Source organism: Streptosporangium sp. CA-135522, assembly GCF_050949235.1.
Taxonomy (GTDB): domain Bacteria; phylum Actinomycetota; class Actinomycetes; order Streptosporangiales; family Streptosporangiaceae; genus Streptosporangium.
In genome coordinates this window covers 8675830-9137202 of the sequence record NZ_CP192026.1, presented here as the reverse complement: position 1 = coordinate 9137202, position 461373 = coordinate 8675830, and the positions used below count along the sequence as shown (strand labels likewise).

Annotated in this window: 402 protein-coding genes, 5 tRNA genes, 3 rRNA genes, 1 pseudogene and 1 riboswitch (2 of these 412 cut by a window edge); of the genes and pseudogenes, 214 read left to right on the top strand and 197 right to left on the bottom strand. The window is 69.9% G+C overall.

Features of this window, described 5'->3' with window-relative positions; all coding sequences use genetic code 11:
- The 3 genes from ACQPYK_RS42930 to ACQPYK_RS42920 form a co-directional block, all read left to right on the top strand.
- Positions 1-155 carry the final stretch of a hypothetical protein gene (locus ACQPYK_RS42930; protein ID WP_433245159.1) on the top strand. The gene continues 592 nt to the left of window position 1, outside the view, so only the last 155 of its 747 coding nucleotides appear in the window; its start codon lies beyond the left edge, outside the window; the stop codon is at positions 153-155.
- Positions 156-561: 406 nt separating this feature from the next.
- Positions 562-1584 (top strand): ArsR family transcriptional regulator, encoded by a 1023-nt coding sequence (locus tag ACQPYK_RS42925; protein ID WP_433245156.1) that lies wholly within the window; start codon positions 562-564, stop codon positions 1582-1584.
- A 59-nt stretch (positions 1585-1643) separates the two neighbouring features.
- A complete protein-coding gene (locus tag ACQPYK_RS42920) occupies positions 1644-2318 on the top strand; it encodes an ATP-binding cassette domain-containing protein (RefSeq protein ID WP_433245153.1) in 675 nt (224 codons plus the stop codon).
- A 96-nt stretch (positions 2319-2414) separates the two neighbouring features.
- Here the strand turns inward: ACQPYK_RS42920 and ACQPYK_RS42915 are convergent, their stop codons facing one another.
- Both ACQPYK_RS42915 and ACQPYK_RS42910 read right to left on the bottom strand, forming a co-directional pair.
- Positions 2415-3005 carry a Clp protease N-terminal domain-containing protein gene (locus ACQPYK_RS42915; RefSeq protein ID WP_433245150.1) on the bottom strand — a complete coding sequence of 197 codons (591 nt, stop codon included), beginning with the start codon at positions 3003-3005 and terminating at the stop codon, positions 2415-2417.
- Between the two features lie 2 nt (positions 3006-3007).
- Complete coding sequence (locus tag ACQPYK_RS42910) at positions 3008-3241, bottom strand: RNA polymerase subunit sigma-70 (RefSeq protein WP_433245147.1); 234 nt, start codon at positions 3239-3241, stop codon at positions 3008-3010.
- A 107-nt stretch (positions 3242-3348) separates the two neighbouring features.
- On the opposite strand from ACQPYK_RS42910, the gene ACQPYK_RS42905 reads away from it, so the two are divergent.
- Complete coding sequence (locus ACQPYK_RS42905) at positions 3349-5040, top strand: ABC transporter ATP-binding protein (RefSeq protein ID WP_433245144.1); 1692 nt, start codon at positions 3349-3351, stop codon at positions 5038-5040.
- Positions 5037-6782 (top strand): ABC transporter ATP-binding protein, encoded by a 1746-nt coding sequence (locus tag ACQPYK_RS42900; protein ID WP_433245141.1) that lies wholly within the window; start codon positions 5037-5039, stop codon positions 6780-6782. The genes ACQPYK_RS42905 and ACQPYK_RS42900 overlap by 4 nt, the downstream gene beginning before the upstream one ends.
- A gap of 69 nt (positions 6783-6851) precedes the next feature.
- Here the strand turns inward: ACQPYK_RS42900 and ACQPYK_RS42895 are convergent, their stop codons facing one another.
- Positions 6852-8912 carry a prolyl oligopeptidase family serine peptidase gene (locus tag ACQPYK_RS42895; RefSeq protein ID WP_433245138.1) on the bottom strand — a complete coding sequence of 687 codons (2061 nt, stop codon included), beginning with the start codon at positions 8910-8912 and terminating at the stop codon, positions 6852-6854.
- Positions 8913-9041: 129 nt separating this feature from the next.
- On the opposite strand from ACQPYK_RS42895, the gene ACQPYK_RS42890 reads away from it, so the two are divergent.
- From ACQPYK_RS42890 to ACQPYK_RS42870, 5 genes are read left to right on the top strand one after another with little or no spacing between them, the layout of a single operon-like run.
- A complete protein-coding gene (locus tag ACQPYK_RS42890; RefSeq protein ID WP_433245135.1) occupies positions 9042-10400 on the top strand; it encodes a glycosyltransferase family 39 protein in 1359 nt (452 codons plus the stop codon).
- Positions 10397-11305, top strand: a complete 909-nt coding sequence (mshB, locus tag ACQPYK_RS42885; protein ID WP_433245132.1) for an N-acetyl-1-D-myo-inositol-2-amino-2-deoxy-alpha-D-glucopyranoside deacetylase — start codon at positions 10397-10399, stop codon at positions 11303-11305. Before ACQPYK_RS42890 ends, mshB begins: the two co-directional genes overlap by 4 nt.
- 5 nt (positions 11306-11310) lie before the next feature.
- Positions 11311-11799 carry a DUF6113 family protein gene (locus tag ACQPYK_RS42880; protein WP_433245129.1) on the top strand — a complete coding sequence of 163 codons (489 nt, stop codon included), beginning with the start codon at positions 11311-11313 and terminating at the stop codon, positions 11797-11799.
- 14 nt (positions 11800-11813) lie between these two features.
- Positions 11814-12278 (top strand): hypothetical protein, encoded by a 465-nt coding sequence (locus ACQPYK_RS42875; protein WP_433245126.1) that lies wholly within the window; start codon positions 11814-11816, stop codon positions 12276-12278.
- A 35-nt stretch (positions 12279-12313) separates the two neighbouring features.
- Positions 12314-13285, top strand: a complete 972-nt coding sequence (locus tag ACQPYK_RS42870) for an MBL fold metallo-hydrolase (protein ID WP_433245123.1) — start codon at positions 12314-12316, stop codon at positions 13283-13285.
- A 24-nt stretch (positions 13286-13309) separates the two neighbouring features.
- Here the strand turns inward: ACQPYK_RS42870 and ACQPYK_RS42865 are convergent, their stop codons facing one another.
- A complete protein-coding gene (locus ACQPYK_RS42865) occupies positions 13310-15856 on the bottom strand; it encodes a penicillin acylase family protein (protein ID WP_433259085.1) in 2547 nt (848 codons plus the stop codon).
- A 110-nt stretch (positions 15857-15966) separates the two neighbouring features.
- Between ACQPYK_RS42865 and rraA the strand changes: the two genes are divergently transcribed.
- Complete coding sequence (gene rraA / locus ACQPYK_RS42860) at positions 15967-16446, top strand: ribonuclease E activity regulator RraA (protein ID WP_433245120.1); 480 nt, start codon at positions 15967-15969, stop codon at positions 16444-16446.
- A gap of 62 nt (positions 16447-16508) precedes the next feature.
- On the opposite strand, the gene ACQPYK_RS42855 is transcribed toward rraA, so the two are convergent.
- From ACQPYK_RS42855 to ACQPYK_RS42805, 11 genes are all read right to left on the bottom strand, one after another.
- Positions 16509-16985 carry an N-acetyltransferase family protein gene (locus ACQPYK_RS42855; protein WP_433245117.1) on the bottom strand — a complete coding sequence of 159 codons (477 nt, stop codon included), beginning with the start codon at positions 16983-16985 and terminating at the stop codon, positions 16509-16511.
- A gap of 186 nt (positions 16986-17171) precedes the next feature.
- On the bottom strand, positions 17172-18932 hold the full coding sequence (locus ACQPYK_RS42850) for an HEXXH motif domain-containing protein (RefSeq protein ID WP_433245114.1): 1761 nt from the start codon (positions 18930-18932) through the stop codon (positions 17172-17174).
- Positions 18929-20092, bottom strand: coding sequence for an FxsB family cyclophane-forming radical SAM/SPASM peptide maturase (locus tag ACQPYK_RS42845; protein WP_433245111.1), 1164 nt, complete (start codon positions 20090-20092; stop codon positions 18929-18931). The genes ACQPYK_RS42850 and ACQPYK_RS42845 overlap by 4 nt, the downstream gene beginning before the upstream one ends.
- A gap of 101 nt (positions 20093-20193) precedes the next feature.
- Complete coding sequence (locus ACQPYK_RS42840; RefSeq protein ID WP_433245108.1) at positions 20194-20442, bottom strand: hypothetical protein; 249 nt, start codon at positions 20440-20442, stop codon at positions 20194-20196.
- Positions 20443-20738: 296 nt separating this feature from the next.
- Entirely contained in the window at positions 20739-22118 is a 1380-nt protein-coding gene (cysS, locus tag ACQPYK_RS42835) for a cysteine--tRNA ligase (RefSeq protein WP_433245105.1), read from the bottom strand.
- An 18-nt stretch (positions 22119-22136) separates the two neighbouring features.
- A complete protein-coding gene (locus ACQPYK_RS42830; protein WP_433245102.1) occupies positions 22137-23984 on the bottom strand; it encodes a sigma factor-like helix-turn-helix DNA-binding protein in 1848 nt (615 codons plus the stop codon).
- Between the two features lie 49 nt (positions 23985-24033).
- Complete coding sequence (locus ACQPYK_RS42825; RefSeq protein WP_433245099.1) at positions 24034-26091, bottom strand: UvrD-helicase domain-containing protein; 2058 nt, start codon at positions 26089-26091, stop codon at positions 24034-24036.
- Between the two features lie 3 nt (positions 26092-26094).
- Positions 26095-28365, bottom strand: coding sequence for a hypothetical protein (locus tag ACQPYK_RS42820; RefSeq protein WP_433245096.1), 2271 nt, complete (start codon positions 28363-28365; stop codon positions 26095-26097).
- 111 nt (positions 28366-28476) lie between these two features.
- Positions 28477-29253, bottom strand: coding sequence for a class I SAM-dependent methyltransferase (locus ACQPYK_RS42815; protein ID WP_433245094.1), 777 nt, complete (start codon positions 29251-29253; stop codon positions 28477-28479).
- 105 nt (positions 29254-29358) lie between these two features.
- Positions 29359-30429: an ABC transporter substrate-binding protein gene (locus ACQPYK_RS42810; protein WP_433245091.1), complete on the bottom strand. Its 1071-nt coding sequence runs from the start codon at positions 30427-30429 to the stop codon at positions 29359-29361.
- A 95-nt stretch (positions 30430-30524) separates the two neighbouring features.
- Complete coding sequence (locus ACQPYK_RS42805) at positions 30525-30692, bottom strand: hypothetical protein (RefSeq protein ID WP_433245088.1); 168 nt, start codon at positions 30690-30692, stop codon at positions 30525-30527.
- Between the two features lie 160 nt (positions 30693-30852).
- Between ACQPYK_RS42805 and fdxA the strand changes: the two genes are divergently transcribed.
- From fdxA to ACQPYK_RS42790, 3 genes are all read left to right on the top strand, one after another.
- Positions 30853-31179 carry a ferredoxin gene (gene fdxA, locus ACQPYK_RS42800; protein ID WP_433245085.1) on the top strand — a complete coding sequence of 109 codons (327 nt, stop codon included), beginning with the start codon at positions 30853-30855 and terminating at the stop codon, positions 31177-31179.
- A 112-nt stretch (positions 31180-31291) separates the two neighbouring features.
- Positions 31292-32371, top strand: coding sequence for a succinyldiaminopimelate transaminase (gene dapC / locus ACQPYK_RS42795; RefSeq protein WP_433245082.1), 1080 nt, complete (start codon positions 31292-31294; stop codon positions 32369-32371).
- Between the two features lie 11 nt (positions 32372-32382).
- On the top strand, positions 32383-33054 hold the full coding sequence (locus ACQPYK_RS42790; RefSeq protein ID WP_433245079.1) for a DUF4178 domain-containing protein: 672 nt from the start codon (positions 32383-32385) through the stop codon (positions 33052-33054).
- Here the strand turns inward: ACQPYK_RS42790 and ACQPYK_RS42785 are convergent.
- Together ACQPYK_RS42785 and ACQPYK_RS42780 are read right to left on the bottom strand one after the other, a co-directional pair.
- On the bottom strand, positions 33051-34241 hold the full coding sequence (locus ACQPYK_RS42785; protein ID WP_433245076.1) for an MFS transporter: 1191 nt from the start codon (positions 34239-34241) through the stop codon (positions 33051-33053). The two genes, ACQPYK_RS42790 and ACQPYK_RS42785, sit on opposite strands and share 4 nt — an antisense overlap.
- Before the next feature lie 59 nt (positions 34242-34300).
- Entirely contained in the window at positions 34301-35302 is a 1002-nt protein-coding gene (locus tag ACQPYK_RS42780; RefSeq protein ID WP_433245073.1) for an NAD(P)/FAD-dependent oxidoreductase, read from the bottom strand.
- A gap of 91 nt (positions 35303-35393) precedes the next feature.
- On the opposite strand from ACQPYK_RS42780, the gene ACQPYK_RS42775 reads away from it, so the two are divergent.
- Positions 35394-35972, top strand: coding sequence for a helix-turn-helix domain-containing protein (locus ACQPYK_RS42775; RefSeq protein ID WP_433245070.1), 579 nt, complete (start codon positions 35394-35396; stop codon positions 35970-35972).
- 122 nt (positions 35973-36094) lie between these two features.
- Here the strand turns inward: ACQPYK_RS42775 and ACQPYK_RS42770 are convergent, their stop codons facing one another.
- Positions 36095-36919, bottom strand: coding sequence for a hypothetical protein (locus ACQPYK_RS42770; RefSeq protein ID WP_433245067.1), 825 nt, complete (start codon positions 36917-36919; stop codon positions 36095-36097).
- A gap of 203 nt (positions 36920-37122) precedes the next feature.
- On the opposite strand from ACQPYK_RS42770, the gene ACQPYK_RS42765 reads away from it, so the two are divergent.
- The 4 genes from ACQPYK_RS42765 (at position 37123) to ACQPYK_RS42750 (ending at position 40707) form a co-directional block, all read left to right on the top strand.
- A complete protein-coding gene (locus ACQPYK_RS42765; protein ID WP_433259083.1) occupies positions 37123-37953 on the top strand; it encodes a 2,3,4,5-tetrahydropyridine-2,6-dicarboxylate N-succinyltransferase in 831 nt (276 codons plus the stop codon).
- A 110-nt stretch (positions 37954-38063) separates the two neighbouring features.
- Entirely contained in the window at positions 38064-39125 is a 1062-nt protein-coding gene (dapE, locus tag ACQPYK_RS42760) for a succinyl-diaminopimelate desuccinylase (protein ID WP_433245064.1), read from the top strand.
- A gap of 190 nt (positions 39126-39315) precedes the next feature.
- Complete coding sequence (locus ACQPYK_RS42755) at positions 39316-40110, top strand: TIGR00730 family Rossman fold protein (protein ID WP_433245061.1); 795 nt, start codon at positions 39316-39318, stop codon at positions 40108-40110.
- A 9-nt stretch (positions 40111-40119) separates the two neighbouring features.
- The gene (locus ACQPYK_RS42750) at positions 40120-40707 is read left to right on the top strand and encodes a TIGR00730 family Rossman fold protein (protein ID WP_433245059.1); all 588 of its coding nucleotides are present in this window, start codon (positions 40120-40122) and stop codon (positions 40705-40707) included.
- Here ACQPYK_RS42750 and ACQPYK_RS42745 read toward each other — a convergent pair.
- Positions 40684-40983: a hypothetical protein gene (locus ACQPYK_RS42745; protein ID WP_433245056.1), complete on the bottom strand. Its 300-nt coding sequence runs from the start codon at positions 40981-40983 to the stop codon at positions 40684-40686. The two genes, ACQPYK_RS42750 and ACQPYK_RS42745, sit on opposite strands and share 24 nt — an antisense overlap.
- Positions 40984-41024: 41 nt before the next feature.
- Here ACQPYK_RS42745 and ACQPYK_RS42740 point away from each other — a divergent pair, with 41 nt between their 5' ends.
- The 3 genes from ACQPYK_RS42740 to ACQPYK_RS42730 all read left to right on the top strand — a co-directional run bounded on the left by ACQPYK_RS42740 (position 41025) and on the right by ACQPYK_RS42730 (position 43194).
- Positions 41025-41519, top strand: a complete 495-nt coding sequence (locus ACQPYK_RS42740; protein ID WP_433245054.1) for a hypothetical protein — start codon at positions 41025-41027, stop codon at positions 41517-41519.
- Positions 41516-42154, top strand: a complete 639-nt coding sequence (locus ACQPYK_RS42735) for a DNA-3-methyladenine glycosylase I (protein ID WP_433245051.1) — start codon at positions 41516-41518, stop codon at positions 42152-42154. Before ACQPYK_RS42740 ends, ACQPYK_RS42735 begins: the two co-directional genes overlap by 4 nt.
- Before the next feature lie 107 nt (positions 42155-42261).
- A complete protein-coding gene (locus tag ACQPYK_RS42730) occupies positions 42262-43194 on the top strand; it encodes a serine/threonine-protein kinase (RefSeq protein ID WP_433245048.1) in 933 nt (310 codons plus the stop codon).
- 114 nt (positions 43195-43308) lie between these two features.
- Here the strand turns inward: ACQPYK_RS42730 and ACQPYK_RS42725 are convergent, their stop codons facing one another.
- Both ACQPYK_RS42725 and ACQPYK_RS42720 read right to left on the bottom strand, forming a co-directional pair.
- On the bottom strand, positions 43309-44094 hold the full coding sequence (locus ACQPYK_RS42725) for an enoyl-CoA hydratase-related protein (protein WP_433245045.1): 786 nt from the start codon (positions 44092-44094) through the stop codon (positions 43309-43311).
- A gap of 124 nt (positions 44095-44218) precedes the next feature.
- Entirely contained in the window at positions 44219-45001 is a 783-nt protein-coding gene (locus tag ACQPYK_RS42720) for a PaaX family transcriptional regulator (RefSeq protein WP_433245043.1), read from the bottom strand.
- A 189-nt stretch (positions 45002-45190) separates the two neighbouring features.
- Here ACQPYK_RS42720 and ACQPYK_RS42715 point away from each other — a divergent pair, with 189 nt between their 5' ends.
- Together ACQPYK_RS42715 and ACQPYK_RS42710 are read left to right on the top strand one after the other, a co-directional pair.
- Positions 45191-45358, top strand: a complete 168-nt coding sequence (locus ACQPYK_RS42715) for a DUF3117 domain-containing protein (RefSeq protein WP_189792122.1) — start codon at positions 45191-45193, stop codon at positions 45356-45358.
- Positions 45359-45532: 174 nt separating this feature from the next.
- Positions 45533-47026: a leucyl aminopeptidase gene (locus ACQPYK_RS42710; RefSeq protein ID WP_433245040.1), complete on the top strand. Its 1494-nt coding sequence runs from the start codon at positions 45533-45535 to the stop codon at positions 47024-47026.
- Here the strand turns inward: ACQPYK_RS42710 and ACQPYK_RS42705 are convergent.
- On the bottom strand, positions 47016-47666 hold the full coding sequence (locus ACQPYK_RS42705) for an O-methyltransferase (RefSeq protein WP_433245037.1): 651 nt from the start codon (positions 47664-47666) through the stop codon (positions 47016-47018). The two genes, ACQPYK_RS42710 and ACQPYK_RS42705, sit on opposite strands and share 11 nt — an antisense overlap.
- Positions 47667-47837: 171 nt before the next feature.
- Here ACQPYK_RS42705 and sigE point away from each other — a divergent pair, with 171 nt between their 5' ends.
- From sigE to ACQPYK_RS42680, 5 genes are all read left to right on the top strand, one after another.
- Positions 47838-48470, top strand: coding sequence for an RNA polymerase sigma factor SigE (gene sigE / locus ACQPYK_RS42700; protein ID WP_433245034.1), 633 nt, complete (start codon positions 47838-47840; stop codon positions 48468-48470).
- Positions 48471-48522: 52 nt separating this feature from the next.
- Positions 48523-49050, top strand: a complete 528-nt coding sequence (locus tag ACQPYK_RS42695) for an anti-sigma factor family protein (RefSeq protein WP_433245031.1) — start codon at positions 48523-48525, stop codon at positions 49048-49050.
- Positions 49047-50069, top strand: coding sequence for a sigma-E factor regulatory protein RseB domain-containing protein (locus ACQPYK_RS42690; protein ID WP_433245028.1), 1023 nt, complete (start codon positions 49047-49049; stop codon positions 50067-50069). Before ACQPYK_RS42695 ends, ACQPYK_RS42690 begins: the two co-directional genes overlap by 4 nt.
- Before the next feature lie 95 nt (positions 50070-50164).
- Positions 50165-51685, top strand: coding sequence for a S1C family serine protease (locus ACQPYK_RS42685; protein ID WP_433245025.1), 1521 nt, complete (start codon positions 50165-50167; stop codon positions 51683-51685).
- A 105-nt stretch (positions 51686-51790) separates the two neighbouring features.
- Positions 51791-52162 (top strand): sec-independent translocase, encoded by a 372-nt coding sequence (locus tag ACQPYK_RS42680; RefSeq protein WP_433245022.1) that lies wholly within the window; start codon positions 51791-51793, stop codon positions 52160-52162.
- Positions 52163-52253: 91 nt separating this feature from the next.
- On the opposite strand, the gene ACQPYK_RS42675 is transcribed toward ACQPYK_RS42680, so the two are convergent.
- Positions 52254-53396, bottom strand: a complete 1143-nt coding sequence (locus ACQPYK_RS42675) for an Mrp/NBP35 family ATP-binding protein (protein WP_433245019.1) — start codon at positions 53394-53396, stop codon at positions 52254-52256.
- Between the two features lie 266 nt (positions 53397-53662).
- Here ACQPYK_RS42675 and ACQPYK_RS42670 point away from each other — a divergent pair, with 266 nt between their 5' ends.
- Positions 53663-54124, top strand: a complete 462-nt coding sequence (locus tag ACQPYK_RS42670; RefSeq protein WP_433245016.1) for a MarR family winged helix-turn-helix transcriptional regulator — start codon at positions 53663-53665, stop codon at positions 54122-54124.
- Here the strand turns inward: ACQPYK_RS42670 and ACQPYK_RS42665 are convergent.
- Positions 54121-54621, bottom strand: a complete 501-nt coding sequence (locus ACQPYK_RS42665; RefSeq protein ID WP_433245013.1) for a DUF1003 domain-containing protein — start codon at positions 54619-54621, stop codon at positions 54121-54123. The genes ACQPYK_RS42670 and ACQPYK_RS42665 overlap by 4 nt on opposite strands.
- Positions 54618-55856 carry a magnesium transporter MgtE N-terminal domain-containing protein gene (locus ACQPYK_RS42660; RefSeq protein WP_433245010.1) on the bottom strand — a complete coding sequence of 413 codons (1239 nt, stop codon included), beginning with the start codon at positions 55854-55856 and terminating at the stop codon, positions 54618-54620. The genes ACQPYK_RS42665 and ACQPYK_RS42660 overlap by 4 nt, the downstream gene beginning before the upstream one ends.
- A 130-nt stretch (positions 55857-55986) precedes the next feature.
- Between ACQPYK_RS42660 and ACQPYK_RS42655 the strand changes: the two genes are divergently transcribed.
- Positions 55987-56931: an EamA family transporter gene (locus tag ACQPYK_RS42655; RefSeq protein WP_433245007.1), complete on the top strand. Its 945-nt coding sequence runs from the start codon at positions 55987-55989 to the stop codon at positions 56929-56931.
- Here ACQPYK_RS42655 and ACQPYK_RS42650 read toward each other — a convergent pair.
- Both ACQPYK_RS42650 and ACQPYK_RS42645 read right to left on the bottom strand, forming a co-directional pair.
- The gene (locus tag ACQPYK_RS42650; RefSeq protein ID WP_433245004.1) at positions 56906-57271 is read right to left on the bottom strand and encodes a hypothetical protein; all 366 of its coding nucleotides are present in this window, start codon (positions 57269-57271) and stop codon (positions 56906-56908) included. The genes ACQPYK_RS42655 and ACQPYK_RS42650 overlap by 26 nt on opposite strands.
- A gap of 63 nt (positions 57272-57334) precedes the next feature.
- Positions 57335-57910, bottom strand: a complete 576-nt coding sequence (locus tag ACQPYK_RS42645; protein ID WP_433245001.1) for a biotin transporter BioY — start codon at positions 57908-57910, stop codon at positions 57335-57337.
- 160 nt (positions 57911-58070) lie between these two features.
- Between ACQPYK_RS42645 and ACQPYK_RS42640 the strand changes: the two genes are divergently transcribed.
- Complete coding sequence (locus tag ACQPYK_RS42640) at positions 58071-59012, top strand: HpcH/HpaI aldolase/citrate lyase family protein (RefSeq protein WP_433244998.1); 942 nt, start codon at positions 58071-58073, stop codon at positions 59010-59012.
- A gap of 94 nt (positions 59013-59106) precedes the next feature.
- Here ACQPYK_RS42640 and ACQPYK_RS42635 read toward each other — a convergent pair whose 3' ends face one another.
- Both ACQPYK_RS42635 and ACQPYK_RS42630 read right to left on the bottom strand, forming a co-directional pair.
- A complete protein-coding gene (locus ACQPYK_RS42635; protein WP_433244995.1) occupies positions 59107-59667 on the bottom strand; it encodes a DUF6529 family protein in 561 nt (186 codons plus the stop codon).
- Positions 59667-60338 (bottom strand): hypothetical protein, encoded by a 672-nt coding sequence (locus tag ACQPYK_RS42630; protein WP_433244992.1) that lies wholly within the window; start codon positions 60336-60338, stop codon positions 59667-59669. Before ACQPYK_RS42630 ends, ACQPYK_RS42635 begins: the two co-directional genes overlap by 1 nt.
- A gap of 412 nt (positions 60339-60750) precedes the next feature.
- Between ACQPYK_RS42630 and ACQPYK_RS42625 the strand changes: the two genes are divergently transcribed.
- Positions 60751-63972 carry a hypothetical protein gene (locus ACQPYK_RS42625; protein WP_433244989.1) on the top strand — a complete coding sequence of 1074 codons (3222 nt, stop codon included), beginning with the start codon at positions 60751-60753 and terminating at the stop codon, positions 63970-63972.
- Here ACQPYK_RS42625 and ACQPYK_RS42620 read toward each other — a convergent pair.
- Positions 63935-64339 (bottom strand): NUDIX hydrolase, encoded by a 405-nt coding sequence (locus ACQPYK_RS42620; RefSeq protein WP_433244986.1) that lies wholly within the window; start codon positions 64337-64339, stop codon positions 63935-63937. The two genes, ACQPYK_RS42625 and ACQPYK_RS42620, sit on opposite strands and share 38 nt — an antisense overlap.
- A gap of 89 nt (positions 64340-64428) precedes the next feature.
- Between ACQPYK_RS42620 and ACQPYK_RS42615 the strand changes: the two genes are divergently transcribed.
- The 4 genes from ACQPYK_RS42615 (at position 64429) to ACQPYK_RS42600 (ending at position 67495) form a co-directional block, all read left to right on the top strand.
- Positions 64429-65073, top strand: coding sequence for a DUF6758 family protein (locus ACQPYK_RS42615; RefSeq protein ID WP_433244983.1), 645 nt, complete (start codon positions 64429-64431; stop codon positions 65071-65073).
- Positions 65074-65118: 45 nt separating this feature from the next.
- A complete protein-coding gene (locus ACQPYK_RS42610; protein ID WP_433244981.1) occupies positions 65119-65730 on the top strand; it encodes a MarC family protein in 612 nt (203 codons plus the stop codon).
- A gap of 130 nt (positions 65731-65860) precedes the next feature.
- On the top strand, positions 65861-66577 hold the full coding sequence (locus ACQPYK_RS42605; protein WP_433244978.1) for an MBL fold metallo-hydrolase: 717 nt from the start codon (positions 65861-65863) through the stop codon (positions 66575-66577).
- A 6-nt stretch (positions 66578-66583) separates the two neighbouring features.
- Complete coding sequence (locus ACQPYK_RS42600) at positions 66584-67495, top strand: RecB family exonuclease (RefSeq protein WP_433244975.1); 912 nt, start codon at positions 66584-66586, stop codon at positions 67493-67495.
- A 211-nt stretch (positions 67496-67706) separates the two neighbouring features.
- Here ACQPYK_RS42600 and ACQPYK_RS42595 read toward each other — a convergent pair whose 3' ends face one another.
- The 4 genes from ACQPYK_RS42595 to ACQPYK_RS42580 form a co-directional block, all read right to left on the bottom strand.
- Positions 67707-68624, bottom strand: coding sequence for an oxygenase MpaB family protein (locus tag ACQPYK_RS42595; protein ID WP_433244972.1), 918 nt, complete (start codon positions 68622-68624; stop codon positions 67707-67709).
- A 274-nt stretch (positions 68625-68898) separates the two neighbouring features.
- Entirely contained in the window at positions 68899-69657 is a 759-nt protein-coding gene (locus ACQPYK_RS42590; RefSeq protein ID WP_433244969.1) for a hypothetical protein, read from the bottom strand.
- A 126-nt stretch (positions 69658-69783) separates the two neighbouring features.
- Complete coding sequence (locus ACQPYK_RS42585; protein ID WP_433244967.1) at positions 69784-70068, bottom strand: hypothetical protein; 285 nt, start codon at positions 70066-70068, stop codon at positions 69784-69786.
- Between the two features lie 339 nt (positions 70069-70407).
- Entirely contained in the window at positions 70408-71253 is an 846-nt protein-coding gene (locus ACQPYK_RS42580) for an MBL fold metallo-hydrolase (protein WP_433244964.1), read from the bottom strand.
- Between the two features lie 86 nt (positions 71254-71339).
- Between ACQPYK_RS42580 and ACQPYK_RS42575 the strand changes: the two genes are divergently transcribed.
- Entirely contained in the window at positions 71340-71948 is a 609-nt protein-coding gene (locus ACQPYK_RS42575; RefSeq protein ID WP_433244961.1) for a helix-turn-helix domain-containing protein, read from the top strand.
- A gap of 124 nt (positions 71949-72072) precedes the next feature.
- Here the strand turns inward: ACQPYK_RS42575 and ACQPYK_RS42570 are convergent, their stop codons facing one another.
- A complete protein-coding gene (locus ACQPYK_RS42570; RefSeq protein ID WP_433244958.1) occupies positions 72073-72678 on the bottom strand; it encodes a TetR/AcrR family transcriptional regulator in 606 nt (201 codons plus the stop codon).
- A gap of 70 nt (positions 72679-72748) precedes the next feature.
- On the opposite strand from ACQPYK_RS42570, the gene ACQPYK_RS42565 reads away from it, so the two are divergent.
- Positions 72749-73642 (top strand): NADP-dependent oxidoreductase, encoded by an 894-nt coding sequence (locus ACQPYK_RS42565; protein WP_433244955.1) that lies wholly within the window; start codon positions 72749-72751, stop codon positions 73640-73642.
- Positions 73643-73649: 7 nt separating this feature from the next.
- On the opposite strand, the gene ACQPYK_RS42560 is transcribed toward ACQPYK_RS42565, so the two are convergent.
- A complete protein-coding gene (locus ACQPYK_RS42560) occupies positions 73650-73988 on the bottom strand; it encodes a hypothetical protein (RefSeq protein ID WP_433244952.1) in 339 nt (112 codons plus the stop codon).
- 448 nt (positions 73989-74436) lie between these two features.
- On the opposite strand from ACQPYK_RS42560, the gene ACQPYK_RS42555 reads away from it, so the two are divergent.
- Complete coding sequence (locus tag ACQPYK_RS42555; RefSeq protein ID WP_433244949.1) at positions 74437-75411, top strand: NUDIX domain-containing protein; 975 nt, start codon at positions 74437-74439, stop codon at positions 75409-75411.
- Between the two features lie 68 nt (positions 75412-75479).
- Here the strand turns inward: ACQPYK_RS42555 and ACQPYK_RS42550 are convergent, their stop codons facing one another.
- On the bottom strand, positions 75480-76352 hold the full coding sequence (locus ACQPYK_RS42550; RefSeq protein WP_433244946.1) for an alpha/beta fold hydrolase: 873 nt from the start codon (positions 76350-76352) through the stop codon (positions 75480-75482).
- 99 nt (positions 76353-76451) lie between these two features.
- A complete protein-coding gene (locus tag ACQPYK_RS42545) occupies positions 76452-78377 on the bottom strand; it encodes a DEAD/DEAH box helicase (RefSeq protein WP_433244943.1) in 1926 nt (641 codons plus the stop codon).
- 363 nt (positions 78378-78740) lie between these two features.
- Between ACQPYK_RS42545 and ACQPYK_RS42540 the strand changes: the two genes are divergently transcribed.
- On the top strand, positions 78741-79391 hold the full coding sequence (locus ACQPYK_RS42540; RefSeq protein WP_433244940.1) for a ferritin-like fold-containing protein: 651 nt from the start codon (positions 78741-78743) through the stop codon (positions 79389-79391).
- A gap of 531 nt (positions 79392-79922) precedes the next feature.
- Here the strand turns inward: ACQPYK_RS42540 and ACQPYK_RS42535 are convergent.
- From ACQPYK_RS42535 to ACQPYK_RS42525, 3 genes are all read right to left on the bottom strand, one after another.
- Positions 79923-80153: a DUF3107 domain-containing protein gene (locus tag ACQPYK_RS42535; RefSeq protein WP_433244937.1), complete on the bottom strand. Its 231-nt coding sequence runs from the start codon at positions 80151-80153 to the stop codon at positions 79923-79925.
- Between the two features lie 112 nt (positions 80154-80265).
- Positions 80266-80895 carry a TetR/AcrR family transcriptional regulator gene (locus ACQPYK_RS42530; protein WP_433244934.1) on the bottom strand — a complete coding sequence of 210 codons (630 nt, stop codon included), beginning with the start codon at positions 80893-80895 and terminating at the stop codon, positions 80266-80268.
- A gap of 83 nt (positions 80896-80978) precedes the next feature.
- Positions 80979-81287 (bottom strand): hypothetical protein, encoded by a 309-nt coding sequence (locus ACQPYK_RS42525; protein WP_433244932.1) that lies wholly within the window; start codon positions 81285-81287, stop codon positions 80979-80981.
- Between the two features lie 202 nt (positions 81288-81489).
- Here ACQPYK_RS42525 and ACQPYK_RS42520 point away from each other — a divergent pair, with 202 nt between their 5' ends.
- Entirely contained in the window at positions 81490-82467 is a 978-nt protein-coding gene (locus ACQPYK_RS42520) for a Ku protein (RefSeq protein WP_433244929.1), read from the top strand.
- 360 nt (positions 82468-82827) lie between these two features.
- On the opposite strand, the gene ACQPYK_RS42515 is transcribed toward ACQPYK_RS42520, so the two are convergent.
- Complete coding sequence (locus ACQPYK_RS42515) at positions 82828-83166, bottom strand: hypothetical protein (RefSeq protein WP_433244926.1); 339 nt, start codon at positions 83164-83166, stop codon at positions 82828-82830.
- 288 nt (positions 83167-83454) lie between these two features.
- Here ACQPYK_RS42515 and ACQPYK_RS42510 point away from each other — a divergent pair, with 288 nt between their 5' ends.
- The 12 genes from ACQPYK_RS42510 (at position 83455) to qcrB (ending at position 102808) form a co-directional block, all read left to right on the top strand.
- Positions 83455-84369: an alpha/beta fold hydrolase gene (locus ACQPYK_RS42510; RefSeq protein ID WP_433244923.1), complete on the top strand. Its 915-nt coding sequence runs from the start codon at positions 83455-83457 to the stop codon at positions 84367-84369.
- Positions 84370-84446: 77 nt separating this feature from the next.
- Entirely contained in the window at positions 84447-85628 is a 1182-nt protein-coding gene (moeZ, locus tag ACQPYK_RS42505) for an adenylyltransferase/sulfurtransferase MoeZ (protein ID WP_433244920.1), read from the top strand.
- A 192-nt stretch (positions 85629-85820) separates the two neighbouring features.
- Positions 85821-86555 (top strand): hypothetical protein, encoded by a 735-nt coding sequence (locus tag ACQPYK_RS42500; protein WP_433244917.1) that lies wholly within the window; start codon positions 85821-85823, stop codon positions 86553-86555.
- Complete coding sequence (locus tag ACQPYK_RS42495; RefSeq protein WP_433244914.1) at positions 86549-87784, top strand: S8 family serine peptidase; 1236 nt, start codon at positions 86549-86551, stop codon at positions 87782-87784. The genes ACQPYK_RS42500 and ACQPYK_RS42495 overlap by 7 nt, the downstream gene beginning before the upstream one ends.
- 32 nt (positions 87785-87816) lie before the next feature.
- Positions 87817-88770 (top strand): hypothetical protein, encoded by a 954-nt coding sequence (locus ACQPYK_RS42490; protein ID WP_433244912.1) that lies wholly within the window; start codon positions 87817-87819, stop codon positions 88768-88770.
- On the top strand, positions 88764-89996 hold the full coding sequence (locus ACQPYK_RS42485; RefSeq protein WP_433244909.1) for a S8 family peptidase: 1233 nt from the start codon (positions 88764-88766) through the stop codon (positions 89994-89996). The genes ACQPYK_RS42490 and ACQPYK_RS42485 overlap by 7 nt, the downstream gene beginning before the upstream one ends.
- A gap of 101 nt (positions 89997-90097) precedes the next feature.
- Entirely contained in the window at positions 90098-90466 is a 369-nt protein-coding gene (locus ACQPYK_RS42480) for a hypothetical protein (RefSeq protein WP_433244906.1), read from the top strand.
- Positions 90454-90774 (top strand): MGMT family protein, encoded by a 321-nt coding sequence (locus ACQPYK_RS42475; RefSeq protein ID WP_433244903.1) that lies wholly within the window; start codon positions 90454-90456, stop codon positions 90772-90774. The genes ACQPYK_RS42480 and ACQPYK_RS42475 overlap by 13 nt, the downstream gene beginning before the upstream one ends.
- A 67-nt stretch (positions 90775-90841) precedes the next feature.
- Positions 90842-93742: a CDP-glycerol glycerophosphotransferase family protein gene (locus ACQPYK_RS42470; RefSeq protein ID WP_433244900.1), complete on the top strand. Its 2901-nt coding sequence runs from the start codon at positions 90842-90844 to the stop codon at positions 93740-93742.
- Positions 93743-94128: 386 nt separating this feature from the next.
- Entirely contained in the window at positions 94129-97284 is a 3156-nt protein-coding gene (locus ACQPYK_RS42465) for an ATP-dependent helicase (protein ID WP_433244897.1), read from the top strand.
- A 28-nt stretch (positions 97285-97312) separates the two neighbouring features.
- Complete coding sequence (locus ACQPYK_RS42460) at positions 97313-100939, top strand: UvrD-helicase domain-containing protein (protein ID WP_433244894.1); 3627 nt, start codon at positions 97313-97315, stop codon at positions 100937-100939.
- Positions 100940-101170: 231 nt separating this feature from the next.
- Positions 101171-102808, top strand: coding sequence for a cytochrome bc1 complex cytochrome b subunit (gene qcrB / locus ACQPYK_RS42455; protein WP_433244891.1), 1638 nt, complete (start codon positions 101171-101173; stop codon positions 102806-102808).
- 246 nt (positions 102809-103054) lie between these two features.
- Here the strand turns inward: qcrB and ACQPYK_RS42450 are convergent, their stop codons facing one another.
- The 4 genes from ACQPYK_RS42450 to ACQPYK_RS42435 all read right to left on the bottom strand — a co-directional run bounded on the left by ACQPYK_RS42450 (position 103055) and on the right by ACQPYK_RS42435 (position 105381).
- Complete coding sequence (locus ACQPYK_RS42450; protein WP_433244888.1) at positions 103055-103885, bottom strand: alpha/beta fold hydrolase; 831 nt, start codon at positions 103883-103885, stop codon at positions 103055-103057.
- A 225-nt stretch (positions 103886-104110) separates the two neighbouring features.
- Complete coding sequence (locus ACQPYK_RS42445) at positions 104111-104371, bottom strand: hypothetical protein (protein WP_433244885.1); 261 nt, start codon at positions 104369-104371, stop codon at positions 104111-104113.
- Positions 104371-104694, bottom strand: coding sequence for a DUF6247 family protein (locus tag ACQPYK_RS42440; RefSeq protein WP_433244882.1), 324 nt, complete (start codon positions 104692-104694; stop codon positions 104371-104373). The genes ACQPYK_RS42445 and ACQPYK_RS42440 overlap by 1 nt, the downstream gene beginning before the upstream one ends.
- A 204-nt stretch (positions 104695-104898) precedes the next feature.
- The gene (locus ACQPYK_RS42435) at positions 104899-105381 is read right to left on the bottom strand and encodes an Lrp/AsnC family transcriptional regulator (protein WP_433244879.1); all 483 of its coding nucleotides are present in this window, start codon (positions 105379-105381) and stop codon (positions 104899-104901) included.
- A gap of 238 nt (positions 105382-105619) precedes the next feature.
- Here ACQPYK_RS42435 and ACQPYK_RS42430 point away from each other — a divergent pair, with 238 nt between their 5' ends.
- Positions 105620-106600, top strand: coding sequence for an aldo/keto reductase (locus ACQPYK_RS42430; protein ID WP_433244876.1), 981 nt, complete (start codon positions 105620-105622; stop codon positions 106598-106600).
- Here the strand turns inward: ACQPYK_RS42430 and ACQPYK_RS42425 are convergent.
- Genes ACQPYK_RS42425 through ACQPYK_RS42410 form a run of 4 tightly spaced genes read right to left on the bottom strand, consistent with a single transcriptional unit; the run spans position 106579 to position 112326 of the window.
- Entirely contained in the window at positions 106579-107661 is a 1083-nt protein-coding gene (locus ACQPYK_RS42425; RefSeq protein ID WP_433244873.1) for an alanine racemase, read from the bottom strand. The genes ACQPYK_RS42430 and ACQPYK_RS42425 overlap by 22 nt on opposite strands.
- Positions 107658-109226: an IucA/IucC family protein gene (locus ACQPYK_RS42420; protein ID WP_433244870.1), complete on the bottom strand. Its 1569-nt coding sequence runs from the start codon at positions 109224-109226 to the stop codon at positions 107658-107660. Before ACQPYK_RS42420 ends, ACQPYK_RS42425 begins: the two co-directional genes overlap by 4 nt.
- Entirely contained in the window at positions 109223-111064 is a 1842-nt protein-coding gene (locus ACQPYK_RS42415; protein WP_433244866.1) for an IucA/IucC family protein, read from the bottom strand. The genes ACQPYK_RS42420 and ACQPYK_RS42415 overlap by 4 nt, the downstream gene beginning before the upstream one ends.
- On the bottom strand, positions 111061-112326 hold the full coding sequence (locus tag ACQPYK_RS42410) for a siderophore biosynthesis protein (protein WP_433244863.1): 1266 nt from the start codon (positions 112324-112326) through the stop codon (positions 111061-111063). Before ACQPYK_RS42410 ends, ACQPYK_RS42415 begins: the two co-directional genes overlap by 4 nt.
- Before the next feature lie 284 nt (positions 112327-112610).
- Between ACQPYK_RS42410 and nudC the strand changes: the two genes are divergently transcribed.
- A complete protein-coding gene (gene nudC / locus ACQPYK_RS42405) occupies positions 112611-113588 on the top strand; it encodes an NAD(+) diphosphatase (RefSeq protein ID WP_433244860.1) in 978 nt (325 codons plus the stop codon).
- Here the strand turns inward: nudC and ACQPYK_RS42400 are convergent, their stop codons facing one another.
- Together ACQPYK_RS42400 and ACQPYK_RS42395 are read right to left on the bottom strand one after the other, a co-directional pair.
- Positions 113589-113825, bottom strand: coding sequence for a mycoredoxin (locus ACQPYK_RS42400; protein ID WP_433244857.1), 237 nt, complete (start codon positions 113823-113825; stop codon positions 113589-113591). It lies immediately after the preceding gene.
- A 96-nt stretch (positions 113826-113921) separates the two neighbouring features.
- Positions 113922-115046: an alpha/beta hydrolase gene (locus ACQPYK_RS42395; RefSeq protein WP_433244854.1), complete on the bottom strand. Its 1125-nt coding sequence runs from the start codon at positions 115044-115046 to the stop codon at positions 113922-113924.
- A 177-nt stretch (positions 115047-115223) separates the two neighbouring features.
- Here ACQPYK_RS42395 and ACQPYK_RS42390 point away from each other — a divergent pair, with 177 nt between their 5' ends.
- The 5 genes from ACQPYK_RS42390 (at position 115224) to ACQPYK_RS42370 (ending at position 119197) form a co-directional block, all read left to right on the top strand.
- Positions 115224-117293, top strand: coding sequence for an ATP-dependent DNA helicase UvrD2 (locus ACQPYK_RS42390; RefSeq protein ID WP_433244851.1), 2070 nt, complete (start codon positions 115224-115226; stop codon positions 117291-117293).
- A complete protein-coding gene (tesB, locus tag ACQPYK_RS42385) occupies positions 117290-118156 on the top strand; it encodes an acyl-CoA thioesterase II (protein WP_433244848.1) in 867 nt (288 codons plus the stop codon). The genes ACQPYK_RS42390 and tesB overlap by 4 nt, the downstream gene beginning before the upstream one ends.
- Positions 118157-118271: 115 nt before the next feature.
- Positions 118272-118568, top strand: a complete 297-nt coding sequence (locus tag ACQPYK_RS42380; protein WP_433244845.1) for a hypothetical protein — start codon at positions 118272-118274, stop codon at positions 118566-118568.
- A 125-nt stretch (positions 118569-118693) separates the two neighbouring features.
- The gene (locus tag ACQPYK_RS42375) at positions 118694-118963 is read left to right on the top strand and encodes a WhiB family transcriptional regulator (RefSeq protein WP_433244842.1); all 270 of its coding nucleotides are present in this window, start codon (positions 118694-118696) and stop codon (positions 118961-118963) included.
- A 39-nt stretch (positions 118964-119002) separates the two neighbouring features.
- Positions 119003-119197, top strand: coding sequence for a hypothetical protein (locus tag ACQPYK_RS42370; protein ID WP_433244839.1), 195 nt, complete (start codon positions 119003-119005; stop codon positions 119195-119197).
- Between the two features lie 231 nt (positions 119198-119428).
- Here ACQPYK_RS42370 and ACQPYK_RS42365 read toward each other — a convergent pair whose 3' ends face one another.
- Positions 119429-120766, bottom strand: a complete 1338-nt coding sequence (locus tag ACQPYK_RS42365) for an ABC1 kinase family protein (RefSeq protein ID WP_433244836.1) — start codon at positions 120764-120766, stop codon at positions 119429-119431.
- A 64-nt stretch (positions 120767-120830) separates the two neighbouring features.
- A complete protein-coding gene (locus tag ACQPYK_RS42360; protein WP_433244833.1) occupies positions 120831-121931 on the bottom strand; it encodes a ThiF family adenylyltransferase in 1101 nt (366 codons plus the stop codon).
- 233 nt (positions 121932-122164) lie between these two features.
- On the opposite strand from ACQPYK_RS42360, the gene ACQPYK_RS42355 reads away from it, so the two are divergent.
- The 3 genes from ACQPYK_RS42355 (at position 122165) to ACQPYK_RS42345 (ending at position 124131) form a co-directional block, all read left to right on the top strand.
- Complete coding sequence (locus ACQPYK_RS42355; protein WP_433244830.1) at positions 122165-122872, top strand: enoyl-CoA hydratase/isomerase family protein; 708 nt, start codon at positions 122165-122167, stop codon at positions 122870-122872.
- A gap of 225 nt (positions 122873-123097) precedes the next feature.
- Complete coding sequence (locus ACQPYK_RS42350) at positions 123098-123529, top strand: M48 metallopeptidase family protein (RefSeq protein ID WP_433244827.1); 432 nt, start codon at positions 123098-123100, stop codon at positions 123527-123529.
- Positions 123523-124131 carry a DUF2064 domain-containing protein gene (locus ACQPYK_RS42345; RefSeq protein WP_433244824.1) on the top strand — a complete coding sequence of 203 codons (609 nt, stop codon included), beginning with the start codon at positions 123523-123525 and terminating at the stop codon, positions 124129-124131. The genes ACQPYK_RS42350 and ACQPYK_RS42345 overlap by 7 nt, the downstream gene beginning before the upstream one ends.
- 57 nt (positions 124132-124188) lie before the next feature.
- Here ACQPYK_RS42345 and ACQPYK_RS42340 read toward each other — a convergent pair whose 3' ends face one another.
- The 3 genes from ACQPYK_RS42340 to ACQPYK_RS42330 form a co-directional block, all read right to left on the bottom strand.
- On the bottom strand, positions 124189-125193 hold the full coding sequence (locus tag ACQPYK_RS42340) for an endonuclease/exonuclease/phosphatase family protein (RefSeq protein WP_433244821.1): 1005 nt from the start codon (positions 125191-125193) through the stop codon (positions 124189-124191).
- A gap of 78 nt (positions 125194-125271) precedes the next feature.
- Complete coding sequence (locus ACQPYK_RS42335) at positions 125272-125817, bottom strand: NUDIX hydrolase (protein ID WP_433244818.1); 546 nt, start codon at positions 125815-125817, stop codon at positions 125272-125274.
- Positions 125814-127079: a zinc-dependent metalloprotease gene (locus ACQPYK_RS42330; protein ID WP_433259081.1), complete on the bottom strand. Its 1266-nt coding sequence runs from the start codon at positions 127077-127079 to the stop codon at positions 125814-125816. Before ACQPYK_RS42330 ends, ACQPYK_RS42335 begins: the two co-directional genes overlap by 4 nt.
- Before the next feature lie 130 nt (positions 127080-127209).
- Between ACQPYK_RS42330 and ACQPYK_RS42325 the strand changes: the two genes are divergently transcribed.
- The 8 genes from ACQPYK_RS42325 to ACQPYK_RS42290 all read left to right on the top strand — a co-directional run bounded on the left by ACQPYK_RS42325 (position 127210) and on the right by ACQPYK_RS42290 (position 134982).
- Complete coding sequence (locus ACQPYK_RS42325) at positions 127210-128283, top strand: NAD-dependent epimerase/dehydratase family protein (RefSeq protein WP_433259080.1); 1074 nt, start codon at positions 127210-127212, stop codon at positions 128281-128283.
- 251 nt (positions 128284-128534) lie between these two features.
- Positions 128535-128960: a molybdenum cofactor biosynthesis protein MoaE gene (locus ACQPYK_RS42320; protein WP_433244815.1), complete on the top strand. Its 426-nt coding sequence runs from the start codon at positions 128535-128537 to the stop codon at positions 128958-128960.
- Between the two features lie 84 nt (positions 128961-129044).
- On the top strand, positions 129045-130091 hold the full coding sequence (locus ACQPYK_RS42315; protein WP_433244812.1) for a YlbL family protein: 1047 nt from the start codon (positions 129045-129047) through the stop codon (positions 130089-130091).
- 271 nt (positions 130092-130362) lie between these two features.
- Positions 130363-133284, top strand: a complete 2922-nt coding sequence (locus ACQPYK_RS42310) for a UPF0182 family membrane protein (RefSeq protein WP_433244809.1) — start codon at positions 130363-130365, stop codon at positions 133282-133284.
- A 72-nt stretch (positions 133285-133356) separates the two neighbouring features.
- A tRNA-Met gene (locus tag ACQPYK_RS42305) sits at positions 133357-133430 on the top strand.
- Positions 133431-133549: 119 nt separating this feature from the next.
- Positions 133550-133626: transfer RNA gene (locus ACQPYK_RS42300), tRNA-Met, on the top strand.
- Between the two features lie 145 nt (positions 133627-133771).
- The gene (locus tag ACQPYK_RS42295) at positions 133772-134536 is read left to right on the top strand and encodes a group II truncated hemoglobin (protein WP_433244806.1); all 765 of its coding nucleotides are present in this window, start codon (positions 133772-133774) and stop codon (positions 134534-134536) included.
- Between the two features lie 26 nt (positions 134537-134562).
- Positions 134563-134982, top strand: coding sequence for a PH domain-containing protein (locus ACQPYK_RS42290; protein WP_433244803.1), 420 nt, complete (start codon positions 134563-134565; stop codon positions 134980-134982).
- Between the two features lie 13 nt (positions 134983-134995).
- On the opposite strand, the gene ACQPYK_RS42285 is transcribed toward ACQPYK_RS42290, so the two are convergent.
- Positions 134996-135184: a hypothetical protein gene (locus tag ACQPYK_RS42285; protein ID WP_433244800.1), complete on the bottom strand. Its 189-nt coding sequence runs from the start codon at positions 135182-135184 to the stop codon at positions 134996-134998.
- Between the two features lie 92 nt (positions 135185-135276).
- Positions 135277-135678: a hypothetical protein gene (locus tag ACQPYK_RS42280; protein WP_433259078.1), complete on the bottom strand. Its 402-nt coding sequence runs from the start codon at positions 135676-135678 to the stop codon at positions 135277-135279.
- A 634-nt stretch (positions 135679-136312) separates the two neighbouring features.
- Here ACQPYK_RS42280 and ACQPYK_RS42275 point away from each other — a divergent pair.
- From ACQPYK_RS42275 to rrf, 3 genes are all read left to right on the top strand, one after another.
- Positions 136313-137834: ribosomal RNA gene (locus ACQPYK_RS42275) — 16S ribosomal RNA — on the top strand.
- A 422-nt stretch (positions 137835-138256) separates the two neighbouring features.
- A 23S ribosomal RNA gene (locus ACQPYK_RS42270) occupies positions 138257-141385 on the top strand.
- 78 nt (positions 141386-141463) lie between these two features.
- A 5S ribosomal RNA gene (gene rrf / locus ACQPYK_RS42265) occupies positions 141464-141580 on the top strand.
- The 16S, 23S and 5S rRNA genes sit together here, the layout of an rRNA operon.
- A 195-nt stretch (positions 141581-141775) precedes the next feature.
- On the opposite strand, the gene ACQPYK_RS42260 is transcribed toward rrf, so the two are convergent.
- On the bottom strand, positions 141776-142243 hold the full coding sequence (locus tag ACQPYK_RS42260; protein ID WP_433244797.1) for an Lrp/AsnC family transcriptional regulator: 468 nt from the start codon (positions 142241-142243) through the stop codon (positions 141776-141778).
- A 120-nt stretch (positions 142244-142363) separates the two neighbouring features.
- On the opposite strand from ACQPYK_RS42260, the gene ACQPYK_RS42255 reads away from it, so the two are divergent.
- The gene (locus tag ACQPYK_RS42255; RefSeq protein WP_433244795.1) at positions 142364-143251 is read left to right on the top strand and encodes a phenylalanine 4-monooxygenase; all 888 of its coding nucleotides are present in this window, start codon (positions 142364-142366) and stop codon (positions 143249-143251) included.
- 79 nt (positions 143252-143330) lie between these two features.
- Here ACQPYK_RS42255 and ACQPYK_RS42250 read toward each other — a convergent pair whose 3' ends face one another.
- The 6 genes from ACQPYK_RS42250 to hisN form a co-directional block, all read right to left on the bottom strand.
- The gene (locus tag ACQPYK_RS42250) at positions 143331-144050 is read right to left on the bottom strand and encodes a response regulator transcription factor (protein ID WP_433244792.1); all 720 of its coding nucleotides are present in this window, start codon (positions 144048-144050) and stop codon (positions 143331-143333) included.
- Between the two features lie 23 nt (positions 144051-144073).
- Positions 144074-144850 carry a phosphate ABC transporter ATP-binding protein PstB gene (pstB, locus tag ACQPYK_RS42245; RefSeq protein WP_433244789.1) on the bottom strand — a complete coding sequence of 259 codons (777 nt, stop codon included), beginning with the start codon at positions 144848-144850 and terminating at the stop codon, positions 144074-144076.
- A gap of 12 nt (positions 144851-144862) precedes the next feature.
- Positions 144863-145738: a phosphate ABC transporter permease PstA gene (pstA, locus tag ACQPYK_RS42240; RefSeq protein ID WP_433244786.1), complete on the bottom strand. Its 876-nt coding sequence runs from the start codon at positions 145736-145738 to the stop codon at positions 144863-144865.
- Positions 145735-146712, bottom strand: coding sequence for a phosphate ABC transporter permease subunit PstC (gene pstC / locus ACQPYK_RS42235; RefSeq protein WP_433244783.1), 978 nt, complete (start codon positions 146710-146712; stop codon positions 145735-145737). The genes pstA and pstC overlap by 4 nt, the downstream gene beginning before the upstream one ends.
- Positions 146713-146716: 4 nt before the next feature.
- Positions 146717-147832 (bottom strand): phosphate ABC transporter substrate-binding protein PstS, encoded by a 1116-nt coding sequence (gene pstS / locus ACQPYK_RS42230; protein WP_433244780.1) that lies wholly within the window; start codon positions 147830-147832, stop codon positions 146717-146719.
- A 648-nt stretch (positions 147833-148480) separates the two neighbouring features.
- Complete coding sequence (gene hisN, locus ACQPYK_RS42225; RefSeq protein ID WP_433244777.1) at positions 148481-149284, bottom strand: histidinol-phosphatase; 804 nt, start codon at positions 149282-149284, stop codon at positions 148481-148483.
- Positions 149285-149426: 142 nt separating this feature from the next.
- Between hisN and ACQPYK_RS42220 the strand changes: the two genes are divergently transcribed.
- Positions 149427-149870, top strand: a complete 444-nt coding sequence (locus ACQPYK_RS42220; protein WP_433244774.1) for a DUF4442 domain-containing protein — start codon at positions 149427-149429, stop codon at positions 149868-149870.
- 191 nt (positions 149871-150061) lie between these two features.
- Here the strand turns inward: ACQPYK_RS42220 and rsgA are convergent, their stop codons facing one another.
- Positions 150062-151138, bottom strand: coding sequence for a ribosome small subunit-dependent GTPase A (gene rsgA / locus ACQPYK_RS42215; RefSeq protein ID WP_433259076.1), 1077 nt, complete (start codon positions 151136-151138; stop codon positions 150062-150064).
- Positions 151139-151219: 81 nt separating this feature from the next.
- Positions 151220-152497 carry a 3-phosphoshikimate 1-carboxyvinyltransferase gene (aroA, locus tag ACQPYK_RS42210; RefSeq protein WP_433244771.1) on the bottom strand — a complete coding sequence of 426 codons (1278 nt, stop codon included), beginning with the start codon at positions 152495-152497 and terminating at the stop codon, positions 151220-151222.
- 59 nt (positions 152498-152556) lie between these two features.
- Between aroA and ACQPYK_RS42205 the strand changes: the two genes are divergently transcribed.
- Positions 152557-153321: an SOS response-associated peptidase gene (locus ACQPYK_RS42205; RefSeq protein WP_433244767.1), complete on the top strand. Its 765-nt coding sequence runs from the start codon at positions 152557-152559 to the stop codon at positions 153319-153321.
- Positions 153322-153501: 180 nt separating this feature from the next.
- Complete coding sequence (locus ACQPYK_RS42200; RefSeq protein WP_433244764.1) at positions 153502-153834, top strand: TraR/DksA family transcriptional regulator; 333 nt, start codon at positions 153502-153504, stop codon at positions 153832-153834.
- A 120-nt stretch (positions 153835-153954) separates the two neighbouring features.
- Here the strand turns inward: ACQPYK_RS42200 and ACQPYK_RS42195 are convergent, their stop codons facing one another.
- Entirely contained in the window at positions 153955-154692 is a 738-nt protein-coding gene (locus ACQPYK_RS42195; protein WP_433244761.1) for a class I SAM-dependent methyltransferase, read from the bottom strand.
- A gap of 352 nt (positions 154693-155044) precedes the next feature.
- Between ACQPYK_RS42195 and ACQPYK_RS42190 the strand changes: the two genes are divergently transcribed.
- From ACQPYK_RS42190 to ACQPYK_RS42160, 7 genes are all read left to right on the top strand, one after another.
- Positions 155045-155581: a sigma-70 family RNA polymerase sigma factor gene (locus ACQPYK_RS42190; protein ID WP_231509598.1), complete on the top strand. Its 537-nt coding sequence runs from the start codon at positions 155045-155047 to the stop codon at positions 155579-155581.
- A gap of 67 nt (positions 155582-155648) precedes the next feature.
- The gene (gene rsrA / locus ACQPYK_RS42185; RefSeq protein ID WP_433244758.1) at positions 155649-155915 is read left to right on the top strand and encodes a mycothiol system anti-sigma-R factor; all 267 of its coding nucleotides are present in this window, start codon (positions 155649-155651) and stop codon (positions 155913-155915) included.
- A 23-nt stretch (positions 155916-155938) separates the two neighbouring features.
- Positions 155939-156907, top strand: coding sequence for an NAD-dependent epimerase/dehydratase family protein (locus ACQPYK_RS42180; protein ID WP_433244755.1), 969 nt, complete (start codon positions 155939-155941; stop codon positions 156905-156907).
- Positions 156908-157106: 199 nt separating this feature from the next.
- On the top strand, positions 157107-158462 hold the full coding sequence (locus tag ACQPYK_RS42175; RefSeq protein WP_433244752.1) for an HD-GYP domain-containing protein: 1356 nt from the start codon (positions 157107-157109) through the stop codon (positions 158460-158462).
- A gap of 114 nt (positions 158463-158576) precedes the next feature.
- A complete protein-coding gene (locus ACQPYK_RS42170) occupies positions 158577-159860 on the top strand; it encodes an HD-GYP domain-containing protein (RefSeq protein WP_433244749.1) in 1284 nt (427 codons plus the stop codon).
- Positions 159861-160032: 172 nt separating this feature from the next.
- The gene (locus tag ACQPYK_RS42165) at positions 160033-161364 is read left to right on the top strand and encodes an acetyl-CoA carboxylase biotin carboxylase subunit (RefSeq protein ID WP_433244746.1); all 1332 of its coding nucleotides are present in this window, start codon (positions 160033-160035) and stop codon (positions 161362-161364) included.
- A gap of 49 nt (positions 161365-161413) precedes the next feature.
- Positions 161414-161626, top strand: a complete 213-nt coding sequence (locus tag ACQPYK_RS42160) for a biotin/lipoyl-binding carrier protein (RefSeq protein WP_433244743.1) — start codon at positions 161414-161416, stop codon at positions 161624-161626.
- A gap of 182 nt (positions 161627-161808) precedes the next feature.
- On the opposite strand, the gene ACQPYK_RS42155 is transcribed toward ACQPYK_RS42160, so the two are convergent.
- Positions 161809-162189: a thioesterase family protein gene (locus tag ACQPYK_RS42155; protein ID WP_433244741.1), complete on the bottom strand. Its 381-nt coding sequence runs from the start codon at positions 162187-162189 to the stop codon at positions 161809-161811.
- A 23-nt stretch (positions 162190-162212) separates the two neighbouring features.
- Here ACQPYK_RS42155 and ACQPYK_RS42150 point away from each other — a divergent pair, with 23 nt between their 5' ends.
- Positions 162213-162395 (top strand): hypothetical protein, encoded by a 183-nt coding sequence (locus ACQPYK_RS42150; protein ID WP_433244738.1) that lies wholly within the window; start codon positions 162213-162215, stop codon positions 162393-162395.
- Between the two features lie 423 nt (positions 162396-162818).
- Entirely contained in the window at positions 162819-164441 is a 1623-nt protein-coding gene (locus ACQPYK_RS42145; RefSeq protein WP_433244735.1) for a protein kinase domain-containing protein, read from the top strand.
- Between the two features lie 118 nt (positions 164442-164559).
- On the opposite strand, the gene ACQPYK_RS42140 is transcribed toward ACQPYK_RS42145, so the two are convergent.
- On the bottom strand, positions 164560-165216 hold the full coding sequence (locus tag ACQPYK_RS42140; RefSeq protein WP_433244732.1) for a response regulator: 657 nt from the start codon (positions 165214-165216) through the stop codon (positions 164560-164562).
- On the bottom strand, positions 165213-165503 hold the full coding sequence (locus ACQPYK_RS42135; protein WP_433244729.1) for a hypothetical protein: 291 nt from the start codon (positions 165501-165503) through the stop codon (positions 165213-165215). Before ACQPYK_RS42135 ends, ACQPYK_RS42140 begins: the two co-directional genes overlap by 4 nt.
- Positions 165504-165507: 4 nt before the next feature.
- Here ACQPYK_RS42135 and ACQPYK_RS42130 point away from each other — a divergent pair, with 4 nt between their 5' ends.
- From ACQPYK_RS42130 to ACQPYK_RS42120, 3 genes are all read left to right on the top strand, one after another.
- A complete protein-coding gene (locus ACQPYK_RS42130; protein ID WP_433244726.1) occupies positions 165508-165918 on the top strand; it encodes a hypothetical protein in 411 nt (136 codons plus the stop codon).
- Positions 165919-166141: 223 nt separating this feature from the next.
- The gene (locus tag ACQPYK_RS42125) at positions 166142-166549 is read left to right on the top strand and encodes a hypothetical protein (protein ID WP_433244723.1); all 408 of its coding nucleotides are present in this window, start codon (positions 166142-166144) and stop codon (positions 166547-166549) included.
- The gene (locus ACQPYK_RS42120) at positions 166546-167427 is read left to right on the top strand and encodes an alpha/beta hydrolase family protein (RefSeq protein WP_433244720.1); all 882 of its coding nucleotides are present in this window, start codon (positions 166546-166548) and stop codon (positions 167425-167427) included. Before ACQPYK_RS42125 ends, ACQPYK_RS42120 begins: the two co-directional genes overlap by 4 nt.
- A gap of 168 nt (positions 167428-167595) precedes the next feature.
- Here the strand turns inward: ACQPYK_RS42120 and ACQPYK_RS42115 are convergent, their stop codons facing one another.
- From ACQPYK_RS42115 to ACQPYK_RS42090, 6 genes are all read right to left on the bottom strand, one after another.
- Positions 167596-169248: an acetolactate synthase gene (locus ACQPYK_RS42115; protein ID WP_433244717.1), complete on the bottom strand. Its 1653-nt coding sequence runs from the start codon at positions 169246-169248 to the stop codon at positions 167596-167598.
- 369 nt (positions 169249-169617) lie between these two features.
- Positions 169618-170586, bottom strand: a complete 969-nt coding sequence (locus tag ACQPYK_RS42110; RefSeq protein ID WP_433244714.1) for a thermonuclease family protein — start codon at positions 170584-170586, stop codon at positions 169618-169620.
- A gap of 50 nt (positions 170587-170636) precedes the next feature.
- Complete coding sequence (gene bioB, locus ACQPYK_RS42105; RefSeq protein WP_433244711.1) at positions 170637-171632, bottom strand: biotin synthase BioB; 996 nt, start codon at positions 171630-171632, stop codon at positions 170637-170639.
- A 35-nt stretch (positions 171633-171667) separates the two neighbouring features.
- Positions 171668-172390 carry a dethiobiotin synthase gene (bioD, locus tag ACQPYK_RS42100; RefSeq protein ID WP_433244708.1) on the bottom strand — a complete coding sequence of 241 codons (723 nt, stop codon included), beginning with the start codon at positions 172388-172390 and terminating at the stop codon, positions 171668-171670.
- A 63-nt stretch (positions 172391-172453) separates the two neighbouring features.
- A complete protein-coding gene (locus ACQPYK_RS42095) occupies positions 172454-173173 on the bottom strand; it encodes a GntR family transcriptional regulator (RefSeq protein WP_433244705.1) in 720 nt (239 codons plus the stop codon).
- Between the two features lie 91 nt (positions 173174-173264).
- A complete protein-coding gene (locus tag ACQPYK_RS42090) occupies positions 173265-174434 on the bottom strand; it encodes an 8-amino-7-oxononanoate synthase (protein WP_433244702.1) in 1170 nt (389 codons plus the stop codon).
- A gap of 59 nt (positions 174435-174493) precedes the next feature.
- Here ACQPYK_RS42090 and ACQPYK_RS42085 point away from each other — a divergent pair, with 59 nt between their 5' ends.
- Entirely contained in the window at positions 174494-175957 is a 1464-nt protein-coding gene (locus ACQPYK_RS42085; protein WP_433244699.1) for a sensor histidine kinase, read from the top strand.
- 126 nt (positions 175958-176083) lie between these two features.
- On the opposite strand, the gene ACQPYK_RS42080 is transcribed toward ACQPYK_RS42085, so the two are convergent.
- Together ACQPYK_RS42080 and ACQPYK_RS42075 are read right to left on the bottom strand one after the other, a co-directional pair.
- Positions 176084-176338 carry a WhiB family transcriptional regulator gene (locus ACQPYK_RS42080; protein ID WP_433244696.1) on the bottom strand — a complete coding sequence of 85 codons (255 nt, stop codon included), beginning with the start codon at positions 176336-176338 and terminating at the stop codon, positions 176084-176086.
- Positions 176339-176618: 280 nt separating this feature from the next.
- Positions 176619-177578, bottom strand: a complete 960-nt coding sequence (locus tag ACQPYK_RS42075; RefSeq protein ID WP_433244693.1) for a diacylglycerol/lipid kinase family protein — start codon at positions 177576-177578, stop codon at positions 176619-176621.
- Between the two features lie 92 nt (positions 177579-177670).
- Between ACQPYK_RS42075 and ACQPYK_RS42070 the strand changes: the two genes are divergently transcribed.
- On the top strand, positions 177671-178054 hold the full coding sequence (locus ACQPYK_RS42070; protein WP_433244691.1) for a hypothetical protein: 384 nt from the start codon (positions 177671-177673) through the stop codon (positions 178052-178054).
- Here the strand turns inward: ACQPYK_RS42070 and ACQPYK_RS42065 are convergent.
- From ACQPYK_RS42065 to sodN, 3 genes are all read right to left on the bottom strand, one after another.
- Positions 178051-178830 (bottom strand): RNA polymerase sigma factor SigF, encoded by a 780-nt coding sequence (locus ACQPYK_RS42065; protein ID WP_197048491.1) that lies wholly within the window; start codon positions 178828-178830, stop codon positions 178051-178053. The genes ACQPYK_RS42070 and ACQPYK_RS42065 overlap by 4 nt on opposite strands.
- A gap of 17 nt (positions 178831-178847) precedes the next feature.
- Complete coding sequence (locus tag ACQPYK_RS42060) at positions 178848-179273, bottom strand: anti-sigma factor (protein ID WP_433244688.1); 426 nt, start codon at positions 179271-179273, stop codon at positions 178848-178850.
- Positions 179274-179578: 305 nt separating this feature from the next.
- Positions 179579-179980: a superoxide dismutase, Ni gene (gene sodN, locus ACQPYK_RS42055; RefSeq protein ID WP_433244685.1), complete on the bottom strand. Its 402-nt coding sequence runs from the start codon at positions 179978-179980 to the stop codon at positions 179579-179581.
- Positions 179981-180070: 90 nt separating this feature from the next.
- Here sodN and ACQPYK_RS42050 point away from each other — a divergent pair, with 90 nt between their 5' ends.
- Positions 180071-180376: a S24 family peptidase gene (locus ACQPYK_RS42050; protein WP_433244682.1), complete on the top strand. Its 306-nt coding sequence runs from the start codon at positions 180071-180073 to the stop codon at positions 180374-180376.
- Here ACQPYK_RS42050 and ACQPYK_RS42045 read toward each other — a convergent pair.
- Entirely contained in the window at positions 180343-180876 is a 534-nt protein-coding gene (locus ACQPYK_RS42045; protein ID WP_433244679.1) for a CGNR zinc finger domain-containing protein, read from the bottom strand. The two genes, ACQPYK_RS42050 and ACQPYK_RS42045, sit on opposite strands and share 34 nt — an antisense overlap.
- Before the next feature lie 270 nt (positions 180877-181146).
- Here ACQPYK_RS42045 and ACQPYK_RS42040 point away from each other — a divergent pair, with 270 nt between their 5' ends.
- Both ACQPYK_RS42040 and ACQPYK_RS42035 read left to right on the top strand, forming a co-directional pair.
- Entirely contained in the window at positions 181147-182349 is a 1203-nt protein-coding gene (locus ACQPYK_RS42040) for an NAD(P)-dependent malic enzyme (protein ID WP_433244676.1), read from the top strand.
- Between the two features lie 294 nt (positions 182350-182643).
- Positions 182644-184002 carry a hypothetical protein gene (locus tag ACQPYK_RS42035; RefSeq protein ID WP_433244673.1) on the top strand — a complete coding sequence of 453 codons (1359 nt, stop codon included), beginning with the start codon at positions 182644-182646 and terminating at the stop codon, positions 184000-184002.
- A gap of 143 nt (positions 184003-184145) precedes the next feature.
- Here ACQPYK_RS42035 and ACQPYK_RS42030 read toward each other — a convergent pair whose 3' ends face one another.
- From ACQPYK_RS42030 to ACQPYK_RS42015, 4 genes are all read right to left on the bottom strand, one after another.
- On the bottom strand, positions 184146-185660 hold the full coding sequence (locus ACQPYK_RS42030; RefSeq protein ID WP_433244670.1) for a hypothetical protein: 1515 nt from the start codon (positions 185658-185660) through the stop codon (positions 184146-184148).
- Between the two features lie 569 nt (positions 185661-186229).
- Positions 186230-187390 (bottom strand): trypsin-like serine peptidase, encoded by a 1161-nt coding sequence (locus tag ACQPYK_RS42025; protein ID WP_433244667.1) that lies wholly within the window; start codon positions 187388-187390, stop codon positions 186230-186232.
- Between the two features lie 136 nt (positions 187391-187526).
- The gene (locus tag ACQPYK_RS42020) at positions 187527-188717 is read right to left on the bottom strand and encodes a trypsin-like serine peptidase (protein WP_433244664.1); all 1191 of its coding nucleotides are present in this window, start codon (positions 188715-188717) and stop codon (positions 187527-187529) included.
- A 226-nt stretch (positions 188718-188943) separates the two neighbouring features.
- Complete coding sequence (locus ACQPYK_RS42015; protein ID WP_433244661.1) at positions 188944-190500, bottom strand: hypothetical protein; 1557 nt, start codon at positions 190498-190500, stop codon at positions 188944-188946.
- Between the two features lie 316 nt (positions 190501-190816).
- Between ACQPYK_RS42015 and ACQPYK_RS42010 the strand changes: the two genes are divergently transcribed.
- Positions 190817-191350, top strand: coding sequence for a subtilase-type protease inhibitor (locus ACQPYK_RS42010; protein ID WP_433244658.1), 534 nt, complete (start codon positions 190817-190819; stop codon positions 191348-191350).
- Positions 191351-191500: 150 nt separating this feature from the next.
- Here the strand turns inward: ACQPYK_RS42010 and ACQPYK_RS42005 are convergent, their stop codons facing one another.
- The gene (locus tag ACQPYK_RS42005) at positions 191501-192616 is read right to left on the bottom strand and encodes a trypsin-like serine peptidase (RefSeq protein WP_433244655.1); all 1116 of its coding nucleotides are present in this window, start codon (positions 192614-192616) and stop codon (positions 191501-191503) included.
- A 315-nt stretch (positions 192617-192931) separates the two neighbouring features.
- Between ACQPYK_RS42005 and ACQPYK_RS42000 the strand changes: the two genes are divergently transcribed.
- The 3 genes from ACQPYK_RS42000 (at position 192932) to ACQPYK_RS41990 (ending at position 196587) form a co-directional block, all read left to right on the top strand.
- On the top strand, positions 192932-194392 hold the full coding sequence (locus tag ACQPYK_RS42000) for an acetyl-CoA acetyltransferase (protein ID WP_433244652.1): 1461 nt from the start codon (positions 192932-192934) through the stop codon (positions 194390-194392).
- A 231-nt stretch (positions 194393-194623) separates the two neighbouring features.
- Positions 194624-195586, top strand: a complete 963-nt coding sequence (locus tag ACQPYK_RS41995; protein ID WP_433244649.1) for a zinc-binding dehydrogenase — start codon at positions 194624-194626, stop codon at positions 195584-195586.
- Between the two features lie 122 nt (positions 195587-195708).
- Positions 195709-196587: an oxygenase MpaB family protein gene (locus ACQPYK_RS41990; RefSeq protein WP_433244646.1), complete on the top strand. Its 879-nt coding sequence runs from the start codon at positions 195709-195711 to the stop codon at positions 196585-196587.
- Positions 196588-196667: 80 nt separating this feature from the next.
- Here ACQPYK_RS41990 and ACQPYK_RS41985 read toward each other — a convergent pair whose 3' ends face one another.
- The 8 genes from ACQPYK_RS41985 to ACQPYK_RS41950 all read right to left on the bottom strand — a co-directional run bounded on the left by ACQPYK_RS41985 (position 196668) and on the right by ACQPYK_RS41950 (position 205038).
- Positions 196668-197399: a helix-turn-helix transcriptional regulator gene (locus ACQPYK_RS41985; RefSeq protein ID WP_433244643.1), complete on the bottom strand. Its 732-nt coding sequence runs from the start codon at positions 197397-197399 to the stop codon at positions 196668-196670.
- Positions 197396-198193: a DUF4097 family beta strand repeat-containing protein gene (locus ACQPYK_RS41980; protein ID WP_433244639.1), complete on the bottom strand. Its 798-nt coding sequence runs from the start codon at positions 198191-198193 to the stop codon at positions 197396-197398. Before ACQPYK_RS41980 ends, ACQPYK_RS41985 begins: the two co-directional genes overlap by 4 nt.
- A gap of 70 nt (positions 198194-198263) precedes the next feature.
- Positions 198264-198440, bottom strand: a complete 177-nt coding sequence (locus ACQPYK_RS41975; protein WP_306864470.1) for a DUF6104 family protein — start codon at positions 198438-198440, stop codon at positions 198264-198266.
- A 74-nt stretch (positions 198441-198514) separates the two neighbouring features.
- Positions 198515-202183 (bottom strand): multifunctional oxoglutarate decarboxylase/oxoglutarate dehydrogenase thiamine pyrophosphate-binding subunit/dihydrolipoyllysine-residue succinyltransferase subunit, encoded by a 3669-nt coding sequence (locus ACQPYK_RS41970; protein ID WP_433244635.1) that lies wholly within the window; start codon positions 202181-202183, stop codon positions 198515-198517.
- A gap of 327 nt (positions 202184-202510) precedes the next feature.
- On the bottom strand, positions 202511-203176 hold the full coding sequence (locus ACQPYK_RS41965; protein ID WP_433244632.1) for a B3/B4 domain-containing protein: 666 nt from the start codon (positions 203174-203176) through the stop codon (positions 202511-202513).
- 123 nt (positions 203177-203299) lie between these two features.
- Positions 203300-203578 carry a helix-turn-helix domain-containing protein gene (locus ACQPYK_RS41960; protein ID WP_433244629.1) on the bottom strand — a complete coding sequence of 93 codons (279 nt, stop codon included), beginning with the start codon at positions 203576-203578 and terminating at the stop codon, positions 203300-203302.
- Between the two features lie 5 nt (positions 203579-203583).
- Positions 203584-203949, bottom strand: coding sequence for a type II toxin-antitoxin system RelE/ParE family toxin (locus ACQPYK_RS41955; protein WP_433244626.1), 366 nt, complete (start codon positions 203947-203949; stop codon positions 203584-203586).
- Between the two features lie 174 nt (positions 203950-204123).
- Complete coding sequence (locus ACQPYK_RS41950; protein WP_433244623.1) at positions 204124-205038, bottom strand: glutathione S-transferase family protein; 915 nt, start codon at positions 205036-205038, stop codon at positions 204124-204126.
- Between the two features lie 82 nt (positions 205039-205120).
- Between ACQPYK_RS41950 and ACQPYK_RS41945 the strand changes: the two genes are divergently transcribed.
- From ACQPYK_RS41945 to ACQPYK_RS41915, 7 genes are all read left to right on the top strand, one after another.
- On the top strand, positions 205121-206275 hold the full coding sequence (locus tag ACQPYK_RS41945) for an MBL fold metallo-hydrolase (RefSeq protein WP_433244620.1): 1155 nt from the start codon (positions 205121-205123) through the stop codon (positions 206273-206275).
- Between the two features lie 219 nt (positions 206276-206494).
- Entirely contained in the window at positions 206495-207505 is a 1011-nt protein-coding gene (locus ACQPYK_RS41940; RefSeq protein ID WP_433244617.1) for an ABC transporter substrate-binding protein, read from the top strand.
- The gene (locus ACQPYK_RS41935; protein ID WP_433244614.1) at positions 207502-208296 is read left to right on the top strand and encodes an ABC transporter ATP-binding protein; all 795 of its coding nucleotides are present in this window, start codon (positions 207502-207504) and stop codon (positions 208294-208296) included. The genes ACQPYK_RS41940 and ACQPYK_RS41935 overlap by 4 nt, the downstream gene beginning before the upstream one ends.
- A complete protein-coding gene (locus tag ACQPYK_RS41930) occupies positions 208289-209269 on the top strand; it encodes an ABC transporter permease (RefSeq protein WP_433244611.1) in 981 nt (326 codons plus the stop codon). The genes ACQPYK_RS41935 and ACQPYK_RS41930 overlap by 8 nt, the downstream gene beginning before the upstream one ends.
- On the top strand, positions 209269-210597 hold the full coding sequence (locus ACQPYK_RS41925; protein ID WP_433244608.1) for an LLM class flavin-dependent oxidoreductase: 1329 nt from the start codon (positions 209269-209271) through the stop codon (positions 210595-210597). The genes ACQPYK_RS41930 and ACQPYK_RS41925 overlap by 1 nt, the downstream gene beginning before the upstream one ends.
- Positions 210594-211124, top strand: coding sequence for an NADPH-dependent FMN reductase (locus ACQPYK_RS41920; protein WP_433244605.1), 531 nt, complete (start codon positions 210594-210596; stop codon positions 211122-211124). The genes ACQPYK_RS41925 and ACQPYK_RS41920 overlap by 4 nt, the downstream gene beginning before the upstream one ends.
- A 234-nt stretch (positions 211125-211358) precedes the next feature.
- Positions 211359-211865, top strand: coding sequence for a flavin reductase family protein (locus ACQPYK_RS41915; RefSeq protein ID WP_433244602.1), 507 nt, complete (start codon positions 211359-211361; stop codon positions 211863-211865).
- Positions 211866-212131: 266 nt separating this feature from the next.
- Here the strand turns inward: ACQPYK_RS41915 and ACQPYK_RS41910 are convergent, their stop codons facing one another.
- The gene (locus ACQPYK_RS41910; RefSeq protein WP_433244599.1) at positions 212132-213190 is read right to left on the bottom strand and encodes an NAD(P)H-dependent amine dehydrogenase family protein; all 1059 of its coding nucleotides are present in this window, start codon (positions 213188-213190) and stop codon (positions 212132-212134) included.
- Positions 213191-213406: 216 nt separating this feature from the next.
- Between ACQPYK_RS41910 and ACQPYK_RS41905 the strand changes: the two genes are divergently transcribed.
- The 3 genes from ACQPYK_RS41905 (at position 213407) to ACQPYK_RS41895 (ending at position 219391) form a co-directional block, all read left to right on the top strand.
- Positions 213407-214303, top strand: coding sequence for an SDR family oxidoreductase (locus ACQPYK_RS41905; RefSeq protein ID WP_433244596.1), 897 nt, complete (start codon positions 213407-213409; stop codon positions 214301-214303).
- 345 nt (positions 214304-214648) lie between these two features.
- Positions 214649-218152: a ThuA domain-containing protein gene (locus tag ACQPYK_RS41900; RefSeq protein WP_433244593.1), complete on the top strand. Its 3504-nt coding sequence runs from the start codon at positions 214649-214651 to the stop codon at positions 218150-218152.
- A gap of 231 nt (positions 218153-218383) precedes the next feature.
- Positions 218384-219391 carry a sugar phosphate isomerase/epimerase family protein gene (locus ACQPYK_RS41895; protein WP_433244590.1) on the top strand — a complete coding sequence of 336 codons (1008 nt, stop codon included), beginning with the start codon at positions 218384-218386 and terminating at the stop codon, positions 219389-219391.
- 32 nt (positions 219392-219423) lie between these two features.
- Here the strand turns inward: ACQPYK_RS41895 and ACQPYK_RS41890 are convergent, their stop codons facing one another.
- Positions 219424-220818: a PLP-dependent aminotransferase family protein gene (locus ACQPYK_RS41890; RefSeq protein ID WP_433244587.1), complete on the bottom strand. Its 1395-nt coding sequence runs from the start codon at positions 220816-220818 to the stop codon at positions 219424-219426.
- Here ACQPYK_RS41890 and ACQPYK_RS41885 point away from each other — a divergent pair.
- Positions 220817-222082 carry an aminotransferase class V-fold PLP-dependent enzyme gene (locus ACQPYK_RS41885; RefSeq protein ID WP_433244584.1) on the top strand — a complete coding sequence of 422 codons (1266 nt, stop codon included), beginning with the start codon at positions 220817-220819 and terminating at the stop codon, positions 222080-222082. The two genes, ACQPYK_RS41890 and ACQPYK_RS41885, sit on opposite strands and share 2 nt — an antisense overlap.
- Before the next feature lie 2 nt (positions 222083-222084).
- Entirely contained in the window at positions 222085-223404 is a 1320-nt protein-coding gene (locus ACQPYK_RS41880; RefSeq protein WP_433244581.1) for an MFS transporter, read from the top strand.
- An 89-nt stretch (positions 223405-223493) separates the two neighbouring features.
- Here the strand turns inward: ACQPYK_RS41880 and ACQPYK_RS41875 are convergent, their stop codons facing one another.
- The 3 genes from ACQPYK_RS41875 to ACQPYK_RS41865 are packed head-to-tail and all read right to left on the bottom strand — an operon-like array spanning position 223494 to position 225259.
- Positions 223494-224579 (bottom strand): Zn-dependent alcohol dehydrogenase, encoded by a 1086-nt coding sequence (locus tag ACQPYK_RS41875; RefSeq protein ID WP_433244578.1) that lies wholly within the window; start codon positions 224577-224579, stop codon positions 223494-223496.
- An 11-nt stretch (positions 224580-224590) separates the two neighbouring features.
- Positions 224591-224785 carry a ferredoxin gene (locus ACQPYK_RS41870; protein WP_433244575.1) on the bottom strand — a complete coding sequence of 65 codons (195 nt, stop codon included), beginning with the start codon at positions 224783-224785 and terminating at the stop codon, positions 224591-224593.
- 9 nt (positions 224786-224794) lie between these two features.
- Complete coding sequence (locus tag ACQPYK_RS41865; protein WP_433244572.1) at positions 224795-225259, bottom strand: pyridoxamine 5'-phosphate oxidase family protein; 465 nt, start codon at positions 225257-225259, stop codon at positions 224795-224797.
- Between the two features lie 77 nt (positions 225260-225336).
- On the opposite strand from ACQPYK_RS41865, the gene ACQPYK_RS41860 reads away from it, so the two are divergent.
- Positions 225337-225984 (top strand): class I SAM-dependent methyltransferase, encoded by a 648-nt coding sequence (locus ACQPYK_RS41860; protein ID WP_433244569.1) that lies wholly within the window; start codon positions 225337-225339, stop codon positions 225982-225984.
- Positions 225985-226137: 153 nt separating this feature from the next.
- Here ACQPYK_RS41860 and ACQPYK_RS41855 read toward each other — a convergent pair whose 3' ends face one another.
- The 7 genes from ACQPYK_RS41855 to ACQPYK_RS41825 form a co-directional block, all read right to left on the bottom strand.
- Entirely contained in the window at positions 226138-230706 is a 4569-nt protein-coding gene (locus tag ACQPYK_RS41855; protein ID WP_433244566.1) for an SDR family NAD(P)-dependent oxidoreductase, read from the bottom strand.
- A 29-nt stretch (positions 230707-230735) separates the two neighbouring features.
- Entirely contained in the window at positions 230736-231689 is a 954-nt protein-coding gene (locus ACQPYK_RS41850; RefSeq protein ID WP_433244563.1) for an enediyne biosynthesis protein UnbU, read from the bottom strand.
- Positions 231686-233824 carry an FG-GAP-like repeat-containing protein gene (locus ACQPYK_RS41845; protein WP_433244560.1) on the bottom strand — a complete coding sequence of 713 codons (2139 nt, stop codon included), beginning with the start codon at positions 233822-233824 and terminating at the stop codon, positions 231686-231688. The genes ACQPYK_RS41850 and ACQPYK_RS41845 overlap by 4 nt, the downstream gene beginning before the upstream one ends.
- 20 nt (positions 233825-233844) lie before the next feature.
- Positions 233845-234804, bottom strand: a complete 960-nt coding sequence (locus tag ACQPYK_RS41840; protein WP_433244557.1) for a DUF1702 family protein — start codon at positions 234802-234804, stop codon at positions 233845-233847.
- 845 nt (positions 234805-235649) lie between these two features.
- Positions 235650-236702 (bottom strand): prenyltransferase, encoded by a 1053-nt coding sequence (locus ACQPYK_RS41835; RefSeq protein ID WP_433244554.1) that lies wholly within the window; start codon positions 236700-236702, stop codon positions 235650-235652.
- A gap of 88 nt (positions 236703-236790) precedes the next feature.
- Positions 236791-237504: a class I SAM-dependent methyltransferase gene (locus ACQPYK_RS41830; RefSeq protein ID WP_433244551.1), complete on the bottom strand. Its 714-nt coding sequence runs from the start codon at positions 237502-237504 to the stop codon at positions 236791-236793.
- Between the two features lie 36 nt (positions 237505-237540).
- Entirely contained in the window at positions 237541-238785 is a 1245-nt protein-coding gene (locus ACQPYK_RS41825; protein WP_433244548.1) for a glycosyltransferase family 4 protein, read from the bottom strand.
- A 277-nt stretch (positions 238786-239062) separates the two neighbouring features.
- On the opposite strand from ACQPYK_RS41825, the gene ACQPYK_RS41820 reads away from it, so the two are divergent.
- A complete protein-coding gene (locus tag ACQPYK_RS41820) occupies positions 239063-240091 on the top strand; it encodes a GDP-mannose 4,6-dehydratase (protein ID WP_433259075.1) in 1029 nt (342 codons plus the stop codon).
- Positions 240092-240100: 9 nt separating this feature from the next.
- Here ACQPYK_RS41820 and ACQPYK_RS41815 read toward each other — a convergent pair whose 3' ends face one another.
- From ACQPYK_RS41815 to ACQPYK_RS41785, 7 genes and pseudogenes are all read right to left on the bottom strand, one after another.
- Entirely contained in the window at positions 240101-240712 is a 612-nt protein-coding gene (locus tag ACQPYK_RS41815) for a L,D-transpeptidase (RefSeq protein WP_433244545.1), read from the bottom strand.
- Positions 240713-240977: 265 nt separating this feature from the next.
- Positions 240978-241187 carry a hypothetical protein gene (locus ACQPYK_RS41810; protein ID WP_433244542.1) on the bottom strand — a complete coding sequence of 70 codons (210 nt, stop codon included), beginning with the start codon at positions 241185-241187 and terminating at the stop codon, positions 240978-240980.
- A 327-nt stretch (positions 241188-241514) separates the two neighbouring features.
- Positions 241515-242276: a DUF1838 family protein gene (locus ACQPYK_RS41805; RefSeq protein WP_433244539.1), complete on the bottom strand. Its 762-nt coding sequence runs from the start codon at positions 242274-242276 to the stop codon at positions 241515-241517.
- A gap of 259 nt (positions 242277-242535) precedes the next feature.
- Complete coding sequence (locus ACQPYK_RS41800) at positions 242536-242820, bottom strand: Scr1 family TA system antitoxin-like transcriptional regulator (protein WP_433244536.1); 285 nt, start codon at positions 242818-242820, stop codon at positions 242536-242538.
- Between the two features lie 26 nt (positions 242821-242846).
- A complete protein-coding gene (locus ACQPYK_RS41795) occupies positions 242847-243065 on the bottom strand; it encodes a hypothetical protein (protein WP_433259149.1) in 219 nt (72 codons plus the stop codon).
- 92 nt (positions 243066-243157) lie between these two features.
- Positions 243158-243478 (bottom strand): annotated as a pseudogene (locus ACQPYK_RS41790) (tyrosine-protein phosphatase); the annotation flags it as partial.
- A 138-nt stretch (positions 243479-243616) separates the two neighbouring features.
- Positions 243617-244531: a hypothetical protein gene (locus tag ACQPYK_RS41785; protein WP_433244533.1), complete on the bottom strand. Its 915-nt coding sequence runs from the start codon at positions 244529-244531 to the stop codon at positions 243617-243619.
- A 392-nt stretch (positions 244532-244923) separates the two neighbouring features.
- On the opposite strand from ACQPYK_RS41785, the gene ACQPYK_RS41780 reads away from it, so the two are divergent.
- Positions 244924-245814 carry a polyprenyl synthetase family protein gene (locus tag ACQPYK_RS41780; RefSeq protein WP_433244530.1) on the top strand — a complete coding sequence of 297 codons (891 nt, stop codon included), beginning with the start codon at positions 244924-244926 and terminating at the stop codon, positions 245812-245814.
- A 317-nt stretch (positions 245815-246131) separates the two neighbouring features.
- Here ACQPYK_RS41780 and ACQPYK_RS41775 read toward each other — a convergent pair whose 3' ends face one another.
- The 4 genes from ACQPYK_RS41775 to ACQPYK_RS41760 form a co-directional block, all read right to left on the bottom strand.
- Positions 246132-246773: a class I SAM-dependent methyltransferase gene (locus ACQPYK_RS41775; protein WP_433244527.1), complete on the bottom strand. Its 642-nt coding sequence runs from the start codon at positions 246771-246773 to the stop codon at positions 246132-246134.
- Positions 246774-246877: 104 nt separating this feature from the next.
- Complete coding sequence (locus ACQPYK_RS41770; protein ID WP_433244524.1) at positions 246878-248083, bottom strand: cytochrome P450; 1206 nt, start codon at positions 248081-248083, stop codon at positions 246878-246880.
- 640 nt (positions 248084-248723) lie between these two features.
- Complete coding sequence (locus tag ACQPYK_RS41765; RefSeq protein WP_433244521.1) at positions 248724-251780, bottom strand: glycoside hydrolase family 95 protein; 3057 nt, start codon at positions 251778-251780, stop codon at positions 248724-248726.
- Between the two features lie 31 nt (positions 251781-251811).
- Positions 251812-252072 (bottom strand): hypothetical protein, encoded by a 261-nt coding sequence (locus ACQPYK_RS41760; RefSeq protein WP_433244518.1) that lies wholly within the window; start codon positions 252070-252072, stop codon positions 251812-251814.
- A 40-nt stretch (positions 252073-252112) separates the two neighbouring features.
- On the opposite strand from ACQPYK_RS41760, the gene ACQPYK_RS41755 reads away from it, so the two are divergent.
- The 7 genes from ACQPYK_RS41755 (at position 252113) to ACQPYK_RS41725 (ending at position 259678) form a co-directional block, all read left to right on the top strand.
- On the top strand, positions 252113-252958 hold the full coding sequence (locus ACQPYK_RS41755) for a fumarylacetoacetate hydrolase family protein (RefSeq protein ID WP_433244515.1): 846 nt from the start codon (positions 252113-252115) through the stop codon (positions 252956-252958).
- Positions 252955-254250, top strand: a complete 1296-nt coding sequence (locus ACQPYK_RS41750; RefSeq protein ID WP_433244512.1) for an L-fuconate dehydratase — start codon at positions 252955-252957, stop codon at positions 254248-254250. Before ACQPYK_RS41755 ends, ACQPYK_RS41750 begins: the two co-directional genes overlap by 4 nt.
- The gene (locus tag ACQPYK_RS41745; protein ID WP_433244509.1) at positions 254243-254989 is read left to right on the top strand and encodes an SDR family NAD(P)-dependent oxidoreductase; all 747 of its coding nucleotides are present in this window, start codon (positions 254243-254245) and stop codon (positions 254987-254989) included. The genes ACQPYK_RS41750 and ACQPYK_RS41745 overlap by 8 nt, the downstream gene beginning before the upstream one ends.
- A gap of 65 nt (positions 254990-255054) precedes the next feature.
- On the top strand, positions 255055-256110 hold the full coding sequence (locus ACQPYK_RS41740; protein WP_433244506.1) for a sugar ABC transporter substrate-binding protein: 1056 nt from the start codon (positions 255055-255057) through the stop codon (positions 256108-256110).
- The gene (locus ACQPYK_RS41735; RefSeq protein ID WP_433244503.1) at positions 256110-257603 is read left to right on the top strand and encodes a sugar ABC transporter ATP-binding protein; all 1494 of its coding nucleotides are present in this window, start codon (positions 256110-256112) and stop codon (positions 257601-257603) included. Before ACQPYK_RS41740 ends, ACQPYK_RS41735 begins: the two co-directional genes overlap by 1 nt.
- Positions 257603-258613, top strand: a complete 1011-nt coding sequence (locus tag ACQPYK_RS41730; RefSeq protein WP_433244500.1) for an ABC transporter permease — start codon at positions 257603-257605, stop codon at positions 258611-258613. Before ACQPYK_RS41735 ends, ACQPYK_RS41730 begins: the two co-directional genes overlap by 1 nt.
- A gap of 99 nt (positions 258614-258712) precedes the next feature.
- Entirely contained in the window at positions 258713-259678 is a 966-nt protein-coding gene (locus ACQPYK_RS41725; protein WP_433244497.1) for an aldo/keto reductase, read from the top strand.
- Between the two features lie 211 nt (positions 259679-259889).
- On the opposite strand, the gene ACQPYK_RS41720 is transcribed toward ACQPYK_RS41725, so the two are convergent.
- Together ACQPYK_RS41720 and ACQPYK_RS41715 are read right to left on the bottom strand one after the other, a co-directional pair.
- Complete coding sequence (locus ACQPYK_RS41720; RefSeq protein WP_433244494.1) at positions 259890-260360, bottom strand: MarR family winged helix-turn-helix transcriptional regulator; 471 nt, start codon at positions 260358-260360, stop codon at positions 259890-259892.
- Between the two features lie 66 nt (positions 260361-260426).
- Positions 260427-261062 (bottom strand): TetR/AcrR family transcriptional regulator C-terminal domain-containing protein, encoded by a 636-nt coding sequence (locus ACQPYK_RS41715; RefSeq protein ID WP_433244491.1) that lies wholly within the window; start codon positions 261060-261062, stop codon positions 260427-260429.
- Positions 261063-261139: 77 nt separating this feature from the next.
- Here ACQPYK_RS41715 and ACQPYK_RS41710 point away from each other — a divergent pair, with 77 nt between their 5' ends.
- Positions 261140-261562, top strand: a complete 423-nt coding sequence (locus ACQPYK_RS41710; protein ID WP_433244488.1) for an ester cyclase — start codon at positions 261140-261142, stop codon at positions 261560-261562.
- Positions 261563-261662: 100 nt separating this feature from the next.
- Here ACQPYK_RS41710 and ACQPYK_RS41705 read toward each other — a convergent pair whose 3' ends face one another.
- The 5 genes from ACQPYK_RS41705 to ACQPYK_RS41685 all read right to left on the bottom strand — a co-directional run bounded on the left by ACQPYK_RS41705 (position 261663) and on the right by ACQPYK_RS41685 (position 266492).
- Entirely contained in the window at positions 261663-262682 is a 1020-nt protein-coding gene (locus ACQPYK_RS41705; protein WP_433244485.1) for an Lrp/AsnC family transcriptional regulator, read from the bottom strand.
- Between the two features lie 75 nt (positions 262683-262757).
- The gene (locus ACQPYK_RS41700; RefSeq protein ID WP_433244482.1) at positions 262758-263432 is read right to left on the bottom strand and encodes a FadR/GntR family transcriptional regulator; all 675 of its coding nucleotides are present in this window, start codon (positions 263430-263432) and stop codon (positions 262758-262760) included.
- A gap of 37 nt (positions 263433-263469) precedes the next feature.
- Positions 263470-264489, bottom strand: a complete 1020-nt coding sequence (locus ACQPYK_RS41695; protein ID WP_433244479.1) for an MBL fold metallo-hydrolase — start codon at positions 264487-264489, stop codon at positions 263470-263472.
- 18 nt (positions 264490-264507) lie between these two features.
- Entirely contained in the window at positions 264508-265665 is a 1158-nt protein-coding gene (locus ACQPYK_RS41690) for a steroid 3-ketoacyl-CoA thiolase (protein ID WP_433244476.1), read from the bottom strand.
- A 107-nt stretch (positions 265666-265772) separates the two neighbouring features.
- Positions 265773-266492, bottom strand: coding sequence for a TetR family transcriptional regulator (locus tag ACQPYK_RS41685; protein WP_433244473.1), 720 nt, complete (start codon positions 266490-266492; stop codon positions 265773-265775).
- A gap of 191 nt (positions 266493-266683) precedes the next feature.
- On the opposite strand from ACQPYK_RS41685, the gene ACQPYK_RS41680 reads away from it, so the two are divergent.
- The 7 genes from ACQPYK_RS41680 to ACQPYK_RS41650 are packed head-to-tail and all read left to right on the top strand — an operon-like array spanning position 266684 to position 274235.
- Positions 266684-268378, top strand: coding sequence for an AMP-binding protein (locus tag ACQPYK_RS41680; protein ID WP_433244470.1), 1695 nt, complete (start codon positions 266684-266686; stop codon positions 268376-268378).
- A complete protein-coding gene (locus tag ACQPYK_RS41675) occupies positions 268378-269463 on the top strand; it encodes an acyl-CoA dehydrogenase family protein (RefSeq protein WP_433244467.1) in 1086 nt (361 codons plus the stop codon). The genes ACQPYK_RS41680 and ACQPYK_RS41675 overlap by 1 nt, the downstream gene beginning before the upstream one ends.
- Positions 269463-270617, top strand: coding sequence for an acyl-CoA dehydrogenase family protein (locus ACQPYK_RS41670; protein ID WP_433244464.1), 1155 nt, complete (start codon positions 269463-269465; stop codon positions 270615-270617). The genes ACQPYK_RS41675 and ACQPYK_RS41670 overlap by 1 nt, the downstream gene beginning before the upstream one ends.
- Positions 270614-271573 (top strand): bifunctional MaoC family dehydratase N-terminal/OB-fold nucleic acid binding domain-containing protein, encoded by a 960-nt coding sequence (locus ACQPYK_RS41665; RefSeq protein WP_433244461.1) that lies wholly within the window; start codon positions 270614-270616, stop codon positions 271571-271573. The genes ACQPYK_RS41670 and ACQPYK_RS41665 overlap by 4 nt, the downstream gene beginning before the upstream one ends.
- Positions 271573-271983 (top strand): MaoC/PaaZ C-terminal domain-containing protein, encoded by a 411-nt coding sequence (locus ACQPYK_RS41660; protein WP_433244458.1) that lies wholly within the window; start codon positions 271573-271575, stop codon positions 271981-271983. Before ACQPYK_RS41665 ends, ACQPYK_RS41660 begins: the two co-directional genes overlap by 1 nt.
- A gap of 53 nt (positions 271984-272036) precedes the next feature.
- Positions 272037-273209 carry a lipid-transfer protein gene (locus ACQPYK_RS41655; RefSeq protein ID WP_433244455.1) on the top strand — a complete coding sequence of 391 codons (1173 nt, stop codon included), beginning with the start codon at positions 272037-272039 and terminating at the stop codon, positions 273207-273209.
- 27 nt (positions 273210-273236) lie between these two features.
- Positions 273237-274235 (top strand): helix-turn-helix domain-containing protein, encoded by a 999-nt coding sequence (locus ACQPYK_RS41650; RefSeq protein WP_433244452.1) that lies wholly within the window; start codon positions 273237-273239, stop codon positions 274233-274235.
- Positions 274236-274283: 48 nt separating this feature from the next.
- Here ACQPYK_RS41650 and ACQPYK_RS41645 read toward each other — a convergent pair whose 3' ends face one another.
- The 3 genes from ACQPYK_RS41645 to ACQPYK_RS41635 all read right to left on the bottom strand — a co-directional run bounded on the left by ACQPYK_RS41645 (position 274284) and on the right by ACQPYK_RS41635 (position 280455).
- Positions 274284-274613, bottom strand: a complete 330-nt coding sequence (locus tag ACQPYK_RS41645; protein ID WP_433244449.1) for a cupin domain-containing protein — start codon at positions 274611-274613, stop codon at positions 274284-274286.
- Between the two features lie 128 nt (positions 274614-274741).
- Positions 274742-278467 (bottom strand): S8 family peptidase, encoded by a 3726-nt coding sequence (locus tag ACQPYK_RS41640; RefSeq protein WP_433244446.1) that lies wholly within the window; start codon positions 278465-278467, stop codon positions 274742-274744.
- A 170-nt stretch (positions 278468-278637) separates the two neighbouring features.
- Positions 278638-280455 (bottom strand): hypothetical protein, encoded by a 1818-nt coding sequence (locus tag ACQPYK_RS41635; RefSeq protein ID WP_433244443.1) that lies wholly within the window; start codon positions 280453-280455, stop codon positions 278638-278640.
- A 296-nt stretch (positions 280456-280751) separates the two neighbouring features.
- On the opposite strand from ACQPYK_RS41635, the gene ACQPYK_RS41630 reads away from it, so the two are divergent.
- The 5 genes from ACQPYK_RS41630 (at position 280752) to ACQPYK_RS41610 (ending at position 284912) form a co-directional block, all read left to right on the top strand.
- Complete coding sequence (locus ACQPYK_RS41630; protein WP_433244440.1) at positions 280752-281855, top strand: ABC transporter ATP-binding protein; 1104 nt, start codon at positions 280752-280754, stop codon at positions 281853-281855.
- Positions 281848-282510, top strand: a complete 663-nt coding sequence (locus ACQPYK_RS41625; protein ID WP_433244437.1) for an ABC transporter permease — start codon at positions 281848-281850, stop codon at positions 282508-282510. Before ACQPYK_RS41630 ends, ACQPYK_RS41625 begins: the two co-directional genes overlap by 8 nt.
- Positions 282507-283178, top strand: a complete 672-nt coding sequence (locus ACQPYK_RS41620) for an ABC transporter permease (RefSeq protein ID WP_433244434.1) — start codon at positions 282507-282509, stop codon at positions 283176-283178. The genes ACQPYK_RS41625 and ACQPYK_RS41620 overlap by 4 nt, the downstream gene beginning before the upstream one ends.
- Before the next feature lie 37 nt (positions 283179-283215).
- Positions 283216-284136 (top strand): ABC transporter substrate-binding protein, encoded by a 921-nt coding sequence (locus ACQPYK_RS41615; RefSeq protein ID WP_433244431.1) that lies wholly within the window; start codon positions 283216-283218, stop codon positions 284134-284136.
- Positions 284137-284432: 296 nt separating this feature from the next.
- Positions 284433-284912, top strand: coding sequence for a flavin reductase family protein (locus ACQPYK_RS41610; protein WP_433244428.1), 480 nt, complete (start codon positions 284433-284435; stop codon positions 284910-284912).
- Between the two features lie 30 nt (positions 284913-284942).
- Here ACQPYK_RS41610 and sppA read toward each other — a convergent pair whose 3' ends face one another.
- The 5 genes from sppA to ACQPYK_RS41585 form a co-directional block, all read right to left on the bottom strand.
- Complete coding sequence (gene sppA, locus ACQPYK_RS41605) at positions 284943-286643, bottom strand: signal peptide peptidase SppA (protein WP_433244425.1); 1701 nt, start codon at positions 286641-286643, stop codon at positions 284943-284945.
- A 30-nt stretch (positions 286644-286673) separates the two neighbouring features.
- Positions 286674-288740 (bottom strand): S8 family serine peptidase, encoded by a 2067-nt coding sequence (locus tag ACQPYK_RS41600; protein WP_433244422.1) that lies wholly within the window; start codon positions 288738-288740, stop codon positions 286674-286676.
- 148 nt (positions 288741-288888) lie between these two features.
- Positions 288889-290508, bottom strand: coding sequence for a glycosyl hydrolase family 18 protein (locus tag ACQPYK_RS41595; RefSeq protein WP_433244419.1), 1620 nt, complete (start codon positions 290506-290508; stop codon positions 288889-288891).
- 455 nt (positions 290509-290963) lie between these two features.
- Positions 290964-293315, bottom strand: a complete 2352-nt coding sequence (glgB, locus tag ACQPYK_RS41590) for a 1,4-alpha-glucan branching protein GlgB (protein WP_433244416.1) — start codon at positions 293313-293315, stop codon at positions 290964-290966.
- 237 nt (positions 293316-293552) lie between these two features.
- Positions 293553-294026 (bottom strand): MarR family winged helix-turn-helix transcriptional regulator, encoded by a 474-nt coding sequence (locus ACQPYK_RS41585; protein WP_433244413.1) that lies wholly within the window; start codon positions 294024-294026, stop codon positions 293553-293555.
- Between the two features lie 127 nt (positions 294027-294153).
- Here ACQPYK_RS41585 and ACQPYK_RS41580 point away from each other — a divergent pair, with 127 nt between their 5' ends.
- Together ACQPYK_RS41580 and ACQPYK_RS41575 are read left to right on the top strand one after the other, a co-directional pair.
- Positions 294154-294717, top strand: coding sequence for a YceI family protein (locus tag ACQPYK_RS41580; protein WP_433244410.1), 564 nt, complete (start codon positions 294154-294156; stop codon positions 294715-294717).
- 80 nt (positions 294718-294797) lie between these two features.
- Positions 294798-295568 (top strand): pirin family protein, encoded by a 771-nt coding sequence (locus tag ACQPYK_RS41575; protein ID WP_433244407.1) that lies wholly within the window; start codon positions 294798-294800, stop codon positions 295566-295568.
- A gap of 183 nt (positions 295569-295751) precedes the next feature.
- Here ACQPYK_RS41575 and ACQPYK_RS41570 read toward each other — a convergent pair whose 3' ends face one another.
- The 4 genes from ACQPYK_RS41570 to ACQPYK_RS41555 all read right to left on the bottom strand — a co-directional run bounded on the left by ACQPYK_RS41570 (position 295752) and on the right by ACQPYK_RS41555 (position 300434).
- On the bottom strand, positions 295752-297077 hold the full coding sequence (locus tag ACQPYK_RS41570) for a copper amine oxidase (protein WP_433244404.1): 1326 nt from the start codon (positions 297075-297077) through the stop codon (positions 295752-295754).
- Complete coding sequence (locus ACQPYK_RS41565) at positions 297071-297742, bottom strand: hypothetical protein (protein ID WP_433244401.1); 672 nt, start codon at positions 297740-297742, stop codon at positions 297071-297073. The genes ACQPYK_RS41570 and ACQPYK_RS41565 overlap by 7 nt, the downstream gene beginning before the upstream one ends.
- Positions 297743-298318: 576 nt before the next feature.
- Positions 298319-299590, bottom strand: a complete 1272-nt coding sequence (locus ACQPYK_RS41560; RefSeq protein WP_433244398.1) for a hypothetical protein — start codon at positions 299588-299590, stop codon at positions 298319-298321.
- 343 nt (positions 299591-299933) lie between these two features.
- Positions 299934-300434: an ATP-binding protein gene (locus tag ACQPYK_RS41555; RefSeq protein ID WP_433244395.1), complete on the bottom strand. Its 501-nt coding sequence runs from the start codon at positions 300432-300434 to the stop codon at positions 299934-299936.
- 1034 nt (positions 300435-301468) lie between these two features.
- On the opposite strand from ACQPYK_RS41555, the gene ACQPYK_RS41550 reads away from it, so the two are divergent.
- The 3 genes from ACQPYK_RS41550 (at position 301469) to ACQPYK_RS41540 (ending at position 303377) form a co-directional block, all read left to right on the top strand.
- On the top strand, positions 301469-302290 hold the full coding sequence (locus ACQPYK_RS41550; RefSeq protein ID WP_433244392.1) for a helix-turn-helix domain-containing protein: 822 nt from the start codon (positions 301469-301471) through the stop codon (positions 302288-302290).
- Positions 302281-302493: a DUF397 domain-containing protein gene (locus ACQPYK_RS41545; protein WP_433244389.1), complete on the top strand. Its 213-nt coding sequence runs from the start codon at positions 302281-302283 to the stop codon at positions 302491-302493. The genes ACQPYK_RS41550 and ACQPYK_RS41545 overlap by 10 nt, the downstream gene beginning before the upstream one ends.
- Before the next feature lie 281 nt (positions 302494-302774).
- The gene (locus ACQPYK_RS41540) at positions 302775-303377 is read left to right on the top strand and encodes a hypothetical protein (protein WP_433244386.1); all 603 of its coding nucleotides are present in this window, start codon (positions 302775-302777) and stop codon (positions 303375-303377) included.
- A 314-nt stretch (positions 303378-303691) separates the two neighbouring features.
- Here ACQPYK_RS41540 and ACQPYK_RS41535 read toward each other — a convergent pair whose 3' ends face one another.
- Positions 303692-304342: a formylglycine-generating enzyme family protein gene (locus ACQPYK_RS41535; RefSeq protein ID WP_433259073.1), complete on the bottom strand. Its 651-nt coding sequence runs from the start codon at positions 304340-304342 to the stop codon at positions 303692-303694.
- 102 nt (positions 304343-304444) lie between these two features.
- Entirely contained in the window at positions 304445-304906 is a 462-nt protein-coding gene (locus tag ACQPYK_RS41530; protein WP_433244383.1) for a helix-turn-helix domain-containing protein, read from the bottom strand.
- A 210-nt stretch (positions 304907-305116) separates the two neighbouring features.
- On the opposite strand from ACQPYK_RS41530, the gene ACQPYK_RS41525 reads away from it, so the two are divergent.
- Both ACQPYK_RS41525 and ACQPYK_RS41520 read left to right on the top strand, forming a co-directional pair.
- Positions 305117-305473, top strand: coding sequence for an aldo/keto reductase (locus ACQPYK_RS41525; RefSeq protein ID WP_433244380.1), 357 nt, complete (start codon positions 305117-305119; stop codon positions 305471-305473).
- Between the two features lie 218 nt (positions 305474-305691).
- Complete coding sequence (locus tag ACQPYK_RS41520) at positions 305692-306489, top strand: class I SAM-dependent methyltransferase (RefSeq protein ID WP_433244377.1); 798 nt, start codon at positions 305692-305694, stop codon at positions 306487-306489.
- 263 nt (positions 306490-306752) lie between these two features.
- Here ACQPYK_RS41520 and ACQPYK_RS41515 read toward each other — a convergent pair whose 3' ends face one another.
- Positions 306753-308030, bottom strand: coding sequence for an FAD-dependent monooxygenase (locus tag ACQPYK_RS41515; RefSeq protein ID WP_433244374.1), 1278 nt, complete (start codon positions 308028-308030; stop codon positions 306753-306755).
- Between the two features lie 113 nt (positions 308031-308143).
- Here ACQPYK_RS41515 and ACQPYK_RS41510 point away from each other — a divergent pair, with 113 nt between their 5' ends.
- The gene (locus ACQPYK_RS41510; protein WP_433244371.1) at positions 308144-308677 is read left to right on the top strand and encodes a TetR/AcrR family transcriptional regulator; all 534 of its coding nucleotides are present in this window, start codon (positions 308144-308146) and stop codon (positions 308675-308677) included.
- Between the two features lie 103 nt (positions 308678-308780).
- On the opposite strand, the gene ACQPYK_RS41505 is transcribed toward ACQPYK_RS41510, so the two are convergent.
- Positions 308781-310520, bottom strand: coding sequence for a chondroitinase-B domain-containing protein (locus ACQPYK_RS41505; RefSeq protein ID WP_433244368.1), 1740 nt, complete (start codon positions 310518-310520; stop codon positions 308781-308783).
- A 353-nt stretch (positions 310521-310873) separates the two neighbouring features.
- Here ACQPYK_RS41505 and ACQPYK_RS41500 point away from each other — a divergent pair, with 353 nt between their 5' ends.
- Positions 310874-311812 (top strand): hypothetical protein, encoded by a 939-nt coding sequence (locus tag ACQPYK_RS41500; RefSeq protein ID WP_433244365.1) that lies wholly within the window; start codon positions 310874-310876, stop codon positions 311810-311812.
- A gap of 527 nt (positions 311813-312339) precedes the next feature.
- Here the strand turns inward: ACQPYK_RS41500 and ACQPYK_RS41495 are convergent.
- Entirely contained in the window at positions 312340-313584 is a 1245-nt protein-coding gene (locus ACQPYK_RS41495) for an esterase-like activity of phytase family protein (RefSeq protein ID WP_433244362.1), read from the bottom strand.
- Positions 313585-313880: 296 nt separating this feature from the next.
- Between ACQPYK_RS41495 and ACQPYK_RS41490 the strand changes: the two genes are divergently transcribed.
- Positions 313881-315452 (top strand): alkaline phosphatase PhoX, encoded by a 1572-nt coding sequence (locus ACQPYK_RS41490; RefSeq protein WP_433244359.1) that lies wholly within the window; start codon positions 313881-313883, stop codon positions 315450-315452.
- Positions 315453-315582: 130 nt separating this feature from the next.
- On the opposite strand, the gene ACQPYK_RS41485 is transcribed toward ACQPYK_RS41490, so the two are convergent.
- Positions 315583-317133: a hypothetical protein gene (locus ACQPYK_RS41485; RefSeq protein WP_433244356.1), complete on the bottom strand. Its 1551-nt coding sequence runs from the start codon at positions 317131-317133 to the stop codon at positions 315583-315585.
- A gap of 179 nt (positions 317134-317312) precedes the next feature.
- Entirely contained in the window at positions 317313-318479 is a 1167-nt protein-coding gene (locus tag ACQPYK_RS41480) for a serine hydrolase domain-containing protein (RefSeq protein ID WP_433244353.1), read from the bottom strand.
- A 108-nt stretch (positions 318480-318587) separates the two neighbouring features.
- Here ACQPYK_RS41480 and ACQPYK_RS41475 point away from each other — a divergent pair, with 108 nt between their 5' ends.
- A complete protein-coding gene (locus tag ACQPYK_RS41475) occupies positions 318588-318788 on the top strand; it encodes a hypothetical protein (RefSeq protein WP_433244350.1) in 201 nt (66 codons plus the stop codon).
- A gap of 215 nt (positions 318789-319003) precedes the next feature.
- On the opposite strand, the gene ACQPYK_RS41470 is transcribed toward ACQPYK_RS41475, so the two are convergent.
- From ACQPYK_RS41470 to ACQPYK_RS41450, 5 genes are all read right to left on the bottom strand, one after another.
- Positions 319004-319342 carry an XRE family transcriptional regulator gene (locus ACQPYK_RS41470; RefSeq protein WP_433244347.1) on the bottom strand — a complete coding sequence of 113 codons (339 nt, stop codon included), beginning with the start codon at positions 319340-319342 and terminating at the stop codon, positions 319004-319006.
- The gene (locus tag ACQPYK_RS41465; RefSeq protein ID WP_433244344.1) at positions 319339-319722 is read right to left on the bottom strand and encodes a type II toxin-antitoxin system RelE/ParE family toxin; all 384 of its coding nucleotides are present in this window, start codon (positions 319720-319722) and stop codon (positions 319339-319341) included. Before ACQPYK_RS41465 ends, ACQPYK_RS41470 begins: the two co-directional genes overlap by 4 nt.
- A 291-nt stretch (positions 319723-320013) precedes the next feature.
- Positions 320014-321327: a maltokinase N-terminal cap-like domain-containing protein gene (locus ACQPYK_RS41460; RefSeq protein WP_433244341.1), complete on the bottom strand. Its 1314-nt coding sequence runs from the start codon at positions 321325-321327 to the stop codon at positions 320014-320016.
- Between the two features lie 4 nt (positions 321328-321331).
- Complete coding sequence (gene treS / locus ACQPYK_RS41455) at positions 321332-323035, bottom strand: maltose alpha-D-glucosyltransferase (protein ID WP_433244338.1); 1704 nt, start codon at positions 323033-323035, stop codon at positions 321332-321334.
- A gap of 45 nt (positions 323036-323080) precedes the next feature.
- Positions 323081-325234, bottom strand: coding sequence for an alpha-1,4-glucan--maltose-1-phosphate maltosyltransferase (locus ACQPYK_RS41450; protein WP_433244335.1), 2154 nt, complete (start codon positions 325232-325234; stop codon positions 323081-323083).
- A 393-nt stretch (positions 325235-325627) separates the two neighbouring features.
- Between ACQPYK_RS41450 and glgP the strand changes: the two genes are divergently transcribed.
- Positions 325628-328210 carry an alpha-glucan family phosphorylase gene (gene glgP, locus ACQPYK_RS41445; protein WP_433244332.1) on the top strand — a complete coding sequence of 861 codons (2583 nt, stop codon included), beginning with the start codon at positions 325628-325630 and terminating at the stop codon, positions 328208-328210.
- Between the two features lie 84 nt (positions 328211-328294).
- Here the strand turns inward: glgP and ACQPYK_RS41440 are convergent, their stop codons facing one another.
- Entirely contained in the window at positions 328295-330232 is a 1938-nt protein-coding gene (locus tag ACQPYK_RS41440) for an N-acetylmuramoyl-L-alanine amidase (protein ID WP_433244329.1), read from the bottom strand.
- A gap of 344 nt (positions 330233-330576) precedes the next feature.
- On the opposite strand from ACQPYK_RS41440, the gene ACQPYK_RS41435 reads away from it, so the two are divergent.
- The 13 genes from ACQPYK_RS41435 (at position 330577) to ACQPYK_RS41375 (ending at position 347377) form a co-directional block, all read left to right on the top strand.
- Positions 330577-332697, top strand: coding sequence for an amylo-alpha-1,6-glucosidase (locus ACQPYK_RS41435; RefSeq protein WP_433244326.1), 2121 nt, complete (start codon positions 330577-330579; stop codon positions 332695-332697).
- Positions 332698-332820: 123 nt separating this feature from the next.
- Positions 332821-333927 (top strand): glycosyltransferase family 4 protein, encoded by a 1107-nt coding sequence (locus ACQPYK_RS41430; protein ID WP_433244323.1) that lies wholly within the window; start codon positions 332821-332823, stop codon positions 333925-333927.
- 58 nt (positions 333928-333985) lie between these two features.
- On the top strand, positions 333986-334759 hold the full coding sequence (locus ACQPYK_RS41425; protein ID WP_433244320.1) for an enoyl-CoA hydratase/isomerase family protein: 774 nt from the start codon (positions 333986-333988) through the stop codon (positions 334757-334759).
- Between the two features lie 105 nt (positions 334760-334864).
- Positions 334865-335230, top strand: coding sequence for a hypothetical protein (locus ACQPYK_RS41420; protein WP_433244317.1), 366 nt, complete (start codon positions 334865-334867; stop codon positions 335228-335230).
- Positions 335227-336450 carry a DUF6395 domain-containing protein gene (locus ACQPYK_RS41415; RefSeq protein WP_433244314.1) on the top strand — a complete coding sequence of 408 codons (1224 nt, stop codon included), beginning with the start codon at positions 335227-335229 and terminating at the stop codon, positions 336448-336450. Before ACQPYK_RS41420 ends, ACQPYK_RS41415 begins: the two co-directional genes overlap by 4 nt.
- Complete coding sequence (locus tag ACQPYK_RS41410; RefSeq protein WP_433244311.1) at positions 336447-337289, top strand: M55 family metallopeptidase; 843 nt, start codon at positions 336447-336449, stop codon at positions 337287-337289. Before ACQPYK_RS41415 ends, ACQPYK_RS41410 begins: the two co-directional genes overlap by 4 nt.
- Positions 337290-337295: 6 nt before the next feature.
- On the top strand, positions 337296-338858 hold the full coding sequence (locus tag ACQPYK_RS41405; RefSeq protein ID WP_433244308.1) for a flavin monoamine oxidase family protein: 1563 nt from the start codon (positions 337296-337298) through the stop codon (positions 338856-338858).
- 53 nt (positions 338859-338911) lie between these two features.
- A complete protein-coding gene (locus ACQPYK_RS41400) occupies positions 338912-339433 on the top strand; it encodes a YbaK/EbsC family protein (protein ID WP_433244305.1) in 522 nt (173 codons plus the stop codon).
- A 131-nt stretch (positions 339434-339564) separates the two neighbouring features.
- Positions 339565-341781, top strand: a complete 2217-nt coding sequence (locus ACQPYK_RS41395; RefSeq protein ID WP_433244302.1) for a protein kinase domain-containing protein — start codon at positions 339565-339567, stop codon at positions 341779-341781.
- Positions 341778-343826 (top strand): protein kinase domain-containing protein, encoded by a 2049-nt coding sequence (locus ACQPYK_RS41390; protein WP_433244299.1) that lies wholly within the window; start codon positions 341778-341780, stop codon positions 343824-343826. The genes ACQPYK_RS41395 and ACQPYK_RS41390 overlap by 4 nt, the downstream gene beginning before the upstream one ends.
- Before the next feature lie 59 nt (positions 343827-343885).
- Positions 343886-345298, top strand: a complete 1413-nt coding sequence (locus ACQPYK_RS41385) for a serine/threonine-protein kinase (protein WP_433244296.1) — start codon at positions 343886-343888, stop codon at positions 345296-345298.
- Between the two features lie 326 nt (positions 345299-345624).
- Positions 345625-346404 (top strand): electron transfer flavoprotein subunit beta/FixA family protein, encoded by a 780-nt coding sequence (locus ACQPYK_RS41380; protein WP_433244293.1) that lies wholly within the window; start codon positions 345625-345627, stop codon positions 346402-346404.
- Between the two features lie 19 nt (positions 346405-346423).
- Positions 346424-347377, top strand: a complete 954-nt coding sequence (locus ACQPYK_RS41375; protein WP_433244290.1) for an electron transfer flavoprotein subunit alpha/FixB family protein — start codon at positions 346424-346426, stop codon at positions 347375-347377.
- Between the two features lie 299 nt (positions 347378-347676).
- Here ACQPYK_RS41375 and ACQPYK_RS41370 read toward each other — a convergent pair whose 3' ends face one another.
- Both ACQPYK_RS41370 and ACQPYK_RS41365 read right to left on the bottom strand, forming a co-directional pair.
- Positions 347677-348822: an MFS transporter gene (locus ACQPYK_RS41370; protein ID WP_433244287.1), complete on the bottom strand. Its 1146-nt coding sequence runs from the start codon at positions 348820-348822 to the stop codon at positions 347677-347679.
- Between the two features lie 187 nt (positions 348823-349009).
- On the bottom strand, positions 349010-349516 hold the full coding sequence (locus ACQPYK_RS41365; protein ID WP_433244284.1) for a TetR/AcrR family transcriptional regulator: 507 nt from the start codon (positions 349514-349516) through the stop codon (positions 349010-349012).
- Positions 349517-349625: 109 nt separating this feature from the next.
- On the opposite strand from ACQPYK_RS41365, the gene ACQPYK_RS41360 reads away from it, so the two are divergent.
- Complete coding sequence (locus ACQPYK_RS41360; RefSeq protein WP_433244281.1) at positions 349626-350789, top strand: cysteine desulfurase family protein; 1164 nt, start codon at positions 349626-349628, stop codon at positions 350787-350789.
- 58 nt (positions 350790-350847) lie between these two features.
- On the opposite strand, the gene ACQPYK_RS41355 is transcribed toward ACQPYK_RS41360, so the two are convergent.
- Positions 350848-351762 carry an aldo/keto reductase gene (locus ACQPYK_RS41355; RefSeq protein ID WP_433244278.1) on the bottom strand — a complete coding sequence of 305 codons (915 nt, stop codon included), beginning with the start codon at positions 351760-351762 and terminating at the stop codon, positions 350848-350850.
- Between the two features lie 58 nt (positions 351763-351820).
- On the opposite strand from ACQPYK_RS41355, the gene ACQPYK_RS41350 reads away from it, so the two are divergent.
- On the top strand, positions 351821-352180 hold the full coding sequence (locus tag ACQPYK_RS41350) for a MerR family transcriptional regulator (protein ID WP_433244275.1): 360 nt from the start codon (positions 351821-351823) through the stop codon (positions 352178-352180).
- A gap of 84 nt (positions 352181-352264) precedes the next feature.
- Here the strand turns inward: ACQPYK_RS41350 and ACQPYK_RS41345 are convergent, their stop codons facing one another.
- Positions 352265-353311, bottom strand: coding sequence for a DUF695 domain-containing protein (locus ACQPYK_RS41345; RefSeq protein ID WP_433244272.1), 1047 nt, complete (start codon positions 353309-353311; stop codon positions 352265-352267).
- Between the two features lie 59 nt (positions 353312-353370).
- Between ACQPYK_RS41345 and mnmA the strand changes: the two genes are divergently transcribed.
- Positions 353371-354441: a tRNA 2-thiouridine(34) synthase MnmA gene (gene mnmA, locus ACQPYK_RS41340; protein WP_433244269.1), complete on the top strand. Its 1071-nt coding sequence runs from the start codon at positions 353371-353373 to the stop codon at positions 354439-354441.
- 10 nt (positions 354442-354451) lie between these two features.
- Here mnmA and ACQPYK_RS41335 read toward each other — a convergent pair whose 3' ends face one another.
- Genes ACQPYK_RS41335 through ACQPYK_RS41325 form a run of 3 tightly spaced genes read right to left on the bottom strand, consistent with a single transcriptional unit; the run spans position 354452 to position 356686 of the window.
- Positions 354452-355093 carry an MBL fold metallo-hydrolase gene (locus ACQPYK_RS41335; protein WP_433244266.1) on the bottom strand — a complete coding sequence of 214 codons (642 nt, stop codon included), beginning with the start codon at positions 355091-355093 and terminating at the stop codon, positions 354452-354454.
- Between the two features lie 43 nt (positions 355094-355136).
- Complete coding sequence (locus ACQPYK_RS41330; protein WP_433244263.1) at positions 355137-356393, bottom strand: WXG100 family type VII secretion target; 1257 nt, start codon at positions 356391-356393, stop codon at positions 355137-355139.
- Complete coding sequence (locus ACQPYK_RS41325; RefSeq protein WP_433244260.1) at positions 356390-356686, bottom strand: hypothetical protein; 297 nt, start codon at positions 356684-356686, stop codon at positions 356390-356392. The genes ACQPYK_RS41330 and ACQPYK_RS41325 overlap by 4 nt, the downstream gene beginning before the upstream one ends.
- A 184-nt stretch (positions 356687-356870) precedes the next feature.
- Here ACQPYK_RS41325 and ACQPYK_RS41320 point away from each other — a divergent pair, with 184 nt between their 5' ends.
- Positions 356871-357275, top strand: a complete 405-nt coding sequence (locus tag ACQPYK_RS41320; protein WP_433244257.1) for a YbaB/EbfC family nucleoid-associated protein — start codon at positions 356871-356873, stop codon at positions 357273-357275.
- Complete coding sequence (locus ACQPYK_RS41315) at positions 357272-357694, top strand: hypothetical protein (protein ID WP_433244254.1); 423 nt, start codon at positions 357272-357274, stop codon at positions 357692-357694. Before ACQPYK_RS41320 ends, ACQPYK_RS41315 begins: the two co-directional genes overlap by 4 nt.
- Positions 357695-357898: 204 nt before the next feature.
- On the opposite strand, the gene eccCa is transcribed toward ACQPYK_RS41315, so the two are convergent.
- Positions 357899-361897 carry a type VII secretion protein EccCa gene (eccCa, locus tag ACQPYK_RS41310; RefSeq protein ID WP_433244251.1) on the bottom strand — a complete coding sequence of 1333 codons (3999 nt, stop codon included), beginning with the start codon at positions 361895-361897 and terminating at the stop codon, positions 357899-357901.
- Positions 361898-362043: 146 nt separating this feature from the next.
- Here eccCa and eccD point away from each other — a divergent pair, with 146 nt between their 5' ends.
- The 3 genes from eccD to ACQPYK_RS41295 all read left to right on the top strand — a co-directional run bounded on the left by eccD (position 362044) and on the right by ACQPYK_RS41295 (position 364836).
- Positions 362044-363489 carry a type VII secretion integral membrane protein EccD gene (gene eccD, locus ACQPYK_RS41305; protein WP_433244248.1) on the top strand — a complete coding sequence of 482 codons (1446 nt, stop codon included), beginning with the start codon at positions 362044-362046 and terminating at the stop codon, positions 363487-363489.
- Between the two features lie 145 nt (positions 363490-363634).
- Positions 363635-364078, top strand: coding sequence for a YbaB/EbfC family nucleoid-associated protein (locus tag ACQPYK_RS41300; protein ID WP_433244245.1), 444 nt, complete (start codon positions 363635-363637; stop codon positions 364076-364078).
- A gap of 98 nt (positions 364079-364176) precedes the next feature.
- Complete coding sequence (locus tag ACQPYK_RS41295; RefSeq protein ID WP_433244242.1) at positions 364177-364836, top strand: hypothetical protein; 660 nt, start codon at positions 364177-364179, stop codon at positions 364834-364836.
- 352 nt (positions 364837-365188) lie between these two features.
- On the opposite strand, the gene ACQPYK_RS41290 is transcribed toward ACQPYK_RS41295, so the two are convergent.
- Positions 365189-366844: a hypothetical protein gene (locus ACQPYK_RS41290; RefSeq protein WP_433244239.1), complete on the bottom strand. Its 1656-nt coding sequence runs from the start codon at positions 366842-366844 to the stop codon at positions 365189-365191.
- A 337-nt stretch (positions 366845-367181) separates the two neighbouring features.
- Between ACQPYK_RS41290 and ACQPYK_RS41285 the strand changes: the two genes are divergently transcribed.
- The 8 genes from ACQPYK_RS41285 (at position 367182) to ACQPYK_RS41250 (ending at position 373995) form a co-directional block, all read left to right on the top strand.
- On the top strand, positions 367182-367532 hold the full coding sequence (locus tag ACQPYK_RS41285; protein WP_433244236.1) for a WXG100 family type VII secretion target: 351 nt from the start codon (positions 367182-367184) through the stop codon (positions 367530-367532).
- 31 nt (positions 367533-367563) lie between these two features.
- Positions 367564-367935, top strand: a complete 372-nt coding sequence (locus ACQPYK_RS41280; RefSeq protein ID WP_433244233.1) for a WXG100 family type VII secretion target — start codon at positions 367564-367566, stop codon at positions 367933-367935.
- A 115-nt stretch (positions 367936-368050) separates the two neighbouring features.
- Entirely contained in the window at positions 368051-368488 is a 438-nt protein-coding gene (locus tag ACQPYK_RS41275; RefSeq protein ID WP_433244230.1) for a hypothetical protein, read from the top strand.
- Positions 368489-368499: 11 nt separating this feature from the next.
- A complete protein-coding gene (locus tag ACQPYK_RS41270; RefSeq protein ID WP_433244227.1) occupies positions 368500-370020 on the top strand; it encodes a WXG100 family type VII secretion target in 1521 nt (506 codons plus the stop codon).
- A 25-nt stretch (positions 370021-370045) separates the two neighbouring features.
- Entirely contained in the window at positions 370046-370486 is a 441-nt protein-coding gene (locus ACQPYK_RS41265; protein WP_433244224.1) for a hypothetical protein, read from the top strand.
- Between the two features lie 36 nt (positions 370487-370522).
- Positions 370523-371905, top strand: a complete 1383-nt coding sequence (locus ACQPYK_RS41260; protein ID WP_433244221.1) for a hypothetical protein — start codon at positions 370523-370525, stop codon at positions 371903-371905.
- Positions 371906-372073: 168 nt separating this feature from the next.
- Positions 372074-373234, top strand: coding sequence for a hypothetical protein (locus ACQPYK_RS41255; protein ID WP_433244218.1), 1161 nt, complete (start codon positions 372074-372076; stop codon positions 373232-373234).
- A gap of 50 nt (positions 373235-373284) precedes the next feature.
- Entirely contained in the window at positions 373285-373995 is a 711-nt protein-coding gene (locus ACQPYK_RS41250; protein ID WP_433244215.1) for a WXG100 family type VII secretion target, read from the top strand.
- A gap of 123 nt (positions 373996-374118) precedes the next feature.
- Here ACQPYK_RS41250 and eccB read toward each other — a convergent pair whose 3' ends face one another.
- The 3 genes from eccB to ACQPYK_RS41235 all read right to left on the bottom strand — a co-directional run bounded on the left by eccB (position 374119) and on the right by ACQPYK_RS41235 (position 379228).
- Complete coding sequence (gene eccB, locus ACQPYK_RS41245; protein WP_433244212.1) at positions 374119-375570, bottom strand: type VII secretion protein EccB; 1452 nt, start codon at positions 375568-375570, stop codon at positions 374119-374121.
- 188 nt (positions 375571-375758) lie between these two features.
- Positions 375759-377966 (bottom strand): protein kinase domain-containing protein, encoded by a 2208-nt coding sequence (locus ACQPYK_RS41240; RefSeq protein WP_433244209.1) that lies wholly within the window; start codon positions 377964-377966, stop codon positions 375759-375761.
- A 101-nt stretch (positions 377967-378067) separates the two neighbouring features.
- Positions 378068-379228, bottom strand: coding sequence for a S8 family serine peptidase (locus tag ACQPYK_RS41235; protein ID WP_433244206.1), 1161 nt, complete (start codon positions 379226-379228; stop codon positions 378068-378070).
- Between the two features lie 207 nt (positions 379229-379435).
- Between ACQPYK_RS41235 and ACQPYK_RS41230 the strand changes: the two genes are divergently transcribed.
- The 9 genes from ACQPYK_RS41230 (at position 379436) to ACQPYK_RS41190 (ending at position 390715) form a co-directional block, all read left to right on the top strand.
- Positions 379436-380440 carry a methionine synthase gene (locus ACQPYK_RS41230; RefSeq protein WP_433244203.1) on the top strand — a complete coding sequence of 335 codons (1005 nt, stop codon included), beginning with the start codon at positions 379436-379438 and terminating at the stop codon, positions 380438-380440.
- Between the two features lie 160 nt (positions 380441-380600).
- Positions 380601-382781: an NAD-dependent DNA ligase LigA gene (gene ligA / locus ACQPYK_RS41225; RefSeq protein WP_433244200.1), complete on the top strand. Its 2181-nt coding sequence runs from the start codon at positions 380601-380603 to the stop codon at positions 382779-382781.
- A 150-nt stretch (positions 382782-382931) separates the two neighbouring features.
- On the top strand, positions 382932-385010 hold the full coding sequence (locus ACQPYK_RS41220; RefSeq protein ID WP_433259071.1) for a putative bifunctional diguanylate cyclase/phosphodiesterase: 2079 nt from the start codon (positions 382932-382934) through the stop codon (positions 385008-385010).
- A gap of 150 nt (positions 385011-385160) precedes the next feature.
- The gene (gene gatC, locus ACQPYK_RS41215) at positions 385161-385460 is read left to right on the top strand and encodes an Asp-tRNA(Asn)/Glu-tRNA(Gln) amidotransferase subunit GatC (RefSeq protein ID WP_433244197.1); all 300 of its coding nucleotides are present in this window, start codon (positions 385161-385163) and stop codon (positions 385458-385460) included.
- Positions 385457-386947 carry an Asp-tRNA(Asn)/Glu-tRNA(Gln) amidotransferase subunit GatA gene (gene gatA, locus ACQPYK_RS41210; RefSeq protein WP_433244194.1) on the top strand — a complete coding sequence of 497 codons (1491 nt, stop codon included), beginning with the start codon at positions 385457-385459 and terminating at the stop codon, positions 386945-386947. Before gatC ends, gatA begins: the two co-directional genes overlap by 4 nt.
- Positions 386948-386986: 39 nt before the next feature.
- The gene (locus tag ACQPYK_RS41205) at positions 386987-388075 is read left to right on the top strand and encodes an AAA family ATPase (protein ID WP_433244191.1); all 1089 of its coding nucleotides are present in this window, start codon (positions 386987-386989) and stop codon (positions 388073-388075) included.
- Positions 388072-388650 carry a hypothetical protein gene (locus ACQPYK_RS41200; RefSeq protein ID WP_433244188.1) on the top strand — a complete coding sequence of 193 codons (579 nt, stop codon included), beginning with the start codon at positions 388072-388074 and terminating at the stop codon, positions 388648-388650. Before ACQPYK_RS41205 ends, ACQPYK_RS41200 begins: the two co-directional genes overlap by 4 nt.
- Positions 388651-388809: 159 nt before the next feature.
- The gene (gene gatB, locus ACQPYK_RS41195) at positions 388810-390315 is read left to right on the top strand and encodes an Asp-tRNA(Asn)/Glu-tRNA(Gln) amidotransferase subunit GatB (protein WP_433244185.1); all 1506 of its coding nucleotides are present in this window, start codon (positions 388810-388812) and stop codon (positions 390313-390315) included.
- 49 nt (positions 390316-390364) lie between these two features.
- Positions 390365-390715, top strand: coding sequence for a hypothetical protein (locus tag ACQPYK_RS41190; protein ID WP_433244182.1), 351 nt, complete (start codon positions 390365-390367; stop codon positions 390713-390715).
- 267 nt (positions 390716-390982) lie between these two features.
- Here ACQPYK_RS41190 and ACQPYK_RS41185 read toward each other — a convergent pair whose 3' ends face one another.
- The 3 genes from ACQPYK_RS41185 to ACQPYK_RS41175 are packed head-to-tail and all read right to left on the bottom strand — an operon-like array spanning position 390983 to position 393990.
- A complete protein-coding gene (locus tag ACQPYK_RS41185) occupies positions 390983-392482 on the bottom strand; it encodes a tripartite tricarboxylate transporter permease (protein ID WP_433244180.1) in 1500 nt (499 codons plus the stop codon).
- Positions 392483-393019 carry a tripartite tricarboxylate transporter TctB family protein gene (locus ACQPYK_RS41180; protein ID WP_433244177.1) on the bottom strand — a complete coding sequence of 179 codons (537 nt, stop codon included), beginning with the start codon at positions 393017-393019 and terminating at the stop codon, positions 392483-392485. It abuts the gene before it with no gap.
- The gene (locus ACQPYK_RS41175; protein WP_433244174.1) at positions 393019-393990 is read right to left on the bottom strand and encodes a Bug family tripartite tricarboxylate transporter substrate binding protein; all 972 of its coding nucleotides are present in this window, start codon (positions 393988-393990) and stop codon (positions 393019-393021) included. The genes ACQPYK_RS41180 and ACQPYK_RS41175 overlap by 1 nt, the downstream gene beginning before the upstream one ends.
- A gap of 180 nt (positions 393991-394170) precedes the next feature.
- Here ACQPYK_RS41175 and ACQPYK_RS41170 point away from each other — a divergent pair, with 180 nt between their 5' ends.
- From ACQPYK_RS41170 to ACQPYK_RS41160, 3 genes are all read left to right on the top strand, one after another.
- Positions 394171-395940 carry an ATP-binding protein gene (locus tag ACQPYK_RS41170; protein ID WP_433244171.1) on the top strand — a complete coding sequence of 590 codons (1770 nt, stop codon included), beginning with the start codon at positions 394171-394173 and terminating at the stop codon, positions 395938-395940.
- Positions 395937-396608, top strand: coding sequence for a response regulator (locus ACQPYK_RS41165; protein ID WP_433244168.1), 672 nt, complete (start codon positions 395937-395939; stop codon positions 396606-396608). Before ACQPYK_RS41170 ends, ACQPYK_RS41165 begins: the two co-directional genes overlap by 4 nt.
- An 87-nt stretch (positions 396609-396695) precedes the next feature.
- On the top strand, positions 396696-398771 hold the full coding sequence (locus ACQPYK_RS41160; protein WP_433244165.1) for a VanW family protein: 2076 nt from the start codon (positions 396696-396698) through the stop codon (positions 398769-398771).
- A gap of 123 nt (positions 398772-398894) precedes the next feature.
- Here ACQPYK_RS41160 and ACQPYK_RS41155 read toward each other — a convergent pair whose 3' ends face one another.
- Entirely contained in the window at positions 398895-400031 is a 1137-nt protein-coding gene (locus tag ACQPYK_RS41155) for a PQQ-dependent sugar dehydrogenase (protein WP_433244162.1), read from the bottom strand.
- Positions 400032-400103: 72 nt separating this feature from the next.
- Here ACQPYK_RS41155 and ACQPYK_RS41150 point away from each other — a divergent pair, with 72 nt between their 5' ends.
- From ACQPYK_RS41150 to ilvC, 5 genes are all read left to right on the top strand, one after another.
- A complete protein-coding gene (locus ACQPYK_RS41150; protein ID WP_433244159.1) occupies positions 400104-401012 on the top strand; it encodes a 2-hydroxyacid dehydrogenase in 909 nt (302 codons plus the stop codon).
- Positions 401013-401273: 261 nt separating this feature from the next.
- Entirely contained in the window at positions 401274-403937 is a 2664-nt protein-coding gene (locus ACQPYK_RS41145) for a putative bifunctional diguanylate cyclase/phosphodiesterase (protein ID WP_433259070.1), read from the top strand.
- 297 nt (positions 403938-404234) lie between these two features.
- Positions 404235-405998 (top strand): acetolactate synthase large subunit, encoded by a 1764-nt coding sequence (locus tag ACQPYK_RS41140; protein ID WP_433244156.1) that lies wholly within the window; start codon positions 404235-404237, stop codon positions 405996-405998.
- Positions 405999-406080: 82 nt separating this feature from the next.
- On the top strand, positions 406081-406605 hold the full coding sequence (gene ilvN / locus ACQPYK_RS41135) for an acetolactate synthase small subunit (protein ID WP_433244153.1): 525 nt from the start codon (positions 406081-406083) through the stop codon (positions 406603-406605).
- A 39-nt stretch (positions 406606-406644) separates the two neighbouring features.
- Positions 406645-407625 carry a ketol-acid reductoisomerase gene (gene ilvC / locus ACQPYK_RS41130; RefSeq protein ID WP_433259068.1) on the top strand — a complete coding sequence of 327 codons (981 nt, stop codon included), beginning with the start codon at positions 406645-406647 and terminating at the stop codon, positions 407623-407625.
- 232 nt (positions 407626-407857) lie between these two features.
- Here ilvC and ACQPYK_RS41125 read toward each other — a convergent pair whose 3' ends face one another.
- Positions 407858-408808: a CAP domain-containing protein gene (locus tag ACQPYK_RS41125; protein WP_433244149.1), complete on the bottom strand. Its 951-nt coding sequence runs from the start codon at positions 408806-408808 to the stop codon at positions 407858-407860.
- Between the two features lie 405 nt (positions 408809-409213).
- Positions 409214-410764: a D-alanyl-D-alanine carboxypeptidase/D-alanyl-D-alanine endopeptidase gene (gene dacB, locus ACQPYK_RS41120; protein WP_433244146.1), complete on the bottom strand. Its 1551-nt coding sequence runs from the start codon at positions 410762-410764 to the stop codon at positions 409214-409216.
- Between the two features lie 142 nt (positions 410765-410906).
- On the opposite strand from dacB, the gene ACQPYK_RS41115 reads away from it, so the two are divergent.
- Positions 410907-412268 (top strand): MFS transporter, encoded by a 1362-nt coding sequence (locus ACQPYK_RS41115; protein WP_433244143.1) that lies wholly within the window; start codon positions 410907-410909, stop codon positions 412266-412268.
- Here ACQPYK_RS41115 and ACQPYK_RS41110 read toward each other — a convergent pair.
- On the bottom strand, positions 412249-412794 hold the full coding sequence (locus tag ACQPYK_RS41110; RefSeq protein WP_433244140.1) for an FHA domain-containing protein: 546 nt from the start codon (positions 412792-412794) through the stop codon (positions 412249-412251). The genes ACQPYK_RS41115 and ACQPYK_RS41110 overlap by 20 nt on opposite strands.
- Before the next feature lie 89 nt (positions 412795-412883).
- Between ACQPYK_RS41110 and ACQPYK_RS41105 the strand changes: the two genes are divergently transcribed.
- The 3 genes from ACQPYK_RS41105 to ACQPYK_RS41095 all read left to right on the top strand — a co-directional run bounded on the left by ACQPYK_RS41105 (position 412884) and on the right by ACQPYK_RS41095 (position 416765).
- Positions 412884-413411, top strand: coding sequence for a PadR family transcriptional regulator (locus tag ACQPYK_RS41105; protein WP_433244137.1), 528 nt, complete (start codon positions 412884-412886; stop codon positions 413409-413411).
- Positions 413408-414112, top strand: a complete 705-nt coding sequence (locus ACQPYK_RS41100) for an ABC transporter ATP-binding protein (protein WP_433244134.1) — start codon at positions 413408-413410, stop codon at positions 414110-414112. Before ACQPYK_RS41105 ends, ACQPYK_RS41100 begins: the two co-directional genes overlap by 4 nt.
- A 100-nt stretch (positions 414113-414212) precedes the next feature.
- Complete coding sequence (locus ACQPYK_RS41095) at positions 414213-416765, top strand: ABC transporter permease (protein WP_433244131.1); 2553 nt, start codon at positions 414213-414215, stop codon at positions 416763-416765.
- 167 nt (positions 416766-416932) lie between these two features.
- On the opposite strand, the gene ACQPYK_RS41090 is transcribed toward ACQPYK_RS41095, so the two are convergent.
- Positions 416933-417853 carry a hypothetical protein gene (locus tag ACQPYK_RS41090; protein WP_433244128.1) on the bottom strand — a complete coding sequence of 307 codons (921 nt, stop codon included), beginning with the start codon at positions 417851-417853 and terminating at the stop codon, positions 416933-416935.
- 209 nt (positions 417854-418062) lie between these two features.
- On the opposite strand from ACQPYK_RS41090, the gene serA reads away from it, so the two are divergent.
- The gene (gene serA / locus ACQPYK_RS41085; protein WP_433244125.1) at positions 418063-419652 is read left to right on the top strand and encodes a phosphoglycerate dehydrogenase; all 1590 of its coding nucleotides are present in this window, start codon (positions 418063-418065) and stop codon (positions 419650-419652) included.
- A 280-nt stretch (positions 419653-419932) separates the two neighbouring features.
- On the top strand, positions 419933-420103 hold the full coding sequence (locus tag ACQPYK_RS41080) for a hypothetical protein (RefSeq protein WP_433244122.1): 171 nt from the start codon (positions 419933-419935) through the stop codon (positions 420101-420103).
- Positions 420104-420124: 21 nt separating this feature from the next.
- On the opposite strand, the gene ACQPYK_RS41075 is transcribed toward ACQPYK_RS41080, so the two are convergent.
- Genes ACQPYK_RS41075 through ACQPYK_RS41065 form a run of 3 tightly spaced genes read right to left on the bottom strand, consistent with a single transcriptional unit; the run spans position 420125 to position 424706 of the window.
- Complete coding sequence (locus ACQPYK_RS41075; protein WP_433244119.1) at positions 420125-421501, bottom strand: ATP-grasp domain-containing protein; 1377 nt, start codon at positions 421499-421501, stop codon at positions 420125-420127.
- On the bottom strand, positions 421498-422754 hold the full coding sequence (locus ACQPYK_RS41070; RefSeq protein WP_433244116.1) for an MFS transporter: 1257 nt from the start codon (positions 422752-422754) through the stop codon (positions 421498-421500). The genes ACQPYK_RS41075 and ACQPYK_RS41070 overlap by 4 nt, the downstream gene beginning before the upstream one ends.
- Entirely contained in the window at positions 422751-424706 is a 1956-nt protein-coding gene (locus tag ACQPYK_RS41065) for a PEP/pyruvate-binding domain-containing protein (protein ID WP_433244113.1), read from the bottom strand. Before ACQPYK_RS41065 ends, ACQPYK_RS41070 begins: the two co-directional genes overlap by 4 nt.
- On the opposite strand from ACQPYK_RS41065, the gene ACQPYK_RS41060 reads away from it, so the two are divergent.
- Positions 424687-424935, top strand: coding sequence for a hypothetical protein (locus ACQPYK_RS41060; RefSeq protein WP_433244110.1), 249 nt, complete (start codon positions 424687-424689; stop codon positions 424933-424935). The genes ACQPYK_RS41065 and ACQPYK_RS41060 overlap by 20 nt on opposite strands.
- A gap of 1790 nt (positions 424936-426725) precedes the next feature.
- On the top strand, positions 426726-430184 hold the full coding sequence (locus ACQPYK_RS41055) for a discoidin domain-containing protein (protein ID WP_433244107.1): 3459 nt from the start codon (positions 426726-426728) through the stop codon (positions 430182-430184).
- A 182-nt stretch (positions 430185-430366) separates the two neighbouring features.
- Here the strand turns inward: ACQPYK_RS41055 and ACQPYK_RS41050 are convergent, their stop codons facing one another.
- From ACQPYK_RS41050 to ACQPYK_RS41035, 4 genes are read right to left on the bottom strand one after another with little or no spacing between them, the layout of a single operon-like run.
- Positions 430367-431299: a superoxide dismutase gene (locus ACQPYK_RS41050; protein ID WP_433244104.1), complete on the bottom strand. Its 933-nt coding sequence runs from the start codon at positions 431297-431299 to the stop codon at positions 430367-430369.
- A 49-nt stretch (positions 431300-431348) separates the two neighbouring features.
- Complete coding sequence (locus ACQPYK_RS41045) at positions 431349-432233, bottom strand: SDR family oxidoreductase (RefSeq protein WP_433244101.1); 885 nt, start codon at positions 432231-432233, stop codon at positions 431349-431351.
- Positions 432215-432370, bottom strand: coding sequence for a hypothetical protein (locus ACQPYK_RS41040; RefSeq protein WP_433244098.1), 156 nt, complete (start codon positions 432368-432370; stop codon positions 432215-432217). The genes ACQPYK_RS41045 and ACQPYK_RS41040 overlap by 19 nt, the downstream gene beginning before the upstream one ends.
- Before the next feature lie 17 nt (positions 432371-432387).
- Complete coding sequence (locus ACQPYK_RS41035; protein ID WP_433244095.1) at positions 432388-433650, bottom strand: MFS transporter; 1263 nt, start codon at positions 433648-433650, stop codon at positions 432388-432390.
- A 79-nt stretch (positions 433651-433729) separates the two neighbouring features.
- Here ACQPYK_RS41035 and ACQPYK_RS41030 point away from each other — a divergent pair, with 79 nt between their 5' ends.
- Entirely contained in the window at positions 433730-434629 is a 900-nt protein-coding gene (locus tag ACQPYK_RS41030; RefSeq protein ID WP_433244092.1) for a LysR family transcriptional regulator, read from the top strand.
- A 274-nt stretch (positions 434630-434903) separates the two neighbouring features.
- Here ACQPYK_RS41030 and ACQPYK_RS41025 read toward each other — a convergent pair whose 3' ends face one another.
- The 4 genes from ACQPYK_RS41025 to ACQPYK_RS41010 all read right to left on the bottom strand — a co-directional run bounded on the left by ACQPYK_RS41025 (position 434904) and on the right by ACQPYK_RS41010 (position 438815).
- The gene (locus tag ACQPYK_RS41025; RefSeq protein ID WP_433244089.1) at positions 434904-435767 is read right to left on the bottom strand and encodes an ROK family protein; all 864 of its coding nucleotides are present in this window, start codon (positions 435765-435767) and stop codon (positions 434904-434906) included.
- The gene (locus tag ACQPYK_RS41020; RefSeq protein ID WP_433244086.1) at positions 435764-436930 is read right to left on the bottom strand and encodes a sugar ABC transporter permease; all 1167 of its coding nucleotides are present in this window, start codon (positions 436928-436930) and stop codon (positions 435764-435766) included. The genes ACQPYK_RS41025 and ACQPYK_RS41020 overlap by 4 nt, the downstream gene beginning before the upstream one ends.
- 73 nt (positions 436931-437003) lie before the next feature.
- Positions 437004-437723: an ATP-binding cassette domain-containing protein gene (locus ACQPYK_RS41015; protein ID WP_433244083.1), complete on the bottom strand. Its 720-nt coding sequence runs from the start codon at positions 437721-437723 to the stop codon at positions 437004-437006.
- Positions 437724-438815 (bottom strand): sugar ABC transporter substrate-binding protein, encoded by a 1092-nt coding sequence (locus ACQPYK_RS41010; RefSeq protein ID WP_433244080.1) that lies wholly within the window; start codon positions 438813-438815, stop codon positions 437724-437726.
- A gap of 117 nt (positions 438816-438932) precedes the next feature.
- Between ACQPYK_RS41010 and ACQPYK_RS41005 the strand changes: the two genes are divergently transcribed.
- Positions 438933-440105, top strand: coding sequence for an ROK family protein (locus tag ACQPYK_RS41005; RefSeq protein ID WP_433244077.1), 1173 nt, complete (start codon positions 438933-438935; stop codon positions 440103-440105).
- A 129-nt stretch (positions 440106-440234) separates the two neighbouring features.
- On the opposite strand, the gene ACQPYK_RS41000 is transcribed toward ACQPYK_RS41005, so the two are convergent.
- Positions 440235-440963: a C40 family peptidase gene (locus ACQPYK_RS41000; protein WP_433244066.1), complete on the bottom strand. Its 729-nt coding sequence runs from the start codon at positions 440961-440963 to the stop codon at positions 440235-440237.
- Positions 440951-441181: riboswitch (cyclic di-AMP (ydaO/yuaA leader) on the bottom strand. Its footprint overlaps the gene before it by 13 nt.
- Before the next feature lie 143 nt (positions 441182-441324).
- On the opposite strand from ACQPYK_RS41000, the gene ACQPYK_RS40995 reads away from it, so the two are divergent.
- Entirely contained in the window at positions 441325-442371 is a 1047-nt protein-coding gene (locus tag ACQPYK_RS40995) for a 3-isopropylmalate dehydrogenase (protein WP_433244063.1), read from the top strand.
- A 174-nt stretch (positions 442372-442545) separates the two neighbouring features.
- Positions 442546-443640, top strand: coding sequence for a branched-chain amino acid aminotransferase (locus ACQPYK_RS40990; RefSeq protein ID WP_433244060.1), 1095 nt, complete (start codon positions 442546-442548; stop codon positions 443638-443640).
- 242 nt (positions 443641-443882) lie between these two features.
- On the opposite strand, the gene ACQPYK_RS40985 is transcribed toward ACQPYK_RS40990, so the two are convergent.
- Entirely contained in the window at positions 443883-444536 is a 654-nt protein-coding gene (locus tag ACQPYK_RS40985) for an O-methyltransferase (protein WP_433244057.1), read from the bottom strand.
- Positions 444537-444814: 278 nt separating this feature from the next.
- On the opposite strand from ACQPYK_RS40985, the gene cimA reads away from it, so the two are divergent.
- On the top strand, positions 444815-446392 hold the full coding sequence (gene cimA / locus ACQPYK_RS40980; RefSeq protein ID WP_433244054.1) for a citramalate synthase: 1578 nt from the start codon (positions 444815-444817) through the stop codon (positions 446390-446392).
- A gap of 138 nt (positions 446393-446530) precedes the next feature.
- Here cimA and ACQPYK_RS40975 read toward each other — a convergent pair whose 3' ends face one another.
- From ACQPYK_RS40975 to ACQPYK_RS40965, 3 genes are all read right to left on the bottom strand, one after another.
- On the bottom strand, positions 446531-448216 hold the full coding sequence (locus ACQPYK_RS40975; RefSeq protein WP_433244051.1) for a heparinase II/III domain-containing protein: 1686 nt from the start codon (positions 448214-448216) through the stop codon (positions 446531-446533).
- A gap of 119 nt (positions 448217-448335) precedes the next feature.
- Positions 448336-448953: a cysteine hydrolase family protein gene (locus ACQPYK_RS40970; RefSeq protein ID WP_433244048.1), complete on the bottom strand. Its 618-nt coding sequence runs from the start codon at positions 448951-448953 to the stop codon at positions 448336-448338.
- A gap of 96 nt (positions 448954-449049) precedes the next feature.
- Positions 449050-450036 (bottom strand): GlxA family transcriptional regulator, encoded by a 987-nt coding sequence (locus tag ACQPYK_RS40965; protein WP_433244045.1) that lies wholly within the window; start codon positions 450034-450036, stop codon positions 449050-449052.
- 71 nt (positions 450037-450107) lie between these two features.
- Between ACQPYK_RS40965 and ACQPYK_RS40960 the strand changes: the two genes are divergently transcribed.
- Positions 450108-450704 (top strand): cyanamide hydratase, encoded by a 597-nt coding sequence (locus tag ACQPYK_RS40960; protein ID WP_433244042.1) that lies wholly within the window; start codon positions 450108-450110, stop codon positions 450702-450704.
- Positions 450705-450767: 63 nt separating this feature from the next.
- On the opposite strand, the gene ACQPYK_RS40955 is transcribed toward ACQPYK_RS40960, so the two are convergent.
- From ACQPYK_RS40955 to ACQPYK_RS40925, 7 genes are all read right to left on the bottom strand, one after another.
- Entirely contained in the window at positions 450768-451202 is a 435-nt protein-coding gene (locus tag ACQPYK_RS40955; RefSeq protein ID WP_433244039.1) for an antibiotic biosynthesis monooxygenase family protein, read from the bottom strand.
- Between the two features lie 107 nt (positions 451203-451309).
- Positions 451310-451897 (bottom strand): alkaline shock response membrane anchor protein AmaP, encoded by a 588-nt coding sequence (locus ACQPYK_RS40950; protein WP_433244036.1) that lies wholly within the window; start codon positions 451895-451897, stop codon positions 451310-451312.
- A 5-nt stretch (positions 451898-451902) separates the two neighbouring features.
- A complete protein-coding gene (locus tag ACQPYK_RS40945; RefSeq protein WP_433244033.1) occupies positions 451903-452586 on the bottom strand; it encodes a DUF6286 domain-containing protein in 684 nt (227 codons plus the stop codon).
- Entirely contained in the window at positions 452583-453056 is a 474-nt protein-coding gene (locus ACQPYK_RS40940) for an Asp23/Gls24 family envelope stress response protein (protein WP_433244030.1), read from the bottom strand. The genes ACQPYK_RS40945 and ACQPYK_RS40940 overlap by 4 nt, the downstream gene beginning before the upstream one ends.
- Positions 453053-453241: a hypothetical protein gene (locus tag ACQPYK_RS40935; protein WP_433244027.1), complete on the bottom strand. Its 189-nt coding sequence runs from the start codon at positions 453239-453241 to the stop codon at positions 453053-453055. The genes ACQPYK_RS40940 and ACQPYK_RS40935 overlap by 4 nt, the downstream gene beginning before the upstream one ends.
- Positions 453238-453504: a hypothetical protein gene (locus tag ACQPYK_RS40930; RefSeq protein WP_433244024.1), complete on the bottom strand. Its 267-nt coding sequence runs from the start codon at positions 453502-453504 to the stop codon at positions 453238-453240. Before ACQPYK_RS40930 ends, ACQPYK_RS40935 begins: the two co-directional genes overlap by 4 nt.
- Positions 453501-454007 carry an Asp23/Gls24 family envelope stress response protein gene (locus ACQPYK_RS40925; RefSeq protein ID WP_433244021.1) on the bottom strand — a complete coding sequence of 169 codons (507 nt, stop codon included), beginning with the start codon at positions 454005-454007 and terminating at the stop codon, positions 453501-453503. The genes ACQPYK_RS40930 and ACQPYK_RS40925 overlap by 4 nt, the downstream gene beginning before the upstream one ends.
- A gap of 331 nt (positions 454008-454338) precedes the next feature.
- On the opposite strand from ACQPYK_RS40925, the gene ACQPYK_RS40920 reads away from it, so the two are divergent.
- Positions 454339-455115: a fumarylacetoacetate hydrolase family protein gene (locus tag ACQPYK_RS40920; RefSeq protein WP_433244018.1), complete on the top strand. Its 777-nt coding sequence runs from the start codon at positions 454339-454341 to the stop codon at positions 455113-455115.
- Positions 455116-455143: 28 nt separating this feature from the next.
- Entirely contained in the window at positions 455144-456475 is a 1332-nt protein-coding gene (gltX, locus tag ACQPYK_RS40915) for a glutamate--tRNA ligase (RefSeq protein ID WP_433259066.1), read from the top strand.
- Between the two features lie 40 nt (positions 456476-456515).
- Here gltX and ACQPYK_RS40910 read toward each other — a convergent pair whose 3' ends face one another.
- Entirely contained in the window at positions 456516-457778 is a 1263-nt protein-coding gene (locus tag ACQPYK_RS40910; RefSeq protein ID WP_433244015.1) for an MATE family efflux transporter, read from the bottom strand.
- A 54-nt stretch (positions 457779-457832) separates the two neighbouring features.
- Here ACQPYK_RS40910 and ACQPYK_RS40905 point away from each other — a divergent pair, with 54 nt between their 5' ends.
- On the top strand, positions 457833-458375 hold the full coding sequence (locus tag ACQPYK_RS40905) for a PadR family transcriptional regulator (protein ID WP_433244012.1): 543 nt from the start codon (positions 457833-457835) through the stop codon (positions 458373-458375).
- Positions 458376-458493: 118 nt separating this feature from the next.
- Here the strand turns inward: ACQPYK_RS40905 and ACQPYK_RS40900 are convergent, their stop codons facing one another.
- Positions 458494-460473 (bottom strand): M3 family metallopeptidase, encoded by a 1980-nt coding sequence (locus tag ACQPYK_RS40900; RefSeq protein WP_433244009.1) that lies wholly within the window; start codon positions 460471-460473, stop codon positions 458494-458496.
- A gap of 174 nt (positions 460474-460647) precedes the next feature.
- Here ACQPYK_RS40900 and ACQPYK_RS40895 point away from each other — a divergent pair.
- The 4 genes from ACQPYK_RS40895 to ACQPYK_RS40880 all read left to right on the top strand — a co-directional run.
- Positions 460648-460719: transfer RNA gene (locus tag ACQPYK_RS40895), tRNA-Gln, on the top strand.
- Between the two features lie 61 nt (positions 460720-460780).
- Positions 460781-460856, top strand: a tRNA-Glu gene (locus ACQPYK_RS40890).
- A 15-nt stretch (positions 460857-460871) separates the two neighbouring features.
- A tRNA-Glu gene (locus ACQPYK_RS40885) sits at positions 460872-460944 on the top strand.
- 147 nt (positions 460945-461091) lie between these two features.
- On the top strand, positions 461092-461373 hold the beginning of the coding sequence (locus tag ACQPYK_RS40880) for an SGNH/GDSL hydrolase family protein (RefSeq protein ID WP_433244006.1). 588 nt of this gene lie beyond the right edge of the window; the window shows 282 of its 870 coding nt (coding positions 1-282); the start codon lies at positions 461092-461094; its stop codon lies off the right edge, out of view.

Genomic DNA, 461373 nt, shown 5'->3' with positions numbered 1-461373 from the left:
ACGCGATCAACGCACGGCTCATGACCGACGTCCACGGCAAGAACCTGTACTTCCACGCCGAGACGTGGAACTGGGACAAGAAGGTGTGGCAGCCCCGCAAGGCCTGCGGCAACTGCGACAGCTGGATGAAGGTCATCGGAGCGCGCCGCATCTGACCGGGCCGGGCGGGTCCTCGCCATGGGGCGGCGTGGACCCCTCGTGGACGGGGCGGCGGGTCGCGGCGAGCACCGGAGGGGCGGCGGATACGCCGAGCGGGTCGCGGTGCCGGCCGGGGAACTGATTCCGCTGCCGGACGGGCTTGGCTGTCACGCCCGAGCCGGCCGAGGACGGACTGCAGACGCTCATGCGGGATCGTTCCTCTCCGTCCGGGTGGCCGTCGAGCTCGTGGTCCGGTTAAGGGGCATACGGCCGGGTGGGCCTCGGCCGCGTCACCGAAGCACCTGCCTCACGGGTGGGCTGGAAGTGGCCCACCCGGCGCGGCCCATGGCCCCACCCGGTGCGGCGTGTAGTCCGTGGTGGGGGCGAGATCGGTGTGAGGTGTCGTATGGGTAGATTCGGGGCGTGATCCGGATCGAGCTGGATGAGCCCACGCTGGCCAGGACGAGAATCGCGACGAGCCCGCTCTGGGAGACGCTGTGCAGCCTCTTCCTGCTCCGCCGGGCGCAGGTGCCCTGGCCGTACGACAGGTGGGCGGCGCGTGCCAGGTCGGTGCTGGCCACGGTGCCGGAGACCGCGCCGGTCGATCTCGTCTTCCGGCTCGGCTGGCGCTTCCCCGACTTCCTCTCACCGATTCCCCGATCGGCGTCTCCGACGATCGAGGAGGAGCTCGACCGCCTGCGTGCCACCGACCCCGACGTCATGGCCGCCGAGATAAACCTCCAGACGAGCACGCCTGATCTGGATCGGTTCCTCAAGAACCCGGTCCGGGCGCTCGGCGAGCTGGCGGACGGCCTCCAGGCGTACTGGGACGCGGCGCTGGCGCCGTACTGGCCGGCCATGCGTGGCGCGCTGGACGAGGAGATGCTCTTCCGGGCGCGGCTGCTGGCCGCCGACGGCCCCGACGCGCTCCTCGGGGCCCTGCACGATCGCGTCAGGTGGGAGTACCCCGTGCTCACATTGGTCAAGCCGCCCGAGGCGGACAGATCACACGAGCGCGAGTTCGCCTTCGACGACCAGCGGCTGCTGCTGATCCCGTTGATCTTCTCTCGTGGTGCCCTGATGTGCACCACGAGAGAGGGGGACGTGGTGGCCGTCTCCTACCAGGCTCGCGGCTCGGTGGTGCTCGCCGACAGAAGACGGGAACGTCCCGGGGAGGCGGAGCAGGACAGGCTCGCGGTGCTCCTCGGCAACGGCCGGGCCGCCGTGCTGTGTGCGCTGTACCCCCGGCCCTCGACGACGGCCGGGCTCGCGGCGACGCTCGGACTCGCGCCCAGCACCGTGTCCGAGCATCTGTCCATCCTGGTGGCCGCCGGTGTCGCGCATCGCCACAGGGCGGGCCGCCGGGTGCTGTACGGCCTGGAGCCCGCCGGGCTCGCCCTGGTCGACCTGCTGGGCCCGCCGGAGGCCGTGGGCGCGCTCGGCTGAGCATTCGGCGGCCACCGAATCCATCGCCGTCCGGCGGGCGGACGCGTACCGTCCGTTCCATGACGGACCATGTGATCGTGGCTCGTGACCTGCGCCGTTCCGAGGTCCGGGGAGTGAGCTTCGCCGTACGGCGGGGCGAGGTTTTCGGCCTGGTCGGCGCGGGAGCGGCCACCACCATCAAGATGCTCGCCACGCGGCTCGCCCCGGCCGGCGGCACCGCCAGGGTGTGCGGCTACGACGTGGTCGAGCAGCGTCGGCAGGTGCGCCGCTACATCGGCTCGGTGTTCGGTGGCGGCCACCTGTGGACCGCGCTCTCCGCCGCCGACAACCTGCGCTTCTTCGCCGAGCTGCACGGCGTGCCGTCCCGGGGCCGGCACGACCGGATCGAGGAGGTGCTCGGCCTCGTCGGCCTCTCGGGACGTGAACGGGCCGGTGCCTGCTCCCCGCAGGCGCGCGCTCGCCTGCGGGTCGCGAGCAGTCTGCTGCGCTCGCCCGAGGTGCTTTTCGTCGACGAGCCGGCGATCGAGATCGGCTCCGCCGTCTCCGCCGTCGTGGCGCGCGGCACGACCGTGGTGCTGACCACCCGGGACGTCGCGCGGTGCGATCGGGTCGCGGTGTTCGCCGATGGAGGGCTCGCCGAGCTGGGCGCGCCCGCCGAGCTCGATCGGCCGGCCGCGTCTCAGAGGGCGTTCCAGACGACCGGTGGGCATGCCCCTGGGGCGGTGGCCGCGTGAGCGCGAGGCCGATTCCCTACCGGGGTGCGCCGCTGAAGCGGGACCATGGTCGCCGGCGGGTGCTGCGCGCGCTGGCGGTCGGCGCGCTCCTGCACCTCAAGTGGTTGGCCGGCGGCCGTCGGGGTGGTCGGTGAGCTGCCCGGCGACCTCGTGGCGGAGGGCGGCGAAGTCGATGCCGGCGTCGGCGATGACCCTGGCGCCCAGGCCTTCACCTTCGCGGAGGATGCCGAGCAGAATGTGGCCGTCGCCGATGGAGCGGTGCTTGAGGCGGAGGGCCTCGCGCAGTGACAGCTCCAGGGTCTTCTTCGCCCGCGAGGTGAAGGGGATGTGACGACCGCTGAGCAGGCCGCCCCGCCGGTTCGTCGTGGGCTTGCGGTCCAGCGCGCCGGGGCCGAAGGCGGCCTCGACCTTCTCCCGGATGGCCGACAGGTCGATGCCGATCGACTCCAGGGCTTCGGCGTCGAGGGTTTCCCCGGGCTTCGGCGGGACCATCCGGATGACGGTCCGGCGGGCTCGATCGTGGTCGAGGCCGTGCCGGCCCAGCACGAGGGCCGAGAGGGTCTCCGGCTGGTCGAGCAGGCCCAGCAGGATGTGCTCGGTGCCGACGAAGTGGTGGTTCAGCCGCCTGGCGTTCTCCTGGGCGAGGGTGACCGCTTGGCGGGCGCCGTCCTGGAACCGTTCGAACATGGCTATTTCTCCCGTCTCAACAGGCCACGACCTCCTGCGTACTTCTTGTGCACCGCCTGCTTGGTGACCTCCAAGCAGTAGGCGATCTCCTGCCAGGACCAGCCCTGATCTCTGGCGTTCTCCACCTGTAGCGCCTCCAGCCGATCGACCAGCATCCGCAGCGCCCGCACGGCCCGTAGGCCTACGGCCGGATCGCGGCTGCCGGCGTCGGAGGCCAGCTGTGCCGTATCGCTCATGGTGTCAATTTAGGTTGACGCCGCCCTGCTGTCAACCTTGATTGACGCCCTGGGGGTCGGAAAATGGTTTGCCGGGTGAGGCGCGCGTTTGTCAGCCTGAAGGGGCTATGCGCTCCCTACCTGCCGCCGATCCCGGCATCCCTGACGCCCGCAGTCCCTTCCGATACCTGTGCTGGATCGCCCGCAAGCAGGCGGGCCCGCTGCTCCTCGGCATCGGCTACGCCGTCCTGTGGTGGCTGGCGATGGCGTTCGTGCCGGCCGCGATGGGCAAGGGCATCGACGCCATCACGGCCAAGAACACCTCGGCTCTCATCGGCTGGGGCGCGGTGCTGTTCGGCCTGGGAATCGTGCAGGCCGCCGCCGGCATCCTCCGGCACCGGATGGCCGTCTACAACTGGCTGAGCGCCGCCTACCGGACCGTCCAGGTCACCGTCAGGCAGGCGACCCGGCTGGGAGCGACCCTGCCCAAGCGCATGTCCACCGGCGAGGTGGTCAGCGTCGGCAACTCCGACATCGCCCACATCGGCAACGCGATGGACATCCTGCTGCGGGGCACCGGCTCGATCGTCGCCATCGTCACGGTGACCGTCATCCTGATCCGGACCTCGTTGCCGCTCGGTCTGATGGTGCTCGTCGGCGTGCCGGTCATGGCCCTCGCGGTCGCCCCCCTGCTCAGGCCGCTGCACCGGCGCCAGCACCTCCACCGCGACCTCCAGGGCGACCTGTCCACCCGGGCCGCCGACATCGTCGCCGGCCTGCGGGTGCTGCGCGGCATCGGCGGAGAGCAGGTCTTCGCCGACCGCTACGCCGAGGAGTCCCAGAAGGTGCGGCACGCGGGCGTGCGCGTGGCCGCGGTCGAGTCGACGCTGGAGGGCGCGCAGATCCTGCTGCCCGGCCTGCTGGTCGCCGGGGTGACCTGGCTGGGCGCGACCTTCGCCACCCGGGGTGAGATCACCGCCGGTCAGCTCGTCGCCTTCTACGGCTACGCGGTCTTCCTGATCGCCCCCATGCGGGCGCTCACCGAGGCCGCCGACAAGCTGACCAAGGGGCACGTCGCCGCCCGCCGGGTGGTGCGGATCCTCACTTTGGAGCCGGAGGTGCAGGGCGGCACCGGCGGCTCCGCCGGGGGCCTGCTGCGCGACGTGGCCTCCGGGGTCGCGATCCGCCCGGGTGTGTTCACCGCCGTCGCGGCGGCCGTGCCCGAGGAGGCCATCGCGATCGCCGACCGTCTCGGCCGCTACAGCGACGGCGACGTGGACTTCGGCGACGTGTCGCTGGACACCCTGCCGATCGCCGAGGTCCGGCGCCGGATCCTGGTCGCCGACAACGGCGCGAAGCTGTTCGCCGGCGTGCTCAGGGACGAACTGGACGTCTCGGAAGAGGCCTCCGCCGGAGACGTCGCCGACGCGCTGCACACCGCGTGCGCCGAGGACATCGTCCAGGCGCTGCCCAAGGGGCTCGACGGATACGTCGCCGAGTCGGGCCGGGAGTTCTCCGGGGGCCAGCAGCAGAGACTGCGGCTGGCCAGGGCGCTGATCGCCGACCCGGAGGTGCTCGTCCTCATCGAGCCCACCAGCGCGGTGGACGCCCACAGCGAGGCCCGCATCGCCGACCGGCTGGCCAAGGCCCGGGCGGGCAGGACCACGCTGGTCTGCACGACCAGCCCGCTGGTGCTCGACCGCACCGACCACGTGTTCTACGTCGAGGAGGGCGTCGTGCGCGCCCAGGGAACGCACCGGGAGCTGCTGGCCACCGTGCCGGCCTACACAGCGACGGTCACCAGAGGAGAAGACGCATGAGCAGGCAGATCCTGCCGGTCGCCGACCAGGCGCAGGTCCGGGCGTACGCCCGCAGGCTCACGCTGAAATATCCCCGGGACCTGACCGTGGCGCTCGGCCTGCACGGCCTGGCCGCCGTCGCGGGGCTGGCGGTGCCGTGGCTGCTGGGCCAGCTGGTCCAGGGCGTCCAGGACGGCACCGGCGTCGATGTCACGCCGGTGGCGCTGGCCATCGGCGGATTCCTGGTCGCCCAGGCGGTGCTGGTCAGGTCGGCCGTCTACGCCTCCTCCAGGCTCGGCGAGAAGGTCCTCGCCGAGCTGCGGGAGGAGTTCGTCGGCAGGGTGCTCGGCCTGCCGCTGTCCACGGTCGAGCGCGCCGGTTCGGGCGACCTGATCACCCGGACTTCGCGGGACGTCGACTCGCTGTCGCGCACGGTACGGCACGCCGTCCCAGAGACGCTGATCGCGCTGGTCACCTGCGTGATCAGCGTCGGCGCGCTGCTGCTGGTGGGGCCGCTGCTCGTGCTGCCCTCCCTGCTGGCCGTACCGATCCTGTGGGTCTCCACCCGGTGGTACCTCAAGCGGGCCCGCGACGGCTACCTGCGCGAGAGCGCCGCCTACGCGGACATGACCGACGGGCTGGCCGAGACGGTCGGCGGCGCCCGCGCGGTGGAGGCGCTGGGCCTGCAGGCGCGGCGGCACCGCCGTACCGACACCGACATCTCCCGGTCGTGGGCGGCCGAGCGCTACACCCTCGGGCTGCGCACGGTCTGGTTCCCGGCGGTCGAGCTCGGCTACGTGATCCCGATCGTGGCCACGTTGATCGTCGGTGGCGTGTTCTACATCCGGGGCTGGGTCTCGCTGGCTCAGGTCACCGCGGCGACGCTGTACGTGCAGCAGCTCATCGACCCGCTCGACCGGCTGCTGATGTGGATCGACGAGCTCCAGGTCGGCGGGGCCTCCATGGCCCGCCTGCTGGGGGTCGCCGAGGTGCCCGACGACCGCGAGACCGGTTCGGGCGTCCCCGACGGGGAGGAGCTGCGGGCCGACGGCGTCCGCTACGCCTACCGTGAGGGCCACGACGTGCTGCACGGCATCGACCTGGTGGTCGAGCCGGGGGAGCGGCTGGCGATGGTCGGCCCGTCCGGCGCGGGCAAGTCCACGCTGGGCCGCCTGCTCGCGGGCATCCACGGCCCGCGCGCCGGCGCGGTCACGGTCGGCGGCACCCCGCTGGTCGAGCTCCCGCTCGACGACCTGCGCGGCCACGTCGCCCTGGTGACCCAGGAACACCACGTGTTCCGCGGCACCGTGCGCGACAACGTGCTGATCGCCCGCCCGGAGGCGGACGACTCGCGTGTCCGCGCGGCGCTGGAGGCCGTGGACGCCTGGGAATGGGTCGCCGCCCTGCCCGACGGCCTCGACACGGCCGTCGGCTCGGGCGGTGAGCCGGTCTCGGCGGCCCAGGCGCAGCAGCTCGCCCTGGCCCGGCTGGTCCTGGCCGACCCGCACACCCTGGTCCTGGACGAGGCCACCTCGCTCATCGATCCCAGGGCCGCGCGCAACCTGGAGCGGTCGCTGGCGGCCGTCCTCGACGGTCGCACCGTGATCGCCATCGCCCACCGCCTCTACACGGCGCACGACGCTGACCGGGTCGCGGTGGTCGAGGACGGCCGGATCAGCGAGCTCGGCTCCCACGACGAGCTCGTCGCGGCCGAGGGCTCCTACGCTGCGCTGTGGAGCACCTGGCACGGTACCTCCAGGTAGCCCTCCCGGGACGGGATCGAGGGTGGCCCGGTCCCGTCCCGGTGGGCCCACCGGGACGGGACCTCCTTCTCAGGCCAGGGCCTTGTTGAGGAAGTCGACCTGGAACAGCAGCAGGTTCTCGGCCACGACCTCCTGGGGGGTCATGTGGGTGACGCCGGACAGCGGCAGGACGCTGTGCGGGCGGCCCGCCGCCAGGAGCGCGGAGGACAGGCGGAGGGTGTGGGCGGCGACCACGTTGTCGTCGGCCAGGCCGTGGATCAGCAGCAGAGGGCGCTCCAGCTTCTCGGCGTCGGCGAACAGCGACGAGGACTCGTAGTGGCCCTCGCCCGGCCGGCCGAGGTAGCGCTCGGTGTAGCAGGTGTCGTAGAGACGCCAGTCGGTCACCGGGGCCCCGGCGATGGCCGCGTGGAAGACGTCCGGACGGCGGAGCACGGCCAGGGCGGCCAGGAAGCCGCCGTAGGACCATCCGCGGATGCCGACCCGGGACAGGTCCAGGTCGTCGGGGAACTTGGCGGCGGCGCCGTGGAGGGCGTCCACCTGGTCCTCCAGGGCGGGGGTGGCCAGGTCGTGCAGGACGGCCCGCTCGAACTCGGGGCCACGGCCCGGGGTGCCGCGGCCGTCGGCCACGACCACCGCGAAACCCTGGTCGGCGAACCACTGGCTGGACAGGTAGGCGCCGGAGGCGGCCAGGACCCGCTGGGCGTGCGGCCCGCCGTAGGGGTCCATGAGGACCGGCAGCCTCGCCGAGCCGGGCACGTGCCCCGACGGGAAGAGGACGGCGGTGGACAGGTCGCGCTCGCCCGCGCGGATCAGGGAGACCCGTAGGTCCAGGCCGTGCCGCTCGGCGTGGGAGGCGATGTGGCCGCGAGGCTTGCCGTGGTGGAGGACGCGCGTCACCGGGCCCTCGCTGTCGAGGCTCTGGCCGATGACCACCAGCGTGCCGCCGGCCGTGTGGCCGTTGTAGACGCCGCTCTCGGCCGGGCTGACCAGCGTGATCCGGCCGTCCTTGTAGGCCCACAGGGCGATCTCGGTGGGCTCCCCGCTGGCCCGGAAGAGCACGGCGTCGCCGTCGATGTCGAGGATCTCGCGCACCTGGAGTGTGGCCGGGGTGACGGGCTCGTCGCCGATGATCAGGCGGTGGCCGCCGTCGACGTTCGCGGCCCAGACCAGGGTGCCGTCGGAAAGGTGGCCGGGCACGCCGGTGACGATGTCCACCCAGGCGGGGTCGGTGTCCTCACGGACGACCGTGGACTTTCCGGTGGCCGGGTCGATCTTGAGCAGGCGCATGGTCCGCTGGTCGCGCGACAGGGTGACGATCGCCAGGCCGTGAGCGTCCCAGGCGGCGGTGACCAGGTATTCCTCCTGGAAGGGGACCGGGACGCGGGAGCCGTCCAGGGACAGCACGAACAGCTCTACCTTGGCGTTCGCCGTGCCGGCGGCGGGGTAGCGCTGCTCGGCGGCGGGGCGGGAGGGGTGGGACGGGTCGGCGATGTGCCACCTCTCGACCGGTGACTCGTCGGCCCGCTCGGCCAGCAGCGCGTCACCGGCGGGAGACCACCAGTAACCCCGCATCCGATCCATCTCCTCGGCGGCGATGAACTCGGCCAGGCCGTACGTCACCTCGGGGGACTCGGGGCGGGCCAGCACGTGGTCGACCTCGTCCTCCAGGTCCTGGACGTGGAGCGCGCCACCGGTGACGTAGGCGACGTGCTCGCCGGTCGGGGAGACCCGCGGGTCGACGACCGGGCCCGGCGTCTTCAACCGCCACACGTGCTTGGTCTTGAGGTCGGCGACGTAGAGGCCGCCGGAGAGCGCGAAGGCCGCCTTGGTCACCGCCTTGTCGGTGCTGTAGCCGACGATGCCGCCCGCCTGCTCGCGGCTGCGCTCGCGGCGCGCCCGCTCCTCGGGCGGCAGGTCCTCCTCGTCGACGGCCAGCACGCGCGGATCGGCGATCAGCCGCTCCCTGCCGCTGGCGACGTCGAACTCCCACAGGCAGGTGACCGGGTCCGAACCGCCCTTCGTCCGGAGGAAGACGATGCGATCGCCGCCCGGAGCGATGGTGAAACCGCGCGGCACCCCGAGGGTGAATCGACGGGTCCTGGCGTGCAGACGAGGAAAACTCTCACTCATACAGTCATCTTGCCAGCTCCACCTCTCGCCCCGGGGACCTGGCGACGGCTTGAGCGACAGGCGTTTTACGAGAAACTTGGGCAGGTGATGCTTATCCCCCGAATTGCCCGCTCTTCTGGAACGCCCGCCGTGCTGGCGTTCGTGTTCGTGCTCTGGGGGATCGGCACCCCGTCGTTCTGGCGGGACGAGTCGGTGAGCGTGATGGCCGCGACCATGTCGCTGGACGAGCTGTGGCGGCTGTTGCACGACATCGACGCCGTGCACGCGCTCTACTACCTCTTGCTCCGGCCGTTCGCCGCGTTCGGCGGAGAGGTCGCCGTCCGGCTGCCCTCGGCGCTCGCGGTCGCCGGGACGACGTTCGGGATCGCGGCCATCGGGCGGAAGCTGGCAGCGCCGCAGGCGGGGCCGCTGGTGGGGCTGCTGGCCGGGCTCGTCTACGCGCTGCTGCCCATGGTCAGCCGCTACGGCCAGGAGGCGCGGAGCTACGCCCTGGTCAGCGCGGTGGCGGTCGCCGCCACCTGGGTCCTGCTCGGTGAGCGCCGGTCCCGCTACGCCGGCTACGGCCTGCTGGTCGCGCTGCTCGGCTGGTTCCACCTCTACGCGCTGCTCCTGCTGCCCGCCCACGCCTTCGTCGTCGCCCGCAGGCGAGAGGAGATCCTTCCGTGGCTGGCGTCCCTGGCCGGGGCCGGCGTGCTGCTCGCGCCGCTCGCGCTGATCGCCTCCGGGCAGCGTGACGAGCAGCTGTTCTGGCTGAAGGTGCCCGGCCTCGCCGAACTGGGGCAGTTCGGGGTGGAGCTGTCGGGAGGCCCGGTGGCGTGGCTGTCCCCGCTCCTGCCGGCGCTGTTCCTCGCCCTCCTCACCGTCCTGGCCCTGCTCGGCGCCTGGTACGGCGCGCGGTCCGGTACGGCGGAAGCGCGGTCCGGTACGGCGGGAGCGCCGTCCCTGACGGCGGTGGCGGTGCCCTGGGCGCTCCTGCCGGTGGCGCTGTCCTTCCTGATCTCCCAGGTGTATCCCGTCTACAGCCCGCGCTATGTCCTGTTCGTGCTCCCGGCCGTCGCCCTCCTGGCCGGATCGGGCCTGGCCGCGCTGCGCCGTACCCCGGCGAGCTGGGCGGTCCTGGCGGTCCTGGCGGCGCTGTCGGTGAGCGCCCACCTCACCGTCCGCGGGCCCGCCAACCGCCCCGACGACCTGCGCACCCTCGCGGCCGAGCTGGGCGCGCAGGAGCGGCCCGGCGACGCCGTCCTGTACATGCCCGAGCGTTTCCGGCTGTTCGTCGTCGTGTACGGCGAGCCGTACCGCAGGCTGAGCGCCCTGGGGCCGGGGTCCGACCGGGTGTGGCTGGTCTCGCGGCGCCTCCGCGGCGCCGAGTGGCAGCAGGACCCCCGGCTGAGGGAGCTCAAGCGGGACTTCCGCAAGGCCGGGCCGACCCGGATATCCGGGGCGGTCCGCATCACCCTCTACACCAGGCGGATACCCTCTGATGCATGAATGACCGGCGCCTGCTGCTCGTGCACGCCCACCCCGACGACGAGACGATCGGCAGCGGGGCGACGATGGCCAGATACGCCGCCGAGGGAGCTCACGTCACACTGGTGACCTGCACGCTCGGCGAGGAGGGCGAGGTCATCCCGCCGGAACTGGCCCATCTGGCCGCCGACCGGGACGACACCCTGGGCGAGCACCGCATCGGTGAGCTCGCCGCGGCCTGCAAGGCCCTGGGCGTCACCGACCACCGCTTCCTGGGCGGTCCGGGCCGCTGGCGCGACTCCGGCATGATGGGCGTCGCTTCCAACCACCGTGACAACGCCTTCTGGCAGGCCGACCTGGACGAGGCCGCCGGGGAGCTGGTCAAGGTCATCCGCGAGGTGCGGCCCCAGGTCCTCGTCACCTACGACGAGAACGGCTTCTACGGCCATCCCGACCACATCCAGGCCCACCGCGTCTCCTGGCGCGCCTTCCGGCTCGCCGCCGATCCGGCGTTCGGGGAGGGGGAGCCGTGGCGGATCGCCAAGTTCTACTTCACCGCGACGGCCAAGTCCACGATGCGCCGGGCGGCCGAGGCGATCCGCGATTCCGGCGTGCGGTTCCTCACCGAGGACACCGTCGATGACCTATCGTTCGGCTGCGCCGACGAGGACATCACCACCGAGATCGACGGCCGTGCCCACGTCGGCCGGAAGCTCGACGCGATGCGGGCGCACGCCACCCAGATCAGCGTGGAGGCGCCCTGGTTCGCCCTGTCCAACAACATCGGCCAGGAGGCGCTCGCGGTGGAACACTTCATTCTGCGCGCCGGGGTGCCCGGGCCCGCGGGGCCGGGCGCGCCGCTGGAAGTCGGGGGGCTCGGCGAGCCGTACGACCGCGAAGCCGACCTCTTCGCCGGGATCCACTAACCTCGATGGTTGTGATGGAGCAGGTCCAAGCGGCAGGACAGCCTTCGGAGGCGACGGTCACCGGGGCGGCGTACGCCATGCTGATTCTGCTCGGCCTCATGACGGGGGTCGTCGGGGGGCTCCAGCACTCGTGGACTTTCGGCTCCGTCCCCGTCGCGGCCATCGGCTGGGTCGTCCTGCTGTTCGCGGCCGGTTACGGGGCCGGGCGGGCGATGAGGGGCAAGCTGGCCGCCCTGGCGCCCGGAGCGGGCTGGACGGCCGTCACGCTGATCTGGCTGGGCGGCCGCCCGGAAGGCGATGTGATCATCGCCAACGACCTGTCCGGTTACGTCTACCTCTACGGCGGCCTGATCGCCATTCTGGCGGCCGTCCTGCTCGCGCCCTCGGGCGATGGGGCGTGGCTGCTGGCCCAGCGTTCGTACGGCTCCCGCCCGATTCAGCCGGACCTGTCCCGGTCGATGGAAGAGGACCGCTACCGCGGATCGGCGGGATAGCGCACAATCCCGGTATGCGGCGCTTTCATCGGGTACGGCGGACGCTCAACTACGCGAACCTCTCCACGCCGCTGGGGCTGCTGGTGGCGCGCCTCGGCCGGGCCCGGGTGACGCCGGGGCCCGATGGGCTCCTCCTCGCCCACGGCTACCGCATCCCCTTCCCGGTCGCGGGCGCCTTCACCCTCGGCAACGTGGTGCTGACCCGGCACGAGGAGGGCTACCTGGCCGGTGACCTGCTCAGGCACGAGGACCGGCACGCCTCCCAGTACATGGCCTGCGTCGGGCTGCCGATGCTCCCGCTGTACGTCGTCGCGGTGGTCGTCTCCATGCTGATCTGCGGGCATCAGGCCTCATGGAACGTCTTCGAGAGACTGGCGAACCTCGAAGACGGGAACTATCCCCGTAGGGCGCCGTGGTGGACCGGGAAGCCATGGTGGACCGGGAAGAAGGAAGCGGGGGGACGCGCAAGTCGAATGTGAGTCGTCGGGAGTGGATGGTTGCCGAGGGGGCGTTCATGTCGCAGACGATCCGGCCGGAGACATCGCCACGCTCGCCCGATCGGTCGTGGCCACGCAATTTCAGGGATCGGCTCACCGCCCCGCTCCCGGCGTTCCGGGAGCTGACGACGGCGGCCTGGCACGGCGGTTTCCGGCCCGACGTCGGGGACGCCGACCTGATCCCGGTCCACCGGGACGGGCTGCCGCGGGCGATCGGGACCGGGACGGTCGTCACCTGGGTGGGCCACGCCACCTACGTCCTGCAGATCGGCGGGCTGACGATCCTCACCGACCCGGTCTGGTCGAGAAAGATCCCGGGGGTCCGGCAGCGGCTCACCCCGCCCGGCGTCGCCTGGACGGACCTGCCCCGGGTGGACGCCGTGGTGATCAGCCACAACCACTACGACCACCTGGACGCGCCGACCGTGAGGCGACTGCCCAGGACGACCCCGATCTTCGTCCCGGCCGGATTGAAGTCCTGGTTCACCCGGCGGCGCTTTCGTGACGTCACCGAGCTCGACTGGTGGGAGAGCGCCGGGATCGGCGAGGTCGGCTTCGACTTCGTGCCCGCTCACCACTGGAGCCGCCGATCGGTCTGGGACACCTGCAAGACCCTGTGGGGCGGCTGGGTGATCAGATGCGCCGAGCAGGTGATCTACTTCGCCGGGGACACCGCCTACGGCGAGCGCTTCGGCCAGATCGGGGCGCGTTACCCGGGCGGCGTCGACCTGGCCCTGATGCCGGTGGGGGCGTTCGAGCCCCGCTGGTTCATGAAGACCTCGCACGTCGATCCGGTGGAGGCGGTGCGGGCGTGCGACGAGGTCGGGGCGCGGCGGATGGCGACCATGCACTGGGGCACGTTCGTGCTGTCGGGCGAGCCTCTGCTCGCGCCGCTGGAAGGGGCCCGCGCGGCCTGGGCCGGGACCGGCCGGGACCGCGCGGACCTGTGGGACCTCGCCGTCGGCGAGTCCCGCGTCCTCACGGCCTGACGCTCCCCGGCCGGCCCGGAAGTCTCAGGGTCCGAGGATCAGGGTGTGCGTGGCCGCCTTCTTGATCGACTCTTCCCTGGCGAGCATGGGGACGGTCCTCCCGTTGGCCCACAGCGGAGCCTGGTCCCAGTAGTTGTCGTGGAAGGCGTGGCCCGACGCGCCGGTCAGGTTGATCCACTGGGAGCCGTCCAGGTTCGACATGTCGACGACCATCCGCATGGAGGGCAGCCAGCTCACCGCGTAGTCCTGTTGGACGTCCCAGCCGGCGGCGTTGACCGCGTCGTCGCTGCCGCCCACCGGCAACGGGCCCCGGTTGAACAGCCACTCGATCGGGGCGATCCCGGAGGTGCCGAAGGTCTGGTTGGTGAGCGTCAGCGCGTGCAGGTCGCCCCAGTGCCAGGACCGGGGGTCCGGGCCGAGACGGGCGCTCAGCTCGTCGTAGGCCCCGGCCATGGCCCGCCTCAGCATGTCGTCGCGGGTCTCCTTCGCCGGGGTCCGGATGTCGTCCCAGAACGGGTCGTCGGGGTTGTCGAGCAGGACGCGGACCACCTCGAACCAGCGGTCACCGCCGGTCGGCCAGGCGTCCTGCGGCAGGTCGTCGTTGAAGGTCTCGATGAGCAGGTGCCGCCAGACGGCGTTGAAGTACATCGCCGGGCTCGACCCCGCGCCCTGGGAGTAGTCCCAGTCGTCCAGCAGCTCACGGGCGTCTCCCGAGGCTCCGGCCACCTTCAACGTCATCAGCTTGGGCACCAGGAACTGGGCGAAGCCGTTGTGGGTGTCCTCCTGGATCTTGCTCATCGTCGCCGCGTCCACCTTGCCGTCCTTCAACTCGCCACGGAGGCGGTCCAGGATGCGCTGGGAGCGGTAGCCGTACGCCCAGTCCTTGGTGAGCACGGACGGGTAGCGCTCGGGGTCGATGACCGCGTTGTTGGCGGTCACGATGTAGCCCTCGGGCGGGTTGTAGACGCTGGGCAGATCGTCGAAGGGGATGACGGACTGCCAGGAGTACTCGCCGGTCCAGCCCGGCACCGGCCACGTGCCGTCCCCCCGGGTCCGCACCGGGATCCGGCCCGGGGCCTGGTAGCCGATGTTGCCCCGGGTGTCGGCGTAGATCAGGTTCTGCGCGGGCACCTCGAACCTGCTCGCCGCCGCCCGGAACTGCTGCCAGTCCTGTGCGACGTCGAGCGCGAAGATCGCGTCGGCGCTCCTGCCGGGCTCCAGCGCCGTCCACTTCAGCGCGACCGCGTCGGCCCGCTCCTGGAAGGCCGTGGCCGCCCCGGGCAGCGTGTCCTTCACGTTCTCCATGACGTCGGACAGGATCGGGCCGTGCATCGTCTCCCGGACCTTGAGCCGGACCGGGTCGCCACCGGCCACCTTGATCGTCTCGATCCTGGTGGTGAGCGGCTTCCAGGCACCCATGAACAGGTAGGAGTCGTCCTTCACCCGTTCCAGGTACAGGTCGGCGACGTCGGGGCCGAGGTTGGTGAAGCCCCAGGCGATCGCGTTGTTGTGCCCGATGATCACACCGGGCACGCCGGAGAAGGTGAACCCGGTGACGTCGAACGGGCACTGGGCACTCCTGGTACGGCAGTGCAGCCCGGCCTGGTACCAGACCGAGGGCATGCCGGCCGACAGGTGCGGGTCGTTGGACAGCAGCGGCTTGCCCGAGATGGTGTGCCTGCCGCCGACCACCCAGGAGTTCGAGCCGATGCCGTTGCCGCCCTTGGGATCGCCCATCAGGCTCGGCACCGCGCGCATGGTCTCGGCGGCCCTGGTCAGGGCGCCCGTGTCCACTCGGGTGGCGGTCTTGTCCGGTTTGCGGGGGGTGCCGTCGTCCGGCTCCGCCGTCTGGTCGAATCCGTGCGAGGTGAACATGCCCTGGGTGACGATCGGCTGGTGGGTGTCGAAGGGGTAGCCGGGCCAGAGCTGCTCGACGCGCTCACGGGGCAACCGGCTCGCCGCGAGCGCCCGGCCGATCTCGTCCGACATGTTGGAGCGCAGGTCCCAGGCCATGGCCTTGAGCCAGGCGAGAGAGTCCACCGGTGTCCATGGCTCGGGCTCGTAGCCGAAGTTGGTGAGTTTGAGGACCGCGTACTCCAGGCTCCTGCCGGCGAAGCCCGGATGCTGATCCAGCCATGAGTTCACCCCCTTGGCGTAGGCGTCCAGATAGCGCCGGGTCTGCTCGCCGAGCGTCGGCAGCTCCGCTTCGGCCACCTTGCGCCAGCCCATGGTCCGGATGGCCTTGTCCTCGGACAGCGTCGCCGAGCCGAACATCTCCGACAGCCGCCCGGCTGTCACGTGCCGGCGGAAGTCCATCTCGAAGAACCGGTCCTGCGCGTGGACATAGCCCTGGGCGAGGAACAGGTCATCGGGAGAATCTGCATAAATATGAGGAATACCTGTTTTGTCGCGATATACGGTTACTTTCCCGGTTAGGCCATCCACTTTGAGCTCGCCCGCGAGCTGGGGAAATGAGGCGCGCACGGTCCATACGCCCACCCCGGCGAGGACCAGCCCGAGCACCACGAGGACGGTGAACGCCCGTGCGAGCCACTTGAGCGGCCGGGGCATCCAGGCATACGGCCGGAACCTCACAAAGACCTCCTATGCGACGTGCTCGAATAAGTTTGGCAGCCTCCCGGAGGGGAAGAGCCGCTTCGCCATTCGTCAGAATGCGACGCATGGAGTTCACCACCGCTGACCTCGTCGACGCCCACGGCGACGTCCTCGACAGCTGCCTGACACAGTTCCGCTCGTACGGCCTGCGTCCCCGCTTCGCCGGGCCGATCGCGACCATCCGCTGCCTGGAGGACAACGCGCTGGTCAAGCGGGTCCTGGCCACGCCGGGCGAGGGCCGGGTGCTGGTCGTGGACGGCGCGGGGTCCCTGCGCACCGCGCTGATGGGCGACCTGATCGCCGCCTCCGCCGTCACGTCCGGCTGGTCCGGCGTCGTGATCAACGGAGCCGTCCGGGACACCGTCGCCCTCGGCGGACTGGACCTGGGCGTCAAGGCCCTCGGGTCCAACCCGCGCAAGAGCGCCAAGGAGGGCGCCGGCGACCTCGACGTCCCCGTCACCTTCGGCGAGGTCACCTTCGTCCCGGGCGCGTGGCTCTACGGCGACGAGGACGGCCTCGTCGTCAGCCCGCACGCCCTCCTCTGAGGGCGCGGGCTCCGAGGGGGTGGAGGAGTCCGAGGGCGCGGACTTCGAGGGCGCGGACGCGACTACAGCGCGCTCTCCAGCACCACCGACCGCATGGCGAAGCCGTTGCGCTCGTAGAAGCGGACGGCCGCCTCGTTGCTCGCGTACGCCGTCACCCCCGCGTACAGCGCCCCGTGAAGGCGGGCCCAGGCCCTGAACTCCGCCACCAGACCGGCTCCGACCTTCTGGCCACGGTGGGCGGGCCGCACGTAGATGCTGCCCAGCGTCGCCACCGTGATCGGACGCATCGGGGTGGGCCCGGACAGCGAGCCGGTCAGGTGGCCGACGATCCGGCCGCCGTCCTCGGCGACTAGCACCAGACGGTCCGGGGCCTCCAACGCGGCGGCGAACTGAACCGGGCCGTGCTCGGCCGGCCAGTTCAGGTTCAGGGTGAGGTCGCGGGCTCCGGCGTCCTCTGCGAACAGTGCGGAACTGCAGGCCACGACTCCCTCCAGGTCGGCAACCGTGGCAGGCCGTACGACAACGCCAGTCTCACTCATGATCGGGACGCTATCGGCCGCCACCGACATTAGGCGTGATCTGCTACCACGGCCTGCGGAAACATGACCATTCCCAGCTCGGTCGACGAGGTTGCCGCCCGGCCGTGCGCGGAATCCGCGCCCGGCCGGGCGGTCCTTTCCGGCCGTGCGGTCAGGCCAGCCGCACGGCCGTTCCCAGCCGTGTGGTCAGGCCAGCCACACGGCCAGGGACTCGGGGTCGGGCGCGGTGCCCGTCACCTCCAGGATGTGGAGGTGAAGCCGGTAGACGAGCTCCGGCCGGTCATGGAGGACGCGGTTGACGTCGTCGTCGGTGAGGGAGCGGCGGGCCAGGGTCCATCCGGCCCACTGCTCGATGTCCCGAGGGGAGCCGGCGATCCCGGCGAGGTAGCCGGCGAGGGCGCGGGAGTGCTCGCCGGAGACGAGGGCGAGGTCGGCCTCACCCACATGGCCGCCGACCAGGAGCGCCTGCGTGTCCGCCAGGAGGAGGTCCGGCTCGTCGAACCGCTCCGGCCGGTGCAGCAGCGCCGCCAGCAGCAGCATGCGGCCCCGGCCCGCCAGCGCGCTGGGTTCGGCGGCCGTGAAGAGGGCCTGCGGCTGCGGACCGGCGGGGCGGGGGTGTCCCGCCGTCCAGGCCGAGGCGAGAGCGCCGACCTCCTCGAACGAGAGGTTGCGCATCCTCCAGCAGAGCCAGTGGTCGGTGGTGGTCAGCTCCGCCCAGGCGGCCACGTCGTCGGGCACCGGCGCGTCCCGCCACTGGTCGAGCTGCAGGTCCATGCTCTTCGTGAACGCCTCGCCGTACGGCGTCAGCCGGCCGGATGCGAGGAGGATGCCGGCGGCGTAGCCGGTCTGCCGGAGGTGACGGGCGAACTGGAAGTGCGCGAACCTCGCCTCGCCCTGGTCGACCAGCGTCCGGTGCCAGTTCCAGAAACCGGTCACGCCGACGAAGGAGTAGGCGCCGTGCAGCAGGCCGGTCAGCGGACGCGGGTCGTCCCGCCAGGGCGAATAATGCAGTCCTGCTCCGTCGTCCTCCAGCAGCTGGAACAGGTCCATCAGCGCGAAGAGCTTGCTGTGCTGGGTCTCGTGGATCACGGTCTCCGCCAGGGCTGCCGCGTCCGCCGGAGGGCTGCTCGCCACGGCGCCGTAGGCGTCCTGGAGCGTGTTGCTGACGCCGGCGCCGTTCGCGCCCGCGGGCACGGGGACCAGCTGGACCAGATATCCGGGAAGGGCGGCGGCCCGCTCGGGGTCGTGGCGGGAGAGCAGTTCCACGCTCTCGCCGAGGAGGCGGTGCCAGCGCGCCGCCTCCGCCTCGCTCAGCCGCGGTCCGACGCCGAGCCCGTAGCGGTCGCGATACGGATCGACGTCGTCGAGGTCCACCTCGGCCTCGCCGTCCGGCGTCGGCACGCGCAGGCGGCGCAGGCCGTACCAGCCGGGGGCGTCCTGGCCGGGGTCGGCAGGGACGGTGACGACGGTGCCCCCGTGCTCGATCGTGGTGACGTCCTCATGTCTGACAAGCGCGATCCCGTCGTCGGTCGTGGCGCCGAAGTCGGCCAGGCCGAGGGTCGGGAGCATCACCTTTCCCGCCGTCACGGTGAGCTTGGCCTCGAAGCGGTGGCCGGCGCGGATCGCCACGGCCACCGCGATCTCGGTCAGCGGGGCGGAGAGCACGTCCACGCCGTGCTTCAGGTCCTCGATGAGCGCGCCCAGCCGGACGCCGGTCTGCGGATGCCCGAGCACGCGGGACGCCGCCTCCGGATCGGCCGTCTGCGCCGCGGCGAGCAGGTCGTACGCCTCCTTGCAGGCGCTCGCGGCGTTTTCGGTGACGGTCAGGATCAGCATGATGTTGCGGCTCAGCTGCCCGCGGCGCAGTGCGGCGACGCCCTCCGGGGAGCCGCCCCCCGCGGCCAGGTGGGCGATCTCCTGCAGGGGGAGGGTGTGGTGGTTGATCATGCGCTGAGGCTCCGAACGTCGTGCAGGAGGCGTTCCCGGATGTGCGTGATGAGTTTGAACAGGTCCGCGCAGAAGACCGAGGGATTACGGAAGCCCGTCCCCGCCCGGTAGCGGTGCGGGTAGTAGCCGCCTCCGCAGACGTCGCGCACCGGGCAGGCCATACAGGTCTCGGAGAGCGCGCCCAGGCCGACCTGCCGGGCGAGGAGCGAGTGGTGTCCGAGCGCGGTGTCGAAGTCACCGCCGAGCACGTCGAGCCCGGTCTCGGCCGCCCCGTCGAAGGCCGACTTGAGCGTGTCCACCTGCTCGATCGTGCCGTCGGTGTCGATGACGAGGAGGGTGATCGGGCTCAGCCCGATGGACTCGCTCCGGCTCTGCCCTCCGAAGAGCAGGTTCATGATCTCCTGGAAGAGCCGGACGTTCGTCTCCATCTCCGGCGCGCCGTACCACCGGTCGAAAATCGCGATGAGCCAGTCGGCGTAGGGCGTGGCCGTCGAACCGGGAGAAAGGCCCGGGGGCGGCTCGGTCCAGTTGCCGTGCGGCAGGAGGAAGTCGATGCCGGGCGGCTGGAACTCCAGGAGGGACTCGTACACGTCGACCGGGTCGTTGGCGACATCGATCGTACAGAGAATGCCGCCGAAGAGCGGGCGGTAGGGCTCGTCGAGCAGTTTGCGAAGCCTCGCTGCGACGCGGGAGTAGCTGCCGCGCCCGCTGGCGTAGACGCGGTGTCGGTCCTGTGCCTCCCGGCCGCCGTCCATGCTCACCCCCACCGATATCTCGTGCTCGGCGAGCACTCGCAGCATCGCGTCGGACAGCAACAGGCCGTTGGTCTGCACGGTCATGCGGACCCGGCAGGGGATGACCCGCCTCAGGGTGGTGGCGGCCCGGTCCAGGTAGGGGGCTCCGGCCAGCAGCGGCTCGCCTCCGTGGAAGACGATCTCCACTTCGTCGAGCCCATGGGCGACGGCGTGCTCGGCGATCCGCCGTGCCGCCTGTTCGAGGATCTCCGGCGACATCACGGTGGGACGGCGCTGCCACGACTGGTCCGCCATCTCGTACACATAGCAGTAGTCACAGGAGAGGTTGCACCTGCTGTGCACCTTCAGGATGAACTGCCTGAAGGGGGGAGGGCTCCAGCCCGACTCCGCGAGCGTCGCGGACATCTCCGATGCCCAGGCCGGGTGGGGCCACTCCGGGGACCCCGGTAAACCGATGTGTATGGCAGTCATGGTCGCGGGACCCCCAGAGGCGGCTCAGCCGGTTGTCAGATACAGCTCTGGAACGCGGCGAGGCCGCCGCTGACGCTGTTCTCCTGGACGGCGCGGGTCAAGGCGTGCTTGAGCACCGAGGGGCATTGGCCGCCCAGCTTGGCGAGGGAGACCTCCGACAGGTCCACCAGGTTGGTCTCGACGGCGCTCGGCGCCGCCTGGGCGTTGGCGGTCTCGGAACCGGTCAGCACCGCGGCGAACATCGCCACGGTGCCCGCGAGGACTTGGGGGGTGCGCTTGACCATGGAGCCTCCTGCAAAAGGGGGGAACTTCCTACATATGTGTAATGCATTCTTGTTAGATACGTCTAGATCACTTGCGACATTGATTTGGATCTTCTTGAATAAGTGAATACTTGCGTCAAAGGACGTCAAAAGGCCAAGCTGTAACGCTTACGTCATGATGAGAACCAGGCGGGATTTCCAACGCCGAAACCGGGGGAAGCGCATAGATCCTTTTGCGGAAGCGGGACTGCCGGGACGGCGGTCTCGCGTGGACCGTCAGAGGCGTCAGAGGGCGGCGCGCCCCGCAGGCGCCGTGACTACGACCAGCTCTGCCCGTCGGGGGTGTCGGAGACCCGCACGCCGAGCACGGCCAGCTCCTCGCGCAGGCGGTCGGAGGCCGCCCAGTCTCCGGCGTCGCGGGCCCGCAGGCGCTGCTCCAGCAACTCGGCGGCGCCCGGCGGCAGGCTCGCGGACCGGCCGATGTCGATCGACAGGTCCAGGCCGAGGATCTGGTCCAGATGCAGGAAGGCCTCGAACCGGGCACCGGGGGCGACCGAGTCGTCGCGCTCCAGCTCGCGCAGCAGGCGCAGGGCCAGCGGGGTGTCGAGGTCGTCGTCGAAGGCGGCCTCGATCCGGGAGACCCGGTCGGCGGGCATCGGCCGGCTCGGCGACTCCGACCACTCGGCGACGCGGGAGCGCCAGCGCCGCAGGGCCCTGTCGGCGGCCCGCAGCGTGTCCCAGGTGAGGTTCATCTGCTGGCGGTAGCGGTGCTCCAGCAGAGCCAGCCGTACGGCCAGCGGATCCAGGCCCGCCTCCGTCACGTCGCCGAGCAGGACCACGTTGCCGGTGGACTTGGCCATCTTGCGCCCGTCGAAGAGCAGGTGCTCGCCGTGGACCCAGTGGCGGACCACCTCGTGCCCGGCGGTCGAGTCGGACTGGGCGCGCTCGTCCTCGTGGTGCGGGAAGCGCAGGTCGATCCCGCCGGTGTGCAGGTCGACGCGCTCGCCGAGGAAGAGCAGCGACATGGCCGAGCACTCGATGTGCCAGCCGGGGAAACCCCGGCCCCAGGGGGTCTGCCAGGTCATCTCGCGCTCGGACGGCTTCCACAGGGCCCAGTCGGCGTGGAAGCGCTTGCGGGGGTCGACGCCCTCCACCCGGTGGCCGGGCTTGAGCCGGTCGAGCCGGTTGCCGGAGATCTCGCCGTAGGCCGGGAAGGAGGCCGCGTCGAAGAAGACCGACCCGTCGGGGGTCGGGTAGGCGTGCCCCTTCTCGATCAGCTTGGCGATCATCTCGATCATCGGATCGATCGTCTCGGTCGCCCGGGGCGAGTGCTCGGGCGGCCGGATGTTCAGCGCGGCCGTGTCGGACAGGAAGGCCGCCTCGTAGAACCGCGCGATCTCCAGCCCGGTCCGTCCCTCGGCCCGCGCCTGGGCCAGGACCTTGTCCTCGCCTCGGGGGTCGATCTCGGCATCGTCCACCAGGTGCCCGACATCGGTGATGTTCCGGCAGGCGATCACTCGGACCCGCTGCCGCTCGCTGACCCGCCTGATCAGGTCCGAAAGCACGTACGACCGGAAATTGCCGACGTGAGCGTATCGGTAGACGGTCGGGCCGCAGGTGTACATCCGCATCGACCGGGCTCCCTCGGGGAGGATCGGTTCGACCTGGCGATCGCGCGTGTCGTACAGCCGTAACATCCTTCGACCCTATTCTCCTCAGCCGGAGCCCTCCAGGAAGGCGAGGATCTCGCGGTCGCCGCGATCGCGCAGGCGGGCGATCACCTCTTCGCGGGTGCAGCCTTCGGCCAGGCCGATCCGGGCGCCGATCAGCCGGATGCCCTCGGCCTCGGAGGCGACCGGGGCGGTGTAACCGATCAGGTAGAGCGCCCGGTTCAGGGCCGGAAGGCTCGTGGACGCGGCGGGCAGGTAGCGGGTCAGGAGCTCGCCGCCGTCGGAGACCGTCAGGAAGACGTGGTCGCCCTCGGAGGCGTTGGCGGCGACCAGGATCGGGCGGATGGAACCCATGGTCGGCTGGTTGTGCCAGCTGATCACCACGTCGCCCGACGGGGTGGACGCGGTCAGCTGACCGCCGGGCGCCATGCCCAGATGCGCGGCGAAGCCGGTGGGCAGCGGGGACCCCGAGCCGCGCAGGTGCTCGGCGTTGACGTCCACCCGATGCCACCAGCGCCCGTCGCGGCTGCGGAAGCAACGGCGGGTCGCCGAGACGTCGCGGCGCGGCTGGTAGTCGGCCTGCTCGGTCCCGGCCACCCTGATCCATCCGCGCTGGGTGCGCTCGAAGCCGGGGCCGCCCGCGTAGGCGCGGACCGAGCTCTCGCTCACGTCGTAGCGTGCGGTCAGGTTCGTGACGATCGTGTTGACCGACGCCTCGCCGTTGGAGCGCTCGATCTCGCGGACGATCATCTCCCTGATGCCCAGATACTGCTCGCCGCCCCAGCGCGACAGCCCGTACTTGTTGCGGTCCAACCGCAGGAACCGGTCGTCGGCGGTGAGCTGGTTACGGATGCCGACGAGGCTGTAGTCCTCGCCGATGCGCTCCTGGATCTCCTCGGGCGTCAGCGCGCCGCCGGCCACCGCGAGCACGGCCTCGGCCTTGTCGTTGACGCTGCGCGGCCACGGCACCACGTGGCCTTCGAGCACCCGCAGCTGGGGCACGGCGATGAGCCATCGTTCGGCCACGTCCTCGCGGATGCCGAGCTGGCTGACCAGCGTGACGGCCTCCTCCAGGGGGCGCGGCCCGTCGGTGAACAGCTGCCGGGTCTTCTCCCGCAGCTCGTCGGAGCCGCCCGCCACCAGCCAGCCGTCCACCTGTTCGTAGCCGCTCAGCAGGGTCCGCACGAACCGCCAGGCCGGGATGCCCAGCGTGGCCATGTCGGTGCGGTGCCACGGCACCGCCGCGGCCAGGTCGTCGGCCGGTACGGCGGAGCCGAGCCGGCCCCGCAGCCAGGACACGTGGGCGACCAGCGGCGCGGCGTCCTCACCGGCCAGCCAGGCCTCGACGTGGTCGCGCAGGTCGCGCTCGATCTGCCGGATGCGCTCCCTGGTCACCGAGAACCGCTGGGCGAGGTCGTCGAGCGTGGCCCGCTGCGAGGCGTAGAGGCGGTCCCTGGCGATGGCGCGCTGCCGCTCGTCCAGGGCCGCGAAGACCTCGTCGATCAGCTCGGGCAGCGGCCGGTCCGGCCGGGAGGGACGGACCTGGGCGACGCTCTCCTCGGTGACGGGTTCGAGCAGCCGTTCCAGCACGCCGGTGAACAGCTTGTGCACCACTTCCCGGCCGAGTCCCTCGGGCGTGCGGACGCTCTCCGCCGGGTCGGTGAACCTGAGCAGCGGCAGCACGTCGCCGAGCATCAGATGTCCCCAGCACGCCAGGGCGAGGTCGGCCAGGCGTCCGGCGACCTCTGAGGTCCCGACGGTGGAGCAGGCCCGGTCCAGCGGGAGCGCCTGCCACCACGCCTCGGGGAGACGGGGGTCGGTTGCGATCGGCGCTACCTGGCCGGGAGAGGTCCAGCGCAGGGGTGGCGCGATGTCGCTCAGGCTGAGGTTCATTGAGGTCCAACCGGCAAAGGGGAATATATCCGCAGTTCAGAGTATGTGATCAGGTGGGAAGGAACGGACTGGCTCGCCCGGAGTAGGAGACGTAGAGCAACTCGCCGGCGCGGGTGCAGGCCACGTAGAGCAGGCCGCGCTCGCGCTGGAGGTCATGTGCCCGAGCCGAGGGATCCTCATCGGCGGGGGTGAGCGAATCGGGGGAGGGCACGATCCCGTCGGCCACACCGATCACGGCGACCCGCCGGAACTCCAGCCCCTTCATGCCGTGCAACGTCGACACTCTCACCCCCATCTCACCCAGGGCGGACCGGGCGTCGCGCACGAGACCGGCGGTCCTGGCGGCCACCCCGATCTCCCGCGGCGGCACGCCGTCCTCCACCCACTGTCCCACTTGTACGGCCAGACCGGTCAGTTCTTCCTCCGGTGAATCGTAGGCTCGCACCATCGGCCGGGGCCCGTGCCGCGTGGCGCGGAAGCCGTACAGCTCCTGGACCCCCTGCACCAGCCCGTCCGCCGGTCCGCCGCCGCGCAGCCGTACTCCCCAGGAGAGAATCTCCTGGGGAAGCCGGTATGACACCTGCAGCCGACGCTGGATCGCGTCGATCCCCACCGAGCTCAACGCCACCCGCGTGTCGAAGATGCGCTGGTGCGGGTCGCCCACGATGAACAGGTCGTCGCGGGCGTGCGGTACGGCCGCGCGCAGCAGCCGCCACTGCGCGGGGTGCAGGTCCTGAGCCTCGTCCACCACGACGTGCCGGTACGGCTCCCGCCTCGGCGCGGTCTCCTCCAGCAGATCCCCGGTCGTCTGGCCCAGGAGCACGGAGGCCTCGGCCGCCAGCTGGAGCAGGGTGCGCTTGCCGCGCTCGCGCAGCTGCCCGGTGACGTGCTCGACGGCCCGCCAGACGGCGGTCCGCTCCGGCTCGGTGAGCTCGACGCTGCGGCCCGGACGTGGAGCGCTCAGATACTCCTCCAGGGTCCGCAGGTTCTGTGCCAGCACCACCTGCTCCCACTCGCGCAGCAGGAACGCCGGGCTGTGGCCGCTGTCCGTCTCCTGCCAGAGCGTGGTCAACTCGGTGGCGCCGACCAGCGCGGGCGAGCGGCCCTCGACCTCGGAGACGATGCGGTGGGCCAGCCGGTCCACGTTGCCGACGTCGACCCGTTCACGCGCGGCCTCGTCCTCGATCAACAGGTCGAGCCGGGCGGCGAGATCGGCGCTCAGTCCCTGGGAGAAGGTGACGAGCAGGACCTGACCGGCGGCGCGCCGGGCGAGGAAGGCCGCCCGGTGAAGGGCGACCAGGGTCTTGCCGGTGCCCGCGCCGCCGGTGACCAGCACCGGCTGCTCGCAGGACTCCTCGTGGGCCAGGCGGTACTGCGGCGGATGCAGGAACACGCACCAGTCGGGCGCGTCCAGGACGTGGTTCAGCTCGCGCGGGCTGCCCACGAAGACGGCGCGGTCCGGACTGCGCACGAGCGCGGCGGCGAAGTCCTCGGGGTCCACCGGGTCGCCGGTGGCGGCGACCGCACGGCAGGCCTCCAGCTCCCGCCAGGCCCCGGTCATCGACTCGCCCCTGGCCAGCGCGGCCAGCGGCGCGTACTGCGTCGGGGGCAGCAGCGGCTCCAGCGCCTCCAGGGTCAGCTCGTCGGTGATGTGCCGGACGAGGGGCAGGAACCGCCGGTCGATGCCCAACTCGGCCAGGTCGGTGTCGCAGAAGTCGGCGAACAGCCGCGTGGGAGAGGACTCGGCGGCCCTGCGGACCGCGGGTTCCACCCGATCGAGCGCCACGGCGTCCCACATCTCGAGCACGCCCAGCGCGCTGTTGACGCCGAAGCGGTAACGCTGCGCGTAGGCCCAGGCCTCGGCGTCCGGCAGGACGGTCAGCAGCCAGTAGACGTCCCGTTGCTTGACCACGACGCCGCGATGCCCGTCGGCCAGTCGCAGGGTGGCGATCCGGGGATCCCTGGCTCCCCGGACTCGCTCCGGATGCGGCGCGCCCGCCACGTTCTGCATGAACCGGCGCACCGCGACGACGACGTCCCGGCGCACCGGCTGGGCCAGGGCGCCGAGTTCCGCGGGGAACTCCGGGGAGATCGCGAGTCGGGGCATCGGCTAGGCCAGCAGGGACAGCAGGTCGCGGTCCCCGCGTTCCCGCAGCCGGACGAGAAGGTCGGGCAGGCTCACCGGGCCGGTCATGCCGACCCGGGTGGCGATGACCCGGCCGGCCTGCTCGGGAGTGCCGCCCGGCGCGGTGTAGCCGACCAGCCGCAGCGCCTGCGCGGTCGGATCGGCCCCCTTGCCCGCGGCCGGCAGGTGCCGGGCGCGCAGGACGCCCTCCTCCGACAGCGTCAGGAACAGGTGACTTCCCTGCTTGGCGCCCACGTCGGTGAGGAGGGTCCTGAGCGATTCCACGACGGGCCGCTCGCGCCAGCTCAGGGTGAGCTCGCCCACCGCGCTGTTGACCGTACGGCCGTCGCCGGGCGACATGCCGAGGTAGGCGGCGAACCCGCTGGGCAGCGGGCACTCGGCTCCCTCGATGTGCTCGGCGGTGACGTCGATCCTCAGCCACCACCGGCCGTCCGGCTGGCGAAAGCAGCGCCGGGTCAGCGAGACGTCCTTGAGAGGCCGGAACGGCGCCTTGCCCGCCTCCCCGCCCGGGGGGCCGACCGAGGGTTTGTCGGCCCTGTCCGCGGTCCTGGGCCCGGCCTTGGCGCCGGTCTTGACCGCCGAACCGTTCGCCTGCTGGGGCGCCCGCTGGCTCGCGCCCAGGATGCGGAGCTGGGGGACGTTCTCCAGCCACTCCTTGGAGACCTCGGGATGGATGCCCAGGGAGGTGACCAGGGCGAGGGCCTTGGTCATGGTCAACGGCGGCTTGGCGCCGCTGATCACGTCACGGGTGTGGTGACGCAACTCGACGATGTCGCCTTCCACCAGCCACTCGTCGACCAGGTGGTATTCGGGCAGGCTGGCCAGCACGAACTGCCAGGCGGGCACGTCGAGGGAGTGGAGTTCGCGGACGTGCCAGTCGGCCGCCGTGATCAGACGCGACTTGGGCGCCGCCTTGCCGAGGACCCGTCTGACCTCGGCCAGATGCTCCCGGTACGGCGCCGCCTCCTCCGAGCCGAGCCACGCCTCGAACCGCAGGCGCAGATCGGACTCCAGCTCGCGCATCACCTCGGGGGACACCGCGAAGAGCTTGGCCAGCGCCTCCACGGTCGCCGGCTCGTCACTGAACAACCTGTTCTGCGCGATGGCCCAGCTCTTGTCCTCCAGGTTGGCGAAGGCGCCGTCCACCAGCGCGTGAAGGCTCTCTGCGGGTCGCCGTGCCTCCTCGCCGTCGGCGCCGGTCCCCGCCACGGCCGCTTTCGCCTCCGCGACCGGCTCTTCGGCCGGCTCCGCGACCGGTTCTTCGGCCGCCTCCGCGGCGGATTCCACCTCGGCGGTCCGCTCCACGGCGGGCTTCTCGACGGGTTCCGCTTCCTCGGCCGGCTCTGCGGCCGGGTCCGCTTCCGCGGCCGGCCCCGTCTCCGTGGCCGGGTCCGTCTCCGTGGCCGGGTCCGCTTCCGCGGCCGGGTCTGCGGCGGGTTCCGCCTCCGTGGTCGGCTCCGTCTCCGCGACCGGCTCTGCTTCCGCGACCGGCTCTGCTTCCGCGACCGGTTCCGACTGCGCGACCGGTTCCGCCGGGACCGCCTTCTCGGCCGCCCCGGCGGCGGACATCGCCCGGGCGCCGCCTTCGACCTCCGGTCCGGAAGCGGGAACGGGCTCGGCGACGGGCTCCGCGGTGGGGGCCGCCTGCTCGGCGTGGTCCTGCGCGACGAGCGCCACGTCGGTCCCGGCGAAGCCGCTCGGCCTCGCCCCGGCGGCGACCCGGTGATGCTCGACGCCGTGGTGCCCGGCGCCGTTCACCGGAGCCGAAGGCCAGGCTCCGGAAGCCGGGACCGGGACTGCGGCCGGGGTCATCGCCGGGAATCCGGGGGCGGGGTGGGCCATGCGGTGGAAGACCGCGGAGAACAGGACGGTCAGCACCGGAAACGGCTGGATGAAGGGTTGGTCGCGCAGCTCGTGGCCGGTCAGGGAGAGAAGGCCGGACCACGAGCCGGTGCGGTCGAGGGCGATGGCCGTGCAGGGCTCGTCGGCTTCGTCGGGGTCCAGGACGTACAGGGCGGGGAGCACGTCACCCACGGCCGCGGCCGGCCAGTGCTCCAGGGCGATCCGCGCGAGGATCTCGGCCAGTTCCTCCGGGCCCAGCACGGCGAGCACCCGGGCCATGGGCAGGCTGCGCCACCAGGCATCCGGGAGATCGGGCCGGTCGCGTAGAAGTGGGATCGTGGCCGCGTCGCTCCAGCGCAGCGGCGGCACGAGGTCACTTAGACAGAAGTTCATCCGTTCCCTTCACCAGCCCCTCAAGCCGCCCGAGTCACTCCACGTCGCCGGGGAACGAGACTCATGGAACAGACCATAGTCTGGCAAATCACCCCGGCGCATCGGGTCCGTTCAGCGGCGTACGGCCGCGAACCGGAGCCGCACGTAGTCGGCCATCCATCCGGTTTCGCGGCGCAGTGCGGGCGCGGCCAGCTCGTTCACCCGGCGAAGCAGGGATTCGACCAGTTCCGCGGGCACTGCCTGGAGCAACGATCCAGCGAACATCCGCACCCAGTCCGCGGCCCCGTTGGGGCATTCGTCGAGCGGAGTCGGCCGGTCGAAGTATTCCAGCAGTCGCACGATGAAGCCGCCCTTTTCCAGGCGCGCGGCATACTCGGCCGGAGTCGGGAAGTACCACGGCAGGTCGGGCTCGCGCAGCCCGTGCTCCCGCCACGCGGTGGAAAGCGCCGCCGTCAGCGCGGCGCAATTGCCCGCGCCGCCCATCTCGGCCACGAACCGCCCGCCCGGGGCCAGCGCCTCACGCACGCTGGAGATCACCGCGTCCGGCTCGCGGCCCATCCAGTGCAGGGCGGCGTTGGAGACGACCGCGTCGTAAGGTTGCGCGACCGTGAAGTCACGGCCGTCGCCGACGATGAAGTCCAGCCCCGGATACTGGGCCAGGGCCTTCTCGATCATCGCTGGGGACCCGTCGATCCCCAGGACGCGGGCCCCCCGGGAGGTGATCTCGGCGGTCAGCACACCGGTGCCGCAGCCGAGATCCACGATGCGCTCGCCCGGCTGGGGATCGAGCAGATCGACCAGAGGGGCGCCGTGCGCCGAGACATATCCGAAGCCGCTGTCATGGGAGCGAGCGTTCCACCTCGTCAGGCCCGGGGCGTCGTATCGCAAGACGATCAGCTCACATTCTGAGACGCCACGGCCTCTTATCGGTGCTCTCCAGACACTTTAGAGCCTCCGAGATGTCGCGACATATCAGTCTCAGCAGCCTCAGGGTTATCCGGCCTTCCTGTTCCACTCGCGCTGAAGGTAGGTCTTGGCGGCATCGGTCTCCGGAATGGTGAGCATCACCGGTTTCGCGCTCGTGGCGGGGAGCTTCGCGGCGAGCTCCTTGTCCAGGGTGCCGCGCATCTGGAGGGCCTCCAGCCGGGCGGGATGGGCATAGCCCTTGAGGAAGAGGTTCTGGCCCCTGTCGGAGAACAGGAACTCCTGCCACAGCCGGGCGGCGGCCGGGTGCGGGGCGTTCTTGCTGATGGCCTGGACGTAGTACGAGCTGAGCACGCTCTGCCCGGGGATCGCGACCTTCCAGCCCGCCCTGGCGGCGTTGTGGTAGTCCCAGTCGAGGACCACCGAGGCCGCCCGCTCCGAGGCCGCGAGGTTGCCCGCCTTCCTCAGACGGTCGAAGAACTCCACGCCCCGCCTGGCCTCGGCCTTGCCGTCACCGAGGGAGCCGGTCTTGCCGTCGCCGAGAGAGGCCGCCATCACCCCGCTGAAGGCCGAGGCGGTCTGCCGGGGGTCGCCGGACAGCGAGACGCTGTAGCCGGGCTTGAGCAGGTCGCCGTAGGAGGCCGGGGGCGCGACCCGGTGCGGGTCGTAGCCGATGGACATGTAGCCGCCGTAACCGGCGTACCAGTGCCCGGCGTGATCTTTGATCTCGTCGGGGATGTCCTGCCAGCTCTGCACCCGGTACGGGGCGAAGGCGGCGGCGTTGGCCACCGCGACCTCCAGGCTCAGGTCGAACACGTCGGGCTTGAGACGGGCGGCGAGCTCGATCTCCTGCTTGCTGCTCGCGTCCGGTTCGAGTTGGTCGACCTTGATCCCGTATTCCTCGGAGAAGGTGTCGATGATCTCGCCGTAGTTCACCCAGCCGCGCGGCAGCCCGACCACGGTGAGCGACCCCTCCCTGCGGGCCGCCTCGACGAGGTTCTCCATCGTGGAGAAACCCTCCTGCAGGGAGGCGGCCTGGGGCTTGACCGGCGGAAGTTGCTTGTTCTCGGTAGCCGGGGCGCCACATCCGGCGATCGTGGCGGTCAGGATCACCGCGGCGGTACTGATGCGTACGGTCACATGTCTAATACTCACCGTGATGGCGGAGATGATCGAGGAGGCGCGACCCTTCTTGGTGAACGGCTTACGCCGGGAGGAGACGACGGATGCCGCCGTCAGCCCGGGACGACCTTTGCCGCGGCGAGCGTGTCCTGGGGGATCTCGACCAGGCTGCCGTCACGCTTGCGCACGCCGAGCACGCCGTCCCGCCAGAATTCGAGCAGGCCCACGGCGTCGCGAAACCCTTCTGGAACCCGTCGTCGTGTGGTTACTCTTTTGCCCACGTCAGAAGGGGTTATGGTGATATTCAGGCGAGCGCCGAAGCCGAGGGTCACTGTCTTTTGCCCCCTCCCGTTTCAGACATTTGGCGGGCACGGCAATACTAGGGCGTAGCAACCCGCGGTCGAAGTCGTGCCTAGGTGCGTAAAGAAGAAGGAGCCCGAGGTGACCTACGTCATCGCGCAGCCTTGCGTGGACGTCCTGGACAAGGCGTGCATCGAGGAGTGCCCCGTCGATTGCATCTACGAGGGCGAGCGCATGCTCTACATCCACCCCGACGAGTGCGTGGACTGCGGTGCGTGCGAACCCGTCTGCCCCGTTGAAGCGATCTTCTACGAGGATGACCTTCCCGAGCAGTGGAAGGACTTCTACAAGGCCAATGTGGACTTCTTCGAAGACCTTGGATCGCCCGGCGGCGCCTCCAAGGTCGGCAAGATCCACAAGGACCACCCGACCGTCGCGACACTGCCCCCGCAGGCCGACGAGCACTGACAGGCCCGTACCGGGCGGGGGCGGCCGCTGAGCCGCCCCCGCCCGGTCAGGTTCACGGACAAGACGTCTTCCCCTCTCGGATCGGGCGGGGACATGCCCAGCGGGGAGAACTGTGATCGGCCTACCGGATTTTCCGTGGGATCGGCTCACGCCGCTCAAGGAGCTGGCGCAGTCGCACCCCGACGGGATCGTCGACCTCTCGGTCGGCACGCCCGTCGACCCGGTGCCCGCCGTCGTACGGCAGGCGCTGGCGGACGCCTCCGACAGCCCCGGTTACCCGCTCACCTACGGCACCGAGCGGCTCCGCTCGGCCGCCGCGGGCTGGCTGCGGCGCCGGCACGGCGTGACCGTGAATCAGGCGAACGTGCTGCCGCTGATCGGCTCCAAGGAACTGGTGGCCTGGCTGCCGACGCTGCTGGGCATCGGTTCCGGCCAGCGGGTGGTCTTCCCCGAGCTGGCCTACCCCACCTACGACGTGGGAGCCCGCCTGGCGGGCGCCGAGCCGTACGCCACCGACGGGCTGCTGGCGCTCGGGCCCGAGCGGGTGCCGCTGGTCTGGGTGAACTCCCCGTCCAACCCGACCGGCAAGGTCCTGCCCGCCGACCACCTGCGCAAGGTCGTCTCGTGGGCGCGTGAGCACGGCGCCGTCGTGGCCTCCGACGAGTGCTACATCGAGCTGGGCTGGGAGGCGCAGCCGATCTCGATCCTGCACCCGGACGTGTGCGGCGGTTCGCACGAGGGCCTGCTCGCGGTGCACTCGCTGTCCAAGCGCTCCAACCTGGCGGGCTACCGGGCCGGGTTCGTCGCCGGTGACCCTGCGCTGATCCAGCGGCTGCTGGAGGTCCGCAAGCACGCGGGCATGATCATGCCGGCGCCCGTCCAGTCGGCGATGGCCGCGGCCCTGGACGACGACGAGCACGCCGAGGAACAGCGCGCCCGCTACGCCGCCCGCCGGGCCGTGCTGCGCCCCGCCCTGGAGGCGGCCGGCTGGGAGATCGAGCATTCCACCGCGGGCCTGTATCTGTGGGCGACCGACGGGATCGACTGCTGGAAGCAGGTGCGGGCGCTGGCCGAGCGGGGGATTCTGGTCGCGCCCGGCGACTTCTACGGCGCGGCCGGCGGTGAGTACATCCGGATCGCCGTGACCGCAAGTGACGAACGTATCAGTGCGGCGGTCGGCCGCCTCCAGTAGTATCGCGCGCCATGACCCCTGAGGTCGCCGCGATACTCGGACTGAGCGCAGTGACGCTGGTCCTGTTGCTGGGCGCGCTCTACGCGACCACGCGTCAGGACAGGAAGCCGCGCCGGTCCGGACCGCCCGGCGATACCCCCCTCCCCCCGGCCGAGATCGCACAGCCACCGCCTCAGCCGAGCACGGGCCATGTCGGCATCGACTACCCCGATCCCCGCACGATCATGGTGGGCGACACGATCGACTGCCAGGGCGTGCGGACTCGTGTCCTGGGCGCGATGTATCTGTCGTGGCAGGGCAACCAGTGGACGGAATACCTGCTCGACGACGGCACCCGCCGCTACCAGTGGTTGTCGGTCGAGACACGTGAGGGCCTGAACCCGGGTGACTCGCCCCACCTTGAGGTGCTGTTGTGGACGCCGGTGCCCACGGAGGGCATGATCCCGGCCAAGACCACGCTGAGCCTTGAGGGAGTCGAGTTCTTCCCGGTGGATCGGGGGACCGCGGCCTTCCGGGGGGAGGGCGTCACCTTGATGCCTGAGCGGGGCCTGCTCGACTTCGCCGACTACCGGGCCGCCGACGGCCGCCTGCTCTCCTTCGAGCGGCTCCAGGGCCGGCCCTGGAGCTCCTCCTACGCCCAGCCGCTGCCCCCGGGCTCCATCAGGTTCGAGAACAAGAGCTAGGTGTGAGGGCCGGGCGTCGGTGACGCCGGTGGTGAGCCGGGATGCGTCGAACGGGCCTGTCGTGCCCGGTCGAGGAGAATGAGGGGTACGGCGGCCGCGGCGAGGGCGGCCCCGATCAAGCAGACCGATGTGAGAGCGGTCCCCTGTGTGAGTGAGGCGGCTGCCAGGACAGGGGTGATGCTGATGCCCAGTTGGAATGCCGACACGGTGGTGGCGCCGGCGAGGGTCGGCGCATCGGCCGCGATGGCGAAGACGCGTCCGTAGACGGCGGGGTTCAGCACGAACGCGGCGATGCCGATCAGGAAGACCGTGGGCACCACCGCCCAGACCTGCTGGATCGCGACGGCCATCACGACCGACAGGATCACGATCGCCGACGCGCCGGTGAGGAGTGCCAGGTGAGGGCGCCGGTCGGAGACACGGCCGCCGATGGACAGACCGACGAAGGCACCGACCCCGAAGAGCGTGAGGATCGCCGGGATCCAGACCTCGGGGATGGCGGTGATGTCGGCGAGCATGGCCGCCAGGTAGTTGAACGTGATCATGTACGCCGCAGTGGTCAGGATCGTGATCGCGTAGATGCCCCAGAGCATCGGGTTCCGCATCGTGGCGAGCTCCCGCGAAACACTCGGCCCGGTGGGCCGGTCGATGCCCGAGCCGGTGGTGGGGAGTCCGAGAAGGCAACCGACGATCCCGGCGACCGTCAGGGCCACAACGGCCCAGAAGCCGCCGCGCCATTGGATGAAGTGGCTGAGCAGCGTACCCGCGGGACCGCCGACGACCATCGCCACGCTGAGGCCGCTGACCACGACTCCGGAGGCGCGGGCGTTCCGGTCCGGCGTCACCAGGCTGATCGCGGTCACCGACGCGACAGCGAAGAAGCCCGCGTAGGCGATACCCGAAACCACCCTCGTCAGCAGCAGGACCTGGTAGTCGCCCAGCAGCCCGACGGCGATGCCGACTGCGAAGAGGCTCTGGGTCGCCACCAGCGCGGTGCGGCGAGGCCAACGCAGACTGAGCACGGCGAACGGTGGCCCGCCGATCACGACACCCAGCGCGAACGCGGTGATCAGGAACCCGGCCGAGGAGAGCGTGACGTCCAGGTCGGCGGCCACCGCCGGCAGTACGCCGGCCAGCAGGAACTCCGCGCTTCCCATCGCGAACAGGCTGAAACCGAGCAGATACACGCCGGCAGGCAACCTGCCGGAGGCAGTGTTCCGGGACGTCTCCGTGGTGGTGCCGGCCATCAGATCGCACCCCCGACGTCGAGTCCGTCAGGCGAGACGGCAGCGGACAGCTCCCGTTCGAGCAGCCAGCCGGTCATGTTGACGGCGGCGGTGGAGCCCGCGCCCGCGGCGGCGACGACCTGCGCCCGGGGGTTGACCACGTTCCCGGCCGCCCAGACCCCGGGGACGTTCGTGGCGCCTTGGGAATCGACGGCGACGAGTCCGCTCACCGGGTCCCTGCCCGCGCCGAGCATGGTCAGGATCGCGTCATGGGGCACCGGGCGAGGTGCCACGAAGATGGCCTCACACGCGACCGTCTCGCCGTTGTCGAGCTCGATCGCGACCGGTTCCCCGCCCGCGGTGTCGGTACCCGTCTCGACCCGTGTGACGCGCGCGTCGATCAGGCGCACGCCGTACGCCGTGAGGCGCTGCCGCTGGGCGGTGCTGACCTCGGCGCCGTTGACGCAGAACGTCACCGAGGAGCTGTAACGGCGCATCAGCGCGGCCAGATGCGTCGATACCGCCGCCATCGTGCTGCCGATCACGACGATGGCGCGCCCCCGCACTTCGTAACCATGGCAGTGGGGGCAGTGGTGCACCTCGGACGCCCATCGCTCGGACAGTCCCGGGATGTCGGGTAGTTCGTCGGTCAGCCCGGTCGCGACCAGCGCCGACCGAGTGCGCAGGGTGCGGTCGTCGTCGAGCCGCAGCTCGAACGTGCCGTCCGAGGCGCGCCGCGCGTCGATCACCGATGCCCGCACAAGTGTCCCGCCGTAGCGGGTGAGCTCGTCCTGCCCGGTCGCGACGAACTCTCCCGGCGCCATGCCGTCCCGGGTCAGGTACCCGTGCATGTGATCGGCGGGCCCGTTCCGGGGCTCACCGCCATCGACGACCAGAGTCGCGAATCGTGCTCGCGAGAGCACGACCCCGGCCGACAGGCCGGCGGCCCCACCTCCGATGACGATCGTGTCCCACAGCACCTCTGACCCCGATCCGCTCGTCGAATCCGTTGTTGCGTCCATTCGGATCACCTCCACCGAAAGGATCGGGAGACTTGGCCGGAATCAACAAACTTCGTTGCCGATTCCGGGACACATTGATTGACTGCATCCCATGGACGAGCAACCGAGCGTCAGTGCGGTGATAGAGCAGATCGCTCCTCGGCTGCGACGCGCCCGCGAGAAGAAGGGCATCAGCCTGGCCGACCTCGCGCGGGCCACCGGCATCTCGACCAGCACGCTGTCCCGACTGGAATCGGCTCAGCGCAAGCCAAGCCTTGAGCTGCTCCTGCCGGTCACCGCGGCGCTGGGCATCCCACTCGACGAGATCGTCGCCGTACCCCGGATAATCGATCCGCGCGTGCCGCAGCAGCCCACCGGAAAAGACGGCCGGGTGCTGATCCCGTTGTCACGACATCAGGGAGAACCGCGCGCGTACAAGATGACCATTCCAGCGCACGACGAACAGCCCCACCTACGGACCCACGCAGGCTACGAGTGGCTCTACGTGCTCCGCGGACGACTCCGCGTGAAACTGGGCGACCACGACTTCATCATGGGAGCCGGTGAAGCGGCCGAGTTCGACTGCCGGATTCCGCACTGGTTCGGCGCCGCCGGACGCGGCAGCGTCGAAGTGCTCAGCCTCTTCGGAAAGCAGGGCGAACGCATCCACCTCCGCACCCCATCGCGCTGATGCGGGAGCACGTGCCAGCGCCGTGGGCCGGATCGCGCTCGCCCGAATCAGCGGATCAGGTGAACGAGATTCGCGTGGCCACGCGAACCGTAGGGCGTCAAGGAGGTCCTGCCCCGCAACGGCTAGGAGATCTCCACCTGCTCCGCCGAGGCTCCGGCATCGGACTTCCACGCGCCTTCGCCGCTCGCCGAGCTCCAGGACTGGCCGTTGTAGCGGACCCGGCTCAGCCCGAACTCCCGGGCGTGGGCGACCGACCAGCTGGACATCAGCCAGCCGTGTTTCCGCGAGGTGGCGTTGAGCGTGGTCCCGGAGCCGAGGGCGCGGGCGAGCTCCTGCCTGGCCCCGGCGGCGCCCGGCAGCGGCGTCTTGCCCGTGGGGGTCGGGAACCAGCAGCGCACGGCCTTGGGCACCCGCCCGGTGAACGCCGCGGCCAGGATCTTCGCCTCGTCCTCGTGCTGGGCGTAGGCCGACCCGTCGGCCGAGCGCTGCACCTCTTGAGCGGCCTCGTGGACCGGGATCTTCCGGTAGCGCTTCACCTTCACCAGCGCGGAGAAGAACTTCCCCGAGGCGTAGACCGGATCGACCAGCTGCGCGGGTTTGCCCCAGCCCTGTGAGGGCCGCTGCTGGAAGATCCCGACCGAGTCGCGGTCGCCGAACGGCAGGTTCAGCAGCTTCGACTCCTGGATGCCGGTGGCGTAGGCGATCACGACGGCCCGTTCGGGCAGTCGCCGGCGGGCGGCGACCGCGGCGATGACCGAGGCCACCTGCGCCTGCTCGATCTCCAGCTCCATCGTGCCCGCCGGGGTGGTGATCTCGCAGCCCTCTCCCGACGCGGTGAACGGCGTGACCCGATTGAGCAGGGTGAACAGGCCCATGGTGATAGCCACCGCGAGCACGATCACGATCAGGAGGATCGCGATGACCCCTTTGGAGAAGCGCCGTCGCACGCTGAAGAACCTACCGGTCTCCAAGAGGAGAAGACGCGTCGGAGGATCTTGGTCGAATCGCGCAATTGAATCGTCGCTCTCTGTTATGGTTCCAAAGGTTCTGTGAAAAGACCTGTCCGGCGCGGTGCCCGTACGGATCCGGCCAGAGGCCGTTTCGTTCGTGAGGCGAGAAGCCGCTTTCGTGCGGGAGCGGAGGAGTCACGATCCAGACCCGTCCCAGCCCGCTGCCGGCGACCGTCGACGAGTTGTGGGACCGCCGGGCCGAGCTCGGCCCCGGCGACGCCGAGGCGCGCAGCGTCGTCGTCGGCGCGGTCGACATGCTCGACACCGGCAGGGCCAGGGTCGCCACCGTCTCCGGCGCCGGTGAGGTGAGCGTGGACGAGCGGGCCAGGCGGGCCATCCTGCTGGCCTTCCGGGTGCTCGGAATGGCCCGGTCCCAGGTGGGAGACTTCCACCACCACGACCGCGTCCCGCTGAAGACCTCCCTCGACGGCGTGCGCGTGGTGCCGGGTGCGATCGCCCGCTGGGGCTCCTACCTGGCGCCCGGCGTGGTGCTGATGCCCTCGTTCGTCAACATCGGCGCCTACGTCGACACCGGGACCATGGTGGACACCTGGGCCACCGTCGGCTCGTGCGCCCAGATCGGCAAGAACGTCCACCTGTCCGGCGGGGCCGGCATCGGAGGCGTCCTGGAGCCCCCGAACGCGGTCCCGGTGATCGTCGAGGACGACGCGCTGATCGGCAGCCGCGCCATGATCGTCGAAGGAGCCCGGGTGGGCAGGGGCGCGGTGGTCGGCGCGGGCACGATCCTGTCCGCCTCGATGCCGGTCGTCGACGTGCGGACCGGGGAGGAGCTGGACCGGGGGCGCATCCCCGACTGGTGCGTGGCGGTCGGCGGCACCCGCAGCAAGCAGTTCCCCGGCGGCACCTTCGGACTGCCCTGCGTGCTGGTGCTCAAGCGTCTGCGGGAAGGACAGCGGCACGAGAAGGCGGAGCTCAACGAGATCCTCCGCGAGCACGGCCTGCACGCGTGAGCGACGGGCCGGGATCCGCCGACGCCTGACACGCCTTCGGCGAAGCCCACGACCGGGGATCGCCTGACACGCCTTCGGCGGAACCCACGACCGGGGATAGGGTCGCGGGCATGAGTACGCGTCTGGATCTCACACAGGACGTCGGAGCGCTCACCGCGCGGATCGTGGACGTCGAGTCGGTCAGCGGCGACGAGAAGGCACTGGCGGACGCGGTCGAGGAGGCGCTGCGGCCACTGCCGCACCTGAGCGTGCACCGCGACGGCGAGGCGATCGTCGCCCGCACCGAGCTCGGCCGCGACGAGCGGGTGGTGATCGCCGGGCACATCGACACCGTCCCGGTCGCCGGCAACCTGCCCAGCCGGGTCGAGGGCGACCTGCTGTACGGCTGCGGCACCTCGGACATGAAGGCCGGCGTCGCGGTCGCGCTCAAACTGGCCGCCGCGCTTCGGGCTCCGAGCCGGGACGTGACCTACGTCTTCTACGACTGCGAGGAGATCGAGGCCGAGCGCAACGGCCTGCTCCGGCTCAGCCGCGAGCATCCCGCGTTGCTCGCGGGCGACTTCGCGGTGCTCATGGAGCCCACCGACGGCGTGATCGAAGGCGGCTGCCAGGGCACGCTCCGGGCGGAGATCACCACCCGTGGCAAGCGTGCGCACAGCGCCAGGTCCTGGCTCGGGGTCAACGCCGTTCACGCCGCCCAGCCGGTGCTCGCCATCCTGAACGCCTACCAGGCCAGGCGGCCGGTGGTGGACGGCCTGGAGTACCACGAGGGCCTGAACGCGGTGGCCATCGGCGGCGGTGTGGCGGGCAACGTGATTCCCGACGAGTGCGTGGTGACCGTCAACTACCGCTTCGCCCCCGACCTGTCGCTGGAAGCCGCCCAGGCGCACGTGAGCGAGGTGTTCGACGGGTTCGAGGTCCGCTTCACCGACGGGGCGGCCGCGGCACGGCCCGGGTTGACCCATCCGGTGGCGGCCGCCTTCCTGGAGGCCGTCGGCGGCACGCCCAGGGCCAAACTCGGCTGGACCGACGTTTCGCTGTTTTCCAGTCTCGGAGTTCCCGCTGTGAACTATGGTCCGGGTGACCCGAATCTGGCGCATCAGCGTGGGGAGTTCGTCTCACTGGAGAAGATCGCCGACTGCGAGCGCAGAATGCTCGGCTGGCTGGTCTGACCTGCACAGAGATCCCGCTTGGAGCGGACAAAATGAAAGTGGCTTTCCCCGCCGGCCATTTGGCGGGGAAAGCCACTTTCAGTCCCGAGCAGCACCCTCGGCAGTTAGACGCAGGCTCCGCGAAATCCGGTTCCGTGTTTTCCCGGAGATTTTCCAAGATTTTTCCGAAGGCGGCGCTACGGTGACCGACATGAAGAAGACACGTCCGGAACGCCGTCAGGGAGGCGCCGTGGTCCGCGGCGACCTCGTCTCCGACTCCACCCATGACCAGCGGCTTCTCGATCGCAGGGGCCCCGCGGACTGGTTGCACATGGATCCGTGGCGGGTGATGCGCATCCAGGCGGAGTTCGTGGAGGGCTTCGGTCAGCTCGCCGAGCTGCCTCAGGCGGTGACCGTCTTCGGCTCGGCCCGCACTCCCGAGGACACGCCCGAGTACGAGATGGGCGTCCACCTCGGCCGGAAACTCTCCGAGGCGGGCTACGCAGTGATCACCGGGGGCGGGCCCGGTTGCATGGAGGCGGCCAACAGAGGCGCCAGGGAGGCGGGCGGCGTCTCCGTCGGCCTGGGCATCGAGCTGCCCTTCGAGCAGCACATGAACGAATACGTGGACCTCGGCATCGAGTTCCGCTACTTCTTCGTCCGCAAGACCATGTTCGTCAAATACTCCTGCGGCTTCGTCGCCCTGCCGGGCGGCTTCGGCACGATGGACGAGCTGTTCGAGGCGCTGACGCTGGTCCAGACTCGCAAGGTCACCTCCTTCCCCGTCGTCCTGATGGGGACGGAGTTCTGGGGAGGGCTGCTCGACTGGATCAAGAACACCCTCGTGAGCAGCGGCAAGATCTCCCCGGCCGACGTGGATCTCATCCAGCTCACCGACGATGTGGACGAGGCCGTGCGAATCATCGCCGACGCCGACCGGAACAGGGCGGAACGGTTGAAGGAAGAGCAGCGGGCGGCACGCAACACGGTCGGCGACGCCCAATAGAGTCTGCTCGTGTTCATTTGCGTATTCCTGTCATCCAGTCAGAAGATCGACCAGAAGTATCTGACCCTGGCCGAGGAGGTCGGAGCCGAGCTCGCCAGGCGTGGGCACACGTTGGTCAGCGGTGGCGCCACGGTCTCCTGCATGGGCGCGGTGGCCCGGGCGGCACGCGCGGGCGGTGGATGGACCATCGGGGTGATCCCGCAGGCGCTCGTGGACATCGAGGTCGCCGACCATGACTCCGACGAGCTGATCGTCACCACCGACATGCGCGAGCGCAAGGGTGTCATGGACGCCCGCTCCGACGCCTTCCTGGTGCTGCCCGGCGGTATCGGGACGCTGGAGGAGCTGTTCGAGATCTGGACCGCGCGGACGCTCGGCATGCACGACAAGCCGCTGGTGATCCTGGACCCGTGGGGCATCTACGCGCCGCTGCGTGCCCTGGTCGAAGGCATGCACGAAGCCGGGTTCACCCGGCCCGGCGTCTTCGACGCGATCTCCTGGAGCAGCACGGTCGAGGAGGCGTTCGGGTTCCTGGAGAAGACGACCGAGCACCTGGTGCCGAATGTCGAGGAGCTAGGCGAGGCCACGGCGGGTTAGCGCGGGCGGTCGCCGCCCGGCCAGGGACTCGGTCATCTCGACCGCCAGCCGTACCTGATCGGGGCGGGTGGTGCGGAAGACCCGGGCTCCGGCCCAGGCGCAGATCGAGGCCGCGGCGAGCTCCGCGGCCTCCTGGTCGTCGGCGGCCAGTACGGCGGGCGTGACGGCGACGGTGTGTCCGGCGCGGACGAGCTCCTCGATCTCGGCGATCGAGTGCGCCTCCGCCCAGCCGGGCTCTCCCGCGTCGCCGGGGCCGAGTACCACGAGAGCTGTCATGGCGCGATCCTAGATCAGGAGAGTTGTGGCACGATTCGTATGTGCTGGTCGTACTCGCTCTCGCCGCAGTAGTCATCCTCGCCGGTGTGGTGGTGGTCGCCATGGGACGGGGCGGCGAACTGGGCGAGTTCGCCCCCGACGTCCCACCGCTCAACCTGCCCGACGCCGGACGGCTCGGTGCCGCCGACTTCATGGCGCTGCAACTGCCGGTGAGCCTCGTCGGCTATCACACGCAGAGCGTGGACGAGACGCTGAACCGGGTGGTGAACGCGCTGAGCGAGCGCGACACCCGGATCGCGGTGCTCGAGCAGCGGTTGTCGGAGCTGTTGGCCGGCAGGCTCCAGGCCCGTCAGGAGCTCCACGCCGGTCCGCCGGGCGCGCCGCGCACCGCGCACGAGCCCGAGGGGCCCGCCGAGCTCGCCGAGCTGTCCGAGACGCGGCCGGAATCCCTGGCCGGCGCCGTCCGCAACGGTGACCGCGAAGACGGCAAGGAGCACGCCTCCTCGGAGATGCCGGACACGGAGGAGGCGCGATGACCGAGCCCCTGGCCTCTGCCGCGTCCCCCGCGCCCGTGCCGCCCCCCGAGCTCCTCGCCTCCGCCGTGTCCCTGGCGCCCGTGCCGCCCTCCGAGCCCGTCCGGTGCGGCTGGGTGAGCTCGGCCCCCGACTACATCGCCTACCACGACGAGGAGTGGGGCCGCAGGGTCGAGGGCGACGACCGCGTGTTCGAGCGGCTCACCTTGGAGGCCTTCCAGTCCGGCCTGTCCTGGATCACGATCCTGCGCAAGCGGGAGAACTTCCGAGCCGCCTTTGCCGGGTTCTCGATCCCGGCCGTCGCGGCGTTCGACCGGTCCGACGTGGATCGCCTGCTGGCCGACACCGGTATCGTCCGCAACCGGGCCAAGATCGAGGCCGCGATCGCCAACGCCAGGGCCGCCCTCGACGTCGGCCTGTCCGACCTCGTCTGGCGCCACGCCGATCCGGCCTCGGCGGCTCCCGCGACCCTGGCGGACGTGCCCGCCCAGACTCCGGGCTCCAAGGCGCTCGCCAAGGAGCTCAAGTCGCGCGGCTTCCGCTTCGTCGGCCCCACCACCGCCTACGCGCTCATGCAGGCCATCGGCCTGGTCAACGACCACCTGGCCGACTGCTGGGTGCGCGACGCCTGCCGCTGACGCGTTCCGGCATCCAGCCGGCCTGGTCAACCATCCAGCCGGTCTGATCAACAGGCCTTTCGCGAAGTACGTCCAACTTTGCGGTGGTGGGGTGCGTCCAACACCCCATGGGACACGCGTTGATCGACGGGGATCCACAACGGCTTGGTGGTTATTGGCTGGCCGGCCGGGTGGGGGCGGGCGGCCAGGGCGTGGTCTACGAGGGCTACGACGCCGAAGGTGGCCGAGTCGCGATCAAGGTGCTCCGCGGCGATCCGGCGGCCCATCCAGCCCTCCGCGATCGCCTGGTCGAGGAGGCGGACGCGTCGCGTCGCGTCGCCTCCTTCTGCACGGCCCGCGTGCTCGCCGCCGACTTCGAGGGGGCCCGGCCGTACATCGTCTCCGAGTATGTCGAAGGCCCCAGCCTGCGTTCGGCGGGACGGTCCTTCCGCGGCGACGACCTGCACCGGCTCGCCACGGCCGTGGCCACCGCGCTGACCGCGATCCACGACGCCGGAGTGGTGCATCGCGATCTCAAGCCGGACAACGTGCTGCTGGGGCCCGACGGTCCCCGGGTGATCGACTTCGGTGTGGCGCGCACCCTGGAGATGTCGCTCACCTCGACCGGCGTGGTCGCCGGCACACCCGGCTACATGGCGCCGGAGGTGTTCGGCGGCCAGTGCGCCGGGACCGCGGCCGACGTGTTCGCCTGGGGCGCGATCGTGCTGTTCGCCGCCACCGGTGAAGACCCCTTCGGGGCCGCGGCGCTCGCCGCCGTCATGCATCGCGTGCTCACCCACGAGCCCGACCTCGCGGTGCTCCCCGAGTCACTGAGCGAGCCGGTCAGGTCCGCCCTCTCCAAGGCCCCCGAGCTCCGGCCGACCGCTCGCGAACTGCTGCTCGCCCTCGTCGGCGGCGACGGCAGCCTGGAGACCGCCAGGTTGCTCGCCCAGGGGGTCGGCGCCGTACAGCAGGGCAGGACGATCTCCGAGCAGCGCGACGTGGCGGAGTCGGGGCGGGCGGCGGCGACCGGCACGCCGTCGGCAAACTCACCGCGGTGATGCTCGACCCGCCGCCTGCGCCCGCACGGGCCGTACGCTGACCGAGGCCGAGTGGCACGCGAACCTGCCCGGCTCGGAGTATCGAGAGGCCTGCCATCCGGCGGCCTTCTCCGGCTAGCGGCCGTCGAAGACGGGGCGCTCCTTCTTGAGGAAGGCGCGGGTGGCGTTCAGGTGGTCGCCGGTCTTGGCGCAGGCGTCCTGGAGCTCGGCCTCCAGGGCCAGCGCCTCCGGCAGGGAACTGCTCGCCGCGAACTCCAGGGCGCGCTTGGTGGCCGCGTAGGCGCTCGTCGGCCCCTGTGCCAGCCGTACGGCCAGGGCGTGGGCGGCGGCGGCCAGGTCCTCGGTGGGAACGACCTTGGAGACGACGCCGAGCTCCAGCGCGCGGGCGGCGTCGAAGGGCTCGCCGAGCAGCAGCAGCTCGGCCGCGCGGGCCGGGCCGACCAGGCGCTGGAGCGTCCAGGACGCGCCGGAGTCCGGGGCCAGGCCGATGCCGGTGAAGGCCATCGCGAACTTCGCCTTGTCGGCGGCGATCCGCAGGTCACAGGCGAAGGCCAGGGAGGCGCCCGCGCCCGCGGCGACGCCGTTGACCGCCGCGACGACCGGCTTGCCCATCTCGGTGATCGTACGGATGATCGGGTTGTAGTGCGCGCGCACGGTGTCGTTCAGGCCCCGGCCGGCCTCCAGGCCGGCGGCGTGCTCGTTCAGGTCCTGGCCCGCGCAGAACGCCCGGCCCGACCCCGTCAGCAGCACCGCTCGCACGGCGTAGGCCTGTGAAGCCCTGGTCAGCGCTTCGAGCAGATCGACCTTCATCCGCACCGTCAGCGAGTTCATCGCCTCCGGCCGGTCCAGGGTGATGGTGGCGACGGCGTCGTCGTCGACGGAGTAGAGGACGTCGTTCAACGGAGAGGCTCCTTCTACGGCTGGGTTCGCACGGTTTCTATGGTTTCCACTTTCAGGGGTTTCCCTGCTTCCAGGGGTTCCACCACTTTCAGGGCCGCCACCGCCTCCCGGGGTTCCACCGCCGCTACGACTCGGCGAGATGGCGGTCGACGAACGCGGCGGCCGCCGGGAGCAGGCGGGCGGCCTCCTGCTCGAAGTAGGCCCTGGCCTTCTCACCCGGCCAGCCCGGCGGCAGGAGTTCGGCGGGGAGCCCGGGATCACGGAACAGGAAGTTGCGCCAGCCGTGCAGCAACCGGCTCCGGGTGGCGAACACCCGGTCGGCGGCGGCGTCCTCGGGCAGCGCGTCGACCAGGTCCACGGCTTGGGCCAGCCACTCCTCGTAGGCGGAGCCGATAGAGCCGAGATCCCAGGTCCTGGCGACCAGCGCCCTCGGGTCGCCGTGGAGCACCGCGTCGAACAGGTCGGCGCGGACGTTCTCTCCGGCGAGCAGCGCGCCGACCTCGGGGGAGGGGCGCGGGCCTATCCAGGTCGTCTCGGACAGCGGGGCGTATCCGAGGAAGGCGAGGTCGGCCTTGATCCGCTCGCGCCGGGGCCGCTCGCGCACCGGCCCGACCACGAGCATGTGCCACCGGCCGGTCCAGGTGATCGTCCCAACTCGGTAAATTCTCAGGGCCGTCTCGTCGAGACGGCGGATGCACCGGGGAGTGACCTCGTAGCCGGGGCCCTGGGGCAGCCGGGCGGGTGCCAGCCAGCCCTGGCGCACCATCCGCGACACGGCCGTCCGGACCGCGGGAGCGGCGATATCCAATGGTGCGAGCAGTCGGACGAGGGCGGCTACGGACGCGCGACCGCCTCGGGACCGCAGGTGGTCCCCATACAGGTCGAACAGAGCGGCACGGGCGTTCACGAGGACAAGTTTGGTCGTCTGCAGGGTCTCGGACAACGGTCTTGATTGCCCGATGAGTCGATGCTGAGCCTGATCGTTCCCATTCCGAGCGTGGAGACGGGATAATAGGACATCACAGAAGACGTGAATGCGTCGGCCACCCTCGGGTCAGTCGGAGATCCGGAGCCCGAAGCAGGAAGGGATACACGCATGGCGGCTATGAAGCCGAGGACCGGTGATGGTCCGCTGGAGGTCGTCAAAGAAGGCAGGGGGATCGTCATGCGGGTTCCCTTGGAGGGTGGCGGCCGGCTCGTCGTCGAACTCTCGGCTGACGAAGCCGGTGCCCTTGGCGAGGAATTGAAGAAGGTCGTCGTCTGATCTCGTTCTCGGGATCAGCGGTGCAGCGGGCCTCACCCGAGCGCGTCTGGAGAGCATGACGCCTGCAACGGCCCCGCGACCGCGACCGATGCACACGGCCCTGGCCGCCGGACCGCCCGAGGGCGGCTCGCGCCAGGGCCGCGGTGTTCTCCCCGGCTGATGACTGGAGTTCGCATGCCTATATCTCCCTATTCACTACTGCCTCACGCGTCCCACGGTCAGGGCCTGTCCGTCGTGGCGCCCGCATGGGCCGACGGCGAGCCGGGTTCTCCGGGAAACGGCGGGGCCGAGGAGGCGCCCGCCGTCCAGGACGCCCGGCTGCTCGCGGTCCCTTTCGGGGCGGACCTCGCCCCGAAGGTCGAGTTGCCGCTGCCCGCCGCCGCGCTGCTGGCCCACTACGAGGCCAAGGGCGAGGCCGGGGAGGTCGTCGAGGTTCCCGTCGCGAACGGTGACTCCATCGGCCGGATCCTGCTCTACGGGGTCGGGGACGGCTCGGCCACCGCCCTGCGCAAGGCGGGCGCGGCGGTCGCCCGTCGCGGCAAGGGCAAGGACGCGATCAGGATCGTGCTGCCCGACGGGCAGGTGACCGCGTTCGTGGAGGGCGCGCTGCTGGCCACCTACACCTTCCGGATCGGCGAGGCGAAGTCCACGCCGGTGGCCATGATCGAGTTCGTCGGGGACGGCGCCGAGGCCGAGGTCGCCAGGGGCGAGGTGATCGCCGGTGCCGTCGCGCTGGCCAGGGACCTGTCCAACATGCCCGCCTCGGTGAAGACCCCCGCCTGGCTCGCCGAGCGCGCCGCCGAGCAGGGCGTCACCGCGAAGGTGTGGGACGAGCAGGAGCTGCGCGCCGGGAAGTTCGGCGGCATCCTCGCCGTGGGCCAGGGGTCGGTGAACCCGCCGCGCCTGATCCAGCTGTCCTACGAGCCCGAGGGGGCGACCGAGCACGTCGTCCTGGTCGGCAAGGGCATCACCTACGACACCGGCGGCCTGTCGCTCAAACCGACCGACGGCATGAAGTTCATGAAGACCGACATGGCCGGCGGCGCGGCCGTCATCGCGGTCCTGGGCGCGCTGGCCTCCCTGGAGGTGCGGGTCCGGGTAACCGGCCTGATCGCCGCCGCGGAGAACTCCTTCTCCGGCTCGGCCCAGCGTCCCTCCGACGTGATCACGCAGTACGGCGGGCGGACCGTCGAGGTCCTCAACACCGACGCCGAAGGCCGCCTGGTGATGGCCGACGCGCTGGCCTACGCCGACGCCGAGCTCGACCCGGACGTCATGGTGGACATCGCCACGCTGACCGGGGCGATCAGCATCGCCCTGGGCAAAGACCTCGGCGCCGTCTTCGCCTCCGACGACGGCCTGGCCACCGAACTGGCCGAGGCGGGCGAGAGCACCGGCGAGCGGCTGTGGCGGATGCCGCTGATCGACGACTACGTCCCGGCCCTGGAGTCGAGCGTGGCCGACCTGTCCAACATCGAGATCGGATCGGCCTACGGCGCCGGCTCCATCACCGCGGCGCTGTTCCTGCGCGAGTTCACCGGCAAGCGGCCGTGGGCGCACCTGGACATCGCCGGGGTCGGCCGTAGCGGCGCCGACGAGGGCATCTTCAGCAAGGGCGCCACCGGTTACGGCGTGCGCCTGCTACTGGAGTGGCTGTCTAGTCGGTGAGCTTGATGGCGGCCAGGACACCGCCGCCGAGGGGCATGAGCAGGGGGCGGAGCCGTTCGTCGGAACGGACCAGCTTGCCCAGCTCCCTCACGGCGACGGTGTCCGGGTCGCGCTGCGTCGGGTCGGCGACCCTGTTGTGCAGCAGGGCGTTGTCGAAGACCACGATGCCGCCCGGACGCAGCAGGCGGACCGCCTCGGCCAGGTAGTCGCCGTACTCCTGCCTGGCCCCGTCACAGAAGACCAGGTCGTATCCACCGTCGGACAGGCGAGGGAGAACGTCCAGGGCGCGGCCGATGATCAGCCTGATCCGGCCGCCGGAGAAACCGGCCTGGGCGAAGCTCTGCCGTGCCAGACGCTGGTGCTCCGGCTCCACGTCCACGCTGGTGAGCGTGCCGTCCTGGCGCATGCCGCGCAGTAACCACAGGCCGGACACACCGCAGCCGGTGCCGATCTCCACGACCGCACGGGCGTTGATGGCCGTGGCGAGGAAACAGAGAGCGGCGCCGGCGCCGGGCTGGATCGGGGGCGCTCCCACCTCCGCGCCGCGCTGACGCGCGGTGAGCAGAATCTCGTCCTCAGCGTGGAATTCCTCGGCATAGGCCAGAGTGGCCTCCAACGGACTTGTCGGCGTCTCTGCCATCGGCCTCTCCTCCCGCTTTCTCCGTACACAGTCATATAGGCACTGGGTCGCAGCCTAAGGGAGGCAGGCCCGATCGGGAACTCATGTCGCGCCCGGTGCGTTGCACGGTTTAAGCGGCCTTTGCCGGTCCTGAAGGTAGTGAGTACGCACGAAGGGACGAAACCAGGCACTATGGCGATAGCGGTGGTCCCGGAGAGAGGAGTGCTGGTGGAGGAGCCCGACCACCAGTCAGATGCTCCCATGCCTGACTGGACGCCTCCCACTTGGGAGGAGGTGGTCAGGAACCACTCGGCGCGCGTTTACCGGCTGGCCTATCGGCTGACCGGCAACGTGCACGACGCCGAGGACCTCACGCAGGAGGTCTTCGTCCGGGTGTTCCGGTCCCTGTCGAACTACACACCGGGCACGTTCGAGGGCTGGCTGCACCGCATCACCACCAACCTGTTCCTCGACATGGCGCGGCGCAAGCAGCGCATCAGGTTCGAGGGGCTCGCCGACGACGCCGCCGAGCGGCTGCGCGGACGCGAGCCGTCTCCCGCCCAGGTGTACGACGACACCCATCTGGAGCCGGACATTCAGGCCGCACTCGACGCGCTCGCGCCGGAGTTCCGCGCGGCCGTCGTTCTGTGTGACATCGAGGGGTTGTCCTACGAGGAGATCGCCGCCACGCTGGGCGTGAAGCTCGGCACGGTTCGCAGCCGCATCCACCGCGGCCGGGCGCAGTTGCGCGAGGCACTGGAGCACCGCGCGCCGCGCGGCGACCAATCCCCCCCGACCATCACCCGCGGGGAGGAGTTCGCATGAGAAACCACAGTCATGACGAATGTCACGACGAGCCGCTTGGCAAGGAGTGGGCATGAGTCATCTTGGAGAGCGTGTTTCCGCACTGGTCGACGGTGAGCTGAACCATCACGAGCGCGACCGTGCCCTGTCGCACCTGACCTTCTGCGCCTCCTGCCGGGCCGAGGTCGACGCCATGCGGGCGCTGAAGAGCCGGTTGCGATCGCTGGACGGGCCCGCGATGCCCGCCGACCTGACCATGTCGTTGCTGCGGATGGCCGAGCCCGGCGGCCCGTTACCGCCGCGTGAGCGGCCTTTCCCGACCTCGCGGACGTTCGGCGGTGCGCCGATCCCGAGCATGCACAGCGTCGCGCCGCCGGACAACCGGCCCCGCGGTCGCGCCGGCGGCCCCCGCCGGGCCCGGCGGGCGGGTTACGTCGCGGTGGGCGTCGCCTCCGCGGCCGTGGCGATCGGCACGCTGTTCGTCGCGGGCGGGTCCGACCCCGGCCCGCGCGTACCGCCGGTCGACATGTTCGCCAACCAGCACAGGCACACCGCGCCTTACGGAGGGCCGGCGACGCCGACCTTCTCGCCCACTCCGTGATCCGGCTGCCCGCCACCCTTCTCCTCACGGTCGTCATGCTGCTGGGGCTGGTGGCGGGCAGTCCGGCGCACGCCACGCCGCCGGACGAGTCCGACAGCTCCGAGAGCGAGGACACCGGCCTGCACCTGCTGCGCGAGGCGGCGATCGCGGGCCGTATCCGCGAATACTCCGGCACCCAATACGTCACCGCCTGGGGCCGGTCGCGTTCGGTCTCGTCGGTGCTGGAGGTCCGCAACGTCCCCGGCGAGGGGCTGACCGTGCACGCCCAGCCGTCGGGCCAGGTCCAGAAAGTGGACCTCGGCACGCCCGCCGGCGGCATGACCAGTCCTTCCGAGACCATGCTCGAGGTGCTGGCCCGCAACTACCGGGTCGTGACCGCCGGCGAGGGGCGTGTCTGCGGCCGGCCGGCCCGCCTGGTTCAGGCCGTGCGCGCGGACGGCACGGTCGCCGCCCGTTACTGGCTCGACGTGGTCGGCGGGCTGATGCTGCGCCGCGAGCTTCTCGACGATCACGGCAGGGTCGTCCACGCGGGGGCCTTCGTCGACCTGACCGTCGGACCGACTCGCAGGGCCACCGCTCCGGTGCCGGCCGTCGGCGGGTTCGACCTCGCCGAGTTGTCCGCCCTGCCCGCCCGGGGCTGGCGTTTCCCGGAGACGCTGCCCGGCAGGCTTGAGCTGTTCGCCGCGCACGACGCGTCTCCTGGATACTTGTACCTGGGATATTCAGATGGCTTGTCGATCGTGTCCGTTTTCATCCAGCCGGGGATGCTCGATGAGGAACGGCTCGACGGCTGGCATGCTCAACAGCGCAACGGGCATACGATCTGGATCCGGGACTCAGCCGAGCAGGAGGCGATCTGGGCGAGTGGAGGTCATGTCTACACCGTCTTCGCGGACGCTCCGGCCGACGTGGTCGACGTCGCGGTCGCGGCTCTGCCGCACGAGCCCGTGCCAGGCCTGTGGACGCGGCTCGGCCGAGGCGCGAGCCGTCTGCTGTCCTGGGTCAATCCCTTCGGCTAAGGCGCGCTTTACATCTCTCGTATCCCGTTCGGGGGAAGATTGCCGGGGTACCCCCGTGAGCGGCCTCGTACGAGGCAAGGAGTGGTGAACATTCGATGACCGACGAGACCCGTACCCACGAGGCGCACGGTGCTGAGGGGCGTACGCCGTCGGATTTCACCGACGACGGAGGCCAGGCCCCCGAGTTCTCTCGTCCGGACTTCCTGCCCGCCGACGAGGCGGCGTCCTCGCATGACGGCCGACCCCGTGACGACGGCTGGAGCCAGCTCGGTGAGCCGCCGGGTCAGGGGCGTTGGGGTCAGGCCGGGCAGCAGGGCGGCATCGGGCAGTCCGGCGAGAGCGGCTGGGGCGATCCCTCGGGCAGGGCGCGGCAGGACACGGCGGTCTTCGCCGCGCCGGCCGGTCCGCCTCCTCCGCCCTCCCAGGCCTTCGGCATGGGTCCCGGCTGGGCGCCGCCCCCCGGAGCCTTCGGGAGTGTCGTGGCCGCCCCCCGGCGCGGGCCGCGCACCGGCACGCTGGTCGCCCTCGCCGTGGTGATCGCGCTGCTGGCCTCGACGCTGGGGAGTGTCGGCACCTACCTGCTCACCCGTCCTTCCGTCTCGGGCCGCGACCCCTCCTTCTCCCTGGGGAAGGCGCCGAGCGGCACCAACTCCCGGCCCCCGGACTCGATCGCGGGGGTGGCCGCCAAGGTCCTGCCCAGCGTGGTCTCACTCGCCGTCGACGGCGGCACCAGCGCGAGCACCGGCTCGGGCTTCCTGATCAAGGGAGGCTACGTGGTGACCAACAACCACGTGGTCGCCGCCGCCGCGCCGGGCGGTGAGATCCAGATCCAGTTCAACAACCGCAAGTCCACCGCCGCCCGGATCGTCGGCCGTGACCCCGAGTCCGACCTCGCGGTGGTCAAGCCCGACGAGACCTTCGGCGCTCCGGAGATCAGCCTCGGCAACTCCGACAACGTGGTGGTGGGCGACCCGGTCGTCGCCATCGGCTCCCCGCTCGGCCTCGTCGGCACGGTCACCTCGGGCATCGTCAGCTCGCTCAACCGTCCCGTCCAGGCGGGTGAGGAGAACAGCTCCGACACCACCTGGCTCAGCGCCATCCAGACCGACGCCGCCATCAACCCCGGCAACTCCGGCGGCCCGCTGGTCAACGCCAACGGCGAGGTCATCGGGGTCAACTCGGCGATCGCCACGCTCGGCAGGTCGGCCGGCGGACAGAGCGGCAGCATCGGCCTCGGCTTCGCCATCCCGGTCAACCACGCGCGCCGGATCGCCGAGGAACTGGTCACCACCGGCGTCGCCAAGAAGTCGCGGATCGGCATCACCATCGACCAGAGCTACCAGGGCGCCGGTGTCCGCATCGACAGCGAGGTCAAGCAGGGCACCCGTCCGATCGAGCCGAACGGCCCCGCCGACAAGGCGGGTCTCAAGCCCGGCGACATCATCCTGGAGGTCAACGGCACGGTGGTGCAGGACAGCACCGAACTGATCGCGCTGATCCGGAACAAGGCTCCCGGCGAGAAGCTGGTCCTCAAGTTCCAGCGTGGCGGCCAGGAGAAGACGGCCACCGTGATCGTCGGCGCCGCCGCGGTCCAGCCCACGCCTCAGCCTTCTTGACCAGCGATGTACGGGTGCATGCTAGGGGTTGAGGGCATTAGTCTGGAAGCTCTCCGGGTGTATACCCGGGGAGTCGCCCTAGCGTTGTCCCGGTAGGAGATCACCGTGTTCGGACTCGGCTGGCCTGAGATCGTGGCGCTGGTGGTCATCGCCCTTCTCGTCTTCGGCCCGGAGAAGCTGCCCCAGGCGGCGGCTCAGGCGGGCAAGACGCTGCGCAACCTCCGCCAGCTGGCCAACACCGCCAAGAGCGACCTGCAGGCCGGGCTGGGTCCCGAGTTCGCCAACTTCGACCCGGCCGACCTCAACCCGAAGAACTTCGTCCGCAAGCACCTCACCGGTGACCTGGAGGACGACTGGAACCGCCCGGCGGCCGCTGCGGCGGTCGCCGCCCCGGTCCACGTCGACTCCTACGCCGCCGAGGCGGCCGGTGAGCTCGGATACGGCGAGATCCCGCCGTACGACTCCGAGGCGACCTGATTCCAGCCCGACACGGCGACAGGCGCCCTCCTCGAAGGAGAGCGCCTGTCGCCCGTCGCACGGGCTCCCGCATCTGGCGGCTTTTGCGCCCCTAGCGGCCCCTGGTGGGGGAGATGCCCAGCTGCATGCCCTTGAGGCTGCCGGACTTCTTGCTCAGACCGGCGGCGATGCGGCTCAGCTCGGCGGCGGCCGGGGCGTCGGGGTCGGTCAGCACCAGCGGCTTGCCCTCGTCGCCGCCCTCGCGCAGCCGCGTGTCGATCGGCACCTGGCCGAGGAGCGGCACGCGGGCGCCCAGAGTGCGGGTGAGCGCGTCGGCCACGGTCTGGCCGCCGCCCTCGCCGAAGACGGAGATCCGCTCGTCGCAGTGCGGGCAGGGCAGCCAGGACATGTTCTCGATGACGCCGGCGATCTGCTGGTGGGTCTGTATGGCGATCGACCCGGCCCGCTCGGCCACCTCGGCGGCGGCCTGCTGCGGGGTGGTCACCACGAGGATCTCGGCCGAGGGCATCCGCTGGGCCACCGAGATCGCGATGTCGCCGGTGCCCGGGGGCAGGTCCATCAGCAGGACGTCGAGGTCGCCCCAGTAGACGTCGGCGAGGAACTGGTGCAGCGCCCGGTCCAGCATCGGGCCACGCCACACGACCGGGGTGTTGCCCTCGGGCTTGAACATGCCCACCGAGATGACCTTGATGTCATGCGCCACCGGCGGCATGATCATGTCCTCGACCTTGGTGGGTCGCTCGGAGACGCCGAGCATGCGGGGAATGCTGTGGCCGTAGATGTCGGCGTCCACGACGCCGACCTTGAGGCCGTTGGCGGCCATCGAGGCGGCCAGGTTGACGGTGACGGAGGACTTGCCGACGCCGCCCTTGCCCGACGCGACCGCGAAGACGCGGGTCAGCGAGCCGGCCTGGGCGAAGGGGATCTCCTTCTCGGGGCCCTTGTTGCCGCGCAGCTTGGTCTGCAGCGCCTTGCGCTGCTCGGTGCTCATCACGTCCATCTCGACCTGGACGCCGGTCACTCCGTCGATCCTGGAGACCGCGGCGGTGACGTCACGGGTGATGGTGTCCTTCATGGGGCAGCCCGACACGGTGAGGAAGATCCCGACGCGCACCGTCCCGTCAGGGGAGATGTCGACGCTCTTGACCATGTCGATTTCGGTGATCGGCCGACGGATCTCAGGGTCGTTGACGGTCGCGAGAGCGGCCATCACCAGTTCCGGGGTAGGTGCCATCGAAATGTCGGCAACAGACCGTCACCCTGAGGCGACGGGAGGATGCCGTCCCTCCTTGTCTATTGTTGTCCGGGCGTTGTGCGGGCGGTCCTGTCCGTCGCGACGCCCATGTGGCTTGGCGAGAAGCCGCTCCGGGAGGGAGCGGAGGAGTCACGGACCCATGGTAAGAACCCAGGGATCCCGCGAGGAATTCCGGATCCGGCGGTGACCGCCAGATTCGGACAATTCGCTGTGTAGATGCGCGTGCAACGTTCTAAGGTTACTGCGTGACCCTGACAGCAGGCGAGTCAAGTGAGACCCTCGACTCCGAGGAGCTGGCGGTCTGGCGCATGCTCCAGCGGGCCCAGGTGCGCATCACCCGGATGCTGGAGGCCGATCTGCTGGTCGAGCACGACCTGGCGCTGGCCTCCTACGACGTGTTGACGCAGTTGTCGGAGTCCCCGGACCGGCGGCTGCGGATGAACGACCTGGCCGAGCGGGTGCTTCTTTCGCGCAGCGGCCTGACCCGGCTCATCGATCGCCTCCAGCGCGACGGGCTGGTCGAGCGCGAAGCCTGTCCCAGCGACGCGCGGGGCCTGTTCGCGGTGCTCACCGACGACGGCGCCGTACGGCTGGCCGAGGCGACCCCCACCTACCTGCGCGGCATCCGCGCCCAGTTCCTGGACGTGCTCGACACCGACGAGCTGCGTCAGTGCGCGGCGATGCTGAACAAGCTCTTCTTCGCCTAACGTGCCTCACCGGAGCGGGACGCGGCCGACGGCTCGTACGGCTCCTGGAGCTCCTCCTGCAGGCGCTGCAGCTCCGAGCGGATGTAGTCGCGGGTGGCCACCTCGCCGAGCGCGATGCGCAGGGCCGCGATCTCCCGAGTCAGGTATTCGACGTCGGCCTGGTTCCGCTCGGCCGCTCCGCGGTCGAGCTCACTCTGGACTCGATCCCGGTCGGCCTGCCGGTTCTGGGCGAGCAGGATCAACGGCGCGGCGTAGGACGCCTGGAGCGAGAGCATCAGCGTGAGGAAGATGAACGGGTAGGGGTCGAAGCGCCAGCCCTCCGGGGCGAAGGCGTTCCACAGGACCCAGGCCGCCACGAAGACGGTCATGTAGACGAGGAACCTGGCGGTGCCGAGGAAACGGGCGATCTGCTCCGACAGCCGCCCGAAGGCCTCCGGGTCGTAGTGCGGGCGCAGGCGCAGGCCCTGCTGTCTGGGCTGGTCGAGCCGTTCGGTCATGACCGGCTCCCCTCCACGTCATTCCGCTCGCGCCAGTCCTCGGGCAGCAGGTGGTCGAGCACGTCGTCCACGGTGACGGCACCGACCAGGCGGCCGGCCTCGTCCACCACGGGGACCGCCATCAGATTGTAGGTGGCCAGGTAGGAGGTCACCTGGTTCAGGCTGAACTCCGGCCGGATCGGGTCGATGGAGGTGTCCATGACGCCGCCGAGCAGGGCGGAAGGGGGCTCGCGCAGCAGCCGCTGGAAGTGGGCGAGGCCGAGATACCGGCCGGTGGGCGTCTCGATGGGCTGCCGGGCCACGTAGACCTGCGCGGCCACCGTCGGGGTGACGTCCGGTTGGCGGATATGGGCCAGAGCCTCGGCGACGGTGGCGTTCGGGGGGAGCACCACGGGTTCGCTCGTCATGATGCCGCCCGCGGTGTCCTCCGGGTAGACCAGCAGCCGCCGCACCGACGCCGCCTCCTCCGGCTCCATCAGCGCCATCAGCGCCTCGGCCTGCTCGGCGGGGAGGTCCTGCAGCAGGTCGGCCGCGTCGTCGGGGTTCATCTCCTCCAGTACGTCGGCGGCCCGGCCCGGCGAGAGCCGGCTCATGATGCCGATCTGGTCGCGTTCGGGAAGTTCTTCGAGCACGTCGGCGAGCCGTACGTCGTCGAGTGCCGCGGCCACCTCGGCACGCCGCTTGTCCGGCAGTTCGTGCAGGGCGCTGGCGAGGTCGGCCGCGCGCATCGTCTCGAAGGCGACCAGCAGGTTGGCCGCGCCCTGGTCCTTCTGCACCGCGCCGAAGCCCTTGACCTCGGACCAGTCAACGATCTTCGTCGGGCCGCGCCGCCGCAGTCCCAGGCGTGGGCCGCTCTTGATCACCGCAACCTTGGTGATCAGCCACTCGGCGCGACCGGTCTCCTCCATCGCCAGATCCAGGACCGTCATCCGCTCACCCCCGGCCTCCACCTCCAGGTCGAGCATCTCGCCGATGGCCAGGTTCTCCGTCGCCCGCTGCTCGAACCGGCGCACGTTGATCTGGCCGCTGAAGACGACCGACCCGGCTTCGATGCCCCGCACCCGGGTGATGGGCAGGAAGACCCGCCGCCGGGGCTGGACCTCGACGACCAGTCCGTGCACGCGCGGTGGCGCGGAGCCGGCGATGGAGACCACCACGTCTCGCACCCGGCCGACCTGGTCGCCGGCCGGGTCGAAGACCGGGGTTCCGGCGAGCCGTGCGATGAAGATCTTCACATTTGAAGCGTAGGTCGCGTTTCGGAGTCACCGGTTCAAGGCGCGCTCACATTTCGGACGCCCCTTGCTGGGATCTATCCAGGCATGACAGCATCAAAATATATAAACGGTAGTTACAGGGTGGTGTCTTATGAGGCGTGCCGGTCTGCTGATCGCGATCGCGTCGTCCTGGTGTTTCGCCTTCTCCGGGCCGACGGCGAAATATCTGGGCGTGGCCGGCCTGGCCCCGTTGGAGGCCGTCTGGGTGCGTATGGCGGGCGCCGGACTGCTGCTCGTCGGCGTCCTCGCGGTGGTCAGGCCCCGGGCGCTGCGCATCCCGCGCTCGCGGCTGCTGTTCTTCCTGGCCTACGCGGTGGTCGCGGTGGCCGGGGTGCAGGCGCTGTACTTCGCGGCGATCACCCGGCTGCCGGTGGGCGTGACCCTGCTGATCGAGTACACCTCGCCGGTGCTGGTCGTGCTCTGGGTGCGGTTCGTCCGCCGGGTACGGCTGCCGCGCGCCGCCTTCATCGGCGCCGTGGTCGCACTGATCGGCCTCGGCGTCGTGGTCGAGGTCTGGTCGGGCCTGGCGCTGGACCCGCTGGGCCTGCTGCTGGCCTTGGGCGCGGCGGTGTGCAGCGCCGGATACTTCCTGCTCAGCGACGGCTTCGGCGACGACGTCGACCCGCTCGGACTGATCGCCTGGGGGATGGCGGGCGCCGCCGTGGTGCTCGTTCCGGTCTCCCAGCCGTGGAACATCCCGTGGGCGGCGTTCGGCCGGACCGTGGCGCCCGAGGGCGGCCACGCGCTGCCGGTGCTGGCGGCGGTGATCTGGATGATCGTGATCGCCACGGTCGTCGCCTACATCCTCGGCGTCATAGCGGTCCGTCGCCTGTCGGCCGCCATCGGCTCGACGGTGGCCTCGCTGGAGGTCATCGCCGGAGCGGTGGTCGCCTGGGTCCTGGTGGGAGAGGCTCTCGGGCCCTTCCAGATCGCCGGCGGCCTCATCGTCCTGACCGGCGCCTACCTGGCCCAGCGGGCGACGGCCGACCTGCCGCCCGCCGTGGTGGAGGTCAGGGAGCCGGTTCGCGTGGCGTGAGCCGTACCACCTGCAAGCCGGCGGCCCAGCGGGCCGTCAGGCCCGCGCCGTCGACCGCGTTGAGCCGCTCCTTGGCGAGCGCGGCCACCGCCTCGGCGGACCGCGCCTGGTCCACCACCTCGACGTCGGCCTCGAAGGCGATCAGCCGGGCGCCGTTGTCCTTGCTCCGCAGCGTCACCTGGACCCGCCCGGACTCGGCGAGGCCGGGCAACGACTGCTCGCCGCCACCGGTGACCACGTAGATCGCCCCGTCGTGCCACGCGTGCCAGGCCAGCCGGGGCCGGTCCAGCGACAGCCACAGGACCCCCGACTTCTTGGCGCCCTCTTCGATCACACCCATGAGACGAATGTACGGCCTGCCCCTCCCGGAGCCGGGGCGGGCAGGCCGTAGGCACTCCTCCGGTCAGCGGCGGGAGAGCTTCCACGCCGCCGGGAGCAGACCGGCCGCGACGGCGATCTTGAGAGCGTCGCCGGCCAGGAACGGGATCACGCCCACGGCGAGCGCCGCGCCGAGGCCCAGTCCGGTGACGGCCATGAGGACCGGCAGTCCGAAGGCGTAGATCGTCAGGTTGCCGAGGACCATCGTGCCGACCGTGCGCGCGACGGTGCGGTCGCCGCCGCGCTCGGCGAGCTTGCCGACGAGGGCCGCGGCGGCGATGAAGCCGATGACGTAGCCGAAGGTGGCACCGCCGAAGCCGGAGGCGCCGCCGGCGAACCACGGCACGCCCGCGACGCCGAGGAGGATGTAGAGCGCCATGCTCAGCACCGCCCGGTTCATCCCGAGCGCCGCGCCGACCAGCACGACCGCGAACGTCTGACCGCTCACCGGCACCGGTGAGCCGGGCATCGGGAAGCTGAGCTGCGCGGCCAGGCCCGTCAGGGCGGCGCCGCCGAGCACGAGCGCGATGTCGCGGACGCGGGAGGCGGGGATGAGGTCGGACAGTACGGCGGGCCGGGCCACCGAAGAAGCGTTTGCCATGGTGAATGTCTCCCTTACCAGTGCGTAAAGCCTATTGTTCGGACATATCGGACAGGAGGCGTACGAGATCAGTGCCAACAACGGGCCCCGCTCTTTGTATGAGGGCCATAGATCGGCCCGCTCTGTCGCGGGAGACGAGACGGCCGCTAGCGTGTTGCCCATGCGCTCGCGACGTTCGTGCCTGGCGGTGCCCGGCAGCAACCCCCGCTTCCTGGAGAAGGCCCAGGGCCTGCCCGCCGACGAGGTCTTCCTCGACCTCGAGGACTCCGTCGCCCCGCTGGCCAAGGAGGGGGCGCGCAAGAACATCGTGGCGGCCCTGCGCGAGGGCGACTGGTCGGGCAAGACGAGGGTCGTGCGGGTCAACGACCTGGGCACGCAGTGGACCTACCGGGACGTCATCGAGGTCGTGGAGGGTGCGGGGGAGTTCCTCGACTGCCTGATGCTGCCCAAAGTGGAGGACCCGACCCAGGTGGTCTGGCTCGACACGCTGCTCACCCAGATCGAGAAGGCCAACGGCCTGGAGATCGGCCGGATCGGCATCGAGGCCCAGATCGAGAACGCCCGGGGCCTGGTCAACGTCGACGCCATCGGTGGCTCGTCCGCGCGCCTGGAGACGCTGGTCTTCGGCCCCGCCGACTTCATGGCCTCGATCAACATGCGGACCCTGGTGGTCGGTGAGCAGCCTCCCGGCTACACAGAGGGTGACGCCTACCACTACATCCTGATGCGCATCCTGATGGCCGCCCGTACGCACGACCTGCAGGCCATCGACGGCCCGTACCTGGCGATCAAGGATCTGGACGGCTACCGCCGGGTGGCCGGACGGGCCGCGGCGCTCGGCTTCGACGGCAAGTGGGTGCTCCACCCGAGCCAGGTCGAGGCGGCCAACGAGGTGTTCTCACCCTCCCAGGAGGACTATGACCGCGCCGAGCTGATCCTCGACGCGTACGAGTACTACACGACGGTCGAAAAGCGCGGCGCGGTCATGCTCGGTGACGAGATGATCGACGAGGCGTCCAGGAAGATGGCGCTGGTGGTGGCGGCCAAGGGCAGGGCCGCGGGACTCGGCCGCACCGGCGCCTTCACCCCGCCCGCGGCGTGATCCGAACCGTCACCCGGGGCGTGTCCCGGCCGTCGCCAGCGGCGTGATCCGGGATGTGTCCCGGCCGTCGCCCGGGGCGTGTCCCGGCCCCCGTCTACAGCGTGATCCCGATCGCGGTGAAGAACCACAGCGCCGAGGTCAGCCAGAGCCCGGTCAGGGCGGTGAAGGCCAGGCCGCCGAGCACCGGGAGGGTCCAGCCGGGCAGTCCCCGCCGGGGCAGCGCCAGCATCTTCGCGGCGAACACGCCGTAGAAGAAGCAGCCCAGCAGCGAGTGGACCATCACCCGGGGTGTGTCGTACTGGGCGCCCAGCGCGTACAGGCAGTGGAAGGCCACCGGGATCGTCAGCAGGAACGCCACCCGGCCCGACCAGCGGTGCAGGGTGGCGATCCACGGCGCCCGCAGCCTGATCCGGCCCCACATCACCAGGGCGGAGAAGAGCTGGACCAGTCCCAGCAGGAACGCGCCCGTGGTGAGCCATGACTTCATGGCCAGCGGCCCGGAGAACCCGGCCGGGCCGATCGCGTAGCCGGTGGGGACGTGGGCGCGACCGTACACGCCCAGCCCGACCGCGATCAGGGCGCCGACGGCGAGCGGCAGCAGCAGCGGGGCGAGGCCGCGTCCGTGCGGGATCCGCGAGGCCTGTGTGTCACTCATCAGAACTCTCCAATGAACTCGTCGACGTCCTCGGGCTCGATCTGCCGGCCGTTGACGATCGCGTTCTCACCCGGCTCCGGGATCGCCACGTCGGCGGGCTCGCCGTCGACGAGGGTCAGCCCGACCCGGCTGCCGTCGTCCAGGTAGATCCAGCCGGCGCGCACCTTCGCGCCGCGGACGACCGCGCTCGCGCGATAGAGCCCGGAGGGCTTCTTGACGGTGGGTGCGCCGAAGTCCCATCGGTCGCCGCCGAACTCCAGCCTCCCGGCGGCCTTGCCGCCGCCGAGCCGCGCGACCAGGGACGCGTTGCCGGGCCCGGACAGGGCTAGCCGGCCGTCGGCCGCCCTGCCCTTGAGCCAGGCCTCGACCCTGCCGTCGCAGAAATAGGCGATCGCCTTGCCGTCGCGAACGGAGATGGCGATCAGGCCGCCGTTGCCCTTGACCCGTCCGGCGTAGTCGGCCTTCACGGGAGTGGGCCTGGTGGTCGCGGCGGTCTCGGAGGCGGCCGGCGCCGCCGAGGCGGTCGGTGGTGCCGGGGTGGCCGCCGCGACGGGCGTCTCCCGCGCGGCCACGTTCCCCGTGGCCGGCATGGTGGTGACGCTGAGCGCGCCGAGTACGACGGTCGTCGCCGCTCCGGCCGCCAGTGTGTGGACGGGCCCCAGCCGTTTCATCGTCTGCTCCCCGGGGTGGTGGTTTCCTTCCGTCAGGTGTACGCCTCCCTGGAGCGGGCGTCTGTGAACTAATCCGCACTGGGGCCGGTTCTGTCCGCGAGCGGAGCGGGCCTTCCCGGCTACGAGTCTCGGAATTATGGGGCAAACGGTGATAATTCCGGTGCTGCACAGATAAATCTGACTAGAGAGGTCTCGTCATCGCGGCTTCGACGTGTTGCTCTGGATTGTGTACGGCCGAGCCCCGGCCATCCGGCCGACGGGAGGTGATCGTTTCGATGGAACGGGGTAGGAGTAAGGTCGCGTGCGATCCGCCGTCCCCATAGGGGTTGCGGCAGGGCGTCACGGAGACGGCTGGAACGGCCCGGGGTGGTGGCCCCGGACGGAAACGGGCTTCCTACAGGAGGTGCTGAGCGTGGCCTCGGGCCCCCACGACCCGCGCTCGCGAGAGTGGCCGGCGGAAGACGACGACGTCCGAGGCGAGGCCGCACCCGCGACCGGACCTCACGAGCCCCAGGATTCCCCTCCGACGATCCAGCACTTTCCGCCCGGTCCCGCCGACGACAGCACCCGAGGTCTCCCGCTGGCCTCCCCCTGGATGCTCCCTCCGTTCGCCGCGCCCACCCCGGACGACAGCGAGCCCCTTCAGGCCCGTCCCGAGGGCCTGGGCGGCGAACGCCGCCGCGCCCACACCCAGCCCTACGCCTCCTCCGGCCGTTCTCCCGCCGGCCCGCCATCCGACCCGCCCGGTGCCGGCGATCCGCCCGGCCATGCGCCCGGTGCCGGCTACCCGCCCCCGGGAAGGCGGACCTCCGAACCGGAGGGGGAGAGCGCCCGGCCCGAGCCGCCGTCGCGCCGGCGGATGGCGGACCGCCCGGACCTGCTGGTCGCCTCCGGGCCGCGGCGTGAGTCCCGCGTCGAGGACGGGGACGACCACCCCGGCCCCCCGGCCGGCTCCGAGCCGCCCCGCGAGCCCCGGAACGTGCGCCCGGACCTGTTGGTCGCCTCCTCGGCCGGCTCCGAGCCACCTCGCGAGCCCCGGAACGTACGCCCGGACCTGCTGGTCGCCTCCGGGCCACGGCGCGATCCGGAAGACGGGATCCGGCCCGGGCCCCGCGCTCATGCGACATCGGAACCGGACCCCGAGCCCGCCGTACCGGCGCAGGACGACTTCGAGCCGGTACGCCGCGTCGGACGCCCTCCCGGGGGCCGCCCGGCCCGGCCGGACCTGCTGGTCGCGCAGGGCCCGTCCGGCACGCGAGGCCCGAACGGCGGGCGGCACCACCGCGCGGCCCCCGCGCCCTCCGCCATGCGCCGCTCCAGCCCGACCCGGCGCAGGCGCGGCCGTGGCCTGGTGATCCCCTTCCTGATGGTGCTGGTCCTGACCGTCGCGGTCGGCGGCGGCCTGGTGCTGTGGGAGTGGGTGAGCGGACCGTTCACCGGCGGCCTGCGGCTGGTCGGCGACGAGGTGCGCTCCGGGGACGCGAACTTCGTGCCGCCGTCCAACGCCGGCGGTGACGGATCGAGCCAGGTGCTCAACGCCGTGGCCTCGGCGGGCTCGATGACGGTCGCCGTGGGCAGCGACACCACCAGCCCCGTCCCCCGGCCGCTGTTCCTGGTCTCTCCGGACGGCGGCGGAACCTGGCGGCTGGGCAAGGTGACCGGACCGGTGAACCACGAGGCGGGGCCGACCACGGTGGGCCTGGTGACGGGCGGTGACGGCCGCTGGGTGGCCGCGGGCAACGACCCCCTCGGCGCCGGACGCGGCCTGTGGACCAGCGCCGACGGCTACAGCTGGAGCGCGGTGGACCCCGGCGGCCTGAACGCGTTCTCGGCCGGAGACAAGATCGCGGACCTGGCCAGGACCTCGTCGGGCTTCGTCGCGGTCGGAACGACCGTGCTCCCGGACGGCACCACCGGGGCCGTCGCCTGGGTCTCACCGGACGGGTGGGGCTGGGAGCGGGTGAGCACCGGCAAGGCCGGCCTGCCGGACGGGGTCCGCAGCCTCAGGGCGGTCGTCGCCAAGGGCGACACCGCGGTGGCGCTGGGCGATCCGGCGCAGGGCGGGTCCACCCCGGTGGTCCTGCGCTCGGCCGACGGCGGCAGGAGCTGGCTGCGGTCCGGCGCGGCGCCGGCCGGTGTCGTCCCCGAATCGGGCGCGTTGGCGGTGGCCGCCGGCGGGTTCGTGCTCGTCCCGACCCAGCAACGCAGCGACAAGGGCGAGGTCGCCGTCTACTGCTCGCCTCAGGGCGCCGACTGGTCCCGGTGCGGCACGATCGGCGGCCTGGCCCCCGACGGCTCGGGTGTCAGACGCCTGGCCTCCTCCCCGTCCGGGGTGGCCGCGATCGTCGAATCGAGCTTCGAGCGCTACGCCGTCTACACCAGCCGGGACGGCCATGACTGGAGCATGACCACCGACCTGGGTCAGGTGCCCGGATCGCTGCGCGCGCTGGCCGTCTCCGACAACGGCACGCTCGTCGTCGGCGGCGACGAGCGCGCCGCCGACGTGGACAACCGCCTGGTCCTCATCACCGCGCCCAAGGGAGGCCAGGCACGGCCGGTTCCCCTGGGCGGGATCGACGGACTCACCAGAGCCGCCCGTGAGACGGCCCGGGTGGCCGCGGCGGGCGGCGGGTTCGTCGCCGTGGGCGCCGCGTCCGGCGACGCGGGCATCTGGACCAGCACGGACGGGGAGAGCTGGAAGCCCGGTGGTCCTGCGCAGATCCTCGGCGGTCCGCGGCGACAGGCGCTCAGCGATGTCGCGCGGAGCAAGCAGGGCTGGCTGGCCGTGGGCAGCGCCATGACCGACGCCTCCTCCACCGGGCCGCTGCTCGTCACCTCCGACGACGGCAGGAACTGGCGCAGGGTGCCCGTTCTGGGCCCCCTCGCCCCGGCCGCCGAACACGACTTCCTCGCCCCCCACGCGGTCGCCGCCGGCCCGTCCGGCTACGTCCTGGCCGGTGAGGACCGCGGCCCGGCCGGTACCGTCCCGGTCCTGTGGTTCTCCCCCGACCTCAAGCGCTACACCAGGGCGGGGAAGCTGCCCGCCGGTGGCGGCGGGGTGCGGCTGCACGACGTCTCGGTGACCTCGTCCGGGTACGTGGCCGTCGGCGGCGTCGGCGATGCGGGACACGAGGCCGGCGTGGTCTGGGTCTCGGCCGACGGGGTCACCTGGACCGCGCGCAAGCCCGTCCTGCCTGCGGGCGCGACGTCGGCGGGACTGCGGCACGTGGTCCTGTACGGCGGGCGCATCGTCGCCACCGGTGCCGCCCAGACCGGAGACGGGCTCCGGGCCTTCGGAGCGGTGTCCGCCGACAACGGCTCGACCTGGGAGTTCTCCTGGCTCCCGGCTGACGGGGCGGCCGCCGTACAGGATCTGGCCGCGACCACGGAGGGTGTGGTGGCGGTCGGCTGGCAGGGGATTCCCGGGGAGGGCGACAGCGTGGCGTGGACCTCCGAGGACGGGCTGAACTGGCAGCGCCACGCCCCCGTCCAGAGCAGCCTGGGCGGCGACGGCGCCCAGTGGCTGGGCGCGGTCGCGGTCTCCGGCGGCCAGGTGGTGGCCCTGGGCAGGTCCACCACCTACAACGCCGACCACCTCACGCTGTGGCGTTCGACCCTGACCGCGGCTCGATGACCGCCCACGCGACGAGGGCGTCCAGCAGGCCGGGGGAGAGCGGGAGCCGTACGACCTCGTCGGCGGCGAACCACCGCGCGTCCGCGGCGTCGTCTCCGGCACAGAGCGTGCCGCCGGAGACGACGGCCAGGTAGTCGCGGATCGCGTAGACGACGCCGCCCGGCCCGGGACGCTCGACGGCTCCGGCCAGGAGACCCGGCACGATCGTCAGGCCGGTCTCCTCCAGCACCTCGCGGGCCACCGCGTCGGCGTCCGACTCGCCTGGCTCGACTCGGCCGCCGGGGATCGACCACATGCCCTCACCGGGCGGTTGACCGCGACGTATAAGGAGCATTCGCCCAGAGCGGTCACGGATGATCGCTCCCACACAATTTACGCGCACATTGATAAGATTACGGTCGGATAACGCGGTGTGCCCTTGACGAACCGGGCACTGACAAAGCACCGTGGGTAGGCGTGAGAGCCGCGCCTACCTGCCCGCGCTGTTTCGGCCCGCTCCGTCCGCCGAGCGCTTGGTCAAGCGCCTGGCGATGTGGCCCGCACGGCGACGTCCTGCCACTGCAGCCACCGAGGCGGCCCTCCGCCGCCGCTGCGGAGGCCGTCAGCCACAGCGCCCTCGTGCCCGTCTGGCTGCCGTGGCCCCTGCCGCAGGGCTGGCTGGTCACCGGCTTCGCCGAGGCGGGAGACGAGCGCAGCGGCGTCAGGGCCACCGTGGTCGCCCTCAGCGGCCCCTCACTGATCCACGGGCCGGCCGACCTGCTGATCGTCGCAGAGGAGCCCGGGGTGGGCCTGGGTGCCGGGTTCGCCGGGCTGGAGGGCACCGACCCGGGCGCCGGGTTCGACGAGGGGCCGCCGCACGCCAAGGTCGAGGTCAAGGGACACCCGGCCGCGCTGTGGTGCGTGGAGTCCGCCGCCCCCGACCGGGCGGTCTATGCCGGAGAGGCGCTGGGCAACTGGCTGTGGGCGGTCGTCTGGCCCGCCGAGGCGGGCTACATGCTGACCCTGGCCGAGCTCTCCCTGCGTGACCTGCGCGACCAGGACCAGACTCTCGACCTGCCCCTCGGCGCGTTCTCGCCGCGCCTGGGCGGCGAGGACATCTGATCAGGCATCCACCGCTCCCCTCACGACCGTTCAGGGGAGTGCACGTTGGACGTCCAGTTCTTCGTCGAGGCGTTCGTCACCATGTTCGTCATCATGGACCCGCCCGGCATCATCCCCCTCTTCCTGGCCTACACCCGCGGCCGCACGGCGCAGGAGCGTAAACGCATCGCCTGGCAGGCGCCCATCGTCGCGTTCTGCCTCGTCGTGGTCTTCGCGGTCTTCGGCCAGGCGATCCTGGGATACCTGCACGTCGAGGTGGCGGCCATGCAGATCGCCGGTGGCCTGCTGCTCCTGCTGGTGGCGCTGCAGCTGCTCACCGGAGAGACCGAGCCGCCCCCCGGCACGATGAAGTCCAACGTGAACGTCGCCCTCGTCCCGCTCGGCACCCCGCTGCTGGCCGGTCCGGGAGCCATCGTCGCGACGATCGTCTTCGCCCAGCAGGCCGGCCAGAAGGAGGGCGGCATCCTGGCGCTGGCCCTGGCCATCGCGGCCGTGCACCTCCTGCTGTGGGTGTTCATGCGCTTCTCGGTGACCATCATCCGGGTCATAAAGGAGAACGGCGTCGAGCTCGTCACCCGCATCGCGGGCCTGCTGCTGTCCGCCCTCGCCGTGCAGCTCATCATCACCGCGATCCGCACGCTTCTCGGAGCCGGATAGCGAGATGGGCCACTAATGACCTGAAACAACCAATAAAGAGCGAATAAATGGGCGAATAGGGCTAACCGCGAGCCCATCCGTTACTCGCGTCCGAGCCGCGGGGCGGAGCGAGGCAGTAAAGTTCGGAAGCGTGACAGCGCGTATCGAACGAGTGGTGACCGAGGGCGTCGTCGACGTCGACGGCGCCGAGCACAAGGTCGAGAACAACACCTGGATCCTCGGTGACGACGAGGAGGTCATCGTCATCGATCCCGCGCGCGACGCGGAGAAGATCCTGGAGAAGGTCGGCGAGCGGGAGGTGCTGGCCGTCATCTGCACTCATGGCCTGCCCGACCACGTGAGCGCGGCCATCGAGGTGGCGGCGCGGGACGAGGCCGAGATCGCCCTCCATCCCAAGGACCGGCCGCTGTGGCGGCTGACCTGGCCGGACACCTGGCCGGACATCGACATGGAGGACGAGGGCGTGTTCGGCGTCGCCGACGTCCGGCTGGAGGTCATGAGCACCCCCGGCATCTCCCAGGGCGGCGTCTCGCTGTACTGCGAGGACCTCGACGTGGTCTTCACCGGCAAGACGCTGCAGGCCGACGGGCCCGGCAAGGTCGGCGGGGAGTATCCGGCGCTGGCCGACCAGCTCACCGCGATCGGCGGCCGGTTGTTCACCCTGCCGCACCGCACCCGCGTGCTGCCGGCGCACGGTGAGGAGAGCACCATCGGCGACCTGGAGCCGCAGTTCGACGCCTGGCTGTCCGGCTCGCTGACCCGCGGTGCCGTGACCGAGGAGAACCAGGGCCCGCTGAGCGACGGGACACGTGCGGCCGGAATCCACCTGAAGCTCCTCGACGAGTAGTCCTCCATGGACCAGCTCCCTCTTGAGGGCATGCCGCGGCGGCTGTACTCCTGCACGCCGTCGCGGCTGAACACCTGGCTGGAATGCCCCCGGCGCCACCGGTTCACCTATCTGGACCGGCCCTCGCCCCAGAAGGGGCCGCCCTGGGCGCACAACAGCGTGGGGGTCAGCGTGCACAACGCCCTGGCCGGATGGTGGCGCGAGCCGTACGAACGGCGGACGCCGGTGACGGCGGCCGTCCTGGTCGGCAGCGGATGGATCAACGAGGGGTTCCGCGACGCCGAGCAGTCGGCGGCCTGGCGGAGCCGGGCGAGCGAGATGACCGCCGGATACGTCGCGAGCCTCGACCCCGCGGACGATCCGGTCGGCGTCGAGCGGACCGTCGCCACCAGGACCTCCGTCATCGCCGTCTCCGGCCGCGTCGACCGGCTCGACCGGCGCGGCGAGGAGCTGGTCGTGGTCGACTACAAGACCGGCCGTCGTCCCCTGACCTCGGACGACACTCGATCGTCGCTCGCGCTGGCCCTCTACGCCATCGCTTCCTCGCGAATGATGCACCGCCCGTGCCACCGGGTCGAGCTCCACCACCTGCCGACCGGTTCGGTCGTCGAGTGGGAGCACACCGACGAGTCCCTGGCCCGCCATCTGAGCCGGGCCGAGGAGATAGCGGTCGAGGCCTCCGCGGCCGAAGACCGTTACCGGGCCTGGTCCGGTACGGCGCGTACCGGTGCGGTGCGTGCCGGTGCGGCACGTGCCGGGGGCGCCGACCGCACCCCGCCGAAGGTCCCCGAGGAGATCGACGCGCTCTTTCCGCCCAAGACCGGCCCGCTCTGCTCCTGGTGTGACTTCCGCAGGCACTGCCCGGAGGGCCAGGCGGCCTCGGGCGACCGCCAGCCCTGGGACGGCCTCGCCGACTGACGGCCCGTCACCCGGGCGGCCCTGCCACATGGGCGGTCCTGTCACCCGGGCGGCCCTGCCACATGGGCGGTCCTGTCATACGGGCGGTCCTGTTACACGGGCGGTTCTGCCACCCGGGTGGCCCCGTCACATGAGCGGCCCTGTCATACGGGCGGCCCGTCACACGCGGGGCCGGCGATCCCGGCGGACGGCGGGCGCCCGGCGAGGCCGCTCAGGCGGCGTCAGGGACCCGCTCCGGCCAGCGGCGGGGGTCGGTCAGGCCTTTGAGCCCTCTGCTGACGTCGTAGCCCACGGCGCCCAGGCGGGCCCGTGCCCCGGCGAGCATGTCGCGGGTGGCGGGCATGAACGCGCGGTCGTGGACGGGCTCGGGCACGGAGTTCATGCCCAGGCGGAAGGCCTTCAACGCCGCGCCCACGGTGCTCGGCGGCACGTCGGGCAGCACGCCGTACATCTGCCGCGCCCAGTCGGGCAGCGAGTAGTAGCACAGCGCGCCGAACGGGAAGTAGGCGGGCTTGCCGGGGGCGAGCGCGCGGAGTTCGGCGGGCAGGCGCGGCCACAGCAGGAAGCGCACCGTGGAGGCGGACTCCGGGGTCACCCTGAGCCGGGGGCGCATCAGGGCGAAGTAGTCTTCCATCTCCGCCATCGAGCCGGGCACGTCCTCGGCGTGCAGGCCCACGTAGGTGGCGCTGCGGCGCTGCTCGGCCAGGTAGCGGTCGGCCTGCCGGTCGGTGAGGCCGAGTCCCGCCCGCCGCGCCACCGACAGATAGGACGAGACCTCGGCGCAGTGCACCCACAGCAGCAGCTCGGGATCGTCCACCCGGTGCGTCCTGCCGGTGTCGGGGTCGTCGATGCGCAGCCGGCGGTGGATTCCCCGGACCCGCCGGCCGATCTCGTCGGCCTCCGCCGGACTGCCGAAGGTGACGCGGCCCACGAAGTCCGCGGTACGGCGCAGCCGCCCGAACGGATCGTCCTGGAAGTTGGAGTTCTGCCAGACCCCGCGCATCGCGAGCGGGTGCAGGGCCTGGAGCATGAGGCCCCGGACCCCGCCGACCCACATGGAGCGGTCGATGTGCACCAGCCACGTCACGGTGTGCGGGGGCTGGACGACGATGTCTTCGATGCTCGCCATAGTAAGTAGATAATTACATGGCATTCGACGGGGCGTCCAACAGGGGTGGCTCGAAGGAGGAAAACACAGGTGGACCGGGTGAGAAGAGCGGACCGGGCCGCAAGTGTGGACCGGGACCCCTACGGACCGCGCTGAACGGCCTGCTGCTGGGCGCGGCTGAGCGTCCGGGGTTCGGGTCGCTGGCGGCGCACAGCGCAGAAACCCCAGCCGGGCACAGCCAGGCTGGGGTTTCTTCATTGTACGGTTGAGCCTTCCGCAGGCGACCAGTCACCCGTCAGCTGGTGAAACGTCCCTCACGGGTGTACTTGCAAGTCCCACTGAGGCAGTTAGGGCTGGACCCCCAGCCGTCGTCATAGGTGACCTTGCGGTGGAGCTTGACCTTGCCCTTGACCTCTTCCGCCTGAAGCCCAGGGCCGACCTTCTCGTCCGCCTGCTTCCACCAGCTGGTGCCGTTCCAGTAGTACAGCCGGTGCCGGGCCCACAGGTAACTCGGCGAGTCCACCGGCAGGCAGTTGAAGATGAAGCTCTCCGCGCGACGCTCCTTGAAACCGCCGAAGTCGAGGGTGGTGTACGACTTGGGAGCCAGGCCGGCCTGGGCGTTGTCGTGCCAGAGGTGCCAGCCCCAGTGTTCGGCGGTGCACGAGGCGGAGAGCACGGCGCCGGCGGGAGCGGTCAGGCCGCGTACGGTGACCGGCTCGCTGGTGATCCGCCGCCGCTGCAGCTCGGCGGGGAGGTCGGTGCCGTGGTCATCGACGAGGCGCTGGGGCACTGGCACGTCGGGCGGGGTGATCTCCAGGTAGGTCTGCAGGTAGCTGTTGCTCCGCTCCCAGGCGATGAGCGGCGCGCGGCCGATGATCCCGAGCTGGGACATCCCCACTTCGTTGGAGGGCTGGCTGTCGGAGAAGCTCACGGTGAGACCGGTCGTGTATTCGATGCGCGCCAGGGGGATCTCCCGGTCGCTCTCCTCGGGTTCGGCCGCAGCCGGGGAGGAGGCGAGCACCATCGTGGCGGTGATAGCTGCGATTAACCTCATGTCACTCCTTGCGGTTGAAGTTGCCTGCGCAGAACGTTAGGAACCGACACTTTCAGTTGCCTTAAACATGAGCTCAGCGCATGCTTCCCGCGCGCCGGCGCCGGATCGGATCGTCTGTCGGGTCTGTCACCACTGACGTCTTCTGTGCTTGGCGGCCTCGCGCTCGAGGCGCGCCAGGCCGCGCCGCAGGTGGAAGTCGTCGAGTGCGGCCAGGGCGTTGTTGACGTAGCGCACCGAGCGTTTGGGGTGGGCCTCACGCAACAGGTAGCGACGGTAGTCACGCACCGCCCAGTCCCGGGCATGGGCGTCGATGAGCGGGTCGCCGCCGGTGGCGGGTCGCTCGGTCGGCCACGCCAGGTACATCCGCACCCGGGAGGCGTAGGTGCGGCGGGTGTCGGCCGCCGGCGGCACTTGTTCCAGCGAGGCGGTGTAGTCGGCGAGCAGGTGCTCGTAGGCGGCGGGTAGCGGGGTGGGGCGGGCGCCCCGCCGTCTCGGCTCGACGGAGTCCGTGTTCTCGGAAGTTTCCGCCGACCGTCACGTTTGATCAGGTCGCCGGGCGGCGCCCGTGGATCCACGGGCGCCGCCGATGCCGCGGTATACCTCGACCGGGATGGGCTGGAGGCCGTCGCGCGTGCGGCTGGTGTCGCGGCGGCCGTCCAGGTGGTCGAGTTCGTGGGCGACCAGCCGGGCCAGACGAGCTTGCCCTCCTTGGCCGCCATCGCGAGCGCGGCCCGGAGCCGACAGGCTCGATCAGCCGATCGGTGGTGCGAGGTACTCCAGCGCATAACCGTCGCCGGAGGCGGTTACGCGGGCGATGCCGGGTGAGTCGAGGTGGGCGCCGGCTACGAAGTGGTGTGGTTGGGTCAGTTGTTCGAGGAGGGCCGCTCGCGCGGCGCGGGCCTGGGACTGGTTGCCGTCGAGCTCCCAGGACACGTTCGGCTGATCGAATTGGAGCGTGGGAACGTGAACGGTGTCGCCCCAGACGAGAAGGTGGCCGGTGCTGCTCCTGACCTCGTAGACGGTGTGACCGGGTGTGTGGCCCGGTGTCGGGATCGCGGTGGTCCAGTCGTTGATCGCGACCTTCTCCGACACGGGTACGACCCGGTCGCGGATCGGCTCGAGCCGCCCGGTGAACACCGAGGTGTCGCCCGCGCCGATCCACACACGCTCGAGTTTGGTGAACGCCTCTGAACCGTCTGGCGCGATCAGGCCGCTCACGTGGTCTTCGTGCTTGTGGGTGATGGCCACATCGGTGACATGCGCGCGGTCGATTCCCGCTTCGTCGAGCGCGTCGTAGATCAATCCCATGGTGGGGTCGTGCCAGGCGTTGGACGCGCCGGTGTCGATGAGAACCGACCGCGTGCCGTCGGTGATGAAGAAGGCGTTGACCGACAGCCGCAAGTTGTCGCCGGCCAGCGGGACGGCGGCTGGCAGCTCATCGAGCGTGCGCCCATCCTCGTCGCGGAGCCGTGTCGGCGGCATGTCGATGTACCCGTCTCGCAACGAGATCACCTGCAGATCGCCGAATTCGAACGTGGCATGGTGCTGGCCACTCGAGATCAAACGCATGGAACCTCCGTCGTGTCCGGCGCACATCGCGCGTCTCCAATAGAAGACCATATCTTCTTTAGGAGAAACCCTACACTGTGGGCGAGCGAGGTACCCATCGATCGAGGAGCACGGTGATCGAGCAAGACGGAAACACGGCCGAACTACAGCACGGTGACGACCTGGCCGGCGCATTCGGCGGTAACGTGCGGCGACGCCGCGAGGAGGCGGGCCTGACGCTGGAGCAGCTGTCCACACAGTCGTCGGTCAGCCGGGCGATGCTGTCCAAGGTCGAACGCGGTGAGAAGAGCCCGACGATCGGCGTCGCGTCTAGGATCGCCCACGCGCTCGACGCGTCGCTCTCGGACCTGATCGGTGCGCCGGCTGCTGCCGCGTCTGGTGTGGCCGTTGTCATGCGCAAGAACGATCGCCCCGTTTTCCGTGACCCGGAAACCGGCTTCGAGCGGCACATGGTGTCAGCGGCCCCGGGCGCGGGAGGAGCCGAGATGGTCGTCCACTACCTCCCCGCGCAGGTCTCTACCGGGCTGCTGCCCGCGTATCCGCCGGGTACGGAGAAACAACTCGTGGTGCTCGAAGGCACCCTCACCGTCGCGATCGGCGGGATCAACGAGACCCTGAACACAGGCGACTCCCTGTTCTTCCAGGCCGACGCGGACCACGGCTTCGCCAACCGAACGAACGCTCCCTGCGAATACATCATGGTCATCTCGCGCAGAACCTGATCGGCCGCAGCTTGCGGGCCTGGACAAAACCGGCTGATGCCTTATCGGGCAACGATTGCCCTGTAGCTTGCGACGCGCCGGTCGGGATCCGTTCTCGGCCGGCGCGTTCTCCATCCCCTGCGCCTCACACCGCAACGCTCTCCCGCGTAGGTGGAGTGGCGCCAGCGACCGCCCAAGCCGCCTCGATCATGCGGAAGATCTCGTCCACCGCGGTTTGCGGGTCGTCCGTTTCGCGGGCGACCGAGAAGGCGTCGACCACGAAGCGTGCGATCGCGCTGCAGGTCGGCGTGGTCTGCGGCAAGTCCAGGCCGGCGGCGATGGCCGTTGCCAGCGACCGGGCGTGGCGCTGTCTCATCGACTCCTCGTACTGCCGCAGCGCCGGTGATTCCTCGATCATGCGCCACAGCGGGGCGGCGCCGTCCGCCGTGCAGTGCTGCACCATGGCATGGATCTCGCGGCGCAGGGCGGGGACGAGCGCCTCGTGCGGCTGGCGGTCGGTGACCGCCCGCACGAGGCGCTGCTCGAAGTCCTCGTCCTGCTCGAAGACCAGGGCTTCCTTCGAGCTGAAATGGGAGAAGAGCGTGGTCACGGCCACGTCGGCCTCGGCGGCCACCTCGCGGATGCCCACCGCGTCGTAGCCGCGCTCGGCGAACAGGCGCAGGGCGGTGTCGGCGATCTTCTGGCGGGTTGCGGCCTTCTTGCGCTCGCGGCGTCCGGACTGCTCGGTCATGCGTTAACACTACCAGGTGCGAAACCATGACCGTTTCAAAAAACTAACGGTTAGTGTTATGGTCTGCCGCATGCAGAAAGTGAACTTCACCGAGTTCGGTGGTCCGGACGTCCTGCACATCATTGAGGCCGAGGAACCCCACGCGGGCCCCGGTCAGGTACGCATAGCGGTGCGGGCAGCAGGCGTGAACCCCGTCGACTGGAGAATCCGTGAAGGCCAGATCCTGAAGGCCCATCCGATCCGGCTGCCCGCCGGAGTCGGACTGGACGCCTCAGGAGTGGTCGACGAGATCGGGGAGGGCGTCGAAGGGTTCGAAATCGGCGACCGCGTGTTCGGCGAAGGCACTGACACCTACGCCGAGTTCGCCGTGCTCTCGGCCTGGGCTCGGATGCCCGACGGCCTGTCCTTCGAAGAGGCGGCCGGGTATCCCTCCGTGGTCGAGACCGCGCTGCGCATCATCGGCCAGGTCGGCGTCCAGCCCGGGCAGACGCTCCTGGTCAGTGGCGCCTCCGGCGGAGTCGGATCCGCGGTGCTGCAGATCGCCCGCGACCGTGGCATCACGGTGATCGGCACGGCCGGGGCGGCGAACCAGGACTATCTGCGCAGCCTCGGTGCCCTCGCCACGACATACGGCCCCGGCTGGGTCGACAGAGTGCGCCGGCTCGGTCCCATCGACGCGGCCCTCGATCTCGCCGGCTCCGGCGTGATTCCCGAACTCCTGGAGTTGACCCGGGACCTGCAGAAGGTCGTCTCCATCGCCGACCTCAGCGCGCCGCAGTTCGGCGTCCGATTCTCCGGCGAGGCCGGAAGCGTGCCGGAGGCACTCGCCGAGGCCGCCGCGCTCATCGCGCGGGGGAAGCTCCACATCCCGGTCGACAAGACCTACACGCTGGCCGAAGCCGCAAAGGCGCACATCGACAGCCGCGCCGGCCACACACGCGGCCGCCGCGTCATCCTCGTCTAGTGCCGCCTCAGGCGACGTTCGTCCTGGTGACGATCTGACGGAAGCGGACGTTGTCCGCATGCCGGTTCCGCCAGGTGATGTAGCGGCCGATCATGCTGCCCCGCTCCTTGTGGCTGGCATGGTCGGTCCCGTCCAGCGCGAAGTAGCGCAAGGCGGTGAACTGCGCCTCGATGCGGTTGAGCCACGAGGAGTTGGTCGGGGTGTAGGTGATCTCGACGTTGCCGGCCTCGGCCCGGTCCGCCATCCGGCGGCATCGCTTGGTGGTCAGATGCGGGGAGCGGTTGTCGCAGACGATCGCGATCCGGGCGACCGAAGGGTGTCTGTCTGGTCTGTCGGCGCAGGTCATGGTGATCCGCCTGCGGGACCGTCAGGGTCCTTCACGAAATGTGCGCCAGACCCTGTATCCGAGAGCCATATGTCGGTCGGTTTGAGAGCCACTCGCTGATCAACTGCCTTGGAGTGTTGGTGAAAACGAGCGCCATGCCCCTGGGTCTGGAGCACGGCTCTCGTGACGCTGTATGAGGGTCCCGGTAGTAATCGCGGAAATCCAATGGATATGCCCCTGACCTGCTTTGATGCGAGGGCGCCGCAGGGCCGGTGTTAAAGGTGTCCCTTGAGTTCACCGAGGTCTCTTCGGCCTCTACAGCCGCAGGACCTGGGCTTATGTGCTGGCGCTCTGACTCTCTAGGTGTTGATGAGGCTTTAGGGATTCTGAAGGTCCGCGGGTCTCGATACCCTTGATTCTGTATGAAATTCCATACATATTGAATTATGTCTCATACAAGGAGAGCCTGATGACCAACCCCCACCCGGCTTACGAGCAGATCACCACCCGCAGCGGCTCCGAGATCCACCTGCGGCTCGGCGTCGCTGAGACCGAACTGCTCGGCGAGGCCGCGCTGCACCTGGCCGCCGGCCTGGACACCGCTCTGCGCGCCATGGCCGAGCTGCGCGCGGGCGCCTGGGACCACACTGCCCCCGGCCCGCACGATGATGGACGGCCCGGCGCCCGCCGGCGTCACCGCATGGAGGAGACCGCGCACGCCCTGGCCCGCGACCTCATCCCGCGCCTGGAGGCGATCCAGGCCGCCACGCTGCGCCGCTGGAAAGCAGAGGGAGCCAGCTACGCCGAGATCGCCTTAGCGATGGGTCTGAGCAACGCGGCCGGGGCGCCGAACCGGGCCACTGCTCAGTCCCGGCTGCGCGCTCTGGAGGACGCCGGGCCGTCCCCACTGGAGCGCTGGGTGTGCGAGCCGAACACGCACGCCCGCGACGTGTGCGACCACACCTCCAGCGGCGTCATCGTCACTGACGAGCACGGCCGGTATCTGCTGATCGAACGGGCCGAGTACCCGCACGCCTGGGCTCCGCCGACCGGGCATGTCGACGACCGCGACGACCCGGGAAGGACCGCCCACGAGGAGGTCACCAAGGAGACCGGCCTGATCGTCGGCCAACTGGAGCATATGACCGGCGGGTGGCGGCCCAACCGGTGCTGCCGCCTCGTCCGCCAGGGACGCACGCCCGGCCACCACTGGACCATCTACCGCGCCATCGTTACCGGCGAGCCGGCCCCGTCCGCCGACAAGACGCGCGTCGCCCGCTGGGTGACCGGCGCCGAGCTTCAGGCACTGGCCGACCGGACCGCCGCCTACGCCCGCGGCAAGGTCACCGAGGCCGAGTGGGCCGCCTCCCCCGGCCTGGAGGACGTGTGGAGGTGGTGGCTGCGCCGGGTCGGCATCCTCGACACCGCGGACGTGGCCAGATGACCGCCCGGCCGCGCCCCTGATCACCCGCGCCCCTGCACAGGCGTGCGGGCGGCGCCGGCTCGCCGGTCTCAGCCCAGCGGGCGGGCCTCGGCCGCGTTCCAGAATCTGGTGAGCGCGGCGGCCGTCGTCTCCGGGGCCTCGACCGCGGGGGAGTGGGCGGCGCCCGGGACGACCACGCACTCGGCGTTCAGCCGGTCGGCCATCTCGGACTGCATCCGCGGTGGCCAGCCGTCGTCGTGCTCGCCGTACAGGACCAGGGTGGGGATCTCGACCTGGGTGAGCTCCTCACACCTGTCCGGCGCGGAGAGCACCTGCTCGGTCATCGCGGCCATGCCGGTGACGGAGTTGGCGAACAACCGCTTGCGGAGGAAGGCGATGATGTCGTCCGGGACCCCCGAAGCCAGGGCTTCCGACTCCATCCGGGTGTTCCATATGTGTTCGAGGCCGAACTCGGGAAGCTCGGCGATCATGATCCGGCCCGCACGCTCGCGCACACCGACGATCGCGGCGGGGCCCGAGCTCATCAGCGTGTAGGAGGCGAACTTGGTGCGGCCGTCGATGACCGCCTCCCGGGTGACCAGGCCGCCGAAGGAGTGTCCGACCAGGTGGAGGGGCTCGCCCCCGCCGATCGTGTGCGCCAGGACGTCGATGTCGTTGCCGAGCGCGGCGCAGGTGTAGGCATGGGGGTCGTCAGGACCGTTCGTCTCGAACTGCCCGCGCATGTCGACCGCGATGACCCGGCGCCCCGACTGGGCGAGAGTCTGCAGGACCGCGATGAAGTCTTCCTTGCTGCCCGTGAGACCGGGGACCAGCAGGGCGGGCCAGCGCTCGGGGACGCCGCTGACCGGCAGGGCCTCCAGTGCGGCGAAGGTGCCCACCGTCGTGTCGATCTGACGGGATCGGACGCCAGGAGGCAGGGTCAGAAATCGCGGCGTACTCACGTGGCCCCACGATACCTCTCTTGGTGACATGACTCTGTGCGTCTGGAGACGTGAAAAGGGGCGCCACCTCGTGGTCGCGCCCCTTTTCCCTTGGTACGGCTAGCTCGGGCGGCGTGCGCCCCGCTGCGGCCCCCTGTTCGGCGGGCGACGGCGGCTCTGCGCCCGCTCCGAGGCCGCCGAGGGGGCGATCTCGTCGTCGTCCGTCGCCAGGTCCGGCGACTGGAAGATCACCGCGAACGGGCTCGCCGGAATGATCTTCTCCGGCTGCGGCCGGGGCGCGGGTTCCGCCGCGGGCTCGTCGTCCCAGTGGTCGATCACGGGCTCGTCCTCCCACTGCGAAACCTCGGCCACCGGCTCACGCCTGCGGCGCGGCCTGTCGGCTCGCTCCGTCACGGGCTCCGTGCGGTCCTGGAAGCCGGCGTCCTCGATGAGGCTCACCTCGGGGTTCAGTCCGGCCTTCCGGGTCCTGCCCCGGCGGGGCGCGGCCTCGGCGGGCTGGTCGTCACGGTTGTCCTTGCGGGACGTCACGTCCACCTCCACCTCGGTGAGTTCGGCGATCGGGCTCTGGATCACCTCGGCCACGACCGGTGCCGAGGTCTCCTCGGCGACGCGACCGCCACGGGAGCGACGACGCTTGGGCTCCTCCACCGGCACCTCCACCGGCACCGTCTCGACCGTCTCGGTCACCCGCGCGGCCGGGGCGGTCGTCTCGACCGCCTGCGGCGCCGGAGCGACCTCCACGGTGTCCTCGTTCGGCCGGCCTGCGCGGGTGCGGCGGCGCTCCCGGGTGCGGGCGGGACGCTCGCGGCGCTCCTCCCGCTCCTCCTCGCGGCCCTTGCGGGGGCCGCGGGAGCGGATACGGCCGGTCTCGCCGAGATCTTCGACCTCTTCGGCCGCCAGGCCCGCCCGGGACCGGTTGGCGCGCGGCAGCACGCCCTTGGTGCCCTCGGGAATGCCCAGCTCGCTGAAGACGTGCGGAGAGGTCGAGTAGGTCTCGACCGGCTCGGCGAAGTGCAGCGAGAGCGCGTTGTTGATCACCTTCCAGCGGGTGAGGTCCTCCCACTCCACGAAGGTCACCGCGACGCCGGTCTTGCCCGCCCGGCCGGTGCGGCCGATCCGGTGCACGTAGGCCTTCTCGTCCTGCGGGCAGTCGTAGTTGACGACGTGCGTGACGTCGTCGACGTCGATGCCGCGTGCCGCGACGTCGGTCGCGACCAGCACGTCGATCTTGCCGTTGCGGAAGGCTCGCAGAGCCTGCTCGCGCTGGCCCTGTCCCAGGTCCCCGTGGACGGCCGCGGCGGCGAAGCCGCGCTCCTTGAGCTCCTCGACGACCTTGTCGCAGGCGCGCTTGGTCTCACAGAAGATCATCGTGAGTCCGCGCCCCTCGCACTGAAGCATGCGGCCGACGATCTCGATCTTGTCCATCCGGTGCACACGCCAGACGAACTGGGTCGTCTGCGGTGTCGCCTCGGCCTCGGCGTCGTTGTTCTCGGCCCGCACGTGGGTGGGGCGGGAGAGGTAACGCCGGGACAGGGCGACGATCTCGCCCGGCAGGGTCGCGGAGAACAGCATCGTCTGCCGCTCGTCCGGGATGAGCTTGATGATGCGCTCGATGTCGGGCAGGAAGCCCAGGTCGAGCATGCGGTCGGCCTCGTCGAGGACGAGGACGTCGATCTGGCCGAGGTCGAGGTGCTTCTGCTTGACCAGGTCGAGCAGGCGGCCCGGGGTGCCGACGATGACGTCGACGCCCTGCTTGAGGGCCTCGATCTGGGGTTCGTAGGCGCGCCCGCCGTACACGGTGAGGATCCGCGAGCCGAGCTTGCCGGCGGCCGTCACCAGGTCTTCGGTGACCTGGACGGCCAGCTCGCGGGTCGGCACGACGACCAGCCCGCGGGGCTTCTTGCGGTTCTTCCGGGGCTTGCCGACACGCTGCAGCATCGCCACGCCGAAGGCGTAGGTCTTGCCGGTGCCGGTGCGCGCCTGGCCGATGATGTCCTGGCCGTTGAGGGCCAGGGGGAGTGCCATCTCCTGAATCGGGAACGGCATGGTGATGCCCTCGGTCTCGAGGGCATCGGCGATCTCCGGTGCTACTCCGAGGTCTCGGAACGTGGTCAGCTTGGCCTGCCTAAATCTCCGTTGAAGGCAGTCCTGCCGGGACCACGGGCTGAAATTTCCCCGTGTCGTGTCCTCGCGGAAGGGCTAGCCCTCTCATGTCATCAGCGACCGCTGCGGCATGATGCCGACTTGGGGGCTTCCAGGAGCAGATGACCTGGATTAACACAGTGCGGTCGCACTTTCTCAGAGCAGTGTACTCGATACCACAACGAGGAACCGATTTCTTGGTATTCCTGGTGAATCGCCGGGCGTGTCAACTCGTAGGCTGCCTGCATGAGTGATTCCCCTGCCGGCGTCGCCGACCTGCTCGGTGTCCTGGCCTATGCCGAGCTGACCGCGTTCCTGCGCCTCGCCGAGGACGCCACCCGGCACGCCCCCTCGCTGACCGACCGGGCCGCTCTCGGCGACCTGGCCGCGACCGAGTACGCCCACTTCCGGCTGCTCCACGAGCGGCTCACCTCGCTCGGAGTGGACCCGGAGGAGGCGATGGCGCCGTTCGTCGGGCCGCTGGACGACTGGCACACCCAGACCACGCCTGGAGACTGGCTGGAAGCCCTGGTCAAGGCGTACGTCGGCACCGGCATCGCCCTGGACTTCTACCGAGAGGCGGCCGTCCAGGTGGACGACGCGACGCGGCGGCTCGTCGAGGAGGTGATCGAGGACGAGGGGCGCTCACAGTTCGCGGTGGAGCGGGTCAGCGCGGCGCTCAAGGAGGACCCCTCGCAGAGCGGGCGGCTGGCGCTGTGGGCCAGGCGGATGGTCGGGGAGGCGCTGAGCCAGGGCCAGCACGTGGCCGCCGCCCGGCCGGAGCTCGCGAAGCTGCTGGTGGAGGCCGCGGGAGAGGACATCACCCGGATGTTCGCCCGGCTGACCGAGGCGCACGGCAAGCGGATGGCCGCGATGGGGCTGACCCCGGGGCCGTAAGCGAGATAGGGCTGACCCGGGGCCGTAAGCGAGGGGGCCGCCCCCGGGATCGTAAGCGAGATGGGGTCGCCCCCGGGGCCGTAAGCGAGTGCCGCGGGAACGCCCGGCCCGGCCCCGGGAAGGGTCGCCCGGGACGGGAGCCGGGACGGCGATTCTGCCCGGCAGACGGGCGGTTTCGGCGGCTCGGAGGCGACAGGTCTGTTTATCGAGCAGCGTGAAGGGGCCGAACGGCTGTACCGTGCGAGATATGAGGGCCTCGCGCCGCTACGGCAGTTCCTTGACCAGATGTGGGCCGAACCGCTGGACTTCGCGCGCCGTGTTACGCAGGGGTGGCGGAGATTGTCCGGCCATCAGCCTGGGGCGTCATCGCATCCGGCGGGCCAGGCGTCCGCATGGCTGCGGCCTGGGCGAGCGAGACGGGCGCTGCGAGGACTGAGCCGGCCGTCGCGGGGGCGAGCCGGTGCCGCGGCCGCCCCCGGACCCGCGCCATGGTCGACGGACGACGACCTGGCGCGAGCCGTACGGGATCTTTCAGAGGGTGCCGCCGAAGCCGATGGGTCGGGTCTCCTCCTCGCCGATCTCGATGAAACCGAGGGATGAGATCGGGACGAGGACCCTTCGGCCCTTGTTGTCGGTGATGCCGAAGATGCCGCGGTCGGCGGCGACGGCCTTGCCAAGCTCCTCCTCGACCTGTTCGGTCGAGAGGTCGGTCTCCACTACAAGCTCACGGTGCACCGAACGTACGCCGATTTTGATTTCCATCGTGCTCCCTTTCGACGAGGGCTGCTGCTCCCATGGTCGCCCCATCGGGGATGCGACGCGCCGGTTGATCGCGTCAAGCGAACAGACGCGTCGGTGGCCGCGGGCACGTGGGTCAGTGGTCGGCGTTCGTCCGGGGGAAGCCCGAGATGCCCCGCCAGGACAGCCTGGCGATGAGCTGGGTGGCGGCGTCCTTGGGAATGGAGCCGTTGCTGCTGATCCAGTATCGGGCGCTGACCTCGGCCATGCCGACCATGCCGACGCCCAGCAGCCGCGCCTCGTCGCTGGAGCAGCCGGTGTCATCCTGGATGACCTGGCTGATCATCTCGGCGCTCTCGCGGAGGTTGCGCTCGATGCGCTGGCGGACCGGTGCGACGTTGCGCAGGTCGGACTCGAAGACCAGGCGGAACGCCTCGCCCTGGCCGGAGACGAAGTCGAAGAAGGCGCCGATCGCGGCCTGGACGCGCTGCTTGTTGTCCGTGGTGGAGGCGAGGGCGTCGCGACAGCGGGCGATCATGTCGTCCACGTGCAGGTCGAGCAGGGCCAGGTAGAGCTCCTGCTTGCCGGGGAAGTGCTGGTAGAGCACCGGCTTGCTGACCCCGGCCCGCTCGGCGATGTCGTCCATCGCGGCTGCGTGGTAGCCGTTCTCCACGAATACTTCCTGCGCCGCGCTGAGCAGCTGGCGGCGACGGGCCATTCGGGGCAGCCGGGTGCCCCGGGGCTTGGCGTCCGGGGTAGCGGTCACGGCGTTCTCCTTGCGGGTGCTCCTGCTGTCGTGAATCATCCTACGCGCGGGTAACTCGGCTCAGCGATAGACGGCTCGCCGGGTCAGCGGTAGTCGTCCTCGTCGAGCTCCACCGTGCGGCTCTGCTCGGCGGCGTCCGCGGGGTCGGCCTCCAGCGGGATGTGGTCGGGCCATTCGGGGCCGTCGTCGTGCATCGGGCGGCTCTGCTCGGCGACGTCGGCCTCGGGCATCTCGGCCGAGATCTCGCCGGGCCATTCGGGGCCGTCCTCGTGCACCGGCCGGTGCTGTTCGGCCGCGTCGGCGTCGGACGCCTCGATCCCGATCTCCCCGGAGAGGGTCTCGTCGGGCTCTTCCCCGTGCAGGCTGTCGTCGCGCACACCCATCTCTGACACCCGCTCTTCCGTCCTCCTGCGAACATCGGACACCGCCAAGCGTACGGCGTCAGGGCCCGGGTGCTGAGAAAGCCATGGCATCGGATCTGCCATGGCGGGTATCTGCCTCGATGGTGAGTGTTTGAATCCACCCGACCTTGTTTCCGAAATTTCCGAACTGGTGTGCGAAGCTTGGCGGGAGGCCCCGAGATAGGGAGACGCCATGCGGAGCATCTGGAAGGGCACCGTATCGTTCGGGTTGATCACGATCCCGGTCAGGCTGTTCACCGCGACCCAGCGTCGTGACATCACCTTCAACCTGGTGCACGGGGAGGACGCGGGCCGGATCAGGTTCCGCCGGTTCTGCCAGGTGTGCGAGGAGGAGGTCCCGTTCGCCGACGTGGCCAAGGGCTACGAACTCCCGACCGGCGACATGGTCGTGCTCGCCGGCGACGACTTCGAGGACCTGCCGCTGTCCAGCTCGCGCAGGATCGACGTGCTCCAGTTCAGCCCGGCGGATCAGATCGATCCGATCCTGCTCGACAAGGCCTACTACCTGGAGCCGGACGCGGCCGGTGTGAAGCCCTACGTCCTGCTGCGCGACGCGCTGGAGCGCTCCGGGCTGGTGGCGATCGTCAAGGTGGCGCTGCGGCAGCGCGAGTCGCTGGCGGCGCTGCGGGTCCGGGAGGGGGTGTTCGTGCTGGAGACCATGCTCTGGCCGGACGAGGTGCGCCCGGCGGACTTCGGGTTCCTGGAGGAGGGCGTCGACGTCCGACCCCAGGAGGCCAGGATGACCGAGTCGCTGATCGAGACGATGGTCGCCGACTTCGACCCCTCGGCGCACAAGGACGCCTACCGGGAGGCGCTCCATGAGGTCATCGAGGCGAAGATCGGCGGTAGGGAGGTCGTTCCCGCCGAGGTCCCGATCGAGGAAGGGCCGCCGGCCGACCTGATGGCCGCGCTCCGCGCCAGCGTCGAGGCCGCCAAGAAAGAGCGTCGCGGCCCGGCTCGGGGCGCGGGAAAGGCCCCGGTCGCGTCCGCCGGGGGTGAGCGCGCGGAGAGGGGCCGGCGGGCGGGTGTGCGGAGGCCTCCGGAGGAGACCCCCGAAAAAGGCGCGGAAAAGGGCGCGGAGAAAGGCGCGGAAAAAGACGCGGAAAAGCAGAAGGCGTCCCGTCGGGGAAAGGCGCGCCGCCCGGCGTGAACTCCGCGGCGCGATGAACCGGTTCGGACGCGGGCTCCGTGGATGTGAATGGAAATCCACGGAGCCCGCGCCTTGAAAATACCGCGAACAACGAAGAGGTCTCACGCCAGCTGAGAATCGGAGACTCGGAGACCTCTGTCGGGTGCCCGTGTCCCCCTGTGGTCACGGCTCTCCTGCGAGAACCGCGACCCGGGTGGACACGGGCACCCTGCTCCTCCGCCATGGGCCCCGAAGCTCATGCCCCGCCGTGGGCCCGGAGCTCACAACAACGGTGAATCGGGTCGCGTGCCGTCATGTTCCTCGACCACGCGTCGCGCTCAGGTGCGAGCGCTACCCCGGTTCGGTGTCCGGCCGTGAAGGTCAGACGTTGTTGTTGTTGTTGTTGTTCTCGGGCTCGCTTTCCTCGCCGCCGTTGTTGTTGTTGTTGTTGATGTTGATGTTGAACTTGCGGTGGCCACGGCGGTGGTCGTGGTCGTTGCAGCGACGGTTGCAGCCCCAGCCGCCCCAGCAGCGCCACCTACGGTGGCAGCCGCAGCTCGCCCAACCGAAGTTGGCCTGGAAGGAGGCGATGGAGGTGGTGCCCACGCCGGCGGTGGCGCCCGCGCTGGTCGCCGTGGTCACGGCGCCCAGGCCGACGGCTCCACCGGCCATTGCCGTGCTGAGTGCGAGACCTGCGATGACACTCTTGAACTTGGGCATTGCGTTTCCCCCTTGAAAGGATCGGTTGCCCCGTTTTCAGGCATTTTCCGGAGTGATCGGATAATGCCCCGGGATGGCCGCTAATGGGCCGTCCCTGGTTGTCTTGATTTCCTCGGATGTCGGGTGACAAACGGAGATTGGTGGCTTTTGCTCTTTGCTTGTCTCTTCATTGACGGCATTGGACTTTCATCGAATGTTTTGCAGTGGAATGCCTTTAATGTCGCATTTGTGCAGGGATCGTGCGGCGGGAGCTATCGTCAAAGGAGAAGGCGGAACGAGGGAGGACGTGTGGGTGTGGAGCCGATTCCGAGCTGGCCCGGAGAGCTGATCGAGCTGGGGGAGCGGTGCGTCCACGTGCGCTCGACCCCGCCCGGACCCGCCGAGACCGCCGTCTACGTGCACGGCCTCGCCGGCTCGGCGACCAACTGGACCGACCTGATGGGCGAGCTGTCCGACGTGGTCACCGGCCACGCGATCGACCTGCCGGGAGCCGGCCACTCCCCGGAGCCGTCCGACGGCGACTACTCCGTCGACGCCCACGCCCGGACCGTCGCGGCGCTGATCGAACGGGTCGCCGCAGACCCCGTCCACCTGTTCGGCAACTCCCTGGGCGGCGCGGTCTCGGTGCGGGTCGCCGCGACCCGTCCGGAGCTGGTCCGCTCGCTCACGCTCATCTCGCCCGCCCTGCCCGACCTGCTTCCCCGGTACGGCCCGGCGCGGGTGGCCCTGTCGGCGCTGCCGAGGCTGGGCGAGTGGGCCGCGTCGCAGTTGACCGCCGTGCCCGCCGAGCGCAGGCTCAACGCCACGCTCGGCATGTGTTACGCCGACCTCGGCCGGATCCACCCGGAACGGCTCCGGGAGGCGGCCGAGGAGCTGCGCCGCAGGGACGGCCTGCCGTACGCGGCGACCGCGCTGGTCGGCTCGGCGCGGGGCATCGTGGCCGAATACTTCAGGCGCGGCGCGGAGAACCTGTGGCGGCAGGCGGCCCAGGTGACCGCGCCCACCCTGGTCGTCCACGGACGCCACGACCGGCTCGTCAACCCGCGCATGGCCGCGCGGGCCGGGCGGACGTTCCCCCATGTCCGCCTGGTACTGCTGCCCGACGCCGGGCACGTGGCGCAGATGGAGCTGCCCGCGAGGGTCGCCCGCGAGGCCCGGCGTCTGATAGGTGAGACTGCCCCCGTCTCGATTGGGAATGAGTGAGGCACCGCATTAGGTTGTGAATGGTGCGTGCTGCGTCCAGCCGTACCGTCAAGACCCCCTGAAACGGGAGCAGAACTGTGTCGTTGCCACCGCTGGTAGAGCCGGCAGCCGAGCTGACCGTCGACGAGGTGCGCCGCTACTCGCGCCACCTGATCATCCCCGACGTGGGCATGGCCGGGCAGAAGCGCCTGAAGAACGCCAAGGTGCTCTGTGTGGGCGCCGGCGGTCTGGGCTCCCCTGCCCTGCTGTACCTCGCGGCCGCGGGTGTGGGCACGCTCGGGGTCATCGACTTCGACGTCGTCGACGAGTCCAACCTGCAGCGTCAGATCATTCACGGCCAGTCCGACGTCGGCCGCCTCAAGGCGGAGAGCGCGGCGGCCAGCGTCAAGGAGATCAACCCGCTGGTCGACGTGGTCATCCACAACGTGGCGCTGACCACCGACAACGTCATGGAGATCTTCTCCCGGTACGACCTGATCGTGGACGGCACCGACAACTTCGCCACCCGCTACATGGTGAACGACGCGGCCGTCCTGCTCGGCAAGCCGTACGTCTGGGGCTCGATCTACCGCTTCGACGGCCAGGCCAGCGTTTTCTGGGCCGAGCACGGCCCCTGCTACCGCTGCCTCTACCCCGAGCCCCCGCCCCCCGGCATGGTTCCCTCCTGCGCCGAGGGCGGCGTGCTCGGCGTGCTGTGCGCGTCGATCGGCTCCATCCAGGTCAACGAGGCGATCAAGCTTCTCACCGGCATCGGTGACCCGCTGGTCGGCCGGCTCATGATCTACGACGCCCTGGAGATGAACTACCGCTCGGTCAAGGTCCGCAAGGACCCCGAGTGCGTGCTCTGCGGTAAGAACCCGACGGTCACCCAGCTCCTGGACGACTACGAGGCCTTCTGCGGCGCGGTCTCCCAGGAGGCCCAGGAGGCCGCCTCCGGCTCCACGATCACCGCGACGGACCTGAAGTCCATGCAGGACGCCGGGGAGAACATCTACGTCATCGACGTTCGCGAGCCGAACGAGTACGAGATCGTCTCCATCCCCGGAGCCGTGCTCATCCCCAAGGGCGAGTTCCTCAACGGCTCCGCGCTGGAGAAGCTCCCGCAGGACAAGCGCATCGTTCTCCACTGCAAGTCCGGCGCCCGGTCCGCCGAGGTCCTGGCGATCGTCAAGAACGCCGGGTTCTCCGACGCGGTCCACGTGGGCGGCGGCGTGCTGAGCTGGGTCAAGACGATCGACCCGAGCCTGCCGACCTACTAGCCGGGCCCGCGCCCGCCGATCCGCCGGATGCCCGCCGGCGCCCCGTGGAGCTCCGCTCCACGGGGCGCCGCGCCGGTTTTTCGGACTACGGCTTTCCACGTTGCGGCTTTCCGGGCCGCCGATATTTTTCAATGCTGCCGATCCGGACGGAACGGCAGATGACACCCTCCTCCCCGCATTAAGGTCGAGGGCGTGAATGAAGTCCCAGGTCAGCGGCGGCCTTCCTGGCCGACGCTGGTCGTGGCGTCCGCGCTGACGCTGACCTGCGCGGTGGTGGCCGGGGTGGCTTCGAGTGCCGCGGGGGCGGAGCTGACGCGCGGTCCGAGCGCGGCGGAGCTGGACAGGGCCGCGGCCGACGAGATGACCCGGCGCTGGCAGGTCTGGCCGGCCGGCCGTATCTTCCCCGAGAGCATCAGCTACGCCGCCGAGCAGGGCGGGGAGGAGAAGGCCCACCGGGTGGGCATCTCGACGGAGACCCGCTGCGACAGGGGCGTGGACGCCGGGCTGCGGAAGGCGCTGCGCCGGGCGGACTGCCGGGCCGTCCTGCGCGCCACCTACCTCGACGCGCTCCAGGGCATCGTCGTCACCGTCGGCGTCGTCGCCTTCGCGGGAGAGTCCGGCGCGGTGGCGGTCGAGAGGACGCTGCCCAGGGGCGGCCGTCCCTCCCCGGGACTGAAGGCCCTGGCCTTCCCCGGCACCGTCACCGACCGGTTCACCTCCGCGGGGCGGCAGAACAGCCTGGTACGGCAGGCCGGGCCGTACGTGGTGATGAGCACGGTGGGGCAGACCGACGGCCGTCCAGCCAAGGCGGTGGGAGAGCAGCGACCGACCATGTTCGCCTTCGCCGGGGACATCGCCGACAGGATCCTCGCAGGTCTGTCCACGCCCGCGCGGCCCGACTGCGCCTCACGGGAGTGGCGGTGTTGAGAGGGGCGGGCGTCGCCGCGGTGCTGGCCCTGATCGTGTTGGGGCCGGCGCCCGCCGTGCACGCCGACGACGTGCGAGGCGGCCAGCGCCAGGTGCTGCGCACCCTCGACCTGCCCAGTGCCTGGCGGACCTCCCAGGGCAGGGAGGTGACCGTGGCGGTGCTGGACTCGGGGGTGGACCCCGACCATCGCGACCTGGCGGGTTCGGTGACCGAGGGCAAGGACTTCACCGCGGGGGCGAATCCGCCGGGGGTCGCCCCGCGGCGGCTGCACGGCACCTACATGGCCTCGCTCATCGCCGGGCACGGTCACGGTCTCGGCGGGGCGGACGGCGTGATCGGCGTCGCGCCCAGGGCGCGGGTGCTGTCGGTGCGGGTGATCCTGGAGGACGAGGAGCCGGGTTTCCGGGAGTTCAACACGGCCGAGCGGTTCGAGAACGTGGTGGCCAAGGGCATCCGGTACGCGGTGGACCAGGGCGCGGACGTGATCAACATGTCGATCTCCAAAGAGCTGGCGACCAAGGAGGAACGGGCGGCGATCCGTTACGCGATCTCCCGGGGGGTCGTGCTCGTCGCGGCGGCGGGCAACGAGGGCGCGGGCAAACCTGAGTCCACCGGTTACGCCCCCTACTCCTACCCGGCGGCCTTCCCGGGGGTGGTCTCGGTCGCGGCGGCCGACCGGGGGCTGCGCAGGGCCTCCTTCTCCAACTGGAACCCCTCGGTCCTGGTGGCGGCGCCCGGGGTGGACATCCTCGGGGCGGGTCCCGGCGACGAATACTGGGTGGGCCGGGGCACCTCCCAGGCGACCGCGCTGGTCTCCGGTGTCGCCGCACTGATTAAAGCGAAATATCCGAAAATGTCGCCCGTGCTGGTCGTGCAGGCCCTCGCCGCCGGCGCGAGCCGCCGACCGGCCGGAGGATATGACACCGGCATGGGCTTCGGCGTGGTCAACGCCCCCCGGGCACTGGCCGAGGCCGCCAGGATCTCCCGCCACACCCTCACCGCCAAGGGGGCCGGCAGCCACGACCCCGCGCGCCCGCTGGGCGGCGGGGCGGAGCCCGTGCAGGTGGTCCACCGGGACCGGCACAGGATCACCCTGTACGGGGCGGTGGCCGTGGTCGCCGGACTCTGCGCGGTCGCGTCCATGGCGATGATCGCCGTGCTCGTCGGCCGGACGCGGTCGGTGACGTCCCGGACGGAACGCGACACCACAAATACACTCCGGCGATAGGGCGGCAGGGCCGTGCGACGTAGCATCGAAGTATGTCGAAGCCCGGGCGGCCTCAGGAGCCGGGACGGCGCCGGGAAGCCTCGGCGTCTCCCGCCCGCGAGGGCTGGCCGCCGCCCGGCTCGTGGACGCCTCGGGCGGGCGGCGCCCGGGTACGGCGCGCACCCCCGCCCCGCCCCGCGGTCCGGCGGGTCCGGGCCTGGCCGGCCGCGGGCCGTAACCGCGCGGCGGCCGAGCGCGCCGAGCTGGCGACGCTGGAGCAGGGGATCCGGTTTCGCACGATCTTCCTGATCCTGATGGGCACGATCCTGGCGATCGCCGCCGGCGACGTGCTGACCGGCACGGTCGGGCTGTTCCGCGAGACCGCGGCCCGCCCGCTGACGTCCGCCGAGCAGGCCCGCTACATCAAAGACGACATCGCCAGACGCTGGCACGCCTGGTCGGCCGACCTGGTCTTCCCCGCCGAGTTGCAATACCTCGGCCTCGGCCGCGCCCAGCAGTACGCCCGGCGCGTCGGCATGGCCCCCGAGATCCCCTGCCGGTCCGGCGTGGACGCTCCGACGGGCTCCGTCCTCGCCCAGTACGGCTGTCGCACGCTGTTGCGGGCCACCTACGTGGACCAGACGTCCACGTTCGTCATCACCGTGGGCATCGCGGTGCTCCCGGACGAGGAGGCGCGGATCGCCGCGACCGCCCAGCTTCCGGTCGACGACAGGGTCGGAGTGCGCCCCGTGGCCTTCCCCGGCACGGCGAGTGAGCTGTTCGGCTCCGCCCAGCGGCAGCGTAACGCCTGGATTCCGATCGGCCCCTACATCGTCTTCTCCACCGCCGGCTACGGCGACGGGCGCACCCGGGGGTCGATCTCCCCGGAGGAGATGCTGCACAGCGAGCTGTGGCCGGCCGCTCAGGCCGTCGCCGGACGCATCGCCCGCGCACTGGGCGACGAGCCCAACGCCGTGCCGCAGTGCACCCAGGGAAACGTGTGCTGAGGCGGCCGTGGGCGGCGGCAGCCCTGGTCGCGCTCTCCCTGACGGTCGCCACCCCGGTGGGCGCCGCCGACGTGCGTGAGGACCAGCGCTGGGTGTTCAGGGCGATGAACATCGAGCAGGCCTGGAAGGTCACCAGGGGCGCAGGCGTCACCGTGGCCCTGGTGGACAGCAAGGTCGACAGCGGCGTCGCGGAGCTGCGCGGCCGGGTCGTCTCGGGGCCCGACATGGGCTCGGTGGAGCCCGTCGGCGACGAGAGCGCCACCGCCTGGCACGGCACCGCGATGGCCTCGCTCATCGCCGGGGCGGGAAAGGGGGACGGCGGCCTCCTCGGGACCGCGCCCGAGGCCCGCATCCTGTCGCTGCCGCTGGTCCTGCGGGGCGGGGGAGGAGACCAGGCCGTCCTGCCGGAGGCGGACCTGCGCACGCGCACCGACAGTCCGCTGGCCCGCGCGATCCGCTATGCGGCCAACCACGGGGCCAAGGTCATCAGCATGTCCCTGGGCGCCTACGGACCGCACAAAGCCGAGAGGGAGGCGGTCTCCTACGCCCTGTCACGGGGTGTGGTGCTGGTCGCGGCCGTCGGCAATGACGGCGAATCCCAGTACGCGCTCGACAACGCCACCTCCTTCTGGAGCTTCCCCGCCGGATACTCCGGGGTCATCGGGGTGGGCGCGGTCGATTCGGCGGGCCGGCCGGCCCGGTTCAGCAGCGACAACCTCTCGGTCCTGGTCTCCGCGCCGGGCGTGGACGTGCCGGTGGTGACCCCGGGCGGTGACTATGGCTCCTCGGAGGGGACCAGTTCGGCGACCGCGCTGGTGGCGGGGGTCGTCGCGCTCATAAAAGCGAAATACCCTGATATAACGCCACATCTAGTGGCGCAGGCCCTCACCTCGACCGCCACGTCCGCGCCCACCGCCGGCTACGACGACCACGTCGGGTTCGGCGTCGTCAACGCCGGTGCGGCGCTCGCCAGGGCGGGAGAGCTGATGAGTCGCGCGGCGGAGCCGCCGACGCCGGTGGGCAAGCACTTCGGCGAGGGGCCCGTGCCCCAGGAGCCCGCCCGGCCGGGCCCCGATCCGGTCCGGCTCTGGCTGTACGGCGCGGGACTGCTCGGCGGGTTGCTCGCGTTCGGAGGGGCCGTGGTGATGCTCTCCCGGCGGCCGGAGCCGTACGGCGGGCCGGCCGAGGAGCAGGAGGCCGGGCCGAGAAGCCACCGGGTCGGTTGAGTTCGATTGGAACGCGTTTTGGACACCGTTCGGACGCGGTGGGGCCGAATGACGGCCCCGATGGTTCGAGGACCGTCAAATATTCGCTAGGGTCGCCCCTCATGGGGTACGAGTTGCGAGTGGAGCGCCCGGCGCCTCTCGCCTTCGCGGAGCTCGCGACTGTGCTGGGGCAGGCGGGATTCGAGTTCCGCGGTTCGCAGGAGGCGGGCGAGGTCCTGGCCCGCCATGGTGACGGCGTTCATGCCATAGCCGTCTGGAACGGCGGCCTGTCCGGCGCGCCCGGATCCGACTGGCAGGTGGCCCAGCTGGCACGGGTGTCGGCCCTGCTGGGCGCGCGCCTGGTCGGCGAGGACGGTGAGTCCTACGCGATCCGGGACGGCCTCGTCGAGCAGCTGAACGGCTCGGCGGCCTACGAGTTCGGCAAACTCGACGAGATCCTCGCGGCCGGACCCGCCGTATGGAGTCGGTAGGTCATCCGACCCCTTACGCGGAGCGCGTGCTCGACCTGGTCGAACGCATCCCGCGTGGCATGGTGATGTCCTACGGCGACATCGCCGAATACCTGGCGGAGGGCGGCCCTCGCCAGGTCGGGAAGGTCATGTCCACCTGGGGCGGAGGCGTGCCCTGGTGGCGTGTCGTGCACGCCGACGGGACCCCGCCACCGGGCCACGAGCAGAGGTGTCTGGCCCGGTGGAAAGAGGAACGCACCCCGTTGCGGGGCGCCCGCGCGGACATGCGCGCGGCAAGGTGGGATGGATCGCCGGAAAATACGGCGTAACCGGCTTGGGCACGGCCCACTAACATGGCCAAGGACAGCGCTCTGTCCGAAAGGCGGTGCCTCCCCGATGGCCACCGGCACCACACCCGCGCGATCCGGCGGCGATGCCGTCGCCGACCGTCTACGGGCTGTTCAGGATCTCTGTGACCGGGGTGAGCCACTCGAATCGATCGTGGCGGCGGTGCTGGCCGAGGGGCTGACGCCGGCCGAGCGCCGCCGGTTCGACGCCGCCGCGCTGGCCGGTCCGCTGGGCTCCCGGCTGGACCTGGCGGTCAAGCGCGGCGCCGCCCGCCGCCGCGAGTTCGTCACGCTCCTCAAGCCCTACCTCGCCGGCGTGGACGCGCGGGTCAAGCATGAGCTGCCGGTGGCCCGCAGGATCGCCTTCCACCTGGTCGAGCACCGGAAGGTCGACGACCTCGCCGAGGGCGACGCGCTGCAGAAGCTCGCCGCCGCCGCCGCGGAGCCGTCCAAGCGGGTCCGCAGGAAGCTGCGCTGGTATGCGGACCTGCCGCTGCAGGACGAGCTCCCGGAGTCCATGTTCCGGTTGCGCGCCGCCGATCTCATCCCGATGACCCAGGTCGAGGACATCTCCTGGTCCGGCGGGCGGCTGCGGATCAGCGGCCACGCCTACCTGGCCGGGCTCTCGGTCCGGGGACCCCGGTTCAACCGGGCCTCCATCGTGCTGCGCGGTCCCCGCTGGCTGCCGCCGGTACGGCTGCGCACCCGCAGGATCTTCCACCCGGAGGCCACCTACGGCGCGGAGGAGGCGGGCTGCAACTACGACTGGTCCGGCTTCACCGCCGAGCTGCACCCGTGGGCGTTGCGCTGGCGTTCCGCCGTGCGCGCCGTCGTGCGCGGGAGCAAGCGGCTGCTGCGCCATCGGGCCGTCGTGCGCGACACCACCACCTGGCGTGCCGAGATCGTGATCTGGAGCCGGGGCGCCCGCGCCACCGGCCTGCTCCGCGGCCCCTCCATCGGCCGCACCGAGCGTCCCCGGGGTCTGGACCTCGGCCACGGCTGGTGGGTCCGTCCGGTCTGGACCTCCGACCGGGCTCTCCAGATCGTGCTGCAGCCCAACCGAGCCGAGCTGACGGAGGTGCGGCTGGACGGCGATCGGCTGGAGCTGAAGGTCTTCCTGCCGGGCAAGGGGGAGGGCCGGGGCCACGCGCGCCTGGACGGCCACCGGATGTCGGCCGACTTCACCCCCGTCGAGGGAGGCACCGAGGTCGTCGTGCCGCTCGCCGTACCCTCCCTGCTGCAGGAACGTGACGGCGGCAGGCTCTGGATCGAGCCCAAGGGCGACCCCGCCGCGGCCGTCATGCTCGGCGGAGCCGCGGAGAGCCGTTCCGTCGTCGGCGAGCGGGAGATCACCGTGCTGGGCGACCGGCGGGATCGGGTGATCGTCTCCGCGCATCGCATCCGCCCGGTCGTCTTCGCCGCGGGCTGGGACGAGGACGGCACCCTCACCCTCGAAGGCTCCTACCCGGGCTCGGGGCCGGCCGTGCTGACGCTGCGGCATCGCACCGGGCTGATCCACACCGTGCCGTTGGAGCGTGCCGATTCCCGCTTCTCGGTGCGGTTCGCGCCCGCGGCGATGCCCCGCTTCGGGGAGACCGTGCCGATGGGCAGCGGGAGCTGGAGCATGGCGGTCCGCGACCGCTCCGGGGAGATCGCGCCGCTCCGGTTCGACCATGCCGTCCTCGACTCGCTGGACGAGGACCCGAAGATCCGTGACGGCCGGAGATACCGCCTGCTCTCCACCCGCTTCGACGTTCCGGTGCTGACCGTCGCCGAGGACCTGCCCGACGACGAGAGGGGCGCCGGCGGCCTGTACGCGCTGCGGCGCTCGTTCTACCCGGCCGAGCGGACCCGCGAGCTGAACGACGCGACCGTCTACGTCGCCTACGACGGGCGGCAGTACGAGGGCAACGTCCGCGCGATCTACGAGGAGCGCGTGCGGCGCGGCGACGATCGCGAGCACATCTGGGTGGTCAAGGACGGGGCGTTCGTGCCGCCGGGGTCGACGGAGCTCGGATTCGGCTCCGACGTCCGGCCGACCGTGGTCCGCGCGGGCAGCCGCGAGCACTACGCGGTGCTCGCCCGCTCCCGATACGTGGTGACCAACGGGTTCCTGCCGCCGTGGTTTCGGGCGCGCGAGGACCAGATGGTCGTGCAGACCTGGCACGGCAGCCCGCTGAAGCGTCTGGGCAACGACCTGCCGCACATGTCCCGCGACCCGAAGCCGCCGGCCTGGCACCGGCAGGCGGTCGAGGTGCGGGGCTGGGATCTGCTGGTCTCGCAGAGCCCGTGGGCGACGCCGATCCTGCGCAAGGCGTTCGGCTATCAGGGTGAGGTCCTGGAGAGCGGTTATCCGCGCAACGACGTGCTGTCCGCCCCCGACAGGGACGAGCTGGCCGCGCGGGTGCGCCGCAGGCTCGGCATCGCCGACGGCGTCAAGCTGGTGCTCTACGCGCCCACCTTCCGCGACTACGACCGCAAGAACGCCTCGCTGCGGCTGAACCTGGCCGAGGCGCGCCGGGTGCTCGGTCCCGGTCACGAGTTCCTGGTCAGGGCGCACTCGATGCAGGCGGCGCCCAACATGCCCCGCGGCCTGGGGCATGACGTCACGACATATCCCGATATAGCGGATCTGCTGCTGGTCGCCGACGTGCTGATCACCGACTACTCCTCCGTCATGTTCGACTTCGCCGCGACCGGGCGGCCCATGCTCTTCTTCACCCACGACCTGCAGCGCTACTCCGCCAAACGCGGCCTCTACCTCGACCTGGTCGCCGAGGCCCCGGGGCCGCTGCTGGCCACCGGTGCCGAGGTGATCGAGGCGCTGCGGACCATCGACGAGGTGGCCGCCGCGCACGCCGAGCGATACGAACGGTTCCGGCGCCTCTACGCCCCTCGCGACGACGGCAAGGCGACCGCCCGGCTGGTCGACCACGTCTTCGTCTCCTGAGGCACTCCAGGCTCTCGTGAACACCCTCTGAGCCGTTTCCCGGACGGGGCCGCGCGGGCCTCGGCGGACCCGGCCACGGGATGGCGGCGGGATGGCATGCGTCACCCCTCCTCCCTTTCCCGCCGGGGTACGGCGCCGCGCCCGCGGGCGGTGACGGCCGGCGCCTGGCACGGTCCGTGCCGGTCTGAGCTGGGCGTGAGCTTGCGGCGATCATCCGGATCCGGCCCGGCGAACCGATCATCCCGCTGATCGGAATCGCCGCTTCGGCATGCCATACCCGCGGACTCGGCACGATCATCGTCCGGGATCTGGTGGAATGACGAGTTGTGAGTGGTCAGGGCTGGCGTTTGGTGCGTCGTGAGGGTGCGGGGAGGGCTGTTGCCCCTGTGCTCGATGAGCACCAGCGGGCGGTGGTGGCCCATGAGAGCGGCCCGTTGCTCGTGCTCGCGGGCCCCGGCACCGGCAAGACCACCACGATCGTGGAGACCGTGGTGGACCGGGTCGAGCGTCGCGGCGTGGATCCCGAGCGGGTGCTCGTCCTCACCTTCAGCCGCAAAGCGGCCGAGGAACTGCGCGAACGTATCACCGGCCGGATGCGCCGCACCACCCGGACCCCTCTCGCGCTCACCTTCCACAGCTACGCCTACGCGTTGCTCCGCCGTGAGGCCGTGCTCGCCGGAGGCGTGCCGCCCCGCCTGCTGACCGGTCCCGAGCAGCTCCTGGAGGTCCGCCGCCTGCTCCACGGCGAGCTGGAGGACGGCGCCCCGCAGTGGCCCGACGACATGCGCGAGGCCCTCAAGACCCGGGGTTTCGCCCAGGAGCTGCGCGACTTCCTGGCCCGCGCCGCGGAGCGCGGTCTCGACGGCCCCGAGCTGGTCGAGCTGGGCCGCCGCCACGGCCGCGCCGACTGGGTGGCCGCCGGGCGGTTCGACGACCGCTACCAGGCCAGGTTCGACCTGGACATGGAGCCGGTGCTCGACTACTCGGAGCTGATCCGCACCGCCGGCGGCCTGCTCACCGATCCCGAGGTCCGGCTGCGCGAACGGTCCGCCTACGACGTCGTCTTCGTCGACGAATACCAGGACACCGACCCGGCCCAGGAGTTCCTGCTCCAGCAGCTGGCGGGGGAGGGGCGCGACCTCGTCGCGGTCGGCGACCCCGACCAGTCGATCTACGGCTTCCGCGGTGCCGACGTGCGCGGAATCATGCGCTTCCCGGAGAGCTTCCCCACCGCCGACGGCGAGAACGCGCCGATCATCGCCCTGCGCGTGTGCCGTCGCAGCGGGCCCGAGCTGCTGAGGGCCTCCCGCCGCGTCGCCGCGCGCCTGCCCGCCACCCCGGGCGGGGCCGCGCATCGGGACCTGCGCGCCCTCCCCGAGGCCGAACCCGGCGACGTCCGGGTGGTGGTGACCGACGGAGCCACGCAGGAGGCGGCGGTCGTGGCCGACACGCTGCGCCGGGCCCACCTGCTGGAGGGGGTCGCCTGGTCGCGGATGGCGGTGCTGGTGCGCTCGGCCACCCGCCAGGTGCCCCTGCTGCGCCGGGCGCTGGTCACCGCCGGAGTGCCGGTCGTCGTGGGCGGCGGCGAGCTGCCGCTGTTCCAGGAACCGGGCGTGCGGCCGCTGATCAGGCTCATCCAGGTCGCCCTCCATCCGGAGACCCTCGACGAGGCGCTGGCCGAGGAGCTGCTGACCGGCGCGCTCGGCGGCACCGACATGATCGGCGTGCGCCGTCTGCGCCGGGCGCTGCGGATCGCCGAACACGAGGCGATGACACACCCCGACGAGCGCGACCTGGTCGACCACTCGGGCGAGCGTGACATCGCCGGGCCGCGCTCGTCGGGCGAGCTGCTGGTCGCCGCCCTGAAGGACGTGCGGGAGCTGGTCCGGGTGGAGCCGCACGTGGCGCTGCCCGCCGAGCGGCTCGCCCGGCTCATCTCCGGCGCCGCCGAGGCCGTACGGCAGGGCGGCACCGCCGAAGACGTGCTCTGGACCGTCTGGCAGGCCACCGGGCTGGCCGAGAAGTGGACCGAGACGAGCGTCGCCGGCGGGTTCCGGGGGACGATGGCCGACCGCGACCTCGACGCGGTGATGGCGCTGTTCGACCACGCGGCCAAGTTCGTGGACCGGTTGCCGCACGCCGGGGTCGAGGTGTTCGTCGAGGACCTGGTCGCCCAGGAGATCCCCGGCGACACCCTCGCCGAACGCGCCCCCGACACCGAGACGGTGCGGATCCTGACCGCGCACCGCTCCAAGGGCCTCGAATGGGACGTCGTGGTCGTCGCCGGAGTCCAGGAGGGAGCCTGGCCGGACCTGCGGTTGCGCGGGTCCATCCTGAGCACAGACGACATGGTCGCCAGGGCGGAGGGATCCGAGCACGAGAATCCGGCCGCGGTCTCGGCCGCGCTGGTCTCCCAGCTCCTCGCCGAGGAGCGCCGCCTGTTCTACGTGGCGGCGACCAGGGCAAGGAAGAGGCTCGTCGTCACCGCGGTGGGGGGCGACGACAACGAGGAGCGGCCCTCCCGGTTCCTCACCGAGCTGGTGCCCGGCGCGATCGAGGAGACGGTCGTCGACGAGCGCTCCCGCTGGCTGAGCATGTCCGCGCTGGTGGCCGACCTGCGTTCGGCCGTCTCCGACCCGACCCGGCCCGCCCCGCTCCGCAAGGCCGCCGCCGAGCATCTGGCCAGGCTCGCCGCCGCCGGAGTGTCCGGCGCCCACCCCAACGAGTGGTACGCCCTGACTCCGATCTCCGACGACCGGCCACTGAGCTGGCCCGACGACGTCGTGCGCATCTCGCCCTCCGCGGTGGAGAACTTCACCAAGTGCGGCCTGCGCTGGCTGCTGGAGACCTCCGTGGGCGCGAGCGGCACCGACGCGGCCCGGGGACTGGGCACGGTCATCCACGCGCTGGCCGTGCTCGCCGCCACCGGCATGCCCGCCGAGGACACCCTCGGCAAGCGCCTGGACGAGATCTGGCACGAGCTGGACTTCGGCGGCGTCTGGTACAACCGCAAGCAGCGCAAGGTCGCCGAGCAGATGATCTCCAAGTTCGTCCGCTGGCACCAGGAGAACCCCCGCGAGCTGGTCGGCCTGGAAGAGGCGTTCACGGCCACCGTCTCCGAGGGCGTGCAGATCAAGGGGCGGGTGGACCGGGTCGAGCGCGACGCCGAGGGCCGTGCCGTGATCATCGACATCAAGACCGGCAAGAACGGGCCCAAGGACGTCGAGATCGAACGCCACCCCCAGCTCGGGGTCTACCAGCTCGCCGCGTTACTGGGCGCCTTCCAGCGGCACGGGATGACCGAGCCCGGCGGCGCCGCCCTGGTCCAGGTGGGCGACGCCGCGGGGAAGAAGGACGCCAAGGAGCAGACCCAGCAGGCCCTGTCGGAAGACTCCGATCCCGGCTGGGCCCGCGACATGGTCGACACCGTGGCGCTCGGCATGTCCGGGCCGTTCTTCCGGGCCAAGGTCAACGACGGATGTCGCACCTGCGCCGTGCGGGCGAGCTGCCCGGTCAGCAAGAACGGGGACCAGGTGTGCTGAGCCGTACCACCCGCCGCGGGGGCGCCCCGTGCTGAACCCGATCCAGCTCGCCGCCAAGCTGGGCATCCTTCCCCCCACTCCCGAACAGGCGGCGGTGATCGAGGCGGGCCTCGAACCGATGGTCGTGGTCGCCGGGGCAGGGTCCGGTAAGAGCGAGACCATGGCCGGGCGGGTCGTCTGGCTGGTCGCCAACGGCCTGGTCCGTCCCGAGCAGGTGCTCGGCCTGACCTTCACCAGGAAGGCCGCGGGCGAGCTGGCGCACCGCGTCCGCGAGCGGCTCAACGGCCTGGTCGTGGCCGAGCAGGTCCCCGCCGAGCTGCTGGAGGGCGAGCCGACCATCTCGACCTACCACGCCTACGCGGCCAGGCTGGTCACCGACCACGCCCTGAGGGAGGCGCTGGAGCCGACCATGCGCCTGGTCAGCCCGGCCGTCTCCTGGCAGCTCGCCGGGCGGGTGGTCAGCGCCTACGACGGGCCCATGGAGCAGATCGAGTGGGGTCCGGCCACCGTCACCCGGGCGGTGCTGGAGCTGGCCGGAGAGATGGCCGAGCATCTGCGCGGCCCGCAGGACGTGCGCGAGATCGGCGCCTGGCTCGCCGAGCGGTACGGCGAGCTGCCCGGCTCGCCCACCCTGCTCCAGCGCAGGCCGTCGGCCACGCAGCGGGCCAGGGAACAGTTGCTTCCCCTGGTCGAGGCCTACGACCGGCTCAAACGGAGCCGCGAGGTCGTCGACCACGGCGACCAGATGGCGCTGGCCGCCCGGATCGGGGCCAAACACGCCGAGGTCGGTGAGATCGAGCGGAACCGGTTCGCCGTCGTCCTGCTCGACGAATACCAGGACACCAGTCACGCCCAGCTCGTGCTGCTGCGGGCGCTGTTCGGCGGCGGCCATCCGGTGACCGCTGTGGGCGACCCATGCCAGTCCATCTACGGCTGGCGCGGCGCCTCCGCGGGCAACCTCACCCGCTTCCCCCGCGATTTCCCCACCGCTTCGGGAGAGCCCGCAGCGGTTCGCCGCCTGTCGGTCAGCTTCCGCAACGGCGACGCCGTACTCGACGTCGCCGCCCGGGTGCAGCTCCCGCTGCGCATGGAGGCGCGGGAGGTGCCGGTGCTGGTGCCCGGTGGCAACCGGGTCGAGCGCGGCCGGGTCGTGTGCGCCTTCCACGAGACCGCCGAGGACGAGGCGGCGTGGGTCGCCGACGGGATCGCCCGGGTGCTGGGCAGCGAGACCGCGCCCGACGGCATGCCGTGGGGCGAGGGCGAACGCAAGAAGGCCAAGCAGAGCGCCTGGGGCGGCCCGCAGTGCCTGCAGCCGCACGACGTGGCGATCCTGGCCCGCAAGCGGTCGCAGTTTCCCGCGCTGCGCCGGGCGCTGGAGGACCGGGGCATCCCGGTCGAGGTGGTCGGCCTGGGCGGCCTGCTGACCGTGCCGGAGGTCTCCGACATCGTCGCCACCCTGCGCGTGCTCTACGACCCGACCGCCGGAGACGCGCTGGTCCGGCTGCTGTCCGGGCCCCGGTGGCGGATCGGCCCCGCCGACCTGAAAGAGCTGGGCGAACGGGCCCGCGAGCTGAACCGGGAGAACCGGGACGGCGGGTCCGCGGTGGCAGACCCGCTGGACCAGGTCGTGGCGGACCTGGCCGAGGAGCGCGGCAGCCTGGTCGACGCCCTCGACGAGCTGCCCGACCGCCCCGAGTGGCAGGACCTGTTCTCCCCCCTGGCCCGGGTGCGGCTGCTCGCCATGGCGCAGGAGCTTCGCATCCTGCGCGCCCACACGGGCCAGCCGCTTCCCGACCTGATCATCGAGATCGAGCGCAGGCTCGGCCTGGACATCGAGGTGGCGGCGCGGGGAACTGCCGTCGGCCCGTTCGCCGCCCGAGCCGACCTGGACGCCTTCCTCGACGCCGCCGCCCGGTTCGCGGGCGACTCCGAGGACCCGACGCTGGGAGCGTTCCTGGCGTTCCTGAAGGCGGCAGACGAGGAGGAGAACGGCCTCGACGCCGGGCGGGTGGGGGAGAGCAACAGCGTCAAGCTGATGACCATCCACGCCTCCAAGGGCCTGGAGTGGCCGGTCGTCGTGATTCCCGGCATGTCCCAGGCGCTGTCCAAGGCCGGGACCCTGACCGTCGGCACGATGTTCCCGGCCCGTCCGACGACCAGTCCCCGGTGGACGGAGAACCCGCGCAAGCTGCCCTACGCGCTCCGCGGCGACGCCTCCGACCTGCCCCGGCTGACCGGGCTGAGCAAGGAGGAGCTGGCCGAGTTCGACGAGCGCTGCCGCGACCGTGACCTGCTGGAGGAGCGCCGCCTGGCCTACGTGGCCGTCACCCGCGCCCACTACCTCCTGATCGCCTCCGGTTATCGCTGGGGCAGCGCGGCCAAGCCCCTGCAGCCCTCCGATTTCCTGGTGGAGATCCGTGAGACCTGCGGCCGGGTGTCCGCCTGGGCCCCCGAGGCGGGCGCGGACGCCACCAACCCCCTGCTCGCCGAACCCGCCGAGGCCGCCTGGCCCGTCACCCCCGAGGGCCTTCGATACGAGGCCGTCCTCGACGGCGCGACCATGGTCGAGGCGGCCCTCGCGGCCCTCGCCGGCCAGGACGGTGACCGGGCCGTCTCCGGCACTCCGAGCGCTTTCGCCGAGGCTCCCGGGATCGAGGACGTCCCCTTCCCCGAAGCTCCGCCGCAGGAGGAGGAGATTCCCTTCCCGGAGGCGCCCGAAGACGAGGACGTCCTTTTCCCGGACGCCCCGGATCCCCTGGACGCCCCGGAGTTCTTCGACACCCCGGATCCCCTGGACATCGCGGAGTTCTTCGACGCCCCGGAGGACGGGGAGAGCGTTGTTGCCCGTGCTCGGCAGGACGGCCCGGCCGAGGCCGGACACGAGCCTGAGCACGCGCCCCAGGGCGGGCCGGAGACGGGGAACGAGCGCGCCACGGTCCTGGCGGAGCTGCGCGGCTGGGACCGGGAGCGGGCGAAGGCGTGGGAACGCGACACCGAGCTCCTGCTCAGGGAGCGGGAGATCAACCGGCGGCGCGGCGCCGGTCAGGTGGAGCTGCCCACCCACCTGACCGTCTCCTCGCTGGTCACCCTAGCCGCCGACGCCAAGGCCCTGGCCCGGCAGATCCGCCGCCCGGTGCCCAAGAAGCCCACCCCGCTGGCCCGCCGGGGCACCTCCTTCCACCGCTGGCTGGAGTCACGATGGGGCCAGCAGCGGCTGCTCGACGAGCTCGAACTGCCCGGCTCGTCCGACGACTTCGAGGAGACCGATCTCCATCTCGACGAGCTGTGCGACCGGTTCGAGGAGAGCGAGTGGGCCGGGCGGGAGCCGCTGGACGTCGAGGTCCCGTTCGAGACGATGATCGCCGACCGGTTGGTCCGGGGCCGGATGGACGCGGTGTTCGAGCTTCCCGACGGCCGCTACGAGGTCGTCGACTGGAAGACCGGCCGGCGTCCCAGGGGAAAGAAGGCCGAGGCCGCCGCCGCGGTCCAGCTGGCCGCCTACCGCATGGCCTGGTCCCACCTGGCCGCCGTCCCCCTCGACCACGTGAGCGCCGCCTTCCACTTCGTCCGCCTCAACGAGACGGTCAGGCCGGTCAACCTCCTCGACGAGCGCGGCCTGGTCCGGCTCATCGAGTCGATCCCCGCTCTCGGCTGACCCGAGGAGACAGCGGGAAACCGAGGAGACAGCGGGAAAGGGGAAGGCTTCTTCTCATCGCCGGTGCTCTTGTCCTCGGTCCGGCCGCCCGGCCTTTGCCTCGATCTACCCATCGCTATGGATGATGAGAGATACCTGGTTATCCACGGTGGGCTTCGCCGTCCCACCCGGTCCTGGCTTCTGGGAGTGCGGCGACGCTGAGGCCGAGGTTCGTGAGGACGGAGACCACGCATGAGCAGCGGAACCGTTCCGAAGCCCATAGCGAGCATGAGCAGCTTCATCGACGACCGCATCGGCGCGGGGAACTTCCTCAAGCGTAATTTACGGAAGATCTTTCCTGACCACTGGTCGTTCCTGCTGGGCGAGATCGCGCTGTACTCGTTCGTCATCCTGCTGCTGACCGGCACGTTCCTGACCTTCTTCTTCCAACCCGGTATGGGCGAGGTCGTCTACGACGGCTCCTACGAGCCGCTCAGGGGCGTCGTGATGTCCGAGGCGTACGCCTCGTCGCTGCACATCAGCTTCGACGTGCGCGGTGGTCTGCTGATGCGGCAGATGCACCACTGGGCCGCCCTGCTGTTCGTCGCCGGCATGATGGTGCACATGCTCCGGGTGTTCTTCACCGGTGCGTACCGCAAGCCGCGTGAGCTCAACTGGCTGATCGGCGTCGGTCTGCTGACGCTGGCCCTGTTCGAGGGTCTGACCGGTTACTCCCTGCCCGACGACCTGCTCTCCGGCGCCGGTCTGCGGATCACCGAGGGTGTGATGATCTCGCTGCCGCTGGTCGGCACCTGGATCACCTTCCTTCTCTTCGGCGGCCAGTATCCCGGCGAGTATGTGATTCCCCGGTTCTACTCGATGCACATCCTGCTCATCCCGGGCATCCTGCTGGCGTTGATCACCGCCCACCTCATGTTGATGTGGGTGCAGAAGCACACGCAGATGCCGGGCAAGGGCCGCACGAACAACAACGTGGTGGGCGCCCCGCTCTATCCGGCCTTCATGGCCAAGTCGGGCGCCTTCTTCATGTTCACGTTCGGCACCATCGCGCTGCTGGGCACCTTCGCCCAGGTCAACCCGATCTGGCTGTTCGGTCCCTACACGCCGGCCGACATCTCGGCCGGTTCGCAGCCCGACTTCTACATGGGATTCCTGGAGGGCGCGCTCCGCCTGATGCCGTCCTGGGAGATCAACTTCCTGGGCTTCACGCTGCCGCTGAGCGTGCTGATCCCGGCGCTGGTCCCGATGGGCATCATCATGACGGGCCTGGCCCTGTACCCGTTCATCGAGCAGTGGGTGACCGGGGACCGCAGCGAGCACCACATCGCCGACCGTCCCCGCAACAACCCGCACCGCACCTCGATCGGCATCTCCGCGGTCACGTTCTACGGCGTCCTGTGGCTGCTGGGCGCCAACGACGAGATCGCCTCGTTCTTCCACGTCTCGCTGAACATGACGACCTACGTCGGCCGGGTGCTGATCTTCGTCGGTCCCGCGGTGGCCTACATCATCACCTACCGGATCTGCCTGGGCCTGCAGCGCAGCGACGCCGCGGTCATCGGGCACGGCGTGGAGTCGGGCGTCATCAAGCGCCTGCCCACGGGCGAGTACATCGAGGTCCACGTCCCGCCGGACAGGGCCGTCGAGGCCCACATGCGCGGCAAGGCGGCGGTCCCGGTGATCGACGACACCCACGTCGACAGCGACGGCATCCCGCCCAAGGGGATGCGCGGCCCGCTCGGCAGGCTCCGCGCCAAGATGAGCCAGGCCTACGGCGGCGAGAAGATCGCGCTCGACGGTGACCACGGTCACGAGGAGCACGCGGCCGTCGGCTCGGACGTCAAGGAGGACAAGCCACTGTCCTCATGACCGGTTCCGGCCGGGGCCACGGTTCCGGCCGGCGCCTATCGTCCTCGCTTCAAGGCGGGCGAACGACGAGTCGACCATTCGTCGGGGTGACGCTCGGTATCGGCCCGCCCGAGGTTTGCCGTCCTCTACGGCTCGTCCTCTACGGCTCGTCCTCTACGGCTCGTCCTCTACGGCCCGGCCTGTCCTCTACGGCCCGTCTCTACGGCTCGTCCTCTACGGCTCGTCCTTGGACCGGCGGCCGAGCCGTCAGGTCAGGAAGTCGGCGACGGCGTCGAGCCAGGTGCGAGGCTGGTCGACGTGGGCCATGTGGCCCGCTTCCTCGATCACCACGGCGCGGGCGGTGGGCATCAGCTTCGCGGTCTCTTCAGCCAGGGACACGGGGAAGGTCATGTCCTGTCGGCCATGGAGCAGGAGCAGAGGGGTGCCGAGAGCGGTGAGCCGCTGGACAGCGTCCGGGTGACGGGCGCTGGGCAGGGTTCCGGCCCGCAGGGAGCGCACCCACTCGGCGGAGAAACGAACGTCCGCGAGGCGGTCCAGGTAGGCGGGCAGCACTTCCGGACGCCAGACGTTCGCCCCGGCTCCGGCGATCGCCGCCGCGCGGGTGAGCTCCGGACCGGACAGCTCCGGATCCGACCACACCGCGGCTTCCAGAGCGAGTCGTTCCTCGCGTTCGCGCCAGCCGTCGAAGGCGTCCGGCGGCGCCGGCAGGACGCTGCTGGAAGCGATGATCAATCGCCGGACACGCTTGGGAGCGGCCAGAACGAGACGCTGGGCGATCAGACCTCCGTAGGAGAATCCGAGAACATCGGCCTGCGATGCGCCGAGCGCGTCCAGCAGGGCGACGAGGTCATCGGTGGCGGCGGCGGGGGTGTACTGGTCGTCGGCGAGACCGCGGGTGGAACGCCCGCAGCCACGCAGGTCCGGCAGGACCACTCGGTGCCGACCGGCGAGTTCCGCGAGCGGCTCGCGTAGATAGGTGTGGTCCCAGTCGGGGCCACCGTGGATCACCAGCAGCGTACGGTCGGCGGGCCCTTGGCTCTGCGCGACGAACAGTTCCACGACAGGCCGAGCGGACACGGTCACAAGGCTCTCGCTGAACACCCGCCCACCATTTCAGTTTTCCCACAGCTCGCGGAGCTGTTGACACCCGGTGACCGTGCCGCTAACCGGTTGGCTGCTCAAGCCAGAGACTTTCCGTCACGGTCACCGTGCCGCTGCTCCCCCTCGCTCCCGAGCACACCGCCCTCGACTGGCTCCTGTCGCTCTACCGAGTCCTCCCTCACAGGGACCTGGTGGTGACCGTCAACCCATCTGGGGTAGGCGGTTGACCCGCACGATCGCCACCTGGACGGCGGAGGCGACGATGAAATAGACCACCTCGATCCCCCGATGAGCGAAGGCGTACATGGCGGTCTGCGGTGCCTCCCTGCGCAGGATCATGCCGTTCTCCGGTACCAACCGGAGCACCTCGTAGATCTCCATCAAAGTGGCGAACTCGCTGTCCGACAAGTCGTCCACCTGGGCCTCGGTGACCTTGTCGACGAGGATGATCGTGTAGGCCACTATCGCGGTACCTGATACCCACGCTCGGTCAGGACGTCGGCGAAGTCGCGCCCTCGTGGAGGTTCTCCTCGATGGATGTGTTCGGCGACATTCAGGACCCGATGCCAGTCCTCGCGGTCACGATTGGCGATGACGGCGGTGCGCCACCACGATTCCAGGAACTCGTCCAGGGACGCCAGATCGATCGGGCTGGTCGACGTGAGCCTGGCCAGTCCGGCATCGAACGCCGCGATGTCGTCAGGGTGGAACAGAGCCTTACGGACGCTCGCGAACTTCTTGTCGATCGCCGGCATGGTGCCCTGTTCGTGGGGCTGCGCGGTCATTACGAGCCTCCTCCTCGATCTATCCTGCCCTTTCAGGGTAAGGCCCGTGCAGGGCAGCCGCAGGATTCTCCCTGATGTCTTCGACGATCATCTCCGCCCCTCGATCAGCTCAGGTCGGACTCGATCGATATGCGATCCGGAAACGATCAACGATCGGTGGGCGGAGCCGTTGACGGCTGACCGCCCGGGCCCCAGGCCCGGGCCTCACTCCAGGGGCAGGGGACGGCGCGGTACGGGTGCGGTGTGGATGAGAGACGTGGTCGTGTGACCGTACGGGGTGAACAGGTCGAGGATCGGTTCGAGCTCGTCGACCGCCCGCAGATGCATCGTGAAGTAGAAGCAGTCGTCGCCGGTCATCCTGTAGCACTCGACGATCTGGGGGACCTCCTGGGCGATCTTGGAAATGCGTTGCAGTTCCCGGATCGCCGGACGGATCCGGACCATCACGGTGACGGGAAAACCCAGGGCCCGTGGGTCGACCTCGGCGCGATAGCCGGTGATCACGCCTGTCTCCTCCAGCCGCTGCACCCGATCGGCCACCGCGGGCGCTGACAGGCCGACCCGGCGGCCCAGCTCGGCGAAACTCACTCTGGCCTCGACCTGCAGCTCGGCGAGGATCCGAAGGTCGAGAGCGTCGATTCCCTTGGGTTCGTATGCCCGCTCGGGCCTGATCCTTCGATTCGCCATTCTCCCAAACTACGGGCTGCTCGACGATGGAGTCATGCCGCCCACCGGCCCCCGCGCCGTCCTGTCCAAGGCGCCTCCCTGGGCCTGCTTCATGGCTCGTCGCCTCCGTGCGCGTCGCGCCGGTGGGCATCTGGCAGGCCGCTCTCATGCTGGCCGACCCGATCGCGCTCGCCCTCTACCGCGAGCTTCCGGCTGCTCCTTATGAGGGAGCCACACCACTACAGGAAGGCAAGACGGAATGCGTTACGTGAAGCTGGGCTCATCGGGGCTGAAGGTCTCCCGGATCTGCCTGGGCATGATGAGTTACGGCGATCCCGCCTCTCGGGCGTGGATGCTGCGCGAGGACGCGGCCGAGCCGATCGTGCGGCGCGCGGTCGAGGCGGGTGTGACGTTCTTCGACACCGCCGACATGTATTCGGACGGTGTGAGCGAGGAGATCACCGGGCGGCTGCTCGCGAAGCTCTTCGCACGCCGTGACGACTACGTTCTCGCCACGAAGGTCTACTTCCCGACAGGATCCGGTCCGAACGACCGAGGGCTGTCCCGCAAGCACGTGCTGGCCGGCATCGACGCCTCGCTGACTCGGCTGGGAACCGACCACGTTGATATGTACCAGATCCACCGCTGGGACCCCGAGACGCCGATCGAGGAGACCATGGAGGCTCTGCACGACGTGGTGCGGGCCGGCAAGGCGCGTTACATCGGGGCCTCCAGCATGTACGCCTGGCAGTTCGCCAAGGCGCAGCACGTGGCCGAGCGCAACGGTTGGACCAAGTTCGTGTCGATGCAGAACCACTACAACCTGGTGTACAGGGAGGAGGAGCGGGAGATGATCCCCCTCTGCCTGGACCAGGGGGTGGGAATCATCCCGTGGAGCCCGCTGGCCCGTGGACTGCTCGCCGGGAACCGGGCGCGCGGCGGTGAGCGGCGTACGATCCGGGCCGGTAGCGACCCGCTGGCCGAGACCCTGTATGAGGACGCCGACTTCGACGTCGTCGACGTGGTGTGCGCGATCGCCGGTGAACGCGGCCTGCCTCCGGCGCAGATCGCGCTCGCGTGGCTGCTCGGCAGGCCCGGAGTGAGCGCGCCGGTAGTCGGGGCGACCAAGGCGGGTCATCTGGACGACGCGATCGCGGCGGTGGAGGTGCGTCTGAGCGAGGCGGAGAGGGCCCGATTGGAGGCCCCCTACCGGCCACATCAGGTCCTCGGGCACACGTAGTGGAAGCCGGGTTTCGGATGCATCAGGAAGTCGTGGTGGGAGATGTTCCAGGCATAGGCCCCGGCCATCGCGAACTCCACCACGTCTCCGACGGCCAGGCTCACCGGCACCCGGCGGGCCAGGACGTCCTTGGGCGTGCAGAGCTGGCCGACGATGGTGACCGGCTCGCCCGGCGGCGGCGCGGCCTGGGGTGCGGCCAGGGGCTGGGAGTGGCCCTTGGTGGCGGGGGTGCGCAGGTGGTGGGTGCCCCCGGCGACCACCGCGAACAGCTCGCCGTGCACCCGTTTGACGTCGATCACCCGCGTCACGTAGCGCCCGCAGTAGACCGACAGCGCCCGTCCCGGCTCGATCCGCAGCACCTCGCCGGGACGGCGCAGTCTCGTCAGACCTTCTCCGTAGGAGCGCCAGTCGAAGCGCGCGTCCGGGTCGGCGTACGACACCGCCATGCCACCGCCGAGGTTGATCTCCTGGACGCCCAGCTCGCGCGCGTACGTCAGCACGGCCGCCGCCAGCTCCAGCAGCGCGGCGGCCTCCAGCCCGCTGGCCAGGTGGGCGTGGACGCCGCGCAGCCGTACCGCGTCCTGGCCGGACAGCAGCGCGACGCACTCGTCGATCCCGCCGGGGTCCATGCCGAACGGGGTCGCGCCGCCGCCCATGGTCAGCGACGCCCCTGCCACCGGCACGTCGAGGTTGACCCGCAGCAGCACGTCGGCGCGGCGCCCGGAGGCGAGGAGCCGTCGCAGCTCGTTCGGGCTCTCCACGTGCAGCCGCGTGACGTCGCCGAAAAGCTCCGCGTCGGTCTTCCCCGGGCCGCCGAGGGCGACGGGGACGCCGGGGAACAGCCCGCGCACGTGCGCGAGCTCCCCGCCCGAGGAGACCTCGAAGCCGTCCACGTGCCGCGCGAGCACCCGCAGCAGCTCCGGGTCGGGATTGGCCTTCACCGCGTAGTACAGCTCGACGTCCGGCAGCGCGGCCCGTACGGCCGCCGCGTGCGCGTCGAGGGAGGCCAGGTCGTAGACATAGGCGGGCAGCTCGTCCGGGACGGAACCGTTCAGGGTCATGACAGCACCGCCAGCGGGTTGGCCACCGGCACATATCCGGCAGAGCGGTCGGCCGAGCGCGCCCACCGGACCGAGAGGTTGGCCTTGGCCGGAAGCGGCGCCCCCGCCAGCAGGTCGGCCAGCGGTCGCGGCCACCCCCGTGAGCCGGCGTACCCGGCCAGCACCTCTCCGGCCACCGCCCACAGCTCCCTTGTCGATTCCGCTCCGGCGAGGGAGGCGGCGACCTCGGCGAGGTGGTTGACCATGAGGCAGTAGACCACCCGGTTCCAGCCGTCGGCCGGGTCGTAGGTGAGCGCCTCGGCGACCCGCTCCGGCAACCCGGACAGGTCGTGGCGGCCGGCGACGAGCTTGGTGCCCTCCATGTCGCGGAAGACGGCCTCCACCGGCAGCCCGGCCGTGTCCACGCCGACCAGGACGTTCTGCAGGTGGGGCTCCAGCACCACGCCGTGGGTCAGGTAGGCGTCGAGCACCGGCGGCGCGACGCGCTCCACGTAGGCGCGCCACCAGCGCACGGGCTCGTCCGGGGGATCGCCGGGAACGGCCAGCGCACCGCTCAGCAGGGGGGTCACGCCGGGGCGGCATACCGACCACGGGCTGGCGCGGACGATCACACTCAACCCCTCCAGCAGCCGGGTGCCCAGGTCGGCGGAGCGGTAGCCGGGCTCGGGGAGCCAGCGGGTGCCGGGAAAGGAGGCAGAGAGATCCCGGAACACCGGTTCGAGGCGGCGGGTCAGCTCGACCGCGCCCGCCAGCTCGTACCAGGAGTTCTTCCTGACGCAGTTGGTGATCCGCACGTCCAGGCTGAACTTCAGGCACCGGTCGATGCGCGGCTCGTAGACCGTGCGGACCGACGAGGTGGGAACCGCCATCCGCGGGCTCGGCGAGCCGTGCCCCAGATCGATCAGCCGCCCGTCGGCCAGCGGGGCGGCGAGCTCCGCCGCGAGCAGGTCCAGCTGCCACGGATGCGCCGGGAGCGGGGTGTAGCCGCGCGGCGCGGTGCCGAGCTCGTCGAGCGGGCCGGTGTCACCGGCCTCGGCCAGCACGTCGTCGCGGACCCCGAGCAGCCGCAGCGGGAAACTCGCGTGCGCCTCGGGGGCGTAGCGCAGCCAGTCGGCGCCGCCGCGCGCCTTCGGGCTGGGGTGGAACGGATGCCCGAAGACCAGCCCCTGCTCGGAGGCGAGCCACGGGTCGGCCGGGGGCGAGGTGCCGCGCCGCACCGCGAGCAGCCTCGCCATGGCGCTCCGGCTCGCGTCCACCTGCGCCGCGAACTCCTCGTTGCTCCCCCCGAGTTCGGTCTCGACGAGCCGGACGAGCATGTCCACGGAGAGCGGCTGCCAGCAACCGCGATCCAGCCACTCGGGCGTTCCCTCGATCCGCAGCGCGAGCCCGCCGTGCGTCCGGATCCGCAGCAGGGTCGCGGCGACGCGCAGCAGCGTGTACGGCTCGGCGTGCCAGACCTGTCCTCGCGGCCCGGCCACCTCCCTGACACAACAGCGCAGCAGCGACGCCAGCGACGCCTCCTCGGCGACGGCGGCGGCGGGGGAGTCGAGGGCGAGGCCGGTCATGGAGTCCCTCTCATGATCACGTTCTGCGGGGTCTGTGAGCTCTGTGGGGTCTGTGAGCTCTGCGGGGTCTGTGAGCTCTGCGGGTTCTGTGCGGTCTGCGGGATCTGCGGGGGCTGACGAAGATAGTTGGGGCCGCTGGTGCCGTAGAACTTGTTCACGTCGCGTGCCCCGGTGCGCGCCTTGTCCACCAGGGTGCCGGCGGTGATCATCGATTTGCCGACGAGCCGGGCGGCGTCGAGGGTCCTGGCCCGCAACAGCCGGGCCATCGGGTCGTCCCCGTGCTCGACCAGCGCTTCCTTGAGCGTGTCGCGGACCAGCCGGGAGGCCTGCGGCGACGGCAGCGCGCCGAACGTCACCGCCGCGGCGGCCAGATGCAGGGTGATGGTCACGAACACGTCGGCGAGCGCGTGCGGGTCGTCGGTCAGCATCCGCGCGTCGGTGAAGTCGGGCACCGCGAGTCCCGCCGCGCGCAGCCGGTCCGGCGAGGTCAACAGCCCGTCGTTGTCCTTGATCAGCAACTTGGCCGGACCGTCGCCCAGCACGAGCGAGAGGTTCTGCTGGTGGGCTTCCAACGCCGTGCCGTAGCGGACGAAGAGCCGCACGTGGAAGCCGAACAGCAGCCGCAGGTATTCGGTGAGCAGCCGCGTCACGTCCCCGCCGTACCACCGCCCGGCGAGCTCCTCCACCACCGGCCCGCCGCCCGGCAGGGGAGCGGTGAGCGCGGCCACCGGCACGATCCGCCCCGCCGGGAGGCGCCGAAGGAGCCAGCCCAGGTACTCGTGACCCGCGTGGGCGTATGTCTGCTCGTCGGCGAGCAGCACCCGGGAATCGGGCATCTCTCGTAGCAACCGCTCGGCCCGCGCCCCGTCGGCCAGCGTGTCCGGCTTGATCGAGCGCCGGTTGCGCAGCCCGAGCGTGCTGGTGGCCAGCGGCAGTTTCAGGTGCGTGTCCCGGCCGACCATGACCGTGCGCATCGACAGGGTGGGCCTGACCTCCAAATACGGCTCCGACCCCATGACCGCCCAGGGAATCTCCTCGACCGCGGGCACCGTCAGCGGATGCACCGGGAACAGCACGTGCGTCCCGGCCAGGTCCTCCGGCAGCCCGGCCGCGGTGAACTCCGGCGCGAACGGCGGCGCCGCTCCGCTCACCCGCTCCCGGGGCACCGCCGCCCAGCGCAACTCGAAGGCGGGCGCGAACTCCGGCGCGTAGGCCGCCAGTTCCTCATCCGACAGCCCGGCCCGGCAGCGCGCCGTCGGATAGACCGGGTGGTCGGCGAAGGCCGCCAGCGTTTCGTAGCGTACGGCTCCCGCCCGCGCGTGCGGCCGGGCGGCCGCGTGGGCGTCGTGGTCCCGCCGGATGACGCTGACGTCGTGGCTCGGCGGAGCGGTGGAGCCGGGTCGGGGAGCCGCGGGGGCCGCAGAGATCGTGGGGGCCGAGGGGATCGTGGGAGCCGCTGGGGCCGCGGGGGCTTCGTGGCTCAGCCGGGCGATCACCTCGTCGCGGTGGGCGTCGTGCAGGTCGAGGGCGCGCAGCGCCTCGTGGCACTCCCGGGTGAACGCCTCCACTCCGGCGCTGTCGGCCGGATCGGAGATCTCCCTCAGGGCGCTCAGGACCTCTTCCAGGCGGAGCGTCTCCTCCGGGGCCACCACGAAATCCTGGAACAGCGAGCCCGGTGTCAGCCGTACCCGCCGGTCGCCGGGCAGCAACAGCGCGACGCCGTCCTTGCTCCGGGTCACCCGCCCGGCCAGGCCTCCGTAGTCCTCGCGGAGGAGCGCGTCGAGGACGCGGGCGGCCAGGTACGGCTCCCGCCCGCTCGCGGCGCGTGCGCCGCTCATGCGATCACCCACGGGTGCCCGGCGGTGAAGGCCGCGACGGCCGTGTCCACGCTCGCCCGGTCGGCTCCGATCGCGCGGACGATCCCCAGGTAGTCGCGGTTGGTGTTGCTCAGGTCGATCCGGTCGCCCACGGCGCGCAACGGCCGGTGCCAGAGCCTGACCTCGTCATCGGCGGCCGGCGCGACCATGCCCGGAGCCGTCACCACGGTCCCCGGCCGGTCGGCCACCAGGCTCAACGCGGTCCCGTGCCGTCTCGGTCCCCGATGGCTGCCGGCCCTGTTCTGACCGGCCCTGTTCTGACCGGCCTCGTTCTGACCGGCCCTGTTCTGACCGGCCTCGTTCTGACCGATCCCGTTCTCACCGGCCGCCGCCGGATCGGGCAGCCCCGACCCCAGGTGGACGCCGAGGATGTGCTCGAACAGCGGGACGCCCAGCAGGTCACCCAGAAGGAAGTCGCAGTGGTCGCCGATCACCCGGTAGTTGACCTCGATGATCCGCGGCCCGGCAGGTGTCATCACGTACTCGGTGTGGCAGGCGCCGAAGCCCACCCCCAGCGCGTCCAGCGCCTTCAGCACGTGCTCGCGGGCGGGCGGGGGCTCCCAGTCGAGCCGCTCCTCCACGAAGTACGGCAGCGGCCCGAGGGTGGTCCGGAAGCCGCCGAGCACCCGCACGCTCCTGCCGTCGCCGAGGGTTTCCAGCGTGTGCAGCGGGCCGTCGAGATACTCCTCCACCACCAGAGTCTCGCCCGGCCGCCGGTCCCGGATCGTCCGTACGGCCGTGGCGAGCTCACCGGCGTCCCGCGCCAGCACGACGTCTTCGCTGGCCACACCCTCGCGGGGCTTGACGACCACGGGAAACGGCTGGTCCGGCGGAACCGGGTCGCCCGGCGCCAGCCGTAGGGACCGGACGGTCTCGACCCCGGCCGCCGCCAGCCGGCGTCGGGTGAGGGCCTTGTTCTTGGTGGTGACACAGGCACGCCAGTCCTTGCCGGGCAGGCCGAAGTAGGCGGCGGCGAGGGCGGTTTCCGCCTGGATGTGGTCGGAGTTGGAGAAGATCGCATCCGGTGCGTGGTGGTGCGCGATGGCGTCGATCATCGCTCGTGCGTCCCGGACGTCGCAGTGGAGCACCTCGGTCCCCGTGTCCAGATGGTGCTCCGGCCGGTCGGTCAGGATCGTGACGTCACAGCCCAGCGCGCGCGCCGCCGGGAGGAATCCGTCCGTGACGGAGTCGGTCGGTTTGAGCGCGGTGAGGTACAGCCGCAATGCAGGGACCCCCGATATCAGGTAAGCCTAACCTAACTCGCTTTATCCTAGCGGGGCGGAGATCATCGCGCTGGCCGGATCGCGCATCCGGTGACATCTCACCGGAAAGCAAGCGCTCATCCCGACGAAGCGAACCCGGGCCGCCTCGGCCGCGCGCCCGCAGAGATGGCCTACCGGCTCGCCCCGGCGCCGCGACCGGCGGTTCCGGCGAGATGTGGGGGACGCCGGAAACCGGCCCTGTTCTGCGGCGTAGGATGTCCACTCGGTCTGGGAGGCGGGGCGACGTGGAGATCACCACACAAGAGGGACTACTGGGGCCGCTGCTGCTCGCGCGCAGTGCCGTCGATCGTTCGGCGGCTCTGCGCGGCGACGCCGAGTGGCTCAAGCGGGCGTGGGCCGACGGCGCGAGCCGGGTCGTGGTCGTCGACGACGGGCAGGCGCTGGTCCGGCGAAACGGAGACGAGGCCACACTGGTGCTCCTGCCCACGGCCGAAGCGCCCGAGGGCGAGCGCTACCTGCTCGGCGTGGACACCGAGGGCATCGTCTACTTCGCGGTGTCGGCCCCACTGGCGGGGGTCGCCCACGAGCACGAGTTCAGCCGGATCGTCGCACCGCTGACCCCCTCGGCCCTGCAGGAGGGGCAGCCCGTCGCGGCGGGGCTCCGCCAGGTGGGTTCGCTGCTCGGAGACCTGGACGCCGGACTGCTGGTCTACGCGGTCGCACTGGAGGCCTGGCACTCCACCCACGAGTTCTGCCCGCGCTGCGGCAGCCACACCGAGGTGCGGGCGGGCGGGCACGTGCGCGTCTGCCCCCAGGACGGCGGCCAGCACTTCCCCCGGGTCGACCCGGCGGTGATCATGCTTGTTCACGACGACGACGGCCGGTGCCTGCTGGCCCGGGGGCCGCAGTGGCCCGAGGGGCGGCTGTCGGTGCTCGCCGGGTTCGTCGAGCCGGGCGAGTCGCTGGAGCACGCCGTCGCCCGGGAAGTGATCGAGGAGGTCGGCGTGCACGTCGCCGACCCCCGCTACCTCGGCAGCCAGCCCTGGCCGTTCCCCCGCAGTCTGATGCTCGGCTTCTTCGTGCGGGCGACCACGACCGAGCTCGTCCTGGACCCCGAAGAGATCGCCGAGGCCCGCTGGTTCAGCCGCGCCGAGTTGACGGCCGCCCTGGAGAGCGGCGAGGTGCGCCTGCCGCCGGAGGTCTCGATCGCCCGCAGGCTGATCGAGACCTGGTACGGCGGGCCCCTGGCCGGAGACTGGTGATCAGACGCTCAGACGGGCCTTGACCTCGATCACCGAGGGGTTGGTCACGGCCGTGCCGTCTTCGAACAGCACGGTCGGCACTGTCTGGTTACCGTTGTTGACACTCATGACGAACTGCGCGGCATCGGGGTTGCTCTCGATGTCGATCTCCCGGTAGGAGATGCCCTCGCGGGTGAGCTGAGACTTCAGCCGCTTGCAGGGGCCGCACCAGGTGGTGGTGTAAACAGTCAGCGCCATTTCGTGAAATCCCCTCATGTGACGTTCGGCGCTCATGGCAACAAAGCGAGAGCCGTTCATCTTCCCGGGGTCGAAGCGGCCTGACCCTCCCCGTGTTCAGAGCAGCCGGGCCGCGATCCAGGCCTGCACCGTCTCGGCCACACCGGGCAGCCGGTACATCGGCGAGCTGTGCTCGGCACCCGGCTCGGTCAGCACCGTCATGTGCACGCCGAACCGGGCCAGGCGATCCTTGAGGCGGATGCTGTGCTCGGCCGGCACGAACTCCTCATCCGAGTGCAGGGTCAGAACGGGCGCGTCACCGCGGCTGGCGTGCAGCGGCACCTCCATGCTGTTCCAGACCTTCGGGCACTCGCCGGGCTCGCAGCCCCCGGCGAGGCGGATGGCCGACTCGCGGAGCTTGCGCCTGTTGGCGTCGGCGGTGTCGGCGCCCTCGTTGTAGGCGGTGAGCGGTGAGACCACCGGGGAGATGCCGACCACGCCGCGCAGGCCCGGCAGGCCCTCCTTGTAGGTGCCGACGGCCGTGGACAGGTGACCTCCGGCGGAGAAGCCGACGACCACGTAGGCCTTCGGGTCGAAGGACCACAGGGCGGCGTGCCTGCGCGCCGTCGCGATGGCGTCGAGGGTGTCGGTGCGCTGGGCGGGCCAGGCCGCCTCACCGGAGAGACGGTAGTTGATGTTGAAGACCACGTAGCCCTGCTCGGCGTAGCTCCGGCTCACCGCGGTCATGTACTTCTTGTCCCCGGACGACCACCAGCCGCCGTGGATCAGGAAGACGCCCGGGCGCACGCGGCCGTCGGAGTGCTGCCAGACGTCCATCCGCTGGCGGATGTGGGGGCCGTACGAGACGGTATCGACCGAGAAGCTCTGGGACAGCGGGTCGGCCGTCGAGGTCGAGGTCGGCGTCGGAGTCGGGACCGGAGTGGCGGTGGGCGTCGGATCGCCCTTCCTCGTGCTCGCGGTCTTCCCCACCGCCGCCGCGGCCTTCGCCACCGGCGTGGTCGTGACCGCGGGCGCGGCCTTCCCCGCGGAGCCGGTCGTGACCGCGGGCGCGGCCTTCCCCGCGGAGCCGATCCTGACCGCGGCCGTGGCCTTCGCGCCCGACCCGGCCCCCGGCTGCGAGGGGGCCGAGGCGGCGTGGGCCACCGGGGACGCCTGCACTGCGGTGGAGCCGATCACCAGCGCCGCCAAGGCGAGCGCACTCACGGTTACCGCAGTTCGCACGGGTCTCTTCCTTCCCCCAAGGCACAGTTCGTTCCCCATTGTGGGGGAAACAGCCCTGTCTGTGCACCTCGCCGAACGACATAGGTTGACGGCGGCATGTTGCCAGAATGAGCGATGCTTGGCGACTGACTGGGAGGATGTTTTCATCCGCCCGTTAAACAGCGTGAAGGAGTCTCCGTGGAGCCCGACGACGTTCTGGCGGGGCTGGATCCCGAACAGCGCGAGGTGGCGCAGGCCGTTCGCGGACCGGTCTGCGTGCTCGCGGGAGCGGGCACCGGCAAGACGCGGGCCATCACCCACCGCATCGCGTACGCCGTGCGCAGCGGGGTCGTCGACGCGCAGAGCGTACTGGCCGTGACGTTCACCACACGCGCGGCAGGGGAGCTGCGGCAGCGGTTGCGGCAGCTCGGCACGCCCGGGGTGCAGGCACGCACCTTCCACGCCGCCGCGCTGCGCCAGCTCACCTACTTCTGGCCGCGGGTCATCGGCGGCGACCCGCCCAAAGTGGTCGAGTCGAAGCTTCCGCTGCTGATCGACGCCTGCCGTGGCATCCGCAGGAACGCCGACCGATCCGAGCTGCGCGACGTCGCCTCCGAGATCGAATGGGCCAAGGTCACCCAGGTCGGCCCGGAAGACTACGCCGAGGCCGCCAGGAAGGCCGGCCGGACACCACCGATTCCGGCCGAGGACGTCTTCCGGCTCTACGACGCCTACGAGAGGCTCCGCCGCGAGCGGCACCTGGTCGACTTCGAGACCATCCTCGAGCTCACCGCCGCCGTGATGACCGAGCACCGCGAGGTGGCCGGCCAGATCCGCCAGCAGTACCGCCACTTCGTCGTGGACGAGTACCAGGACGTCAACCCGCTGCAGAAGCTGCTGCTCGACACCTGGCTCGGCGGACGCGACGACCTGTGCGTGGTCGGCGACCCCAACCAGACGATCTACTCCTTCACCGGCGCGACCCCCCGCTACCTGACCGGCTTCTCGGTCGAGCACCCCGACGCCGCGGTGATCAAACTGGTTCGCGACTACCGGTCCACCCCCCAGGTCGTCTCCCTCGCCAACCGGGTGCTCGACAAGGCGAGGACCCCGCACAAGCTCGCCTTGATCGCCCAGCGTCCGGACGGTCCCGAGCCCGTCTTCGCCGAGTACGACGACGAGACCGCCGAGGCCGAGGGGGTGGCGCGCGCGGTGAAGAAGCTCGCCGACACGGGGGTGCCGACCCGCGAGATCGCCGTGCTGTTCCGCGTCAACGCCCAGTCCGAGGCCTACGAGCAGGCCTTCACCAAAGCGGGCATCCCCTACCTGCTGCGCGGCGCCGACCGCTTCTTCGAACGCCCCGAGGTCCGTCAGGCCGTCGTGCTGCTGCGCGGCGCCGCCCGTTCCGCGGCGGACGACGACGAGCTGGCCCCGACCGTCCACCACATCCTCGCCGGCATCGGCCTGACCCCCGAGGCGCCCGGGGGCGGCAAGGCCCGGGAGAAGTGGGAGTCGCTGAAGGCCCTGGCCGACCTGGCCGAGGACATCGCCGCCGAGGGCGGAGACCTGCCCGCCTTCGTGGCCGAGTTGGAGCGCCGGGCCAGCGAGCAGCACGCGCCGCCGGTCGAAGGCGTGACGCTGGCCTCGCTGCACGCCGCCAAGGGGCTGGAGTGGGACGCGGTCTTCCTGGTCGGCGTCACCGACGGCATGATGCCGATCATCTACGCCGAGACGCCTGACCAGATCGAGGAGGAACGCCGTCTTCTCTATGTCGGCGTCACCCGGGCACGGGCCCACCTGGCGCTGTCGTGGGCGCTGGCGCGCTCTCCGGGAGGCCGCCGCTCCAGGAAACCCTCCCGGTTCCTCGACGGCCTCACGGGACGTCCGGCCGCGCCGGGCCGTTCGGCGTCGCCGGCGCCGAAGGACCGCCGGACGGTCGCCGCACCGGTGAGCTGCCGCGTCTGCGCCAAGACCCTCGTCGCCGCCGCCGAGCAGAAGCTCGGCAGGTGCGCCGGCTGCCCGGCCGACTACGACGAGGCCCTGCTGGAACGCCTGAAGGCCTGGCGCACGAGCGTCGCCAAGGAGACCAAGGTCCCGACCTACGTGATCTTCACGGACGTCACCCTGCAGGCGATCGCCGAGCGGGCGCCGGTCTCCGAACAGGACCTGCTGGCCATCACCGGAATCGGACGCGTCAAACTGGAGCGGTACGGCGAGGCGGTTTTCGCCCTCTGCCGTGCTGCCACAGATCAGACGGAGGACGCGTGAACGAGGCGCTCAAGGAGCTGCTGGACCTGCTGGATCTGGAGCAGATCGAGCTCGACATATTCCGGGGCCGTAGCCCCGAGGAGCGCATACAGCGTGTGTTCGGCGGCCAGGTGGCCGCCCAGGCGCTGGTGGCCGCCGGCCGGACGGTGCCGTCGGAGCGCCACGTCCACTCGCTGCACGCCTATTTCATCCGCCCGGGAGACCCGGCGATCCCGATCGTCTACAACGTCGAGCGGGTCCGCGACGGCCGGTCGTTCACCACCCGCCGGGTCTCGGCCATCCAGCACGGCAAGGTGATATTCACCATGTCGGCCTCCTTCCACGTCATGGAGACCGGGGTCGAGCACCAGGCGACGGTCATGCCGGAAGTGGTCGGGCCGGAGGATCTGCCCATGTTCCAGGACCGGATGCTGGCGGTCGTGGGGGAGGATCCGATGTGGCAGGAGTGGCTGGCCAAGCCGCGTCCGGTGGACGTCCGCTACGTGACCCCCCTCAACTGGGAGGCCCACCGCGACCCGGCGCTGCGCGGGTCCGAGACCAACGTGTGGTTCCGCTACGACTCGGAGCTGCCCGACGATCCGCTGCTGCACGTGGTACTCGCCGCCTACGCCTCGGACTTCACCCTGGTGGACACCGTGCTGCTGACACACGGTCTGGCCTGGGGGGCGTCCAACATCTCCGGAGCCTCTTTGGACCACGCGATGTGGTTCCACCGTCCCTTCCGGGCCGATGACTGGATCCTGTACGCCCAGGAATCGCCCTGGTCGGGGGCGGCGCGCGGACTGGCCAGGGGAGAGATGTTCACCCGCTCCGGCGAGCTGGCGGTATCGGTGGTGCAGGAGGCCATGATCCGTATGAGTTAGTTGTAAAACTGCAGGTAGAAAATATGTTGCCCCTCCCCGCGACCGGGGTTTAGGGTCATGGTCATGCAAGTCGGACGGTCCTGTCCGACGATCCGTAGATGGAGGTGAGTCCGCTGTGAAGATCAACATGATGTCGGCCCAGTCCGGGCTCGCTTTCACGCGTCACAGCACCACTCTGCCCTGCGGCAGTCAGGCCCTCCTCACGGTCGGCGCGGCTGCCCAGCTTCAGCAGGAGCAGTCTGCCCGCATCCAGATTTCGGCCGGCCGTACGACCGCCCTGACCGCCTTCCCGGCGGCGGGTGTCCTGGCCGTCCCGGCGCCTGATGCAGGCGGCTACGCACCGACCGAGCACGCCCGTAAGGGTGGACTGCGAGGTCCGCATTCCTGGAGGCAACCTCCGGTCATAACCTGACCGAGAAAAAGCCTTCAGGCCGCGGATCCGCAACCAGGATCCGCGGCCTTCTTGTTTTTCCGCGTCGTTCCTGACCCCCACCCAGAGGTAACCAAAGATCAACACCTAACAGAGAGGTGAAGCAGATGGGGGCCCAGACGATCATGGACCTGATCGACGAAGCCGCAATCCCCTGTCGTACCGACCCCGACCTCTGGTTCGCCGAGTCTCCGGAGGACGTGGAGTTCGCCAAGGCGCTCTGCGGAGGCTGCCCGATCCGGCAGGCCTGCCTGGCTCGGGCGCTTGAGCGCGAGGAGCCCTGGGGCGTCTGGGGTGGCGAGCTCATTCTCCGGGGAGCCGTCGTTCCGCGGAAGCGTCCGCGTGGACGTCCCCGCAAGACCCCGCTCGCTGCCTGATCAACCAAGAACCTGAAAGTCCTGAAAGGACCACTTCCGATGACTTACCCCACCACCCAGAGCCTGACCTCGTTCTCTATGCAAGAAGAACTGGTTCGGGACCGAATACGGACCCTCCACCGCGAGGCGGAGGAGCAGCGTATGGCCTCGGGCGTCATCCGCCTGCGGCGCGCCCGTCGTGACGCGGAGCGTGCCTCCACGCGCCTTCGCCACGCGCTCCTGCGCCTCGTCTGATCCGGTGAGGATCAGCGGTGAACAGCCACATGGCCGTATAGCCGCATAGCCGTATAGCCGAAAAGGGGTGGCCCGTCCGAACGGGCCACCCCTTTTCGCCGTGCGGAGCCGCTTCGGTTCGCCGTGCGGAGCCGCTTCGGTTCGCCGTGCGGAGCCGCTTCGGTTCGCCTGCAGAGCCACCCTTTTCGCCGTGCGAGCCGCTTCGGCCGCGCTGTCGGGTTCGCGCGTGGCTCAGCTCGCGGCGACCGCGCGCTCCTCCGGATCCTCTTCGGCGAAGCCGGGAACCCAGCGGATCACCTCTTCACGGAAGCGGGCGGTGGCGCCGAGCTGGCAGAGCACTCCCACCCCGGCCGCGTGCACCCGGTGAATGAGCACGTAGGAAACCGGCAGGTTGAGCTGGCGCACCACGTTGCCGGGGCGTAGATCGGTGACCATGGCCGCCTGGTGCTGCAGCCATTCCCTGCTGAAGGTGAACTCCTCGACCGCGGTCGGCTCGACATAGGGGGCGAGGAAGGCCCGTAGCGCCTCCATGTCCACCTCGATGTGCGGGAGGATGAAGCCCTCCTCGCGCAGCCCCTGGACCACGGTGGCCATGTCGCCGTTGTTGAAGATGCGGGTCAACGTCCCGAAGACCGGTGGGTAGCCGTCCGGCAGCCGGTTGACGGCGCCGAAGTCGAGCACGCACAGCCGCCCGTCCTGCGTGATCCGGAAGTTTCCCGGATGGGGGTCCGCGTGCAGCATGCCCACTCGCGAGGGGGAGGAGAACAGGAACCGGACGAGGAGGAGCCCGGCACGGTCACGCTCCTCCTGGGTGCCCTCGCTGATGATCCGCGACAGCGGGGTGCCGTCCACCCACTCGGAGACGAGCACCTGCTCGTTGGCGGCGATGACGTCCGGCACCATGAAGTCGGGATCGTCCTTGTACTCCAGCGCGAAGGCGTGCTGCGCCTCGGCCTCGTGGAGGTAGTCGAGCTCCTCGACCACCCGCTCCCGCAGCTCGCTGAGCACGGCCTTGATGTCGAGGCCGGGCAGCAGCACCCCGAAGAGCTTGCCGAGCCTGGCCAGCTGTGTGAAGTCCGACAGCAGTGCCTTGCCCGCCCCCGGATACTGGATCTTCACCGCGACCGTCCGGCCGTCGTGCCAGACGGCCTTGTGCACCTGACCGATCGACGCGGCGGCGGTCGGCCTGTCCTCGAACGACAGGAAATTCTCCCGCCAGTCGTCTCCCAGCTGCTCGACGAGGACCTTGCGCACGGTGGCGGCCGGCAGCGGCGGGGCGGAGTCCTGCAGTTTGGTCAGGGTCGCGCGGTAGGGGCCGGCGATCTCCGAGGGCAGGGCGGCCTCGAAGATGGACAACGCCTGGCCGAGCTTCATCGCCCCGCCCTTGAGCTCTCCCAGAACCTTGAAGATCTGTTCGGCGGTGCGTTGCTGGATTTCCTGGGCGACGATCTCTGCTGGCTTGCCCCCGATCCGTTTCCCCAGCCCGAGGGCAGTGCGGCCGGCGAACCCGATCGGGAGGGCCGCCAGCTTGGCGGAGCGCGCAACGGCGCGGCGCGGAAGGTCACTCACCTTTGGTTTGCGGCGTGTCCGCCGTACAGCGTGACGCCGCTCCCTCCCTTCGGTGTGGTGTCTATCAGCGGCAGGTAGCCGACGCGACCATTGTTAGCGAACCCGTATCGTTTCGGAAGCAACGACATTGAGGATGAACACTCCAGGATCGCCGCTTCCATCTCCAATCAGGCAATACATCTGTTGTGCTGTTCGTCACAGTTGGTTCCCGCCCATCGACCAGAGCAAGCGCATGGCCGGCCGCCGCAGCCGCCACCAGTGACGACATCACCGTGCCACAGGCGATCTCCCCTGCGGGAAAGCCACCCAGGCGGGCACTGACGATCGGCCAGCCGGGGTCGCGATCGCGTCGAATCAAATCTAGGCACTGCAGACAGGTGCTTCGCCCGGGCAACACCATCGGGCCGACCGATCCGAAACCCTCGAAGGCGGTCACCAGCAGGTGCGGGACCTTCCAGGCGACGAGCTCCCCGACCAGCAGCCCATCCAGCGGCCCCACCGGCGCGAGGATCGCCAGATCGGGCATGCGGGCGCCGTCGGCGAGCCGGGCCGCGGCCTCACCGGTCCACGCGGTGACCTCGGGCGCCAGAGCCCTGGCCACCGCGACGGCGCCGTCCTGCCTGCTCATCCCCACCTCGGCCCAGGTCAGGCCGCCGGGAACGACATCCTGGGGGCGGGCCGTACCGGGATCGACGACGCACAGGTGGCCGATCCCGGAGGCGGCGAGCAGCGCGACGACCTGCGCGCCCACCCGGCCCGCCCCGTACACCCGCACCCGGGCATCGCGCCTGCGCTCCAGCGCCGCCAGCCCGCCGTCGGTCGTGCCGGGGGAGAGGGAGAGCGCGTCCAGGTCCGGTTGGAGCCGGTCCCGGCCGGCCGGCGTGAGCGCGCGCAGCGGGCCGGGGGCTGTTCCGGCGTCGTCGACCAGCCCCCGGCTGACCAGCAGGTCGAGCAGGATCCGGCCGCGCTCCTCGCCGATCCCGGCGTCGGCCGCGCCGGACAGCACCCCGGGAAGATCCCGCACGCCGTCCAGGCTCTCCACCCAGCGGCGCACCTCGGGTTCGAGATCGGCCAGCACCACCGCGTGCCGGGGGTGCAGGCCGAACTGCAGGGTGCGCCCATCACGTGCGACCCTGCGCAACGCGGGCTTCAGACGCGGTCTCATACGGCCTCTTTCCCCGGTGGCGTGCCGGTTCTCCTCGGTGGCGTGCCAGCGTGCCACGCCGTCGCGAGCCTCCGGACGCCTTTCCCGCCGCCTGTGGATAACTCCCGCACCCCTGCGGACGACTGTGGGCGACCGTCGTGCATTACGCTCCCCGGCATGAACGAGCTCTTGGTCGACCGGCGTGACGACGGTGTCGTGCTGCTCACCCTGAACGCCCGGACCGGCGCAATTCGATGACCGACGGGATGACCGAGCAGTGGCGGCAGGCGATCGCCGACCTTCGCCGGGACCGGGACGTGCGGTGCGTGGTGGTCACCGGAGCCGGGAGCGCCTTCTGCTCCGGCGGGGACCTGTCCTGGCTCGCCGAGCGCGGCGCCGAGAACGTGCCCGCCCTGCGCGAGCGGATGCTCGGCTTCTACCGCACCTGGCTGGCCGTGGCCGACCTGGAGGTGCCGACCATCGCCGCGGTCAACGGCGCCGCCGTCGGGGCGGGCCTGTGCTTCGCCCTCGCCTGCGACCTGGTCTACGCCGCGGAGGAGGCCAGGCTCGCCGCTCCCTTCACCTCCCTCGGCCTGCACCCCGGCATGGCGGCGACCTACCTGCTGCCCCGGGTCGCGGGAGTGGGGGTCGCCCGGGAGATGCTGCTGACCGGGCGGACCATGCTGGGCGCCGAGGCGGCGTCGGCGGGACTGGTCACCAGGGCGTTTCCTCGCGAGTCGCTGTTGGCGGAGGTGCTGGAGATCGCCTCCCGGACCGCCGCCAACGCGCCCATCGCCACCCGGCTCACCAAGGTCGCCCTCGCCGGCGGCGGGCACGCGGACCTCGACGCCGCACTGCGCTGGGAATCCCTCGCCCAACCTGTCACCATGACCTCAGACGACATGCTTGAAGGGCTGGCGGCGCAGAGAGAACGGCGGATCCCGCGATTCGGCAACTCCTGAGACAGGCGATATCCAGGTTAATTAGATAAGTCGCCGCCATAGCTGATCGGTCTCGCTGAACAATCAACGAACGGGGATTGACCAGCCAGAACGTGTTCTGCCCTCTGGTGTGAATTCGTCATTCTCGGCTACCGTTCATATGTGCCCCCCGAGACAGTCGAGGTCCGTCGAAGTTCTCGTCGCCGCCGGACGGTTTCCGCGTACCGCGACGGCGAGAAAACGATCGTGCTGCTTCCCGCAGGATTGAGCATCACCGACGAGGAACAATGGGTACGACGGATGCTCGACCGACTCGCGGCCAAGGAGCAACGAAGACGTCCCTCCGACGACGACCTGCTCGAGCGGGCCAGCGAGCTGTCGGTGCGCTATCTCGGCGGCAAGGCGAATCCGTCGAGCGTGCGATGGGTCGACAACCAGCAGCACCGCTGGGGCTCGTGCACTCCCGACCACGGCACCATCAGGATCTCCACACGGCTGCGGGGCATGCCGTCATGGGTGGTCGATTATGTGATCATGCACGAGCTCGTGCATCTTCTGGTGCCCAGTCACGGTCCCCGGTTCTGGGCGTTGGTGGAAAAATATCCCAAGGCCGAAAGGGCGCGGGGATTCCTCGAGGGATTCTCCATGGCGGCCAACGGCACCGCGGAGGAATGTTGACGGCGGAGCGAGAGCGAGTGGTGGCGGTCGTCGTCACGCCCTCGATGACGGGAGCGACGCCCCCCGGGGTCGATGCCACCGAATTCCTGACGGCCATGGCCGAGGACACCTACGAGCTCGTCGCCGGCCTCGACTTCGTCTCGCCGGTCGTGGTGACGAGCGTGCCGGGCATGGAGGAGATCGTCTGGCCGGGCACCCCGGTCGTGGAGATCGCCGACCTGTCCGGAGAGGCCCTGGTCCGGGCCGCTTTCGCCGCCCTGCCGTACGGTGAACAGGCGGTGCTGCTGAGCGGTGACGCGCCGGACCTGCCTCCCCTGCTCATCGGCAAGCTCTTTCGCGCGCTCGGCCGGGCGCGGATGGCCGTCTGTCCGGCCGCCGACGGCGGCGCCGTGGCCATGGCCGCCCACCTGCCCTATCCCGGCTGGGCCGGCGCGGGATTCGACGACCACGACCCGCTCAAGGCGTTACGCGCCTCGGCGCCGGGCCCCCGGACCGTCGCCACCGGCCCGTCGTGGCACCGCCTGCGCACCCCCGGCGACCTCGCGAGGCTCGACCCGGGCCTCGAGGGCTGGGACAACACCCGGGCGCTGCTGTCGGCGTGAGCCGGTGCGCCGGAGACCGGTCCGGTGACGGACCGCCGATCCCCGGCGTGAGCCGCGTCACGACCGGGGCAGCCGCAGATCGGCGAAGACGGCCCGGTGGTCGGTGTCGGGGACGGTGTGCACGCTCACCTCGCCGACCTTCACCCGCTGATCCACCAGCACGTGGTCGATGGTGATGAGCGGCGGGACCCGCCTGTTGGCGGGCCAGGTGGGGATGAGCCCCCGACCGGTCCTGTCGGCCGAGTCCGCGTACCCCCGGCCGATGAGACGGCGCAGGGCGGCGTGGTCGAGGCTGGCGTTGAAGTCGCCGGCGAGGATGCGGATGCGGCCGGGGTCGGCCGGGGGAAGAGCCTCCAGCGCCGCCGCCCACTCCCGGACATCCTCGCCCAGCGGCGCGTAGGGATGCACGTCGACGAACTCGACGGGCTTGACGCCGGGGAAGGTGATCGTGGCGGCGGGCATGTTGTGCCCGACCGGCCGGAACAGACCCTCCAACGGAACCAGCGGATATCTGGCGTACAGGCCGCTGCCGCGCGCACCCGCGTCCGCCGCCAGCAACCGGTGCGGCAGCAACTCCCCGATCCCGGCCGCGTCCAGCTTCCCGACCAGCTCCGGAGTCAGCTCCTGAGTGCTCAGCACGTCGGGTCTCAACCGCCGGACCAGGTCCATCACGGTCCCGGGGTCGGCTTCGCCGAACAACATGTTGAGGGTCAGCACCCGTAGCGGCGGCCCGGAAGAGGTCTCCGCGGCGCCGACGGCCCGCGGCAGAACGCTGAGGCCGAACGCCGCGGCGGTGACCAGCGCGACGCCGGCCGCCGCGCGGTTACGGGTCAACACGGCCAGGAGCACCGGGACGAGCGAGCCCGCCGCCACGTACGGCGTTCCGGTCATGAGCTGGGTGGCCAGCGACCCCTGCTCCAGCCCCGCCACCCGTGCCACGGCCCAGGCGGCGAACGGGGCGACCAGCACCCAGGTGAGAGCCCGGGAAATCGGTCGGCGCCGCCGTGACGGTGTCACGATCGCCCCGCCCACGCCTTTCTCGGCTGTGATGTCCGCGCTCACGCTTCCCCGCCTCGCTCGTCACGCCAGTGAGCGGGACGGTATCCAGGGTGATGTGAGACGAGCATAAAACGAGCCGGCTCACAGGGAGCGCATGACCTCCCGGGCGCGGCGCGCCAGGCGGCGGGTCGCCTCGTCGGAGAGTTCGGGGATCTCCTCCACCGGGAACCACCTCAGGTCGAGCGACTCGTCGCTGATCACGGCCTCGACATCGGCCGGGGCGACCGCGCCGTACTCCACGTCCAGGTGGTGGCTGTGCGGCGGATGGCACCAGACGCGGTGCCGGTCGAGGGCGAGCGGCCCGGGCAGCAGCCGCAGGCCGGGGATGCCGGACTCCTCGGTGGCCTCCCGCAGCGCCACGTCCTCGAGCGAGGTGTCGCCGGGCTCGCAGTGGCCGCCCATGGGCAACCACATCCCGGCCTTGGGGTGCAGCGTGAGCAGCACCCGCCGGCCGTCGTGGGAGAGCACCGCGGTCGTGGCCGTCAGATGACCCGGCACGCACTCGCGCCACATCGCGTCCTCGTGGGCGTGCACATGGTCGAGGAACTCCTTGCGGAGGATCTCCTCTTGCGCCGTCGGCGCGGCCCACGCTGAGAGCACGCCCTGCGCGTGCGCGCGCAGACTCACGCGGATTCGCCGCCCTTCTCCCCGCCTCCGTCGCCCTTGTCGTCCTTGCCGTCCTCGTCCTGCTCGGTGGCGGACTCCCGCAGGGACGCCTCCAGCCCGGACAGGTCGAACTCGGGCTCCCCCCGGACGAAACCCTGGGGGTCGTCGAGGTCGTCGGCGGTCGGCATCAGGTCGGGATGGCTCCAGACCGCGTCCCGGCCGTCGACACCGCGATCGGCCTCCAGCGCCTGCCACAGAGCCGCCGCCTCACGCAGCCGGCGGGGGCGTAGTTCGAGGCCGACGAGCGTGGCGAAGGTCTGCTCGGCGGGACCGCCGGTCGCCCTGCGGCGCCGTACCGTCTCCGCCAGCGCGGCCGAGGAGGGCAGCTTGCCGTCGGCGGCGCCGTCCACGACCGTGCCGACCCAGCCCTCGACCAGCGCGAGCATGGTCTCCAGCCGGCTCAGCGCGGCCTTCTGCCGCTCGGTCTCCTCGGGCTTGAGCAGGTTGCCGCCGCTCAGCGCCTGCTGGAGCTGCTCGGGATTGTTGATGTCGAGCCCGCGAAGCTGCTCTTCCAGGGCGGACACGTCCACCGTGATGCCCCTGGCGTACTCCTCCACGGCGCCGAGCAGATGCGCGCGCAGCCACGGCACATGCTGGAACAGCCGGTGGTGGGCCGCCTCGCGCAGGGCCAGATACAGCCGGATCTCCTCGCCGGGCGTCTCCAGGCCCTCGCTGAACGCGGCGATGCCGCCGGGCAGCAGGGCGGCGTTGCCCGACAGCGGAAGGCCGATGTCGGAGGAGCCGATCACCTCGCGGGCGAGCGAACCGACGGCCTGGCCGATCTGCTGGCCGACCATCATGCCGCCCATCTGCTTCATCATGCCCATCAGCGGCCCGGCCATGGCCTGGGCCTCGGCGGGCAGACCGGCGGCGCCGAGGGTGCCGCTCATGGTCTCGACCATGCGGGCCGCGATCGGGTCGCAGAGCTGCCGCCAGACGGGAATGGTGTTCTCGATCCATTCCGACCGGCTCCACGCCTGCGGGTTGCTCACCCCGCTCGGCAGCGCGGTCGCCTCGTTCAGCCACAGATCGGCGAGGTTGAGGGCGTCCACGATCTGGCGCCGCTCGCCTTCCATGACACTCGGGTCGCCTTCGGCGGCCACGGCGTGCCGCGCGATGTTCTTCGCCATGTCCCAGTTGACGGGGCCGGAACCCGGCGGAGCGGAGAGCATGTCGGCGAACTGACGCATGGCCGCCGCTATCTGCTCCGGGTCGCCGAACATGGCGAACGGATTCTCGTTGGGGTCGTTTTCCCGACCTGGCAAGTCAGTCACCGCTCTACCTCGTGCAGGATGGAGGAGTCCACATCCGCCACGTTATCCGTCGCATGGCGGGTCAGTGCAAAGTGAGGACCTGGTGCCTACCTCGAAACGCCTCCGGCCCCCGGTCGTCGCCGTCACCGGCGCGGCCTCGGGCATCGGCCGCGCATTCCTCGCGAAGGTCGCCTCGTCTGCGGATTTCCGCAGGGTCGTGGCCATCGACGAGCAGCGCGGCGACGTGCCCGACGTCACCTGGCGGGTGCTCGACGTCCGAGATCCGCTCTTGGCGAACCGGATCTCCGACATCGACGTGCTCGTCCATCTGGGGGGCGACTACGCGCTCGACGCCGAGCCCGCGGAGCGGCGCGCCTACAACCTGCGCGCGGCCCAGACGGTGCTCACCGCCAGCGCCGCCGCCCGGGTGCGTCGCGTCGTGCTGGTCACCAGCGCCATGGTGTACGGCGCGGCGCCCGACAACCCCGTCCCGCTGCCGGAGGACTCCGCGGTGGCCGCCGAACCCGACACCGGCATGGTCGGAGACCATCTGGAGATCGAGGCGCTGGTCCGGCGCTCGTTGCGCAGCCATCCCGGTCTCGAGGTGACCGTGGTCCGCCCCGCCGCGGTGGTCGGTCCGGGCGTGGACAGCGTGGTCACCCGTCACTTCGAGTCGCCCAGGCTGCTGAGCGTCAAGGGATGCAGCCCCCGCTGGCAGTTCTGCCACGTGGACGACCTGGTCTCGGCATTGGAGATGGCCGCGCTCGGCACGGTCTCCGGGGTGGTGGCCGTCGGCGGCGACGGCTGGCTGGAGCAGGACCAGGTGGAGGAGCTGTCCGGCCTGCGCAGGTTCGAGCTGCCCGCCGGACTGACCTTCGGCACCGCCCAACGCCTGCACCGGCTGGGCATCACCCCGGCCCCGGCCACCGACCTGCACTACGTCGTCTACCCATGGGTGGTCGACTGCGCCGCGCTGCGCGCAGCCGGCTGGAAGCCGATGTGGACCAATGAGGCCGCGTTCGCCCAGCTCCTGGAGCTGCGCGAGGGCAGGCACACGGTCGTCGGCCGCCGCCTGTCCGGCAAGGAGGCGACGCTCACCGCCGCCGGCGCGACCGTCGCGGTCCTCGGCACCGCCGCGATCGTCCGCGTCGCCCGGAAGAAGCGCCGTGCGTGAGCCCGGCGAACAAGCCCTGAGTCCTGAGTCCGTGTCTCGAGTCCGTGTCTCGAGCCCGTGTCCCGAGCCCGTGTCCCGAGCCCGTGTCCCGAGCCCGTGTCCCGAGGCGGCCCGTGTCGCGGGGTGGCACGGGTCCGTCCGGGTCTGTACAGACCCGGACGGACCCCAAAAGAACGCGATGGAAGCGGTCAAGGCCGGGCGTGACCGGCCGGGCCCCGGGCATCGTCTTCCACGGCTGTAGTCTTTCTGACGTGGATGTCATCCGGTTGCTGGGTATTCGCGACAGCGCGCTCTCCGTCGACGAGGTGCTCTCCGCGGTCGGTGACCACGCCGCGGGCGGCACGACGATCTTCATCGGCACGGTGCGCGACCAGGATCACGGCAAGCCGGTCACGCGGCTGTCCTATTCTGCTCACCCCAGCGCCGGGAGCGAGCTGCGCCGGGTGGCAGAGAAGGTCGCCGCCGACTTCCCGGTGACCGCGCTCGCCGCGGTGCATCGGGTCGGCGACCTCGAACTCGGTGACATCGCGGTCATCGTGGCGGTCGCCTGCCCCCACCGCGGTGAGGCGTTCGAGGCGTCCAGGCGGCTGATCGACGACCTCAAGAGCGAGGTGCCGATCTGGAAGAACCAGCTTTTCACCGACGGCTCGACCGAATGGGTCGGGTCCTGCGAGTGAGATCGGGGGCAAGCCGTACGATCCGGAGTATGACGGCGCGTACGTACACCTCTCCGACCGGTCACACGGCATAGGCTTCCTCTCATGTCCCGACGAGCGCTGACCCTGACGGTGGCCGGCTTCCTCACGCTCATGCTCGGCGTCGTCGGCGCCCTGCTGCCCGTCCCGTATGTCGTGCTGAGCCCTGGACCGACCGAGAACACCATCGGAGACGTCAAGGGCAAACCGGTGATCAGCATCGAGGGGCGTCAGACCTACCCGACCTCGGGCAAGCTCAGCCTCGTCACCGTGGCCTACCAGGGCGGGCCGGGCAACAGGATCGACCTGTTCAGCGCGCTCAAGGGCTGGGTCGATCCGACCATCGCGGTCGTGCCGGAAGAGACGATCTTCCCGTCGACGAGCACGGCTGAAGAGGTCGAGCAGCAGAACACCCAGGAGATGACCAACTCCCAGGACGACGCGACCGCGGCGGCGCTGACCGAGTTGAAGATCCCCTACACCTCGGTCGTGAGCGTGGCCTCCGTCCAGAAGGGCCTGCCGGCCGACGGGAAGTTCAAGGTCGGGGATGAGATCGTCTCGGTGGACGGGACGCCCGGGGCCGACCGCGAGACCGTCTCGGCGGCCGTCCGCAAGCACAAGGCCGGCGAGAAGGTCTCCTTCGCCGTCAACCGCGGCGATCAGAGCACGACCGTGGTGGTCCCGACCGTCGCGGCGAAGGACGGCACGCCCATCGTCGGCATCACCATGCAGATCAAATACAAGTTCCCGTTCAAGGTGAAGATCAACGTCGGCGATGTCGGCGGACCGAGCGCGGGGATGATGTTCTCCCTCGGCATCATGGACAAGCTCACCCCGGGGGAGATGACCGGCGGCAAGGCGATCGCCGGAACGGGGACGATCACGCCGGAGGGCAAGGTCGGCCCGATCGGCGGCATCCAGCAGAAGATGGTGGGCGCCCGTAAGTCCGGGGCCACGGTCTTCCTGACCCCGGCCGACAACTGCGCCGAGGCGACGAAGGCGATCCCCGACGGCCTGAAGCTGATCAGGGTCGGGACCCTCCACGACGCCGTGCAGGCGATCGACGTGGTCCGCACCGGTTCCGGAACCGCGCCGAGCTGCCCGGCCGGCTGACGGCGCAGGGATGGGCGAAGGCGGACACGGACCGTGTCGGAGGCCGCGACGGGCGACGGCGGCCGGACAACCCGGATCGCACGACCGGGCACTGATCCGGCTCCCCGCGCGTTGACAGTGGTGAATCCGAGGCCTGCGGGGTTGTGGCCGGACCGTGGCCAAGTGGCTGAGCGCGACGGAACCCCGGCCGGTGTAGGTTTCCAAACACGGACCGTGCTCTTACGACAAGGGGTTGGCCTTGAGCTTCCGGACCCCCGGAGCCGGTAGGGCAATGCGCTTGCCCCGCCGGCCACGACTGCTGCTTCCTGTCGCGATCGCCATCGTCGCGCTCGTTGCGTTGTTCTTCCTCTTCGCCGGCATCTTCACCGACTACCTCTGGTACGACTCGGTGGACTACACGGCGGTCTTCTCCGGTGTGATCGTCACGCAGATCGTGCTCTTCATCGTGGGCGCCGTGCTGATGGTCGGCCTGGTGGGCGGCAACATGCTGCTGGCCTACCGGATGCGGCCGATGTTCGGCCCCGGGATGTTCGGCGGCGCCAGCGGCGCCGACCGCTACCGGATGGCCCTCGACCCGCACCGAAAGCTGATCTTCCTGATCGGCGTCGCCGTGCTCGCCCTGTTCGCGGGCTCGTCGTTCTCCAGCCAGTGGAAGACCTGGCTGGAGTTCGTCAACGCCACGCCGTTCAAGGAGACCGACGCGCTGTTCGGCATGGACGTGTCGTTCTTCATGTTCACCTACCCGTTCCTGCGGATGGTGCTGAACTTCCTGTTCACCGCCGTGGTGCTGTCGGTCATCATGGCGGCGGTCGTGCACTACCTGTACGGCGGGTTCCGGCTCCAGTCGCCGGGCGTGCACGCCTCCCGGGCCGCCCGGGTGCACCTGTCGGTGCTGCTGGGGGTGTTCGTCCTGCTGAAGGCGGTCGCCTACTGGGTCGACCGGTACGGTCTGGTCTTCTCCGATCGGGGGTTCGCGTACGGAGCGTCCTACACCGACGTCAACGCGGTGCTGCCGGCGAAGACCATCCTGGCGATCATCGCTCTGATCTGCGCCGTGCTCTTCTTCGCCGGGGTCGTACGGCCCGGCGGCATGCTGCCCGGCGTCTCCTTCGGCCTGCTGGTGCTGTCGGCCATCCTGATCGGCGGGGTCTATCCGGCCCTCGTCGAGCAGTTCCAGGTCAAGCCGAACCAGCAGGACAAAGAGAAGGTGTACATCGAGCGCAACATCGTCGCCACCAGGAAGGCCTACGGCGTCGACCAGTCCGAGATCATCGACTACGCGGCGCAGGGGGACGCGAGCAAGGTCAACGTCACCGCCGACAGTTCGATCTCCGGTGTGCGGCTGCTCGACCCGAACCTCGTGGCCAAGACCTACCAGCAGAAGCAGCGCATTCGCGGTTTCTACGACTTCCACGACCCGCTCGACGTCGACCGCTACCCGGACGAGAACGGCAAGATGCGCGACACCGTGGTGGCGGTGCGCGAGCTCACCGGTCCGCCCGCCGAGCAGAACAACTGGATCAACCAGCATCTGGTCTACACCCACGGCTACGGGTTCGTGGCCGCGCCGGGCAACGAGGTCGACTCGCAGGGCCTGCCCAACTTCGACGCCAAGGACATGCCGGTGACCGGCTCCCTGGCCCAGCGGACAGGGCTGAAGGAGTCACGAATCTACTTCGGCGAGTCCCCGACCGCGCCCGAGTACGTCATCGTGGGCGGCGACAAGAACCAGGAGCTCGACTACCCGCTGAGCAGCGGCACCGGCACCGGCCAGCAGAACACCACCTACGTCGGCAAGGGCGGCGTTCCGGTCGGCTCGTTCCTCAACCGCCTGCTCTACGCGGCCAAGTACGGCGAGAAGAACCTGCTGCTGTCGAGCGACATCAACGACAAGTCCAAGATCCTCTACGAGCGCAACCCGCAGGAGCGCATCGCCAAGGTCGCGCCGTTCCTGAGCTTGGACGACAACCCCTACCCGGCCATCGTCGACGGCAGGGTGGTCTGGATCGCCGACGCCTACACCACTTCCAACGCCTACCCCTACTCCGACAGCAGGAGCCTGGAGGCGATGACGCGGGACCTGGTCACCGACCCGCGTCTGGTGGTGCAGCAGCCGCGCGACCAGATCAACTACATGCGCAACGCGGTCAAGGCCACGGTGGACGCCTACGACGGCACGGTCACGCTGTACGCCTGGGACGAGAAGGACCCGATCCTGCAGACGTGGAAGAAGGTCTTCCCCGGCATCATCAAGCCGAAGAGCGCGATCTCCGACAGCCTCAAGCAGCATCTGCGCTACCCGGAGGCACTGTTCAAGGTCCAGCGCGACGTGCTGTCCCGCTACCACATCAAGGACCCGAACGCCTTCTACAGCGGCCAGGACTTCTGGAACGTCCCCAACGACCCGTCCTCGGGCGGGCACGACATCAAGCAGCCGCCGTACTACCTGTCGGTCAAGATGCCCGAGGAGCCGGCTCCGACGTTCTCCCTGACCACCACGTTCGTGCCGCGCCAGGGCCCCAACCTGGCCGCGTTCATGTCCGTGGACGCCACCCCGGGAGACGACTACGGGCAGCTGCGCATCCTGCGGATGCCCTCCAACACCACCATCCCCGGCCCCGGCCAGGTGCAGAACAACTTCCAGAACAAGTTCTCCGGCCAGCTCAACCTGCTCGGCCTCGGTGGCGCGAAGGTCCGCTACGGCAACCTGCTGACCCTGCCGTTCGCCGGAGGCCTGGTCTACATCGAGCCGGTCTACGTGGAGACCGCCGCCTCCTCCGGCCAGGAGCCGTATCCGATCCTCCGCCAGGTGCTGGTCTCCTACGGTGACCGGGTCGGGTTCGACGCCACGCTGGAAGGCGCTCTGAAGCAGGTCTTCGGGGAGGGCGCCCAAGTGACCAAGCCGGACACCACCAAGCCGAACACGCCCGCCCAGCCGAGCACCACGCTGAGCCAGGCGGTCAGCGAGGCGCAGCAGGCGTACGAAAAGGCGCAGAAGGCACTGGCGGAGAACCCTCCGAACTGGACCGCGTACGGCGAGGCGCAGAAGGAGCTGGAGAAGGCGCTGGAGAAGCTGAAGGGCGCCGCGGCCCCGACGGCCACGGCGACTCCGGCCCCCTCGACGACCCCGACCCCGGCTCCTTCGGGAACCCCCGCACCGTCGACGACACCGACCCCCGCGCCGACTCCCTAGGGGTTCGCGAGGCCGGCTGAGCCGTCCGATTCGCGTCCACCGCCAAAGTCGGATAGTCTTTAGACACAACGACGCGGGGTGGAGCAGCTCGGTAGCTCGCTGGGCTCATAACCCAGAGGTCGCAGGTTCAAATCCTGTCCCCGCTACGAGATCGAAGGGCCCGGATCTTCAAGAAGATCCGGGCCCTTCGCATTGGTCGGGTTGCCGTGTCGCGCGATCGATTTGCACTTCACGGCCGAAGCCCGGTAGTGTTCAAGCATACCGACGCGGGGTGGAGCAGCTCGGTAGCTCGCTGGGCTCATAACCCAGAGGTCGCAGGTTCAAATCCTGTCCCCGCTACCAAAACGAAGGCCCTGATCTCTCAGAGATCAGGGCCTTCGTCGTTTCAGGGTCAAATTATCCGTTTCTGGCCAAATCGACCTGCGCGCCGAACTTCTTACATGATTACATTCGATGAAGTAAGGTGCTTCTCCCCGAAGGGTGAACCATGATCGTCGAATACATCCGTTATCGCGTCCCCGAGGAGGGGGCGGCCGAGTTCGAGGCCGCCTACCGACGTGCCGCGGTTCCGCTCGCGAACGCTCCCCAGTGCGTGGACTACGAGCTCACCCGATGCGTGGAGGAACCCGCCTACATCCTGCGGATCACCTGGACCTCCGCCGAGGATCACCTTCAGGGGTTCAGGAGCGGTCCGGACTTCGCGGCCTTCTTCGCGGAGATCCGGCCCTACGTCTCCGACATCGAAGAGATGCGTCACTACGCGCCCACCGGCATCCGGGGTCAGGGCTCGGCGACGCCGACGCTGTATGACTGGGCCGGTGGCGCCGAGGCCCTCGAACGCCTCACCGAGGTCTTCTACGGCCATGTGAAGAAGGACGACCTGATCGGACCGCTCTTCGCGGGCATGGACCCCGACCACCCCCGATATGTGGCGATGTGGCTCGGAGAGGTCTTCGGCGGCCCCGACCGCTACACCCGCGAGCGCGGGGGATACTCCCACATGCTCTCCCAGCACCTGGGCAAGGGGATCACCGAACCACAGCGCCGCCGCTGGGTGAACCTCCTGCTGGACGCCGCCGACGAGGTCGGTCTTGCCGACGACCCGGAGTTCCGCGCGGCGTTCCTCGGCTACATCGAATGGGGGACTCGCCTGGCGTTCGCCAACTCCCAGCCCGGCGCGGCCACGGTCGGCCACGCCCCGGTGCCGCACTGGGGCTGGGGCGTGGCGCCGCCGTACGTGCCCCGCGGCTGAGCGGTTAACGTGCCAGTGTGGATGACATGTCCGAACCGGTCCTGCGCTGGCACGTACGCCGCGACCTCCTCGTCGTGAAGGTCGTCGCGGCACTCGTCTTCGCGGTGGCCACCGTACTGAGCCTCGGGGATCCACGCGGAGTGATCCTGGCGGGCGCGGCGACGGTGATGATGGCCACGCTGGCCCTGCGCGACGTCCTGGCTCCGGTACGGCTCAGCGCCGATGGCGACGGGCTGGTCGTGGCGAAGGGCTTCGCCGGCTCGGAGCGGGTGCCGTGGAGCGCGGTCGAGCGGATACGGGTGGACACGCGCTCCCGGTTCACCTCGCGGACCGGGCTTCTGGAGATCGACACCGGTGAGGCGGTCTTCCTGCTGAGCCGGTTCGACCTCGGTGTCCCATGCCAGGAGGTCGCCGACGCGCTGTGTTCCTTCCGGACCGGTTCCTGACCGGTCCGGTCCTTCAAGCCCCGATCCGGCGGCGGCGCGTCGTGATCCGGCGCTCGGCAGGGCGCAGCAGCAGGTTCGCCTTGTGCAGCGCCCATCCCACGAGGAAGACCCCGAAGGCGCTCTGTCCGGCCCGCGACCAGGTCGACGCGTCGAAGGCGGCGAACGCCGCCACGCCGAACCACAGAACACCGAAAACGCCCACAAGGGCCGTCGCAGCCCAATTCAGTCCGCGCTGCCACATGCCCGAAGTCTTGCAGATCTTGCTTCAAGACCAGGTCAATGACGCGGAATGCCTCATCGGGGGAGCCTGCGGCTCGTGCCCGCGCACCTGCGGACGCGGGCCCCGGTTCCGGCCGCCGCGATGGGGGCCTGCTCCAGGCAGGCCAGCAGCGCGGCCGCGGTGTGCGCGTCGGCCAGGATCTGGTTCACCTCGTCCTCCCCCGCCGGGAGCTGACCGCGCTTGGCGAGCTCGTCGGTGAGGAAGGTGAGCGGCTGCGGATAGCCGGCCGCCTCGGCGGCGACCGTCGCCCGAGCCGCGGTGAGGAGACGCAGATAGTAGGTGCGTAGGGTCGCCTCACGCATCCGTGTGTCTTCAAGGTCGCTCAGCAGAGACCTGGCGACCCTGATCAGATCGCCGGGATGATCGGCTTCCGCATCGATGTGCGCGCGGATGTCGTCGAACTCCGAGCGGGTCATGGTGCTCACCTCCACAGTGGAGTCAGGATCCTGACCCTTGTGCCTACTTCGTATCCAGAGCCGATTGCGGATGGCTTGACGTCTACTTGCGCCTTCCGGTTTGGGACGCGCGAGTCCCGGGAATGGTTGGCAAGTTGTCTCTGTGACACGAGAGTCCTGGTACTGTTCTTCCTGCAGGGCAACGAGCCCCGGAAGCCAGAAGGTCTCCAGGTCGGCGAACTGCTCAGCACCTCCCTCTTGACTGAACCCGGCATTTCGGGTGTGTCCGCACGATTGGACACAAACCGGATGTCGGAGTAAGTTAGAAGGGTTGCTCCGGAGACGGGGCGGTCGAGATCCTAACGGGTCCGGCGGGTTCGATGGAAACGGTCACGAAAGCGACAGTTTGACACGAACCGGGCGGATCTGATAAGATGGAAACACGGAATGGAACGCCCTGAAGCCGGGACCATGGTCACGGCGACGGAGAACGCGTCCGTTTCTTGAGAACTCAACAGTGTGTTAAAAGCCAGTGCATGAAGCACAACCCCGTCCACCCACCCCCGGTGGGAGACGGATTCCTTTGGTTGATACACCCCTGGCCCGCTCGCGGGCCCGAGGGGTGCTTTCAGCCGGGAAACGACTGTTCAGACATTGTTTGGAGAGTTTGATCCTGGCTCAGGACGAACGCTGGCGGCGTGCTTAACACATGCAAGTCGAGCGGAAAGGCCCTTCGGGGTACTCGAGCGGCGAACGGGTGAGTAACACGTGAGTAACCTGCCCCCGACTCTGGGATAAGCCCGGGAAACTGGGTCTAATACCGGATATGACCACTTCCCGCATGGGATGGTGGTGGAAAGTTGTTTCGGTTGGGGATGGACTCGCGGCCTATCAGCTTGTTGGTGGGGTAACGGCCTACCAAGGCGACGACGGGTAGCCGGCCTGAGAGGGCGACCGGCCACACTGGGACTGAGACACGGCCCAGACTCCTACGGGAGGCAGCAGTGGGGAATATTGCGCAATGGGCGAAAGCCTGACGCAGCGACGCCGCGTGGGGGATGACGGCCTTCGGGTTGTAAACCTCTTTCAGCAGGGACGAAGTTGACGTGTACCTGCAGAAGAAGCGCCGGCTAACTACGTGCCAGCAGCCGCGGTAATACGTAGGGCGCAAGCGTTGTCCGGAATTATTGGGCGTAAAGAGCTCGTAGGTGGCTTGTCACGTCGGGTGTGAAAGCTTGGGGCTTAACTCCAGGTCTGCATTCGATACGGGCTGGCTAGAGGTAGGTAGGGGAGAACGGAATTCCTGGTGTAGCGGTGAAATGCGCAGATATCAGGAGGAACACCGGTGGCGAAGGCGGTTCTCTGGGCCTTACCTGACGCTGAGGAGCGAAAGCGTGGGGAGCGAACAGGATTAGATACCCTGGTAGTCCACGCTGTAAACGTTGGGCGCTAGGTGTGGGGGCCTTCCACGGTTTCCGCGCCGTAGCTAACGCATTAAGCGCCCCGCCTGGGGAGTACGGCCGCAAGGCTAAAACTCAAAGGAATTGACGGGGGCCCGCACAAGCGGCGGAGCATGTTGCTTAATTCGACGCAACGCGAAGAACCTTACCAAGGCTTGACATCGCCCGGAAACACTCAGAGATGGGTGCCTCTTCGGATCGGGTGACAGGTGGTGCATGGCTGTCGTCAGCTCGTGTCGTGAGATGTTGGGTTAAGTCCCGCAACGAGCGCAACCCTTGTTCAATGTTGCCAGCACGCTCCTTCGGGGGTGGTGGGGACTCATTGGAGACTGCCGGGGTCAACTCGGAGGAAGGTGGGGATGACGTCAAGTCATCATGCCCCTTATGTCTTGGGCTGCAAACATGCTACAATGGCCGGTACAGAGGGTTGCGATACCGTGAGGTGGAGCGAATCCCAAAAAGCCGGTCTCAGTTCGGATTGGGGTCTGCAACTCGACCCCATGAAGTCGGAGTCGCTAGTAATCGCAGATCAGCAACGCTGCGGTGAATACGTTCCCGGGCCTTGTACACACCGCCCGTCACGTCACGAAAGTCGGCAACACCCGAAGCCCGTGGCCCAACCACTTGTGGGGGGAGCGGTCGAAGGTGGGGCTGGCGATTGGGACGAAGTCGTAACAAGGTAGCCGTACCGGAAGGTGCGGCTGGATCACCTCCTTTCTAAGGAGCATCGGCTCGGCTGGGTCATCGTGAGATGCCGGTCGGGTCCAGGTCATGATGGTAGGCGCCTGTTCTGCCCATGACGCGCTCATTAGTGGAGCACTGGCTAATCGGATGATCCGGGTTCGCCTGGGTCGGCTAGTACCGCTCGTACTCTTCGGAGTCGGGAGGGGAACGTCGGCCGGGGGGCGCGGATGGGTCTGGACACACTGTTGGGTCCTGAGGAAACGGGCCGGATACGGAGCCTGCCTGCGGGTGGGCTTCGTGGTCTGTGTGACCTCGTGCGGGACCAGCCTCCTGTCATACCAGCGTGGCCGGGGGGAAGACGATCGTCTTCTCCTTCGGGCCGGGTGTTGGTGGCGGGACGGATCTGGTCGCTGTTTGTTGTTTGAGATTTGCATAGTGGACGCGAGCATCTTTGTGGCCAAGTTTTTTAGGGCACACGGTGGATGCCTTGGCATCAGGAGCCGATGAAGGACGTGGGAGGCTGCGTTAAGCCCCGGGGAGTCGCCAACCAGACTTTGATCCGGGGATGTCCGAATGGGGAAACCTAGCACCAGTCATGTGGTGTTGCCTCCGCCTGAATGTATAGGGCGGTTGGTGGTAACGCGGGGAAGTGAAACATCTCAGTACCCGTAGGAAGAGAAAACAAATTAGTGATTCCGTGAGTAGTGGTGAGCGAAAGCGGAAGAGGCTAAACCGTATGCGTGTGATAGCCGGCAGGCGTTGCGTGTGCGGGGTTGTGGGACCCTCTGGGAGGAGCTGCCGCTCTTCCAAGCAGTGAGAAATCGATGGGATAGTCGAAGCTTCTGGGAAGAAGCGCCGGAGACCGTGAGAGCCGGGTAGGCGAAATCTTGTCGACTGTTTGAGGGGATCCCAAGTAGCACGGGGCCCGAGAAATCCTGTGTGAATCTGCCAGGACCACCTGGTAAGCCTAAATACTCCCTGATGACCGATAGTGAACAAGTACCGTGAGGGAAAGGTGAAAAGCGCCCCGGTGAGGGGTCGTGAAATAGTACCTGAAACCGTGTGCCTACAAGCCGTAGGAGCGTAGGCGTCTTCGGACGTCTGTGATGTGACTGCGTGCCTTTTGAAGAATGAGCCTGCGAGTTATGGTGTGTGGCGAGGTTAACCCGTGTGGGGGAGCCGTAGCGAAAGCGAGTCTGAATAGGGCGTTGTCAGTCGCATGCTGTAGACCCGAAGCGGAGTGATCTAGGCATGGGCAGGTTGAAGCGCGGGTAAGACCGCGTGGAGGACCGAACCCACCAGGGTTGAAAACCTGGGGGATGACCTGTGTTTAGGGGTGAAAGGCCAATCAAACTCCGTGATAGCTGGTTCTCCCCGAAATGCATTTAGGTGCAGCGTTACGTGTTTCTTGCCGGAGGTAGAGCACTGGATGGCTAATGGGCCCTACCAGGTTACTGACGTCAGCCAAACTCCGAATGCCGGTAAGTGAGAGCGTAGCAGTGAGACTGCGGGGGATAAGCTCCGTAGTCGAGAGGGAAACAGCCCAGACCACCGACTAAGGCCCCTAAGCGTGTGCTAAGTGGGAAAGGATGTGGAGTCGCAGTGACAACCAGGAGGTTGGCTTAGAAGCAGCCACCCTTGAAAGAGTGCGTAATAGCTCACTGGTCAAGTGATTCCGCGCCGACAATGTAGCGGGGCTCAAGTACACCGCCGAAGTCGTGGCATTCACACGTTTGCTGAGCCTTTGTGGTTTAGGTGTGTGGATGGGTAGGGGAGCGTCGTGCGGCCGGCGAAGCAGCAGAGTGATCTAGTTGTGGAGGCCGTGCGAGTGAGAATGCAGGCATGAGTAGCGAATCAGAAGTGAGAAACTTCTGCGCCGGATGACCAAGGGTTCCTGGGCCAGGCTAATCCGCCCAGGGTAAGTCGGGACCTAAGGCGAGGCCGACAGGCGTAGTCGATGGACAACGGGTTGATATTCCCGTACCCGCTACGATGCGCCAATACTGAATCCAGTGATACTAAGGGTCCTTAAGCCCCTAACGCCCTTCGGGGTGTGGGTGAGGCTGAACGCCTGGCCTGATCTGGTAGTAGGTAAGCGATGGGGTGACGTAGGAAGGTAGCCCAGCCCAGGCGATGGTAGTCCTGGGGTAAGCAGGTAGGGAGGACCGTAGGCAAATCCGCGGTCCGTTAATCCTGAGATGTGATGCCGAGCCGATTGTGGCGAAGTGGGTGATCCTATGCTGCCGAGAAAAGCCTCTAGTGAGTGTCGTGGCGGCCCGTACCCGAAACCGACTCAGGTGGTCAGGTAGAGAATACCAAGGCGATCGGGTGAACTGTGGTTAAGGAACTCGGCAAATTGCCCCCGTAACTTCGGGAGAAGGGGGGCCTTCGCTGGTGACGAGTCTTGCACTCCGAGCTGGTGGGGGTCGCAGAGGCCAGGGGGAAGCGACTGTTTACTAAAAACACAGGTCCGTGCGAAGTCGTAAGACGATGTATACGGACTGACGCCTGCCCGGTGCTGGAACGTTAAGGGGACCGGTTAGTGCGCCTTTGGGTGTGCGAAGCTGAGAACTTAAGCGCCAGTAAACGGCGGTGGTAACTATAACCATCCTAAGGTAGCGAAATTCCTTGTCGGGTAAGTTCCGACCTGCACGAATGGCGTAACGACTTCCCCGCTGTCTCAACCGCAGACCCGGCGAAATTGCACTACGAGTAAAGATGCTCGTTACGCGCAGCAGGACGGAAAGACCCCGGGACCTTCACTACAGCTTGACATTGGCGTTTGGAACGTCTTGTGTAGGATAGGTGGGAGACGGTGAAGCGGTGACGCTAGTTACCGTGGAGTCATTGGTGAAATACCACTCTGGTCGTTTTGAACGTCTAACTTCGGTCCGTGATCCGGATCAGGGACAGTGTCTGGTGGGTAGTTTAACTGGGGCGGTTGCCTCCTAAAGAGTAACGGAGGCGCCCAAAGGTTCCCTCAGCCTGGTTGGCAATCAGGTGTCGAGTGTAAGTGCACAAGGGAGCTTGACTGTGAGACCGACGGGTCGAGCAGGAGCGAAAGCTGGGACTAGTGATCCGGCGGTGGCTTGTGGAAGCGCCGTCGCTCAACGGCTAAAAGGTACCCCGGGGATAACAGGCTGATCTTCCCCAAGAGTCCATATCGACGGGATGGTTTGGCACCTCGATGTCGGCTCGTCGCATCCTGGGGCTGGAGTAGGTCCCAAGGGTTGGGCTGTTCGCCCATTAAAGCGGTACGCGAGCTGGGTTTAGAACGTCGCGAGACAGTTCGGTCCCTATCCGCTGCGCGCGCAGGAGACTTGAAAGGAGCTGTCCCTAGTACGAGAGGACCGGGACGGACGAACCTCTGGTGTGCCAGTTGTTCCGCCAGGAGCACGGCTGGTTGGCTACGTTCGGAAGGGATAACCGCTGAAAGCATCTAAGCGGGAAGCTCGCCTTGAGATGAGGTCTCCCACCCTGTGAGGGGGTAAGGCTCCCGGTAGACGACCGGGTTGATAGGCCGGAGGTGGAAGCACAGTAATGTGTGGAGCTGACCGGTACTAATAGGCCGAGGACTTGACCACAAAGCATTTTGCTCGCGTCCACTAGGCAATTCTGAAACAACAAGCACCCGTTGTGTGTGTTTGATAGTTTCATAGTGTTACGGCGGTTATGGCGAAGGGGAAACACCCGGTTACATTCCGAACCCGGAAGTTAAGCTCTTCAGCGCCGATGGTACTGCACCGGGGACGGTGTGGGAGAGTAGGTCGCCGCCGGACAATCGTTTGAGAAGAGGCCACCCCTTTGGGGTGGCCTTTTCTGTTTTCCCGACCCTTTGGGGTTCTTTGTTCGTGCTTTCTTGGGCTCTTTGTCCGTGCCTTTTTCTGGGCTCTTTTCCCGCTCCTGCGGTTCTTTTCCCGGGCCGGTTCCGCAGCCCACCGGCCGGCCTCGATGTCGTTTCCTCCGGGCCTCGCTCAGGCGTCCGGCGCGGCTCTCAGCAGCGGTTCGATCCGGAAGGGGATCTGGATCGAGAGGGCGATGGTGGTGTCGGTGCGCTGGACCGCAGGTGAGGCCAGAACGCGAGCGATGATCTCCTGAAGATCCGGTGTGCTGCGGGCGACCACGCGGCAGAGCAGGTCGGCCTGGCCGCTGGTGCCGTACACCTCGAGGATCTCCGGCAGAGACTCCAACGCCTGCACGGCCTCCGCCAGGCGGCCCTGAGCGATCTGCAGGGACACGAACGCCAGGATCGGGTAGCCGACACCCTCGGGAGTGACCGTGGGGCCGAAATCGGTGATGACGCCGCGGGCGGTGAGCTTCTCGACGCGGGCCTGCACGGTGCCCCGAGCCACGCCGAGCAACCGGGCGAGCTCGGTGAGGCCGATGCGGGGATGGGCGCGCATGGTCACCAGGAGGCGGCTGTCCAGCTCGTCGATGTGCACCGCATCAGGCTAGGCGATATGACCAGCCAAAGACAGATCTAGCAGTGCGATCATGCGCGAATCGCGCAGTCGAACTGCTCGCTCTTGTCAAGCATTCCAGCAATTGCTGTCATTTCATACATGTTCGAGGAAGCGCAGTACTTCGCACCGGTGGCGACCCGCGACGACGGCACAGTTGAGGTCGAGCTCGCCGCGAGTCACCCGGGCTTCGCCGACCCGGTCTACCGGCTCCGGCGCAACGCCATCGCCGCGCTCGCGGTGGGACACGTGTCCGGCAGGTCGATCCCCACGGCCGAGTACACCGACCAGGAGCATGAGGTCTGGGCCCTGGTCAGTCGGGAGCTGGCGATCAAGCACCGCAAATACGCGACCGTGGAGTATCAGGACGCGGCCGAGCGGCTCGGGCTGCCGGCAGAGCGGATCCCGCAGCTGCAGGAGGTCAGCGAGCTGTTGGAGCCGCTGACCGGGTTCCGCTACCTTCCGGCGGCAGGACTCGTGCCCCTGCGGGACTTCTACGGCGTGCTGGCGGACGGATTCTTCCACTCGACGCAGTACATCAGGCACCATTCCACCCCGCTCTACACGCCGGAACCGGACGTGATCCACGAGGTGATCGGGCACGCGAACGCGCTCGCCTCCGACCGGTACTCGCGGCTCTACCGACTGGCCGGGAGCGCGGCCCGGCGGGTCGAGGGGGAGCAGGCGCTGGAGTTCATCTCGAAGATCTTCTGGTTCACGCTGGAGTTCGGCGTGATGACCGACCAGGACGAGCTACGGGCGTACGGCGCGGGCATCCTGTCCTCCTACGGGGAGATCGAGGAGTTCCGGAGCATGGACATCCAGCCTCTCGACCTCGTCGCGATGGGCACGACCCACTACGACATCACGAAGTACCAGGATGTGCTGTTCCGGGCCGAGTCCCTGGAGCACCTCGAGGACGTGGTCGGGGAGTTCTGGGCCACCTGTGACGACGAGAGCATCGCCCGGTTGACCGCCGACGCTCACTGAAGTGAGCCGGCTGGTCCGGCTATCGGGGAAGCGCCTCATATGACCGCCCGCGGGCGAGCCGAAGGCGTCCCGGCGGTGGTCAGGCCGTCTTGTCGACCAGCCGGTATCCCACCCCGCGCACGGTCTGGATCAGTTGGTCGTCGGTGTCACCGAGACGGGCGCGCAGGCGCTTGACGTGCACCGCGATCGTGTTGGTCGAGGTGGTGTCCGTGGAGTTCCAGACATGCCGCATGATCTGCTCGCGGGTGACCGTGCGGTGCGCGTTGCGCATCAGGTAGTGCAGCAGCTCGAACTCGCGCAGCGGCAGGTGGACGGTGTGGCCGCTGACCTTCACCTGGTAGGCGTTCACGTCGAGCTCGACCTTGCCGACCACGAGCGTCCGGCGGGTCGCGGCCTCGCCGGAGAACGCCGCGTGCACCAGGGGCAACAGCTCGGGCACCCGGTACGGCCGGGCCACGCACGCGGTGGCTCCGGCCGCGAGCGCCTGGACGGCCTGCTCGGCGTGGTCCTCGCCCACGCCCAGCAGCACGGGAATCGCCCGCGACAGCCGTACGGCACGGATGAACTCCACCGCTCCGATGACCGGCAGTGAGGCACTGACGAGCACGACGTCAGGCTGGAGCGCCCCGGCCTGTAGCAGGGCCTGGGCGCCGTCGGTGACGCCCGTGACGACGACGCCCTCGCGCTCGAGGGCGTCGGCCAGGCCGTGGACCAAGGTCGATTCTGGATCGGCCACCAGCAGCAAGGGCGCCGTCCGAGTGTCCCCGTTCACCTCGGGTGCCGTCTGCGGCTGGATCACCCAGGTCCTCCAATGCGGTCGGTTTATCCGAAACGGCCGGTGATGTAGTCCTCGGTCGCTTGCTGAGCGGGGTTGGTGAAGATGCGTGAGGTGTCGTCCATCTCGATGACGCGACCCGGCTGGCCCTGTCCCGCCAGGTTGAAGAAGGCGGTGCGGTCGCTCACCCGCGCGGCCTGCTGCATGTTGTGCGTCACGATGATGATCGTGAACCGGTTCTTCAGCTCGGCCATCAGGTCCTCGATGGCCAGGGTGGAGATCGGGTCCAGGGCGGAGCACGGCTCGTCCATCAGCAGGACCTCGGGCTTGACCGCGATGGCCCTGGCGATGCACAGGCGCTGCTGCTGCCCGCCGGAGAGGCCGGCGCCGGGCTTGTTGAGGCGGTCCTTGACCTCGTTCCAGAGGTTGGCGCCCTTCAGCGACTCCTCGACGATGCCGTCGACCTTGGACTTGGAGTGCTTGCCGTTGAGCCGGAGGCCGGCGGCCACGTTCTCGTAGATCGACATCGTGGGGAACGGGTTGGGACGCTGGAAGACCATGCCGATCATCCGGCGCACCGACACGGGCTCGACGTCGGAGGCGTAGAGGTCCTCTCCGTCGAGCAGCACCTTGCCCTCCACGCGAGCGCCGGGGATGACCTCGTGCATGCGGTTGAGCGTCCGCAGGAAGGTCGACTTCCCGCATCCGGAGGGACCGATGAAGGCGGTGATCGACTGGGGCTCGATCGTCATCGAGATGTCCTCGATCGCCTTGTGCTTTCCGTAGTACGCGTCGAGGCCGGAGACCTGGATCTGCTGGCTCATTTCACATTCCTCCTATCGGCCTCTGGCCGGCGAGCGCCACCAGCCGATGAGGCGCGCCACCAGGTTGAGCAGCATGACGATCAGAATGAGCGTGAGCGCTCCGGCCCACGCGCGGTCGATGGCGGTACCGGTCGGACGAGCCGCCTGGTCGAAGACGTAGAGCGGCAACCCCATCTGCGGCCCCTTGAAGGGGTCGCTGTTGATGGAGTCGGTGAAGAAGACCGTCAGCAGGAGCGGAGCCGTCTCTCCGGCGACACGCGCGATGGCGAGCATGACGCCGGTCGCGATGCCGGTGAACGAGGTCGGCAGGACGACCTTGGTGATCGTCCGCCACTTGGGCACGCCCAGCGCGTAGGAGGCCTCCCGCAGGTCGTTGGGGACCAGGCGGAGCATCTCCTCGGCGGAGCGGACCACGGTCGGCATCATCAGGATCGACAGGGCCAGCGCGCCGGCGAAACCGGAGAACGGCAGGCCCAGGGCCAGGATCCAGAAGGCCAGGATGAACAGGCCGGAGACCACCGACGGGATGCCGGTCATGACGTCCACGAAGAAGCTGATCGCCCGGCTGAGCCGGCCGCCCTGACCGTACTCGACGAGGTAGATCGCGGTGAGCAGGCCGACGGGGATCGAGATGAGCGAGGCCAGCAGAACCTGCTCCAGCGTGCCGATGATGGCGTGGTAGGCGCCGCCGCCCGCGTCCCTGGCGCCGATGTTGCGCATGGAGTGCGTCATGAACTCCATGTCGAACCGGGCGAGGCCGTTCTTGACCACCATCCACAGGACCGCGACCAGCGGCACCACGGCGATGGCGAACGACAGGTAGACGAGTGACTGGACGAGCCGGTCCTTGAGCCGCCGGCCGGCGGAGATGCGCTGGATCGCGGTCATGCGGCGGCTCCGGAGAACTCCTTGCGGCGGGCGACGATGAGGCGGGCGCCCATGTTCACCAGCAGGGTGATGATGAACAGCACCAGACCGGAGGCGATCAGTGCGCCGCGCCCGATCGGCGTGGCCTCACCGAACCCGTTGGCGATGTTGGCGGCGATGCTGTTGCCCTGCGGGGTCAGGATCTCCAAGCTGATGCCGAACGTCGCGGGGAAGATGAGCGCGACGGCGATGGTCTCTCCCATGGCCCGGCCGAGGCCGAGCATGGAGGCGCTGATGACGCCGGGACGGCCGAACGGCAGGACCGCCATCCTGATCACTTCCCAGCGGGTCGCGCCGAGGGCCAGTGCCGCCTCCTCGTGCATCCTGGGCACCTGGAGGAACACCTCCCGGGAGATCGCCGCGATGATCGGCAGGATCATGACCGCGAGCACGATCGACGCCGTCAGCATCGAGCGGCCCGTGACGATGTCGCCGCCGAACAGCGGGATGAAGCCCAGATACTCGTGCAGGAACTCCGAGGGACCCTGCATGAACGGGACGAGGAAGACCACGCCCCACAGGCCGTAGACGACGCTGGGGACGGCGGCCAGCAGGTCGATGACGTACCCCAGGATCCCGGCCATGCGCCGGGGCGCGTAGTGGGAGATGAACAGCGCCACGCCGACGGCCACCGGCACCGCCATGATCAGCGCGAGGAGCGCGCTGATCAGCGTGCCGAAGGCCAGGGCGGCGATCCCGAAGGCCTGGGTGCTGTTCGGCTCCCAGGTGAGGGTGGTGAAGAAGCTCCCCTTGTTGGCCTGCAGCGCGGGGACCGCCTCGACGACGAGGAAGACGGCGATGGCCGCCATGATCGCCAGCAGGAGAATGCCGGCGGCCGTGGAGGCGTAACGGAAGGGCACCTCACCTCGGCTGCGCCGAGAGGCGGACCGGCTCAGGGCCGATCCGCCGTCACGGGTGCGAACTGGAGTCGCCATCAACTTAGGAGATCGCCTCGACGGCGGTCCGGACCTTGGCGAGCACCGTCGCCGGCAGCGGGGCGTAGCCCAGACCGGTCAGCGCCTTCTGGCCCTCGTCGCTGGCGGTGTAGGTGAGGAAGGACTTGACCAGCTTGGCCTCCTCGGGCGCCAGGCCCTTCTCGCAGGTGATCTCGTAGGTCACCAGGACGATGGGGTAGGCGCCGGCGGCCTTGGTGGCGTAGTCGATGCTCAGCTTGAGGTCGTTGCCCTGACCGACGACCTCGGCGGCCTCGATCGTCTTGGCGGCGCTCTCCGGGGTCAGCTCCACGAACTCGCCGGAGCCGTTGGCGACCTTGGCCTTGGTCAGGCCGGAGTTCTCGGCGTAGGAGAGCTCCACGTAGCTGATCGAGCCGGCGGCGCCCTTGATGGACTGCGCGATGCCGTCGGAGCCCTTGGCGCCCTGACCCTTGGCCTCGGCCGGCCACGCCTTGGCGGGCTCGTACGGCCAGTCGGCGGTCTTGGCCATGAACTTGGTGAAGTTGTCGCTGGTGCCCGACTCGTCCGAGCGGTGGAACGCCTGGATCGGGGTCGAGGGGAGCTTGGCGTCCGGGTTGTCAGCCTTGATCGCCGCGTCGTCCCACTTGGTGATCTTGCTGTTGAAGATGCCGCCGATCGTCTTGGGGGACAGCTGCAGTCCCTCGACGCCGGGGAGGTTGTAGACGACGGCCACCGGGCCGGTCACCATCGGGATGTTGATGGCCTTGCCGGTCTTGCAACGTGCGTCGGCCTGGGCGGGCTCGCCCTTGTCGTCCTTCAGTGCCGAGTCAGAGCCGGCGAACGCGACCGTGCCCTGGATGAAGGCCTGGACGCCCGCGCCGGAGCCGCTGGGCTGGTAGTTGACGCTCACACCGGCGTTGGCCTGCTGGAAGTTCTTCTTCCACTCGTCGATGGCGTTCGCCTGCGCCGAGGAGCCCGCAGCGTTGATCGTGCCGCCCGCACCGGCGTCCGACCCGGCGGAGGACGCCGTGGCCGGGGCCGTGGAGGCGTCGGTGCCGGCGGAGTTGTTATCGGTGCCGCACGCAGCGAGCGAAAGCGCGCCGACAAGGGTGACCGCGGCGAGCCGGCCTGCATACTTCACGGTTGGGTTCCTCCCACTAAGTCCTTCAACGTTCAAGACGGTAGGGAGGCGAGATGACTCAAAACCTGTAGGAAGGTGAACGCAGAATGAATGGCTTCGGTCGGAGTCATGGCGTTCGCTTGGTCGAGTCCTGAAACTCCGGCCAGGTGGGCGGTTGTCGCCGGACCTCGCGAAGACCGTCGCGGGAGCTGCGAGGGAGTTTAGGCGGAGGGTTCGTTCATGTCGCCGCAAGACGGGCGCCGGAGACGCCGAGCCGTACGGCCGAGAAGGAGCGGACGGGGTGGCATCTGCGAGGGAGGGCGGCCCTCACGACGCGCCCACAAGGGAGGCGGACCTCGCGGCGCACTTACACGAGGAAGGGCGGACCTCACGACCTCTGTGAGACGTGGAGAAGCGCGGGCCCGTGGCTCCCGTGAGACGCGGAGGACGACGGGCCCGGGTGAGGGAAGGAGCTCGCTGATGGGCGGGCGGGCCGTTCGGCGGGAAGACGCCGAGCGGGAAGACGGGCCGTTCGGCGGGGAGGCACCGTGGGGGAAGGGCGATCCGTGGGAGCGGGCCGCTCCGCCCGGAAGACGCCGTGGGGGAAGGGGCTCCGCCAGGGGCGAGCGGAGCGCCCTGTCCAGGAAGCGTCATACGGTACGGGAGACGCTATACGGGAAGGGTGAGCGGTCCGCCGCCGAGGCGCTTGAGGACCTCGCTGTGCAGCGAGCCGTTCGTGCACACCAGGCTGCCTCCGTCGAGGCCGGGGACTCCGGACAGATCGGTCCAGATGCCACCCGCCTCTTCGACGATCACGGTCAGCGCCGCGATGTCCCAGGGGGAGAGCTCGGGCTCGGCTGACAGGTCGACCGCGCCCTCGGCGACCAGCATGTGCGACCAGAAGTCGCCGTAGGCGCGACTGCGCCAGACCGACCGGTTCAGGTCGAGGAACTCGTCGAGCTTTCCGGCCTCCTCCCAGCCGCCGAAGCTGGAGTAGGAGAAGGAGGCGTCTTCCAGACGGGAGACGGAGGAGACCTGGCAGCGGGTGGCCTTGGTGAGGCTCCGGCCGGTCCACGCGCCGCTGTCGCGGGCGGCCCACCAGCGGCGACCGAGCGCGGGGGCCGAGACCAGGCCCACGACGACCCTGCCCTGGTCCATCAGGGCGATGAGCGTGGCCCAGACGGGGACGCCTCGCACGTAGTTCTTCGTGCCGTCGATCGGGTCGATCACCCACGAGCGCGCGCCGTAACCGGTCGCGCCGAACTCCTCGCCGATCACCGCGTCACGAGGACGGGCCCGGCTGAGCGTGCTCCGGATCGCCTCCTCGACCGCCCGGTCGGCGTCGCTCACCGGAGTGAGGTCCGGTTTGGTGTCGACCCGGAGATCCACGGCCTTGAACCGGCGCATGGTGAGATCGTCGGCGGCGTCGGCCATGACGTGCGCGAGGCGCAGGTCGTCGTTGTAACCCGTCACGGGAGGTAACGCTATCGCCTCAGTGGTGGGTTATAGGAGAGCGGGGAACAAGCAGGGGAATCGTTTCGCCTCAGATCAGTCATCCGGATACGGCGCAAATCCTCTGTCGACTGCGGTGTTACTGGCGAGTAGCATTCGGGCCATGACCTTTGACGTGGGTGCCTTCATGCTGCAGAGCGTTCCTTTCGCGCGGACGCTGGACATCTCCTTCGACAAGGTGGAGCCGGGCTTCGCGGTGGCCCGCATGCCCGATCGCGCGGACCTGCACAACCACGTGGGCGGCCCGCACGCCGGAGCCCTGTTCACCCTCGCCGAGTCCGCCTCCGGCGCCGCGATGCTCTCGGCCTTCGGCGACCAGCTGTCACGGGCGACCCCGCTGGCCGCGAACGCGGCGATCCGCTACACGAAGCTCGCGATGGGAGAGGTCGTCGCCGAGGCCCGTCTGAAGGCCTCCCGCGAGGAGGTCGTGGCCAAGCTGGACGCCGGAGAACGCCCCGAATTCGAGGTCGCCATCGACATCAGGACCGCCGATGGCACGCTGGTCTCCGAGATGACCGTCGCCTGGACTCTGCGCCCCAACCGCTAGGGACCGTCCGGGCGACCGGCGGCCTGGCGACACCGGGAACCCGGCCTGGCGACACTGAGAACCCGGCGGCGCCGGAGGCCGGTCGCCGACCGGCGGTTCCAGGCGCTTCTCAGGCGTCCTCGGCGATGCCCCCGCGGTTCCAGGCGCTTCTCAGGCGTTCGCGGCGATGCCCCCGCGGTTCCAGGCGCTTCTCAGGCGTCCTCGGCGATGCCTTCGCGGTTGTCGTCGGCAGCGCCCTCGCGGCTGGCGAGCAGACGGCGCAGCGACACGAGCCTGGTGGGATCCGCGTGGCCGGCGGCCACCCAGGCGTCGAGGGCGCACTCCTCGCTGAGGTGGGCACAGCCCTTGGGACAGTCGACCGTGCCCTCGACGAGGTCGGGGAAACCGGCCAGGACGGTCTCCACCGAGACGTGGGCCAGGCCGAAGCTGCGCACGCCCGGAGTGTCGATGATCCAGCCGCCCTCGGGCAGCTCCAGAGCCACGGCCGAGGTGGAGGTGTGACGGCCCCGGCCGGTCACCGCGTTGACGTGGGAGACGGCTCGGTTGGCGTCCGGCACCAGGGCGTTGACCAGTGTCGACTTGCCCACACCCGAGTGGCCGACCAGCACGCTGATCCGGTCGTTCAGGCGCTCCCGGACCTCCTCCAGGGACCCGCCCTTCTGGAGCACCACGTACGGCACGCCGAGCGGTTCGTACAGGGAGACCAGCTCGTCGGGCGTGGCGAGGTCGGACTTGGTGAGGCAGAGCAACGGCTCGATGTCGGCGTCGAAGGCCGCCACCAGCATCCGGTCGATCATGCGCGGGCGGGGCGGCGGGTCGGCCAGGGCCGTCACGATCACCAGCTGGTCGGCGTTGGCGACCACGGGACGCTCGATGCCGTCGGTGTCGTCGGTGTCGTCGGCGGAGCGGCGGAGCATCGAGGTGCGCGGTTCCACGCGCACGACGCGGGCCAGCGTGTCGGACGCGCCGGAGACGTCGCCCACCAGGGCCACCCGGTCACCCACCACGATCCCCTTGCGGCCGAGCTCGCGGGCCTTCATGGCCACCACGACCCGGCCGCTCATCGCGGCCCCCTCCAGCTGGTCCTTCTTACGGCGGCGGCCCTTCTCGCCCACCGATTCCACCAGACAGGTGTAGCGGCCCCGGTCGACCGCCACCACGAACCCCTGGACCGCGTCCTCGTGCGCAGGACGGATCCGGGTCCGGGGCCGGGAACCCTTTCCCGGCCTGACCCTGACGTCGTCCTCGTCGTATTCCCGCTTCCTCAGTTTCTTCGCCTCGATCTGCCCTCGTTCGAACGGTCGTCTGCCACTATCGGGCGCCCACCGGACGCGCCGGCCGGTGACCCGTCACCGTGCGCCGTCCAGCATGTCCGCCCACATGGAGGCGAACTCCGGGAGAGTCTTACCCGTCGTGGCGATGTCCTCCACCTCGACCCCCGGCACGGCCAGGCCGATCACCGCACCGGCGGTGGCCATCCGGTGGTCGGCGTAGGAGTGGAACACCCCGCCGGTGAGTGGGCGCGGCCGGATCTCCAGGCCGTCGTCGGTCTCGTTGGCGTCACCGCCGAGGCCGTTGATCTCGGCGACCAGGGCGGCCAGCCGGTCGGTCTCGTGCCCGCGGATGTGGGCGACGCCGCTGATCCGGCTGGGGGAGTCGGCCAGGGCGGCCAGGGCGGCGATCGTCGGGGTCAGCTCGGCGACGTCGCGCAGGTCCGCCTCGATGCCGGTGATGCGTCCGGTGCCGGTGACCGCGAGCCCGGCGGGCGTGCGTTGGACCGAGGCGCCCATGTCCGCCAGCAGTGACCGCAGCTGATCGCCCGGCTGGGTCGTCTCCGCCGGCCAGCCGGGGATGGTGACCGTGCCGCCGGCGACCATCGCGGCGGACAGGAACGGCGCGGCGTTGGACAGGTCGGGCTCCACGGTGAAGTCCCTGGCGCGGATCGGCCCCGGCTCGACCCGCCAGACGTCGGGCTCGGAGTCGTCGATCCGGACGCCGAACTCGCGCAGCATCTGAACCGTCATCCGGATGTGCGGCTGCGACGGGATCGGCGGGCCGGCGTGCCGTACCGTCACGCCTTTGTCGAATCGCGCCGCGGTCAGCAGCAGGCCGGACAGGAACTGGGAGGAGCCGGACGCGTCGAGCGTGACCTCTCCGCCGGTCAGCGGGCCCCGGACGGTGAACGGCAGCGCGTCGTTGTCCACCTCGGCGCCGAGGGCGCGCAGTGCGCCCAGAATCGTGCCCATCGGGCGCTTGCGCGCGTGCGGGTCGCCGTCGAAGAACACCTCCTCGCCGCTGAGAGCCGCCATCGGCGGCACGAACCGCATCACCGTGCCCGCGAGCCCCACGTCGATCCGGGCGCCGCCGGTGACGGGGCCGGGCGTGACGGCCCAGTCGACGCCGGAGGCGCTCTCGTTGGAGGGGGTCATCGTGGCGCCGAGCGCGCGCAGCGCGTCGACCATCAGATCGGCGTCCCGGCTGCGCAGCGCCAGCCGTACCGTGCCGGGGCCGTCGGCCAGCGCGGCGAGCAGCAGCGCGCGGTTGGTCACGGACTTCGAGCCGGGCAGGGGAACGGTCGCGCGGACGGGTCGGGTCGCGGTCGGTGCGGGCCACAGCGGAGCGGACATGGTCAAAAGCCTACCGGGGTGGTGACCCTGCGTCCTCGAACACGTGGCAAGGTGGAAATATGTGCGGGAGATACGCGTCTGCGCGAAACAAGCAGGAGTTGCTTGAGGAATTCGAGGTCGAGGTCGACGGAGCCGCCGAGGAGGAGCTCCCGCCCGACTACAACGTCGCGCCGACCAAGCCGGTCTACGCGGTGATGAGCCGGGTGCCGAAGAACAATCCGGACAGCCGTGCGGTGCGGCAGCTGCAGGTGCTCCGATGGGGCCTGGTCCCGGCCTGGGCGAAGGACCCGTCCATCGGCTCAAGAATGATCAATGCCCGGGTGGAGACGGTCACCGAGAAGCCGTCGTTTCGCAAGGCGTTCGCGGAGCGTCGGTGCCTGCTTCCGGCGGACGGCTACTACGAATGGGCCGTGCTGGAGAAGGAGGGAACGGCGGGAAAGCCGAAGAAGCAGCCCTACTTCATCCAGCCGGCCGACGGCGGGGTCATGGCCATGGCGGGGCTGTACGAATTCTGGCGAGACCGCGGCCGGCCTGACGACGATCCGCTCGCATGGCTGGTGACCTGTACGGTCATCACCACTTCCGCTCTGGACGAGGCCGGTAAGGTCCACGACCGGATGCCGATGCTGATCGAGCGGGACCGCTGGTCGGAGTGGCTCGACCCCGGCGTTCCCGACGCGCTGGAGTTCCTGGTTCCCGCCGGTTCCACCGGGTTGAAGGCGTATCCGGTCTCCACGGCGGTCAACTCGGTGCGCAACAACGGCCCGGAGCTCATCGAACCGATGAGCGAGGAAGAGGAAGAGGAGAGCCAGGCGCTTTTCTGAGCGTTCCGTATTCGAAAACGCTCCGTGATCGGTGTAAAACCAGCGCCGAATGGGCATCCGCTGAGAGAGGCGACGCCTCCGGACGAGGTCATCGCCGTGGAAACTCATCCCCTTCGCGCCTGGCGGGAGAACCGGGGAATCCCTTCACAGGCCGCCCCCACTTTGCGGAGGTGCGGATTCGTGGACGCCGCGACCGCGCGTGTGCGCCTGGAAAGCATGCTCGCCGAGCTCGACCGATCCATCAAGGTCCTGCGGGGAGATCCTCTGGCCGTGTGGGACCGGTCCGCGGCGGACGCCGGATCGGTCCTGACCGACGTGGACCGCGTCCGAGCCATGCTGGATGCGGCCACCCGGCAGCGCCGTTCGGTGCTGGAGGCGCTCAAGCGGCTGGACGACGGCCTCTACGGCCTCTGCGCCGACTGCGGCAAGCCCGTACCGGAGGGCAGGCTCGAAGCGCGTCCCGAGGCCGCCCGTTGCGTGCAGTGCCAGTCGAAGCGCGAGCGCCGGCACTGAGCGGTCCTGGCCGGCCCGCCGACACCTCTCCCGTGCCCTTCCGTCACCTTTCCCGTGCCGTTGCGCGCCTTCCGGCTCGCGTACCTCACGACCTCGCCCGCCTTACCGGTCCTGTCGGTCTTATCGGCGGCGGGCACTGGCGACCAGGTGGATGCCCACGGTGTCGTCGTCGGCCGGATGGGCCTCCAGTTCGGTGTTGACCAGCCAGGTGAGCGCCCGCGGGTCGGAGGCCAGCACGTGGTCGACCGTCGAGGGGGACAGCACCGTGCGTGGCCGTATCCACTCGACCTCCAGACCGGCCTCGGTGAGCAGGTCGCGGAGCTGACCGCTGCTGAAGCACCGGGTGATGCTCCCGTCCGGCCAGGGCACGAGCATGACCTCGCCGGTCTGACGCAGATGGGCCCAATAGTTCTGCTCGGCGAGGATCGCCATTCCCAGCACCAGCGAGTCGACGCAGACCAACGCCCGCCCGCCGGGGCGCAGCACCCGGGCGATGTCACCGATCGCGGACTCGGCCATGAGCTCCACCGACATCGCGCGCTCTTCGGCGAGCACGGCGTCCACACTGCGGTCAGGGAGGAAACGGAGATCGTCGGCGCGGACCTGGCGGACCTTGGAGGCGTCGTGCAGCGGCTGACCCTCCACGGCGCGGCGGAAGTCGACCACCTCCAGCACCCGGTGGCCGGCCTTGGAGGTCTGGGCCGACCAGCGACCCCTGCCGCCGGACAGGTCCAGGACCGTGGAAGGACTCTCCGGCAGCCAGCGGCTGAGCTGCTCGGCGGCGACCGCGCGATAAAAGGTCCAGTACGGCCCAAGCGTTCCTGAGCCGTTCAGCTCTTCGGCCGGGATGGGCAGCACAAGCGACTCCTGGCGTCGGGTATCCGGTGGTCTGCAGCTACCTGCCGGTACGTATGTTTTTCCCCGTACCGGGCCCTTATTCACCTTCTATCTTGTGGGAACAGATGACCGGGCGGGCGTGTTGCAAGCGGACAACGCACGATCCTTTCCGGAGGTTGGCAAGCCGATGCTCGCGTTGATCGAACCCATCACCCGCCCCGGTGATCGGTCCTTCCCTGATGAGCGGGTATTCTCCGCTCAGTACGGAGTCCCGCGTCAGCAGGGCTCCGGAGATCTTAAGGGGGTGGGTCCGGTCCCTGCGACAGAAGAGGAGACTCTGGAGCAGCGGAGCACACGGTTCGAGCGGGATGTGATGCCCTATCTCGACCAGCTCTATTCCGCCGCGCTTCGGATGACCCGAAACCCAGCGGATGCCGAAGACCTCCTTCAGGAGACCTTCGCCAAGGCCTTCGCGTCCTTCCACCAGTTCCAGGAAGGCACGAACCTCAAGGCCTGGCTGTACCGCATCCTGACCAACACCTTCATCAACAGCTACCGCAAGAAGCAGCGGGAGCCCAAGCAGTCGGGCGCCGAGGAGATCGAGGACTGGCAGCTCGCCAGGGCCGAGTCGCACACCTCGGCGGGGCTGAAGTCGGCTGAGATCGAGGCGCTGGAGCACCTTCCCGACAGCGACGTGAAGCAGGCGCTGGCCGCGCTCCCCGAGGAGTTCCGGATCGCCGTCTATCTCGCCGACGTCGAGGGGTTCCCGTACAAGGAGATCGCCGACATCATGGGCACCCCCATCGGGACCGTGATGTCGCGGCTTCACCGTGGCCGCCGCCAGTTGCGGACGCAACTCGAAGACTACGCCCGCGAGCGTGGCCTGGTCCCCGCGGAGGGTGCGAAGTGAGCGAGCGAGCCGACGGCGACCGCGGGTGCGGGCACATGGGCACGGTGAACCGGAGCGGGGTGATCGCATGAGCTGTGGAAAGCCGCACGCCACTGACTGTCGCGAAGTCCTGGACAAGGTTTACACCTACCTCGACGGTGAGCTCGACGAGAACAACTGCGTCGACATCCGCGAGCACCTGGACGAATGCGGTCCCTGTCTGGAGGAGTACGGCCTGGAGCAGGTCGTCAAGCAGCTCGTCGCCAAGCACTGCGGCTGTGACCGGGCATCGGAGGACCTGCGCGCCAAAGTGCTCGACCGGATCGAGCAGGTCCGCTCGGAGTTGACCGGCTGACCTCCTAGGATCTCCGTACGGCCATGGCCATACGAGCGGGGGACGGCATGCGGATACTCGTCACGGGTGGAGCGGGATTCATCGGATCCAATCTGGTGGACCGGCTGCTGGCGGACGGCCACGAGGTCACGGTCGTCGACGACCTGTCCGGCGGAGATCGCGACAACCTCGTCGGAGCGGCGCGCAGCCCGCGCTTCAGGTTGCACGAGATGGACGTTCGCGAGCCGGCGCTGATCGGTCTCGCCGCCGAGTGGAGGCCCGAGGTCATCTGCCATCTCGCCGCGCAGATCAGCGTGCGCAAGAGCGTGGCCGATCCCGTCCACGACGCCCGGCTCAACGTCGAGGGCACCGCTTCCGTCCTCACCGCCGCCCACCGCGGCGGCACCCGCAAGGTCGTCTTCGCCTCCTCGGTCGCCGTGTACGGCAGGCCCGCGGTCATCCCGGTCCCGGGGGACGCGGCGACCGACCCGCGCTCGCCGTACGCGGCCTCCAAGCTCAGCGCGGAGACCTATCTGGCCGCCTTCAAGGCGCTTCACGACATCGACTACACCACGCTGGTGCTCTCCAACGTCTACGGCCCGCGCCAGTCGCCCGACGGCGAGGCCGGAGTGGTCGCCATCTTCACCGACGCCCTGCTCAACGGCACGCCCACGGTCCTGTACGGCGACGGCGACCAGACCCGTGACTACGTCTTCGTCGATGACGTGGTGGACGGCTTCGCCCGAGCCTGCGGGGACGTCGGAAACGGTCGCCGGTTCAACCTGGGCACCGGGGTGGAGACCACCGATCGCGCCCTGCACGCCCTGGTGGCCGAGGCCGCCGGCGGGCCCGACGAGCCGGGCAGCGCCGAGCCGCGTCTGGGTGACCTTCCGGCGATGGCGGTCGATCCGGTCCCCGCGCTGGAAGGACTGGGCTGGCGTCCCCAGACGGACCTGACCACCGGGCTGAAGGCCACCGTCGACTGGGCGAGGGCCCGCCTGGCGGCCCGCTAGCCCGTCTCACCCGCGATGGCGTGCGGTGATGGATTGGTTACGCTTTGCTTGCGATTCCCGGTCATCCCCTCCGGGCCGGGCCGGCTTCTGTAGCCTGAGTCGCGAAAACGACATGGAGGCAGCGCATGTTGAAGGAAACGGTCAGCCCGGCACGTCCGGGGATCTCCTGGACTTGAGCACGCGCTCGTAGGACCCAAGGGTGGCCGCTTTGCGTGGACTGCCGTGGTTTGCCAAGGTCTACCTTGTCGCTGTGATCGGAGCGGCGTTCGCGCTGCTCGGCTACAGCGTGGCGGTGAGCGGTCGTCTCGAGCAGCTCGACTGGTCGAACCTGCTGGTATTGGCCTTGTTGTTCCTGGTGTGCGAGTCGGTGCCGACCCTGCTCAACGTCAAGCAGGCCGCGGTGTCGGTCAGCTTCTCGGCCGCGCTCGCCGCGGTGGTCCTCGTCGGCCCCGAGGGGGCGGCGCTGGTCGGCATGACGGCTGTGTTCAGCGTGCGACCCGGCCTGCCGCTGGTGAAGCGGCTGTTCAACGGCGCTCAGTTCGCCGTCTGCGGTTACGTCGCGGGTCGGGTCTACGAATGGCTGGGAGGCACGGTCGGCCTGCCGACCATCGCGGGGTTCGACGACCTGATCGTGCCGTTCGCCGGCGCGGCGGCGGTTTTCGTCCCCCTCAACTTCATCCTGATCGCGATCGTGCTCGTGCTCACCGGTCAGGCCGACCAGGTGCCGTTGCGGGGGCTGGCCCAGTTCATGGTGTCCTACCTGGGCTATGCCACTTTCGGCCTGCTGATCGCGGGGCTGTGGGCGACGGTCAGCTCGATCTCCGCGGTGCTCGTCCTGCTGCCGCTGTTCGTCGCCCGCTGGGCGTTCGGCCAGTATCTCGCCCAGCAGCGCTCTTACGACGCCACGATCGCCGCCCTGTGCCAGGCCGTGGAGACCAAGGACTACTACACTCGCGGCCACTGCACCCGCGTCTCGCTGGCCTCCGGCATGATCGCTCAGGAGATCGGAATGGGGCCCGAGCGGCTGCGGGCGATCCGCTATGCGGGCATGCTGCACGACGTGGGCAAGCTGGGCGTGCCGACGAAGGTGCTGCAGAAGGACGGCCCGCTCACCGAGGAGGAGTTCGCCGCCATCCAGCTCCACCCGATGCGCGGGCTGGAGATCGTACGCGGCATCGACTTCCTGGACGAGGCGTTCGCCGGGATCATGCACCATCACGAGCGGCAGGACGGCAAGGGATATCCGATGGGACTGGCCGGGGACGAGATCCCGGAGTTCGCCCGGATCATCGCGGTGGCCGACGCGTTCGACTCGATGACCTCCGACCGCTCCTACCGTGGCGCTCGCCCGGTGGAGGTGGCCATGGCCGAGCTGCGCAAGGGGGCCGGCACCCAGTTCGACCCGGTGATGGTCATGGCGTTCATCAAGGCCGTCGACCGTGACGGCTGGGAGCCCCCGCGCAAGGTCGTCACACCCCCGGCCGACGAGGTGGAGACCACGACCAAGGACCACGACGATCCGACCATGCCCATCCAGGTGGTGTCGGAACGGTGAGCCGTCGGGCGAGCGGAGCGAGTGAGAGGGCGAGCGCGACCATGGACGCAAAGCGGTGAGCCGTCGGGCGAGCGGAGCGAGTGAGAGGGCGAGCGCGACCATGGACGCAAAGCGGTGAGCGGCACTGTGATTTCCGCGCGGGCGTTTCAGCGGCTTGACTCCGGCCAGCTCCTGTTGATCTGTGTGGCCGGGCTGTTGGCGGTGGCGGGGGTGGCGCACACCGCGGCCACCGGTCTGCTCGACCCGGAGATCGCGATCGGGTTCGGCGCGTTGATCGCGGCGGGAGAGCTGGCCAGGCTCACGATGCCGGGCAATCGGGAGGTGGCGCCGATCGGCGCGGCCGCCGCGCTCGGTTACACGCTGCTGCTGGACATGGGTGGCGTCCCGGCGCGGCACTCGGCGCTCCAGGTCGTCGCGGTCCTGGCGGTCGGCATGGCCGCCGGAGCCCTGCCGCATCTGGCGGTGAGCCGCCCGCCCCGGTTGGACGCGATGGCGCGCAGGTTGCTCACCGGCGCGCTGCTCGCCCTGGCCTACCGGCCGCTGGCGGGGCCGCTGTTCGGCCTGGCGGGGGGGCCTGAGAGCGGTTGGTGGCCCGTGCTCGGCGTGATGGCGGTGCTCATCCTGGTGATGGTGCTGGTCGATGTGCTGTTGGCCGCCGTTCTGCGGGCCGAGCAGGTGCGTGCGGCCTTCGGCGTGGCGCTCCACGACGAGTTGCGGATGGCCGCGCCGCTGTGGGCCGCCGTCGCCGCCTCCGGCATCCTGCTCGCTCTCGCCTCGCACAGCATGGACATGGCCGCGCTGCTGGTCTTCGCCGCGCCGCTGCTGGTCACCCAGGTCGCCTTCCGGAAATACGCCGGGATCCGCGCCACCTACCTCCAGACGGTGCGGGCGCTGTCACGGGTCACGGAGGTCGGCGGTTACGTCGAGCCGGGTCACTCGCGCCGGGTCAGCCGCCTGGCGATCGGGATCGGCCGGGAGCTCGGCCTGGCCGAGCCCGAGCTGCTGGAGCTGGAATACGCCGCGCTCATGCACGATATCGGTCAGCTTTCGCTGCGTGATCCGATCCCCGGCGGCGCCACGGTGCTCACCGAGCCCGAGCAGGCCCGGCGGATCGCCGAGCTCGGCGCGGAGGTGATCCGGCAGACCGGGGTGCTGGACCGGGTGGCCGAGATCGTCCGCCGCCAGTGTGATCCCTGTGCCGAGACGCCGCCGCTGGCCAGTCGCATCATCAAGGTGGCCAACGCCTATGACGACCTGGTCGGTGGCTCCACTGACCGTGATCGTGCCGGAGCCGCTCTCGAACGGCTCCGCCTGGGCGCCGGTGAGGAGTACGATCCAGCGGTCGTCGAGGCCATGGCTCGGGTCATCGACAGGATGACTCCGGGATATCGGTTCTGAAGGTTGTGGAAGACCTTCTCCCGAAGAGGCTTTCGATCTCGGGTGACGAGGCTCCCGTCCCGCGTAGTTGTGGGTTTCCTACAGATCGCGTTGCTGTGATCGGTGGTTTCGGGCAAACGGTTGTGCCGAGACCCCGGTCATAGGGTGGAGCGGTCGAAAGGGGTCCACCAACGTGTTCGAGTCTGTTCTGGTCGCCAACCGTGGCGAAATCGCACGGCGGATCATCCGCACGGTCCAGCGCATGGGACTGCGAGCCATCGCGGTGTATTCCGAGGCCGATGCCGACCTGCCTTTCGTGCGGGAGGCCGACGAGGCGATCCTGCTGGGGCCGGCCAACCCGGCGCACAGCTATCTCGACGCCGCGAAGGTGCTTGAGGCCGCCCGCGTGTCGGGTGCCCAGGCCGTCCACCCGGGATACGGGTTCTTCTCGGAGAACGCCGTATTCGCTCGCGCGGTCGTCGACGCGGGCCTGATCTGGATCGGCCCTTCGCCCGAGGCGATCGAGCGGATGGGCGACAAGATCAACGCCCGTAACCTGATGGAGGCGGCCGGTGTGCCCGTCGCCGCGGGGACCCGCGAGCCGGTCACCGGTCTGGAGGAGGCCGTGGTGGCCGCCGCGGGCATCGGCTATCCGGTCATGGTCAAGACGGCCGGTGGTGGCGGCGGCATCGGCATGGGGGTCGCTCACGACGAGGCCGGGCTGGCCAAGGCGTTCGAGCAGGCCTCCAGGGCCGCCTCCAGGTTCGGCGGGACGCCCGCGATCCTGCTGGAGCGCTACATCGAGCGCGCCCGCCATGTCGAGGTGCAGATTCTCGGTCTGGCGGACGGCACCGTCGTCGCGCTGGGTGAGCGTGACTGCTCGGTGCAGCGCCGCCACCAGAAGGTCGTGGAGGAGACGCCGTCTCCTGGCATCACCCCGCAGTTGCGTGAGCGCATGCTGGCGGCGGCGGTGCGGGCGGGCGAGGCGGTCGGATACCTGGGCGCCGGGACCGTGGAGTGCCTGGTCGACGCCGACAAGCAGGATTTCGTGTTCCTGGAGATGAACACCCGGCTTCAGGTGGAGCACCCGGTGACCGAGCTGGTCACCGGTGTGGATCTGGTCGAGCAACAGCTGCGGATCGCCGCGGGCGAGAAGACCGGGCCGGCGCCGGCCGCGCGGGGCCATGCGATCGAGTTCCGCGTCTACGCCGAGGACCCCAAGCGGTTCTTCCCCGGGCCAGGGAAGATCGACATCTGGGCGGAGCCGTCCGGTGAGGGTGTCCGGGTGGATTCCGGTTACGCGGAGGGGAACACGGTCACGCCGTTCTACGACCCGCTCATGGCGAAGCTGTGCGTGTTCGGGCAGACGCGGCAGGAGGCCCTGGAGCGCGCCCGGCAGGCCGTGGCGGACTTCAAGGTCGTCGGCCCCAAGGACAACCTGCCGTTCTGCGCGGAGCTGCTCGAACACCCCGAGTTCGTCAGCGGCGACTACGACACCGGACTGGTGGCTCGGATGAGGGCCTGAACAGGTCGGTCTGGCACAGTTGAACCACAGTGATTGATAGGAGTGTCCGGTGGCTGAAGTACGCGCCGAGATGGTGGCAAATGTCTGGAAGGTCCTTGTCGCCCAGGGTGACACCGTCGAGGACGGTGACACCCTGGTCATCCTTGAGTCGATGAAGATGGAGATTCCGGTCATCGCCGAGGACGACGGTGTGATCGCTGAGATCAAGGTCGCCGAGGGCGATGTCATCCAGGAGGGTGACCTCATCGCCGTCATCGAGTAGCCCGGCGCGGGCTGTGTCGCCGTGCCGGTCGCCGCACGGGCTTTCGCCGTATCGGCGCCGGTGCGGACGCCGCGCGGGGGCGGATGCGATGCGCGGCCACCGCCGGGGGCGGATGCGCGGCCGCGGATCGGCGCGGGCGGCCGGTGAGAGAGTGTGAGCGGCCGGTGAGAGGGTGCGGGCGGTCAGCGGGTGAGCTTGGCGAGGAAACGCCGGCGGTCGACGACCATCCGCTCGATCGTGCCGGTCGCGACGGCGGTGTGCCGGTCGTGGGCGGTGAAGGCGAACACCAGGCGGCGGCCGTCCACCTCGACGAGCTCGGCGGTGATCTCCACGTGGGTGCCGACCGGACTGGCCGCCAGGTGCTCCAGGGCGACCTTGGTGCCCACGGAGGTCTGGGCGGGATCCAGGGCCCCCGCGACCGCCTGGAGGGTGGCCTGCTCGGCCAGGGCCAGCAAGCGGGGGGTGGCCAGCACGGGGACGTCTCCGCTGCCGACCTTGGCCGCGGTGTCCGACCTCTCGACCATGGTGACAAGCCGGGCGCGCAAACCGGGAGTGAGCGTCATGGGCGCCAGCATAAGGTGATCCCGTGACCCCCTACTGCGATCACTGTGGCCGTCCGGCCGAAGAGGGCGACCACGCGGGCTGCCTGGCCGCGCGGGCGTTGGAGCCACCGCGTTACTGCGCCCGCTGCCGTCGCCGGATGGTGGTCCAGGTGACCCCTGGCGGCTGGTCGGCGCGTTGCGCGGAACACGGCTCGCTGAGCGGCTGAGCCCGGCCCGGAGGTCTCCGCGTAGATCTATTCCCACGATGGATCGAGCACTGCTCTTCTATCGTTAAGTTGGGGTTCGCTTTGCATCAAGCAAAGGAATTCCAGGGAGTCGGGGCTTCGTCGCCGGGCTCACGGTCGCCGTCGTCTTGGTGGCCGGGGTCCCGATCGCCGTCCGCCGCGGTCGCCGGCAGCCCTTGCCGAAAAGCGGGTAATGCGTACAAGTGCCCCCAAAGGTTCTGCGTTTTGTGCGATGCTACGGCACGCGTCTTGTTTGTGAGGCTTGCGGCTTGCGGGGTTTCGTTACGCTGCTGTGACGTTGGCGCGATACAAATCCGCTTTGTTGGAGAACCCTGGGGTGGGAGTGGAGAGGGTTACGGGGGAGTAATGGTGGCCCAAGGCACGACGCTGGCGGGGCGGTATCGGTTGGATACCCGCATCGGCGCCGGCGGTATGGGCGAGGTGTGGCGCGGTGAGGACACCGTCTTGGCCCGCACCGTCGCTGTCAAAGTGCTGCTTCCGGGCCGTACCGACGACCCCGGCTTCCTGGTGCGTTTCCAGGGCGAGGCCCGGGCGATGGCGACGATCAACCACCCCGGCGTGGTCGACGTCTACGACTACGGAATTCACGAGGTGCCCGGCGCGGGGGCGACGGCATACCTGGTGATGAAGTTCGTGGACGGCGAGCCGCTGGACCGGCTGCTCGGCCGGATGGGCTCCATCGCCCCCGGCGCCGCCATGGAGCTCATCGCCCAGGCCGCTTCGGCTCTGCAGGCCGTACACGACCAGGGCATCGTCCACCGGGACGTCAAGCCCGGCAACCTGATGGTGCGCTCCGACGGCACCCTCGTCCTCACCGACTTCGGCATCGCCCGGTCCGACGCGGCCAGCAGGCTGACGGACGCGGGCATGGTGCTCGGCACCGCCGCCTACTGCGCGCCGGAGCAGGCCGAGGGCGCGCCGGTCACCCCGGCCGTCGACGTCTACGCGCTGGGCGTGGTGGCCTACGAGTGCCTGGCGGGGCGGCGGCCGTTCGACGGCGACACCCCGGTCACCATCGCGCTCAAGCACATCCGCGAGGCGCCGCCGCCGTTGCCGCCGCATATCCCGCCCGCGGTGCGGGCCCTGGTGGAGCGGGCCCTGTCCAAGGACCCGGCCCGGCGTTTCCCCAGTGCCGCCGCGATGAGCGCGGCCGCCAGGCAGGCGGTGCACCTCGGCCCGGAGACCGGTGCCACGGCAATGCCACCGGTGGCCTCGCACACGTCGCCCGCCGGAGCCGTGCCCCAGACGGGCTGGCAGAGCGCTGAGCCGCCGCAGACGGGCTGGCAGGGTGCCACGGCACCGGAGGCCGGTTGGCAGGGCGCGCCGCCCACGACCGGTCCGGCCACCGAGGCGGTCGCGCGGGAGCGCGGCCGCCGCGCCGCGAAGAGCGCCAAAAAGCCGCGGCGCAAGGGCGGGATGCTGGCGATGTCGGCGGCCGCCGGCGTGATGTGCGTCGGTCTCGTCGCCGTGGCCATCAACGGGATGGCGGCCTCCGGCGAGACGCCGATCAGTCCCCAGGCCAACCCCGGCTCGCTGGCCGACCCCAGCGACTCGCCGAGGGCCACGAAAACCAGGATCCGGACGCGAACGGCGAGGCCGACCCCGACCCGGATGTTCCCGACCGAGCAGCCCGCGCAGACCGAGAGGCCGACCACCGTCCCCAAACCGACCCGCACGCCGACCAGGACGCCGTCGCCCACCGCCACGCCGAAGCCCACCGCCACGCCGTCCCCGACGCCGGTGCCGAAGCGGGAGGTGCCCAACGTCATGGGCATGACGCCGGAGGCGGCCAGGGACGAGCTCAAGAGGGCCGGGCTGAAGGCGACGCGCACCGACAGCGCCGACCTCGACCAGACGCGGTGCATGAAGGTGGTCGAGCAGCACCCCGGCGGAGGGACCATGTGGGATCCCCGGCAGCCGGTGGAGATCATCGTGGCCAACTATCAGTGCTCGCCGACCCCCACCCCGACTCCGGCCCCCAGCCTGAGCGCGAAGCTCGGCTCCTAGGATGCGTTCTGACGTGCTCTAGGGGTCCGTCTACTCGCCTGTCCATCGAGCAGGAGCGGGACGGTTACCGCCGGCGGGGCGGGAAACCCCGGGGACGGCCTCGGCGACGACGATCTGCTCACCGAGGCTGTGGGGCCAGGCCCGCCTCGTAGGCGATGATGACGAGCTGGACCCGGTCGCGGGCGCCGAGCTTGGTGAGCAGGCTCGCCACGTGGGCCTTGGCGGTGCCCACGCTGATGTGCAGATGGGCGGCGATCTCGCCGTTGGACATGCCACGTCCGACGAGGGTCAGCACCTCGCGTTCCCGTCCGGTGACGCCGCGGAGCTCTCGCGACGGTGGGGCGGGTTCGGGCCGGCCGGCGAACTCCTCGATAAGGCGGCGGGTGACGCTCGGCGCGATCAGGGCGTCGCCGGCGGCGACCACGTGGATGGCCATCAGGATGTCCTCCAGCGCCATGTCCTTGACGAGGAATCCGCTCGCGCCGGCGCGAAGCGAGGCGTAGACGTTGTCGTCGTCGTCGAAGGTGGTGAGGATCACGACGCGGGCCGCCGGGGAATCGGCTGTGATCATCTGGGTGGCCTCGATGCCGTCCATGCCGGGCATGCGGATGTCCATCACCACCACGTCGGGGTGGAGCTCCCTGACCAGCTGGATCGCCTGGGCTCCGGTTCCGGCCTCCCCGACGACCTCGATGTCCGGGGTGTCGGCGATGACCATGCGCAGTCCGGCACGGATCAGCGGCTGGTCGTCGGCGAGGACGACGCGGATCGTCATAGTGCCGCCGGTTCGACGGCAGGGACCGGCAGCCGGGCGCCGACCCGGAAGCCGCCTTCGGGCCTCGGGCCGGCACTGAAGTGGCCGTTCAGCAGGGCGACCCGCTCCCGCATGCCGGAGATACCGTACCCGGTCTCCTCGCCGACCTCGCCGACCTTGACGGCACCGCCGCGCCCGTCGTCGACGACCTCGACGGCACCACCGATCTCGCCGACCTTGACGGCACCGCCGCGCCCGTCGTCGACGACCTCGACGCGCAGTTCCTCACCTCGATAGTCGACGGTCATCGCGTTGGCCACGTTCGGCGTGAGCCAGGCCATCTTGCCCGGCCGCGGTGTCGGCCTCTCGATCGGCGATCCCGGCGTCGTGCGCGTCCTGACGGCCAACGCGCTGCTCGCCCCCGTGTCGGGGCTCGTCGGCATCGGCATCGGCGCACTCCTGCGGCACACCGCGGCCACCGTCGTCACCCTCTGCGCCGTGCTGGTCATACTGCCGACCTTCTTCAAACCGACCGTCCACCAGTGGGCCAACGACCTGTACGCCCTGTTCCCCTTCTACGTCTGGCGCACCTGCCTGTCCCAGCTCCATCCCCGCGACAGCCCCGCCCTGCCCACGGTCGCCGGCTCCTGGATCGTGTTCGCACTCTGGCCGCTGGCCGCGACGATCCTCACCCTGATCGTCGTGCGTCGCCGTGATGTGTGAACGACACCTCAGGCAGCGGGACACGGCATGACGGCCGACCCCGGCGACGGCCGTCCGGACGGCGGCGTGGCGCGGCCGGTCCCGGCCGCTTCCCCGTCCAGGGCACCCCCGCCTACGCCAGGTGGAGCGTCGCCGCCCTCGTGGCACCGGACTCGTGCGGTGCCACCGACGACACATGCCCGCATCCTCCCGAGAGGACCTCATGGATCACGACAGGAATCCGATGAAACCAAAGATCACCGATGTGTCCCGGCCTGCCGGCCGGATCCCGGCGGCCCCGCGCGGCCGGACCCGCCTGCCGCGGCTGGTGGCCGCTCCGCTGGCGGTGGGCCTCACCGTGTCGATGGCGGCCATGGCGACATCGGCCACGGCCTTCGCAGCGTCGGCAGGGCAAGCGGCGTCCGCCGCAGCCGGCTCCTTCACCGTCGCCGCGTCCACGGCGCCGCCCGCGCCCGGCGCCCAACTGAAACTGCCCCGCCCGACGGGCCCGCACGCGGTCGGCCGCGACACGCTGCACCTCGTCGACAAGCACCGCCCGGACCCTTGGGTGCCGGAGGCGGGCGCGCGGCAGTTGATGGTGTCGATGTACTATCCCGCCCGGTCCGAGACCGGCGGACCCGCCCCTACATGACCATCGAGGAAGCCCGGTCGCTGCTGCGGAGGAAGGCCCAGGGCTCCGACCTCCCGGCCGAGACGATCAGCGGCACCGGCACCTACGCGCACACCGGCGCCCGCCCGGCAGGCGGCCGTTTCCCGCTGGTCATGCTCTCGCCCGGCCTCGGGTTGCCGCGTGCCAGCCTCACCTTCCTCGCCGAGGACCTGGCCAGCCGCGGATACGTCGTCGCGCTGGTCGACCACACCTACGAGTCCTCCGGCACGGCCTTCCCCGACGGGAGCATGCTCACCTGCGCCCCCCTCTGCGACAAGCCCAGGCCTCCCGAGGGGGGAGTCAAGACCATCGCGCTGAGCCGGACCAGGGACATCTCCTTCGTGATCGATCAACTGACCGATCGCCATCCGGCGTGGAAGCACTCCCGCCTGATCGCCACCAAGCGGATCGGCATGGCCGGGCACTCGCTCGGCGGTAACGCCAGCGCCGCGACCATGGCCGCCGACAAACGGGTGCGAGCCGGGGCGAACCTGGACGGCACCTTCTTCGCGCCGGTTCCCACAACCGGCCTCGACGGACGCCCCTTCCTGATGCTCGGCACCGAGTCCGACCACATCCCGGGCAAGGATCACACCTGGGATCGCGACTGGGCCAACCGGGGAGGCTGGAAGCGCTGGCTGACCGTCGCCGACACCTCCCACACCAGCTTCACCGACCTGTCCCTCGCCTACAAGCTGCTGGGCAAGTCCGGCCCCGACGAGCTCTCCCCGCAGCGTTCGCTGGAGATCACCCGCACCTACGTCGGAGCCTTCTTCGACCTGCACCTGAAGGGCAGGAAACAGCCGTTGCTCGACGGACCGTCATCGGCCGATCCGGAGGTCACCTTCCAGAACCCCTGATCCCGCCGTCGACCTCGCGAAGGCCGGCGGTCCGTCCCGGGCCGCCGGCACAAGTGATCATTGTTGGGCGGGCCGGCAGGACCGGCCCGCCCATCGGCCCTGCGGGCGGGGGCTTCGGTAGCGGTCAGCGGCGCATCCGGCGCGATTTCTTCGTCGCCCGGGGCCCCTTCAGATCCCGGTGGTGTTGCGGGGGTAGGCGACCGACGGGTCGGTGGCGATGTTCACCATGTACGGCATGCCGGAGTCGAACGCCCGCAACAGCGCCGGGCCGATCTGTGAGGGATCGGTGACGAGCTCGCCGCCTCCGCCGAGGGCGGTCACCACCTGGTCGTAGCGGCACTGCGGCTGGAGCTCGGCGGCAACGTCGTAGCCGTAGAGCATCTGCATCGGGTGCTTCTCCAGGCCCCACATGCCGTTGTTGCCGCAGATCATCACGACCGGCAGGCGGTGCCGTACGAGCGTGTCCACGTCCATCAGCGAGAAGCCGGCCGCGCCGTCGCCGAGCAGCAGCACCACCTGCGAGGAGGGCCGGGCCAGCCGGGCGGCGATGGCGTAGCCCAGGCCGGTGCCCAGGCAGCCGTACGGGCCCGGGTCGAGCCAGTTGCCGGGCTGCTTGGGCTCGACGTACTTGCCCGCGTAGGAGACGAAGTCACCGCCGTCGCCGATCACCACGGCGTCGTCGGCGAGGACCTTGGCCAGCTCTCCGTAGATCCGCATCGGGTGGATCGGGTCGGAGTCGGAGGCCAGCAGGCCCGCGTCCGCGGCGATGGCCGCCGCCGCGGTCTCCGACAGCTTCGACAGCCACGGCGCGTAGGCGCTGGGAGACACCCCGGCCTGGTTGCAGGCCGTACCGAGACCCCAGAAGACCAGCGACAGGTCGCCGGCGGCGACACCGGAGGGTTCGATGTGCGTGGTGAGCTGTGACGGCGTGTCGGCCAGGTGCACGACCTTGGCGAGAGGGGCGCCGTCCTTGCCGCCGAACCAGCCGTAGCCGAGGCGGAAGTCCATCGGGGCGCCCGCCACGATCACCAGGTCGGCCTGGGTGAGCGCCAGTCCGCGGGCGCGGGTGACCAGCAGCTCGTGCCCGGCGGGCAGGACGCCGCGTCCCTGGCCGTTGGGGATGACCGGCAGGCGGAACTCCTCGGCGAAGCTCCTGGCGACCTCTTCGGCGCGGTCCATCCACACGTCCGAACCCAGCACCAGCACCGGGCGCCGAGCCTTGGCGAGCAGGCGGGCGATCCCGGCGAGGGCGTCGGGGTCGGGCTCCAGCGGCGACGGGGTCAGCGTCTCGGTGACGTGATCGGGCGGGGGAGCGGCGGCGAACAGGTGGTCCATGTGGAAGTCGAGGAAGACGGGGCCGCGGTGCGGCGCGAGGGCCGTGCGGAAGGCCATCTCCACGTCCTCGGCGACGGAGTCGGGCCCGGAGCCGGTGAAGGCCAGCTTGGTGATCGGCGCGAACAGCGGAGGGTGGTCGATCTCCTGCAGCGCGCCGGAGCCCCATCGCGACTGCGGTGCCCGGCCTCCCATGACCACGACCGGGGAGCCGTTGAAGTGCGCGGTGGCCACGCCGCTGACGCCGTTGGTGACGCCGGGGCCGGCGGTGAGGACGGCGAGTCCGGGTCTGCGGGTCAGGCGCGCGGTGGCCTCTGCGGCGAAGACGGCGCTCTGCTCGTGCCGCACGTCCAGGATGGGCATGCCCTCGTGGACGGCTCCGTCGTACAGCGGGAAGACGTGCCCGCCGGACAGGGTGAACATGGTTTCGATGCCATAGGCCTTGGAGACGGCGACCGCGATGTCACCTGCGTGCTTTGGGGACTCCATACCGCGCAACCTACCAGTCAGTCACATAGCCGAACAGGGATTCCTCACCCTGCCCAGATTCCTCCCACCTAACGCCATCGGCGCGGATTGTCCTCGTCGGATGAGGCCTTTCACCTGGGAGCGGTCAACCAGCGGGCGCTGCCCGACCACGGCGACCGAGGCGACCGAACGGCTCCGCTTCGCCGATGGCCTCGACGACCGCTCGGGCAGGCTCGGCCCGGCCTCCCGGTGGTCGCCGGGAGGCCGGGCCGAGCCTGTGATCGTGACGCCGCCTCGCCACTCCGGGCCCGTGACCGCGCACCTGCCACGATCGGCTCCGAGGTGTCGTCGCCGTGCCGCCGTCTTGCCGTCATGGGCCTGGGGCGGGCACTACAGCGGTGGGACCGACCAGCCCTTCTCCGCCCACAGGGGCGCGTGCTCGGAGTTGACGAACAACCGGTCCTCCGGGTTCGGGACCCGGTGGTAGCCCTGCGGGTGCAGCAGCTCCGAGGAACTGTCGGACAGGTCGAGGACATAGCGGTCCGGCGCCCGGCGTCCGGCCAGGTAGCGCAGCTCGAAGGCGTGCAGCTTCAGCGGATTCGCCGGGTTCCAGAGCCCCAGGCCCGCCTGGCGCGCCTGCTGTACCGACGCGCGAGCCTGGCCCAGCGCGCCGGTCTCGGCCACCGTGCGAGCCGACCCGGGAGAGGGCACGGCCTGCGCCACCCGATTCTCCTGCCGGACGAAGGGGTCGACGTTCGGCCAGATGAAGTAGGGCATGACGTGTCCGCCGGCGAGCAGCCGCTCGTTGTACGGCGCGGGCCTGGGCTTGAGCTTCTGGTCCCGGTTGACGTAGCACAGCAGCCTGCCGTACCGGTCGAGGATCTCGTGCGCGAAGGCCAGCCGGAGCTTGAACGTCTCGCCGGTCAGCCCCTGCTCGGTGATGTCGGATGTGATCATGTCCTTGAGCGCCTGGGTCGGCGGGCCGCCGAGTTCGGCGTGGTTGCGCGCGGTGGTCGAGTCGAGCCTGCCCAGCAGGTGGTCGTGGAGCGCGGCGCGCAGCGGCAGCGGCTCGAAACCCGGCGCGAACGGGTCGGCCAGGAAGTCGGTCCAGGCCGGATGCGAGATCTTGACGAAGCCCTTGGGCAGGTCGGGGTGGGTGGAACTGCGGGGCAGCTCGAAGCTGACCTCGGGGGCGTCAACGCCGAGCAGGCGCACGCCGAAGTTGCCGTCGGCGGCGATGTTGATCGTGTCGCCGTCGTGCACGATCTTGTCGACGGGTTGCGGGACTCCTGCGGATCGCGCGAGAAGCGCGTGTCCGACGGTGATACCGGGAACGGGCTGTTCGATCGCCTTGGCCATGTCTCACATGATGAACGCCCGTTCGCGGCGCGTCATGGCTATCGGCTGGTTCAGAGCGTTTCGGACAGTGCCTTGATCGGCATTTTGAGGTCCACCAGCAGATCGAGGTCCTTGGCGGCGGTGCGACCGAGCGTGGTCAGGTAGTTGCCGACGATGATGGCGTTGATCCCGCCGAGCATGCCGTCGCGGGTGCCCAGGTCACCCAGGGTCAGCTCGCGGCCCCCGGCGTAGCGCAGGATCGTGCGCGGCAGCGCGAGCCGGAAGGCGGCGATCGTCTTGAGCGCCTCGGGCCCCTCAAGGAGCGGGAACGACTCGAAGGGCGTGCCGGGGCGGGGGTTGAGGAAGTTGAGAGGCACCTCGTCGGGCTGCAGCTCGCCGAGCTGTCCGGCGAACTCCGCCCGCTGAGGCAGGGTCTCGCCCATGCCCACGATGCCTCCGCAGCACAGCTCCATCCCGGCTTCGCGCACCATCAGGCAGGTGTCCCAGCGCTCCTGCCACGTGTGGGTGGTGACGACCTTCTCGAAATGCGACCGCGCGGTCTCCAGGTTGTGGTTGTAGCGGTGCACGCCCATCTCGGCCAGCTCGTCGACCTGGGCCTGGGTGAGCATGCCCAGCGAGCAGGCGACGTTGATGTCCACCGCTTCCTGGATCGCCTTGACGCCCTCGCGGACCTGGTCCATGAGCCGCCGGTCGGGCCCGCGCACGGCGGCCACGATGCAGAACTCGGTCGCACCGGTCTGCGCCGTCTCCCTGGCCGCCTGGACCAGGGACGGGATGTCCAGCCAGGCCGCGCGGACCGGGGAGGTGAACTGCCCCGACTGGGAGCAGAAGTGGCAGTCTTCCGGGCAGCCGCCGGTCTTGAGGGAGACGATCCCCTCGACCTCCACCTCGGGACCGCACCACTTCATCCGCACCTCGTGCGCGAGCGCCAGGAGGTCGGCGAGGCGGTCGTCGGGCAGTTCGAGGCAGCGCAGGACCTGCGCGGCGTCGAGCCCCCGGCCCTCTTCCAGAACCTGCGTCCGGGCGATGTCAAGAATGTCGCTCATGCTGCTCCGTTCTCCATCCGCTCTCCGGCCGTCGGCTACGGCAGGAGCCTAAGGGTGGTGCGAAACGCCGAGGGGTCGAACCCGCAGCCCAGCGCGGGAGCCAGGCCGGCGCGGGCCGTACGGGCGAAGGACTCCCGGTCGAGAGCCCCCGACCCCTCCGGGAGCGCGCCCGCCAGCGGCCGGGCGGCCAGCATCTCCAGGTCCGTCACGTTGCACCGCTCGGCCAGGCCCGGTTCGGCGGGCCAGGACCCGATCACCACCCCCGCCGGCTCCAGCCCGCGATGGGCCATCGCCTCCAGCGTCAACGCGGTGTGGTTGAGCGTGCCCAGCGCGGCCCGGGTCACCAGGAGCACCGGCGCGGAGAGAGTGCGAGCCAGGTCGGCGAGAGTCGCCCCCTCCTCGTCGAAGCGGACGAGCAGCCCGCCCGCCCCCTCGACGATCACCAGCCGGTGCGATTCGGCCAGCTCCCCGACCCGGGCCGCCACCCGGGCGAGGGAGACCGGCGGCAGGCCCGCCGCACGGGCCGCCGCCGCCGGGGCCAGCGGGGCGGGAAACCTGGAGAGCTCGAACGTGGAGGTCACCCCGGAGAGCCGGATGACCTCGTCGAGGTCCCCGGGCTCGGTGTCGGTCACCCCGGTCTGTGCGGGCTTGACCACGGCGACCGACGCGCCGCGCTCCCGGGCGAGGGAGGCCACCGCCGCGGTGACGACCGTCTTGCCCACTCCGGTGTCGGTCCCGGTGACCACGAGAATGCTCACGAACCTCACCTTAGGCGGCTGGGGCCTCCCGCGCCCGGGCGTGAACCTGACCGCCGGGGATCGTCAGGGACGGCGCAGACGGGTGACGAACTTGTAGCGGTCGCCCCGGTAGAGGGACTGGGCCCACTCCACCGGGTTGCCGTCGGCGTCGAAGGCGTGCCTGGTGAGCAGCAGCATCGGCAGGCCGACGTCCACGCTCAGCACCTGCGCGTCGTACGGCGTGGCCAGCACGGTCTCGATGATCTCCTCGGCGTCGGTCAGCCGCACGTTGTAGGCGTTGTGCAACGTCTCATACAGCGAGGAGTGCACCTCCAGCTCGCGCCGCAGCCTGGGGAAGCGCCGGGCGGACAGATGGGTGGTGTCGATCGACATCGGCTCGCCGTTGGCCAGGCGCAGCCGGTGGATGCGCAGCACCCGGCCGCCCGGGTTGATCGCCAGCCGGCGGGCCAGGGGTTCGTCGGCGGTGACGTAGCTGATGTCGAGGATCTTGGTGTCGGGTTCGAGGCCGACGGTCCGCAGGTCGCCGGTGTATGACGTCAGCTGGAGGACCTGGGCGACCTTCGGCTGCGCGACGAACGTCCCCTTGCCCTGGATGCGCACCAGGCGACCCTCGACCACCAGCTCCGACAGGGCCTGGCGCACGGTGGTGCGCGAGGTCTCGAAGCGGACCGCCAGGGTCCGTTCGGGAGGCAGCGCGCTGCCCGCCGCCAGCGACTTGGTCAGCGCGAGCAGGCTGCGCTTGACGTCGTAGTACTTGGGAATCCTGGGGGAGTCGTCCGTCACGCCGGCACCTCACCTGACGGCCCGGAACCTGACGGCCCGGAATCGGCGTGACCGCAAGCACACTGCCTGCCGGCCGGTCGGCTTCGCTCGCTCACATGGTCACCTTCATCTCGGCCACGGCGGTGAGTGCACCCCTGATCACCGCTAGATCATCGGAACTCAGATTGGCCCGCGCGGTCAACCGCAGGCAAGAGCGGCCGACCGGCACCGAGGGCGGCCGGAAACATCCGGCGCGCACTCCGCGTTCCGCACAGATGAGGGCGGCCCGAAGTGCGGTCTCGGGTGGGCCGAGCACGATCGGGACGACCGCACCCGCCGGGTCGTTGGTCTCCAGGCCGAGTTCGCGGGCCATCGAGGCCAGCTCTTTCGCTCTGGTTCGCACGTATCCGGGCAGTTCGGGCTGGTTTTGAAGGATATCCACAGCGGCGAGTGCCGCCGCCACACTGCCGGGTGCCAGGCCGGTGTCGAAGATGAACGACCGGCCGGTGTCTATCAGGGTCTCGATAACCTCCGGGGCGCCTAGCACGGCTCCGCCCTGGGAACCCAGAGACTTGGACAGTGTGACCGTTCTCACAACGGTCGGCTCGGCCGCCAGTCCCGCCGCGTGCACCGCTCCCCGTCCGTGGGGGCCGATGACGCCGATCGAGTGGGCCTCGTCCACGATCAGCAGTGCGCCCTGCCGTACGGCCGCCGCGTGCAGCCCGGCGAGCGGTGCCAGGTCGCCGTCGACGGAGAACACCGCGTCGGTGACCACGACCGCGTGCTCCTCGGTCCGGTCGGCGAGGGCCTTCTCCACCGCCACCACGTCCTTGTGCGGGGTGACCACCACGCGTGAACGCGAAAGCCGGCAGGCGTCCACGATGGAGGCGTGGTTGCCCGCCTCGGAGACCACCAGCGCGTCCTTGCCCAGCGCCGCCACCGCCGCCAGGTTGGCCAGGTAGCCGGAGGAGAACACCAGGGCGCCGTCCGCCTGGGCGAAGGCGCGCAACCGCGCCTCCAGCTCGGCGTGGAGCGCGGTGGAGCCGGTGACCAGACGGGAGCCGGTGGAGCCGGTGCCCCAGGTCCGGGTGGCCGCCGTCGCCGCCTCGATCAGCCGCTCGTCCCTGGCCAGTCCGAGGTAGTCGTTGGAGGCCAGGTCGATCAGGCCGTCGTCGTCCGGCGTCCGGACGCGCAGGGTCCGCTTCAGCCCCGCCGCCGCCCGTGTGCCCGTGGCCGCGCGCAACCGTGCCAGCGGATCCGGATTCTGCTCCATAGCGGGCATCTTGCCAGCCAGACCCGCCCGATTCGCGTTTGGGCCCGCAAAGAACGCATGATGCACGGGTGCCGACTCTAAGCGACCTGGTGGTTCGTCATACCGCGCTCGATGATGCCGACCTCGAGTGGATGCACTCGCTGGTCTCCGACTGGCAGCTCCTGGCCGACCTGTCGTTCGCCGATCTCATCCTGTGGATTCCTCTCAGAGAGGGCTCGGGATGGATCGCCATCGCCCAGATGCGGCCCACCACCGGTCCCACCGTCTACCACGACGACATCGTCGGCATGATCGCGGCCAAGGGCGAGCGGCCGCTCATCGACATCGCCTGGGACGAGCGGCGGATCTGCCGGGAGGGCGACCCCGACTGGTCGAGCGGGGTCCCGGTGCGCGAGGAGACCATTCCGGTACGGCGGGCCGACCATTTCCTGGGCGTCATCCAGCGCTCGACGAACCTGTCGTCCGCGCGCACTCCCTCACGGCTTGAGCTCACCTACCTGCAGAGCGCCTCGGACCTGGCCCAGATGGTGGCCGAGGGGCGCTTCCCGTTCTCCGGTGCCGAGCCGATCCTGGTCCGTTCGCCGCGCGTGGGAGACGGGCTGCTCCGGCTCGATCGGGCGGGCCGGGTCACCTACGCCTCGCCGAACGCGCTGTCGGCCTACCGGCGGCTGGGTCTCAACGCGGACCTGGTCGGCGCCGAGCTGGGCCGCACCACCGCCACCCTCTGCTACTCCGACGAGCCCATCAACGAGAACCTGATGATCGTGGCGAGCGGCCGGGAGCCCCGGGAGACCGAGGTCGAATCGGGCGGCACGGTCGTGCAGCTGCGGGCGATTCCGCTGGTCGTCGGCGGGGGGCGGATAGGCGCGCTGGTGCTCATCCGTGATGTGACCGAGCTGCGGCGCCGCGAGCGGGAGCTGATGACCAAGGACGCCACCATCAGGGAGATCCACCATCGGGTGAAGAACAACCTGCAGACGGTGGCCGCGCTGCTGCGGCTGCAGGCCCGGCGGCTGCAGCAGCCGGAGGGGCGCGAGGCGCTGGAGGAGGCGGTGCGCAGGGTCGGGTCGATCGCGATCGTGCATGAGACGCTGTCCCACACGCCCGATGAGCAGGTGGACTTCGACGAGATCGCCGACCGGGTGATCGCCATGACGGGCGAGGTGGCGGCGCCGGAGGCGCAGGTCGTGCCGCGCCGTGTCGGATCGTTCGGGGTGTTGCGTTCGGAGATCGCGACGCCGCTGGCGATGGTCCTCACCGAGCTGCTGCAGAACGCGGTCCAGCACGGGCTGGCACATCGGCCGGGCCGGCTTCAGGTGATCGTCTCGCGGGGGGCCGACCGGCTGGACGTGATCGTCTCCGATGACGGCACCGGTCTTCCCGAGGGCTTCGACCTGGAATCGTCCACCAGCCTCGGCCTGCAGATCGTGCGCACGCTGGTCGTCGGGGAGCTGTCCGGGCGACTGGCCATCGAGCCCCGGCAGGGCGGTGGCACGGAGGTCACCCTCGGTATTCCCCTCCCCGCGGCCTGAGCCGGGCCGGGGAGGGGCACTGCGGGAGAGGTTGGCCGCTCGCGTGGCTTCGAGCCTCGGCGCGGTGTCGAGCTTTGGTGCGGCGTCGAGCTTGGAGAGGCCGGACGCTCGCGCGGTGGCGAGGGGTCAGACGCTCGTACGGGTGCGGGCGCGGGCCGTGCGACGCTTGAAGGCGCGGCGCTCGTCCTCGCTCAGGCCGCCCCAGACGCCGGCGTCCTGGCCCGACTCCAGGGCCCACTTCAGGCATGCTTCACTTACAGTGCACGTGCGGCAGACCTGCTTGGCCTCTTCGATCTGCATCAGGGCGGGGCCGGTGTTGCCGATCGGGAAGAACAGCTCGGGGTCCACGTCACGGCAGGCAGCGCGGTGGCGCCAGTCCATGCGTCACTCCTTCGTAAGAGGAGCCCTTACTGTGGCTCCGTCGGCTCACTTTGTGAAGACTTTCACTAACCAGCGCGAACAATTACCCGAGCCTTGTTCGGTTCAGGTCATGTTCCGCTCGATCGTCGGTGACCCCAGAGCGAGGTGGCCGCTCAAAGGTCCTACGTTCCGACGTCAATGTTGAGATTGTCAGCCACGCTCAGTACACGCAAGAGGTTTGGGGGAACGTTTTGCCGGTTATGCATGTCGGATGCGTCACACAATGACCGCATGTAACGAGTTAGACCAAGACTTGTAACGCGTCCGGGATAGAGCGGAACGTCACTCGCTCGACTTCACCCAGATAGTCGCCGTCGAGCTGGAAGGCCACGGGGCGTTCGGCGGTCAGCGTGAACTCCTTCTCGTCGTGGAGCTGCACCAGGTGGCGACCGACCGGCAGGGTGTCGCGGCCCCCCATGATCTGCGGCATCAGGCGCAACATCGACGGTAGCCCCAGGCGCTGCAGGCCCAGCAGGTCGAGGCCCGTCTCGAAGCTCGCCCACGGGGTCGGGCAGACCGGCCGAGAGCCCACATAGGTCCACGGCGAGGTGTTGGAGATGACCGCCATGAAGATGTGGTCGGCCGCGGGGACGTCCGGGCCCTCGACGGTCATGGGAGCGTGGCGTTTGTCGGTCGAGAGATAGTGGTGCAACGCGGTGTTCACATAGCGCGAGGGGGTGGCCTTTCGGCCGGTACCGCGCATGCCCTCGACCGCCCGGACCACCTCGGCGTCATATCCCAAGCCGCTACAGAACGTGAAATATCGGCTTTCGTCATCCCAGAGCGCCTGGCCCAGCCCGACGGTCCGCCGCCGGCCGTCACGGATCGCCTCCAGCACCGCGCCGACCGCCTCGACCGGGCTGTTCGGCAACCCGAGGGCACGGGCGAAGACGTTCGCGCTACCGCCCGGAATGACCAGCAACGCCGGCCGGTCCGCCGCGCTGCCGGCGGTCCCGCTCTCGCCGTCCTCCGCATCGAGCAGGCCGTTCACGGCCTCGTTGATCGTGCCGTCGCCGCCGAGCACGGCCACGACGTCGAATCCGGAGGCGTGTGCCTTGCGGGAGAGCAGTGCGGCGTGCCCCCGGTATTCGGTCTCTTCGACCTTGAGGTTCATGGTGGCGCTCAGTGCCCTGATGAGGACGTCTCGTGTCCGCTGGTTGGTCGTCGTCGCCTTGGGATTCACCAGAAGCATCGCACGCATAATGCCAGCGTATCCGCCGATAACGGCACAACGGCTGTGGAAGCCGAGCCGAGGTGTCCCGACGATAGGGTTGGGACGTGTCGAATCGCCCGATGACTCTCACCGTCGCCGCCGCCATCATGGGCGTGGAAGGCCTCACCGCACTGCTGCTCGGCGGTTACGTCGGCGTCGAGACGGTGATCGGTAAGCCGTCCGACGTGGTGAGCTCGATCTTCGTCGCGGGGTTCGGGATCCTCGTCGGGGCGGCCCTGCTCTGGGTGGGCCGGGGCATGCTGCGAACCGAACGGTGGACGCGGAGCCCGGGCGTGCTGACGCAGATCTTCGCCGCGGTGGTCGGCATCACGCTGATCCAGTCCGGCCAGCAGACCATCGGCATCCCGCTGATCGCCGTGGCAGTGATCGGACTGGTCGCGTTGCTGTCCCCGCCGACGACCCAGGCCCTCTACGGGGACGGGCTCTACGGGGAGCAGGACTAGTCTTCCGCGGTCAGGCCCTCACGGAGCTGGGCGAGGGTCCTGGCCAGCAGCCGGGACACGTGCATCTGAGAGATTCCGAGCTCGGTGGCGATCTGCGACTGGGTCATGTTGCCGAAGAACCGCAGCAGCAGGATCCGCTTCTCGCGCGGCGGCAGCCGTTCGAGCAGGGGCTTGAGTGACTCGCGGTATTCGACGCCCTCCAGCGAGTCGTCCACGATCCCGAGGGAGTCGGCCACCGCGGGGGCGTCGTCGTCGCCGGAGTCGGGAGCGTCCAGGGAGACCGTGGAGTAGGCGTTGGCCGACTCCAGCCCCTCGAGCACCTCCTCCTCGCTCATCTTCAGGAACGCGGCGAGCTCGCCGACGGTGGGCGCACGCCCCTCGCGCTGCGAGAGCTCGCTGATCGCCTTGGTGAGCGAGAGTTTGAGCTCCTGCAGACGGCGCGGCACGCGGACCGCCCAGCCCTTGTCACGAAAATGTCGTTTGATCTCCCCCACGATCGTGGGCGTGGCATAGGTGGAGAACTCCACCCCCCGGCCCAGGTCGAAGCGGTCGATCGACTTGATCAGGCCGATGGTGGCGACCTGGGTGAGGTCGTCGAGCCATTCGCCCCGGTTACGGAATCGGCGAGCGAGATACTCCACCAGGGGAAGATGAAGCTCGACGAGTTCGTCACGGATACGCTGGCGCCGCGAGTCGTCGGGGGTCAACTCCGCCAGTTCCGCGAAGAGCAGGCGCGCGCGCACCCGGTCGGGCACCGCGTGGTCGCTGGCGGCCATGGCACGAGTCCTTTCCGTCACGCCGGCCTCGCTGCGCCTCGGCGCTTGCGTAGCACGATCGCCATGCGGTCGGGGGAGTCGGTTACGGCATCCACGTCGTCGGCCAGGGCGGTGAGCACCATCCACGCGAAGTCATCGCGCTTCGGCGCGGAACTGCCGACCGTGCTGACCTCGACCCGGACCTGCATCAGTTGCCCGGTGAGCTCGAACTCGGCTATCAGGTCGGTGCCGGGGACGGCCAGGGTCAACAACATCGCGCACGCCTCGTCGACCGCGATCCGCAGATCCTCGATCTCGTCGAGCGTGAAGTCCAGCCGTGCGGCCAGTCCGGCGGTCGCCGTACGTAGCACGGACAGATAGGCGCTCGCGGCAGGCAGCCGGACGCTCACCACGTCACGGATTCCACCCATACCGACCGCGGGCGTCTCGGTGTGTTCGGTCACGTTCCTCCTCGCAGAGTCGCTGACTGCAACCTACAGCCCCGAGAGGGTGGTTGGCCCAATTGGACTCGCGATCGGGGCGATTTGAACACCTCAAGAACACCCTAAGACGCCTGAATGGGGCGTCTCAACAGGTCAGGCCCCGTGTGGTCGCACTCCCCACGGGGCCCGTCGATATAGCTGCGGTGTCGCTGTGACGTCGCCGTGGCGCGGCTCGGACGACGGCGGACGGCGCTCCGCCCCGCCGCTCATCCGCCCGGCCTCCGGCTCCTCGGCCGGGATCACCGCAGCGCCCTCACACGACCCGCTCAGGCGGCCTTGGTCGCCCAGAAGATCTTGGAGATCTCGTCGATCTTGGCCAGGAGCTCGTCGGCCTGGGAGGCGTCGACGGTGCCCTTGCCGCCCGCGGCGCCGGCCAGCTTGGTGGCGTCCCAGAAGAGCTGGTGAAGCTGCGGGTAGGTCTCCAGGTGCGGGGGCTTGAAGTAGTCGGTCCACAGCACCCACAGGTGGTGCTTGACCAGCTCGGCCCGCTGCTCCTTGATGATGAGCGCGCGAGTGCGGAAGACCGGGTCCTCGTTGGCGGCGTACTTCTCCATGATGGCCTTCACGGACTCGGCCTCAATGCGAGCCTGAGCGGGGTCGTACACGCCACACGGCAGGTCGCAGTGGGCGGACGCGACGTGCTTGGGTCGCAGAAGTCGTGCGAGCATCGGAAAATCCTTCCTTGATGCTGAGATCAGCTTGGTCCAGTACCGACCTTACTCGTCTTGAAAAACCCGTGTGGGAGGGGGTTGCGCTCGATGAGAGTATGTGTCGAGGGAGACTCGATGCTGCCCGCGCTCCGCTCCGGAGACTGGCTGTGGGTACGGCGCGGCGCCCCGATCCGGGCCGGGGACCTGGTCGTCGCCCGGCTCCCGTCCGACCCGTCGCTGCTGATCGTCAAACGGGCCGCCTGGGAGGCGGACGGGGGATGGTGGCTGGAGAGCGACAACCAGCGGGCCCCCGGCCGCCGCGACAGCTGGGACTTCGGCGCCCTGCCGCCGTCGCTGCTGGTCGGCAGGGTGGTGCTGCGCTACTGGCCGTTGCCCTTCTTGCGGGCGCGGTAGGCGGCGACGTTCGCCCGGCTGGCGCACCGCTCCGAGCAGTAGCGCCGGGACCGGTTGGAGGAGGTGTCGAGGTAGGCCCTGCGGCAGGGCGGCGCCTGGCAGAGGCCGAGCCGGTCCACGCCGAGGTCGGTGACCATGGTGGCCAGGCCCATCACGGCGCCCACGGCGTACTGGTCGGCCATCCGGCCGCCTTCGGTGAGGTGCATGTGCCAGCGCTCGCCGTCGTGACCGGAGATCTGCGGCTGCACCGGGTGCTGGATCAGCAGCGAGTTGAGCCGGTCGACCACGTCCTGCTCGTCGCCGCCGGCCGCGGACTCGAAGACGGTGACGAGCTCCTCGCGCAGGTCGCGCAGGGCGTCGAGATCGCCACGGGTGATGCGGCAGCCGGGACGGTAGCGGCCCCCCTCCTCCAGGAGGGAGCGCAGCCCTTCCAGACCGGACAGCCGGTCGGGGCTGTTGATGAGCAGGACGGCCAACTCGGCGTAGGAGGTCAGATCCACCGGGCGATCCATCGATGTAAGTGATGAATGGGGCTCTGAGTATTACACGTGTGGCGAGGGCTGACACCATGTCAATGAAAGTAAGCAACTTCTGTCATCTGTCTGAGTCTCAACATGTGGCACAATCAAGCGACGGGTGACCCCCGTACCCCCTCCAGACGGCCGTTCCCAGCGAGCGGGCCCCGAGCGGCTACCGAAGCCGGGCCACGCCTGCAACGGGCGTCTAAGAAGGAATCCATCCGTCTGTCTGACTGAACTACAGGGGTCGCTGTGGCCGTCACGCCATCCTCCATTTCCCTCGAAGCCCTCCAATCCCTCGATCTCGATCCGGCCTTCGCCCTGCACCGCGGTGGCAAGCTGGAGACCCGCTCCACCGTCCCGGTCCGCAACGCCGAGGACCTGGCGCTCGCCTACACCCCCGGGGTGGCCAAGGTCTGCACCGCGATCGCCGAGCGGCCCGAGCTCGTCAACGACTACACCTGGGTGTCCAACGTGGTCGCCGTCGTCTCCGACGGCACCGCCGTGCTCGGGCTGGGGGACATCGGGCCCGCCGCCGCCATGCCGGTCATGGAGGGCAAGGCCCTGCTGTTCAAGCAGTTCGCCGGGGTCGACGCGGTGCCGATCTGCCTCGACTGCACCGACGTGGACGCGCTGGTCGAGACCGTCGCGCGGCTCGCGCCCTCCTTCGGCGGCATCAACCTGGAAGACATCAGCGCACCCCGCTGCTTCGAGGTCGAGGACAGGCTGCGCGAACTCCTCGACATCCCCGTCTTCCACGATGACCAGCACGGCACCGCGATCGTCGTGCTGGCGGCGCTGCGCAACGCGGCCCGGCTGACCGGCCGGTCGCTCGGTGACCTGCGGGCCGTGGTGGCCGGCGCCGGCGCCTCCGGCGTCGCGGTCAGCCGCATCCTGCTCAACGCCGGTATCGGCGACATCGCCGTGGCCGACTCCAAGGGGCTGATCCACCAGGGGCGCGACGACCTCAACCCGGTGAAGCGGGCCCTGGCGCGCGACACCAACAGAGCCGCCCTGCAGGGCTCGACCGAGGGGGCGCTGAACGGGGCCGACGTCTTCATCGGCCTGTCGGGCTCGACGGTGTCGGAGGAGGCCATCGCGTCGATGGCGTCCGGCTCGATCGTCTTCGCGCTGTCCAACCCGACCCCGGAGGTTCATCCGGAGATCGCCCGCAGGCATGCCCAGGTGGTGGCCACCGGCCGCTCCGACTTCCCCAACCAGATCAACAACGTGCTGGCCTTCCCCGGAGTCTTCCGGGGGGCGCTCGACGTCCGCGCCACCACCATCACCGAGAACATGAAGGTGGCCGCGGCCGAGGCGCTGGCCGCCGTGGTCGGAGACGACGACCTGTCGGCCGACTACGTGATTCCCAGCCCGTTCGACGAGCGGGTCGCCCCGGCCGTCGTCGCCGCGGTCGCGGCGCAGGCTCGTGCCGACGGAGTCGCCCGTCTCTGACCTCCTGCTCCAGCCGGATCTCCGTTCCCTCTCCGGGGACGTCCGTGAAGATCTCCAGGCGTGTCCGCGAAGACCTCCCGGCCCGTCTGTGAAGACGCCCCTCGCCCGATCGGGCGAGGGGCGTCTTTTAGTTTTGGGAATCTCAAAAAACAGTCACGGAACGTGCTATAAAAAAAGCGCTCCGTCACCTATCTGGGCAAGAGTATGCACGAGGGGACGGATACGGGCGCAGGGGGCGTGGCCGAGCTTTCGGCGTTTTCGACGCTCCGGCGGCTTCTCACGGTGAGGAGAGCGATGGAACGCGAGCCCAACCACCTGCTTCGGCGACTCATCGCTGAAGCGGGGTTCACCCATAAAGGGCTGTCTCGCAAGTTGAACGATCTCGGCGCGGCACGGGGCCTGCCGGATCTGAAGTACGACCAGGGCTCTGTCCTGCGCTGGATCGCCGGCCAACGGCCGAAGGACCCGGCTCCGGGACTGCTCGCGGAGATTTTCGCACTCCGGCTCGGCAGAACGGTCAGTTCGGAAGACCTCGGCCTATCGGCCGTATCGACGCCTCTCGACCTCGGGCAGGAGTTCACCCATACGTGGCAGGAGGGGATCGCGACCGTGACGGCACTGTGGAGGGGAGATGTGGAAAGACGGAAGTTCCTGCTCGACTCGACCTTCGCGATCGGGGCCGGGTCCGCCGGGGCCCTGCGCTGGCTGACCCTTCCTCTGGAGGGCCGTCCCGTCGCGGGCGGCACCCGGCGGGTGGGCATGGCCGACATCGCGGCGATCCGGGAGGTGACCCGGTCGTTCGGCGAGCTGGACAACAGGTTCGGCGGCGGCAGGGTCCGTTCCGCGGTGGTGAAATATCTGGACACGGCGGTGGCGCCGCTGCTCAGTGACGGCTCCTATGGCGAGAGCACCGGCAGGGCGCTGGCGTCCGCGGCGGCGGAGCTGACCCGGCTGGCCGGATGGATGGCCTACGACCTGGAGCAGCACGGCCTGGCCCAGCGATACCTGATCCAGGCGCTGCGGCTGGCCAGGGGGGCGGGAGACCACGGGCTCGGCGGGGAGATCCTCGCGGGCATGAGTCACCAGGCCATTTACATCGGGCAGCCCGCGCACGCCCTCGACCTGGCACGCGCCGCCCAGCTGTCGGCCCGCCGCGCGGGCATATTCGCGCTGCTGGCGCAGGCGCAGGCGCTGGAGGCCCACGCCCAGGCCCTGATGGACGACCGCGCCGCGTGTGGAAACTCCCTGCACGAGGCCGAGCTGGCCTTCGACCGGCGCAAGGCCGGTGAGGAGCCCGACTGGATCGCCTACTTCGACGAGGCGTACCTGTCGGCCAAGTTCGCCCACTGCTTCCGCGACCTGGGCGACGGGCCGGGAACCGTACGGCACGCGACGCGGTCGCTGGACATGGACGGGCGCTACGTCCGCGGGCGCATGTTCAACCTGTCGCTGCTGTCGGCGGGGCTGCTCGCCTGCGGCGAGGTGGCGCAGGCCTGCGTGGCCGCCGGGCAGGCGCTCGACCTGGCGGGGGGCCTGCAGTCGGCCCGCACCCAGTCCTACGCCTTCGATCTGCGGCGCCGGCTGGCACCCTTCGCCGGTGAGCCGGCCGTACGGGAGCTGAACGAGCGGACCAGGGAGCTCAGCCTCGCCTGACGGGCACCTCGTCATGGCGGCCGAGCCCCCGCTGCTCCGGATATCTCCAGCAAAAGGCCGAGGGGCCCGGCGCGAGCCGGGCCCCTCGGGTGGAGCGGGGTGAGTACGAGGTTTGGACCCCCGGACTCAGGTGATCGTCAGAACTACTTGACGATCGAGCCAGACCAGACAGCCGCGGCCTTCTTGTAGATGTCCGCGGTCTCGCCGTCGAAGTACGGCGAGGTGATCAGGTCGTAGCGGTTGTTCTTGTCCTGGTCACCGAAGAGGCTGGTCACGCCGTTGACGTAGCCCAGACGCTTGGCGTTGCTGTACTTGACGAGCCACGGGCCACCGTCGGCGCCGGGGGTGAAGGAGCTCTTGAGGCCAACGTGCTCCTCAACCTTCTCCGCGGCGGAGACGTACACCTTGCCCGAGGTCTTGCCGTAGGTCCACTTCGGCGTAACGCCGGTGTAGGCCTTGTTGCCGTCGGGGTGAGCGTCGGCCGGGTAGCCGAACGCCATCACGGTCTGGCCGGTCTTCTGGTTCCAGGTGAAGCCCTGGCCACCGACGACCTCGCCCAGACGGCCGACGTCCTTGAGGAAACCGTCGACGATGTAGAAGGTCGTCTTGAAGTACGACTTCACCGCGGTCTGCTTCACCCAGTACTTCACGAAGGTGTGGGTGATGGTGTAGTTGCCCTTGGCGTCGATCTTCCGGTAGCCCTTACCGGTGTACGCGTCGTACTGAGCCTTGGTGACGGACTCGGTGAAGGTCTTCCAGGGGGCCTTGGCGCCGTTCTTCTGCCCGTCGGGGGCGGCGTCGTAAGCCTCCTTGGTGACCTCCTCGAACACCTTCACGGCGCCGGGGTAGTCCGGGCCGACCGGGTCGGAGATCGTCTCGGCCTTGGCCCACGCGTCGGCGGTCTCGCCACCGTTGAGGTCAACGGCCTTCTTGTACTCGGCCTCGGTGATCGCGGTGTCCTTGGAGAACTTCGCACCGGTGGAGGCGTCGTACTCAGACTTCGTGACGGCCTTGGGGGTGCCGCCACCGATCTGGATGCCGTTGTACACGGTCACGAACGCGTAGTCGCGGTCGCGGTCGTTGAAGACGCTGTAGTCGTAGTGGGTGTAGGCCTGCTTGCCGACGTAGACGCCGTACGGGTCCTTGCCCTGGTAGTAGGACGGCACGAAGACCCAGTTGTCCATGACGCTGGCGTTCTTCTTGTCGTCGTACACGCAGTGACCGGCGGTGGCGACCAGGTTGCGGTAGCTCGACTGGATCGAGACACCGGAGCACCACTTCAGGGCGCCCTCAGAGTCGACGAAGAACACCTTGCCGAGGTTCTTCGGGAAGTTGATGTTCTTGACCTTCGCGGCGACCTTCTTCTCTTCGCCGATCGGGTTAACAACACCGGGCTTGCCGTCGGGGGTGTAGCCACCGCTCGCGTTCAGCGTCGGCGTGGCCTTGGTCTCCCAGGTGTAGGGGGTGGCCTTGGCCAGGTTGTTGGTGGCGTTGTTGACGGTCAGCCAGAACTTCGCGACGTCAATGGCGGCCGGAGCGTCCTTGGCCATCGTGTCGTAGGCCCAGTTCGGGTTGGCGTTCGCGGTGCCGGCCAGGCCGGCAGCCAGCAGACCGGTGGCGAGGATGGCGCCACCGGCGGGGAGGAGGATGCGCTTCAAGGTAACTCCTTGGTCTGATGTGGAACGCTTCTTGCGTCCCATGCGTCAGTAAAGGGATAGCCAGAACATACAGGGCCGATCTTGAGAACCGGAAGCCGCTTTGAGGGGTTTGAAGCCCATGCGCCGGGCCGAGATCGTTCCGTGATGTTTGAAACGCCGCGGAGTAGTTGTTGCGGTTGAGGGTGATGCGCTGCGTTTCCGCAGATAGACATGATCCTGTTGCGAATGTGACCGATGTGGCGTGAGTGCCCCGATACGTTCAGTCACACCTGTCATGTGACGCAGATCACACGAGATCGATGGCACCGTTTTGCGGGAAGTCACGTCTAACGCGCACGATCCGCCGCCGAATCCGAGCCGCCGAGGCTCTGAAAGCCCGGAAAAACAGGGCCTGCGGGCCTCTGTAGATCCCTCGGGGCCGGGTTCCGCGGCTTCGGAAGGTCTCTCCGGGTCCCTCAGAGCCCCGCGAAGCCCCGGAAACGGGTGCGGGACCCGGCGCATGCGCCGGGTCCCGCGGGATGGAGAAGAGGCGGAGGAGGGATTCGATCCCCTCGTCCGAGGCCGTGCGGTTACTTGTAGAGCTCGCCGTTGGGGCCGACGATCCTGCCGGACCACACGTTGGCGGCCTTCTTGTAGATGTCCGCGGTCTCGCCGTCGAAGTAGGGCGAGGTGATCAGGTCGTAGCGGTTGTTCTTGTCCTGGTCGCCGAACAGGCTCGTGACGCCGTTGACGTAGCCCAGGCGCCTGCTGCTGCTGTACTGCGTCAGCCACGGGCCGCCGTCGGCGCCCGGGGTGAAGGCGCCCTTGAGGCCGACGTGCTCCTCGACCTTCTCCGCCGCCGAGACGTAGACTTTGCCGGACGGCTTGCCGTAGACGTACTTGGGCGTCACGCCGCTGTAGGGCTTGTTGCCGTCGGGGTGGGGCGCCTGCGGGTAGCCGAAGGCGTAGACCGGCTTGCCGGTGCTCTGGTTCCAGGTGAAGCCCTGGCCGCCGACGTTGTCGCCGAGGCGGCCGACGTCCTTGGACAGCACGACGTAGTAGCCGGAGCCGCCGCCCCACTTGGGGCCGCTGAACCTGTCGTAGTCGGCCTTGGAGACCTTCTTGACGCCGTCGAAAGCGACGCCGTTGTAGACGGTGACGAAGGCGTAGTCCTTGTCGTAGTCCTCGAAGACGTCGAAGTCGTAGTGCGTCCAGGCCTGCTTGCCGACGTACATGCCCCAGGGAACCTTGCCCTGGTAGTAGCCCGGGACGAAGACCCACTTGTCGAGGGTGTCGCCGTTGCTGGCGGTGTCGTAGACGCAGTGGGCGGCCGTGGCGACCAGGTTGCGGTACCTCGACTGGATCGAGGTGGCCGAGCACCACCGGTACTCGCCGTTGGCGACGAAGAAGACCTTGCCGAGGGTCTTGGGCAGGTTGACGTTCTTGACGCGGGCCGCCGGAGCCTTCTCCGCGCCGATCGGCGCGATGGTGCCGGGCCTGCCGTCGGGGGAGTAGCCGCCACCGGCGCTCAGCCGGGGGGTCGCGGCGTCGGGGGAGTAGGAGGTCGCCTTCTTCAGGGCCACGAAGTTGGAGGCGGCCCAGAAGTCGACGACGGAGACCGCCGAGCTGTTGCTGCCGGCCATCTTGTCGGTGGCCCAGTCCGGCTTGGCCTGGGCGGTGCCGCTGAGGGCGGCGGCCAGCAGACCGGTGGCGACCACGGCGCCGCCGAGAGGGAGGAGAGAGTGCTTCAAGTCAGGTGCTCCTTGCGCTGCAACGTTCCCGGGAACCTGGAAACTGCGGGACGACAAAGAACAAACCTATGCATTGACATGGAGAGTGCCAGGTGATCCAAGGCTCCCTTAAGGCGCATTTAAGGCGCACATAAGGTCACTTCGCCCGCTGGCGGTCCGCCCAACGATAGACGTTGTAGGTGGAGGTGATGAAGTACGGCGAGGAGATCAGGTCGTACTTCTTGTCGGTGTCGGTGTCCCAGGCGAAGCTGTTGACGCCGTTGAGGTAGCCGAGCCCGTTCTCGGAGTCGTAGTCGACCAGCCACGGGCCGCCGCTCGCCCCCGCGGTGAACGGGCACTTGAGCGCGATGCCGAGCTCGACCAGCCAGGTGGGGGCGGTCCTCTTACTGGTCCGCCCGCTGCACCACTTCAGCTCCTGGCCGTCGTAGGGCCTGCTGCCGTCGATCTGGGGGGCGGCGGGATAGCCGAAGGCGAGGGTGGCCTGGTTGATGCCGCGCTTGACCACGAGGCCCTGTCCGCCCACGTTGTCCTCCAGCTTGCCCACGGATTCCATCTCGTAGGTGTTCGCCGTCTTGCCCGGCTTCCAGACGAACCCGTCGTGCACGTTGACGAAGGCGTAGTCGTAGTCGTAGTCGCCCCTGCCGACGAAGTCCTCATGCAGGTTGATCGAGTGGCCGACGTAGATCCCGTACGGGGTCCTGCCCCTGTCGTAACCCGGGATGAAGATCCAGTAGTCGGCGTTCCTGCCCTGCTTGGCGTCGTAGGCGCAGTGCCCGGCCGTGGCGACCAGGCTGCGGCTCTCGGACGCCACCGACGAGGCGGAGCACCAGTAGTCCTTGTTCCCCATCCGGAAGAACACCTTGCCGACGGTCATCGGGGAGTTACCCGTCCTCGGCGGGATCCTCTTGGGAAGGGTCGGATCGACGGTGGGCGCGCTCTTGGCGTTGCCGGACGCGGCCAGGGGCACGAACGTGGTCTCACCGTTCGTGGCGGCAGCGGCAGCGGTGGTGGCGGGCGTGCTGGTGGGCGTGGGAGAGGCGGGGGCCGAGGTGGCGCTTCCGGTGCTCGGCTTGACCTCGGGCGTGGCCGGGGTGTTGTCCTGCGCCTCCTTGATCCTCGACGGGCTCCAGTACGCCGCGATCCGCTTCATCTCCGCGCTGTTCCTGGTGAGCGTGATGGAGGTGATACTGCCCGGCGTCGAGTAATAGGCGGTGTCGGCGCCCGCGGTCCCGGCGTCCGCGGCTCCGGCGAACGCGGACATCGCGAGCACGCCGCCGGCGACCAGTGCGCCGAGGGTGGTCGCGAACCGCCGTACGCGGGGGAGCATGGGGCGCTTCCTTCGAGGGATCAGGGGATGAACGAGGGTCGTAGGGGGTTATTTTTCCAGATCAACTGGGTTTTGGGCAGCCAGGGGGCTTGATCTGCCTTGACGCCGTCACCTTGTGGAGTCTGTCCCGCGAAGGATAAGCACCATGTCAAAGCGTGGAAGGGCCGATGACGGATGGCCCTTCCACGCTCATGACGTCCGCGCCTCAGGAGGCCTCGGAAAAGCCCTAGGAGGGGAGCTTCCCGGTCCAGAGGTTGGCGGCGTGCTTGTAGATGCCGTAGGTCTCACCGTTGAAGTACGGGGTGGTGACCCGGTCGTAGCGGTTGTTCTTGTCGCTGTCGATCGTCAGGCTCACGACACCGTTGAGGTAGCCGGTCCGCTTGCTGCTCTTGTACTGCAGCAGGAAGGGGCCGCCGCTGGCGCCCGGGGTGAAGGCGCACTTGATCGCCTGCTGCTCCTCGGCCTTGAAGGCCGGGACGACGGGCGCCGCGCCGGTCGTGCCGTAGCACCACTTCATGGTGTTGCCGGAGTAGGGCTTGTTGCCGTCGGGGTGGGCCGCGGTCGGGTAGCCGAAGGTGAAGACCTTCTTGCCGAGTTTCTGGTTCCAGGTGAAGCCCTGGCCGCCGACGTTGTCACCGAGCCGACCGGCGGAGATCACGGTGGTGATGTAGTGACGGAAGATCACATACTTCACGGACGCGGTCTTCTTGATGTACCTCACCACGTAGTAGTGGGTGATGGTGTAGTTGCCCTTGTCGTCGATCTTCCGGTAGCCCGAACCCTTGTAGTCGTCGTACTGGGACTTGGTGACGGCCTCGACACGGCTCTCCAGCTTGGAACCGCTCTTGGGCCACGCGTCCTGCTCCAGCGTCTTGCCCTTGAGGGTGACCTTGTCGTCCTGCAGGCCGTAGACGTCGCCGTCGACCTTCTCCCAGGCCCACTTTTCGACCTCGGAGGCGACGGCGAGGGCGCCCTTGTACTGCGGGCCGACCTCGTCCTCGGAGGAGACGTTCTCGACCTTGCCGAGGCCGCCCTTCTGGGTCCACCTGTCGTAGGCCTCGTAGTCGACGGTCTGGGCCGCCTCGCGGCCGACGCCGCCCTTACCGACGTGCTCCTTGTAGGTCTTGTAGTCGACTTCCCGCTCGGGCTGCTGCTTGATGCCGTCGTAGACGTTGACGAAGGCGTAGTCGTAGTCGTAGTCCTCGAAGACGGTGAAGTCGTCGTGGGTGTTGACCTTGGCGCCGACGTAGACGCCCCAGGGGGCCTTGCCCTGGTAGTAACCGGGAATGAACACGAAGTTGTCGAACGGCTTGTTCGTGTCGGTGTCGTAGACGCAGTGGCCCGCCGTGGCGACCAGGTTGTGGAACTTCGACTGCACCGAGGAGCCGGAGCACCAGCGCTCCTGGCCCTTGCCGTCGACGAAGAAGACCTTGCCGACGGTGATGGGCAGGTTCAGGTTCTTCGACTTGCCCGCCGACTTGCCCTCCTCGCCGATCGGGGCGACGGTGCCCGGCTTGCCGTCGGCGGCGGCCTTCGCGGCGCCGGTCTTCGTCAGCTTGGCCGAGACGGTGGAGTCGGAGAGGTAGCTCTTCGCCGACTTGAGCTTGGAGGCGGTCCAGTAGCCCGCGATGGCCTTCGCGTTACCGGACGAGGTGAGGGGCGCCGACTTGACGTCGGGCTGAGGCGCGGCCTGGGCCACGCCCGCGAGGGGGGCGCCGATCATGGTGGTGGCCACGAGGGCACCACCGAGGGGGAGGACCAGGCGCTTGGCTCGGGAGTTCAATCTAGCTCCTTCTTTGTCATGGGCCACTCGGGATGGCCCATGCATGCGTAAAGAGACAAGACGAGACCGTACTAGGCAAAGAACGGTTAAAGAGTCTCAAATCGGGCAGAGGGTCGGACCGATATGAGTTCGTTACCAAAATCATGGAACCGAATTTTCAAGATCCGCGTCTGATCTACCCGTGCTTGACCGGGACCGTGGGCGCGTGCTGTACGAGGCCATGACCTGCGAAAACGTGGGAGTGGTTGGTTGCCGGGGTGGGGGCGCTGCGCAAGGCTGAGCGGGCACTCGGCGTCATGCGCAATCGGGGGGTTCCATGCGACGTCTGTTCTGCCTGGCGGCAGCCGGGCTCTTCCTGCTGTCCGGTACGGCCGCCGCCGCGCCGCCGCCTCCACCGGGCGAGCCCGGCCCGTCCGGGGTGAATCCCGTCTCGGACTGGCCCGTCGCGTCCTGGCCCTCTCCGGACCGGCCTTCCCCGGACCGGCCGGTTTCCGGCAAGCCGGTTCCGATCAGGCCGATCGCGCAGAAGCCGCCCCGCGGGGTGAAGGCGTTCGTGCTGAGCATCGCCCAGGGAGAGGACCCGACGCCCGCGACGCGCGCCGTCGTCCTCGTGTGCGACCCGCCGCACGGCACCCATCCCGCCGTGGGCGAGGCCTGCGAGGCGCTCGCCGGGGTGGGGGGCGACCCCGGCCGGCTCAGGCCACCGCCGGACCAGGCGTGCACGATGCAGTACGACCCGGTCACCGTGACCGCGACCGGCCTCTGGAACGGCCGGTTCATCCGGTACGAGCGGACCTTCGGCAACGCCTGCTCGCTGCACGGCACGACCGGCGCGGTCTTCTCCTTCTAGAACGGTTCCGGAACCGTTCCAGGACCTCGCGGCTGCTCGAAGGGGCCCGGTCGGGAGACCGGGCCCCTCGTCATGCCGGCCGGTCGAATGGCCTCACGGCCGGCCGGCATGATCGCGATCAGTCTGCTCGGCGATCGACCTGTCCGGCGGTCAGCCGGTCCAGCGGTTGGCCGCCGTCCTGTAGACCTGGTAGGTGTCCCCGTTGAAGTACGGCGAGGAGATCCTGTCGTAGCGGTCGTTCTTGTCGGTGTCCCAGGCGACGCTGTTGACGCCGTTCAGGTAGCCGGTCCGGCTGGAGTTCTTGTACTTCAGAAGCCAGGGGCCGCCGCTGGCGCCCGCGGTGAAGGCGCATTTGAAGCCGACGTGCTCCTGGAGGTTGTACTGCGGCGCGGCCGGCATGGCGCCCGTCGTGCCGTAGCACCACTTCATGGTGCGGCCGGTGAAGGGCTTGTCCCCGTCGGGGTGCAGGCCGGCCGGGTATCCGAAGGAGAAGACCTTGTTCTTGACCTTCTGGTTCCAGGCGAAGCCCTGGCCGCCGACGTTGTCGCCGAGCCGGCCGACGTTCTTGATGACCGGCTTCCACGTGCCGCCGGCGTCCTTCTCCCAGTTGACCTTGAAGCCGGAGTGGACGTTGACGAAGGCGTAGTCGAAGTCGTAGTCCTCCTTGACCACGAAGTCGTCGTGCGCGTTGAACCACTTGGCCGCGTAGATGCCGTAGGGGTTCTTGCCGTCCCACGCCTGGTCGCCGTCCCAGTAGGACGGGATGAAGATCCAGTTGTCGTAGAACCGGTTGGTCTTCACGTCGTAGACGCAGTGCGCCGAGGTGGCGACCAGATTGCGGTACTTGCTCTGGACGGAGCTGCCGGAGCAGTACTTCCAGCTTCGCGGGTCCAGCGGGTTGGCGCCGGGCAGGGTGAAGAAGATCCGGCCGACGGTGTTGGGCAGGTTGACCTGCTTGCTCTTGATCGACCTGGCGCCCTCCTGGCCGATCGGCGGGACCGACCCGGCCCGCCCGTCGGGGCCGGCGGCGGCGGAGGCCTTGCCGCCCTTGACGCTGACGTCGAGGTCGCCGGCCACATCGGTGGCCTTGCGCATGCGTTCCGGTGACCAGAAGGAGGCGGCCTCGGAGGCCGTCTCCGAGGCGGCCGAACTGACCACGTCGCCGGGGGTGGTGCCGGCGTTGGCTCCGGGGGTGGCGCCGATCACTCCGGCGATCGTGAGAAGGCCGGTGAGGGGGATCGTGAGGCGCCGTGCTCGGGAATTCATGGAGCTCCTTTCGTTCTCGGCCGGGGACGGGACTTCCCCGGCCAGGAAAACGATCGGAACGTTACTTCGTGGATCAAGAAGTCGGTGCGGAATTGACAGGAAAAGGCGAGAAATAGTTCCCTTTGATGCTTTCTCGTTATTTGAATAGCAATTAGTTATAATTTAACCGGCGGGTATCCTTGCAGGTGGTTGCCGGTTTTCTCGGGGTTCTCCGACATCGCGGACATCATCGGCAACAATGCTTGCCATCGTTTCTCGAGTAACTCGCGCAACTTCGGACTGTTAACCCGAATGTTGTTCTGGTTGGATGTTCGCATGAGCGTGGACCCCAGAACTCCCTGCCTCGTCGGCGTCGCCCAGCACACCGTTCGCGAGCAGCCGGGACCGGAGCCGCTGGATCTGTGGGAGCTCGTCGCCCGTGAGGCCGCCGCCGACGCGGGGGCGCCCGGCGTGCTGGAACGCCTCCACTCCATCCAGATCGTCTACACCGACTCATGGCAGTACGACGACCCGGCGGCCAGGCTCGCCGAGCGCCTGACGGCCGTCCCTCGGCACCGGTCCTACTCCAAGGTGAGCGGTACGGCGCCGCAGGTGCTCCTCGGCGAGGCGGCCGGCCGGATCGCGGCCGGGCAGATGGACGCCGCACTGGTGGTCGGGGCGGAGGCGCTCGCCACGCGCAGGGCCCTGCGCCGGGCCGGCGAGCGCGTGAGGTGGAGTCATCCGGCCGATCCCAAACCGCCCTACGGCTGGGAACGCCCACCGCACCCGGCCGAGCTCGCCCACGACCTGTTCCTGCCGGTCCACACCTACGCGATCATGGAAACCGCCCGGCGGGCCGCCGGCCGCGAGTCCATCGAGCAGGAGCGGGAGAGCCGGGGCCTGATGATGGCTCCCATGACACGGGTCGCCGCGGCCAATCCGCACGCCTGGCATCGGGAGGTCTGGACACCGCGGGAGCTCGTCACCACCTCCGAGGACAACCGGCTCGTCGGCTGGCCGTACACCAAGCGCACGGTGGCGGTCATGGAGGTGGACCAGGCCGCCGCCGCCATCCTGGTCAGCACCGAGCTCGCCGACCGGCTCGGCGTCCCCCGGGACAGGCGGATCCATCTACGGGGATGGGCCTACGCCGAGGACACCTGGGAGGTCGCAGCCCGGCCCGATCTGGGCTCCTCCCCGGCCATGGAGGCCGCGGCCCGGCATGCCTTCGCGCGGGCCGGCGTCGGCCTCGACGATCTCGGAGCGCTGGACGTCTACAGCTGTTTCGCCGTCGCGCTGCGCTCGGCCTGCGCCGCGACGGGACTCGCCCCGCTCGACCCCCGGGGGCTGACGGTCACCGGTGGCCTGCCGTACGCCGGAGGACCGGCGAGCGATTACGTCCTGCACTCCACGGCGGCGATGGCCGGGCGCCTGCGCGCGGAACCGGGCCACGGCCTGGTCACCGGGGTCGGCATGCATCTGACCAAGCACACCTACGCGATCTGGTCCACCGAGCCGGGCGGTGTGCTGGGCGACGGCGTGCCGGTGCACACCGCCGAGCCGGTGCCGATCATGGCCGGGAGCGAGGGGCCCGCGACCGTCGCCGGATACACCGTCGCGTACGGCAGGGACGGCGCGGCCGAGCGAGGCATCGTCGTCGCCGACCTTCCGGGCGGCGGCCGTGCGTACGCCCACCTTCGCCACCCCGACCTGATCGCCGAGGCGGAGTCCCGTGAGCTCGTCGGCAGGAAGATCCGCCTGGTCCCCGACGGGCCGGTGAACGTCGCGACCTGGTGACGGCCCGGCGATGACCTGATCACGGCACGGTGGCACGGACACCGATCCGCGGCGGGTACGCGGTGGCGGCCGATCGCCGGCATCATGACCAGGCCGTGTGACCAGGCCGTGTCATCGGACCGCGTGATCAGGCCGTGTCATCGGACCGTGTGACCGGACCGCGTGATCAGGCCGTGTCATCGGACCGTGTGACCGGACCGCGTGATCGGATGGAGGGCGTAGGGTGCGGCCATGTTTGCCGTAACCGCCACACAGACCGATCCCGACAACCCGCTCGCCGGGCTCACCCTCGGCGAGCGCCCCGAACCCGAGGTCCCCGACGGCTGGACCACCGTCACGGTGAAGGCCGCCGCGCTCAACCACCACGACCTGTGGACGCTCAAGGGCGTCGGCATCCGCCAGGAGCGGCTGCCGATCGTGCTCGGCTGCGACGCCGCCGGGGTCGACCAGGACGGTAACGAGGTCATCGTGCACTCGGTGATCGGCGAAGGGGCCGACGAGACGCTCGACCCGAAGCGATCCCTGCTGTCGGAGGCGCACGACGGCACCTTCGCCGAGCGGGTGGCCGTACCGCGGCGCAACCTGGTGCCCAAGCCCGCCGCGCTCAGTTTCGAGGAGGCGGCCTGCCTGCCCACGGCGTGGTTGACCGCCTATCGGATGCTGTTCGACAAGGCGGAGCTGGAGCCGGGCTCGACCGTGCTGGTCCAGGGCGCCGGGGGCGGCGTCGCCACCGCGCTGATCGCCCTGGGCCGGGCGGGCGGCTACCGGATCTGGGCCACCAGCCGGTCGGAGGAGAAGCGGGCGCGGGCGCTCGCCCTCGGCGCCGACCAGGTTTTCGCCGGCGGTGCCCGGCTGCCCGAGCGGGTCGACGCGGTGATGGAGACCGTCGGCCAGGCCACCTGGGACCACTCGCTGAAGGCGCTGCGTCCCGGCGGCCGGATCGTGGTCTCCGGCGCGACCAGCGGCGCCGTACCGCCCGCCGACCTGAACCGGGTCTTCTTCCTGCAGCTTTCGGTGGTCGGATCGACCATGGGCACCCGTGACCAGCTGGCCCGGCTGGCCCGGTTCCTGGAGCAGACCGGCGCCCGCCCGGTGATCGACCGGATGCTCCCGCTGGTCCAGGCCCGCGAGGGCTTCGCGGCCATGCATGAGGGCGACGTGTTCGGGAAGATCGTGTTCACCGGGGCGGCCTGAGCCGGACGCGCGCGCCCATGGGCGCCGGACTGTGTGATCGACGTCACGCGTGTAAGTAACGGGTTACTTCCGGGCCTGCCGGGTGATAAACACGGGTAAGCGATATATCCCGGAGGCCCGGCATGACCGACTCGACTGCGCGCCCCGACCCCGAACCCTTCGGCCCCGGCGACCTGTTGTGGGAGGGAATGGGTGACCACCGGCTGATGCTGCTGCTCGGCGGCGCGCTCGTCATGCAGGTCATGCACCCGGCCATCGGCGCGGCCGTCGGTGAGCACTCGGTCTACAAGACCGACCCCTGGGGGCGGCTCACCCGCTCGCTCACCTCCCTGCAGACCTGGGTGTACGGCGGGCAGGAGGCGATCGAGGAGGGCAAGCGCCTGCGGGAGCGGCACCGGGACATCCGGGGAACCGATTCCCAGGGGCGCGGCTACCACGCGCTGAGCGCCGGGCCGTACGCCTGGGTGCATCTGACCGCCTTCGAGCGGGCCGTCACCATGGCGAGATACTTCGGCGAGCCGTACACCCCGCAGCAGGAGCGGAGGCTGTACGAGGAGATCGTCCGCCTCGGCCGGATCCTGCGGGTTCCCGAGCGGATGTTCCCCGCCACCGTCGACGACTACTGGCGCTACTTCCACGACATGGTCGACACCACTCTGGAGAGCCATCCGACGGCCCATGACGTGCTGCGCACCGCGCGCACCGTGGGACCACCGCCCATCATGCCCGCACCGTTGCGCGCCCTGTGGGGGCCGCTCGGACTCACCTCAGGCCGGGTCAACCATTTCGTCACGGTCGGCACGTTGCCGCCCGCCGTGCGCGGGAAACTGGGACTGCCGTGGACCGCGCGCGACGAGATGCGACTGCGCCGGCTCGGCCGGGCGGTCGCGGCGACCGTGCCGCACCTGCCCGAGCGGGCCAGATACATGCCGATCGCCTATCGGGCCAGGCGGGTCGCACGAGCTCAGGAGCGCCTCGTCCGCGCCATGCGGGTCGCCTGACGGCTGGGGTACGGCCGGCCCGGGCGTACGGGGCGGGGACCCCGAAAGCAGGAGGGGCGGGCGCGGGCCGCACAGCAGGATCACCGGAGCGCGTCTCGGATGCGACGGGCGGCGTCGTAGAGCGCGTCCTGCGCGGCGGCCAAGGTCTCCTCGGTCACCTGGGCGCCCTGGGCGTCCGCGCGGAGCTCCTCGACGAACTCGGCCAGCATCTGCCCGAGCCGGGCGTCGCTGTCGGGTGACCCGTGCCCGGTGAAGCCCTCGGACCAGACACGTTTCCAGTCCTGCTTCCACTCCTGGGTCTGGCGCTGCCATTCCTGCTTCTGCCGCTGCCATTCGCGCTTTTGCCGCTGCCATTCGGCCTTCTGCTCCCGCCAGGCCTCGCGCTGGTCCTGCTTGGCCTGCCGCTGCTCCTGCCGGCTGCCCTGGCGCACGTCGCGCGCCATCTGGGTGAGCTCCTCGCGCAGTGACTTGACCGTGTCGCGGACGTCTTCCTTGACCTCGCGGGCGATGTCACGGACGGAGTCGGAGATCTCCTGCTCCAGGTCGGCGAGCTCGTCGAGCCGGGCCTCCAGCTCCTCGCGGCCCTGATCGGTGAGGGTGAAGACCTTCTTGCCGTTCACGACCTCGTGGGTGACCAGGCCTTCCTCCTCCAGCCGGGCCAGGCGCGGGTAGATCGTGCCGGGCGAGGGGGAGTAGACGCCCAGGAAGCGGTCCTGCAACAGCCTGATCACCTCGTAGCCGTGGCGCGGGCTCTCCTGGAGCAGCTTGAGCAGGTAGAGCCGCAGCCGCCCATGGCCGAAGACCGGGCTCATGCCTGCTCTCCCTTCAGCAGTGTGACGTCCGCCGAGACGGTGGTCGCCGACAGGGACGCCATGCCGCCGCCGATCCGGCCGGTCAGCGACTTCGCGCCGTGCTGGCTGGAGTGGCCGAGCTCGGCGAAGGCGGTGTCGAGCCTGCCGGAGGTGGAGCGGATCGCGACGTCGGTCTCGACCTCGTGCGGCAGCCGGAGCATGATGTCACCCGAGACGCTGTTCAGCGTCACATGGCCGGTCGGCGGGAGTTCCAGGTCGGCGGTGATCCGGCCGGAGACGGTGGTGGCGCGCAGGCGGCGGGGCGTGCCCTGGGCCACGGTCAGCTCGCCCGAGATGCTCTTGAAGGACAGGTCGCCGACCAGGCCGCGACTCTCCACGTCACCGGAGACGGTGTCGGCGTGGATCTCGCCGCTCACCCCGTCGAGCACGATCTCGCCGGAGACGCTTCTGACCGAGGTGCGGGTCTCGAAGCCGGCGACGACGGCCGAGGCGGAGACCACGCCGACACTGACCGGGCACTCCTTCGGCACGGTGAGCGTCAGTGTGGTCTCCCGGCGTCCGGGGCGTAGCCAGCCGAGCAGGCCGTCCCAGGTCAGGTCCTTGTAGGTGACGGTGAGCGCGCCGTCGTCGTCGTGGGTGACGATCAATGGAGGGGTGCCGATGTCGGTGACCTCAAGGGTGGGCGGGCCGTCGCTGGCCAGCACCGCCAGCCTGCCCGCCACGATCCGGACGTTGAGCTTGCTCACGATGTCGAAGGCGAGCTGCTCGGGTTTGTCGATGGTCCACTGCCGCATGTTCGTGACCTCCTATGCAAGACACGATATGTCGCGTCATGGAAGTAGGTCAAGATATATCGCGTTTGAGTTACTCGTCCTCGTCGTCCAGCCGGGCCAGCCACGTGGCCAGCCGTTCCACCGGCGTCTCGAACTCGGGGTTGAGATCGACGAACTCGCGCAGCCGCTCGGCCAGCCAGACGATGTTGACCTCTTCCTCGCCGCGGCGCTCGACGAGCTCCTCGATGCCCCGATCGGTGAAGTACATCGTTCTCCTCGTAGTAACGGGGAAGTCCCCCACAGTGGCTCCTGCGGGGGACTTCCGAGGTGGTGCGGATCGATCTAACTGAAGATCTCTCCCAGCATCTGCTGCAGCTCCGCCTCGTGCGCGGAGTGCGAGCCCGTCGCCGGGGAGGAGTTGGCCTTGCGGGAGACCCGCTTGATCGGTCGCCCGCCGAAGACGTCGGGCTTCTCGGCCAGCTTCAGCGTCAGGAACGGCCACGGACCCATGTTGACCGGCTCGTCCTGCGCCCAGACCAGCTCGATGTCGTCGGCGTAGCGGGCCAGCTCGGCCGCGAGCGGGTTCGTCGGGAACGGGTAGAGGCGCTCCAGACGGACGATCGCCACGTCGGTCCGGCCCTGCGCGTCACGCGCCGCGGCCAGGTCGTAGTAGATCTTGCCCGAGCAGAGCACGACCTTGCGAACCCCGGACGGGCTCGCCGTGGTGTCGCCGAGCACCGGCTGGAACGAGCCCGAGGTGAACTCGCTGACCGCCGAGACCGCCGCCTTGTGCCGCAGCAGCGACTTGGGCGTGAACACCACCAGCGGACGGTGCCGGTTCGACTTCGTCTGCCAGCGCAGCAGGTGGAAGTAGTTCGCCGGAAGCGTCGGCTGCGCCACGGTCATGTTGTCGTAGGCGCACATCTGCAGGAAACGCTCGATGCGGGCCGAGGAGTGGTCCGGGCCCTGACCCTCATAGCCGTGCGGCAGCAGCAGGGTGACGCCGGAGCGCTGGCCCCACTTCTGCTCACCCGCGGTGATGTACTCGTCGATGACGGACTGGGCGCCGTTGACGAAGTCACCGAACTGGGCCTCCCAGGCGACCAGGGCGTCGGGACGCTCCACGCTGTAGCCGTACTCGAAACCGAGCGCGGCGTACTCGCTGAGCAGCGAGTCGTAGACGTAGAACTTCGTGGTGCCCTCGTTGAACGTCTTGAGCGGGGTGTGCTCCGCGCCGGTGACGCGGTCGACCAGCACGGCGTGCCGCTGGACGAAGGTGCCGCGCCGGGAGTCCTGGCCGACCAGGCGGACCGGGTGGCCGTCGATCAGCAGCGACCCGAAGGCCAGCGTCTCGCCCATGCCCCAGTCGATGCGGTCCTCCGCCACCATCTGGCCCCGGCGCTGGATGACCGGCAACAGACGCGGGTGGACGGTGAAGCCCTCCGGCAGGCTGAGCTGGGTGTCGACGATCCGCTTGACGGTCTCCTCGGAGATCCCCGTGGGGGTGTCCTCGTGCGACCAGGGGATCGTGTCCATGTCGGCCGGGCGGCTGAACTCGCCGGTCGCCTCCTTGACCGCGGCACGGGTCTCGGCGAAGGCGTTCTCCAGCTTGGCCTGGTAGTCGCGCAGCGCGCTCTCGGCCTCCTCGACCGTGATGTCGCCCCGGCCGATCAGCGCCTCGGTGTAGAGCTTGCGGGTGGAGCGCTTGGCGTCGATCAGGTCGTACATCAGCGGCTGGGTGAAGCTGGGGTTGTCGGCCTCGTTGTGGCCGCGGCGCCGGTAGCAGATCAGGTCGATGACGACGTCCTTGCGGAACGCCTGACGGTATTCGAACGCCAGCTTGCCGACCCGGACCACGGCCTCGGGGTCGTCGCCGTTGACGTGGAAGATCGGAGCCTGGATCATCCGGGCCACGTCGGTGGCGTACACGCTGGAACGCGAGGACGCCGGCGAGGTGGTGAAGCCGACCTGGTTGTTGACCACGATGTGGACGGTGCCGCCGGTGCGGTAGCCCCGCAGCTGCGACAGGTTCAGGGTCTCGGCCACCACGCCCTGACCGGCGAAGGCCGCGTCGCCGTGGACGAGCACGGGCAGGACCGTGAAGCCCTCCTCGCCGCGCTCCAACAGGTCCTGCTTGGCGCGGACCACGCCTTCCAGGACCGGGTCGACCGTCTCCAGGTGCGAGGGGTTGGCCACGACCGAGGTCTTGAGCTTGCTGCCGTCGGGCGAGACGAAGTCACCGGTGGCGCCAAGGTGGTACTTCACGTCGCCGGAGCCGTGCGCCGTCCGCGGGTCGATGTTGCCCTCGAACTCGCCGAAGATCTGGCCGTAGGACTTGCCCACGATGTTGGCCAGCACGTTCAGGCGACCACGGTGGGCCATGCCGATGACGGCCTCGTCGAGGTCCTCCTCGGCGGCGGCCGACAGCACCGAGTCGAGCAACGGGATCAGCGACTCGCCGCCCTCCAGCGAGAAGCGCTTCTGGCCGACGAACTTCGTCTGCAGGAACGTCTCGAACGCCTCGGCGGTGTTGAGCCGCTCCAGGACGCGCAACTGCTCGGTGCGGTCGGGCTTGGCGTGCGGACGCTCCACCCGGGCCTGGATCCAGGCGCGCTCCTCGGGGTTCTGCATGTGCATGTACTCAACGCCGATGGTGCGGCAGTAGGAGTCACGCAGCACGCCGAGGATCTCGCGCAGCTTCATCAGAGGACGGCCGCCGAAGCCGCCGGTGGCGAACTCGCGCTCCAGGTCCCACAGGGTCAGCCCGTGTGACTTGATGTCGAGGTCGGGGTGCTTGCGCTGCTTGTACTCCAGCGGGTCGGTGTCGGCCATCAGGTGGCCGCGGACCCGGAAGGCGTGGATCAGCTCGATGACCCTGGCCGACTTCGCCACGTCGTCGTCGTGGGTGGTGGAGATGTCCTGGACCCAGCGGACCGGCTCGTAGGGGATCCGCAGGGCTTCGAAGATCTCGTCGTAGAAGCCGTCCTCGCCCAGCAGCAACCGGTGGATCTGGCGCAGGAAGTCGCCCGACTGGGCGCCCTGGATGATCCGGTGGTCGTAGGTGCTGGTGAGCGTCATGACCTTGCTCACCGCCAGGCGCGAGAGCGTCTCGGGAGAGGCGCCCTGGTATTCGGCGGGGTATTCCATCGCGCCGACGCCGATGATCGTGCCCTGCCCCGGCATCAGGCGCGGCACCGAGTGGACGGTGCCGATGGTGCCGGGGTTGGTCAGTGAGATCGTGGTGCCGGAGAAGTCGTCGACGCCGAGCTTGCCCGCCCGGGCCTTGCGCACCACCTCTTCGTACGCCACCCAGAACTGGCGGAAGTCCATGGCCTCCGTCGCCTTGATCGACGGCACCAGAAGCTGGCGGGTGCCGTCGCTCTTGGCGACGTCGATGGCCAGACCGAGGTTGACGTGCTCGGGCTTGACCAGCACCGGCTTGCCGTCGACCTCGGCGTAGGAGTGGTTCATCTCCGGCAGGACCGCCAGAGCCTTGATGACCGCGTAGCCGATGAGGTGCGTGAACGACACCTTGCCGCCGCGACCGCGCGACAGGTGGTTGTTGATCACGATGCGGTTGTCGATGAGCAGCTTCGCCGGGACCGCACGCACGCTGGTCGCCGTCGGAACCTCGAGGCTGGCCTCCATGTTGGCCGCCGTCCTTGCGGCGGCGCCACGGAGTCGGACTTCCTCGGCACCGGCGGGCAACTGCGTCTCCTGCTTGGGCTTGTCCGCCGGGGTGGCCGTGGCCTTCGGCGCGGGGGTTGCCGGTGCGGCGACCGGAGTCGCCGGAGCCGCAGCCGGGGGTGGAGTGACGGGCGCGGCGGTGGCCGCCCCCGGGGGCGCGGCTCTGCCGGCCCCGGAATCAGGGGTGTAATCAGCGAAGAAGTTCCACCAGGCACGGTCCACGGACTCGGGATCCTGAAGGTACTTCTGGTACAGCTCGTCGACAAGCCATTCGTTTTGACCAAAGGCTGCCAGCGGGTTTGTCCGCGACGACTCAGACGACACGGCGGAAATCGCCCTCTTCCGCAGATCGGCGTTGATGATAGAGAACCTGTCCAAGGCTACTCGCCTGGACCCGGACCTGCGCCAGTCTGGCCGCAGCTCGCCGCCCGATCCTCTCAGGAGAGGGAAAAAGGGTCACTTCCGGGGGTCGATTGGAGGAGCGCGGGCCTGGTCACCTGGAGAAGGCGAGTCCGGTCACCGGCGGATGTGGGCCTGGTCACTCGGAGGGGAGAGGCCCGGTCATCCGGTGGACGCGGGCCCGGTCACCCGGTGGACGCGGGTCCGGTCACCCGGAGGGAGAGGCCCGGTCATCGGTGGGTGCGGGTCCGGTCACCCCTGCTCGACGAGCCGGGACTCGACCCGGACGCCCGGGGTGACCACCTCGAGCAACCCGGCCAGCTCCTCGCCCGCCGCGCTCAGCTCCTCCAGGGACATGGGCGCCAGCCGCTCCAGCAGGAACAGCGCGTCCGTGGTCTCCTCGGTGATCCTGGTGCGCACGCACTGCCGCCAGTTCCATCGCCGGCAGGTGACGCCCCTGTCGTCGCGCCAGACCACCTCGCCGATCTCCGGATGATCGACGGCGGGCTCGCCCTTCTCGACGATCTCGAACGGCTCGTCCCCGATGGCGCGGACCAGCCGGGCCGTCCCCTCGTAGTGGGCCAGGTCCTCCCCGCCGATCGGCAGCCCGTGCCGGACGCTGATCGCGTTGTAGGCGTCGACCACCAGGTTGATCTCCGGCAACGGCATCCGCCTGACCAGCGCGTCCACCGACGGCCGGCTGCGCTGCGGCTTCACGCCGAACGTCCGGTAGGCCTCCCGCCACGCCTCGACCTTCGGGTCCTCGACGCTCACCGCGGTCTCGGCCGCCTCGGCCAGCCAGGCCCGGGACCTGTCGTCGGTCGGTCCGTTGCGCAGGCCGTACACGCCCATCACCAGGACCGCGAAGTCCGGCCTGAGCGTGCTGACGGCGGGGTCCACCCAGATGTCCTCGATCACGCACCTCAGTTTAGGCCGCCTGCGGTTTCTCAGTGAGGGGCGATCCGGGCGCCGCACGCTTCACCGGGCCATGGACCGAGGCGGTGTCGTCCATCACCTCCTCACCGGCGCCGCCGTGGCCGGTCAGGCGGCAGCGTGAGGCTTGAACGTGACGTTCAGTTCGGCGTCCAGCGCCTTCGCCAGGCGTCGTAAAAGTGCAAGGGTGGGGGTGACGCCACCGGTTTCCATGCGGGACACCTGGGGTTGTGTCATTCCGGCCCGCTCGGCCAGTTCGGCCTGTGAGAGGCCTAGTTCCGTGCGGCGGCTGTAGATTTGCTGGCCAAGAAGCAACGCCTCACGGGCTTCCTGATAGGCGTCGGCGCGACGCTCGGCGCCGGTCCGCTCCCACTTGCCGTGATCCATGGCCGTCAGTCCTTCCAGATGCGGTCGTAAGTGTTCAGCGCGACTGTATGGCGGGTCTCGCATTCAGCCTGTGCCCGTTGGGCGCGTTCGATCTGACCGGTCTCCTTGCGGCGGGTCTTGGAAAAGACGGTGAGGAGGATGACCCGACGTCCCGGAGCGAGCCAGTAGGTGATCCGGACCTGGCGACGTGTCAATGAAAGGCGCAGTTCCCGGAGCTTGCCGCCCAGATGCTTGGAGTACGGCTCGTCCAGCGTTTCCGCCTGCTCGGCGAGGAGATCGGCCAGGGCCTCGACTTTCACGTAGTCACGTTCGGACAATGACTCGAGCCATGACTGGATCTCAGGCTCGATCTCGATGACATACAGCCTCACGGGTCATGAGGCTATATGCACTCGATTGTATATTCCGAGATACGCTGAAACCGATAGGGCGGTCGGTGTTTCTTCAAGGAAGACACCGGACGCGGTCTCCCCGTCAACGAACCGCTCCCGGCTCCGGAGCCGACCGGGCGAATGGCCGATTTGTCCGTTGAAACTTTCACATGATCAAGTAGGTGTCCCATCGGCATCCTTCGACGTCCAGTCGAGCTCCGGGCCGCGCGGCACGATCCGGCTCGGGTTGATGTTCGTCTGCGTCATGAAGTAGTGCCGTTTGATCTGGTCGAAGTCGGTGGTGTCGCGGAAGGCCGGGATCGCGTACAGGCGGCGAGCGTAGGCCCACAGCGCCGGATGGTCGACCAGCCGTCTGATCGAGCACTTGAAGTGCGAGTGGTAGACCGCGTCGAACCTGGCGAGCGTCGGATAGAGCCGGACGTCGCTTTCGGTGAGCGCGTCGCCGTGCAGGTAGGGGCGGGTGGCGAGCCGTTCCTCCAACAGGTCCAGCGTGTCGAAGACCGCGGTGACCGCCTCGTCGTAGGCCTGCTGGGAGGTGGCGAACCCGGCCCGGTAGACGCCGTTGTTGAGCCCGTCGAAGATCAGCTCGTTCAGCGCGTCGATCTCCTCGCGCCGCCCGGCCGGATAGAGGTCCGGGGCGCCCTCGGCGTGCCACGGCGCGAAGGCGGTCTCCAGGGTGAGGGTGATCTGCGGGTAGTCGTTGGTGACCAGCCGGCCGGCGGTGACGTCCCAGACGCAGGGCACGGTGTAGCGGCCCCGGTAGGCCGGGTCGGTCGCCAGGTAGAGCTCCGACAGGTATTCCACGCCGGTGGCGGGGTCGCCGCCGGGAACGCGCCAGCCCTTCTCGTCTCTGATGGGGTCCACGATCGTCACTGCGACGACGTCCTGGAGGCCGAGCAGCTCGCGCACGATGAGCGAGCGGTGTGCCCAGGGGCAGGCGTAGGAGGCGTAGAGCCGGTAGCGGCCCGGCTCGGGCGGGTGCTCGCCGCCGGCCTCGATCCGCGCCGTGAAGCGGTTCGGCTGCCGGACGAAGCGTCCGCCCTCGGAGATCTCACGTCCCAGCTTCATGGTTCGACCGTACGCCACCCCGAGTAGAACATGATTCGGTCCAGAGGGCAGAATGCGGGGCGACGAAGGGAGCGCGGGGAACGTGACGAGGGACATGGCGGATGGCACGGCAGGTGGCGCGGCGGATGGCGCGGCGGGCGCCGCCGGGAGTGGCGCGGCGGGCGAGGCGGAGAGGAGCAGGGCCAGGGACGCGGTGACGCCGGCGAACGAGGCGCAGCGTGATGCGTGGCGCGGCGGGGGCTTTCCCGAGGTGGAGCGGGTGCGGCCGGGGTTGTGGTCGATCCCGGTGCCGATCCCGATCAATCCGCTCCGTTACGTGCTGGTCTACGCTCTCGAACTCCCCGACGGTGTGGCGATCGTGGACGCGGGGTGGAACACCGACGAGGCGTACGGCGCGCTGGCCGCCGGGCTGGGGGCCGCCGGATACGAGGTGGCCGACGTCAGAGCCGTCCTCGTCACCCACATCCACCCGGACCACTACGGGCTGGCCGGGCGGATCCGCGAGGTGTCGGGCGCCTGGATCGGATTGCACCCGGCGGACTCCCGGCTGCTGCACGGCCGCTATGACGAGGACAGGGTCGACTCCCTGGTGGCGCAGGAGCGCGCGCTACTGATGAGGTCCGGGGCGCCGCAGGCGATGCTGGACGAGCTGGCCGGAGCCTCGATGATGATCCGGCACTACGTCAGCATGGCCAAGCCCGACCGGCTGATCGAGGACGGCGACCCGGTCGACCTGCCCGGCTGGGACCTGCGAGCGATCTGGACTCCGGGGCACTCGCCGGGGCATCTGTGCTTCGTCGAGCGGGAGCGGCGGCTGCTGTTCTCCGGCGATCACGTGCTGCCCAGGATCACGCCCATCGTGGCGGTCCACCCGCAGTCGGCGCCCAATCCGCTCGCCGACTACCTGGAGGCGCTGGCGGCGGTGCGCAAGTTCGACGTGGACGAGGTGCTGCCCGCGCATGAGTACCGGTTCCTGGAGTTGGCCGACCGGGTCGACCACGTGATCGCCCACCATGAGGAGCGGCTGGCCGAGATCGAGGCGGCGGTCGGTGCCGCGAACGGGATCTCCTGCTGGGAGACGGCCACCGGGCTGAGGTGGGCGCGCCCGTGGGAGACCATCGCGCCGTTCATGCGCCGGGGGGCCAGCAACGAGACGCTGGCGCACCTGGTCTGGCTGGAGGCCAGGGGGCGCCTGCGCCGGGTCACGGGCGAGCCCGACCTGTGGTTTCCCGCCTGATCACCCCTTGGGTGAAGGCCTTGCCCACTTGCCCCGGATCATTTCATGCAAAACAAGTAGGAAATATTGACTTAGTGTCGAGCCGTGCGTAGCTTCTCCCTTATGGGCCTTTATCTGACCCGGTGTGCACATGTCGACTTCTGTCGAGTGTCCAGCGCCCAGTGTCCGTGATCACGAATCGACCCCCACCGTCCCTCCCCCCTTTCACAGGACGTTCTCGTGATCAATTTCAGACATGTCCCGCTCCTCCTGCCACTGGTGGCGCTCATGACCGCCTGCAGCGCGCAGGCCGCCGCCAAGCCCGGTCAGCTCGAGACCTCGGAGCTGCGCTACCAGGGCGCCGTCGGCGCCGTCACCTTCCCCGAGTTCGCCGAGGAGCTCGGCTACCTCGGCCCCATCAAGCTCAAGTGGATCGGCAACACGATCTCCGGTCCCCAGGACATCCAGGCCGTCGCCACCGGCCAGACCGACTTCGGCGGCGCGTTCAACGGCGCCATCGTCAAGCTGGCCGCCGCCAAGGCCCCGATCAAGGCCGTGATCGGCTACTACGGCAGCGACAAGGACAGCTACATCGGCTACTTCGTGCCCGACGGCTCGCCGATCAAGGGCCCGCGCGACCTGATCGGTAAGAAGATCGGGGTCAACACCCTGGGCGCCCACCTGGAGGCCGTGCTCAAGGAGTATCTCAAGCGCGGCGGGCTGACCCCCGAGGAGATCAAGCAGGTCGAGCTGGTCGTCGTGCCGCCCGTCAACACCGAGCAGGCGCTCCGCCAGGGCCAGATCGACGTGGCGGCGCTGAGCGGCATCCTCCGGGACAAGGCGCTGCGGCGCGGCGGGATCCGCCCGCTATTCAAGGACATCGACCTGTTCGGCGCCTTCACCGCCGGCAGCGTCGTCCTCACCGACAAGTTCATCGCGCAGAATCCGAACACCACCAAGAAGTTCGTCGAGGCCTACGCCAAGGCCATCGAGTGGACGCAAACCCATTCGCGGGAAGAGGTCGTCGCCAAGGCGAAGCAGATCATCGCCAAGCGGAAGCGGAACGAGGACACCACCGCCATCGAGTTCTGGAAGAGCAGCGGGGTGGCCAACAAGGGCGGCGTGATCGACGCCAAGGAGTTCCAGACCTGGATCGACTGGCTGGAGCGCGAGGGCGAGATCGAAAAGGGCCGGATCAAAGCCGAGGACCTCTTCACCAACGCCTACAACCCGTTCGGAGGGACCCGATGAAGATCCGGATCCAGGGCGTGGGCAAGGAGTTCCGCGTCCGTGACGCGGACCGGCCGTTCACCGCCCTCGACGACGTCGACCTCGACGTGCGGGCGGGGGAGTTCCTCACGCTGGTCGGGCCGAGCGGCTGCGGCAAGTCCACCCTCCTCGACCTGCTCGCCGGGCTGACCGAGCCGACCAGCGGCCGGATCCTCATCGACGGGGCCCCCGTCGACGGGCCCGGCCTCGACCGGGGGATCGTCTTCCAGCAGTACGCGTTGTTCCCGTGGCGCACGGCGCTGTCCAACGTCGAGTTCGGCCTGGAGGCGAAAGCCGTACCGAAGAAGGAGCGGGCCGAGCGGGCCAGGTCCTATCTGGACCTGGTCGGGCTGCGTGGATTCGAGGACCGCTATCCGCACGAGCTGTCCGGAGGCATGCGTCAGCGCGTGGCCATCGCCCGCAGTCTCGCCACCGGCCCGGACGTGCTGCTGATGGACGAGCCGTTCGCCGCGCTGGACGCCCAGACCCGCGAGTCGCTCCAGGAGGAGCTGCTGCGGATCTGGGAGAAGACCGGCAAGACGATCGTGTTCATCACCCACGGCATCGACGAGGCGGTCTACCTCGGCCAGCGGGTCGCGGTCATGACCTCCCGCCCCGGCCGGATCAAGCGGATCATCGACGTCGAGTTCGACTCCCGGGAGGGCGACCTGCGGGCCGACGCGCGCTTCGGCGCCTACCGCCACGAGGTGTGGACGCTGCTGCGCGACGAGGTCGCGGCGGCCCGGGCGCAGGAGGTGGTCCCCGTTGGCTAGCGTCCCCGCCGGACGGGCCGCCCCCGTCGTGGGTGTCTCCGCCGATTACGCCGCTCCCTCCGTCGGAGGAGTCGCCGCCGGCGCCCTCACGGGACACGGTCCGTCCACCGGGGCTTCCACCGGGCCGGTCCCGCCCGTCCTGCGCGAGGCGGTCGCCGAGGCCGCGCGGCAGGCCCGCACCGGCCCGAGCGCGGGCCGCCGCCTGCTGCGCGGCTCGGGGCGAGTGGTCGTGGCGGTGGGCCGGCGCGTCATCGCCGTGGGCGTGCTCGCCGCGATCTGGGAGATCCTGCCGCGCCTGGAAGTGGTGGACCCGACCTTCCTGACGCCGCTGTCGGGGGTTCTGGGAGCCTGGTGGGACCTGCTCCTGTCCGGCGAGCTGCTCGACCACACCCGGGCCAGCCTGATCAGGTCCCTGGCGGGCTTCGCGCTGGCGATCGTCGCGGCCATCCCGCTCGGCCTGCTGATCGGCTGGTACAAGCCGCTGGCCGACCTGCTCACCCCGGTGCTCGAACTGTTCCGCAACACCGCGGCGCTCGCCGTGATGCCGGTGTTCGTATTGGTCCTCGGGCTCGGCGAGACCTCCAAGATCTCCATCATCATGTACGCCTGCGCGTGGCCGATCCTGCTCAACACGGTCGCCGGGGTGAAGAGCGTGGACCCGCTGCTGATCAAGTCGGCCCGGTCGATGGGACTCCGCCCGGTCCGGCTGTTCCAGAAGGTGATCCTTCCGGCCGCGGTGCCCACGATCTTCACCGGCATCCGGCTGGCCGGGGCCTACTCGATCCTCGTGCTGATCGCCGCCGAGATGGTCGGCGCCAGGGCCGGCCTCGGTTACCTGATCAACTACGCCCAGTTCAACTTCCGGGTGCCCGACATGTATGCCGGGATCCTCACCATCTCCGTGCTCGGTCTGTTCTTCAACCAGCTCCTCGTCCGCCTGGAGCGCCGTTTCTCGACGTGGAGGATCTCCTGATGGCCGCCCGGAAACTGCATCTGAACGCTTTCCTCATGGGTGTCGGCCACCACGAGGCCGCCTGGCGGCACCCGCGCGCCGACCCCGGCCGGATCACCGACGTCCGGCACTACCAGCGCCTGGCCCAGACCGCCGAACGCGGCAGGCTCGACTCGGTCTTCCTCGCCGACGGCCTGGCCCTGTGGGGCAACGTCAGGCACAACGCGCTCGGCGCTCTGGAGCCACTCACCCTGCTGGCCGCGCTGGCCGTGGCGACCGAGCACATCGGCCTGATCGCGACCGTCTCCACCACCTACAACGAGCCGTTCCACGTGGCGCGCAAGTTCGCCTCCCTGGACCACATCAGCGGCGGCCGGGCCGGGTGGAACATCGTCACCTCCGCGAGTGAGGCCGAGGCGCACAACTTCGGCATCGAACGCCCGGCGCACCGGGACCGCTACGACCGGGCCGCCGAGTTCCTGGAGGTCGTCACCAAGCTCTGGGACAGCTGGGAGGACGGGGCCGTCCTGGGCGACCGCCGTAGCGGAGATTACGCCGACACCAGCCGGATCCACGCTCTCGACCACACCGGCCACCACTTCCGGGTCCGGGGCCCGCTGAACACCTCCCGTCCTCCGCAGGGCCACCCCCTGCTGGTCCAGGCCGGGTCGTCAGAGGACGGCAAGGAGTTCGCCGCCCGCTTCGCCGAGGCCGTGTTCACCGCGCAGCAGACCCTTCGGGAGGGACAGGAGTTCTACGCCGACCTCAAGTCCCGTCTGGCCCGCCACGGCAGGCGTGACGACGAGCTGCTGATCCTCCCCGGCATCTCCCCGATCATCGGTTCCACCGAGCGGGAGGCGCGCGAGCTGGAGAAGGAGCTCGAAGAGCTCATCATCCCCGAGTACGGCCTGCAACAGCTGTCGGGCATCCTCGGCGTGGACCTGTCGGGCCATCCGCTCGACGGGCCCCTGCCCGAGGTGCCCGAACCGACCGACGGCCAGCAGAGCCGGTTCAAGCTCGTCACCGATCTCGCCCGGCGCGAGCGGCTGACCGTGCGGGAGCTGATCAACCGCCTGGCCGGAGGCCGGGGGCACCGCGTGGTCGCCGGCGCCCCGGAGCAGATCGCCGACCAGATTCAGGAATGGTTCACCAGCGGCGCGGCCGACGGCTTCAACATCATGCCGCCGATCCTGCCGAGCGGCCTGGAGGACTTCGTCGACCATGTCGTGCCCGAGTTGCAGGTCCGTGGCCTGTTCCGCACCGAGTACGAAGGCCGCACGCTGCGCCAGAACTACGGCCTGGCGCGTCCGACATCCCGTTTCGAGCAGAAGGTGCCGGTGGCTTCATGAGCATCGTGACCGTGGTGGGCAATCCGCGATCCGGGTCGCGCACGTATCAGGCGGCCGTCCAGGCCACGCAGACCATCGCCCGGCGGATCGGCCACGAAGGGCCGTCCGAAATCATCGATCTGTCCGCTCTCGCCCCCCTGCTGTTCGCCCCGGAGGCGTCCTCCGCCGTGGAGGTCGCGCTGGAGCTGGTCACCCAGGCCGGCGTGCTGGTGGTGGCGAGCCCGACCTACAAGGGCACCTACACCGGCCTGCTCAAGACCTTCCTCGACCGGCTGCCGGGCGGTGCGCTGGCCTCGACCGTCGCGCTGCCGCTGCTGGTGATGGGGGACGCGCGGCACGCCCTGGCGGTGGAGGTCCACTTCCGGCCGCTCCTGGTCGAGCTGGGTGCCACGGTTCCCACGCCCGGCCTGGCGCTGCTGGAGTCCGAGCTCCGCGAGACCTCCGACCTCGACGTCGTGCTCGATCGCTGGGCCGGCAGGGTCGGTCCTCAGGTCGTCGCGGCGCTCAGGGAGGGGGCTGCGGTGTGAGATCGGGAAGAGATGGAGTTATGAATGGGTTACCGACGATAAGCGTGTTTCATGACGCTGAGGAGGAAGAGTGATCGGGCGGAGCGAGATGGCCGGGAGAGGCGGCGTCTTGGTGATGTTCGACGAGCCCCTGAAGTCCCGCGAGTCCGCGAGTTTCAACCGGTCGCCGAGCTTCGGTCAACCCATGGGTCTCCACGGATCGCGCGCTCTCCATGAGCCGCTGGGCGAGGAACCATGACCGAGACCCTGCCCGGCCGGGCGGTCGACGGCGAGCGGTTCCGGCAGGCGCTGGCCGTGCACGCGGCCGGGGTGGTCGTGGTCACCGCGCAGTCCGAGGGGATTCCGGTCGGCCTGACGGCCACCTCCTTCTCCTCGGTCAGCCTCGCGCCCCCGCTGGTCTCCTTCTACGTCGACCAGTCCTCGACCACCTGGCCGTGGCTCCGCCAGGCCGACCACTTCGCGGTGAACGTCCTGGCCAGCGACCAGGCCGAGTTGGCCGCCCGGTTCGCGCGCAAGGGCGTCGACCGCTTCGCCGCCCCCACCGCCTGGCAGCCGGGTCCGCTGGGGGTGCCGTTGCTGAGCGGGGTGTCCGCCCAGCTGATCTGCGTCCCGCACTCCACCGTCGACATAGGCGACCACGTCCTCGTCGTCGGCCTCGTCACCGAGACCAGCCTCGGCCCCGGTGGCCGCCCCCTCCTGTATCACCAGGGCCGCTTCGGCCGCTTCACCCCGCATCCCTGACCCCGTGGGGAACGCCTCCGTACGGAGGCGTTCCCCACGGGCCGACCGTGACAATTTCCGCTTTTGTCCTACTCGGTACAGGACGGCGAAACTGCGACTGGTCGCCCACCTGGCACAGCGACACCATTGTGACCGGACAACATGTCCCTTTCGATACGCGATGTCGCGTCAGGAGGGCGATCATGAAGCCTTGACGGCAAAGACGTGCGGCACGCCCGACCACTTCACCGTCGAGGAGCCGCCCGTTCCCGGGGCAGGCCGCCGCCTCAGGCGAGCCGGACGGTGCCCCGGCCGGTGGCCAGAGGCAGATCGAGCAGGGTGCGGATGCCGGGCGGGGCGGCGCAGAGGGCGGCCACCGAGTTGATCGCGTGGGCGGCGGCACCGGCCAGGCCGTGGGTCATCTCGTCGACGGTGAGAGTCATGTGGGGCACCCCCTCGACGTGGATGGTGAAGCCGGGGTCGGACCAGCGGCGGACCCTGCTGGCGTCGGCCTTGTAGACGCACTCGACCGTCATGAAGGGACGGCCGCGGACGAGACCGGTGAACGTCCACCGGGACGCGCACACGGTGCCGACGCTGACCACGCCCGCGGCGATCTCGAACTCCTCGGAGGCGAGCTCGAACTCGTCGCTCTCCTCGACCTCGTCGAGGGTCACGTCGAGATTGCCGGCCACGAACTGGACACTCTCGGCGAACAGCGAGCGCTGGAAGGCGCGGAACGGGCGGACGGCGGCGGCGTAGTCCTTGGCCGAGCGGCCGAAGCCGTACAGGTCGACCACGATCTGGCGGGACGGGTGGCCGCGGAAGTCGGAGGACTCGCGGACGTAGACGTGGTCGATCCGGTTGGACAGCCCGGTCAGGGCCAGGGGAAGCATGTCGCTCATGAAGCCGGGATTGATGCCGGTGCCGTGCAGGGAGGTGTTGCCGGCCCGGCAGGCGGCCTCCAGGCGTTCCACCACGCCGGGGCCGTAGCACTGGGGATAGACGAACCCCGTCGTTGTGACGACGTTCTTGCCCGAGGCGAGCAGGGCGCAGATCGTCTCCACGTCGGTCGCGTGGCCGCCACCGAAGTAGGACGCGGGCAGCGGCATGTGCAGCACGCAGTCGGCTTCCAGCGCGAGGATCTCGTCGACGTCGTCGGTGCAGGTGACGCCGGCCTGCGGGAGCCCGACGAGTGTTCCGGCGTCCTGGCCCACCTTGTCCGGGTCGTAGACGAGCACCCCGACGAGCTCGAACTGGGGACGGGTGATCAGTGCGCGCAGTGAGTATCGGCCGACGGCGCCCGTGGCCCATTGGATCACTCGAAGGGGCGGAGATGAGGGCATGCGTTGCCTCCAGCCCGGGTCTTTGGGCGGGGCCATGCTGGGAGGAGTGTCGTCGTTGACCCTCGCCCTGTTCGGGGCAGAAACTTTAGCAGAAATTCACACGCTCGATCACTATCCGCGACGATTCCGCGACGATTCCGCGGCCTGATGGCCCCCCGGGATTCGGCAGGCTATTGTTCAAGAAAAACAGAACTATGTTCTCGTGGGAGAGTGCGGATGTCAGAGCTGCGGTTTGACGGCAAGGTCGCGGTCATCACCGGCGCCGGGCACGGCCTCGGCCGCTCGCACGCGCTGTCGCTGGCCGAGCGCGGCGCCAAGGTGGTCGTCAACGACCTGGGCGGGGCGCTGGACGGCACGGGCGCCTCCACCGGCCCGGCCGCCGACGTGGTCGAGCTGATCAACAAGAACGGCGGCGAGGCGGTCGCCAGCACCGACAACGTCGCGACGCCGGAGGGTGCCAAGGCGATCGTCCGGGCCGCGATCGACGCCTTCGGGCGAGTGGACGTCGTCGTCAACAACGCGGGCATCCTGCGGGACAAGTCCTTCGGCAAGATGACCGTCGAGGAGTTCGACCAGGTCCTCGCCGTCCACGTGCGCGGCTCCTTCCTGGTGAGCCACGCCGCCTTCCCCTATCTCAAGGAGCAGGGCTACGGCCGGATCGTCAACACCTCCTCGCCCGCCGGGCTGTTCGGCAACTTCGGCCAGGCCAACTACTCCACGGCGAAGATGGGCCTGGTGGGCCTGACCAAGACGCTCGGCATCGAAGGCGCCAGGGCCGGGATCAAGGCCAACGCGATCGCGCCGATCGCCTGGACCCGGATGACCGAGGCGCTGCTACCGGCCGAGTTCGAGGCGAAGTTCACCGCGGAGCGGGTCAGCGCGCTCGTGACGTTCCTGGCGCACGAGTCCTGCGAGACCAGCGGGGAGGTCTTCAGCGTGGGCGGCGGCCGGATCGCCCGGGTGTTCGTGGCCGAGGGGCCGGGCTGGCGGCAGGAGGACCACACCGTCGAAGACATCCGGGACAACTGGGAGGCCATCATGGCCGAGCAGCCTTACCTGACCCCCACCACCCTCGGCCAGCAGGCGAGCGCCTCCATGAAGGCCATGCTCTGACATCTCGCCGATCGAAGGGCGTCCTCCTGGTGGGGCGCCCTTTTTTCGTTCGCCGGGACTTCTTCGACGGGTCATCGGGAGCGTGCGAGGGGGGTTCGCCTCGGGGCGTCTCGCGCGGGCCCCTTCCCCGCTTTTGCCGGTTGACGCAAGGCTTCTGGCCATATCAGCCAAGCTTTTGCTTGACCATCGCCATAACTTCTCCTTACCATCCAGAAACGTGGAGGAAATAAGCCAGAAACCGACAAATCATGTTTTGACCTCCTAGGTTTCCCGCGCCACACCGGGTCGCCGATCGGGGGCCGCCCGGCCTGCTCCGCATGCCCTTTTCACCCCACGGGAGATTTCATGCGTCGCCCGCTCATCGCCCTCCTGATCCCGATCCTGCTCCTGTTATCCGCCGGTACGGCGCACGCGCGAGCCGTATCGGCCCCCGCCTTCCGCGCGCTGCTGTTCACCGAGACCGCCGGCTACGTCCACGACTCGATCCCGGCGGGGATCACGATGGTCCAGCAGCTCGCCGCCGCCAACAACTTCGAGGTCGTCCAGTCCGCCGACTCGGCCGTCTTCAACGACGCGAACCTCGCCACGTTCGATGTGGTGATCATGCTGCAGAACTCCGGCATGGTCTGGGACAACGACGCCCAACGGCAGGCGATGCAGAAATACGTCAACGGCGGCGGCGGGATCGTGGCGATCCACAACACCACCGACATGAACATCGAGGCCGACTTCCCCTGGTGGGACCAGCTCATCCTGGGCGGCGCGCACATGACCGCGCACTCCAGCATCCTGCAGGGCACCGCCAAAGTCGTCGACCGGGTGCACCCCTCCACCGCCGGGCTGCCCGAGCGCTGGACGCGCAGCGAGGAGTGGTACAACTTCGACAAGAACCTGCGCGGTGGCGTCCACGTCCTGGTGACCGCCGACGAGACCACCTACGACGCCGGACCCAGCAAGATGGGAGCCGACCACCCGATCTCCTGGTGCCGCTCGGCCGAGGGCGGACGTGTCTGGGCGACCGGTATGGGCCACCAGATCGCCTCCTACAGCGAGGCGCCGTTCCGCCAGCACGTGCTCGGCGGCATCAGATGGGCCGCGGGCGACGCCCAGGGCGACTGCGGCGGCACCGTGTGGAACCGCTTCCAGAAGGTGACGCTGGACAGCGCTCCCGACCAGCCGATGCAGCTCGACGTCGCGGCCGACGGGCACGTGTACTACATCACCCGCACCGGCAAGCTCGTGGCCATCCACCAGGACGGCGAGATCGTGGTCACCGGCACGCTGAACGTCTACACCGGCGGTGAGGACGGCCTGATCGGCCTGGTCCTCGATCCGGGCTTCGCGACCAACCACTGGGTCTACCTCAACTACTCCCCGGCCGGCTCGGCGGAGGTCAACCAGGTCTCCCGATTCACCCTCAACGACCACACCCTCGACCTGAGCAGCGAGAAGAAGCTGCTGACCATCCCCGCGACCAGGACCGACGAGCCGGGCCACACCGGCGGGCAGCTCGCCTTCGGGCCCGGCGGCAACCTCTACATCGGCGTCGGCGACGACACCAACCCCTTCTCCTCCGACGGGTACGCGCCGATCGACGAGCGTCCGGGACGGCAGAACTTCGACGCCCAGCGCAGCTCGGCCAACACCAACGACCTGCGCGGCAAGATCCTGCGGATCCACCCGGAGAGCAACGGCACCTACACAGTCCCGGCGGGCAACCTGTTCCCGGCGGGCACCGCGCAGACCCGGCCGGAGATCTACGCGATGGGCTTTCGCAACCCGTTCCGGTTCGCGGTGGACTCCGCGACCGGCTGGATCTCGATGGCCGACTACGGTCCCGACGCGGGAGGAGCCAACGCCAACCGGGGGCCCGAGGGCACCGTCGAGTGGAACCTGATCAAGACGCCCGGCTTCTACGGCTGGCCGTACTGCGTCGGCAACAACACGCCGTACAACGACTACAACTTCGCCACGTCGACCTCGGGGGCGAAGTTCAACTGCGCGGCGCCGGTGAACAACTCGCCGAACAACACCGGGCTGACGAACCTGCCCGCGGCCAAGGCCGCCACCGTCTGGTACACCTACCACCTCACACCCGAGTGGCCCGAGATGGGCGACAGCGGCGGCGCGGCCCCGATGGGCGGCCCGTTCTACCACTACGACGCCGCCAGCCCCTCGCAGACCAAGTTCCCCGAGTACTTCGACAAGACCCCGTTCTTCTACGAGTGGAGCCGAAACTACCTCGCCGAGATGCGGCTGGACGGCAGCGGGAACGTGCTGAAGGTCAACCGGTTCCTGTCCAACCTCGGGTTCAGGTCGCCGATGCACATGAAGTTCGGCCCGGACGGCTCGATGTATCTGATCGAGTGGGGCGTCGGATACGGCGGCTCCAACCCCGACGACGGCGTCTACCGGATCGACTACGTCAGCGGCTCCCGAGCGCCGGTGGCCAAGGCGGGCGGCACACCCACCTCCGGCAAGGCCCCGCTCCAGGTGCAGTTCTCCTCGTCCGGCTCGGCGGACCCGGACGGCGACCCGTTCACCTACGCGTGGGACTTCACCGGTGACGGCACGACCGACTCCACGGCGGCGAACCCCTCCTTCACCTACACCGTCAACGGCACCTTCACCGCCAGGCTGACGATCACCGACTCGTCGGGCAAGAGCGGCTCGGCGACGGTGCCCATCACCGTCGGCAACACCGCGCCGGTCGTGACGTTCGGCTCGCCGCCCAACGGCGGGGTCATCTCCTTCGGGGACTCGGTCGGCTACACGGTCACGGTCACCGATCCGGAGGACGGCACGATCGACTGCTCCAAGGTCGTCGTGGTCACCGCCCTCGGCCATGACACCCACAGCCACGACACGGGGCAGTTCACCGGATGCTCGGGCACGGTCGCGACCACGGCCTCGGGACACGACGCGGACGCCAACACCTACTACGTCCTCACCGCGACCTACACCGACAAGGGCGGCCTGCCGTCGAGCGCCAACCTCATCCTGCAGCCCCGGCACAAGCAGGCGGAGTACTTCACCGGCTCCTTCGGCGTCCGGGTGATCGAGCAGGCCGGCGCGGAGAACGGCAAACGGATCGGCGACATCTCCAACAACGACTGGGTCTCCTTCTCACCGATGAGCGTCCAGGGGATCACCTCGGTGTCCTACCGGGTGTCCTCGCCTTACGGCGGTGGCACCATCGAATTGCGCGCCGACTCGCCGACCGGCCAGCTGCTGTCCACGACGGCGGTGCCCAGCACCGGTGGCTGGGACGTCTACCAATCGCTGACGGCCACCCCCGTGGCCGCGTTGTCCGGCAGCCACCCGCTGTTCCTGGTGTTCAGGCATCCGACCGCAGACCAGTTCGACCTCGACTCCTTCACCCTGAACGGGCCGGGGGTCGGCGGCACTCCCGGCGGGCCGGTGGCGAACGCCGTGTACACCCTGACCGCGGCGCACAGCTCCAAGGTGGCCGACGTCGAAGGCCAGTCCACGGCCGACAACGCCAGAGTGCTGCAGTGGGCCGGCAACGGCGGGACCAACCAGCAGTGGAAGGCCGTCGACAAGGGGAACGGGGTCTTCGCCCTCTCCTCGGTCAAGAGCGGCAAGTGCATGGACGTCTCCGGCGGCTCCACCGCATCGGGCGCGCCGATCATCCAGTGGACCTGTAAGGACTCCGCCAACCAGCAGTGGAAGTTCGCCGCGGCGAACGGCAACTGGAAGATCACCTCCGTCGGCAGCGGTCTCTGCCTGGAGGTCCCGGGCGCCTCCACCGCCGACGGCACCCAGCTCACCCAGGCGACCTGCGGGAGCGGCGCCAACCAGCAGTGGAAGCTCACCCGGATGAGCTGATCGCGGTCGCGAGCCGAGCGTCCGGGCGGGGCCGGACCGGCCGGTCGAGTCCGCCGGCTTCTGCGGAAACGCGCAGAAGCCGGCGGACTCCTCGCTGAAGCTCTTTCACGGGAGCTGAGAGCTCTTTCACGGGAAGAGCGGAAGAGGGCCGGCTTCTTCGACCCCGGTCCAGCGATCATCGCGGAAGGGTCGGCCCGCCCGGGTCGGCCGCTGGACCCCTGTGGAGGAATCATGACACGACCCGTCACCCTGTTCACCGGCCAGTGGGCCGATCTTCCGTTCGAGGAGGTGTGCCGGCTGGCCGCCGAATGGGGCTACGACGGCCTGGAGATCGCCTGCTGGGGCGACCACTTCGACGTCGAGCAAGCCCTCACCGACGACACCTACATCCCCCGCAAACGCGACATCCTGGCCAAATACCACCTCGAGGTGTGGGCCATCTCCGCCCACCTGGTCGGCCAGGCCGTCTGCGACCACCCCATCGACGCCCGCCACCAGGCCATCCTGCCCGCCCGCCTCTGGGCACAGGGCGAACCCGAACAGGTCCGCCGCCGGGCCGCCGAAGAGATCAAGAACACCGCCCGAGCCGCCGCCCGGCTCGGCGTCGCCACCGTGGTCGGCTTCACCGGCTCGGCCATCTGGCACACCGTGGCGATGTTCCCGCCGGTGCCCGCCGCGATGATCGAGGTCGGCTACGCCGACTTCGCCGCCCGGTGGAACCCCATCCTGGACGTCTTCGACGAGGTCGGGGTCCGCTTCGCGCACGAGGTGCACCCCGGTGAGATCGCCTACGACTACCACAGCACGGTGCGCGCCCTGCAGGCCATCGGCCACCGCCCGGCCTTCGGCCTGAACTGGGACCCCTCCCACATGATCTGGCAGGACCTGGACCCGGTCGGCTTCATCACCGACTTCGCCGAGCGGATCTACCACGTCGACTGCAAGGACGTGCGGGTGCGGACCGGCGACGGCCGGCGGGGCCGGCTGGCCTCGCACCTGCCCTGGGCCGATCTGCGCCGCGGCTGGGACTTCGTGTCCACCGGCCGGGGGGACGTGCCGTGGGAGGACTGTTTCCGGGCGTTGAACGCCATCGGCTACGCCGGGCCGATCTCCATCGAGTGGGAGGACGCCGGGATGGACCGTCTGGCCGGCGCCGCCGAGGCCCTGGGCGTGATCCGCGGGTTCAACGCGATCACCCCGCCGGCGACCTCCTTCGACGCCGCCTTCTCCACCGACTGATCCCGTCCCGCAGATCCCCGGGCGGCGCGCTCTCAGCCGTGAACACGCCCCAGCCGGCGCACGGCCTCGACCAGCTCGGCGGAGTCGGTGGTGGCGGCGAAGTTCAAGCGCAGATAGGCCGCCGGCAGTTCGGTGGCGAAATAGCGGCTACCGGCACTGACGGCGACGCCGTGCTGACGGGCGGCGCCGGCGACCATGGTGTCGTCCGCGCCGGCCGGCAGGCGGACCCACAGGTGCAGCCCGCCGGTGGGAGGGCGGGTGACGGTCCAGTCCGGAAGCTCTCGCGTGACGGCCGCGGTCAACTCCACGCACCGTTCCCGTAACGCCGTGGCCAGCGCGCGAACGTGCCTCTCCCACGCCGGGGAACTGACCAGCTCCAGCGCGGCCTCCTGCAGCGGGCGGGTGACGAAGAAGTCGTCGACCATGCGGACCGCCCGCATCCGCTCCATCACCGGCCCGCGAGCCACCAGCGCCCCGATGCGCAGGCTCGGCGCCGCGGGCTTGGTGAGCGAGGTCAGGTGGACGACCGTGCCGTCGCGATCGTCGGCCACCAGCGGCCGCGGCACCGGCGTGCCATGGCCCAGGTATCGCGCGAAGTCGTCTTCGATCACGAACGCGCCTGCCGCCCGGGCCGCGTCGACGACCTGCCGGCGACGCTCCGGTGCCAGCACCGCGCCGGTCGGATTGTGATGCGCGGGCTGGCAGTACAGCAGCCGCGCGCGGGTCATGGCGAACGCGTCGGCCAGCAGATCGGGGCGTACGCCGTCGGCGTCCATCGGCACCGGCACCGGGCGAAGCCCCGCGGCCCGGGCGGCGGCCAGCGCGCCGGGGTAGGTGGGCGACTCCACCAGGATCGGGTTGCCCGGCCCGGCGATGGCCCGGAACGCCATCGACAGGGCGCTCTGTCCGCCGGTCGTGATCAGTACGTCGTCCGGTGTCACGCCACCGCCCGCGATGGCGGCGAACACGGTGCGCAGTGACGCCAGCCCGCTCGCCGGGGCGCGATCCCACGCGTCGGGACGGCGTGCCGCACGCGCCAGCGCCGCACTCAGGACGCGGGTGGGCTGCAGCGATCGATGCAGGTAGCCGCCGTCCAGCGGGATCGTCCCGGCGGGCGGCGGGCCGAGCGGGTCGGTGAGCGGGCGCGTGTCCACGGCTCGATCGGTGAGGGCGACCGTCTGCCAGGCGGTGTCCGCGACATCACCGCCCGTCCGGGCGCGTGACGCCACGAACGTGCCGCTGCCCGGGCGGGTGACCACCGCGCCCTCGGCGGCCAGCATGGCGATCGCCTGCGACACGGTCACCGGTCCGACCCGGTACCGCTGGACCAGATCCCGGCTGCTCGGCAGCCGGTCGCCGGGCGACAGCTCAGCCAGCAGCGCTCGCAGACTGGTTACCAACTGAACGGAACTGCTACTGTCGGACATGAGAATAGATAATAGCGCTTCTGGCAATGAGCAGGAATCGCTACTGGACGTTCCGGCCTTGCGGGCCGACACTCCCGGCTGCTGGAACGTCGTGCACTTCAACAACGCGGGCTGCGGCCTGTTGGCCGCCCCGGTCCTGGCCACGATGCTCGACCACCTGAAGCTGGAATCGAGCATCGGTGGCTACGAGGCATCGGCCGCCCGCGCCACCCAGGTCCGCGAGTTCTATACGGAGATCGCCGAACTGATCAACTGCGGGCCCGACAACATTGCTTTCGCCGGTAGCGCCACTCACGCCTTCGCCACGGCCCTGTCCGCGATCCCGTTCGAGGCGGGCGACGTCATCCTCACCACCCGCAACGACTTCATCTCCAACCAGATCGCCTTCCTCTCCCTGCGCAAGAGATTCGGCGTGCGGATCGTCTACGCCCCGGACGCGCCGGAAGGCGGGGTGGACGTGGCGGCGATGGCCGAGCTGATGCGCGTGCACCGCCCCCGGCTGGTGACCGCCACCCACATCCCCACCAACTCCGGCCTGGTCCAGCCTGTCGCCGAGATCGGCCGGCACTGCCGCGAACTGGACCTGCTGTACCTGGTGGACGCCTGCCAGTCGGTCGGCCAGTACCCCGTCGACGTGGCGGAGATCGGCTGTGACCTGCTCACCGCCACCTGCCGCAAGTTCCTGCGCGGGCCCCGCGGTTCCGGCTTTCTCTACGTTTCCGACCGCGTCCTGCGCGCCGGCTACGAACCGCTGTTCATCGACATGCACGGCGCCCGCTGGACCGAGCCGGACCGCTACCAGCCCGTCGAGTCCGCGGCACGGTTCGAGGAATGGGAGTTTCCGTACGCGACCGTGCTCGGCTGCGCCGCCGCCGCGCGTTACGCCCGCCAGGTGGGCATCGACGCCATCGCGCGGCGCTCACCCGTGCTCGCCGCCCGTCTGCGCGACAAGCTCGACGCCGTCCCCGGCGTGCGCACGCTCGATCGCGGCCCGCAGTTGGGTGCCCTCGTCACCTTCGCGATCGAAGGCTGGCAGCCGCAGCCGTTCAAAGCGGCGATGGACGCGCGGAAAATCAACTCGGCGCTCAGCTTCCGCGAGTTCGCGCAGTTCGACTTCGGCGACAAGGACGTCGACTGGTGCCTGCGCCTGTCGCCGCACTACTACAACACCGAGGAAGAGGTGGACCTGGTCGCCTCCGTCGTCGCGGACCTGAGCCGCGGTGGCGGGCGTGCCCCCTGGCCCCTGAACGGCCGGGAGCGGTAGCGATGACGAGCACCGAACCGCGAGCGGAGGCGGCGAACGCCTCGCCGGAGAGGTCGGAGAGGCCGGAGAGTCTGTGGCGCAACAGCGATTTCCTCAGGTTCTGGCTTGGCGAGACCTTGTCGCTGCTCGGCACCCAAGTCACGAATCTGGCGCTCCCGCTGACCGCCATCTACGCCTTCCACGCCACTGACGAGCAGGTCGGCGTCCTGCGGTTCCTGCAGCTCGCCCCCTACCTCGGATTCGCCCTGATCTTCGGAGTCTGGGTCGACCGGGTTCGACGGCGGCCGGTCATGCTTGGGGCCAACCTGACGAGGATGGTCCTGCTCGCTCTGATTCCCCTCCTGTCCTGGCTGGGTGTTCTGAGCATGGCGCCATTGCTGGTCATCGCATGCGCCGTCGGCATCGCGTCAGTGCTGTTCGATGTGAGCTGGATGTCCTACGTGCCCACCCTCGTGAAGGAGTCCGAACACTACGTCGAGGCCGGCTCCAAGATGGGGGTGAGCTCTTCGGCGGCCGACGTGGCCGGTCCCGGGCTCGCCGGTGTCCTGGTCAGCGCCTTGACGGCGCCGGTGGCGCTGGTCATCGACGCGTTCTCCTATCTGGTGTCGGTGGTCTCGCTGCTACTGATCCGCACGCGCGAGCCGCGTCCCGAACCGCCCGCCACGAAGCGGCATCTGCCGACGGAACTACGCGAGGGCCTGCGCTGGGTCTTCGGCGACCCGATCCTGCGGGCGCTGGCTCTCGTCGGATTCTGCTGCAACTTCTCCATGGTCACGGTCTGGACCATGTTCCTGCTGTACGGCACGCACGATCTGCGTCTCGACTCGACGACCCTCGGCGGAATCTTCGCTGCGGCCTCCGTAGGCGGCCTGATCGGCGCGATGATCTCCAGGAAGGTCATCGGGCGGTTCCGGCTCGGACCGGTCTACTTCGTCGCCCAGTCGGCCCTCCTGCTCGGCCCGGCACTGATCGTACTGGCGGGTGGGCCGAAACCGCTGATGGTGGGGATGTTCATCCTCTCCTTCTTCACCACCTACCTGGGACTCGGCGTGGCCAACGTCATCATCGTCAGCCTGCGTCAGATCAGCACTCCACCGTCGATGATGGGCCGGATGACCGCGGTGTTCCGCACGCTGCTGTTCGGCGGTGGTGCCCTCGGCGGCCTGTTCGCCGGCCTCCTCGCCGGTGAGATCGGCGCCCGGGGTGCGCTGACCGCGGCGGCACTCGGCTCCGCCGCGGTGGTGGCCGGGCTCGTCGTCTCCCCGGTGAGCCGGCTGCGTGAGCTGCCATCGGCGATGGCGGCGTACCTGCCCGGACGGTAGGCGCACCTGCCCGGACGGTGGAAGAACGGTGGACAGGGCGAGGCCCGCGCCGTCGATCACTTCGACGGCGCGGGCCGTACCCGAACGGGCTAGTCCATGACGACGACCTGGCGCAGGACCTCGCCGCCGCGCAACGCGGCCACGGCGTCGTTGAGATCGGAGAGCTTGATGCGGGCGCTGATCATGCTCTCCAGATCGAGCTTGCCCGCCTTGTACAGCTCGGCGAAGAAGGGGAAGTCCCGGCGGACGTCCGACCCTCCGTACATCGAGCTGAGGATGTTCTTGCCCTCGAACAGCAGGCTGAAGGCGCTCAGCGGGACGGTGTCGTCCATCGCGCCCGCGCCCACCACGATCACGTCGCCGCCGCGGCGGGTGGCCTGCCACGCGGTCATGATGGCGGCGGACTTGCCGACGGCCTCGAAGCCGTAGTCGAACCCCCTGCCGCCGGTCAGCGACCCGACCGCGTCCCTGAGCTGGTCGGGGGTGATGGCGTGGGTGGCTCCGACCTTCTTGGCCAGTTCGTGCTTGGACTCCAGCGGATCGATCGCCAGGATCGTGGTCGCGCCGGAGATCCGGGCGCCCTGGATCACCGACAGGCCGATGCCGCCGCTGCCGACCACGGCCACGGTCGAACCGGCCCTGACCCGGGCGGTGTTGAGCGCCGCGCCGACACCGGTGGTGACGCCGCAGCCGATCAGCGCCGCGACCTCGTAGGGCACCCCGGGATCGACCTTGATCGCGCCCTGCCAGGGCACGACGATCTCCTCGGACCAGGTGCCGCACCCGGCCATGCCGAACGCCGGGGTGTCGCCGCCGTAGCGGAATCGGGCGTTGACGAAGCTGTCCATGACGTAGGTCATGCACAGGAACGGCTGGTTCACCAGGCAGTTGGAACAGGTGCCGCAGGCGGGGGTCCAGTTGATGATGACGTGGTCGCCGGGCTGGACCGTGGTCACGTGCTCGCCGACCTCGACGACTTCGCCCGCGCCCTCGTGGCCGGGGATGACCGGAAGCGGCATGGGCAGCACGCCGCTGATCACCGACAGGTCGGAATGGCAGACGCCGGTCGCCTTGACCTTGACGCGGACGTCCGTCGGTCCTATCGGGGCGAGGGTGAAGTCGTCGCGGATGTCCAGCTTGTCATCGCCGACGGCATGCAGAAGCGCACCACGCATTGGGGGTCCTCCTAGTTCTCCTCAAGGGAGATGGCGGCTTTGGGACAGGACCGCACGGCGTGCCGGACGCGGTCCGTCATCTCGGGCGGCGGCTCAGGCAGCAGCACGTGCAGCTGGTCGTCGTCGTCGAGCTCGAAGACCTCCGGGGCGAGTCCCGTGCAGACCGCGTTGGCCTCGCAGACCAGATAGTCGACTTTGATCCTCATGTGAGCCTCCTAGACCGGTGTGGCGAGCTTACGGTGATCCCATGAGATCACCCGAGTGGGCTCCACCACGAAGGCGACCCGCTTGCGGCCGGTGTAGGCGACGTATTCCGTGAGGAGCTCCTCGGCGTCGGGCATTCCCGCCATCCGCCGGGCGACGTTCATGCCGACCTCGAGGATGCCCCCGGAATCCTCGATTCGTCGGGCGACGCCGTACACCAGGACACCACGCAGGTCGGAATACTCTTCTCCGGCCTCGATCAGACAGCTCACCCGGGCGTCTCGCCGGATGTTGAGCGTCTTCTGGGCCTTGCCGTAGGTCCAGAAGGATATTTTGCCCTCGGTCAGCCCGTAGAACATGGTCACCATGTGCGGTGTCCCGTCAGGGTTGATCGTGCCGAGCTGGAGCTTCCGCGATTCGCCGATGAAGGCGGCGATCTCGTCCTCGGTCATCACGATGCGAGCGCGCTGGTTCACGGTGCAAAGTAGAACACGTTCCATAAGGCCGGGCAAGGGTCGTTCGGAATGTTGTTCGGTCTGGGTAGTCTGCTTCGATGAGCATCCCGACCATGCCGGCGGACCTGCTGTACGCGGCCCAGCGCGCCAAGGGTTTCATGCCCCACCCCGAAGGCCTCGCCCTGTTCGAGACGGCGGTCGAGTACGGTCCGCGCGGGCCGATCTGCGAGATCGGCACCTACTGTGGAAAGTCGGCCGTCTACCTCGGCGCGGGGGCCAGGCAGGCCGGCTCCGTCGTGCTCACCGTGGACCACCACCGGGGCTCGGAGGAGATCCAGCCGGGCTGGGCCCACCACGACCCCGCGCTGATGGACCCTCGCTTCGGCAAGATGGACTCGCTGCCCACCTTCCGCGCCACCATCGCCTCCGCCGGTCTGGAGGAGGAGGTCATCGCGATCATCGGCCGGTCGGAACGGGTCGCCGGGCTGTGGAGCACCCCGCTGGCGATGCTCTTCATCGACGGCGGTCACTCCGAGGAGCCGGTGACCAAGGACTACGAGGGGTGGGCCCCGCACGTCATGCCGGGTGGCGCACTGGTCTTCCATGACATCTACCCCGACCCCGCCACCGGCGGCCAGGCTCCTTACCGCGTCTACCAGCGGGTTCTCGCCTCCGGCGCCTTCAAGGAGGTCAGGCAGGAGGGCTCGCTGCGGGTGCTGGAGCGGGTCGGCCCCGGGATCGGCTGACCGCTCGCCCCGGTGCCCCGCCCGGTCGGTTCCGCCCTGACGGGCCGGTCGGTTCACCCTGGGCCGGTTCGCTCTGTGCCGGTCCGTCCTGGGCCGGTTCGCTGGCGGTTCGCTCTGGATCGGTTCGTCCTGGATCGGGGCGGACACCGGACCTCACCGCCGTTCTCCCGTCATGATCGATACGGCCACCGGTTCCCGCACGTCCCTGACCCGGACCACCGTCGAGGCGATCAGGTCGGCGCCCGACCGCAGCAGCAGCCAGCCGTCCTCGTGGCTCCCGGCGACGGTGAGCGGCGTCTGTGGCGGACGACCCGCCTTGCTCAGGCACCGCACGGCCGTCCAAATTCGGGTGGTCACGGTCTCTTCGGGCTCTCCGCAGCAGGGCAGCAACTCGTCGATCAGTGAGGCGAACGCCGCCTCCAGCGCTCCTCGCGCCGCGCCCACCCGCTCCCAGGAGCAGTACGCCGGGCCGTCCACGCCCAGCACCAGATCGCCCAGACGGCTGTGGCACGTCCCGCCGTCCATGGTCACGTGCAACGCCGGGTCCAGGCCGAGGGCGACCGAGGCCCGCTGCAGGTAGACGGCCAGCAGGTTCGGCGGCCATGGATCGCGCCGGGGGAGCGGGCCGACGTCCCTCAACCGCAGACCGGTCCACGCCGCCACCAGCCGCCCGCGGACATCGGTGGCGGTGACATCCCAGACATACTCGCCTTCGCTGTGGTGGCGCTCGGTGGCATGCAGCCGCACGTCCCCCTGGGACGGCCGGACCACTAGCCGCTCACCGCCGACCGGCAGCAGCCGCCGGTGCGGCACGCACGCCTGTAAGGCGTGGATCGTGGCGTCGCTCAACCCCGGGCTGCCCAGCACCGGCCTGCCCTCGAACCAGCCGTCGGGATCGTCGCCGTGCAGCTCCCCCCGGCACCCCCGCGCCTCGACGAGAGTGAGCTCCCTGACCCGCTGGAACCGCCCGGTGTGGAAGCACAGCGCGCCGTACAGGTCACCCGCGTCCAGCGGCTCGGTGCCGTCCCGGTTCAGCTGCGGTACGGCCAGCGTCTCGGCGGCCGGGTCCACGGGGAACACGGCACGGAAATGGTCGACGCGGAACCCGGTCTCCTCGCTGCGGACCACCGCCTCGACCGCCTTGTCATGCCGGAGCGCGCACACCCGGATCGTGGTGCCGCCGTCGTCGGGCACGACCACCGGCCGGTCGAACGTCATCTGCCCGGCCTCGTCCAGAGGCCGCCCGGCCAGGATCCCCGCGGCCTGCGCCATCGCCTCCAGCGCCACCACCGCGGGCAGCACCGCCGCTCCGTCGATCCGGTGGTCGTCCAGGTAGCCGTCGCTCTTGAGCGACAGGCGGCTGTCGGCGACCAGCTCCACCCCGGGGACGTGCACGCGCACCTCGTCCAGGAAGTGCCCGCCTCCCGGGCACGGGGCCGGCGGGTCGCCCAGCCTGCCGTGGACGGCCACGCTGGAGGGCAGATCCCCGGTCCTGAGCAGCTTGAGGAACAGCTCCGCCGCCTCCTGTGGTGTCACGGCCGCCAGGTCCGCGCGGGCCGTGGATCCGGTTGCGGATCCGGCCGCGGATCGCCGTCGTGAGCCGGCTCCGGCGTACGCCGGCCAGTCGATGTTCAGTCCGCCGATCCTGCGGACCCGTTCCCGTAGCAGCCCGCCGGCCAGTGCCTGGCGGCTCCGGCCCGCCTGGCCGTACCGGCCGCTCACCGATCCGAACGTCACCACGCGCCGGGGCGTGGTCGCGGCGAGGAGGTTGTCCAGTACGGCCAGCTCGGACGCGGCGTACCTCTCGGCGCTTTCTGCGTCCTCAACGTCTCCGGTGTTTCCGGTGTTCTCGGTGTCGCCGGCCGCGAGGTCGGCGAACCGGACCGGCCGGCCGGTGCTCGCTGAGTGGATCACCATGGTGACCGGTCCCAGCGCGTTCTCCAGATCCCGTACGGCACGCGCCACCGCGTCGGCATCGGTCATCTCCGCCGTCGCGTGACCGTGCCGGATCCCCCTGCGGGTCAGCTCCTTGAGACCACTCCTCAGGGTCGTGTCGTCACCCGGGCGTTCCCTGCCGAGCAGGGCCAGCCCGCATCCACCGATCTCGGCCAGCGCCATGGCGCAGGCGAACCCGATTCCCGTGCCGTCTCCGCTGACCAGCACCACGTCCTCGGCGCCCACCGGGAGCGGCCCTTCCCCGTCGAGACTGAGCGGGACGCTCCCGCCCGGGCGCTCAGCGGCGAGGTCGAGGCCGGGGTGTTCCAGCCGCAACGTCGCCAGGAACCCGGTCAGGGCATCGGACTCGCAGAGCACGGCCAGCCCCTCGCGATCCGCGATCGCCTCCCGGACCGCGGCGACCAGCGTCTCGACCGCCCCTGGCCGCAGCGGATCGTCGATCACGACCTGCCTGGACGGCGTCTGCCCCTCCGCCGTCGGCGGCCGGGTGCCGGGACGGTCCTTCCCCGCCGGAGCGGAAGGGACCCGGGCCTCCTTGGGGTCCTCGGCGAAACACCGCACCCAGCGCGCCACCCCGGCCACCGGGCCGGCGTCCGCCCGGTCCCGGCCCGCCTCCCCGTCGCCGTCCTCCCCGTCGCCGTCCTCCTCGGAGCCGCCTGGCGCGTCGCCGTAGGGAGCGGATGAGAAGGGATCGGGGACGAAGACGCGGTCGCGCCAGATGTCGATGGGACGGGCCGGCCGATCACCGTAGAGAGCGGTGAGGTCCGGGACCGTCCCGGCCGCCCACAGGGCGGCCGCCTCGGCCGGTGAGGTGTCGGCGGTGAGCTCCTCGGCGGGGGAGGACGCGGTCCCCTTCCCCGCGCCCGATCCCGGGTGGATCCCAGGCAGGCAGGCAGGCATGCCGGGCTTCCGGGAGCCCCGCCGTTCCAGGGCCAGGCCCGCTCGCTCGGCGAGCTGTTCCGCCGACCCCGCCACGATCGCGATCCGTACCGGCCCGGAGGGAACGGTTCCCAGCGTGTACGCGAGATCGCACAGCTCCGCCTCCGACCACCGCGTCGCCTGGTCCGCGACGCGTTCCAGCACCGGCCGCACGGCTCGTACGTCCCGTCCCGAGAACGCGAACACCAGGGGCTCCTCCAGGGACGGCCGGTCGATCACCCGTCCGGCCGGAGCGGCTCCCCGGGCGGCAGGGCGGGCGTCCGCGCAGACGTCCGGGCCGCCGTCCGCATGGGTGTCCGCGTGAGCGGCAGGGCCGCCGTCCGCGTTGGTATTCGCGCGAGTGGCAGGGCCGCCGTCCTCGTGGACGTCCGCGTGAGCGTCCGCACGGGCCGGATCGGATGCGGCGAGGTCGGATGCGGCGAGGTCGGACGCGGTGAGATCGGACGCGGTGAGGACGAGGTGGGCGTTGACACCACCGGGACCCATGGCGCTCACTCCCGCGTGGCGGGGTCCGGCGGGCCAGGGCTCGGGGGCGGCCAGGACACGCAGGGGCGCGCCGGGCGCGGTCAGCAGATGATGAGGGAACCCGCAGCCGGTGGTCGGGGGAAGGACTCCGGAGGCGACGCTCAGGGTGGCCTTGATCAATCCCGCGACCCCGGCCGCCGCCCCGGTGTACCCGATATTGGCGTCGACGGATCCGGCCGCCGCTCGTCGTGGTGCGCCGGATCCGGCCGTCGCCTGCCGCTCGGCGTCGGAGAGAAGGCGGGTGAGGGCGGTGAGCTCGGCGACGTCGCCGTCGGCGGTGCCGGCGCCGGCGCCCTCGAACAGGGCCACCTCGGCCGGGGAGACGCCGGCTCGGGCGTAGGCGCGGCGGAGCGCCAGGAGCCGGCCGTCGGCCTCCCGGCGGGGAACCTCCCACGAGCCGTCGCAGGACACCCCCCAGCCCGTGATCTCCGCATGGATCCGGAGACCGGCGGCGCGGGCGTCGGCCGTGCGCGCCAGGACGACCATGCCGCAGCCCTCACCCGGCCAGGAACCGTCCGAACGGACGTCGTAGACCCGCATGCGCTCGCCCGCCGGCGCGCCACCCTTGCCTGCGCCGGCCGGCTCGAACCGGCCGAGACCGAGATCGACGCCCCCCGCCAGGGCGAAGTCAGCACTCCCGTCCAGCAGCGACCGGCACGCGTCGATCACCGCCAGCAGGGACGAGGCACACGCCCCGTCCACCGTGTGCCCGCCGCCACGCAGGTCGAAGTGCCGGCAGATGCGTGTGGCGATCGTGCAGGGCGGTCCCGCCGCCGGCGGCTCGTCGGGGGTGTCGGGGAACGGTCGCGGATGCTCCGCCTCCGCCTGCGCCATCAGCCGGGCGGCCGTCTCCTCGGAGAGGTCGGCCAGGACCGAGGCCAGCACGCGCCGCAGATGCGGCCGGAGCGGGGCGACTCGTGCGGCCTCGCTCGCCAGGGTGGTGCCGACGACCACCGCGACCCGGTCCCGATCGAGCCCCTGCCCGCCCGGAAACCCGGCGTCGGCAAGAGCACGAGCCGCGGTGTCCAAGGCCAGCCGGTGAGCCGGATCGGCGGTGAGACGGCCGGAACCGGAGACGCCGAAGCCGGCCGGGTCGAACTCCCAGCCCTCGATCAGGGCGACGCGGGCGCCGTAGGCGCGGCCGGCGGCCGGCCGGTCGGGGGAGTGGGAGCCGGCCGGGTCCAGCCGTTCGACAGGCAGGGGCCGGAAGGCCCGCCGCTGCCACACCACGGTCTCCCACAGTGCCCCCGGGTCGAGTGCGTCGGGGTAGGCACAGGCCAACCCCACGATTGCGACGGACATTCGCTGCACCCCTCGGGTAGTCGCATGGATCATGGCTTGACGCCCGCCGGAAGGTCGGAGAGCTCTCGCGCGTCGGCAGGAACGGGGACGGTGAGCGGGCGGACGCGGGCGAACAGCGCCAGGCCCGCCCCTCGGCCGGCACAGACGATCACGAGGGCGAGCAACAGCCCGTACCCGATGTCGAACTGGACCAGCAGGCCATAGACCACCGCTGTGGCCAGGCCGAACGCGGCCTGGGCGCGCGGCCTGACGGGTGTCGTGCCCGGGTCGGTGATCAGACAGGTGGTGTAGAGGACGAACGCCACGCCGGTCATCGGCAGCAGCGCGCCGACGGTCGAGACGTCGGTCAGCGCGCCCCGGACGACCCCCTGCAGGGCGAACCCGCCCACCCAGCCCAGCACCAGCGGCAGCCTGCCGGTCGGCCTCGCGTTCGCCATCGTGCCCAGCGTCAGCGCGGCCAGCGGCACGAGTGCGTCGAACGGACCAGACACCCACTCGGTGAACTGGTACGGCGGCGCGACGCCGACCCATGGGAACAGCAGCAGTACGGCGACGGCGCCGAAGCACGACGGGTTCATGTAGTGCCTGCCGGGCGCGCTCGCGGCGAGGTGTCCCGCGCCGCCGGGCGCCCTGACCCGCAGCACGTAGGTGCTGCCGACGCCGATCAGCGCGGCCAGCACGACCGGCATCGGGTGCGCGCCGCCGTACAGCAGCATCGCGCAGGTCAGCCCGGTGGTGTAGGACGGCAGGAAGAAATCGGTCACCCGGCCCGGCCGCGACCTGAGATAGCGGGCCGGGCGACGCCACGCCCACGCCTCCACGGTCTCCAGCACGAATTCGGCGGCCACCCCGGTGACCGCGCCCACGATCGGCGTCAGATAGGCCTGCTCGAAGCCGAGCAGGGTATGCCCGAGGACGGTCACGAGGGTGATCGAACCGGCGAACCGGCGGAGCGCCATGGAGCGCCTCCGAGCGGCGTTCACGATCCGCTCATCTCCCGGGCGTGATCGCCTGCCAGCAGGATCCGGTGCCAGCCGGGCCGTACGGACACCGATGCGGTGTGCAGCACGCCGCAGGCGTCGCGCCAGGACAGCTCCACCGGGAAGGGGCCGTTCGGCACGCTGTCACCCAGGCCGAACAGCAGCTCAGGCGCGGAGACGCCGTTGTGCCCGTTGGCCGGGTAGAGCTGCCGGCTGAACGTGCTCCCGCCGGGCAGGCGCAGCGTGGCGGTGACTCCGATGGCGGGACGCGTCAGGACGGTGCCGGGCACGACGGGACGGGCGGAGCGGGTCGGGGAGGAGCGGGGCGACGCTCCGGGGCGGGCCGGGGAGGAGCGGGGCGACGCTCCGGGGCGGGCCGGAGGAGGACGGGACGACGCGGAGCGGTCCGGACGAGGGTCGGGCACGGTGGCGGTGGACGGCGCGGCCGGGTCGATCAATGTGGAGAGCGTCAACCTGGGCCGCGCCAGTGTGCGGCGAGACGGTAGGGGACTGATCAGCGTGGAGAGCGCCGAGGATGCGGCCGTGGCGCAGTACCCGGCGGGAAGGCGCGGTCGCAGGCCCACGAATGGGGCGGTGGCGCCGTCGTTGCGGTAGAGCACCGACGCCGCCCACTGGTTGGCGACCGCGAAGTCCAGCCGCCCGTCGTCGTCCACGTCGCCGACGGCGAAGGACCGGCTGACCGTGTCGCCGCCGACCCCGGCTCGGCGGGCCACGTCCACGTAGCGACCGCCCGCGCCCCGGGTGAAGAAGCTGTTGGTGTCGTGGCCCGACAGGTCGTCCCCCGCTCCGATCCCCGGCCACAGGGCGGGGTGGGACAGGGCCAGGTCATTGGAGAGCGCCATCTCCCGCACCTGCGCCCACCGGTCGACCCCGCCCCGGACGAACCCGGTCGCGTGCATGACCTCGTCGGTACCGTCGTTGTCGAAGTCTGCGGCCTTGACGTCCCAGGACCAGCCGGTACGGCTCAGCCCGAGATCCTCGCCGCGGTCGTCGTAAGGCGCCCGGCCCTCGTGGAGCCCGCCCGGCCGCGAGACGAAGGCGAAGTTGCCCTCGTGCAGCGCGTGGTCCTCGGCGATGTTGCTGATCAGGATGTCCGGCGTACCGTCGGTGTTGAGGTCGGTGAAGCCGACCCCTCCGCCCATGAACGAGTCTTGGCCGACCACACCGGACTTCGGCGTGGTCAGATGCCGGATGCCCCGCGCCTGCCGGAATCTGACCCTCCCGGCCGCGGACTCGTTGACCAGCAGCTGGTCCGGGCCGAAGCCGTTGGTCACATACAGGTCGGGCCGCCCGTCGCCGTCCAGGTCCTGGGTGCCCAGCGCCAGCGTCCAGCCCCTGTCGCCGGCGAACACCCCCTCGGCCTCGGCGAACCGGCCCGGGCCCGTCGCCAGGTAGAGCCGGTTGGTTCCGCCGTTGCCGGCGTCGGACAGCGAGTCGGGCGTCACGATGTCACCGTGGTCGCCGCTGTCGTCCAGCACCTTGGCGCCGTCCGGGAAGGAGTTGCCGAAGACCAGGTCGAGGCGGCCGTCACCATCGAAGTCGCCGGCGGTGGCGGCACTGGTGTTCCAGATCTCCGGTTTCGTCGTCAGGTCGCGATGGCGGAAGGCCGCGCTGGACGGCGCCGCCGCGGGGACCCGCAGGAACAGCGAGGGGGAGCGGCCCCAGTAGGAGACGACCAGGTCCTGCCAGCCGTCCTGGTCGAGGTCGGCCGGCAGGCATCCCGTCGGCGCCTCGTACGGCCTGCGCGCAGGAGCGACCAGCGTGAACGGCCGGTAGCTCTGCGGCGTACCCGGCGCCGGGCTCACGGTCACCGTGTCGTGACGCGGATCGACCAGGCAGACGTCGTCGGAGACGACCGCGTTGTCGGCGTCGAACAGCGCGACTCCCGCGCCCGTCGCGGACACCCACGCCCGGATGTCCCGGTAGCCCGGTGCGACCGGTCGCAGGCTCCGGTCGTCCGGCCGGTCGGCCGGGCCGAGCGGGCTGGCGGCGAAGGAGAAACCCGTGGTCTCCACCGTGGGGGTACCGGGCGGCTCGACCAGTCCCCAGCCGGCGACCCAGACCGCCAGGGCCAGAGCTCCCGCCGCCCGCCGGCGAACCCCCGATATCGCTTTCACGGCTCCCCCGAGCTCTCAGGTCACGAGTCGCGGTTGCGCCGCGCCCATGCCTTCCTGATCCCGGCCCGCCAGGCCTGGTAGTGGTCGCCACTGTGCGCGTTGTGCCCGAGGGAGATGAGCGCGGTGTCGGTCCAGCCACTCGCCTCGTCGACTTCCACCCCGCACAGCGCGGGTGCCGCGGCGGTCGTGTGGTCGGGCACGATCCCGGAGATCAGCCGGCAGGCGCAGGCGAAGGCGCTGCCTTGGACGAGGTGGGCGCGGAAGCCGTCCTCGGCCGCTGCCGAGTTCAGCCGTTCCAGATCGGCGACGGCCGCACCGCCGACGTACGTGGCGGCCATGCCCACGCCGCTCCACAGGTCGGCACGGCGGCCCGGAGGGAACTCGGCGATGCGCAGGATGACGTCGTCCACGCCCGCGCACTCGTGGAACCAGATCATCCGGCCCAGCCCCTGGTCGAAGATCGCCCGCCGGGTCCGGTCCATCAGGCCGGCCGTGCGCTGCCGCCCCACCGTCCGATCGGTGGCGAAGAAACCCTGGTGGAAGCCGAAGCCGTCGAACGCCAGCCAGCGCAGCAGCGGGTGGACCGAGCGAATGCCCCACATAGGCCGCATGTGCAGCCGGGCGTATGCCCAGCCGGCGCCCAGGTGGATCATGTGCGGGTAGCGCATGCCCTGCCCGCTGAGCAGCCCTCTGAGCCGCCGGCCTCCGGTGATCGTGAGCACGTCCAGGGTCGCGCAGGCCATCCCCGCGCCCTCGTAGGCGAATCCCCGCAGCTCCTGATGAATGTCGTCGATCCGCTCGACCTCACCGGCGATCATCGCGTTGAAACCCGTCAGGAACGACTGGCTCGCGGTCTCCAACCGCTCCCGGGCGGGCCCCAGCCGGAACCGGCGCGGCCCGAAGTCGACCTGGGCGAGATTCTGCCAGAACAGGCCGGGCAGGCCACGAGGCCTGGTCAGCTCCAGCTCGGCCGGATCCACCGGTATCGGCGTAGGCGGGACCGAAGCGGGTGAGGTCGGGGTGTCCGGGACGGAGGGCGGCGGGGATGAAACTCGTGGGGTCAGGGTGTCCGGGGACGAAGCGGGCGGGGTCGAAGCGGGTGAGGTCGGGGTGTCCGGGGCGGAGGGCGGCGGGGATGAAACCCGTGGGGTCAGGGTGTCCGGGGACGAAGCGGGCGGGACCGAAGCGGGTGAGGTCAGGGTGTCCGGAGTGTCCGGCTTCGGGAAGCCCGGTTTCGAGGACTCAGGCTTCGGGGACGCCGGGGTGGCGCGGGGAAACCGCTCGGTGGAAGGGGCGTCTCCGGCTCCTGTCTCCCACGCGCAGGAGGCCTCCATGGCACCGGCGACGTGTACGCAGGGCATTTCCGCGGTGTCGAGGCCATCCGCAGCGCCGGAGGTCTCACCGGCGGCGAAAATCCTTCCCGCCGCCGTCTCGCGTGTGCCGGAGGCGCCTGCCGTGCCGGAGGCGCTCTCGCGGCCGGAGACCTCTCCGGCCGCGGTCTCCTCCACGCGGGGGGCGCCTTCCACCCCCGAAGCGATTTCCGCGCCGGGGACCTTTTCGAAGCCGTTTCCGGAGCCGTTTCCGGAGCCGGTCCCTTCAGGGCCGGGGACCCGATGCGTATCGGGGTCCTTCGCTGCGGCGGCCTGCTCGACTCCGTCGCTCTGAGCTACTATCCGGGTGCCCTCCGCATTGCTCACAGGCCCGAACGTAGTAAGCGACATTCGGCCCTTCAAGCACCGCGTTTCGGGTTCCTGGCAAAGAAACTGTTAGATCCCCGGGAATCCCGTCAGATCGCGGCGAGTCCAGAGCACGGCGGGTGACGGGCTCAGGTCCGGGAAGGGGTGTGGCTGCAGCCGCAGGCGGCGGTGGGGCGGTCCGTCGCATACTTGCCCGCGTCCCGGAAGATGCCCGCGGCTGCGGTGTGCCCGGTAAGCGCGTCGGCGGCCAGCACGACGGCGGCCGCGGTGTAGGCGGAGCGCTCGTGCGGGAAGTGCTTGCCGTTCACGAACTGCCAGCCCGTCCAGTAGGAGCCGTCCTCGTGCCGGAGATGCTGCATGTCGGCGAAGAGCTTCAGCGCCCGGTCACGCTCACCCATGGCGTCCAGCGCGAGCACCAGCTCACACGACTCGGCGCCGGTCACCCACGGCTGGTCGGAGACACAGCGGATGCCGAGTCCCGGCTCCACGAACGTGTCCCACTCCTCGGCCAGCCGTGCCTGGGCGGCGGGACCGCGCACCGCGCCACCGAGGATCGGGTAGTACCAGTCCATCGAGAAGCGGCTCTTGTCGGCGAACGCCTCGGGGTGGGCGAGGAGCACGTGGCCGAGCTGGTCGGCCGCGAGCTCCCAGTCGGGCTGCGGAACGCCCAGCTGTTCCCCCAGCAGCACACCGCTGCGCAATCCCTGATAGATGGAGGCGCAGCCGGTCAACAGGGCGTATTCGGCGGCCCTGCCGTTGGCGGCTCGCTCCCAGACGACCTCGCCCCGGGTGGTCTGCAGGGCGACCACGAAGTCCAGCGCCGAGCGGACGACCGGCCACATCTCCCGGGCGAAATCCTCGTCGCCGGTGACCAGCAGCTCGTGCCAGACGCCGACCGCGACGTAGGCGGCGTGGTTGGACTCCCCGCCCTGCTCGACCGCACTGCCCCCGACCAGCTTCATCGGCCAGGAGCCGTCGGCCCGCTGCGCGCGGACCAGCCAGTCATAGCCCTTGCGAGCCGGCCCGGCGAGCCCCGCCACGCTCATCGCCATCAGGCACTCGACGTGGTTCCAGGCGTCCACGTGCCCTTCGGGCCACGGGATGCCGCCGTCGGGCTCCTGCACGTCCGCGATGCTCTGAGCGGTCTGGACGACCTGCTCCCACCCCAGCTGGTCGCTCACCGCTCCTCATTCGCCGCGCGGCCCGCCTCGTTCCCCGGCAGGCCGCCGCGCTCACTACGTCGGATTCGCTCCCGCCTCAGCTGGTCGCTCATGCGGGCTTCCGGACGTAGAGCACCACGCTTTTGCCGATGAGCGGGTTCAGCACCGCTTCGGCGATCCGGGTGGCGGCCGGGCGCTTCATGATGTCCCAGACCAGGATCTCGTGATAGGCCTTGGCCAGCGGATGATCGTCGTTGTTGACGCCGACCGCGCACTTGATCCACCAGTACGGCGCGTGCAGGCCGTGGGCGTGGTGGTGCGGGCCGATCTCCATGCCGACGGACTTCAGCTTGGCGCTCAGCTCGGCCAGCGTGTAAATGCGGACGTGGCCACCGGGGGCGGTGTGATACGCCTCGTCCAGTGCCCAGCAGATCCGCTCCGGCAGGAAGCTCGGCACCGTTATGGCCGCCCGGCCACCCGGCTTGAGCACCCGGAAGATCTCCCGCATCGCGGCCATGTCGTCGGGGATGTGCTCCAGCACCTCGGCCGCGATCACGCGGTCGAAGCTCGCGTCCTCGAACGGCATCTTGAGCGCGTCACCGGTGACGGTCTCGGCCGTCGCGCCCGGGGGCACCTCGCCGGCCTTGTCCATCGCGGAGAACATGCTCGCCACGCCCTCCAGCTCATCGGCGTCCATATCGAAGGCCACGACGTCGGCGCCTCGGCGCAGCACCTCGAACGCGTGTCGTCCGCCGCCGCAGCCCAGGTCCAGAACTCGGGTTCCGGGCCCCACGGGCAACCGGCCGAAGTCGACAGTCAGCACTCGCCGCTCCTCTTGAGATGATCGGTTCAGGGTCGGTCACTTCGCGCGGCGAGCCTGGATGGCCTCGTGGTAGGCCTCCACGGTCCGCTGGGCGACGACGTTCCAGGTGTAGCGCTCCATGACCCGCTCGTAACCCTTCCTGCCCACCACGGCCCGCTCCTCGGGGGAGTCGTGCAGGCGGCGCAGGACGGCGGCCAGCTCTTCGGGGTCGCCCGGGGCCACCTGGACGGCCGCGTCGCCGACCACCTCGGGCAGCGCCCCGGTACGGCTGGCGACCAGCGGGGTCCCGCAGGCCATGTGCTCGACGGCCGGCAGCGAGAAGCCCTCGTAGAGCGAGGGCACGACCGAGATCTCCGAAGTGGCGATCAGCTCGCCCAGTTCGGTGTCGGAGATGCCGTGCACGAACCTGACCCGGTCGTGCAGGGAGAGCTCGGTGACCAGCTTCTCGGTCGGGCCGCCGGGAGTGGGCTTGCTGACCACGGTCAGGTTCACGTCGCGCTCGGTGGCGAGCTTCGCCACCGCCCGCAGCAGCGTGGAGACGCCCTTCATCGGGGAGTCGGCACTGGCCACCGCGACGATCGAGCCGGGCCTCTTGGGCATTTCCGGGCGCGGGTGGAAGTAGCGGGTGTCCACACCGAGCGGGATGAGCCGCATGTTGGCCTGGGGCACGTTGAAGTCGCGGTGGATGTCGGCGAGGGAAGACTCGCTGACGGTCAGGATCGGGCTCAGCTTGGGCGCGACCTTGGCCTGCATCCGGACGAAGCCGTACCACCTTCTGAGCGACAGTTTCTTGCGCAGCGGCGCGGCCTGCAGCTCGATCCGCCGGTCCACACTGATCGGGTGGTGGATGGTGCCGACCACGGGGAACAGCTTCTGGATGCCGAGCAGGCCGTAGCCGAGGGTCTGGTTGTCCTGCACCACGTCGAAGTCGCCGACACGCTTCTTCAGCTCACGGTGTGCCCTGAGGGTGAAGGTCAGCGGCTCGGGGAACCCGGCGGTCCACATGGTCGCGACTTCGAGCATGTCGATCCAGTCGCGGTACTCGTGCAGCTTGGGGGTGCGGAAGGGATCCTCGTCGCGATACAGGTCCAGGCTGGGGACCTTGTTGAGGATGACGCCCTCGTCGAGCTCGGGGTACGGCTGACCGGAGAAGACCTCGACGTGGTGCCCGAGGGCGACCAGTTCGCGGCTGAGGTGACGCAGGTAGACGCCCTGGCCTCCACAGGTCGGTTTGCTGCGGTAGGACAGCAGCGCGACCCGCAGTGAGTCCGCACCTGGCACGGCAACCCCTTCCTCACCCTGTCCGGAAGGGGACAGGTACCGTGAAAGATGACCTTAGTCCTCGGACCCTACCATTCGGTAGCGCTCTTGGACCCGATGTGTAATTGTTCCTAGAACATGCCTCACTGGTCCCGAACTGCGAAGTTAGCTTGACCGAGCGTGATTCGGTGAAACCTGTTCTAGCTGTGATGTAGGCGACATGATGCCCATCCATGGGCATGACGGTACATTCGCCAATCAGTGGAACAAGGTCTGCTCGATGAAGAAGGAGGACGCGTTGGCCAGGCGCGCACTGATCACCGGTATCACCGGGCAGGACGGTTCCTATCTGGCCGAGTGCCTGCTGAGTCAGGGCTACGAGGTGTGGGGCCTGGTCCGGGGGCAGGCCAACCCACGTGTCTCCCGGGTGCGCAAGCTCCTGCAGGACGTCCAGCTCGTCCGGGGCGACCTGCTCGACCAGGGATCGCTGATCTCCGCCGTGGAGAAGGTCCAGCCCGACGAGGTCTACAACCTGGGCGCCATCTCCTTCGTCCCGATGTCGTGGGAGCAGGCGGAGCTCACCGCCGAGGTCACCGGCATGGGCGTGCTGCGCATGCTGGAGGCCATCCGGGTCTGCTCCGGAATCTCGTCCTCGCGGACGGTCGCCGGATCGGGTCAGATCCGCTTCTACCAGGCCTCGTCGTCGGAGATGTTCGGCCAGGTCCGCGAGACCCCGCAGACCGAGATCACCCCTTTCCACCCCCGCTCGCCGTACGGCGTGGCAAAGGCCTACGGGCACTTCCTGACCCAGAACTACCGCGAGTCCTACGGCATGTACGCGGTGTCGGGAATCCTCTTCAACCATGAGTCCCCCCGCCGCGGCGCCGAGTTCGTCACCCGCAAGGTGACCCTGGGCGTGGCGAGGATCAAGCTCGGCCTCGCCACAGAGCTGCGACTGGGCAACATGGAGGCCCGGCGCGACTGGGGGTACGCGGGCGACTACGTCCGTGCGATGCACCTGATGCTCCAGGCGGACACGCCGGAGGACTACGTGATCGGCACCGGCCGTACCCACAGCGTCCGCGAGCTGGTGGAGGCCGCCTTCAGCGCCGCGGGTCTCGACTGGGAGCGATACGTCGTCGGCGACCGGTCCCTGCACCGCCCCGCCGAGGTGGACCTGCTCTGCGCCGACCCGAAGAAGGCCCGCGTCCAGCTCGGCTGGGAGCCGTCGGTCTCCTTCGAGGAACTCGTCGCGATGATGGTCGATTCCGACGTCAAGCTTCTGTCCAACGGCGGGGACCCCGACCAGGACTCCTCCTGGCCCTGATCCCCGCGGCTATTTGGTGATCATTACGGGGGTGCCCGGCGGGATCCGGGAGAGCGCGCGCAGCGCCGCCGCCGGAACCCGCACGCAGCCGTAACTCACCTCGTGGCCGAACACCGTCTCGTCCGGCCAGCCGTGCAGGGCGATCGTCGCGGGACCGCCGGCGAAGCTCCTGAGGGTTCCCGAATGCGCGCCGAGGGCCAGGAACAGCGGGCTATAGGTCGGGCGGTCCGGGGACACCGCGGCCAGCAGGAACGTTCGCCCCGCCGGCGTGGGCGTCTGGGCGGTGCCCACGGCCACCGCCCAGGATCGTCGCCCGGCATCGGCATCGGCATCGGCATCGGCATCGGCGTCGAGCACGACGAGCCGGTGGGCGCTCAGGTCCACCCGCACCCGGTAGGCGCTGCGGGTGGTCCGCACCCCGCCGTCGCCGGTGTGGATCCACCCCGTGGACCGGTTGGGCCGGCTCGGCAGCAGCACCCGCGCCCATCCCGGCAGCGTTTGCGCCACCGGAACCCAGGTCGCGCCCCCCAGTTGGGTGGGCGGCAGTATCGCCACCGGCGGACCGCCCGGCCGGGAGTAGACGACCTGCCGGACCTTCGGGTGAACGATGAGCCCGCTCATGGGTTCGAACGGGTGGGGATCCCGCGGTGCCCGGCGCAATGTGGAATAAGTCGTGGAAATTGGTAATTGCGCCATTTGTTTCCGTGAAACGGGAGCCGGCTCCATCGCCTCCGGCGATGGCGACGAAGACGGTGGCGAAGAGGACGGCGGCGCGGCGGGCGGCGGGTCGCCGGTTCCGCAGGCGGAGACCAGGGCCGATACGGCCAGCAGGGTCGCACCCACGGCCACGGCGGTGGGGAAGACGGGTGCGCCGGGCCCACGTCGCTCACGCAAGAAGGGCGTCCAGCAAGAAGAAGCGCATTGGCTGATTTTCCGGGTCGTCGGTTCTGGTGGTCCTCGGTGGTGCCAGCCGGCGTGACGTCACATCGGGCGGCCGGAAAGAGGCATACCCATCCCCGGCGGTCGATGCCACGTCGGCGGGTAAGCGCATGTTCTTCTCTTTTCCCGCCTTCACGGGATCGATAAAAGAATTCATCGCACACACGACATGCCTCTTCCCGGAGCCGGCCACCGGCGCAGTCGTGCGAGCGCCCACGGGCTGCCCGGCGACAGCCGCGGGAGGGCGAAGGCCAGTGAGATCGCGGCAAGGACAGTGACCGGCAGCACGGTCAAGCGTCGGAGCGGTGGAGGATCACCGGCGAACCGCCTCTATCCGGTGTTCCGATATTCGGAACACCGGATATATGACCGGAACGCCGGATTATATGTCCTATAACCGGAATACCGGGCTGTAGGCCCTGTAACGGGAAGGCTTTGACGGCAGGCCGTCGTCATCCGGACGATGGATTGCCGGTGGGTGACGTCAACCGGCGGCATGCTTCCTGAAGTATGTCCAGCTCGTCTCGTTCGGTGCCGTCCACTCCCGGGGGGCGTGCGCGAAACGGGGCGCGTGCCCGGCCACGAACTCCCGGATGTGCTCCGGCACCTGCGACCAGTCGGAGAGCTTGGCGCCGCGGCAGTGGTAGACCAGGGCGCCCGGCCTGTCGGCCATCCGCATCCACGGTAGCCACGGGGCCACCCGGGTCCAGGACAGGGTGCAGGGCACATTCGTGACGGCGGGGTCGTCCAGGTCGGCGGCCTGGGCGAAGAACTGGAACAGCTCCATCGCCCGGTAGGTGTCATCCCCGGAGTTGGCGGGGAACTGGGCGACGGGGAGGGGGGAGGGGTAGGCGAGCAGGACGTCGGTGTTGAACATCACGTGCTCGCCCGTCCGGACCCGGGGCGCGCGGAACGGGCCATACGGGCCGTCGGCCAGCCAGCGCTGGTTGACCGGGTCGTTCCACACATGCAGGACGTCCACGCGCTCGCCGGCGAAGCCGTTGTCCCACTCGCCCAGGATCTTCCTGGTGCGCGGGTCGAGATAGAACGCGGCCTCGCGGCTGAGCAGCTCGTAACCGCCCTCCACCGCGACGGTGCGAGCCACGTTGACCCCTTCGAAGCCGAACAGGTGATGCGGCCCCTCCTGCGGCATCCAGGCGTAGATGTCACCCGTCCACCAGACCGTGACCTCCGAACCGCCGAGGTCGGACCGTACTCGCACCAGATCCACCAGATCGTCTTCCATGGATCCCATCTTTCGTCGGGACGGAATTTTATGGCAATATGTCATAAAATTGCCGACCGTGATTCACGTCCTGGTGCCGCCCCGTCGTGAAACGGCATTTCCCTGCAATGGGAGCCTGGGCGGGGCCGGTTTCACATGGTGTGCCGGTCGCGCGGTTCGTCCGCCGGGAGGCACCCGTGTAACGGACGGCCCGCAAGGCGCTCCTGGCGGATGTTCCTTCAGCATTCACGCCATGTGGCCGTGCTGAGTTCCTGGGTGGTCAGGTCGTCCATCGCCGCATCTTCTCCCTGATCGGGTTCAGCGACTCGCGCCGGGACAGCGCGTCCGCCCGGATCGCGTCGTATTTGAATTCCCGTGCCCGAACCTCTTTCGGCCGATCGGTCACCCGGCCGGTGGTCACCCGGGACTCAATGTAAGCCGCGACGTTGCCTTCCGGAAGTTCGGCGAGGAGGAATCCGCCGAGCAGACCGGCGATGTTATGAGCGTTTTCGAGAAGGACCTGGACGGAGGTCCACGGATTCTCCCCGGCCTCAAGGGGGTCCACGGGTTCTCCCCGGCCTCAAGGGGGGCTCACGGGTTCTCCCCGATCTCAAGGGGGGTCCACGGATTCAGCCCGATCTCAAGAGGATGGTCGGGCTGCTCTTTCATGATGTCCGGGCCCATGATGTCCGGGCCGCCGATCGTCCGGTGCGGCACGCCCTCGTCGATGATCGCCCAGGACGCCGGGGAGTCGATGACCGCCCAGAACGCCGAGGGAACCGCTCGCCGGAGAATGCTCTGCCGCTCCACCTGGAGGTCTCCGATGCCCCGATGTTCCCAGAAGTCGGTGTCGGTGAGTCCTTCAGCGGGACGTGCACGATGTCGAGCTCAGCCGGATGGGACTCGGCATCACCCTGACGTTTGTGATCGTTGCGCAGGCCGACGAGAGTTTCGTGATCGTTGCGCAGGTCGACGGTCGTGCGGATGCCGTACGCGGCAAGCGCTGACCAGCCCGCTGGGGTGAGGTGATCAGGAGCCTCCGAGCGGACGATGGCCCCGCCGGGTCTCGTGCCCCTCGACGGCGCGGGAACCGCCGAGGTCCCGGACGTTGAAACAGCCCTCCCGGTCGAGATGACGATCACTTCTGCCTCCCGCGTCGATGAGGTCGGGTGATTCCGGTATGACGATCGGCAGGGAGCGTGGCTCGGCGTCTCCTTCGTCATCTCGATGTCGCGAGCGGTGCACTCCTTTGATCGCCGTTGCCGGTGCCGACGGTGCTTCGCATGGCCTTTCCTCGACCTGTTGGGATAGGCGGTCCTCAGTACTGCCTATCCCAACAGCTCAAGGACTGGACAGGCTGCCTATCCCAACAGCTCAAGGACTGGACAGGCCGGACAACAAGCCACGGGGCGCCCTTTCCAGCCTCGTGTGATCAGGACCCGGCTGATCTGGGCGGCGACCGCGCAGGGGCGGTGGGTCACGTCGGCGTAGCCGTATCGGAGCGAGATGGCGTCTCTTTCCGCGGCGGCGTTGTCCCTGCGCATGTCCCGGAAGGCGTCCTGGTGGATGTGGCCGGTTCGGCCGTCGAGATGGACGATCGTGTGGTGTCTCTCATAGGTCACGTCGTCGTACCGGCTGGTGCCGCCTTCGGCGCGCCGGAGCTGGCGTCGGCCTCGGGGAAGAGCATGAGCTTGCTCGACCTTCCGGAAGTAGCGTGTTTCCAGCAGGGAATGGGCGCCTTCAGCGACATCGGTCACGATGGCGGTCAATTCCGCGCGCCAGCGGAGCCTGCCGTGTCCGGCGAACGCGGTGGCCAACCGGGCCGCGGTGGTCAGCCGGGAACCGCAGGCCTGCGATATCCAGGCGGTGGCCTCGTCGAGGTCGCGGGCGACCTGGGTCAGCGCGATCACCGTTTCCTCCAGCCGGGTCCGCGGAGGAGAGACGGCCGGGTGCCTGATCTGGTCCATCTTTGACGAGTAGTGGATCCGTGCGCCCTTGAGCGCTTCGATCGAGTGGCAGTGCGGCATCGTCACGTGGATCAGGTCACTCCGTCGTCCGGTGAGTCCCCACAGTTCGGCGGCGGTGTGGTGGCTGAGCACGGCGCGCGTGCCGCAGGCGAGAACCGCGGCCCACAGCTGGGCGGTTCTGTTCAGCGGTCCGGTGAAGGTCGCGTAAACGCCCCGGCGAGGATGGACGGCCTGCCACCTTCCACCCTTGAGATGTCCGGAGACGGCATCCCGGGAGAGGCCGCGCTCAAGTGCCTGGCGTCGGGTCACTATTCCCGCCTGATGGAGGGCCAGGTCTTCCAGGACCGGGGGGACACGTCGATGGGCCGGCTTTCGCATAAGCCGAAGGATGACGTCCCCGGCAAGGAGCTCGTGAGACCGAACGCTTTTCTGTGGATAGAGGCTCCGGTTCTTGATCTGTCGGGACAGGCGTTCTCCAACCCCGCCCATCCCAACAGATCATGAAAAACCCGTCCTGAGACGGGTCTCAGCGAGGCTCAGCGTCGCCTCAGCGGTGATCGGGCAGCGTGGAGGCGGTTGGTCAGGTGAGCTGAGGCTGAGGAGGAAGTGCCGTGCTTGCCCATGTCACGTGCCCGGAGGAGATCATCGACATTCCGGGGGTATCGGCCGGATTAGCGCGCGTGGAGAGGCGCATCCTCAGGATGAGCACCTCCTCGCGGCTACCGCTCATCAACCGGGCGGCCGGACGCATCGCCGGTGCCGGAGGGAAACGGCTGCGGCCCGCGCTGACGCTGGCGACCGCGCTCGCGCTCGGCGGGTCCGTCAGCAGCCGGGTGGTCACCGCGGCGGCGTGTGTGGAGTTGATCCACGCCGGGTCGCTGGTCCACGACGACCTCATGGACAACGCCGCCGAGCGCAGGGGGGTGCGGACCCTCAACGCCGAGCTCGGTGACGCCAGGGCGCTGGTGGTCGGTGACTTCATGCTCGCCAGGGCCGGCCTCGTCGCGCTGTCCTCGACCTCCAAACCGGTCGCCGAGACGCTCGCTGCGGTGGTCGTCGAGCTCGCCGAAGGCCAGTTCCAGGAGGCCGCCGAGCTGTTCGACCCTGACCGCACCTTCGAAGACGCGCTGCGGTCGATCACCGGCAAGACCGCCGCCCTGTTCCGGGCGAGCTGCCTGGTCGCGCACCCGGCAGGGCGGAGCATGGCCGAATACGGCGAGCGGTTCGGCGTCATCTTCCAGATCCTCGACGACCTGCTGGATCTGGCTTCCACCGCCGAGCGGCTCGGTAAGCCGGTCGGCAACGACCTCAGGCAGGGCGTCTACACCGTCCCGCTGCTGCTGGCGCTGCGCCACGACCACGATGACCTGCGCTCCTTCCTCGGCAGGCGGCTGAGCGAGGACGAGATCGCGAGCCTGCTCGCCCGCCTGCGGCGCAGCCGCATGGTCGACGACACCCTGGAGTACTGCCGGGGCCTGGCGTCCGACGCCCTGGCCTCGCTCCCGGTCATCGCCGACCCGCGGATCGCCCGCGTCCTGTACGGCCTGCCGTCCGCCTACATCGACCGGGCGCAGGCGCTGGTCGTCGCCTGACCTCCGGTGTGGACCGGGGGGTCGGCGCAGATCAGGTGGCCGGCTCGGACAGGGTGGCCAATGTGGACCGGGTGGCCGGCTCGGACAGGGTGGCCGGTGTGGGCCGGGTGGTCGGCGCAGACCGGGTGGCCGATGTGGACCGGGTGGGTCGGCACGGACCGGGTAGCCGGCTCGGACAGGGTGGCCGGCGTGGGCCGGGTGGGTCGGCACGGACCGGGTAGCCGGTGTGGGCCGGGTGGCCGATGTGGACCGGGGGGTCGGCGCAGGTCAGGTGGCCGGTGTGGTCGATGGGGGAGGTCTTCCCGGTTCCGATGTCGTCAACGAGGCTCCCGCCTGTCCCGCGAAGCGGGGGACGGGACCTTCGAGGCGGTGAAGATCAAGGCGGGCGGGACGTTGCGCCAGACCGGTCCCATGGTGTCGACGGTGGCGAAGGTGTGTTCGAGGAGCCCGCGGAACAGCCGGAATCGCCGGAAGGGCATCGCGGTCAGGGTGGTGACGGTGCTGAACCTTCCGTCCGGAGCGAGCACGGCTGACACCTCGTCCAGAATGTGCTTTTGCCGCTGCCCGTCGAACAGGCTCCAAGGAAGCGAGGAGACGATCGCGTCGACCTGTGTCAGCCCGGCCCGTCCCAGGAATTTGCTCAGATCGCCCGCATCGCCGGCGATCACTTCCAGCCAGGGGCGGCTGCGCCTCAGATGACGGACCATGTCGTGGTTGAGTTCGACGGCGAGTTGCCGCCCGTCCGGCGACAGGCGGTCGCGGATCGCGTCGCTGATCACGCCGCCGCCGGCGCCGAGCTCGACGACCACGGCTCCGCGAATGCCCGGGACGACCGATGTGGCCAGCCGGGCGACGACCTTCGAGCTGGGCGCGATCGCGCCCAGCTGATGGGGATTGCGCATGATCGCGCTAAGGAAGGCGCGAGTGTCACCGTCACCGGGGCGGATTCCAAGCAGCATCAGCGGCTTATTCCCCCAGGTGAGGGCGCCATGTCAGATTTGCGAACTTTGGCAGTTGATGACGGATTCCTGACGCCAACCCGGTCGAGCGCCGGTGATCAATGTCAGGCGAGGGTGACCGGCAGATCCTTGATGCCGTTGATGAAGTTGGAGCGGAGCCGGCGGGCGGGTCCGGCCTGGGCCAGGCCGGGCAGTCGTTCGGCCAGCACCTCGAAGAGCACCCGCAGCTCCAGCTTGGCGAGGTGGTTGCCGAGGCAGAAGTGCGCTCCTCCGCCGCCGAAGCCGATGTGCGGGTTGGGGTCGCGGCCGATGTCGAAGACGCCGGGGTCGGCGAACACGTCCTCGTCCCGGTTGGCGGAGCTGTAGAAGACCACGATCTTGTCGTCCTGCTTGACCTCCTGCCCGCCGATCGTCGTGTCGGCGGTGGCCGTACGGCGGAAGAGATTCACGGGGGAGACCCATCGGACGATCTCGTCGGCCGCGGAGCGGGCCAGGGCGCGGTCGGCGACCAGGCGCTTCCACTGCTCGGGGTGCTCGAAGAAGGCGAGCATGCCACCGGAGGCCGCGTTGCGGGTGGTCTCGTTGCCCGCGACCACCAGCAGGAGCACGAACAGGTCGAACTCCTCCTCGGTGAGCGTCTCGCCGGCGGCGTCGGGCATGATCAGCTTGGTGACGATGTCCTCGCGGGGCCGCTCGCGTCGCTCGGCGGCCAGGGAGTTGGCGTAGGCGTAGACCTCCATGGCCGCGTCGGCGCCCTCGGCGGGGTCGGCCGCGTAGTCCGGGTCCTCGGCCCCGATCATCTGGTTGGACCAGGCGAAGATCTTGTCCCGATCCTCGACGGGGGCGCCGAGCAACTCGCAGATCACATACAGCGGCAGCGGGGCGGAGATGTCCCTGACGAAGTCGACCGACCCGCGTCCCTTGGCCTCGTCCACCAGCTCATGACAGATGTCGCGGATGTGCTGCTCCAGAGCGCCCATCATGCGCGGGGTGAAACCCCGGTTGACCAGGGAGCGCCGCCGGGTGTGCTCCGGTGGGTCCTGGTTGAGCATCATCATCCGCTGGAGCGCGCGCTGGTCCTCGGGCATCTCGTTGAACAGCGCGAGCTTGCGGCTGGAGGAGAACAGGTCGGAGCGGCGGGAGACGTGCACCACGTCGGCGTGCCTGGTGACCGCCCAGAATCCCGGCCACTCCCGCTCCGCGTCACCGGGGTGCGGATAGACCGGTGCGTTGGCCCGCAGCCAGGCGAGCTGGTCATGAGGCGCGCCGTTCCGCGAGTAGAAGTCCTGATCGACCAGGTTGATATCCATCCGTCCTCCTACGCGAAACCGTGCTGACGTCCTTGGGTGCGGCTTGTGCCGACGCGGCCTTCGGGGGCGGTCGGGTGGCGTACCCCCTGCTCGCGGGGCGCGCCCCTTGAGGGGATGCCCGTCGCGGGCAGGGCGGACACGAGGGCCGTCAAGAGGCTGCCTTTCATCGGGCATGCCGGGGAGTCACGTTTTTGATCAAGCGCTTGGTTGATGACCTTTCTGGAACGTGTTCTATTATGTGCCGGGCGCGGAGTCAAGGGGGCCGGCCCGAAGGCGGTCGCATCGAGGACCGGAGGACCGGTGGGGCCCGGGAGCGGTCGCTCCCGGGCCCCACGTGGTCTTCGCCTTCCCGCCTGTCCGCGCCGGCCGGATTCTCCCCGCGGGCCGACCGGCCGCCGGCGTCCGGGCCGGCCGTTCCGGCGGGGACCGGAAGGCCCCGGGCCGTCCCGGGCCGGCAGGGGATCGGAAGGCCCCGGGCCGTCCCGGGCCGGCAGGGGATCGGAAGGCCCCGGGCCGGCCGTTCCGGCAGGGGATCAGAAGGCCCCGGGCCGGCCGTTCCGGCAGGGGATCAGAAGGCTCCAGGCCGTCCCGGGCCGGCAGGGGATCGGAAGGCTCCAGGCCGTCCCGGGCCGGCGGGGGATCAGAAGGCGAGGTCGCGCCAGGTGCCCACCTCCATCGCGGTCAGCGCCCTGGGCAGGATGGCCATCCGGTCGACGGCTCCGGTCAGGCGCTGGCCGCCGCCCTGGTCGGCGGCGAAGCGCAGCGGCCGGGAGGCGCAGCCGTTGATGCCGCCGGCCGTCGTGGTGCCGCCACCGATCCGGGCGCGGTCCGCGTAGACGGAGATCGCGCCGGTGCGGTCCATCGTGACCACGAGATCGACGTATCGGCCGGTCGGGACGGTGGCGTCGGTGGTCACGTTGAGCCCGGCGCCGATGAAGCGCAGCTTGCCGGCCGGGGTGATGTCGACGATGACGCCGTCGGTGCCGGGGTTCCCCGAGGGCTGGAAGTCGAAGAGCCTGCGATAACCGCTACCGGCGACCTTGACCTCGGCGGCGAAGGTGGCCTCCCGCAGGAAGCCGAGCGTCGTGTTCGCGGTGGTCAGGTAGGTGGAGCCGGCGAGGACCAGTCCGCTGCCGGTCGGCGCCGAGGCGTCGTAGGCCGCGTTGCCGGAGACGGTCGCGTTGCGCCCGCTGCCGGAGGCGTCGGCGACCGCCGTACCCGATGTCGGGTCCCAGGCGACGACCGGACGGTCCGCCGGGGCCGCCGCGCAGGGCGGGACGGGGCCGTCGGCGGCGATCGTGTAGGTCTTGCCCGCCTGGGCGTTCCACGTGAGCGTCTCACCGTCACGGCTCGGGGTGACCGTTGCGCCCGTCTCGTCCTGGACCCGGTAGCGGCCCGCGATCAGAGCCGAGCGGACCTTGACGGTCCCGGTCTTCCCGGGACGCAGGACGATCCGCTCGCCCGCGCCGTCGCGCCAGGAGGCGTCCACGGTGACGTCACCCCGGGCGCGCAGGCCGGTGACCGAGCCGGTCGGCCAGGCCGACGGCAGCGCGGGCAGCACGTGGATCGTGTCGTGCTGGCTCTGCAACAGCATCTCGGCGACGCCGGAGGTGGCGCCGAAGTTGCCGTCGATCTGGAACGGGGGGTGGGTGTCCCAGAGGTTGTCCAGCGTGGAGGACTTGAGCTGCTCGCTGAGCATCTTGTGGGAGTGGTCGCCGTCCAGCAGCCGGGCCCAGAAGTTGATCTTCCAGGCCTTGCTCCAGCCGGTGCCGCCGTCACCGCGCGCGGTGAGCGAGACCTTGGCCGCCGCGGCCTCCGGCGTGCCCGCCACGATCTGCCGGCCGGGATGCAGCGCGAACAGGTGCGAGACGTGCCGATGGGTGTTGGTACGGTCGTCCCAGTCGCTCTTCCACTCCTGCAACTGTCCCCAGGAGCCCACCCGGATGCCCCGGTCCAGCTTGGCCAGCGCGGCCGACACCTCGGACTGGAAGGCGGAGTCGACGTTCAGTTTCCTGGCGGCCTCCAGGCTGCTGGTCAGCACGTCGAAGACGATCTGCTGGGACATCGAGGCGCCGGCGGAGAAGTCCCCCTGCTCGGGGGAGTAACTCGGGGAGGCCACGAGCTTGCCGTCCCGCGGGTCGAGGTGCAGGTTGCCCAGCCAGAACTCGGCCGCGCCCTTCATCACCGGATAGGCGGTGTCCCGCAGGTAGGCGATGTCGCCGCTGAAGCGGTAGTGGTCGTACATCTGCTGGGTCACCCACGCCGCGGCCTCGGGGAACCAGAACGCGGTGGCCCAGTCGTGCACGCCGGTGAATCCGAACGGGTTGGTCTCGTTGTGCACCAGCCAGCCCCGCGAGCCGAACATCTCCTGCGCGGTCCTCCTGCCGGGCGCGACCATGGCCTTGACGTAGCGGTCGTAGGCGACGGTCGTCTCGGCGAGGTTGGTCTGCTCGGCGAGCCAGTAGTTCATCTGCAGGTTGATGTTGACGTGGTAGTCGGCCGACCAGGGCGGGCTGGTCGAGTTGTTCCACACCCCCTGCAGGTTGGCCGGCAGCGCCTCGTCACGCGAGGAGGAGATGAGCAGGTAGCGGCCGTAGGCGAAGAACATCGCCTCCAGAGCCCGGTCGTCGGCCGAGGCGCCGCTGGTGTAGGCCGCGCGGAGCCGGTCGGTCGGGATCGCCGGGACCCGCTGGCCGATGTCCAGCTTCACCCGGTCGAACAGCTTGCGGTAGTCGCCCTGGTGGTCGGCCTTGAGCCGGTCGAAGCTCCTGGTCGCGGCGGCGTCGACGGCGGCGGTCACCTTGGCGTGCGGGTCGGGGCCCCGGTAGGCGGGGTAGGTCCCGGCGTAGTCGGTGCCGGCCGAGAGCACGAACATCGCGCTGTCGGCGCCGGTGACGGTGACCCGGTCGGTCCCGTCGGTACGGCTGCCGCCCTGGATGACCACCTGGATCTGCGACTCGAACCTCATGCCGTTGTCCGCGAGCGTCCCGCGGACCGTCAGCCGGCCGTTCGCGACCGAGACCTGCTTGTCCGAGCGGGGTGAGGAGGTCCGCAGTGTGAAGGAGACCTTGCCCGCCTGGCTGGCGGAGAGCCGCCCGACGATGACGCCGCCGGGGTGGCTGGCGAAGTACTCGCGGGAGTAGGTCACGCCGTCGGCGGTGTAGCCGACCCGGGCGACCGCCTCGCGCAGGCTCAGCTCCCGCCGGTAGCCGGTGGGCGTGGTCGGGGCGTTCGGCACGTCCAGCCAGAGGTCGCCGAAGGTCTGGTAGGCCCCGAACCCGCTCTTGGGCTGGCCGAGCTTGGCCGCCACCGCCGAGGGGGACATCCTGCCGTCCCGGTCGATCTGCGCCTGGACCTCGGCGATCGCGTTCGGCCGGGGGCTGGTCCAGTTGCCGAAGTCGTAGCCGCTGGAACCGGGGCCACCGGTCCACAACGTCTTCTCGTTGAACTGGATCTGCTCGCTCGCGATCCCGCCGAACACCATGGCGCCCAGCGCGCCGTTGCCGATCGGCAACGCCTGGGTCTCCCAGCTGGTGGCGGGCTTGTCGTACCAGAGCGTCAAATCATCGGGTGTCTGTACGGCCGCCGCCTTTCTCTCTGCCTCCGCCTGGGCCGTGGGCTGGCCGTAGAGGCTGGTGGTGATGGCGAGTGTGGCCAGCAGGGTGATGCCGAGTCGTCGTCTTGGGGGGTGGGACAACGGAATCCTCCGATCACAGGGTCGACCTATTTCAAGGAGATAGCACCGAAACTCCGGTGTAACAAGGATCATCCTCCGATGTTTGAAGATAATCGATCATCGGAATCGCGCTGGGGCGGAAGGCGGAGTGGGTGAGTGTCGCGCCCATCCGCCCGAGTAAGTCCGATGACTGGTCGCGGTAGCCGAGGGAGGAAACGCCGATAAAGCGTGCCATCTGCGGTTTCTCCTCTATAACGGATCGGATGTATCCCTCGATGAGGGGTTGACATGCGGGTTCGGCATCATTCAGCATCGCCAGACAAGACATCCGATGTATGACTGAAGGGTGCGGTGTGAAGCTGCTGCGAGTTGGACCCGTCGGCCAGGAGCGACCGGCCGTCATGGACGGGGCCGGTAACCTCCGCGAAATCTCGGAACCCGAGATCGACGGACCTTTCTTCGCTTCCGGGGGAGTGGCGCGCGTCCGCGAGGCGCTGGAGCGGGACGAACTGCCCGTGCTGGAGGCCGGGGGGCTGCGGATCGGCGCGCCGATCGCCAGGCCGGGGAAGATCGTCTGCATCGGGCTCAACTACCGCGACCACGCGGAGGAGACGAACGCGCCGATCCCGGCCGAGCCGATCATCTTCATGAAGGCCCCCAACACGGTCGTCGGACCCTACGACGAGGTTCTGATCCCCAAGGACAGCGTGAAGACCGACTGGGAGGTCGAGCTGGCCGTCGTCATCGGCCGGACCGTCCGCTACGCGGAGTCCCGGCAGGAGGCCCTCGCAGCGGTCGCGGGCTACGCGATCTCCAACGACGTCTCCGAGCGAGAGTTCCAGCTGGAGCGCGGCGGCCAGTGGGACAAGGGCAAGTCCTGCGAGACGTTCAATCCGCTCGGCCCCTGGCTGGTCACGGCCGACGAGATCGCCGACCCGCAGGCCCTGGGACTGCGGCTGTGGGTGGACGGCGAGCAGCGCCAGAACGGCGACACCAAGAACATGATCTTCCATGTCGCCGAGGTCGTCCGCTACCTCAGCCGGTTCATGGTCCTGGAGCCCGGCGACGTGATCAACACCGGCACTCCCGCCGGCGTCGCGCTCGGCCTGCCGGGCACGCCGTACCTGCGCGCGGGGCAGGTCATGGAGCTGGAGATCGACGGCCTGGGCCGCCAGCGCCAGACGGTGGGGCAGGCATGAGCGCCTACCGCATCACCGCTCTGGAGACCTACGACATCCGTTTCCCCACCTCGCTGGAGCTCGACGGCTCCGACGCGATGAACCCCGACCCGGACTACTCGGCCGCCTACCTGGTGCTCCGGACCGACGACGGGTTCGAGGGCCACGGCTTCGCCTTCACCATCGGCCGGGGCAACGAGGTGCAGACCGCCGCGATCAAGGCGCTGGAGCCGTACGTGCTCGGCAAGGACGTCGAGGACCTGGGCGCGCTCTGGAAGGACATGGTCCACGACTCCCAGCTGCGCTGGCTCGGCCCGGAGAAGGGCGTCATGCACATGGCGATCTCCGCCGTGGTCAACGCGCTGTGGGACCTGAAGGCCCGGCGGGAGGGCAAACCGCTGTGGCTGCTGCTCGCCGAGATGTCGCCCGAGGAGCTCGTCGCGCTGGTGGACTTCCGCTACATCAGCGACGCGCTCACCCCGCAGAAGGCGCTGGACATCCTGCGGGCCGCCGAGCCGGGCCGCCGGGAGCGGATCGCGTATCTGCGCGAGCACGGCTACCCCGCCTACACCACCTCGCCCGGCTGGCTCGGCTACAGCGACGACAAGCTGCGCCGTCTGTGCAAGGAGGCGATGGCCGACGGCTTCACCCAGATCAAGCTGAAGGTCGGCGCCGACCTGGAGGACGACCGGCGGCGGATGCGCATCGCGCGCGACACCTGCGGCGACGACTTCCCCATCGCCGTCGACGCCAACCAGCGCTGGGACGTGGAGTCGGCCATCGCCTGGGTCAACGCCCTGGCGGAGTTCCGGCCGCACTGGGTGGAGGAGCCGACCAGCCCCGACGACGTGCTCGGCCACGCCGCCATCGCCCGGGGCATCGCGCCGATCCCGGTCGCCACCGGCGAACACGTGCAGAACCGCATGATCTTCAAGCAGCTCCTGCAGGCCGACGCCATCTCCTACCTGCAGATCGACGCGGCCCGTGTCGCGGGCGTCAACGAGAACATCGCGATCCTGCTGCTCGCCGCCAGGTTCGGCGTCCCGGTCTGCCCGCACGCGGGCGGGGTCGGCCTGTGCGAGCTGGTCCAGCACCTGTCGATGTTCGACTACGTCGCGGTCAGCGGCTCGATGGAGAACCGGGTGATCGAATACGTCGATCACCTCCACGAGCACTTCGCCGACCCCGTGGTCATCAAGAACGGCGCCTACGTCGCGCCGAGCCGGCCCGGCTTCGGCGCCGCCATGCATCCCCGGTCGATCACCGACCACACCTATCCCGACGGCCCGGTCTGGAGGTCCCTCAATGGCTGAGTTCGACGGCCTGCGCGCTCTGGTCACCGGCGGCGGCTCCGGCATCGGCCTGGCCACGGCCACCTTGCTCGCCGAGCGCGGGGCGGCGGTGGCCTGCCTGGACATCAACCCGCCCGCCGAGCCGTTCGTCCCGGTCAAGGCGGACGTCACCGACGAGGCCGCGGTCCGTACGGCGATCGCCCAGGCGGCCGAGCGGATGGGCGGCATCGACATCCTGGTGAACAACGCCGGGATCGGCGCGGCCGGCACGATCGAGGACAACCCCTACGAGGAGTGGTCCAGGGTCCTGGACGTCAACGTCCTCGGTATCGTCCGGGTGACCCGGGCGGCCCTGCCGTACCTGCGCCGGTCGGCGAGCGCGGCGATCGTCAACACCTGCTCGATCGCCGCCACGGCGGGTCTGCCGCAGCGGGCGCTCTACAGCGCCTCCAAGGGCGCCATCCAGTCGCTCACCCTGGCCATGGCCGCCGACCACGTCCGCGAGGGCATCCGCGTCAACTGCGTCAACCCGGGCACCGCGGACACCCCCTGGGTGCAGCGCCTGCTCGGCGCGGCGGCCGACCCGGTGGCCGAGCGGGCGGCCCTGGAGGGACGCCAGCCGATGGGCCGCCTGGTGAGCGCGCGGGAGGTGGCGGCCGCGATCGCCTACCTCGCGAGCCCGCTCGCGGCCGCCACCACCGGCACGGTCCTGGCGGTCGACGGAGGTATGCAGGGACTCAGACTGCGGCCCGCGAAGTAGCGCGACGTGACACATCGCTCAGCAATAAGTTCACCCCCCACATGGGTTCGAATCGAGGCAACGATATGAAACTCGGAACTGCGGCAACGGGTGCGGCGCTGCTCGCGCTCGTCTTCACCACCTCGGCGTGCGGCTCGTCGGCGAGCACCGGCGGTAGCGCCCAGCCCGCCGCCGACGCCGGGGCCAAGGGCGGCAAGGTCGGGATCGACTTCCCGCGCGCCGACTCCGACTTCTGGAACTCCTACAACAAATACGTCCCCCAGCTCGCCGGTGAGCTGGGCGTCGATCTGATGCCGCCGACCAACTCCCAGAACGACGTGGCCAAGCTGGTCGCCAACACCCAGGCGATGATGGGCCAGGGAGCCAAGGCGATCGTCATGGCCCCGCAGGACACCGGCGCGATCGCCTCCACGTTGCAGACCCTGGAGAGCAAGAACATCCCGGTGGTCTCGGTGGACACCCGCCCGGACAAGGGCAAGGTCTTCATGGTCGTGCGGGCCGACAACAAGGCCTACGGCACCAAGGCGTGCGAGTTCCTCGGCGAGAAGCTGGGCGGCAAGGGCAAGATCGTCGAGCTCATGGGCGCGCTGTCGTCGATCAACGGCCGGGACCGGGCCGAGGCGTTCGGCGCGTGCATGAAGGAGAAGTTCCCCGGGATCACCGTCTTCGAGGAGCCGACCGAGTGGGACGGCACCAAGGCCGCCTCGATGCTGCAGACGCGGCTCCAGCAGCACCCGGACGTCAAGGGCGTCTACATGCACGCCGGCGGCGTCCACCTGGCCCCGACCCTGCAGGTGCTCAAGGCCAAGGGCCTGATCACGCCGCCGGAGGACCCCAAGCACGTCTTCGTGATCTCCAACGACGGCATCCCGCAGGAGTTCGACGCCATCCGCAAGGGGGAGATCGACGCCACGATCTCCCAGCCGGCCGACCTGTACGCCAAGTACGCGCTCTTCTACGCCAAGGCGGCGGTCGACGGCAAGACCTTCCAGCCCGGCCCGACCGACCACGACAGCACGATCATCCAGCTGCCGAACGGCCTTGAGGACCAGCTTCCCGCCCCGCTGGTGACCAAGGAGAATGTGGACGACAAGAACCTCTGGGGCAACCAGGTCAAGTGATGACATCTTCCGTTAAAGCGGTTGAAGCGCTTGGTATCACCAAGCGCTTCGGCCCGACCACCGCGCTCAACGGTGCCGAAATCGCCATCACCGAGGGGGAGACGCACGCGCTGGTCGGCAGGAACGGCGCGGGCAAGTCGACGCTGGTGTCGATCCTGACCGGGCTGCAGCGGCCCGACGAGGGCGAGGTCCGCTTCGGCGGCGAGCTCGCGCCGCCGCTGGCCGACCGGGACGCCTGGCGGCAGCGCGTCGCCTGCGTCTACCAGAAGTCGACGATCATTCCCGCGCTGACCGTCGCGGAGAACCTGTTCCTGAACCGCCAGACGGACCGGGGCGCGATCAGATGGCGCACCCTGCGCACGCGGGCCAGGCAGCTCCTGGAGCAGTACGGCGTGGACGTGGACGCCGACAGCCTCGCCGGAGATCTCGGCGTCGAGCAGCGGCAGCTCCTGGAGATCGCCAGGGCGTTGTCGTTCGGCGCCCGGTTCATCATCCTGGACGAGCCCACCGCGCAGCTCGACGGCCCGGCCATCCAGCGGCTCTTCGAGCGGATGCGCGCGCTGCGCGAGCAGGGCGTGACGATGATGTTCATCTCGCACCACCTGGACGAGGTCTACGAGATCTGCCAGAGCGTCTCGGTCTTCCGCGACGCCCGGCACATCGTCACCACCACGGTGGGCGACCTCCCGCACGCCCAGCTGGTCGACGCGATGACCGGCGAGGCCACCGCCGCCTACGAATACCGCTCCCGTACGGTGGACTCCTCGGCCCCCGTCGTCCTCGCCGCCCGGGGACTCGGCATCGACGGCCGCTACGAGAACGTGGACCTGACCATCCGGTCCGGGGAGATCGTCGGCCTGGCCGGCTCCGGCAGCAGCGGCAAGGTCGGCCTGGCCGAGACCCTGGTGGGCCTGCGCAGGGCCGACACCGGCACGGTGGCCGTCAACGGCGTCACGGTCAAGCCGGGGGACGTGCCCTCGGTGCTCGCCGCCGGACTCGGGTTCGTCCCCCAGGACCGGCACCGGGAGGGCTTCGTCCCGCTGCTGTCGATCGCGGAGAACGCCACGATCCCGATCGCGGGCAAGCTCGGCCGGTACGGCGTGATCTCTCCGGCGCGCCGGCGCGCGCGAGGCGACCGGATGATCGCCGAACTGGACATCAAGACGACCGGTCCCGATCAGCCGGTGGCCGACCTGTCCGGCGGCAACGCCCAGAAGGTCGTGCTGGCCAGGGCGCTCGCCGACGACCCCCGGGCGCTCGTGGTCATCAACCCGACCGCCGGGGTGGACGTCAAGGCCAAACACTCGCTCCTGGGCGCCGTGGAGGACGCGGCCGCCCGGGGGACCGGAACCGTACTGGTCTCCGACGAGCTCGACGACCTGCGGATCTGCGACCGGGTTCTGGTCATGTTCCACGGCAGGGTCGTGAAGGACGTGCCGCGCGGCTGGACCGACACCGAACTGGTGGCGGCGATGGAAGGTATCGATCACTGATGACCACTACAAAGATTCCCAGCGCGCCGGCCGTTCCCCAGGGGCGGCGGATCCGGCTCGGGCGCTTCCGGGACCTCACCCTGGTCCCGGTGATCGTCGTGCTGCTGATCGCCGGGTCGTTCGTGGACCCGGTCTTCCTCACCCCGGGAAACCTGACCAACGTCCTGCAGCAACAGTCGGCCCTGGCACTGGTGGTGCTCGCCGAGTCGCTGATCCTCATCGCCGGCAAGTTCGACCTGTCGCTGGAGTCCACGGTCGGCATGGCCCCCGCCGTCGGCGTGATGCTGGTCATCCCGGTGGCGGCAGGCGGGTTCGGGCTGGAGCTGCCCGGAATTCTGGCGATCCCGCTCTGCCTGCTGATCGGCGGGCTGGTGGGCGCCTTCAACGGCTTCCTGATCATGCGGTTCCAGCTCTCGGCCTTCATCGTCACGCTGGCCATGATGATCGTCGTCCACGGCCTCCAGCTCGGCCTCACGCAGGGCAAGAGCCTGTTCGCGCTGCCGGAGTCGTTCCTCTACCTCGGCAGCGCCAGCTGGCTGGGCGTGCCGGCGGCCATCTGGATCACCGGTGCGCTGTTCGCCGCGGCCATCGCCGCGCTCGGCTACTTCCGGGCCGGTCGCTCGCTGTACGCCATCGGCGGCAACGCCGACGCCGCCCGCGCCGCGGGCATCCGGGTCGAGCGGGTCCTCTGGACCGTCTTCGTGATCGGCGGCGTGATCGCCGCGCTCGCCGGAGTGCTGGAGACCGGCCGCCTGGGCGGCATCAGCGCCAACCAGGGCGTCGGCTGGATCTTCATGGCCTTCGCCGCCGCGGTCATCGGCGGGGTGAGCATGGACGGCGGCAAGGGCACGATCCTCGGCGCCCTCACCGGTGTCCTGGTGATCGGCCTCGTCGAGAACATCCTGACGCTGAAGGGCGTTCCCGGCGAGTGGAAGCAGCTCGTCTACGGCTCGATCATCCTCATCGCCCTGATGATCAGCCGCCTCGCCGGCGGCAAGGCGCAGGATTGACCACCGTGACCCCCTCCGCGAGTGACGACGGCGAGGCGCAGGATTGACCACCGTGACCCCCTCCATGAGTGACGACGGCGAGGCGCGAGACTGACTGCCATGAACCTCCCCTTGAGCGAGTACGGCTTCGGCGCGGCCCCGATCGGCAACCTGTTCACCGCCGTGAGCGATGCCGAGGCCGCGGCGGCGGTGGACGCCGCCTACGACGCCGGCTTCCGCCTCTTCGACACCGCGCCCCACTACGGGCTCGGCCTGTCGGAGCGGCGGCTCGGCGCCGCTCTGGCCGGCCGGCCCCGCGCCTCCTACACCCTGTCCACCAAGGTCGGCCGTCTGCTGGTGCCGTCCGACGCGGACGGCGGGGCCTCCGGCGCGCGGGGTTCCACCGGCCGGGACGACCAGGGGTTCGACGTCCCGGCCGACCTGCGCCGGGTGTGGGACTTCTCGCGCGACGGGGTACGACGGTCGCTGGAGGAGAGCCTGGCGCGGCTCGGTCTCGACACGGTCGACATCGTGCTGATCCACGACCCGGACGACCACTGGGAGCAGGCCGTCTCGCAGGCCTATCCGGCCCTGGCCGAGCTGCGTGACCAGGGAGTCGTCAAAGCCGTCGGGGTCGGCATGAACCAGGCGGGGATGCTCGCCCGGTTCGTCCGCGAGACCGATGTCGACATGGTCATGCTCGCCGGTCGCTACACGCTCGTCGATCAGTCGGGGGCCGAGGAACTGCTGCCGCTCTGCCGGGAGCGGGGGGTCTCGGTGCTCGCCGCCGGGGTGTTCAACAGCGGCCTGCTGGCCACCCACGACCCGTCGGGCACCTACGACTACGCCCCGGCCCCCGAGCCGCTGCTCGCCCGTGCCCGCCGCATCGCGGCGGTGTGCGAGCGTCACGGCGTCACCCTGCCCCAGGCGGCGCTGGCCTTCCCGCTGCGTCATCCGGCGGTCGCGTCGGTGGTCGTCGGCGCCAGATCCGCCGGCGAGGTCGCCCGCAACGCCGCCCTGGTCGCCCGGCCCATCCCCGGCGATCTGTGGGCCGACCTCGCGGCCGAGGGGCTGATCCCCGGTTGATGGCCGAGTCAGCCCGCGCCTGAGCGGGTCCGCGTCTGAGTCGGCCCGCGCCTGAGCGGGTCCGTGTCTGAGTCGGCCCGCGCCTGAGCGGGTCCGTGCCTGAGTCGGCCCGTGCCTGAGTCGGCCCGTGCCCGAGCCGACCAGTGCCCGAGCCGGCTGCGCCTGAGCCGGCCTGCGCCCGAGTCCGCTCGGCGACGGGTGCGGGCGGCGGTCAGTAGCCGCCGAACCAGCCGGGGATGTCGAGGCGGAAGAAGTCCGGCGGCGTGACCTTGCGCAGGTCGGCCTCCATCGCGCGCAGCCGCTCCTCACCGAGCGTCTCGGCCCAGCGGGCCCGCAGCTCGTCGAAGACGCGTGCCGACTGCACGAGGGAGTCGACGCCGCGCTCGGTGAGCCGTACGACCTTGCGCCGTGCGTCACGGGGATCGGAGCCGCGCTCCACGTAGCCCAGACGTTCGAGCGAGTCGATGGTCTTGCCCGCCGCCTGCTTGGAGACCCCCAGCCTGCGGCCGAGCTCGGCGGCGGTCGTGCCGTCGACGCCGATCGCCTGGAAGACGAACCCGTGCATCGGCCGCAGGTCGGGATGCCCCTGGCGGGCGAGCTGGGCATGGAGCTCGTCGATGATGACGCGGAAGCCGAGGAGCAACCGCAGCGGCAGCTCGAAGCCCGGTGGATCATTTGACACGGTAGGCAACCCAGTTCGCTTTATTGACAACTGTGTTGTCCAACTTAGGGGACCGCCCGATGCTTGTCATCCGCTACGCGGACAGAGGGGTGGGGCGGCCGTTGCCGCCAGTCCCGCGATGAGGGCGTCCAGGGCGAAGTCGAAGCGAGCCTGGTGGTCCTGCGGGGTGCCGAGACCGGCCCTGACCGCCTCGGTGAGATTGGGCAGCTCCTCCGGCTCCGTCTCGGGGACCCGGGGCGGGGTGCCGCCGGGAGGGTCGATCTCGGCCAGGCAGTGGCCGGTCGTGAACGTCGCGACCGCGTTCATGGCGTGACACGCCTCCCGCAGGCCGAAGCCCGACGCCCGCAGCACCGCCAGGCCGGCTTCCAGCGTGCGCAGCCCCTGGAGCGTGGCCACCGGCCGGGTGGCCACCAGGTGCAGCACCCCGGGGTGTCGCAGCAGCTCCCGCCTGAACGAGACGGCGAAGTCGCGCAGCAGGTGCTGCCAGCCGGCCTGGGGGACGACCGTGAACGCGTGGGTCGCGACCCGCTCGACCAGACCGTCGAGGACGGCGTCCTTGTTGGGCACGTAGTAGTAGAGCGTCATCGCCTCCACGCCGAGCGCTGCTCCCAGCTTCCGCATGGACAGGCCTCCGGCGCCCACCTGGTCCACCAGCTCCAGCGCCGCGTCCAGCACCCGCTCTCGGGACATCTTCTTCGTCATGCCACCCCTTGACTTTCTTACGGCGTAAGAGAAATCATAGCCGCAGACGGAATCTTACGCTGTAAGAAAGGTGGGACATGAACGCCGGTAAGGATGTCGTGTGGGGGTTCTTCAATGCGATCAGCGAGCGCAGGCCCGAGGATCTCGTCGCCTACATGGCGGCCGACGTCGTCGATCACAACAAGATCATTCATGGTGAGGCCGACGAGCCCGGCGCCGCGTTCGACGGCATCCGGCAGCAGCTGGCCGCGTTCGACCCGCTTCACGTTCGCGTCGAGGAGCTGATCGCCGAGGGCGACCGCGTGGTGGCGCGCGTCACCATGTCCGGTGAACACACCGGGACCCATCCCCGCATGCCCCGGCCGGTGAACCGGGGTTTCGAGAATGAGGCGATCTTCCTGTTCACGCTGGTGGACGGCAAGATCTCCGAGATTCGGGCGGTCAGCGACCGGCTGGGCATGTTCCTGCAACTCGGCTGGGAGTGGCCCGAGATCGACTGATCGACCGTGATCCTCCGCCGTACGGCCGGCGCCCCATAGTCGCTCTCAGCCGTACGGCCGGCGACCCGTCACGGCCCTTCGCCGTACGGCCGGCGGCCCGTCACGCGGCTCCGGCGGGGGCGCCGGGACCGCTGGTCGGCCCGGCCCAGCGCTCCACCCGACCGTCTCGCTTGATCATGAAACCGCGCTTGAGCGGGCGGAGCATCACGGTCGTCTCGATGGCCCGCATGCCCCGCAGGCCGCCGATCTCCCGCAGGAACTCGTACAGCTCAGGCCGGCCGGGCAGGGCGACCTGCGCCACCAGCTGGTGGTCGCCGGCCACGGCTACGGCGCACCTGACCTCGGGCCGGGCGGCGAGCGCGGCGCCCACGGACTCCACCTCGCTGTCGGCCACCCGCAGCCAGAGCACGGCTTCGGTGGGCAGCCCCAGGTAGGCGGGCTCGATTTCGGCGCGGATGCGCAGGATGCCCCGCCGGAGCAGGGAGTCCAGGCGGCGGCGGGCCGTCGACTCGCTGATCTCCGCAGCCGCCGCGACCTCGGCGTGGGTGGCCCGGCCGTCGGTGACCACCGCCGCGATGATCCGCTCGTCCTCGGCGGAGGGCACCTCGCTCATGCGCTGGAAGCGCCCCGGCGGCGGGGTCCACCGCTCGCGCAGCCCCTCGGCCTCCTGCGGGGTGAGCACGCCGAGATACCAGTCCAGGGGAGTGCTGAAGTATTTCAGCGCCGGATAGGCGGTGCTCTCCAGCACCCCGTCGATCGCCGGGATGTTCCGGAAGAGCAGGTCCACCAGCGCGTCGTCGGCCACGGAGAGCTCCGCCGTACAGTCCACCGAGCCCGAGACCAGCGTGACGAACCGGGTCTGCGGCAGCTCGGCGAGGGCCGTCCCGGCGTCGATCACCGAGCCGGGGCGGCAGCGTAGCCGGAGCACGGCCGATCCCAGCCGCCGATCGTCGACCAGCCCGGCCACCGACAGCACACCCGACTCCATCAGCCGGGTCGCCCGCCGTGCCACGTTGCGGGTCGGTTCGTCCAGTACCCGGCCGATCCGATCCCAGGTGGCCCGCCCGTTCACCTGCAGGGCGGCTACCACCCTCAGATCGGCTCCGTCGAGTGGCTGCATGGGGTCATCCTCGTCGTCGCTGGGTCGGTCCGCCCCAAGGGTACGACTTTATGATCTTTCCTGAAGAATGATCGTTCAGGCGAGCGCGCTGCGGAGCCAATCCTCGACCCCGGCGATGTGGACCGTCGCCCAGGCGCGGGCGACCTCCGGCTGCCGGGCGGCGATGGCGTCGCAGATCGCGGCGTGCTGCTCGCGGGTCTTCTCCAGGGCGTTCTCCTGGGTCAGGCCCCGCCAGATCCGGGCTCTGGTGGTGGGGCCCGACAGGCTCTCTATGAGAGAACACAGCACCGCGTTGCCCGATCCCGCCGCGATGTGCTGGTGGAACTCCAGATCGTTGGCGACGAGCTGCTCCACGCTCGGGTCGGCGGGCAGCTGGGCGAGGATCCTGCGCAGCCCGTCGACCTCGGGCTCGGTCATCCGCGTCGCGGCCATCGCCGTCGCCGCCGGTTCGAGGATCCGCCGGACCTGGAAGAACTGCAGCACGGTGTCGTCCTGGTGGAAGTCCACCACGAACGACATCGCATCCAGCAGCAGGCGGGGCTCAAGGCTGGTCACGTAGGTGCCGTCACCCTGGCGCACGTCCAGCACGTTGATCAGAGCCAGCGCGCGCACGGCCTCGCGCAGGGAGTTGCGCGACAGGCCGAGCCGCTCGGCCAGGTCCGCCTCCTTCGGCAGCCTGCTCCCGGGAGCGAGCTCGCCCGATAGGATCATCTGCTTGATCTTGTCGATAGCGGCGTCGGTGACCGCCACGCTTCACCATCCTCGGGGTCCCTCAGACATCGGATGTCTACGAGTGTAGGGCGAAGCGGACCGGATCCATCCCCGGAGTGCGGCGGACCACTCCTCGGACCTCAAGAGTGCGCAGGTGGGCCGCCGCCTCCCCGGCGGCCATGCCCCGCAGGACCGCCGGGAGCTCCTCCCACGGGCGGTTCCAGGTCATCCGGCCGGCGGTCTCCCAGATGGTGAGAGGCTCTCCGGCCTCGGCCAGCAGGGCCGCGAGCCGTACGAGCCTGTCCTCGTGGTGCGTGCGGATCTCCGTCACCCGAGCCGCCGTATCTTGAAATATCCATTCATGGGCGGGAAGGGCTTCGAGCTCGCCCAGATCCGCGACCTTCTCCAGCGACTCCAGGAAGTCGCCGAGAGGGTCCACGTCGGTACGGTCGTAGGGGTAGACGCCGATGTGCGGGGTGATGGCCGGCAGCACGTGGTCCCCGGTGAAGAGCCGGCCGGCGTCCTCCAGGTGCAGGCACACGTGGCCCGGGGTGTGGCCGGGAGTCCAGACCGTGCGGAGCCTGCGCCCGGGCAGGTCGATCAGGTCGCCGTCGCGGAGCGCCAGGTCGGGCAGCGCCGGTGGCCGCGGCTGCTCCGCCGTCACCTCCTCCACCTCGACCACGCCCGCCCCCGCCCGGCGCAGCATGTCGGCCTGGAAGGCGCGGTGCACGCCGTCCCCGGCGTCGCGGATGAGCTTGACCAGCGCGAGGTCGGCCTCGTGCATGGCGATCCAGGCTCCGGACTCCTCTCGCACCCGTCCGGCCAGTCCGGCGTGGTCGGGATGGAAGTGGGTGACCACCACCCCCCTGACCTCGCGGACGTCGATGCCGGCGGCGGCCAGCCCGTCCCGCAGCGCCTGCCAGGCCTCCGGATGGTTCCAGCCCGCGTCGACCAGCACCGGTCCGGCGGGGGACTCGATCGCGTAGACCAGTGTGTAGCCGAGCGGGTTGCCGGGGATGGGGACCGGCACGCTCCACACCCCGCCGCCGGTGTCGATCGGGCGCTGTTCGCTGTACGGCCTGCGGCGGGATTTCAAAGGTGGTGCTCCTCGCTTCTAAAGTCGTTCGAGGACGGTCGCCGTGGCGAGAGCCCCGCCCGCGCACATCGACACCAACGCGGTGGACGAGTCCGACCTCTCCAACTCGTGCAGGGCGGTGGTGATCAGACGAGAGCCGGTCGCGCCGACCGGATGGCCGAGCGCGATGGCGCCGCCGCCCGTGTTGACCCGGTCCATGTCCGGCTCGTGCACCGACGCCCAGGAGAGGACGACCGAGGCGAACGCCTCGTTCACCTCGAACCGGTCGATGTCCGCGACGGTCATGCCCGTGGTGGACAGGACCTTGGCGGTCGCGTCCACCGGCCCGTCCAGGTGGTAGTACGGTTCGGCGCCCACGAGCGTCTGGGCGAGGATGCGGGCCCGGGGACGCAGGCCGTACCGGGCGGCGGCCTCCTCGCTCATCAGCAGCACCGCCGCCGCGCCGTCGGAGATCTGGGAGGCGGTGCCCGCGGTGTGCAGGCCGATGTCGCCCATCACCGGCTTGAGCCGGGCCAGCCCCTCGACGGTCGTCTCGCGCAGTCCCTGATCCCGGTCGACGACCCGGCTCTCGCCGGTCGGCAACCCGTCCTCGCCGAGCACCGGCGCGGTCACCTTGACGATCTCCCGGTCGAACCGGCCCTCGGCCCACGCCTCGGCGGCCAGCTGCTGGGACCGGGCGCCGAAGAGGTCGAGCCCCTCCCGGGTCAGCCCGCGCCGCCGGGCGATCCGCTCGGCGGCGGTGAACTGGTCGGGCAGGTCCACCGCCCAGTCGTCGGGCCGGGGCTTGGCCGGCAGCACGTTGCTGCCCAGCGGCGCGCGGCTCATCACCTCGACGCCGCAGGCGATGCCGACGTCGATGACGCCCGAGTGGATCAGGGCCGCGACCAGGTGCACGGCCTGCTGGGAGGAGCCGCACTGGGCGTCGATCGTGGTCACGCCCGTCTGGTACGGCAGGCCGGCGTAGAGCCACGCGTGCCGTCCGACGTGACCGCCCTGCTCGCCGGCCTGGGTGACGCATCCGGTGAAGACCTGGCTCACGATCGCCGGGTCGATCCCGGCCCTGTCCACCAGGCCGTTCAGCGCCGCGGCGAGCACCGCCTGCGGCTTAAGCCCCGCCAGCAGGCCGTTGCGCCTGCCGATCGGGGTTCTCACGGCCTCGACGATCACTGCACCCATACGATCCCCTCGCCCGGCGGCTCGGAGCCGGCGTCGCGAGCCGGTCTCTCGGCGCGTCGTTCTAGAACGTCGCTCTGGTCGTCTTCCGACTGCGACTGTAACGCGTTCTAGTTTCGGGTGGAAGGAGGAGGTTGCAAATCGGCGAGCAGGCGGGTGGCGGCGATCTCGATGCGACGCTGGATCTGCTCGTACGTGCGACGGCCGCGCAGCATCTCCAGCAGCTCGTGCACCCAGACGCTGGCCAGCGAGCCGGCCAGGGCGAACTGCTCCTCGCTGGCGGTCTCCACGGTGAGGTCCTCTCCGGCGACGCGCAGCAGCAGGCCCGCCATGCGGTCCCCGAACGGGGTGTCCACCTCGGCCATGATCAGTGAGCGGATGAGCGCGTCGGCGAGCTCCGGTTCGCGCATCAGGCCCCGGGTGGCGCGCATCAGGACGTCGACGGCCCGGCCCGAAGCCGTGGCGGCGTTGGGCGGCCGGCGCTCGATGCTGCTCTCCAGCAGGTCGATCTCCTCGCCGACGACGGCGACGACCAGATCCATCTTGGAGGGGAAGTAGCGGTAGAGGGTGCCGAGGGCGACTCCGGCGCGCTCGGCGACGGTGCGCATCTGCATGGCCTCCACGCCGCCGCGCGAGGCGAGGGCGGCGGCGGCCTGGACGATGCGCTTGCGCCGCTGGTGCTGGCTTCTCGTGCGGACGCCGACGGACGCCGATTCGCTCTGCACGTCGGGTGCCCCCTTGGTCTTGGCCGGTGCGGCGACGCTCGGGGCCGGCGGACCGGGGAGGCGCGAGGCGACCGGTGCCTCGATGGTCACATGCGGGGTACGCATGAGAACACGTTATCTGATTTCCGGATACTCCGATTGGTTACTCACCGGTCACAAAGATGCCCCGTTCGTGCATGGCATATGCGTTAGGGCGACATGCCGTGACTTATTGCTACGGGCCGCCTATGGACAAATAATAGAATCTGTTCTAGTTTTCGGAGCGGCTGGCCTGAGCATCATCGCTGGGAGGCGTAGTGTCCGGGGAGACGTTGGCGGAGCTGCTGGAGCGGCGCGCCGAGGACGACCGGCCCGGGCTGCTCTTCGAGGACCGGGTGTGGAGCTGGCGCGAATACGTCGCCGAATGCCGGGTCAGGGGCGCCCGGATGGACGCCCGGGGCCGGGTCGTGCACGTGGGGGCGCTCTTCGACAACGTTCCCGAGCTGCTCTTCCTGCTGGGCGGGGCCGCCCTGTCCGGCCACGTGCTGGTCGCGCTGAACACGACCAGGAGCCCCGCCGAGCTCGCCCGGGACGCGGACGCGACCCACGTGGACCTCATCGCCTGCGACCCCGCGTACGCGGAGCTCGCCGCCGAGATCACCGAGCTCCGCGAGCTCCGCGACGCCCGTGGCCGCGGTGAGCCCGGTGAATCCGGTGAATCCGGTGAGCCCGGTGAGCCCGGTGAGCTCGATGGATCGGGTGAATCCGGTGAGTCCCTCGGTCCCGGCCGGCTCCGCGACGCGGTCCCCCCTCCCGCGCGGGCGGACGCCGACGGGTTGGTCATGTTGATCTTCACCTCCGGAACGTCGGGCCGGCCCCGGGCGGTCCGGGTCACGCAGCGGAAGATCGCCGTTCCCGGCCTCAGCCTGGCCGCGATGCTCTCGCCGCGGGACGTCGTCTACTGCTCGATGCCGCTGTTCCACTCCGGGGCCGTCATGGCGGCGTACGCGCCGGCGGTGGCGTCGGGGGCCGCGCTGGTGCTCCGGCGGAAGTTCTCCGCGTCGGGACTGATACCCGACGTCAGGCGGTACGGCGTCACCTACCTGCACTACGTTGGCAAGGCGCTCTCCTATGTCCTGTCCACCCCGCCGGAGCCCGGCGACGCGGACAACACGCTCAGGATCGCCTTCGGCAACGAGGGGAGCGCCACCGCGGTCCAGCGCTTCGGGCGGAGGTTCGGCTGCAGTGTCATCGACGCGTTCGGTTCCACCGAGACGGCGATAGCGATCACCCCCGATCCCGGCGGGCCGCCCGGCTGCCTGGGCAGGCTGCCCGCCGGGGTCGAGATCCGCGACCCCCTCAGCGGGCGCCGGTGCCCGCCCGCGGTCATCGAGGACGGGAGGCTGCTCAACGCGGACGAGGCGATCGGGGAACTGGTCAACACCGAGGGACAGGGCCTGTTCGACGGCTACTACAACGACCCCGAGGCCGACCGTGAGCGGATCCGGGAGGGTGCGTTCTGGTCGGGCGACCTGGCCTACGCCGACGCCGGGGGCCATGTGTTCTTCGCGGGCCGGGGCACCGAGCGGCTCCGCGTCGACGGGGAGAACCTGGCGGTCGCGCCGATCGAGGCGGTCGTCCGGGAGTTCCCCGGCGTGATCGAGGCCGCCGTCTACCCGGTGCCCGACGCGGCGGCGGGAGACCAGGTCATGGCGGCCCTGGTGCTGGAGGGCGACTTCGACCAGGCGGCTTTCGCGGACTTCCTGGCCGGCCGGAAGGACCTCGGCCCGAAGGCGGTGCCCCGATACGTCCGGGTGAGCGAGGAGCTGCCGCAGACCGCCTCGAACAAGGTCGTCAAGCGGGTCCTCGCCGCCGAGGCATGGCACACCGGCGACCCCGTCTGGTGGCGCCCCCCGGGACAGCGGCGATGGCGGCCGCTGACCCCCGACGACATCACCGAGATCGACGACGAGTTCGCCCGGCACGGCCGGCGACACCCCCTGGAGCGCTAGTGGACTTCAATCTCGACGAGACGCAGAGTGACCTGCGCGGCCTCGCGGCCGAACTGCTCGGCCGCGAGGTGACCTCAGGCAGGCTCGAAGCACACGAGGCGAGCGGCGCGCCGTACGACGCGAAGCTGTGGCGCTCCCTCGCCCGGGCCGGTCTGCTGGGCGCCTGCCTGCCGGAGGAGGCGGGCGGAGCCGGGCTCGGGCCGGTCGGGCTGGCGGTCGTCCTGCGGGAGATCGGCGCGCACGTGGCACCGGTCCCCGTCCAGCAGAGCCTGGTCGCGGCGCTGGTCATCGCCCGGTACGGCTCCCGCGAGCAGCGTGAGGCACTGGCCCCGATGGCCGAGGGCGATCTCGTGCTGACCTCCGCGCCGCGCGAGCCCGGCCGCGACCTCGGCGCCGTCCCCGCCACGACCGCCCGAAGGCAGGGCGCGGGGTGGGTGCTGGACGGGCGCAAGAGCACGGTGTCCTACGCGGCCGAGGCGTCGGCGGTCCTCGTCCCCGCCGCCACCGACGGCGGCGTCGGCCTGTTCCTGGTCGACCCGGCGGCGGCGGCCGTACGGGCGGAGCCCACCTCCACCGGCGAGCCCGCCGCCACGCTCACGCTGGACGGGACCCCGGGCGAGCCGGTCGGCGCGCAGGACGGCGAGGCGTTCGACGGGCTGCGGCGGCTGGCGCTGGCCGGGATCGTCGCCGTCTCCTCCGGAGTGCTGGCCGGGGCGCTGGCGCTGACCACGGAGTACATCAGGACACGCAGGCAGTTCGACCGGGCACTGGCCGAGTTCCAGGCGGTGACCGTGCAGATCGCCGACGTCTACATCGCCGGACGGGCGCTGGACGTGGCCATGTGGTCCGGGGTGTGGCGGCTGGCCGAGGGTTCGGCCGAGGAGGCCGAGACCGACCTGGCCGTCGGAGCCCTCACCGTGACGGACTCGGCGCTCCAGGCGCTCTACACCTGCCAGCACCTGCACGGCGGGATCGGCCTGGACGTGACCTACCCGCTGCACCGCTACTTCGCCTGGGGAAAGCACCACGCCCACCTGCTGGGCGGCGTGGAGGCCCGGCTCGACACGATCGGAGCGCTCGTCTGATGCTGATCGACCTGACCCCCGGGCAGAAGAGACTCCGCGACGAGTTACGCGAGTACTTCCGGGGCTGCCTGACCGCCGAGGACCGTAAGAAGATCTCCGCCGACCCGTTCGGCCACGCCTACATGGAGCACTGCCGAAACCTCGGCCGTGACCGCAAGCTCGGGCTGGGCTGGCCGAAGGAGTACGGCGGCGGCGGATACGGCCCGCTGGAACAGCAGATCTTCGCCAACGAGATCGCCCGCGCGGAGGTGCCCTATCCGATCATCACGGTGCAGACCGTCGGACCGACCCTCATGCAGTACGGCACGGCGGCGCAGAAGGAGTTCTTCCTGCCGCGCATCCTGGCCGGGGAGTGCCATTTCGCGATCGGCTACAGCGAGCCCGAGGCCGGCACCGACCTGGCGTCCCTGCGGACCACCGCGGTCCGCGACGGCGACCACTACGTCGTCAACGGCCAGAAGATCTTCACCTCGGGCGCGCACTACTCCCAGTACGTCTGGCTGGCCGCCCGCACCGACCCGGAGGCCAAGAAGCACCGCGGCATCACGATGATGATCGTCGACTGCGCCGACCCCGGTTTCTCGTGGACCCCCATCACGACCATGGACGGGCGCCACCACACCAACTCCACCTACTACGCCGACGTGCGCGTCGCGGTGGACATGGTGGTCGGGGAGGAGAACAAGGGCTGGGACCTGATCGTCAACCAGCTCAACCACGAGCGGGTCACGCTCGGCCCGGCGGGCAACATCGCCCACACCTACGACCGCTTCCTGCGCTGGGCGCGGCGCACCGGCCTGGTCGAGGAGCCCGCCGTGCGGCGCGCGCTCGGCCGGGTCTACGCCTGCCTGCGGACCAACGAACTGCTGAACTGGCAGGTCGCGGCCAACATGGACCTGGGCTGGCTGGGCGCTCCCGACGCCTCGGCGACGAAGATCTACGGCTCGGAGCGGATGCAGGAGGTCGGCAGGATCGTCGGTGACGTGCTGGCCCGCTTCGGCGACCCGGCCGACCCGGAGACGGCCGACTTCGCCGAGCGCCTCGACCACGGCGTCAAGGGCGCGATCGTGCTCACCTTCGGCGGCGGTGTCAACGAGGTCCAGCGTGAGCTGATCGCCATGCTCGGCCTGAGCCTGCCGAGGCCGCCCCGATGACCACCACGACGGAACCCGCCCTTCACGACCGGCTCATGGCCCTGGCCGAGCGGCAGATCGCGGCCGGCGAGGTCCGGGGCGTCGCCGCGGCGGATCCGGTCAACCTCCCGATGATCCGGCACTGGGCCGACGCCATGGGGGACGCCAACCCCGTCTACACCGACGCGGAGATCGCGGCGGGCAGCGTGCACGGGGAGATCGTGGCGCCCCCGGCGATGATCCAGGTATGGAACATGCCCGGTGTGAACCGGGGCGGCAAGCAGGTGAGCACCCCGGTCGACGACGTGCTCAGGGCGCTGGACGACAACGGCTACACCGGGGTGGTGGCCACCAACTGCGAGCAGACCTACCACCGCTACCTGCGGCTCGGTGAAAGGCTGGTCCCCGCCACCCGGTTCACCGACCTCTCCGGGCCGAAGAGGACGGCGCTCGGCGAGGGCTACTTCGTCACGTGGAACGTCACGTGGTACGCGGGGGACGAACCCGTGGCCCGCATGCTCTTCCGGGTACTGAAATTTCGCCCCAGGGAGCGGAAAACCAAGCCCGAGGCCCGCGAGCCGTATCCGCTGAAGCCCGCGATCAACAGGGACACCGCGTTCTTCTGGGAGGGTGTCGCCAAGGGCGAGCTCCGGATCCAGAAATGCGCTGACTGCGGCGAGCTCCGGCACCCCCCGGGCCCGGTCTGCCCGTCGTGCCGTTCGGTCGAGCGGACGCACGTCGTGGCGGGCGGTGAGGGCGAGATCTACAGCTATGTCGTGCACCACAACCCTCCGGTTCCGGGGCTGAACACTCCCTTTGTGGTTGCTGTGGTGCAGTTGCCGGAAGGTGTACGGATCGTGGGCAATGTCGTGGACTGCTTGTCTGGAGAAGTGGGTATCGGTATGCCGTTGCGTGTGACGTATCGCCAGATGGACGACGAGCTGATCCTGCCGATGTGGGTCCCCCGGGAGTCGTGATGCGGACACTTACCGAAGACGAGGTCGAGGTCGGATCCGTCCTCCCCGATCTCCTGATCGAGCTGAGCCCCACCACGATCGTCTCGACGGCGCTGGCGACGATGGACTTCACCCCGGTCCACCACGACGTCGAAGGCGCCCGGGCACAGGGCTCGAAGGACATCTTCCTCAATATCCTGACCACGATGGGCCTCGTCGAACGCTACGTCACCGACTGGGCGGGCCCCGAGGCGCTGATCCGCGGCATCAACGTCAAGCTCGGCGTCCCCGCCTACGCGGGTGACACGCTGTCCTTCACCGGCACCGTCGTCGCCTGCGACGACGGCGAGTTCACCGTCGAGGTCCGGGGCAAGGTCAGCCTCGGCGACCACGCCTCCGGCACCGTCCGGTTCGCCCTCCCCGATCGCTGAACGCGGCCCCGCAGACTCCGCCAGCCTCCGCCCGCAGAAAGGCACCCATCACCGTGGTCTCCCTTCCGGGGAGTACGGCTGTCGCCGGCATCGGCGCGACCGAGTTCTCCAAGCAGTCAGGACGCTCCGAGCTCCAGCTCGCCGCCGAGGCGGTGTTCGCCGCGCTGGACGACGCGGGCCTGAGCCCCTCGGACGTGGACGGGCTGGTGACCTACACCCAGGACGCCAACCAGGAGATCGCCGTGGCCCGCGAGGTGGGCATCGGCGATCTGACGTTCTTCTCCCGCGTGCACTACGGCGGCGGCGCGGCCTGCGGCACCGTGTTGCACGCCGCGATGGCGGTCGCCACCGGGGTCGCCGAGACCGTGGTCTGCTACCGGGCGTTCAACGAGCGTTCGGGGCGCAGGTTCGGCCAGCCCGACGCCCGGATCGGCGGCGAGCCGTCGTCCCAGGGGCTGGAGATGAGCTGGCACGTGCCGTACGGGCTGATGACCCCGGCGGGCTGGGTCGCCATGTTCGCCCGGCGCTACATGCACGCCTACGGCGTGACCTCCGAGGACTTCGGCAGGGTGGCCGTGGCCATGCGCCGGCACGCGGCCACCAACCCCGCCGCGTGGTTCCACGGGCGCCCGATCACGCTGGAGGAGCACCAGACCTCCAAGTGGATCGTCGAGCCGCTGCACCTGCTCGACTGCTGCCAGGAGAGCGACGGGGCGGTGGCGCTGGTGGTCACCTCCGCCGAGCGGGCCAGGGACCTGCGCAGATCGCCGGCCCTGATCAGCGCCGCGGCCCAGGGCGCGGGCGCCGGTCAGATGATGATGACCAGCTACTACCGCGACGAGATGACCGGCCTGCCGGAGATGGGGGTGGTCGGCCGCCGCCTCTGGGAGCAGGCCGGTCTCGGACCCGCCGACATCCAGACCGCCATCCTGTACGACCACTTCACCCCGTTCGTGCTCACCCAGCTCGAGGAGCTCGGCTTCTGCGGGCGTGGTGAGGCGCGCGACTTCGTGGCCGGCGGCGGCATCGAGATCGACGGCCACCTGCCGGTCAACCCGCACGGCGGCCAGCTCGGCGAGGCCTACATCCATGGGATGAACGGCATCGCCGAGGCCGTCAGGCAGATCCGGGGCACCTCGGCGAACCAGGTGGCCGGCGTCCGCAACGTCCTGGTCACCGCCGGGACCGGCGTGCCGACCAGCGGATTGATCCTGTCTGCGGAGTGATGTCTGTTTTGGTGGCATTATTGCGACATGTTGGAAGCGGTGGGGTTGGATCCGGTAGAGGAACGCGTCTACCGGATCCTGGTGACGGCGGCCGAGGCGGGCGCCGCCGATCTCGCCGGAGAGCTGGACCTCGACGCTGGAACCGTTGAGACGGTACTGCGGTCCATGGAGACCAGGGGCCTGGTCCGGGCCGCCCCTCCGGACAGGGCCGCCCCGGCCGAGCGGCGCTTCACCCCGGCGGACCCCGACATCGTGCTGGGCGCGCAGCTGTCGCGCCGGCAGCAGTCGCTCGACTGGGCGCGGCGCACGGTGGAGCAGCTGTCCGAGGAATACCGGGGCAACGCCCGCCGCCGCGACGCCGGTCGGCTCGTCGAGGTGCTGCCCAACCGGATCGCGCTGCGCGAGCAGCTCGAACACCTGCAGGAGAACGCCCGCGAGGAGGTCCTCTGCTTCTGCCGGGGAAGCGCGATCGTGATGCACTCGACCGAGAACGACGCGGAGCTGGACGCGCTGCGCCGCGGAGTGGTCTACCGGGTGATCTACGAGCGTGACCTGCTGGAGGAGCCGGGGATGCAGGCCAACGTGGCCTACGGCGTCAAGCTGGGCGAGCACGCCCGAGCCCTGCCCCGGCTGCCGGTCCGGCTGATGGTCGTGGACCGGGAGATCGGTCTGATGCCGCTGGTACGGCATGCCGGGATATCGGAGCCGACGGCGGCGCTGATACGGGGCGGCGAACTGCTGGAGGCGCTGATCGCGCTGTTCGAGAGCTACTGGGACCGGGCGACGCCGCTGCGGATCGCCGAGGACGGCGCCCTCACCGAGGGAACCCATCCCTGCCCGCTCAACTCCGACGACCTGTACCTGCTGTCGCTGCTGGTCGCCGGGGTGCCGGACAAGTCGATCGCCAGCCAGCTCGGGATCAGCCAGCGGACCGTGCAGCGACGCCTGGCGCACATCATGGAGCTCGCCGGCGCGCAGACCAGGATGCAGCTCGCCTGGCACGCCGCCCGGGAACGTTGGCTCTAGGGTGTGTCCCGCGCACCGGACCGCCACCAAAGATCCACAGGATACGCCCTAGGACTGAGGAATCCCGGTGTACGCGGGGGCGAAGAACACCAGCGCCACCAGGTTCTCGGTGATGTCGTGGAAGCGGTGTTCCTCACGGGCCGGGACGAAGAGCGTGGTGCCGGGGCCGACCTCGATGGTGCGGCCGCCGGAGGTGAAGGAGCCACGCCCGCTCGTCACGACGTAGATCTCATCCTCGTTGTGCGGTGACTGCCCGTCCACCGCACCGGCAGGGATGGAATACGTCCCGAAGCTGAGGGCGGGCACCCGCAGGTGCTCCGCGTAGTCGGCGGACCCGTCCGCCGCCGGCACGAACCGTCCACTGTCGATGATCTCCATGGTCCTGGATCATTTCATGAACGAAACGGCCCACCCTCAGCAGGCGGCGCTGGAGAGGGTTCCGTCCCGGCAGGCTCCGAGCCCGGTGAGGGCCTGTGGGCGCCGTACCGGGCTCGGAGCATGGACCCCTACTTCACGCCGTAGGCACGGAGCACGGTCTGCTCGACCGCGTTCCCCGCGCCGTCCTTCGCGGTGACCCGCAGCGAGACGTACTGTCCCCTGCTCGCCTGGTGGGAGACCAGGGTGGAGTAGCGGTTCTTGCCGCTGGGCAGCAGCACCAGCCGCTTCCAGCTCTTTCCGTCGTCGTAGGAGAGCTCGGCCGTGACCTGCCGCAGGGCGAAGCCGGGCGCGGTGCTCCGCACGCCGAAGTCCAGCGGGACCGGCAGTATCCGGCGAACCCGGCCGTTCAGGTCGGCGGGCACGGTGTAGTCGACGTCCAGCAGCGGCAGCGGTTCGGAGCCGGACTTCGGCCGGGCGGAACCGAACGTCCAGGCCGTGCTGGTCTCGGTGGCGTACGTCCACTCCTCCGACGAGCGCTTGGTGGACAGCTCCATCCGATACGTGGCCTTCTCCGGAACGGCGGGGAAGGTCCCCACGGCCCGTCGCGGCTCCTCGACGAGCGCGCCGTCACGATAGAAGCGGGCGGAGACCGTGTCCTCCTCGTCGGAGGAGAACGCGTAGCCGTAGTGCCCGGCGGCGTCGACGAACTCGGGGATGTCGAACTTCAGCGTGTCCCCCGTCCGGGTCGGGGTGAACTCCGGCCTGCCCGGCGGGACCGCCGGCCGCACGACGGGGCCGAACCACCGCTCGCCGGCCTTCTCACCGGCGGCGTAGCTGCGCAGCCCGCCGGTGAGCCCGGGGGTGAGCGGGCTCATCGACTCCCAGGTGAACATGTGCTGCGCCACGTGCTCCCACTCGGTGTCACCCGAGGTGACGTACTCGACGCGCTCGGCGCCCGTGCGAACCCACCGCTGCCCCTCGTTGGCGAAGACCTGCCACGGCCGCCAGCCGAACCGCTGCTCCTTGGCCCAGCCGAAGCCGCCGGTCTCGTGGTAGCCGGTGTCCACACGGGCCAGGTTGGAGGCGTTGACCTCGTAGACGACCTGCTCCGGGATCCGCCCCTTGGAGACCTGCGAGATGTCGTAGAGGTAGGGGATGGCCATGTTCGCGGTCACGTCGAGGACGGCCCGGCCCTTGCGGACCCGCTCCAGCAGCTTCTGCCCCTGCTCGTAGGGGATCGAGGCGCCCGGGATCGCCTGCCTGTCCTCGCCCGGCAACCAGTACTGCCACGAGCCGTCGTCGCTGGTCGGCACGACGACGGCCGCCGCGGCGCCCGCCTCGGCGGCGGCCGCGATCATCTCGTCCCACTGGGGACCGTCCAGGGTGCTCGACAGGATGACCGCCCGGTCGCGCAGCTTGAGACCGCTGAGCTCCTCGGGGGTGCCGTGACCGCCGTCGACGAGCTCCCACCGGTACCTGCCGCTCCACTCAGGTGATCTCACCATCGGGAAGAGGTCCAGCGGCCCCTTGAGGCCATCGACCCGGGAGGACAGCCTCGGCGCGCCGTACTGCCAGCGCGAGGTGAACTCGAAGGCGCCTTTGCGGACCGGCTGCGTCTCGGCCACGTGCAGCTCTTCGACCGAGGGGAAGTTCATGAACGACGAGGTGATCTTCCGGGATCCGGTGTCGCGGTAGCTGGAGTAGGTGGAGATGCCGTCCTGGACCACCGGCTGCGGCATCTTGATCACGATCGGTCGCGTCTTGCGCGCGTCGAACACCAGCTCCACGTCGTCGTTCACCTGGAACTCGGGAATGTCGATCTTGATGTCGATGATGTGCCCGCCCAGGCGTTCCTCGCCGAACTGGCCCTGCGCGTAGTAGGTGCCCTCGGAGACCTCGAAGGTCTTGCCCTCCTCGGCCTCCCACGGCATGAGGTAGGTGAGGAGGTTGTCCTGCGGGCCAGGACCGAACATGAAGATGTTGCTCATGCTCGAAGGCTTGCCGTCCTTGCCGACGGCGCTGATGTGCACCTTGTGGGTACGGGGACTCCTGGTGAGCGCCAGCGTGGTCTGCAGGGAGACCGAGCCGTCCGCGGTGACCGCGGTGAGGTGACCGGAGTGCCGGCCGTAGGCCAGCTTCGCCAGGTCGGCGCTCACCGGGACCGTGACCGTGGCGCCGGCGTCGACGGTGACCGACGCCGACCCCAGGGTGAGCGCGCCCTGCGCGGGGGCGTCGCCGTCCAGGTTGCTCAGGGTGGCGGTCAGCGTCAGGGAGACGGGCGCCTGGGTGGAGTTGGTGTAGGCGACGGTCCCGGAGGGGGTCGTGGAGCCGCCGTCCTGGTGGGTGCCCAGGTCGAGCACGCCGGTGGCCGTGACGTCCTGCCGTACGGCACGCGCGACGTCCACCCGTCCACCGCCCTGCTCGTAGACGGTCAGGTCCCGCGCCGTCCTGGCGGTCGAGATCAGGGCGTCCTTGAGCTGCGAGGCCTTCCAGTCCGGATGCCGCTGCTTGAGGATCGCGGCGGCGCCTGCCACGTGAGGGGTCGCCATCGAGGTCCCGGACGCGGCGGTGTAGCGCTCGTCGGCGGGTGTGCCCATCGAGGTGCCCTCGGCCCGCGCGGCCACGATCGCCACTCCCGGGGCGGTGATGTCCGGCTTGGCGCCTCCGTCGAGACGCGGGCCACGGCTGGAGAAGGGGGCGAGCGTCTCGTCGGCGCCGACCGCGCCGACGGTCAGCGCCGACGTCGCGGCGCCGGGCGTGCCGACGGTGTACTCCTCTCCCTGGTTGCCGGCCGCGACGACGAAGAGGGCACCGGTCTGCTCGGTCAGCGTGTTCAGGGCGACGCTGAGGGGGTCGGTGCCGTCCGTCGCGTCACCGCCGAGGCTCATGTTGATGACGTCGGCGCCGGACGTCGCGGCCCACTCCATTCCCTCGATGATCTGCGAGAACCGGCCCGAGCCGTCGTTTTCCAGCACCTTGCCGACGATCAGCTGGGCGCCGGGGGCCACGCCCTTGCGACGGCCTTCGGAGGCGGCTCCGAGGCCCGCGATGGTGGAGGCGACGTGGGTGCCGTGCCCGTGACCGTCCTGGGTCGAAGGGGCGGTGGTGAAGTTGTGCCTGTCGGCGATCTTTCCGGCAAGGTCGGGATGGTTCTCGTCGGCGCCGGTGTCCAGGACGGCGACCTTGACGCCCTTGCCGTCGAACCCGCTCTTCCAGGCGTCGGGGGCGCCGATCTGCGGAACGCTGTGCTCCAGGTCCGCCGTGACCTTGGCGTCCAGCCAGATCTTCCTGATCCCGGAGGCGAGCAGGGGCTCGCCGGAGCGGGCCGACGGTGCCTCCTTGACGGCTTTCCAGAACGCGGCCAGCTCACCCTTGCCGGCGCCCACCGCCCGCGCGTCGATGCTTTCCAGCTCGGTCCCCGGCTCGGTGCCGGGCAGGGCGCTCGCGATCCGCGCGCCCTTGCCGTAGGCGAGCAGCAGCGGCAGCGTGCGGCTGCCCGCGTCGTCGTATCCCTGCTCGATCAGGTCGCTGATCGCGAAAAGGCTCTTGTCGACCAGGTTCCGGGCCACGTACGGGACCATGTCGTCGGGCAGCACCTGAAGCTTCCCGTCGATGTCGTGGGTGGTGAATCTGATCCTCTCCCGGCCTTTGGCGGGATCGACCGTGACGGCCCACTTCCCGGCCGCAGCCTGGCGGACGGTCACCACGTCCCCGGTGACCAGGGTGACCCGGTGAAGACCGGCGGCCGGAGGCGGAGCCGGGACAGGGGCGGCCTCGCTGGCGGCCGGCGGCACCGGTAGGGCGAGGAGGGGGAGCACCGCTCCGACGGCGGTGAGACGGGCAAGCCAGTGCATGAGGGGGGCGACCTTCCGTGATTCGGTACTGCCGATCACGAGAGTGGGCGATGGGGACCCTCACGTCACGTTTTCCGACCTGCCGAAAGTGCGACATGTCGCCAATATGACAGTCGGCTAAACCGAGGGTGTCGATCTGGGGGATCGCGCGCGACGCGGTGAAACGGGTCTCACGGCGTCGGCATCGCGAAGAAGACGATCATCGCGATCGTCACGCAGATGAGGAAGCCGATCAGCTCCCACATCCAGTCGTGGTGACGCGGGAGCCGCCTGATCGGGCGGTGCTTGTGCCGGGACCGTCCGCGTGGCCGTCGCGGGCGGGCCGCCTCCGCCGCTTCGGCCTCGGTGTCTGTGTCGGCCTCGGTCCCGGCGGTCCCGGCGGCGTCCGGCGTGCTCGGCCCGGGCTCGGCTCCGGACGCCGGCCCGATCAGGAACTCGGATTCGGTCAGGAACGCGGGCTCGGGGACGGACTCGGTCACGGACTCGGACTCGGACTCGGTCACGGGGACGGGCTCGGACTTGGTCACGGTCACGGGGACGGACTCGGGGACGGCCGGCGGCAGGACATCGGGGCGGGCGGCGTGCCTGGGCGCGGCGGCGTGTTTGGGCCGCCTCGTGCGCGGCGCCAGGTCGATGTCCGGCCATTGCGGGGACGGAGTCTGATCGGTGTCGGGCTGCAGGGGGGACGGTGCCCGGCCGTGCCGGGCCTGGTCGTGTCGGGCCTGGTCGTCCAGTTCCTCCGCCCGCAGGGGCCAACCGGGCAGGGCCGGTCGCGCGGGCGTGATCGCGTCCTGGACCGGTGGGGCGGCCGGCGGTTCGGGCGACTTCACCGGCGTCGGCCAGTCGTGGAACGCGGCGGGGATCGGCTCCTCGCGGGGCGCGGAGGCGACCAGCTTGTCGGTGTAGGCCAGGGCCGCGCGGGCCTCGGGAGTGAGAGGGCGGAACAGGTCGTTCAGCGGGGCGGGTCCGGCGGGCGGCGCCGGGACGTCGTCGAGGATGTCGGCGGGGAGCGGGGCCGACAGGGGGGAGACGGCCGGAGCCGGCGAAGCGGGTGAGGAGGACGGGACAGGCGTGGGCGGCACGGACGCGCCACGCGGTCTCGGCCGCTGGAGCCTCGGCCGTCGGGGCCGGGAGGCCAGGTCGTCGAGCGCCGTCAGGACGGCGTCCTTGAGCTTGGGCATCGGCTCGGTGGTGGCCTCGTGCGCGGAGACCGCGTCGGGGTCCGGAGCGGAGAAGGGGCCGGAGAGGTCGGCGGGGGAGAACGGGTCGGGGAAGCGGTCCGGCGGGGTGAACAGGCCGGTGCCGGTCAGCGCGTCGGCTTCGGCGAGCGGCAGCGGCCACGCCGGGGTCGTCGGCCACAGCGGCTTGACGGGCGGCGCGGGCGGGGCGGCGGCCGTACCGGACGGTGATCCCAGCGCGAGGACGCGCAGCGCCGCCGGCGGGGTGGCCCAGGGAGCGCGGACGAGCACGTCGCGGACCGGGGCGACGGCGAGGGCGCCGAACGCGTCGGTCAGGTGGTCCGGCACTCTGGCCGAGGCCAGGGCCAGGTTCAGCGACTGGGCGAAACGGCGGCAGGCGCTCACGGTCAGCTCGTCGGCGGTGTCGGCCGCCACGTCGAGCACCCAGGACAGCTCGGCGGTGTCCATCTCGCACACGCCGGACAGGAACAGCACCTCACGCTGGTGCGGGCGCAGGTCGCGCAGCACCCGCTCGACGAGGGCGGCGACCGGATCGGTGTCGGCGACGGCGGCGGGCGGCGCGTAGCGGACGTCCCGCAGGTAGATCTCACGACGGGCGAACGCGTAGAGCGCGGCGCGCGGGGGCTCGACGTCCGGAACGGCGGTGAGGACGGCCACCAGCGCGGCGGCGGCGGAGTCGGGATCGCCGATCTGGTCGTGACAGTAGGCGAACAGTCCGGCGGCGTGACGGTCGTAGAGCTCGGCGATCAGTTCGCCGCGCGTGTGCTGACCGAGGAGCGGTTGGGGCACGGGACCGGTTCCTCTGTTGGTTCGAGCGAGCGTGGTGGAGAGGGTAGGCCTGACGGCCGATGATGCGTATGGTGCTGGAGGTGTCAATCTCCACGATATGGGTAATCATGCCGATCTGTTGAGGTTCTCCGCAGGATTGAATGCCCATTTGATAGATATCGCGCTGGTTGGAGGGCCCGGCCGAAGGCGAGATGACAGATCGGAAATGTCGGTCATAGGCCATAGGGTGGTCCGCGTTAGATCATGGGGCAGTTGTGGCAGGAGCCGCAGCCCTGCCGAGGAGCAAGAGGTTGCGCATGATCAAATTTGACCGGGTCACCAAGCGCTACGCGGACGGAACCGTCGCCGTCGACGACCTGAGCCTTGAGGTGCCCACCGGAGAGATAACCGTGTTCGTCGGCCCTTCGGGGTGCGGCAAGACCACCTCTCTTCGCATGATCAACAGAATGATCGACGCGTCCGCGGGCCAGATCCTCCTCGACGGCGTGGACGTGAAGACCATCGACCCGCCGGCACTGCGCAGGGGCATCGGCTACGTCATCCAGCAGGCGGGGCTCTTCCCGCACCGCAAGATCGTCGACAATGTGGCGACGGTGCCCTACCTCCTCGGGTGGGACAAGAAGAAGGCCCGCGACCGGGCCATGGAGCTGCTGGAGCGCGTCGGGCTCGACCTCAAGATGGCCGAGCGCTATCCCTTCCAGCTCTCCGGCGGCCAGCAGCAGCGCGTCGGCGTGGCCCGCGCCCTGGCGGCCGACCCGCCGGTGCTGCTGATGGACGAGCCGTTCAGCGCGGTGGACCCCGTCGTCCGCACGAGCCTGCAGGAGGAGCTCCTGCGGTTGCAGGCCGAGCTCAACAAGACGATCGTCTTCGTCACCCATGACATCGACGAGGCCATCAAGCTGGGCGACCGGGTGGCCGTCCTGCGCGTCGGCGGCAAGCTGGCGCAGCTCGACGACCCCGCGACGTTGCTGGCCCGGCCCGCCGACGACTTCGTCCAGGGATTCCTGGGGCGCGACCGGGGCATCCGGCGGCTTTCGTTCGTCTCCGACGAGGGGCTGAGCCTGCGCACCGACCTGACCGTGCCCGCCTCCGCCGAGGTCTCCTCGGCGCGGGGCGCGGCCGAGGCCTGGCTGGCCGTGGTGGACGCCGACAACCGGCCGCTGGGCTGGGCCGCCGTCGCGGACCTGCCGGAGTCCGGCACGCTGGCCGACGTGCGGCTCGCGCCGTACGGGACGTTCGTCAGGGGGCGTGACTCGCTGCGCGGCGCGCTGGACGCGGCGCTGCTGTCCCCCTCGGGCAGCGCGATCGCGGTGGACGACGCCGGCCGGGTCGAGGGCGTGGCCACCCGGGGGGCGCTGGACGAGGCGCTGGGCAAGGTCGCCGGGGGCGTCGGTGCATGAGGAACCACTGATCCGCTGGGACTGGATCGGGCGCAACTGGCCCTCCATCCAGGTCCTGCTGGAGGACCACGTCGTCATGGCGCTGGTGCCGATCGTCATCGGGCTGCTCGTCGCGCTGCCTCTCGGGCTGGCCGGCGTCCGCTGGCGCTGGCTCTACCAGCCGACCGTCGGCGTCATGAACGTGGTCTACTCGCTGCCCTCGCTGGCGGTCTTCATCGTGCTCATCCCGATCACCGGTCTCGCCACCCGCACGACCGTCATGGTGCCGCTCACGTTCTACGCCATGGCGGTGCTGATCCCGGCCGTCGTGGACGGGCTCGGCTCGGTTCCCGACCACGTGCGCCAGTCCGCGGTGGCCATGGGCTTCACCCCGCTGCGCAGGCTGCTGCAGGTGGAGCTGCCGATCGCGGTCCCGGTCGTGCTGGCCGGGCTGAGGGTGGCCGCCGTCTCCAGCATCAGCCTGGTCAGCGTGGGCGCGCTGGTCGGCAGGGGAGGGCTGGGCTACCTGTTCATCGACGGCTGGCAGCGGCAGTTCTACACCCCGATCATCGTGGGCATCGTGCTGGTCGTGATCCTGGCGGCCGGCGCCGACCTGCTGCTGGTCCTGGCGCAGCGGCTGCTCACCCCGTGGTCGCGGGCAAGGGGGAGCGCGTGAACTGGCTGATCGACTTCTTCGGGAACCCGGCCAACTGGTCGGGTCCGGACGGCATCCCCGCCCGGCTGCTGGAACACCTGGAGTTCTCCGCGATCTCGCTGGTGCTCGCCACGCTGATCGCGCTGCCGCTGGGGCTGTGGATCGGGCACACCGGCAGGGGCGCGGTGTTCGCGGTGCTGAGCGCCAACGCGGCCCGCGCCCTGCCGACGCTGGGCCTGCTCGTGCTCATCGTGCTGCTGATGGGCGTGGGCACCATCGTCCCGGTGCTGATCCCGCTGGTGGCGCTGGCCGTGCCGCCCATCCTGGTGAACACCTACGAGGGCATCCGCGGCGTCGACCCCGACCTGCGCGACGCCGCCTACGGCATGGGCCTGCGCGGCGGGCAGGTCCTCGGCCGGGTGCTCGTGCCGGTCGCGCTGCCGCTCATCCTGCTCGGCCTGCGGATCGCCGCGATCCAGGTGGTGTCGACCGCGACCGTGGCCGCCTACGTGGGTCTGGGCGGCCTCGGCCGGTTCATCGTCGACGGTCTCGCGACCAAGGACTTCCCGCGCACGATCGGAGGGGCCGTCCTCGTGGCGCTGCTGGCTCTGGTCGTCCAGCTGGGCTTCGCTATGGTGCAACGCGTCATGGTCTCCCCGGGGGTGAGCCAGCGCCAGACCGTACGCTAACCTCCTTATTACCTCCCGTTTTAGAAGGGAAAGCACGATGAAGCGCCTGTTCAGCACCGCGGCAGTCATCCTGTCCGCGGCGCTCACTCTTACCGCGTGCGGTGGCGGCGGCGACCCGCTCACCAGCGCGTCCGCGAGCCCCGCGGGCTCCGGGTCCGCGTCCGCGGCCGGGGGGAAGGTCGTCGTCGGCTCGGCAAACTTCCCGGAGAACGTCCTGCTGGCCGAGATCTACGCCCAGGCCCTGGAGGCCAAGGGCGTGCAGGTCGAGAAGAAGCTCAACATCGGCAGCCGCGAGGTCCTGTTCGACCAGGCCAAGAGCGGTGGCCTGACGGTCCTGCCGGAGTACATCGGCTCGCTTCTCGCCTTCGTCGACAAGACGACGACGGTCAAGACGAAGGACGACGTCGTCGCCGGGCTCAAGGAGAAGCTCCCCGCCGAGCTGGAGGTCCTCGACCCCGCCGCGGCCGAGGACAACAACTCCCTGACCGTGACCAAGGCGACCGCCACCAAGGACGGCCTCACCACGATCGAGGACCTGGTGAAGGTGGCCAAGGGCTACACGATCGGCGGCCCGCCGGAGTTCCAGTCCCGCCAGGAGAAGAACTTCAAGGACACCTACGGCCTGGAGTTCAAGGAGTGGAAGAAGACCGGTGACGCCACCGCCGACGCCATCAAGGACGGCACCGTCCAGGTCGGCAACGTCTTCACCACCGACCCCAAGATCGTGCTCAACGACCTGGTCTCGCTGAAGGACACCAAGAACGCCTTCGCCGCCGACAACATCGTGCCCCTGGTCAACAAGGCCGGGGTGAACGACACCGTGAAGACCACGCTGAACGCCGTCTCCGCCAAGCTCGACACCGCCGGTCTCCTCGCGCTGATGAAGCGCGTGGCGATCGACAAGGACGACGCCTCCACCGTGGCCAAGGACTGGCTGACCCAGAACAGCCTGCTCTGAGCGCTCCCGCGCTCCCACCCCGCACGACCCCGTACGGCCCGCGCACGATCTTTCGGTGCGCGGGCCGTACGGCTTCATGTACGCGGGTTCCGTACGGCTTCGCCGCCGTGGTCCCCGACGACTTCACGGGCGCGATCCCCGTACGGCTTCACGGGCACAGTCCCCGTACGGCTTCATGAACGCGGTCCCCGTACGGCTCGCCGCGCGGGGACCGTGCCGCGTCCGGCGCCCGCCCGGGGCTTTCCGCGCGGTGATCGGCTTTCCGCGCGGTGATCGGCTTCCGGGATGATGACGGCATGAACGAGTTCATCGAGGCCATGGCACAGGTGGCGACCGCGGTGACGGTGATCACCGTGAAGGACGAGCGCGACGACGTGGGAGCGACGATCGCCACCTTCACCTCCGTCTCGCTCGACCCGCGGCTGGTGATGGTGAGCATGGAGAACACCGGCTACCTCAACGAACTGCTGCTGCGCCGCGACCGCTGGGCCGTCAGCGTGCTGTCGGAGGGGCAGAAGGCGATCGCCAGCCGCTTCGCCACCGCCGGCCGGCCCGGTGCCCGGCTGCTGCTCGCCGGGACGCCGCACCACCGGGGTGAGCTGAGCGAGGCACTCGTCGTGGACGGCGGCGTGACCGCCCTGGAGGCCGAGACGACCCAGGTCGTCCCGGCCGGCGACCACACGCTCTACATCGCCCGTGTGCTGGACGTGAGCTACGTCAACGCGGGGCTCGCCCCGCTCGTGCGGTTCCGGGGCCGCTACCGGCCCGCCGGCTGACCGCGCGGGCGGCCGGCTGGCCGGGCCGTACTAACGGATCGTCCACCCGCCGGGGAGCATGAGCGGGCCGTAGGAGGGCAGGCCGAGCTCGGTGGCCAGGTGGGCGAGCGGGCCCCAGGCCTCCAGGCGGACCCTGGCCAGGGCGGCGGCCTTGTCCTCGCTGGAGTCCGCGGGGCGCAGGCGCTCCAGCGGGTTGAGCTTGGGGTAGACGCGCACCGGGGCGTCGGCGGACAGGCCCGCCTTCTCGCGGGCCAGGGCGAGGGCGTCCTCCAGGCCGCCGAGCTCGTCGACGAGCCCGCTCGCCTGGGCGTCGGCGCCGGTCCAGACCCGGCCCCTGGCCAGCTCGTGGGCGCGTTCCCGAGACAGGCCGCGGCCCTCGGCCACCTTGTTCACGAAGTCGTCGTAGACCCGGTCGAGCCAGGCGTTGACCCGTGCCCACTGGGCTTCGGAGAAGGCGTTCGTGGGGGAGAACATCCCGGAGTTGGCGCCCTCGCCGACCGTCTCGGACGACACGCCGATCTTCTCCAGCAGCCCGCCGATGACCGCCTTGCCGCCGAACACGCCGATGGAGCCGGTGAGCGTGCCCGGCTGGGCCACGATCGCGTCGGCGGCCATCGAGACCATGTAACCGCCGGAGGCGGCCAGGTCGCCCATCGAGACCACGATCGGCTTGCCCGCCTTGCGGGTGAGCACGACCTCGCGCCAGATGGCGTCGGAGGCCACGTAGGAGCCGCCGGGGCTGTCCACCCGGAAGACGACGGCCTTCACGTGCTCGTCACGGCGGGCCGCGCGCAGGGCGGCGCAGACGGTGTCGGAGCCCATCGCGCCGCCGCCGCCCAGCGGGCTGCGCCCGCTGCGGCCGAGCCGGATCGCGCCGTTGCCGTGGACCAGCGCGACGGTCCGCTCGCCGGGGTGCGGCAGCTTCCTGGCGATCGTCCCCTTGGCGTAGCGGCCCACGTACAGCAGCAGCGCGTCGTCGCCGACGGCCTGCTTGACCTCGTCGTAGACCTCGTCGCGGTAGGCCATCCGGTCCACGAGTCCCGCGTCGACGGCCTCGGCGCCGATGAACGGGCCCTGGTCGATGAGCTCGCGGACCTTGGCGGGGTCCAGCCCGCGTCCTTCGGCGACGCCCGCGACGATCTGCTCGGTGACCGACTCGGTGATCCGGCCCATCGACTCGCGATGGGCGTCGGTCATGTGGTCCTGGGTGAAGGTGTTGGCCGCGGTCTTGTACTCGTGCCGCTGGCCCATCTGGTATTCGACGCCGAGCTTGCCCAGCGCCCCCCGCAGGAAGCGCTGCTCCATCGCGATGCCGGTCAGCCCGACGTCACCCGACGGCTGCAGGTAGACCCGCTCGAAGGCGCTGCCCAGGTAGTAGGGCACGGTGCCCGCCCCGAACTCGCCGAACGTCTCGGCGAAGGCGACCGTCAGCTTGCCGGCGGCCCGGAACCGGATCACGGCCTGGCGCAGCTCCTGTACCATCGCCAGCCCCAGCGGCTGAGTGCCGATCTTGACGATCAGCGCCTTGACCCGAGGGTCCTTTCCGGCGCGCTTCAGCGCGGACAGCACATCGGCCAGGCGCGTCTTGCGCATGGACAGGATCACGCCCAGCGGGTCCGCCGGAGGGCCTTCGGTCAGGCCCTCGGTGAGGTCGAGTTCAAGGACCAGTGGAGCGGTACGCCGCTGCCGGAACCGGTCGACGGTGTCGATGATCACCTTGGTCGCGTCCATGGATATCACCATAAGCGACCTACTTCGTGCTTATGCGATACGTCGCATGTTTACCTGTTTTCTCAGTATTGATGTGAATGCGGAGGGGTATGCGCCTTTCAGCCGTTGCTTCTCCGTCGCGACCAGCGCGTCCCTGACCGTGGCCGATCCCTCGATCTTCGTGGTGAAGTTGACCCCACCGTGCGCCCAGTTCAGCCAGGCGGCCAGCAGCTCACTGTCCAGTTTGGCCTTCTTGCCGGGCTTCGGCTTCGCTGCGGGCTTGAGCACCCGGTAGGCGGCGCCCGGTGTGGAGGCGCGCGTGAGCTCGGGGAAGACGTTGCTGGCCTTCGCGACCAGACTCAGGTAGCAGCCGAGCGTCGCGTCCGGCAGCTCTCCCTTGCCGCGGGTCATCTCCGCGGCCCACCGGGCCGCCGTCAGGGTCGTGGACGCCCTGCCCCGGGTGCACACCGCAGGCGCGGTGGCGGGCGCGGCGGTCACGGTCACGGTCACGGTGACCGTCGGCAACGGGATCGGACTCGGGGCGGGCGGGTTCGCCGGCCCCGGAGTCGGCACCGGACCGGAGCTGGGGTTCGGGCTCGGGTCGCCGGAGTCATCGCCGGAGTCGTCGCCGGGCCCGTCCGGGGTCGGGTCGCCGACGCCGGGCGTCTGGGTCACCGGGGGCGAGGGAGCGCGCTGGGTGAGCGCGCCGTACACGTCGAGCCGGGGGGTGCTCACCCCCTCGTAGACGATGGGGCGGCCGGCCGCGGTGAGCCTGCCGGCGAGCGCGTCCGGCGACTCGCCGGGGAACTTCTGGGCCAGCAGCGCCAGCGCACCCGTGACGTGCGGGGTCGACATGGAGGTGCCGCTGTAGACGGCGGTCCGCCCGCCCGGCACCGAGGAGTCGATCTCGACTCCGGGGGCGAACAGGTCGAGCACGGAGCCGCGGTTGGACCATCCGGGGATGGCGTCGCCGTCGCTCGTCGCCCCCACGGTCACCGCACCGGAGATGCATCCGGGCACTCCCGCGCCGGACATGCCCTCGTTCCCCGCCGCGGCGACGATCGCCACACCCTTGGCACGCAGCGCGTTGATCTTCTCCTTCATTTCCTGAACCTCGGGTTCGCCGTCGCACGCCCCCTCGTAGAGGCCGCCGCCGAGGCTGAGGTTCACCGAGACGACGTCGGAGCCGCCGTCCTTGAGCTTGGCGACGTGGTCAAGGGCGAGCAGGATCACCGACTCGTAGGCCGTCAGGCATGCTCCGCCGCCCTCGCAGTCGTCCACGCGGCTGAAGACCTGAATCGCCACGATGTTCGCCTCGGGCGCGACGGCGTGGGCGATGCCCGCCACGTGTGTGCCGTGCTCGCACAGGTTGACGGCGCCGTCCACGCACGCGGGGGTCTTCGCGTCGGCGGAGCCCTGGCCGACCTGGCCGGCCTGCCCGTTCGGGCACAGGGACTTCGCCTCGTCGTCCGTCACGGAGAAGCAGGCCTCCTCCACGACCTTGCCGTTCAACGCGGGATGGTCGCGGTCGATCCCGGTATCGATGATCGCGATCGTCTTACCCCGGCCGTCGGCCCCCTCGGCGTGGGCCCGGTCCGCTCCGATCAGCGTCAGGCCCGAGGCCAGCGAGGCGGGGGAGTAGGCACGGTCCCGGCGGACGGACAGCACACGGGGATCTTCGGCCAGCGCCGCCAGGGATTCGCCGGTGCCCTCGACCACGATGAAGGAGGCGTCCGACGGCTGGAGGACGACCTCGGCATCCGGCAGGCTCCGGGCCTCGCCCGCGACCGGCGCGGCCTCCGCGGGGGCGGTCAGCTGGACGATGACCCGGGCTCCGTCGCTGTCGTCGGCGATTCCGGGCTCCAGCTTGGGGGCCGGAGCCGGCGTCTCGCCGGCGGCCGGCGGGGCGGGAGTCCGGGTGGACACCGGCGGGTCCTGAGCGGCCGCCGGAGGGTCCTGCGTGGTCGCCGGCGGGTCCTGAACGGCCGACGGTGGATCCTGCGTGGTCGCCGGTGGATCCTGAACGGCCGCCGGCGGGGGCGGATTCTCGGCGAGTGCGGGGACGCCGGGGACGACGGTGAGCACCATCGCCAGGGCCACGAGGGCTCGAAGTCGCACACGTCCTCCGGGGGATCGAACGGGCGATTCGGAGTCTAGGCAGCGTTTTGTCCGCAGTGAATACCTTGATCCTGATTCTGAGGATCTTTTCAGAAACGGCTCGACCCCCCGCGGCGTTGCGCGCACGGAGGGCCGAGTGCTCGAAATATTACTTGAGTCCGTTGGAGATCGCGCTGATGAGTTCACCGTTGGCGGTGTCGCCGCTGGTCTCCCAGAAGAACGCGCCGCCCAGACCCTGGTTCTTGGCGTAGGTCATCTTGCCGGCGATGGTGGCGGGGGTGTCGTAGCTCCACCACTGGCCGTTGCAGAAGGCGTAGGCGGTGCCGGCGACGGTGCCGTTGGCGGGGCACTTGGTCTTGAGGACCTTGTAGTCCTCGATGCCCGCCTCGTAGGTGCCGGGGGCCGCACCGGTGGCGGTGCCGCCCGGGGTCGCCTGGGTCACTCCGGCCCAGCCGCGGCCGTAGAAACCGATGCCGATCAGCAGCTTGCCGGCGGGGATGCCCTTGCTCTTCAGCTTCTGGATCGCGGCGTCGGTGTAGAAGCCGTCCTTGGGGAGGCCGGCGTAGGAGGTCAGGGGTGAGTGCGGAGCCGTCGGACCCTTGGCGTCCCAGGCGCCGAAGAAGTCGTAGGTCATCGGCATGAACCAGTTGAGGTACTGGGTCGCGCCCGCGTAGTCGGCCACGTCGATCTTGCCGCCGCCGGAGCCGTCGGCGGTGATCGCCGCGGTGACCAGCGCGCTCGCGCCGAACTTGGCGCGCAGTGCGGAGACCACGTTCTTGAAGGCGTTCGGGCCGCTGGTGTCACAGGTGAGACCGCAGGCGTTGGGGTACTCCCAGTCGACGTCGATGCCGTCGAAGACGTCCGCCCAGCGCGGGTCCTTGACCACGTTGTAGCAGGAGTCGGCGAACGCGGCCGGGTTGGCCGCGGCCTGGGTGAAGCCGCCGGACCAGGTCCATCCGCCGAAGGAGTAGATGACCTTGAGGTTCGGGTAGGCCTTCTTCAGCTTGCGGAGCTGGTTGAAGTTGCCGCGTAGCGGCTGGTCCCAGGTGTCGGCGACGCCGTCGACGCTCTGGTCGGCGGTGTAGGCCTTGTCGTAGTCGGCGTAGGAGTCGCCGATCGCGCACCGGCCGCCCGCGGTGTTGCCGAAGGCGTACAGCAGGTGGGTGAGCTTACCGGCCGTGCCGCTGGTGACCAGGTTCTTCACGTGATAGTTGCGGCCGTAGACGCCCCACTCGGTGAAGTAGCCGACGACCTTCTTGCCCGAGGGGTCGGGGGACGTCGTCGGCGTGGGCGTGGGCGTCGGGTCCGGGGTGGGGGTGACCGTCGGCGTCGGCGTCGGCGTCGGTGTGGGGGTCGGCGTCGGGTCGGGGGTGCCGGTGCCGTTGCAGGCCGCGCCGTTGAGCTTGCAGTTCAGCACGCCGGACAGTCCGCCGGGCGAGCCGGTGAAACCGAAGCTCACGGACGCCCCCGCAGCGACGGCTCCGTTCCACCCCTTGTTGACGAAGGTGTAGTGGCTGCCGCTCTTGGTGAGGTCGGCGTCCCACGCCGAGGCGATCGAGTTGCCGGTGGGGAGGTCGAACTCGACCTTCCAACTCGTCAGCGCGCTCGTTCCCGCCTTCACGGTGACCTTGCCCTGGAAGCCGGAGCCCCAGTCGGAGTCGGTCGAGTAGGTGGCGGTGGCCGGTGTGGCGGCCGTCGCGGCGCTCATTCCCAGGGGGACGAGCAGCGCCGCCGCCGCGATCAAGGAGCCGATGGTGATTCGTCGCAAGGGTCGCTCCAGGTCAGAGAATGCCGAGCCCCCGAATTCATAGGAAAGTTTCCTATTAGTTTATTGAGCGTAGGTTCTTGTTCCCGGACGGTCAATGCCCGGTCGGCCGATATAAGGCCGATTTAAGGTTCTTCGGATGGCCGTTGGGCGCCTCCGGACGCGAAAGGGCCGGTCACGCGACACGTGACCGGCCCGAATCGGTTGAGAGTCCGGCGGGGAGAACCCGCTTCGTCCTGTTGACGTAGGTGTTCAGGTGTTCGGCGGCGCCGGCGAGTGTGGTGGCGCTCGTGAGGAGACGTCGAAGTCTCACCGATCCTTCGGGTCGGCGGGCGCGCGCGGCGGTGCGCGCCTGCCGATCGTCTGATGGGCGCGGTCAATGATCACCGCGCGCCGTGGTTCAGAGGGCAGGGCGAGAATTCGACGATGGGTTCGAATCCAGCTGACCTGTGATCAGATCAGGCCGATCTCTCCTCGACGTCCTTCCCGGCGTCCTCCTCCGCGGGTGCCGCGGGTGCCGCGGGTGCCGCGGGCACTGCGGGCACGACAGGGGCGGCGGAAGCGGCAGGTGCGACCGGAGCGGCGGATGTGGCACCCCCCGGGATCTCCTCGGTGGTCTCCACGCTCACGACCTTCGCGACGGGCTCCTCCGCGGCGGGCTCACCGGCGTGGCGGAACCAGACCGCCCCCAGGGGCGGGACGCGCAGGCGGGCCGAGTACGGCAGGCCGTGGTAGGGCTCTTCCACCGCTTCCACGGCGCCCATGTTGCCCACGCCGCTACCGGCGTAGTCGTAGGCGTCGGTGTTGATCGCCTCCTCCCACGGGCCGGCGAAGGGCAGGCCGAGACGGTAGTCCTCGTGCGGCGAGCCGGAGAAGTTGACCACGCAGGCCACGGCCGATCCGTCCGGGGAGCGCCGCAGGAAGGAGAACACGTTGCCCTGAGCGTCGTCGGCGTCGATCCAGCTGAAGCCGTCGGGAGAGGCGTCGAGCGTCCACAGGGCGGGAGTCTCCCGGTAGACCCGGTTGAGGTCGCGGACCAGTCGCTGGACTCCCCTGTGCCCGTCGAAGTCGAGCACCCACCAGTCGAGCCCGCGCGACTCCGACCACTCCGAGCCCTGGCCGAACTCCCCGCCCATGAAGAGCAGTTGCTTGCCCGGATGGGCCCACATGAAGGCGAACAGCGCACGCAGGTTCGCGAACCGCTGCCATTCGTCGCCGGGCATCTTGCCCAGCAGCGATCCCTTGCCGTGCACCACCTCGTCGTGCGACAGCGGCAGCACGAAGTTCTCCGAGTAGGCGTACATCAGGGAGAACGTCATCTGATGGTGGTGGTACTGCCGGAAGATCGGCTCGTGCTTGAGGTAGGCGAGGGTGTCGTGCATCCACCCCATGTTCCACTTGAACCCGAACCCCAGGCCGCCCAGGTGCACCGGCCGGGAGACCCCGGGCCAGGCGGTCGACTCCTCGGCGATGGTGATGATCCCCGGCTGGTCGCGGTAGACGACGGCGTTCATCTCCTTGAGGAAGGCGACCGCGTCCAGATTCTCCCGCCCGCCGTACTCGTTGGGCGTCCACTCTCCCTCGCGCCGTGAGTAGTCCAGGTAGAGCATGGAGGCGACGGCGTCCACCCGCAGTCCGTCGATGTGGAACTCGCGCAGCCAGTACAGCGCGTTGGCGACCAGGAAGTTGCGCACCTCCCTGCGGCCGAAGTCGAAGATGTAGGTTCCCCATTCGGGGTGCTCGCCCCGGGCCGGGTCGGCGTGCTCGTACAGCGGCGTCCCGTCGAACCTGGCCAGCGCCCAGTCGTCCATCGGGAAGTGCGCGGGCACCCAGTCGACCACCACCCCGATGCCCGCCTCGTGCAGGCGGTCCACCAGGTGGCGGAACTCGTCCGGGGTGCCGAACCGGGACGTCGGCGCGTAGTAGGACGTCACCTGGTAACCCCAGGAGCCGCCGAACGGGTGCTCGGCCACCGGCATGAGCTCCACGTGGGTGAACCCCATGTCCACCACGTAGTCGACGAGTTCGGTGGCCAGCTCCCGGTAGGACAGGCCCGGCCGCCACGAGCCGAGGTGCACCTCGTAGGTGCTCATCGGCTCCTCCAGCGCGCTGCGGCTCGCGCGCCGCCGTATCCACTCGGCGTCCTGCCAGTCGTAGTCCGACCTGTCGATGACCGACGCGGTCGCGGGCGGGACCTCGGTGCGCCGGGCCATCGGGTCGGCCTTGGCCCGCCAGACCCCGTCGGCGCCGAGGACGCCGAACTTGTAGCGGTCACCCTCGCCCAGGCCGGGGATGAACAGCTCCCAGATCCCGGACCCGCCGAGCGAGCGCATGGGGTAGGCGGTGCCGTCCCAGTGGTTGAAGTCGCCGATCACCCGGATCCCGCGCGCGTTCGGCGCCCACACGGCGAAGGCGGTGCCCTCTTCGTCCTCGTGCCGCATGATCCGCGCGCCGAGGACCTCCCACAGCCGCTCGTGGCGTCCCTCGCCGATCAGGTGCAGGTCCACCTCGCCCAGCGTGGGCCAGTGCCGGTAGGGGTCGGCCATCTCGTACGGCTCGGCCCCGGCGTAGGTGACCCGCAGGCGGTAGTCGGGGACCTTGTCCAGCCCGGGGATCGTCACCGCGAACACCCCGTGGGCGACATGCTCCATGTCGTAGGCCTGGCCGTCCGCGACGACCTGGACCCTCTCGGCGAGTGGTCGCAGCGCCCTGACCGTCACGCCCCCCGGGCCCGGGTGCGCTCCGAGGATCGAGTGCGGATCGTGGTGTGCCCCACCCGCCAGGCGCTCCAGGTCCAAGTGCGCGTTCATGGATCACTCCCGTAGATCGGTATCCCCTAACCCTGCCCTATTCGGGCGCTCCATCCCATGCCCTTGTCCGCTATCACCATGCGTGTCGTGAAAACGTGCGAAGACGTAAGTGGGGAAAATCCTGCTTGTCAGCTCTTATCGCTTATAGGAATACTGTCCGCCGATCCGGCTGATCACGCGGAGGACAGCGATCGTATTCCTCGGGGGCGTGCGGTGGACGACCTTTGGGAGCCGTCCTCAGGAGGCGTCTTCGGGAGCGGCGTCGAGCCGGGCGAGCACCTGGGTCGACAACTGCTCCAGCAGGGCCACCTGGTCGCGGGTGAGCCCCTCGAAGAACAGCCGCCGGACGGTCTCCACATGTCCGGGCGCGGCGGCGGTGATGGCGTCGCGGCCGGCGTCGGTGAGCACGATGAACGCGCCCCGGCCGTCGTCGGGGCACTCCTCGCGGCAGATCAGGCCGCGGCGTTGCATCCGGCTGAGATGGTGCGACAGGCGGCTCTGCTCCCACTGTATTTCCCGTTGGAGCTCGAAGGGGCGCAGGCGCCCGTCCGGGGTGTCGGTGAGCTGCACCAGCACCTCGTAGTCGGCCAGGGACAGGCCGGAGTCGGCCTGTAGCTGCCGGTTGAGCCGGGCGGTCAGCTGCCCCTGCAACCGGATGTGGGCTCGCCAGGCGCGCTGCTCGTCTTCGTCGAGCCATCGAGGGCTGTTCATGCCCCCACCCTATCCAAGGTTGATGACATGTCATGGAGATTGCGGAATAGATGATGCGTCATGTAAGTTGAGGCACATAGATGACACGTCATCCACTTGGATGGCCGAACCGCAGGAGGAAACCGCCATGACGCCCACGACCGGCACCGAATTCACCAAGCTCACCGGCGTCTACGCCATCGACCCGGCGCACACCCGCATCGGGTTCGTGGCCCGGCACGCGATGGTGACGAAGGTCCGCGGCGCGTTCAACGAGTTCGAGGGCACCGCCGTGCTCGACGGCGACAACCCGGCCAACTCGACCGCCAGGGTGACGATCAAGGCCGCGAGCATCGACACCCGCAACGCCCAGCGCGACGAGCACCTGCGCAGCAACGACTTCCTGGCGATGGAGTCCTACCCGGAGATCACCTTCGTCTCCACCGCCGTCCGCCAGACCGGCGAGACCGACTTCGAGCTGACCGGTGACCTGACCATCAAGGGCGTCACCAACACGGTGACGATCCCCTTCGCCTACGAGGGCGTGGCGACCGACCCGTTCGGTAACGTGCGTGCCGGCTTCGAGGGCGCGGTGACGATCAACCGCAAGGACTACGGCGTCACCTGGAACGCCGCGCTGGAGACCGGCGGTGTCCTGGTCAGCGACAAGATCGTGCTGGAGTTCGAGGTCTCCGCCATCAAGAACGCCTGACCCACCCGCCCGTACGGCCCGCATGGGCCGCCCGTATCACCCGTGTCCACGTGTGCCTTCCCGGAAAGGGGATCCATTCCATGACCACGTTCCCGCAGACCCCGACCGTGGACGTCCGCCGTGCCGACGAGCGGTTCGTCACCGGCATCTCCTGGCTGGACTCCAAGCACTCCTTCTCCTTCGGAGGCCACTACGACGCCGCCAACACCCATCACGGGGTGCTGCTGGTCAACAACGACGACATCGTGCGCCCCGGCAGCGGGTTCGACACCCATCCGCATCGCGACATGGAGATCGTCACCTGGGTGCTGCAGGGCTCCCTGGTGCACCAGGACTCCGAGGGGCACAACGGTGTCATCTATCCGGGACTGGCCCAGCGCATGAGCGCCGGCACCGGCATCCTCCACTCGGAGAAGAACGACTCCTGGCGGCTGCGCGGTGGCGACGCCCACGACGAGCCGGTGCACTTCGTGCAGATGTGGGTGGTGCCCGACGAGGCCGGCATCGTCCCCGGCTACGAGCAACTGGAGATCGAGGACGAACTGCTGGCCGGCGGTCTGGTGCCGGTCGCGTCCGGGATGGCCGCGCACGACGGCGCCTCGGCCATCCGCATCAAGAACCGTCACGCCGCCCTGCACGCCGCCCGCCTGCGGCCGGGCCAGAGCGTGCAGCTTCCCGAGGCTCCGTTCCTGCACCTGTTCGTGCCCCGCGGCACGGTCGATCTCGAAGGCGCCGGGACGCTGGGCACCGGCGACGCCGTCCGCTTCACCGCCACCGGCGGGCAGCGGGTCACCGCCACCGAACCCGCCGAGGTCCTGGTGTGGGAGATGCACGCGGCCCTCGCCGCCTGAGCCGCGCCGCGGGCTCGCTTCGGCCTCCCCTCCGGGGAGCCCGAGCAGATCGGAGAACCCGGACAGCCGGGGGAGCCCGAGCAGTCGCCGGCCCCGTAAGGCCGTACGTCATAAGGCCGAAGGCCATGTCTCAGGCGGGCACGACCGCGGTCGTGCCCGCCTGATCGCCGTGCGGACCGTGGCTCAGCGGGGGTTCTTCGCCGTGACGTCGCGGGGGGTGATGCGGAAGCCCTGCCAGTGGGTCGGCATGGGATCGGCGTCCTCGTCACGGGGGACGTGGTGATAGTCGACGTTGACCCAGAGCACGGGGTCGATGAGTTGCTCGCCGTTGACATAGCGGTCGACGGACTCGGCGCACCGGGGCGCCGGGTTGGTGGTCGCCAGACGCTCGCAGGAGCGGTAGTCGGTGGCGTAGACGTCGGCGTGGGTGAACGCCTCGTCGGCCGGGCCGCGATACTCCGCGCTGCCGGAGTTGTCGATCTCCCAGGAGACGGGATGCCCGTCGGCGTTGCGGACCCCCGGATCGACCACGCGCCACCAGCGCATCCGGCCGTTCAGGGCCGCGGTCTCCTTGGTGAAGGTCGTGCGTTCCAGCTTCCGGCCCGCCGTACCGGATCCTGAGAAGTCGTACTGCTCCACGACATCGCCATTCTTGCCCTGGATGTCGAAGTCGAGGCGCCAGAAGACATTGTGGCTGTGGTTCTCCTCGAAGGTCTGGCTGCCCACGCCGATCGGCCAGCCGTGCTCGGGCGTGGTGGTGAACCCGGCCAGTGAGCCGGTGGCTCCCACCCGCGGGGTGATCGCCCCGTCGTCGGAGAAGGCCCATTCGGCCAGGTAGGTGTACCAGCCCAATTGGAAGGCGGCGAACACCACCAGATCGGTGCCCTGGGCCGACGTGCTCGGCTCGTCGTAGCCGGACTTCAGGTAGGCGTGGCCGCGCGCCCGCGTCGTCACGCAGACGAACTGCTCGCGTCGCTCGCCGCCGGGGCAGTCGGCGGCCTGCAACGCGATGGCGGCGGAGCCGAGGGCCCCGATGTCGTGGTAGCGAGGGTTGCCGCTGTCGTAGGGGACGTGGATCTGAGCCAGCGCCGCGCTGCGCAACACGCTGACCGGGGTGTTGCCCTTCGGGGTGTAGACGACCTCGGTGAGGGTCAGCCCCTCGATGTTGCGCATCTCCCAGCACAGCTGCCAGCGCGCGCCGTTCGGCAGCGTCCTGTCGATCCGGTACGGCGCGCTGCACTGAGGCCGCGAAGCCGGTGCGGCGGGCGTGTCGGGCGCCGGTGCCGTAGGCCTGGCGAAGGGGGACCGGGCGGCGGGTCGCGCGAGAGGCGTGATGGAAGAAGGCCGGGCGGCGGTTCGCGTGAAGGGCGTGGTGACAGGGGTCTGAGCGGCGGTTCGTCCGGCGGGCGTGGCGGAGAGAGCCCGCGCGGCCGGCACCGGACCGAGGCCACCGGTGAGCCCGGTGATCATGGCGCAGGAGAGGGCCAGACGCAGGAACACGGTCACCATTCCAGGGTGTAGATCTGCTTGGCGGACAGGTCGACGATGATCCGGCTGGTGTCCAGCCAGGTGTTTCCGGGGAGCCGGACGAACAGCCGCACGCAGCGGTGGGTCTGGCACCGGTGGGCCCCGCCCTCCGCGCCGGGGACGAAGATCAGTCCTCGAAGGCCCAGATCCGACGCGGACCGGAGCTGCGTGCCGGCCGCCTTGGCGTAGGACTCGCGCACGCCCCTGCCGTACTGCGGGTCGGCCAGCAGCAGCTCGGCGGCGCCGACCTCCTCCGCCTTGGACGGCGGAGGCTGCACGCCCCGGGTCACGGCCTCCTCCACGACCTCTCCCCGGCCCAGGTCCACGGTCCGCACGATGAGCTGGTCGGTGGCGTAGTCGTACAGGAAGGCGTCGGCCCGCCGTCGCTCGTCGGTGTCCTTGTCGTCGTCGCGCTCGACGTAGAGCAGCTGGACCCGGCCGGCCGTCATGTGCGCCTGTGACGCCGCCGACGCGATCCCACTCGCCCGCGCGACCTCCTCGCCGGTCAGCGGATCTCCCTGGGCGGGCACCCTCGGGACGGCCCCCGCCGCCTGCGACCCCTGCTCACCGGGCAGGAAGAGCACCGCCCCCGCGACGGCGGCCACCCCCGCTCCGGCAAGCGCCATCATGATCCACCGTCGCCCCACGAGCACCCTCTTTACCCATCGTTGACCTTTGATCGCGGAGTGTAGTCACGGGAGCGTGGTGCGGGGGTCGAACGGCGTATTGCGTCGTTAGCGGCATTCCCCGCATCTCGGGTCCGGCCGAGATGCGGGAAAACCGGTGCACGTAAGCGGCGTTCAGATCTTGACGGGTCTTCCAGTCGACCGGGTTCACCCCTGGGGCCGCCATCTTTATCGCATGCGAGCCGTCAATGATCCCCACAAGCCCGAGTTGTATTTCACCGGCAGGCAATGGGATGCGTTCGTCCGTAATGTCACCGTGCACGTATAGGTGTCGTATCTCTGAGGTCGAGGATGGCGGCCAAGGTAATCCGGCGTGGTTCCGAGATTGCCGCAATTTCGGAACCGCACTCCCGGGTGTGACTTCCGAGATTAGGTACAGCGGGCCTTCCCGGGAGTCCGGATCCGCTTCCGAGAACACGATCGGGCGTCCGTAGGCTCAGCCGGGCCGTATCGTCGCGGCGGCTTTCGGGTGCTGAGCCGAGAAGGAGCCGGCGCGGATGCGCCGGCTCCACCTTGGCTCTCGGTCATGTCGAAGGATCAGCCCAGGACGATGGAGATTCCGGGGAAGGACGCCACCGCGTTGCTCCACGGGGTGTAGTACATCCGCCAGGCGCAGGTCCGGCCGCTGGTGACGTAGCCGGTGCACGGTACCGCGGTGCTCGTGTCGATGGCGGTGTTGACGCCCGCCGCGTACACCTGGCTGGTGTTGGCGGAGTTGATGACCTCGACCGAGCCGCCGCTGTCACCCTGCCCGACGGCGTTGGTGTGCGCGGACTGCTCCGCCCGGACGGTGTCGATGATCCAGTATCCGACGTTGATGCTCACGCCGGTCTGCTGGACCTGGATGCTGCAGTTGGTGCCCGAGTAGGCGCCGGAGGTGCACACCCACAGGCCGACGTAGCTGCCGAAGGTGCCGATCACCGGGTTGTTGAACTCGCTGGCGGTGTTGCCGATGGCGTTGTTGAAGACCCGGCCCGCCGATCTCGCGTTGATCAGCAGCACGTCGCGGCCGTTGTCGTCCTCGGAGATGTTCCCGATGACCTGACCGGTCGGGTCGGTGGCCGTGTTGCCCACCGCGCCGCAGTGACCGGCGGAGAGCATCTTGGTCACGCCCGCGTGCGAGACGGCGAAGCCGGTGGAGCAGCCGCCGCCGCTGGTGTTCCGCCAGGCGCCGCCGCCCCACCACGGCGGTGAGTCGTCCCAGCGAGTCGCCAGAGCCGGGCGGACACCGACCTCCACGGTGACCGGAACCTTGACGTCACCGAGCGCAGAGCGGGCCGACAGGGAGTTCGGACCGGTCACGACCAGGCCGGAGCCGTCGGGCTGGGGAGCGACCGAGGTGATCGCATCGGTCGCCTTCCGGGTGATCCGGGCGGTCTCGCGGGCCAGTTCACGCGCGGAGTGCCGCGCCGGGAGAACGTTGACGGCGACCTCGTTGCGGAGTTCGCCGAGGAGGGCGTTGACCGCTTTGGGAGTGTTGCCCTTCCAGTACAGGCGCAGCTCGTGGTTCTCCGGCGCGGCGATGATGCCGGCGTAGCCGTCGGCTCCCGGCTCCTGGGCCGCCGCGGAGATGCGGTCGGCCGCGCGGACCAGCTGTTCCTGGGTGGCCAGCAGCTCCTTCCACGAGGCGAAGCCGCCCGGTACCGGGCCGGTCTGCTCGATGGCCTGGGTGGGGGTGTCCTTGCCGGGGTCCTGCGCGGCGGCGGCCTGGACGCCACCGAGCGCCGTGGCCACCAGGGTGGCTCCCAGCGCGATCGCGAGACGGCGGGTGAATCGACTGGTTTTCTCCATGTCCCGGGGGATTTTCACCGGAGGTTCCTCCTTGCCCGTGTTTAGGTGAGGAACCTGGTATTTCATGGAGTTATAGGGGAATCAACATGTTGACACCGGCTTGTATTGCCGGTAATACCGCAATTAAATATCGCCCGTATGGTGGAATTAGGGTGCGTCGTTGCCGGTCCGCAATGATGCGATAGGCGTCGTTCTCGACCATCTGTCTGCGATAATGGTTTTGCTTTGGCCGACTGCGGCCATTTTTTCGCAGAAGACGCTTCGGGTGTGCCGCAAAGGGATGATCCTGGCGTATCGACCTGCGAAGGGTGACCCTAAATCAGGATGATTGACTTTCCGTAATTCGCTTCCGGATAAACGATCACCTCGCCGGAGGGGCGTGCAATGGCGAGGCGTGATCCTGTCGCGTGCGGTGCCGGGGGATCGACGCCCCTCCGGCGAGGGTGGTGACCTCCGGGCCGTGACCGGGTGGTCGCCAGCGGGCCCAGACGGTTTTGCCGGGGTGGTCGGGGAGCGGGGTGACGCCGGAGTCGTGGGCGAGGGCTTCGACGATGGTGAGGCCTCTGCCGTGGACGGCTTCGATGCCGAGGTCGAGGTGGCGGGGTTGTTCGGGGCCGTGGTCGGTGACCCGGACGCAGAACCCGTCGGCTCCGGCCCATAGGGAGAGTCCGACCGGGGGTTCGCCGTAGGTGATCGCGTTGGCGAGCAGTTCCCCGACGACCAGGACCACGTCGTCGGCGAGACTCTGCAGCCCCCACGCGGCGAGGGTCTCGTGCACCATCGCGCGGGCCTTGCCGACGATCGACGGTTCGTGGGGCAGGGCCCAGCAGACGGTTCGCAGATCGTCCGGGGTTGCGGGCATCGGGGCTCCTGGGGATGGCGTCGGGGGATGCGCGAGTGGGGGTGGTGTCCGGTCGGCCGGGGGAGGGGGAGGCGGGGCGGCCGGGCGCGGGCCGAGGCGGATGCGCCGGTTCATGTCATGGCCCTTCTCGGGTACGGCTCGTGCCCGTTCCGGTGGGGCGCGCCTTCCTTCGGGTACGGCTCGTGTCCGCTGGGCGGGGTCCGTGTGCCTGGCGGCCGTCCGCGCCGGTGCGGCACGGCGGTCACAGGTGTGGGGTGCTCCTGCCGCCGGTGCCGTCCGGGGGAGACGGCAGGGGAAGGCGGCGGCAGGAGCGGGCGCACCGGTGTGGGGGCCGGTGGCCGGTCGCAAAGCCCGAGGCGCCGCCGTACGGTCATCCGGGCGTGGACCTGGGCGGAGGTGGGCTGCTGCCAGTCGTGGCGGGCCCGGTGCGGCAGACTCGTGGCCACGTGGGCGTACGGCGGGTGCCCGCACCAGCGGCAACCGAGCGGCATCGGTGGCTGGTCAGCGGACCAACGGACCCGGATCGGCCTGGGGTTTCGGTTAGGGTTCTGCATCAGGTCGGACCTCCTGCGTCCGGTCAAGGGGCTTGTCATGGCGTGCCGTGCCGTGGCGAGCCCCGCTTTCGTCTGCGGGCCCACGGACCTTTGAGCCGGGTACGGCCCGGCATGCTCGGGTCAGGACTGCGGAACGGTTTGGGGCTGTTCTCGCGGGGTTGCCGGAAAGCGACAACCCCGTGACCGGCGGACAGCCTGACCGGTCGCCCCGGTCATCCGTCATCGCGTTCTCGACAGCCTTTTTCGCCTCTTTTATTTGGACATTTCTGGTGATTTTCGCGACGTATCTAGAGGGTCTTCTCATGCATGCGTGAGAGGGCCTCTCTAGAGGTGCTTGTGCTTGCCGAGGCACTTCACAGGGTGCCCTGAGGTGACTACGTTGGGTATAGAACCTCCAGTACATCACTAGGACAGTTTTGTGCTGAAACTGTGCCCTTCTGTGCTGATGGAGTGTCGCTCCCCTCGTTGGATGGAGTAGAAATGCCTGATTTCGGTGAAATCGACCCAAACGCAAAGCCGCTAGAGGTTTTCGGGGCCGAAGTTCGTAAATATCGGAAGAGGGCTGGTCTATCGCAAGATCGGCTGGCGGAGATCACCATGTTCAGCCAGAGCCTGATCGGCTTCATCGAAAGGGGTAAGCGCACGCCCAGCCGTAATTTCGCGCGGAGCTGCGACGATGTCCTACGAGCAGACGGGGAGTTGATCCGCCTGTGGGAGCACGCCACCCGCGCCGCGAGTCCTCGGTGGTTCCGGGGCTGGCTGGACGTCGAGCAGGAGGCTCATACTCTGCACACGTGGGAGCCGCTCGTCGTGCCGGGTCTTCTTCAAACTGAGGAGTACGCGCGAGCGGTTATTCGCGGCGAGCCCGGCATCACCGACGAGCAGGTGGAGAAGGCCGTCACCGCCCGCATGGAGCGGCAGGAGATATTCAATCGCACTGCTCCACCGCTGTTCCGTGCGATATTGGACGAAGGCATTCTTCATCGTCCGATCGGTGGCAGGAAAGTCATGCGTCGCCAACTCGAACGCCTCGTGGAGACGATAGAGTCCCCGCGAATCGGCGTCCAGGTCGTGCCTATGGCACTGGAAGTGACAACGGGAATTCTCGGCGGCTTCGTGATCGCACAGCTTCCGGGAAGCCCGGATACGGTGTATATCCAATCCGCAGCCCACGGGCATGTATCGAATCGCCCGGAAGATGTCGAAGCTATACACAGTAGGTACGACGCGCTGCGAGCCGAGGCGCAACCTCAACACGCGTCCATCGCGTTGATCAGAGAGGTGGAGAAGCTGTGGATCTGAGCGATGAGCTGAAGTCGGCGGCCTGGCGTAAGGCCACCAAGAGCGGGTCTGACCAGGGCAACTGCCTGGAGGTGGCTCCGCTATCCGGTGGTCGGGTGGGGCTGCGGGACACGGAGGCTCCGGAGAAGGCGCCGTTCGTGGTGAGTGCGAGTGTGTGGGACGCCTTCGTCGACGGCGTCAAGAAGGGCGAGTTCGACTTCTGATCCCCGGCTCCCGAAACATGACAGAAGCCCCCTGCCACCTGGCAGAGGGCTTCTGTCCTTACGAGCCGACGGTGACCGCACCTGCGAGCCACTTCGCGCATCATCGACCCGATGATCTCGCCCAGGTGTGCGAGCTCGTCGTCGGCCCAGGCGATCGCCGCCTCCGCCGTTTCGTCGCGGCCGACTTCTCGGCCTCCGACCGCACGGGCAGCCCTGCGGCCTTGAGCCGATCCGGTGGGAGGACCGAGAACCAATCCGTTCCCGCCGGCATCCAACTCTTCATGATCAGTGTGGCACTCTCCTTGCTGCTGGCCCTGTCCCCGGCGACCGTGACCGAGATTCCGAAGAACTTCCTGCTCACCGAACGCGACGCGCGCAGGCCCCTGACCCCTGACCAGGCATCCGAAGAGGGCTATCAGATCAGCGACAAGCTCACCTGGCCGTTGGAGCTGAACCCATGCGGATACCGGCGCGCCGTCGATCGCGACCGGGTGGCAGCCCGCACGATCACGCACTGGAGCAGCGCCCCTAGCGGCTCCTCCGAACAACTCGTCATCTACAAGAGCCCTCGTGCCGCTCATTCCGCGCTCATCCGTCTGCGCGTCGAGGTCAAGCGGTGCGCGCGCAAGGGCGACCCATCGGTGCCCGAGCTCAAGATCCAGTGGCGGACGAGTAAGGCCAAGGCGGGAGACGAGGCCATAGGCATGGGTCTTCAGACCCGGCAGGACGGCAACGTGAACCAGACGGTCACCGGTATCGTCGCGCGCAGAGGCAGCGCACTGATGATCTACACGACCAACGAGGGACCCTACAGGCCAGGCGGGCTGACCGAAGACGCCAAGAAGATGGCCGCCAAGGTCTGTAAGTTGCCCGGCGTTTGCTAGAGAGCGTCTGACAATTCGAGTTGGCGCAGCCAGAGCATCATTCGAGCCGCCGCCGAGGAGACCGCCACGATCACCATCGGGCAGCCCGGACACATCACGCTCGCCGCGCCCAGAGTCGTCGCCCCGGGCGCCGAGGCCCTGTTGGACCTCGCCTACACCAGCACCTCGGATCGCGGGATCGACACGGCTCCGCTGACCATCACCTTCGCCCCCGAGGCCGACAGCGGCCTCGACCTGGGCAGGCTGTCGTGGTGGTCGCTCGATAAAAGAACTCCTCGGCGGAGGCGCCGAGCCCGGTCTGGCGAGTCCCCCGCTCACCGTGATCGGGCGAGCCGGAATCCGAGGTCGTCGACGCGGAAGGTCGGGTGACTCTTGCGGCGGCACGACGCCCGGCAGCCCCGGGGCTGATCATGCGCGCCTCCGCCGCGGAACACGCGGTACGGGCCGTAGACGTCGGGATCGTAGACGTCCCAGCACCACTCCCACACGTTGCCGATCATGTCGTGGAGGCCCCACGCGTTCGGCGCCCTGGTCGCGACGTCGTGCACCTGGCCGCCGGAGTTCCCTCGATACCAGGCGATCTCCTCCAGCTCTCCGTAGCGGACGCCGGAGGTCCCGGCCCGGCACGCGTACTCCCACTCCGCCTCGGACGGGAGGCGGTAGCCGTCGGCCGCCCAGTCGCAGACGACGTCCTGCCCGTCGGGGTCGTCGCCCATCGAGTAGCAGGGTTCGAGCCCCGCCGCCTGCGAGAGCAGGTTGCAGAAGCGAACGGCCTCCTTCCAGGAGACCTCGGTCACCGGCGTCCGCGGCCCCGCCGAACTCGCGGGCACCTCGCCGCGAACGGCGCGGTACAGCTCGCGGGTCACCGGATACGGTGCCAGCCGGAATGCCCCGACCTCGACCTTCCAGTACGTCTTCGTGCCCTCGTCGCGCAGGAAGATCCCCCCGGCCGGGATTTCGGCCATGCGCTCGGCGGTCGCCTGGTACAGCGTCGGTTCAGAGCTCATCGCGGGTCCTGTCTGTCCTACAGGGAGATGTCGCCGACGACGGCCCGCTCCTGCATCACGTCAGGCACCGCCGGGCTCCCGGGCGAGCAGGCCGTCGCCGCCGTCGAGGACGGCTTCGAGCAGGCGCAGCGCATCGGCGGTGGTGGCGGTGTCGCCCAGTATCACGATCTTCATACGGTTCCGCTCCTCGTCGTGGACGGTCTGGACGCGCACCGGGCGCGCGGGGTCGCGGGAGGTGTTCGCCCAGGCCAGGATGAGCGTGCCCAGCCGGTCGGCCGCGACCCGGTCGACGTCGTCGATCTGCACGATGCTCGACACCTCCACCCGCGCGCCGCCGGTGAGCCCACCGGTGAGCGGAGCCGGTGCGGGCTGCGGCCGTCCGGTCAACGCCTCAAGGTCGGCGCGGGCGATCCGGTACTGCTTGCCGATCCGCACCGCTTTGAGACGGCCGTCGCGGATGTAGCCGCGCACGGTTCGCACATGCAGGCCGAGATGGCCGGCCACCTGTTCGACCGAGTACATTTCCTCCTTCATCATTCCCTAATGTAGGCCATAAAGGGATTGATAGGTAAGTTTGCCGCACTGTCTCCCGGCGATGCCGGACCACCTGCGTCTCGCAGGTCAAGCGATATACCGAGCGTCGAAGCACGCCATTCGAGCGCCAGGAGGTGATCCGGGAAGCCTGCGAGCTGCGGGAGTTCCCCGAGGCGGAGGCGGAGTTCGTGAAGGCCGATGGACCTGCACTGCCCGAAGACCCCGGCCGGCGCCCGGCTGAGCGCCGAGTCGCTCTCGGCTCGTGACCACGCGGTCGCCCATGTCGTGCGGGAGGTCGCCGACGAGCTCGACGCCACGCCCGCGCAGGTGGCCATCGCCTGGACGATGAGTCGTTCGCGCATCGTCCACCCGATCGTCGGGGCGCGCGACGCCGACCAGCTCCGCGACAACCTCGCCGCCGCCGACCTCACCCTGCCGCCGGAAAGCATCGCCCGCCTGGAGGAGGCCACCGGCTTCGCGCTCGGATTCCCGGCGGACTTCATTGCCCAGACCTCCCCATGGGTGTTCGGCTCGGCACTCGTCGCCCCGCACTGACGCCCAGCCCGCCCCTCGTCAGGATGGACGCACCGCTGCCACGAACCCCTGCCGGTCGATGGCGTCGGTACGGACCACAGTGCCGGTACGGGGTGCGTTCACCATTTGCGTGCTGCTGATCGCCGAGCCGACATGGTCTGGGCCCGGACGCGAGGAGTCGGTTTCGGCACGGCTATCTGCATCCGGAGCGGTTCTGAGCTGACCGCTATCGTGACCGGATGCCTGAGTTTCCCGAGAAGTTCGACATGGCAATGTCTACCTGGCAGGAGTGGCAGGACGCGCCCTGGGGTCGCCTGCGCTACGCGATCGCCGAGGCGAACCTGGTCCGCCATCTCGATGGTCTGCCAGGTGGTCCACTGCGCGTGCTCGACCTCGCGGGCGGGGACGGTGGCGACGCCTTGCGCTTCGCCGCTCGCGGGCACCACGTCACGATTGTCGACTATGCACCAGCGATGCTCGCAGCGGCGGCCGAGCGGGCTGATGCGGGCGGCCTGGCAGAGCGGATCACCTGTGTCCGGGCCGATGTGAACGCACTGCCCACCGACCTCGCCGCCGGAGAGTTCGACGTGGTGCTATGCCACAACCTCCTCCAGTACATGGACGATGCCCGCCCCGTGCTCGCCACGGCCCTTACTCCACTGCGGATGGGCGGCCTGTTCTCGGTGATGGCGATCAACAGGTATTCGGCGCCGTTGAACATCGCCGTCCGGGAGGTGGACCTCGCCGCCGCGCTGACCGCGCTCGACACCGACCAGGCCCGGACCCAGATGTTCGACTCCGCGCTGACGCTGCACACGGCCGAGGAGATCACCTCGCATCTGGATGACCTGGGCTGCCGGGACGTGCGTCACTACGGTATTCGCAGCGTCTGCGATTACATCACCGACGACGCCCGCAAGTACGACCCGGCGTTCTACGGCGACCTTGAACGCCTCGAACTCGTCGTGACCGCGCGCCACCCGTATATGCACACGGCTCGCCTCTTTCAACTGACCGCCTGGAAGCGCGAAGAGTGACGCCACGAGGACGGCTTCCCTGACGGCGGACCATCGGCTTCGGCACGGCTACCCCTGCAGATAGCGGTGCAAGGAGGTTTTGGGGATGCCGGTCTTGTTCTCTTCCCGTGTGGACGTGGCTGACCAGTGGAAACCTCGCCGAGGCGCTTCGGAACGAAAGTCACGGTAAGCCGCCCTGCGGAGCCCGTCTAACGGGACTTTTCGTTCCGATGCTCGTCAGTCCCCGTCAACGGTCCGGAAGGTCAGAGGTCAGAGGTCAGAGGTCAGAGATCAGGCGTCGCGGCGCTCTTCGCGGCGGGCCCCCGCGGATGGTCCTTCTTCACGGCGGGGCCTCGCGGATAGTCCTTCAGCGTGATCTCGTCGTGCAGTCGTATGCCCCTGCCGCCGAGGCCGACCAGGGCGCGGGCGGCCGGTGTGGGTACATGGTTGATCAGCCGCACCCCCTGGATCAGGCTCCACAGGCCCAGACGGGTGCCGGGGATGAGCCGCTTGGCCGCGCCGATGGCGAAGGCGCGGCTGCGCCGTACGTAGTCGCCGATCTCCCGCTCGTAGGCCGGGAACGCGCGCGTGTGGTCGCCGCGGGCCTCCGCCAGCTCGCCGGCCAGGACATAGGCGCCCACGACGGCCAGGCTCGTGCTGCCGCCGACCGCGGGACCCGGGCAGTAGCCGGCGTCGCCGACCAGGCTCACCCGGCCCCGGGACCAGGTGTCCATGCGCAGTTGGGTGATCGAGTCGAAGTAGAACGTCGAGGCGTGCTCCAGCTCCTCTCCCAGCAGGCGGGGCACCTCCCAGCCCAGCCCGGCGAACTGCCGGCGCAGCAGTTCCTTCTGCCGGTCGACGTCCCGGTGGTGGTAGTCGAGCTCGGCGGCGGGGCGGAACATGAAGACCGCGCGGGCGTCGTCCATGTGCGCTCCGCCGTACACGCCCACCATTCTGTTCACGCCCGTGATCCCGTCCATGCGGTCGCGCAGGCCCAGGTAGTTGGGTATCGACATGACCGCCAGGTAGGCCCCGATCCAGGTGGAGAAGCGCGACTCCGCGCCGAAGACCAGACGCCGGACGTTGGAGTGCATTCCGTCGGCCCCGATCACCAGGTCGAACCTGCGGGCGGGGCCCCGCTCGAAGGTGACGGCGACGCCGTCGGCGCTCTCGGCCATGGCGGCGATGGAGTCGCCGAAGAGGTATTCCACGTCGTGCCGGGTGGCGTTGTGGAGGATCTCGCCCAGGTCGTCCCGCATGATCTCGACGTGCCGGTCGGACACGATGCGCATCAGCCTGCCGATTTCCAGCTCGTGCGGGCGGTCGCTGTTCTCCGCGCGGAACGCGAGCCATTCGGTGCCGGTCTTCCTGGCCTGGACCGGCTTGACCAGGCCCATCTTGTCGATGATGTCCATGGCCGGGCGGAACAGGTCGATCGCGTGTCCGCCTGCCTTGCGCAGCGCCGGGGCCCGCTCTACCACGGTGACGGCGAAGCCGTAGTGGTTGAGCCAGTAGGCCAGAACGGGGCCGGCGACGCTGGCGCCGGAGATGAGGATCCGCATGCGCCATCTCCTTACTTAACGGAAGGTAAATCGCTTACTTAACGATAGGTAAGCATGATTCCCGGCCGAACGCAATGACTTACTTAACGATAGGTAAGCGCTACCCTTGGTTCATGGCGAAGCCCTCGGACACCAAGACACGCATCCAGGCGGTGGCACGCGAGCTCTTCCTGGAGCAGGGCGTGCAGAACACCAGCCTGAAGCAGATCTCCGATCGGCTCGGCATCACCAAACCGGCCCTCTACTACCACTTCGAGTCGAGGGACGACCTGGTCAGAAGCATCATCCAGCCGCTCATGGACGAGCTGGAGACGTTCGTGGCCGAGCGTGAGCCCGGAGACAGGCGACGGCTGCTCGAAGGCTACTTCGACCTCATCTGGCGGCACCGAGAGGTGATCATGGTGATCCTGCACGCGCCCGCCACCTTGGTCGAGCTCGACCTGATGGACCGGATGTGGGCCTGGCGCAAGCGGCTGACCACGCTCCTGCTCGGCCCCGACCCCTCCACCGCCGCGCGCATCCACGCGACCGTGGCGCTCGGCGGCATGTCGGACTGCGTGGTGGAACACGCCGCTCTTCCGTTCGGCGAGGTCAAGGCCGCCGCCGTGGAGGCCGCGCTGACCGTCCTCGCCATCTGGGAAGCATGAAGCGCGGCCGGTCGCCGTACCCGAACACGGGACCGTAGGGCCAGGTCCACGTGGGCAGGGGCTTGAGCCCGCACGGATTTCCTCTGATGCGGCGGGCCTGGGATCAGTGGCCGGCCGGGCCGACGTCGGCGCGGGTGAGCGGGCCGGTTCCGGGGCCGGGGTGGCGTTCGTCGGCGCCCACGTCCGGGATCGACGTACGCGGCTGCTGGTCCATGTCCGTCTTCACCTCGGGGTAGCTGCCCTTGGAGGCGTCGATCGCCGGGCTCGCGGGGCCGAGGCGGTAGGTCCCGGCGGTGTCCTGGACCAGCCGGGGGTCACGCTTGTCCGATCCGGCCACCGTGTCCCACAGCATGTTCCCGTTCACCGTGGTGTGCTCGGCTCCGCCGAGCCGGAGCAGAGCGCCCGCGGCGGGTCGGACGAGGATGTTGTTGGCGATCGTGCAGTCCTTCGCCGGGTTCGCGCCGCCCTGGACTCGTACGGCCAGGCCACCGGCGTTGACCACGGTGTTGAACAGCAGGCGGATTCCGGCGGCCCGGTCGTGCTTGTCGTCGTATCCGGCGCCCAGGACGATCCCGTCGGTGCCGGCACCCGCGATGTAGTTGTTGACGATCGTGTGCCTCCCGCCGTAGATCCGCAGGCCGATCGGGCCGCCGATGAGGAAGTTGCCCTCCACGGTGGTGCGGTCGCCCGCGCGCAGGGTCAGGCTGCCCCGCTTGCCGCCGAGGATGGTGTTGGCGCGGATGACGTTGTTGGATGACTTGACCGACAGCGCCTCGTCGTCGCCCTCGGCCTTCTCGAAGAGGTTGTACTCCACCACGGCGTGGGCGGGCACCCGTCCCTTGTCGCCGTAGCCGAGCCGGATCGACTCGCCGCCGTTGTCGGTCCACTGGTGGTTGTAGAAGTGGTTGCGGCGGATCGCGACCCGTTGCGCCATGGTCGATCCGGCCCCGGTGACCTGGAGGAACACCCCGTGGGTCGTCTTGTTCATGAAGGTGTTGTTGGCGATCTCCGCGTCGTCGCCCTCCACGGTCAGCCAGTTGATCTTGTCTGTGGAGGACTCGTTCAGCCGGAACACGTTGCGGGCGATTCTGACGTGGGTGGATCCGGCGGGGACGGTGAGCCCGACGCGCTGGCGGAACACGAAGCCCTCGATGGAAACGCGGGAGGAGCGGTCGAGGACGAAGGTGCCGGTGCCGGTGAAGGTGACGCCGCCGACGGTCTGCGCCGTGATGGTGACCCCCGTCTTCTGCTTGATCGGGATGTCGTCGTCGACGGAGTAGCGGCCGTCGGCGACCACGATGCGCTGGCCCGGTGTGGCCTCCTCGATCGCCGACCTGAGCGCGGACACCGAGGTGACCATGGGCGACTCGGTCGTCTTCACGGTGAGCCGGTCGAGGTTGGGTCCGCCGGCCGCGGCCGTGGCGGTGAGTCGCACCTTGTTGGTTCCGGCTCTCAGCGGCGCCTTCACCGTCACCTCACGCCAGTCGTCCCAGGCCCCGGTGGAGATGAACGGGCTGCCGGTCGCCACCACGGAACCGTTCACCGTGATGTCCAGCGGCCGGTCGGCCGGGGCCGCGTTGGCGTATCTGACGACCAGGTCCGCGTTGCCCGGGGCCGCGACGGTCACGGTGAACTCCACATAGCCGCCGGGGGCATTGACGTAGTCCACGAAGCCCGCGCCGCTGAACCCCGCGTGTTTGTCGTCGACCACGGCCTGGGACAGGGTGGCGTTCTCGGCTTCGTAGGCGGCGGACGCGACGTCCGGGACGGGCAGCGCGACTCCCGGGGCGGTCAGGGAGTGCAGCCCGGTGACGACGGCCGTCAGAACCGATAGGCCAAGCATGATCGCACCCCTGCAGTTTGGTAACTTTCCTTACGAACCCCGCAGGCTAGGGCCTGCCCTCCCGCAAATCAAGGTCGCTTGATGGGGAGGGTTCGCGCTTAGGCGATCTTAGGGGTCAGCGGAACGGGCTGCTGTTATATGCGGATATCCCTTTTTCGGGCTGACGTTAAATCTGCTGATCTCAGCAGATATGCCGGAACCGTCTCATGTTTCACGAAGATTCGTCACACTCTGCGTATCGTCCTGTACGGAGTGATTCCATCTGTCCGGTCGGCTCCGTTCCGGCCGGGGCGGCGGAGCACTTCGCACGGCGACCACCCAGGTGTTGTTCTTCGCCGCATGAAGGAGAAGGCATGTTCCCGACAGGCATCGCACCGGGCCGTGCGCGCCGAACGTCCATGGCGTCAGGTCTGCTGCTGGTGGTCCTGGCCGCAGTGGGCCTGGCGGTCCCGCAGCGCGCCGCCGCCGAAGAGGCCACCACGATCACCATCGGGCAGCCCGGACACATCACGCTCACCGCGCCCAGAGTCGTCGCCCCGGGCGCCGAGGCCCTGTTGGACCTCGCCTACACCAGCACCTCGGATCGCGGGATCGACACGGCTCCGCTGACCATCACCTTCGCCCCCGAGGCCGACAGCAGCCTCGACCTGGGCAGGCTGTCGTGGTGGTCGCCCGATGTGGAGGGCCACACCCGGGCCGTCACCGGCGACACCGCGAGCCGCACCGTCACCGTCGACTGGCGCGACTTCGGCCCGGGCGACACGAACCGCACCGTGATCTACCTCCCTTTCAAGGACACGGCATCCGGCCAGGTCCCCCTGCACGCCACCCTGACCGAGAACTTCGCCGACGGCCCTCTCTCCACCGACCTCGGCGACCTGACGATCAACGCCGTCCCGCCCGCCGCCGACCTCGCCGTCTCGCTGGCGGCCTCCCCCAGGGGGCTGGGCGTCGTCTACGCCACCTTCACCGCCACCGTCACCAACCAGGGACCGGCCCCCGCGACCGCGGCGCGCCTGCGCTTCACCTACCCGGCGGGCTTCGCCCGACCGGCAGCCTCGGGCTGCACCGCCGACACCGTGGCCCGCACCGTCACCTGCGATCTCGGAGCCCTTCCCGTGGGCGGCTCCGTGACCAGGTCCCTGGGCCTGCACACCCAGCTGCTCACCATCAGCAACCACCTCACCGTCACGGCCGCACGCCTCGACAGCGCCCCGGCCGACCCCCGGCAGGCCGACGACACGGCCTCGGCCACCTGCTCCGCCATCACGGGCCTGCTCGTCATCTGCTGACATGCGCGTCACGGGCACTCCGGACATCCCGCGGTGCCCGGGGCGCCTACCGGGGAGAACGATCGCGATTGCACGACTCACGGACACACGGCGAATCGCGGTAAGACGTCGAAGCCCGTCCACGGCGGATACGGCACGCCGCACGCTGAGGCACAACCTCGGGCTGAGACCCCCGGGCGGAAGATCCTCGTGACGGTCGAGGCCGGTGTTGGAAGTTACCTCTCCGAGTTCCACATGCCGGCCATCCGGCTGGTCGGCATGTGGAGTCGGCGGGATGCGGAGAGATCAACGCCGCGGTGGTTCATCGATCGGAAACAGGATCGTGCCGAGTAGATGAGCGGTGCGGTCCGGTGTGGCCTCGTTGCGCATCCTGGACAGGGTGGAGCCGCTTAGTTCGTCGACGACTTCCAGCACTCCTGCCCCGGCCGGCAGGCTGACACGTCGGTACACGGTGGTCTTGGGGACAGAGGCGTCTCGGTCGCCCGCCGTCATGGGCGACGGCCGAGGCCGATCATCCGGGCCGGGAGTCAGTCGCGGGGGCCGCCGTCCTTGGCCTTGTCGAAGCCAATCATGATCATTTCAGTGGCGTCCGTTTTGCCGGGGACGCGGCCGGTGCTGTCCGGGAAGTTGTTGTCCTGCATGATGAGGATCCGGTTTCCCGGCAGGGGGAGCAGTGCCTCCACCGACTGCAGGGGGAATTTGAAGGGGTTGCCGAGGCCGTAGCCTCCGGCCGGGTCGTGCGAGCCGATGAGGGCGGGGTTGCGCAGGTTCAGCAGGTCGGCGACCTCGGTCTTGACGAGGAAACCGTCGGCGTCGACGTGGCGGCGGTCGATGAGGTAGACGCGCTTGAAGGTGGCGGCCGGGCCCTCGTCGTCCTCCCGCTCGATCAGGACGGCCCGGTTGGCGTCGAGAGACTGCATGTCGGCGATGCGGTAGTCCTCGCCGTCCGTCCGGTACTGCCAGGTGCGGCCGGTGTAGCGGTTCGCGCGGGTGTCGAACTCGTGGATGTGGCGCCGGAGCCGGTTGTCGTAGCCCGGCAGGGCTCCTTCCACGGCGGGGTAGAGGTAGCGCCCGTCGGGGGAGGAGGCGAGGGCCTCGTAGCCGCGGCTGCCCTGCACGGTCGGCGTCTCGCCGTCTGCCAGGTAGGGGCTCGACGGGGTTTTGAGCGTGGGGTGGGCGACCGGTGCCTGCAGCAGCTTGCCGGTGCGGTCGAAGTGCAGGAGGAACGGGCCGAACTCATCGCCGATCCACATCGACCCGTCGGGCACCCGGGTCACCGCTTCGACGTCGAAGTCGCCGCCGGTGAGCAGCCGGTCCGCGGTGTTCTCGTTGACGATCGGGAAGGGGATCTTGTGATCCGGGTCCCGCAGCGAGAGGAAACGGCCCACGTCGATGGTTCCGGCGCCGCCGCGTGCCGTCTCCCAGCGCGGAGTGAAGTGATACAGCCGCAGCAGGAAGTCGACCGAGTTGCCCTTCGTGCCGAACCCGTTGTCCGGCATGGCCCAATAGGAGCCGTTGTCGGCGGGAAGCATGGAGGAGATGCCTTCCACCACCTGGCCGGGGTAGGGCGGGGTCATGCCGTTGTTGGGATCGCTGAAGGCCCCGGAGGCGGGGCCGGGGGCCAGCGTGTAGGCGGGGAGCGTGGCGCGCGCCAGCAGGGTCGCGTCGGCGGGATCGCCGGAGGGGGAATGGGTCTGGGCCTGGGCGAGCGCGGGCGCGCTGACCAGCACGATCGCCGCGGCGGCCAAGAGAGCGAGCGGACGATATCGCATATTTCCCCCAAAGGGTTGAATCAGCATTAATGCGGTGTATGTCGGCTGGATCAAATCGGTCGATCATTAACTTCCGTTGCGGATCAGATGGCGGCCAGCCGTAGCGTCGGCGAAATGCGGTGGTGTCCGGTGCGAGAACCCGGCCTCGCCCGCCGTCATCCGGGCACGGCTCGACGCGTGTGTTCGGAGGGTGTTCACCCGTGCACCCTCGGCGGTTCAGGAACGCCGCCTCCGGAGTCCCTAGGGTCACATCGGCCTCAAAAACGGCCATGAAATACGAAAACCGGAGGAAGTTCGTGCAGTCTCCTGCTCTGCGCACCACTGTTGTCGGTGCGGCGGCCGTCATCGCCTCGCTGGCCGCATCGGGGGTCGCCGTCGCCGCCCCCCGGCCGCCCGTCTCGACCGGCCCTACGACAACGGTGGCTCCGTACGTCCTGCCGGTCGCCGAGAACGTCGGCGTCACCTCTCTCTTCACCGTCGGAGACAAGCCCGCCGGCGACGGCGGCCGGATGGTGGGCGTCCCCGACGGTCTGGGCGCCTACGCCAGCGGCCGGGACCTCACCCTGTATATGAACCACGAGCTGGGCGGGACCTCGGGGATCGTGCGCGCGCACGGCCAGAAGGGTTCCTTCGTCGCGAAGCTGGAGATCGACGCTCGGACCGGACAGGTCAAGAGCGCATCCGACCTGATCACCTCCACGCGCTACTGGGACTACTCTCAGCGGACCTGGGCGGACGCCCCCGTGGCACCGCAGGGAGCGGCCACCGGCACGCACCTCCCGCCCTTCGCCAGGTTCTGCTCCGGCTACCTCGCTCCGGCCGGCCTGTTCGACAACACGTCGACCGGTAACGGCTACGACGGTCGTATCTACTTCGCCAACGAGGAGAACGGCGACGAGGGCCGTGTCTTCGGCGTCACCGACGACGGTGTCGCCACCCAGCTTCCGCGCCTGGGCCTGCACTCCTGGGAGAACACTCTCGCCGCGGCCAACAAGAGTGACACGACCCTCGTCGTCGGGACGGAGGACGACGGTTCCGGCCAGCTGTGGATCTACGCCGGGCGCAAGCAGTCCACGGGCTCTCCGGTCGAGAAGGCCGGCCTGACCGGCGGCACGTTGAACGTGCTCGACATCGCCGGCCACGCCGCCGCCACCGACACGCAGTTCCGCGCCGCGTACGGCAAGGGCGAGCCGGTCGAGGTCGGGTTCAACCAGATCGACTCGACCGTGAACGGCAAGCAGCAGAACGCCGAGGCGGCGAAGTCAGGCCTCAGTCTCACCCGGATCGAGGACGGCGCCTTCGACCCGAACCACCCGAACGACTTCTACTTCACGACCACCTCGGGCGGGAACACCACCCCGAACCCCGCCGAGCCCGGCGTCTCCCGGGACGGCGGCGGCCTGTGGCGGCTGCGGTTCGCCGACATCGAGCACCCCGAGCAGGGCGGCACCCTCACCCTGCTGCTCGACGGTGGCGAGTCGCCGTACCTGAACATGCCCGACAACATCACGATCGACCGGCAGGGCAACCTCCTCATCCAGGAGGACCCCGGTAACAGCGCGCACGTCGCGCGGATCCTGGCCTACCGCATCGCCGACGGCGCGCGTGGCGTGGTCGCGCAGTTCGACCCCGAGCAGTTCGCCCCGACCGCCGACCCCGCCTCCTTCCTGACCCAGGACGAGGAGTCCAGCGGCATCATCCCCGACCCGCGGGTGCCACACTCCTTCCTGTTCGGCGCCCAGGTCCACACCAAGAAGGGCCTGCCCACCGGAACCGGTCGGGGAACGGTGGAGGAGTACGGCGAGCGCGGTCAGCTGCTGCAGCTGAACGTGGGATCGTGGGGCCAGGTCTACACCGACAAGGGCTGACACCCGCATAGCTCTCCCGGCGCCGCCCGTCCCGTACGGCCCGCGCGAGGGGAGACGGGCCCCTCCCGGACAGACCTTGAGCTTGTTCAGGGCGTTCGGGAGGGGCCGCGCCTTTTCCGCCACCGCATTGTCAGCCGTCGTAGCGGTCCTCGAAGGCGGCGAACGCGGCCTCCTGCTTCCACTCGGCGCGGGCCTTCGCGCTTGCCCTCAGGAGCGCGCGGCAGGCCGGGGCGGGGGCGGTGCCGCCGAGCCGCGAGTCCGCGCACTCCGGCGCCGGCGTGTGGTCGTCGGGTGCCCGCCAGAGGCTGCGGCCCTGCAGGAAGCCGTGGTCGAGCGCGGTCCGGGCCAGGGTCCTCAGCTCGGTGTAGCGCAGCCGGTAATCCCTGATCGCCCGGATGTACTCGTCGGTCATGTCGGTGTGTTCGATGCCCGCGTCGTCGGTGACGAGGGCGACGGGCACGCCTGCCCTGCGGTATGCCATGAACGGGTGGCGGTCGCCGCACACCTGGAGAATCTGGCAGTTGCTGGTGAGGGCGATCTCGACGAGGACGTGTTCGCGGGCCATTTCGGCCAGCAGGCCGTCCGCGTCGTCCTCGCCGCCGATGTCGGCGCCGTGCCCGATGCGTTCGGCGTGACCGGTCTCCACGGCGTCACGGATGTGGAAGCGCAGATCCGCGGCCGGGGCCAGACCGGGAACGAGTTCACCGGCGTGCAGGGTGATGTGCGCCTCGGAGTAGAGGCCGCGCAGGTGGTCGAGCATGCGCATGTGCGCCCGGTAGTCGCGCAGCGCGACCGGGTCGTCCTCCGGGGCGACGAGGTTGACGCCGACGTAGCGCCTGTCGGCCTCGGCCAGCTCGAACCCCAGAAGCATCTGGGCGAAGACGACTTCCGGTGCGGCGGTGCGGGTGACCTGGAGGAGGAAACGCAGCGGCAGCCCGCATCCGGGGTCGGCGTTCGTACGGCCGCAGCGGAGGACGGCGCGCATCTGGGCGATGTCCGCGTCGGCGTCCGCTCGCGCGGCCTTGACGATCCCGGCCATCGCGCCGTCGGCGAGCAGCCGCTCGCGCAGGCGCGCCAGGTCGGTGTCGGGTCCGACCCTCCTGGCGAGCTCCTGGACGGCTCCGGACCGGCGGGACAGCATGACCTCCAGGGCGAACTCGTGCTGGGCGGCGGCCTGGGAGGCGAACGCGGCCAGCATCTCTCCCTTGTGGGAGGTCGCGGCCCCGAACTTGCCGAACGTCGCGAAGAAGTGGTCATGGCCCGATTCGCTGCCCGGGGTGAAACCCCGCATCGACCACGCTCGCACGATCTCGTCGGCGAAGTGCGTGTCGGTGACCGCGTCGCGAGCCGGTCGCTGACCGGCACCGCACGGAGGCGCCGACGCGGTGAAGGACGTGGTGTCGACGCACAGGCCGTCGCGTTCGGCGGACCGGAGCAGGAAGTCGGTGGACACGGCACCCGACAGGTGCGTGTGAAGGTCGACGCCCTTGGGCAGGCCGGACACGAACTCCCGGAGACGGCCCGGTTCCTGGCGGATCCCGTCGAGGTACGCCTCGACCCGCGAGGCCGAATCCGGCGCGGCACCGTCGGTGGTGACCTCCGCGCCCGCCCATGTCGCCCCTCCGGCGACCACGACCGCCATTCCGACCGCGATGAAACTCCTGCTCAATATCATGATCATGATCGCCAGCCAATCATGATCTTCATCGTCGATCACGCAGCGTGACGGATGTGTCTTCGCTTGTCGTCGGCGGCGGGGCATCCGTAGGGCGATCGTCGGCTACGCCACCTTCACCGCCACCGACCAGGGACCGGCCCCCCGCGACCGCGGCGCGCCCGTGCTTCACCTACCCGGCGGGCTCACCGGCCTGGCACGTCCCCGCCGGCGGTGGCCGCCCGCAGGACCGCCGCCGCCAGGCGGTGGTTCTCCGGGGCCCCGCCTCCGCCGCCGAAGGAGAAGCGGCGGCGGGTGTAGCCGTAGGCGACACCGCTGCGCGGATCGGCGAACGACTGGGCGCCGACCGCGCCGCTGTGCCCGAAGGCGTCGGCGCCGAGGAACGGATAGCGCACGCCCTGGGCCTCGAAGCCGAGCAGGAAGTGGTCGCGTTCGCCGGTGATCAGGTCGACACCCGGCGAGTGGGGCGTGGTGAACTCGGCGAGGGTGCCGGGGCCGAGCAGCGGGGGCCTGCCGTCCACCTCGCTGATGGCCGCCGCGTACATCGCCGCCAGCCCGCGCGCGTTCCCCACACTGCCCGACGAGGCCGGGCCGAGGGCACGAACCGCGCGGGTGTTGGCGAACTCCGTCAGGTCGGTGGGCTGGGTGGCGTTGAGGTTGAAGGCGATCGCGGTCAGGCTGCCCGGGGCCGGGGCGTGCGCCTCGGCCACGGCGCGCTGCTCGGGCGGCAGCGGCTGGACGTCCACGTAGCGCGGTTCGAGCGCTTCGGGCAGTCCAAGATGGAAGTCCAGGCCGTACGGGGCCCTGACACGCTCCTCATAGAGCTCCTGGATCGACCGTCCGGTGACCCGACGGGCCACCTCGCCGGTGAGAGCGCCGATCACGAACGCGTGGTAGCCGTAGGCGGTGCCCGGCCGCCAGTACGGCCGCTGGCCCGCCAGCCGCCGGGCGATCAGGCGGTCGTCGGCCAGCTCCCGGGTGCTGAACCCACCGTCCACCCCGATCACTCCGGAGCGGTGCGCCAGCAACTCCCGCAGGGTGAGCTCGCCCTTGCCCTCGGCGGCGAACTCGGGCCAGTAGTGGGCGACCGGACGGTCCAGGTCGAGGACGCCGTCCTGCACCAGCAGCGCGACGACCAGATGGGCCGCGCCCTTGCCGGAGGAGTAGAGGCCGTGCAGCGAATCGCCCGCGATCCCGTCTCCGGCCCACAGGTCGACCACCCGCCTACCGTGCAGGTACGCCGCGAGCTGGGCGCCCGGCTCGCTCTCCTGGGCGACCACCGCGGCGAACTCCTCCCGCACGCTCTCGAAGCCCGGGGCGACGGTCCCGCGCACAGCGATCTCGTTCGACATCTTCACTTCCTGACGGTCATTGATGGATGGTGCCGGTGACGTTGGAAAGGACGATATGGCCATCCCTCGATATAGTCAAGATAAGTGACTATCAAGTTAGGTGACCAGATGAGATCGGACATGAACTTCTGGAAGGTCGCCGACCTATGGCGCACCCTGATGACCGACACGCTCGGCCACCGGAAGTACGCCGCCGCCGGGTGCGACATCGGCGCCCTGGTCACCGGCCGGCTCGGGCACAAGTACGCCGAAGAACTCCACGCGATCCACATCGGCTCCGGGCCAGAAGCTCACCCTCTTCAACGGTGACCGGGCCTGGGGCCTCAGCGGTGGTCGGCCCATCCCCGACGGCTGGGTCGCCGACCTGAGCCGCACCTTCCGCGGCCGACGCTGAGGCGGCTACCGCTCGACCTGGAAGATCGACGAGGCCAAGAAGGGCGAGTTCGACTTCTAGCCCTTACTCCGGCACTACGGAAGCACGAGAAGGCCCTTGGGCATCGCCAAGGGCCTTCTCGTCCTGCGAGCTAAGCCACCGTGTATTCGACATCGCCGAAGTCCGCCACCACGCGGAGCCGCCCGCCTAGGGCCTCGACATATGAACGCAAGGTCGCCACCTCGACGCGGTCGACCTCTCCGTGCTCGATCGCTGAGACCCTTGGGCCGGAGACTCCCATCGTGGAGGCGACATCACGCTGCGTCAGGTCCTGCTCTCGCCTGATCTCTGCCAGCTTGTGAGCCCTCGCCTCTGCGGCCAGTCGTTCCAGCGCGGCGGACTTCTCGGTTTCTGACCGCACCGACAGTCCTGAAGCCCGGCGCCTCTCGCGCGCCCGCTGCTTCACCTCGTCCCAGTTCGCCGCGCTCATTCGTACTCCCTACTGGCCATCTCCGCCACATGCTCGGCATACCGCTTTTCTGCCAGCGGTATGTTCATGTCATACCAATGGTTCCAGTTGCCTGCCTTGTCCCCTGCGACCAGCAGCACTGCCCGGCGAACCGGGTCGAACGAGAACAGGATGCGGATCTCACTCCCTCCTGTCGAACCAGGCCGCAATTCCTTCAGGTGATGATTGTCAGCCCCTTTGATGCGGTCCACCAGTGGTCGGCCCAGGGTCGGTCCGGCCTCTGCCGGCATGTCTATGGCATCTTCGACCTGCTCGGCACTGTCCCAGTCGTATAGGCACAACTGGTCGTACCAGTCGGCGACCTCGGTAACCAGGACGACCTCCCATCCAGCTCCATCCATAGCTTAACCCTGGCGTTAAATCGGCAGCAAGGAGGTGCTTTTCTGGTCAGAGGAGCAAGTCGTCTGCTCTGCTCCTGCCGGTTCGTCCTCCTAATGACTGTCTGCGGGCGCGGGCTGTCTTCGAAGGACGCCAGACGGTGAGGTTGTCATCGCTGAGGTGCAGACGGTTGCAAGGGGGCCTGAGCCTGCTCGCGGTGGTTCCAGCACGCCGAGGACGCCGTCCTGATCGGTGCGGCCCAAGACGAGGTCGATTCTTCTCGGGTGTGATCCGCCGTGATCGTGGCGGCTCGCCTACCGCCCGGTCTGGAAGGCGGCCAGCGGGATGGGGAGCCAGGAGGGGCGGTTGCGGGCCTCGTAGCCGACCTCGTAGACGGCCTTCACCAGCTCCAGGGCGCGCAGCAGGACGGCGTCCTCGGCGTGCAGGCGGCCGCCTCCGGCGGAGTAGCCGGCCAGGAAGGACGAGCGGTTGAGCTCGGCCCACTCGACCGCGCGGGGGTGCAGCGCCTCGGCGTCGGGGTGATCGGCCAGCAGGTGGCGGGCGGCGTAGTCGAACGAGCGGAGCATGCCGGCCACGTCCCGCAGCGGGGAGGACAGGGCGCGGCGCTCGTCGAGGGGCTGGCCGGGCTCGCCCTCGAAGTCGAGGACGACCCAGTCGGTGGTCGTGCGCATCACCTGGCCGAGATGGTAGTCGCCGTGGACACGCTGGACGGGAATCTCGGAGACCACGTCGGCGACCCGCTGGTAGGCCTCCTCGGCCACCCGGGCGTACTCGCCGAGCTCGGGCACTTCGGCGATCGTGCCGGCCAGGCGGCGGCGGTGGTCCTCCACCATCTGCTTGACATCCTGCGCCTCCATCACGTCGGTGGGGAACGCGGTGGCCAGCTCATGGTGGATCTCGGCGGTGGCCACGCCGAGCCGGTAGGCCTCGGAGCTGAAGTCGCCGCCCGCGTCGCAGGCCGAGGGGTCGAGACAGGCGTACAGGTCGCGGACGCTGGCCAGGGCCAAGGCCCAGCCGTCGTTGGCGGTCGCGAGGAACTCCTGGGTCATCGCCAGCGTGGTGGGCTCGCCGTCGAGGTCGGCTTCGATCCAGCCGTACGGCTGCGCGATGTGCTGGGCGCCGTGCCGGGCCAGGGCGGTGACGATCTCCAACTCGGGGTTGACGCCGGGGATCAGACGGCGAAACAGCTTGCAGATGTAGGTCTCGCCGTACACCAGGGAGGTGTTGGACTGCTCCGCGCCGAGCACCAGGCTCCGCCGGGAGGTGTCGATCTCCACCCCCTCCAGGTGGCGGAAGCGCAGCGGGCCGAGGTCGCGGCCCTCGGCCATCCCGGTGAGCAGGGTGCCGGTGAGATCGGGGTCGTAGGCGGCGTCGTAGTGACCGGGACCGATCCGGGCGTGGCTGTAGCGCCCGGACGCCTCTCCCTCCGTGCCGAGCAGGAGCTGGTAGCGGTCGTGTGCCTCGCCCTGACGCACCGAGATGATCAGATGGCGCAGGCCGGCGGCGAGCTCGACGTCGGAGTCGACGACGAGTTCGTCTATCGGCCGCCCCTTACCGGCGAACCATCGCTGATGGGTGATCCAACCGGTAAGGAGCTCCGTCAACACGGCTTTACGCCTCCTGGGATACGGGTGGCAGGGTGAACCAATAGAACCCATGCCCAGGAAGCGTCAAAAGATACGGAAGTTCGCCAATCGGTGGGAACGGAACTCCGCCCATGGTCTCCACGGGCACCGATCCCTCGAACCGGCGCAGGTCGAGCTCCACGGGCTGCGGGAAGCGCGAGAGGTTGTTGACGCACAGGATGCGGTCGTCGCCCAGCTCGCGCACGTAGGCCAGGACGCTCGGGTTGGAGGAGTTCAGCTCGGTGAAAGCCCCCAGGCCGAAGACCGGATGACGCTTACGGATGTCGATCATGCGCTTGGTCCAGTGCAGCAGCGAGCCGGAGCTCTTCTGCTGTGCCTCGACGTTGATCGCCTGATAGCCGTAGATCGGGTCCATGATGACCGGCAGATACAGCCTGGCCGGGTCACAGTCGGAGAAGCCGGCGTTGCGGTCCGGGCTCCACTGCATCGGGGTGCGGACGCCGTCGCGGTCGCCCAGCCAGATGTTGTCGCCCATCCCGATCTCGTCGCCGTAGTAGAGCACGGGAGAGCCGGGCAGGGACAGCAGCAGCGCGGTGAACAGCTCGATCTGGTTGCGGTCGTTCTCCAGCAGCGGGGCCAGCCGCCGCCGGATGCCGACGTTGGCCCGCATCCGGGGGTCCTTGGCGTACTCCGAGTACATGTAGTCGCGCTCGTCGTCGGTCACCATCTCAAGCGTGAGCTCGTCGTGGTTGCGCAGGAAGATGCCCCACTGGCAGTTCTCGGGGATCTTCGGCGTCTGGGCCATGATCTCCGAGATCGGGTAGCGGGACTCCCGCCTGACGGCCATGAAGATGCGCGGCATCAGCGGGAAGTGGAACGCCATGTGGCACTCGTCGCCGCCGGTCGCCGGATCGCCGAAATACTCCACCACGTCCGCCGGCCACTGGTTGGCCTCGGCCAGCAGCACCCGGTCGGGGTAGAGACGGTCCACCTCGGCCCTGACCCGCTTCAGGTATTCGTGGGTCCTCGGCAGGTTCTCGCAGTTGGTGCCGTCCTGCTCGAACAGGTAGGGGATGGCGTCCATCCGGAACCCGTCGATGCCCAGGTCCAGCCAGAAGCGCAGCACCTCCAGCATCGCGTCCTGGACGTCCGGGTTCTCGTAGTTGAGGTCCGGCTGGTGGGAGAAGAACCTGTGCCAGTAGTACTGGCCGCGCACCGGGTCGTGGGACCAGTTGGACGTCTCGGTGTCGATGAAGATGACCCGGGCGTCCTTGTAGAGCTCGTCGGAGTCGCTCCACACGTAGAAGTCGCCGAACGGGCCTTCGGGGTCGTGCCGGGACGCCTGGAACCAGGGGTGCTGGTCGCTGGTGTGGTTCATCACCAGGTCGGCGATGACCCGCATACCGCGCTTGTGCGCTTCGTCCACCAATTTCACGAAATCGCCGAGATCTCCGAACTCGGGAAGAATCTTCATGAAATCTGCGATGTCGTAACCGCCGTCGCGGAGCGGCGATTCGTACAGGGGCAGCAACCAGAGGCAGTCCACGCCGAGCCACTGGAGATAGTCCAGCTTGTCGATGAGGCCGCGGATGTCTCCGGTGCCGTCTCCGTTCGAATCGGCGAACCCCCGGATGAGCACCTCGTAGAAGACGGCGCGCTTGAACCAGTAAGGATCGCGCGGCTTCTCCTCGTCAAAGGTGTTCGGAATGGGCTCAGGTAGCTGACTCACCAGTGGACTCCCCGCTTTTGTGCCGGTATCGCGTACCCGGCCGGCTCACCGCTGGTTCGCCGTCGCGGAACGCAAAGTGAAGATGTGTGCTGGGTGGATATGGGGGTCGAGGCGCACGTAGTTGTTCTGCCGCCAGCGATACGACTCGCCTGACAGCTCGTCGTCGACGAGGAACTCGGCATGCCAGTCGAGACCGAGGGCCGGCATGTCCAGCGACACCGTGGCCTCATGGGTGTTGTGTGGATCGAGATTCACGACCGTCAGCACCACGTCGCCCAGGCCGTGCCGTCGTGTGGCCGTGTCGTAGGCGCCGGGCAGCCGCTTGGAAAAGCAGACCACGTCCGGATGGTCGACGCTATGGAACCGTAGGTTACGCAGTTCCTGGAGCGCCGGGTGTGCTCTTCGCAACAAATTAAGTTGCGTGATGAAGGGAGCCAGGCTACGGCCTTCTCGCTCGGCCTCCACCCAATCGCGAGGTCTGTACTGATATTTCTCGCTATCTAGGTATTCTTCACTACCGGGGCGAACCGGGACATTCTCCGCAAGTTCATATCCGGCATAAACGCCCCACGTCGGCATCGCCATCGCCGCGAGGACCGCTCTGATGCGGAATGCCGGGACTCCCCCGTGCTGGAGGTATTCGTGGAGAATGTCCGGAGTATTGACGAACACGTTCGGCCGGAGGAAATGGGACGTCTCGTGAGAGAGCTCGTTGAAATAGTCCTCGACCTCCTGCCGGGAGTTCTTCCACGTGAAGTAGGTGTAGGACTGGTGGTAGCCGACCTTGGCCAGCCCCTGCATCATCGCCGGGCGGGTGAACGCCTCCGCCAGGAACAGCACGTCCGGGTCGGTGGAGTTGATGTCGGCCAGCAGCCGCTCCCAGAACGCCACCGGCTTGGTGTGCGGGTTGTCCACCCGGAAGATCCGCACGCCGTGGTCCATCCACAGCCGCACCACCCGCTTGACCTCGGCGTAGATGCCCTCCGGGTCCTTGTCGAAGTTCAGTGGATAGATGTCCTGATACTTCTTCGGCGGATTCTCCGCGTAGGCGATCGAGCCGTCGGCGCGGATGTTGAACCACTCCGGGTGCTCCTTGACCCACGGGTGGTCGGGAGCGCACTGCAGGGCCAGGTCGAGGGCGACCTCCATACCGAGGTCGCGGGTCTTGGCCACGAAGGCGTCGAAGTCCTCGAAGGTGCCGAGGTCGGGGTGGATGGCGTCGTGCCCGCCGTCCTCGGAGCCGATCGCCCAGGGGGAGCCCGGGTCGTACGGCTCGGGCGTCAGCGTGTTGTTGCGGCCCTTGCGGAAGCTGTGCCCGATCGGGTGGATCGGAGGCAGGTAGACGACGTCGAAGCCCATCTTGGCGACGGCGGGCAGTCGCTTCGCTGCGGTCACGAAATTTCCGGACTTAGGGGCGGTGTCTCGTTCGACGATCGCCCCCTCGGACCGCGGGAAGAACTCGTACCACGATCCGAACAGCGCCCTGCGCCGATCGACCCTGATCATGCGCCGGGGCGACTTGGTGACCAGATCCCGCAGCGGGTGCGCGCGCAGCAGCTCCGCCGTCTCCGGAAGCTGGGCCACCGCGAACCGCGCGCGCGGGTCGAGCTGCTGGTCGCGCAGCTTGGCCGCCACCGCCAGGAACGCGGCCCGGTGGCCGCAGACGTGGGCGTCCGCGGTCGCCTCCCGCGCCTCCGTCGCGGCGCTCGCGCCCTTCGCGCCGGCCGTCCGGGCCGCCTTGCCGGCCTTGCCGCCCGGCGCCTTCGCGGCCACCGGCACGCGGGGCCCGGCCCCGCAGTCGGCGGGCCGTACGGCTCTGGCGGCGCGTTCGAAGAGGCGGGCGCCCTCCTCGCACATGAGCTCGGCGTCCAGGTCGCGCGGGATCTTGATGCCCGCGTCGTGGAGCCAGGTGGCCATGGGGTCGCTCCACGCCTCGACCCGGAAGTGCCAGTCGCCCTCGGTGGGCAGCGTCACCTCGACGCCCCAGCGGTCGGTGCCCGGAGCCAGTTCTCGCATGCGCAGCAGCGGTCCGCGCGCGCCGTCCGGGCCGATCAGCACGGCTCCGGCGGCCACCGCGTCGTGTCCCTCCCGGAACACGGTGGCGGCGATCTCGAAGGTCTCGCCCGCAGCGGCCTTGGCGGGGCGGCGCCCGCAGTCGACCGTCGGGTGGATGTCCTGGATTGGGATTCGTCCGATCATCGCGTCTCAAGGTAGCGGCGGCACGCCCGGTACCGCCGGAAAAAAGTCGGCAAAAAAGATCTTCGCTTTTTCAAAAGGCCCCGCGACCAGCATCGGGGCAGGACGAGGCCCTGCCCCCTCGTGGACGGCCACGTCCGAGGGGGCAGAGCTTGCGGCCCATAGATGCGTTGCCCCAATAGTCCATCTTCATGCCTGTCGGCGGAAGAGTGCGGGATCTCTTACCCGACGGCGAGTTGCACGAAGTAGCGATCAAGCCGGTTACCTCGTGGCAAGTTGCGTGAAGTAGCGATCAACCCGTCTTTGATGTGTTTGGGGGCGATTGATAGCGGTGAGGGGGAGACGCGTGAGTGTTTAGGTCGCCCTCGTGGCGCTGAGTAACTAGGGTCTGGCACCGTGAGAGCAATCCGCAGGTTCACCGTCCGCACCGTCCTTCCTCCGGAGCTGGCCTCCCTCGGCGAGCTTGTGCACAATCTGCGCTGGTCGTGGCATCCCGAGACGCTCGACCTCTTCGCCGAGGTCGATCCGGTCGTCTGGGAGCGGGTCGGCCACGATCCCGTCGCCCTGCTGGGCGCCGTCGACGCGGGCCGCCTCCGTGAGCTGGCCGCCGACCGCCGGTTCCTCCGGCGGGTCGCCGACGCCGCAGACGACCTCCGCGAGTACATGACCGCGCCGAGGTGGTACCAGACCATCCCCGACGCCCCCCGGGCCATCGCCTACTTCTCGCCCGAGTACGGCATCGCCGCCGCCCTGCCGCAGTACTCCGGCGGCCTGGGCATCCTGGCCGGCGACCACCTCAAGACCGCCAGCGACCTCGGCGTGCCGATCCTGGCCGTCGGCCTGCTGTACCGGCACGGCTACTTCACCCAGTCACTCTCGCCCGAGGGCTGGCAGCTGGAGCACTACCCCTCCCTCGACCCCGGCGGCCTGCCGTTGACCCTCCTCAAGGAGGAGGACGGCACTCCGGTGCGCATCGGCATCGGCCTGCCCGAGCAGCGCACGCTGCACGCACAGGTCTGGGTGGCCCAGGTGGGCCGGGTCCCGCTGCTGCTGCTCGACTCCGACGTGGCCGAGAACGACACCGCCGCCCGTGACGTCACCGACCGCCTGTACGGCGGCGGCACCGATCACCGGCTGATGCAGGAGCTGCTCCTGGGCGTCGGCGGCGTCCGCGCCATCCGCGCCTACTCCCGGGTCAGCGGCCACCCCGAGCCCGAGGTGTTCCACACCAACGAGGGGCACGCGGGCTTCCTGGGCCTGGAGCGCATCCGCGAGCTCACCGAGAGCAGGCTCTCCTTCGACGAGGCTCTGGAGGCGGTCCGCGCCGGGACGGTCTTCACCACCCACACCCCCGTCCCCGCCGGGATCGACCGCTTCCCGGCCGAGATGATCGCCCGCCAGTTCGGCGACGACAACGCGTGGCCCACGGTCCCGGTGGACCGCATCCTGGCGCTCGGCGCCGAGGAGGAGCCGGGCAAGTTCAACATGGCCGTCATGGGCATGCGGCTGGCCCAGCGGGTCAACGGCGTCTCGGAGCTGCACGGCGCGGTCAGCCGGGGGATGTTCCAGAGCCTGTGGCCGGGCTTCGACGTCGAAGAGGTCCCGATCGGCTCGATCACCAACGGCGTGCACGCGCCCACCTGGGTCGGCCGCGAGATCATGGAGCTGGCGGGCAGGGAGCTGCCCACGCTGGTCGAGCGCGCCCAGGGCTGGGAGGGCGTCAACAAGATCTCCGACGCCGACATCTGGGAGATCCGAGGGCGGTTGCGCGGGCGGCTGGTCGACGCGGCACGCGTGCGGCTGCGTCGGTCCTGGCTCGACCGGGGCGCCTCACGGGCCGAGCTCGGCTGGATCGACGACGCCCTCGACCCCGACGTGCTGACCATAGGTTTCGCCCGCCGGGTCCCCTCCTACAAGCGGCTCACCCTCATGCTGAGCGATCCCGACCGGCTCCGCGAGCTGCTGCTCGACCCCGACAAGCCGGTCCAGATCGTGATCGCCGGCAAGGCCCACCCGGCCGACGAGGGCGGCAAGAAGCTCATCCAGCAGATCGTGAAGTTCGCCGACCGGGAGGACGTGCGGCACCGCATCGTCTTCCTGCCCGACTACGACATGGCCCTGGGCCAGCTGCTCGTCCAGGGCTGCGACGTGTGGATGAACAACCCGCTGCGCCCGCTGGAGGCCTGCGGCACCTCCGGGATGAAGGCCGCGCTGAACGGCGGGCTCAACCTGTCGATCCGCGACGGCTGGTGGGACGAGTGGTACGACGGCACCAACGGCTGGGCCATCCCCACGGCCGACGGCGTCGCCGACCCCGACCGTCGTGACGAGCTGGAGGCGAGCGCCCTCTACGACCTGATCGACCACGAGGTGGCCGACCGGTTCTATGACCGCGCCTCCGACGGCCTGCCGCTGCGCTGGCTGGAGATGGTCCGGCACACCCTGACCTCCCTCGGTCCCAAGGTCCTGGCCGGCCGGATGCTGCGCGACTACGTGGTCGGCCTCTACGCCCCCGCCGCCAGGTCGGGGCGTGCCCTGCTGGCCGACGACCACGAGCCGGCCAAGGGCTTCGCCGCCTGGAAGCTGCGGGTCCGTCAGGCGTGGCCGGGCATCCGGGTCGAGCACGTGGAGGCCTCGAACCTGGGCGACACGCCCGAGGTGGGGGCGGCGCTGGAGCTGCGGGCGGCCATCGCCCTGGGCGAGCTGAAGCCCTCCGACATCCGGGTCCAGGCCGCCTACGGCCTGGTCGGGCTACACGACGAGCTGGTCGGTCCCGCCTACGCGAACCTGACCCTGGAGACGGAAGGCGACGACGGCAAGGCCGTCTTCAGCGGCACCGTCCCGCTGGACCGCACCGGATCCTTCGGCTACACCGTCCGGGTCGTGCCCGACCATCCCCTCATGGCGGCCCCCTCCGAGCTCGGCCTGGTCGCCGTCCCGGAGGAGCCGGCGGGAATGACGAACGGCACCCTGCGCTGACCCGAGGCCGGGCCGGACCGGTGACGGACGGATCGGGGAGAGCGGGCTCACGCCCGGCTCCCCCCGATCGGTTCGCCGGATCTCTCAGGCGAGGGACACCACGACGTCGTCGGCCTTGACGAACATCACGCGGTGGCCGAACTGGATCTGGTAGTACTTCAGCTTGCCGCGGATCACCTTGTGCTGGGTGGCGTCGAAGGTCACCGCCCGGTAGTACTCACCCTGGGCGGCCAGGCCGAGGGTGTAGCGCTGGCCCGCGGCGAAGGTGTACTGCAGCGGCGTGATCGCCTGGACCGGCACGTCCGCCGGGTAGGCCTCCGGCTCCGGGTAGGCCCTGCCGTACACCGGGACGCTCGCCAGGCCCGGCTTGGGCGTCACCACCAGGCCGCGCGAGGGGACCGCGGTGGGCTGGGCGGCGGGGTTGTGGAACCAGGCCTTCTGGCCGAGATACCAGATCGCCGTCCAGTCGCCCTGGCGCTCGGCCACGGCGTAGCGCTGGCCGGTGTTGGCGCGGGCGCTGTGGTCGTAGACGCTGTAGAGCGAGTCACCGGTCGGGTGCTTGCCGATGTCCTTGACCAGCGGGGCGTCCTCGCGCGGCTCGGTGCGCAGCCAGACCGACGACGAACCGTGCGGGGCGCAGTCGGCCGAGGGGTTCTTGCGGTCGCAGCCGTAGTAGTAAGGCTGGTTCTTCGCGTAGTCGGGCAGGATCATGACCGACTCCGCCTTCGGCCCGCCGGAGGCGTGCAGCGGCCTGCCGAGCAGCTGGAAGTAGTGCGCCCAGTCCCAGAAGGGGCCCGGGTCCTCGTGCATGCCGCGCACGGTGCTCGGCAGGGTGCCCGGCACGTTGTCGTGGCCGATGATGTGCGCGCGGTCCAGCGGGACGCCGTGCCGCAGGGCCAGGTAGCGCACCAGCTTGGCGGAGGCACGGTACATCGCCTCGGTGTACCAGGCGCCGCCCTCGCCGAGGAAGCCCTCGTGCTCCAGACCGATCGACTTGGCGTTGACGTACCAGTTTCCGGCGTGCCAGGCGACGTCCTTGGTCTTGACGTGCTGGGCGATGTGACCGTCGTTGGAACGCAGCGAGTAGTGCCAGCTCACGTAGGTGGGGTCCTGCACCAGCTTCAGGGAGGGGGCGAAGTAGCCCTCCATGTCGTGGATGACGATGTAGTCGACCTTCTGGTTCCACGGCCGGTCGGAGAGGTCGTGGTTGCCGTAGTCGTCGTCGGGCAGGGCCTGGTAGGGCGCCGGGACCCACTCGCAGGAGACGGTGGGCGGGCACTCGACGCCGTCGCGGCGCGGCCGGTGCAGCCCGAGCCTCTCCAGCCACTTCTCGATCTTCCCCAGGTCGGGGAGCGCCCGCAGCCCGACCTTCTGGCCGTCGTCGGTGACCCGCTCGGCGCCGGACCGGATCGTGTCGTACACCTCGTCGGCGAAGACCTTCGCCGCGTCGGCCTCGGTGGCGCCCGAGTAGCGGGCCACCGCGCCGTACCACTCGGCGGGATCGGCGCTGAGCGGCGCGCCGAGCTGCTTTTGGTAATCGGCCAGCAGGGCCGCGCCGCCGCGGATGTTGGCGGCCGGGTCGGCCCGCAGCTCCTCACGGCTCGCGCCGGTGAGCTCGGCGGCCTTCTCCAGCGTCTTGAGCGACGCGGGGATCGCGGCCGGGGGCACGGTCTGCTTCGGGACCGTGAACGGCCGGCTCTCGTCGCCCCGGGGGTCTTCCTCGCCCTGGCCATGGTGGTCGGCGGCGGGTTCCGTGGCGAGCGCGGCGGCGTCGGTGAGGTGCATGGGGCCGAATCCGGCGGAGTTGCTCGGCCGGCCCGCGTTGGCGTCCCAGCGTGACTCCAGATAGGACACGCCGAGAAGGATGCTCTCGGGCACCTCGTAGGTCTTGGCGGCCTGGCCGAAGGCCGCCTGCCGATCGTCCGGGGCCGTCTGGGCGGCCGACGCCGGTTGTGTCAAGGCGAGGCCGCCGACGGCCAGGACGGCCGCGGCCGCCATCCGGAGCGGCGTGGATCGTTGCATGGGGGGAACTCCTCGGCTGGGGGATCCGATGCAGCCAGACTGCGAAGTTAAGATCGCGATGTCAATAAGTTTCTTCATATTTGTGACAATCAGCGAAGAATTCCTTCACTATCTGGCGGCGTCGAGGTCGAGCCGTCGCGGAACCGGTGGCCGGCCCGCCGGCCGGCCACCGCGGAACCGGCGGGCTGCAGACCGGCCGCGGTCACGGACATGCTGTCCGGTTGCCTTGTTCAAGGCTGTGACCAGCGATTTCTTCGGTCCAACGGGGTGTTTCGAGGGTTGTTCCCGCCCTCCGGAGGGGAATGGCTACAGGGCCAGGACCTCACTCACACCTGGAGACAACAGTGGACGGATGGACGTTCGAGGGCCAACCCGGCGCGCTGGGCGACACCACGGTGACCCTGGTCGAGGGCGGGTCCTTCTGCGTGTGCGCGCGCAGCGGTGACATCGTGCAAGGGGGCGCGCAGGGTGTCTACCACGCCGACACCCGGCTGCTGTCGCGTTGGGAGCTGAGAGTGGACGACGTCCCGGTGGAGGCCCTGCGGGTGCTCACGGCCGAGCCGTACCACGCGACGTTCATCGGCAGGGCGGGACCGCGGCCGGGGCGGGCGGAGAGCAGCCTGCTGGTGATCAGGGACCGCTACGTCGGGGGCGGTCTGCGCGAGGACCTGACGCTGCGCAACATGTCCGACGAACCGGCCGGGTGTGTGGTCGACATCCACGTCAGCTCGGACGTGGCCGACCTGTTCGAGGTCAAGGCCGGCCGGGTCCGATACGTGCCCGACGTGGAGATGACGCCCGACAGGTCGGGGCTGATGATCTTCTCCACCAGCCGGTCACGCGGGGCCAGGGTGCTGGCCGAGCCCGCGCCGTTCGCGGTTCCGGGCATGCTCGTCTTTCGCATCGTCGTCCCCGCGCGGGGTGAGTGGACCGTCAGCCTGCAGGTCAACCCCATCCTGGAGGGGGAGGAGTCGCCCGCCTGGTTCTCCACCCATCACCCGCTGGAGCACGCCGAGCCGGCAAAGCGCCGCGCGGACTGGAGGCGGCTGAGCCCCGCGATCAGCACCCCCGACCGCGCCCTCGCCAAGGTGCTGCGATGCTCCAGGGAGGACTTGGGGGCGTTGCGGCTGTTCGAGTCCGACCGGCCAGACGAGCCGCCGAGCATCGCCGCGGGCGCGCCGTGGTTCATGACCCTGTTCGGCCGCGACTCGCTGCTGACGTCGTGGATGGCGCTGCCGCTGGACCAGTCCCTGGCGCTGGGCACCGTGCGCCGCCTGGCCCGGCTGCAGGGCAGGATCGACGACCCGCTCACCGAGGAGGAGCCCGGCAAGATCCTGCACGAGCTGCGCTTCGGTGTGCAGACCGGCTCCTCGCCGCACGGCGGCCTGGCCTACTACGGTTCGGTCGACTCCACCCCGCTGTTCGTGATGCTCCTGGGCGAGCTGCGCCGGTGGGGCGTGTACGGCGAGGCGGTCCAGGAACTGCTGCCGAACGCCGACGCCGCCCTCGACTGGATCACCAGATCGGCGGACCCCTTCCTGTTCTACCGCCGCAAAACCGACCACGGCCTGCTCAATCAGGGTTGGAAGGACTCCTTCGACGGAGTCAACTTCGCCGACGGCACCCTGGCCCGCCCGCCCATCGCCCTGGCGGAGGTCCAGGGCTACGTCTACGCCGCCTACAACGCGCGCGCCCACTTCGCCCAAGAGGCCGGCGACCGCGCGCTGAAGGAGCACTGGATGGACCGCGCGGCACGCATCCGGGAGGCGTTCAACGAGCGGTTCTGGCTGCCGGACCGGGGCTACTACGCCGTCGGTCTCGACGGCGGGGGCCGTCCCATCGACAGCCTCGCCTCCAACATGGGGCACTGCCTGTGGACCGGCATCGTCGACGAGGACAAGGCGGAGTCCGTCGCCCGGCACCTGATCTCGCCGGAGATGTTCACCGGCTACGGCGTGCGCACCCTGGCCTCCAGCATGGGCGCCTACAACCCGATGAGCTACCACAACGGCTCGGTCTGGCCGCACGACAACGCCATCGTCGTCTCCGGCCTGATGCGCTACGGCTTCGCGGAGGAGGCCCGGCGGATCGCGGCCGGCCTGCTGGAGGCGGCCGAGGCCTTCGGCTGGCGGCTGCCCGAGCTGTTCTGCGGGTTCGACCGCGACGAGTTCACCCTGCCGGTTCCCTATCCCACCTCCTGCTCCCCGCAGGCCTGGGCCGCCGCGACCCCGATCCAGCTCGTCCGCTCGCTGCTCCGTTTCGACCCGTGGGTCCCCTACGGCCACATCTGGGTCGATCCCGTCGGGCTGGACAACCTGCGGATCACCGGCATCCCCATCGCGGGCGCCCGGATGGACCTCGAGGTCACCGAGGGCGGGGTCTCCGTCACCGGCCTGCCCGAGGGGATCACCGTGCACCACGAACCCCGGCGTCCCATGACGGCGGCCCTCCACCACGTCTCGTGAAGCCGTCCTCCGGAACCGTCTCCTGAGGCTCCCCGCGTCTCCCGGAGCCCCGACCAACCCGTCCCCCCGGATCAGTTCATTCGGATGTCGCCGGCAGGCCGGGCGACCGTAGGCGAGGTTGACATGGTTTCTGAGACAGGCGTTGCGCGGTGGCGGGACGGGATGCGCGTCGTGATGATCGCCCCTCCCTGGTACGACGTGCCGCCCAGGGGCTACGGAGGCATCGAGTCGATGATGGCCGAGCTGGTGGCCGGGCTGTCCCGGCGCGGGCACGACGTGACCCTCATCGGGGCGGGCAAGGCGGGGACGTCCGCGCGTTTCCTGGCCACCTACGATCTGGCGCCCTCCGAACGGATCGGCGAGGTGATGCCCGAAGTGCTGCACGCGGCCAGGACACAGGAGATCCTCTCCGGCCTCGACGCCGACATCGTCCACGACCACTCGCTGGCCGGACCGCTGACCGCGGCCGCGCGGAGCGCGCCGACCCTGGTCACCTGCCATGGGGAGGTGGACGGCGAACTCGGCGACTACTACCGGGCGCTGTCCGGGGAGGTGTCGATGGTCGGCATCTCCGAGGCCCAGCGGCGGATCGCCCCGGACCTGAACTGGGCCGGGGTGGTCCACAACGCCGTCGAGACGGACTCCTTCCCGTTCCGGGAGCACAAGGAGGACTGGGTCCTGTGGCTCGGCCGGTTCAACGAGGACAAGGGCGCGCACCTGGCCATCGACGCCGCCCGCGCGGCCGGGCGGCGGATCCTGCTCGCCGGCAAGCTCACCGAGCAGGTGGAGCACGACTACTTCGAGGAGCACGTCAGACCCCGGCTCGGCGACGACGCCGAGTACGTCGGCGAGGCCGACGCCGCCCGCAAACGGGAGCTGCTGGCGGCGTCCCGCTGCCTGCTCTTCCCGATCCTTTGGGAGGAGCCGTTCGGCATGGTCATGATCGAGGCGATGGCCTGCGGCACTCCCGTGGTCGCCCTCGGCCGGGGAGCCGTGCCCGAGGTGGTCGTGGACGGGGTCACCGGATTCGTCCGCGCACACGCGCAGGAGCTGCCCGAGGCCATCGGGAAGGCCGGCGCGATCGACCCGCACGCCTGCCGCTCCCACGTCCGGAGCCGCTTCGACTCCGAGGTGATGACCGAGCAGTACGAGAAGATCTACCGCCGGGTGATCGCCGGCCTCGTCGACCCCACCGACGGAACCATGAGCCTGGCACTGCCCACGGGCTAGCCCGCGCCCTATGTTGGGGGGACGGAATTTTCGGCGGCGTTTCGGCGGAGGGACGGCCATGGGTGAGTTCGTGCGGGTGGAGACATCCGAAGGGGTCGCGACGATCAGGCTGGACCGGCCGAAGATGAACGCGCTCAACCGGCAGGTGCAGGAGGAGATCGCCGACTGCGCCCGGCTGGTGGACACCGACCCCGGCGTCCACGCCGTGGTCCTCTACGGCGGGGAGCGGGTCTTCGCGGCGGGCGCCGACGTCAAGGAGATGGCCGACATGTCCTACGCGGACATGTCGGCGCACTCGGCGGTGTTGCAGGACTGTTTCACCGCCGTGGCGAGGATCGGCAAGCCGGTCATCGCGGCCGTGACCGGCTACGCCCTGGGCGGCGGCTGCGAGCTCGCCCTGTGCGCCGACATCCGGATCGCGGGCGAGTCGGCCAAGCTCGGCCAGCCGGAGATCCTGCTCGGCATCATCCCCGGGGCGGGCGGCACCCAGCGGCTGCCCCGGCTGATCGGCCCCTCCAGGGCCAAGGACCTCATCTTCACCGGCCGCCACGTGTCCGCGGCCGAGGCGCTGGAGATCGGGCTGGTCGACAGGGTCGTCCCCGACGCCGACGTCTACACCGAGGCGCTCGCCTACGCCGCCGCCTTCGCCGGCGGCCCCGCCCTGGCCCTGCGCGCCGCCAAGCAGGCCATCGACCACGGCCTGGAGGTTGACCTGGGCAGCGGCCTGGAGATCGAGCGCCTGCAGTTCTCGGCCCTGTTCGCCACCGACGACGCCAAGACGGGCATGCGCGCCTTCGCGGAGAAGTCCCAGGCCAAGTTCACCGGCCGCTGACGGGCCGGGCAGGCGGGCGCCGGCCGGGATGTCGGCGATGATGTCGCGAAGACCATCCTGGTAGATCGAGCTTTGCCGGTATCGTGCCGGGTTATGGTTCGGTTGGTGAAGCGTGCTCTGGTGCCCGCCCGGTTGCGGCGGGCGGTCCTCGGATGGTTCGACTCCCGATACATCTCCCTGGCCGACCATCGTCAGGACATCAGGGACGCCCTCTGGGAGGTCCAGACGCTGGGGCGGGAGGTGACCGCGTTGCGGGCCGAGGTCGACAGGCTCCGGACGCAGGTGGCGAAGGGCGGCGTCGACCAGGTCCGGGCCGGACGCTGGGACGACGCCCACCGGCTGGCCCAGGAGACCGCGGTCGCGATGGACGGTGTGCTCCAGAACGAGGTACTGCTCTGGCAGGCCGTGGACCGCCTCCCGGCAGGCGCCTCCTCCGCGAGCGCGGACCGCTCCTCCGGGAGCGCCGCGTGAGGGTGACCTGGACGGCGGACGGCGGCGTCCGGCATCTCGCCTTCCGCCTGGACCCCGAGGACGCCATCACCGGGTTCTGCGCCGACGGCCAGCCTCTGAAGCTGGCCACCAACTCCTTCCGGGTCGAGCTGCCGTGCGCGCCGTACGACGTCCACCCCGACCTGCTCGCCCTGGCGGCGTGGACCGTCGTGGCACCGTGGACGCGGCGCGCGATCGTCTTCGACCGGCCGATCTCGCCGGAGCTCGCCCTGGCGATCCAGTCGGGCTGGGGGATCGAGGCGGGACCCGTCGGCGGGACGCCGCGCTCCGGCGGCCGGCTGGCGATCTCCTACAGCGGCGGCGCCGACTCCGCGGCCGTGGCCGCGATGCTGCCCGACGCGCCGTTCGTGCACTTCCAGCGGGTCTCCCACCCGCGGGTGCCCAACCGCTGGACCCACTACCGCGCCGACGTGCTGGCGTCGCTGGCCGAGAAGACGGGCCGCGAGCTCACCGTCGTCCGATCCGACCTGGAGTTCACACTCGCCGAGCCCCGGCCCGGCTACCCCGAGCACCACGCGGTGGCCGTGGGGGCGCTGCTGCTGGCCGACGAGCTCGACCTGGGCGGCCTCGCCTTCGGCTACGAGCTGGGCTCGCGCTGGCTGGGCGGCGACCGCTACCTGCTCCGATACACCCCCGACAACCCGATGTGGTCCCCGCACGGCGCGTGGGGCCGGGCCTTCGCCGCGGCGGGCCTGCACATCGTGCTCCCGGTCGGCGGGGTGAGCGAGGCCGTCACCATGCGCCTGGCCCTGGAATCGGACCTGCGCGAGCAGGTCCGCTGGTGCCTGCGCGGGGTGAACGGCCCCTGCGGCACCTGCGGCAAGTGCCTGTACAAGGAGCTCATCCAGGCCGCCGTCGAGCGCCGCCCGCTGCGCACCACGATCACCGCGAGCCGCCCGGTCGCGCGCAAGTGGCAGGAGCCTCCGCCGTACGGCGGGCAGGAGATGATCGAGTACGGCTGCGCGCGGGTGCCCGGCATCGAGGACACGGTCTTCGGCAGGGCCGCGGGCCACCTCGGCGCGACCGAGGCCTCGACGGCCTGGCTGGACCGCTGCTACCCGCCCGCCATCGAGGAGATCCCCGAGCCCTGGCGCGAGCAGGTCCGCGACTTCGTCGCGCAGGAGATCGGGTTCATGAGCGACGACGAGGCACGCCGCGTCGAGACATGGGGAATGTCGTGAAGGTATACGTCTCGGTGGACATGGAGGGCGTCACGGGGCTGACCGACCCCGAGGAGATGCACGCCGGAGGCCGGGGCTACGAACGCGGCTGCGAGCTGATGACCGGCGACGCCAACGCGGTCATCCAGGGCGCCTTCGACGCCGGAGCCGAGGCGGTGCGCGTCAACGACGCCCACGGCTCGACCAAGAACCTCAGGATCGACCTGCTCGACGAGCGAGCCACGCTCATCAGGGGACCGGGCAAGCCACTGCGCATGGGGCAGGGGCTCGACCCCGGCTACCGGGCGGCCTGCTTCGCCGGATACCACGCGCGGGCCGGGGTCCAGCACGGCGTCCTCAACCACACCTGGATGGGCAAGGAGATCCAGAACCTCTATCTCAACGGCGAGGTCTGCGGCGAGACCCGCCTGGTGGCGTCGTTCGCCGGGTCGCTCGGCGTGCCGGTGGCCCTGGTGACGGGGGACGAGGCCGTCTGCGAGGAGGCCCGCGAGCTGCTCGGCGACGTCGAGACCGTCGCGGTCAAGAAGGGCGTCGACAAGTTCTCCGCCGAGCTCCTGCCGCCCGTCGTCGCGCGGGCCCGCATCCGGGAGGCCGCCGCCCGCGCCCTCGGCCGGGTCGCCGACTTCCGCCCCTGTGCCCCCGAGCCCCCCTTCGTCCTCGGGGTCGAATGGAACTCCACCGCGATCGCCGCCGGATGCGCGATCATCCCCGGCGTCCGGTCGGCGGGCCCGCGCCACATCGAGTTCACCACCGACGACTTCTCGCAGATCATGGCGCTGATGGGGATCTTCTCCATGATCGGCGGCCAGATCGCCTGCGGCAGCGGCGTCTACGGCTGAGCGGTCATGAGCGATTCCAGAACGATGACGCGCCGGGCGCTGCTGGTCGGCGTGGGCGCGGCCGGCGGCGCCGGAGCCATGTTCGCCGCCATGGGGGCGCTGGGCCTGGCCCCCGACACCCAGGAGAAGGCCTTCGTCCCCCCGCAGCCCTCCGACTTCTCCCTGAGCGGCCGGGGCGCGGCGAAGGTGGTGATCCTCGGAGCCGGGGTCGCCGGGCTGACCTGCGCCTACGAACTGGGCAAGGCCGGATACGACTGCACGGTCCTGGAGGCCGCCGACCGGGTGGGCGGCAGGAACCTGACGCTGCGCGGCGGGGACCGGCTGACCGAGACGGACGGGGAGACCCAGACGGCGGAGTTCGAGGAGGGCACCTATTTCAACGCCGGGCCGGGGCGGATCGCGCAGTGGATGGTCACCCTGGACTACTGCCGCGAGCTGGGCGTGCCCATCGAGACCTTCATCAACAACAACGCCTCGGCCTACGTCTACACGCGAGGCATGACCGCCCCGTCCCGGGCGCGTACGGCCCGCGCCGACCTCTACGGCTACGTCGCGGAGCTGCTGGCCAAGGCGACCCACGCCGGCGCGCTGAACCGCCGGCTCACCGGGGACGACCGCGAGCGGCTGGCGGAGTTCCTCCGGCGCTTCGGCGACATCGGCGCCGACCTGACCTACCGGGGCTCCACCCGCCGCGGCTTCGAGACCTACCCCGCCGTCACCGGCGGCGTCCCGATCGGCGAACCGCCCTCGCTGAGCGACGTGCTCTCCGCCGGAACGGGCCGGGCGCTCACGATGGACTTCGGCTACGAGCAGGCCATGCCCATGTTCCAGCCGGTGGGCGGCATGGACGCGATCGTGACCGCGCTCGTCCGGGCGGTCGGCCGCGACCGGATCACGACGGGCGCCCCGGTCACCGGCATCAAGAACCTGCCCGACGGCGTCGAGGTGACCCACCGGGGCGGCACGCTCCGCGCCGACTACTGCATCGCCACCCTCCCGCCCCACCTGCTCGCCCGCCTCCCGCACAACCTGGGAGCCCCGATCACGGCCGCGCTCCGCACCCCCGTCCCGATCGCCGCGGGCAAGATCGGCCTGGAGTACGGCAGGCGCTGGTGGGAGATCGACGACCGCATCTACGGCGGGATCACCGAGACCGACCTGGACATCACCCACATCTGGTACCCCTCCTACGGCTACCACTCCAAAAGCGGGCTGGTCGTCGGCTACTACAACACCGAGGAGGACGCCCACCTGTACGGGAAGCTGTCCCACCGCGACCGCCGCAGCCGCGCGCTCACCCAGGGCAAGAAGATCCACGGTGAGAAATATCGCAGCGAGCTGCGCTCCAGCGTCTCGATCGCCTGGCAGCGCCAGCCGCACATCGAGGGCGGCTGGGTCTCCTGGCCCTCCCACCAGGGCGCCTTCACCCTCCTGCAGCGTCCGGCCGGCCGGGTCTACTTCGCGGGCGACTGGCTCACCCACCTCATCGCCTGGCAGGCCGGGGCCATGGAGTCGGCCCGCAAGGCCGTCACCGAGCTTCACCGGCGGGTCCTGAGCCTGCCGTCCTGAGCCCGCCGCCCGGCCGTACAGTCTGGGGAGCACACGATCCGAAGGAGACGGCCATGGAGATCGGGACACTGAACTGGGTACGGGCGGGCGAGCGGCCGGACCTGCTGGCGGAGCCGGTGGCACGCGCGGTGGCGGGGCTCGACGGGGTCGAGGTGGCGGAGATCGATCCGGCGCTGGCCGACACCGCGGCGTTCTGCGAGCGCTACGGCGTGAGCCTGGAAGAGTCGGCCAACTGCGTGATCGTGGCTGCCAAGCGGGGCGGTGAGGTCCGTTACGCGGCCTGCATGGTGCTCGCCACGATGCGGGCGGACGTCAACGGGGTGGTCCGGCGGCATCTGGACGCGCGGAAGACCTCGTTCGCGTCGCAGGACGACGCGGTCAGCCTGACCGGGATGGAGTACGGCGGGATCACCCCGCTGGGGCTGCCGGAAGAGTGGCCGGTGCTCGTGGACGAGGCCGTGGCGGCCCATCCGGGGGTCGTGATCGGAAGCGGTGTCCGCCATTCCAAACTCGCGCTGCCGGGCGCGGTGCTCGCCGGTCTGAAGACGGCGGAGGTGCTCCGCCTGGCGAACTGACGCCGAAAAGAGATTGAGTGTTACCCCGGTTTGGGAAACCGTTGAGCCCTGGCAGACGTTATTCGATCGAAGAATATGGCCTGATGGTTCATCTCATGGGCGGTGTTTAAGCCGGTATGGTTCTTCATGCCATGAATCAGGACGACCGACTGGGCCCCTACCGACTGCTCCGGCGGCTCGGTGAGGGCGGCATGGGTGTGGTTCACCTCGCCGTCGACCCTCAAGGACGACAGGTGGCGGTCAAGGTCCTGCGAGCGGAGGTGGCCGGCGACGACGTCGCGCGCCGCCGTCTCTCCCGCGAGGTGGAGACCATGCGGCGGGTGCGCAGCGAGCACATCGCCGAGGTCCTCGACGCCGACGTGACCGGCCACCGGCCCTACATCGTGACGCGCTACGTCCCGGGCAGCCCGCTGGACGAGCTGATCAAGCAGGACGGTCCGATGGATCTGCCCGCCCTGCTCAAGGTCGCGCACGGCGTGGCGTCCGCGCTGGCCGCGGTGCACTCCGTCGGGGTGATCCACCGCGACCTCAAACCGGGCAACGTCCTCATCCTGGACGGCCAGCCCGTCCTCATCGACTTCGGCATCGCGCAGGCCGTGGACGCCACCAGGCTCACCCAGACCGGCATGTTCATCGGCACGCCCGGCTATCTCGCCCCCGAGATCATCGAGGGTCACGAGGCGGGCCCCGAGGTGGACGTGCACGCCTGGGCGGGCACGCTGGTCTTCGCGGCCACCGGCCAGCCGCCCTTCGGTAAGGGCACGCTGGAGATGATCTTCTACAACATCACCGCGGGCAAGGCGAACGTGGACGCCGTCCCACAGGCGCTCCAGCCGGTGCTGCGGGCCGCGCTCCAGCGCGACCCGGCCAGGCGGCCCAAGGCCACCGAGCTCGCCGCCCAGGTGGAGCGCCTGCTGCCCCGGACGGCCCGGCCCCGGGTGCCCGACGAGATCACCACCCTCCCGCACCTCGACGACTCCGGCCCCGGCCGGGGCGGTCACGCTCTTCCCGCCGGGCCGGGCGGGCACAGTCTCCTTCCCGCCGGGACGGGCCTTCCTCCGGGCTCCGGCGCGCCTGGCCGCGCGGGCGACCCCGCGGACGTGCCGACGCCGGTGGCCTCCCGCCCGGGGAGTTCGCCGCAGCCCGCGCCGTGGCCGCCGGCTCCGGTGGCGCAGCCGCGCGAATACGTCTCGTTGCTCGGCGAGCAGCCGCCCGGCGACCCGTCGCCCACCCGCCGGTTGACGCCCGAGGAGCTGCGGCAGATCGCCTCCGCCTCTCCGGCCCCGCCGGCCTCACACGATCTGCCCACCGGCCTGCTCAGCCCCGAGGACATCCCCACCCGGGCCCGCTTCTCCACCGGCGACCGGCTCAGGCCGGCCGCCGCCGACCGGCAGGAGGCCACGGCGCCGGTGGCCGACGGCGACATTCCGACCCAGCGGGTCCGCCCGCAGGACCTGCCGGAATACGTCCGCGGCTACACCCCCCAGCCCGGCCCTCACCCCGGTCGCCCGCCGCAGGGCGCCCACGTCCCGCAGCCGTATCCACCGCAGCAGGCCCTGTTCGAGCCGGCGCCGTTCGAGCAGACGCCGTTCGAGCAGCCGCCCTTCGAGCAGGTCCCGTTCGAGCAGCCGCCGTTCGAGCGGACGCCGCACGTCAGGCCGTCCGCGTCGCCCTACCCGCAGCCGTCCCCGGCCCAGCCGCAGGACTCCGCCTCGCCCTACCCCGACCGGCGGCCGGGGCAGGCGCTGCAGCGTTCCAGGGCGTACGGCGTGGCGAGCGTGATGATGCTGGTCGTCATGACGGTCGCGGCGGTCATCGTGCCGGTCGTCGTCGCCGCCGTGGCGATCCCGGTCGTGATCCTGCTGCGCGCGGCCGACATCGCCCAGCCCGGCCTCAACACCCGCCGTGCGGCGGGCGCCGCCGCCGCCGACGTGTTCCGGGTGCTCGGCCGACCGGCCGCGCTGCTGAAGTCGGTGGGAATCACCGTCGCGCTCGTGCCGTACTCGCTGATCCTCGGCCTGCCGGTGACGCTGCTGCTGGCGGTGCTGGTCGCGGACATGTCCGTCGCCAACACACTGGGCTGGGGCGCGGCGGTCGCGCTGTGGACGGTCTGCGCAGGTCCCGGGGTGGAAGGCCCCGGCCGTCAGATGCGACGTACGCTGGCATCACTGCTGCCTTCGCGCAGCGCGGCCATCATCATGGCCTCGGTGCTGGGTGCGACGGCCGCACTCATGGTCTTTCTCGCAGCCGGCACCGTGGGGGACGGAGCTCGGCAGGCGCACTGGGCGCCGGTCGACGTCGGGACGGTGGAGAGAGAACTGAGCGATTTACGAAAGGCGGCGCGATGACGGGGGACACGCAGGCGCCCGAGCGGCTGGGCCCGTACCGGCTGCTCAGAAAGATCGGCGAAGGCGGCATGGGGGCCGTCCATCTGGGCCTCGACGAGAACGGGCGGGAAGTGGCCGTCAAGGTCCTGCACCCGCACGTGGCCGCCGACCTCAAGGCCCGCGACCGGCTCACCCGCGAGGTGGAGACCATGCGGCGGGTGCGCAGCCAGCAGGTCGCCGAGGTCCTCGACGCCGAGCTGACCGGCAAGCAGCCCTACATCGTGACCCGCTTCGCCCCGGGCCGTACGCTGGAGGAGACCGTCCTGGCCGACGGGCCGCTCCCGCCCGACGAGGTGGTCAAGCTCGCCCAGGGCATGTGCGCGGCGCTGGTGGCGATCCACGCCGCCGACGTCATCCACCGCGACTTCAAACCGTCCAACGTGATGATCGTCAACGGTGAGCCGCTGGTCATCGACTTCGGCATCGCCCACCTGGTCAACGCCACCCGGCTGACCCAGACGGGTATGTTCGTCGGCACCCCGGGCTACCTCGCCCCGGAGATCATCCGCGACACCGAGATCACCCAGGCGGCCGACGTGCACGCGCTGGCCTCGACGGTCTTCTTCGGGGCGACCGGCAAGCCGCCGTTCGGCACGGGCAGCTTCGAGGTCGTCTGCTTCAACATCATGGAGGGTCGGGCCAACATCGACCTGGCGCCCGTCTGGCTGCGCGGCTGGCTCCGCCGAGCCCTGGCGGTGGACCCCGCGGCCCGGCCGAGCGCGCAGGAGCTGTACCGCATGGCGCGCGCCCTCGACCCCACGGTGACGGCCTTCCAGGAGACGCCGTCCACCACCGTCCTCGACGGCGGCACCAGGGTGTTCGACGCCGACGACGGCACGAAGGTGCTCGGCGACGGCACGAAGGTGCTCGGCGACGGCACCAAGGTGCTGGGCGGGCAGCCCCAGGCATCGCCGTCGTCCACGCCGCCCCCGTCGTCTCCGCCGAACGGCACCCGGGTGCTGCCGCAGGACGACAGCTACTCCGACCTGCTGACGCCGGTGGAGTACGCCAAGCCGGAGCGACGCGAGCGCAGGCAGCGCCCCGCTCCGGGCCCCGCTCAGGGCCCTGAGCCGGGTCGCCCCTCCGGGGCCGCCCCGCCGCCCTACACCCAGGCAGGTCCGCCGCCTCCGTACGTCCCGGCATCGCCGGCGGCGCAGCAGTCGAGGTTCGCCCCGCCGCCCTACGCCGACCAGCGGGTCGCCGGCTATCCGGCACCGCCGCCGACCGGCCAGGCCAGGCCGTACGCGCCACCGGAGACCCAGCCGCGGCCGCACACCCCGCCGCAGACCCAGCCCCGGCCGCACACCCCGCCGCAGGACCGCCCGCGCTACCGCGCCGGTCACCCGCTGGCTGCGGCGCTGCTGCTGGTGATCGTCGTGGCGCTGGCCTGCGTGCGGCCGGTCATGGTGAGCGCGTTCGCGCTGGTCGCGGTGCTCTGCCTGCGAGTCGGCGAATACCTCTTCGGCGACCTGGCCGAGCGCCGCTCGGTGCGTGGAAACAGCGCCACCGACCCGATCCTGGCGGTGCTCGGCACCCCGTGGGCGCTGATCAAGGCGGTGCTCGCGACGGTGATCGCCGCCCCGCTGTCGGCGATGTTCGGCATGTGCGTCTGGGGGTTGCTGGTCTACGTCGGGCACAAGGGGACCGACCCGGCCGCCGCCTACGCGGCGGGCGCGTTCGTGGCCGGCCTGTTCGTGCTGCCCGGCGGTGGCAAGCCGCGCAAGGCCGTCGCCCGCGTGCTCAGCGGTGTGATCCGCAGCCCCGGGGCCGGCATGGTGACCACGATCGTCCTGGGTACGCTGGCGTTCTTCGCGGTGATCGCCGCGCTGCAGATGAAGACGTCCTTCGCGCCGTGGGACCGGCCGACCGACGTTATCGACGCGTTGACGATGCAGTGGAACGCCCAGGTGGAGAACGGCAAGATGGGCGTGATCGACCTCGTCGGCGGTCTCGTCAAGGACCTGATGCGAAGCCTCGGTCTCGGGTTCCTCACCTTCGGAAGCTGACCGGTGCGCGATCGGTCCCGCTGAGGCACGATGAAGGGGGACACGCCGGAGGGAGTCGCATGGGAGCGCCGGACGGTGAGCGTCTTGGTCCGTACGACCTGTTGTCGACACTCGGGGCGGGAGGCTTCGGCGAGGTCCACCTCGCGCTGGACCCCGAGGGCCACACGGTGGCCGTCAAGATCCTGCATCCGCATGTCGCGGCCGACGCGACGGCCCTGGCCCGGCTGGCGCGCGAGGTGGAGACCATGCGGCGGGTCCAGGGGCCGCACATCGCCGAAGTCCTGGACGCCTCGCTGCGGGGCGCTCGCCCCTACCTCGTCACCCGCTACGCGCAGGGCCGCTCGCTCGGCGCCGTGGTCGCCGCCGACGGGCCGGTGCGGGGCGACGATCTCGTACGGCTGGCCCGCGGCCTGGCCGAGGCCCTGACCGCGATCCACGCCGCCGGGGTCGTGCACCGCGACCTCAAGCCCGCCAACGTGATCCTGACCGACGGCGAGCCGATCGTGATCGACTTCGGCATCGCCTGCGCGCTCGACTCGGTCTCGGTCACGGCGTCCGGCGCGATCATCGGCACGCCCGGTTACCTGGCGCCCGAGGTGCTGGAGGGCACCGGGTCGGGGCCGGAGGCCGACATCTTCTCCCTGGGCGCCACGCTCGCCCACGCCGCCACCGGGCGTCATCCGTACGGCACGGGTCCGGCCTCGGCGGTCGGCTACCGGGTCGTCCACCATGATCCCGATCTGGAGGGCGTGCCCGGCTGGCTGGAGCCGTTGCTGCGGGAGTGCCTGCGGCGGGATCCGGCCGCGCGGCCGGCCGCCACCATGCTTCTGGAGCGCCTGGGCGCCGCGGGCCCGGCCCTCCACTCGGCGATCCCGCGCGCCCGTCCCGCCACCGCGTTCCGGGCGCAGGACCACCGGGCGCAGGACCACCGGGCGCAGGACCATCGGGCGCGAGACAGCCGGGCGCAGGACCATCGGGTGCGGGACGCCGAGGTCCGTGAGGCCACTCGGGCACACGAGGCCGTCGACCTCCAGGACGTCGCCCTGCACGAGACGGGGGCGGCGGCCGGCGCCGTGCAGGATCTCACCACCCGGGAATGGCGACCGGGACGCCGTCCGGCGCCCGGCAGGCTCTCGACGGAGGAGACCCGCGAGCGCCGCCGGACGGTCCTGCACCGCCGATGGGTCGTCGGGACGGGCCTGCTGGTGTCCCTGATGGCCGCGACGGCCAAGAACCCGCTTCCCGAGGTGTCACTCCTCCTGCTGACCACCTACGGCCTGGTGATGCTCGTCGACGGGGGGATCGCCCTGTTCGCCCGCCGTAACCGGTCGCGCATGATCGTCGATCTCGCCTCCGCCGCCGGGACCATCGCGCTGTGGGCCGTCCTCGGCACGTTCTTCAGCACGTTCACCCTCGCGCTGGCCCTCGGCACCGTCATCTTCGTCCTGGTCGCGATCCTGATGGCCAGCTGAACCCTGCCGCGCCGGGCGAGCCGAGCCCGCGCGCGAATTCCGGAATATAGTTCGGTATGGTGGGGGAGGTGACCCGCCGGGTGGCTGGGCGGCCGTCCGGCGCGAGCCGTATACGCTGGTGGTTTGCACCTAAGCTACCGATGGGTAACATGATGCCGAAGGCCAGGGCGGGTGCGTCCCGACCGGGCCACCCGCTGTCATGCCGCCCTCGGGCACCTGGCAGTCTTGGCACCACGTGCACGTGCCCCGCGTGTACGTACCGAGCATCCGGCGCCAACCGCAACGACGCGGTGGCGCACGCGAACACGGGAGGTCGGCCACCGGCCATGAACATCGTCGTCTGCGTGAAGCAGGTCCCCGACACGGCGACCGAGCGCAAGCTGAGGTCCGATGACAAGACGCTCGACCGCGATGCCGCCGACGGCGTCATCAACGAATTGTGTGAATACGCGGTCGAAGAGGCGCTGCGCCTGAAGGAGGCGCACGGCGGTGAGGTGACCGTCCTCACCATGGGTCCCGACAAGGCCAGTGACACCATCCGCAAGGCCCTGGCCATGGGTGCCGACAAGGCGGTCCACCTGGTGGACGACGCGTTGCACGGCTCGGACGCGCTGGGCACCTCCTACGCCCTGGCGCAGACGCTCAAGAAGATCGGTTTCGATCTGGTCGTGCTCGGCTCCGAGTCGACCGACGCCCGCACCGGCGTGCTCGCCGCCATGCTGGCCGAGCGCCTGGACGTGCCGCAGCTCTCCTTCGCCAAGAAGGTCGAGGTGGCCGACAGCACGATCACCATCGAGCGCGTCACCGACTATGGCTACGACAGGGTCGAGGCCGCGCTGCCCGCCGTCGTCTCCGTGGTCGAGAAGATCAACGAGCCGCGCTACCCGTCCTTCAAGGGCATCATGGCCGCCAAGAAGAAGCCGGTCGAGAAGCTCGGCGTCGCCGACGCCGAGATCGACGCCTCCCGGGTCGGCCTCGCCAACTCCTGGAGCGAGGTCGCCGACTTCGCCGCCGCCCCGCCGCGCGCGGCCGGCACGATCGTCAAGGACGAGGGCGACGGCGGCGTGAAGACCGCCGACTTCCTCGCGTCGAAGAAGTTCGTCTGAGAACGGGGGTTGGCTGAAGATGTCTGAGATTCTCGTTCTGGTCGAGCATGTCGAAGGTCAGGTCAAGAAGGTCACCCTGGAGCTGCTGACGCTCGCCCGGAAGCTGGGCACGCCGTCGGCGGTGTGGGCGGGGCCGGGATACTCTCCCGACGCCAAGGCCAGGCTGGCCGAGTACGGCGCGGAGACGATCTATGTGGCCGACTCGGCCGACATCGCCGACTACGTCGTGGCGCCCAAGGCGGAGCTGCTGGCCCAGCTCGTCTCCGGCAAGTCCCCGGCCGCGGTGCTCGTCGCCGCGACCGCCGAGGCGAAGGAGATCGCGGGCCGGCTGGCCATCAAGATCGACTCTGGCGTGCTCACCGACGTCGTGGGTCTCCAGGACGGCATGGTCGCCGACCAGTCGATCTTCGGCGGAGGCGTCAACGTCCAGTCGCGCGTGACCAAGGGCACCCCGATCGTCGCGGTGCGCCCCAACTCGACGCCGGTCGAGGCCGCCGCGGGCGCGGGCGCCGAGGAGCAGGTCTCCGTGACCGTCTCGGCCGCCGCCAAGGCGGCCAGGGTCGTCGAGCGCGTCAAGGAGGAGAAGGGCGCCCGCCCCGAGCTCACCGAGGCCGCGATCGTGGTCTCCGGTGGTCGTGGCGTGGGCTCGGCGGAGAACTTCTCGATCATCGAGAAGCTGGCCGACTCGCTCGGCGCGGCCGTCGGCGCCTCCCGCGCCGCCACCGACGCCGGTTGGTACCCGCACCAGTTCCAGGTCGGCCAGACCGGCAAGACCGTCTCGCCGCAGCTCTACATCGCGGCGGGCATCTCCGGCGCCATCCAGCACCGGGCCGGCATGCAGACCGCGAAGACGATCATCGCGATCAACAAGGACCCCGAGGCGCCGATCTTCGAGCTCGCCGACTTCGGCGTCGTGGGCGACCTGAACCAGGTCGTCCCGCAGTTGACCGACGAGGTCGTCAAGCGTAAGTAGCACGCCCTCGAAAACGGCGCCGCACGAGGAGTGCGGCGCCGTTTTCGATGGGCGGGCCCGCTGTCAGTACGAGCGGGCCCGGTCCAGTATGAGCGGGTCCGCTCAGCCGGTCAGTACGAGCGGGCCCGGGTCCAGCACGAGCGGGTCCGCTCAGCCGGTCAGTACGAGCGGGCCCGGGTCCAGCACGAGCGGGTCCGCTCAGCCGGTCAGTACGAGTGGGCCCGGTCCAATGTGAGCGGACCCGCTCAGCCGGTCGGGATGAGCGGGCACGGTCAGGCGGTCAGGATGAGCGGGCCCGGTCAGGCGGCCATCGAGAACTCGCGCTCGGGCGTCTCTGCCGGGGCGCGGACGCCGCCGGAACGGGGCAGGAACCGGGCGACCAGGCTGATCACGACTCCGAGCGCGACGGCGATGCCGAGCGCGGTCCCGAGCGTGGCGAGGTCCGACAGGAAGCCGATGGCCACCGGGCCGAGCAACAGCCCCGCGTAACCCATCGCACCGGTCTGGGCGATGGCCGGACCCGGGTTGTCGACCGCGCCGCCCGCCAGGGACATGGCCATCGGGGAGACCGTCGCCACCGCGATGCCCACGAAGAGCATGGCGGAGATGGCGACCAGGGACGTCGAGGCCGTGAGGACCACGGCGAAGGTGACGGCGGTGGCCAGCCCAGAGGTGATGATCATGCCGCAGGCGCCGAAGCGGGCCCGGACGCGGTCACCGGTGAGGCGGCCGAGCAGCATGCCCGCCTCGAAGATCGGGTATCCCAGTGCGGCCAGGGCCTCGGGGGCGCCGAGGACGTTGCGCAGGTAGAGCCCGTTCCAGTCGGCGACCGTCCCCTCGACCATGAAGGCGCAGAACGCGATCACGCCGAGCAGGTAGACCACCGGGGGCATCCGGTGACGGCGCCCCTTCGCGTCGGAGCCGGTGACCACGACGGGATCCGGCAGGTAGGTGCGGCTGATGACGACCAGCAGGGGCAGCGAGAGCAGGGCGATCAAGGTCAGGTGGACCGTGAACGACAGCCCCACCGCGATGGCCGCCGTGCCGAGCAGGCCCGCGGAGATCGCGCCCACGCACCAGCCCGCGTGCATGCCGTTCATCAGCGGGCGGCCGTAGGCGCGCTCGACCGTCGAGCCCTGCGCGTTCATCGCGATGTCCACCGCGCCGAACGCCATGCCGAAGAGTCCGGCGGCGACCAGCAGCAGCGGGAACGTCGGCGCGAACGCCAGCAGCGCCAGGGTGGCCGCGCACAGGGGAGCGCCGACCCGCAGGATGCTCCGGCTGCCGAAGCGGGACATCACCCCGCGCATCGACTGCATGGTGACCAGCGCACCCAGGCCCCACACGAGCAGGGTGACGCCGATCGACCCCTCGGACAGGCCGAGTTTGTCGGACAGCGCCGGAATGCGCACGGTCATCGATCCACACATAAGTCCGGCAAGCATGAATGTGAGAACCGCTCCGGTACGAGCCGTTCTCAGGTCGCGGGTCATGACTCAATCCCTTCAATGATGGTTCAGTCGCTGAAAATCGGGCACACATAAGCCGGTCGCTTCCGCAGAAGCGGAAGCGACCACCAGTGGGCACGAGAAAATGGTCGGCCAGGCGAAGGCGGAATGGCCGGCTGGCCGGTCAGGCGGGGAGCAGGCCGAGCAGACGCCGTTTCAGTTCGGCGTAATGGTCGTCGTCGTAAAGGTCGGGATCATGGCTGGCCACGTCCCACAGTCCTTCACAGGCGAGACGCACGATCTGCGCGGCCGCCGGGTCGGGCTCGCCGTCGAGCCCTTCGCGATGCCACCGGGCCATCGCCACGCGCAGCGGTGCGAGCAGGTAGAGGTTGCCGGACGCTCCGGTGACCACCGCCCAGCGTCGTAGCCTGCCGCTCTGTACGGCGGCGAACGTGGCGGCCAGATAGTTCTTGGTGTAGGTGTCGTGGCCCTGAGAGGCGATGAGCTGGTCGAAGTCCTCGATCAACCGCTCGACCATGCCCTTGATGAGGGCTTCCTTGGTGCTGAAGTGGTAGAGAAGGCCGCCTTTGCTGCAGCCGGCGCGCTCGGCGACGGCCGCCAGGGTGAGAGCCTGAGAGCCCTGGTCGCACAGCAGATCCTCTGCCGCGTCCAACAGCTCTTCCCGTCTCATGCAAGCTACTGTACCGTCTGGACGGTTTAGTAGCAAATCTGGGATGGCGCCCACCGCGACCCCGGATACGCTTGGAGGGCAAAACAGGGCTGGGGAGGGGAGTGCGGTCGTGGAGTCCGCCTATCTCGATCACGCGGCGACCACGCCGATGCTTCCCGAGGCGATCGAGGCGATGACCGCCCAACTCGGCAGGGTCGGCAACGCGTCGTCGCTGCACGCGGCCGGCCGCCGCACCCGCCGGGTGGTGGAGGAGTCGCGAGAGACCATCGCCGACGCGCTCGGCGCCCGTCCCAGCGAGGTGGTCTTCACCTCCGGCGGCACCGAGGCCGACAACCTGGCCATCAAGGGCCTCTACTGGGCTCGCCGCGCCAAGGGGGCGACCCGGATCCTGATCAGCGCGGTGGAGCACCACGGCGGGCTGGACCCCGCGCACTGGCTGGGCGAACGCCAGGGGGCGACCGTCGAGCTGCTCGACGTCGACGAGTTCGGCCGGGTGCACCCGCAGACGCTCCGCACCGTCATCGAGCGTGATCCGGACAGTGTCGCGCTGGTCAGCGTGATGTGGGCCAACAACGAGGTCGGCACCGTCCAGCCGGTCCGCGTGCTCGCCGGGATCGCCCGTGACCACGGCATCCCCTTCCACACCGACGCGGTTCAGGCGGTCGGCCAGCTTCCGGTGAGATTCGCCGACTCCGGCGTCGCCGCGCTGACGCTCTCCGGACACAAGGTCGGTGGCCCGATGGGCGTCGGCGCGCTGCTGCTGGCCCGGGGCGTGGACCCGGTGCCCGTGCTGCACGGCGGGGGCCAGGAGCGCGATGTGCGCTCGGGCACGCTCGACACCCCGTCGGTCGCCGGGTTCGCCGCGGCGGTGCGGACCGCGGTGGCTCGCCAAGCCGAGACGTCGGCCCGTCTGATCGGCCTGCGCGACGACCTGATCCGCAGGGTCCGCCAGGCCGTACCCGACGTGATCCTCAACGGCGACCCGGTGAACCGGCTTCCCGGCAACGCCCACTTCTCCTTCCCCGGCTGTGAGGGCGACGCGCTGCTCATGCTCCTGGACGCCAAGGGCGTGGAGTGCTCCACGGGCTCGGCGTGCTCGGCCGGGGTGGCCCAGCCCTCCCACGTCCTGCTCGCCATGGGCGCCGACGCGGTCCGGGCGCGGGGCTCGCTGCGCTTCTCCCTCGGCCACACCTCGACCGAGGCCGACGTGGACCGGTTGATCGACGTCATCGGCCTGGTCGTCGAGCGCGCCCGCCGGGCGGGCCTCAGCTGATCCGGTGGACCGGCCGGGACGGCGTCGTCGATGCCGTCCCCGGCGGGAGCGGTGGCGCTCAGGCCTCCTGGCCTTCGTGAGCGAGCGCCGACAACCTGGCGAACTGGTCGGCGGACAGGCTGATGTCGAGTGCGGCGAGGTTCTGCCCCAGATGGCCGATCGACGTCGTGCCGGGGATGGGGACGACCGTGGGCGAGCGGTGCAGCAGCCAGGCGAGCGCGGTCTGGGCTGGCGTCGCGCCCAGTTCCCCGGCCACGGCGGCGACCGGCCCGTCCGCGGCGGCGTGCTCGCCCATCGCGATGGGGAAGAACGGCACGAACGCGATGCCGTGCTCGGCGGTGAGATCCACGACCTCCTCGTGCTGCCGGGTGGCCAGGTTGTACATGTTCTGCACGCCGGCGATCGGCGCGATCTCGATCGCCTGCCGCAGCTGCTCGGCCGAGACCTCCGACAGGCCGATGTGGCGGATCTTGCCTTCGTCCTGGAGCTGCCGTAGCGCTCCGATCTGGTCGGCGAGCGGCACCTCGGGGTCGATCCGGTGCAGGTGCATCAGGTCGATCCGCTCGGTACGCAGCCTGCGCAGGCTCAGTTCGGTCTGCTGGCGCAGGTAGGCCGGGTGGCCGTGCGGCACCCACTCGGCCGGGCTGGGCCGGAGCACACCGACCTTCGTGGCGATGACCACGTTCTCCGGATAGGGGTGCAACGCCTCGGCGATCAGCTCCTCGTTGGCTCCCAGGGCGTAGGCGTCGGCGGTGTCGATCAGTTCGACGCCCAGCTCCACCGCGCGCCGCAGCAGCGCGATCGCGCCGTCCCGGTCCGTCGGGGCCCACCAGACGGGGGCCTCGGCCGGTGAGGACGGAGCGGGGCCGGGGCCGCCCGTCAGCCGCATCGCGCCGTAACCGATGCGCCGTATCCGGAGGTCACCGCCGAGGTCGATGGTCTGTCCGATGGGGTTCTTCACTGTGTTGGTCATGGATCGACCGTAGAATGTCACATTGATGTGAGATTCAAGGATTTGTGAGGAGCGTCACATGAAGATCGGGGACCTGGCGCGCGAGACCGGCGTGAGTCCACGACTGCTGCGCTACTACGAGGAGCAGGGCCTGCTCCACTCGCACCGCAGCGACGGCGGCCACCGCCGATATGCCGACGACGCCCCCGTCACGGTCCTGCGGATCCGTACGCTGCTGGCGGCGGGGCTGCCCACCGGCGTCATCCGCGAGATCCTGCCGTGCGTCGAGGGCCCCGCGCTCGAGCTCCACCAGTGCGTGCTGTCCCTGCTGCACAAGCAGCTCGGTGACATCGAGAGCCGGATCTCCGAGTTGCAGCACGCCCACACCGCGCTCGCCACGCTCATCGGCACGACCGAGCGGCACCACATCGCCGCCTGACGCGGTGAACGCCCAGGTTCGTCGCGCCGGGGTCATCACGCCGGGGTTCGTCGCGCCGGGGTTCGTCGCGTTAGGTTCGTCGTGTTAGGTGAGGAAAGGCGAGATCGCGGTCCAGCCCGGGTCGCCGACCACGTCGATCCGGGGACGGCCCTCCTCCCAGCTCACGATCAGCTCCTTGGCGTGGATGGCCGCCTCGCCCGTCGGGTCGGCGTAGACGTGCAGCACCCGCTGGCCCTCCGCGCTCATGTGCGCGGCGAACACGGCGCTGCCGTTCAGCCTGCTGATCCGTCCCGCGAGGCGCTCCTCGAAGTCGCGCAGCGCCTCCAGCGACGGTCCGACGGGCAGTCCGTCGGCGTCGCGGTGCCGGTAGGGCAGGGTGATCGCGATGTGCTGGTCGAACAGGGGATGGTCGACCGGGCGGAGCGGGTAGCGGGCGGTGGCGATCAGGCGGGCGCCGGTGGCCGTCTCCCCTTCCAGGAGCGCCCACTGCTCGTCCTGGAAGCCGGAGGCCAGATCGGCGACCACACTGGGCAGGTGTACGGCGGGCACCGCGTCGATCGGCTCGAACCCGGCGGCGGAGATGTCGCCGACCCAGCGGGCCACGTCGTCCTCGCCGAGCAGCCAGTCCAGAGCGAGCAGGGCGGCCTCGGTCCTGGTGTCGTCGTCCAGGATGTCGAAGATCGGATGGTAGGCGACCACGTCGACGCGGGGGTTTCCCAGCGGCGCGCGCAGGCCGAGCACGAGCTTGTCCAGCGCGAACTCGTAGCCGCCCACGTCGAGCGTGAGCTCCATGGCGTGCGGGTTGGCCTGCCGGGACGGATGGAACTCCCACAGCGCGTCCGCGGCCGGCGCGGCGGCGGCCCAGCGGTGTGCGGTGGGGCGCAGCTCCGGGTCTCCGGCGGAGGTGACCACGAGCGCCTGGTCGGCGTGCAGCCCGGGAGCGATCTCCCACACCAGGGAGGGGTGGACGACCTGCACCGCCGGCCCGATCCACTCGGCCAGCCGCTCGGCGTCGCCGGCGGCGACCATCGCGTCGAGCTCCGCTCTCACCTCGGCCCACCACGTCCAGAACTCGCCGATGCCGTCGGCCGGCTCGTCGGCGAATTCGCTCTTGCGCCCGAACAGTCGCATGACCCCGGATTCTCCCAGCACGACGGGACGCGCGCCAACGCGGGTACGCTCAAGGTGTTATGAGACTTCGTGTGCTTGCCGCCATGTCCGGCGGCGTCGACTCCGCCGTGGCCGCCGCCCGCATCGCCGAGGCGGGTCATGACGTCACCGGTGTGCATCTGGCCCTGTCGGCCAACCCCCAGTCGTATCGGACCGGCGCCCGGGGATGCTGCACGATCGAGGATTCGCGCGACGCCCGCAGGGCCGCCGACGTGATCGGCATCCCCTTCTACATCTGGGACATGGCCGAGCGGTTCCACCGCGACGTGGTCGAGGACTTCGTCAACGAGTACGCCGCGGGCCGTACGCCCAATCCCTGCCTGCGCTGCAACGAGAAGATCAAGTTCGAGGCGGTCCTGGACCGGGCCCTCGCGCTGGGCTTCGACGCGGTGGCCACCGGGCACCACGCGCGGATCGCCGACGGCGTGCTCAGCCGCAGCCCCGACGAGGGCAAGGACCAGTCCTACGTGCTCGGCGTGCTCACCAGGGAGCAGCTCAAGCACGCGATCTTCCCGCTGGGCGACTCCACCAAGGCGCAGGTCCGCGAGGAGGCCGCGCGGCGCGGCCTCATGGTGGCCGACAAGCCCGACAGCCACGACATCTGCTTCATCGCCGACGGCGACACCCGCGGCTTCCTCGCCGACCGCCTCGGCGCGGCGCAGGGACCGATCGTGGACGAGTCGGGGGCGGTCGTCGGCAAGCACGAGGGGGCGTACGGCTTCACCGTCGGCCAGCGCAAGGGGCTGCACATCGACCGCCCGGCCCCCGACGGCCGCCCGCGTTACGTGCTGTCCATCGAGCCCGTCTCCAACACGGTCACCGTCGGACCCCGCTCGGCCCTGGAGGTCACCGCCATCGTGGCCACCCGGCCGGTCTGGAACGGCCCGGTGACCGAGCCGCGCGAGCCGCTGGCCTGCACGGTCCAGCTTCGCGCCCACGGCGAGGTGTACGGCTGCCGCGTCCAGCTCTCCGGTGAGGAGGTCCACATCGCGCTGGACACCCCCGCCACCGGGGTCGCCGCCGGCCAGGCCGCGGTGCTCTATCTGGGAGACACCGTGATCGGCTCGGCCACCATCGCCACGGCGGCGTGACCGAATACGGCTAGGGCAGCGTGACCGACTCGCCCGGCTTCAGGCGGCGCATCTCGGCCTTCTGCTTGTTCGACTCCAGCTCCAGCCACATGTCGATCAGGCCGAGCCCGATGTCGTTGAGCATGCCGTCGTGGGTGGAGAAGGCCCTGGCCGGGCGGATCTGCCGGAGATAATCCACCATTTCCGACGCCTTCATCCACGGCGCGTTGGTCGGCACCAGGAGTGTGGGGACCTCGACCCCGGGCGGGGTGAAGGCGTCACCGGGGTAGAAGACCTCCTCGTCCACAAGGAAGCCGACGTTGCGCACGATCGGCAGGTCCGGGTGGTTGGGGGCGTGCCACTCGCCGACGACCCGCACCCCGAAGCCCGCCGTGTCGAACGTGTCGCCGTGCCGTACGACCTGGATCTTCGCCGGGACGTCGGTCAGCGTGGCCGCCACACCCTCGTTGGTCCAGATCTCCAGCGAGGGGTTGGCCTCGGCGGCCCGGCGCAGCCGGTCGGCCTCCACGTGGTCGAAGTGCTCGTGGGTGATGAGGACGGTCTGAGCCCCGTCCAGCGCGGACTGCTCGCTGAAGGAGCCCGGGTCGATCACCAGGACCGAGTCGCCCTTCTCCAGGCGAACGCACGCGTGTCCGAACTTCGTGAGCTTCATCGGTTCAGCCTAACGGGGGCGGGGCGGCCGGGGCCGCCCGGCCTCAGTAGGGCAGGTAGTCGCCGCCGTTCTCCAGGGATTTGATGCCGCGGTGCTGGGCGAGGGAGCCGTATTCGCCGTAGGTGTACAGGACTCCGGCGATGATGTTGTCGATGGGGTCCTTGATCACCTTGTGGCCCGGAGGGCTCCAGGCGGCGAACGTGGGCGGGATCGTCTGCATCAGGCCCTGGGACGGGACGCCGTTCCTCGCGTTGACGTCCCAGTTGTTCTGCGCGTTGGGGTTGCCGCCGGACTCGTGGAAGATGATCGTCCAGATCCGCTGGATGTCCTGGGGGTCGTTCGGGTCCAGGTCCTTGACCTTCTCCAGGAGCCCCTTCTTCTTCAGGAAGTCGTCGATCTTGCCTGACTTGATGATCGTGAGCGCTTCCTTGATCCACCCCACGACCTTCTCCTTCGGCTGGGGAACGGTCCCGCCCGACGACGTGCCGCCGGAGCCGATCACGCCGGACACGTCCCCGCCGGAGCCGCTTCCCCCGGAGCCGCTTCCGCCGGAGCCGCTTCCACCGGAGCCGTATCCGCCGGAGCCGCCGCTTCCGCCGGCGAGCCTCGTCCGCTCCGGATCGGCCAGGGGGGTCTTCTGCCAGTCGAGGGTGCGTCCGGGCGCCGGCACGAACTTCTCGTCACCGGCCGCCGGGATGTCCTTGAACGTGATCGACCGCTCGTCCATGTACTTCTTCAGGTCGGTCGCCGCCTGACCGACGGCCTTGTCGGCGTCGTTGAGCTGGGTGCGAGCCTCGGTGAGAGCCTGGTCGACCGCCGGCTTGATGTCCGCCGCGAGCTGCGCCTGGGTCTTCTTGTCCTTGTCGGCCCTGCCGTTGTTGACGGTGACGGAGTTGTTCCACTGGGTGACGAGGTTGCTGGTGAGGGAGTTCACCTTGGTCTCGGCGGTGTCGAGCGTGTTGGCGGCGGTGTCGAGAGAGGCCGCGCAGTCGGCGAGCGCGAGGTGCAGCGCGTCGCCGGCCTTGCCGTACTTGCGCATGTAGTCGTCGAACGCCTCGGCCGAGTCGCCCTGCCAGGCGTGGTCCACGGCGTTCACCGCGCGGGTGAGCTCGATGGCGTGGTCGTTCATGTCGCCCGCGGTGGTCCGCCACCGCGTGGCGATCGTGGTGATCGAGTCCTTCGTGCCGTTGACCTGCATGGCGATCCTGAGCAGTTCCTCGGTGCCCGGAACGACAGCGGGGATCGGCCCTCTGGGGCCGCTCCTGTCGGTCGACGGCTGCCCGCGGTCGTCGTCGCTCATGAGCCGTCCCCGCTCGGGTATTTGACGCTGCGGAGGTTCTCCTCCACGGTGCTCAGCGCCCGTTCGACGCCTTCGAGCTTGCTCTTGACGTCGCCCATCTCGGCGTCGACCGTCTTCTCGATCACGTCGACGGCCGCGGCCAGCCTGCTGGAGCTCTCCATGGTTCCGAAGATGTGGGAGTCGGTGGTCTGGGCGGGATAGGTCTCCGCGAGATGGTCGAACTTTCCGGCCAGCTTCTTCGCGGCCGTACGGCAGTCATCGAGCGCGTCGAAGTGGACATCGAGGTTCGCCACCGGGCCGACCCCCTTCCGGTGTTGGTGCAAAGCAGACGATGACGATCATAGGGGACAGGGGTCTTCCCGGGAGCGGATCGCGCGGGTGCCCTCCGGCCGTCCCTCGCTTGATGATGAGGAAATTTCTGAGCAAATTGATAGCTTTGTTCCTTGCGAGGTTGTGCGGCTTAGTGAGGGGGCACCGGTGAACGACGAGTTCCAGATGGCCATGGAGGGACTGGCCGATGAGTACAACCGGCAGGCGGCGCAGCTTCGCGATACGTACGGCAGGCTGAACGAACTGACCGCGACCGCGCAGTCGGACGACCGGATGGTGACCGTCACCGTGGGCCCGCGCGGGCAGGTGCAGGGCATCGAGCTGGACCCGCGTGTCTACCGGAAGCTGTCACCGTCGGAGCTGACCCGGTCGATCATGGAGCAGATCGGAGTGGCGACGGGTGAGGTGTCGGCCCGGACGCAGGAGCTGATGGCCCCGTTCGTGCCGGACGGCCTGCCGTATGAGGAGCTGTTCGGGGAGGGCGCGAGCTTCGAGTCGTTCCTGCCCCAGCCGATGAACCTGCCGTCGAGGGAGCCGGAGGGTCGTCAGTGACGTCGTCCGACCACTACACCAGGCCCGGCGACTCCGGCTGGTCCAACAGCTCCGGTGGTTCCGGTTCTTACGGGTCCGGCGGTTCCAGCGATCCCTACGGCTCCGGCGGCTACCAGTCGGACCCGTCGGGGCTGCGGCACAGGGCCTGGCAGGTCCACCTCACGGAGGAGTTCGTACGGGGGCTGTACATCGAGCTGGGAGATGTGTTCCGTGAGGAGGGGCGGCCTCTGGGCAACGATCAGTACGGTGCGGAGCTGGAGAAGAACCTCCCGCGCATCGAGTACGGGATATTCGGCGCGTTCAGCAGGTACATCGATGAGATCGAGACCACCCGGCAGAATCTGATCCAGAACGCCCGCGTGTACGAGGAGGTCAATCATGTGAACTCCTCTCCCTCCAACCCGCCCGACCCGCGCTGACGTGTGATCTCTCCCGAGGTTCGACCGGGTTCGTCCCCTGGCGCACCCGGCCCGGCTCTGGGCGCCGGGCGGGTGCTCCGCCGGACACGGCTCTTCACGGTGGAAGCCGGGCAGCCGCCCGGCCGCCCGCGTCACCGGAACCACGGCATCGAGACCCGGTCCGGTGGTTCCGGCAGGAGGCCGGCGCGGGCACACCGCCTCGGGTCAGCCCTCCTCGGGGGGTGACGGGGGCGCGAGGAAGGCGGTCTGCACCAGACGCGCGCCGTGCCTCCTGTCGACGAAGATGCCGCGGCCCGGCGGGAACGGCTGGGGCCGTACGTTGCCGAACAGGAACCCCTCGTCCTTGTTGCCGGACAGGATGACGGCGGGGCTGGCCATGTCCTTGATCTTCTGGATGACCGGGTCGTACATCGCCCGGCCGACGCCGCCCATCGCGCGCGACATGACGAGGTGGAGCCCGATGTCGCGAGCCTGCGGCAGCAGGTCGGCCAGCGGCTGGAGCGGGTTGGACGAGGTCGCCACGAGGTCGTAGTCGTCGACGACGATGTACAGGTCCGAGCCCTGCCACCAGCTTCTGGACCGCAGCTGCTCCGGTGTCAGGTTCGCCGGGGGCAGCCGCTTGAGCAGCGCGCCGCGCACGTCGTTGATCAGTTCGAGCGCCGCCGCGCTGGAGGCGGCGTAGCCGATGCGGTGCTCGGTGGCGGCGGAGTCCAGCAGCGCCCGCCGGTAGTCGATCACGATCATCATGGCCTGCTGCGGCGTGTGCCGGGCGACCAGGCCCTCGGTGATGAGCCGCAGCATGTTGGACTTGCCGCTCTCGGTGTCGCCCACCACGATGAAGTGCGGGTCGGACTCGAAGTCCAGCATGACGGGCGACAGGTTGGCCTCGTCGATGCCGATCGGGATCCGGTTGGGCCCGCTCTGCTCCGCGTCGGGCAGCGTCTCGGCGGCCAGCACCGCCGGCAGCAGCCGCACGGGGGGAGCGGAAGGCCCCTGCCAGGCCTCCCTGACGGCGTGGACGAGCGCGCGCACGCCGGCCGACAGGTCGTCGGCCTTCTGCACCCCGTCGATTCTGGGCAGCGCCGACAGGAAGTGCAGGCCTTCCTTGGTCAGGCCGCGACCCGGCACGCCCTCGGGCACGGCCAGCGACGCCTTGCGGTTGACCTCCGACTCGTAGGCGTCGCCGAGCTTGAGCTCCACCCGGTTGCCGAAGAGGTCGCGGATGCCCGGCCGGAACTCCGACCACTTGTTGGTGGCGGCCACGATGTGGATGCCGTAGCCGAGGCCGCGGGCGGCCAGGTCGGTGATGACCGGTTCGAGCGTGTCGAACTCCTGCCTGACGGTCAGCCAGCCGTCGACCACGAGGAAGACGTCGCCGAAGCCGTCGCCCTCGGTCGTCCCGTCGGCGAGCTGGCGCCGGTAGGTGGCGATCGAGTCGATCCCCTGCTCGGAGAAGTAGCGCTCCCGCTGCTGCAGGAGGGTGGCGACCTCGGCGACCGTACGGCGGACGCGGTCGGTGTCCAGGCGGCTGGCGACTCCGCCCAGGTGCGGCAGCCCCTCCAGCGAGGCCAGGGCGCCGCCGCCGAAGTCCAGGCAGTAGAACTGAACCTCGCGCGGGGTGTGCATCAGCGCCACGCTGGTGATCAGCGTGCGCAGCACGGTGCTCTTGCCGCTCTGCGTTCCGCCGGCGACGCCGACGTGGCCGGCCGCCCCCGACAGGTCCAGCCAGAACGGGTCGCTCCGCTGCTCGAACGGCTTGTCGACGAGGCCCACGACGGCGTGCAACTGGCCCCGGCCCACCCAGCCGGTCGTGCTGAGGCCCAGCTCGGGCGTCACCGACAGGGGCGGGAGCAGGTGCGTGAGGGTCGGGGGGTCGCTCAGCGGCGGCAGCCAGATCTGGTGGGCGGGTGGTCCCTGGCCGTGGAGCCGGCCGACCACGAGGTCCAGCAGGCTGATCGAGCCCCTGTCCGCCTGTCCTTCGGCCGCCGTGAGCTCCTTCTTGGGCTCCTCCACGATGGGAACCGGGACGAAGTCCGGACCGTACTCCACGACCTGACGCACGACGGCCTGACCGTCCGGCGACACCCCCTGGCTGGGGTCCACCTGATAGGTGCCGGACACGTAGGCGGCCTTGAACCGGGTCATCCCGGTGGTCTCGAACTTGAGGTAGCCGTTGCCGGGGGCGGACGGCAGCTCGTAGGCGTCGGCGACGCCGAGCACGACGCGGCTCTCCATCGCGGAGAAGGTGCGCAGGCCGATCCGGTAGGACAGGTGGGTGTCCAGGCCGCGCAGCCGTCCCTCCTCCAGCCGCTGGGAGGCCAGCAGCAGGTGCACGCCCAGGGAGCGGCCGAGCCGTCCGATCATCACGAACAGCTCGATGAACTCGGGTTTGGCCGACAGCAGCTCGCTGAACTCGTCGATCACGACGAACAGCGTGGGCATCGGCTTCAGGTCCACGCCCTGCTCGCGGGCACGCTCGTAGTCGCGCAGGGAGGCGTAGTTGCCGGCGGCGCGCAGCAGCTCCTGGCGGCGGACCATCTCCCCGTGCAGGGCGTCGTACATGCGGTCGACGAGGGGCAGCTCGTCTTCGAGGTTGGTGATGACCGCCGAGACGTGCGACAGGGTGTCGAGGCCCAGGAAGGTGGCGCCGCCCTTGAAGTCGACCAGGACGAAGTTCAGGATCTCCGACGAGTGGGTGATCGCCAGGCCGAGCACCAGCGTCCGCAGCAGCTCGCTCTTGCCGGAACCGGTGGCGCCGATGACCAGGCCGTGCGGCCCCATGCCGCCCTGCGCCGACTCCTTGATGTCGAGCTCGACCAGGCGGCCGTCCACGCCGAGGCCGATCGGCACCCGCAGCCGGTTGCGCCCGGCCCTGGGCCGCCACGTCATCGCCGCGTCGAGCCGGGTCGGATCGCCGACGCCGAGCAGGTCGGTCAGGGACGTGTTGATCGCCAGGACGTCCTGCGTCTCCCCGCCCTTGGCGGTCGAGACGCGCAGCGGGGCGAGCTGCCGGGCCAGGCCCTCGACCCGCAGGAAGTCCAGCCGGTCGGGGTCGCCCAGGCGGGTGGAGCTCGGCTTGCCCGCATGATCGATCTTGATCATGTGGAAGCCATCCGGCTGGATGTCCAGCCGTAGCGTGCTCTTCTCCTCGATCGGTCCCGCCGATCCGGACAGGTCGATCACGGTGACGCCCTGGATGGCGTCGGTGCCGAGCTGGGAGTCGTGCGGCACGTGCCCGCCGTCGATGATCAGCACGTGGTACGGCAGGGCGTCGGAGGAGGCACCGGGCTTGAACCGCGCCCGCTCCTTCAGCTCCGAGCCGAGCAGATGGTCGAGGTGGGACAGGTTCTCGGCCATCAGCCGCACCTGGCCGGCGGCGTCGGTCTCCTCCGGGTGCAGCGCGTGCGGCAGCCACTTGACCCAGTCCCACTGGGCCATCCACTCCTTGCTCGCGCACACCATGACCCGCATGTCGTCCGGGGAGTGGAACACGGTCAGCTGGGCGATCATCGCCCGCACGAGCTCGCGCACGGCGACCGGGTCGCCCGTCAGGTTGATCCGCGAGAAGGAGTGCAGGGCCACGGCCACCGGCAGCTCGGACACCGTCGCGTGCGCCCGGACGAACCTCCGCAGCGCGCCGGACGTCAGGGCATCCAGGTCCTCGATCGGTTTGGAGTCGGGAGGGATGAGCTGGATGGCGAGTTTCTGCACGCCGGTGCCGAGCCGTACCGTGCCGAAGTCGTCGTCGCGGGGCCGCCGTTCCCACAGGCGCTGGCTCATGGCGACCCACCACAGCGACTCGGGGGCGGGACCGCCCCACTCCAGGGCCTCGCGCTGCTGCTTGGCGGCCTGGCGCACCCTCTTGCGGACCTGGGAGAGATAGCGGAAGTAGTCGCGGCGCAGGTTGTTGAGCCGGCTCTTGCGCTCTCCTGACTGGCGGCCCATCTGGCCGATGGACATGCCCATCATGGACACGGCGAACAGGCCGCTCGCGACGTAGGTGATCGGGCTGGAGTTGCCGCCGGAGGTGAACATCAGGCCCATCGCGGCCCCGCCCGCGACCATCGGCAGGTAGGTGAGGATCGCCATGAACCCCTGCGACTGGACCTCGGGAACCTCCGGTGGCGATTCCAGCAGGATCTCGCCTCGTGGAGGCTTGGGCGGTGGGCGGCGCTCTGGGCGCCGCACGATGACGATACTCACCCCTGGAATCGCCTTCCTGATCGTTTGCGCTACTTACTACCAGAAAACGTTTATCGACGGCTGCCGCGCATGACCCCCGCCGTCCCCGATACCGTATCCGTGATGTTCCTGATGTCCGTGATGCCTGTGGTGAGAGGGATACGACTGTGAGGTCGCTGGCTCAACCGCCCGCGCAGGGGCCGATCCCACAGGGCGCGCTGGCCCAGTTCGCCGCGCCGCTGCCGACGCTGTGCCACGTCACGATCGTGGCCCCCCGCCGGAAGGCCGACCTGGCGCTGCCCGCGGACATTCCGCTGCCCCACGTCCTGCCCGGCCTGTTGCGCGAGGTGGGAGAGGTCGGCGGCGAGTCGGCGGCCAGCCCCGGATGGGTGCTCCAGCGGCTCGGCGGGGCCCCGCTCGATCTCGGCCAGAGCCTGGGAACCCTGGGCGTGCTCGACGGCGAGGTGCTCTACCTCAGGCCGCAGGAGGCCGTGCTGCCCCCCGCGCTGTTCGACGACGTGGCCGACGTGGTCGCCACCGGGGTCAAGGAGGGCTCCGACAAATGGGAGCCGCGGCACACCCGCCTGGTCGGAGTGGGAGCCGCGATCGCGCTCCTGCTCACCGGGGTGGCGGCCCTGGTGCTGGCCGGGCCGCCGTGGACGGCCGCCGCCGTGGTCGCCGGGGTCTTCGCCGTCCTCCTGGTCGCCGCGGGCGCCGCGATGTCCCGGGCGGCCGGCGACTCCGCGGCGGGCGCGCTGATCGGCTACGCGGCCCTGCCGTACGGCCTGCTGGCCGGTCTGCTCGCGCCGGCGGCCGCCGGAGGGCTGGGAGGACTCGGCGCGGCGCACATGCTCGCCGCGTTCGCCTCCACGGGCCTCGTGGCGACCATCGCCGTGATCGCGATCGCCGACGGCGTGCCGGTCTTCCTCGGCGCCGCCATCGCCTCGATGGCCGGAGCGGTGAGCGCGGCCGTCGTGATGGTCTTCAAGGCGCCCGCCGCGGGGGTGGCCGCGGTGACCGTCGCGATCCTGCTGGGGTTCACCCCGCTGGTCCCGGTCCTGTCGTTCCGGCTCGCTCGCGTGCCGATGCCGACGATGCCCACCAGCGCCGACGAACTGCGCAACGACAACCAGCGGGTCGACGGTCCCCTCGTCCAGGAGCGCACCGCCCACGCGCTGGGCTACGCGACCGGGATGGTCGCCGGAGTCGCGCTGGTCGCGCTGGTGGCGCAGGCGTACCTGGTGCTGCACGGCGGGTGGTTCGCCACGGCCAACGCGCTGGTCCTGTCGCTGACCCTCATCCTGCGGATCGGCGCCTTCCACGGGTTGGGCCAGCGGCTGTGGCTGACGGTCTCCGGCGTCGCCGGGCTCGTCATGTTCGCGATCTCGCAGGCCGCCGGCGTGGGAGGCGCCACAGCGATCATCGTGGTGATGGGGCTGCTGTGCGCCGCGGCGATCTGCGCGGGCATAGGCCTGTGGCTGCAGTCCGGCAAGCCGTCCCCGTTCTGGGGGCGTGCCGGGGACATCGTCGAGCTCCTGCTGATCGTCGCGCTGTTCCCGCTGGCCCTCGGCGTGCTGGACGTCTACTCCTGGGTCCGCGGCCTGTCCGGCTGAGCCACCGGGCCCGGTCCCGGCCGATCTTCTTCGTCACGACCCTCTGTCCGCATTGCGCCGATAGTGAGGGTGCGGTTAGCTTGCTGCGAAAGTGGCCGGTCGTCACTCGTGAGGCCGGTGGTGCCCATGTGGAGGGAATCGGTCAATGCAGGAGTTCGGGGACTTCGCGAACATTGATGTCGAAAAGCTCCTGAAGGGAGCAGACGAGCAGTTCGCCCGCATGGAGGAGATGCAGAAGAGCATGGCCGACCTCGTCGGGCGTGCGGAGGACGACGACGGCCTGGTCACCGTGGAGTACGCCAGTGAGGGGATCCGCGAGCTCCAGCTCCACCCCAAGGCGATGCGGCTGAGCGCGGGTGAGCTGGCCGAGAAGATCAAGGTGGTCGTCGCCGACGCCGCACAAGACCTGCAGAAGCAGGTCAACGAGGTCATGGCTGAGCTGTTCGGCGAGGAGGACAATCCGATGTCCTACATCAACGACCCGGAAAAGGCGATAAACCAGATCAAGGACGCGGAAGACGCCTACAACCGGACGTTCGATGATGTGATGGGCGAACTCGATCGCATCCGCCGCCGCATGGACCTGTAGCTCCGCCGGAGGCGCCGCGCCTGCGAACATTCGACCGTTCGCAGGCGCGAGAGCTTCGGAAAAGGTGCCTGGTCCTTCAGGTCTTGGGCGCTGTGGGGGTGGCGCTCGGTGACGGCTGGGAGGTGCCGGGCGCTGTGGGGGTGGCGCTCGGTGACGGCTGGGAGGTGCCGGGCGCTGTGGGGGTGGCGCTCGGTGACGGCTGGGAGGTGCCGGGCGCTGTGGGGGTGGCGCTCGGTGACGGCTGGGAGGTGCCGGGCGCTGTGGGGGTGGCGCTCGGTGACGGCTGGGAGGTGCCGGGCGCTGTGGGGGTGGCGCTCGGTGACGGCTGGGAGGTGCCCGGTGCCGTGGGGGAGGTTCCCGGTGCCGTGGGGAAGGTGTCCATCGATCCAGGCAAGCCCGGAATGGTGACCTGCGTGAAATCGGGCGCTGCGTCCTTGCCGGTAGGTGCGCCCGCCTGCTGGATCCGCTGCTCCATGGACGATGTCAGGAATGACAAGATCGTTTGTCCCGTAAACATGATAATGCCGACCGTCGTCAAGACTTTGAGGGTACCAGTGGCCTTCTTCTTCGCTGACAGGCGCCAGAAATTGCCGGCTGCTGTCGCAATCCCTTCGAGGACCGCTATACCGACCGGCCCGAATCCTCTGGCGGCTTGCTTGGCGATTGCTATCCCTAACAGCACGGTGGATCCCGTAGCGAAGAACAGCGCTGTGGCGAACGATGCCATCGCAGCACTGCCGAGGCTGTCACCGAGGTGATTGCAACATGCCTGGGTTTTGTCGACTTCTGCGTAGAATTTCTTGCATGCCGCCTGGAACTCCTCCTTTCCCATGTTCTTCCAGCTCTCCGGGTCTACTTTCGCAGTAACCCCATCGAGATCGGTGCGCACACTGTCGAGTGATTTGCCCAGCTCTTTCCAGATCTCTCCTACCCTAGCGATATCGCTCGCGCTGGAGAACGTTAATAGAATCAGCGGTATGGTCGCCTTGACTATGCGGCCGAACATGGGGTTGGGCGGCCCGGAGCCCAGCGCCGCGGCGGCTGCGCACTCGGCGATGGCAGTGGTGAAGAGGCCCGTGCCTGTATGATAAGGGGCAGCTACCATTTTCGTCAGCTTTCCTTGACTGTGCTCATGTCATGGGCCGTTTTCATGGTATTGGCGCCGTCCTGCAACTGTTTGGTCCACGTGTCGGCTATCTGTTTTTTTGCTGTGGCGATGTATTCCGCGATGCCATCGCGAGCCGAGTTGTGCGCGGTTTTGAGTGACATGCCGAGTATGCCGAACCCGGGCCACCCTACATTGATCCCCTGGGCGTTATTGTGGGCGTCGGAGAATTTCCCGCCATCGCCGGCGACGGCGCCGACCTTGGTCTTGAGGTCAAGCAACGCCGCGTCATTCGCATTGCGCCACCCGCCACTTACGCCGTTACTCTCGATGTACTGATCCCGCTCCCGGACGGCTGCCTGTTTCTTCTCCTCCTCGAGCTTCTTCTGTGCTTCTTCCTGCGCCTTCTTCTGTGCTTCTTCCTGCGCCTTCTTCGCTTCTTCTGCTGCTTTCCTCTGCTCCTCGGTCATGGACGGCGCGCCGCCGCCTCCGGGGAGGCCGCCGCTACCGCCTCCGGACGGTGGTGAGGGCAGATTCGGCGCCGCCGGTCCGCCGGGCACGTCACCCGGGCTTGCAGGGTTCGGGGTCCCCGGGGCGCCTGGAAGATCTGGCTTCGGGTCGTCTGGTTTGGGGTCGCCCGGCTTCGGGTCGTCTGGTTTGGGGTCGCCCGGCTTCGGGTCGTCTGGTTTGGGGTCGCCCGGCTTCGGGTCGTCTGGTTTGGGGTCGCCCGGCTTCGGGTCGTCTGGTTTGGGGTCGCCCGGCTTCGGGTCGTCTGGTTTGGGGTCGCCCGGCTTCGGGTCGTCTGGTTTGGGGTCGCCCGGCTTCGGGTCGTCTGGTTTGGGGTCGCCCGGCTTCGGGTCGTCTGGTTTGGGGTCGCCCGGCTTCGGGTCGTCTGGTTTGGGGTCGCCCGGCTTCGGGTCGTCTGGTTTGGGGTCGCCCGGCTTCGGGTCGTCTGGTTTGGGGTCGCCCGGCTTCGGGTCGTCTGGTTTGGGGTCGCCCGGCTTCGGGTCGTCTGGTTTGGGGTCGCCCGGCTTCGGGTCCTCCGGTTTGGGGTCGCCCGGCTTCGGGTCCTCCGGTTTGGGGTCGCCCGGCTTCGGGTCGCCCGGCTTCGGGTCCTCCGGTTTGGGGTCGCCCGGCTTCGGGTCCTCCGGCTCGACACGCCCATGCTCCACGGCCTTCTTGAGGAGGTCGTCGGGGTCGGCGGTCTGCAGGCGGTCGGCGTCGGACGCCTTGCCGTCCAGGAGCGGGGAGAACTCGGAGTCGCCGTCCGTGGGGTCCTGGGACCCGACACGCCCGTGCTCGGCGGCCTTCTTGAGGAGGTCGTCGGGGTCGGCGGTCTGCAGGCGGTCGGCGTCGGACGCCTTGCCGTCCAGGAGCGGGGAGAACTCGAACCTCTCAGACGAGCCCCCGGCATGTGAGGTCCCGGACTCCGTGGAAAGCGGAACCCCTGAAGTGCCGGTGGCGGGCCGGTTGATCTCCACCGGGCCGACGGTGGGGAGACCGGAGGAGGCGAGGGAGGAGGTCCTGCCCTTGTCGTCGGACTGGGCGGCCTCAGCCGAGCCGTTGCTGACCTCCGCCGAACCGGTGGCGGGAAGATCGGAGGGTGAGGAGGGAGTCTTACCCCAGTTGAGCAGCTTGTCGATGTCCTGATGTACAGCCAAGTCCAGCCTCCACCCGTGGCCTCACAGAGATCGCCAAGAGTAGCCCAAGCGTGTTAGGTCGTACAGAAAGGGGAAAAGTGTCAGACCCCGCGCATGTGGTACGCCTCGCACCACCGCCGCGGCTTTCGGGCGACCGTAAAGCCCCGACCTGCATGTTTGCCTCAATGGTGCCAAAACGTTACATGCCCGTGATATATGTACGTGTTATCTATGGGGCGATAGATCGCTAGCATGCCATTTGATGATGTTCGTGGCGGTTGTTCGGCCTGTCCGTCTGTGTGGTGTCGCGATCCTAGGCTGACGCGAGGGCATGGCGCCGCGGCGAAGAAGCAAGCCCATGTCACGGAGGTGGACAGTGGCGATATCCCCAGCTGGTAGAAGTCCTGAAAAGATCCAGAAGGCGTCGAACCTTGTCGTCGACGCCGCGCAGTTCATCGAGGGTCTGCGTAAGCAGGCAGAGGCCGAGATAGAAGCTCTGAAGCAGTCTGGCTGGCACGGAACCGCGTCCGGTAAGTTCGCCGCCGCCATGTCCACATGGAACACGAAGATGGTCGGCGTGCGGACCGAGCTGGAGACCATCGCCCAGAACCTGGGGCAGAACGCCATCACGTACTCCGCCAACGACGAAGACGTGATGGCCGGTGTGAGCAGGGTCGACGCGCTCATCAACGGTTCCCTGAGGTCCTGACCCTACCGACGGTTAAGAAACGGAGATCCGCGTGGCTATCCCTCCCGATTACACCTCGATCCAGCCTGGCAGCTCCAGAGCCGGGGCTGACTACTCGCAGGTCCAGAGTCATGACTACACGAAGGTCGACTTCGACCACATGGAGAGGACCATGGAGGCCCTCGTCGGAATCGTCAAGCAGATGGACAGCAGAACTGACCAGCTCTACCGCGACGTCGTCGGAGCGTTGGGGAATGAGTGGTACGGCGATGTGAAGGACCTGTTCGACGAAGGCAAGAGGAAGTGGGACCAGGCGGAGCTGGAGATGATCGAACAGCTCGGTCAGGCCGCTCAGATGATCGGCGTCGCCAACGCGAACTACAAGGCGGCCGAGGATCGGAACAGGGCCATCTGGGCCGACTGACGTGGTCAGCGGATGATCGCGTTCCTCTCGGTCACCGCGTGACGCGGTGACCGAGATCGTACGTCCCCGGCGAGCATGAGCGTCTCGTGGTTCGCCTTTCCTGCCGAGGAGAAACATGACCAGCAGAGATGCCATGTACGGAGGGGAGAAGGCTCTCAATCCCGATCCGAACTGGCCCGGCCTGGACGGTGGCGCGGCCGTTTCCGAATTCGATACCGACCGGATGAGGAAGCTCGCGGGGGAGCTGGAGAGCTACATCGCGGGAATGAAGGGGCCGGCCTACTCGGAGGGTTACACCACCGGGTCCACGGAGAGCTTCAAGCCCCAATCCATGCTGACCGAACAGCAGCTCGGCGCGTGGCAGGCGGCGAGCGCCTTCGCCAAGACGGTCGGCTCCTCCTCTTCCGAAGAGCATGGAGCCAGAGCACTCGGACACGTTTACGAGCTGTTCGTCACCCGGCTCGAAGAGGTCATCCGGGCGATTCACGCGAACGCCGGCGAGTATGACGGCGCCAACCAGGCGAACACCGGCGGGAACGGCAAGAAGGCATAGGGAAGGCCACTGTGGGTAGCGAATCGAAGGTCCTGGTCATCCGCTCCTATGCCGCGGTTCCGCAGGCGGGCGGCGTCACCCAGACGAAGGACCAGATCCAGAGCCTGCTGCGCAACACCTCGCCCGTCACCATCGAGGACGCGGGCTTCGCCTACGGGAACGCCGCCGGGACCGTCGACGTCGTCTGCGGCGCCCTGCAGAGAGTCGCCGGCGAGCTCGCGAAGGTGTGGGGCGGGGAAGCGGCGGTCGAGGTCCAGAAGGCGCTGCAGATGCTGCACGCCACCGGCACCGAGCTGGTCTCCAAGATGAACCTGATGTCCACCACGCTACGGTTGTACGGCGGGACCTACCTCCCCCAGGCCATCGAGAAGATCAACAAGCTGGAGAGCCAGGACAAGACGCCGCATCCCTCGCCGGGCGCGGTGCCGACTCCGGCGACGACCGGGGCCACGCCGACACCGAAATCGACTTCATCGGCCACACCCACGGCCAGCGCGTCGCCCTCGGCGGCGGATGCGGAGGCCATCGCGGCGGAGGCTGCCAACCAGGCCGCCCGAAAGGTGCTGCAGGAGCTCAACGAGAGGATCGTCGAGCTCTACAACGACCAGGTGCCCCCGCATGTCTCGTACGAGCTGCCGACCGTGTCGCTGCCGGAAAGCGCCTCTGCGTACAAGACCACCCAGTACCCGGGGGGCGAATCGCCGTACAAGGACGGCTCGCTCTTCAAGGGAAACGGCTCGACCGGCACCGAAACGACCGGCTCCTCCTCCCAGACCTCCGGCACCGGCGGCACGGGGAGTGGCGGCTCGACCGGCGGCGGGTCGGACACGGGCGGCTCCGGATCAGGCGGTCCCGGTTCCGGCAGCCCCGATTCCGGCGGTCCGGGTTCCGGCGGACCCGGTTCGCCTGGCTCCGACCCGAACGGCCCGGGTTCGCACGGCACCGACCCGGGCGGGAGCGGTTCCGGCGGTTCGGGTTCCGGGTCGGACGGCACGGGCTCGCACGGTCCCGGTGACGGCGCCCCGGGCACGGACGGCGGGAACGGGCAGGGACAGTCTCCGGCCGACGGCGCGAGCGGCTCCGGTCACGGCAAGGGCTCCGACGGCACGGCCCCGGCTGTGATCGGCGGGAGCGAGAACGCCCCCAATCACGACCCCCGGGGCACCGAGACGGCGAGCTCCACCCAGCAGCCCGTGACGAACGTGCTGTCCCCCAACGGGGTCGTCCGGCCCGACACCTTCGCACCTCCGAACACCGTCGTGAACCCCACCACCTCGTTCGGGCCGAACGGCACGGTCTCTCCGGTCCTGGGCGGCCCGAGCGCCGGCATGAACTCGCCAGGAGTGAACGGGACCACCTCCGCCGCGCTGGCCCGTGGCGCGGCCGGCAATGGCATGGGGGCACCCTTCCTGCCGATGGGCGGCGGGCCGGCGGGTGAGGCGAGCGGCGAGGAGCACAGCCCGGAGGTCTATCTGCCGGAAAAGAGCCACTGGGAGAGCGAGCACGACGCGACCTCCCCCCGCATCGGATGACCGCTGAACTCCCCGGAGGTGTTCCATGGCGCTCGAACTCGACCCCAACTGGCCCGGCCTGAACGACAACAACGGTGTTCCCGAGCTGAACCGCACGGAGATCAAAAACATCGCAGGTGAGATCCAGAAGCTGCTCGGCACGCTGACCACGCCCTCGCAGCCGTCCCAGACCCCGACCGCGGTCATGTACGCCAAGGGTTCCACCCCGCCGCCGCTGACGCCCCCCGGCGCCGGGTCACTGCCGGACCTGCAGAAATACGGCGCTGTCAGCGATCTCCACATGGGAGAGTGGCCCGTCGCTCAGGAATTCGCCAGGGCGGTCACCTCCGCCTACACGGCCCTCGTGGGCGAACCGGGCATGAGCGGAGGCGCCAGATACGCCTCGCAGATCGAAGAGTGCCAAAAGGCCATCAATGGACTTTTCGAGACCGCCAAGAATTACGACGGAGCCGAAGCGCTCAACTAAAAAGACGCCAAGAGTCGCTAAGTCTGAGGAAGCCGCATGGCCGAGACTCCATTCACGACCCAGTCCACGCTGCTCAACTACTCCAGATCTACTCCGAAACCCGATGTGGAGGGCGCGGGATTCTTTGAGAATCTGTTCCATTCGGATCTGGACGAGATCAAGAAATGGATAGACGACACCGAGCCGAAAGCCGTGAGACAGGCGGGCGATTATTACACCTCGGCCCAGATCCTGCTTGAGGGTGCCGCCAAGAAGCTCAAGGAGCTTGCCACACGATTGGCCGAGCACTACAAGGGGCCTGCCGCGTTTGAAACGCAGAAGCAGCTCCGGCTCCTCCATGCGAACATACGCGAGCTCGGCGCCAAGCTGGGGCAGATGGGGCCGCCGCTGACCCGTTACGCGAGCACGCTCGAGTGGGCCAAGGACAACGTCGTCGACTCCAGGTTCTTCCGCTCCAAGTCGAACGACAGTTTCGAGTTTTCGAGCCTCGTCCCGGGCGCCGGGATGATGTGGTGGGAGGACCGGGCGCGCAACCACCTCGAAGCGGTCAACAAGGAGATCGTCAAGCACTACGAGGCGCTCCCGACCGAAATACAGCACGCGATTCTCAGCATCGGTTCGGAGGGCATGCCCGAGTTCAAACCGGGCGGGCTCGGCTCGCTGGGCGGTCCGGGCTCGCCGTACGGCCCCGGCTCGCCGTACGATCCGAACGGCCTCGGGACGGACGGTTCCGCAAACCCTCCCGGCTTCGACCCGAACGGCGGCTATCCCGGCGGGCTCAACCCTGACGGGACGGACCCGAACGGCAGCTATCCGAACGGCACGTATCCCGACGGGCTCAACCCCAACGGAACAAACCCCAACGGGGCATATCCCAATGGACTTGATCCGAATGGCATGAACCCCAACGGCCTCAACCCGAACGGCCTCAACCCCAACGGCCTCAACCCCAACGGGCTCAACCCCAACGGCCTCAACCCCAACGGGCTCAACCCCAACGGGTTCGACCCGTCGAAGATGGGTGTAGACCCCAAGACTCAGCTCGCCGGGTTCGATGACCCGGCGATGTCGCGGTTTCCGAACACCTCCGACCTGTCGAACAACTCCACCTGGCCGAACGGCACGGGACACCAGGGCTCCGGGAGCAATGGGTACGGCAACGGTCCGTCGAGCGGTACGGGAACGGGTGGCGCGGAGACGGGCGGCGCGGGGGGCGGCGGGATCGTGAACGCCGGCGCCTCCGCCGCCGGATCCCGTTCGGGAGCGAACGGCGGCATGTCGGGAATGTACCCGCCCCCTGCGGGGGGAGGCCCCAGCGACCAGGGGGGAAGCGAGCACGAACTGACCTACTGGCTTCCCGAGGACGACCATTACTGGACCGGTGACCAGAAGGACGTCACTTCCTCGAAGCTCGCCTGACGACATGACCATGATCGGACGCCTCGCACGGCCGGTGGACAGGGCGCCGTGCCCACTCCACCGGCCTGTACGGTTCCCGCGGAACCGCAGTAGCCTGTGCGAGTGATGTGATCATGCCCTTCGAGGGCCTGGATGGCTACCCGGGAAGCGCGATTCTAAGGGGCGGAAATGGGCGAATCGCCCCAAGGTAAAGGCTTCGACTACGGGCCCGAAGAGATGAAGAAGCTGGGCCAGGGCGTCGGAGGTCATGCTTCGACACTGGATGCGGTCGGAGCCAAGACGAACGGGATCTCCGTCCCCTTCCCCGGCTTCGGCGCCGTCGGTCTGGGTCTGCAGTACGCCCATGCCGATGTCTGCGACAGCGCTGTGAAGGCGCTCCAGGCCTGCCGGGACGTGGTGCTCAACTGGGAGAAGGCCCTCGGTGAAACAAAAAACACCTACCTGATGAGCGAGCAGCATCCGAGCATCGAGCGCACGAGTCAATCGAAGCGCATGGCCACCCGTGGGGACGAGGAGAGGGGGCTCGGCGGTTCGGGCCTGGATGGTTCTGGTCCGGGTGGTTCGGGCCTTAATGGTGCTGATCTAGGTGGTTCGGGCTTGGGGGGTTCGGGTCTGAACGGTTCGGGTCTGAACGGTTCAGGTCTGGGGGGTTCGGGTCTGAACGGTTCGGGCTTGGGTGGCTCTGGACTGAACCCGTACGATCCGACCTCACCGAAGCATGATTTCCCTGGCTCGAACATGCCCGATTACAAGCTTCCCGACTCGAAGCTGCCCGACTCCCACCTCCCTGACTCCCATCTCCCTGACTCGAAGCTGCCCGACTCCCATCTCCCCGATTCGAAGCTTCCCGACCCGAACATGCCCAACTCCCAGCTTCCGGGCCTGAACCCATCCAGTCCCGACCTGTCGCAGCCGAAGGTGCCCGACCTGGACTCGTCCAAGCTCGGCGGCGGCCTCGATCCGAAGACGAACCTGGCAGGCTACGACCCGAACACCGTGAAAGCACCGCAGGCACCTGATCTCAAGGCGCCGGATAACGCGTTGTGGAAGAACGACCAGGGGGGGCCGAACAGTCCCGCCCGAACCGATGGCTTCTCGACCGGGTCGGGGGGGTCGGGAGCCGGTTCCGCCCTGTCGGCCAGTGCTCGCACACCCAGCATGTCCGGTATGAGTGGTATGGGTGGCATGCCGATGATGCCACCACCCATGGCGGGCGGCCAAGGAGACAAGAAGGAGGAGCACGAGCCGTCCCCGCTGCTGACCGGGAACGAGGAGGATTGGGGCGCCGACGATCCGGTCGCCCCCGCCGTGATCGGCGAGATAGTGTGATCACCATATTTCCTCATGTCTGCCTGGCATTCGGATAGGAGGTCTCCGTCATGGCCTACGAGTCCGACAGGATGATCTACATGACGTCGGCGGCGACGGCGCACACGGCCGCCGCCATACTCGCGCATCCCGCCGCGGTGCCCAGGCTTCCCTGGGCCATGATCATCGCTCGGATGATCTACCTGCTGGTGTCCAACCCGGGCGCCATGCACAAGGCGGCGGAGGAATGGCGCGACTCGGAGGCGAGCGACGCCGCTCTCGACGCCGTGGAAAAGGGCATTCGCGCGCTGAGGAACAAGGCCCAGGAGGAGTGGAAGGGGGAGGCGGCCGACTTCTTCGTCGCGAGGATGGACATCCTCCTGGAGGAGCTCGAGAAGATGAGGAACTATCGCGACGGCTCCAGCCAGACCCTTAAGCAGACCGCCGCGCTCTACCACCACGGCGCCCAGTTCGTCGCCCCGGTGGCGGCGCTGATGTCGGGCCTGGCCACCGCGTCCCTCATCGCCATCGGCAAGATGGTCTCGGCGCCCACCATCGCCACGGCGCTCCGGACGATCGGCAACACCCTCGTGCGGCTTTTCAGGATGAAGCTCAAGGCGCTCGCCGCCGCCGGCGCGATCCTCGCCGGCGTGAACGTCTACCAGGTCTCGCAGGAGGAGCTGTTCCTCGGCATGAAGGCCCTGCCGGGCAAGACGCCCGACTTCAAGCGCGCCGGCGCGGAGGGCTTCCCCACGGGAGAGCCGAAGAGCATGTCGGCCTGAGCGCACCCGCTCCGGCCGTCCACGCGACAACTTTCTCCCGCTCCGCCTTCACCCGGCCGGATGTGGGCGCCCGAGGGCGTCCACATCCGGCGTCCGGGGCGCGCGGTCGCGGTCACTCGCGCCTCACTGCCCGGGGGGAGCCGTCGCCGAAGGGGCGATCTGCACGGGCGCCTTCGCCGCCGCGGGGTCGAGCGCCGGACCCTCGGGGATGAGTTTCACGATCTGCGTCGGGAGCGGGGCGACGTTCTCCGGCCCGTAACCGAGGCTGGGCAGCACGTCGGCTGACAGGATGGCGTGCCGCCGTCCCTGGTCGCCGATCAGGTAGAGCGGCGTCATCGCCTCCGTCCTGCCGTTGCCCGGCAGCACTCCCACCAGGGCGCCGGCGCCGCGGGAGAGCGTCACCCGGTCGGCCACGTCCTGGTTGAACCATCCCTTCGGCGGCTGGGGAATCGGCACCGTGCTGCCGTTCGTCAGGGTCGCCCGGGTCGAGCCGTGTTCGGTGTCGGAGTAGACGGCGCAGAGCGGGCTCGTCGGAGCCGATGAAATGATCTTCGGCATCGATGCGGGAAGGTCGCCGACGCCGAGGTGGGTGCTCGACTGCTTCATCCCGTTCGCGGTCGCCGGGGCGATCTGCTTCGGCAGCGGCTCGGCGTTGCCGTACGCCTGTTTGATGTCGGGGTCGGCCAGCAGCAGGGTGGCCTGGAGGGGGCTGACGTCCGCCAGGCCGTCGGCGAGCAGGACGTACCACTTGGCGGGTCCGCCCGTCACCGGCGGTACGGTGAACACCCTGCCGACGGTGGATCTCCCGCCGTTGGGCCCGCGCGCCGGCCCGCCGAGACCCGGGATCGCCGGAGCCTGGAAGACGTGTCCTTCCGGCAGCGCGTTGAGCCAGGCCGCGGGAACCCGGCGAGGCTGCTCCTGGGTCAGCGCCCGCACGGTCCCGGCGGGCACCTTCAGCCGCTGGTTCGACCACAGCAGCCAGGCCTGGCCTCCGTCCCTCTCCCTGACGACCATGGCCGAGCCCTGCTCGACCGGGGTGCCGCCGACGCCGAAGCCACCGATCAGAGAGGTGTACGGCTTGCGCTCGCCGTTGGTGTCGACACCCTCGGCGACGCACACCGACCAGGGGGCGCGGACCAGGCGGTCGCGGGCGGGCAGCGACTCCGGGGCGCCCGGGATGCCCACCAGCGTGCCGCGGTCGAACTTCGCGAGCGAGGCGGCGCTGACCGTGCGCACCTTCGCATCCTGCGCGTTCAGCAGCAGCCTGGCGGAGGTCACGTTGGTGACCGGGATCATCTTCTTCTGCGGGGCACTGTAGATGAAGGTCGCGCCTGTCTCCTCCTCCACGATCACGTTCCCCGGCTCGGTGAGCCCGGTGGCGTTGCCCGGCTTGATCATCCCTATCACCCCGAAGGCGGCCGTCACCAGCACTCCGACCAGCACCCCGCCGAACATCGCCACGTTGTGCCTGCGCATCGGCGACTCCGGCAGGTCCGGCTCACCCTGGAGCAGTGCCATGCCCAGACGCTGAGTCATCAGCTTGTACGCCTGATAGAGATCGCGACGGGTCTGCATCCCACCTCCGCCTCGCCGAGTGCGCTGTCATCGACAGCATAGGAGTGTGATCAAGTTATCGGCTCGGCGGAGTGACGGTGAACGACGGCCGCCCTCGACGTCTCCGCACACGGGCCCGGGTCCCGTACGGCACGCCGTACGGGACCCGGGCCCGCTGGTTCTTCTGATCCTCTCCGGTCCCTACGGGATCATCCGCAGTTCGCCCAGGCGGTGTCGCCGGTGTTGCCGGCCGGTCCGCCGCCGGTGAAGCGGACGCACTTGCCCTTGGAGGGAAGGTAGACGGGACCCGCGTAGTACTCGAAGTTACCGCGCTCGGTCTTGGACCCGCCGCCCTGGACCTCCAGGGTGGCCCAGACCGAGGTGGAGGTGCCCACGTCGGCGGTCTTCATGGTGACCACGCAGGTGTTGCCGGTGGAGGTGTTGTAGAACTGGTAGGTGGCCCCACCGGCGAAGGACGCGGAGCGCTGCTGGTAGTAGCCGGATCCGCAGACCTGCTGCGCGGTGTAGGGGTTGGGACGCGAGGCCGGGGGAGTCGAGGCGGACGGCTTCGGCTCCGGCTTGGCGGTGGTCGGTTCGATGGTCGAGGGCGTCGGGGACGGCTTCGGCTCCGGCTTGGCGGTCGCCGTGGGAGGCTTCGGCGGCTCGGCGGTGAACGTCGAGGTCGGCTTGGGCGTCGGCTTGGGGGTGTACGTCCAGGACGGCTTGGGCGTCGGCCTGGCGGTGATCGTCGAGGAGGGCGTCGGCTTGGCGGTCGGCGTCGGCGTGGCGGGCTCGCTCGGCGTCGGCGTCGGCGTGACGCTCGGCGTGGGCGTGACACTGGACGTCGGCGTGACGCTCGGCGTGGGCGTGACGCTGGCCGTCGGCGTGACGTTCGGGGTCGGCGTGGCGGGCTGGCTCGGCGACGGCGTCGCCGTCGGAGCCGGAGTCGGATCGACCTTCGACGTCGGCGTCCGCGACGGGGTCGGGGTGACGGTCACGGTCGCGGTCGGGGCCGGTGTCGGCGCCGAGGTCGCCGTCGGAGCCGCCGTCGGGGCGGTGGTCGGCGGCACGGGCGCGTTGGTCGGGATCGCCGGCGGGGTGACGAAGGAGGTCATCGACGGGACCGGAACCGTCGGATCGGTCGTGTTCAGCCGCATCGGCTCGACGCCCGGGTCCTGCGGGTCGGGCGTGCTGGCCCAGGGAACGGTCACCTTGTCCGGAGGATCCTCCCCGACGCCGATGCCCTGCCCGCCGTCCTGGGTCTGTCCCTGTCCCTGCCCCTGATCGACCAGTCCCAGAGACGCGTGGGGGACGGCGCCGTTGGCGGCCGCCTGCTTCGTGTCGCCGAGGGAGGTGTAGCTTCCGGCGGCCCACAGGCCGAGCCCGGACAGCAGTGCGACGACGCCGACGCAGGCGACCAGCACGAGGGACAGGCCGCCGCGCTTCGGCCGCTCGCCGGATTGGGCCGATCCCTGCAGCACGAACGTCGCCTGTGCCGGTTGGGCGGCGTCCTGCGGAAGCGGCGGCGCGCCCCAGCCGGTCGGCGGCGGAGCCTGCGCCGGAGCGGGCTGCTGCGGTATGGCCGGCAGCGCCTCATCCTGCCACGTGTCGTCCCCGGTGATCACGATCGCCGACTGCTCGCCGAGGAGGCGGAGCATGGCGGTCTTGGTGTCGGGGCGCTCGTAGGGGTTCTTGTCGAGGCAGGAGGTCAGGAGAGCGGCGAGTTCGGCCGGGATGCCGGTGAGGTCGGCGGGACCTTCCAGGACGCGGCCGGGCTCTCCGCCGAAGGGCGGCTGGCCGCTGGCGGCGTAGGCGAGGACGGCGGCCCAGGAGAAGAGGTCCGCGGGCCTGCCGGCGGTGGGGGCGGCGCCGGGGTTGAACTCGGCGTGCAGGATCTCGGGGGCGCGGTAGTCGGGTTCGCCGCCGATGATGCCGAGGCCGATGTCGCAGACGCGGGGTCCGTCGGGGCCGAGGATGACGGTGTCGGGAGTGAGGGTGCCGTGGGTGAGGCCGGCCAGGTGGATGGCGGTGAGCGCGGTGAGGGTGGTGACGGCGAGGTGTTCGAGCGCGTCGCCGGTCAGCGGGCCGTCGGCGGCGACCGTCTGGCGCAGGGAGCGGCCCTCGACGTGCTCACGGACGATGTAGGGGGAGTCGTCGAACCAGCCGACCTCGATCAGCTTGGCGGTGTGCGCGCCGGAGACGCGTTTGGCGGCGTGCAGCCCGTTGGTGATCTGCTCGCGGGCCTGGGGAGTGGCTTCCGGGCGTGGGGCGAGCACGCGGATGACGCGGAGGGTTTCCTCATCGGGCAGGTGACCTAGGTACACGGCCTGCTGAGGGTCCTGGCTGAGCCGCCCGACGAGGACGTGAACGCCTACGCGCTCCGGATCCCCCGGCAGTAATGGGTTGAAATCCCCCATTGCAATCCTTCCACCTCAACTACCGTTAAAGCTACTAATAAGTTGATCTATGCCTATCAAAGCAAACATGGGCACTAGAGTTCACTGATTTCACAGGTCTTTCACGATCTGTTATCCGGGGTTCCCGGCTGCCATCTGCGACGGCGGCCCGCTGGAATCGTGACGCTACCCAGCGTGACCAGGACGACGGCGGCGAGCGACAGAAGGGCGATCCAGGTCGCGACCGAAACGCTCAGGGTGTCCTCCGGCGGCGCGTGCCGGATCGCGTCGGCCGGTAGCGGGGCGGGTGCCGGCGGCGCGAGCGCCACCGTCTCCGACGGCAGGATCGCCGAGACGGCCTGCAGCGGGTTGACCAGTCCCTTTCCGGTGCCGGTCCCGGAGCGGCCGTCCGCGGTCAGCTCGATGCGCCGCACCACCTCCGCCTGGGTCAGATCCGGGTAGCGGGAGCGGACCAGCGCGGCGACCCCGGACACGTACGCCGTGGCGAAGCTGGTGCCCTCCCGTTTCTCCACGTAGACCTGGAAGGGCCAGGGGACGGTGAGGTCCGTGCCGGGAGCCAGCACGGTGACGGGCGTGATCGAGTTGGAGGAGTCGGCCCTCCGCCCGTCGGGACCGGCGGAGCCGACGGACAGCACGCCGGGGTAGGAGGCCGGATAGGCGGGCACGGGGGAGCCGTCTTCCTTGCTGACGTTGCCGGCCGCGGCGACCACCACCACGTCTTTGGACAGTGCGTAGGCGATGGCGTTGCTCAGGTCGGGCTGGTCGGCCGCCTGGGTCGACACGTTGATCACTTTGGCGCCGAGCTCGACGGCCTTCGCGATGGCCTGGACCAGCATGCCGACCTGTCCTTCGCGCCCCGTGGTGTACTTGACGGAGATCAGCTTGGCCTCCGGCGCGACCCCGGAGAACAGGACCCGGTCGCGCGGGACGGCGGCGATGATGCCCGCCACCGCGGTGCCGTGGCCGTAGCAGTCGCGCGGCCCGGTGCCGGTGACGTCCTCCGCGCGGGCCCCCCTCAGCTGGGGATGCGTGGTGTCCAGGCCGCTGTCGATGACCGCGACGGGCACCCCGAAGCCCTTGGTCAGCCGCCACACGTCGGGCAGGTTGAGCCGCTTCTGGCCCCACGACTCCGCGATTTTCACCGTGCCGCGCTCGGGGGCGCACTTCTCGGGCTCCGCCGCCGCGGACGCGACCGCCGGAGCCGCCGGCGCCGTGACCACCGTCAGCAGCGACACCGCGGCGAGAATCCGACCGATCACCATGCGTTCCCCCAATACGGGTGGATAACCGGCAGAACCCTACTCAACTTGATCAAGTGTTGTCACGGCGGGGACGGGCGGCCCGCGACCGCTCGGGCGAGCGGCGGCGTCCGGCGGTCCTAAGCTGGCTGTCGTGAACGAGCGAGGCGGGCGTGCCGTCGGGCGCGCCGGTGATCGCTCGTTCTCCGACGTGCGTGGCGGGGAGCGGGCATGAGCGAATATCCGTGGGGTGAGGCGACCGCGACCGGCATCGGGTCGCACCCGGGAGAGGACCACGCGGAGGCGATCAGGGTCGTCTTCGGCGAGCTGCCCGCGCTGCCGTACCTGCCGGAGCTGCCCGCGCGCGGAGTGGGCGCCGACATGGTCGGCCGCACCGCGTCGCTGCTGGTGGAGCTCCCGGTGGAGGTGCAGCCGTCCGGCTGGCGCTTCGCCGACCGGCCGGGACGCGACTTCAAGCGGGCCCGCGACCATCTCGTGCGCGACCTCGACGCGCTGGAGGAGGCGGCCCAGGGGTATCGGGGACCCTTCAAGATCCAGGTGTGCGGTCCCTGGACGCTGGCCGGGGCGATCGAGCTGCGCCACGGCGACAAGACGATCGCCGACGCCGGAGCCGTGCGCGACCTGGTCGACTCCTTCGCCGAGGGGCTCGCCGCCCACGTCGCCGACGTGCGCCGCAGGGTGCCGGGCGCCTCGGAGATCGTGGTCCAGCTCGACGAGCCCGGACTGCCCGGTGTCCTGGCGGGCACGGTGCCGACCGCGTCGGGCTTCGGGCGGCTGGCCGCCGTCGAGGCCCCGATCGCCGCCGAGCGGCTCGGGGCGGCGCTGCCCGCGGACGCGTTCGCGATCGTGCACTGCTGCGCTCCGGACGTGCCCTTCGGCGTGCTGCGCGCCGCGGGCGTCAGAGGCGTGTCGCTGGACGCCTCCCTGCTCAGGAGACGTGACGAGGACGCCATCGGCGAGTCGCTCGAAGCCGGGACGGCCTTCTTCCTCGGCGTCGTGCCCGGCGTGGACTCCCGGCTGCCCGACGTCGGCGTGGTGGCCAGGCCCGCCGTCGAGCTCTGGCGCCGCCTGGGCTTCCCGGCCGCCACCGTGGCCACGCAGGTCGTGCTCACCCCCGCCTGCGGACTGGCCGGAGCGTCTCCGGCCTACGCCAGGGCGGCGCTGGCCAAGGTCCGGGAGGCGGCCCGCGTGCTGAGGGACGACCCCGGCGAGTGACCGCCGGGCCGGGCGGGTGACCACCACGGCCGATCCCGGCGGCCCCGGCGGGCTCGAAGCCCCGACGGGGGTTGCCCATCTCCGGGTAAGGGCGCCGCGCGTTGTCGGTGCTCGGCGATAGCGTTTCCCTTGGTTGGATTGACGAGGGGAGAGCTGGGCGATGGGCGCTGAGGTCGAGGGTGTGCCGGTGCGGGCGCTGGAGCGGCACGCGAAGCTGACCGAGCTGGCCGAGGAGGCCAACTGGCGCTACCACGTGCTCGACTCGCCCACCGTGAGCGACGCCCAGTACGACACGTGGATGCGCGAGCTGCGGCAGTTGGAGGAGGATCACCCGAGCCTGCGCACGCCCGACTCGCCCACGCAGAAGGTCGGCGCCCCGATCTCCAGCGACTTCACGCCGGTCACGCACCTGAAGCGGATGGAGAGCCTGGACAACGCCTTCAACACCGACGACCTGGCCTCCTGGCGGGCGCGGGCCGAGCGGCTGGCCGAGCGAGACCCGGCGCCCTACCTGTGCGAGCTGAAGATCGACGGCCTGGCGATCGCGCTGGTCTACGAGAAGGGCCGCCTGATCCGGGCCGCGACCCGGGGCGACGGCCGCGTGGGCGACGACGTGACGGCCAACGTGCGCACCGTCGCGGGCGTGCCGCACCGCCTGGCCGGCGACGACGTGCCCGACCTGGTGGAGGTGCGGGGCGAGGTCTACATGCCCGTCGAGGGGTTCGAGAAGCTCAACGAGCAGCTCGTCGAGGCCGGCAAGGCGCCGTTCGCCAACCCGCGCAACTCGGCCGCCGGCTCGCTGCGGCAGAAGGACCCGCGGATCACCGCGCAGCGCCCGCTGCACATGATCGTTCATGGCATCGGCACGTGGGAGGGGGTCGCCCTGCCCCCGACCCAGTCGGAGATCTACGAGCGGCTGCGGGGGTTCGGCCTGCCGGTCAGCGACCTCTACAAGGTCGTCGACGACCTCGACGGCATCGACGCCTTCATCGAGTTCTACCGCGAGCACCGCCACGACCCCGCCTACGAGATCGACGGCGTCGTGGTGAAGGTCGACCGCATCGAGCTCCAGCGCAACCTGGGCTCCACCAGCCGGGCGCCCCGCTGGGCGATCGCCTACAAATACCCGCCCGAGGAGGTCAACACCAAGCTCCTGGACATCCAGGTGGGAGTGGGCCGCACCGGCCGGGTCACGCCGTACGGCGTCATGGAGCCGATCGTCGTGGCCGGGTCCACGGTCGAGCGCGCCACGCTGCACAACGGCTCGGAGGTGGTCCGCAAGGGCGTGCGCATCGGTGACACCGTGGTGCTGCGCAAGGCGGGCGACGTCATCCCCGAGATCGTCGGACCGGTCGCGGACCTGCGCGACGGCACCGAGCGCGAGTTCACGATGCCGACGCACTGCCCGGAGTGCGGCACCGAGCTGGCCTACGAGAAGGAGGGCGACGCCGACCTGCGCTGTCCCAACACCAGGGCCTGCCCCGCCCAGCTCCGCGAGCGGATCTTCTTCGCGGCCGGACGCCGGGCCTTCGACATCGAGGGCCTGGGTTACGTGGCGGCCACCGCGCTGACCCAGCCGCTGCCCCCGCAGGAACCGCCGGTCCGCACCGAGGCCGACCTGTTCGACCTGACCATCGAGCGGCTGCTGCCGATCCGGTCGGTCGTCCGCGACCCCGACACCGGCCTGCCCAAGACCGACCCGGAGACGGGTGAGCCCAAGGTCGTCTCCTTCTTCGCCAACCAGAGCGGCGAGCCGAGCAAGAACGCCGAGAAGATGCTGGAGGAGTTGGACAAGGCCAGGGACCAGCCGGTCTGGCGGGTCCTGGTCGCGCTCTCCATCCGGCACGTCGGCCCGCCCACCGCCCAGGCGGTCGCGGCCGAGTTCCGCTCGATCGACGCGATCGCGGCGGCCTCGGCCGAGGAACTGGCCGCGGTCGAGGGCGTCGGCCCGCGCGTGGCCACCGCGATCCACGACTGGTTCGAGGTCGACTGGCACCGGGAGATCGTCGAGCGGTGGCGGGCCGCGGGGGTCCGGATGGTGGACGAGCCGCCGGCCGAGCAGCTCCCGCAGACCCTGGCGGGGCTCACCTTCGTGGTGACCGGCACGCTGGCGGCCTTCACCCGCGACGAGGCCGGCGCGGTCCTGGCGAGCCGGGGCGGCAAGGTGTCGGGCTCGGTGTCGAAGAAGACCTCCTTCGTGGTGGCGGGCGAGAACGCCGGCTCCAAGTTCGACAAGGCGGCCAAGCTCGGTGTGCCGATCCTCGACGAGGACGGCCTGCGGGTCCTTCTGACGGAGGGCCCGGAGGCGGCGGCCGGCATGGCGGTCAAACCGGAGGAGTGACCGGGGACGAGCCGGAAGAACGATCGGGGATAAGGGCTTTAGTGCCGCGATTGCTTGAAATGACTGGTAACGGAACGTGCGCAACCGGTTTCGCGAAGTGGCCCAGAGGCCGTACTCTCCCATAGTGAACTAATGGGGGTTTTGTTACTCATGGCCGACCCAAACGACACACGCGACACCGGACCGCGCGTGGGCTCACCCCTGTGGGCCTACCTCGCCGTCGTCATCACGATCGGGTTCATCGCCCTCGCCGTGGCGCAGTGGCAGATCGGGCCGCTGGAGCTGGCGGGCCTCGCCCGCAGCCCGATGTTCTGGATGCTGACGGTCCTGGTCGTGCTGGGCGAGTTGCGGCCGGTGCTGCTGTCGTCGTCGATGACGGTGGGCGGCACCTACCCGTCGACGATGTTCACCTTCGCCGCGCTGCTCCACTACGGACTGCCGGCCGCCGTGTTGATGCAGACGGTCGGCATGATCGTCAACAGCGTCGTCACCCGCAAGGCATGGCACCGCGTCATGTTCAACATCGCGCAGGCGACGCTGGCCTGCACCGCGGCCGGGGTGGTGCTCGTGCTGCTCGGACGCCACGGGGTCCCGGGCGCCTCCTGGGTGCCCGCCGGGTCCGACCTCCTGGCGATCGGGCCGGCCGGGCTCGCCTACTTCGTCGTGCGGGCGCTGCTCGTCTCCGGCGCGGTGGCACTGCACGAGCGCCGATCGATCAACCGGGTGATCAGGACCACGATCGGCCACCAGAGCCTGGTCTACGCCGGGCTGCTCGGCCTGGCCCCGCCGGTGGTGGTGGTGATGAACCACTCGCCGGCGCTGGTGCCGCTGTTCGTCGCGCCGATGGCCGCGGTCTACTTCACCGCCACCCTGTCGGTTCGCCAGGACCACCAGGCGATGCACGACGGTCTCACCGGCCTGCCCAACCGCAAGATGCTCGTGGTCAGCACCGAAGAGGCGCTCGCCGAGGCGCGGATAGGCGAGCGGGTCGGCCTCTTCCTGCTCGACCTCGACAGGTTCAAGGAGGTCAACGACACGCTGGGGCACCCGGTGGGCGACCGGCTGCTGCAGATCGTGGCCCATCGGCTCACCCACAGCGTACGGCCGGGCGACGTGGTGGCCCGGCTCGGCGGCGACGAGTTCGCGGTGCTGCTGCCCTCGGTGAGGGACGCCGCCGCGGCCCGGGAGGTGGCCGCGCGGCTGCGGGTGGCCCTCACCGAGCCGGTCCGCCTGGAGGGGATGACCTTCGACCTGGACGCCTCGGTCGGCATCGCTCTCTACCCGGATCACGCGCCGGACTTCGAGTTGCTGCTCCAACGCGCCGACGTGGCGATGTACCTGGCCAAGGAGGGACGGACCGGCGTCGAGATCTACGTGGCGGGCAAGGACCGCAACAGCCCCGAGCGGCTCAACCTCATCGGCGATCTGCGCAGGGCCATCGACCGCTCGGAGCTGCGGCTGCACTACCAGCCCAAGCTCGACCTGGCCAACGGGCAGGTGCGGGGCGTGGAGGCGCTGCTGCGGTGGCGTCACCCGGAACGGGGAATGATCTCCCCGGGGGATTTCGTGCCGATGGCCGAGCAGTCGTATCTCATGCGGCACCTCACCCAGTACGTCATCGACGCGGCCCTGGAGCAGGCGGCGCACTGGTGGCATACCGGCTTGCACGAGCAGATATCGGTAAACGTTTCCGCCCGTGACCTGCTCGACTCCGCCCTCCCCGACCGGCTGGAGGCCGGACTCGCCCAATACCGGCTGCCGCCCAAGGCGATCCAGCTGGAGGTCACCGAGCGCATCCTGATGACCGACCAGGCCTACACCGCCGACGCGGTCCGCGCCCTGACCTCGCTCGGCGTGCCGCTCGCGCTGGACGACTTCGGCACCGGATACTCCTCGCTGGTCCGCCTGCAGCGCCTGCCGGTCGCCGAGGTCAAGATCGACGCCTCGTTCGTCCGCAGGATCCGCGAGTCCAAGGACGACGAACGGATCGTCCGCTCCATCGTCGACCTGGTCCGCTCCCTGGGCCTGCGCTCGGTCGCCGAGGGCGTCGAGTCGGCCGAGGTGGCCACCCGCCTGGCCGACATGGGGTGCGACCTCGCCCAGGGCTGGCTGTTCGCCGAGCCCATGTCCGCCGCCGACGCCACCGTCTGGCTGCGCAAGCACCGCGACCCGGCCACGCCCGCCTTCCGTTTCCTGAGCTCCGAGGTCCTCGACCCGCAGACGGCCTAGCCCGCCGCCGGCGAGCCCGTCGTCCCCGCCGGCGGATCTTCTGAGCGGTCCGACGTGGTCGCCGACGCGTTAATGGGTCAGGCACGTTAGGTCACGAGCCCTAAGATGACAGTGTCCAATTGCCATTCCACGAAACGGGTTCAACGACTCATGTCCGCCATAACCCGCGACGAGGTCGCTCACCTCGCCCGGCTGTCCCGGCTGGCGCTGGCCGACGAGGAACTCGACCACTTCGCCGCCCAGCTCGATGTGATCATCGGTGCGGTCGCCCGCGTCGCCGAGGTGGCGGCCGACGACATCCCGCCGTCCTCGCACGCGCTCCCGCTCACCAACATCTACCGTCCCGACGAGGTACGGCCCGGCCTCACGCCCGACCGGGCGCTGTCCGGAGCCCCGGCGGTCGAGGACGGCCGCTTCCGTGTTCCGCGCATCCTCGGGGAGGAAGCATGAGCCTCATCCACAAGTCCGCCGCCGAGCTCGGCGCGCTGGTCGCCAACGGAGAGGTCTCGGCCGTCGAGGTCGCCCAGGCGCACCTCGATCGGATCGCCGCGGTCGAGCCGCAGATCAACGCCTTCCTGCACGTCGACGCGGAGACGACGCTGGAGCAGGCGCGCGCCGTCGACGCCCGCCTGGCCGCCGGGGAGAGGCCCGGCCCGCTCGCCGGCGTGCCGATCGCGCACAAGGACGTCTTCACCACCGTCGACATGCCGACCACGGCCGGGTCCAAGATCCTTGAGGGATACCGCCCGCCGTACGACGCCACCGTGACGCGCCGCCTGCGCGAGGCCGGGCTGGTGATCCTCGGCAAGACCAACCTCGACGAGTTCGCGATGGGCTCCTCCACGGAGAACTCGGCCTACGGCCCCACCCGCAACCCGTGGGACCTGTCCCGGGTCCCGGGCGGCTCCTCCGGCGGCTCCTCCGCCGCGGTCGCGGCCTACGAGGCCCCGCTGTCGACCGGCACCGACACCGGCGGCTCGATCCGCCAGCCCGCCGCGGTCACCGGCATCGTCGGCATGAAGCCGACCTACGGCGGCTCGTCCCGCTACGGCGTGATCGCCTTCGCCAGCTCCCTGGACACGCCGGGCCCCTTCGCCCGTAACGTCATGGACGCGGCGCTGCTGCACGAGGCGTTCTCCGGCCACGACGTCATGGACTCCACCTCCATCGACGCCCCGGTGCCCTCGGTGGTCGAGGCGGCGCGCAACGGCGATGTGGCCGGGCTGCGCGTCGGCGTGGTCAGGGAGTTCGGCGGCGACGGCTACCAGCCGGGCGTGCTGGCCCGCTTCCACGAGACCGTCGAGCTGCTGGAGTCGCTCGGCGCCAAGGTCGTCGAGGTCTCCTGCCCCTCCTTCACCACGGCCCTGCCTGCCTACTACCTGATCGCACCCTCGGAGTGCTCGTCCAACCTGGCCCGCTTCGACGCCATGCGGTACGGCCTGCGGGTCGGCGACGACGGCACGCGAAGCGCCGAGGAGGTCATGGCGCTGACCCGGGCCGCCGGCTTCGGCCCCGAGGTCAAGCGGCGCATCATCCTGGGCACCTACGCGCTGTCCAGCGGCTACTACGACGCCTACTACGGCCAGGCGCAGAAGGTCCGCACGCTGATCGCCCGCGACTTCGAGGCCGCCTTCCACCAGGTCGACGTGCTCATCTCGCCGACCACGCCGACCACGGCGTTCCCGATCGGCGAGCGAGCCGACGACCCCATGGCGATGTACCTCGCCGACCTGTGCACCATCCCGACCAACCTGGCGGGCAACGCGGGCATCTCGGTGCCGTGCGGCCTGGCCGACGAGGACGGCCTGCCGGTCGGCCTCCAGGTCATGGCCCCGGTGCTCGGCGACGACCGCTGCTACCGGGTCGCCGCGGCGGTGGAGAAGGCCCTGGAAGACCGCTGGGGCGGCAGCCTGCTGTCCAAAGCCCCGGCGCTGTAGGGCTTTTCAGGGCGATAGGGCGACAGGGGGAACGGCGGCATGATCACTCGGATCGAGATCGACGGGTTCAAGTCCTTCTTGAACTTCGACCTCGACGTGCCGCCCTTCCTCGCGCTGGTCGGTCCCAACTCCAGCGGCAAGTCGAACCTGTTCGACGCCGTCGGCTTCGTCGCCGACGAGATCGCCGGCTCCGGCGGGCTGCTCGACGCGCGGCGGGGTCTGCCGGGCGAGCAGTTCCACCGGGTCGCGCGGGGAACGCCCGTTCCCGGGTTCGTCGTCTCGGTGGAGGCCCTGGTCTCCCCGGAGCCCGGCGCGCTGGTGCCGATCCGCTTCGACGTGGGCGCGGAGATGGTGCTCAGGATCCCGCGCTCCAGCGGGGCCGTCATCAGCCATGTGGCCCACCGGCTGCCGGAGGAGCTGCTGGAGTTCATGGTCGAGGACCCGGAGCCGGAGGTCACTCCGCGCCGCACGGTCCAGTCGTGGCGGCGCCACGCCCCGTCGCCGGCGGCCATGCGCCGCCGGTTCTCCGCGGCCGACCGCGGACCGCTCGCGGCCGACGGGTCCAACCTCGCCGCGGTGCTCGGGCGGATGGCGGGCACGGCCGCGCTGGGCGACCTCGTGGTCGACCTCGCCGGCGTGCTGCCCGACGTGGTCGGGCTGGTGCCCCGCGTCGACCGCGAGGAATGTTCCTTCGAACTGGTCGTCGACGGGCAGGGAACGGTGCCGCCCGCGCTGCTGTCGGACGGGACCCTGCGGACCCTCGGCCTGCTCACCGCCCTGCACGACCCGGACCACCCCGGCACGCTCCTGGTGGAGGAGATCGAGAACGGTGTGCACCCCAGCCGTCTCGGCGAGCTGCTCCGCCGGATCCGGCAGCGGATCGCCGAGCCCGGAAGCGCGAAGCCGTACCGGCAGGTGATCCTCACCAGCCACTCTCCGGTGGTGGTCGCCGAGATCTACCAGACCGAGCCCGACGCGCTGACGTTCCTGGACACTGCGGTCCGCGTCGATCCCGACAGGGATCGGGTCTCGCGGGTGACCGTGGCCAAACCGATCCAGCCGGACGGCGAGCCGGGCACGTACGTCTCGCCCAGGCAGGTCCGCAAATACCTGGGCGCGGCGGCATGAGCCGTCCTCTGGTCCCCGGGCTGATCGCGGAGGGGGATGCCGACGAGGCCTTCCTCGGCATCGTCATCTCCCGGCAGCTGCGCGAGCTGACGTGGATGTCGCCCTACGCGGTCGACGTCGAGGCGACGGAGGTCGTCTCCTGCGATCGGGAGCACATGGTCACGGCGCTGGAGGAGCTCGCCGCGGACTGCCATCTGCTCTTCACCCACGACGATATGCGGGAGCGCGGCAAGACGGGCGGTAAGTCGGACGGTGTCCGCTACCACTCGCACTACCTGGTGCCGGTCATCGGGCTGGGGGAGACCGAGACCTGGCTGCTGGCCGATCGCGATGTGTGGGCCGGGCTGGAGGGCAGTGACCTCGGCCTGCTGCCGAACCGGCCGCGCGACGTCGAGAGGATCACCGATCCCGCCAGGGTCCTGGCCGCGACCGTCCCCCGGCGGGGAAAGCCGATCCGCGACTACTTCGAATACATAGGACGCAACATCGATCTCGCGGTCCTGGCCCAGGTGCCCGCCTACGCGGACTGGGTCGCCGAGACGAGAAACGCATTGAAGGGACTTGGTTACCTTTGAGCATGGGACAGGGCCCGGCGCGGTGAGCGCGAGGGGCGGGCGCTCCGCGGAGCGGAGCGGTGAACGATCGATGAGCACGACACGACCCGACGCAGTGAGCGTGGCGGCGCGCGAGGGACGAGCGGCCCCGCGGAGCGAACGAGGAATGGTGAACGACCGATGAGCACGGAAACGCTGATGCCGTACGACGAGGCGCTGGAGCGCTTCGAGCCGGTGCTGGGCCTGGAGACGCACGTCGAGCTGGGCACGGCGTCGAAGATGTTCTGCGGTTGCCCGACCACGTTCGGCGCCGCGCCGAACACCCAGGTCTGCCCCGTCTGCCTGGCCCTGCCCGGGGCGCTGCCGACGGCCAACGCCGCCGCCATCGAGTCGACGATCCGTATCGGCCTGGCGCTCAACTGCTCGATCGCCGAGTGGTGCCGCTTCGCCCGGAAGAACTACTTCTACCCGGACATGCCGAAGAACTACCAGATCAGCCAGTACGACGAACCGCTCTGCTTCGACGGTTACCTCGACGTCGAGGTCGACGGCAGGACCGTGCGGATCGAGATCGAGCGGGTCCACCTGGAGGAGGACACCGGCAAGTCCACCCACGTGGGCGGCGCCACCGGCCGCATCCACGGCGCCGACTACTCGATCGTCGACTACAACCGCGCGGGCATCCCGCTGGTGGAGATCGTCACCAAGCCGATCCCGGGGACCGACCGGCTCGCCCCCGAGATCGCCCGCGCCTACGGCATCGAGCTGCGCGAGGTCATGCGCGGCCTCGGCGTCTCGGACGTGCGCATGGAGGAGGGCTCCATGCGCTTCGACGTGAACGTCTCCCTCATGCCGCGCGGCTCCTCGGAGTGGGGCACCCGCACCGAGACCAAGAACGTGAACTCGCTGCGCAGCGTCGAGCGCGCGGTCCGCGGCGAGATCGAGCGCCAGGCCGCGATCCTGGCCGACGGCGGCCGGATCCTCCAGGAGACCCGCCACTTCCACGAGAACACCGGCACCACCACCTCGGGCCGCTCCAAGGAGGAGGCACAGGACTACCGCTACTTCCCGGAGCCGGACCTGGTGCCCATCGCTCCCGACCCCGCGTGGGTGGCCTCGCTCAAGGCCGCCCTGCCGGAGCTGCCGGGCACGCGGCGCAAGCGGCTCCAGCAGGAGTGGGGCGTGTCCGACCTCGACATGGCGGCCATGCACAACGCCGACGCCATCGACCTGGTCGAGGCGACGGTCGCCGCCGGGGCTCCGCCCGCGGACGCCCGCAAGTGGTGGATGGGCGAGCTGGCCCGCCGGGCCAACGAGGCCGCGGTCTCGCTGGCCGAGCTCCAGATCACCCCGGACCAGATCGCCCGGGTGTGCGCGATGGTCGCCGGCGGCGCGCTGAACGACAAGCTGGCCCGCCAGGTGCTGGAGGGCGTGCTGAACGGCGAGGGCTCCCCGGACGAGGTGGTGGCCGCGCGCGGCCTGCAGATCGTCAACGACGAGGGCGAGCTGATGGCGATCATCGACCAGGTCCTGGCCGACAACGCCGCCGCCGCGGACAAGGTGCGCAGCGGGAAGATCGCCGCGGTCGGCGCTCTCGTCGGCGGCGTCATGAAGGCCAGCCGGGGCAAGGCCGACGCCGGTCGCGCTCGTGAGCTCCTGCTGGAGCGGCTCGGCGTCTCCGAGTAGCGCCCCGCGCGCCTGCCGGGGCGGGTGCGCGAGAGGTCTCTTCGAGGCTGTGAAAGGCCCGCCGATCGAAAGATCGGCGGGCCTTTTGTATGTGGTAATTCCGATTTTTCATATCAAGCATGTATTGACTCAATTATTGATTACTTGCACAGTGATCACGTCAGTCACCCCTTTCCCTCTGGTGCTTTCCAGCCCCAGGATCGGAGAACGCGTGAAAAGGCATTTGGCGTTCGTGATCATGCTGGTGGCCGTCGCCGGTGGCGCGCTGACGGCCGTCGCCCCAGCTCAGGCTGCCACTCCCGGGCTTGTGGCCGCTCCCGTAATAGACGCCGCCATCATCGCCGACGGAGTTCGCCTGCGATCGGCCTTCTCTACTACGGCGATTACGGCCAGATTCTGAGCTCCTCAAGCGGCTGGTGCCGCTTCCGGCTGGGCGGCAGGTCGGTCTCCGGGCTGCCCGCGGGAACCACGGGGTGGGCGTCCTGCTCCTACTTCGCGACGGAGGACGGCTTACGCCTGCGGAACGCGCCCGTCGACTCGCTGGAGACGCCGTAGGGCTCGGGTTCCCTGGAGACGCCGTAGTGCCCGGGAGGGAGGCGGCCCCGCCGCTCTCCAGTGCGGCGGGACCCCCAAGAACCACCTGACATATGCCCGCTGTCCGGGCGTCTCACGCGATCCGTGACGAACGCGTGACCAGCTTCCGGGCGAGCGGGGCCAGCAGCACCAGGAGCGCGACCGCCAGCAGAGCCGCCGCGACCGGGCTCCTGACCAGGACCGTCACGTCTCCCGCGCCGATGGCCAGGGCCCGGCGCAGCTGGATCTCGGCCATCGGGCCCAGGATCATGCCGATCACGGCCGGGGCCACCGGAAGCCCGAACCGGCGCATCGCGAAACCCAGCATGCCCAGGACGTAGAGGATGACCAACTCCACCCAGGAGGAGTTGAGGGCGTAGACGCCCAGCGCGGCGAACAGCACGATGCCCGCGTAGAGGTAAGGCCGGGGGACGCGCAGCACCCGGGCCCACAGCGGAGCCAGCGGCAGGTTGAGCACCAGCAACATGGTGTTGCCGATGAACAGCGAGGCGACCATGCCCCAGACCAGCGCCGGATTGTGGTCGAACAGCTGGGGGCCGGGCTGCAGGCCGTACTGCTGGAAGGCCGCCAGCAGGATCGCGGCCGTCGCCGACGTCGGCAGGCCCAGGGTGAGCAGCGGGACGAGGGTGCCCGCGGCCGAGGCGTTGTTGGCCGCCTCGGGACCGGCGACGCCCTCGATCGCGCCCCTGCCGTACTCCTCGCGGGCGACCCCGCGGGCCAGGCGCTTCTCGATCGAGTACGACAGGAAGGTGGGGATCTCCGCGCCGCCGCCCGGCAGCGCCCCGAACGGGAAACCGAGCGCGGTGCCGCGCAGCCACGGACGCCAGGACCTCGACCAGTCGGAGCGGCCGAGGAAGGCCCGGCCGACCGGGATCACCTCCGGCCGGCCGTGCCGCAGCCGGGAGGCGACGTAGAGCACCTCGCCCAGCGCGAACAGGCCGACCGCGACGATCACCACGTCGACGCCGTCGAGCAACTGCGGCACGCCCAGGGTCAGCCGCGCCTGCCCGGTCTGCTGGTCGATGCCGATCAGCCCGATGACCAGGCCGACCCCCAGCGAGGCCAGCCCGCGCACGACCGAGCGTGACAACACCGACGACACCGCGGTGAAGGCCACCACGGCCAGCGCGAAGTAGTCCTCGGGACCGAACGAGATCGCGAAGTCCACCACCAGCGGGGCCGCGACGACCAACAGCCCGGTGGCGATCGTGCCCGCGACGAAGGAGCCGATCGCGGCGGTGGCCAGCGCCTGGGCGGCCCGTCCCCGCTTGGCCATCTGGTTGCCCTCGAGCGCGGTGATCATCGAGGAGCTCTCACCGGGTGTGTTGAGCAGGATCGAGGTCGTCGACCCGCCGTACATGCCGCCGTAGTAGATCCCGGCGAACATGATGAACGCGCTGGCCGGAGGGACGGTGAAGGTGATCGGCAGCAACAGCGCCACCGTCATGGCCGGGCCGATGCCGGGCAGCACGCCGACCAGCGTGCCGAGGGTGACGCCGACCAGCGCGTAGAGCAGGTTGACCGGGGTCAGCGCGGTCGCGAAGCCCTCCATCAGGAGCCGCAACGACTCCACCTAGATCACCCCCGACAGCAGCCCCGCGGGCAGCGTCACGCCCAGGCCCTTGACGAAGGCCAGGTAGGTGACGGTGGACAGCACGATCGCCACCACACCCGCCTGCAACCGCCGGGTGGCCCCGAGCACCACCGAGAGGCCGAAGAAGAGCAGCGCGCCCGCGATGATCCAGCCGAGCAGGTCCAGCAGCACGGCGAAGGCCAGGAAGACCACGCTCACCGACGCCACCGTCCGCCAGTCCGCGCGCGCGTCGACGTCGACGTCCTCGCTCTCCTCCGGATCACCGTGCCCGCCCCGGATCACGTCGATCACGTAGAACAGCCCGACCAGCAGCAGCGCCGAGCCGACGATGACGGGGAAGAAGCGGGGCCCCAGCCCGAGGGAGGAGCCGGCGGCGCTGACGTCCGCCGTCCCCACGATCACGAACACGCCCAGCGCCAGGACGATCAGAGCCAGGACGAGCTCGGGTCGCCGCCATGAGTGTGCCGGGCCGGCGCCGTGGTCGGTGGCGCCGGTCGGCTCTTCGGAGGAGCGCATCAGGAGACGAGTCCCATTTCCGCGATGATGGTCTTGACCTTGGCCTGCTCGGCCGTGAGGTAGTCGGCGAACTGCGGGCCGGTCTGGAAGGAGTCGATCCAGCCGTTCTTGGCCACCGCCTCCTTCCACGTCTGGGAGTCGTGCATCTTGGTGACCAGGTCGGTCAGGTTCTTCCTGGCGGCGTCGTCCAGCTCGGGCGGCGCGACGAACCCGCGCCAGTTGGCCAGCTCCACGTCCAAGCCGCCCTCCTTCAGGGTGGGGGCGTCCACGATGTCGACGCGGTCGGGCGAGGTCACGCCGAGGGCGCGGAGCTTGCCGGACTTCACGTGCTCGGCGAACTCCCCGATGCCGGAGACGCCCATCGCGACCTTGTTGCCCAGCAGCGCGTTGAGCGCCTCGCCGCCACCGGAGTGGGCGATGTAGTTGACCTTTTTGGGATCGATCCCGGCGGCCTTGGCCATCAGGCCCGCCACGATGTGGTCGGTTCCCCCGGCGGAGCCGCCCGCGATCGCGATCCTGGCGGGGTCGGCCTTCCACGCCGTCACCAGATCGGCCAGCGACTTGTACGGCGAGGCCGCCGGAACCACGACGATCTCGTACTCCTCGGTGAGCTTCGCGATGGGCGTGGTCTCGGCCAGCGTGACCTTCGACTTGTTCTGCTCCACCGCGCCGAGCATGACCAGGCCCATGGTCATCAGCAGGTTGCCGTTGCCCTTCTCGCCGGCGAGCTGAGCCAGGCCGATGGTGCCGCCCGCGCCGGGGACGTTGTAGACCTCCACCTTGCGGGACGGGTCGGCCGACTTGAAGGCCTCCGCCGCCGTACGGGAGGTCTGGTCCCAGCCGCCGCCCGGAGAGGCCGGAGCCATGATTTTCAGCGTGCCGGCGGCCGTGCCCGAGCCCGAACCCGAGCCGCACGCGGTGAGGGCGGCGAGGGACAGGACCGCGAGGGCGGTGAGTCTCCGAAGACGCATGGTCAACTCCAAACAGCGTGAATGAAAGCGTGGTGAGGATGCTGAGCGTCCCAGATAACGGTGTCGATCCTTTTCGAGCTTGCCGTCGTATCGGTCGTATTGGTCACGCCGGTCACGGTCACCGCGACCCCGCCGTTATCTCCGGCTGCTTTCATGAGTCCCTGACCAGGGAGTTTACTCTTGCGACGCTTACTCAACGCCTCCCTCGGCACCCAGCTGTTCGTGCTGCAGACGGTGATCGTTTTCCTCGCGGTGGGCGGTACGGCGGGCGTCTGGATGGAACACACCCGCAGCCAGCTCGACCGGCAGTACCAGCAGCGCGCGCTGGCCATCGCCGAGTCCGTCGCCGGGTTGCCCCAGGTCCGCGAGGCCTTCGCGCGGCCCCGGCCCGAGCTGAGCCTGCAGCCGATCGCGGCGGGGGTGCAGAAGGCCACCGGCGCCGACTACGTGGTGATCGCCAACCGGGAGCAGATCCGCTACGCCCATCCCAACGCGGCCCTCATCGGCGGAAGGCTGTCCACCGACGGATCGGAGGTCCTGACCAGCGGCCACACCTGGACCGGTGTCCAGACCGGCACGCTCGGCCGCTCCGTGCGGGGCAAGGCCCCCATCTTCGACTCCTCCGGCCGGGTGATCGGCCTGGCGTCGGTGGGCGTGCTCCAGGACACCGTCGCCGACGAGCTCGGCTCGGCGCTGCCGCCGCTGATGTGGACCGTGCTCGCCGTACTCCTCGCCGGATCGGCGGCCGCCGCGCTGATCGCCCGGCGGGTCCGCCGCCAGACCTTCGGGCTGGAGCCCCGGGAGATCGCCGCCCTGCTCGAACAGCGCGAGGGGGTGCTGCACGGTGTGAAGGAGGGCGTGCTCGCCCTCGACCTGCAGGGCAGGGTGACGCTGGTCAACGACGCCGCCCGCGAGCTGCTCGGCCTGTCGGCCCACGACGTCGGCAGAGGCCTGCGCGAGATGCCCCTGTCGGACCGGATGCGGGACGTGCTGGACGGCGTGGATTCCGGCGACGACCGGGTGGTGCTCCACCACGACCGCGTGCTGGTGCTCAACCGGACCCCGGTGGCGGTCCGCGAACAGCGCAGCGGCTGGGTGGTCACCCTGCGCGACCGGACCGAGCTGGTACGGCTGGCGCACGAGCTCGACCAGGCCAGCAGTACGACCGACGCGCTACGCGCCCAGGCCCACGAGTTCGCCAACCGGATGCACACCGTGGTCGGCCTGCTGGAGCTCGGCGAGCACGAGACGGCGGTCAGCTACATCACCCAGACCTCCGAGGCCTACGGGCGGCACGCGTCCGGCATCCGGGAGAAGGTCGCCGACCCGACCCTGGCCGCACTGCTGCTGGCCAAGTCCGCCGAGGCGGCCGAACGGGGTGCGGCCCTGGTGCTGGCCGAGGACTGCCGGGTGGAGGAGGACGCGCTCGGCGACCCCCACGACGCCGTGCTGGTGGTGGGCAACCTGGTGGCCAACGCCCTCGACGCCCTGGAGGGCATCGGCGGCATCGGAGGGATCGGGGGCACGGTCGAGGTCTCGATCCGCACCGAGGCAGACGGCCTGCACATCCGGGTCGGCGACTCCGGCCCGGGGATCATGCCCGGCCTGGTCGAGGAGGTCTTCCGCGAGGGCTTCACGACCAAGGTCGCCCACGCCGGACCACGCGGTCTCGGTCTGGCCCTGACCCGGCAGGCCTGCTCCCGCCGGGGCGGCTGGGTGCGGGTGCACAACGCGGACGGCGCCGTCTTCACCGCCCTGCTGCCCAGGCGCGGGGACGCCGCGACGATCGGGGCGCGCGGAAACGGAAGCGCGGACGCGGGGGCGCGCGGGGTGATCGGGAGCGGAAGCGCGGAGGCGGGGGCGCGCGGGGTGATCGGAAACGGAAGCGCGGAGGCGGGGGCGCGCGGGGTGATCGGAAACGGAAGCGCGGACGTGGGGACGGCGGAGTGATCCGCGTGCTCGTCGTGGACGACGATTTCATGGTGGCGAGGATCCACGGCGGCTACGTGGCGCGAGTACCCGGGTTCACCGTGGTCGAGGCGGTGCACACCGGGAGGGCGGCGGTCGCGGCGGTGGCCGAGCACCGGCCCGACCTGGTGCTGCTCGACATCTACCTGCCCGACATGTCCGGACTCGACGTGCTGACGACCCTCAGGGGCGTGTCCCACCCCGTCGACGTCCTGGTGATCACGGCCGCGCGTGACGTGGCCACCGTCCGCGCGGCCATGCGCGGCGGCGCGGTGAACTACCTGATCAAGCCCTTCACCGCCGGAGCGCTCACCGACCGCCTCGAACAGTACGCCGGCACCCGCAGGCAGCTCGCCGCGATCGGGTCCGAGGTTCGCCAGGACGAGGTGGACCGGCTTTTCGGCGCGATCAAGGGAGGAACGCCGCCGCTGCCCAAAGGGTTGTCCGTTACCACCTGCGGTCTGGTCGCCGACGCGCTCAGGGAGTCCGGAACCGACGTGTCGGCGGCCGAGGCGGCGGCGCTCACCGGGCTCTCCCGCGTCAGCGCCCGCCGCTACCTCGAATACCTGTGCGCGACGGGCCAGGCCGAGCTCCGGCCGAGGTACGGCACCGCCGGACGGCCCGAACACCGCTACCGGTGGACGGGATGATTCGTTCCCGCTTTTCGGGTGTCGGCCAACGGTTGTGGTTTAGGGTTAACAAAGGTAAAAACTGCGAAGCAGGAGGAGACGGAGGCCGTGCGGAACGCCGGAGCGTCGATAGACCCACCGACGGATCCGTTCGCGGCGGTTCCCCTCCCCTCGAGCCCGGTCCGGCCGGGTGCCCGCGATCCCGGTGTCCCTCCCGGCGAGAAGCCCAAGGGCGGCTCGCGGCTTCCCCCGGGTGTCTCGCCCGACATCTTCGGTCCCTCCGGATTCGATCGTCCCGCCGGGCCGGTCGGCCCCGGCCGGTCCGCCGGTCCCGCCGCGGGATCGGCGGGATTGCCGCCCGCGGCCTCGCCGCCGCAGCCCTGGCAGATGGCCGCCCGGCCCGAGCGCCCCTCCCGTGACGAGCCCTCGCTCACGTCCGGCGGTGACGGAGACTCCCCGCAGCCGCAACAGCCTCGCTTCGAGGAGCCGCCCCGGCGCCGTCGCCGGGGCCGCAGGGCGGCCGCCGTCGTCCTGCTTCTGCTCCTGCTCGCCGGCCTCGCCTACGCCGTTCCCGCGTTCGTCATGTCCGGCAAGATGCTGCCCGGCACCCGGGTTCACGGCGTCGACATCGGCGGGCTGACCGCGACCGAGGCGGCCGACAGGCTCAGGGATCGGCTGCCGGGTGAGGCCGACCGGGAGATGACCCTCCGCGCCGCGGGCCGGAAATACTCCATCGACCCGGGGAAGGCCGGGCTGGAGTTCGACGTCGTCGCCACCATCGACCAGGCGCCCGGCGGCTTCCCGACCCCGATGGAGGTCTGGCGGGCGCTGACCGGGACGACCGAGCTGACCCCCAAGGTCTCCGTCGACGCCGAGCGGATGGACGGCACCGTCACGGCGCTCGCCAAGAAGGTCGATCTCAAGGTACGCGAGGGCGCGGTCGTCTTCGAGGGGACCAAGCCGGTCACGGTGACCCCCCGCGACGGTCGTGAGCTGGAACGGGAGGCCACGGCCCGCGTCATCAGGAAGGCCTTCATGGGTCCCCCCGGCGAGGTCGCGCTGCCCATCTCGGTGATCAAGCCCAAGGTGACGGCCGAGACGGTCAGGAAGGCCGCCGCCGACGCGGGCAAGGCCCTGTCGGGTCCGGTCACCCTGACCCACGCGGGCAGGCAGGCCCTGCTCCCGGCGGAGACCCTCGCCGCGCATCTGTCCTTCGAGCCTGACAGCTCCGGCGGCATGAGCCCGGTCTTCGACGCCAGAAACGCGGTCGCGACCGTGGAGAGCGGGCTCGTCGATCCGTCCCTGACGCCCAAGGAGCCCACCTTCCAGATCGTCGGCGCCGCGCCGAAGCTGATTCCCGGCCGCAGCGGCAAGGGGATCGACGACGACAAACTCGCCGAAGCCGTGGCCCGCATGGTCACCGAGGGCGGCAGCCGGACGATCCCGGTCGCCCTCACGACCGTTCAGCCCCGCGTCTCCGAGGCCGAGGCGCGCGGGCTCGGCATCAAGGAGAAGATCAGCGAGTTCACCACCCCTTACGACTGCTGCCTGCCCCGGGTGACCAACATCCGCACGATCGCCAAGCTCCTGGACGGTTATCTGGTCAAGCCAGGCGAGACCTTCTCACTCAACGGCGTCATCGGTCAGCGTGACACGGCTCGCGGCTTCGTCCCGGCGCCGATGATCGAGGGCGGCCGGCTGGTCGACTCGGTGGGCGGCGGCATCTCCCAGTTCGTCACCACCATGTACAACGCGGTGTTCTTCGGCGGCCTGGAGGACGTCCAGCACGTGGCGCACGAGTTCTACATCTCGCGCTACCCGGCCGGTCGCGAGTCCACGGTCTCCTGGCCCGCGCCGGACTTCCGCTGGAAGAACGATTCCAAGTACGGCGTGCTGGTGAAGACCTCCTTCACGAACACCGGGGTCACGGTCGCCTTCTGGAGCACCAAGCGCTACGACATCGAGTCGGTCTCCTCCGAGCGTTACGCCGTCACCCCGTTCACGAGCGCGACCGGCAGCGGCCCCGAGTGCATCCCGATGGCCGGCCAGAACGGTTTCACGATCGACGTGACCCGGATCTTCAAGCAGGACGGCAAGGAGGTCAGGCGGGAGACGAAGAAGACCGTCTACAAGCCCGAGACCGACCTCAAGTGCTCTCCCGCCGCTTCCCCCCAGAACGAGTAGCCTCCGGGGTTTCCCCTGCGGTCCCGGGCCGGTCGGCGCGCGGCCGGTGGTGTTCGCGCCGGGGCCGGCCGGGACACCCGTCCACCGCCGCGCGAACCCGGGACGGGCTGCGACCCGCGCCCGTCACGGGGTCATGACCAGGAGGCGGTCGTCGTCCGGGGCGGGGTCGCCGCGGCCGTCCTTGTTGCTCGTGCCGATCCACACCGAGCCGCAGGGAGCGGTGGCGACCGCGCGGAGCCGGCCGTACCGGCCGTCGAATCTGGCGATCGGGGCGCCGGTCGTGCCGTCGGCGGCGACCGGGACCTGCCAGAGCCTGCGGCCCCGCAGGGCGCCGACCCACAGGGAGCCGTGGGCGTAGGCCAGGCCGGAGGGCGAGGCCTTGTCGGTGCTCCAGGTGACGACCGGGTCGATGAAGCGGGAGCCGCCGCCGGTGCCCTCGACCTCGGGCCAGCCGTAGTTGCCGCCCTTTCTGATCAGGTTGATCTCGTCGAACGCGTCGGATCCGAACTCGCTGGCGTACAGGCGGCCGGATCGGTCCCAGGCCAGGCCTTGGACATTGCGGTGGCCGTAGCTCCACAGCACGTTCCGGAACGGGTTGCCGGGAGCGGGCTTACCGTCCGCGGTCATGCGGAGGATCTTGCCGGCCATGGAGCCGAGGTCCTGGGCGAGAGCGCGGTCACCGGTCTCGCCGGTGGTGGCGTAGAGGTATCCGTCGGGGCCGAAGGCCAGGCGGCCGCCGTTGTGGATGGTCCCCTTGGGAATGCCGTCGAGGATCACGGTGGCGTTCGTCAGACCCCGGTCGTAGCGGTAGCGCACGATCCGGTTGTCCCGGGCGGCGGTGAAGTACAGGAAGACGCGGCGGTCCCTGTTGAAGGTGGGGGAGACCGCCACGCCCATCAGGCCGCCCTCGCCGTCGGGGCGCGCGTCGCCGATCCTGGCGATCTCGGTGGTCCTGCCCGCAGCCGTGACCCGCAGCAGTCTGGCGGTGTCGCGTTCGGTCACCAGGGCGTCGCCCCCGGGCAGGAAGGCGATGCCCCAGGGCACGGCGAGATGTCTCACCAGGGTGCGGGGCTCGGCGAGGGGAGTGCCGGAGGCGGGGGAGCCGGGAGTCCGAGCCGCGCCGGCGGGCTCGGCGGGAGCCGCCGAGCACCCCGCCGCCGGCACCGTCACCAGCACCGCCGCCAGCATCGTCAGCAGCCCCGTCAGCAGCACCCTCACCGGCGCCGCCGGGATGGAAGCCGATCGTGCCGTCCGAATCATGCGAACCTCCTTCTTCATTCATACCGTCACGTGCGGGGGGAGGTTCCAGGACGAACCCTGGATAATGCAGCCATGAAGATCTGGGTCCCCTCCAAAGCCGCCGTCGACGTCCTGAGTGATCTGCCCGATGTGGAGTGCGTCGTCTACGACGGCACGGGGCCGGTGCCCGGCGGGGTGGAGGACGTCGAGGTCTGGATCCCGCCGCTGCTGCCGGTGGCGGGGGTCGCGGAACTGCTCGGCCGGATGACCCGGTTGCGGCTGCTGCAGACCGTCACCGCGGGAGTGGACGCCTACCGGCCGCACCTGCCGGAGGGCGCGGTGCTGTGCAACGCGCGGGGCGTGCACGACGCGGGGACCGCGGAGTGGGCGGTGGGAGCCATGATCGCCGTGCTGCGGGAGTTCCCCGGGTTCGCCGCCGCGCAGCGGGAGGGCGAGTGGACCTACCATCACACCGGTGTGCTGGCCGACTCCACGGTGCTGATCGTCGGCTACGGCTCGATCGGCGAGGCGCTGGAGCGGAGGCTGGACGGTTTCGAGGTGGACGTCGTCCGGGTGGCCAGGACCGCGCGGGGGCAGGTGCACGGCCAGGACGAGCTGCCGCGGCTGCTGCCCCTGGCGGACGTGGTGGTGCTGCTGGTCCCTTCCACCCCCGCGACCACCGGGCTGGTGGACGAGGCGTTCCTGGCGGCGATGAAGGACGGCGCCGTGCTGGTGAACGCCGCCAGGGGCGGGGTGGTGGACACCGGCGCGCTCGTCGCGGAGTTGCGCAAGGGCCGGATCCTGGCCGCGCTGGACGTCACCGACCCCGAGCCGCTGCCGGCCGGGCATCCGCTGTGGACGGCTCCGGGAGTGTTCATCACCCCGCACGTCGCGGGCAGCACTCCGGCGTCCGGGCGGCGCCTGCTGAGGCTTCTCCGTTCCCAGCTCCTTCGTCATCTGGCGGGTGAACCGCTCAAGAACGTGATCACCGGTTCATACTGACTGCGATCCTGACTGGCGCGGGCCCGCGCGGCCAGGTCTTTACTGACCGGATTCCGTACCGACCGGGAAAGGAATCCGGACCGTGGCTGCCTCGTGACCTCCGGTGCGTACGGTGAATAACTGCGATCCAGATCGCTCGCATGGTTATCAGATCGGTGACGACAACGGCGTTGTCACCACCCGCATCGGCCGTAGAGCACACACTGACCGTGTGCCGTCGCGGAAGCGAGACGAATCGACACTGATGGGCAGACGACATTGATCCGCTGGCGTGACCCCCGGGTACCGCTGACCGCCGCGGCCGTGACCGGCGTGGTGGGGCTCGTCGCCGCTCTTCTCAGCGGTGCTCCGGCCGCGATCGTCGGCGCGGTGGCGGGCGTCGTCACCGCCGCGGTCGCCGTCGTGTCATTGTGCGCCGCCGTTTTCCGAGGCGTCGATCGGCGCAGGGCGCTGGCCTGGCGCTGGCTGGCCGGCGGCTCGGCCACCTGGCTGGTCGGGGTCGGCGTGCGGCCGCTCGCGGACGGCACGCCTTTCGTGGTGACCTTCGCGGACCTGGTGGTCCTGGTCGGCACGGCGATGCTCACCGTCGGCACCGGCCTGTCCGCCACCCGGCCCCCGCACGGGCGGGCGCTGCTGCGCGATCTCGCCGACTCCTACATGTGCGCCGCCTCGTTCTTCGTGATCGGCTGGGTCCTCCTGCTGGGCCCGGCCTACCGCCAGGCCGACGACGCGGGCACCTTCGCGATCACCATCGCCCCGCCGCTGCTGTGTCTCATCCTGGCCTGCGCCGTGGGGCCCGTGGTGGTGCCGATCCGGCGGTCCGCCTGGCCGATGGGCCTGGCGGCGCTGGCCGTACTGGCCGCCATCACGGCGGCCGAGACGGTCACCGCGCTGGCCCGGGTCAGCGGCCACGCGCCGTCGATGATCGGGATGTGCCTGGCTCCGGCCGCCTTCCTGCTGCTGGCGGCGGTCCCGTGGAGCGCCCGTACGGCGCGCACCCCGGACCCCGACGACGAGGCGAAGCCGTCCGTCAGCCACGCCACCTCCTCGTTGATCGCGGCCGTGCCGCTGATCCTCGTCGTCGTGGCCACCGCCGTCGTGCTCCTGCGCGTGCTCGGCGGCGGGGTGCAGGGACCGGTCCCCGTCCTGGCTCTCGTGGTGGCGTCGATCGTCGCCATCCTGGTGGTGCGCCTGTTCGTGGTGCTGATGGAGACCGGCCGGATGCGGCGCCTGGTGGACCTCGGCGAGCGGCAGCTGCAGGACCTGGCCGAGAGCACCGGCGACGTGGTCCTGTTGTGCGACTACGACGGGGTGGTGCGGGAGATCGGCGAGGGTGTCGAGATCACGTACGGCTACCGCCCCGACGAGCTGATCGGCCGGCCGATCTTCGATTACATCCATCCGGAGGACGTGCCCGGCATCCAGGCGGCGCTGCACGCGATGGGCGCGGACGAGGGGCACGCCGAGGGGCCGGGCGCCTGCATGATCGCCTGCCGGGTTCGGGCGTCCGACGGCACCTGGCGGCCCACCGAGTCGGTGGCCACCCGGCACGTGCGCGGTGAGGACCTACTGCTGGTCACCACCCGCGACGTCAGCGACCAGGAAGCCCTGCGCAACCAGGTCGCCCATCTGACCTTCCACGACGGCGTCACGGGTCTGCCCAACAGGGCCTATTTCGAGGAGCGGACCCGGGAGGTGCTGGCCCGTCCCGGTGCGAGCAGCGCCGTCGTGGTGTTCCTCGATCTCGACGGCTTCACCGCGGTCAACGACTCGGTCGGCCACGCCAGCGGCGACTACCTGCTCGGGCAGGCCGCCCGCAGGCTCCGCGCCGCCGTACGGGCCGACGACACCCTGGCCCGATGGGGCGGCGACGAGTTCGCGGTGCTGCTGGAGGTGGCGGTGGACGCCCAGACGGCGGTCGACCTGGCCGAGCGGCTGGTCCGCACGGTCTCGTCCGAACCGTTCCGGGTGGCCGATCGCGACGTCGCGCTGACCGCGAGCGTCGGGGTGGCCTTCGCCGACGACGACGTCTCCTCGGCCGACCTGATCCGCAATGCCGACGTGGCGATGGCCAGGGCGAAGGACCTCGGCGGGCGGCGGGTGGAGGTGTTCGCCGCGCACATGCACGCCGACGTGGTCCGGCGTCTGGAGCTCGCCGCCGACCTGCAGCGGGCGTTGCTGGAAAACCAGTTCGCGATCGAATACCAGCCGGTGGTCGATCTGGCCACCTCGCGCGTCACCGCCGTGGAGGCGCTGGTGCGCTGGTGGCGGGGGAGTGCCTTCGTGCCGCCCGAGCAGTTCCTCGGCCCGGCCGAGGACACCGGCCTGATCGTCCCGCTGAGCGAGTGGATCCTGCGCGAGGCGTGCCGGGAGGTGGCCGCCTGGCGGGCGTCCTCCTGGGATATCGGGCTGTCGCTCAACCTGTCGGCCCGGCAGATCATGGCGCCGCGCTTCGTGGAGACCGTCGAGTCGGCGCTCGCCGAGAGCGGCCTGCCGCCCAGCGCGCTGACGCTGGAGGTCATCGAGGAGATGCTGGTCGAGGACGCCGAGGAGACCATCACCCGGCTGTCGGAGCTGCGCAGACTCGGGGTACGGCTGGCCATCGACGACTTCGGCACCGGTTACGCCTCACTGGCGTTCCTGCGCCAGCTTCCGGTGGACATGATCAAGATCGATCCGTCGTTCGTCTCCGGGCTCGGCCGCGACGACACGCTGACGCTGCTGACCCGCACGATCGTACGGCTCGGCCATGACCTGGGACTGATCGTGGTGGCCGAGGGCATCGAGCGCCCGGAGCAGCTCGAACTGCTGCGGGAGATGGGCTGCACCCGGGGTCAGGGCTTCCTGGTGGCGCGGCCGATGGCCGCTCGCGGCGTCGACTCCCTCATGCGCACCAGCCTGTCCAGCCTGCACAGCGGGGTCTGACGGGGCTGTTCCGGCCCGCAGACCCGGCTGTGTCCTCCATCACTTTTTGCCCGCTTCGCTGGCTCGTTTCGCCCGGTGGGCGGCGTTCGCGGTCGTGCGTGTCATCTCGGACTTTGAGACACCTGTCCCATGAATTTGACGCAGACGCGTTTCGTCGGCCATGGTGGAGCCATGCATCACAGTGGGATTCTCGTAGTACTTCGCCGGCGCGCAGGCCGATAGCGAAGCACTTCGACCTGCGCGCCGCCCCAGCTCCGCCGTCTCAGGCGGAATGGGGCATTTTTTATGCCGCCAAACATGCTGAGCCACACAAGGAACGAGCCGATGACCGAACAGATGACAGGTGCCCAGGCCCTCGTCAGAGCGCTGGAGCACGTCGGGGTCGACACTGTGTTCGGGATCCCGGGCGGCGCGATTCTCCCCGCCTACGATCCCCTTTACGACTCGCCCAAGGTCAGGCACGTGCTCGTGCGGCACGAGCAGGGCGCGGGCCACGCGGCCCAGGGCTACGCGCAGGCCACCGGCAAGGTCGGGGTCTGCATGGCGACCAGCGGTCCGGGCGCGACCAACCTGGTCACCCCGATCGCCGACGCCTACATGGACTCGGTCCCGATCGTCGCGATCACCGGACAGGTGCCCAGCAACGCCATCGGTACCGACGCGTTCCAGGAAGCCGACATCTCCGGCATCACCATGCCGATCACCAAGCACAACTTCCTCATCACCGATCCGGACGACATCCCCAGGACGATCGCCGAGGCCTTCCACATCGCCTCGACGGGACGGCCGGGGCCGGTGCTGGTCGACATCTCCAAGGACGCCCTCCAGGCGAGGACGACCTTCCAGTGGCCGCCGGTCATGCAGCTGCCCGGCTACCGCCCGGTGACCCGGCCGCACTCCAAGCAGATCCGGGAGGCGGCCAAGCTGATCGCCGAGGCCAAGCGGCCCGTGCTCTACGTCGGCGGCGGCGTGCACAAGGCGCGGGCGGCGGCGCAGCTGCTGGAGTTCGCCGAGCTGACCGGCATCCCGGTGGTCACCACGCTGATGGCGCGCGGCACATTCCCCGACAGCCACCGCCAGCACCTGGGCATGCCGGGCATGCACGGCTCGGTGCCGGCGGTCGGGGCGCTGCAGCGCTCCGACCTGATCATCGGGCTGGGCGTCCGCTTCGACGACCGCGTCACCGGAGAGCTGTCCAGTTTCGCGCCCCACGCCAAGATCGTCCACGCCGACATCGACCCGGCCGAGATCTCCAAGAACCGGCACGCGGACGTCCCGATCGTCGGTGACTGCAAGGAGGTCATCTCCGAGCTGATCGCCGCGGTGCGCAACGAGGACCGCAAGGGCGACTACAGCGAGTGGTGGAGCCAGCTCGACACCTACCGGGAGACCTACCCGCTGGGCTACGACGAGTTCGAGGACGGCTCCCTCGCCCCGCAGTACGTCATGCAGCGGCTGAGCGCCATCGTCGGACCGGACGCCATCTACACCGCGGGTGTCGGCCAGCACCAGATGTGGGCCGCCCAGTTCATCGGCTACGAAAATCCCGGCACCTTCATCAACTCCGGCGGCGCCGGCACGATGGGCTTCTCGCTCCCGGCGGCCATGGGCGCCAAGATGGGCAGCCCGGAGACCACGGTCTGGGCGATCGACGGCGACGGCTGCTTCCAGATGACCAACCAGGAGCTGGCCACCTGCACCATCGAGGGTGTGCCGATCAAGGTCGCGATCATCAACAACGGCAACCTCGGCATGGTCAGGCAGTGGCAGACGCTGTTCTACAACCAGCGTTACTCCAACACCAACCTGCAGACGGTCCGCCGGATCCCGGACTTCGTGAAGCTGGCCGAGGCGTACGGTTGTGTCGGTCTGCGATGTGAGCGTCCGGAGGATGTGGACGCGACCATCAAGAAGGCGATGGAGATCAACGACGTGCCCGTCGTGGTCGACTTCGTGGTGCACCAGGACGCCATGGTCTGGCCGATGGTCGCCGCCGGGACCAGCAACGACGACATCAAGTTCGCGCGCGACATGGCGCCGGTCTGGGACAGCGAGGACTAGCGGTGAGTGATCGAAGCGGGCCGGCAGGCAGGCACAGCGGCTCGGCGGGTGCGCGAGCGGGTCGCCAGGCGAGGAGGAAGGCATGAGCAGGCACACGCTCTCCGTGCTGGTGGAGAACAAGCCCGGCGTGCTCGCGCGCGTCGCGTCGCTGTTCAGCCGCCGCGGGTTCAACATCGACTCGCTGGCGGTCGGGCCGACCGAGCACGAGGACATCTCGCGGATGACCATCGTGGTCAACGTCGAGGACCTGCCACTCGAGCAGGTCACCAAACAGCTCAACAAGCTGATCAACGTGCTGAAGATCGTGGAGCTCGACCCGGCGCAGGCCGTGCAGCGCGAGCTGACGCTGATCAAGGTGCGGGCCGACGCCGAGACCCGCTCCAGCGTGCTGGAACTGGTCAACCTCTTCCGCGCGCGCTGCGTTGACGTCGCTCCCGACGCGGTGACGATAGAGGTCACCGGCACGCCGGACAAGCTGCAGGCCTTCATCAAGCTCCTGGAGCCGTTCGGCATCAAGGAGCTCGTTCAGTCGGGCATGGTGGCCATCGGCCGCGGCGCCCGTTCCATCACCGACCGTTCTCTCCGGGCCCTGGACCGGACCGCGTAAATCGCACGAGAAACCCGAAAGGTTAAGCAAGTGACTGAGATCTTCTACGACGACCAGGCCGACCTGTCGATCATCCAGGGCCGGCACGTGGCCGTTCTGGGTTACGGCAGCCAGGGCCACGCCCACGCTCTGTCCCTTCGTGACTCCGGCGTGGACGTCCGGGTCGGCCTGCCCGAGGGCTCCAAGAGCCGCGAGAAGGCCGAGGCCGACGGCCTGCGGGTGCTCACCCCGTCGGAGGCCGTCGAAGAGGCGGACCTGACCATGATCCTGGCGCCGGACCACATCCAGCGTCACCTCTACGCCGAGCACGTGGCCCCGAACCTCGTCGAGGGCGACGCCCTCTTCTTCGGCCACGGCCTCAACATCCGCTACGGCCTCATCGAGGCGCCCGAGGGCGTGGACGTGGCCATGGTCGCTCCCAAGGGCCCCGGCCACCTCGTTCGCCGTCAGTACACCGCGGGCCGCGGCGTGCCGTGTCTGGTCGCCGTGGAGAAGGACGCCAGCGGCAACGCCTGGGACCTCGCGCTCTCCTACGCCAAGGGCATCGGCGGCACCCGCGCCGGCGCGCTGAAGACCACCTTCACCGAGGAGACCGAGACCGACCTGTTCGGCGAGCAGGCCGTCCTCTGCGGTGGTGTGTCCGAGCTGATCAAGGCCGGGTTCGAGACCCTGATCGAGGCCGGCTACCAGCCCGAGGTCGCCTACTTCGAGTGCCTTCACGAGATGAAGCTGATCGTCGACCTGATGTACGAGGGCGGCATCCACAAGATGTACTGGTCGGTCTCCGACACCGCCGAGTACGGCGGCTACTCCCGTGGCCCGCGCGTCGTGACGCCGGAGACCAAGAAGGAGATGCAGCGTATCCTCGCCGAGATCCAGTCCGGCGAGTTCGCCAAGGAGCTGGTGGAGGAGTTCGACAGCGGCCAGAAGAAGTTCACCGCCTACCGCGAGGAGCTGGCCGAGCACCCGATCGAGAAGACCGGCGCCAAGCTGCGTCCGATGATGAGCTGGCTCAAGTAGCGGCGAGGTCCTTCCCGGCGGCCCGTGAACGGACGGGCCCCGTGGATCGACGGGCTTCGCGCACGGCAGGCCCGTGAACGGACGGGTCCGCAGCCGACGGGCCCCGTGGATGGACGGGTCCGCAGCCGACGGGCCCCGTACGGCGACGCCCCCGCGACGGTGACTTGGGTTCTAATGACCGTCGCGGGGGCGTCGCCGTTGTCTCCCCTGTCTGCGCTGGGAGACTCGGCTGTCACCTGGCGGCGAAGTCCTGGGTCCAGTAGATCTTGTAGCCCTGGGAGCCCTTGGCCATGCCGACACCGATGAGGTTGTACTTGCAGTTCATGATGTTGGCCTTGTGACCTGAGCTGTTCATCCAGGTGCTCACCACGGAGGCCGGGGTCGCCTGTCCCGCGGCGATGTTCTCCGCCCAGCCCGACCCGCCGGTGAAGCCGGCCGCCCGGATGCGGTCCATGAAGCTGCGGCCGTCCTTGGAGGTGTGGCTGAAGTAGTTCTGGGCCGCCATGTCGGCCGAGTGGTCATAGGCGGCCTTGCGGAGCTGCGGGTCGTGCTTGAGCGGCTGGCAGCCGCCCTTCGCCCGCTCCACGTTGACCAGCCGCACGACCTCGTTCTCCTCGGTCGTTCCCACGGTGCCGGCCGGTGAGGTCGGCGTGGCCGAGGGCTTGGCGGTGGGGCTGGCCGTCGGTGTGGTGGTGGGCTTGGCGGTGGGGCTGGCCGTCGGGTTGGGGGTGCCCGTCGGGTTGGGGGTGCCCGTCGGGTTCGGGGTGCCCGTCGGTGCAGAGGTGGGCGTCGCCGTGGGAGAGGGCGTCGGGGAGCAGGACAGCCGGGCCGCCTTGGACCTGCCCGCGTTGCCGCGGTAGTCGGTGACGACCGCGTAGTAGACGCCGGGGGCGCATGGCAGCGCGACGGTGACCCGCCCGTTGCCGCCCCTGCGGGCCGCGCTCTTGACGACGGGGTCGGGGCCGGCCTCGGCGCGCTTGATCCGGATGCGGACCAGCGCGGTGTCGCCGCAGCCGAGCCGCGCGGCGGACGCCTGGATCTTGCCCGCGGCCGTGACGTAGGGGGCTGCCGCGTACACCCGGCACGCGGCCTGCGTCGACGTCTCGGCATGGGCGGTGGCGATCGGCGTGCTGAGTGCCGCCAGGCTCCCGAGGCACGCGAGTACCCCTAGCGGTCTACGCATAACGGTTTCCTCCAGTTGGGTGGACGCTGGACGGATTCCGCATTCTGTCGGTGTTGGACACTCCTTGTCACTAAATTCCCGATATTAACCGTGAGTTCCAGGTAAACCAGAGTGGCCTCAGAGGCGTCTGGGACCGTTCCCTCCTCCTCGCTCTTCCGCGGATCGCCCGCTGAAATAAGGCCTCCCCGCCGCGACGGGGCGCGACGGGGAGGCGACGGGGAGGAAGGAGGGGGAAGGGACGGTCGTTGGGTCAGCTCCGGATGGTCTCCGGCCGGGAACAGCGGTCCGGCACCCGGCGGTCCGGCACCCGGTGGTTCGGTGCGCGACGGTTCGGCACCCGGTGGTTCGGTGCGCGGTGGTTTGCCGCGCGGCGGTTCGGCACCCGGCGGTTCGATGCGCGGCGGTTCAGCACCCGACGGGCTTCAACCAGGAGCATTCGAGGTCGGCGGTCTCCTGCGGGACCTGGCGGAGCTGGACGGTCGCGACGTCGGCCGGGGCGATCCGGCTGAACTGGGCGAGACGAATGGCGATCTTGTCCTCGATGTCCTTGGGGGAGCCGGACAGGAACTGGTTGAGCATCACCGAGAAGACCAGGGGCTCGTTGTCCGCACTGGTCACGTAGCCCGACAGGGACGTGACGCCGGTCAGCGAGCCGGTCTTGGCGTGCACGTTCCCGGCGGCGGGGGTGCCGCGCATCCGGCTGCGCAGCGTGCCGCCCACCATCCGGCCGGGGTCACCGGCGATCGGCAGCGCGCCGTACCAGGTGGAGAACCAGGGCTTGGACCGCAGCGCGATCAGCAGGTTGGTGATACCACCGGGGGTGAGGCCGTCCACCCGGGACAGCCCGGAGCCGTCCCGCATGCGCAGCGTCGGCATGCCGTTGGCCTGGGCGAAGGAGGTGATGGCCGCGAGCCCGGCGCTCCAGGTTCCGGCTCCGGAGACCTTGCGCCCGATCGCCTTGGCCAGGATCTCGGCGTGCATGTTGTTGCTGAGCTTCAGGAACGGGACGAGCAGCTCACCCAGCGGCATCGACTCGTGCGAGGCCACGGTGACGGCTCCCGCCGGGGTCGCCTCGCGGCCGGTGGAACCCAGCACTCGCACGCCGTGCCTGGCCAGCGCCTTGCGGAAGAGCGAGGAGACGTATCTGGTGGGGTCGTCAACGGCGACCCACTCGTCGTACTTCTCCGCGACGGTCCCGGTGATCACCACGGTGTTGGTGTTGTGCTGACGCTCGACCAGCACGTCGGTCTCGGCGCCGGTCGTCGCCCGGTTGTCGATCTTCAGGTAGTCGGTCTCGGGGGTGGTGGAGACCTTGGCGGGCTTACCCGGGGCGTCGCCGGGGGAGACCGAGACGATGACGCTGCCGGCGTCGTAGTCGGTGTCCGGGGAGGCGGTCAGCGCGGAGATCTGCGCCGCGTAGTAGTAGGGCTCGTCGTCCCAGGCCCAGTCGGTGCCGAGCCGTACCGAGTCGAACCAGGTGTCGTCGGCGACCAGCTTGCCGGTGACCACCTTGATGCCCGCGGCGGCCACGCGGGCGGCCAGCGCGTCATAGTCGGCGGCGAGGAGGGTCGGGTCGCCGGTGCCCTTGAGGTAGAGGTTCCCGGTCAGGACCGAGCCGGCGCGGCGGCCGGTGGACAGCACGTCGGTGGTGAAGCGGTAGTCCAGGCCCAGGACGTCGACCGCGGCGGCGGAGGTCACCAGCTTGGCGTTGGAGGCGGGGGTGAGGATCTTGCCCGAGTCCTGGGTGTAGAGCTCCTCGCCGGAGGTGGCGCTGCGGACCACCACTCCCGCCCGCGCGGGGGTCAGCCGGGCGTCGCCGAGGATCTGGTCGATGTCCTTGACCAGGTCGGTGATGCCGGGCGAGGGTTCGAGGGCGCTCGCCGGGGCCGAGACCCAGGCGAAGCCGGCGAGGAGGACGGCGGAGACAGAGATCGTGGTTCGTCGCGACGGGCGCACGGTTTCTCCAGATGCCTAAGGGGTTTGCGGAGATCATGAGGAATCGCGGCCCGCATGACAATACGGAAATGTTCGTATCTTCCGCGTTTGCCATGCTCTTTCGGGCCTGCCTAACGGTCGCTTGCTGCGATTGAATGTGCGCATGGTCACATCGGAGCCCGCTCCCGCCGTTGTCACCGTGCCGCGCGGCGTTCGCGTCGGCTATGGCGTCGGCTCAGTCTCCACCGCGACGTTCTCCACGGTCCCGGGATTGCTGCTGTTGTTCTACATGACCAACGTGCTGGCGGTTCCCGCCTGGGTCGCCGGCATCGTGGTCTTCCTGCCCAAGCTGTGGGACATGATCGTCAATCCGTGGGTGGGTCAGCGCTCCGACCGCACGGTCTCCCGGTTCGGGGCACGCCGCCCGTGGATGCTCCTGGGTGCCCTCACCCTCCCCGTGACGTTCGCGCTGACGTTCGCCGGCCCACCGCTGACCGGCCTGCCGGCCGCGCTGTACGTCGCCGTCTGCTACTTCCTGACCGCGACCGCCTACGCCTGCTACGAGGTGCCCTACAAGGCGATGGCCGCCGAGATGACCGACGACTACCATGAGCGCTCCTCGCTGCTGCAGTGGAAGATGGTCTTCGTCGGCCTGGCGATCCTGCTGTCCGGGTCCGTCGCCCCGGCGATCGCCGGCACCGAGGCCGCGGGTTACCGGCTGATGGGCCTGGTCGTCGGATCGGCGCTGCTGGTCTCCATGCTCGCCGCCTTCGCGGGTACGGCACGCGCGCCGCTGGTCGCCAGGGCCGAGACCGAGGCGTCGATCCGGGCCCAGTTCGCGGCGGCCCGCTCCAGCCGGCCGTTCATGGTGCTGCTCGGCCTGAGCTGCGCCCAGATGTTCGCCGCGGGCACCCTGCTGGCGGGCTCGCCGTACTTCGCCACCTATGTCCTGGGCGATCCGGGGGTGACCACCACGCTCTTCCTGTGCATCGTCGGGCCGCTGCTGGTCACGATGCCGGTGTGGGTGCGGCTGTCCAGGCGCTACGAAAAGCGCGGGGCGATGATCCTCGGGGCGGCGCTGTTCACGGCGGGCACGGTCGCGCTGGCGCTCGCCGGGCGGTTCGGGACGGCATACGCGCACGCGTGCGTGCTCGTCGTCGGCGTCGGGTACGCCGGGCTGCAGCTGCTGCAGTTCTCCATGCTGTCGGATGTGATCGTCCACGACGCGGCGGTCACCGGCAGGCATCGCGCGGGGGTCTTCACCGGGCTCTGGACGGCCTGCGAGACCGTGGTCTTCGCGCTCGGCGCGCTGGTGCTCGGCTGGCTGCTCGGTGCCACCGGGTTCGTGGCGTCCGACCCCGCGACGCCGGTGACGCAGCCCGATTCGGCGATCATGGCCGCGACCTACGGTGGCACGCTGCTGCCCGCGCTCGTGGCCGGGATCAGCGTGCTGCTGACGACGCGCTACACCCTCACCGCGCGGACGCTCGCGACCGCGGAGAAGCTCAGATCAGCTGAGGCGTGATCACCAGGAACATGCAGTCTCCGAAGGAGAGGACGTCTCCGGGGCGGACCTTCGCCGGTCCGACCAGGCGCCAGTCGTTGAGCCGGGTGCCGTTGAGCGAGCCGAGGTCGACGACGATCCAGCCGTCGTCGTCGCGGCGGAGCTCGGCGTGCACCCGCGAGACGGTCAGGTCGGCCAGCACCAGGTCGCAGGCCGAGCCGCGTCCCACCACATAGCGGGTGCGGCTGTCGCCGGGCAGCGCGAGCCTGGGCAGCCGGGGACGCCGCCAGGCGGACTCCACGCGCTTGGTGAAGTCGGAGGCCGAGGAGACGATCTCGGTGACCATGCGGCGCAGCCGGCCGCGCTGTGGCAGGTCGGCGACCAGGCTGTCGAGCTCGCCCTGGCTGCGGGCGCGCAACGCCATGTCGACGCGGCCGAGAAACGTCTCGTGCGACAGGTGTCCCTCGACGGCGCGGTCGCGGAGCTCGTTGATCGCACGATCGCGGTCCCCGTCGGACGCGCGGGACGGGGGAGGCGGCGAGCTCATCTCCCGAGTATCCGCCCCAGACGCGGAGCCTGTCCAGAATATGCGGATCAACTTGCCGTCACCATACTCGGTATGCATACTCAGTATTCATGGCGATCCGACAAGGGCTGCTCGCCCTGCTGAGCCAGGGGCCCCGCTACGGCTATCAGTTGCGTGCCGAGTTCGAGGCGTCCACAGGGGCGACCTGGCCGCTCAACATCGGCCAGGTCTATACGACGCTCTCGCGCATGGAACGCGACGGCCTGGTGACCCCCGGCGAGCAGGACGATCAGGGCCGGGTCGTCTACACGATCACCGAGGCCGGTCGGGCCGAGATGGAGCGATGGTTCGGCACCCCCGTCGCCCAGGCCGACCGGCCCCGGGACGAGCTGGTCATCAAGCTCGCGATGGCGGTCACCGCCGTCGTGGACGTGCGGTCCGTCGTCCAGACCCAGCGCGGCGCGACCATGCGCACGCTGCAGGAGCTCACCCGCGCCAAGCGCGCGAGCACCGGTGACCTCGCGCAACGGCTGGTGCTCGACTCGATGATCTTCCAGGCCGAGGCCGAGCAGCGCTGGCTCGACCACTGCGAGGCCGTGCTCACGGCCTCCCCCCAGACGCAGGAGAGACAAAGATGAGTTTCGATCCGGTCGTACGGCTCGCGGACGTCAGCCGCGTGCACGGTGACGGACCGCAGGCCGTGGCGGCGCTACGGGAGGTGAGCCTCGACGTCGCCGCCGGGGAGCTGGTCGCGGTGATGGGGCCTTCGGGGTCGGGCAAGTCCACCCTGCTCAACCTCGCCGGCGGCCTCGACCGGCCCACCTCGGGCGAGGTCGTCGTGGAGGGCACGCCGCTGTCGAGCCTGTCCGCCGGAGAGCTCGCCGGGCTCCGCCGCCGCCATGTCGGCTACGTCTTCCAGGACCTCAACCTGATCCCGTCACTGACCGTCGTGGAGAACGTCATGCTCCCGCGAGAGCTGGACGGCGTCAGGGCCGGACAGGCCCGCCGGGAGGCGATGGAGGTCATCGCCGAGGTCGGCCTCGGCGAGGTCGCCGGCCGCTTCCCCGACGAGCTCTCCGGCGGCCAGCGCCAGCGGGCCGCGATCGCCCGCGCGCTGGTCGGGGAGCGGCGGCTGATCCTGGCCGACGAACCCACCGGCGCGCTGGACACCCCGACCGGCGACGACGTCCTGCAACTGCTGCGCGCCCGCTGCGACGCGGGAGCCACCGTGCTGCTGGTCACCCACGAACCGCGCTACGCCGCCTGGGCCGACCGGGTCGTCTTCCTGCGCGACGGCGAGATCACCGACTCCACCCTTCCCCTGGAGAGCGCCCGATGAACGAGCGAGCGGACATGCTCTCCGATGAGCGCCCGATGAGCGGGCGAGCGGACGCGCGGAACACGGCGGCCATCCGCGGGCCACGGAACGAGGGGATCGTATGAGCGCCCTCCTCGCCGCGCTGCGAATCTCCCGCAGGGACGCCTGGCGGGCCAGGGGCCGCAGCGCCCTGATCATGATGATGATCGGCCTGCCCGTCCTCGTCATCACCGGACTGCTGACCTTTTCCGCGACCGCGGACCTCACCCCGCAGGAGCGCCTCACCGCGGACATCGGAGCGGCCGACGCTCGCCTCCGGACGACACCGTTCCGCCGAATGTTGCGCCAAGACCTCCAGGGCCGGTGCTGCCCATCCGGCGACGGGCCGGTCTCCACGAGGCCGTGGACACCGGCCGAGCTGGCGAAGCTTCTCGGTCCCGGAACCCGGCTCCTCCCGATGAACGACGGCACCGCCGACTTCCGCAGCCCGGTCATGCGCGGCCACGTGGACGCCCACGAGCTGGACCTGCGAGACCCCCTGACGGCGGGCACGTACCACCTGGTGGAGGGCCGTTTCCCGGCCTCAGGCCAGGAGGTCGCGGTGACCCCCGGGATGCTGGAGAAGGGAGCACGCCTCGGCGCGCCGCTGGCCGTCACACGGGAGGGCAGGCCGCTGCGGGTCGTCGGAGTGATCGAGCACCCGCACCAGACCAGGAGCAGTGAGATCGTCGGGTTGCCCGGCACCCTGCTGTTCGACAAGCGGGACGGCTCCGGCTCCGGCTGGCTGGCCGACACCGTGAAGCCGGTCACGTGGACCGATGTTCGGCGGTTGAACGCCGTCGGGCTGCTGGTCCAGTCCCGTGCCGTCGTCGAGAATCCCCCCTCTCCGGCCGAGGTCGGCCAGGACGAGCCACCGCGCGGCGTGGACGAGACGGTGCTGATCGCGCTCGCCGCGATCATGATCGTGCTGGAGGTGGTGCTGCTCGCCGGCCCCGCCTTCGCGGTCGGCCTGCGCCGCCGCCGCCGTGAGCTCGCGCTCATCGCCGCCCAAGGAGGCTCCCCGGGGCACCTGCGCATGATCGTCCTCGCCGACGGCATCGTCCTCGGCGGTGGCGCGGCGGTGATCGGCCTGGCTCTCGGCGTCGGCCTGGCGTCGCTGTCGGCCGCGCTGGAGGCGGGCAGGCTGATCGGCGGGGTCGGTCCGCTGGAGATCCCCTGGGGTCTGGTCACGACCGTCGCCCTGGTCGGAGCTGGCAGCGGGCTCGTCGCGGCCCTGGTGCCCGCCGTACAGGCGGCCCGGCAGGACGTGGCGACGGTGCTCGGCGGGCGCGCGAGCGCGGTGCGCGACCGGGCCGGTCTCCCCGTGCTGGGCCTGATCCTGCTCGTCACCGGGATCGCGGCGGCCGTGTTCGCCGTCAGGGTCGCCTACGTCTGGGTGCTCGCCGCAGCCCTCCTCGCCCAGCTCGGGCTGGTCGCGCTGGCGCCCATGTTGGTCAGGGTGGCCGCGCGGGCGGCAGCCCGGCTTCCGCTCCCGTTCCGGCTGGCCGCCCGTGACGCCTCCCGTCACCGCGGTCGTACGGCCTGCGCGGTCGCGGCCGTCATGACCGCCGTGGCCGCGGTCACCGCTGTGGGGATGGCGAACAACAGCAGTTTCGCCGAGCGCCGGGACTCCTTCCAGGAGACCCTCCCGGCCGGGACCACGACGATCGAGACCGGACACCTCGGCGACGCGGAGTGGGCGAGCCTGCGGGCCGCCGCCGAGCGGAAGCTGCCGGGGGTGCCGCTGATCGAAGGCGTCCAAGCCGGAGACGGCAAGGGCGTCGCCGTTCATCTGATGTCCCAGCCCGCTCGCGGGGAACCGTATCTCCAGTCCTACGCGTACAGGCAGCTGCCGATCGGCGACGAGCCGCTGCTCGCCCTCGTCCAGGGGCGACGGGACCAGGTCGCGTCGGCGGCGTTCGCCTCGGGAAGGGCCGTGGTCTTCCAGCCGGGTCTGGTGCAAGACGGCCGCCTGCGCCTGAGCGTGATCCCACGGGGCGAGAAGTCCACGGCGGTTCATGAGATCACGGTTCCCGCCGTCGTGGCCGCCGCCGCCGACCCTCGCTACGCCATCGGAGTGCTGCCCGTCGCCGCCGTCCGGGCCGCCGGACTGAAGACGGAGCCCCGTTACCTGTACATCGATCCGGCCTCCCGCCGGCTCACTCCTCAGCAGGCAATGGGTCTGGAGTGGGATCTCGAGGCGGGGATTCACAGCTTCAGCGTTTACGTTCGTGAAGGTTTCCAGGAAGACAACGCCCCCATGATGTGGCTGCTCCTGGCGGCGGCGCTGGTCCTGGTGCTGGGCGGCACGTTCGCCGCCACCGGGCTCGCGGCGGCCGACATGCGGCCCGACCTCACGACGATGGCCGCCGTCGGAGCGCCGCCGGGCACGCGCAGGCTGGTCGTCGCCGGGCAGGCCGGGTTCATCGCGGGGCTCGGCGTCCTGATCGGCACGCCGGCCGGTCTCCTCACCGGAACCGCCGCACTCGTGCCCGTGACGGGCTTCAGAGAGCTCAGGGTCGAGGCCCCCTGGCTCTTCCTCGCCGCGGTGGTGATCGGCCTGCCGCTGCTGGCGGGGCTGCTGGCGGGGACGTTCGCCCGGACGAGGATGACACTGGCCCGCCGGACCGGATAGCGGCCGGAACCGGCGGCACGAGTCCGCCGGTCGCCGCGACCAGCCGGCCGGATCCGGGATGGACCTGTCCGGTCGGCGCCGCGGCGAAGGTGATCCCCATCGGGGACGGCGGCCCGCCGTCCCCGTTCCACCGCCGCGGGGACGGCCCTTCCCGCGCGGAGTCTTCGTCAGCCGGTGACGTCGGCGCAGACCACGTGGGCGCAGAGCTCGATCATCCGCTGCTCGCTGCGCGCGTCGGCGACCCGGGCCATGAGGATCGGCGCCTCGCTCGCCGCGAGCTGCGGCAGCCGGGCGCGCACCCCGCGGTGGATGTCCCTGACCACGTCCTCGGCCGCCGACATGTGCACTTTGACGTGCAGCATGATCCCGGGGGCGCCGGAGGAGGTCCGGGCCTCGGAGATCCACACGTGGTGGACGAGCGGGTAGTCGACGAGCACGTGCGAGATCGCGGCGCGCAGCGCGGGCAGGATCGGGTGCTCGCACCGCCGGTAGCCGGGGTCCACCATCTGCATCGGCCCCGACAGGTGGGGGCGCGGCGCGGGGATCCATGGCTGGGCGGGCGTGGCCGGCGCGGCGGCCCGTTGCGGGCGTGCCACCGGGGAGGCGGGCTGGCGTGCCACCGGCTGTGCGGGCGGGGTGGGCGGGCGGGTGACCGGCGGGGCCGGTGGACGGGTGACCGTGGCCATCGCCCCGGTCGCGTACGCCGTCGGGGCCGCGCTCGACAGCGCCGGCGTGGGGCCGGTGCGGGTCGACAGCAGGTAGCGCTGGAGGTCCTCGATGGGTACGGCGGCCGCCGCCGGTCCCGCGGCGTCGATCACGATCTCCCGCACACCGGTGACGCGCTGGATGTCGAGGATGGTGTCGGCGTCGCAGGCCGACAACGAGTGGCTGCCACGGTGCCGCGCGTAGGTGCTCTCCGAGGTGTATCCGAGCAGCACTCGATCACCGGCCTGCGTCGTGCCCAGCACGACGGAGCGATCCGGTCGCACGGCGACGAGGAGTCCCCAGTCGGCGAGGGCCGCCAGCAGCCGGTGCGGGCCGCCGTGCTGCGCGAGCACATCGCCGAGGGCGGGGTTCCCGATGCTCATATGAGGAACGATAGGTAGGGGACCACGGCTTATGAGGGTAATCGTGAACTTTTCTCCGGATCAATACCAAGTTGAATTTTCCATGTATGGGATATATCCGGGGTGGGTAGCCGCATCTCGGATCGCGGGACACTCGTGAACGTGTTCACAAGCGCCGATAGACTACGTGAGGTCCGTGCAGCAGCCTCCACGTCTAAAGGATCTAGCCTGTGAACAAGCCCGTCGTACTGGTCGCAGAGGAACTCTCCGAGGCCGGTCTCGCGGTCCTGGGCGCGGACTTCGAAGTCCGCCACACCGACGGCGCCGACCGTGCCCAGTTCCTGCCCGCCCTCGCCGACGTGGACGCGCTCATCGTGCGCAGCGCCACGCAGGTCGACGCCGAAGCCATCGCCGCCGCCCCCAAGCTCCGGGTCGTCGCCCGGGCCGGTGTCGGCCTGGACAACGTGGACGTGGAGGCCGCCACCAAGGCCGGCGTCATGGTCGTCAACGCGCCCACCTCCAACATCACCAGCGCCGCCGAGCACACCGTCGCGCTGATCCTCGCCTCCGCCCGCAACGTCGCCCAGGCGCACTCGGCGCTCAAGGGCGGCGAGTGGAAGCGCTCGAAGTACACCGGCGTGGAGCTCGACGAGAAGGTCGTCGCGATCCTCGGCCTCGGCAAGATCGGTCAGCTGGTCGCCCAGCGCCTGCAGCCGTTCGGCGTCGAGCTGATCGCCTACGACCCCTACCTGCAGCCGGCCCGCGCCGCGCAGATGGGCGTCCGCCTGGTGTCGCTGGAGGAGGCCCTGCGCGAGGCCGACTTCATCACCGTGCACCTGCCCAAGTCGAAGGAGACCCTCGGGCTCATCGGTGACAAGGAGCTCCGCGAGGTCAAGCCGTCGGTGCGCCTGGTCAACGTCGCCCGCGGCGGCATCATCGACGAGAACGCCCTCTACTCGGCGATCAAGGAGGGCCGCGTCGCCGGCGCCGGCATCGACGTCTTCCCCAAGGAGCCCGTCACCGACAGCCCGCTGTTCGAGCTGGACCAGGTCGTCGTCACCCCGCACCTGGGCGCCTCCACCCACGAGGCCCAGGAGAAGGCCGGCACCCAGGTCGCGCGCAGCGTGAAGCTGGCCCTCGCCGGCGAGTTCGTGCCGGACGCGGTCAACGTCCAGGGCGGCGCGGTCGCCGAGGACGTCAAGCCCGGCCTGCCGCTGGCCGAGAAGCTCGGCCGGGTCTTCACCGCCCTCGCGGGCGAGGTCGCCACCAGGCTCGACGTCGAGGTTCGCGGCGAGATCGCCGCCCAGGACGTCCGCGTGCTGGAGCTGGCCGCGCTCAAGGGCATCTTCACCGACGTGGTCGAGGACTCGGTCACCTACGTCAACGCCCCGCTCCTGGCCAAGGACCGTGGCGTGACCGTCGAGCTGGTCACCAGCAGCGAGAGCCCCGACTGGCGCAACGTCGTCACCGTCCGCGGCGTCCTCGCCGACGGCCGCACGGTCTCGGTCTCCGGCACCCTGGCGGGTCCCCGCCAGATCACCAAGATCGTCGAGGTCAACGGCTACCAGATGGAGATCGAGCCGACCGACCACCTGTCGTTCTTCACCTACATCGACCGTCCCGGCATCGTGGGCGTCGTCGGCCGCATCCTGGGCGACCACAGCATCAACATCGCCTCCATGCAGGTGGCCCGTGACGCCAAGGGCGGCAAGGCCCTCATCGCGCTGACCGTCGACTCCGGCATCCCCGCCGACGTCATCGACCAGATCGGCGCCGAGATCGGCGCCGACAGCGGCCGCTCGGTCGACCTGGCCGACTAGTTCTCCGCTTCTCTCCGCCGAACGGCCGCCGTCCCGCCACCAGGGGCGACGGCCGTTCGACGTCTCAACATGTGAGAAATGTGTACGGCGGGCGAGACGCCACCCCTACGGGCGGGTAACCTGGCTGGTAATGCGCCAGGTTCTCGTACTCATTACCTGCCGCGGCGGGGCCTGACAGACGGGCCGGCGGCCCGCCGCGGTGCGGCGGCGCGTGCCGGCTCCACGTCCCCGTCGCGGGTCCGCGACCCGGACCCGCGACACCCAGGCCCGGTCCGGATTCGTGACCGGAGTCCAGACCATCTCCTCCTGCTCGCATGCCATCGACGAGATGAGAATCGCCATGTACGACATGTATTCCTGGAACCGTTCCGAAGAGACCGAGGACGAGGCCGTCAACGCGCTCCAGACCGCGCTGGACCGCCGCGACAACGGGGGCGCTCCCACCCGCTAGCGCGAGCCCGGCACAGGCCCGCTATCCGGCGGCGGACCGGGCGGCCGCCCGGTTGAGGCCGTCTTCGAGACCGTCGAGGACGGCGTTGCAGTCACGCAGCAGCGTTTCGGCATCGGCCGCGGTGAGCATGAAGACGCCCAGCCAGTTGGCGACGCCGGCGGTGGGGTCGTAGGCCGGGACGGCCCGGCCGGCGGGCAGGTCGAACGCCGCGACGGGTTCGATGGCGCTGCCGGGCGACAGGATCTCCGACCACTCCACCGAGCGGGGGATCCACGGCGGCCTGCTGCGCCAGGGAGTCCCGGCGGCGTCGGCGGGAGCGGCGACCACGGACGCGGCCGCGCCCTGGCCCTCGACGAGCATCCGCTCGGGATAGGCGACCTGTTCACCGAGCAGCTGCCGCACGAGCATGGCGATCGGATCGAGCCCGAACACCTCCTCGACCTGCCTGGTGATCATCACGCCGCCGAACCGTGCCGCTGTCTCGATGACGGCCATCCGCCCGTCGGCGCGCAGCTTCAGCTCGGTGTGCGTGCCGCAGGTATCCAGTCCCATGGCGTCCACGGCCTGCCGCGAGACCTCCTCGATCCTGCGCTGCAGCGGCTCCGGCAGGACGCAGGGCATGGTGCTGGCCACCTCGTTGAACGGTGGAATCGGCGGGAGCCGCGCCGCGATGCACAGCGGATGGTAGACGCCGCCGGCGACGATCCCCTCGACACTCACGTAGTCGGCGTAGCCGGGCAGGTCGTACCAGCCGTCGGTCGATCCGTCGACTATCTCCTCGACCAGCAGGTGGCGGTCCGCCTCCGTCTCGTACAGCTCGCTCATCCCCACCTGGTTGCCCTTGTCCAGAGCGCGGGCGACCTGCGTCCACACGGCCGACACGTCATCGGGCGAATCCAGGATCAGCTGGGCGATCGATCCGGCGCTCCAGGCCGGCTTCAGCAACACCGGCGGCGTCAGCTCGGTCAGCGCGGCACGCAGTTCCGCCTCGGAGGAGATCCGGCGGAATCCGGGGACGGGAACCCCGGCGGCCGCCCAGACCTCACGCATGAGCCGCTTGTCGCGCGCCCGTTCGGCGGCGGCGGGTCCAGGGCCGGCCAGGCCCAGCCGGTCGGCGGCGTGCGCCACCGCCAGCACCGCGAACTCCGACAGCGTCACCACGGCATCGGCCCCGATGAACTTGGCGTGGCGCATGATCTCCTCGATGACGGCGTCGCCCCGGGCGGTGTCCGAGCCGGCCTCGGTGATGCTCGCGCAGCACGGGCGCCACTGCTCCTCACCCGCGGCCGGCAGCGGCATGAGCGCCAGCACGTGCAACTCGCCGCAGGCGGCGATGCGCGGGAAGGCGTGCTCCAGCGGCGCGCCGCCCTTGGCGTAGACGTAGAGGATCTTCTTCATGAGACGTTCTCCTTCATGGTGGTGTCCCGTTGCGCGGTGGCGCGTTGTCGCCGGCGCGTCAGGTGGACCAGGACGGCCAGCGCCGCCATGAGCGCGATCGTGCCGACGGCGACATGGACCAGGAACAGATCCATCGCGCCCCGGGACAGGTAACCGCCCAGCGCCATCACGACCAGGGCGCAGACGGAGCGGTCGATGAGCGATTCCAGGGACAGCAGCGTGGCGCGGTGCCGTGAGCCGGGAATGGCGCTGTTGATCAGCTGGCGCTGGATGGGGAAGATCAGCCCTGAGGCCAGAGAGAAGACGCACAGGCACAGCACCGTGCCGGCCAGGCCCGCCGGAACCAGCAGGGCGAGGGCGGCGGCCATGACCGCGGTGAGCACGAACACGACCCGCACGTCACCGAATCGCCGTAGCCAGGTCGATCGGGCCGCGCCGGCCAGTTCGAAAAGCGTGGTCACCGCCATCATCACCCCGAACCCCGCCAGCGGGAGATGCTTGAGGGAGAGGATGGGCTGGAAGAGGTTGGCCTGGCCGATCCGCACCAGCGTGAAGACCGCCACTCCCTGGGCCATCAGCAGCACCAGCACCGGAGAGCGCCGCAGCACCCGCCCGGCGGCGAGCTGCTCGCGCAGGGACTGCCGCCGTCGCCCGTCCGCCTCACGATGCTCGCCATGGGCGGGGGGCAGGGCGGGCAGCCGCAGTGCGAGCAGCACGGCGGCGGCCGAGCAGGCCGCCGAGAGCCAGTAGGGCGAAGGGGCGTACCACTGCATGAGCACTCCGGCGGCCGGCAGGCAGACGATGCGGCCGGTCAGGGTGTAGGCGCGTCCGCTGCCCTCGGCCTGCTGGTAGACGGCGAGGGAGTCGCCGCGCTGCAGATACTCGTACAGGTAGGCGCTGCCCGCGCCGGAGACCAGGGAGTTTCCGAGCGCTATGAGCAGGAAGTGGGTCAGGAACCCGCCGTAGGACGGCCACATGACGGGGACGAGGTTGGCCCCCGTCAGCACGGCGGCTCCGACCTGCAGGAAACGGCGGTAGTCGAAACGGTCGGCCAACGCGCCGGTGGGAATCTCCAGCAGGCAGAACGCCAGGTAGTAGATGCTCTGGATGGCGAAGATCTGCGCGTCGGACAGGCCGCTGTCGCGCTGGTAGACGTAGAAGACGGGCAGCCACCACAGCAGGCCGGTGAACAGTTTGAAACCGTTGTAGATTCTGACGACCCGCTGGACGGTGGGTGCGGTGTCGTCCGTCATGCCAGGGCTCGGTAGGGCCGTATCTGCAACAGCCGTATCCGCTCGCCGTCCAGGGCCCATTCGATGTCGACGGGCACCCCGTAGAGGTAGTCCGGGGAGAAATGGGACTGCAGCAGGCGGCCGATCAGCGCCAGGCGTGCGAGGGCGTCCTTCGCCGTGGTGTCCAGGTCGGACTGCGCGGCCCCGAGCGAGATCGTCCGGCCGCCGCCTTCGACCGTGTTGTAGAGGTGCTGCAGCGGCGCCCGCACCCCGGAGACGACGTCGGCGACCGATCCCGCGGAGATGTTGACGTAGACGTTGCGGAAGTCCCGCTGGTCGGCCGGGTTGCAGGTGACCAGGACACCTCCGAGGGGAACGTCCACCAGCTCCTGGACGATCACGCCCATGTAGCAGTCCTCCAGCGGGATGCCCGCCTGCTCCCGCAGCCGCACGCTGCGTACGGACACCAGCGAGGACCACACCTCCTTGATGCTGTCGGCGATCGTGTCCAGCGTGCGCGCGTGGAGGATGGACTCGTAGACCCCGGCCGCGGAGAACCCCTCCAGGTCCTCCGCGTTGGACGAACTGCGCACCACGAACCGCCCGACGCCCGACAGGTGCGTGACGATGGCGTCATCGAGCTGCTGCCGTATGCGGTCGGGCAGCCGGGTCGTGGTGATCAGCCGTTGCAGCTCCGCGCAGAGCCCGTCGATGTGCTCGGTGCCGGCCTCCAACGCCATTTTCAGCCGGCCGATGGTCTGCTGGATCCGTGGCGAGGACTCCAGGAACTCCTGCTGCAGCGAGAACGGCAGCGCGATGCCCCGGGGCACCTCCACGTATCGCCTGACGAGACGCTCGGCGGCGGCGGACAGCACGGCCTCGTCGGCCGGCCCGGAGACTCCGAGGAGCCGGGCCAGATGACCGAGCAGGTCAGGCCGTGGCGGCCGGGGGATCTGGTAGAAGCCGAGCCAGCGACGGGAGCCGTGCTCCAGCACGTGGCACAACTCGCCCAGGTTGGCGGCCTTGGTGCCGAACCGGTAGTGGTCTCCCATGCGCAGCCGAGACAACGGAGTGATCGAGGTGGCGCCCGTCTCGGGTCTCTCCAGGGTGACGCGGTCGGCCGTCCAGGGCGGCGGCGAGTCGGTGGCGGGCGGTTCGGCCGCTTCGACGTGGGCCTCGGCGCCGGCCGGATCCACCTGGTATCGCACCCACCGGCCGTTCAGGCCGGCACGATCGAGACGGTCGAGGATGTCGGTCTGGATGGCGTTGGGGATGCCCCACCCGGTGGCCAGGACGTTGGTGTGCGACAGCGGAGTGGTGTGCTCGGTGTTGATCAGCCCGGACACGCGGGGGATGTCGTCGGGCACGCGCGGCATGACGATGATGTCGTGCCATTCCAGCGTGTTCGCGTCCGCCCGATACTCGGCGTCCGACCGGAACACCCGGAGCCGGCCGTGCGCCGTGCCGGGGTTGAGCGGCACGAACGGCGCCTGTGACAGCAGCTCGTGGGCGAGAAGACGGGGCAGCTCCTCCTGCGGGATGTCCGCGACGTGGGCTTCCTGCAGGTGGTTGGCCGGCTTGAGGAACAGCGGCACCGACGGGTCGAGGTGCGCGCGCACCTGCCGGTAGAAGGACAGCAGCATGTCGGCGGTCATGGTGTCCGCCTCCACCGTCTCCAGCGACAGGAAGACCCGCTCCCGGCCGTCCTCCTCCGCTCGCCTGTGCAGTGCGAGCAGTCCGAGGAAGAAGCGCCGGTCGGGACGGATGTAGACGTCGTGGTTGAAGGTGTCGATGTCCCGGAGCAGATCCTCCACCGGCTTGCCGAGGATGTGCTCGGCGATGTACTGCACGTGCAGCGGGTTACCGGTGCTGTCGATGAAATGGAACGTCGACTCGTCCAGGTCCACCACGACCTTCACGAAGGGGAAACCGGCCAGGCGGCCGGAGAGCTTCATGAACGCCGGGATGGTCAACGGCGCCTCCAAGGTCGCGGGAACGACGGTCGTGCGCGCAAAAGTCCTGTCGATCGTGCTCACCACTGACGAACACCTGCCTTCGCGGATACGCGGTTCCTGCGGTCGATGCTCGGTGTCACGTGCTTCCTTCTCATCTGATCTCCTGTCGCAAACGGGTGCAGCCACGCGGCAGCGCACCGCCCGCGCACTGTGCGGGCGGCGCACCGCCGTCACAGGGCTGATGTGACGAGGTCTCTCCGTCGTGAGGGCCGGAACGGGTCCGGTGGCTCCTGCGCCGGATCCGTGACCGGCGGCTCTGGACCTCGCGGCGGGCGGCGCGCTCGATGCGGCGCACGGTCGCGCGGCTCGCTCCGTCGTCGAACGGCACGGGGCGCGCGGGTTCACGACCTCTGCTTCTCGGGTCCCGGCCGTCGGCCCGGATCACGCCCGCCGGTCGGAGGCGTCGGCACGGCGTCGCATGCGCGATCGCGGATCCTGGCGGCATGTCCGGCGACATGCCCGCAGGCACAGCCGGCCGGGCGATGACACGACCGGTTCCCGCGACGGGCGCGCAGCCGCGTCATCCGGCGCACACGGGACCTTCGGGGGCCGGCTAGCGAACCGGCTCGGGTTTGGTACGGCCGTCGGGTTTGGTGCGGCCGGAAGGAGGTCGTTGCCCGCCGTGCACCCGGAATCGGCCACCGGAGAAAAGCCGGGGGGCGAGTGCGCCGGACGCGTGGTCGCGCCGGCGGCCCGGTCCGGCGTCGCCGGAGCCGGAAGTACGGATCACGCCTCCCACGTCGCCGGCCCCTCGCGGCCGGCCGCCGTCCTGGATTCCCTCGCCTCTTGCTCCTCTTACGGATCGGCGCACGCTGAGACCCCCTTCTCGCGTTTCAATGCTTGCTGAGCAAGCCCGGATCGCACCCGGGAAATCAGCCGGTGCGATGAAGCCTGCATGTCCATCAAACGCTTCTATAAACCCTCCCTGCGTGGCAGGAAATGTTTCACATCTCGCTTCACGGCGGCAAAGACACGTTCTCGCAGCAGAGATGAGGTCGTGCGGGTCACAGAGCGCCGACTGAAAATCAACGGCAAGCCGGCGTGATCTCGCCGAGCACATGACACTGAATACCGTACGCCACGGATGGCCTGTTACGGCTCTCCGTCCCCCTCTAATGCGACGTCGGACTCTGCCCTGGTCGGTAATAACTCTAGGACGGACCGGCCGAGTTCGTCACGGGTAGGAGAATACACGCGCCGCTAGAGGGGGAAAAATCCGCCTCAAGCCTTCATCGGGCGCCGTTCAGGCCTTCCGGCCGAGCAATCGGTCCTGAACTGGGCATTTGTAGGGTCCGCAAAGGCTCTGCGGGCCGCCCAATGGGCAAGTAATTGAAAAAGAAACATCATGGGGGCGGGATCGTGGCTCGGGCCGGATTAAGAGACGTCGGTCCGGCGGGGCGTGAGCCCGTTTCCCGCACCTTCCGTCCGGCACCTCCACGAGGGTTCTGCCCTATCGTCGCCACTTCCGTGCGCACGCAAAGTGCCGGGTGGTGAGAGGGGTCGTCGATTTGCCCTCGCCCTGGTCGGCCACTAGGGTTCTCCGATGCCGGATGGCGCGGACTCGCCCACTGTGCGAGCGTAATGCGCAACGTATTCACAGTGATACGCGCATATGTGGCCAGGGCTTATTTGCCAGTGGTGACTCCATGGTGACAATCGCGTTTTCCTCCTTTTGGAGAACCGGGACGACGCACTCGTCGTGATCGCGGGCCATCGTCGGTGACGGGGCCGAGCCCTCGTCGACCCCGGCGCGCGAAGGCGTGTACGGCCGTTTCCGCCGTGGACCTCGGTGTGCGAAGGCCCGTACGGCCGTTTCCCCCGTGGACCTCGGGGCCGGGTTCCGTGGTGAATGCCGGGGTGATGGAAATCCGTCCGTGCCGTCTCCCGGGACCTCTTGACTTGCCGCAGCCGGTGGATCAAAATTCGGGCAATTAGTTAGGAAAGCTACCTAACTATTAATTGAGCCCGGAGATGTCGATGATCGGACCTTGGGTGCGGACGGGGCTTGTTACGGCGCTGGTCATGGCCATGGCGGCCGGGGGAGGGTTGAGCACTGTCGCGGCGGCCTCCGAACGGGCGGCCCCACAGCGGACGGCCTCGCAACAGGCGGTCCCGCCACGGGCGCTCTCGCAGCAGGCGAACCCACAACAGGCGGTCCCGCCACGGGCGCCCTCGCAGCAGGCGAACTCGCAACGGACGGCCCCGCGACCCTCGGGGGCCCTCGCGCCGACCGCCCTCGGCGGATACCGGATCCAGTCCTCGGCGAAGACGGCGGACTCCGGTACGGCGATCTCCACGCCGGGCTACGCCGCCACCTCGTGGTACCCGGCCGGGCCACGCTCCACGGTCCTGGCGGCGCTGCTGGCCAACGGTGTTCACCCCGATCCCTTCTACTCCACCAACATGAAGAACATCCCGGCCGCCGACTTCGCCGTGCCCTGGTGGTACCGCTCCGACTTCACTCTCGGGGCCGAGACCGGGCTCAACACCTTCCTCGACGTCACCGGGCTGGTCTCGGGCGGGGAGGTCTGGGTGAACGGCACCCGGGCGGCCACCGGCCTGGCCGGCGCCTACCCCCGCCACCAGCTCGACGTGACCTCCCTGGTCCACCCCGGGGTCAACTCGGTGGCCTTCAAGGTCAACCCCAACGACCCGAACAAGAACCTGACGGTCGGCTGGATCGACTGGGTGCAGACGCCGCCCGACAAGAACATGGGCATCTTCAGGGACGTTTTCGTACGGCGCAGCGGAGCGGTCGCCCTGCGCGACGCCCACGTGGTCACCTCGCTCACGGCCGCGCTGGACCGGGCCGAGCTCACGATCAAGGTGGAGGCGCGCAACGACTCGGCGTCACCCGTCACCGCCACGGTGTCGGGCACCGCCGGCCCGGCGGCCTTCACCCAGGACGTGGCGCTGGCCGCACACCAGACCAAGACGGTCACCTTCACCCGGACCGTCGACGACCCCCAGGTCTGGTGGCCGTACGGCATGGGCGCCCAGGCCCTGCACGACCTGGACCTGACCGCGACCGTCGGCGGCACCGTGACCGACACCTCGCACTCGACGTTCGGCATCCGCAGCGTCACCTCCTCCCTCGACGGCAGCGGCCACCGGCTGTACAGGATCAACGGCCGCCCGCTGCTGATCCGCGGCGGCGGCTGGTCACCCGACCTGTTCCTCCGCTACGACCCCACCTACGTCGAGGACAAGCTTCGCTACGTGCGCGACCTCGGCCTCAACACCATCCGGCTGGAAGGTCACCTGGAGCCGGACGGGCTGTTCGACCTGACCGACCGGATGGGCATCCTCGTCATGGCGGGGTGGGAGTGCTGCGACAAGTGGGAGGGGCACACCAACGGCGGTGAGCCCGGCGACACCTGGAGCGCGGCCGACTTCTCCGTCGCCAAGGCGTCCATGGCGGCCGAGGCCGCGCGGCTGCGCGACCACCCGAGCGTGTTCACCTTCCTCATCGGCAGCGACTTCGCGCCCAACGCCCAGCAGGAGACCGGCTATCTCGACGCCCTCGGCGCGGCCGACTGGCAGACCCCGGTGATCGCGGCGGCCTCGGACAAGTCCTCGCCGCAGCTGGGATCCTCCGGCATGAAGATGACCGGACCCTACGACTGGGTGCCGCCGAACTACTGGTACGCCAAGCGGGAGGGCGGCGCCTACGGCTTCAACTCCGAGACCGGCGCCGGCCCCGACGTGCCGACGCTCGACTCGCTCAAGCGGATGATGTCGGCCGGCGAGCTGAACACCCTGTGGCAGAACCTCAACGCCACCCAATACCACCGCTCGCCGTCCGGCACCTTCAACAACCTCAAGATCTTCAACAACGCCATGGTCGGCCGGTACGGCGCGCCGACCAGCCTGGACGACTACGTGCGCAAGGCCCAACTCGCCCAGTACGAGGCGACGCGGGCGCAGTTCGAGGCCTACGGCCGCAACTTCAAGGACGCCACCAACCCTTCGACCGGCCTCGTCTACTGGATGCTCAACAGCGGCTGGAGCTCGCTGCACTGGCAGCTGTTCGACACCTACCTCGACCAGGGCGGCTCCTACTGGGGCACCCGCAAGGCCAACTCGCCGCTGCACGTCCAGTACTCCTACGACGACAGATCCGTCGTCGTGGTCAACTCCACCCACGCCCCGGTTTCCGGCCTGACGGTGAAGGCCGACGTCTACAACCTCGACGGCACCAACAAGCACACGGCCACGGCCACGGTCACCGTCCCCGCCGACGGCGGCAGGGTCACCGCGACGACGATCCCGGCGATCACCGGCCTGTCCTCGACCTACCTGGTGCGGCTGACGCTCGGCGACGGCGGCGGCGAGATCGACCGCAACGTCTACTGGCTGTCCACCTCCGGTGACGTCATCGACTGGGCGAAGAACGACTGGTACTACGTCCCCACGACCTCCTACGCCAATCTCAAGGGCCTGACCGGCATGGCGCAGGCGCCGCTGTCGGTCACCGCTGCCACCCCGTCCCCCGGGACCACGACGGTCACCGTCACCAACACCGGGGCCGGCAAGATCCCGGCGTTCTACCTGGACGCCCACCTGGTGGACTCGGCGGGCAAACCGGTGCTGCCGGTCCGGTGGTCCGACAACGCGATCAGCCTGTGGCCGGGTGAATCGAAGACGCTGACGGTCGCCTACCGCGCCTCCGACCTGCACGGCTCGGCGCCGAGCGTCCGGGTCGCCGGTTGGAACACCGCCGTCCGGACCGTCCCGGCGGGCGGTGGCGGCGGCCCGGACACGCAGGCGCCGTCGGTACCGGGCGACCTCCGCTCCACCGGGGTGACGTCGTCCAGCGTGGCGCTGGCCTGGGACGCCTCCAGCGACGACGTAGGAGTCAGCGGCTACGACGTCTACAACGGCTCGGCGCCGGTCACCACCGTGACCGGGACGAGCGCCGCCGTCACCGGACTCGCCGCGGCGACGCCGTACACCTTCACCGTCAGGGCTCGCGACGCGGCCGGGAACCTCTCGGCCGCCTCGGCCGCCGTGACGGTGACGACATCGCCGGCTTCGGCCGAGACGCTGCTCTCGCAGGGGCGACCGGCCACGGCGTCCTCAACCGAGGGTTCGGCGTACGGCGCGGCCAAGGCCTTCGACGGCGACACCGCCTCGACCCGATGGGCCTCCGCCGAGGGCCACGACCCCGAGTGGCTCCGGGTGGATCTGGGCTCGGTCAGGGACGTCACCCGGGTGAAGCTCTCCTGGGAGGCCGCCTACGGCAGGGCCTACCAGATCCAGGTGTCCGACGACGGTTCGGCCTGGACGACCCTTCGCAGCACGACGACGGGTGACGGCGGCGTCGACGACCTGACGGGGCTGTCGGGCTCGGGCCGTTACGTGCGGATCAACGGCACGGCCCGCGGCACCGCCTACGGATACTCCCTCTACGAGATGCAGGTCTACGGGCACTGACCCTCGGGCCTTCCGCCTCCGTTCCACGCCGGTGACCTCCCCGGGCACCGGCGTGGAACGCGTGGGTGCCCGGGTCGGGGTGCCAGGCCCAAGGCGAACGAGACCCGGCACGCACCACGATCGGCGTCGCGGCGCTGCCGCCGGGCGCCCGGGTGGAGATCGAGATGATCTCCCCACGTCAGTCAGGGGCGAGGGATGGCGACGGCGGTGTACGGGGTGGTGGGGGTCGGGCTGGTGTCGAAGCGGGCGTTGGGAAGGTACAGCCGGGGCCCGAAGGCCGCCACGGTCGCCGGTACGTCGAACCGGCGATCACTCACCCGCCGCACGACGCGCCCGTCGGTCCCCGCCGCGTTCAGCCGCAGGACGGCCACGGCGTTGAGCCGGTTCTGCACCGCGAACAACGTCCGGCCGCGCAGCAACAGGCCGTCGCCTTCCCGCAATGACTCGCCGTGCAGGTCCACCCGGCGGGTCGCACCGGACCAGTCGACGCGGAACAGCCCGCCGGTGTTCGACTGCACCACGAGCAGGCCCCGGCCGTCCGGAGTCGGCGTGATGCCGTTGGCGTTGAAGCCGTCGCCGTACACCAGATCCCCGGTGAGCGGGATCGGCACCGCGGCGGCGGGCAGCCGTCCGCCGCGCAGCGGCAGCTTGTAGAGCACCGGGTTGGTGGAGTCGGTGAACCACGCGGCGCCCTGGGCGAGGATGACGTCGTTGACGAACGCCGGGCCGGTGGTCAGCCGGTAGGAGGCCAGCACCCGGCCGGTGCGGGTGTCGACGACGCGCGCGTCACCGCCCGTGCCGCCCGCCACGAACAGCCGTCCGCGCGAGTCGGTCTTCATCCCGAGGGAGGGTGTGCCGGGCCCGCGGCTGATGATCGCCCCGCGTCCGGTACGCAGGTCGGCGCGGTAGATGGAACCGTCGGCCATGGAGCCGATGAAGGCGAACGGGCCGGGGCCGATGGCGATGCCCTCGGGCTGGAAGCCGTCGGGCAACGAGATCGATGTCGGAGGCGTCCCGGCCCGCCGGTCCGATGACGCTGCGGCGGAACCGCCCATGGTGATGGCCAGTGCGAGTGCGGCGAGAATCGCACCGAGGCCCCTGATCGATCGCATCATCTGATGTCCTCCCAGCTCTGTGCAGGCCCTGTCGAGTGCCATTGCTTCTTCAGTCGCCGTCGGTCGAGGTGAACGCTGCGGCATGGTCGCGGACGAAGTCGGCGAGGTCGCGCGGGGGGTGGCCGAGAAGATCGGCGACCGTATCGGTGGTGAAGTCTCCCCAGCCGGAGACATAAGCCCGCGCGTACTCCTCGAGCATGTCGACGATCCATTTCGGAACGCCGTAGCCGAGCAGGGTCTCGCGCTTGGCGTCGTCGCCGACCGGCAGGTACGTGATGGGCCTGCCGAGAGCGAGACTCAATCGGTCGGCGACCTCGTCGAACGTCAGCGAGCGCGGGCCGGTGAGGGTGTAGGTCTGGCCGTGGTGGCGATCCGGGACGTCGAGGAGCACGCGGGCGGCGCACTCGGCGATGTCGCGTACGTCGATCATGCCGATCCGCGCCGAGGTCATGTTCAGCGAGAACGTGCCGGTGGCGGCGATGTCGCCCGCCTCGTTCAGCAGGTTCTGCATGAACCAGTGGGGACGCAGGATCGTCCAGCGCATGCCGCATCGTTCGGTCTCCCGGTCGGACAGCGCGTGCAGTCTGCCGCTGCGGTTCGGCGCGTCGTGTGCCGCGCCGACGACGGACAAGCGCACGATGCGCTCCACACCGGCCTGGCGTGCGGCCCACACGGCGTTCATGTTGTTCTCCGGAGCGCGCGGGCCGTTCGGGGTGAGCAGCCACACGTCCTGCACGCCCTCGAAGGCGGGCGGCAGCGACCGAGCGTCATCGAGGTCACCGACGAAGACCTTGGCGTTATGCTCGCGCGGGCCGTCCGCCTTGGACTCTTCACGGACGAGAGCACGAAGGTCCACATCGGCCCCTTCCAGTGCGTTCATCAGTGCGGTGGACACGGTTCCGGTGGCTCCGGTGATCAGCACGGTGCGTGACACGCTCGTTCTCCTTCGGCGGTATCGGGGGTACGGACCAGGTCGCGGACGAGGTCGTGAGTCGGCTGCGCGCGGGCGAGCGCCTCGGCCACCACACGGCCTCCCACGTTTCCCGCCGCTCCGCACACGGTGATGCGCATGGGTTCGGCTCCTTGGACTAGTTGGTCGAGGCGGCCGGTGTCAGGTCATCGCCTTGGTGAACCGAGGCCTTCGGGGGCTTCCCCGCCGCCCGGTCGACGGTGATGCGCTCCAGGACCCAGAGCGCGACGGTCCCGGCCGAGAGGGTGGCGCCCAGGACGCACACGCCGGTCCAGCCGCCGTGCACCCAGACCACCGAAGCCAGCGCGGACCCCACCGCGCCGCCGATGAAGAAGACGGTCAGGAATGCGGAGTTGATCCGGTTGCGGGCCTCGGGCCGGAGCGCGTAGATGACGTTCTGGCTGCTGTTGAGCACCGCCTGATGCGCCAGGTCCAGCACGATCACGCCGGCGAGCAGCCAGGCCAGCGAGCGTGCCCCCGCCGCGATGGCCAGCCAGGACGCCACCAGCAGGACCGTCCCTGCGCCGCTCACCCTCTGGACGTGCCCGCGGTCGGCCAGCCGCCCCGCCACCGTGGCGGTCAGCGCACCCGCGGCGCCGACCAGGCCGAAGAGGCCGATAGCCGACTCCGACCAGTTGTACGGTGACCGCACCAGCAGGAAGGTCAGCGCCGTCCACAGCACGCTGAACGAGGCGAGGCTCAACGCTGCGATCCCCGCCCGCCACCGCAGCAACGGCTCGTACCGGAACATCGCGACCGTCGAGCGCAGCAGCCCCGGGTAGGACAGGCGTCCGCCGTCTCCGCCGAGCCGGGGCAGGAAGACACGCAGCAGCACGGCCATCAACGCCATCAGGGCCGCGTTCACCCAGTAGACCGTTCGCCACCCGCCCAGCTCCGACAACGCTCCGGACGCGGTCCGCGCCAGCAACAGACCGAGCATCAGCCCGGTCATCACCGTACCGACCACCCGGCCGCGCTCCGCCGGGTCCGCCAGCGTCGCCGCGAACGGCACCACCACCTGCGCTCCCACCGAGGTCAGCGCGGTCAGGGCCGTACTGGCCAGGAGCATCGTGCCGTTGGCAGCGGTGGCCGACACGAGCAGGAACACCGCGGTCGCCGCGTAAAGCGACATCGCCAGCCGCCGCCGCTCCACCAGATCGCCGAGCGGCACCAGCAGGATCAGCCCCAGCGCGTACCCGCCCTGCGCGGCCGTCACTATCAGCGCCGCCAGCGATGGCCCGACCCCCAGCTCCCGGCCGATCAGGTCAAGCAGCGGCTGCGCGAAGTAGTTTCCCGCGGCCGCCAGCCCGGTCGCCACCGACATGAGCAGGAGCAGCCCGCGCGACAGGCCGCCGTTCGTGTGAGGTCTCGTCGCCGTCATGCCCCCAGCCTCGGCGACAGCAGATCAATGAGTCCAACGCATGTTTGTCATCGAACCGATCGTGAATCACGATTGATCCATGGAGCTTCAGCAGATGCGCTATGTCGTCGCCGTCGCGGAGACGAGCAACTTCACCCGCGCCGCCGAGCAGTGCCTGGTCGTCCAGTCCGCGCTGAGCCACCAGATCGCCCGCCTGGAACGTGAGCTGGGTGCCAAGCTGTTCGACCGCACCAGCCGCCGTGTCCGGCTGACCCCCGCCGGCGAGGCCTTCCTCCCCGCGGCCCGCCAGGCTCTCGACGCCGCCGAACGAGCCCGCGCCGAGGTGGCGGCCGCTGCCGGGGAGATCCGGGGCCGGCTGGCCATCGGCGCCATTCCCACCGTCACGGCGGTCGATCTCCCGACCGCGCTGAAGCACTTCCACCTGCGGCATCGGCAGGTGCGGATCAGCCTCCGCTCGGGCGCGAGCGAGGAGCTGGTCGAACGGGTGCGGCAGGGCACCCTGGACGTCGCCTTCCTGGGGCTTCCACCGGGCTTGCGCCCCAAAGGCGTCCGCGGCCGCGAACTGGCGCGCGGCGACCTCGTCGCCATGGTGGCGCCCGGCCACCCGCTGGCGGACAAGGAACGCGTGGACCTGCGCCAGCTGTCGGATGAACCGTTCGTCGACTTTCCCCCGGACACCGCCGCACGGGCCCAGTCGGACGAGGCGTTCGCAGCGGCCGGTGTCCGGCGCGAGGTCGCCTTCGAAGTGACGACCGTGGACTTCATGGCTCGCCTGATCCGACAGGGCCTGGGCATCGGGATGCTGCCCGCCGCCTTCGTGTCAGAACTCCCCGATCTGTCCGTCCTCCGGCTTCGCGACGCTCCCGCTCGCGCGGAGCACCTCGTCTGGAGTCGCTTCCCTCCGGCCCCTGCCGCCGCGGCGTTCCTGTCCGCCCTGGGTATCTCGGCAGCGGAATCCTCGAGATCGCCGGGCTCGTGACCTCGGGTGAGTCACCCGAACTCCGCCGATGAGGTCTTCGGCGTCGTCGGGCGTCGACCGGTTCGGTCTCGACGACCTGCTCGCAAGCTGACCGGCCGGCGCCGGCCCGCCGGCGCCGCGCCCGGCCCGTATCGAGCCGGACACGGCGCCCTGAGCGACGTACACCCCGTTCGGCCGGGCGCGGTGCTCTGGGTGACGTACCCCGTTCGGCCCGCCTCGGCCGGACACGACGCCTTGAGCGACGTACGCTCCGCCCCCGGGCCCACGCCGGAATCTACCGGGGGCCGGACGTCGCGTAGGCCAGGGCGAGGGCGCCGAGCAGGGGAGCGTCATGGATGAAACGGGCGGGTTCGATCTCGGGCGGGAACGGGACCGCCCGTGACACGACGGCCGACAGCCGCGGCAGGATCAGCTCGGCCCGGCCCATCATCCCGCCGCCCACCACCACGCGCTCGGGGTCCAGGACGACGCACAGGTTGGCCACATTCATCGCCAGCACGTCCAGCGCCTCGTCCACGATTCCCCGGGCCGGTCCCCCGGGCAGGTCGAGCAGTTCGGCGGCGGTGACCCGGCGGCCGAGCAGGGCCGAGCCCCGCGTGGCCAGGGCGATGCCGGAGACACGCTCCTCCAGCGGGGCGCGGCCCTCGGCGAAGCCCGGCTCGTCCGCGGAGCCCAGCAGGTAACCGATCTCACCCGCGGCCCCATGCGCACCGGCCACCACCCGGCCGCCGACCACCAGCGCCGCGGCCAGACCGGTGCCCAGGTTCACATAGAGACCGGTGGAGACGCCGCGCAGCGCCCCCCACCGGAGCTCGGCCGCCGCCGCGGCGTTGACGTCGTTGTCGATCAGGACCGGGGTGGGCCCGAACTCCTCACGGAGCAGCCGGGGCAGCTCCAGTCCCTCCCAGCCGGGCATGTTCGGCGCGAGCCGTACCCGTCCGTCCCTGATCACCCCGCAGGTCGAGACCCCCACCGCGACGGGGGAGCCGAGCAGCTCCCGCGCCGCGGCCAGGGTCCTGGGCAGCGTCCGGTCGCCGGTCTCCAGCCGGATGGTCTCCGCGGGGCGGGGCCCGTCGGTGTCCGAGACGCCGATGGCGACCTTGGTGCCGCCGAAGTCGATGCCCAGGACGCGGCTCACCGGGCGCTGCCTCGGCGGGCCAGGGAGTCGATGGCCACGGCCAGCGCGAGGACGCCGGCGGTGACCATGAAGCGGACCGAGGAGTCCACGTTGAGCAGCAGCATCCCGTTGGTGATCGACTGGATGACCAGCATGCCGAGCAGCGCGGCGTAGGTGCGACCGCGGCCGCCGAACAGCGAGGTACCGCCGATCACCGCCGCCGCGATGGCCATCAGCAGGATGTCGCTGCCGCCCGAGCTCTGGTTCACCGCGGCCAGCCGGCTGGCCGCCAGCATCCCGCCCAGGGCGGCCAGCGCGGACGACAGCACGAAGGCCAGCACCCGGATCCGCGTCACGTTGATGCCCGCCCGGCGGGCCGCCTCGGCGTTGCCGCCCACGGCGTACATCCAGCGCCCGAACGCGGTGTGCCGCAGCATCAGGTCCAGGCCGATCACCAGCGCTCCGAAGATGACCAGCAGCAGCGGTACGCCCCGGTCGGCCGAGAGCACCGTCACCGCCCCGGCCAGCAGTACGGCCAGGCCGCCGACCCGCAGCGCGACCCAGTGGACGGGCCCCACGGGCAACCCGGCGGCCGCGCGGAACCGCCTGGTCAGCAGACCCGCAGCCGCGTAGCCGCCGGCGAGGACGACGACCAGGACCCAGGCCAGCCACGGCGGCAGCCAGGTGTCGCTGAGCCCGGCCACGAACCCGTCGAAGGGCAGGTTGATCGTCCCGCCCTGGCCGAGCAGGTAGAGCAGCAGGCCCTGCCACCCGATCAGCCCGGCCAGCGTCACCACGAACGAGGGCATGTGCAGCCGCGTGTGCATCACCCCGTGCAGCAGCCCGATCGCCGCTCCCGCCGCCACGGCGACGACGATCGCGAGCACCGGGTTCCAGCCGTGCCGTACCGACAGGATCGTCATCACGACCGCGCACAGCCCGCTGACCGAGCCTGCCGACAGGTCGATCTCGCCGAGCAGCAGCACCATGATGATGCCGAGCGCGATCGTGCCGGTCGCGGCCATCTGCAGGGCCAGGTTGGTCAGGTTCTCCGGGGACAGGAAGTGCTCGTTCAGCGACCCGAACACGGCCGCGATGGCGACCAGCCCGCCGACCACGGGCCACGCGCCCAGATCTCCCTGCCGCAACCGCTCCAGCCTGTACGGCATGCCGAGCGTGGTCATGCGATCTCCTCAGCCGTCCGCGTTTCGATGATTGGCAGGTCCGGTCCGCTCGTCACGCGGTCGCGGAGGGCGCTCATGCCGCGGCTCCGGTGATCGCGGCCACGATGGCCTCCTGCGAGGTCTCGGCCGTGACGAACTCACCCGCGTTGCGCCCGAGGCGCAGCACCACCACGCGGTCGCTGACCGCGCGCACGTCGGCGAGGTTGTGCGAGATGACGAGCACCGCGAGGCCCCGCTCGCGCAGCCGTCCGATCAGGCTGAGCACCTGGGCGGTCTGCTCCACGCCGAGTGCGGCGGTGGGTTCGTCGAGGATGACCACGCGGGGGTCGCCGACGAGCGCCCGGGCGATGGCCACCGACTGGCGCTGGCCGCCGGACAGGGAGGCGACCGGCACCCGGATGTCGCGGATCCGCACGTCGAGCTGGTCCAGCAGGTCGCGGGTGGCGCGCTCCATCCGGATGTGGCTCAGCACCGACCAGCGGCGGCGTTCGGAGCCGAGGAAGAGGTTGGCGACCACGTCGAGGTTCTCGCAGAGGGCGAGATCCTGGTAGACGGTGGAGACGCCCAGGGCCTGGGCGTCGTGCGGGTTGGCGATCCTGGCCGGGCGGCCGTCCACGGTGATCGTCCCGTCGTCCGGGACGACGACCCCGGAGATGGATTTGACCAGCGTGGACTTCCCGGCTCCGTTGTCGCCCATCAGCGCGACCACCTCGCCCGGGTGCAGGTCCAGGCTCGCGCCGTCGAGCGCCTGGACCGCGCCGTACCGCTTCGTGATACCGGTAGCGGAGATCATTTACTGGATGCCCGCCTTCGCGCAGGCGTTCTTGACCTCTGCGGTGCAGATGTCGGAGGCCTTGTAGAACCCGTCCTTCACGATGGTGTCCTTGATCTTGTCGGCCGTGACGGCGATCGGGTCGAGGAGGAAGGCGGGGATGCCGGCGGTGCCGTTGTCGACCGTGGTGGAGGCGGCGGGCTTGTCGCCCCTGGCCACCGCCACGGCCAGCTCCGCGGACTTCTCCGCCTCGGCCCTGATGTTCAGGTAGATCGTCATGTACTGCTCGCCGGTGAGGATCCGCTGTACGGCGGCCAGCTCCGCGTCCTGCCCGGTGATCGGCGGGAGCTCCTTGTAGCCGGCCCGTTTCATCGCGGCGATGGCGCCGCCCGCCATGCCGTCGTTGGCCGACAGCACGCCGACGATGGTGTCGCGCCCGGTCTTGGTGATCGCCTGCTCCATCTGCTGCTGGGCCTTGTCCGGGCTCCAGTCGGGGGTGTCGAACTCCTGGGCCACCTTGACCTTGCCGTCCAGGACGTTGTGCGCACCCTTCTTGTAGTCGGCCGAGCTGGGATCGGTGGGAGAGCCGTTGATCATCACGATCTGGCCCTTGGCCACCGTGCCCTTGGCGGTGAGCGCGTCGAGCAGCGCCTGTCCCTGCATCTCGCCGACCCGGACGTTGTTGAACGAGACGAAGTAGTCGTAGCCGATGCCGGAGATCAGCCGGTCGTAGGCGATCACCGGGATCTTCTTCTGCTTGGCCTGATTGACCAGCGGCGCCACCGCCGCCGCGTCCACCGCGTCGAGCACCAGCACGTCCGCGCCCTGGGTCAGCGCGGCCTCCACCTGCTGCTGCTGCTTGGCGGCGTCCTGGTCGGCGTTGCTGTAGAGGAGCTTGCAGGCCGGGCACAGCTGCTTGACCTTGGCTTCGAAGAGGGGCCGGTCGAACGCCTCGTAGCGGGTGGTCTTCGACTCGGGGAGGAAGAGCGCGATCGTGGCCGCGTTCTCGCCCTCCTTGGCCTGGGGAGTGGTGGTAGCGGTCGAGCCGCCGCCGCAGGCGGCCGTCGCGAGCGCCACCGCCGTCAGCGGAATGGCCAGCCATCCTCGGTGCATCGCACATCGTCCTTTCGCGTACCGCCCCGAACGTGATTGGTAAGAAAGGTAGTTTACTATCAAGAGCGTTGGCTAGCCTTTTCGCAGGATCATCGGGATCACAAGAGGAGAGTGAAGGTGCGAGGCCAGCTCGGCAATCCACGGCTGCTGCGGGTGATGAACGAGCGGCGTCTTCTCGACCAGCTCCTCGAACACGGTCCGGCCTCGCGCGCCGACCTGGCCAAGGTCACCGGCCTGTCCAAACCCACCGTGTCGGCGGCGTTGGCCGGTCTGGAGGAAGACGGGCTGGTCCATCTGGTCGGCGAGGTCTCCGGCCGTCCGGGCCCGGTGACCTCGCTCTACGACATGAACGCCAGTGCCGTGCACGTCGCGGGCGTCGACATCGGCCGAGACTGGATCCGGGTGGCGGTGGCCGACCTCCGGGGCCGCTTCGTCGGCCGCCGTGACGGCCGCAACGACGCGCGAAGCGAGGACGACCTGGTCGCGCGGGTCCGGGACCTGGCCCAGGCGGCGGTGGCCGAGGCCGATCTCGAATGGGCTTCGGTCGCCTACGCGGTGGTCGGCAGCCCCGGCGTCTACGATCCCGACGCCGGTCGGCTGGACCTCGCCGCGAACCTGCCCGGCTGGGGCAGTCCCGGCCTGCTCGACCGGCTGCGTGCCGCGCTGGAGACGGACCTGGCGATAGAGAACGACATCAACCTGGCCGCCCTCGGCGAGCACGCCTACGGGGAGGGCAAGGAGAAGTCCCACTTCGCGCTGGTGTCCGTCGGCACCGGCGTCGGCATGGGCATCGTCATCAACGGCGAGCTCTACTCCGGGGCGCGCGGCGCCGCGGGAGAGGTCTCCTACCTGCCCGCGGCCGAGGATCTCGCCCCCGACCAGGAGACGCTGGAGCACGGGCTCACCGAGACCGTGGCCGGCGCGCTCGGCGTGGTGCGCGAGGCTCGGGCGGCGGGGCTCCGGCTGGCGACCGCCAAGGAGGTGTTCGCCGCGGCGGCGGCCGGGGACCCGGTCGCACTGGCCGTCGTCGAGGCCGAGGGGCGCCGGATCGGCGGGCTGGTCGTCGCGGTGGCCGCGGTCCTGGATCCGGAGGTGGTCGTGCTGACCGGTGGCGTCGGTCGCAATCTCGACCTGCTCGGCGACTCGATCGCCGGCCGGATCGCCGAGCTCGGACCGCTACGTCCCACCGTGGTGGCGAGCACCCTGGGCGACAGCGGGGTCCTGCTCGGCGCCGTCGCCCGTGCGCTGGCCCGTGCCTGGGACGTCATCTTCGCCGCACGCCAGGCCTGAACAGCGCGGGCGCGGACGGCCCCGAACGGGCGGCACTGAAGGGGGCGGCACTGATGGCGACCCCGAATGGGGCGCGAGGCGGGGCGCCGCGGGCGGGCGGACCCGCGGCGCCCCGCTGCTCAGGGGGCCTCAGGCGGTGGCCTGAAGCATCGGGGGAGCGGGTTCGGCCGCGACCTTGGCCCGCTGGACGGTGAGCTTGACGCCTGAACGGTCGGGGCGGACGGCGCCGGCGAAACTGCTGCGGCGCCAGGCGTCGAGCTTCTCCTCCTTGACCACGTCGCCGGTCTGCGGGGCGTGGACCATGTAGCCCGGTCTGGTGATCATGCCGACGTGGCCGAGACTGTGGAAGAAGACCAGGTCGCCGGGCTGGAGGTTCTTCCAGGGGACCTTCTTGGAGAAGGCTGCGTACTGGTCGTTGGTGACGCGGGGCAGGTGGATCCCGGCGGCGCCGTAGGCGCGGAGCATCAGGCCGGAGCAGTCGAAGCCGCCCTTGCCGGTGCCACCCCAGACGTAGGGCGTGCCGCGCTGGGCCATGGCCCACTTCACGGCCTTCTTCCAGGCGGGCAGGGGGGTCCGCTTGGCGATGATCTCCTTGAGCTTGGGACCGGTGAGCGTCACGATCTTGGGGGCGGGCGCGGGAACGGCATCGGGCGCGGAAGCGGGGGCGGGTGCGGGAACGGCATCGGGCGCGGAAGCGGGAACGGCATCGGGCGCCGGCGTGGAAACGGGGGCCGGAGCGGGAGCGTCGGCCAGGACGGCGGTCGAAGCGACGGCCGGCGTCGCGAACACGGCGGTGCCGGCGACGATCAGGGACAGGACGCGGGGGGAAAGTTTGCCGGACAGGATGGTTCCTTCCATAGGGCCGGCCGGGTTAGCTGTCGGGCTCGGGCGTGGAGGCCGCCCTACGGCGCGAGAAGCGCTGATTCGCCCCAAGGGATCCCGTGTAGGCGGCTCAGGACACGGCTTCGCCGGGCGAAGCGAGATGTCCTGGGCGGCCGTGGATCCCGGAAGTGGTTCCCCGGCTCCGCGCAGGCCGAAAGAGGGGACGACCTGGGCGGATTAGGCATCGGTTCGAATGCAGAGGACCATAACGAAAGTTCATTAAAGGGTCAATACGTCGCAAAAACGGACAAAACGATCAGAGGGTCCGAGTGAGGGGAAAGTGTCCGTCAGATGAGATGGGTGTTCGATTACCGAGACGGGCCGGTAAGGTGCCTGCATGGATTCGCGCAACATTCGCCTGGCAGTCATCCCCGGGGACGGGATCGGAGTCGAGGTCGTCGCCGAGGGCCTGAAGGTGCTCGAAGCGGTCGGCACGAAGGTGGAGACCACCACCTACGACCTCGGCGCCAAGCGCTACCACCAGACCGGTGAGGTCCTCTCCGACACGGCCCTTGACGAGCTGCGCGGATATGACGCGATCCTGCTCGGCGCGATCGGCGACCCCAGCGTTCCGCCGGGCATCCTGGAGCGCGACCTGCTGCTCAAGCTCCGCTTCGAGCTCGACCACTACGTCAACCTGCGCCCGGTCAGGCTCTTCCCCGGCGTCGAGACCCCGCTGGGCAAGGCCCGTCCCGAAGACATCGACATGGTCGTCGTCCGCGAGGGCACCGAGAGCCTCTACGCGGGCGCGGGCGGCGTGCTGCGCCGCGGCACCCCGCACGAGATCGCCACCCAGGAGTCGCTGAACACCGCCTTCGGCGTCGAGCGCGTCGTCCGCTACGCCTTCGACAAGGCGCTCGGCCGAGCCCGCAAGAAGCTGACGCTGGTCCACAAGACCAACGTGCTCACCTACGCCGGCGACCTCTGGGCCCGCACGTTCGATCGGGTCAGCCTGGAATATCCCGACGTCCAGACCGACTACTGCCACATCGACGCCGCCTCGATGTTCTTCGTCAGCCAGCCGGAGCGGTTCGACGTGATCGTCACCGACAACCTCTTCGGTGACATCCTCACCGACATCGGCGCCGCCGTCGCCGGTGGCATCGGCCTGGCGGCCAGTGGCAACATCAACCCCGACCGCACCGCGCCGAGCATGTTCGAGCCGGTCCACGGCAGTGCCCCCGACATCGCGGGCCAGGGCAAGGCCGACCCGACCGCGACGATCCTGTCGGTCGCCATGCTCCTGGACCACCTCGGCCTGTCCGCCGAGGCCGCCCGGGTCGAGCAGGCCGTCGCCGACGACCTGCTCGAGCGGCAGACCGGCTGGACCAGCCGCACCACCCACGAGATCGGTGACGACATCACCGCCCGAGTAGCCGGCTGACGAAGCCGCCTTCCCCCACCTCAGACGCGCCCGGCGGCTCACGTGAGCCGCCGGGCGCGTCTTCTTTTATCCCGGCACTGCCGGTTTCCGACATAGATGCAGTAGTTTCCCGTTACCTGGTCCATCGCAGAATGGACTCAGGTGCAGACCGCCACAAAGAGAAGGATCTCCGTCATGACCACCGCTCAGAAGCTCAGCTTCGACGTGCAGCTCTCCGACCACGCTCGCACCGCAGCCGAGCGTGAGCAGGTACTGGAGAGTCCCGGATTCGGACAGACCTTCACCGATCACATGATCTCGATCGACTACACTGAGGGGGAGGGCTGGCACGACGCGCGGCTCACGCCGTACGGCCCGCTGAGCCTGGACCCGGCCACCTCGGTCTTCCACTACGCCCAGGAGCTCTTCGAGGGGCTGAAGGCCTACCGTCAGGAGAGCGGCGCGATCGCGACCTTCCGGCCGTACTCCAACGCCGCCCGGTTCAACCTGTCGGCGGCGCGGATGGCCATGCCGGAGCTTCCCGAGGAGACGTTCGTCGAGTCGCTGGAGCTCCTCGTCCAGACCGATCGCGAGTGGGTGCCCACGACCCCGGGCCACAGCCTCTACCTGCGTCCCTTCATGATCGCCACGCAGGCCGCGCTCGGCGTCAACTACCCCTCCAGGACCTACCGCTACATGGTGATCGCCTCCCCGGCGGCCGCCTACTTCGGCGCCGACAAGCCCGTGTCGGTCTGGCTGTCCACCGAATACACCCGCGCAGCTCCCGGCGGCACCGGCTTCGCCAAGTGCGGCGGCAACTACGCGGCGGCCTTCGTGGCCCAGCGCCAGGCCGTCGAACAGGGCTGTGACCAGGTGGTCTGGCTCGACGCGAACGAGCACCGCTACGTCGAGGAGATGGGCGGGATGAACCTGTTCTTCGTCTACGGCGACCGCCTGCTCACCCCGGCTCTCACCGGCACGCTCCTGCCCGGCATCACCCGTGACTCGATCCTGTCCCTCGCCTCCGACCTGGGCCTGAGCGCCGAGGAAGGGCGCCTGTCGATCGACGAGTGGCAGTCGGCCGCCGAGTCCGGCGAACTCACCGAGGTCTTCGCCTGCGGTACCGCGGCGGTCGTGAGCCCGGTCGGCTCGGTCAAGGGCGCCGACCGCGCCTGGACGATCGGCGACGGCACCCCGGGCCCCGTCACCGCCAGGATCCGCGAGGAGCTGGTCGGCATCCAGTACGGCTCCCGCCCCGACGCCCGCAGCTGGGTCCACAAGATCTGCTGACCCGGACACGAGGACACGAGGACACGAGGACACCCGGACACGAGGAAAGCCCGGCCTCCCACCTGGCCGGGCCTTCCTCGCGCGGAACCTACTCCTCGATCGGCTTGCCCGTGTCGATCGTGAGATTCCACGGCGCGGGCAGGCCGAACGGCTCACCGGGTTTCACGGAGACCTCGTGGGCGTATCCGGCCTCGTCGGGCCGGCTGAGCAGCCTGGCCTTTTCCTCGAGCGCGTCGATCTCGTCAGTGCTTTCGAATCATGGTCAGCCCGTCGGCGATGGGAAGCATCAGCGAGGTCACCCGGCCGTCGGCCGTGACCATGTCGTTGAACTCGCGGACGGCCCGGGTGTCGTCGTCGTCGGCGGTGGGGTCGGCGACCCGCCCGCCCCACAGGGTGTTGTCGACGAGGATCAGGCCGCCGGGAGCGAGACGGGACAGCAGGAGCTCGTAGTAGACGGGATGTCCGGCCCTGTCGGCGTCGATGAACGCCAGGTCCACGCTCTGCCCGGCGGGCAGTTCCCGCAGGCGCTCGGCGGCCGGGCCGATCCGCAGTTCGATCCGGTCGGCGACCCCGGCCTTGTCCCAGTAGCGCTGGGCGATCGCCGTCCACTCCTCACTGATGTCGAAGCAGGTCAGCCTGCCGCCGGAGCCCAGTCCCCGGGCGAGGCAGATGGAGGAGTAGCCGGTGAAGGTGCCCACCTCCACCACGTTCTCCGCCTGGCCGAGCTGGGTGATCATGGTCAGGAACGGCCCCTGGTCGGGGAAGAGCTGCATGACCGCGTTGTCGCCGGTGGCCTCGCGGGTCTCCACGGCGAGCGCGTCGAGGACGTCGTCGGACCGGGTGGTGTGCGCGAGCAGGTACTGTCCGACGGCCGGGTCGAGATAAGTCGCCTTCATGCGGGCCATTCTCGTCACCGATCCCCGTTTCCCGGCGCAGGCGTGCCCTCGTGTCGGCGGGCCGTACATCCCGGATGGTGAGATCGATGTGTCAGATGGTGTCGTCGTGTGGCAGACTCCGAAGCATCATGTTCTACGGTCTGCTCATTATCGGCAGGCGCGCTGGCTGACAAGGGACACCGCCAGCGCGCAGACCTCTCACGTCCGTGAGGGGTTTTTTTGTTTCTCAGAGCCGAATGAGCGCGCGGCGAATCAACGAACCCGCGAAGGAGACTGACATGGCCGACGACCGCTTCCATGTGTACGACACCACACTCCGTGACGGCGCCCAGCAGGAGGGCCTCAACCTCACGGTGGTCGACAAGCTGGCCATCGCACGCCACCTGGACGGCCTCGGCGTCGGTTTCATCGAGGGCGGCTGGCCGGGCGCCAATCCGAAGGACACAGAGTTCTTCAGGAGGGCTCAAACAGAGCTCGACCTGAAGCACGCGCAGCTCGCCGCGTTCGGCGCGACCCGCCGAGCCGGTGTGAAGGCAGCCGACGACCCGTTGGTGGCCGCCCTGCGCGAATCCGGCGCGCCGGTCGTGACCCTTGTCGCCAAGAGTCACGACCGGCACGTGGAGCTGGCCCTCCGCACGACTCTCCAGGAGAACCTCGCGATGATCCGCGACACGGTTTCTCACCTTCGTGCGGAGGGACAGCGAGTCTTCCTCGACGCCGAGCACTTCTTCGACGGCTACAAGTCCAACCCAGCCTACGCGCTGGAGGTCCTGCGCACCGCCGCCGAGGCGGGCGCCTCCGTCATCGCCCTGTGCGACACCAACGGCGGCATGCTCCCCGACGAGCTCTCCGAGGTCGTGCACGCGGCCGTGGAGACCTCCGCCCGGATCGGCATCCACTGCCACGACGACACCGGCTGCGCGGTGGCCAACACCCTGGCCGCGGTGCGGGCGGGCGCCACCCACGTGCAAGGTTGCGCCAACGGTTACGGCGAGCGCTCGGGCAACGCCAACCTGTTCACCGTCGTGGCCAACCTCCAGCTCAAGCGGGGCTTCGACCTCGTCCCGCAGGAGTCGCTGGCCGACATGACCCGGATCGCGCACGCGATCACCGAGGTCACCAACGTCACCCCGAACTCCCACGCCCCCTACGTGGGCGTCTCCGCCTTCGCGCACAAGGCCGGGCTGCACGCCAGCGCCATCAAGGTGGACCCCAACCTCTACCAGCACATCGACCCGGCCCAGGTCGGCAACGACATGCGCATGCTCGTCTCCGACATGGCCGGTCGCGCCTCCGTCGAGCTCAAGGGACGCGAGCTGGGATACGAGCTGTCCCCGGAGACCTCCCGCGAGCTGGTGGACCGGGTCAAGGACATGGAGTCCAAGGGTCACACCTTCGAGGCCGCCGACGCCTCCTTCGAGCTGCTGCTGCGCGACACCGTGGCGGGCGAGCGCAGGCGCCACTTCCGGGTGGAGTCCTGGCGGGTGATCGTCGAACGGACCCGCGGCGGCGAGCTGGTCAGCGAGGCCACGGTCAAGCTGCACGCCAAGGGCGAGCGCATCGTCGCCACCGGTGAGGGGAACGGCCCGGTCAACGCCCTGGACAGGGCCGTGCGGCTGGGGCTGGAGAAGCTCTACCCCGAGCTGGCGGGGGTCGAGCTGATCGACTTCAAGGTGCGGATCCTGGAGGGTACCCACGGCACCGACGCGGTCACGCGCGTGCTCATCACCTCCAGCGACGCGACCGGCGAGTGGGCCACCGTCGGCGTCGACGAGAACATCATCGAGGCCTCCTGGCAGGCCCTTGAGCAGGCCGTCACCTACGGGCTGATCCGGGCGGGCCACTCCGCCGACTGATCCGCGGCGGCCCCTGAGGCACGGCCGGGCCGTATCCGGGCGCCGGTCGAAAGCCCCGTCGTGCCTCGTCCCGGCGGTCGGAAGACCCGTCGTGCCCCGCGGTGGCCCGCCGTACCGGACGGGCCGCCGCGGGGGAGTTCAGGAGAGGTCGGCCCCGCTGACCCGGAAGCTGACCCCGCCGGTGGAGGTCTCCAGTTTCACCTTGCCACCCGCGCAGGAGACCGAGGGCTTGTCGGTGCCGGGTACCACGACGGTCAGCAACGCCTGAGCGGAGGCGGGGGAGACGACCGCGGGGGCGGGCTGCTTGCGCAGGTAGGCGGGGGAGACCCAGCCCTGGTAGGGGTTCTGCCGGCCGCGGACCACCGTCAGCCCGCTCACCGGCTCGCAGGACGGCATCGACACCTGCACCAGCGTCGCCTTCCAGCCCGCCTTGTCCTTGAGCACGACCTTGCCGCCGGAGTTCGACACGGTCGTCAGCTCAGGGGCGAAGTGCCACAGATTGCTGACCCGGGAGCCCTTGGGGACCGTGTCCAGCACGGCCATCACGTCCTGCTCGTGGTTGACCAGCACCGAACGGGTCCTGGGCACCCCGTAGGCACGGTCGGTCAGCCGGTAGCTCTGCCGGTCCTTCTTGATCGAGGACCTGCTCAGAGTGGTGGCCGTCCTGTTCCGGAAGGCGGCGCCGACGACGGACGGCGTGTTGTGCGCCTGCGCGGACATGGTCCAGCGGCGGTAGCCGGTGTTCTCGTAGGAGTGGAAGCCCACGTCGACCAGGACGTCGCGGCCCTGCGCATAGTAGGTCACGCCGAGGTGATCCTCGTGGCCGTGGAATTTCAGGCCGGGACCGAACCGGATGGAGTAGAACGCCGACTCGGGCTTGTCCCAGGCGGTGCGCCCGTAGACGTAGCCGTTGCCGAACACCCGCACGGTCTTGTCGGGGCGGGCGTATCCGACCGGCCGCACGTCCGCGCCGCCGTCCCCGATCGGGACCATGAACCCGTTGGGCTGGGTGGAGTGGGAGATGAAGTCCTCCAGCGACTTCCACCGCCGGGTGATCTCGGCGGGCGCCTTGTGGCCGCACGCCTTGATCTCGTCGATCGCGACCTTGAGCCGCTCGTGGACGTAGATCGCGTAGCGCGGGGCCTGCTCGCGCAGCACGCCCTGGGAGTCGACGTCGAGTTTCACCGTCTCGGTCAGCCGCTTGACGGCGAGGCCGGACCACGCGCTGTTGCCGTAGCGGCAGCCGATGCCGAACAGCGCGATGTCCTGGTCGATGCCGTGGTTGTGGCCCTTCTCGTACAGCCGTGGGTCGGACAGCATCTTGGCGTGCTCGGCAAGGCTCTTGGTCAGCCAGGGCGCGTTGACGTGCTTGCTGAGGCAGACCAGCGCGGGGGCGCGCAGCGCGATCGGGTGCTCCTGCCAGGCGTAGGGGCTGGCCTTGGAGCCGCCGCCGCGGGGGTTGTCCGCCACCCAGTCCTTGGCGACCTCGGTGGCACGGGTCAGGTAGGCCTCCTGCCCGGTGTTCTCGTAGTCGGCGACCAGGCGCCCCATCCAGCGCAGGGAGTGGAAGACCATGCTCCAGGAGCGGTTGCGGTAGGGGTCGGTACGCCAGTTGACGTCCTTGCCCACCTTCACCGGCGCCAGGCCCAGGAACTCCAGCTCTCCGTTCATGATGTCCGGCGCCGTCGGGGTCGCCGGCAGCCAGTCGCCCTGGCACTGCGCGGTGCGTTTGACCTTGTCGGCGGCCTCCGCCGTGCCGGCCACCGCGCCGCAGGCCGTGAGGAGGACGAGGGAGAGGGTGAGTGCTGTGGTGCGGCGGCGCACGCCAGTTCCTTCCGGGCCGAACGAAGAGGGCGGATCATGGTGACCGAATCCCACCAAACCGGTCAAGCCGGGTTGCCCTCTTCCAGCACATCGTTAGCAACTAGATGCGAGCGCGGCGTTTAAACGCCCTTCTGGTCCTGCGGGCGCGTGCTCGCCCAGATGCTCGGACGCGGCAGGGACTCGCCCGTCTTGACCGCGTCGGCCCATTCCGCGGTGGTGGCCACCGAGGCGAAGTTGGAGTCCATCACCACCAGCACGTGGTCGTGCAGGTCCTTGGCCGTCACGCTGCCCGCCCGGTTCGACATGGCGACCGTGCCGGTCGCGTCCGACAGGAACTCCACGGCCATGCCGCGGTGGAAGGCGTCGCGGGCGGTGGACTCGTCGCAGTTCTGGGTCATGTATCCGGCGACGGTCAGCGTGTCGATCCCCCGGGCGTCCAGCCACCCGGCCAGGTCCGTCTTCGCGAAGGAGGAGGCCATCGTCTTCTCCATCAGGTGGTCGTACGGCTTGCGCTCCACCTCCTCGTGCAGCTCCCAGGAATGGCTACCGACGGCGAACAGCGGCGACTGGGCGGGCGAGGTGTGCTTGACCACGATCACCGGGACGCCGTGCTCGCGCGCGGTGTCCATGGCGGCCAGGATGTTGGCCAGGCTCTCCTCGCGCGGGGGGTGGGCGATGGGCAGGTTGCCGGTGAAGTATTCGTTCTGGACGTCGATGACGATCAGCGCTCGTTTCATGTCCTCCAGCCTGAGGGCGCGCGCCGTATCGGCGTGAGAGCTCTCCCGGCCACTCACCGCGACGATCGCGCCAGCCGGCGGGCGACCCGCCGGCGCTCACCCGGCGACGCGGTCCGCGGGGTCGGCCGTGGCGGGTTCGCCGAAGGTCTCCCGGTAGGCGGTGGGGGAGACGCCGACCTGGCGGCGGAAATGCGGTCGCAGTGCCACCGCGGAGGCGAAGCCCACGTTCCGGGCCACCAGCTCGACCGGTTCCCGTGTCGTCTCCAGCAGCCGCTGGGCCTGCAGGATCCGCTGGTGGAGCAGCCACTGGGTGGGTGTGGTGCCGGTGACCTGGCGAAAGCGCCGGTCGAAGGTGCGGCGGCTCATCAGGGCACGGGCGGACAGGGCGTCCACGGTGAGCTCCTGGTCCAGGTGGCGCAGAGCCCAGTCGAGGGTCTCGCCGAGCGGGTCGCCGCCGGTGGGCGCCGGCACGGGGTGGTCGATGTACTGGGCCTGCCCGCCGGCCCGGTGCGGCGGCACCACCAGGCTCCTGGCGATGTCGTTGGCCGCGCGCGAGCCGTACGTCCGGCGGATGAGGTGCAGGCAGAGGTCGATGCCGCCCGCGCTCCCTGCCGAGGTCAGGATGTCACCCTCGTCCACGTAGAGAACGTCGGGCTCGACCTGGATCCGCGGGTACGTCGAGGCGAGCAGCGAGGCGTAGCGCCAGTGCGTCGTGGCCGTGCGCCCGTCCAGCAGGCCGGCGGCGGCGAGGACGAACGTGCCCAGGCAGAGGGCGACCACCGTCGCCCCTCGCTCGTGGGCCCGGCACAGCGCGTCCAGCGCCTCCCGCGCCGGCGGGCGGCCGAGCGGGCGCCGCCAGGTCGGCACGATCACCAGGTCCGCGTCGTCCACGGAATCCAGGCCGTGGGGCGCGGCCAGGGCGATGCCGGCGTCCGTCCGCACCGGGCCGCCCTCGGCGGACACCGCGCGCATGTCGAACTCCGGCAGCCCGCCGCGCCGTTCCCCGAAGACCGCGATCGGCACCGAGGCCTCGAACAGCGGGATCTCGTCGAACAACACCACCGCGACCGTCCCGAACCCCATGGCGGGATTCTATCGATGGTTGGCCTCCCGGCCGCTCACGGGCCCTTCCCCCATCGGGGGAGACTGGGGGCATGAGATTCGCCGACATCGTGATCCCCGAGACCACCGCCTCCCGCGCCGCGTTGGAGGTCGCCGCCGCCTACTGCTCGCCCGCCCTGCTCAACCACTCCGTGCGGGCCTACCTGTGGGCGGCGGCGTACGGGACCGCGAACGGCATCGCCTTCGACGCCGAGCTGCTGTACGTCTCGTCGATGCTGCACGACATCGGCCTGGTCAAGGAGTTCGACAGCCACACCGTGCCGTTCGAGGAGGCCGGGGGACACCTCGCCTGGGTCTTCGCCGCCGGAGCCGGATGGCCCGTCGAGCGGCGCGTGCGCGCCTCCGAGGTGATCGTGCGCCACATGTGGGACAAGGTGGACGTCTCCGAGGACCCCGAGGGCCACCTGCTGGAGCTGTCCACCGCCCTCGACATCTCCGGCCGGCGATCTGAGGACTTCCCGGCCGCGCTCCGGGCCGAGGTACTGGAGCGCTACCCCCGGCTGGGGCTCGGCGAGGAGTTCATCGCGTGCTTCAGGGACCAGGCCGAGCGCAAGCCGGACAGCCTGGCCGGCACGTTCGTCCGCGCCGGCGTCGCCGAGCGCATCCGGGCGAACGTGCTGGACCGCTGAGGTCCCGCCGGGGCTTCCCTGAGGGGCCGGCGCCACCGGACGGGCCGGGGCGCGGACCCCGGCTCAGGATTCGTCTTTGGGGCCGGTGCTCTGCACCACCTCGAACGACCAGAGCGTGGCCCCGGTCGCGGCCGGCCCCTGGCCGTGTCCATGACCGTGTCCCTGGCCGGCCTCCTGCCCGTGACCGTGACCCTGGCCGTGTTCCTGACCGTGACCCTGGCCGGTCTCCTGCCCGTGGTTCTGCGCTCCCGCGTCCGCGGACGCCCGAGCGTGACCCCGCTGGAAGGCCTGGCTGTCCGTCCACCGCTTGAAGTCCTCCTCGGACCTCCAGCGGGTGTAGACGAGATATCGGTCGGTGCCCTCCTGCGGGCGGAGCAGCTCGAACCACTCGAAACCGTCGGCCGACTCCACCATCCCGGCCCGCCCGGAGAAGCGGCGTTCGAGCTCCGCACGCTGCTCGGCGGGGACGGTCAGCACATTGATCTTGACAACGCTCATAAGGCCATCCTGCCCCACAGGACGGATCCGCACCGTGAGCGCCGCCTTCGCGGCGGGCGGAGGGATGCGGCGCGGCGCGGCGGGCGGCGGGGCGGAGGGCGGCGCGGTCAGGCGAGGGTCCTGCGGGATCGCTGCGGCTCCTCCAGGTTCACCTGGGCGACGGCCGGGATGTGCTCGGTCTCCAGCGCCCGGCGCATGTGCGGGATCGCCACCCCGGTCAGCTGCTCGCGGATCGCGCTCATCGGAGCGCTCTCGTCGGCCACCACGCGCAGCCGTACCGCCGGGCGCGCGTTCGTGCCGACCATCGTGGCGCTGGCGCCGAGGATCGCGGGGTGCGCGCTGACGTCGGCGGCCACCGCGTCGGTGACGCCGCCGGTGTGCAGGTCGGTGACCCCGCCGGGGCCGCTCGCCAGGCGGATGTCGCCCAGCCTGGCGCGCCGTCCCTGGACCAGCAGCCAGCGCAGGCCCAGCAGGGCCAGCACGACCCCGGCGGCGGCGATCGCCCACCACGGCCACGGGTGGTAGCGGGCGAAGGCCTCCCGCACCGGGCCGTTGACGATCGGCTCCCGGGCGGGCGCCCACGCCTGCGGGAACGCGCCGGCGCCACGGGCGACCACCAGGCCGCCGGCGACCGTCAGCAGCAGGCCTGTGATCAGCAGTCCCAGCCGGTTGCCCCGGGCGGTCTTCCTGTCCATGGCGATCACTTTCCTCGCAGGTTCACGCGTACGGGGTAGTCGTCGACCGGGGCGAGCGCCGCGACCCGTTCGGTGACGGCCCGCCGCACGTCCTCCGCCAGCCCGGTGGTGTCCCGCATGGGAGTGCGCACCGTCACCTGCGCGGTCCCGCCCCGCAGCCGCGCCTGGGCGTGGTCGATGCCCTGCACCTGACGGGCCGCGTGAGCCAGCGAACGGACGAAGCCCCGGCGCTGCACGCCGATGATCAACTCGGGGTCGCCGGTCCTGACCGGGATGAGCCTGGGCCGGCCCGGGACGAGCGCCAGCAGCACCAGAAGCAGGCCCAGCGCGGTGACCACGCTCGCCCCCAGCATCACCCGAGGGTCGCTCCAGGGCGTCGACGACGCCCAGCCCAGCATCCGGTCGTACGGCACCCAGCGCACCGGGTTGCCGAGCAGCGCGGAGATCGCCTCCACCGCCACGAGGACGCCGAGCAGGGTCATCACCGCCGCCGTGATCACTGCGGGGACCACCCGGCGCGGACGGAAGGCCCTGCTCGCCGCCCGGTCCGCCGCCCGGTTCCTGGGAACCTCGGCGGACACCGGTGACGAGGACCGTTCCGCGATCTCCGCGCCGGGTGCGGTCGGTCTCTCCGGGGCCGGGTGGGCGCCGGAGAGCGGGGCGGGCGGGCCGGAGGCAGGGGCCGTCATCCGCCGTCCTTCCCGCGGGCGGGCACCACGCCGGTCACGTCGATGTCGATGTGGCCGATGTGCAGACCGGTCAGCAGGCGGACCCTGTCGGCGACATGCCTCCGGACCGCCTCGGTGACCTGCAGGAGCGGGGCGGGATACTCCACCGCCACGTCCAGGCTCAGCACCGTGAGCTCTCCGTCCACTGTGGCGTGGGTGCGTCCCCCGAAGGCCAGCGGCCCCCGCTCGCGGACCTCCCGCACCCCCACCACCTCCCCGGCCGCGTGGGCCGCGATGCGCGAGACCACCCGCTCCGGGATGTCCGTCCTGCCGCGCTGCTCGGCCGGTACGGCGGGCCGTACCGGCCGGGTGAGCCGGGCGGGAGTCGACGTGTCCGCCGACGAGTCGCCTCCCGCCCGCTGGGCGGGCAGACCGCGCACGTCCGCCGGCGCGTCGGCCGGTGCGGCACGGTGCTCCACCGGAGCGGTCACTGCCGCCTCACGCCCAGCCGGGACAGGTCGATCTCGCCGGTCTCGACGATGCGGCCGATGAGGAACCCGACGGCACCCAGGACGAGCACCAGAAGGAACGCGCCGAGGCCACCGAAGGCCGCCGCGAAGCCGAGGGCGACGCCGACGATCACGCCGACGACGCTCCACACGGGGAACTGGTTCATCGAATACCTCCGATATGGACGTTCACCGGACGGTCACCCACCAGGGGGGCGAGGGCCGTCCGCACCTCTTCGGCGATCTCCGGCAGCGGCCGTCCCATCTGGACGACGATGGAGACCTCCACCTCGTGATCGCGCACCGCGACACCGGACACCCGCTCGCCGGGCAGGTAGGTCGCCACGGTTCCGAACGGGCCGCCCGACAGGTCGGTGACGTCGGGGCAGCGCCGTACGACGGCGGCTATCTCGTGCGCGAGTTCGCTCACTGGACGCGGGGCCCGTGTTCGGACTCCTCCGTCCCGCCCCTGTCGCCTTCCTTGTCCTGGCCGGGCATGTGGACGTCGTCGACCTTGATGTTGACCTCGGTCACCTCCAGCCCGGTCATCCGCTCGACGGCCAGGATCACGTTGCGGCGCACGGCCGCGGCGACGTCCGGGATGGCCACGCCGTACTCGACCACCAGGTCGAGGTCGACCGCCGCCTGCCGTTCGCCCACCTCGACGGACACGCCCTGTGTGACGCTCTTCTCGCCACCCACCATGCCGCGGACCGCGCCGAGTGCGCGCGCGGTGCCGGCACCCATGTCGTAGACGCCGGACACCTCACGGGCCGCCAGGCCCGCGATCTTCGAGACGACACCGCTGTCGATGCTCGTGGTCCCCTTGGGGGTCACCAGGCTTCCCTGGCCTGTGGGAGCGTCGGTCCGGGCCCGTGGCACCGAGGTCTCCTCGCCCCTTGCCGGCACGTTCACCGTGTTGGCTTCGGTCACGTCGATTACCTCCCCCGGGGGAGACGGTGTGTCTCCCCATGCTGCTTACAGGGCGTAATACCCCCCATAACAACAGCAACCAGCACATACCTTTTCCTGGGTGAATCATGGATGTGAGCGATTAATCCCATTAGAGAGCTTTGTGGAAGAGAGATGTGATTTATGGGTTTTCATGGGGATGGATGCCGTCCCCCCGAACCTCCCCTGAACGGCCGTTCGGCGTCCTTCGGCACTCCCGGGCGTCTGTACGGCGCCACCGCCTCCGGCGCCGCGCGGGCGGTTCGGCGCCGGGGCGGTCCGGCGGGACCTCGAGCCCGACTAGCCTTGTCGTGTGCGTATAGCGAGGTTCTCCACAGGTGAGGGTGTCGGATTCGGCGTGGTCGAGGGCGGACCCGGCGAGGAGTTCATCTCCGCGATCTCCGGGCACCCGTTCGGCCCGATCCAGTTCACCGGTGAGCGTTACTCGCTCTCGCAGGTCAAGCTGGTCGCGCCCATGCTGCCCAGCAAGGTCGTGGCGATCGGCAAGAACTACGCCGACCACGCCCAGGAGATGGGCGGCGACGTTCCCGACGAGCCGCTGGTCTTCCTGAAGCCGTCCACCTCGGTGATCGGCTCGGGGGAGGCCATCGCCTACCCGACCGGGCTGTCCCGGCGGGTCGACTTCGAGGGCGAGCTGGCCGTGGTCATCGGCAGGCTCTGCCGTGAGGTCCCCGCTGAGCGGGCCCACGAGGTCGTCTTCGGCTACACCTGCGCCAACGACGTCACGGCCCGGGACCTGCAGAAGAAGGACGTCCAGTTCACCCGCGCCAAGGGCTTCGACACCTTCTGCCCGCTCGGCCCGTGGATCCAGACCGAGCTCGACCCGAGCGACGTCGGCATCACCACGACGGTGAACGGCGAGGTCAAGCAGAGCTCGCGCACCTCCAAGCTCATGTACGACATCCCGACGCTGATCGCCCACGTCAGCGCGGTCATGACCCTGATCCCCGGCGACGTCATCCTCACCGGGACGCCCGAAGGGGTCGGCCCGCTGGACATCGGCGACGAGGTCAGCGTCGGCATCGAAGGAATCGGCACTCTCACCAACCGGGTGGTCTCCCGTGACTAGGGTTCGTTTCGCTCCGTCTCCCACCGGCATGTTCCATGTCGGCGGCGCCCGTTCGGCGCTGTTCAACTGGGCGCTGGCCGAGCAGTCCGGCGGCACGTTCGTGCTGCGCATCGAGGACACCGACGCCGCCCGCAACCGGCCGGAGTGGACCGAGGGCATCATCTCGGCGCTGGCCTGGATCGGCATCAACGGCGACAGCCCGTTCTTCGAGGGCCCCTACTTCCAGTCGGCCTACGAGGAGCAGCACCGGGAGGCGGTCGCCAAACTGGTCGCCGACGGCCGCGCCTACTACTGCACCTGCACTCGCGACGAGGTGAAGGCGCGCACCGGTTCGGAGCACAAGGGCTACGACGGCTTCTGTCGCGGCCGGGGGCTGACCGAGGGCGCGGTCCGCTTCCGCACCCCCGACGACGGCGTCACCGTGGTCGAGGACCTGGTCCGCGGCACGGTGGAGTTCCCGAACAACGCGATGGAGGACTTCGTCGTGGCCCGCGCCGACGGCTCCCCGCTGTTCGTGCTCGCCAACGTGGTCGACGACATCGAGATGCGGATCAGCCACGTGGTCCGCGCCGAGGAACACCTGTCCAACACGCCCAAGCAGCAGTTGCTCTGGCAGGCGCTCGGCGTCGCCCCGCCCGTCTGGGCGCACGTGCCGGTCATCGTCAACGAGAAGCGCCAGAAGCTGTCCAAGCGCCGTGACAAGGTCGCTCTGGAGTCCTACCGCGAGGAGGGCTACCTCGCCGAGGCGATGGTCAACTACCTGATGCTGCTCGGCTGGGGGCCGGGCGACGACCAGGAGATCATGCCCTGGTCCGAGATGGTGCCTCTGTTCGATCTGGGGAACGTCAACCCGTCCTCGGCCTTCTTCGACGAGAAGAAGCTGCGCGCGTTCAACGGCGAATACATCCGGGCGCTGCCGCTTTCGACCTTCATCGCCCGCTGCGAGCCGTGGCTCGACCCGAGCTGGGACCGGGAGACCTTCGCCAAGGTCGCCGAGCTCGCCCAGACGCGCATCGCGGTCCTGTCGGAGATCACCGCGAACGTGGACTTCCTCTTCCTGGACGAGCCCGTCTTCGACCAGGCGTCGTGGGACAAGGGCATGAAGAGCTCCGCCGTGGAGATCCTCACCGGCTACCTCCACCGTCTGGAGAGCGTCGCGATGGACCCCGAGTCGCTCAAGACCGCGCTGGAGGAGGTCGGCGCCGAACACGGTCTCAAGCTCGGCAAGGCCCAGGCTCCGGTCCGGGTGGCCGTCACCGGCCGGACCGTCGGCCTGCCGCTGTTCGAGTCGATCGAGGCGCTCGGCCGGGAGCGCTCGATGGAGCGGATCCGCGCGGCCCTGGCCCGGCTGCGAGGCTGAGCCGCGGCGGTCGGCCCCGCAGCCGGGCGAGGCCCGGAGCTCACCGGGAGCGTGAGGCGGCGGCCGTCGTGGTGACCACGGCGGTGCCGGTCGGGCGTCCTGGCCTCGCGACGACCGCGAGCGGCAGCGAGGCCCCCACCGCCATCGCCAGCCAGACGCCGGTGGGGCCGAGCGCCGGGCCGAGCGCGTAGGCGAGGGGCAGCTGGACGAAGCCCGCCAGGGTGGCGGCCAGCAGCCGGGTGCCCCTCCCGCTCGCCTGCAGCACCCCGCCCAGGGAGATCAGGCCGCCGAACGGCACCAGATAGAGCGTCATCCAGCGCAGGAAGCCGACGGCCGCGGCGGCCACCGCGGGGTCGCCGGTGAACAGGCCCGCCGCGGGCACGGCGACGGCGTTGAGCGCGACGGCGACGACCAGGCCCGCCGCCAGGCCGTAACGGAGGGCGGGTCCCGTCTCGCCGGAGCGGGCCATCTGGATCATCGCGGCCTGGCGAAGCGCGTAGAAGGCCATCACGCCGGCCAGCATGATCTTCGTCCCGATGCCGTAGCCCGCCAGAGCCGCCACGCCGAACCCGCCGACCACCTCCACCAAGGCCATGCCGACGAGGGATCTGGCCAGGAAGTCCCCGGACATGGGCAGGCCGGTGCGGACGATGGCCACGGCGTCCGCACGGTTCGCGCGCGCCGTGCGGTCGCGGGGCGTCCGCCGTAGCAGGAGGCTCAGCGCGACGGCGAGGGTGATCGTCCGGGCCAGCACGGTCGCCGCGGCGGCTCCCCGGACGCCGAGGCCGAGGCCGTAGATGAACAGCGGGTCGAGGGCGATCACCAGCACGTTGCAGAGCAGGGCGGCGCGCATCGGGGTCGTGGTGTCACCGCGACCCTTGAAGATCCCGTCCGTCAGTGACTGGGCGAAGAAGACCGGGATCCCGGCAAGGGAGATCAGGTAGAAGTCGGCGGTCAGCCCGGCCGTCACGGCGTCGTCGGTGAAGAGCCGGGCGAGCGGCTCGCGCAGCAGCACGCCGGGGATCGTCACCGCCGCACTGACCGCCGCCCAGAGCAGCCACGCGGTGCGGACCACCGGCGCGATCGGCTCCCTGCCGTCGCGCCTGCCGACCAGGACGGTCGTCCCGGTCTGGAGGGCGAGCACGGCACCCAGGGCGAGGTATTCGGTGCTGGTGGCGATCGTCACCGCGGCAACGGCCGGGCTGCCCAGGCTGGAGACCCACAGCAGGTCGATCAGGCCGACCGCGACCACGGCGGTCAGCAACTCCACGTAGACGGGCAGGGCAAGGCGGATCAGCTTCACACTATATCTCTTTTCGTTTTATATCTTTTAGAGGTATAGCGTTACGATGCTTCCATGGCAAGCGGCGACCTTACCCTGTCGATCCTCGGTCTCCTCGGAGAGGGGCCGATGCACGGCTACGAGCTCAAGGCCCGGATCCTGGAGCTGAGCGGCCATCTCCGTCCGGTCAGCGACGGAGCGCTCTATCCGGCGATCACCCGCCTGGAGAAGGCCGGGCTGGTGGAGCGGCACGAGGAGGAGGGGGCGGGGGCGGCCCGCCGCCAGGTTCTCACGCTGACCGAGGCAGGCGGGACAGAGCTCCTGCGACGGCTCAGGGAGCCCGCCGACCTCGACATCAGCGACCAGACCCGCTTCTTCGGTCTGTTGACCTTCCTGTCCCAGCTTCCCGACCCCGCGGACCAGGCTCGGGTGCTCCGCCGCCGCCTCGCCTTCCTGGAGGCCCCCACCAGCTTCTTCTACCGGGACGGCAGGCCGGTGCGGGCCGAGGAGGTCGCCGACCCGTTCCGTCGAGGCATGTTGCTGATCGCCCGCGCCACGGGCGCCGCCGAGAGGGGATGGCTGGAAGAGGCCATCGCGGCCCTGCAGGCCGCCCCCTAGCGGCCACCCGCCGTCGTCCGGCGGCAGGGGCCCGGCCGGGACGGATCACCCGTCCCGGCGCGGGTGGCGGCGCCGCGCGGGTGCTCGCCGCGCGTGCCGTCGTGCGCGGGCGGGTGACTCAGGTGAGCAGGCCGCGGCGCTCCAGCAGAGGCTCGATGCGCGGGTCGCGGCCGCGGAAGTTGCGGAAGGCGTCCATCACGTCCATGGAGCCGCCGACCGACAGCAGGGCGGAACGGAAGTGGTCGCCGTTGCCGCGCTTGAGGCCGTCGTTCTCCTTGAACCACTCGACGCTCTCGGCGTCCAGCACCTCGCTCCAGATGTAGGAGTAGTAGCCGGCGCTGTAGCCCCCCACGCCGCTGGAGAAGATGTGCGCGAAGTAGTTGGTCCGGTAGCGGGAGCGGACCAGGTCGAAGGCGATTCCCGCGCGTTCCAGAGCGGCGGCCTCGAACGCCTCGGCGTCCTCGACGGTCTCGCCGGGGGCCAGCTTGTGCCAGGCCCAGTCGAGCACCGCCGCGGCGAGATACTCCACGGTCGCGAAGCCCTGGTTGAACTTCTCGGCGGCCTTCATCTTCTCCAGGAGCTCCGCCGGGACCGGCTCGCCGGTCTCGTGGTGCTTGGCGAAGTTGGCGAGGACCGACGGCCAGGTCGCCCACATCTCGTTGACCTGCGAGGGATACTCCACGAAGTCGCGCGGCACCTCGGTGCCGGAGACCCGGGGGAAGCGGACGTCGGAGAACAGGCCGTGCAGGGCGTGGCCGAACTCGTGGAAGGCGGTGTTGACCTCGTCGAAGGTCAGCAGCGTCGGACCCTCGGCGGGCTTGGTGACGTTGAGATTGTTCATCACCACGGGCAGGTCGCCGAACAGGTGCGACTGGTCCACGAGGTTGTTCATCCACGCGCCGCCGCGCTTGGTCGGCCGGGCGTAGGGGTCGAACACGAACAGGCCGAGCCGGGAGCCGTCGGCGTTGAACACCTCGAAGATCCGCACGTCCGGGTGGTATCCGGCCAGATCGTCCCGGTCGGTGAAGGTGAGCCCGTACAGCTCGCCGGCGGCGTGGAAGACGCCGTCCCGGAGCACCCGGTCCAGCTCGAAGTAGGGGCGCAGCTCCGAGCTGTCGAAGTCGTAACGAGCCTTGCGCACCTTCTCCGCGTAGAACGACCAGTCCCACGCCTCGATGGGGAAGCCGGCCTGCTCGCTCAGCGACTCGGCCTCGCGGCGGGCGTTGGCCACCGCCGGGCCCACGAGCTTGCCGAGCATCTCCTCGACGGCGTCGGTCGTCTTGGCCGTCTGGTCGGCGACGGAGTAGGCGGCGTGGTTGGGGTAGCCGAGCAGGGCGGCCCGCTCGGCGCGCAGCGTCGCCAGCCTGACGGCCAGGTCGAAGTTCTCCGGAGCCCGGCTCACCGACAGCTCGTACAGCTTCTTGCGGGTCTGCCGGTCGGCCAGCTCGGCGAGAGCGGGCTGATTGGTGAAGTTGAGCAGGGGCAGCGTGTACGTGCCGTCCTTCTCGATCGCCTTGATGGCGCTCTCGGAGAGCCCGTCGAGCTCCTTGGCGTCCTCGACGACCAGCGCCGAGGCGGTGGAAGCCGTCAGCAGGTTCTGCGAGAAGGCGGTGGCGAGCCGGGTCAGCTCCTCGTTGAGCCCCCTGAGCCGCTCCTGCTCGGCCTCGGACAGGTCGGCGCCGGCCCGGACGAAGTCCACACGGTATTTCTCCAGCAGCCACGCCTCCTCCGGATCGTCGGTGGTGACCTGTTTGATGCGCCCGTAGAGAGCGCGGTTCAGGTGGATGGCGTCGTCGTGCTTGGTCAGCCGGGGAAGGATCTCGGTCTCGATCTCCCTGACGCCGTCGGTCGCGTCGGAGGAGGCGATGCTGTGGAAGACCGTCGCGGTTCGTCTCAGGATCTGGCCGGAACGCTCCAGTGCTTCGATCGTGTTGGCGAACGTCGCCGGCTCCTGGTCGGCGACGATCGCCTCGATCTCCTGGAGCTGGTCGGCCATGCCGCGCTCGAACGCGGGCAGGTAGTGCTCCTCCCGGATCTCGGCGAAGTCGGGCAACTTGTAGGGCAGGGTGCTGGGGGTGAAGAACGGGTTGTCGGTCAAGGCGCGGGCTCCTCACGTGCGGACGGATCTCCGACAGCAGCGTTACATAACGGACCCTCGACCGCACTCCGGCGTCACGGGGAACCGGCCGTCGCCAATCGTTTTGGCCTTGACCCCCAACCTGGGCTATTCTTTCGGAGTCGCCAGCGAGCCCCGCAAGGGGGTCAAACGCGGTGGGGTATGGTGTAATTGGCAACACAGCTGATTCTGGTTCAGCCATTCTAGGTTCGAGTCCTGGTACCCCAGCTGCACCTCCTTCGGGAGGTGCTGCGGATTCGGTTTCTCCGAGTCCGACGACAGTGTGTAGGGTCCCGTCGTCTAGTGGCCCAGGACGCCGCCCTCTCAAGGCGGTAGCGCCGGTTCGAATCCGGTCGGGACTACCACTGTCACCTTCGCAAGGCTCCGTCGTCTAGTGGCCTAGGACGCCGCCCTCTCAAGGCGGTAGCGCCGGTTCGAATCCGGTCGGGGCTACATGGGTGAAACCCCCGGAAGCATGGGCTTCCGGGGGTTTTCTGCTTTCAGGATCCCGGTTTTCAGGATCCCGGTATCCGGGATCGCCTCCTATTGGATAGTTTTACTGTCCAAAATGGAGGGCGATCCGTCCGCTGGAGGTGGAAGATGACCGATTTGCCGGTACGGCTGGCGCAGCCGATCACCCTTCTTCTCGCTCCCGTGCTGGCCGTACAGGGGCTCAAGGTCCGGCGCGGCACTCCCCGGCTACCGGAGGCGTCAGGGCCACGCGCCGGCACGGTCACGGTCGCAGGCACCGGTACGGGCACGGGCACAGGCACGGACGCGGGCACAAGCGCGGGCGCCGGTACGGGCACGGGCGCCGGCACGGTCGCAGGCGCCGGTACGGGCACGGGTACAAGCACGGGCACGTCGCTCAGGCTGGCCGTG

Coding starts and splice junctions, on each gene's coding strand:
- ACQPYK_RS42920 (WP_433245153.1), top strand. CDS start 1,644: ATGACGGACCATGTGATCGTGGCTCGTGACCTGCGCCGTTCCGAGGTC.
- ACQPYK_RS42915 (WP_433245150.1), bottom strand. CDS start 3,005: ATGTTCGAACGGTTCCAGGACGGCGCCCGCCAAGCGGTCACCCTCGCC.
- ACQPYK_RS42910 (WP_433245147.1), bottom strand. CDS start 3,241: ATGAGCGATACGGCACAGCTGGCCTCCGACGCCGGCAGCCGCGATCCG.
- ACQPYK_RS42905 (WP_433245144.1), top strand. CDS start 3,349: ATGCGCTCCCTACCTGCCGCCGATCCCGGCATCCCTGACGCCCGCAGT.
- ACQPYK_RS42900 (WP_433245141.1), top strand. CDS start 5,037: ATGAGCAGGCAGATCCTGCCGGTCGCCGACCAGGCGCAGGTCCGGGCG.
- ACQPYK_RS42895 (WP_433245138.1), bottom strand. CDS start 8,912: ATGAGTGAGAGTTTTCCTCGTCTGCACGCCAGGACCCGTCGATTCACC.
- mshB (WP_433245132.1), top strand. CDS start 10,397: ATGAATGACCGGCGCCTGCTGCTCGTGCACGCCCACCCCGACGACGAG.
- ACQPYK_RS42880 (WP_433245129.1), top strand. CDS start 11,311: ATGGTTGTGATGGAGCAGGTCCAAGCGGCAGGACAGCCTTCGGAGGCG.
- ACQPYK_RS42875 (WP_433245126.1), top strand. CDS start 11,814: ATGCGGCGCTTTCATCGGGTACGGCGGACGCTCAACTACGCGAACCTC.
- ACQPYK_RS42870 (WP_433245123.1), top strand. CDS start 12,314: ATGTCGCAGACGATCCGGCCGGAGACATCGCCACGCTCGCCCGATCGG.
- ACQPYK_RS42865 (WP_433259085.1), bottom strand. CDS start 15,856: ATGCCCCGGCCGCTCAAGTGGCTCGCACGGGCGTTCACCGTCCTCGTG.
- rraA (WP_433245120.1), top strand. CDS start 15,967: ATGGAGTTCACCACCGCTGACCTCGTCGACGCCCACGGCGACGTCCTC.
- ACQPYK_RS42855 (WP_433245117.1), bottom strand. CDS start 16,985: ATGAGTGAGACTGGCGTTGTCGTACGGCCTGCCACGGTTGCCGACCTG.
- ACQPYK_RS42850 (WP_433245114.1), bottom strand. CDS start 18,932: ATGATCAACCACCACACCCTCCCCCTGCAGGAGATCGCCCACCTGGCC.
- ACQPYK_RS42845 (WP_433245111.1), bottom strand. CDS start 20,092: ATGTCCGCGACGCTCGCGGAGTCGGGCTGGAGCCCTCCCCCCTTCAGG.
- ACQPYK_RS42840 (WP_433245108.1), bottom strand. CDS start 20,442: ATGGTCAAGCGCACCCCCCAAGTCCTCGCGGGCACCGTGGCGATGTTC.
- cysS (WP_433245105.1), bottom strand. CDS start 22,118: ATGTTACGGCTGTACGACACGCGCGATCGCCAGGTCGAACCGATCCTC.
- ACQPYK_RS42830 (WP_433245102.1), bottom strand. CDS start 23,984: ATGAACCTCAGCCTGAGCGACATCGCGCCACCCCTGCGCTGGACCTCT.
- ACQPYK_RS42825 (WP_433245099.1), bottom strand. CDS start 26,091: ATGCCCCGACTCGCGATCTCCCCGGAGTTCCCCGCGGAACTCGGCGCC.
- ACQPYK_RS42820 (WP_433245096.1), bottom strand. CDS start 28,365: ATGAACTTCTGTCTAAGTGACCTCGTGCCGCCGCTGCGCTGGAGCGAC.
- ACQPYK_RS42790 (WP_433245079.1), top strand. CDS start 32,383: ATGACCCCTGAGGTCGCCGCGATACTCGGACTGAGCGCAGTGACGCTG.
- ACQPYK_RS42780 (WP_433245073.1), bottom strand. CDS start 35,302: ATGGACGCAACAACGGATTCGACGAGCGGATCGGGGTCAGAGGTGCTG.
- ACQPYK_RS42775 (WP_433245070.1), top strand. CDS start 35,394: ATGGACGAGCAACCGAGCGTCAGTGCGGTGATAGAGCAGATCGCTCCT.
- dapE (WP_433245064.1), top strand. CDS start 38,064: ATGAGTACGCGTCTGGATCTCACACAGGACGTCGGAGCGCTCACCGCG.
- ACQPYK_RS42755 (WP_433245061.1), top strand. CDS start 39,316: ATGAAGAAGACACGTCCGGAACGCCGTCAGGGAGGCGCCGTGGTCCGC.
- ACQPYK_RS42745 (WP_433245056.1), bottom strand. CDS start 40,983: ATGACAGCTCTCGTGGTACTCGGCCCCGGCGACGCGGGAGAGCCCGGC.
- ACQPYK_RS42735 (WP_433245051.1), top strand. CDS start 41,516: ATGACCGAGCCCCTGGCCTCTGCCGCGTCCCCCGCGCCCGTGCCGCCC.
- ACQPYK_RS42730 (WP_433245048.1), top strand. CDS start 42,262: ATGGGACACGCGTTGATCGACGGGGATCCACAACGGCTTGGTGGTTAT.
- ACQPYK_RS42715 (WP_189792122.1), top strand. CDS start 45,191: ATGGCGGCTATGAAGCCGAGGACCGGTGATGGTCCGCTGGAGGTCGTC.
- ACQPYK_RS42710 (WP_433245040.1), top strand. CDS start 45,533: ATGCCTATATCTCCCTATTCACTACTGCCTCACGCGTCCCACGGTCAG.
- ACQPYK_RS42705 (WP_433245037.1), bottom strand. CDS start 47,666: ATGGCAGAGACGCCGACAAGTCCGTTGGAGGCCACTCTGGCCTATGCC.
- sigE (WP_433245034.1), top strand. CDS start 47,838: ATGGCGATAGCGGTGGTCCCGGAGAGAGGAGTGCTGGTGGAGGAGCCC.
- ACQPYK_RS42695 (WP_433245031.1), top strand. CDS start 48,523: ATGAGTCATCTTGGAGAGCGTGTTTCCGCACTGGTCGACGGTGAGCTG.
- ACQPYK_RS42685 (WP_433245025.1), top strand. CDS start 50,165: ATGACCGACGAGACCCGTACCCACGAGGCGCACGGTGCTGAGGGGCGT.
- ACQPYK_RS42675 (WP_433245019.1), bottom strand. CDS start 53,396: ATGGCACCTACCCCGGAACTGGTGATGGCCGCTCTCGCGACCGTCAAC.
- ACQPYK_RS42665 (WP_433245013.1), bottom strand. CDS start 54,621: ATGACCGAACGGCTCGACCAGCCCAGACAGCAGGGCCTGCGCCTGCGC.
- ACQPYK_RS42655 (WP_433245007.1), top strand. CDS start 55,987: ATGAGGCGTGCCGGTCTGCTGATCGCGATCGCGTCGTCCTGGTGTTTC.
- ACQPYK_RS42650 (WP_433245004.1), bottom strand. CDS start 57,271: ATGGGTGTGATCGAAGAGGGCGCCAAGAAGTCGGGGGTCCTGTGGCTG.
- ACQPYK_RS42645 (WP_433245001.1), bottom strand. CDS start 57,910: ATGGCAAACGCTTCTTCGGTGGCCCGGCCCGCCGTACTGTCCGACCTC.
- ACQPYK_RS42640 (WP_433244998.1), top strand. CDS start 58,071: ATGCGCTCGCGACGTTCGTGCCTGGCGGTGCCCGGCAGCAACCCCCGC.
- ACQPYK_RS42635 (WP_433244995.1), bottom strand. CDS start 59,667: ATGAGTGACACACAGGCCTCGCGGATCCCGCACGGACGCGGCCTCGCC.
- ACQPYK_RS42630 (WP_433244992.1), bottom strand. CDS start 60,338: ATGAAACGGCTGGGGCCCGTCCACACACTGGCGGCCGGAGCGGCGACG.
- ACQPYK_RS42600 (WP_433244975.1), top strand. CDS start 66,584: ATGGACCAGCTCCCTCTTGAGGGCATGCCGCGGCGGCTGTACTCCTGC.
- ACQPYK_RS42595 (WP_433244972.1), bottom strand. CDS start 68,624: ATGGCGAGCATCGAAGACATCGTCGTCCAGCCCCCGCACACCGTGACG.
- ACQPYK_RS42590 (WP_433244969.1), bottom strand. CDS start 69,657: ATGAGGTTAATCGCAGCTATCACCGCCACGATGGTGCTCGCCTCCTCC.
- ACQPYK_RS42580 (WP_433244964.1), bottom strand. CDS start 71,253: ATGTGCGCCGGACACGACGGAGGTTCCATGCGTTTGATCTCGAGTGGC.
- ACQPYK_RS42570 (WP_433244958.1), bottom strand. CDS start 72,678: ATGACCGAGCAGTCCGGACGCCGCGAGCGCAAGAAGGCCGCAACCCGC.
- ACQPYK_RS42565 (WP_433244955.1), top strand. CDS start 72,749: ATGCAGAAAGTGAACTTCACCGAGTTCGGTGGTCCGGACGTCCTGCAC.
- ACQPYK_RS42560 (WP_433244952.1), bottom strand. CDS start 73,988: ATGACCTGCGCCGACAGACCAGACAGACACCCTTCGGTCGCCCGGATC.
- ACQPYK_RS42555 (WP_433244949.1), top strand. CDS start 74,437: ATGACCAACCCCCACCCGGCTTACGAGCAGATCACCACCCGCAGCGGC.
- ACQPYK_RS42545 (WP_433244943.1), bottom strand. CDS start 78,377: ATGGCACTCCCCCTGGCCCTCAACGGCCAGGACATCATCGGCCAGGCG.
- ACQPYK_RS42540 (WP_433244940.1), top strand. CDS start 78,741: ATGAGTGATTCCCCTGCCGGCGTCGCCGACCTGCTCGGTGTCCTGGCC.
- ACQPYK_RS42535 (WP_433244937.1), bottom strand. CDS start 80,153: ATGGAAATCAAAATCGGCGTACGTTCGGTGCACCGTGAGCTTGTAGTG.
- ACQPYK_RS42520 (WP_433244929.1), top strand. CDS start 81,490: ATGCGGAGCATCTGGAAGGGCACCGTATCGTTCGGGTTGATCACGATC.
- ACQPYK_RS42515 (WP_433244926.1), bottom strand. CDS start 83,166: ATGCCCAAGTTCAAGAGTGTCATCGCAGGTCTCGCACTCAGCACGGCA.
- ACQPYK_RS42490 (WP_433244912.1), top strand. CDS start 87,817: ATGTCGAAGCCCGGGCGGCCTCAGGAGCCGGGACGGCGCCGGGAAGCC.
- ACQPYK_RS42480 (WP_433244906.1), top strand. CDS start 90,098: ATGGGGTACGAGTTGCGAGTGGAGCGCCCGGCGCCTCTCGCCTTCGCG.
- ACQPYK_RS42475 (WP_433244903.1), top strand. CDS start 90,454: ATGGAGTCGGTAGGTCATCCGACCCCTTACGCGGAGCGCGTGCTCGAC.
- ACQPYK_RS42470 (WP_433244900.1), top strand. CDS start 90,842: ATGGCCACCGGCACCACACCCGCGCGATCCGGCGGCGATGCCGTCGCC.
- qcrB (WP_433244891.1), top strand. CDS start 101,171: ATGAGCAGCGGAACCGTTCCGAAGCCCATAGCGAGCATGAGCAGCTTC.
- ACQPYK_RS42440 (WP_433244882.1), bottom strand. CDS start 104,694: ATGACCGCGCAGCCCCACGAACAGGGCACCATGCCGGCGATCGACAAG.
- ACQPYK_RS42435 (WP_433244879.1), bottom strand. CDS start 105,381: ATGGCGAATCGAAGGATCAGGCCCGAGCGGGCATACGAACCCAAGGGA.
- ACQPYK_RS42430 (WP_433244876.1), top strand. CDS start 105,620: ATGCGTTACGTGAAGCTGGGCTCATCGGGGCTGAAGGTCTCCCGGATC.
- ACQPYK_RS42425 (WP_433244873.1), bottom strand. CDS start 107,661: ATGACCCTGAACGGTTCCGTCCCGGACGAGCTGCCCGCCTATGTCTAC.
- ACQPYK_RS42420 (WP_433244870.1), bottom strand. CDS start 109,226: ATGACCGGCCTCGCCCTCGACTCCCCCGCCGCCGCCGTCGCCGAGGAG.
- ACQPYK_RS42415 (WP_433244866.1), bottom strand. CDS start 111,064: ATGAGCGGCGCACGCGCCGCGAGCGGGCGGGAGCCGTACCTGGCCGCC.
- ACQPYK_RS42400 (WP_433244857.1), bottom strand. CDS start 113,825: ATGGCGCTGACTGTTTACACCACCACCTGGTGCGGCCCCTGCAAGCGG.
- ACQPYK_RS42375 (WP_433244842.1), top strand. CDS start 118,694: ATGGGGGCCCAGACGATCATGGACCTGATCGACGAAGCCGCAATCCCC.
- ACQPYK_RS42370 (WP_433244839.1), top strand. CDS start 119,003: ATGACTTACCCCACCACCCAGAGCCTGACCTCGTTCTCTATGCAAGAA.
- ACQPYK_RS42360 (WP_433244833.1), bottom strand. CDS start 121,931: ATGAGACCGCGTCTGAAGCCCGCGTTGCGCAGGGTCGCACGTGATGGG.
- ACQPYK_RS42355 (WP_433244830.1), top strand. CDS start 122,165: ATGACCGACGGGATGACCGAGCAGTGGCGGCAGGCGATCGCCGACCTT.
- ACQPYK_RS42345 (WP_433244824.1), top strand. CDS start 123,523: ATGTTGACGGCGGAGCGAGAGCGAGTGGTGGCGGTCGTCGTCACGCCC.
- ACQPYK_RS42330 (WP_433259081.1), bottom strand. CDS start 127,079: ATGTTCGGCGACCCGGAGCAGATAGCGGCGGCCATGCGTCAGTTCGCC.
- ACQPYK_RS42315 (WP_433244812.1), top strand. CDS start 129,045: ATGTCCCGACGAGCGCTGACCCTGACGGTGGCCGGCTTCCTCACGCTC.
- ACQPYK_RS42310 (WP_433244809.1), top strand. CDS start 130,363: ATGCGCTTGCCCCGCCGGCCACGACTGCTGCTTCCTGTCGCGATCGCC.
- ACQPYK_RS42295 (WP_433244806.1), top strand. CDS start 133,772: ATGATCGTCGAATACATCCGTTATCGCGTCCCCGAGGAGGGGGCGGCC.
- ACQPYK_RS42290 (WP_433244803.1), top strand. CDS start 134,563: ATGTCCGAACCGGTCCTGCGCTGGCACGTACGCCGCGACCTCCTCGTC.
- ACQPYK_RS42280 (WP_433259078.1), bottom strand. CDS start 135,678: ATGACCCGCTCGGAGTTCGACGACATCCGCGCGCACATCGATGCGGAA.
- ACQPYK_RS42255 (WP_433244795.1), top strand. CDS start 142,364: ATGTTCGAGGAAGCGCAGTACTTCGCACCGGTGGCGACCCGCGACGAC.
- pstB (WP_433244789.1), bottom strand. CDS start 144,850: ATGAGCCAGCAGATCCAGGTCTCCGGCCTCGACGCGTACTACGGAAAG.
- pstA (WP_433244786.1), bottom strand. CDS start 145,738: ATGACCGCGATCCAGCGCATCTCCGCCGGCCGGCGGCTCAAGGACCGG.
- pstC (WP_433244783.1), bottom strand. CDS start 146,712: ATGGCGACTCCAGTTCGCACCCGTGACGGCGGATCGGCCCTGAGCCGG.
- ACQPYK_RS42220 (WP_433244774.1), top strand. CDS start 149,427: ATGACCTTTGACGTGGGTGCCTTCATGCTGCAGAGCGTTCCTTTCGCG.
- aroA (WP_433244771.1), bottom strand. CDS start 152,497: ATGTCCGCTCCGCTGTGGCCCGCACCGACCGCGACCCGACCCGTCCGC.
- ACQPYK_RS42205 (WP_433244767.1), top strand. CDS start 152,557: ATGTGCGGGAGATACGCGTCTGCGCGAAACAAGCAGGAGTTGCTTGAG.
- ACQPYK_RS42190 (WP_231509598.1), top strand. CDS start 155,045: ATGCCCTATCTCGACCAGCTCTATTCCGCCGCGCTTCGGATGACCCGA.
- rsrA (WP_433244758.1), top strand. CDS start 155,649: ATGAGCTGTGGAAAGCCGCACGCCACTGACTGTCGCGAAGTCCTGGAC.
- ACQPYK_RS42180 (WP_433244755.1), top strand. CDS start 155,939: ATGGCCATACGAGCGGGGGACGGCATGCGGATACTCGTCACGGGTGGA.
- ACQPYK_RS42155 (WP_433244741.1), bottom strand. CDS start 162,189: ATGACGCTCACTCCCGGTTTGCGCGCCCGGCTTGTCACCATGGTCGAG.
- ACQPYK_RS42140 (WP_433244732.1), bottom strand. CDS start 165,216: ATGACGATCCGCGTCGTCCTCGCCGACGACCAGCCGCTGATCCGTGCC.
- ACQPYK_RS42135 (WP_433244729.1), bottom strand. CDS start 165,503: ATGACCGTCGACTATCGAGGTGAGGAACTGCGCGTCGAGGTCGTCGAC.
- ACQPYK_RS42125 (WP_433244723.1), top strand. CDS start 166,142: ATGAAACCAAAGATCACCGATGTGTCCCGGCCTGCCGGCCGGATCCCG.
- ACQPYK_RS42120 (WP_433244720.1), top strand. CDS start 166,546: ATGACCATCGAGGAAGCCCGGTCGCTGCTGCGGAGGAAGGCCCAGGGC.
- ACQPYK_RS42115 (WP_433244717.1), bottom strand. CDS start 169,248: ATGGAGTCCCCAAAGCACGCAGGTGACATCGCGGTCGCCGTCTCCAAG.
- ACQPYK_RS42110 (WP_433244714.1), bottom strand. CDS start 170,586: ATGGCCAAGGCGATCGAACAGCCCGTTCCCGGTATCACCGTCGGACAC.
- bioB (WP_433244711.1), bottom strand. CDS start 171,632: ATGAGCGACATTCTTGACATCGCCCGGACGCAGGTTCTGGAAGAGGGC.
- ACQPYK_RS42090 (WP_433244702.1), bottom strand. CDS start 174,434: ATGCCCGCTATGGAGCAGAATCCGGATCCGCTGGCACGGTTGCGCGCG.
- ACQPYK_RS42080 (WP_433244696.1), bottom strand. CDS start 176,338: ATGGACTGGCGCCACCGCGCTGCCTGCCGTGACGTGGACCCCGAGCTG.
- ACQPYK_RS42075 (WP_433244693.1), bottom strand. CDS start 177,578: ATGCGTGCGATGCTTCTGGTGAATCCCAAGGCGACGACGACCAACCAG.
- ACQPYK_RS42070 (WP_433244691.1), top strand. CDS start 177,671: ATGACTCTCACCGTCGCCGCCGCCATCATGGGCGTGGAAGGCCTCACC.
- ACQPYK_RS42065 (WP_197048491.1), bottom strand. CDS start 178,830: ATGGCCGCCAGCGACCACGCGGTGCCCGACCGGGTGCGCGCGCGCCTG.
- sodN (WP_433244685.1), bottom strand. CDS start 179,980: ATGCTCGCACGACTTCTGCGACCCAAGCACGTCGCGTCCGCCCACTGC.
- ACQPYK_RS42050 (WP_433244682.1), top strand. CDS start 180,071: ATGAGAGTATGTGTCGAGGGAGACTCGATGCTGCCCGCGCTCCGCTCC.
- ACQPYK_RS42035 (WP_433244673.1), top strand. CDS start 182,644: ATGGAACGCGAGCCCAACCACCTGCTTCGGCGACTCATCGCTGAAGCG.
- ACQPYK_RS42020 (WP_433244664.1), bottom strand. CDS start 188,717: ATGCTCCCCCGCGTACGGCGGTTCGCGACCACCCTCGGCGCACTGGTC.
- ACQPYK_RS42010 (WP_433244658.1), top strand. CDS start 190,817: ATGCGACGTCTGTTCTGCCTGGCGGCAGCCGGGCTCTTCCTGCTGTCC.
- ACQPYK_RS42005 (WP_433244655.1), bottom strand. CDS start 192,616: ATGAATTCCCGAGCACGGCGCCTCACGATCCCCCTCACCGGCCTTCTC.
- ACQPYK_RS42000 (WP_433244652.1), top strand. CDS start 192,932: ATGAGCGTGGACCCCAGAACTCCCTGCCTCGTCGGCGTCGCCCAGCAC.
- ACQPYK_RS41995 (WP_433244649.1), top strand. CDS start 194,624: ATGTTTGCCGTAACCGCCACACAGACCGATCCCGACAACCCGCTCGCC.
- ACQPYK_RS41990 (WP_433244646.1), top strand. CDS start 195,709: ATGACCGACTCGACTGCGCGCCCCGACCCCGAACCCTTCGGCCCCGGC.
- ACQPYK_RS41985 (WP_433244643.1), bottom strand. CDS start 197,399: ATGAGCCCGGTCTTCGGCCATGGGCGGCTGCGGCTCTACCTGCTCAAG.
- ACQPYK_RS41980 (WP_433244639.1), bottom strand. CDS start 198,193: ATGCGGCAGTGGACCATCGACAAACCCGAGCAGCTCGCCTTCGACATC.
- ACQPYK_RS41975 (WP_306864470.1), bottom strand. CDS start 198,440: ATGTACTTCACCGATCGGGGCATCGAGGAGCTCGTCGAGCGCCGCGGC.
- ACQPYK_RS41960 (WP_433244629.1), bottom strand. CDS start 203,578: ATGGATCACGGCAAGTGGGAGCGGACCGGCGCCGAGCGTCGCGCCGAC.
- ACQPYK_RS41950 (WP_433244623.1), bottom strand. CDS start 205,038: ATGAAGCTGGGACGTGAGATCTCCGAGGGCGGACGCTTCGTCCGGCAG.
- ACQPYK_RS41935 (WP_433244614.1), top strand. CDS start 207,502: ATGAAGATCCGGATCCAGGGCGTGGGCAAGGAGTTCCGCGTCCGTGAC.
- ACQPYK_RS41925 (WP_433244608.1), top strand. CDS start 209,269: ATGGCCGCCCGGAAACTGCATCTGAACGCTTTCCTCATGGGTGTCGGC.
- ACQPYK_RS41920 (WP_433244605.1), top strand. CDS start 210,594: ATGAGCATCGTGACCGTGGTGGGCAATCCGCGATCCGGGTCGCGCACG.
- ACQPYK_RS41915 (WP_433244602.1), top strand. CDS start 211,359: ATGACCGAGACCCTGCCCGGCCGGGCGGTCGACGGCGAGCGGTTCCGG.
- ACQPYK_RS41910 (WP_433244599.1), bottom strand. CDS start 213,190: ATGCCCTCATCTCCGCCCCTTCGAGTGATCCAATGGGCCACGGGCGCC.
- ACQPYK_RS41905 (WP_433244596.1), top strand. CDS start 213,407: ATGTCAGAGCTGCGGTTTGACGGCAAGGTCGCGGTCATCACCGGCGCC.
- ACQPYK_RS41900 (WP_433244593.1), top strand. CDS start 214,649: ATGCGTCGCCCGCTCATCGCCCTCCTGATCCCGATCCTGCTCCTGTTA.
- ACQPYK_RS41895 (WP_433244590.1), top strand. CDS start 218,384: ATGACACGACCCGTCACCCTGTTCACCGGCCAGTGGGCCGATCTTCCG.
- ACQPYK_RS41885 (WP_433244584.1), top strand. CDS start 220,817: ATGAGAATAGATAATAGCGCTTCTGGCAATGAGCAGGAATCGCTACTG.
- ACQPYK_RS41890 (WP_433244587.1), bottom strand. CDS start 220,818: ATGTCCGACAGTAGCAGTTCCGTTCAGTTGGTAACCAGTCTGCGAGCG.
- ACQPYK_RS41880 (WP_433244581.1), top strand. CDS start 222,085: ATGACGAGCACCGAACCGCGAGCGGAGGCGGCGAACGCCTCGCCGGAG.
- ACQPYK_RS41875 (WP_433244578.1), bottom strand. CDS start 224,579: ATGCGTGGTGCGCTTCTGCATGCCGTCGGCGATGACAAGCTGGACATC.
- ACQPYK_RS41870 (WP_433244575.1), bottom strand. CDS start 224,785: ATGAGGATCAAAGTCGACTATCTGGTCTGCGAGGCCAACGCGGTCTGC.
- ACQPYK_RS41860 (WP_433244569.1), top strand. CDS start 225,337: ATGAGCATCCCGACCATGCCGGCGGACCTGCTGTACGCGGCCCAGCGC.
- ACQPYK_RS41855 (WP_433244566.1), bottom strand. CDS start 230,706: ATGTCCGTCGCAATCGTGGGGTTGGCCTGTGCCTACCCCGACGCACTC.
- ACQPYK_RS41815 (WP_433244545.1), bottom strand. CDS start 240,712: ATGAGCGGGCTCATCGTTCACCCGAAGGTCCGGCAGGTCGTCTACTCC.
- ACQPYK_RS41810 (WP_433244542.1), bottom strand. CDS start 241,187: ATGAATTCTTTTATCGATCCCGTGAAGGCGGGAAAAGAGAAGAACATG.
- ACQPYK_RS41805 (WP_433244539.1), bottom strand. CDS start 242,276: ATGGAAGACGATCTGGTGGATCTGGTGCGAGTACGGTCCGACCTCGGC.
- ACQPYK_RS41780 (WP_433244530.1), top strand. CDS start 244,924: ATGAGCACCTCCTCGCGGCTACCGCTCATCAACCGGGCGGCCGGACGC.
- ACQPYK_RS41775 (WP_433244527.1), bottom strand. CDS start 246,773: ATGCTGCTTGGAATCCGCCCCGGTGACGGTGACACTCGCGCCTTCCTT.
- ACQPYK_RS41770 (WP_433244524.1), bottom strand. CDS start 248,083: ATGGATATCAACCTGGTCGATCAGGACTTCTACTCGCGGAACGGCGCG.
- ACQPYK_RS41760 (WP_433244518.1), bottom strand. CDS start 252,072: ATGCTGAATGATGCCGAACCCGCATGTCAACCCCTCATCGAGGGATAC.
- ACQPYK_RS41750 (WP_433244512.1), top strand. CDS start 252,955: ATGAGCGCCTACCGCATCACCGCTCTGGAGACCTACGACATCCGTTTC.
- ACQPYK_RS41745 (WP_433244509.1), top strand. CDS start 254,243: ATGGCTGAGTTCGACGGCCTGCGCGCTCTGGTCACCGGCGGCGGCTCC.
- ACQPYK_RS41740 (WP_433244506.1), top strand. CDS start 255,055: ATGAAACTCGGAACTGCGGCAACGGGTGCGGCGCTGCTCGCGCTCGTC.
- ACQPYK_RS41735 (WP_433244503.1), top strand. CDS start 256,110: ATGACATCTTCCGTTAAAGCGGTTGAAGCGCTTGGTATCACCAAGCGC.
- ACQPYK_RS41730 (WP_433244500.1), top strand. CDS start 257,603: ATGACCACTACAAAGATTCCCAGCGCGCCGGCCGTTCCCCAGGGGCGG.
- ACQPYK_RS41725 (WP_433244497.1), top strand. CDS start 258,713: ATGAACCTCCCCTTGAGCGAGTACGGCTTCGGCGCGGCCCCGATCGGC.
- ACQPYK_RS41715 (WP_433244491.1), bottom strand. CDS start 261,062: ATGACGAAGAAGATGTCCCGAGAGCGGGTGCTGGACGCGGCGCTGGAG.
- ACQPYK_RS41710 (WP_433244488.1), top strand. CDS start 261,140: ATGAACGCCGGTAAGGATGTCGTGTGGGGGTTCTTCAATGCGATCAGC.
- ACQPYK_RS41705 (WP_433244485.1), bottom strand. CDS start 262,682: ATGCAGCCACTCGACGGAGCCGATCTGAGGGTGGTAGCCGCCCTGCAG.
- ACQPYK_RS41690 (WP_433244476.1), bottom strand. CDS start 265,665: ATGGGTGCAGTGATCGTCGAGGCCGTGAGAACCCCGATCGGCAGGCGC.
- ACQPYK_RS41685 (WP_433244473.1), bottom strand. CDS start 266,492: ATGCGTACCCCGCATGTGACCATCGAGGCACCGGTCGCCTCGCGCCTC.
- ACQPYK_RS41670 (WP_433244464.1), top strand. CDS start 269,463: ATGCTGATCGACCTGACCCCCGGGCAGAAGAGACTCCGCGACGAGTTA.
- ACQPYK_RS41665 (WP_433244461.1), top strand. CDS start 270,614: ATGACCACCACGACGGAACCCGCCCTTCACGACCGGCTCATGGCCCTG.
- ACQPYK_RS41660 (WP_433244458.1), top strand. CDS start 271,573: ATGCGGACACTTACCGAAGACGAGGTCGAGGTCGGATCCGTCCTCCCC.
- ACQPYK_RS41650 (WP_433244452.1), top strand. CDS start 273,237: ATGTTGGAAGCGGTGGGGTTGGATCCGGTAGAGGAACGCGTCTACCGG.
- ACQPYK_RS41645 (WP_433244449.1), bottom strand. CDS start 274,613: ATGGAGATCATCGACAGTGGACGGTTCGTGCCGGCGGCGGACGGGTCC.
- ACQPYK_RS41640 (WP_433244446.1), bottom strand. CDS start 278,467: ATGCACTGGCTTGCCCGTCTCACCGCCGTCGGAGCGGTGCTCCCCCTC.
- ACQPYK_RS41630 (WP_433244440.1), top strand. CDS start 280,752: ATGATCAAATTTGACCGGGTCACCAAGCGCTACGCGGACGGAACCGTC.
- ACQPYK_RS41615 (WP_433244431.1), top strand. CDS start 283,216: ATGAAGCGCCTGTTCAGCACCGCGGCAGTCATCCTGTCCGCGGCGCTC.
- ACQPYK_RS41610 (WP_433244428.1), top strand. CDS start 284,433: ATGAACGAGTTCATCGAGGCCATGGCACAGGTGGCGACCGCGGTGACG.
- sppA (WP_433244425.1), bottom strand. CDS start 286,643: ATGGACGCGACCAAGGTGATCATCGACACCGTCGACCGGTTCCGGCAG.
- glgB (WP_433244416.1), bottom strand. CDS start 293,315: ATGAACGCGCACTTGGACCTGGAGCGCCTGGCGGGTGGGGCACACCAC.
- ACQPYK_RS41585 (WP_433244413.1), bottom strand. CDS start 294,026: ATGAACAGCCCTCGATGGCTCGACGAAGACGAGCAGCGCGCCTGGCGA.
- ACQPYK_RS41580 (WP_433244410.1), top strand. CDS start 294,154: ATGACGCCCACGACCGGCACCGAATTCACCAAGCTCACCGGCGTCTAC.
- ACQPYK_RS41575 (WP_433244407.1), top strand. CDS start 294,798: ATGACCACGTTCCCGCAGACCCCGACCGTGGACGTCCGCCGTGCCGAC.
- ACQPYK_RS41570 (WP_433244404.1), bottom strand. CDS start 297,077: ATGGTGACCGTGTTCCTGCGTCTGGCCCTCTCCTGCGCCATGATCACC.
- ACQPYK_RS41555 (WP_433244395.1), bottom strand. CDS start 300,434: ATGCCCGCAACCCCGGACGATCTGCGAACCGTCTGCTGGGCCCTGCCC.
- ACQPYK_RS41550 (WP_433244392.1), top strand. CDS start 301,469: ATGCCTGATTTCGGTGAAATCGACCCAAACGCAAAGCCGCTAGAGGTT.
- ACQPYK_RS41540 (WP_433244386.1), top strand. CDS start 302,775: ATGATCAGTGTGGCACTCTCCTTGCTGCTGGCCCTGTCCCCGGCGACC.
- ACQPYK_RS41535 (WP_433259073.1), bottom strand. CDS start 304,342: ATGGCCGAAATCCCGGCCGGGGGGATCTTCCTGCGCGACGAGGGCACG.
- ACQPYK_RS41530 (WP_433244383.1), bottom strand. CDS start 304,906: ATGTACTCGGTCGAACAGGTGGCCGGCCATCTCGGCCTGCATGTGCGA.
- ACQPYK_RS41525 (WP_433244380.1), top strand. CDS start 305,117: ATGGACCTGCACTGCCCGAAGACCCCGGCCGGCGCCCGGCTGAGCGCC.
- ACQPYK_RS41520 (WP_433244377.1), top strand. CDS start 305,692: ATGCCTGAGTTTCCCGAGAAGTTCGACATGGCAATGTCTACCTGGCAG.
- ACQPYK_RS41515 (WP_433244374.1), bottom strand. CDS start 308,030: ATGCGGATCCTCATCTCCGGCGCCAGCGTCGCCGGCCCCGTTCTGGCC.
- ACQPYK_RS41510 (WP_433244371.1), top strand. CDS start 308,144: ATGGCGAAGCCCTCGGACACCAAGACACGCATCCAGGCGGTGGCACGC.
- ACQPYK_RS41505 (WP_433244368.1), bottom strand. CDS start 310,520: ATGCTTGGCCTATCGGTTCTGACGGCCGTCGTCACCGGGCTGCACTCC.
- ACQPYK_RS41500 (WP_433244365.1), top strand. CDS start 310,874: ATGTTCCCGACAGGCATCGCACCGGGCCGTGCGCGCCGAACGTCCATG.
- ACQPYK_RS41495 (WP_433244362.1), bottom strand. CDS start 313,584: ATGCGATATCGTCCGCTCGCTCTCTTGGCCGCCGCGGCGATCGTGCTG.
- ACQPYK_RS41485 (WP_433244356.1), bottom strand. CDS start 317,133: ATGATCATGATATTGAGCAGGAGTTTCATCGCGGTCGGAATGGCGGTC.
- ACQPYK_RS41480 (WP_433244353.1), bottom strand. CDS start 318,479: ATGTCGAACGAGATCGCTGTGCGCGGGACCGTCGCCCCGGGCTTCGAG.
- ACQPYK_RS41475 (WP_433244350.1), top strand. CDS start 318,588: ATGAGATCGGACATGAACTTCTGGAAGGTCGCCGACCTATGGCGCACC.
- ACQPYK_RS41470 (WP_433244347.1), bottom strand. CDS start 319,342: ATGAGCGCGGCGAACTGGGACGAGGTGAAGCAGCGGGCGCGCGAGAGG.
- ACQPYK_RS41465 (WP_433244344.1), bottom strand. CDS start 319,722: ATGGATGGAGCTGGATGGGAGGTCGTCCTGGTTACCGAGGTCGCCGAC.
- ACQPYK_RS41450 (WP_433244335.1), bottom strand. CDS start 325,234: ATGATCGGACGAATCCCAATCCAGGACATCCACCCGACGGTCGACTGC.
- ACQPYK_RS41440 (WP_433244329.1), bottom strand. CDS start 330,232: ATGCAACGATCCACGCCGCTCCGGATGGCGGCCGCGGCCGTCCTGGCC.
- ACQPYK_RS41430 (WP_433244323.1), top strand. CDS start 332,821: ATGGTTTCTGAGACAGGCGTTGCGCGGTGGCGGGACGGGATGCGCGTC.
- ACQPYK_RS41425 (WP_433244320.1), top strand. CDS start 333,986: ATGGGTGAGTTCGTGCGGGTGGAGACATCCGAAGGGGTCGCGACGATC.
- ACQPYK_RS41405 (WP_433244308.1), top strand. CDS start 337,296: ATGAGCGATTCCAGAACGATGACGCGCCGGGCGCTGCTGGTCGGCGTG.
- ACQPYK_RS41400 (WP_433244305.1), top strand. CDS start 338,912: ATGGAGATCGGGACACTGAACTGGGTACGGGCGGGCGAGCGGCCGGAC.
- ACQPYK_RS41395 (WP_433244302.1), top strand. CDS start 339,565: ATGAATCAGGACGACCGACTGGGCCCCTACCGACTGCTCCGGCGGCTC.
- ACQPYK_RS41390 (WP_433244299.1), top strand. CDS start 341,778: ATGACGGGGGACACGCAGGCGCCCGAGCGGCTGGGCCCGTACCGGCTG.
- ACQPYK_RS41385 (WP_433244296.1), top strand. CDS start 343,886: ATGGGAGCGCCGGACGGTGAGCGTCTTGGTCCGTACGACCTGTTGTCG.
- ACQPYK_RS41380 (WP_433244293.1), top strand. CDS start 345,625: ATGAACATCGTCGTCTGCGTGAAGCAGGTCCCCGACACGGCGACCGAG.
- ACQPYK_RS41375 (WP_433244290.1), top strand. CDS start 346,424: ATGTCTGAGATTCTCGTTCTGGTCGAGCATGTCGAAGGTCAGGTCAAG.
- ACQPYK_RS41370 (WP_433244287.1), bottom strand. CDS start 348,822: ATGCTTGCCGGACTTATGTGTGGATCGATGACCGTGCGCATTCCGGCG.
- ACQPYK_RS41365 (WP_433244284.1), bottom strand. CDS start 349,516: ATGAGACGGGAAGAGCTGTTGGACGCGGCAGAGGATCTGCTGTGCGAC.
- ACQPYK_RS41355 (WP_433244278.1), bottom strand. CDS start 351,762: ATGACCAACACAGTGAAGAACCCCATCGGACAGACCATCGACCTCGGC.
- ACQPYK_RS41350 (WP_433244275.1), top strand. CDS start 351,821: ATGAAGATCGGGGACCTGGCGCGCGAGACCGGCGTGAGTCCACGACTG.
- ACQPYK_RS41345 (WP_433244272.1), bottom strand. CDS start 353,311: ATGCGACTGTTCGGGCGCAAGAGCGAATTCGCCGACGAGCCGGCCGAC.
- mnmA (WP_433244269.1), top strand. CDS start 353,371: ATGAGACTTCGTGTGCTTGCCGCCATGTCCGGCGGCGTCGACTCCGCC.
- ACQPYK_RS41335 (WP_433244266.1), bottom strand. CDS start 355,093: ATGAAGCTCACGAAGTTCGGACACGCGTGCGTTCGCCTGGAGAAGGGC.
- ACQPYK_RS41330 (WP_433244263.1), bottom strand. CDS start 356,393: ATGAGCGACGACGACCGCGGGCAGCCGTCGACCGACAGGAGCGGCCCC.
- ACQPYK_RS41300 (WP_433244245.1), top strand. CDS start 363,635: ATGCAGGAGTTCGGGGACTTCGCGAACATTGATGTCGAAAAGCTCCTG.
- ACQPYK_RS41285 (WP_433244236.1), top strand. CDS start 367,182: ATGTCACGGAGGTGGACAGTGGCGATATCCCCAGCTGGTAGAAGTCCT.
- ACQPYK_RS41275 (WP_433244230.1), top strand. CDS start 368,051: ATGACCAGCAGAGATGCCATGTACGGAGGGGAGAAGGCTCTCAATCCC.
- ACQPYK_RS41265 (WP_433244224.1), top strand. CDS start 370,046: ATGGCGCTCGAACTCGACCCCAACTGGCCCGGCCTGAACGACAACAAC.
- ACQPYK_RS41260 (WP_433244221.1), top strand. CDS start 370,523: ATGGCCGAGACTCCATTCACGACCCAGTCCACGCTGCTCAACTACTCC.
- ACQPYK_RS41255 (WP_433244218.1), top strand. CDS start 372,074: ATGGGCGAATCGCCCCAAGGTAAAGGCTTCGACTACGGGCCCGAAGAG.
- ACQPYK_RS41250 (WP_433244215.1), top strand. CDS start 373,285: ATGGCCTACGAGTCCGACAGGATGATCTACATGACGTCGGCGGCGACG.
- eccB (WP_433244212.1), bottom strand. CDS start 375,570: ATGCAGACCCGTCGCGATCTCTATCAGGCGTACAAGCTGATGACTCAG.
- ACQPYK_RS41240 (WP_433244209.1), bottom strand. CDS start 377,966: ATGGGGGATTTCAACCCATTACTGCCGGGGGATCCGGAGCGCGTAGGC.
- ACQPYK_RS41235 (WP_433244206.1), bottom strand. CDS start 379,228: ATGGTGATCGGTCGGATTCTCGCCGCGGTGTCGCTGCTGACGGTGGTC.
- ACQPYK_RS41230 (WP_433244203.1), top strand. CDS start 379,436: ATGAGCGAATATCCGTGGGGTGAGGCGACCGCGACCGGCATCGGGTCG.
- ligA (WP_433244200.1), top strand. CDS start 380,601: ATGGGCGCTGAGGTCGAGGGTGTGCCGGTGCGGGCGCTGGAGCGGCAC.
- ACQPYK_RS41220 (WP_433259071.1), top strand. CDS start 382,932: ATGGCCGACCCAAACGACACACGCGACACCGGACCGCGCGTGGGCTCA.
- gatC (WP_433244197.1), top strand. CDS start 385,161: ATGTCCGCCATAACCCGCGACGAGGTCGCTCACCTCGCCCGGCTGTCC.
- gatA (WP_433244194.1), top strand. CDS start 385,457: ATGAGCCTCATCCACAAGTCCGCCGCCGAGCTCGGCGCGCTGGTCGCC.
- ACQPYK_RS41205 (WP_433244191.1), top strand. CDS start 386,987: ATGATCACTCGGATCGAGATCGACGGGTTCAAGTCCTTCTTGAACTTC.
- ACQPYK_RS41200 (WP_433244188.1), top strand. CDS start 388,072: ATGAGCCGTCCTCTGGTCCCCGGGCTGATCGCGGAGGGGGATGCCGAC.
- gatB (WP_433244185.1), top strand. CDS start 388,810: ATGAGCACGGAAACGCTGATGCCGTACGACGAGGCGCTGGAGCGCTTC.
- ACQPYK_RS41180 (WP_433244177.1), bottom strand. CDS start 393,019: ATGCGCTCCTCCGAAGAGCCGACCGGCGCCACCGACCACGGCGCCGGC.
- ACQPYK_RS41175 (WP_433244174.1), bottom strand. CDS start 393,990: ATGCGTCTTCGGAGACTCACCGCCCTCGCGGTCCTGTCCCTCGCCGCC.
- ACQPYK_RS41155 (WP_433244162.1), bottom strand. CDS start 400,031: ATGATTCGGACGGCACGATCGGCTTCCATCCCGGCGGCGCCGGTGAGG.
- ACQPYK_RS41150 (WP_433244159.1), top strand. CDS start 400,104: ATGAAGATCTGGGTCCCCTCCAAAGCCGCCGTCGACGTCCTGAGTGAT.
- ACQPYK_RS41140 (WP_433244156.1), top strand. CDS start 404,235: ATGCTGAGCCACACAAGGAACGAGCCGATGACCGAACAGATGACAGGT.
- ilvN (WP_433244153.1), top strand. CDS start 406,081: ATGAGCAGGCACACGCTCTCCGTGCTGGTGGAGAACAAGCCCGGCGTG.
- ACQPYK_RS41125 (WP_433244149.1), bottom strand. CDS start 408,808: ATGCGTAGACCGCTAGGGGTACTCGCGTGCCTCGGGAGCCTGGCGGCA.
- ACQPYK_RS41115 (WP_433244143.1), top strand. CDS start 410,907: ATGGTCACATCGGAGCCCGCTCCCGCCGTTGTCACCGTGCCGCGCGGC.
- ACQPYK_RS41110 (WP_433244140.1), bottom strand. CDS start 412,794: ATGAGCTCGCCGCCTCCCCCGTCCCGCGCGTCCGACGGGGACCGCGAT.
- ACQPYK_RS41105 (WP_433244137.1), top strand. CDS start 412,884: ATGGCGATCCGACAAGGGCTGCTCGCCCTGCTGAGCCAGGGGCCCCGC.
- ACQPYK_RS41100 (WP_433244134.1), top strand. CDS start 413,408: ATGAGTTTCGATCCGGTCGTACGGCTCGCGGACGTCAGCCGCGTGCAC.
- ACQPYK_RS41095 (WP_433244131.1), top strand. CDS start 414,213: ATGAGCGCCCTCCTCGCCGCGCTGCGAATCTCCCGCAGGGACGCCTGG.
- ACQPYK_RS41090 (WP_433244128.1), bottom strand. CDS start 417,853: ATGAGCATCGGGAACCCCGCCCTCGGCGATGTGCTCGCGCAGCACGGC.
- ACQPYK_RS41075 (WP_433244119.1), bottom strand. CDS start 421,501: ATGAAGAAGATCCTCTACGTCTACGCCAAGGGCGGCGCGCCGCTGGAG.
- ACQPYK_RS41070 (WP_433244116.1), bottom strand. CDS start 422,754: ATGACGGACGACACCGCACCCACCGTCCAGCGGGTCGTCAGAATCTAC.
- ACQPYK_RS41060 (WP_433244110.1), top strand. CDS start 424,687: ATGAACGCCGGGATGGTCAACGGCGCCTCCAAGGTCGCGGGAACGACG.
- ACQPYK_RS41055 (WP_433244107.1), top strand. CDS start 426,726: ATGATCGGACCTTGGGTGCGGACGGGGCTTGTTACGGCGCTGGTCATG.
- ACQPYK_RS41050 (WP_433244104.1), bottom strand. CDS start 431,299: ATGATGCGATCGATCAGGGGCCTCGGTGCGATTCTCGCCGCACTCGCA.
- ACQPYK_RS41040 (WP_433244098.1), bottom strand. CDS start 432,370: ATGCGCATCACCGTGTGCGGAGCGGCGGGAAACGTGGGAGGCCGTGTG.
- ACQPYK_RS41035 (WP_433244095.1), bottom strand. CDS start 433,650: ATGACGGCGACGAGACCTCACACGAACGGCGGCCTGTCGCGCGGGCTG.
- ACQPYK_RS41030 (WP_433244092.1), top strand. CDS start 433,730: ATGGAGCTTCAGCAGATGCGCTATGTCGTCGCCGTCGCGGAGACGAGC.
- ACQPYK_RS41020 (WP_433244086.1), bottom strand. CDS start 436,930: ATGACCACGCTCGGCATGCCGTACAGGCTGGAGCGGTTGCGGCAGGGA.
- ACQPYK_RS41015 (WP_433244083.1), bottom strand. CDS start 437,723: ATGATCTCCGCTACCGGTATCACGAAGCGGTACGGCGCGGTCCAGGCG.
- ACQPYK_RS41010 (WP_433244080.1), bottom strand. CDS start 438,815: ATGCACCGAGGATGGCTGGCCATTCCGCTGACGGCGGTGGCGCTCGCG.
- ACQPYK_RS41000 (WP_433244066.1), bottom strand. CDS start 440,963: ATGGAAGGAACCATCCTGTCCGGCAAACTTTCCCCCCGCGTCCTGTCC.
- ACQPYK_RS40995 (WP_433244063.1), top strand. CDS start 441,325: ATGGATTCGCGCAACATTCGCCTGGCAGTCATCCCCGGGGACGGGATC.
- ACQPYK_RS40990 (WP_433244060.1), top strand. CDS start 442,546: ATGACCACCGCTCAGAAGCTCAGCTTCGACGTGCAGCTCTCCGACCAC.
- ACQPYK_RS40985 (WP_433244057.1), bottom strand. CDS start 444,536: ATGAAGGCGACTTATCTCGACCCGGCCGTCGGACAGTACCTGCTCGCG.
- cimA (WP_433244054.1), top strand. CDS start 444,815: ATGGCCGACGACCGCTTCCATGTGTACGACACCACACTCCGTGACGGC.
- ACQPYK_RS40970 (WP_433244048.1), bottom strand. CDS start 448,953: ATGAAACGAGCGCTGATCGTCATCGACGTCCAGAACGAATACTTCACC.
- ACQPYK_RS40965 (WP_433244045.1), bottom strand. CDS start 450,036: ATGGGGTTCGGGACGGTCGCGGTGGTGTTGTTCGACGAGATCCCGCTG.
- ACQPYK_RS40960 (WP_433244042.1), top strand. CDS start 450,108: ATGAGATTCGCCGACATCGTGATCCCCGAGACCACCGCCTCCCGCGCC.
- ACQPYK_RS40955 (WP_433244039.1), bottom strand. CDS start 451,202: ATGAGCGTTGTCAAGATCAATGTGCTGACCGTCCCCGCCGAGCAGCGT.
- ACQPYK_RS40950 (WP_433244036.1), bottom strand. CDS start 451,897: ATGGACAGGAAGACCGCCCGGGGCAACCGGCTGGGACTGCTGATCACA.
- ACQPYK_RS40945 (WP_433244033.1), bottom strand. CDS start 452,586: ATGACGGCCCCTGCCTCCGGCCCGCCCGCCCCGCTCTCCGGCGCCCAC.
- ACQPYK_RS40935 (WP_433244027.1), bottom strand. CDS start 453,241: ATGAACCAGTTCCCCGTGTGGAGCGTCGTCGGCGTGATCGTCGGCGTC.
- gltX (WP_433259066.1), top strand. CDS start 455,144: ATGTTCCATGTCGGCGGCGCCCGTTCGGCGCTGTTCAACTGGGCGCTG.
- ACQPYK_RS40905 (WP_433244012.1), top strand. CDS start 457,833: ATGGCAAGCGGCGACCTTACCCTGTCGATCCTCGGTCTCCTCGGAGAG.